At 57.4% G+C, this 460,166-nt stretch carries 432 protein-coding genes and 4 tRNA genes (1 of these 436 running past the window's edge); 193 read left to right on the top strand and 243 right to left on the bottom strand.

Annotated features, from left to right (window positions below; all coding sequences use genetic code 11):
• The 4 genes from RBB44_RS07585 to RBB44_RS07570 all read left to right on the top strand — a co-directional run.
• Positions 1-353 carry the 3' portion of an enoyl-CoA hydratase gene (locus RBB44_RS07585; protein ID WP_306146787.1) on the top strand. The gene continues 469 nt to the left of window position 1, outside the view, so only the last 353 of its 822 coding nucleotides appear in the window; its start codon lies off the left edge, out of view; it ends in the stop codon at positions 351-353.
• Between the two features lie 5 nt (positions 354-358).
• The gene (locus RBB44_RS07580; RefSeq protein ID WP_306147309.1) at positions 359-889 is read left to right on the top strand and encodes a CoA-binding protein; all 531 of its coding nucleotides are present in this window, start codon (positions 359-361) and stop codon (positions 887-889) included.
• Positions 890-1,650: 761 nt separating this feature from the next.
• Positions 1,651-1,803: a hypothetical protein gene (locus tag RBB44_RS07575; protein ID WP_209177551.1), complete on the top strand. Its 153-nt coding sequence runs from the start codon at positions 1,651-1,653 to the stop codon at positions 1,801-1,803.
• A gap of 140 nt (positions 1,804-1,943) precedes the next feature.
• Entirely contained in the window at positions 1,944-3,224 is a 1,281-nt protein-coding gene (locus RBB44_RS07570; RefSeq protein WP_133950506.1) for an O-acetylhomoserine aminocarboxypropyltransferase, read from the top strand.
• Between the two features lie 70 nt (positions 3,225-3,294).
• On the opposite strand, the gene RBB44_RS07565 is transcribed toward RBB44_RS07570, so the two are convergent.
• Positions 3,295-4,422 (bottom strand): COX15/CtaA family protein, encoded by a 1,128-nt coding sequence (locus tag RBB44_RS07565; RefSeq protein ID WP_306146786.1) that lies wholly within the window; start codon positions 4,420-4,422, stop codon positions 3,295-3,297.
• Positions 4,423-4,558: 136 nt separating this feature from the next.
• Between RBB44_RS07565 and RBB44_RS07560 the strand changes: the two genes are divergently transcribed.
• Entirely contained in the window at positions 4,559-4,771 is a 213-nt protein-coding gene (locus tag RBB44_RS07560; RefSeq protein ID WP_040451813.1) for a DUF2842 domain-containing protein, read from the top strand.
• Between the two features lie 32 nt (positions 4,772-4,803).
• On the opposite strand, the gene RBB44_RS07555 is transcribed toward RBB44_RS07560, so the two are convergent.
• A complete protein-coding gene (locus tag RBB44_RS07555; RefSeq protein WP_306146784.1) occupies positions 4,804-5,877 on the bottom strand; it encodes a polysaccharide deacetylase family protein in 1,074 nt (357 codons plus the stop codon).
• Between the two features lie 153 nt (positions 5,878-6,030).
• Here RBB44_RS07555 and RBB44_RS07550 point away from each other — a divergent pair, with 153 nt between their 5' ends.
• Positions 6,031-7,233 carry a GNAT family N-acetyltransferase gene (locus RBB44_RS07550; RefSeq protein ID WP_306146783.1) on the top strand — a complete coding sequence of 401 codons (1,203 nt, stop codon included), beginning with the start codon at positions 6,031-6,033 and terminating at the stop codon, positions 7,231-7,233.
• Between the two features lie 36 nt (positions 7,234-7,269).
• Here the strand turns inward: RBB44_RS07550 and RBB44_RS07545 are convergent, their stop codons facing one another.
• The gene (locus RBB44_RS07545; protein WP_306146782.1) at positions 7,270-9,630 is read right to left on the bottom strand and encodes an exopolysaccharide transport family protein; all 2,361 of its coding nucleotides are present in this window, start codon (positions 9,628-9,630) and stop codon (positions 7,270-7,272) included.
• A 196-nt stretch (positions 9,631-9,826) separates the two neighbouring features.
• Between RBB44_RS07545 and RBB44_RS07540 the strand changes: the two genes are divergently transcribed.
• From RBB44_RS07540 to RBB44_RS07520, 5 genes are all read left to right on the top strand, one after another.
• On the top strand, positions 9,827-10,384 hold the full coding sequence (locus tag RBB44_RS07540; RefSeq protein ID WP_133950516.1) for a polysaccharide biosynthesis/export family protein: 558 nt from the start codon (positions 9,827-9,829) through the stop codon (positions 10,382-10,384).
• A gap of 105 nt (positions 10,385-10,489) precedes the next feature.
• On the top strand, positions 10,490-11,719 hold the full coding sequence (locus tag RBB44_RS07535) for a glycosyltransferase (protein WP_306146781.1): 1,230 nt from the start codon (positions 10,490-10,492) through the stop codon (positions 11,717-11,719).
• Positions 11,719-13,332: an undecaprenyl-phosphate glucose phosphotransferase gene (locus tag RBB44_RS07530; RefSeq protein ID WP_306146780.1), complete on the top strand. Its 1,614-nt coding sequence runs from the start codon at positions 11,719-11,721 to the stop codon at positions 13,330-13,332. The genes RBB44_RS07535 and RBB44_RS07530 overlap by 1 nt, the downstream gene beginning before the upstream one ends.
• Positions 13,329-14,597: an O-antigen ligase gene (locus tag RBB44_RS07525; protein WP_306146779.1), complete on the top strand. Its 1,269-nt coding sequence runs from the start codon at positions 13,329-13,331 to the stop codon at positions 14,595-14,597. Before RBB44_RS07530 ends, RBB44_RS07525 begins: the two co-directional genes overlap by 4 nt.
• A gap of 137 nt (positions 14,598-14,734) precedes the next feature.
• Positions 14,735-14,811, top strand: a tRNA-Pro gene (locus RBB44_RS07520).
• A 75-nt stretch (positions 14,812-14,886) separates the two neighbouring features.
• Here RBB44_RS07520 and RBB44_RS07515 read toward each other — a convergent pair.
• Positions 14,887-15,333, bottom strand: coding sequence for a MarR family winged helix-turn-helix transcriptional regulator (locus RBB44_RS07515; RefSeq protein ID WP_306146778.1), 447 nt, complete (start codon positions 15,331-15,333; stop codon positions 14,887-14,889).
• A gap of 86 nt (positions 15,334-15,419) precedes the next feature.
• On the opposite strand from RBB44_RS07515, the gene RBB44_RS07510 reads away from it, so the two are divergent.
• Positions 15,420-15,866 carry an ABA4-like family protein gene (locus tag RBB44_RS07510; RefSeq protein WP_306146777.1) on the top strand — a complete coding sequence of 149 codons (447 nt, stop codon included), beginning with the start codon at positions 15,420-15,422 and terminating at the stop codon, positions 15,864-15,866.
• 290 nt (positions 15,867-16,156) lie between these two features.
• Positions 16,157-17,317: a matrixin family metalloprotease gene (locus RBB44_RS07505; RefSeq protein ID WP_306146776.1), complete on the top strand. Its 1,161-nt coding sequence runs from the start codon at positions 16,157-16,159 to the stop codon at positions 17,315-17,317.
• A 336-nt stretch (positions 17,318-17,653) separates the two neighbouring features.
• Here the strand turns inward: RBB44_RS07505 and RBB44_RS07500 are convergent, their stop codons facing one another.
• Both RBB44_RS07500 and RBB44_RS07495 read right to left on the bottom strand, forming a co-directional pair.
• The gene (locus RBB44_RS07500) at positions 17,654-18,766 is read right to left on the bottom strand and encodes a hypothetical protein (RefSeq protein ID WP_306146775.1); all 1,113 of its coding nucleotides are present in this window, start codon (positions 18,764-18,766) and stop codon (positions 17,654-17,656) included.
• 142 nt (positions 18,767-18,908) lie between these two features.
• Positions 18,909-19,094, bottom strand: a complete 186-nt coding sequence (locus tag RBB44_RS07495) for a hypothetical protein (protein ID WP_306146773.1) — start codon at positions 19,092-19,094, stop codon at positions 18,909-18,911.
• A gap of 278 nt (positions 19,095-19,372) precedes the next feature.
• On the opposite strand from RBB44_RS07495, the gene RBB44_RS07490 reads away from it, so the two are divergent.
• From RBB44_RS07490 to RBB44_RS07480, 3 genes are all read left to right on the top strand, one after another.
• Complete coding sequence (locus RBB44_RS07490) at positions 19,373-20,608, top strand: cytochrome P450 (protein WP_306146772.1); 1,236 nt, start codon at positions 19,373-19,375, stop codon at positions 20,606-20,608.
• Between the two features lie 72 nt (positions 20,609-20,680).
• The gene (locus tag RBB44_RS07485; protein WP_306146770.1) at positions 20,681-21,880 is read left to right on the top strand and encodes a glycerophosphodiester phosphodiesterase family protein; all 1,200 of its coding nucleotides are present in this window, start codon (positions 20,681-20,683) and stop codon (positions 21,878-21,880) included.
• Between the two features lie 120 nt (positions 21,881-22,000).
• A complete protein-coding gene (locus RBB44_RS07480; RefSeq protein WP_306146768.1) occupies positions 22,001-23,308 on the top strand; it encodes a hypothetical protein in 1,308 nt (435 codons plus the stop codon).
• Positions 23,309-23,316: 8 nt separating this feature from the next.
• Here RBB44_RS07480 and RBB44_RS07475 read toward each other — a convergent pair whose 3' ends face one another.
• The 6 genes from RBB44_RS07475 to RBB44_RS07450 form a co-directional block, all read right to left on the bottom strand.
• A complete protein-coding gene (locus RBB44_RS07475; protein ID WP_209177538.1) occupies positions 23,317-23,919 on the bottom strand; it encodes a MerR family transcriptional regulator in 603 nt (200 codons plus the stop codon).
• Between the two features lie 8 nt (positions 23,920-23,927).
• Positions 23,928-24,233 carry an integration host factor subunit alpha gene (locus RBB44_RS07470; protein WP_040451807.1) on the bottom strand — a complete coding sequence of 102 codons (306 nt, stop codon included), beginning with the start codon at positions 24,231-24,233 and terminating at the stop codon, positions 23,928-23,930.
• Positions 24,234-24,375: 142 nt separating this feature from the next.
• The gene (locus RBB44_RS07465) at positions 24,376-25,353 is read right to left on the bottom strand and encodes a beta-ketoacyl-ACP synthase III (RefSeq protein ID WP_306146766.1); all 978 of its coding nucleotides are present in this window, start codon (positions 25,351-25,353) and stop codon (positions 24,376-24,378) included.
• Positions 25,350-26,414, bottom strand: coding sequence for a phosphate acyltransferase PlsX (gene plsX / locus RBB44_RS07460; RefSeq protein ID WP_209177536.1), 1,065 nt, complete (start codon positions 26,412-26,414; stop codon positions 25,350-25,352). Before plsX ends, RBB44_RS07465 begins: the two co-directional genes overlap by 4 nt.
• Positions 26,415-26,618: 204 nt before the next feature.
• Complete coding sequence (locus tag RBB44_RS07455; RefSeq protein ID WP_306146765.1) at positions 26,619-27,197, bottom strand: DUF177 domain-containing protein; 579 nt, start codon at positions 27,195-27,197, stop codon at positions 26,619-26,621.
• A gap of 25 nt (positions 27,198-27,222) precedes the next feature.
• Positions 27,223-27,768 carry a ubiquinol-cytochrome C chaperone family protein gene (locus tag RBB44_RS07450; RefSeq protein WP_306146764.1) on the bottom strand — a complete coding sequence of 182 codons (546 nt, stop codon included), beginning with the start codon at positions 27,766-27,768 and terminating at the stop codon, positions 27,223-27,225.
• Positions 27,769-27,882: 114 nt separating this feature from the next.
• On the opposite strand from RBB44_RS07450, the gene RBB44_RS07445 reads away from it, so the two are divergent.
• Positions 27,883-28,320: an outer membrane protein assembly factor BamE gene (locus tag RBB44_RS07445; RefSeq protein ID WP_008197254.1), complete on the top strand. Its 438-nt coding sequence runs from the start codon at positions 27,883-27,885 to the stop codon at positions 28,318-28,320.
• 78 nt (positions 28,321-28,398) lie between these two features.
• On the opposite strand, the gene RBB44_RS07440 is transcribed toward RBB44_RS07445, so the two are convergent.
• The 9 genes from RBB44_RS07440 to glyA form a co-directional block, all read right to left on the bottom strand.
• Entirely contained in the window at positions 28,399-30,537 is a 2,139-nt protein-coding gene (locus tag RBB44_RS07440; protein WP_306146763.1) for a sodium-translocating pyrophosphatase, read from the bottom strand.
• Between the two features lie 217 nt (positions 30,538-30,754).
• Entirely contained in the window at positions 30,755-31,978 is a 1,224-nt protein-coding gene (locus RBB44_RS07435; protein ID WP_306146762.1) for an MFS transporter, read from the bottom strand.
• Positions 31,979-32,113: 135 nt separating this feature from the next.
• A complete protein-coding gene (gene thiL / locus RBB44_RS07430; protein ID WP_306146761.1) occupies positions 32,114-33,112 on the bottom strand; it encodes a thiamine-phosphate kinase in 999 nt (332 codons plus the stop codon).
• Positions 33,113-33,114: 2 nt separating this feature from the next.
• Positions 33,115-33,648 (bottom strand): transcription antitermination factor NusB, encoded by a 534-nt coding sequence (gene nusB, locus RBB44_RS07425; RefSeq protein ID WP_306146760.1) that lies wholly within the window; start codon positions 33,646-33,648, stop codon positions 33,115-33,117.
• A 5-nt stretch (positions 33,649-33,653) separates the two neighbouring features.
• Positions 33,654-34,103, bottom strand: a complete 450-nt coding sequence (gene ribH, locus RBB44_RS07420; protein WP_306146759.1) for a 6,7-dimethyl-8-ribityllumazine synthase — start codon at positions 34,101-34,103, stop codon at positions 33,654-33,656.
• A gap of 168 nt (positions 34,104-34,271) precedes the next feature.
• The gene (locus RBB44_RS07415) at positions 34,272-34,883 is read right to left on the bottom strand and encodes a riboflavin synthase (protein ID WP_306146758.1); all 612 of its coding nucleotides are present in this window, start codon (positions 34,881-34,883) and stop codon (positions 34,272-34,274) included.
• A 1-nt stretch (position 34,884) separates the two neighbouring features.
• Positions 34,885-36,012: a bifunctional diaminohydroxyphosphoribosylaminopyrimidine deaminase/5-amino-6-(5-phosphoribosylamino)uracil reductase RibD gene (gene ribD, locus RBB44_RS07410; protein WP_306146757.1), complete on the bottom strand. Its 1,128-nt coding sequence runs from the start codon at positions 36,010-36,012 to the stop codon at positions 34,885-34,887.
• Between the two features lie 14 nt (positions 36,013-36,026).
• Positions 36,027-36,503, bottom strand: a complete 477-nt coding sequence (nrdR, locus tag RBB44_RS07405) for a transcriptional regulator NrdR (RefSeq protein ID WP_133950560.1) — start codon at positions 36,501-36,503, stop codon at positions 36,027-36,029.
• Between the two features lie 28 nt (positions 36,504-36,531).
• Positions 36,532-37,839 carry a serine hydroxymethyltransferase gene (gene glyA / locus RBB44_RS07400; protein ID WP_371932233.1) on the bottom strand — a complete coding sequence of 436 codons (1,308 nt, stop codon included), beginning with the start codon at positions 37,837-37,839 and terminating at the stop codon, positions 36,532-36,534.
• A 360-nt stretch (positions 37,840-38,199) separates the two neighbouring features.
• Here glyA and RBB44_RS07395 point away from each other — a divergent pair, with 360 nt between their 5' ends.
• The 5 genes from RBB44_RS07395 to RBB44_RS07375 all read left to right on the top strand — a co-directional run bounded on the left by RBB44_RS07395 (position 38,200) and on the right by RBB44_RS07375 (position 43,370).
• Positions 38,200-39,786: a SpoIIE family protein phosphatase gene (locus RBB44_RS07395; RefSeq protein ID WP_306146756.1), complete on the top strand. Its 1,587-nt coding sequence runs from the start codon at positions 38,200-38,202 to the stop codon at positions 39,784-39,786.
• Between the two features lie 9 nt (positions 39,787-39,795).
• On the top strand, positions 39,796-40,347 hold the full coding sequence (locus RBB44_RS07390) for a SiaB family protein kinase (RefSeq protein ID WP_209173505.1): 552 nt from the start codon (positions 39,796-39,798) through the stop codon (positions 40,345-40,347).
• A gap of 18 nt (positions 40,348-40,365) precedes the next feature.
• Positions 40,366-40,764 carry a DUF1987 domain-containing protein gene (locus RBB44_RS07385; protein WP_133950566.1) on the top strand — a complete coding sequence of 133 codons (399 nt, stop codon included), beginning with the start codon at positions 40,366-40,368 and terminating at the stop codon, positions 40,762-40,764.
• On the top strand, positions 40,761-41,582 hold the full coding sequence (locus tag RBB44_RS07380; RefSeq protein ID WP_306146754.1) for a GGDEF domain-containing protein: 822 nt from the start codon (positions 40,761-40,763) through the stop codon (positions 41,580-41,582). The genes RBB44_RS07385 and RBB44_RS07380 overlap by 4 nt, the downstream gene beginning before the upstream one ends.
• A gap of 318 nt (positions 41,583-41,900) precedes the next feature.
• A complete protein-coding gene (locus RBB44_RS07375) occupies positions 41,901-43,370 on the top strand; it encodes a glycosyltransferase family 39 protein (RefSeq protein WP_306146752.1) in 1,470 nt (489 codons plus the stop codon).
• An 86-nt stretch (positions 43,371-43,456) separates the two neighbouring features.
• Here RBB44_RS07375 and RBB44_RS07370 read toward each other — a convergent pair whose 3' ends face one another.
• The 7 genes from RBB44_RS07370 to RBB44_RS07340 all read right to left on the bottom strand — a co-directional run bounded on the left by RBB44_RS07370 (position 43,457) and on the right by RBB44_RS07340 (position 49,755).
• The gene (locus tag RBB44_RS07370; protein WP_306146750.1) at positions 43,457-43,690 is read right to left on the bottom strand and encodes a serine hydroxymethyltransferase; all 234 of its coding nucleotides are present in this window, start codon (positions 43,688-43,690) and stop codon (positions 43,457-43,459) included.
• Between the two features lie 112 nt (positions 43,691-43,802).
• Positions 43,803-45,029, bottom strand: a complete 1,227-nt coding sequence (locus RBB44_RS07365; RefSeq protein ID WP_306146749.1) for a murein L,D-transpeptidase — start codon at positions 45,027-45,029, stop codon at positions 43,803-43,805.
• Between the two features lie 384 nt (positions 45,030-45,413).
• A complete protein-coding gene (gene ldtR / locus RBB44_RS07360) occupies positions 45,414-45,929 on the bottom strand; it encodes a transcriptional regulator LdtR (protein ID WP_008190274.1) in 516 nt (171 codons plus the stop codon).
• Between the two features lie 156 nt (positions 45,930-46,085).
• Positions 46,086-46,976, bottom strand: coding sequence for a 3-hydroxyisobutyrate dehydrogenase (mmsB, locus tag RBB44_RS07355; protein ID WP_306146747.1), 891 nt, complete (start codon positions 46,974-46,976; stop codon positions 46,086-46,088).
• Between the two features lie 115 nt (positions 46,977-47,091).
• Positions 47,092-47,511, bottom strand: a complete 420-nt coding sequence (locus RBB44_RS07350; protein WP_306146746.1) for a DUF6163 family protein — start codon at positions 47,509-47,511, stop codon at positions 47,092-47,094.
• An 18-nt stretch (positions 47,512-47,529) separates the two neighbouring features.
• On the bottom strand, positions 47,530-48,561 hold the full coding sequence (locus RBB44_RS07345) for an enoyl-CoA hydratase/isomerase family protein (RefSeq protein ID WP_306146745.1): 1,032 nt from the start codon (positions 48,559-48,561) through the stop codon (positions 47,530-47,532).
• 54 nt (positions 48,562-48,615) lie between these two features.
• A complete protein-coding gene (locus RBB44_RS07340; protein WP_306146744.1) occupies positions 48,616-49,755 on the bottom strand; it encodes an isobutyryl-CoA dehydrogenase in 1,140 nt (379 codons plus the stop codon).
• Positions 49,756-50,023: 268 nt separating this feature from the next.
• Between RBB44_RS07340 and hemB the strand changes: the two genes are divergently transcribed.
• The 4 genes from hemB to RBB44_RS07320 all read left to right on the top strand — a co-directional run bounded on the left by hemB (position 50,024) and on the right by RBB44_RS07320 (position 54,603).
• A complete protein-coding gene (hemB, locus tag RBB44_RS07335; protein ID WP_306147307.1) occupies positions 50,024-51,019 on the top strand; it encodes a porphobilinogen synthase in 996 nt (331 codons plus the stop codon).
• Positions 51,020-51,283: 264 nt separating this feature from the next.
• The gene (locus tag RBB44_RS07330) at positions 51,284-51,799 is read left to right on the top strand and encodes an RDD family protein (protein ID WP_306146743.1); all 516 of its coding nucleotides are present in this window, start codon (positions 51,284-51,286) and stop codon (positions 51,797-51,799) included.
• A gap of 155 nt (positions 51,800-51,954) precedes the next feature.
• Positions 51,955-53,793 (top strand): SLC13 family permease, encoded by a 1,839-nt coding sequence (locus RBB44_RS07325; RefSeq protein WP_306146742.1) that lies wholly within the window; start codon positions 51,955-51,957, stop codon positions 53,791-53,793.
• Between the two features lie 30 nt (positions 53,794-53,823).
• Positions 53,824-54,603 carry an arginyltransferase gene (locus RBB44_RS07320; RefSeq protein WP_133950583.1) on the top strand — a complete coding sequence of 260 codons (780 nt, stop codon included), beginning with the start codon at positions 53,824-53,826 and terminating at the stop codon, positions 54,601-54,603.
• Between the two features lie 6 nt (positions 54,604-54,609).
• Here the strand turns inward: RBB44_RS07320 and RBB44_RS07315 are convergent, their stop codons facing one another.
• Positions 54,610-55,269 carry a uracil-DNA glycosylase gene (locus tag RBB44_RS07315; protein WP_306146740.1) on the bottom strand — a complete coding sequence of 220 codons (660 nt, stop codon included), beginning with the start codon at positions 55,267-55,269 and terminating at the stop codon, positions 54,610-54,612.
• Positions 55,270-55,279: 10 nt separating this feature from the next.
• Complete coding sequence (locus tag RBB44_RS07310) at positions 55,280-55,870, bottom strand: NYN domain-containing protein (protein ID WP_133950587.1); 591 nt, start codon at positions 55,868-55,870, stop codon at positions 55,280-55,282.
• 380 nt (positions 55,871-56,250) lie between these two features.
• Here RBB44_RS07310 and rpoZ point away from each other — a divergent pair, with 380 nt between their 5' ends.
• The 9 genes from rpoZ to recO all read left to right on the top strand — a co-directional run bounded on the left by rpoZ (position 56,251) and on the right by recO (position 64,192).
• Positions 56,251-56,652 (top strand): DNA-directed RNA polymerase subunit omega, encoded by a 402-nt coding sequence (gene rpoZ / locus RBB44_RS07305; protein WP_133950589.1) that lies wholly within the window; start codon positions 56,251-56,253, stop codon positions 56,650-56,652.
• 103 nt (positions 56,653-56,755) lie between these two features.
• Positions 56,756-58,996, top strand: a complete 2,241-nt coding sequence (locus RBB44_RS07300) for a bifunctional (p)ppGpp synthetase/guanosine-3',5'-bis(diphosphate) 3'-pyrophosphohydrolase (protein WP_306146739.1) — start codon at positions 56,756-56,758, stop codon at positions 58,994-58,996.
• 31 nt (positions 58,997-59,027) lie between these two features.
• Positions 59,028-59,609, top strand: coding sequence for an orotate phosphoribosyltransferase (gene pyrE / locus RBB44_RS07295; protein ID WP_008189523.1), 582 nt, complete (start codon positions 59,028-59,030; stop codon positions 59,607-59,609).
• A gap of 35 nt (positions 59,610-59,644) precedes the next feature.
• Entirely contained in the window at positions 59,645-60,247 is a 603-nt protein-coding gene (locus RBB44_RS07290) for a DUF2062 domain-containing protein (protein WP_306146737.1), read from the top strand.
• Positions 60,248-60,301: 54 nt separating this feature from the next.
• Entirely contained in the window at positions 60,302-60,733 is a 432-nt protein-coding gene (gene acpS / locus RBB44_RS07285; RefSeq protein WP_133950595.1) for a holo-ACP synthase, read from the top strand.
• A 113-nt stretch (positions 60,734-60,846) separates the two neighbouring features.
• Positions 60,847-61,599, top strand: a complete 753-nt coding sequence (lepB, locus tag RBB44_RS07280) for a signal peptidase I (protein ID WP_133950597.1) — start codon at positions 60,847-60,849, stop codon at positions 61,597-61,599.
• Between the two features lie 48 nt (positions 61,600-61,647).
• Complete coding sequence (gene rnc, locus RBB44_RS07275) at positions 61,648-62,355, top strand: ribonuclease III (protein WP_306146734.1); 708 nt, start codon at positions 61,648-61,650, stop codon at positions 62,353-62,355.
• A 120-nt stretch (positions 62,356-62,475) separates the two neighbouring features.
• Entirely contained in the window at positions 62,476-63,375 is a 900-nt protein-coding gene (era, locus tag RBB44_RS07270; RefSeq protein WP_209002498.1) for a GTPase Era, read from the top strand.
• Between the two features lie 61 nt (positions 63,376-63,436).
• Entirely contained in the window at positions 63,437-64,192 is a 756-nt protein-coding gene (gene recO, locus RBB44_RS07265; protein WP_306146732.1) for a DNA repair protein RecO, read from the top strand.
• Between the two features lie 13 nt (positions 64,193-64,205).
• On the opposite strand, the gene RBB44_RS07260 is transcribed toward recO, so the two are convergent.
• Positions 64,206-66,254: a bifunctional diguanylate cyclase/phosphodiesterase gene (locus RBB44_RS07260; RefSeq protein ID WP_306146731.1), complete on the bottom strand. Its 2,049-nt coding sequence runs from the start codon at positions 66,252-66,254 to the stop codon at positions 64,206-64,208.
• A gap of 295 nt (positions 66,255-66,549) precedes the next feature.
• On the opposite strand from RBB44_RS07260, the gene parC reads away from it, so the two are divergent.
• Positions 66,550-68,802, top strand: a complete 2,253-nt coding sequence (gene parC / locus RBB44_RS07255; RefSeq protein WP_306146730.1) for a DNA topoisomerase IV subunit A — start codon at positions 66,550-66,552, stop codon at positions 68,800-68,802.
• On the opposite strand, the gene RBB44_RS07250 is transcribed toward parC, so the two are convergent.
• Positions 68,799-69,680, bottom strand: coding sequence for an AraC family transcriptional regulator (locus RBB44_RS07250; protein ID WP_306146729.1), 882 nt, complete (start codon positions 69,678-69,680; stop codon positions 68,799-68,801). The genes parC and RBB44_RS07250 overlap by 4 nt on opposite strands.
• Before the next feature lie 16 nt (positions 69,681-69,696).
• On the opposite strand from RBB44_RS07250, the gene RBB44_RS07245 reads away from it, so the two are divergent.
• From RBB44_RS07245 to RBB44_RS07235, 3 genes are all read left to right on the top strand, one after another.
• On the top strand, positions 69,697-70,104 hold the full coding sequence (locus tag RBB44_RS07245) for a DUF2000 family protein (protein WP_306146727.1): 408 nt from the start codon (positions 69,697-69,699) through the stop codon (positions 70,102-70,104).
• A gap of 92 nt (positions 70,105-70,196) precedes the next feature.
• A complete protein-coding gene (locus tag RBB44_RS07240) occupies positions 70,197-71,360 on the top strand; it encodes an iron-containing alcohol dehydrogenase (RefSeq protein ID WP_306146725.1) in 1,164 nt (387 codons plus the stop codon).
• Entirely contained in the window at positions 71,357-71,812 is a 456-nt protein-coding gene (locus RBB44_RS07235) for a thioesterase family protein (RefSeq protein WP_306146723.1), read from the top strand. Before RBB44_RS07240 ends, RBB44_RS07235 begins: the two co-directional genes overlap by 4 nt.
• 179 nt (positions 71,813-71,991) lie before the next feature.
• Here the strand turns inward: RBB44_RS07235 and smpB are convergent, their stop codons facing one another.
• Together smpB and dapA are read right to left on the bottom strand one after the other, a co-directional pair.
• On the bottom strand, positions 71,992-72,471 hold the full coding sequence (gene smpB, locus RBB44_RS07230; protein WP_133950617.1) for an SsrA-binding protein SmpB: 480 nt from the start codon (positions 72,469-72,471) through the stop codon (positions 71,992-71,994).
• Between the two features lie 42 nt (positions 72,472-72,513).
• Positions 72,514-73,392 carry a 4-hydroxy-tetrahydrodipicolinate synthase gene (gene dapA, locus RBB44_RS07225; protein ID WP_306146722.1) on the bottom strand — a complete coding sequence of 293 codons (879 nt, stop codon included), beginning with the start codon at positions 73,390-73,392 and terminating at the stop codon, positions 72,514-72,516.
• A gap of 273 nt (positions 73,393-73,665) precedes the next feature.
• Here dapA and RBB44_RS07220 point away from each other — a divergent pair, with 273 nt between their 5' ends.
• Positions 73,666-74,580 carry an alpha/beta fold hydrolase gene (locus RBB44_RS07220; protein WP_306146721.1) on the top strand — a complete coding sequence of 305 codons (915 nt, stop codon included), beginning with the start codon at positions 73,666-73,668 and terminating at the stop codon, positions 74,578-74,580.
• A gap of 156 nt (positions 74,581-74,736) precedes the next feature.
• Here RBB44_RS07220 and RBB44_RS07215 read toward each other — a convergent pair whose 3' ends face one another.
• The 4 genes from RBB44_RS07215 to parA form a co-directional block, all read right to left on the bottom strand.
• Positions 74,737-75,912, bottom strand: a complete 1,176-nt coding sequence (locus RBB44_RS07215; protein ID WP_209173402.1) for a porin — start codon at positions 75,910-75,912, stop codon at positions 74,737-74,739.
• Between the two features lie 451 nt (positions 75,913-76,363).
• Positions 76,364-78,490 (bottom strand): penicillin-binding protein 1C, encoded by a 2,127-nt coding sequence (gene pbpC, locus RBB44_RS07210; protein ID WP_306146720.1) that lies wholly within the window; start codon positions 78,488-78,490, stop codon positions 76,364-76,366.
• A gap of 25 nt (positions 78,491-78,515) precedes the next feature.
• Positions 78,516-83,969, bottom strand: coding sequence for an alpha-2-macroglobulin family protein (locus tag RBB44_RS07205; RefSeq protein WP_306146719.1), 5,454 nt, complete (start codon positions 83,967-83,969; stop codon positions 78,516-78,518).
• 180 nt (positions 83,970-84,149) lie between these two features.
• On the bottom strand, positions 84,150-84,791 hold the full coding sequence (parA, locus tag RBB44_RS07200; RefSeq protein ID WP_040453249.1) for a ParA family partition ATPase: 642 nt from the start codon (positions 84,789-84,791) through the stop codon (positions 84,150-84,152).
• A gap of 220 nt (positions 84,792-85,011) precedes the next feature.
• Between parA and RBB44_RS07195 the strand changes: the two genes are divergently transcribed.
• A complete protein-coding gene (locus RBB44_RS07195; protein WP_306146718.1) occupies positions 85,012-86,553 on the top strand; it encodes a tetratricopeptide repeat-containing diguanylate cyclase in 1,542 nt (513 codons plus the stop codon).
• A gap of 20 nt (positions 86,554-86,573) precedes the next feature.
• On the opposite strand, the gene RBB44_RS07190 is transcribed toward RBB44_RS07195, so the two are convergent.
• From RBB44_RS07190 to phnC, 5 genes are all read right to left on the bottom strand, one after another.
• The gene (locus tag RBB44_RS07190; RefSeq protein ID WP_306146717.1) at positions 86,574-87,773 is read right to left on the bottom strand and encodes a lytic murein transglycosylase; all 1,200 of its coding nucleotides are present in this window, start codon (positions 87,771-87,773) and stop codon (positions 86,574-86,576) included.
• 212 nt (positions 87,774-87,985) lie between these two features.
• Positions 87,986-89,320 (bottom strand): phosphonate ABC transporter, permease protein PhnE, encoded by a 1,335-nt coding sequence (gene phnE, locus RBB44_RS07185; protein ID WP_306146716.1) that lies wholly within the window; start codon positions 89,318-89,320, stop codon positions 87,986-87,988.
• A 15-nt stretch (positions 89,321-89,335) separates the two neighbouring features.
• A complete protein-coding gene (phnE, locus tag RBB44_RS07180) occupies positions 89,336-90,184 on the bottom strand; it encodes a phosphonate ABC transporter, permease protein PhnE (protein ID WP_209173396.1) in 849 nt (282 codons plus the stop codon).
• Between the two features lie 72 nt (positions 90,185-90,256).
• Positions 90,257-91,174 carry a phosphonate ABC transporter substrate-binding protein gene (phnD, locus tag RBB44_RS07175; RefSeq protein ID WP_306146715.1) on the bottom strand — a complete coding sequence of 306 codons (918 nt, stop codon included), beginning with the start codon at positions 91,172-91,174 and terminating at the stop codon, positions 90,257-90,259.
• 55 nt (positions 91,175-91,229) lie between these two features.
• Positions 91,230-92,063: a phosphonate ABC transporter ATP-binding protein gene (gene phnC, locus RBB44_RS07170; RefSeq protein ID WP_209173395.1), complete on the bottom strand. Its 834-nt coding sequence runs from the start codon at positions 92,061-92,063 to the stop codon at positions 91,230-91,232.
• A 386-nt stretch (positions 92,064-92,449) separates the two neighbouring features.
• Between phnC and RBB44_RS07165 the strand changes: the two genes are divergently transcribed.
• The 3 genes from RBB44_RS07165 to RBB44_RS07155 all read left to right on the top strand — a co-directional run bounded on the left by RBB44_RS07165 (position 92,450) and on the right by RBB44_RS07155 (position 94,893).
• Complete coding sequence (locus RBB44_RS07165; RefSeq protein WP_306146714.1) at positions 92,450-93,076, top strand: DapH/DapD/GlmU-related protein; 627 nt, start codon at positions 92,450-92,452, stop codon at positions 93,074-93,076.
• A gap of 526 nt (positions 93,077-93,602) precedes the next feature.
• Entirely contained in the window at positions 93,603-94,220 is a 618-nt protein-coding gene (locus RBB44_RS07160; RefSeq protein ID WP_306146712.1) for a helix-turn-helix domain-containing protein, read from the top strand.
• 49 nt (positions 94,221-94,269) lie between these two features.
• A complete protein-coding gene (locus RBB44_RS07155; RefSeq protein ID WP_306146710.1) occupies positions 94,270-94,893 on the top strand; it encodes an HD family hydrolase in 624 nt (207 codons plus the stop codon).
• Between the two features lie 61 nt (positions 94,894-94,954).
• Here the strand turns inward: RBB44_RS07155 and RBB44_RS07150 are convergent, their stop codons facing one another.
• Positions 94,955-95,974 carry a hypothetical protein gene (locus tag RBB44_RS07150; RefSeq protein WP_306146708.1) on the bottom strand — a complete coding sequence of 340 codons (1,020 nt, stop codon included), beginning with the start codon at positions 95,972-95,974 and terminating at the stop codon, positions 94,955-94,957.
• Between the two features lie 281 nt (positions 95,975-96,255).
• Between RBB44_RS07150 and RBB44_RS07145 the strand changes: the two genes are divergently transcribed.
• Positions 96,256-96,636, top strand: coding sequence for an STAS/SEC14 domain-containing protein (locus tag RBB44_RS07145; protein ID WP_306146707.1), 381 nt, complete (start codon positions 96,256-96,258; stop codon positions 96,634-96,636).
• Here RBB44_RS07145 and RBB44_RS07140 read toward each other — a convergent pair.
• Together RBB44_RS07140 and RBB44_RS07135 are read right to left on the bottom strand one after the other, a co-directional pair.
• A complete protein-coding gene (locus RBB44_RS07140) occupies positions 96,626-97,414 on the bottom strand; it encodes a class II glutamine amidotransferase (RefSeq protein WP_306146706.1) in 789 nt (262 codons plus the stop codon). The two genes, RBB44_RS07145 and RBB44_RS07140, sit on opposite strands and share 11 nt — an antisense overlap.
• Positions 97,415-97,429: 15 nt before the next feature.
• Positions 97,430-98,911: an aminotransferase class V-fold PLP-dependent enzyme gene (locus RBB44_RS07135; protein WP_306146705.1), complete on the bottom strand. Its 1,482-nt coding sequence runs from the start codon at positions 98,909-98,911 to the stop codon at positions 97,430-97,432.
• A 104-nt stretch (positions 98,912-99,015) separates the two neighbouring features.
• Between RBB44_RS07135 and RBB44_RS07130 the strand changes: the two genes are divergently transcribed.
• Positions 99,016-99,477: an Lrp/AsnC family transcriptional regulator gene (locus RBB44_RS07130; RefSeq protein ID WP_306146703.1), complete on the top strand. Its 462-nt coding sequence runs from the start codon at positions 99,016-99,018 to the stop codon at positions 99,475-99,477.
• A 354-nt stretch (positions 99,478-99,831) separates the two neighbouring features.
• Here the strand turns inward: RBB44_RS07130 and RBB44_RS07125 are convergent, their stop codons facing one another.
• The 3 genes from RBB44_RS07125 to RBB44_RS07115 form a co-directional block, all read right to left on the bottom strand.
• Positions 99,832-102,492 carry an SH3 domain-containing protein gene (locus RBB44_RS07125; RefSeq protein WP_306146702.1) on the bottom strand — a complete coding sequence of 887 codons (2,661 nt, stop codon included), beginning with the start codon at positions 102,490-102,492 and terminating at the stop codon, positions 99,832-99,834.
• A gap of 261 nt (positions 102,493-102,753) precedes the next feature.
• A complete protein-coding gene (locus tag RBB44_RS07120; RefSeq protein ID WP_306146701.1) occupies positions 102,754-103,878 on the bottom strand; it encodes a Gfo/Idh/MocA family protein in 1,125 nt (374 codons plus the stop codon).
• 38 nt (positions 103,879-103,916) lie between these two features.
• Positions 103,917-104,627: a GntR family transcriptional regulator gene (locus RBB44_RS07115; protein WP_306146700.1), complete on the bottom strand. Its 711-nt coding sequence runs from the start codon at positions 104,625-104,627 to the stop codon at positions 103,917-103,919.
• A gap of 147 nt (positions 104,628-104,774) precedes the next feature.
• Between RBB44_RS07115 and RBB44_RS07110 the strand changes: the two genes are divergently transcribed.
• From RBB44_RS07110 to dctP (RBB44_RS07085), 6 genes are all read left to right on the top strand, one after another.
• Positions 104,775-105,929 (top strand): LLM class flavin-dependent oxidoreductase, encoded by a 1,155-nt coding sequence (locus RBB44_RS07110; protein ID WP_306146699.1) that lies wholly within the window; start codon positions 104,775-104,777, stop codon positions 105,927-105,929.
• The gene (locus tag RBB44_RS07105) at positions 105,929-106,819 is read left to right on the top strand and encodes an aldo/keto reductase family oxidoreductase (protein ID WP_306146698.1); all 891 of its coding nucleotides are present in this window, start codon (positions 105,929-105,931) and stop codon (positions 106,817-106,819) included. Before RBB44_RS07110 ends, RBB44_RS07105 begins: the two co-directional genes overlap by 1 nt.
• The gene (locus tag RBB44_RS07100) at positions 106,819-107,334 is read left to right on the top strand and encodes a flavin reductase family protein (RefSeq protein WP_133950665.1); all 516 of its coding nucleotides are present in this window, start codon (positions 106,819-106,821) and stop codon (positions 107,332-107,334) included. The genes RBB44_RS07105 and RBB44_RS07100 overlap by 1 nt, the downstream gene beginning before the upstream one ends.
• A gap of 71 nt (positions 107,335-107,405) precedes the next feature.
• The gene (locus RBB44_RS07095) at positions 107,406-107,996 is read left to right on the top strand and encodes a TRAP transporter small permease (RefSeq protein WP_306146697.1); all 591 of its coding nucleotides are present in this window, start codon (positions 107,406-107,408) and stop codon (positions 107,994-107,996) included.
• Positions 107,996-109,285, top strand: a complete 1,290-nt coding sequence (locus tag RBB44_RS07090) for a TRAP transporter large permease (RefSeq protein WP_306146696.1) — start codon at positions 107,996-107,998, stop codon at positions 109,283-109,285. The genes RBB44_RS07095 and RBB44_RS07090 overlap by 1 nt, the downstream gene beginning before the upstream one ends.
• 27 nt (positions 109,286-109,312) lie before the next feature.
• Positions 109,313-110,371 carry a TRAP transporter substrate-binding protein DctP gene (gene dctP / locus RBB44_RS07085; protein ID WP_133950671.1) on the top strand — a complete coding sequence of 353 codons (1,059 nt, stop codon included), beginning with the start codon at positions 109,313-109,315 and terminating at the stop codon, positions 110,369-110,371.
• Positions 110,372-110,465: 94 nt separating this feature from the next.
• Here dctP (RBB44_RS07085) and RBB44_RS07080 read toward each other — a convergent pair whose 3' ends face one another.
• Positions 110,466-110,960 (bottom strand): tetratricopeptide repeat protein, encoded by a 495-nt coding sequence (locus RBB44_RS07080; RefSeq protein WP_040451787.1) that lies wholly within the window; start codon positions 110,958-110,960, stop codon positions 110,466-110,468.
• 36 nt (positions 110,961-110,996) lie between these two features.
• Between RBB44_RS07080 and RBB44_RS07075 the strand changes: the two genes are divergently transcribed.
• The 3 genes from RBB44_RS07075 to metG all read left to right on the top strand — a co-directional run bounded on the left by RBB44_RS07075 (position 110,997) and on the right by metG (position 115,173).
• Entirely contained in the window at positions 110,997-112,280 is a 1,284-nt protein-coding gene (locus tag RBB44_RS07075) for a cytochrome-c peroxidase (RefSeq protein WP_306146695.1), read from the top strand.
• A gap of 15 nt (positions 112,281-112,295) precedes the next feature.
• Complete coding sequence (locus RBB44_RS07070; RefSeq protein ID WP_306146693.1) at positions 112,296-113,291, top strand: YeiH family protein; 996 nt, start codon at positions 112,296-112,298, stop codon at positions 113,289-113,291.
• Positions 113,292-113,652: 361 nt separating this feature from the next.
• Entirely contained in the window at positions 113,653-115,173 is a 1,521-nt protein-coding gene (metG, locus tag RBB44_RS07065) for a methionine--tRNA ligase (protein WP_306146692.1), read from the top strand.
• A gap of 88 nt (positions 115,174-115,261) precedes the next feature.
• On the opposite strand, the gene RBB44_RS07060 is transcribed toward metG, so the two are convergent.
• Together RBB44_RS07060 and RBB44_RS07055 are read right to left on the bottom strand one after the other, a co-directional pair.
• Positions 115,262-116,062: a hypothetical protein gene (locus RBB44_RS07060; protein ID WP_306146691.1), complete on the bottom strand. Its 801-nt coding sequence runs from the start codon at positions 116,060-116,062 to the stop codon at positions 115,262-115,264.
• Positions 116,063-116,220: 158 nt separating this feature from the next.
• Positions 116,221-116,847 carry a LysE family translocator gene (locus RBB44_RS07055; protein WP_306146690.1) on the bottom strand — a complete coding sequence of 209 codons (627 nt, stop codon included), beginning with the start codon at positions 116,845-116,847 and terminating at the stop codon, positions 116,221-116,223.
• 149 nt (positions 116,848-116,996) lie between these two features.
• Between RBB44_RS07055 and RBB44_RS07050 the strand changes: the two genes are divergently transcribed.
• Together RBB44_RS07050 and RBB44_RS07045 are read left to right on the top strand one after the other, a co-directional pair.
• Entirely contained in the window at positions 116,997-117,422 is a 426-nt protein-coding gene (locus RBB44_RS07050; RefSeq protein ID WP_306146689.1) for a hypothetical protein, read from the top strand.
• Between the two features lie 26 nt (positions 117,423-117,448).
• The gene (locus RBB44_RS07045; RefSeq protein WP_306146688.1) at positions 117,449-118,222 is read left to right on the top strand and encodes a MinD/ParA family protein; all 774 of its coding nucleotides are present in this window, start codon (positions 117,449-117,451) and stop codon (positions 118,220-118,222) included.
• A gap of 13 nt (positions 118,223-118,235) precedes the next feature.
• On the opposite strand, the gene RBB44_RS07040 is transcribed toward RBB44_RS07045, so the two are convergent.
• The 4 genes from RBB44_RS07040 to RBB44_RS07025 form a co-directional block, all read right to left on the bottom strand.
• Complete coding sequence (locus tag RBB44_RS07040) at positions 118,236-119,696, bottom strand: serine/threonine-protein kinase (protein WP_306146687.1); 1,461 nt, start codon at positions 119,694-119,696, stop codon at positions 118,236-118,238.
• A gap of 94 nt (positions 119,697-119,790) precedes the next feature.
• On the bottom strand, positions 119,791-121,410 hold the full coding sequence (locus tag RBB44_RS07035; RefSeq protein ID WP_306146686.1) for a sigma 54-interacting transcriptional regulator: 1,620 nt from the start codon (positions 121,408-121,410) through the stop codon (positions 119,791-119,793).
• Positions 121,411-121,527: 117 nt separating this feature from the next.
• A complete protein-coding gene (gene tssH / locus RBB44_RS07030; RefSeq protein ID WP_306146684.1) occupies positions 121,528-124,275 on the bottom strand; it encodes a type VI secretion system ATPase TssH in 2,748 nt (915 codons plus the stop codon).
• Between the two features lie 215 nt (positions 124,276-124,490).
• On the bottom strand, positions 124,491-125,003 hold the full coding sequence (locus RBB44_RS07025) for an Hcp family type VI secretion system effector (protein WP_133950695.1): 513 nt from the start codon (positions 125,001-125,003) through the stop codon (positions 124,491-124,493).
• A 518-nt stretch (positions 125,004-125,521) separates the two neighbouring features.
• On the opposite strand from RBB44_RS07025, the gene RBB44_RS07020 reads away from it, so the two are divergent.
• Genes RBB44_RS07020 through RBB44_RS06980 form a run of 9 tightly spaced genes read left to right on the top strand, consistent with a single transcriptional unit; the run spans position 125,522 to position 137,654 of the window.
• The gene (locus RBB44_RS07020) at positions 125,522-128,737 is read left to right on the top strand and encodes a DUF2169 domain-containing protein (protein ID WP_306146681.1); all 3,216 of its coding nucleotides are present in this window, start codon (positions 125,522-125,524) and stop codon (positions 128,735-128,737) included.
• Entirely contained in the window at positions 128,730-129,851 is a 1,122-nt protein-coding gene (locus RBB44_RS07015; protein WP_306146680.1) for a pentapeptide repeat-containing protein, read from the top strand. The genes RBB44_RS07020 and RBB44_RS07015 overlap by 8 nt, the downstream gene beginning before the upstream one ends.
• Positions 129,851-130,255: a PAAR-like domain-containing protein gene (locus RBB44_RS07010; RefSeq protein WP_081450578.1), complete on the top strand. Its 405-nt coding sequence runs from the start codon at positions 129,851-129,853 to the stop codon at positions 130,253-130,255. Before RBB44_RS07015 ends, RBB44_RS07010 begins: the two co-directional genes overlap by 1 nt.
• Before the next feature lie 31 nt (positions 130,256-130,286).
• Positions 130,287-131,816 (top strand): type VI secretion system Vgr family protein, encoded by a 1,530-nt coding sequence (locus RBB44_RS07005; RefSeq protein ID WP_306146679.1) that lies wholly within the window; start codon positions 130,287-130,289, stop codon positions 131,814-131,816.
• Positions 131,817-131,849: 33 nt separating this feature from the next.
• Positions 131,850-132,926 (top strand): hypothetical protein, encoded by a 1,077-nt coding sequence (locus RBB44_RS07000; RefSeq protein WP_306146678.1) that lies wholly within the window; start codon positions 131,850-131,852, stop codon positions 132,924-132,926.
• A 25-nt stretch (positions 132,927-132,951) separates the two neighbouring features.
• Positions 132,952-133,593 (top strand): DUF3540 domain-containing protein, encoded by a 642-nt coding sequence (locus tag RBB44_RS06995; protein WP_306146677.1) that lies wholly within the window; start codon positions 132,952-132,954, stop codon positions 133,591-133,593.
• 34 nt (positions 133,594-133,627) lie between these two features.
• Positions 133,628-135,523, top strand: coding sequence for a tetratricopeptide repeat protein (locus RBB44_RS06990; RefSeq protein ID WP_306146676.1), 1,896 nt, complete (start codon positions 133,628-133,630; stop codon positions 135,521-135,523).
• Positions 135,520-135,870, top strand: coding sequence for a hypothetical protein (locus RBB44_RS06985; RefSeq protein WP_209177465.1), 351 nt, complete (start codon positions 135,520-135,522; stop codon positions 135,868-135,870). The genes RBB44_RS06990 and RBB44_RS06985 overlap by 4 nt, the downstream gene beginning before the upstream one ends.
• Positions 135,871-135,887: 17 nt before the next feature.
• Positions 135,888-137,654, top strand: a complete 1,767-nt coding sequence (locus RBB44_RS06980; RefSeq protein ID WP_306146674.1) for a hypothetical protein — start codon at positions 135,888-135,890, stop codon at positions 137,652-137,654.
• Positions 137,655-137,666: 12 nt separating this feature from the next.
• Here the strand turns inward: RBB44_RS06980 and RBB44_RS06975 are convergent, their stop codons facing one another.
• From RBB44_RS06975 to RBB44_RS06910, 14 genes are all read right to left on the bottom strand, one after another.
• Positions 137,667-138,626: a serine/threonine-protein kinase gene (locus RBB44_RS06975; RefSeq protein WP_306146672.1), complete on the bottom strand. Its 960-nt coding sequence runs from the start codon at positions 138,624-138,626 to the stop codon at positions 137,667-137,669.
• Positions 138,619-139,314, bottom strand: coding sequence for a PP2C family serine/threonine-protein phosphatase (locus RBB44_RS06970; protein WP_209173360.1), 696 nt, complete (start codon positions 139,312-139,314; stop codon positions 138,619-138,621). The genes RBB44_RS06975 and RBB44_RS06970 overlap by 8 nt, the downstream gene beginning before the upstream one ends.
• A gap of 61 nt (positions 139,315-139,375) precedes the next feature.
• Entirely contained in the window at positions 139,376-140,113 is a 738-nt protein-coding gene (gene tagF, locus RBB44_RS06965; RefSeq protein WP_306146670.1) for a type VI secretion system-associated protein TagF, read from the bottom strand.
• Between the two features lie 54 nt (positions 140,114-140,167).
• Complete coding sequence (tssM, locus tag RBB44_RS06960) at positions 140,168-143,782, bottom strand: type VI secretion system membrane subunit TssM (protein ID WP_306146668.1); 3,615 nt, start codon at positions 143,780-143,782, stop codon at positions 140,168-140,170.
• An 11-nt stretch (positions 143,783-143,793) separates the two neighbouring features.
• Positions 143,794-144,717, bottom strand: a complete 924-nt coding sequence (icmH, locus tag RBB44_RS06955) for a type IVB secretion system protein IcmH/DotU (RefSeq protein WP_306146666.1) — start codon at positions 144,715-144,717, stop codon at positions 143,794-143,796.
• 11 nt (positions 144,718-144,728) lie between these two features.
• Positions 144,729-146,063 carry a type VI secretion system baseplate subunit TssK gene (gene tssK, locus RBB44_RS06950; RefSeq protein ID WP_306146664.1) on the bottom strand — a complete coding sequence of 445 codons (1,335 nt, stop codon included), beginning with the start codon at positions 146,061-146,063 and terminating at the stop codon, positions 144,729-144,731.
• A 131-nt stretch (positions 146,064-146,194) separates the two neighbouring features.
• A complete protein-coding gene (gene tssJ, locus RBB44_RS06945) occupies positions 146,195-146,686 on the bottom strand; it encodes a type VI secretion system lipoprotein TssJ (protein ID WP_133950724.1) in 492 nt (163 codons plus the stop codon).
• Positions 146,683-148,617: a type VI secretion system-associated FHA domain protein TagH gene (tagH, locus tag RBB44_RS06940; RefSeq protein ID WP_306146663.1), complete on the bottom strand. Its 1,935-nt coding sequence runs from the start codon at positions 148,615-148,617 to the stop codon at positions 146,683-146,685. The genes tssJ and tagH overlap by 4 nt, the downstream gene beginning before the upstream one ends.
• Positions 148,614-149,723 (bottom strand): type VI secretion system baseplate subunit TssG, encoded by a 1,110-nt coding sequence (gene tssG / locus RBB44_RS06935; RefSeq protein WP_306146662.1) that lies wholly within the window; start codon positions 149,721-149,723, stop codon positions 148,614-148,616. Before tssG ends, tagH begins: the two co-directional genes overlap by 4 nt.
• Positions 149,720-151,468, bottom strand: coding sequence for a type VI secretion system baseplate subunit TssF (gene tssF, locus RBB44_RS06930; protein WP_133950731.1), 1,749 nt, complete (start codon positions 151,466-151,468; stop codon positions 149,720-149,722). The genes tssG and tssF overlap by 4 nt, the downstream gene beginning before the upstream one ends.
• A 22-nt stretch (positions 151,469-151,490) precedes the next feature.
• On the bottom strand, positions 151,491-151,904 hold the full coding sequence (gene tssE, locus RBB44_RS06925; RefSeq protein ID WP_166672759.1) for a type VI secretion system baseplate subunit TssE: 414 nt from the start codon (positions 151,902-151,904) through the stop codon (positions 151,491-151,493).
• A gap of 81 nt (positions 151,905-151,985) precedes the next feature.
• Positions 151,986-153,473: a type VI secretion system contractile sheath large subunit gene (gene tssC, locus RBB44_RS06920; RefSeq protein WP_133950735.1), complete on the bottom strand. Its 1,488-nt coding sequence runs from the start codon at positions 153,471-153,473 to the stop codon at positions 151,986-151,988.
• 80 nt (positions 153,474-153,553) lie between these two features.
• The gene (gene tssB / locus RBB44_RS06915; RefSeq protein WP_209173353.1) at positions 153,554-154,072 is read right to left on the bottom strand and encodes a type VI secretion system contractile sheath small subunit; all 519 of its coding nucleotides are present in this window, start codon (positions 154,070-154,072) and stop codon (positions 153,554-153,556) included.
• A 187-nt stretch (positions 154,073-154,259) separates the two neighbouring features.
• Positions 154,260-155,996, bottom strand: a complete 1,737-nt coding sequence (locus RBB44_RS06910; protein WP_306146659.1) for a TssA family type VI secretion system protein — start codon at positions 155,994-155,996, stop codon at positions 154,260-154,262.
• Between the two features lie 219 nt (positions 155,997-156,215).
• Here RBB44_RS06910 and RBB44_RS06905 point away from each other — a divergent pair, with 219 nt between their 5' ends.
• Together RBB44_RS06905 and RBB44_RS06900 are read left to right on the top strand one after the other, a co-directional pair.
• Positions 156,216-156,572, top strand: coding sequence for an STAS domain-containing protein (locus RBB44_RS06905; RefSeq protein WP_166672760.1), 357 nt, complete (start codon positions 156,216-156,218; stop codon positions 156,570-156,572).
• A 43-nt stretch (positions 156,573-156,615) separates the two neighbouring features.
• Positions 156,616-157,059 (top strand): ATP-binding protein, encoded by a 444-nt coding sequence (locus RBB44_RS06900; protein ID WP_306146656.1) that lies wholly within the window; start codon positions 156,616-156,618, stop codon positions 157,057-157,059.
• Here RBB44_RS06900 and RBB44_RS06895 read toward each other — a convergent pair.
• Positions 157,050-157,982, bottom strand: a complete 933-nt coding sequence (locus RBB44_RS06895; RefSeq protein WP_306146654.1) for a PP2C family protein-serine/threonine phosphatase — start codon at positions 157,980-157,982, stop codon at positions 157,050-157,052. The two genes, RBB44_RS06900 and RBB44_RS06895, sit on opposite strands and share 10 nt — an antisense overlap.
• A gap of 386 nt (positions 157,983-158,368) precedes the next feature.
• Here RBB44_RS06895 and RBB44_RS06890 point away from each other — a divergent pair, with 386 nt between their 5' ends.
• The 10 genes from RBB44_RS06890 (at position 158,369) to RBB44_RS06845 (ending at position 169,140) form a co-directional block, all read left to right on the top strand.
• Positions 158,369-158,884: a hypothetical protein gene (locus RBB44_RS06890; RefSeq protein WP_209173349.1), complete on the top strand. Its 516-nt coding sequence runs from the start codon at positions 158,369-158,371 to the stop codon at positions 158,882-158,884.
• Positions 158,881-160,059, top strand: coding sequence for a class I SAM-dependent methyltransferase (locus RBB44_RS06885; RefSeq protein WP_133950749.1), 1,179 nt, complete (start codon positions 158,881-158,883; stop codon positions 160,057-160,059). The genes RBB44_RS06890 and RBB44_RS06885 overlap by 4 nt, the downstream gene beginning before the upstream one ends.
• The gene (locus RBB44_RS06880; protein ID WP_209173348.1) at positions 160,056-162,452 is read left to right on the top strand and encodes a SpoIIE family protein phosphatase; all 2,397 of its coding nucleotides are present in this window, start codon (positions 160,056-160,058) and stop codon (positions 162,450-162,452) included. Before RBB44_RS06885 ends, RBB44_RS06880 begins: the two co-directional genes overlap by 4 nt.
• A 3-nt stretch (positions 162,453-162,455) precedes the next feature.
• A complete protein-coding gene (locus tag RBB44_RS06875) occupies positions 162,456-163,001 on the top strand; it encodes an ATP-binding protein (protein ID WP_306146653.1) in 546 nt (181 codons plus the stop codon).
• Positions 163,002-163,032: 31 nt separating this feature from the next.
• Positions 163,033-163,371, top strand: a complete 339-nt coding sequence (locus tag RBB44_RS06870) for an STAS domain-containing protein (RefSeq protein WP_055671004.1) — start codon at positions 163,033-163,035, stop codon at positions 163,369-163,371.
• Between the two features lie 75 nt (positions 163,372-163,446).
• Positions 163,447-163,824, top strand: a complete 378-nt coding sequence (locus RBB44_RS06865) for a hypothetical protein (RefSeq protein WP_209177453.1) — start codon at positions 163,447-163,449, stop codon at positions 163,822-163,824.
• A 181-nt stretch (positions 163,825-164,005) separates the two neighbouring features.
• Positions 164,006-164,869 carry a MurR/RpiR family transcriptional regulator gene (locus RBB44_RS06860; RefSeq protein WP_306146652.1) on the top strand — a complete coding sequence of 288 codons (864 nt, stop codon included), beginning with the start codon at positions 164,006-164,008 and terminating at the stop codon, positions 164,867-164,869.
• A gap of 52 nt (positions 164,870-164,921) precedes the next feature.
• Complete coding sequence (locus RBB44_RS06855) at positions 164,922-165,890, top strand: TAXI family TRAP transporter solute-binding subunit (protein WP_208326741.1); 969 nt, start codon at positions 164,922-164,924, stop codon at positions 165,888-165,890.
• Positions 165,891-166,072: 182 nt separating this feature from the next.
• A complete protein-coding gene (locus RBB44_RS06850) occupies positions 166,073-168,712 on the top strand; it encodes a TRAP transporter permease (protein WP_306146651.1) in 2,640 nt (879 codons plus the stop codon).
• Positions 168,709-169,140, top strand: coding sequence for a universal stress protein (locus RBB44_RS06845; RefSeq protein WP_133950761.1), 432 nt, complete (start codon positions 168,709-168,711; stop codon positions 169,138-169,140). Before RBB44_RS06850 ends, RBB44_RS06845 begins: the two co-directional genes overlap by 4 nt.
• A 50-nt stretch (positions 169,141-169,190) precedes the next feature.
• On the opposite strand, the gene RBB44_RS06840 is transcribed toward RBB44_RS06845, so the two are convergent.
• Positions 169,191-169,967 (bottom strand): DUF3108 domain-containing protein, encoded by a 777-nt coding sequence (locus tag RBB44_RS06840; protein WP_306146650.1) that lies wholly within the window; start codon positions 169,965-169,967, stop codon positions 169,191-169,193.
• A 294-nt stretch (positions 169,968-170,261) separates the two neighbouring features.
• Between RBB44_RS06840 and yghU the strand changes: the two genes are divergently transcribed.
• A complete protein-coding gene (gene yghU, locus RBB44_RS06835; RefSeq protein WP_306146649.1) occupies positions 170,262-171,137 on the top strand; it encodes a glutathione-dependent disulfide-bond oxidoreductase in 876 nt (291 codons plus the stop codon).
• 112 nt (positions 171,138-171,249) lie between these two features.
• Here yghU and RBB44_RS06830 read toward each other — a convergent pair whose 3' ends face one another.
• Positions 171,250-172,236 carry a GlxA family transcriptional regulator gene (locus RBB44_RS06830; RefSeq protein WP_306146648.1) on the bottom strand — a complete coding sequence of 329 codons (987 nt, stop codon included), beginning with the start codon at positions 172,234-172,236 and terminating at the stop codon, positions 171,250-171,252.
• A 199-nt stretch (positions 172,237-172,435) separates the two neighbouring features.
• Complete coding sequence (locus RBB44_RS06825; RefSeq protein ID WP_306146647.1) at positions 172,436-173,092, bottom strand: GntR family transcriptional regulator; 657 nt, start codon at positions 173,090-173,092, stop codon at positions 172,436-172,438.
• Between the two features lie 139 nt (positions 173,093-173,231).
• Between RBB44_RS06825 and dctP (RBB44_RS06820) the strand changes: the two genes are divergently transcribed.
• From dctP (RBB44_RS06820) to RBB44_RS06800, 5 genes are all read left to right on the top strand, one after another.
• Positions 173,232-174,218 carry a TRAP transporter substrate-binding protein DctP gene (dctP, locus tag RBB44_RS06820; RefSeq protein ID WP_208326742.1) on the top strand — a complete coding sequence of 329 codons (987 nt, stop codon included), beginning with the start codon at positions 173,232-173,234 and terminating at the stop codon, positions 174,216-174,218.
• Positions 174,219-174,287: 69 nt separating this feature from the next.
• Positions 174,288-174,836 (top strand): TRAP transporter small permease, encoded by a 549-nt coding sequence (locus tag RBB44_RS06815; RefSeq protein ID WP_306146646.1) that lies wholly within the window; start codon positions 174,288-174,290, stop codon positions 174,834-174,836.
• Positions 174,836-176,152 carry a TRAP transporter large permease gene (locus tag RBB44_RS06810; protein WP_133950773.1) on the top strand — a complete coding sequence of 439 codons (1,317 nt, stop codon included), beginning with the start codon at positions 174,836-174,838 and terminating at the stop codon, positions 176,150-176,152. The genes RBB44_RS06815 and RBB44_RS06810 overlap by 1 nt, the downstream gene beginning before the upstream one ends.
• Positions 176,149-177,426 carry a malonyl-CoA decarboxylase gene (locus RBB44_RS06805; protein ID WP_306146644.1) on the top strand — a complete coding sequence of 426 codons (1,278 nt, stop codon included), beginning with the start codon at positions 176,149-176,151 and terminating at the stop codon, positions 177,424-177,426. The genes RBB44_RS06810 and RBB44_RS06805 overlap by 4 nt, the downstream gene beginning before the upstream one ends.
• Positions 177,407-178,930, top strand: coding sequence for a malonyl-CoA synthase (locus RBB44_RS06800; RefSeq protein ID WP_306146643.1), 1,524 nt, complete (start codon positions 177,407-177,409; stop codon positions 178,928-178,930). The genes RBB44_RS06805 and RBB44_RS06800 overlap by 20 nt, the downstream gene beginning before the upstream one ends.
• 54 nt (positions 178,931-178,984) lie before the next feature.
• Here RBB44_RS06800 and RBB44_RS06795 read toward each other — a convergent pair whose 3' ends face one another.
• The 15 genes from RBB44_RS06795 to RBB44_RS06725 form a co-directional block, all read right to left on the bottom strand.
• A complete protein-coding gene (locus RBB44_RS06795; RefSeq protein ID WP_133950779.1) occupies positions 178,985-179,779 on the bottom strand; it encodes an IclR family transcriptional regulator in 795 nt (264 codons plus the stop codon).
• 83 nt (positions 179,780-179,862) lie between these two features.
• Positions 179,863-181,203, bottom strand: a complete 1,341-nt coding sequence (locus RBB44_RS06790) for a TRAP transporter large permease (RefSeq protein ID WP_133950781.1) — start codon at positions 181,201-181,203, stop codon at positions 179,863-179,865.
• A gap of 50 nt (positions 181,204-181,253) precedes the next feature.
• Positions 181,254-181,751, bottom strand: a complete 498-nt coding sequence (locus tag RBB44_RS06785) for a TRAP transporter small permease (RefSeq protein WP_306146641.1) — start codon at positions 181,749-181,751, stop codon at positions 181,254-181,256.
• Between the two features lie 61 nt (positions 181,752-181,812).
• A complete protein-coding gene (locus tag RBB44_RS06780) occupies positions 181,813-182,880 on the bottom strand; it encodes a C4-dicarboxylate TRAP transporter substrate-binding protein (protein ID WP_306146639.1) in 1,068 nt (355 codons plus the stop codon).
• 172 nt (positions 182,881-183,052) lie between these two features.
• Complete coding sequence (locus tag RBB44_RS06775; protein ID WP_306146637.1) at positions 183,053-184,573, bottom strand: class I adenylate-forming enzyme family protein; 1,521 nt, start codon at positions 184,571-184,573, stop codon at positions 183,053-183,055.
• Between the two features lie 61 nt (positions 184,574-184,634).
• Positions 184,635-185,417, bottom strand: a complete 783-nt coding sequence (locus tag RBB44_RS06770) for an oxepin-CoA hydrolase, alternative type (RefSeq protein WP_306146636.1) — start codon at positions 185,415-185,417, stop codon at positions 184,635-184,637.
• 3 nt (positions 185,418-185,420) lie between these two features.
• Positions 185,421-186,554, bottom strand: a complete 1,134-nt coding sequence (locus RBB44_RS06765; RefSeq protein WP_306146635.1) for an acyl-CoA dehydrogenase family protein — start codon at positions 186,552-186,554, stop codon at positions 185,421-185,423.
• A gap of 12 nt (positions 186,555-186,566) precedes the next feature.
• Positions 186,567-187,763: an acyl-CoA dehydrogenase family protein gene (locus RBB44_RS06760; protein WP_306146634.1), complete on the bottom strand. Its 1,197-nt coding sequence runs from the start codon at positions 187,761-187,763 to the stop codon at positions 186,567-186,569.
• 12 nt (positions 187,764-187,775) lie between these two features.
• A complete protein-coding gene (locus RBB44_RS06755; protein WP_306146633.1) occupies positions 187,776-188,954 on the bottom strand; it encodes an acetyl-CoA C-acyltransferase in 1,179 nt (392 codons plus the stop codon).
• A gap of 11 nt (positions 188,955-188,965) precedes the next feature.
• On the bottom strand, positions 188,966-191,053 hold the full coding sequence (locus tag RBB44_RS06750; RefSeq protein WP_371932232.1) for a 3-hydroxyacyl-CoA dehydrogenase NAD-binding domain-containing protein: 2,088 nt from the start codon (positions 191,051-191,053) through the stop codon (positions 188,966-188,968).
• A 242-nt stretch (positions 191,054-191,295) separates the two neighbouring features.
• Positions 191,296-191,991 (bottom strand): ABC transporter ATP-binding protein, encoded by a 696-nt coding sequence (locus tag RBB44_RS06745; protein WP_306147306.1) that lies wholly within the window; start codon positions 191,989-191,991, stop codon positions 191,296-191,298.
• Positions 191,992-191,999: 8 nt separating this feature from the next.
• Positions 192,000-192,779: an ABC transporter ATP-binding protein gene (locus RBB44_RS06740; RefSeq protein WP_306146631.1), complete on the bottom strand. Its 780-nt coding sequence runs from the start codon at positions 192,777-192,779 to the stop codon at positions 192,000-192,002.
• Complete coding sequence (locus tag RBB44_RS06735) at positions 192,776-194,038, bottom strand: branched-chain amino acid ABC transporter permease (RefSeq protein WP_306146630.1); 1,263 nt, start codon at positions 194,036-194,038, stop codon at positions 192,776-192,778. The genes RBB44_RS06740 and RBB44_RS06735 overlap by 4 nt, the downstream gene beginning before the upstream one ends.
• Entirely contained in the window at positions 194,035-194,967 is a 933-nt protein-coding gene (locus RBB44_RS06730) for a branched-chain amino acid ABC transporter permease (protein WP_209173325.1), read from the bottom strand. The genes RBB44_RS06735 and RBB44_RS06730 overlap by 4 nt, the downstream gene beginning before the upstream one ends.
• A gap of 82 nt (positions 194,968-195,049) precedes the next feature.
• On the bottom strand, positions 195,050-196,282 hold the full coding sequence (locus tag RBB44_RS06725; RefSeq protein ID WP_306146629.1) for a branched-chain amino acid ABC transporter substrate-binding protein: 1,233 nt from the start codon (positions 196,280-196,282) through the stop codon (positions 195,050-195,052).
• Positions 196,283-196,565: 283 nt separating this feature from the next.
• On the opposite strand from RBB44_RS06725, the gene RBB44_RS06720 reads away from it, so the two are divergent.
• Positions 196,566-197,555: a nitronate monooxygenase family protein gene (locus RBB44_RS06720; RefSeq protein WP_306146628.1), complete on the top strand. Its 990-nt coding sequence runs from the start codon at positions 196,566-196,568 to the stop codon at positions 197,553-197,555.
• Positions 197,556-197,740: 185 nt separating this feature from the next.
• Here the strand turns inward: RBB44_RS06720 and RBB44_RS06715 are convergent, their stop codons facing one another.
• Positions 197,741-198,628 carry an NUDIX domain-containing protein gene (locus tag RBB44_RS06715; protein WP_306146626.1) on the bottom strand — a complete coding sequence of 296 codons (888 nt, stop codon included), beginning with the start codon at positions 198,626-198,628 and terminating at the stop codon, positions 197,741-197,743.
• Positions 198,629-198,779: 151 nt separating this feature from the next.
• On the opposite strand from RBB44_RS06715, the gene RBB44_RS06710 reads away from it, so the two are divergent.
• From RBB44_RS06710 to RBB44_RS06680, 7 genes are read left to right on the top strand one after another with little or no spacing between them, the layout of a single operon-like run.
• The gene (locus RBB44_RS06710) at positions 198,780-199,238 is read left to right on the top strand and encodes an NUDIX domain-containing protein (RefSeq protein WP_306146624.1); all 459 of its coding nucleotides are present in this window, start codon (positions 198,780-198,782) and stop codon (positions 199,236-199,238) included.
• Complete coding sequence (locus tag RBB44_RS06705) at positions 199,231-200,865, top strand: phosphotransferase (RefSeq protein WP_306146623.1); 1,635 nt, start codon at positions 199,231-199,233, stop codon at positions 200,863-200,865. The genes RBB44_RS06710 and RBB44_RS06705 overlap by 8 nt, the downstream gene beginning before the upstream one ends.
• Positions 200,858-201,739, top strand: coding sequence for a GAK system ATP-grasp enzyme (locus tag RBB44_RS06700; RefSeq protein ID WP_306146621.1), 882 nt, complete (start codon positions 200,858-200,860; stop codon positions 201,737-201,739). Before RBB44_RS06705 ends, RBB44_RS06700 begins: the two co-directional genes overlap by 8 nt.
• Positions 201,736-202,809, top strand: coding sequence for an HprK-related kinase B (locus RBB44_RS06695; RefSeq protein ID WP_306146620.1), 1,074 nt, complete (start codon positions 201,736-201,738; stop codon positions 202,807-202,809). Before RBB44_RS06700 ends, RBB44_RS06695 begins: the two co-directional genes overlap by 4 nt.
• Complete coding sequence (locus RBB44_RS06690; RefSeq protein ID WP_306146619.1) at positions 202,806-203,510, top strand: histidine phosphatase family protein; 705 nt, start codon at positions 202,806-202,808, stop codon at positions 203,508-203,510. The genes RBB44_RS06695 and RBB44_RS06690 overlap by 4 nt, the downstream gene beginning before the upstream one ends.
• A 49-nt stretch (positions 203,511-203,559) precedes the next feature.
• A complete protein-coding gene (locus RBB44_RS06685; protein WP_306146618.1) occupies positions 203,560-204,840 on the top strand; it encodes a metallophosphoesterase in 1,281 nt (426 codons plus the stop codon).
• Between the two features lie 15 nt (positions 204,841-204,855).
• Entirely contained in the window at positions 204,856-205,125 is a 270-nt protein-coding gene (locus RBB44_RS06680; RefSeq protein ID WP_306146617.1) for an amphi-Trp domain-containing protein, read from the top strand.
• A 104-nt stretch (positions 205,126-205,229) separates the two neighbouring features.
• Here RBB44_RS06680 and RBB44_RS06675 read toward each other — a convergent pair.
• Positions 205,230-205,319 (bottom strand) — tRNA-Ser (locus RBB44_RS06675).
• Between the two features lie 413 nt (positions 205,320-205,732).
• Here RBB44_RS06675 and RBB44_RS06670 point away from each other — a divergent pair.
• Together RBB44_RS06670 and RBB44_RS06665 are read left to right on the top strand one after the other, a co-directional pair.
• Positions 205,733-206,452 carry an ABC transporter substrate-binding protein gene (locus tag RBB44_RS06670; protein WP_306146616.1) on the top strand — a complete coding sequence of 240 codons (720 nt, stop codon included), beginning with the start codon at positions 205,733-205,735 and terminating at the stop codon, positions 206,450-206,452.
• A 293-nt stretch (positions 206,453-206,745) separates the two neighbouring features.
• Positions 206,746-207,297 (top strand): DUF930 domain-containing protein, encoded by a 552-nt coding sequence (locus RBB44_RS06665; RefSeq protein ID WP_306146615.1) that lies wholly within the window; start codon positions 206,746-206,748, stop codon positions 207,295-207,297.
• A gap of 94 nt (positions 207,298-207,391) precedes the next feature.
• Here RBB44_RS06665 and RBB44_RS06660 read toward each other — a convergent pair whose 3' ends face one another.
• Positions 207,392-207,631, bottom strand: a complete 240-nt coding sequence (locus tag RBB44_RS06660) for a hypothetical protein (protein ID WP_133951211.1) — start codon at positions 207,629-207,631, stop codon at positions 207,392-207,394.
• A gap of 429 nt (positions 207,632-208,060) precedes the next feature.
• A complete protein-coding gene (locus tag RBB44_RS06655; RefSeq protein ID WP_306146614.1) occupies positions 208,061-208,819 on the bottom strand; it encodes an ABC transporter substrate-binding protein in 759 nt (252 codons plus the stop codon).
• 281 nt (positions 208,820-209,100) lie between these two features.
• Here RBB44_RS06655 and RBB44_RS06650 point away from each other — a divergent pair, with 281 nt between their 5' ends.
• A complete protein-coding gene (locus RBB44_RS06650; RefSeq protein WP_306146613.1) occupies positions 209,101-209,523 on the top strand; it encodes a DUF2147 domain-containing protein in 423 nt (140 codons plus the stop codon).
• Positions 209,524-209,640: 117 nt separating this feature from the next.
• On the opposite strand, the gene RBB44_RS06645 is transcribed toward RBB44_RS06650, so the two are convergent.
• Positions 209,641-210,096, bottom strand: a complete 456-nt coding sequence (locus RBB44_RS06645) for a GNAT family N-acetyltransferase (protein ID WP_306146612.1) — start codon at positions 210,094-210,096, stop codon at positions 209,641-209,643.
• A 146-nt stretch (positions 210,097-210,242) separates the two neighbouring features.
• Here RBB44_RS06645 and RBB44_RS06640 point away from each other — a divergent pair, with 146 nt between their 5' ends.
• On the top strand, positions 210,243-210,575 hold the full coding sequence (locus RBB44_RS06640) for a MazG-like family protein (protein ID WP_306146611.1): 333 nt from the start codon (positions 210,243-210,245) through the stop codon (positions 210,573-210,575).
• 80 nt (positions 210,576-210,655) lie between these two features.
• On the opposite strand, the gene RBB44_RS06635 is transcribed toward RBB44_RS06640, so the two are convergent.
• The 6 genes from RBB44_RS06635 to RBB44_RS06610 all read right to left on the bottom strand — a co-directional run bounded on the left by RBB44_RS06635 (position 210,656) and on the right by RBB44_RS06610 (position 217,963).
• Entirely contained in the window at positions 210,656-211,444 is a 789-nt protein-coding gene (locus RBB44_RS06635) for a transporter substrate-binding domain-containing protein (protein WP_306146610.1), read from the bottom strand.
• Between the two features lie 36 nt (positions 211,445-211,480).
• The gene (locus RBB44_RS06630; RefSeq protein WP_306146609.1) at positions 211,481-212,191 is read right to left on the bottom strand and encodes an amino acid ABC transporter permease; all 711 of its coding nucleotides are present in this window, start codon (positions 212,189-212,191) and stop codon (positions 211,481-211,483) included.
• Positions 212,188-212,868 (bottom strand): amino acid ABC transporter permease, encoded by a 681-nt coding sequence (locus RBB44_RS06625; protein WP_306146608.1) that lies wholly within the window; start codon positions 212,866-212,868, stop codon positions 212,188-212,190. Before RBB44_RS06625 ends, RBB44_RS06630 begins: the two co-directional genes overlap by 4 nt.
• A 382-nt stretch (positions 212,869-213,250) precedes the next feature.
• A complete protein-coding gene (gatB, locus tag RBB44_RS06620) occupies positions 213,251-214,732 on the bottom strand; it encodes an Asp-tRNA(Asn)/Glu-tRNA(Gln) amidotransferase subunit GatB (protein ID WP_306146607.1) in 1,482 nt (493 codons plus the stop codon).
• Between the two features lie 229 nt (positions 214,733-214,961).
• Positions 214,962-215,258: an EscU/YscU/HrcU family type III secretion system export apparatus switch protein gene (locus tag RBB44_RS06615; protein ID WP_306146606.1), complete on the bottom strand. Its 297-nt coding sequence runs from the start codon at positions 215,256-215,258 to the stop codon at positions 214,962-214,964.
• 8 nt (positions 215,259-215,266) lie between these two features.
• On the bottom strand, positions 215,267-217,963 hold the full coding sequence (locus tag RBB44_RS06610) for a flagellar hook-length control protein FliK (protein ID WP_306146605.1): 2,697 nt from the start codon (positions 217,961-217,963) through the stop codon (positions 215,267-215,269).
• Positions 217,964-218,194: 231 nt separating this feature from the next.
• On the opposite strand from RBB44_RS06610, the gene RBB44_RS06605 reads away from it, so the two are divergent.
• The 3 genes from RBB44_RS06605 (at position 218,195) to RBB44_RS06595 (ending at position 220,377) form a co-directional block, all read left to right on the top strand.
• The gene (locus RBB44_RS06605; protein WP_306147305.1) at positions 218,195-218,437 is read left to right on the top strand and encodes a DUF6455 family protein; all 243 of its coding nucleotides are present in this window, start codon (positions 218,195-218,197) and stop codon (positions 218,435-218,437) included.
• A 142-nt stretch (positions 218,438-218,579) separates the two neighbouring features.
• Positions 218,580-219,851, top strand: a complete 1,272-nt coding sequence (locus RBB44_RS06600) for an agmatinase family protein (protein ID WP_306146604.1) — start codon at positions 218,580-218,582, stop codon at positions 219,849-219,851.
• 64 nt (positions 219,852-219,915) lie between these two features.
• The gene (locus RBB44_RS06595; RefSeq protein ID WP_306146603.1) at positions 219,916-220,377 is read left to right on the top strand and encodes a DUF3299 domain-containing protein; all 462 of its coding nucleotides are present in this window, start codon (positions 219,916-219,918) and stop codon (positions 220,375-220,377) included.
• Between the two features lie 175 nt (positions 220,378-220,552).
• On the opposite strand, the gene RBB44_RS06590 is transcribed toward RBB44_RS06595, so the two are convergent.
• Positions 220,553-220,858, bottom strand: coding sequence for a phosphatidylglycerophosphatase (locus RBB44_RS06590; RefSeq protein ID WP_306146602.1), 306 nt, complete (start codon positions 220,856-220,858; stop codon positions 220,553-220,555).
• Positions 220,859-221,052: 194 nt separating this feature from the next.
• Here RBB44_RS06590 and RBB44_RS06585 point away from each other — a divergent pair, with 194 nt between their 5' ends.
• Both RBB44_RS06585 and RBB44_RS06580 read left to right on the top strand, forming a co-directional pair.
• Positions 221,053-221,307, top strand: a complete 255-nt coding sequence (locus tag RBB44_RS06585; RefSeq protein WP_306146601.1) for a hypothetical protein — start codon at positions 221,053-221,055, stop codon at positions 221,305-221,307.
• 278 nt (positions 221,308-221,585) lie between these two features.
• Positions 221,586-221,843: a YjhX family toxin gene (locus RBB44_RS06580; protein ID WP_209173299.1), complete on the top strand. Its 258-nt coding sequence runs from the start codon at positions 221,586-221,588 to the stop codon at positions 221,841-221,843.
• A 125-nt stretch (positions 221,844-221,968) separates the two neighbouring features.
• Here RBB44_RS06580 and soxR read toward each other — a convergent pair whose 3' ends face one another.
• Positions 221,969-222,436, bottom strand: coding sequence for a redox-sensitive transcriptional activator SoxR (gene soxR / locus RBB44_RS06575; protein WP_306146600.1), 468 nt, complete (start codon positions 222,434-222,436; stop codon positions 221,969-221,971).
• Between the two features lie 97 nt (positions 222,437-222,533).
• Here soxR and RBB44_RS06570 point away from each other — a divergent pair, with 97 nt between their 5' ends.
• Positions 222,534-222,923, top strand: a complete 390-nt coding sequence (locus RBB44_RS06570) for a VOC family protein (RefSeq protein ID WP_306146599.1) — start codon at positions 222,534-222,536, stop codon at positions 222,921-222,923.
• Positions 222,913-223,146, top strand: a complete 234-nt coding sequence (locus RBB44_RS06565) for a hypothetical protein (RefSeq protein WP_306146598.1) — start codon at positions 222,913-222,915, stop codon at positions 223,144-223,146. The genes RBB44_RS06570 and RBB44_RS06565 overlap by 11 nt, the downstream gene beginning before the upstream one ends.
• A gap of 115 nt (positions 223,147-223,261) precedes the next feature.
• Here the strand turns inward: RBB44_RS06565 and RBB44_RS06560 are convergent, their stop codons facing one another.
• The 6 genes from RBB44_RS06560 to RBB44_RS06535 form a co-directional block, all read right to left on the bottom strand.
• Entirely contained in the window at positions 223,262-224,029 is a 768-nt protein-coding gene (locus RBB44_RS06560) for an SDR family NAD(P)-dependent oxidoreductase (protein WP_306146597.1), read from the bottom strand.
• 166 nt (positions 224,030-224,195) lie between these two features.
• On the bottom strand, positions 224,196-225,551 hold the full coding sequence (locus tag RBB44_RS06555) for an adenylate/guanylate cyclase domain-containing protein (protein ID WP_306146596.1): 1,356 nt from the start codon (positions 225,549-225,551) through the stop codon (positions 224,196-224,198).
• Between the two features lie 77 nt (positions 225,552-225,628).
• Entirely contained in the window at positions 225,629-226,804 is a 1,176-nt protein-coding gene (locus RBB44_RS06550; RefSeq protein WP_306146595.1) for a helix-turn-helix transcriptional regulator, read from the bottom strand.
• A 305-nt stretch (positions 226,805-227,109) separates the two neighbouring features.
• Complete coding sequence (locus RBB44_RS06545; protein WP_133950873.1) at positions 227,110-227,934, bottom strand: MBL fold metallo-hydrolase; 825 nt, start codon at positions 227,932-227,934, stop codon at positions 227,110-227,112.
• Between the two features lie 11 nt (positions 227,935-227,945).
• Entirely contained in the window at positions 227,946-228,404 is a 459-nt protein-coding gene (locus tag RBB44_RS06540) for a cyclic nucleotide-binding domain-containing protein (protein WP_166672764.1), read from the bottom strand.
• A gap of 90 nt (positions 228,405-228,494) precedes the next feature.
• On the bottom strand, positions 228,495-231,083 hold the full coding sequence (locus RBB44_RS06535; protein WP_306146594.1) for an ABC transporter transmembrane domain-containing protein: 2,589 nt from the start codon (positions 231,081-231,083) through the stop codon (positions 228,495-228,497).
• Between the two features lie 230 nt (positions 231,084-231,313).
• Between RBB44_RS06535 and RBB44_RS06530 the strand changes: the two genes are divergently transcribed.
• From RBB44_RS06530 to RBB44_RS06500, 7 genes are read left to right on the top strand one after another with little or no spacing between them, the layout of a single operon-like run.
• On the top strand, positions 231,314-232,531 hold the full coding sequence (locus tag RBB44_RS06530) for a glycosyltransferase family protein (RefSeq protein WP_306146592.1): 1,218 nt from the start codon (positions 231,314-231,316) through the stop codon (positions 232,529-232,531).
• 46 nt (positions 232,532-232,577) lie between these two features.
• Positions 232,578-233,798, top strand: coding sequence for a glycosyltransferase family 4 protein (locus RBB44_RS06525; protein ID WP_306146590.1), 1,221 nt, complete (start codon positions 232,578-232,580; stop codon positions 233,796-233,798).
• Positions 233,799-233,824: 26 nt separating this feature from the next.
• Positions 233,825-234,970: a glycosyltransferase family 4 protein gene (locus RBB44_RS06520; protein ID WP_306146588.1), complete on the top strand. Its 1,146-nt coding sequence runs from the start codon at positions 233,825-233,827 to the stop codon at positions 234,968-234,970.
• A 5-nt stretch (positions 234,971-234,975) separates the two neighbouring features.
• Positions 234,976-236,133, top strand: coding sequence for a glycosyltransferase family protein (locus RBB44_RS06515; protein ID WP_306146586.1), 1,158 nt, complete (start codon positions 234,976-234,978; stop codon positions 236,131-236,133).
• Positions 236,134-236,190: 57 nt separating this feature from the next.
• Positions 236,191-236,991, top strand: a complete 801-nt coding sequence (locus RBB44_RS06510; RefSeq protein WP_306146585.1) for a methyltransferase domain-containing protein — start codon at positions 236,191-236,193, stop codon at positions 236,989-236,991.
• A 17-nt stretch (positions 236,992-237,008) separates the two neighbouring features.
• Complete coding sequence (locus RBB44_RS06505) at positions 237,009-237,821, top strand: polysaccharide deacetylase family protein (protein ID WP_306146584.1); 813 nt, start codon at positions 237,009-237,011, stop codon at positions 237,819-237,821.
• Complete coding sequence (locus RBB44_RS06500) at positions 237,818-238,123, top strand: DUF3088 domain-containing protein (RefSeq protein ID WP_306146583.1); 306 nt, start codon at positions 237,818-237,820, stop codon at positions 238,121-238,123. The genes RBB44_RS06505 and RBB44_RS06500 overlap by 4 nt, the downstream gene beginning before the upstream one ends.
• A gap of 199 nt (positions 238,124-238,322) precedes the next feature.
• Here the strand turns inward: RBB44_RS06500 and RBB44_RS06495 are convergent, their stop codons facing one another.
• Positions 238,323-238,820 (bottom strand): peptide-methionine (S)-S-oxide reductase, encoded by a 498-nt coding sequence (locus RBB44_RS06495; protein WP_306146582.1) that lies wholly within the window; start codon positions 238,818-238,820, stop codon positions 238,323-238,325.
• 218 nt (positions 238,821-239,038) lie between these two features.
• Here RBB44_RS06495 and nthA point away from each other — a divergent pair, with 218 nt between their 5' ends.
• The 4 genes from nthA to RBB44_RS06475 are packed head-to-tail and all read left to right on the top strand — an operon-like array spanning position 239,039 to position 241,125.
• Positions 239,039-239,671, top strand: coding sequence for a nitrile hydratase subunit alpha (gene nthA, locus RBB44_RS06490; protein WP_306146580.1), 633 nt, complete (start codon positions 239,039-239,041; stop codon positions 239,669-239,671).
• Positions 239,668-240,327 (top strand): nitrile hydratase subunit beta, encoded by a 660-nt coding sequence (nthB, locus tag RBB44_RS06485; protein ID WP_306146579.1) that lies wholly within the window; start codon positions 239,668-239,670, stop codon positions 240,325-240,327. Before nthA ends, nthB begins: the two co-directional genes overlap by 4 nt.
• Positions 240,314-240,667, top strand: a complete 354-nt coding sequence (locus RBB44_RS06480; protein ID WP_306146578.1) for a nitrile hydratase accessory protein — start codon at positions 240,314-240,316, stop codon at positions 240,665-240,667. Before nthB ends, RBB44_RS06480 begins: the two co-directional genes overlap by 14 nt.
• Positions 240,664-241,125: an isoprenylcysteine carboxylmethyltransferase family protein gene (locus RBB44_RS06475; RefSeq protein WP_306146577.1), complete on the top strand. Its 462-nt coding sequence runs from the start codon at positions 240,664-240,666 to the stop codon at positions 241,123-241,125. Before RBB44_RS06480 ends, RBB44_RS06475 begins: the two co-directional genes overlap by 4 nt.
• Before the next feature lie 47 nt (positions 241,126-241,172).
• Here RBB44_RS06475 and RBB44_RS06470 read toward each other — a convergent pair whose 3' ends face one another.
• A complete protein-coding gene (locus RBB44_RS06470) occupies positions 241,173-241,601 on the bottom strand; it encodes a hypothetical protein (RefSeq protein ID WP_306146576.1) in 429 nt (142 codons plus the stop codon).
• 111 nt (positions 241,602-241,712) lie between these two features.
• On the opposite strand from RBB44_RS06470, the gene RBB44_RS06465 reads away from it, so the two are divergent.
• Positions 241,713-242,498: a helix-turn-helix domain-containing protein gene (locus RBB44_RS06465; RefSeq protein ID WP_306146575.1), complete on the top strand. Its 786-nt coding sequence runs from the start codon at positions 241,713-241,715 to the stop codon at positions 242,496-242,498.
• 8 nt (positions 242,499-242,506) lie between these two features.
• On the opposite strand, the gene RBB44_RS06460 is transcribed toward RBB44_RS06465, so the two are convergent.
• Positions 242,507-243,406 carry a LysR family transcriptional regulator gene (locus RBB44_RS06460; RefSeq protein WP_306146574.1) on the bottom strand — a complete coding sequence of 300 codons (900 nt, stop codon included), beginning with the start codon at positions 243,404-243,406 and terminating at the stop codon, positions 242,507-242,509.
• A 90-nt stretch (positions 243,407-243,496) separates the two neighbouring features.
• Between RBB44_RS06460 and RBB44_RS06455 the strand changes: the two genes are divergently transcribed.
• Entirely contained in the window at positions 243,497-243,784 is a 288-nt protein-coding gene (locus tag RBB44_RS06455) for a DUF1330 domain-containing protein (protein ID WP_306146573.1), read from the top strand.
• Between the two features lie 115 nt (positions 243,785-243,899).
• On the opposite strand, the gene RBB44_RS06450 is transcribed toward RBB44_RS06455, so the two are convergent.
• Positions 243,900-244,136, bottom strand: coding sequence for a hypothetical protein (locus RBB44_RS06450; protein ID WP_209177384.1), 237 nt, complete (start codon positions 244,134-244,136; stop codon positions 243,900-243,902).
• A 149-nt stretch (positions 244,137-244,285) separates the two neighbouring features.
• On the opposite strand from RBB44_RS06450, the gene RBB44_RS06445 reads away from it, so the two are divergent.
• A complete protein-coding gene (locus RBB44_RS06445; protein ID WP_306146572.1) occupies positions 244,286-245,659 on the top strand; it encodes a hypothetical protein in 1,374 nt (457 codons plus the stop codon).
• Positions 245,660-245,712: 53 nt separating this feature from the next.
• A complete protein-coding gene (locus tag RBB44_RS06440; protein ID WP_306146571.1) occupies positions 245,713-246,348 on the top strand; it encodes a heme-binding protein in 636 nt (211 codons plus the stop codon).
• A 203-nt stretch (positions 246,349-246,551) separates the two neighbouring features.
• Here the strand turns inward: RBB44_RS06440 and RBB44_RS06435 are convergent, their stop codons facing one another.
• The 11 genes from RBB44_RS06435 to RBB44_RS06385 form a co-directional block, all read right to left on the bottom strand.
• Positions 246,552-247,148 (bottom strand): trans-aconitate 2-methyltransferase, encoded by a 597-nt coding sequence (locus RBB44_RS06435; protein ID WP_306146570.1) that lies wholly within the window; start codon positions 247,146-247,148, stop codon positions 246,552-246,554.
• Between the two features lie 60 nt (positions 247,149-247,208).
• The gene (locus RBB44_RS06430) at positions 247,209-248,390 is read right to left on the bottom strand and encodes an ABC transporter permease (protein ID WP_133950915.1); all 1,182 of its coding nucleotides are present in this window, start codon (positions 248,388-248,390) and stop codon (positions 247,209-247,211) included.
• Complete coding sequence (locus tag RBB44_RS06425; RefSeq protein ID WP_133950917.1) at positions 248,387-249,412, bottom strand: ABC transporter permease; 1,026 nt, start codon at positions 249,410-249,412, stop codon at positions 248,387-248,389. The genes RBB44_RS06430 and RBB44_RS06425 overlap by 4 nt, the downstream gene beginning before the upstream one ends.
• Positions 249,413-249,666: 254 nt before the next feature.
• Positions 249,667-251,553 carry an ABC transporter substrate-binding protein gene (locus RBB44_RS06420; RefSeq protein ID WP_306146567.1) on the bottom strand — a complete coding sequence of 629 codons (1,887 nt, stop codon included), beginning with the start codon at positions 251,551-251,553 and terminating at the stop codon, positions 249,667-249,669.
• Positions 251,550-253,436 (bottom strand): ABC transporter ATP-binding protein, encoded by a 1,887-nt coding sequence (locus RBB44_RS06415; protein ID WP_306146566.1) that lies wholly within the window; start codon positions 253,434-253,436, stop codon positions 251,550-251,552. Before RBB44_RS06415 ends, RBB44_RS06420 begins: the two co-directional genes overlap by 4 nt.
• Positions 253,437-253,626: 190 nt before the next feature.
• A complete protein-coding gene (locus RBB44_RS06410) occupies positions 253,627-255,507 on the bottom strand; it encodes an adenylate/guanylate cyclase domain-containing protein (protein ID WP_306146565.1) in 1,881 nt (626 codons plus the stop codon).
• Positions 255,508-255,611: 104 nt separating this feature from the next.
• Positions 255,612-256,217, bottom strand: a complete 606-nt coding sequence (locus RBB44_RS06405) for an NUDIX domain-containing protein (protein ID WP_306146564.1) — start codon at positions 256,215-256,217, stop codon at positions 255,612-255,614.
• A 5-nt stretch (positions 256,218-256,222) separates the two neighbouring features.
• The gene (locus RBB44_RS06400; RefSeq protein WP_306146562.1) at positions 256,223-257,401 is read right to left on the bottom strand and encodes a CaiB/BaiF CoA-transferase family protein; all 1,179 of its coding nucleotides are present in this window, start codon (positions 257,399-257,401) and stop codon (positions 256,223-256,225) included.
• Positions 257,402-257,428: 27 nt separating this feature from the next.
• Complete coding sequence (locus tag RBB44_RS06395) at positions 257,429-257,926, bottom strand: class I SAM-dependent methyltransferase (RefSeq protein WP_133950929.1); 498 nt, start codon at positions 257,924-257,926, stop codon at positions 257,429-257,431.
• Between the two features lie 116 nt (positions 257,927-258,042).
• The gene (locus RBB44_RS06390; RefSeq protein WP_306146560.1) at positions 258,043-259,041 is read right to left on the bottom strand and encodes a hypothetical protein; all 999 of its coding nucleotides are present in this window, start codon (positions 259,039-259,041) and stop codon (positions 258,043-258,045) included.
• 248 nt (positions 259,042-259,289) lie between these two features.
• The gene (locus RBB44_RS06385) at positions 259,290-260,288 is read right to left on the bottom strand and encodes a hypothetical protein (protein ID WP_306146559.1); all 999 of its coding nucleotides are present in this window, start codon (positions 260,286-260,288) and stop codon (positions 259,290-259,292) included.
• A gap of 266 nt (positions 260,289-260,554) precedes the next feature.
• Between RBB44_RS06385 and pepN the strand changes: the two genes are divergently transcribed.
• Together pepN and RBB44_RS06375 are read left to right on the top strand one after the other, a co-directional pair.
• A complete protein-coding gene (pepN, locus tag RBB44_RS06380; protein ID WP_306146558.1) occupies positions 260,555-263,200 on the top strand; it encodes an aminopeptidase N in 2,646 nt (881 codons plus the stop codon).
• 157 nt (positions 263,201-263,357) lie between these two features.
• Positions 263,358-265,730, top strand: coding sequence for a PAS domain-containing sensor histidine kinase (locus RBB44_RS06375; RefSeq protein ID WP_306146557.1), 2,373 nt, complete (start codon positions 263,358-263,360; stop codon positions 265,728-265,730).
• Positions 265,731-265,849: 119 nt separating this feature from the next.
• On the opposite strand, the gene RBB44_RS06370 is transcribed toward RBB44_RS06375, so the two are convergent.
• Positions 265,850-266,734, bottom strand: coding sequence for an alpha/beta fold hydrolase (locus RBB44_RS06370; RefSeq protein WP_306146555.1), 885 nt, complete (start codon positions 266,732-266,734; stop codon positions 265,850-265,852).
• A gap of 124 nt (positions 266,735-266,858) precedes the next feature.
• Between RBB44_RS06370 and RBB44_RS06365 the strand changes: the two genes are divergently transcribed.
• Positions 266,859-267,113, top strand: a complete 255-nt coding sequence (locus RBB44_RS06365; RefSeq protein ID WP_306146554.1) for a hypothetical protein — start codon at positions 266,859-266,861, stop codon at positions 267,111-267,113.
• 67 nt (positions 267,114-267,180) lie between these two features.
• On the opposite strand, the gene RBB44_RS06360 is transcribed toward RBB44_RS06365, so the two are convergent.
• The 5 genes from RBB44_RS06360 to RBB44_RS06340 form a co-directional block, all read right to left on the bottom strand.
• On the bottom strand, positions 267,181-270,123 hold the full coding sequence (locus RBB44_RS06360) for a bifunctional [glutamine synthetase] adenylyltransferase/[glutamine synthetase]-adenylyl-L-tyrosine phosphorylase (RefSeq protein WP_306147304.1): 2,943 nt from the start codon (positions 270,121-270,123) through the stop codon (positions 267,181-267,183).
• Between the two features lie 22 nt (positions 270,124-270,145).
• A complete protein-coding gene (locus RBB44_RS06355) occupies positions 270,146-271,603 on the bottom strand; it encodes a HAMP domain-containing sensor histidine kinase (protein WP_306146553.1) in 1,458 nt (485 codons plus the stop codon).
• Positions 271,587-272,273, bottom strand: coding sequence for a response regulator transcription factor (locus RBB44_RS06350; protein WP_008190545.1), 687 nt, complete (start codon positions 272,271-272,273; stop codon positions 271,587-271,589). The genes RBB44_RS06355 and RBB44_RS06350 overlap by 17 nt, the downstream gene beginning before the upstream one ends.
• 161 nt (positions 272,274-272,434) lie before the next feature.
• Entirely contained in the window at positions 272,435-273,964 is a 1,530-nt protein-coding gene (locus tag RBB44_RS06345; protein WP_306146552.1) for a Do family serine endopeptidase, read from the bottom strand.
• Positions 273,965-274,145: 181 nt separating this feature from the next.
• Positions 274,146-274,808, bottom strand: coding sequence for a glutathione S-transferase (locus tag RBB44_RS06340; protein ID WP_306146551.1), 663 nt, complete (start codon positions 274,806-274,808; stop codon positions 274,146-274,148).
• A gap of 104 nt (positions 274,809-274,912) precedes the next feature.
• On the opposite strand from RBB44_RS06340, the gene RBB44_RS06335 reads away from it, so the two are divergent.
• A complete protein-coding gene (locus RBB44_RS06335; RefSeq protein ID WP_133950949.1) occupies positions 274,913-275,914 on the top strand; it encodes a DUF2336 domain-containing protein in 1,002 nt (333 codons plus the stop codon).
• Positions 275,915-276,129: 215 nt separating this feature from the next.
• Positions 276,130-277,209 carry a DUF2336 domain-containing protein gene (locus tag RBB44_RS06330; protein WP_306146550.1) on the top strand — a complete coding sequence of 360 codons (1,080 nt, stop codon included), beginning with the start codon at positions 276,130-276,132 and terminating at the stop codon, positions 277,207-277,209.
• A gap of 21 nt (positions 277,210-277,230) precedes the next feature.
• On the opposite strand, the gene RBB44_RS06325 is transcribed toward RBB44_RS06330, so the two are convergent.
• From RBB44_RS06325 to RBB44_RS06265, 13 genes are all read right to left on the bottom strand, one after another.
• A complete protein-coding gene (locus tag RBB44_RS06325) occupies positions 277,231-278,466 on the bottom strand; it encodes a bifunctional alpha/beta hydrolase/OsmC family protein (RefSeq protein ID WP_306146548.1) in 1,236 nt (411 codons plus the stop codon).
• Positions 278,467-278,593: 127 nt separating this feature from the next.
• A complete protein-coding gene (locus RBB44_RS06320) occupies positions 278,594-279,085 on the bottom strand; it encodes a cytochrome c-type biogenesis protein (protein ID WP_306146547.1) in 492 nt (163 codons plus the stop codon).
• Positions 279,086-279,098: 13 nt separating this feature from the next.
• Entirely contained in the window at positions 279,099-281,087 is a 1,989-nt protein-coding gene (locus RBB44_RS06315; RefSeq protein ID WP_306146546.1) for a heme lyase CcmF/NrfE family subunit, read from the bottom strand.
• Between the two features lie 64 nt (positions 281,088-281,151).
• Positions 281,152-281,601: a cytochrome c maturation protein CcmE gene (gene ccmE, locus RBB44_RS06310; RefSeq protein WP_306146545.1), complete on the bottom strand. Its 450-nt coding sequence runs from the start codon at positions 281,599-281,601 to the stop codon at positions 281,152-281,154.
• Positions 281,602-281,664: 63 nt separating this feature from the next.
• Positions 281,665-282,801 carry a c-type cytochrome biogenesis protein CcmI gene (gene ccmI / locus RBB44_RS06305; protein ID WP_306146544.1) on the bottom strand — a complete coding sequence of 379 codons (1,137 nt, stop codon included), beginning with the start codon at positions 282,799-282,801 and terminating at the stop codon, positions 281,665-281,667.
• A gap of 112 nt (positions 282,802-282,913) precedes the next feature.
• Positions 282,914-284,395 carry a hypothetical protein gene (locus RBB44_RS06300; protein ID WP_306146543.1) on the bottom strand — a complete coding sequence of 494 codons (1,482 nt, stop codon included), beginning with the start codon at positions 284,393-284,395 and terminating at the stop codon, positions 282,914-282,916.
• Between the two features lie 169 nt (positions 284,396-284,564).
• Positions 284,565-285,002, bottom strand: a complete 438-nt coding sequence (locus RBB44_RS06295; RefSeq protein ID WP_133950964.1) for an RT0821/Lpp0805 family surface protein — start codon at positions 285,000-285,002, stop codon at positions 284,565-284,567.
• Between the two features lie 166 nt (positions 285,003-285,168).
• A complete protein-coding gene (locus tag RBB44_RS06290) occupies positions 285,169-286,599 on the bottom strand; it encodes an ATP-binding protein (protein WP_306146542.1) in 1,431 nt (476 codons plus the stop codon).
• On the bottom strand, positions 286,589-287,257 hold the full coding sequence (locus RBB44_RS06285) for a response regulator transcription factor (protein WP_306146541.1): 669 nt from the start codon (positions 287,255-287,257) through the stop codon (positions 286,589-286,591). The genes RBB44_RS06290 and RBB44_RS06285 overlap by 11 nt, the downstream gene beginning before the upstream one ends.
• Before the next feature lie 59 nt (positions 287,258-287,316).
• Positions 287,317-287,571 carry a PepSY domain-containing protein gene (locus RBB44_RS06280; RefSeq protein ID WP_306146540.1) on the bottom strand — a complete coding sequence of 85 codons (255 nt, stop codon included), beginning with the start codon at positions 287,569-287,571 and terminating at the stop codon, positions 287,317-287,319.
• A 129-nt stretch (positions 287,572-287,700) separates the two neighbouring features.
• The gene (locus RBB44_RS06275) at positions 287,701-289,026 is read right to left on the bottom strand and encodes a glycosyltransferase (protein ID WP_306146539.1); all 1,326 of its coding nucleotides are present in this window, start codon (positions 289,024-289,026) and stop codon (positions 287,701-287,703) included.
• 69 nt (positions 289,027-289,095) lie between these two features.
• Positions 289,096-289,851, bottom strand: a complete 756-nt coding sequence (locus tag RBB44_RS06270; protein WP_306146538.1) for an HAD-IIB family hydrolase — start codon at positions 289,849-289,851, stop codon at positions 289,096-289,098.
• A complete protein-coding gene (locus tag RBB44_RS06265) occupies positions 289,852-291,381 on the bottom strand; it encodes a glycosyl hydrolase (RefSeq protein WP_306146537.1) in 1,530 nt (509 codons plus the stop codon). It lies immediately after the preceding gene.
• A gap of 116 nt (positions 291,382-291,497) precedes the next feature.
• Between RBB44_RS06265 and RBB44_RS06260 the strand changes: the two genes are divergently transcribed.
• Positions 291,498-292,247, top strand: a complete 750-nt coding sequence (locus tag RBB44_RS06260) for a DUF1194 domain-containing protein (protein ID WP_306146536.1) — start codon at positions 291,498-291,500, stop codon at positions 292,245-292,247.
• 20 nt (positions 292,248-292,267) lie between these two features.
• Here RBB44_RS06260 and RBB44_RS06255 read toward each other — a convergent pair whose 3' ends face one another.
• The gene (locus RBB44_RS06255) at positions 292,268-293,446 is read right to left on the bottom strand and encodes a phytanoyl-CoA dioxygenase family protein (RefSeq protein WP_306146534.1); all 1,179 of its coding nucleotides are present in this window, start codon (positions 293,444-293,446) and stop codon (positions 292,268-292,270) included.
• Between the two features lie 85 nt (positions 293,447-293,531).
• On the opposite strand from RBB44_RS06255, the gene RBB44_RS06250 reads away from it, so the two are divergent.
• The gene (locus RBB44_RS06250) at positions 293,532-294,557 is read left to right on the top strand and encodes a LacI family DNA-binding transcriptional regulator (RefSeq protein ID WP_306146532.1); all 1,026 of its coding nucleotides are present in this window, start codon (positions 293,532-293,534) and stop codon (positions 294,555-294,557) included.
• 14 nt (positions 294,558-294,571) lie between these two features.
• Here the strand turns inward: RBB44_RS06250 and RBB44_RS06245 are convergent, their stop codons facing one another.
• The 8 genes from RBB44_RS06245 to RBB44_RS06210 form a co-directional block, all read right to left on the bottom strand.
• Positions 294,572-295,273, bottom strand: a complete 702-nt coding sequence (locus tag RBB44_RS06245; RefSeq protein WP_008194425.1) for a YafY family protein — start codon at positions 295,271-295,273, stop codon at positions 294,572-294,574.
• A gap of 12 nt (positions 295,274-295,285) precedes the next feature.
• On the bottom strand, positions 295,286-295,666 hold the full coding sequence (locus RBB44_RS06240; RefSeq protein ID WP_055671179.1) for a VOC family protein: 381 nt from the start codon (positions 295,664-295,666) through the stop codon (positions 295,286-295,288).
• A 150-nt stretch (positions 295,667-295,816) separates the two neighbouring features.
• The gene (locus tag RBB44_RS06235; RefSeq protein WP_306146528.1) at positions 295,817-296,707 is read right to left on the bottom strand and encodes a glycoside hydrolase family protein; all 891 of its coding nucleotides are present in this window, start codon (positions 296,705-296,707) and stop codon (positions 295,817-295,819) included.
• Positions 296,708-296,767: 60 nt separating this feature from the next.
• On the bottom strand, positions 296,768-297,493 hold the full coding sequence (locus tag RBB44_RS06230; protein WP_306146527.1) for a DUF2793 domain-containing protein: 726 nt from the start codon (positions 297,491-297,493) through the stop codon (positions 296,768-296,770).
• Complete coding sequence (locus RBB44_RS06225) at positions 297,486-301,373, bottom strand: glycoside hydrolase/phage tail family protein (RefSeq protein WP_306146526.1); 3,888 nt, start codon at positions 301,371-301,373, stop codon at positions 297,486-297,488. The genes RBB44_RS06230 and RBB44_RS06225 overlap by 8 nt, the downstream gene beginning before the upstream one ends.
• Positions 301,373-301,837, bottom strand: a complete 465-nt coding sequence (locus RBB44_RS06220) for a peptidase P60 (protein WP_371932230.1) — start codon at positions 301,835-301,837, stop codon at positions 301,373-301,375. The genes RBB44_RS06225 and RBB44_RS06220 overlap by 1 nt, the downstream gene beginning before the upstream one ends.
• Positions 301,827-302,717 (bottom strand): DUF2163 domain-containing protein, encoded by an 891-nt coding sequence (locus RBB44_RS06215; protein ID WP_306146525.1) that lies wholly within the window; start codon positions 302,715-302,717, stop codon positions 301,827-301,829. Before RBB44_RS06215 ends, RBB44_RS06220 begins: the two co-directional genes overlap by 11 nt.
• Positions 302,718-302,735: 18 nt before the next feature.
• Complete coding sequence (locus tag RBB44_RS06210) at positions 302,736-303,371, bottom strand: DUF2460 domain-containing protein (RefSeq protein WP_306146524.1); 636 nt, start codon at positions 303,369-303,371, stop codon at positions 302,736-302,738.
• A 98-nt stretch (positions 303,372-303,469) separates the two neighbouring features.
• Here RBB44_RS06210 and RBB44_RS06205 point away from each other — a divergent pair, with 98 nt between their 5' ends.
• Entirely contained in the window at positions 303,470-303,724 is a 255-nt protein-coding gene (locus tag RBB44_RS06205; RefSeq protein ID WP_040451743.1) for a YdcH family protein, read from the top strand.
• 22 nt (positions 303,725-303,746) lie between these two features.
• Here RBB44_RS06205 and RBB44_RS06200 read toward each other — a convergent pair whose 3' ends face one another.
• The 12 genes from RBB44_RS06200 to RBB44_RS06145 all read right to left on the bottom strand — a co-directional run bounded on the left by RBB44_RS06200 (position 303,747) and on the right by RBB44_RS06145 (position 310,343).
• The gene (locus RBB44_RS06200; protein WP_306146521.1) at positions 303,747-304,280 is read right to left on the bottom strand and encodes a phage tail tape measure protein; all 534 of its coding nucleotides are present in this window, start codon (positions 304,278-304,280) and stop codon (positions 303,747-303,749) included.
• Positions 304,267-304,497 carry a phage tail assembly chaperone gene (locus RBB44_RS06195; RefSeq protein ID WP_306146520.1) on the bottom strand — a complete coding sequence of 77 codons (231 nt, stop codon included), beginning with the start codon at positions 304,495-304,497 and terminating at the stop codon, positions 304,267-304,269. Before RBB44_RS06195 ends, RBB44_RS06200 begins: the two co-directional genes overlap by 14 nt.
• A complete protein-coding gene (locus RBB44_RS06190; protein ID WP_306146519.1) occupies positions 304,497-304,844 on the bottom strand; it encodes a gene transfer agent family protein in 348 nt (115 codons plus the stop codon). The genes RBB44_RS06195 and RBB44_RS06190 overlap by 1 nt, the downstream gene beginning before the upstream one ends.
• Positions 304,845-304,869: 25 nt before the next feature.
• Positions 304,870-305,283, bottom strand: a complete 414-nt coding sequence (locus RBB44_RS06185; protein ID WP_306146518.1) for a phage major tail protein, TP901-1 family — start codon at positions 305,281-305,283, stop codon at positions 304,870-304,872.
• 25 nt (positions 305,284-305,308) lie between these two features.
• A complete protein-coding gene (locus RBB44_RS06180) occupies positions 305,309-305,725 on the bottom strand; it encodes a DUF3168 domain-containing protein (RefSeq protein ID WP_306146517.1) in 417 nt (138 codons plus the stop codon).
• The gene (locus tag RBB44_RS06175) at positions 305,722-306,042 is read right to left on the bottom strand and encodes a head-tail adaptor protein (RefSeq protein ID WP_306146516.1); all 321 of its coding nucleotides are present in this window, start codon (positions 306,040-306,042) and stop codon (positions 305,722-305,724) included. The genes RBB44_RS06180 and RBB44_RS06175 overlap by 4 nt, the downstream gene beginning before the upstream one ends.
• On the bottom strand, positions 306,039-306,608 hold the full coding sequence (locus tag RBB44_RS06170; protein ID WP_306146515.1) for a head-tail connector protein: 570 nt from the start codon (positions 306,606-306,608) through the stop codon (positions 306,039-306,041). The genes RBB44_RS06175 and RBB44_RS06170 overlap by 4 nt, the downstream gene beginning before the upstream one ends.
• Before the next feature lie 147 nt (positions 306,609-306,755).
• Positions 306,756-308,078 carry a phage major capsid protein gene (locus RBB44_RS06165; protein ID WP_306146514.1) on the bottom strand — a complete coding sequence of 441 codons (1,323 nt, stop codon included), beginning with the start codon at positions 308,076-308,078 and terminating at the stop codon, positions 306,756-306,758.
• Positions 308,078-308,566 (bottom strand): HK97 family phage prohead protease, encoded by a 489-nt coding sequence (locus RBB44_RS06160; protein ID WP_306146513.1) that lies wholly within the window; start codon positions 308,564-308,566, stop codon positions 308,078-308,080. The genes RBB44_RS06165 and RBB44_RS06160 overlap by 1 nt, the downstream gene beginning before the upstream one ends.
• Positions 308,566-308,775, bottom strand: coding sequence for a hypothetical protein (locus RBB44_RS06155; RefSeq protein WP_306146512.1), 210 nt, complete (start codon positions 308,773-308,775; stop codon positions 308,566-308,568). Before RBB44_RS06155 ends, RBB44_RS06160 begins: the two co-directional genes overlap by 1 nt.
• Before the next feature lie 163 nt (positions 308,776-308,938).
• Positions 308,939-309,136, bottom strand: coding sequence for a hypothetical protein (locus RBB44_RS06150; protein WP_209177334.1), 198 nt, complete (start codon positions 309,134-309,136; stop codon positions 308,939-308,941).
• Positions 309,129-310,343: a phage portal protein gene (locus RBB44_RS06145; protein WP_306146511.1), complete on the bottom strand. Its 1,215-nt coding sequence runs from the start codon at positions 310,341-310,343 to the stop codon at positions 309,129-309,131. The genes RBB44_RS06150 and RBB44_RS06145 overlap by 8 nt, the downstream gene beginning before the upstream one ends.
• 148 nt (positions 310,344-310,491) lie before the next feature.
• On the opposite strand from RBB44_RS06145, the gene RBB44_RS06140 reads away from it, so the two are divergent.
• Together RBB44_RS06140 and RBB44_RS06135 are read left to right on the top strand one after the other, a co-directional pair.
• Complete coding sequence (locus RBB44_RS06140) at positions 310,492-310,929, top strand: SRPBCC domain-containing protein (RefSeq protein WP_306146509.1); 438 nt, start codon at positions 310,492-310,494, stop codon at positions 310,927-310,929.
• A 52-nt stretch (positions 310,930-310,981) separates the two neighbouring features.
• Positions 310,982-311,539, top strand: a complete 558-nt coding sequence (locus tag RBB44_RS06135; RefSeq protein ID WP_371932237.1) for an N-acetyltransferase family protein — start codon at positions 310,982-310,984, stop codon at positions 311,537-311,539.
• Positions 311,540-311,632: 93 nt separating this feature from the next.
• On the opposite strand, the gene RBB44_RS06130 is transcribed toward RBB44_RS06135, so the two are convergent.
• Complete coding sequence (locus RBB44_RS06130; protein WP_306147301.1) at positions 311,633-312,937, bottom strand: DNA-packaging protein; 1,305 nt, start codon at positions 312,935-312,937, stop codon at positions 311,633-311,635.
• Positions 312,906-313,490, bottom strand: coding sequence for a hypothetical protein (locus RBB44_RS06125; RefSeq protein ID WP_306146507.1), 585 nt, complete (start codon positions 313,488-313,490; stop codon positions 312,906-312,908). Before RBB44_RS06125 ends, RBB44_RS06130 begins: the two co-directional genes overlap by 32 nt.
• A 156-nt stretch (positions 313,491-313,646) precedes the next feature.
• On the opposite strand from RBB44_RS06125, the gene RBB44_RS06120 reads away from it, so the two are divergent.
• Both RBB44_RS06120 and RBB44_RS06115 read left to right on the top strand, forming a co-directional pair.
• Complete coding sequence (locus tag RBB44_RS06120) at positions 313,647-314,090, top strand: hypothetical protein (RefSeq protein WP_306146506.1); 444 nt, start codon at positions 313,647-313,649, stop codon at positions 314,088-314,090.
• A 599-nt stretch (positions 314,091-314,689) separates the two neighbouring features.
• Complete coding sequence (locus RBB44_RS06115) at positions 314,690-315,442, top strand: SDR family NAD(P)-dependent oxidoreductase (RefSeq protein WP_306146505.1); 753 nt, start codon at positions 314,690-314,692, stop codon at positions 315,440-315,442.
• Positions 315,443-315,451: 9 nt separating this feature from the next.
• On the opposite strand, the gene RBB44_RS06110 is transcribed toward RBB44_RS06115, so the two are convergent.
• Both RBB44_RS06110 and RBB44_RS06105 read right to left on the bottom strand, forming a co-directional pair.
• The gene (locus tag RBB44_RS06110; protein WP_306146504.1) at positions 315,452-315,877 is read right to left on the bottom strand and encodes a secondary thiamine-phosphate synthase enzyme YjbQ; all 426 of its coding nucleotides are present in this window, start codon (positions 315,875-315,877) and stop codon (positions 315,452-315,454) included.
• A gap of 53 nt (positions 315,878-315,930) precedes the next feature.
• Entirely contained in the window at positions 315,931-316,707 is a 777-nt protein-coding gene (locus RBB44_RS06105) for an ABC transporter substrate-binding protein (RefSeq protein ID WP_306146503.1), read from the bottom strand.
• A gap of 211 nt (positions 316,708-316,918) precedes the next feature.
• Here RBB44_RS06105 and RBB44_RS06100 point away from each other — a divergent pair, with 211 nt between their 5' ends.
• Positions 316,919-318,226 carry a glycosyltransferase gene (locus tag RBB44_RS06100; protein WP_306146502.1) on the top strand — a complete coding sequence of 436 codons (1,308 nt, stop codon included), beginning with the start codon at positions 316,919-316,921 and terminating at the stop codon, positions 318,224-318,226.
• Positions 318,227-318,243: 17 nt separating this feature from the next.
• Here the strand turns inward: RBB44_RS06100 and RBB44_RS06095 are convergent, their stop codons facing one another.
• A complete protein-coding gene (locus RBB44_RS06095; protein WP_306146501.1) occupies positions 318,244-319,056 on the bottom strand; it encodes an ABC transporter substrate-binding protein in 813 nt (270 codons plus the stop codon).
• A 281-nt stretch (positions 319,057-319,337) separates the two neighbouring features.
• Between RBB44_RS06095 and RBB44_RS06090 the strand changes: the two genes are divergently transcribed.
• The gene (locus tag RBB44_RS06090; RefSeq protein ID WP_306146500.1) at positions 319,338-320,990 is read left to right on the top strand and encodes an FMN-binding glutamate synthase family protein; all 1,653 of its coding nucleotides are present in this window, start codon (positions 319,338-319,340) and stop codon (positions 320,988-320,990) included.
• A gap of 37 nt (positions 320,991-321,027) precedes the next feature.
• On the opposite strand, the gene RBB44_RS06085 is transcribed toward RBB44_RS06090, so the two are convergent.
• The 7 genes from RBB44_RS06085 to cyoA all read right to left on the bottom strand — a co-directional run bounded on the left by RBB44_RS06085 (position 321,028) and on the right by cyoA (position 327,535).
• On the bottom strand, positions 321,028-321,840 hold the full coding sequence (locus RBB44_RS06085; RefSeq protein ID WP_306146499.1) for an ABC transporter substrate-binding protein: 813 nt from the start codon (positions 321,838-321,840) through the stop codon (positions 321,028-321,030).
• A gap of 123 nt (positions 321,841-321,963) precedes the next feature.
• Positions 321,964-322,605 carry a 2-hydroxychromene-2-carboxylate isomerase gene (locus RBB44_RS06080; RefSeq protein ID WP_306146498.1) on the bottom strand — a complete coding sequence of 214 codons (642 nt, stop codon included), beginning with the start codon at positions 322,603-322,605 and terminating at the stop codon, positions 321,964-321,966.
• 69 nt (positions 322,606-322,674) lie between these two features.
• Positions 322,675-323,520, bottom strand: a complete 846-nt coding sequence (locus RBB44_RS06075; RefSeq protein ID WP_209177321.1) for a helix-turn-helix transcriptional regulator — start codon at positions 323,518-323,520, stop codon at positions 322,675-322,677.
• A 99-nt stretch (positions 323,521-323,619) separates the two neighbouring features.
• On the bottom strand, positions 323,620-323,934 hold the full coding sequence (cyoD, locus tag RBB44_RS06070) for a cytochrome o ubiquinol oxidase subunit IV (protein WP_008189660.1): 315 nt from the start codon (positions 323,932-323,934) through the stop codon (positions 323,620-323,622).
• A 9-nt stretch (positions 323,935-323,943) separates the two neighbouring features.
• Positions 323,944-324,558 (bottom strand): cytochrome o ubiquinol oxidase subunit III, encoded by a 615-nt coding sequence (gene cyoC, locus RBB44_RS06065; protein ID WP_306146497.1) that lies wholly within the window; start codon positions 324,556-324,558, stop codon positions 323,944-323,946.
• Positions 324,555-326,597, bottom strand: a complete 2,043-nt coding sequence (gene cyoB, locus RBB44_RS06060) for a cytochrome o ubiquinol oxidase subunit I (RefSeq protein ID WP_306146496.1) — start codon at positions 326,595-326,597, stop codon at positions 324,555-324,557. The genes cyoC and cyoB overlap by 4 nt, the downstream gene beginning before the upstream one ends.
• On the bottom strand, positions 326,597-327,535 hold the full coding sequence (gene cyoA / locus RBB44_RS06055; RefSeq protein ID WP_306146495.1) for a ubiquinol oxidase subunit II: 939 nt from the start codon (positions 327,533-327,535) through the stop codon (positions 326,597-326,599). Before cyoA ends, cyoB begins: the two co-directional genes overlap by 1 nt.
• Before the next feature lie 385 nt (positions 327,536-327,920).
• Here cyoA and RBB44_RS06050 point away from each other — a divergent pair, with 385 nt between their 5' ends.
• Positions 327,921-329,930, top strand: a complete 2,010-nt coding sequence (locus tag RBB44_RS06050) for a bifunctional diguanylate cyclase/phosphodiesterase (RefSeq protein WP_306146494.1) — start codon at positions 327,921-327,923, stop codon at positions 329,928-329,930.
• Positions 329,931-329,943: 13 nt separating this feature from the next.
• On the opposite strand, the gene RBB44_RS06045 is transcribed toward RBB44_RS06050, so the two are convergent.
• Positions 329,944-330,570, bottom strand: coding sequence for a helix-turn-helix transcriptional regulator (locus RBB44_RS06045; RefSeq protein ID WP_371932229.1), 627 nt, complete (start codon positions 330,568-330,570; stop codon positions 329,944-329,946).
• Between the two features lie 107 nt (positions 330,571-330,677).
• Between RBB44_RS06045 and RBB44_RS06040 the strand changes: the two genes are divergently transcribed.
• Positions 330,678-330,995 carry a DUF2293 domain-containing protein gene (locus tag RBB44_RS06040; protein ID WP_133951052.1) on the top strand — a complete coding sequence of 106 codons (318 nt, stop codon included), beginning with the start codon at positions 330,678-330,680 and terminating at the stop codon, positions 330,993-330,995.
• A 3-nt stretch (positions 330,996-330,998) separates the two neighbouring features.
• Here the strand turns inward: RBB44_RS06040 and RBB44_RS06035 are convergent, their stop codons facing one another.
• A complete protein-coding gene (locus RBB44_RS06035) occupies positions 330,999-331,241 on the bottom strand; it encodes a hypothetical protein (protein ID WP_306146493.1) in 243 nt (80 codons plus the stop codon).
• Positions 331,242-331,545: 304 nt separating this feature from the next.
• Between RBB44_RS06035 and RBB44_RS06030 the strand changes: the two genes are divergently transcribed.
• Entirely contained in the window at positions 331,546-332,796 is a 1,251-nt protein-coding gene (locus tag RBB44_RS06030; RefSeq protein WP_306146492.1) for a dienelactone hydrolase family protein, read from the top strand.
• 227 nt (positions 332,797-333,023) lie between these two features.
• The gene (locus tag RBB44_RS06025) at positions 333,024-333,713 is read left to right on the top strand and encodes an ABC transporter substrate-binding protein (protein ID WP_306146490.1); all 690 of its coding nucleotides are present in this window, start codon (positions 333,024-333,026) and stop codon (positions 333,711-333,713) included.
• 6 nt (positions 333,714-333,719) lie between these two features.
• Here the strand turns inward: RBB44_RS06025 and RBB44_RS06020 are convergent, their stop codons facing one another.
• Together RBB44_RS06020 and RBB44_RS06015 are read right to left on the bottom strand one after the other, a co-directional pair.
• Positions 333,720-334,094, bottom strand: a complete 375-nt coding sequence (locus RBB44_RS06020; protein ID WP_306147299.1) for a RidA family protein — start codon at positions 334,092-334,094, stop codon at positions 333,720-333,722.
• Between the two features lie 77 nt (positions 334,095-334,171).
• Positions 334,172-334,789, bottom strand: coding sequence for an MOSC domain-containing protein (locus tag RBB44_RS06015; protein ID WP_306146489.1), 618 nt, complete (start codon positions 334,787-334,789; stop codon positions 334,172-334,174).
• 205 nt (positions 334,790-334,994) lie between these two features.
• Between RBB44_RS06015 and RBB44_RS06010 the strand changes: the two genes are divergently transcribed.
• From RBB44_RS06010 to RBB44_RS06000, 3 genes are all read left to right on the top strand, one after another.
• Positions 334,995-335,795, top strand: a complete 801-nt coding sequence (locus RBB44_RS06010; RefSeq protein WP_306146488.1) for an ABC transporter substrate-binding protein — start codon at positions 334,995-334,997, stop codon at positions 335,793-335,795.
• 224 nt (positions 335,796-336,019) lie between these two features.
• Complete coding sequence (locus tag RBB44_RS06005; RefSeq protein ID WP_306146487.1) at positions 336,020-336,814, top strand: ABC transporter substrate-binding protein; 795 nt, start codon at positions 336,020-336,022, stop codon at positions 336,812-336,814.
• A 230-nt stretch (positions 336,815-337,044) separates the two neighbouring features.
• A complete protein-coding gene (locus tag RBB44_RS06000) occupies positions 337,045-337,755 on the top strand; it encodes a type IV pili methyl-accepting chemotaxis transducer N-terminal domain-containing protein (RefSeq protein WP_306146485.1) in 711 nt (236 codons plus the stop codon).
• A gap of 29 nt (positions 337,756-337,784) precedes the next feature.
• Here RBB44_RS06000 and RBB44_RS05995 read toward each other — a convergent pair whose 3' ends face one another.
• From RBB44_RS05995 to RBB44_RS05980, 4 genes are all read right to left on the bottom strand, one after another.
• A complete protein-coding gene (locus RBB44_RS05995; protein ID WP_306146484.1) occupies positions 337,785-338,981 on the bottom strand; it encodes a hypothetical protein in 1,197 nt (398 codons plus the stop codon).
• 152 nt (positions 338,982-339,133) lie between these two features.
• On the bottom strand, positions 339,134-339,937 hold the full coding sequence (locus RBB44_RS05990) for a hypothetical protein (RefSeq protein ID WP_306146483.1): 804 nt from the start codon (positions 339,935-339,937) through the stop codon (positions 339,134-339,136).
• 224 nt (positions 339,938-340,161) lie between these two features.
• Complete coding sequence (locus RBB44_RS05985) at positions 340,162-340,377, bottom strand: hypothetical protein (RefSeq protein ID WP_306146482.1); 216 nt, start codon at positions 340,375-340,377, stop codon at positions 340,162-340,164.
• A 3-nt stretch (positions 340,378-340,380) separates the two neighbouring features.
• Complete coding sequence (locus tag RBB44_RS05980) at positions 340,381-341,031, bottom strand: DUF6338 family protein (RefSeq protein ID WP_306146481.1); 651 nt, start codon at positions 341,029-341,031, stop codon at positions 340,381-340,383.
• 130 nt (positions 341,032-341,161) lie between these two features.
• Here RBB44_RS05980 and RBB44_RS05975 point away from each other — a divergent pair, with 130 nt between their 5' ends.
• Positions 341,162-341,728, top strand: coding sequence for a hypothetical protein (locus RBB44_RS05975; RefSeq protein WP_306146480.1), 567 nt, complete (start codon positions 341,162-341,164; stop codon positions 341,726-341,728).
• Between the two features lie 88 nt (positions 341,729-341,816).
• Here the strand turns inward: RBB44_RS05975 and ettA are convergent, their stop codons facing one another.
• From ettA to RBB44_RS05960, 3 genes are all read right to left on the bottom strand, one after another.
• On the bottom strand, positions 341,817-343,466 hold the full coding sequence (gene ettA / locus RBB44_RS05970) for an energy-dependent translational throttle protein EttA (protein ID WP_306146479.1): 1,650 nt from the start codon (positions 343,464-343,466) through the stop codon (positions 341,817-341,819).
• Positions 343,467-343,950: 484 nt separating this feature from the next.
• A complete protein-coding gene (locus tag RBB44_RS05965) occupies positions 343,951-344,784 on the bottom strand; it encodes a hypothetical protein (protein WP_306146478.1) in 834 nt (277 codons plus the stop codon).
• A 192-nt stretch (positions 344,785-344,976) separates the two neighbouring features.
• A complete protein-coding gene (locus tag RBB44_RS05960; RefSeq protein ID WP_306146477.1) occupies positions 344,977-346,167 on the bottom strand; it encodes a sirohydrochlorin chelatase in 1,191 nt (396 codons plus the stop codon).
• 225 nt (positions 346,168-346,392) lie between these two features.
• Between RBB44_RS05960 and RBB44_RS05955 the strand changes: the two genes are divergently transcribed.
• Positions 346,393-347,349, top strand: a complete 957-nt coding sequence (locus RBB44_RS05955; RefSeq protein ID WP_306146476.1) for a 2-hydroxyacid dehydrogenase — start codon at positions 346,393-346,395, stop codon at positions 347,347-347,349.
• Positions 347,350-347,356: 7 nt separating this feature from the next.
• On the opposite strand, the gene RBB44_RS05950 is transcribed toward RBB44_RS05955, so the two are convergent.
• Entirely contained in the window at positions 347,357-347,665 is a 309-nt protein-coding gene (locus RBB44_RS05950; RefSeq protein WP_306146475.1) for an EthD family reductase, read from the bottom strand.
• Between the two features lie 370 nt (positions 347,666-348,035).
• Here RBB44_RS05950 and RBB44_RS05945 point away from each other — a divergent pair, with 370 nt between their 5' ends.
• Positions 348,036-351,104: an EAL domain-containing protein gene (locus tag RBB44_RS05945; RefSeq protein WP_306146474.1), complete on the top strand. Its 3,069-nt coding sequence runs from the start codon at positions 348,036-348,038 to the stop codon at positions 351,102-351,104.
• A 6-nt stretch (positions 351,105-351,110) separates the two neighbouring features.
• Here RBB44_RS05945 and mnmD read toward each other — a convergent pair whose 3' ends face one another.
• Positions 351,111-351,875 (bottom strand): tRNA (5-methylaminomethyl-2-thiouridine)(34)-methyltransferase MnmD, encoded by a 765-nt coding sequence (mnmD, locus tag RBB44_RS05940; protein ID WP_306146472.1) that lies wholly within the window; start codon positions 351,873-351,875, stop codon positions 351,111-351,113.
• A 74-nt stretch (positions 351,876-351,949) separates the two neighbouring features.
• Here mnmD and RBB44_RS05935 point away from each other — a divergent pair, with 74 nt between their 5' ends.
• Positions 351,950-353,116 (top strand): FAD-binding oxidoreductase, encoded by a 1,167-nt coding sequence (locus RBB44_RS05935; protein ID WP_306146471.1) that lies wholly within the window; start codon positions 351,950-351,952, stop codon positions 353,114-353,116.
• 97 nt (positions 353,117-353,213) lie between these two features.
• Here the strand turns inward: RBB44_RS05935 and RBB44_RS05930 are convergent, their stop codons facing one another.
• Positions 353,214-353,402: a hypothetical protein gene (locus RBB44_RS05930; protein WP_209177292.1), complete on the bottom strand. Its 189-nt coding sequence runs from the start codon at positions 353,400-353,402 to the stop codon at positions 353,214-353,216.
• 238 nt (positions 353,403-353,640) lie between these two features.
• Here RBB44_RS05930 and RBB44_RS05925 point away from each other — a divergent pair, with 238 nt between their 5' ends.
• Entirely contained in the window at positions 353,641-354,117 is a 477-nt protein-coding gene (locus RBB44_RS05925) for a YbaK/EbsC family protein (RefSeq protein WP_306146470.1), read from the top strand.
• 177 nt (positions 354,118-354,294) lie between these two features.
• On the opposite strand, the gene cysN is transcribed toward RBB44_RS05925, so the two are convergent.
• Positions 354,295-356,229, bottom strand: a complete 1,935-nt coding sequence (gene cysN, locus RBB44_RS05920) for a sulfate adenylyltransferase subunit CysN (protein WP_306146468.1) — start codon at positions 356,227-356,229, stop codon at positions 354,295-354,297.
• A complete protein-coding gene (gene cysD / locus RBB44_RS05915; protein ID WP_209177807.1) occupies positions 356,229-357,149 on the bottom strand; it encodes a sulfate adenylyltransferase subunit CysD in 921 nt (306 codons plus the stop codon). Before cysD ends, cysN begins: the two co-directional genes overlap by 1 nt.
• Before the next feature lie 399 nt (positions 357,150-357,548).
• Between cysD and RBB44_RS05910 the strand changes: the two genes are divergently transcribed.
• Positions 357,549-358,082, top strand: a complete 534-nt coding sequence (locus tag RBB44_RS05910) for a PilZ domain-containing protein (protein WP_306146466.1) — start codon at positions 357,549-357,551, stop codon at positions 358,080-358,082.
• A 39-nt stretch (positions 358,083-358,121) separates the two neighbouring features.
• Here RBB44_RS05910 and RBB44_RS05905 read toward each other — a convergent pair whose 3' ends face one another.
• The 4 genes from RBB44_RS05905 to RBB44_RS05890 all read right to left on the bottom strand — a co-directional run bounded on the left by RBB44_RS05905 (position 358,122) and on the right by RBB44_RS05890 (position 362,613).
• On the bottom strand, positions 358,122-359,477 hold the full coding sequence (locus RBB44_RS05905; protein ID WP_306146465.1) for a PP2C family protein-serine/threonine phosphatase: 1,356 nt from the start codon (positions 359,475-359,477) through the stop codon (positions 358,122-358,124).
• 147 nt (positions 359,478-359,624) lie between these two features.
• A complete protein-coding gene (locus RBB44_RS05900; protein WP_306146463.1) occupies positions 359,625-360,101 on the bottom strand; it encodes a GNAT family N-acetyltransferase in 477 nt (158 codons plus the stop codon).
• 180 nt (positions 360,102-360,281) lie between these two features.
• Positions 360,282-361,085 carry an SDR family NAD(P)-dependent oxidoreductase gene (locus RBB44_RS05895; protein ID WP_306146462.1) on the bottom strand — a complete coding sequence of 268 codons (804 nt, stop codon included), beginning with the start codon at positions 361,083-361,085 and terminating at the stop codon, positions 360,282-360,284.
• Entirely contained in the window at positions 361,078-362,613 is a 1,536-nt protein-coding gene (locus tag RBB44_RS05890; protein WP_306146461.1) for a class I adenylate-forming enzyme family protein, read from the bottom strand. The genes RBB44_RS05895 and RBB44_RS05890 overlap by 8 nt, the downstream gene beginning before the upstream one ends.
• A gap of 83 nt (positions 362,614-362,696) precedes the next feature.
• Here RBB44_RS05890 and RBB44_RS05885 point away from each other — a divergent pair, with 83 nt between their 5' ends.
• Both RBB44_RS05885 and RBB44_RS05880 read left to right on the top strand, forming a co-directional pair.
• Positions 362,697-363,242, top strand: a complete 546-nt coding sequence (locus tag RBB44_RS05885) for a PAS and helix-turn-helix domain-containing protein (RefSeq protein WP_286189764.1) — start codon at positions 362,697-362,699, stop codon at positions 363,240-363,242.
• A 353-nt stretch (positions 363,243-363,595) separates the two neighbouring features.
• On the top strand, positions 363,596-365,842 hold the full coding sequence (locus tag RBB44_RS05880; protein ID WP_306146460.1) for an EAL domain-containing protein: 2,247 nt from the start codon (positions 363,596-363,598) through the stop codon (positions 365,840-365,842).
• Positions 365,843-366,022: 180 nt separating this feature from the next.
• Here RBB44_RS05880 and RBB44_RS05875 read toward each other — a convergent pair.
• Positions 366,023-366,097: transfer RNA gene (locus tag RBB44_RS05875), tRNA-Gln, on the bottom strand.
• Between the two features lie 337 nt (positions 366,098-366,434).
• On the opposite strand from RBB44_RS05875, the gene RBB44_RS05870 reads away from it, so the two are divergent.
• A tRNA-Pro gene (locus RBB44_RS05870) sits at positions 366,435-366,511 on the top strand.
• 98 nt (positions 366,512-366,609) lie between these two features.
• On the opposite strand, the gene RBB44_RS05865 is transcribed toward RBB44_RS05870, so the two are convergent.
• Complete coding sequence (locus tag RBB44_RS05865; RefSeq protein ID WP_306146459.1) at positions 366,610-367,683, bottom strand: CNNM domain-containing protein; 1,074 nt, start codon at positions 367,681-367,683, stop codon at positions 366,610-366,612.
• A gap of 160 nt (positions 367,684-367,843) precedes the next feature.
• Positions 367,844-368,512, bottom strand: coding sequence for a TetR/AcrR family transcriptional regulator (locus RBB44_RS05860; RefSeq protein ID WP_306146458.1), 669 nt, complete (start codon positions 368,510-368,512; stop codon positions 367,844-367,846).
• A gap of 75 nt (positions 368,513-368,587) precedes the next feature.
• Here RBB44_RS05860 and RBB44_RS05855 point away from each other — a divergent pair, with 75 nt between their 5' ends.
• The 5 genes from RBB44_RS05855 to RBB44_RS05835 all read left to right on the top strand — a co-directional run bounded on the left by RBB44_RS05855 (position 368,588) and on the right by RBB44_RS05835 (position 373,860).
• On the top strand, positions 368,588-369,934 hold the full coding sequence (locus RBB44_RS05855) for an NAD(P)/FAD-dependent oxidoreductase (protein ID WP_306146457.1): 1,347 nt from the start codon (positions 368,588-368,590) through the stop codon (positions 369,932-369,934).
• The gene (locus RBB44_RS05850) at positions 369,931-370,833 is read left to right on the top strand and encodes a bile acid:sodium symporter family protein (RefSeq protein WP_306146456.1); all 903 of its coding nucleotides are present in this window, start codon (positions 369,931-369,933) and stop codon (positions 370,831-370,833) included. The genes RBB44_RS05855 and RBB44_RS05850 overlap by 4 nt, the downstream gene beginning before the upstream one ends.
• Positions 370,830-371,759: an SDR family oxidoreductase gene (locus RBB44_RS05845; protein ID WP_306146455.1), complete on the top strand. Its 930-nt coding sequence runs from the start codon at positions 370,830-370,832 to the stop codon at positions 371,757-371,759. The genes RBB44_RS05850 and RBB44_RS05845 overlap by 4 nt, the downstream gene beginning before the upstream one ends.
• On the top strand, positions 371,756-372,556 hold the full coding sequence (locus tag RBB44_RS05840) for an SDR family oxidoreductase (protein WP_306146454.1): 801 nt from the start codon (positions 371,756-371,758) through the stop codon (positions 372,554-372,556). The genes RBB44_RS05845 and RBB44_RS05840 overlap by 4 nt, the downstream gene beginning before the upstream one ends.
• Before the next feature lie 107 nt (positions 372,557-372,663).
• Positions 372,664-373,860, top strand: coding sequence for an OmpP1/FadL family transporter (locus tag RBB44_RS05835; RefSeq protein WP_306146453.1), 1,197 nt, complete (start codon positions 372,664-372,666; stop codon positions 373,858-373,860).
• Between the two features lie 152 nt (positions 373,861-374,012).
• Here the strand turns inward: RBB44_RS05835 and RBB44_RS05830 are convergent, their stop codons facing one another.
• A complete protein-coding gene (locus RBB44_RS05830) occupies positions 374,013-374,336 on the bottom strand; it encodes a helix-turn-helix transcriptional regulator (RefSeq protein ID WP_133952884.1) in 324 nt (107 codons plus the stop codon).
• Between the two features lie 123 nt (positions 374,337-374,459).
• Here RBB44_RS05830 and RBB44_RS05825 point away from each other — a divergent pair, with 123 nt between their 5' ends.
• Complete coding sequence (locus RBB44_RS05825) at positions 374,460-375,899, top strand: short-chain fatty acyl-CoA regulator family protein (protein WP_306146452.1); 1,440 nt, start codon at positions 374,460-374,462, stop codon at positions 375,897-375,899.
• Positions 375,900-376,027: 128 nt separating this feature from the next.
• On the opposite strand, the gene RBB44_RS05820 is transcribed toward RBB44_RS05825, so the two are convergent.
• The 7 genes from RBB44_RS05820 to hmgA all read right to left on the bottom strand — a co-directional run bounded on the left by RBB44_RS05820 (position 376,028) and on the right by hmgA (position 382,820).
• Entirely contained in the window at positions 376,028-376,231 is a 204-nt protein-coding gene (locus RBB44_RS05820) for a DUF2783 domain-containing protein (protein WP_008196633.1), read from the bottom strand.
• Positions 376,231-377,847 carry an FAD-dependent oxidoreductase gene (locus tag RBB44_RS05815; protein WP_306146451.1) on the bottom strand — a complete coding sequence of 539 codons (1,617 nt, stop codon included), beginning with the start codon at positions 377,845-377,847 and terminating at the stop codon, positions 376,231-376,233. Before RBB44_RS05815 ends, RBB44_RS05820 begins: the two co-directional genes overlap by 1 nt.
• On the bottom strand, positions 377,844-378,395 hold the full coding sequence (locus RBB44_RS05810) for a DinB family protein (RefSeq protein ID WP_306146450.1): 552 nt from the start codon (positions 378,393-378,395) through the stop codon (positions 377,844-377,846). Before RBB44_RS05810 ends, RBB44_RS05815 begins: the two co-directional genes overlap by 4 nt.
• 3 nt (positions 378,396-378,398) lie before the next feature.
• Positions 378,399-379,358, bottom strand: coding sequence for an MBL fold metallo-hydrolase (locus RBB44_RS05805; RefSeq protein ID WP_306146449.1), 960 nt, complete (start codon positions 379,356-379,358; stop codon positions 378,399-378,401).
• A 69-nt stretch (positions 379,359-379,427) separates the two neighbouring features.
• A complete protein-coding gene (locus RBB44_RS05800) occupies positions 379,428-380,438 on the bottom strand; it encodes a fumarylacetoacetate hydrolase family protein (protein ID WP_306146448.1) in 1,011 nt (336 codons plus the stop codon).
• 18 nt (positions 380,439-380,456) lie between these two features.
• Positions 380,457-381,308 (bottom strand): MBL fold metallo-hydrolase, encoded by an 852-nt coding sequence (locus tag RBB44_RS05795; protein WP_306147298.1) that lies wholly within the window; start codon positions 381,306-381,308, stop codon positions 380,457-380,459.
• Positions 381,309-381,443: 135 nt separating this feature from the next.
• Complete coding sequence (gene hmgA, locus RBB44_RS05790; RefSeq protein ID WP_306147297.1) at positions 381,444-382,820, bottom strand: homogentisate 1,2-dioxygenase; 1,377 nt, start codon at positions 382,818-382,820, stop codon at positions 381,444-381,446.
• A gap of 241 nt (positions 382,821-383,061) precedes the next feature.
• On the opposite strand from hmgA, the gene RBB44_RS05785 reads away from it, so the two are divergent.
• Together RBB44_RS05785 and RBB44_RS05780 are read left to right on the top strand one after the other, a co-directional pair.
• On the top strand, positions 383,062-383,403 hold the full coding sequence (locus tag RBB44_RS05785; protein WP_306146447.1) for a hypothetical protein: 342 nt from the start codon (positions 383,062-383,064) through the stop codon (positions 383,401-383,403).
• Positions 383,404-383,572: 169 nt separating this feature from the next.
• Positions 383,573-383,767 (top strand): hypothetical protein, encoded by a 195-nt coding sequence (locus RBB44_RS05780; protein WP_133952892.1) that lies wholly within the window; start codon positions 383,573-383,575, stop codon positions 383,765-383,767.
• Positions 383,768-383,818: 51 nt separating this feature from the next.
• On the opposite strand, the gene RBB44_RS05775 is transcribed toward RBB44_RS05780, so the two are convergent.
• A complete protein-coding gene (locus tag RBB44_RS05775) occupies positions 383,819-384,289 on the bottom strand; it encodes a DM13 domain-containing protein (RefSeq protein ID WP_306146446.1) in 471 nt (156 codons plus the stop codon).
• A 98-nt stretch (positions 384,290-384,387) separates the two neighbouring features.
• A complete protein-coding gene (locus RBB44_RS05770; RefSeq protein WP_209173158.1) occupies positions 384,388-385,860 on the bottom strand; it encodes an ATP-binding protein in 1,473 nt (490 codons plus the stop codon).
• Between the two features lie 435 nt (positions 385,861-386,295).
• Between RBB44_RS05770 and RBB44_RS05765 the strand changes: the two genes are divergently transcribed.
• The 3 genes from RBB44_RS05765 (at position 386,296) to RBB44_RS05755 (ending at position 388,804) form a co-directional block, all read left to right on the top strand.
• Positions 386,296-387,144, top strand: coding sequence for an ABC transporter substrate-binding protein (locus RBB44_RS05765; protein WP_306146445.1), 849 nt, complete (start codon positions 386,296-386,298; stop codon positions 387,142-387,144).
• A gap of 102 nt (positions 387,145-387,246) precedes the next feature.
• Positions 387,247-388,077, top strand: coding sequence for an ABC transporter substrate-binding protein (locus RBB44_RS05760; RefSeq protein ID WP_306146444.1), 831 nt, complete (start codon positions 387,247-387,249; stop codon positions 388,075-388,077).
• Positions 388,078-388,144: 67 nt separating this feature from the next.
• A complete protein-coding gene (locus RBB44_RS05755; RefSeq protein WP_209173155.1) occupies positions 388,145-388,804 on the top strand; it encodes a cupin domain-containing protein in 660 nt (219 codons plus the stop codon).
• On the opposite strand, the gene RBB44_RS05750 is transcribed toward RBB44_RS05755, so the two are convergent.
• Positions 388,801-389,403, bottom strand: coding sequence for a nitroreductase family protein (locus tag RBB44_RS05750; protein ID WP_306146443.1), 603 nt, complete (start codon positions 389,401-389,403; stop codon positions 388,801-388,803). The genes RBB44_RS05755 and RBB44_RS05750 overlap by 4 nt on opposite strands.
• A gap of 214 nt (positions 389,404-389,617) precedes the next feature.
• Here RBB44_RS05750 and RBB44_RS05745 point away from each other — a divergent pair, with 214 nt between their 5' ends.
• Together RBB44_RS05745 and RBB44_RS05740 are read left to right on the top strand one after the other, a co-directional pair.
• Positions 389,618-390,979 carry a DHA2 family efflux MFS transporter permease subunit gene (locus RBB44_RS05745; RefSeq protein ID WP_306146442.1) on the top strand — a complete coding sequence of 454 codons (1,362 nt, stop codon included), beginning with the start codon at positions 389,618-389,620 and terminating at the stop codon, positions 390,977-390,979.
• A gap of 93 nt (positions 390,980-391,072) precedes the next feature.
• Positions 391,073-391,741 (top strand): hemolysin III family protein, encoded by a 669-nt coding sequence (locus RBB44_RS05740; protein WP_209173150.1) that lies wholly within the window; start codon positions 391,073-391,075, stop codon positions 391,739-391,741.
• 29 nt (positions 391,742-391,770) lie between these two features.
• Here RBB44_RS05740 and RBB44_RS05735 read toward each other — a convergent pair whose 3' ends face one another.
• Positions 391,771-392,511, bottom strand: coding sequence for a L,D-transpeptidase (locus tag RBB44_RS05735; protein ID WP_306146441.1), 741 nt, complete (start codon positions 392,509-392,511; stop codon positions 391,771-391,773).
• A gap of 173 nt (positions 392,512-392,684) precedes the next feature.
• On the opposite strand from RBB44_RS05735, the gene RBB44_RS05730 reads away from it, so the two are divergent.
• Both RBB44_RS05730 and RBB44_RS05725 read left to right on the top strand, forming a co-directional pair.
• The gene (locus RBB44_RS05730; RefSeq protein WP_306146440.1) at positions 392,685-393,737 is read left to right on the top strand and encodes a dipeptidase; all 1,053 of its coding nucleotides are present in this window, start codon (positions 392,685-392,687) and stop codon (positions 393,735-393,737) included.
• A gap of 342 nt (positions 393,738-394,079) precedes the next feature.
• Positions 394,080-394,814 carry a GntR family transcriptional regulator gene (locus tag RBB44_RS05725; protein ID WP_209177261.1) on the top strand — a complete coding sequence of 245 codons (735 nt, stop codon included), beginning with the start codon at positions 394,080-394,082 and terminating at the stop codon, positions 394,812-394,814.
• Between the two features lie 80 nt (positions 394,815-394,894).
• On the opposite strand, the gene RBB44_RS05720 is transcribed toward RBB44_RS05725, so the two are convergent.
• The 6 genes from RBB44_RS05720 to RBB44_RS05695 form a co-directional block, all read right to left on the bottom strand.
• Positions 394,895-396,517 (bottom strand): ABC transporter ATP-binding protein, encoded by a 1,623-nt coding sequence (locus RBB44_RS05720; RefSeq protein ID WP_306146439.1) that lies wholly within the window; start codon positions 396,515-396,517, stop codon positions 394,895-394,897.
• An 11-nt stretch (positions 396,518-396,528) separates the two neighbouring features.
• Positions 396,529-397,656 carry an ABC transporter permease subunit gene (locus RBB44_RS05715; RefSeq protein WP_306146438.1) on the bottom strand — a complete coding sequence of 376 codons (1,128 nt, stop codon included), beginning with the start codon at positions 397,654-397,656 and terminating at the stop codon, positions 396,529-396,531.
• A gap of 11 nt (positions 397,657-397,667) precedes the next feature.
• Positions 397,668-398,591 (bottom strand): oligopeptide ABC transporter permease OppB, encoded by a 924-nt coding sequence (gene oppB / locus RBB44_RS05710; protein WP_306146437.1) that lies wholly within the window; start codon positions 398,589-398,591, stop codon positions 397,668-397,670.
• A gap of 370 nt (positions 398,592-398,961) precedes the next feature.
• Positions 398,962-400,548: a peptide ABC transporter substrate-binding protein gene (locus RBB44_RS05705; RefSeq protein ID WP_306146436.1), complete on the bottom strand. Its 1,587-nt coding sequence runs from the start codon at positions 400,546-400,548 to the stop codon at positions 398,962-398,964.
• Between the two features lie 384 nt (positions 400,549-400,932).
• Positions 400,933-401,706, bottom strand: coding sequence for an ABC transporter substrate-binding protein (locus RBB44_RS05700; RefSeq protein ID WP_209173143.1), 774 nt, complete (start codon positions 401,704-401,706; stop codon positions 400,933-400,935).
• A gap of 284 nt (positions 401,707-401,990) precedes the next feature.
• Positions 401,991-402,464, bottom strand: a complete 474-nt coding sequence (locus tag RBB44_RS05695) for a BA14K family protein (protein WP_209173142.1) — start codon at positions 402,462-402,464, stop codon at positions 401,991-401,993.
• 247 nt (positions 402,465-402,711) lie between these two features.
• Here RBB44_RS05695 and RBB44_RS05690 point away from each other — a divergent pair, with 247 nt between their 5' ends.
• Positions 402,712-404,523, top strand: coding sequence for an ABC-F family ATP-binding cassette domain-containing protein (locus tag RBB44_RS05690; protein WP_306146435.1), 1,812 nt, complete (start codon positions 402,712-402,714; stop codon positions 404,521-404,523).
• Between the two features lie 388 nt (positions 404,524-404,911).
• On the opposite strand, the gene RBB44_RS05685 is transcribed toward RBB44_RS05690, so the two are convergent.
• The 3 genes from RBB44_RS05685 to RBB44_RS05675 all read right to left on the bottom strand — a co-directional run bounded on the left by RBB44_RS05685 (position 404,912) and on the right by RBB44_RS05675 (position 407,548).
• Positions 404,912-405,676 (bottom strand): ABC transporter permease, encoded by a 765-nt coding sequence (locus tag RBB44_RS05685; protein ID WP_133952908.1) that lies wholly within the window; start codon positions 405,674-405,676, stop codon positions 404,912-404,914.
• Positions 405,673-406,464 carry an ABC transporter ATP-binding protein gene (locus RBB44_RS05680; protein ID WP_209177254.1) on the bottom strand — a complete coding sequence of 264 codons (792 nt, stop codon included), beginning with the start codon at positions 406,462-406,464 and terminating at the stop codon, positions 405,673-405,675. The genes RBB44_RS05685 and RBB44_RS05680 overlap by 4 nt, the downstream gene beginning before the upstream one ends.
• 73 nt (positions 406,465-406,537) lie before the next feature.
• Entirely contained in the window at positions 406,538-407,548 is a 1,011-nt protein-coding gene (locus tag RBB44_RS05675) for an ABC transporter substrate-binding protein (protein ID WP_306146434.1), read from the bottom strand.
• A gap of 355 nt (positions 407,549-407,903) precedes the next feature.
• On the opposite strand from RBB44_RS05675, the gene RBB44_RS05670 reads away from it, so the two are divergent.
• Genes RBB44_RS05670 through RBB44_RS05655 form a run of 4 tightly spaced genes read left to right on the top strand, consistent with a single transcriptional unit; the run spans position 407,904 to position 411,628 of the window.
• A complete protein-coding gene (locus tag RBB44_RS05670; RefSeq protein ID WP_306146433.1) occupies positions 407,904-409,253 on the top strand; it encodes a DUF2157 domain-containing protein in 1,350 nt (449 codons plus the stop codon).
• Entirely contained in the window at positions 409,250-409,828 is a 579-nt protein-coding gene (locus tag RBB44_RS05665; protein WP_306146432.1) for a GDYXXLXY domain-containing protein, read from the top strand. Before RBB44_RS05670 ends, RBB44_RS05665 begins: the two co-directional genes overlap by 4 nt.
• A gap of 56 nt (positions 409,829-409,884) precedes the next feature.
• Positions 409,885-410,928 carry a class I SAM-dependent methyltransferase gene (locus RBB44_RS05660; protein WP_306146431.1) on the top strand — a complete coding sequence of 348 codons (1,044 nt, stop codon included), beginning with the start codon at positions 409,885-409,887 and terminating at the stop codon, positions 410,926-410,928.
• Between the two features lies 1 nt (position 410,929).
• A complete protein-coding gene (locus RBB44_RS05655; RefSeq protein WP_306146430.1) occupies positions 410,930-411,628 on the top strand; it encodes a pseudouridine synthase in 699 nt (232 codons plus the stop codon).
• Positions 411,629-411,709: 81 nt separating this feature from the next.
• On the opposite strand, the gene RBB44_RS05650 is transcribed toward RBB44_RS05655, so the two are convergent.
• Positions 411,710-412,819 (bottom strand): TauD/TfdA family dioxygenase, encoded by a 1,110-nt coding sequence (locus tag RBB44_RS05650; RefSeq protein WP_306146429.1) that lies wholly within the window; start codon positions 412,817-412,819, stop codon positions 411,710-411,712.
• 264 nt (positions 412,820-413,083) lie between these two features.
• Complete coding sequence (locus RBB44_RS05645) at positions 413,084-413,647, bottom strand: HdeD family acid-resistance protein (protein WP_306146428.1); 564 nt, start codon at positions 413,645-413,647, stop codon at positions 413,084-413,086.
• 137 nt (positions 413,648-413,784) lie between these two features.
• Here RBB44_RS05645 and RBB44_RS05640 point away from each other — a divergent pair, with 137 nt between their 5' ends.
• The 5 genes from RBB44_RS05640 (at position 413,785) to RBB44_RS05620 (ending at position 417,544) form a co-directional block, all read left to right on the top strand.
• Complete coding sequence (locus tag RBB44_RS05640) at positions 413,785-414,204, top strand: MarR family winged helix-turn-helix transcriptional regulator (RefSeq protein WP_306146427.1); 420 nt, start codon at positions 413,785-413,787, stop codon at positions 414,202-414,204.
• An 89-nt stretch (positions 414,205-414,293) separates the two neighbouring features.
• Positions 414,294-415,556 (top strand): beta-ketoacyl-ACP synthase II, encoded by a 1,263-nt coding sequence (gene fabF, locus RBB44_RS05635; protein WP_306146426.1) that lies wholly within the window; start codon positions 414,294-414,296, stop codon positions 415,554-415,556.
• Between the two features lie 137 nt (positions 415,557-415,693).
• The gene (locus tag RBB44_RS05630; protein WP_306146424.1) at positions 415,694-416,269 is read left to right on the top strand and encodes a rhodanese-like domain-containing protein; all 576 of its coding nucleotides are present in this window, start codon (positions 415,694-415,696) and stop codon (positions 416,267-416,269) included.
• Between the two features lie 136 nt (positions 416,270-416,405).
• Entirely contained in the window at positions 416,406-416,957 is a 552-nt protein-coding gene (locus RBB44_RS05625; protein WP_306146422.1) for a helix-turn-helix domain-containing protein, read from the top strand.
• Positions 416,954-417,544 (top strand): GNAT family N-acetyltransferase, encoded by a 591-nt coding sequence (locus RBB44_RS05620; RefSeq protein ID WP_306146420.1) that lies wholly within the window; start codon positions 416,954-416,956, stop codon positions 417,542-417,544. Before RBB44_RS05625 ends, RBB44_RS05620 begins: the two co-directional genes overlap by 4 nt.
• 53 nt (positions 417,545-417,597) lie before the next feature.
• Here RBB44_RS05620 and RBB44_RS05615 read toward each other — a convergent pair whose 3' ends face one another.
• The 3 genes from RBB44_RS05615 to katG all read right to left on the bottom strand — a co-directional run bounded on the left by RBB44_RS05615 (position 417,598) and on the right by katG (position 423,380).
• Positions 417,598-420,195, bottom strand: a complete 2,598-nt coding sequence (locus RBB44_RS05615; protein ID WP_306146419.1) for a DUF3141 domain-containing protein — start codon at positions 420,193-420,195, stop codon at positions 417,598-417,600.
• Positions 420,196-420,204: 9 nt separating this feature from the next.
• On the bottom strand, positions 420,205-420,969 hold the full coding sequence (gene fabI, locus RBB44_RS05610) for an enoyl-ACP reductase FabI (protein ID WP_306146418.1): 765 nt from the start codon (positions 420,967-420,969) through the stop codon (positions 420,205-420,207).
• 239 nt (positions 420,970-421,208) lie between these two features.
• Positions 421,209-423,380, bottom strand: coding sequence for a catalase/peroxidase HPI (katG, locus tag RBB44_RS05605; protein WP_306146417.1), 2,172 nt, complete (start codon positions 423,378-423,380; stop codon positions 421,209-421,211).
• 193 nt (positions 423,381-423,573) lie between these two features.
• Between katG and RBB44_RS05600 the strand changes: the two genes are divergently transcribed.
• Entirely contained in the window at positions 423,574-424,470 is an 897-nt protein-coding gene (locus tag RBB44_RS05600) for a hydrogen peroxide-inducible genes activator (RefSeq protein ID WP_306146416.1), read from the top strand.
• Here the strand turns inward: RBB44_RS05600 and RBB44_RS05595 are convergent.
• The 4 genes from RBB44_RS05595 to RBB44_RS05580 all read right to left on the bottom strand — a co-directional run bounded on the left by RBB44_RS05595 (position 424,455) and on the right by RBB44_RS05580 (position 427,465).
• On the bottom strand, positions 424,455-425,732 hold the full coding sequence (locus RBB44_RS05595) for a serine hydrolase (protein WP_306146415.1): 1,278 nt from the start codon (positions 425,730-425,732) through the stop codon (positions 424,455-424,457). The genes RBB44_RS05600 and RBB44_RS05595 overlap by 16 nt on opposite strands.
• 126 nt (positions 425,733-425,858) lie before the next feature.
• On the bottom strand, positions 425,859-426,530 hold the full coding sequence (locus tag RBB44_RS05590) for a class I SAM-dependent methyltransferase (RefSeq protein ID WP_306146414.1): 672 nt from the start codon (positions 426,528-426,530) through the stop codon (positions 425,859-425,861).
• Between the two features lie 66 nt (positions 426,531-426,596).
• Positions 426,597-427,322, bottom strand: coding sequence for a class I SAM-dependent methyltransferase (locus RBB44_RS05585; protein WP_306146413.1), 726 nt, complete (start codon positions 427,320-427,322; stop codon positions 426,597-426,599).
• A complete protein-coding gene (locus RBB44_RS05580; protein ID WP_306146412.1) occupies positions 427,319-427,465 on the bottom strand; it encodes a hypothetical protein in 147 nt (48 codons plus the stop codon). The genes RBB44_RS05585 and RBB44_RS05580 overlap by 4 nt, the downstream gene beginning before the upstream one ends.
• A gap of 85 nt (positions 427,466-427,550) precedes the next feature.
• Between RBB44_RS05580 and RBB44_RS05575 the strand changes: the two genes are divergently transcribed.
• Positions 427,551-428,465 (top strand): LysR family transcriptional regulator, encoded by a 915-nt coding sequence (locus RBB44_RS05575; protein WP_306146410.1) that lies wholly within the window; start codon positions 427,551-427,553, stop codon positions 428,463-428,465.
• A 121-nt stretch (positions 428,466-428,586) separates the two neighbouring features.
• Positions 428,587-431,340, top strand: a complete 2,754-nt coding sequence (locus tag RBB44_RS05570; RefSeq protein WP_306146408.1) for an EAL domain-containing protein — start codon at positions 428,587-428,589, stop codon at positions 431,338-431,340.
• A gap of 17 nt (positions 431,341-431,357) precedes the next feature.
• On the opposite strand, the gene RBB44_RS05565 is transcribed toward RBB44_RS05570, so the two are convergent.
• Positions 431,358-432,266, bottom strand: a complete 909-nt coding sequence (locus tag RBB44_RS05565) for an alpha/beta hydrolase (RefSeq protein ID WP_306146406.1) — start codon at positions 432,264-432,266, stop codon at positions 431,358-431,360.
• 381 nt (positions 432,267-432,647) lie between these two features.
• Between RBB44_RS05565 and RBB44_RS05560 the strand changes: the two genes are divergently transcribed.
• The 4 genes from RBB44_RS05560 to RBB44_RS05545 all read left to right on the top strand — a co-directional run bounded on the left by RBB44_RS05560 (position 432,648) and on the right by RBB44_RS05545 (position 436,532).
• A complete protein-coding gene (locus RBB44_RS05560) occupies positions 432,648-433,352 on the top strand; it encodes a ParA family protein (protein ID WP_133952930.1) in 705 nt (234 codons plus the stop codon).
• A gap of 146 nt (positions 433,353-433,498) precedes the next feature.
• Positions 433,499-434,455 carry an HlyD family secretion protein gene (locus tag RBB44_RS05555; protein ID WP_306146405.1) on the top strand — a complete coding sequence of 319 codons (957 nt, stop codon included), beginning with the start codon at positions 433,499-433,501 and terminating at the stop codon, positions 434,453-434,455.
• 8 nt (positions 434,456-434,463) lie between these two features.
• The gene (locus RBB44_RS05550) at positions 434,464-435,390 is read left to right on the top strand and encodes an ABC transporter ATP-binding protein (RefSeq protein ID WP_306146404.1); all 927 of its coding nucleotides are present in this window, start codon (positions 434,464-434,466) and stop codon (positions 435,388-435,390) included.
• Complete coding sequence (locus RBB44_RS05545) at positions 435,387-436,532, top strand: ABC transporter permease (protein ID WP_306146403.1); 1,146 nt, start codon at positions 435,387-435,389, stop codon at positions 436,530-436,532. The genes RBB44_RS05550 and RBB44_RS05545 overlap by 4 nt, the downstream gene beginning before the upstream one ends.
• 8 nt (positions 436,533-436,540) lie before the next feature.
• Here RBB44_RS05545 and RBB44_RS05540 read toward each other — a convergent pair whose 3' ends face one another.
• Entirely contained in the window at positions 436,541-437,398 is an 858-nt protein-coding gene (locus RBB44_RS05540) for a c-type cytochrome (RefSeq protein ID WP_306156116.1), read from the bottom strand.
• Positions 437,399-437,520: 122 nt separating this feature from the next.
• Positions 437,521-438,105, bottom strand: coding sequence for a TetR/AcrR family transcriptional regulator (locus RBB44_RS05535; protein WP_306146401.1), 585 nt, complete (start codon positions 438,103-438,105; stop codon positions 437,521-437,523).
• A 98-nt stretch (positions 438,106-438,203) separates the two neighbouring features.
• Between RBB44_RS05535 and RBB44_RS05530 the strand changes: the two genes are divergently transcribed.
• The gene (locus RBB44_RS05530) at positions 438,204-439,352 is read left to right on the top strand and encodes an aromatic ring-hydroxylating dioxygenase subunit alpha (protein WP_306146400.1); all 1,149 of its coding nucleotides are present in this window, start codon (positions 438,204-438,206) and stop codon (positions 439,350-439,352) included.
• A gap of 237 nt (positions 439,353-439,589) precedes the next feature.
• The gene (locus RBB44_RS05525) at positions 439,590-441,218 is read left to right on the top strand and encodes a di-heme oxidoredictase family protein (protein WP_306146399.1); all 1,629 of its coding nucleotides are present in this window, start codon (positions 439,590-439,592) and stop codon (positions 441,216-441,218) included.
• 147 nt (positions 441,219-441,365) lie between these two features.
• Here RBB44_RS05525 and RBB44_RS05520 read toward each other — a convergent pair whose 3' ends face one another.
• Entirely contained in the window at positions 441,366-442,412 is a 1,047-nt protein-coding gene (locus RBB44_RS05520; protein ID WP_306146398.1) for an NADH:flavin oxidoreductase, read from the bottom strand.
• 190 nt (positions 442,413-442,602) lie between these two features.
• On the opposite strand from RBB44_RS05520, the gene RBB44_RS05515 reads away from it, so the two are divergent.
• Positions 442,603-442,944: a helix-turn-helix domain-containing protein gene (locus RBB44_RS05515; protein WP_133952939.1), complete on the top strand. Its 342-nt coding sequence runs from the start codon at positions 442,603-442,605 to the stop codon at positions 442,942-442,944.
• A gap of 15 nt (positions 442,945-442,959) precedes the next feature.
• Here the strand turns inward: RBB44_RS05515 and RBB44_RS05510 are convergent, their stop codons facing one another.
• Positions 442,960-443,514: a DUF2585 family protein gene (locus RBB44_RS05510; protein ID WP_306146397.1), complete on the bottom strand. Its 555-nt coding sequence runs from the start codon at positions 443,512-443,514 to the stop codon at positions 442,960-442,962.
• A 181-nt stretch (positions 443,515-443,695) separates the two neighbouring features.
• On the opposite strand from RBB44_RS05510, the gene RBB44_RS05505 reads away from it, so the two are divergent.
• From RBB44_RS05505 to RBB44_RS05495, 3 genes are all read left to right on the top strand, one after another.
• Positions 443,696-443,959 (top strand): hypothetical protein, encoded by a 264-nt coding sequence (locus tag RBB44_RS05505; protein WP_306146396.1) that lies wholly within the window; start codon positions 443,696-443,698, stop codon positions 443,957-443,959.
• A gap of 272 nt (positions 443,960-444,231) precedes the next feature.
• On the top strand, positions 444,232-445,830 hold the full coding sequence (locus RBB44_RS05500; RefSeq protein ID WP_306146395.1) for a peptide chain release factor 3: 1,599 nt from the start codon (positions 444,232-444,234) through the stop codon (positions 445,828-445,830).
• Positions 445,831-445,852: 22 nt separating this feature from the next.
• Positions 445,853-446,314, top strand: a complete 462-nt coding sequence (locus RBB44_RS05495; RefSeq protein ID WP_306146394.1) for a GNAT family N-acetyltransferase — start codon at positions 445,853-445,855, stop codon at positions 446,312-446,314.
• Between the two features lie 27 nt (positions 446,315-446,341).
• On the opposite strand, the gene RBB44_RS05490 is transcribed toward RBB44_RS05495, so the two are convergent.
• Positions 446,342-446,908: a hypothetical protein gene (locus RBB44_RS05490; RefSeq protein WP_306146393.1), complete on the bottom strand. Its 567-nt coding sequence runs from the start codon at positions 446,906-446,908 to the stop codon at positions 446,342-446,344.
• A gap of 344 nt (positions 446,909-447,252) precedes the next feature.
• Here RBB44_RS05490 and RBB44_RS05485 point away from each other — a divergent pair, with 344 nt between their 5' ends.
• Positions 447,253-448,746: a diguanylate cyclase domain-containing protein gene (locus RBB44_RS05485; RefSeq protein ID WP_306146392.1), complete on the top strand. Its 1,494-nt coding sequence runs from the start codon at positions 447,253-447,255 to the stop codon at positions 448,744-448,746.
• Between the two features lie 4 nt (positions 448,747-448,750).
• Here the strand turns inward: RBB44_RS05485 and RBB44_RS05480 are convergent, their stop codons facing one another.
• The gene (locus RBB44_RS05480; RefSeq protein ID WP_306146391.1) at positions 448,751-449,665 is read right to left on the bottom strand and encodes a DMT family transporter; all 915 of its coding nucleotides are present in this window, start codon (positions 449,663-449,665) and stop codon (positions 448,751-448,753) included.
• 66 nt (positions 449,666-449,731) lie between these two features.
• On the opposite strand from RBB44_RS05480, the gene RBB44_RS05475 reads away from it, so the two are divergent.
• The gene (locus tag RBB44_RS05475) at positions 449,732-450,088 is read left to right on the top strand and encodes a helix-turn-helix domain-containing protein (RefSeq protein WP_306146390.1); all 357 of its coding nucleotides are present in this window, start codon (positions 449,732-449,734) and stop codon (positions 450,086-450,088) included.
• Here RBB44_RS05475 and RBB44_RS05470 read toward each other — a convergent pair.
• Together RBB44_RS05470 and RBB44_RS05465 are read right to left on the bottom strand one after the other, a co-directional pair.
• Entirely contained in the window at positions 450,004-450,498 is a 495-nt protein-coding gene (locus RBB44_RS05470; RefSeq protein ID WP_306146389.1) for a DUF4149 domain-containing protein, read from the bottom strand. The genes RBB44_RS05475 and RBB44_RS05470 overlap by 85 nt on opposite strands.
• Positions 450,495-451,256: an isoprenylcysteine carboxylmethyltransferase family protein gene (locus RBB44_RS05465; RefSeq protein ID WP_306146388.1), complete on the bottom strand. Its 762-nt coding sequence runs from the start codon at positions 451,254-451,256 to the stop codon at positions 450,495-450,497. Before RBB44_RS05465 ends, RBB44_RS05470 begins: the two co-directional genes overlap by 4 nt.
• A 227-nt stretch (positions 451,257-451,483) precedes the next feature.
• Here RBB44_RS05465 and RBB44_RS05460 point away from each other — a divergent pair, with 227 nt between their 5' ends.
• Entirely contained in the window at positions 451,484-451,723 is a 240-nt protein-coding gene (locus RBB44_RS05460) for a CDGSH iron-sulfur domain-containing protein (RefSeq protein ID WP_008191849.1), read from the top strand.
• A gap of 57 nt (positions 451,724-451,780) precedes the next feature.
• Here the strand turns inward: RBB44_RS05460 and minE are convergent, their stop codons facing one another.
• From minE to minC, 3 genes are read right to left on the bottom strand one after another with little or no spacing between them, the layout of a single operon-like run.
• The gene (gene minE, locus RBB44_RS05455; protein ID WP_008195613.1) at positions 451,781-452,047 is read right to left on the bottom strand and encodes a cell division topological specificity factor MinE; all 267 of its coding nucleotides are present in this window, start codon (positions 452,045-452,047) and stop codon (positions 451,781-451,783) included.
• Positions 452,044-452,865 (bottom strand): septum site-determining protein MinD, encoded by an 822-nt coding sequence (gene minD / locus RBB44_RS05450; RefSeq protein ID WP_008195504.1) that lies wholly within the window; start codon positions 452,863-452,865, stop codon positions 452,044-452,046. The genes minE and minD overlap by 4 nt, the downstream gene beginning before the upstream one ends.
• A gap of 54 nt (positions 452,866-452,919) precedes the next feature.
• Positions 452,920-453,735, bottom strand: coding sequence for a septum site-determining protein MinC (gene minC, locus RBB44_RS05445; protein ID WP_306146387.1), 816 nt, complete (start codon positions 453,733-453,735; stop codon positions 452,920-452,922).
• A gap of 343 nt (positions 453,736-454,078) precedes the next feature.
• On the opposite strand from minC, the gene RBB44_RS05440 reads away from it, so the two are divergent.
• Positions 454,079-454,411, top strand: coding sequence for a hypothetical protein (locus tag RBB44_RS05440; RefSeq protein WP_133952949.1), 333 nt, complete (start codon positions 454,079-454,081; stop codon positions 454,409-454,411).
• A 203-nt stretch (positions 454,412-454,614) separates the two neighbouring features.
• Positions 454,615-455,577, top strand: a complete 963-nt coding sequence (locus RBB44_RS05435) for a DMT family transporter (RefSeq protein WP_306146385.1) — start codon at positions 454,615-454,617, stop codon at positions 455,575-455,577.
• Positions 455,578-455,687: 110 nt separating this feature from the next.
• On the opposite strand, the gene RBB44_RS05430 is transcribed toward RBB44_RS05435, so the two are convergent.
• From RBB44_RS05430 to RBB44_RS05420, 3 genes are all read right to left on the bottom strand, one after another.
• Complete coding sequence (locus RBB44_RS05430; protein ID WP_306146384.1) at positions 455,688-456,356, bottom strand: hypothetical protein; 669 nt, start codon at positions 456,354-456,356, stop codon at positions 455,688-455,690.
• A 3-nt stretch (positions 456,357-456,359) separates the two neighbouring features.
• Positions 456,360-457,637: an amidase family protein gene (locus RBB44_RS05425; protein ID WP_306146383.1), complete on the bottom strand. Its 1,278-nt coding sequence runs from the start codon at positions 457,635-457,637 to the stop codon at positions 456,360-456,362.
• Positions 457,638-457,709: 72 nt separating this feature from the next.
• Positions 457,710-458,306, bottom strand: a complete 597-nt coding sequence (locus RBB44_RS05420) for a TetR/AcrR family transcriptional regulator (RefSeq protein WP_306146381.1) — start codon at positions 458,304-458,306, stop codon at positions 457,710-457,712.
• 89 nt (positions 458,307-458,395) lie between these two features.
• On the opposite strand from RBB44_RS05420, the gene RBB44_RS05415 reads away from it, so the two are divergent.
• Both RBB44_RS05415 and RBB44_RS05410 read left to right on the top strand, forming a co-directional pair.
• A complete protein-coding gene (locus RBB44_RS05415; protein WP_306146380.1) occupies positions 458,396-459,502 on the top strand; it encodes an NmrA family NAD(P)-binding protein in 1,107 nt (368 codons plus the stop codon).
• Positions 459,503-459,532: 30 nt separating this feature from the next.
• A complete protein-coding gene (locus RBB44_RS05410) occupies positions 459,533-460,111 on the top strand; it encodes a carbonic anhydrase (RefSeq protein ID WP_306146379.1) in 579 nt (192 codons plus the stop codon).
• The last annotated feature ends 55 nt before the right edge of the window (positions 460,112-460,166 follow it).

The raw sequence follows: 460,166 nt of genomic DNA, 5'->3' as shown, positions 1-460,166 counted from the left end.
CGCCGATGGTCGCACTGAGCCGGAACGTTGCTCCAAAACAGGCGATGGAAATGCTCTTGACCGGCGAAAGCATCGACGCATCGACCGCCAAGGACTTCGGCCTGATCAACCGGATCGTGCCGCGCGACTACCTGGAGCAGGTCGTTCAGAAATACGCGGAGAGCATTGCCTCCAAGTCTGCCCATACCGTGAAGATCGGCAAGGAAGCCTTCTACCGTCAACTCGAAATGCCGTTGTCGGACGCCTACGACTTTGCAGCAAACACCATGGTAGAAAACATGATGGCCCGCGATGCCGAAGAAGGCATCAATGCGTTCTTGCAAAAGCGCAAACCGGAATGGACGGACAGCTGATACCGATGGACCACGACAGCTATTCCGACACCTACATCAAGGGCATTCTGGATGAGGTGAAAACCATCGCGATGATCGGGGCGAGCGCGAACACCGTGCGCCCGTCTTACTTCGTGCTGAAATACATGCTCTCCAAAGGCTATGATGTTTGGCCGATCAATCCTGGACAAGCGGGCAAGGAAATACTTGGACAGAAGGCCTACGCGTCTTTAGAAGACCTGCCGGACACGCCGGACATGATCGATATCTTCCGGAATTCCGAGGCGGCGGGCCAAATCGTCGATGACGTGATCGCAAGCGGCAAATTGCCGAAGGTTATCTGGATGCAGTTGACCGTGCGCCACGAAGAGGCTGCACAGCGAGCGGAAGCTGCGGGTATCAAGGTGGTCATGGACCGCTGCCCCAAGATCGAATATGGGCGGCTGTCTGGAGAGATTGGCTGGGCCGGTGTCAATTCCCGGACACTCTCCTCAAAGCGCCCCGCCCTGAAAGCCGGTTTCCAGCACCGGGGCTTGTCGCCGACGAAAAAGACCTAAGCTCTCAGCACTGATGGGGCACAATTTATCATCAAAGAAAACCCAAATTTCATTTTTTGGACACAGAGACAACTATCTGGAACGGCAATTGAAAAAGATCGCTGGCCACTTTTGTTTTTGCAACAACAGTGACGGTGCAAATGTCTATTTGCTTCAAAAACAAAACGATTTTCTGAAAAGCCGTATAGAAAAAGTAACCAAGAAAACACCCTCTGATTGCGCTTCACTCGAGATCCAATCAAAGGTATTGTTAAGAGATCAGCAATGATTAACAGTTGACTAAACTGTTAGCAAAATCTTTTGCCCAATCTTTATTTTCCAAACAGACACTTTAACGACTTGTTGACCTTTTCCCGCAGGAGGCATTCATGGTCGATCCGTTCACGCAGTTCACTATCTATCACCTGGTTGTGGTTGTCGCCATCGTCATGGTGCTCATCTTCAGAGCTATTTCAGATTGATATCGGTGACGAAACTGCTGGCTCCCTAAACGCACTGTCCAGAGCGGGCAAAACACGAAGTGTCGCAAGACAGGTCGTGTAATGAGTATAGGCTGAGTTGGGCTGGCCAGTTTGCTTGCCCTTCTTCGACGTCAAACACTGCATGTATTATAATGCCGGGCACATATAATTATTTACAGTTTTCATCAATATTCTTGAAATTTTATTTTTCATTTCGAAACGGGTCTTACCAATTCATCCACATGACGCGTCTATCTTTATTTGCATCACAGAAATTCCATGTTGGGATCGGATGAGTCCATGCTTTACGAAGTGATAGATACGGGCCTCCTCGCTTTGGTGATGCCTCTTGCGGCCAGTGTTCTCATGTTTGGCATTTATCTCGTCATAAAAACCGACATGAATTTGGAGCGCGATGAACGCTCGCCGCGGCGCTTTGTCAAAACGCCATAGGCGTTGCAGCAGCATCCGACCCAATTATCTTCCAGAAAAAGAACGTTATTTCCGTTTTTTAGCGGTTTCAGAAATCAATCCTTTGACCTCCCGCACGGCTTTGACCAAACTGCGCGCCACATATCCAAGGGAGGTTCTTTATGAGCGAAAATATTCCAGGCTTTTCCACGCTGGCCATCCACGCAGGCGCGACACCAGATCCGTCAACAGGCGCTCGGGTCACACCGATCTATCAGACGTCTTCATTTGTCTTTGACGATGTCGACCATGCTGCGTCCCTGTTCGGCCTTCAGGCCTTTGGAAATATTTACACCCGCATCACAAACCCGACCACTGCCGTTCTTGAAGAGCGCGTTGCAGCACTTGAAGGCGGTACGGCCGCGCTCGCAACCGCTTCCGGTCACTCGGCACAGCTTCTTTGTTTCCACACGCTCATGCAGCCGGGCGACAATATTGTGGCGGCCAACAAGCTTTATGGCGGCTCCATCAATCAGCTGAACCACTCTTTCAAAAGCTTCGGCTGGGGCGTGAAATGGGCTGATCCATCGGACATGGCGTCCTTCGAAGCGGCGATTGATGACAAGACCCGTGCAATTTTCATCGAAAGCCTTGCCAATCCAGGCGGGATCATCGTCGACATTGAAGCTATTGCCGCCATAGCCAAGGCAAAGGGCGTTCCGCTGGTTGTCGACAACACCATGGCGTCTCCGTACCTGTGTCGACCGATCGAACATGGCGCCGACATTGTCCTGCATTCCTTGACCAAGTTCATGGGCGGCCATGGCAACTCCATGGGCGGCATTATCGTTGACGGTGGATCCTTCGATTGGTCCGCATCAGGCAACTATCCGCTTCTGTCATCGCCGCGTCCGGAATATCAGAACATGGTTCTGCACGAGACCTTCGGCAATTTCGCTTTCGCGATCGCCTGCCGTGTTCTTGGTCTGCGCGATCTGGGCCCGGCGATTTCACCGTTCAACGCTTTCATGATCCTCACTGGGATCGAAACTCTGCCGCTTCGTATGCAGCGCCACTCCGACAACGCCAAGAAGGTCGCTCTGCACTTGTCCGGGCACGACAAAGTCAAGTGGGTGTCCTATGCGGCCCTCCCGGAAGACCCGCACCATGCGCTTCAGCAGAAGTACATGCCGAAAGGTGCCGGAGCTGTCTTCACGTTTGGAGTTGAAGGCGGGTACGACGCTGGTGTGAACTTGGTATCCAAGGTCGAGTTGTTCTCGCACCTTGCCAACATCGGCGATACGCGGAGCCTCATCATTCATCCGGCGTCCACCACCCACCGCCAGCTGTCGGATGACCAAAAGACATCTGCAGGCGCCGGTCCGGATGTTGTCCGGATCTCGGTCGGTCTCGAAGATGTCGATGACATCATTGCTGACCTTGAGCAGGCGCTCGCAGGCTAACAAATAACCAACGGACAAAAACAGCCCGCCTATTTGGCGGGCTGTTTTCTTTTCCAACTCTGTGCATCCGTCAGTTCTGGATCGGGTACTCGCCTTTCAAGGCTGCCATGTAATCAATCGTTGCCGCGATCACGAAGACAGCAAAGCCCTGGTGGACAAGCGCCACACCGAGTTGATGCATGGACAATTCCCCGGTGTAGTTTCCAAAACCCAGCAGCGTGACGATCCCGAAAACCATCTGCAGGAAGACAAAGGCCGCCAAATGAAACGCTGGCAAACGGATCCGTTTGGCATCCGTTACAACGCATGTCCGCCACACCAGAAAAATCGCAGCAGCACCCAGCAGGTAGGCAACCATCCGGTGTTGAAACTGAACGGTCAGGACATTTTCGAAGAAATTCAGCCAGGCAGGTGACTGCATCAACAGACCCGACGGGATCATCTGACCGTCCATCAGCGGCCATGTATTGTAGGTGAAACCGGCGTTCAGACCCGCGACAAGACCGCCAAAGAACAGCTGCAAAAACAGCAGGCCGGTAAACACCCAGCCAATCGGCAGCAACGCGGAGCGTATATCCGCAGGTGGCGTGCCATAGGGTGTCAATCTGCGGGCGATCCAGAAAAGATACGCAAAGATAATGAAGGCCAGGGTCAGGTGAGTTGCCAAGCGGTACTGGCTGACATCTGTTCTCTCCACCAATCCCGATGCCACCATCCACCAGCCGACGAACCCTTGCAGACCGCCAAGGGCCAGACCAACGACCAGCCGTGGTTTCAGCCAGGGTTCAATCCGGCCAGACGCCCAGAACACGACCATAGGTACAAAGAAGGCTACGCCAATCACCCGCCCGAGTAGACGGTGTCCCCATTCCCACCAGAAGATGAATTTGAACTCATCAAGGCTCATGCCCTTGTTGATCAGCTGGTATTCCGGAATCTGGCGGTATTTGTCCAGTTCTTCCTGCCACTCCGCCTCTGTCAGTGGAGGGATCACGCCGTGGATTGGTTTCCATTCCGTGATCGAAAGCCCTGACTCGGTCAAACGGGTCGCCCCACCCACGACCACCATCACCAGAATAAGAAAGCAGACGCCGTAGAGCCACCAGCGGATCATCGCCCGGCTTGAGCGAATGAATTCCTGGTCTTTGATGTCTTTTGTTTGGCCGGCCGTTCCCAGGCTGTCCGCGGACATTGTCATTGCCCTGTTGTCTCCAAAATTCGTCTACCGGTTTGACCTTTGGTATCGGGAGATATAGGTGCTGGGGAAAAGCGGCAAGCCTTTGTGGCCGGGTCGCGGCAAATCATCGCTCTTTGGGTTACAGAACGGGTCAAGAATGGTTCCCTCGCTCCGCAAGTTTATCGGTATGGTCGCGCTCGTCTTGTTCGTGATTGTCTACGCTCTGACCGCAATGGTGGTCGGCGACTCGCCCCGGTTGCAGGAATCGTCGACGCTTATCCAGTTCACTTACTTTGCGATTGCCGGTCTTGCTTGGGTCATCCCTGCAGGCGCCATCATCTGGTGGATGGAACGCGGCAAAAAGAGCTGACTGCGATTACGTTTTGAGTTCGGGCGCACAGTTTAAGTTCGAGCGCGCAGTCCAAAACCGGACGTCAGCCATTTGGCAGCCCGGTAAAGCGCAAACGGCGCGCCTGTTAGATACTGATCAACAAAAGCCGGGTCCTGATACACTCCGTTGAGCGACACACGTGGCAAGAGCATCAGGTCCCGCGCGCTTGCCGATTGCAGAACACCTGGAAACGTTGTGACAGCGGAGGCAAAGCCGAATTGACCGACAACCTCGGCAGCGCCTGCGTCAACCGCGTTGTGTTTCCCATAAGGGTAAGCGAAGTGTTTGGGTCGCTGCCCCAATTCCGTTTCGAGCCGTTCAAGACCCTTTTCTATATCCTGCCGTGCAGCGTCTTGGGTAAGGCGCGCCAAGGCAAAATGATCGTGCGTGTGAGCGCCAATCGTCACAAGTGGATCTGATGCCAGTTCCCGCACCTCATCCCAGGTCATCATCTCCTGATCCGCGAGCTCAGCGAGATCAATTCCATACTGGCTCGACAAGGCCCGAATGATTGCACGTTGATCCCCTTCGCTCACGTCGTTTTTCAAATGAGCGACCAGGCGATTGAAACAAGAACACTTTTCGTCAACGCTTTCACAAACTGTCGGCTCGTCTGCGTCAGACGAGAAAACGATCTGATCATTCGCTGCAATGATCAGCTCCAGCGCCAACCACCATAGCTCACTCGACCTGTCCACCAGACCGCTTGCGACAAACACGGTGAACGGTGCACCAAGTTCTTTCAAGACCGGAAGCGCATATTCGAAATTGTCCCGATAGCCGTCATCAAAAGTCAGAACCGCATACCGTTCCCGGCCATATCCGGATTTCAAAAGGTCAACCGCTTCATCCAAAGCGATGATCTTGTAACCGTTGGCCCTGATCCGCTCCACCGTTGCACGCAGGAACTCGGGGGAAATCTCAAGGTGCCGGTTGGGCTGAAAACCGCCGGCGCGCGCCGGCCGAACACGGTGTAACATGAACACAGCGCCGCAGCCTTGCGTAAAAGGTGCAAAGAGTTGGCTCAGTCCCGTCGTCTGCAGAACCCGGAATGCGTTGGTAATTGCTGTTTGGCGAATGCTCATCAGCCGCTCGGCCCGTGTGAATGGAATCGGTCCATTAGCGCACCTTTTCTTTAAGAATTATTGATATTTCTCGCTAGAGTTTGGTCGAATAAGCCCACCACCAAACATAGCTAACCACCGTTTAACCAATCCCGTTTCATTGAGTTATCTCCCATGTCAGCCGCCGCAATTGATATCTCTGGCACCCACCTCGGATCGGGATCCGAAAAGGACGATCTGCAACTGACAGAAGACCTTGAAGAACTGGTGTCGGAGTGGACCCAGCTTGAGAGCGCAGGGATCGGAAATCCCTATCACGGTTTTCTCTGGTGCAAGGCTTTCCAAAACACACTGAGAACGGCAGAACGCAGTCGGCCATTGATTGCACTGCTGCGATCGGCGGGACGTCCGGTTTTGCTGCTACCGTTTTCTATTTTCACACACAACGGTATCAAGGTTCTCGCCTTTTTGGGCGCACGCTTCGGCAATCAGAATACGGGGCTTTGGGACAAGGCTTTCTATGAAGCAGTTGGGCCGGAGACTATCCGCAGTGTTCTTGATCGGGTTTGCCAGGAGTGCAGTGCCGATTGCATCGACTTGCAAAACGTTCCTTGCCACTGGAATGGCCGGGCGCACCCTCTGGTCCTGGACAATTCGCAGTTAAGCCCCAACCCGCTTTACCGCGGGTCTGTCACCGATACATTCGAGGACGTTTTCAAAGCCCTGCATAGCAAGTCTGCGCGCAAGAACCTCACCCGGAAACAGCGGCACCTCCAGGAGGCCGGCAATTATGAGATCCGGGTCTGCAAGCAACCGGCTGAAATAGAAGCCGGGCTTGAGGCATTTCTTGAGCAGCGCGAGGCGCGCGCTCAGATCACTGGCATCCCGAATGCTTTTTCCAGCCCTGAGGCGAAGGCTTTTTTGCGTCAGGCAACTCAAAGCACCGCCCTACCCGTGACGCCGGACACCACGAGCGCGCCCCTCAAAATATGGACCCTGTCGGTCTCAGGGCAGATCAGGGCAACATATTTGTGCGCGCGAGATGGCGAAACACTCCACGCCTATTCGAACAGTGTTGCGCATGATGAGTTTTTGAAAAACAGTCCGGGACTGGTTCTGATACGAGAGATCGTGGAAAAAATTTGCGCCGACCCGGATACAAAAACGCTCGACCTTGGCATCGGCGAAGAGCACTACAAGACGAGCTGGACCCGTCCAGAACCCATGTGCGACAGCCGGCACTCCAGAACAGCCAAGGGCAAGATCTATTCCGCAGTCCAAACGGCAAAAACACGCCTGAAATCGCGCATCCGCAACTCCGATCGGCTGTGGACGATGGTCAAAAAACTCCGGCAGATGCGCGCATCTGGTAACTAAGCTTCCTTAGCCCCTGCCCAACACATTGGCGCTTATTCAAGCAGCGTGTCCATCTCCATTGCGCCGCGGTCCGGAACCGGGTCCACCTGCAATGACGATCTCCACATCCGCACCGGTGTTATGTGCCAGAAGGTTGGCCGCACTTTCGAGTTCGTGATTGTGATCTGGTCCACTCGCGGCGATCAGCACATGGTCCGCAAAACTCAGCATGCGGGCGCTGGCAAGCGTTCCATCGATCGCCCCAAGATCCACAACAATGGTGTGGTAGGTCTTCTTGATCGCATCGAGTGCGAGCTTGAAGCGGTCGGACTCAACCATCTCATCGGTGATCTCGACACGGCCGGCTTCAATAATATGCGCCTTCGACCCGGCATCCCGGTAGACGACCTTGGCAAACGGCGCCGCGCCTGAAACAATGTCTGAAAACCCCTCCGCCCCGCGCGAATTGAACTGTTCCGGAAAGACTTCCAGAAACAGCGCTGTATCGCCCTTGCCTGCTGCCCGGCGGGCAAGGTCAAAAGCGAGCCGGTGTGAAAGATCCGGCTCATCAACGCTCAGAACAACGATCCGGCCGGTCGGGTCGACGTCAGAAGCCGTCTGCGGCTCGTTAGATAGAAGAGGCGCCGCGGCGGGTATGGCGACATCGTCCTTCTCAGGCTCCTCAACAGGATCTTTTGGGCTCGAGCGCATTGCGCCGAGCCAGTCTGGCGCGACGTCTTGATCATAGTTGCCTTTGCGCTTCGACCGTCGGATTGGCGGACTGCCGGCCTTCCTCTGCGCAGGTATAGGAGCAACAGTGCTGTTATCTTCGAGATCCGGTTCCACCCGTGGCTTCTTCGGCTGTGCGCCCGCCCCGATTTCACTGCCGAAACTGTACCCTTGGTATCCGCCTGCATAAGACGGGCCCCATGTGAAAGCCCCACCGGCATCGCGCGCCGGTGGCACAGGAACTGATCCGGTTCCCGGGTTGGCAGTTTCTTGGGGCTGCGCAGGTGAGTAAAGAGCCCGGCCCGTGAGCAATTCGCGCATGATTACGAAGGCCGTTCCCAAGATGAACGTGACCAGGGCTGCAATGATAGTGCTGGAGACCACTTTCGGAGAGAAGGGCTCAACCGGGACATTGGCCCTGGACACAATTCGGGCATCAGCTGGAAGGAGCTGCGCGCGCAAGCGCGTATCGGCCTCCTGAAAACTAAGCAACAACTGGTCAAGCTGGGCAGCCTTTGCATCGGCCTCCCGTTCCAGTTCGCTGAGGCGGGCCTGATCTGCATTGGATTTCGCGGCTGCAACCTTTAACTCGTCCAGACGCCGCTCGAGCGCCAAGGCCTGCTGGCTCGCAACCCGCGCATCGTTTTCCAGCCCCTCAAGCACTTTTCGCGCTTCAGAACGAATCTGACGGTCGTAATCACTGAGCTGAGATTGCAGGGCCTTGATCTGCGGGTGATTGGGCAGAAGCGTAATCGACAGTTCGGCGATGTTGGACTGGATTTCAACTTGGCGTTCGCGCAAACGCTGAATGAGTTGAGAATTCAGGACATCCGTTGCCGTTTCCAAGGATCCACCGGAATTCAAAAGTTCGCGGATAAGTTCGGCTTTGGCCTGGGCTTCAGCTTTCGCAGCTTGCGCCGCGGAATAGTCGCTGCTCGTATCCGCCAGCTGCTGTTGATTAAGTGGAATGTTGTCCGCACCAATCAACAGGTCGGCCCGCGCCCTGAAGTCTGCGACGGCCTGGCGGGCCGATTGCACCTTCTTCCGCAATTCGACGATTTGCGGCTCCAATGCAGCGGATGTGATTTCTGTCGTCTGCCGTTTGGCGCTGGACTGCAGCTCCAGAAACTCGTCGACAATCGCGTTTGCGACTTCGGAGGCCAAAAGCGGATCTTCAGACGCATAGTCGACGGCGATAACACGCGATTCGTCGAGACGATAGACTTCCAGGTTTTCGTAGTAATGTTTGAGCACGCGCTCTTCGGCAGTGTCGCCTGAAGGCTCACGATCAAATCCGAAAGTGGTCAGGACCTTATCAATAAAGGACATGCCGCCGCGGGCGCCGAACTCGGGAACGGAGGCCAGATCCATCTTCCGGACCACTTTTCGGGCAAGGTCAGTCGCCATCAAGATCTGGATCTGACTGGCAACACCCTCGGTATCGAGCAAAGCACGCTCGCCTTCAACACCGCGTGTCCCACCTGGAATGTTGATATCCGTGCTTTCGATCAGAACCCGAGCCTCGCCCATATATTTGGGTGCAACGAATTGCAGGGCGATGAAAACGACCAACGTCATCAAAAGGGTCAAAGGGACCAACCACAGCAATGACCGCGCCAAAGCCTTCAAAAGCCCGCCGAGATCCAACGCCATATCGTCGTCTGTGTAGGTCTGCCGCCCAGATTCCATATTGCTTCTCTCCAGATACGCGGCGAATAATGTCTGATTATGGTAAGCGTTCGGTTAAGCTTCAACACAGCTGGCCGGAACAGCCGTTAATTTGTGTATACGCATTATTGACAGGCTATCTGTTCGCCTTGATCCGTCTTCACCCTCAATTAACCATACCTTGCGATCCTCTTGCCGAATTGTAGGAGAGTCGTTGATGCGAATGAGAGCGCTTCTGGTACCGGCATTGTGCCTGGGACTTGCTGCGTGCAGTGGGTACCGGCAACCGCCGACAGCGTTTCATGAAACTTTGACCCAGCCGTATCGCCTGGATTCCAGCGACCGGTTGCGCATTATTGTGTTCGGTCAGGACGATCTCTCTAACACCTATGTCATTGATCAGGCTGGCTATATTTCCTTCCCGCTGGTCGGAAGCGTCGCCGCACGCGGTAAAACCCAACAAGGGCTTGCCGCTGAAATTGCAGCCAAACTGCGCCAAGGCTATATCCGTGATCCCGACGTCTCCGTTGAGGTGGACACCTACCGTCCGATCTTTGTCATGGGAGAGGTGCAAAACGCGGGCCAATATAGCTATGTCGCAGGTATGACGGTTCAGAACGCGATCGCAACAGCCGGTGGATTTAGCTCCCGGGCCCGCCAGGAAGACGTCGATATCACCCGCCAGATTAACGGTGAAATTCTAAACGGACGCGTTCCGATTTCGGATCCTGTCCGACCCGGAGACACTATTTACGTTCGGGAACGGTATTTTTGACAAGCCGCGAGTTAACCGCGGACTCATTTCCCTTTGCTAGGGTGCATCCTGACTGCTGAACGGGCTCACCAAGAAGCCTGAAAGCAAAAACAGGGATATTGCACCATGACAACGCCTCCAATGCGGATCGTGCATTGCGTCCGCGCGCCGGTCGGCGGAATTTTCCGTCACGTCCGCGATCTGGCTCGCTGCCAGGAAGCTTTAGGACATAAGGTCGGCTTGATATGCGACAGCACAACCGGCGGCGCCTTTGAAGATGCCCAAATCGAAGAGCTGCGCTCGACGTTGTCCTTGGGGCTCGCCCGGTTTCCGATGCGCCGCCAACTCACGGTTCAAGATTTCTCGGCAACCCTCGCCCTATACAGACATATCAGGGATCTGAAACCCACGGTCTTGCATGGCCATGGCGCTAAAGGCGGTGCTTATGCGCGCCTGATCGGCACGTATCTCGGGCTGCGGGGCCAGAGACCAGCACGCATCTACTCCCCACACGGGGGCAGCCTGCACTATCATCCTCACAGGCTTGAGGGTCGTGTCTATCACACGCTTGAACGCCTTCTGGGACGGATAACCGACGGACTCATTTTTGTCTCCGATTATGAGAGCGCTGCTTATGAGACGAAGATCGGTTCCGCACGCGCCACAAACCGCATCGTCTATAACGGACTGTCCAAACAGGACTTTGAACCGGTCAACGCCAATGAGGACGCAGCCGACTTTGTTTTCATCGGCATGTTGCGTGATCTCAAGGGGCCAGACCTGTTTATCGAAGCACTCTACAATCTGCGCCTGAAGCTCGGGCGGGCTCCGTCTGCTATCCTGGTTGGAGATGGTCCGGACGAAGCGCGATACCGCGAAATGGTAGAGAAGCTCGGCTTGACCGGGGCCGTAACCTTCACAGGTCCGATGAAGGCGCGCGAGGCCTTCAAACTTGCAAAAACGGTCGTCATCCCGTCGCGGGCCGAGGCCATGCCTTACATCATTTTGGAGACGGTCGCGGCCCAACGTCCCTTGATCGCAACGCGCGCAGGCGGAATCCCGGAAATATTCGGCAAGTTCGCCAACCGCCTTATTGAGCCGGGTCACATCACACAGTTGACCCTTGCCATGGAAGACGCCTTGGCAAACCCTGAGAAGAAACAGGCAGAAGCCATTAAAATGCGGCCCTGTCTTGCGGAGACCTTTTCCACGGATTTGATGACCGATCGCATCAATTCGGTCTACATGGAGGCACTTGGGATCGCACCAAGCGACGTCCCGGCTCAACAACCCGAGCTCGCAGCCAATCAAGCCACTTCCCTATCATCTGTCTATGCGAGATCGAGCCAGCGATAATGAGCGAACCCGCATACGATAGAGCCGAACAGGGAACGGCGGCCAGCGCACCAACGCCTGCCGCTCAACCGGGCGTCAGGGGGCACCTTGAAAACCGGCTGCGCCAATCTCCTCTGGCCTCAAGAGAAGCGACCAAGATCTCGTTCGAAGATTTTGCGAACACCAACCTGTCCCTTGATGCGCTGGATATTGCCAAAAATCTCGGAACACGCGGAATTTCGGTTCCGGTGCTCGGTGGCTCGGTTCGTCTTTTTGATATTCTGATCATTCTTGCCTCAGCTGGGATCGCACTTCTGACCGGGCCCGGCACTGGCAGCCCAACCGGCATCCATGCGCTCGCCGCTGGCTTGGCAGTTCTTTTCACGCTCGCCTTCTTTCAAGCGTCCGATGTCTACCAGGTTCCGGTCATGCGTCAGCGCCTGGCCCAAATCGGTCGGGTGTCGGCGGGTTGGACACTGGTCTTTGCAATGTTCGCCGTTTTACGAAGTGCGACTGGTATTGGGTCCAGTGTCTCTGACGCCTGGATCGGTGCCTGGTACAGTATGGGCCTCGTCAGCCTTTGCATCTCACGGCTCGTGCTCTCGCGATTGGTGCGGGGCTGGACGAAATCTGGAAGCTTGGAACGGCGCGCCATCATTGTTGGTGGCGGTACGGCCGCCCAGGAACTGATCCACGATCTGGAAGCCCAATCGGATAACGATATTCGGATTTGCGGCATCTTTGACGACCGTTCCAACGATCGGTCGCCGCCGGTCGTGGCCGGCTACCCGAAACTCGGCAACATCAGCGCTCTTGTGGAGTTTGCGCGCCTTGCCCGCATCGACATGCTGATTGTTTGCATTCCTCTGCGCGCGGAAAAACGTGTGCTGGAGCTTTTGAAGACCCTCTGGGTGCTGCCGGTCGACATCCGTCTATCGGCACATACCGACAAGGTGCGGTTCCGTGATCGGGGCACATCCTTCATCGGAACGGTCCCCTTCGTCGATGTCGCTGAAAAGCCGATCGCCGATTGGGATATGGTTGCCAAGCGGATCTTTGATGTTGTGTTCTCGCTGATCGCGATAGTTTGTCTTGCACCGGTGATGATTGGAACCATTATTGCCATCAAGCTGGACAGCAAGGGCCCGGTTATCTTCCGGCAGAAGCGGTATGGCTTCAACAACGAGATCATTGAGGTTCTGAAGTTCCGATCCATGTACACGGATATGGCAGACCCGGACGCAAAGAAGGTGGTGACCAAGGGCGACCCCCGGGTGACAAAGGTTGGGCGGATCATCCGCAAGACGTCGATCGATGAGCTGCCGCAGCTGTTCAACGTGCTTGCCGGAAGCCTGTCGCTCGTCGGCCCCCGCCCCCATGCGGTCAATGCCCACACCAACAATGAAACCTGGGACGACGTGGTTGACGGTTATTTCGCGCGCCACAAGGTCAAGCCGGGGGTGACTGGCTGGGCACAGATCAATGGCTGGCGCGGAGAGGTCGATACACCTGAAAAGATCCAGAAGCGCGTTGAATGCGATGTCTACTACATCGAGAACTGGTCGATCCTGTTTGATCTGAAGATCCTGTTCCTGACGCCCTTGAAGCTGTTGAACACGGAGAACGCCTATTGACCGTTTGGGCCGCCCATGACGGGCGGGCGCTGACGGCCCCGCCCCCGTTCGGCCTGTCGGTCAGATCGCTGGGCAATGGCGCATTGTGGCTGGCGGCCTTCCTGTCAGCTTTTGTGATCGAAGAACCGGCTCCTTACGAGCTCTACATGGTGGCTCTGACCGTCATCTGGCTCGCGTGCGGGCTCAAGTTGCGCCGTGAGTTTGCACCGCTGATCGTCCTAATGATGGTGTTTACAGCCGGCGGCCTTGCGTCCGTGCCGTTCGCAGAAGATTTTGGCGATGCGCTCATGTATGCCGCCGTTTCCGGATTTCTTGCGATCACGGCGATCTTTTACGCCGCGATCCTGAGCGACAAACCCGAACGCAGCCGGATCATTGAGCGCGGCTACATTATCGGTGCGGTAATTGCCGCCCTTTTTGGGATAGCCGGCTATTTCAACCTGTTTCCAGGAGCCGAGTATTTTACCCGCTTCGACCGCGCGCGCGGAACCTTTCAGGATCCGAACGTGTTTGGTCCGTTTCTGGTACTGCCAACCCTTCTGCTCATTCAGAGATTTTTGCGCGGCCCCACCTTGCGCAATCTCTATGTGCTACTGCCGCTGAGCATCCTGCTCTTAGGCATTTTCTTGAGTTTCTCACGCGGTGCCTGGGGTGTGCTCTTGGCGTCGCTGCTGCTGCTTTACACGATCCAATTGGTGACCGAACAGAACCTTGCCCGCCGAGGCCGGCTGATCCTGATCGGCATGGCCGGCGTCTTCTTTTGTGCGCTCCTCATGACAGTCGCCTTGTCGTTCGAGGCTGTCTCGGACATGTTTTCCCAGCGGGCCCGTCTGGTGCAGGACTATGACGGTGGACGCCTTGGCCGGTTCGCCCGTTACGCGATCGGCTTTCAGCTTGTTATGGAGCATCCTCTGGGTCTTGGCGCGCTGGAGTTCGGCAAAACCTTCGGTGAGGATGAGCACAATGTTTATCTCAAGGCCTTCACCACCTACGGCTGGATGGGGGGCATTGCCTATATCGTCATGGCCATATGGACGGTCTGTGCGTTCCTTCCGCTGATCTTCAAATCCCGTCCGTGGACCCCGTTTGTGCAAGCTGTATTTGCGGTGTTTGTCGCGCACTTGCTGCTGTCCGTCGTTATCGACACCGATCACTGGCGGCATTTGTTCATGCTTTATGGCCTTGCCTGGGGGCTGATCGCAGCAGACAAGCTGGAACGGCGCAGTTGGCGGCGCAGCGCTCTGCAGACGCCCATTCCTGACTGACATCAAGAGCAATTGAACGCTCACCCCTCCAATCCTGACGCTTCTTCCGGTGCGTGCGACAAGCTCGGCAAAACCATGGGACGCCTGCCAACAAGCATCTTGCGCAGGGATTGCGAACACGATAGTTAGGTCGAGTTCGGGCAGTAGCGCAGCCTGGTAGCGCACTTCACTGGGGGTGAAGGGGTCGTCGGTTCAAATCCGGCCTGCCCGACCAACATTTTCAAGACTATTTTCTGAATACCTAGCTTGAATTCGGTCTTGTTTAGCTAAACAAGACCAATGCATCTGATCATGTCAGATTTGGAAGCGTACCAGCGACAAGCCGATTGAGCAGTTTGGACAGGCTGTCCAATTCAGCACTGGACCATCGGTCTTCGAACGCTGCACGCGCGTGCTTTGCAAAGGTCACTTTCGCCTCACCCAATCTGATAGTTCCCGCTTTGGACAGAACGACATAGGCCAATCGCGCATCCCGGATATCGGCCTCACGGGTCACAAGCCCAAGCTTTTCCATCGGTGCGGCCATCCGCGTGACCGTGGAGGCACTGACATACATGCGCTTGGCCAGCTCCACCCGGGACAACCGATTGAGCGGTGCTCTTTGAAGATGCATGAGCAAAAAATACTCATTCACGGAAAGACCGTGAACAGCGGAAAACTCACCCGAGAGCTTTGCCCGAAACTCATCTGCCGATTGCATAAGCCTCAGTGCGTTGATTGTGTAAATATCTTCCATTTTGCTTTTTTATTGCAATATAGTTGCATATGCAAGCATATTGCAATAACCACTGCAACATAAGATGGTGCCAAGGGAGTTTTCTAATGGACTATGAAACCGTGTTTTCCGGTGTGAGCTCTCTGGCGATGCTCGGCTGGGTATTGTTGTTGATTTCGCCCCTCATCCCGAAGTGGTCAGACCGTATTTCAGGCTACGCAATCCCAGCCCTTCTTGCCGTTAGTTACGTCGCAATCGTGGGCTTTTTCCCTGTCTCTGAAGGTGGCTATGGGAGTTTTTCCGCGGTTGCTCAACTGTTTTCAAATCCAAACGCGGTTATGGCGGGCTGGAACCACTTTCTGGCATTTGACCTTTTTGTTGGTGCATGGATGTGTCGGAGTGCCCGTGCTAAAAATACAAGCTTTTGGATGGTTCTGCCCTGCTTGCCGGTGACCTTTATGTTCGGACCCGCCGGGTTTTTGATGTTCGTCGCGCTGGGAACTTTGCGATCTGCAATCGGTGCTGAGGCCAGGGTAAATGACGCAGCTACATAAAAACAGTTGTTCACCGATCAAAAAGCCCCATTGCTCCTTGCGAATTCTTTATCTCGTAGCTGCCAATGAGCTCGTTGCACTTTGTAGCTTTGCGGAATTGCGGCGCCTGTCCAAGCATGCTTTCATGAGCATTACCTTAAGGCAGCTACATCGCTTCTATGAAACAGTTTGACGGCCTGATGTGTTTACAATCAGACCACAAGCGGGAATTTGGTTGAGAGAGAATACGGCAGCCTTTCCAACCAAATCAGCGGGACCGGTAAGAACGAGCAATTAAGCGGGGAGATACCATGTGCATTATCTGCGGCAGCCCGGTGGCTGACTTCTCACTGAGCTATAACTCGGACGGGAAGAAGACCGGCAGCTTGAGTTGGACCGCCGAACGGACGCAAGGCGACTACAACATTGTCAGTGATTTTGTGCTGTACAACCCGCTTCCGAAATGGGGCACGAGCGGCACCCCGGGCACATCCGGAGGGGAAGTTACCTGGAGCTTTGCAACAACAACGTTGAGTGGAACTGTCGGCGGAACCCCCTACGCCTCCGACGCCGCGATCACGGACCCGAATTTTCAACAAGCGGTGCGCCAAGCCTTTGATGCTTGGGCGCAAGTGGCCGATATCAGCTTCCGGGAAGTGACGGATGCAAGTTCTGTCCAAATCAGATTTGCGATGGATGCAATCGACGGAGTGAGCAACACACTGGGGTTTGCAGACTCTCTCTTTTCCAGCAGTGACGGTGGAGCCACCTACACAACCGATTCCGTCCAAGTCATTTTTGACACGGCAGAAAACTGGACCACGACGGCTTTCCTAAGTACGGCAATCCATGAAATCGGACACGCTTTGGGCATTGGGCACAGTGAGGATCCGAACGCGATCATGGCTGCTGTGGTCGTTAACGAGAATTATGGCACGTCACTGACGCAGGATGACATCAACGCCGTCCAGGCGATCTATGGAGCGGCGACGACGACCCCAACAACTCCGACGGTTACGATCCCCGAAGTTGATTTGGGGGTTTACCGCTTCTTCAACAGCTCCACCGGCACACATTTTTACTCAGCAAATCACACTGAAGCCGTTTCAATCAGCACCAACCTGGCGCAATACAGCTATGAAAGCGTTGCCTATAAAAGCGTGAACAGCACCGACGCAAATGCGGTCGAGTTCTACCGTTTTTACAATACGGAAACCGGAACCCATTTCTTCACGGCAAGCGCCGCGGAGAGGGATTCCGTAATCTCCACGCTCTCGCAGTTTAATTACGAGGGTGTCGCCTATCACCTTCACAGCACGGCGGATTCAGACGACATTGCACTTTATCGTTTCTTCAATACGGACACCGGCACTCATTTCTATACGGCGAATGAGGCCGAAAAAGACAATGTAATCGCCACCTTGTCCCAGTACAATTATGAGGGGATTGTTGGGTACGTTGATGTTGCATAGTCCGTATTCCAACGGCCTAAAACGATAATCAAGAAACTGAATTCCTGGACGGCTCCGAGGCGCGGCGGCTTGCCTCATACGAATGACAAACGCCGTTTGGCTTGGTGGCGCATTTTACTTAGGTAAGGTCTGTTCCAATACGGTATGATCGCTCAACCTATATGAGTGATTGAGTATCATTTTTAGAGTTGGAATAATCTTCAAGAGCTAGTCCGCTCATTATTGCTCAGCGCGGCCTCACGCAATGGCCCACTGTTGATGGGCCACAACCCAACAATATTTGCTAAGGAAACGGCACAAAGGTATTCCAGATAGTAAGCTCTGCACAGCCAAACACTACCCTGCAGATCCAGAAGGCATTTTTCGCTGTATCATTTCAATGTTTTGCTCTGCGCGCCACAGTAATGATTTGTTTATTGGTTGACGATAAAAATCGATGTACAGGTAGGTTACACTATCTACAAAAAATTTTTCTCCAAACTCCTTCATGTAGAGTTCGTTTATTCTTTCTCGAATTTTATCACCTGCGTCTTTGTAAAACACTTCTTGCCGGTAGGTTGCACCCCAGCGGCTGTGCGGATTATTGACCCGTCCTTTAAGCTTTGGGTAGTTTTTTTGATCCCGGACCGATGTCCTAATGGGTGCCTCAACCCATTCCTTTCTCAGACTGTTGGTCAAGGATCCAGATTCTCCTACCCATTTTTCGGTTTTGGTCCAGTCAAGGGTCGTTAGATACCGCATCCACATCAGAAGCTCTATCCTTCTACTGAGGACCTCACTGCTCGGAAGTGATTTTTTGATATTCAGCAGAGGAGATGTTTTTTGAAATACTTCGCATAATTTTTTCTTATCTGAGCCCAATTGGTCGGTGAATATTTCTTCAATCAGTATGCGCGCAGACGCCTCTATTCGATACAAATAGGTCTGCATTCTATTTTTAATCATACCTGGCGACTCAATCATTTTCTTTGCATCACCAAGATCACTGCTGCTAACTTTCATGCTTTCTTTAACGCGGGCAGACCCTTTTGATTGTATGAGATCGTATAGTTCCCCAGCAATGAATTCAGTGCGTACATCAGTCGCAAAATCATTCACTTTGTGGATTTTTTTCTTAAGTGCTTTTCTATCAGAAACGGTAGTTACCAAATAACGTTTCATGGTGTTGGTAATCGTTCCGCCTGCATAGGCCTTTGCACAAGTTGCACCGATTACGGTTCCAAGCCCAACACCGCCAAGCAGGGACAATGCAAGAATTGCCATCTCAACCTTGGCTTCATCTTTGGCTTTATCAGCCTTGTCCTGCTCATCGACAACCTCGATGTATTTGTTGTAAGCAGGCTCATAAGCTTCATAGAATTTATTGACGACGTTCGCTTTGTACAGGGCGGCTTCTGTACCGACCCGATTAATAAGAAGATCAGCGCGATAAACAATTGGGCCAGCCATAGTAAATCTCCTAAATCGACGTCTAAACTTAACCTATTTCAATTCGTAATCCACCTATCGATTCAAAAATGTGTCTCAGATCACGCAAAGTAAGAACTGATGCAATCAAAATACGGATTGAGAAATACCTCACATTCATTGGTCAAGCCACCTCACGGCCTTTTTCCAGGCGCCCGAGAAAATCTGACAGCCACGCTATTTCCTTTAGATAAACCTCCATGCTGAGCGATGCGAGCTCCATCAAAAGGTTTTGCGGATCCGGGTCATCAAAGCCGGTTTCCAGCAAAAAGCCCTGATATTCTTCATGAAACCGTTCCGGCAATTGCATCTCAGCCCCCTGTTCTTTCGCCGTCATTATTTTTGAGACAGCGCCCTTAGCAGGTGTGAGCCGATCTTAGGAGGGGGACCGTACCTCGCCTCATTGTCAAAACTGTCCTTTCCTCACAATCCCCAGCCGATGTCCTCACACAGAACTTCGACCTGCGGAAAACCCGTTCTGCGGGTGGCCCGAAACCCTTTTCGCTTGTATTTCTCAAAAAATATCGTGCGGCCCTTGCGAATCGTAAAAAAGCGCCGCCCCCGCCCGCCAAGTACCAAGAGCCCAGAATGAGCCACACATCCGATTTTGAATTTAATCCCCTTTCTGATGCGTTCGCGCAGGATCCTCATCCGTTTTACGCGGCGCTGCGCGCGAAGGAAGGTTTGACTTATTTTGAGGATTTTGATGTCTGGCTGGCCGCGCGTTTTGACGATGTTTCGGAAATCGTGATGAGTGAACACATGGTCCGGTCCATGGAGCACATCGCGAGTGCAGAAGAGATTGCAAAACAGAAGCGTGATGGAAACTGGCATGACATGCCGCATCATTCCCGCTTCGTGCAATTTTCCCTGCTCGACAGCGACGGCGACGTCCATGACCGGCTGCGCAAGCAGGTGTTCAAGCTGTTCACTCCGGTGATGGTCAACAAGCTGCGCGACGAGATCCAGGCCTATGTCGACAGCCTCGTTGACGGTCTGGCGGACCGCCAAGAGATCGACTTCATCGAGGATCTCGCCGCCCATGTTCCAGGTCACATCATAGGTCGCATTCTAGGAGTTCCCGACGCGGACTGCCCGCAACTGCGCATCTGGTCGGAGAACATCGTTCAATACTTCGACATCGACCGGTCTGATAAGCGCAAGGACCTCGCCGAGCGCAACACAACCGAATTCTATCACTACCTGTCGGACCTGAAGCGCCAGCGCGAAGCTGCGCCAAAAGACGATCTGATTTCGGTGATGATCGAGGCGCAAAAGGCCGGCCACATGAACGAGGACGAGTTCATTTCAACCGCCATGCTTATCCTGATGGCCGGACACGGATCAACCATCGACGTTCTGGGCAGTGGCATGCACGCACTTTTGAAGTTTCCGGACCAGATGCAGCGGCTGCGGGACGATCAAAGCCTGATGAAGACTGCGGTCCAGGAAATGTTCCGCTATGAGTCGCCCCTGCCCTTTTTCCATCGCTATGTGACACAGGAGATGGACGTTTGCGGCCAGAGGTTTGAACGCGGCACAAAATTCGGAGTTCTCTATGGCTCCGCAAACCGCGATCCAAAGCAGTTTCCAAACGCAGATACATTTGATGTGGGCCGGTCCCCGAATTGGCATATTGCCTTTGGGCGCGGCGCTCACTTTTGCCTCGGCAACCACCTCGCCCGGCTCGACATGGATATCATCTTCTCAACGTTGCTGCGCCGGTTTTCAAAGATCGAACTGGCAGCAGAAGATGTTCGCTACAAACGCGGCTTGTCGGTCCGAGGACCGGAAGCGCTGAAAATTCGCTGGCCGCCCTCCTGACAAAGGCTGTAATCTGATTGCCATTCAAACAGGTTACCCAGGCCGCCTATAGCAACGGAGAATTCCATCCTCATGCGCTTTACCAAAGCAGCTTCGATTGCCGCACTCGCTGTGTTGTCTACTCCCGTCATTGCCGACACGATCGAGCTTGGACCGCGTCCCTATTACCTGATCGACCAGATGGCCGAAGGTCCGCTGAAGGAAAAACTTGAGGCCTGCATCGGTCAGCCGCTGAGAAAGACCGACTTTTCGATTGGCCATCGGGGCGCACCATTGCAGTTCCCAGAACATACAGCAGAGAGCTACAAGGCTGCTGCTTTGATGGGCGCAGGGATCCTGGAGTGCGATGTCACCTTTACCAAGGACAAGGAACTTGTCTGCCGGCACGCACAGAACGATCTCCACACGACCACCGACATCTTGGCGACAGATCTGGCTGGTAAATGCACCAAAGGGTTCAGCCCTGCAGATGGCAACTCAAAGGCCTCAGCGGAGTGCCGGGCATCAGACCTGACGCTTACCGAATTCAAGACGCTGAACGGCAAAATGGACGCAGCCGACAGAAGCGCCAAGACCGTCGAAGCCTACATGGATGGAACGGCGGGATGGCGCACTGACCTTTATGCCACAACTGGCACTTTGATGACCCACGCGGAATCGATTGCCTTGTTCAAGGATCTCGGCGTCAAATTCACGCCCGAACTCAAGTCGCCGTCGGTGGATATGCCCTTTGACGGGTTCAGCCAGGAAGACTACGCGCAAAAACTGATCGACGAATACAAGGCAGCCGGAATTCCGGCCTCGGATGTCTTTCCGCAGTCCTTCAATCTCAACGATGTTCTGTACTGGATCGAGAACGAGCCGGATTTCGGCAAGCAGGCTGTTTATCTCGATGGCCGCCGGGACCTGAACCCGTCCGACCCAAGCACCTTTTCCCCGTCCATGGCCGAACTGAAGGCAATGGGTGTCAACTACATCGCTCCCCCGCTTTGGGTTTTGTTGACGCTGGACGAAGGGGAAATTGTTGCATCCCCCTATGCGCGGGCCGCCAACGAAGCAGGGCTTACCCTGATCACCTGGACACTGGAGCGCTCCGGTCCACTCAATACGGGCGGCGGCTGGTACTTCCAGACGGTCAAGGATGCGATTGACGGTGATGGCAAGGTTTATGAAGTGGTCGATGTCCTTGCTCAGGACGCAGGTGTTGTCGGTCTTTTCTCCGACTGGCCCGCTACAACCACCTTTTATGCCTCCTGCATGGGCCTGAAATAGGCCTCGTAAAAATGTGAGCTTCTAGCCACCAAGATGCGATGCGCGCGTAGATTGATAAGTCCTTCTTTACGTGTGCATCGCTAAAGTCCTTTGGCGATTTCAGTCCAAAGGTGTTTTCAGATGAAGATCTTTCCAACCCCGAGCATTGACGCTCAGGTGCTGATGGAGCGTTACGAACCGCTTTCCGGTAACGCGGTCTTGGAAATGATCGTGCGCGCTGCCGTCGCCGCCGGGTTGCCTGCCGAAGAGTGTAAACTTCTAAAAACATCAACAGAAAAGGATATCCGGGTTCTCTGCGGCAACTACCACATTTTGGTGACGCAAACAGTGCCGTTTGAAGCGAGCGCTCAGCTTGAAACAGCGCTCAACAGCTTCTCCGTGAAGTCAAGTTTTCCGGTAGCTGCTGACGTTATTGAGGCGACGACAGCCTATACACAAATCTCCGTCTACAAGGGGCTTATCCCAGTCGGTGCTTTTCCTGAAGGGGCTTTGCAAGAGATCGGTGAAAGCGTTGCAACCTTCACTGACAGCAGCGAGAGCCAAATGGCGATGGCGATTGTGAAGTCTGTCACGGCCAGCATCGCAGATGCGTCTTTTCCAACTGCCATTTTCTGGATACCCAGTTTGTTCCTGATGACACCAGACACTTTCAAATTGGTGGCGGATGAAGACACACCACTTCTTCTTTATGTTCACCCCCACCTTTACGGTGAAACGTCTCCGCTCACCGGTGAACAGCTCATTGGTGTGATTGGCTCAGGAGCCCCGTCTATCATCGGTTATTCGGTGGAATTCACGCCTTCCAAGCTGCCAACCGGTTACCTCATTGAACGGCTTTATTCGTTCATTGGCTTCACACTCAAACGCGGGAAGGTGTTTCCAAGTGGAGATGTTTTCGGTTCAGACGAAAACGAAAAAATCCAGGTGTTTCACCACCCTCCACACGACGGCGGCGCGCCGCGCATTGAACTGAAAGTGGTCCATAATCCGGCCCTTGGTGTCGAGCGAGACCCTGTTCCCACGATCTTCAAGGAATACGATACCGAAGGTGCCCAAACAGGCGAACGCATTGACGGGGCAGAAGAGGTTGTTCTTGATCCCGACGATCCGATCGACGCGGCCATTCTACAGCAACTCAACCGCCAGAAAACTGGCGAGACTTCGTCTGCCACGTCGGCAAATCGCGTAAAGCCAATTCGCCGGCCGCCAGCCGCATCTTCGCCGGAAGCTTCCCAGCCAAGTACAAAGCCCCGAGGTCCACGCGTGGTCGGCGATGAGACGGCTGGTGGGGCATCAGAAGCTGGGCCGAGAAAACGCTCGTCCATGGATGAGCTTCGTCAGATCGCGATTGCGGCGCAACAGGCAAGCTCCAGCGATCAACCCTCAAAGGGCGGCGGATTTCTTGGGCGGTTTTTAAAGCGGAAATAGCGGGACTTTTAGCGCGCCCGGTCCAGAGTGCGTTTGCACTCCAGCAACTCGAACAAGGTGGACTGCAGACGGCGGATATCTTCTTTCGAAATCGCTTTCGCAGGACCAGCTGCCGCGCTCTCCGGCTTTTCACCCCGCAGGCGGCTCAAAATGCCAAACCCGCTGCCGCCCTGCCCGTCAACAGGTTTGTCGGCTTCATCGTCGATGACATCATGCGGCACCGATCCTGAGGGCATTGCCCCACTGGCGGTTTCGCCGGCTGTTGTTTCTTCTGTCAGAGGAGTTGGTGCTGAAGACACGCTCTGCTGGCTGACGATGAGTGGATCGGCATCCTCGCGCCAGATTTGCATGACGAACTTCGGACCCTGCTCTTTCAGAATCCGCTGCACACCCTTGATGGTGTAACCCTCGCCGTACAGAAGGTGGCGGATTCCTTTGAGGAGCTCAACGTCGTCTGGCCGGTAATAGCGGCGGCCGCCGCCCCGTTTCAGCGGTTTGATCTGCGAAAAGCGGGTTTCCCAGAAACGCAGCACATGCTGCGGCAAATCCAGATCCTCAGCGACTTCGCTGATGGTGCGAAAAGCGTCTGGGCTTTTGTCCTGTGAGCTCATGCAACCCGTCAGCTGCCGGTCAGGGCGTCGTTAATCCGTTGTTTCAAGACATTCGATGGCTTGAAGACCATCACGCGGCGCGGGGAAATCGGAACTTCCTCACCGGTCTTCGGGTTGCGGCCGATGCGCTCCCCTTTGGAACGGACGACGAACGACCCGAAGCTAGACAATTTTACCGATTCTCCTGTCACGAGACAGTCGGAAATTTCGGAAAGAACTCGCTCCACCAATTCCGAAGATTCGGTCCGCGAAAGACCCACCTTCTGATAAACGGCTTCACACAGATCCGCTCGGGTAATAGTCCGGTTGCCCATAACCCCTCCTCAGGACGCCATTGATCTGGCTGATTTTACACAGAAACTCTGCAGCAGGCTCTCACGGTATTGCCTCAAGGGGACCCGGTCAACAGGAACTCTTAATAGGGCTGCGATTTGTTGCCTGCACTGTCAGAAATACTTACCAGCGCAAAAGCACAGAGCCCCATGTAAATCCACCGCCCATCGCCTCAAGCATGATGAGATCGTCTTTTTTGACACGTTCGTCCCGAACGGCCAGATCCAGCGCCAGCGGAATGGAGGCTGCGGACGTGTTTCCGTGCATCTGAACGGTGGTCACGACCTTCTCCGGCGCGATCTTCAGCTTCTTCGCACTGGCGTCAATGATGCGTTTGTTGGCCTGGTGTGGAATAAACCAGGTTAGATCCTCGGACGTCAGGCCAGTGGCGGAGTATGCATCTTCAATCACATCCGTGATCATGCCAACGGCATGTTTAAAGACTTCCTTGCCTTCCATGCGCAGATAGCCAACCGTCTGGGTCGAAGACGGCCCGCCATCAACAAAGAGCTTGTCCTTATGACGGCCATCCGAGCGCAAATGCGACGTGAGAACACCCCTGTCAGCCGTATTGCCTTCGCCTTCTGACGCTTCGACAACCACAGCCCCAGCGCCGTCACCGAACAAGACGCACGTGGTCCGGTCGTTCCAATCCAGAATTCGGGAGAAGGTCTCTGCGCCAATCACGAGGCAGCGTTTGGACATGCCCGCGCGGATATAAGCGTCTGCTGTCGTGAGCGCATAGACGAAGCCGGAGCAAACCGCGTGGACGTCGAATGCAAAGCCATGGTTGATGCCGAGCCGAGCCTGTACGGAAACGGAGGTCGCCGGAAATGTGTTGTCCGGCGTCGCTGTCGCCAGGATGATCGTATCGATGTCGTCGGCTTTCCGGCCGGCGCTTTCCAGGGCACGCAGAGCGGCTTCGACTGCGAGATCCGAAGTCACCTGCCCTTCAGCAGCGACATGGCGCTGCTGAATGCCGGTGCGCTGAACGATCCAATCGTCCGAAGTGTCGACCATCTTGGCCAGATCGCTGTTGGTCAGGATTTTTTCCGGCAAATAACTTCCGGTACCAGTAACGATTGAACGGATAACGCTCACAAATCACCTTCCGATGTCGGCGCCGCTTCAGCGAAGCGCCCGCGATGGTAATGCACAAGATCTTGCGCGATCTTGTGCGTCAGTTCGTTTTTCACCATGTCGTAAGCCAGATCGATGGCCGATGCGAACCCTTCCGCATCCGTTCCGCCGTGGCTTTTGATGACAATGCCGTTGAGGCCAAGGAACACCCCGCCGTTGACCTTGCGCGGGTCCATTTTCTCGCGCAGCAGGTCAAAAGCGCCCTTGGCAAATAGGTAGCCGAGTTTCGACATGAAAGTGCGGTTCATGGAAGAGCGCAAGTAACTGCCGATTTGTTTGGCTGTTCCTTCTGCCGTCTTCAGCGCGATATTTCCGGCAAAACCTTCGGTGACGACCACGTCGACCGTGCCGGCGCCCAGGTCATTGCCTTCGACAAAGCCGGAGTATTGCAAGGAGCGTAGCGGCGTTTCGCGGAGCAGGCGTCCCGCCGTGCGCACCTCTTCCAGTCCCTTCACCTCTTCGACGCCGATGTTCAGGAGGCCAACGGTGGGTTTTTGAATGCCGAACAGCGCTCGCGCCATGGCTCCACCCAAGATGGCAAAATCAATCAACTGCTGAGCATCTGCGCCGATGGTCGCGCCAACGTCGAGCACAACGGATTCGCCGCGCAAGGTTGGCCAAATGGCTGCGATTGCCGGACGCTCGATGTTGGCCATTGTCCGCAAGCAGAACTTGGACATGGCCATCAACGCGCCGGTGTTGCCAGCGGAAACGGATACGGCGGCATCGCCGGTTTTCACAGCCTCGATGGACTTCCACATGCTGGACTTCCACCGCCCCTGACGCAGCGCCTGACTGGGCTTGGTGTCCATCGCGATGGAGACTTCGCAATGATGAAAAACGGAGGCATCGCGCACGCGCGGGTACTTGTCGAGAAGCGGACGGACGACGTTTTCATTGCCATACAGCAAGAACCGGATATCTGGATGCCGGACAAGCGCAATTTCAGCGCCCGGGATCACGACCTCGGCTCCGTGGTCGCCTCCCATGACATCAAGTGAAATCGGAATCGTTTTCGCCATTTAGAAAGTCTTTAAACGTTTACCGGCAAGGCGGAGATTGCCTCGCTGTCACAGATGTTGAACCGGTCCCTAAGGGGTCTTGAACCGGGCGCGAACATAAAGGTTTTGGCTGAGGTGACAACCGTTTTCCTGCCAATGCATGGCAGCTTGCACGAAAAAGCGCCCGCTTACACGCCGGTAATCGCAGGCACATCCCGTTCGGCTTTATTTCTGGGGCGGTTCTTTCAACGCGCTGAGTGCAGCAAATGGAGAGGGTTTGCCGGTTTCCTCAATTGCCTCTGAAGGATCAGCGTCTTCCTCGCCGCCACCCTCAAACTCGACACCGGGTCTACGCGGAAACGGATCAAGCGCAAGCGCAAGCTCTTCACATATAACGTTGCCAAGGTCGAGCACGCCGTCGGTTATGACATCGGGCGGATCCAGCGATTCAAGATCGATCTCGATTTCACCGTCCTCATTGAGATCGCGGATTTTCCGCGACCGGCTAGAATGCGGCTCAAACGTCCGGTCGATGTCGAGTTTCAGTTCCTGGACGAACGGCTCCAAAGAAACAACGCAGGTCTGCTCCAGTTCAGCCGTGATGTGTCCCGCAACCCGCAGTCCGGCTTTCCGGTACGGCTTTAGAACAAGATCTGCGACAAGGCTTTTCACGCCATCGAGGTCATAGGCTGTCGCAATCGCAGCCCGGTCCCCCGCGTTTGCCGTCACAGTTATTTTCTCATCCTTGTCCACGACCCGCGCCGCGTTCACCTTATGGCTGTAAGGAAAGGTTTCATTGGCCATATCTTTTGAGGCTCGTCTTTATTGTTCATTTTTCCGGCAAGAACGCTGCAGGATCCGGCCAGCTGATGTCACCGTTCAAAAGGTCCTGCGTATCTTGCCCAGTCAGCTCTGCAGCGGCAGCGATGACATAATGGGCAAGACGTTCCTGAGCAATCGGCTCTTCTTTGTCCGTGTAGATGTTACGGCCAAGGGCCTGCGCGAGATCCTCAGCGTTTCCGGCTTCAACGGCTGCCATGTAAGCGTCCGCGCGGCCAAAAAACGCCTCGCCCATCTTTCGGACTTTCTTGGGAACGCGTGTATCGCTTACGCCCATTTCGCGCAAGGACGCATCCATGTCCTGAAAGAAGAGATCAAAGACATCCTGCGTGAACTCGGCGACCTTCTTGCCTTCACCCTGCATGCGCTTAAAATAAAGGACAGCGTGCAATACGATGAGGTCGAAACGCCCATCTATTGTGTCGGGGACAAGAAAATCCGTGTAAAAAACGGGCTGCCGTGCTTGAGCCACGATTTCACAGTAGGTTTTGTGTTCGGCGTCACGAGATCTGCGGCGGAACAAGCCGAGGATCATGGCGGTCTCCTTAGAATTCAGGTGTTGCCTTGTGCCCTATCCCACGATAGTGACTTTGCCAAGCAACGAAATTGACATACAGCCGGACTGATCTGGCATTACGGGACTTCATAGATGAACTTCAAGGCTTGCGCCCTGTTACTTCCCCTGATGGCAACTCTGCCCCTTGGTGGCTGTTTCACATCTACCTACACGCACGGCCATGTCATCACGTCCAACATGATGAGCCAGGTTCAAGTCGGCTCAAGCCGCGAACAGGTAGAACTTGTTTTGGGTTCGCCGTCGACCAGGTCAAGTCTTGACGGCGATGCGTACTACTACATCTCGCAAAAAACCGCGACGACAGCCTTCCTGGCGCCCGACATCGTCGAACAGCGGGTTGTTGCCGTTTACTTCGATGAAGATGGATTTGTGAAGGACATGGGTAACTACACCCTTGAAGACGGCAAGATCGTCGACATTGTGACCCGGACAACCCGCACCGGCGGCGCTGACTATGGCTTCCTCAGCCAGATCCTCAAGGGCGCGGCAAACCCGGGCCTGGGTCTATAAGCCGCACGCTTTTTGGACAAAGAAAGAAGCCCCGGTCTTTCGAACGGGGCTTTTCTGTTTTCTTGGCTTCAACGCCGATCAGTGCGCCAGTACCGCGAGCAGCAAGAGCGCCACGATGTTGGTGATCTTAATCATCGGGTTCACCGCTGGGCCAGCAGTATCCTTGTAGGGATCCCCTACGGTATCACCGGTGACAGACGCCTTATGCGCTTCGCCGCCCTTCTGGTGCGTCACACCGTCTTTATCGGTGAAACCGTCCTCGAAGGACTTCTTGGCATTGTCCCATGCCCCGCCGCCGGCGGTCATGGAAATCGCCACGAAGAGACCTGTGACGATCACACCAAGCAGCATTGCGCCGAGTGCAGCAAAAGCATCCGCAGGTGTTGCCACCGCGCGCACCACAAAGAACACGACAATTGGCGAGAGAACCGGCAGAAGCGACGGGATGATCATTTCCTTGATCGCCGCCTTTGTCAGCATGTCAACCGCCCGGCCATAGTCCGGCCGCTCTGTGCCTTCCATGATGCCCGGCTTTTCCTTGAACTGGCGGCGGACTTCCTCCACCACGGCCCCTGCGGCCCGGCCCACTGCCGTCATCGAAATGCCGCCGAACAGATACGGCAGCAATCCGCCAAACAACAGACCGGCAACGACATACGGGTTGGACAAGGAGAACAAGGTGTCCACGGAGATGCCGTAGAAGATCGACCCTTCCTGCGCATTGGCGCTGAAGAACTTCAGATCCTCCGTGTAGGCAGCAAACAGCACCAGGGCACCAAGACCGGCAGACCCGATTGCATAGCCCTTGGTCACCGCTTTCGTGGTGTTACCGACCGCATCGAGCGCATCTGTTGTGGTCCGGACTTCTGCCGGTAGATCCGCCATTTCAGCAATACCGCCGGCATTGTCGGTCACCGGGCCGAACGCATCGAGCGCGACGACCATCCCGGCAAGCGCAAGCATCGTCGTCACCGCGATTGCGATGCCGAAGAGCCCGGCAAAGGCATACGTCGACAGAATGCCAACGATGATGATGATTGCCGGAAGCGCTGTTGCCTCAAGGGAGACAGCAAGACCCTGGATCACGTTGGTTCCGTGTCCGGTTACAGAGGCTTGCGCGATGGACTTCACCGGCCGGTAGTCTGTGCCGGTGTAGTACTCCGTCACCCAGATGATGAGGCCGGTCACGATCAAACCGATCACGCCGCAGATGAAGAGATCGAACCCGGTGAAGCTTGCGCCGCCGGAGGTCGTATACTCGGTCCCCGCGCCCAGCCAGCCGAAGACGATGATGGCCAGGGCAACCGCAGACAGGACGGCTGTGGCGATAAAGCCTTTGTAGAGCGCACCCATGATGGAGTTGTTTTCGCCGAGTTTGACGAAGAACGTTCCCATGATGGACGTGACCACACAGCTGGCTCCGATCAGGAGCGGCAACAACATCAACTCGGTTGCCTGGGCACCGGTGAAGAAGATCGACGCCAGAACCATCGTTGCAACCACGGTCACAGCATAGGTTTCGAACAAGTCGGCCGCCATACCGGCACAGTCGCCCACGTTGTCGCCGACGTTGTCCGCAATGGTCGCCGGGTTGCGCGGATCGTCCTCCGGAATACCCGCCTCCACCTTGCCGACAAGGTCACCGCCGACATCCGCACCCTTGGTGAAGATACCGCCGCCAAGACGGGCGAAGATCGAAATCAAGGATGCGCCGAAACCGAGCGCCACCAGCGCGTCGATCACCACACGGTCACTGGCCGCGTAGCCCATCGGACCGGTGAGGATCATGTAGTAGACAGCGACACCCAAAAGTGCGAGGCCGGCAACCAAAAGGCCGGTGACAGCACCGGCCTTGAAAGCAACTTCCAGTCCCGCACCCAGGCTTTGGCTTGCGGCCTGGGCGGTGCGCACATTGGCCCGGACAGACACCATCATACCGATGTATCCGGCGGCCCCGGATAACACGGCCCCGATGAGGAAACCGATTGCAGCAGGTCCGGAAAGCAGGATCCATGCAAGAACAAAAACAACAGCACCGACAATGGCAATCGTTGTGTATTGACGGTTGAGATATGCGCTGGCCCCCTCCTGGATCGCTCCAGCAATCTCCTGCATGCGGGCGTTCCCCGCGTCCGCTGCCATGACGGACTGAATTGCCCATGCGCCGTACGCGATGGACAAGAGGCCACAAATAATGATGACGACAAGCTCGATCATGCTTCCTCCCAAGGCTGTGGCGGGCGGTGTTGTTGTAGTTTTACCCGCCAAATCGCCTCACACCTGAATTCCCCAGCGTGAAGCAACTGCACGATAGCAGCAAAGCAGCGCGGGGCGTCAAGCACTTCGATTGTATTATTTCTATATGCCGTTGCGTCATTAACTTGCGCAGCGCAGCAATTATGCTGCAGCGGCGAAGTGAATTTGCGCAAAGACTTTAAGCGGTTGTAACGGCTTTTCTTTCTGCCAATGCGAGCCAGATCAACAAACAGATGCAGAGCACAACAAACGGGAACACAAGGATGTTGACCGTCGCCCAACCAAACGCGTTCAAGAGCGCTCCAGAGGAGAAGGACGCCGCTGCAACGAATCCAAAGACCAGGAAATCATTGACCGCCTGAACGAGATTGCGCTCTTCCGGACGATAGGTATCTGTCAGCATTGCCGTTGCGCCGATAAAGCCGAAATTCCAGCCAAGGCCAAGGAGGATCAATGCGGTCCAGAAATGCGCGAGCTCCAGCCCCATAAGGGCAACGATGGCACAGCCGGCCAGAAGTGCCAGACCAATCGAGACGATGCGCTCCTTGCCAAACCTCGCAATAAGGCTGCCGGTGAAGAAGCTTGGACCGAACATGGCCAGAACATGCCATTGGATTCCAAGCGCAGCGTCCGTTTCGCTCAGTCCGCAGCCGATCATGGCAAGCGGTGTTGCGGTCATCACAAGGCTCATCAAAGCGTAGGAGCAAATGCCACACGCAGCCGCCACGATGAAGCGCGGCTGTTTCATGATTTGCCCAAGTGGCCGTCCACCAGCCTGCTTGTGGCTTTGACGCGGCGGCTTCGGGATCTTGATAAAGGCCAGCAAAAACATGGCGATCAAGGCGAGGCCAGCCTGTGCAACATAGGTTCCGGCAAAGAGGATAGGCGCAAACATGTCCTTGGTGGCAATGACGGTTTGTGGTCCGACAACACCGGCAAGCACCCCACCGGCCAAGACCCACGAGATCGCCTTGGGCTTGAATGCATCGCTCGCCGTATCGGCGGCGGCAAATCTGTATTGCTGGACAAAGGCTCCTGCGAAACCACCCAAACCGCACGCAAAGGAAAAGAGCAGAAAGTGGTTCAGCAGCACAGCGTAGGCGGCAAGCAGACCAGAGGCAACACCCACCAACGCAGAACCCATGAATCCGGCCCGGCGGCCGAAACGCCGCATGATGATCCCGGCAGGAATCGTGCCAAACGCGGTTCCGAGAACCATTGCGGATACAGGTACAGTCGCCAGCGCCTTGTCTTCGTCGAGCATCATGTACCCGACCAACGACCCCGTCGTGATAACGATGGAAGCGGATGCCCCTCCAAGCGCCTGGGCCAGAGCAAGAAGAACAGCATTTCTTTTGGCCAAACGGTCGTCGACAAAGGCGTCTTGCGCAACAGCAGTCATTAATCAGGATCTCAAACGGGACAAGGCCTCAAGGCGTATTCGCCTTTGGCGCGGGAAAGACACCTTGCCTATCACGCTTGCGGGAGCTCGCAAAGCACCGCGGCTCCTTTTTCGATCAAGTTGAAGCAGGCCCTCTTAGAAGTGCCTGAAACCGTTCTGAAGATCAGCAGATACGGGAGCACCGTAGTCGAGCAGGTTTACCGTCCCCTCGCCCTCCACGACCTTGCCGACGGCAGTCACTGGGCACCCGAGTTCGGAAGCTTCCGCCGAAAAGGCCTGCGAAACGGCCTCAGGAACCGACACCAGAATTTCGTAGTCGTCGCCGCCATTTAGACACGCGAAAAAGACGTCCGGAGCCGCGCTCTTCAGATGTGTCAGCGCAGGTGACAACGGCACAGTTTCCAGATTGATCTGGATCGCCGAAGAGCTTGCAGAAGCCATATGGCCGGCGTCCGACAAGAGACCGTCCGAGATGTCCATAGACGCGGTGGCGTATTTGACAATCAAAGGCGCCAACCGGGTGCGCGGCCTCGGCAGCAGATAACGGTCGAGGATGTGCGCCTCGTCACTTGCTGCGAGAGTGGTTGTGGCTGCAAAACCTCTGTCGAGCCGTGCCTTCAATCCCGCAGCGGCATCTCCGATCGTGCCCGTTGCAAACAAGATGTCACCGGCTTTGGCACCGCATCGGCGGATGGCTCGTCCGCTTGGGACTTCACCTATTGCGGTAATAGATACCTGCAAGCCATTGGAAGATCGTATGGTATCACCGCCAAGGAGTTGAATATCGTAAGCGGCCTGATCGGCAGCCAGTCCCTTGCAGAAACGCTCGACCCAATCCGCCGTCCAGCCTTTGGGCAGCGCTATGCCGAGAAGATAACCGCGCGGCGTGGCTCCCTTTGCTGCCAGATCGGAAAGATTGACTCGCAAAGACTTGGCTGCAATGGCCTCCGGGGCGTCTTCGGCAAAGAAGTGAACATCAGCCGCCAGAACGTCTTTTGTCAGAACGAGATCGAAACCCGGCCGGGGCGTGAGAACCGCAGCGTCGTCCGTCAAGCCAAGACTGCCGGGGTCTTTTGCCAAGGGCGCAAAAAACCGCTTGATCAGTTCAAACTCTCCGGGCCGGTCGGCGGCCATGTTCAGGCCTGTCCGTCCGCGTCCTTGACATCGAATTCCGGGCTGCGCAGCTCATGGGCCAACCGGTCCAATACACCGTTGACCAGTCCCGGTTCATCATCCTCGAAGAACGCTTTTGCAACATCGATATATTCGGAGATGATCACCTTGGCCGGCACATCTCTGCGCCGCAGAAGCTCATAGCCACCGGCGCGCAAAATGGCCCGAAGCAGGCTGTCGATCCGCTTGAGCGGCCAGTCTTCCTTCAAGGCAGTATGGATGTAGGGATCCAGGAACTTCTGGTCCGCAACAACGCCCGCCAGGATGTGCTTGAACCATTGCTCGTCGGCGTCACGATACTGTTCGCCGTCGATTTCCTTGCCCAAACGAAACGCCGTGTATTCACTGACAACATTGGTCAGCGGTGCGCCGCCAATATCCATTTGATAGAGAGCCTGAACGGCAGCCAGACGGGCAACGCCACGCTTGTTGGCGGGGCGGGTTGCGTTTTCGTTTTTTTGTCGTGCCGGTTTGTCCGGGTCGGCCTTTCCGGTCATTTTTCTTATACTCCGAAGCGCTCGCGCAGGGCTATCATGTCAAGAGCAGCTTGAGCCGCGCCTCCGCCCTTGTTCTTGTCGCCAACTTTTGCGCGGGCCCACGCTTGTTCGTTGTTTTCGACTGTCAGAATACCATTTCCGACAGCAAGGTCTGCATCGACGATCAAATCCATGATCACGCGGTTCGATTCATTTGCCACGATGTCGTAATGCGTGGTCTCTCCGCGGATCACGACACCCAGAAGAACAAAACCATCATAGAGCGCGCCCTCGTTCTCCATGGCAGTCATGGCCATCGACAACGCTGCCGGGATCTCCAGAACACCAGGGACGGCCACACGCTCGTAAGTCGCACCCGCCGCTTCTAGCGTTGCGATAGCGCCTTCGGCGAGGGAATCGGCGAGGTCGTCATAGAAGCGGGCTTCAATGATCAAGAGTTTCGGTGCAGCGCTCATAGCTTGATCCTTTGTAAGGCCGCGACAGGAACCACGTCTGCCCCGGTTTGTCCAGTGTCATTCCTGCAAGACCGTTAAGACCGGACGGCATAGCTGCCGTCTGGTTCCGCCGATCCGGTGTGCTCGGATCCAGGCTTCTGATCTGTTTGAAAGTGTTGGGACCGTCCCCTACCCGGTCTTGGTGAATTCCGCAAGACGTGCCGCATAGCGCGCCATCATATCCACTTCCAGATTAACGAGGTCCCCGGCCTTGCTCTCTGACCAGTTGGTCACTTCCAGCGTGTGCGGGATCAGAAAGACGGAAAACAAAAGCCCGTCGACCTCATTGACGGTCAGCGATGTACCGTTGAGTGCCACGGATCCTTTTTTGGCGATGAACTTGGCGACATCCTGCGGTGCACGAAACTGGAAATAGACGCTGTCGGGATGATCTTCGCGCTTAGTGATTTCGGCAACACCGTCAACGTGGCCGAGAACCAGGTGACCGCCGAGCTCCGCCCCCATGGTCAGCGAGCGCTCCAGGTTGAGCTTTTGCCCCTCTTTCCAATCGGCGACATTCGTCAACGCCAGGGTTTCGGCGGCGGACTCAACTTCGAACCAGTTACCGCCTGAACTGTTCTCCTTGGCTGTCACCGTGTGACAGACGCCGTCACAGGAAATGGACGCCCCGATATCGAAGCTGTCCGTGTCGTACACGGTCTTGATGCGGGTTCGCTTGCCTGCCGGTATGTCCAACGCGGACTGAATCTCGCCGAGGTCGGTCACAATACCGGTGAACATGTCAGGCTCCACTCTTTCTGAGGTAAGTATATCGGTCGGCCCCAAGATACCCGGCTCCGATTGAGGCAAATTGGGGGTCGGTCAGGACATTTGCAAGATCAAGGTCATGCAAGGCAGGTATGCCGCCCTCGCCAATCTCGATGTCTCCGGTGACAACACAAAGATCGTCCACCAGCCCGGCGTCCAGGAAAGAGGAGGCAAGCCGTGCGCCGCCCTCCACCATCACCCGGGTCACACCGCGCGTTGCAAGAGCGCTCAAGATCACATCCGGGTCGATGCCGGAAGGTGTGGCCGGTACGCGGATGATATTGACACCGGCTGCAGCCAGCGCATTGACCTGATCGGCATTTGCCCCGTTTCCGCATATCAGCCAAACGGGGACGTCCACACAGGTCCGGACAAGTTTGGAATTGAGCGGAAGCCGGGCTTGCCGGTCGACCACCACCCGAACCGGCGAGCGGGCATACAGCCCGGGCAAACGGCAGGTCAGTTGGGGATCATCGGCCAGCGCGGTGCCGATGCCAACCAGGATGGCGTCTGATGCTGCCCGAAACCCATGGACCATACGCATGGAGATCGGCCCGGATATCTTGATCTGGCCTTCCCCTTCCCGGCCAATGAAGCCGTCTTTTGACACTGCGAGCTTTAGGAAAACGGATGGCCGATGCCGGCGCTGCCGGTAAGTAAAACCTCGGTAGAGATCTGTGAGGGCTCGCTCCCGCACGCCTGTGACAACCTCAATGCCAGCATCCTGAAGCATGCCGACACCCCGTCCAGAGACACGCGGGTTCGGGTCCAGCATTCCGACAACGACCCGCGACACACCGGCTTCGATAAGCGCGAGCGAACACGGAGGCGTGCGTCCGTAATGCGAACAGGGCTCCAGGGTAACGTAGCACGTTGCGCCTTTGGCCAATTCACCGGCCTGGTTGAGGGCGTTGACTTCCGCGTGCGCCATTCCGGGCCGGGACGTGACGCCGCGTCCCACAAGCACAGGGACGCCGTCGGAGTTTTCATGGACGATCATGGCGGCGACAGACGGATTTGGCCAAACGCGGCCAAGCCCCCGCCGGGCCAGCCGTTCAGCGGCCGCCATGAACCGGTTGTCGGTTTCTGTAATTGAAGACATAAGCGCGCCGGAAATCAGTCTTTGTCGGAGACCGGTGTCACAGGATCGCTCAGCTCATCGAGGAGAGCTTCGAAATCCTTGGCCTCACGGAAATTCTTATAAACGGATGCGAACCGGACATAGGCCACGTCATCAACTCCCTTGAGCCCTTCCATGACGTGGTTACCGATGGTCTCGGCAGTGATCTCGCTTTCGCCGGAGCTTTCCAGCTGGCGTACGATGCCGCTCACCATACGCTCGATCCGCTCCGGGTCGACCGGACGCTTGCGCACTGCGATCTGAACGGACCGCATCAGCTTTTCGCGATCGAACGGCACCCGGCGGCCAGACCGCTTCAGCACCATCAACTCACGCAGCTGTACACGCTCGAATGTCGTGTATCGACCGCCGCAGGTGTTGCAGATCCTGCGACGGCGGATGGCTGTGTTGTCCTCGGTGGGGCGGGAATCCTTTACCTGGGTCTCCTCGCCGCCGCAAAACGGACATTTCATATGTCAAAGCTCCTGAACGAGCCGGTCTTTACCCGTAAATCGGGAACCGTGCTGTCAGTGCTTCTACCTTGGCTTTGACTGCGGCTTCAACTGCCGCGTTGCCATCTTCACTGTTTGCGGCCTTCAAACCGTCCAACACTTCCGTGATCAACAGGCCAACTTCGCGGAATTCTGCGACACCGAAGCCCCGTGTGGTCGCCGCAGGCGTACCGAGGCGGACACCGGAGGTGATCATCGGCTTTTGCGGGTCGTTCGGGACACCGTTCTTGTTACAGGTGATGTTTGCCAGACCGAGAGACTTCTCTGCATCGCGGCCGGTCAGCATTTTCGGACGAAGGTCCACCAGCATCAGGTGCGTGTCGGTGCCATCGGAAACGATATCCATACCGCCTTCACGCAGGGTCTCCGCCAGAACCTGAGCGTTTTCACGAACTGCACGGATGTAGCTCTTGAAGTCGTCCGTCAGGGCTTCTCCGAACGCCACCGCCTTTGCAGCGATTACGTGCATCAGCGGACCGCCTTGGAGACCCGGGAAAACCGCAGAGTTGATCTTCTTGGAGATCTCTTCCTTGTCGGTCAGCACCATGCCGCCACGCGGACCGCGCAGGGTCTTGTGGGTCGTGGTGGTGACAACGTCGGCATAGGGGAATGGGCTCGGATGCTCGCCAGCGGCGACCAGACCAGAAAAGTGAGCCATGTCGACCATCAGATACGCGCCGACCTCATCCGCAACTTCGCGGAACTTGGCAAAATCGATCTGACGCGAGTACGCAGACCCACCGGCGATGATCAAGGCCGGCTTGGTTTCGCGTGCCAAAGCAGCCATTGCATCATAGTCGATCAGTCCGGTTTCAACGTTCAGGCCGTACTGAACAGCGTTGAACCACTTGCCGGAAAGGTTCGGCTTGGCGCCGTGGGTCAGGTGGCCACCTGCATCCAGGCTCATGCCGAGGATGGTGTCGCCCGGATTGATCAGCGCAAGGAAGACCGCTTGGTTCGCCTGGCTGCCGGAGTTCGGCTGAACGTTGGCAAAGCCACAGCCAAAGAGCTTCTTTGCGCGATCGATGGCCAGGTTTTCCGCCATGTCGACGAATTCACAACCGCCATAGTAGCGCCGGCCCGGGTAACCTTCGGCGTATTTGTTGGTGAGCACAGAGCCCTGCGCTTCAAGAACGGCACGTGACACGATGTTCTCAGACGCGATCAGCTCGATCTCATGCTGCTGGCGGCCGAGTTCCTTTTCGATGGTGCCGAAGAGTTCCGGATCTGCTTCAGCAAGACCGCGGGTGAAAAAATCCGACTGAACGGATTGATCGGAGGATTCCATCAAAGACATAGCACCATCCTTATTGTGTTGTGTCTGTGTCGTAGCGCAGTTTCGCAGGCCGGTTTCTTTGCAGATCCGGTGTCCTCTCACCGCTGTGTGGCGTGGGAGTAACACAGCCTTGGGGTGGAACCAAGAGCAACAGCGACGCAGGGCTTCTTGAAACCGGCATGGTTCGGTTTCGAACGCAGCCCCTACTTCTCCTAAAGGAATATCTTAGTTTATCGACTCCCTTGATGTATTTAACTAGTAGAATAGATTTTCTCTAAAATTATCCAGGCCCGGCCCACGCCCTTTAATTGTTTCCAAACGAATATGAAAACTAATACGAGCTAGGGGATCGACTTTGTAACTTGTATTGGGCCCGGGGACATGAAGATACTTGATTGGCTGAAAGACAAGCAGAACCTGCCCACCATGGCCTATAGCCTCGGGTTGGGTCTCATTGCTTTCGCCGTGACTGCTATCTGGGTTGCGGATACAAGGTTTCTTGCTGACCAGCATCGCATCGGTGCCGAAGTGAACTTGGCAGGCCGGCAGCGCATGCTCAGCCAGCGCATCGCGATGGTCGCTCAAGACATGAGCCGGTTCGAGCGTGTCAACGGAGCCAGCCCAAGTTTCATGTTGATCGGTTGCGCTGACCAAATGATGCGCGCGCATACCGCACTTCTTTCAACGGATATCGACCGGATCAAGAAGGCACTTGGCGAGGGCATCAGCTGCCATGTTGGTGCTGCTGAAGATGTTCCAACAGGCGATCTCTCGCCGGCTCTCCAGGGCGCGTTTTTTGGCGGCAATTATCCGCTTGATCCCTTGCTGCGGGACTTCATCAACCGAGCCGTTTCTGTTGCACAATCAGAACCGCCCCGGCAAGAGGACATTGACGCGATCGTACAGATGGCCAATCTGGAACTGCCGGTGAAACTGAACACACTTGTGCGTGTGTTTCAGGATGAGGGCGAAGAGTCTCTTCATGCGTTGGATCGCTTCATCACCGCAATGTGGGCTCTGACACTGCTTCTGATCCTTTTGGAAATTGTTTTCATCTTCCAACCGATGGCCCGCAAAATACGTGAAACAATGGCGCAACTTCATAAGACGTTGGGCATCTCGGAAAAGCGCGGGATCGAGCTGAAAGAGGCCAATGAGCAGCTCCTGGAAAGCATCCACTACGCGCGCAAGATCCAACAAGGTGTGCTTGCTGATGTCACGGACATGCGCACATCGGTTAAGGATGCCGCGATGCTGTGGGAGCCTCTGCAGGTCGTCAGCGGCGACTTCGTTTGGTCTTCGGAAGTCGATGGCAAAACAGTGTTTTTCGTTGCCGACTGTACCGGGCACGGTGTTCCCGGCGCGCTTTTGACCATGGTTGTCTCTTCTGAGCTGAAAAAACTCCTGGACCTCGGAGAACTCGCGGATCCTGAGCGATTGATGCTGGATCTCGATCGGGGTGTCCGTCAACGCCTTGGTCAAGATCGGCCCTCGGATGCGGGGAACGATAACCAAACGTCCGATGATGGCTTTGAAGCCGCCTTGGCAATCTATGACCCCGCCGAAAACACACTCACCTTCATCGGGGCTGGCATTCCGCTCTACGTCCAATCCTCGGACGGCATCAAGCGGATCCCGGCAGACCGGCACCGTCTCGGTTATCGCAGCCTACGCCGCCCGGAAAGCTTCAAGGTGCATCATCTGGACGTCGAAGAAGACGAAACCTTCTATCTGGCGACGGACGGAGCAACCGATCACATTGGCGGCGAACGCAAACGCGCCTTTGGCCGGAAACGTTTGTTCGAGGTCCTGGAGGCCAATGCCTACGCAGACCTCGAAACCCAACTTTCAAAGCTGAAATCTGTCCTGGAAGACTATCGCGGCTCAGAGCCCGCACGGGACGACTACACGGTTCTGGCGGTAACGCCACGTTCAAACAATCCAGCGCACAAGCAGGCAGCTGAGTAGGAGGCCGAAGTGCTCGCAAACGACATGTATTCATTCAAACAGGAACTCAGCGACCGGAAAATGCTGTTTGCATACTCCGGTTACCTTTCGGAACACCTTCTTGAGTCGCTCGGCAATTCCGTCAAGCAGCAAATGGAGTTGAAGAACGCCGAAAGCAAAGTGGCCAAACGGGTCTTTTCTGTCTTTGTGGAGCAGGTCCAAAACATCATCCGGTATTCTGATGAGCAGGAATTCCTCTCAGAAACCAAGGCCGACCGTCTTTCCGGCGGCGTCGTTGCCTTCGGTCATGAACATGAGCGGTTCTTTGTGATTTGCGGCAACCCGGTGCCCGGCTCCGAGGCCGAGCAATTGCGAACCCGTCTTGAAGAAATTGCCAGCATGGACGAAGTGACTTTGCGCAAGCATTATCGAACGAAGTTGCGCGAAGAACCGGAAGAGCAAAGCGAAGGTGGGTCAATCGGCCTTCTGGAGATCGCACGGCGGGCCACCCAGCCGTTGGAATTCGATTTCCATGAAATCGAAGGCAATCGCAAATTCTTCGTGCTCAAAGCATTCATCTAAAGAGAGAACGAGAACAAAATGACAGATACGTCTCTTAAGATCGAAGCAACCTCCCGCTCTCCGGAAGTGCATTTGGATGCTGCAAACGGCACGCTGTCCATGTCCGGTGAAAGCTACCCGGAAGATGCAAGCGCTTTCTTCGGTCCGGTGTTCCAGGCCGTTGCCGAACACGTGGCTGCCTCTGAAGGACAAGCGCTGACGGTCGACATGCGGTTCATCTATTTCAATTCTTCAAGCGCCAAAGCCATCATGAACCTCTTTCAGATGCTGGAAGAGGCTGCTGAAGACGGCAAGACCATCACCATCAACTGGTACTTTGATCCAGAAGACGACATGATGGAGGAGATGGGCGAGGACTTTGCAGAAGACTTCGAACATGCCACATTCAACTTGAAGCCGGAAACAGAGGACGCATGACCGATACCTCCAAAAAGGCCGAGACAGATTTCACGCTCTTCGACAGCGAAGACCGCGTGCTGGAGCATGCCAGCACGATCCTTGACGGCCTGGAGGAAACGACTGACCTCATAAAAACGCTCACGACGGCTTATAAACGGGCAGTCAAGGACCAGAAGCGGATGGTGCGCCTTTGCGACCGGATGCAAGAGGAGCTGATCGCGGTCAAGGAACGCTTGGAAGGCGAAGTCAAAGCCCGCGCGGAACTCGCCGAGCAATTTCGCATGCAGGCGATTACGGACGGCCTCACGCAGGTTTTCAATCGCGGCCATTTTCTGGAACTCTGCAATCACGAACTTAAAGCGCGCAGCCGGACAGAAGCACCGCTAAGTGTTGCGCTCTTGGACATTGATCATTTCAAGTCCATCAACGACACCTATGGGCATGCTGCCGGTGACGAAGCGCTGCGGGTTGTCGCGCGTACACTTGAAAACAGTCTCCGGCAAAGCGATGTCGTGTGCCGGTGGGGCGGCGAAGAATTCAGTCTTCTGATGCCGCGGACAAATTCTGAAAATGCCTCTGGTTTGGCGGACCGTCTGCGCAAAACACTCTCTGAGATTACTATCAAAGAAGGCGGCACGAGCTTCTCTTTGACCGCAAGTTTTGGGGTAGCCACGATGGAAGGGCCCAACCCGGCCTGTAAGAAAACCGGCGCTGACCCCATTGATCTGTTGTTCAAAGATGCAGATGACGCGCTTTACGAAGCCAAAAGCGCGGGCCGGAACAAGGTGATTACGGCTAAGGCCCGTCTTCTGGAAACCACTGAAGCCGTCGATTAACTTCACGCACTATCGTGGCCAATTAACACTCAAATATCTCGTTTTCACGCTCCACCCAACCAACGGCAGCAATCAGTAATCGTTTATCCTTTAGAAGTATTTTACGTTATTGTCCAATACTCTGGTAGTACGCAATTTACCATACGGAATTTAGAAACACATCAATAGGCGCCTCAGATTATATATTGATAATATTCGCGTTCTAAATTATGTTTTCTCGGATAGGATGCCCGTATAAATCACGAATTTCTGAAATTTTCATTCAATGCATAGGTATTTTGCGCGAATTGTAATTTATTTTCTGGACGGGTCATCTGTATGAAGAGATACTTTATTTTCGAACATGTTTTGATTTTTGCAATCACCCTTTTCGGATTATTCCTACTCCTGTTCCGTTTGGACAATCCGTATCTATGGATCGACGAACTGTTCACCGCCGATTACATCAAGAACGACTATAGTTATCTCTTTGCCCTAGACAGGCCAGACGAAAGACACCCACCCGGTCACTATGTTCTTTTGAAAACTTGGATTGGAATCTTAGGTGATGACCGTGTTGGCCTACGATCCATGTCTGCAGCGATGGCGGTAGCTTGCATCCCGCTCCTTTATGCTTTAGCGAAACAACGTCTCGATGGCCGTACTGCGCTGGTCGCCGCATTTTTCCTCGCGGCATTTCCCGGATTTATTCACTACGGACGCGAAGCACGAATGTACGCACAGCTTTTTGTGCTGCTTATGATCTCGAGCTTGTTTTTCTTTCGCCTCTTCGACCGTTTTCCGAAATCCACCGAACGGGAACGAGTGCTGCTATCGCTTGTGTTTGCGCTCGCCCTGGCTGGGACGTTTTACACACACTATACAGCGGCGGTTTATTTCGTCTGCTTTGCTGCGACCATTCTGCTGTTAGGCATCCGAAATAAAATGTTCCGTTGGTCATTCTACGCAGTAGGCGGAATGAGCCTCGCGACAGTACTCGTCCTCCCTCAAATTTTCCACATGCTCGACTTCGTCACAACGAACCAAGATGAATGGATTCCGTATACCAGCATCCGTGTTTTTTACAGCATGATGACTGGCGTCTACACGGCCCCGAAATTTGCAAAACCGGCTCTTTACGCACTGTATCTATTTGGCCTCTACATCCTCTATCGAAAAGACCGGGACTTGTTTTTGTTCAGCGTCTCATTCCTTGTTATTGGCCCTCTCATTATGGCGGGCATCGGCCTGATCAAACCGGTGCTTATTGTCAGAACACTGCAACCACTTAGCCTATTGTCTCCCATACTTTTAGCCATTGCCGTCTTAAACATGCCACGCTGGTTAGGAATGGTGGCCACATGCTTCATCTGTGCGATAAGCCTTGTCTCGATATCAAAAGACTACCCCCCCAGCCGCCAGCCATTGCTTGTGGAGATTGCTCGACCATTTTTGGATAGTATTAACCCAAGGCATGAAGCTGTCTTTCACATAGAAGATTTAAGCTATGAATTTCGCTGGGCCTCAGTAGACACGAGTGGTTTTATCCCTGTCACCTACGGTTCAATGAAGAACGATCAAATAAGAATAATGGATAGGCTTTCCTTGTGCAAAACCGACCCTACCTGTCATCGAATACTGCTGATCCTTGAAGCCAGCAACCAATTTCTTCCAGAGGAAAGCGCCAAATGGCTTCGCTTCGCACAGTCGGCTGGATTTATTGAGAAAGAGGAACTGGCCCGGTATAAAGTGTTTGAATTCAAAGCCCCACTTGGGAGTCGGGAAACCGGCCCTCTGGTTCCGAAATAAGCTCTGTCGCTCAAGTTAACTCAGTATATTGTCAACCAAGGCTTGACTGGCGCGTTAGTAACCACACTCTATTTTGGCGCTGCAACTCAATACAGTGTCGGGTCCCGGTCCTTGTTAGCAAGTTCAGCTGCACGCACCTGCTCGACCCGGCGTTTTAGCTTGCGGACGGCGAGCTTTTGTAAGTCACTTTGCAAAGCAGAAGACGGGCCGAACATCGAGACTTCGATGCCAGTCGCAGCATCTATCGCCGTAACCTGCACCTGCTTTCCCATCGGCCTGAACTCGATATAGATTTCGCCCGCCCTCGGACCGCGATTCATCCGGCCTGAATCCTTTGCTGGTTCAAAAGGTCCCTCTTCTGCCTCAATAGACACGAAACGCCGGCCTCATCAAGACCGGCGTTCCAGAACCATTCATGACTTGCGTATGTTCCTAGAGGCGGGCTTGCTCGCCCGTGCCGCTGAGGTCGTCACGATTGTAAATGTCTTCGCGGAAATGAACCACGCCGTCTGAGTTCGCCCAGGCGGTCACATAAGTCATGTAAAGCGGGATCGAGCGCTTCAGCTTCACATCTTCCCGTTCACCGGTCCGAATGACTGAATCGACCTTGGTGCGGTCCCAATCCGGTGTCGTGGATTGCAGCAGCCAGGTCACCAGTTCCCGGACGTTTTGAACGCGCACGCAACCGGATGAGTGGAACCGGTAGTCTTCACCAAACAAGGTCTTGGACGGTGTATCGTGAAGATAGACCTGGTGTTTGTTGTGGAAGTTGATCCGCACGGACCCAAGTGAATTTTCTTGTCCCGGATCCTGGGTGAAGCGGTACTGTGTCGCTTCGTCCGTATTCCAGTCAATCTGCTGCCACGCCACTTCCTGGTTGTCGCGCCAGTTGAAGATCCGGATCTTGTTGCGAGACAGGTATTCCGGGTCTTCCTTCATCTTCGGGATCAGGTCCTTGCGGATGATGGAAACAGGCACGGTCCAATAAGGGTTGAAGTTCAGCTCGTAAATCTTGCTGTTCAGGATCGGCGTTTGACGGTCGATCTTGCCGACGACGGCGGTATGGCGCGAGCGGACACGGCCATCTTCCACGGCTTCGATCTCAGCCGCCGGAATGTTCACCATCACATACCGGTCACCGAGATTGCCGGACATGGACCGGACCCGAACCAGGTTGGTTTCGAGTTGGCGCAAGCGCACGTAGGCCGGGATATTGAGCGCCTCAACAGTGCTCTCGCCCATTACCCCATCCGGAATCAAGCCGTGACGAAGCTGGAAACGACGCAGGGCCGCATCAACATAAGAATCGAAGGTGTCGGAGAGCCCGGACTGCTGCTCTAAATCGCCAGAAATAATCAGGCGTTGGCGCAACTGCACAACGCGCGGGTCTTTCATACCGATGCGCAGAGCTTTGCCGCCCGTGGCCACTGTGCCCCATCCACCCATTTGCACGATCGACTGATAGCGTGTGATCGCAGAGCCGATGTAATCGACCGTCGTTGGAGACAAGGTCGGGGCGTATGACTTCACCTCGGTGATGTTGTCCGTTGCGATATCGAAGCTGTCGGCCCATTCAAGGTCCTGCCCCGCAGTCCGGAAAGACTGCTGAGCAGACGCAGCTCCCGTGACCACCACAGGCGCGGCCAAACCAAGGAGCATCAGCCCGTTTTTCCAAAATTTGGCGTTCAACTTGAAAGAAGACTTTGTCCCAGCCGAAGCGGAAAAAAGTGTCATTGCCGACCCCACAGTGCTGTGTACAAGGCGCCATCCGGCGCATTCATCGTCAATCCGGTTCAACGGTCGTTGACCTCGCCGGTAGATTACCGGCTCACGACCATCATGGGTACTGCAGCAAGGTTAACAAATTCAAAGACAGCTCACCCGCCACGATTTAACAGCCCAATGGCCATTCCATTGTGTCCACATGATGTCGGATTCGGCCGGCCGCAAGCCGATCACGAATTTGTCAGCCAATTAAGTGCCCAAAAACAAAAGCACCGCCACTTGGGCGGTGCTTTGTCATCTGGATACGCCGTGAATTGATCAGAGGCGATATAGAATTTGGTCGGTCCAGAACCGCTCGAGACGGCGCAGCGACTTGTTCAGTGTAACAAAGTCTTGCGGGCCGATTTCACCAACCTGCTCAACGGACAGAATATGGCGCTCATAAAGATCATTGACGATCTTTGCCACTTCCTGGCCCTTGTCGGTCAGGCTGACCCGGACGGACCGGCGGTCCATGCGCGAGCGTTGGTGGTGAATGTAACCGGTTTCAACCAGTTTCTTCAGATTATAGGACACGTTGGAACCGAGATAGTATCCGCGGGTCCGCAGTTCACCAGCAGTCAGCTCGGCATCGCCAATGTTGAACAGCAACAACGCCTGAACGCTGTTGACATCCGACCGGCCCATGCGGTCGAACTCGTCCTTGATGACGTCCAGCAAACGCCGGTGCAAACGTTCTACAAGTGTAAGAGCCTCGAGGTAGAGCGGCTTGATGGCCACTTCTTCCTCTTCACCCTGTGACACAGCATCGACTGCCCTACTTGCGGTGATCATGTGATTGCGCCTCTTTTTGTACCTGTCATTCGACGGATATTTTCCCGCCTTGATGCACAATCTACAGAAGCGATTCTAAAATCCGCTTAAGAGACACACTGAATCAAATATTAACTTCCACAAGGTGTTTTAGAGGCCGTTTTAATCTTTGATTTACTATGAGCCCCTGAGAAATTTGACAATAGCAGAGAAATCCAAGGATTCCCCGCCCTGGTTGCAGAAAAGCGAATAAAGCGACGCGGCTTCTGCACCCATGGGTGTCGCTGCGCCTGAGGAATGCGCAGCCTCCTGAGCCAATTTTAAATCTTTCAACATCATGCCCGCGGCAAAGCCTGGCTGGTAGTCCCGGTTGGCAGGAGATGTGGGCAACGGTCCGGGCACCGGACAATAGGATGTCAGCGACCAGCACTGACCGGATGCGGTTGAGGAAATGTCGAACAGCTTCTGCGCATCAAGGCCAAGGCGCTCTGCAAGAACAAAAGCCTCGGAGACGCCAATCATGGAAATGCCCAGGATCATGTTGTTGCAGATCTTGGCCGCCTGCCCGGTTCCTGCGCCGCCTGCATGGACGATCGTCTTGCCCATGATATCGAGATATGGCTTGGCTGCTTCGAAGGCGCTGTCTTCTCCGCCGACCATGAATGTCAGCGTTCCACCAGCTGCTCCGGCAACACCACCGGAAACCGGCGCATCGACCATTGGCATGGACTTTTCCGCCGCCGCAGCGCTTACCGCCCGCGCGCTGTCGACGTCAATCGTGGAAGAATCGATCAGAAGCGTTCCGGCTTTCGCATGATCCAGAATGCCGCCTTCGCCCATGTAGACCTGACGGACATGCTTGCCTGCCGGGAGCATGGACACAATGACATCGGCCTCAGAGGCCAGTTGAGCGACATCGGATGCCGCCTCGCCGCCTTCGGCAACAAGAGCGTCGATAGCTGCCTTCGACATGTCAAAGCCCAAGACCCGGTGCCCTGCCTTTGCAAGATTGATGGCCATCGGGCCGCCCATGTTCCCAAGACCGATAAAGCCAACCGTAGTTGCCATTGTTTTCTCCCGTGACAATTATTTTCGTATTTTCAGTTTCATAGGCCGGCATGTTGATGCTCCGGGCCAAGCCCTTCAAAAGTTGAGTCAGCTGACGCCAGCACAACCTACTGCATCATACCGTTGCCGTTCGGTTCTCGCGGCGCATCAGATAGGTGAGCCCCGCAAAGATCAATATGGTCAAAAGGTAGAAGGCGATCTCATAAGGACGGCGGCCATAAAGATCAGAAAAGGCCGTGTGCATGACGATTTGGCAGAAGCACCGGAAGATCCACATGACCGTTCCCCAGGATACGGTCAGCCAAAGGCCGATCGCCGCCACAAGGTCCAGCACCGCGAAGAAAACAACGGCACCTTGGATGGCAATCGGCATTTCCCAGAACCACATGCCGCGCCATTCAACAATGCCAATGATCCTGGCCCAATAGATCACGCCTCCGCCCATCAGAAGCAGCGCCATCGCGCGCAGATACCAGATCAGCACGGTGCTCCAGGGCGGGCGCGAATAGAAGAGGTCCTGAAAGCTCGTGATCATGGCCGGTCCGTTTGTGCGTTAGAGCGGCAAGTCTCCGCCTGCCGGTTCCCGGAAATACGCTGCCAGGCCTTCCTTGTCCACTTGATCAAGGCTTGGGGGGGACCATTTCGGATCCTGATCCTTGTCCACGAGCACCGCGCGCACACCTTCGTAGAACTCCGAGCCTTTCAGGATTTCGGAGACAATACGGTATTCGAGTTTCATGCACTCGTTGAAACTCAAATCCCCACCGCGCTGCATTTGCTCAAAGGCGATCAGCACACTGGTCGGGGACTTTTGCCGGATCGCCTGAGCAGCCTTCAATGCGAATTCGTCGCTGCTCTCGTCAAGTTTTGCCAAAATTTCATTCACACTGTCTTCTGAAAAGCAGCGCTCGATGGTGTCCGCGGCGGCCATCAAGGGTCCTGGCTCAGCCTCAAATGCATAGCGGCTAAGAACTTCATCCACGTTGGCGCTTTCCGCGAGCTCAGCTTCTATTGCCGGCAAGTCCGTTTCCTTGATGGCATGGGTCAGTACACCCGTTGCCAGCGCATCGCCCTGCTTTAAACGGCCGGCGGACAGGGCGCAATAGACACCGGTTTTCTTTGGCATGCGCGGCAGAAAATACGTGCCGCCAACATCCGGGAAGAAACCAATCCCGGTTTCCGGCATGGCGAACATTGTTTTTTCTGTTCCAACCCTGTGGCTGCCATGGGCCGATACACCAACGCCGCCGCCCATGACGATGCCATTGATGAGAGCGATGTAGGGTTTGGGATAGGCCTTGATCTGCGCGTTGAGGAGATACTCTTCCTTGAAGAACTCTCCGAGGCCCTCCATCTCGCCGGCCATCTTCGCATCGTAGATGCTGCGGATGTCACCACCGGCGCAGAATGCTTTTTCTCCGGCCCCGGTGATCACCACATGGGCAACGTCAGGATCCTCCGCCCACGCGGTCAGCTGAGCCGCCAGCGCAGAGCACATCGGATGGGTTAGCGCATTCAGCGCCTTCGGCCGGTTGAGAGTAACAAATCCGGCCTTGCCGCGCTTTTCAAACAGGATGTCGCTCACTGCATGTCCTCAGGAAACTGGAAAAGTGGTCGTGTTTTTGCCGTGAGAAGACGGTCAGTCTTTCAGGAGATGCCGTGAGATGATCAAGCGCATGACCTCATTGGTGCCTTCCAGGATCTGGTGCACGCGAACGTCCCGCAAGAACCGCTCGATCGGATAGTCCCGCAGGTATCCATAGCCGCCATGCAGTTGCAGAGCGTCGTTCACCACCTTGAAACCGGTGTCCGTGGCCAAGCGCTTGGCCATGGCTGCGAACTTCGGCGCATCCGGCGTTTTCGCATCCACTTCGGTTGCCGCCTTGTAAAGGAGCAGGCGCGCGGCCTCCAACTCGGTTGCCATATCGGCAAGGCGGAACTGAAGCGCCTGGAAAGCCGTCAGCGGTTTGCCGAACTGCTTGCGCTCACGCATATAAGCAATCGCCTGGTCGAGGCATTCCTGCGCCGGGCCGATCGAGCAGGCACCGATGTTCAAACGCCCGCCATCAAGCGCGGCCATTGCGATCTTGAAGCCTTGCCCCTCGACGCCGACGAGGTTGGATTTCGGAATACGGCAATCCTGGAAGTTCACCTGCGCGGTCGGCTGGCTCTTCCAGCCCATTTTCACTTCGTTGGCCCCGAAGCTGAGGCCCGGCGTGCCTTTTTCAACCAGCAGGCAAGAAATCCCGCCCGGCCCTTCGTCACCGGTCCGGACCATCACCGCATAGAGGTCACTAACACCACCGCCGGAAATGAAGGCCTTGGAGCCGTTGAGGATATAGTGATCGCCATCATCTTTGGCTGTGGTCCGCAAGGCGGCTGCGTCCGAGCCTGATCCCGGCTCGGTCAGGCAGTAGCTGGTCAGGAGTTCCATGGTGCAGAGTTTCGGCAAAAACTTCTGGCGCAGGTCTTCATTGCCGAACGTATCGATGATCCAGGCGACCATGTTGTGGATCGACAGGTACGCAGCGGTCGACGTGCAACCCTTCGACAGTTCTTCAAAGATAAGCGCTGCGTCCAAACGAGTCAGAGCGGAGCCCCCGACATCGTCCCGGACATAAATCCCGGCAAGTCCGAGTTCGGCCGCCTTGCGCATGACAGGAATTGGGAAATGGCTGTCTTCATCCCACTGCGCGGCATGCGGGGCGAGTTCTTCCCGCGCAAAGCTTGCCGCCATATCGCGAATTGCCCGCCGGTCTTCGTTCAGTTGAAAGTCCACGATATCCTCCCGGGAACCTGCACGGCCGATTCTAGCCATACAGGATGTATTTGATTTCTGACGCGCATAAAACCACATTTGACGCAAACGTCAAACAATCTCTTTTTCGTATTTAATTTCAGTTGTTTTACAGAATGTTGGACGTCAGAAATCTGCGTGATAATGTGGCACATATGTCCGGCGGACATCCGATCTGAATTTTCTCACCTAAGTGCAGGCCCGTTTTATGCCGTCCCACCGCTCTCTTCCGCCTATCACATCCGATCATATGGACTCGCTGCTTGCCGGCACCCGCATGCGCCGCAACCGGCAAACCGACTGGTCCCGTCGGCTCATCCGGGAAAACACCTTGACCGTGGATGATCTGATCTGGCCGATCTTCGTCGTGGATGGCGAGAACATTCGCCAGCCGGTTCCGTCCATGCCGGGCGTGGAGCGCCTTTCGGTCGACGAGGCTGTGCGCGATGCCAATCTTGCGGCGGAGCTCGGCATTCCGGCGATCGCTATCTTTCCGTACACCGACCCGGACCTGCGCGACGATACGGGTTCGGAAGCCCTCAACCCGGAAAACCTCACCTGTCAGGCCTGCCGGGCTATCAAGCGCGAAGGTCTGAACCTTGGCCTGATGACGGATGTTGCGCTGGATCCCTACACAAGCCATGGCCATGACGGGCTGATGCACGGCGATAGCATCTTGAATGACGAGACCGTTGATCAACTCTGCCGCCAGGCGCTCAATCAGGCCGAGGCCGGATCCGATGTGATTGCCCCGTCCGACATGATGGACGGACGGATCGGTGCCATCCGGCAGGCACTCGACACTCAGGATTATCGCGGCACGCAGATCATGGCGTATTCCGCCAAATACGCCTCCGCATTCTACGGCCCGTTCCGCGACGCGGTTGGCTCGTCCGGCACCTTGAAGGGTGACAAACGCACCTATCAGATGGATCCGGCCAACACGGACGAAGCCTTGCGCGAGGCAGAGCTCGACATTGCCGAAGGCGCCGACATGATCATGGTCAAACCCGGCATGCCATATCTGGACATCGTGCGCAGGCTGAAGGACGAGTTCCAGGTACCGACCTACGCTTATCAAGTGTCCGGCGAATTCGCGATGATCAAGGCAGCAAGCGGCAACGGCTGGCTCGACGGCGACCGTGCCATGATGGAGAGCCTTCTCGCCTTCAAACGCGCTGGCGCCGATGGCATTCTCAGCTACTTCGCGCCCACCGTTGCCAAGATGCTGGCGGACCGGGACTAAGGTATCCTACCTACAGAATGCCGCCCCGGCCGCCGAGCCGGGGCCACTCTGGGAAAACTTCCGCGATGGCTGGGTGGTCCCGGATCGAGTTCGGGGACAGGCTTTTCAAGTCGGGCAACGAAGAAAGTGAATACTGCCGGGACCTTGCTAGTCTCTGTGGTCATCACAGCAATGAGTTGATTGTCTGCTCCTTAAAGACAGAAATTTGCGTTTCACGGAGCTCATCCCCATATCCAGCTCATCACGAATTGGAGAGCTTCTTTCATGTCCGCCGACACATCGTCCCAATCCTCCAGGCAAGACGCATTTGATCCGCTCCTGCAACCGGAGCTGTTTGAGGGCGTGCGCAGCCGCCGGATTTTCGCTTTCATCATCGATGCGTTCGTGATCACCCTGCTGACACTCGGGGCGGGCATTCTAGTGTTCATTCTCGGCGTTTTCACCCTGGGCCTCGGCTTTCTGCTTTACGCAATCCTGCCGGTGTCCGTTGCGCTGATTTATGTCGCGTTCACACTGGGCGGACCAAGCGCCTCCACAATCGGTATGCGCGCGATGGGTCTTGAGATGCGGCTTTGGTATGGCGCAAAACCCTACCCGCTGCTGGCCGCCGTGCACCTGTTGCTGTTCTGGTTTTCCATCTCCCTGCTCACGCCGTTTGTGCTGCTCGTAGCCCTGTTCTCGGACCGCAAGCGCCTGTTGCATGACCTGATCCTGGGAACTGTGGTTATCAATTCGGCCTACCACCGGGCCTACACCCGCGAGCATTCCGCTGCTGCGTGATTTCTTGCTCAAAGAAAAAATGATCTTTTTTCAACGCTCTGCATGAAATATGAGCAGCGTTCAGGGTGTGAATTCGAAAGGTGAGCCCTTCCAAAGCCCAAAGCGGCTGGTCTAAACTGCCAGAAGAAATGGGCAGTTAGGATCTAGGCGGGTGAATGCTCTCAGTTGATATCGCGATGGCGTTGACCTTTGTGGTCCTGACCGCCACCGTCGTCTTGTATGCGCTTGAGCGTTACCCGATAGAAACGGTCGCGCTCGGATCCGTCACCAGCTTCATCGTAATATTTTCTCTGATACCGGTCTTTCACAGCGACGGATCGCGCGTTGCAACGGGTGATTTTCTGGAAGGGTTTGCCAATCCGGCCCTTATCACCGTCATCTGCCTGCTCGTCATCGGTCAAGGCCTGTTCCAGACAGATGCCCTGGAGGGACCTGCCAAGGCCATCGTCCGCTGGACCCGGGGCCGGTCAAAATGGGCGACCGCCCCAATCCTGCTGGCAGTCGCCGTCCTCAGCGCGTTTTTGAACAACACGCCAGTGGTTGTGATGTTTCTGCCGATCCTGACGGCAGTCGCAGCCACAGCCGGGCAATCGGCCTCGCGGGTTTTGATGCCCCTCTCCTTCATCGCGATTCTGGGTGGTATGACCACACTGATTGGCTCGTCCACCAACCTCTTGGTGGCCAATTACGCGGCGCAGTCCTCGGATCTGAAGCTGACCTTCTTCAGCTTCACCCCAATCGGGATCATGGTGGCCGGTGCCGGGATCCTATATGTCCTGTTCGTCATGCCGCATCTGATGCGCAATCGGAAAACCATGGCCGAGGAATTTCAGGCAACGTCCGGCAAGCAGTTCATCGCCCAGATCGAAATCACCTATGAGCACCCGCTGGTCGGCACCGAAGCCGTCTCCGGCATGTTTCCAAGCCTCAAGGACATGACCGTCCGCCTGGTTCAGCGTGGCCAGCAACCGCTTCTTCCGCCCTTTGAGAATGTTATCCTTTCTCCGGGCGATACCGTGATTGTTGCTGCAACCCGCACCGCACTTGCAAATGCTCTGGCACGGCGCCAGCCGTTGATGGAAACAGATGGGGGCGAGACCAATGTAACCGGCCGTGAGGCCACGCCAAACCAAGACGGTTCTCTCAGCCTTGCGGAAGCTGTCGTTGCCCCCGCTTCGCGCCTCATGGGCCGCACGCTGCCGCAATCCGGCTTCTATACAGAAACCGGCTGTCTTGTGATGGGCATTCAACGCCGCAGCCGCATGCCCCGCATGGCCATGAATGATATCCGCTTAGAAGCCGGCGATGTCCTCTTGGTCGCAGGATCTGAAGAAGATATCGCGCGGCTGCGCGGCAACCGGGACGTCCTGCTGCTTGATTGGTCGACGGCAGAAGTTCCACGCAAACGCTATGCGCCGAGAGCCTTGGCTATCTTTGCCTGCGTTGTCGCGCTCGCAGCCTCAGGCCTTATCCCGATTGTGTCCACGGCCGTTGCCGGGACCTTTGCCATGATCGCCTCCGGATGCCTCAACATCCGTCAGGCCATGCGAGCCATCGACAGTCGGATATTCATGCTGGTCGGCGCCTCGCTTGCCGGGGCGGTCGCCCTGGAATCCACCGGGGGCGCCTCGGCTATTGCCATGTCACTTGCCGACATCCTTCACGGCAGCCCGCCTGGCGTCGTCCTGTCCGCCTTGTTTTTCATGGTGATGATCCTGACGAACTTTCTGTCGAACAACGCGGCCGCAGTCCTCTTCACACCCATTGCGATTAATCTCGCTGATCAGATCGGCCAGCCGCCAGAAGCCTTTATTGTCTGCCTGATCATTGCCGCGAACACGTCGTTTGCCACGCCCGTTGGATATCAAACCAACCTGATTGTGATGGGACCCGGACATTACCGTTTTGCTGATTTCCTGCGTGCTGGCGTCCCGCTGGCGCTTGTTTTATGGTTGACCTTCTCACTGATCGCACCATGGTACTATGGGCTGTGAGGGACGACTTTTACGCCGTAGGAATAGCTGGTGACACGCCACCCGACCGACCATCCGCAGTTTTATCTGACTGCCCCCGCGCCCTGCCCCTATCTTGAGGGCTTGCAGGAGCGCAAGGTGTTCACGCATCTCGTCGGCCACGGCGCGCCCGCGCTCAACGAAGTGCTCACACAAGGTGGTTTCCGGCGCAGCCAGAACATCGCTTACCGCCCGGCCTGCGAGAACTGCCAAGCTTGCGTCTCCGTTCGTGTTCGCGTCGACGACTTCAAGTGGACCAAATCACTCAAGAGGGTTTGGAAATCCGGGGCGGATGTCATAGGAGCCCGCCTTCCGCCGAGTCCATCGGCTGAACAATATGATCTTTTTCGCGATTACCTGCAGGCGCGCCACGAAGACGGCGGCATGACCGAGATGAGTATTCTCGATTACGCCATGATGGTGGAGGATACGCATGTCGAGACGATGGTGATCGAGTATCGCAAACGCGGACCGGATACATTCATAACAGGCGCCGGGACTGGGCCGCTGCTTGGCGTTGCTTTGAGCGACCAACTCAGCGATGGCCTGTCGATGGTGTACTCCTTCTACGATCCCGCTTTCACTGAGACCGCGCTCGGCACCTATATGATTCTCGATCACATCGAGCGTGCGCGAAAACTCCGCCTGCCCTACATCTATCTCGGTTACTGGGTCGATGGCTCGGTCAAGATGGCGTACAAGGCGCGCTTCCGGCCACAAGAACATCTCGGGCCGGACGGCTGGACGACAGTCGACGCGCCGAGTGGGCCCGGCGATTCAACAAAAGACTGATGCTTTCTAAGGAATGTGCTGACGGATCGACGTGAAGACATCGCGGAACATGTCTTCGGTCAAACGCCCCGTATTCGTGTTGTACCGGGAGCAGTGGTAACTGTCGAACAAGACAAGATCCGTTCCCGGAAGTTCATGACGCCCATTGTGTGAAAACGGGAATTGAGCCCGTTTCAATTCCAAGGCGGTCAAAAACGTCTCGTGCGCAATCCGACCAAGTGCCAAGACCGCCCGGATAGACCGGTTGGCTGCTAGTGTCGACAACAAGTACGGCCGGCAGGTCTTGATTTCGGGTCCAGTTGGTTTGTTCTGCGGCGGCAAACAGCGCACGGCGTTTGTAATCAGCGCGTCAGTCAGCACCAATCCATCGTCCGGCCGCGCTTTGTACGTCCCTTCGGCGAAACCGAAATCCAACATGGTCTTGTAGAGGAGATCACCGGCATAGTCGCCGGTGAATGGGCGCCCGGTCGCATTGGCACCGCGCATGCCCGGCGCCAGTCCAATGACAAGCAATCTAGGGTCTGGTGACGTAAAGGACGGCACCGGCGCATTGAACCATTCGGGATGCTCGGCCTGAAGACCTTCCCGAAATTCAACCAAACGAGGGCACGCCCGGCAATCCAGAGGCGGATCGACGGGCGTAGCCTGAACATCATGGACCGGCATCTAACCGCTCTTAGTAATCGTCGTCGTCATCCTCGTCATCGACCTCCGGCATCGGAGGGCGCTGAGGACGTTCGGACGGATCCCGGCCGATTTTGTTGGCAAGACTTGCTAGATCGATGAAGTGATCGGCCTGCCGACGCAGATCATCGGCAATCATCGGCGGCTGTGTTTTCAAGGTCGATACAACACTGACCTTGCGGCCTTTGCGCTGAAGCGCTTCGACCAGTGATCGGAAATCGCCGTCACCGGAGAAGAGCACGATGTGATCCACGGATTCCACAAGTTCCATGGCATCAACAGCAAGCTCGATATCCATATTCCCTTTGACTTTGCGGCGTCCCGCACTGTCAACGAACTCCTTCACAGGCTTCGTGATGACCTTATAGCCATTGTAGTCGAGCCAATCGATCAACGGGCGGATGGAGGAATATTCCTGATCCTCAATCAGCGCCGTATAATAGTAGGCACGCAACAGATAGGCCTGGCCTTGAAATTCCTTCAGCAGACGCTTGTAATCGATGTCAAAGCCGATGGCCTTGGCAGTCGAATACAAGTTTGCACCGTCGATGAACAAGGCAACCTTTTCTCGTGCATCAAACATTTATATTGAAACCCTTCTAAGTGGTATGCGCATCCTGTTTGAGACCGCTGACCCGAGTTTCCTTCCCACCAAAGGAACCTCACGGAACAAAAACAAAATGACCGCATATAACTTCCGATCACTGGCCGCTTTCTCGCCATTCGCGTGATCAGATTATTTTTAGTTCTTCTAGAACGCCTTTTTAGTTATAGGGCGCTAAGGACTGGCGTACACTATCTCCTCTCCAAGCCGCAACGGCTATGGCGCGCAGGCTGTGAAAAAATAACCGGATTTTTGTATAATTTCCGCCGTCTCCCCGGATTTTCGACAAGGGGTTGCTTTTTGCCAAGGGCATCACTATACGCTTGGAGTTCTTGTTCCTAAAGCTATGGAGACGTCGTATGGCGCGCGTGACCGTCGAGGATTGTATCGACAAGGTCGAAAACCGGTTTGAGCTGGTGCTGCTTGCTGCGCATCGCGCTCGCATGATTTCCAGTGGTTCTCCGTTGACGATCGATCGCGACAACGACAAGAATCCTGTTGTCGCTCTGCGTGAAATCGCCGAACAGACCGTCAGCCCTGAAGACATGAAAGAAGATCTGATTCACTCGCTTCAAAAATTCGTTGAAGTGGATGAGCCAGAAGCCGAATCTGTTCCGGTTGTGGCCGTTCCAGGTCAACAGCAGGTCACTCAGGTCAACACCGTTGACGACAGTGCCGTCGAGTTCGACCGCATGACAGAAGAAGATCTTCTGCGCGGCCTGGAAGGCCTTGTACCGCCTGAGCGGACCGACGATATTTGATATCATTCTCATGGCTGGAGCGTTGCTGGACTGACCTGGCGCTCTGGCCGCAGCTAATCAGTTCCGCCTTGTATGTTGGCGGTTGCATGGGTCAGTCTCGACCATGATGCGTCAATATGAATTGGTTGAGCGTGTCACCCGCTACAACCCCGATGCCGACGAAGCCTTGCTCAACAAGGCTTATGTCTACGCCATGCAAAAACACGGCTCGCAAATGCGGGCCTCTGGTGACCCCTATTTTTCTCATCCTCTGGAAGTTGCTGCGATCCTTACGGATTTGCGCCTGGATGATGCGACGATTGCCGTTGCGCTGCTTCACGACACCATCGAAGATACGGACGCGACCCGCACTGAGATCGATTCTCTGTTCGGAGAAGAGATCGGCAAACTCGTCGATGGCCTGACCAAGATCAGCCGCCTGGATCTGGTGTCCCGGAAAGCAAAGCAGGCGGAGAATTTCAGAAAACTTCTGCTCGCAATCGCAGATGATGTCCGTGTCCTGTTGGTGAAGCTCGCCGACCGCCTGCACAACATGCGCACTCTCCATCACATGCCGGAGCACAAGCGCGGCCGGATCGCGGAAGAAACCATGGAGATCTATGCGCCGCTCGCTGGCCGCATGGGCATGCATGACATGCGGGAAGAGCTGGAGGACATCTCCTTCCATACGCTCAATCCGGAAGCTTATGAGACGATCAACGAACGTCTGGAAGACCTCAGAGAGCGCAACAAGGATCTGATTCTCGACATTGAGACGACCCTGACCGAGCGCTTGTCGGAAAGAGGCATGGCCGCGCTGGTCAAAGGCCGCGAAAAACGCCCTTACTCTATCTTCCGCAAGATGCAGCGCAAGGCGATCGGGTTTGAACAGCTGTCGGATATCTACGGCTTCCGGGTGACCGTTGGCACCTTGGAAGCCTGTTACCGGGTACTCGGTGTCATTCATACGACCTGGCCGACGGTTCCGGGCCGGTTCAAGGATTACATCTCCACTCCGAAGCAAAACGACTACAAGTCGCTGCATACGACGATTGTGGGCCCGTCCCGCCAACGGGTCGAGCTTCAAATCCGCACAGTGAATATGGACCGGGTCGCCGAATACGGGATTGCCGCACACGCGCTCTATAAGGACGGTGAATTCGGCGGGCGGAACATTGCCAATCACACTGAGGATTGCCGCGCGTTTGAATGGCTCCGCCGGACCACAGAGCTTCTGGCCCAAGGGGACACACCAGAAGAGTTTCTTGAAAACACGAAACTGGAACTCTTCCACGATCAGGTCTTCTGCTTCACACCGAAAGGGCGTCTGATTGCCCTGCCGCGCGGCGCGACGCCGATCGATTTCGCTTATGCGGTGCACACGGATATCGGCAACACCTGCGTCGGCTGCAAGATCAACGGAAAGATCATGCCGCTGGTCACTGCGCTCCACAACGGCGATGAGGTTGAGGTCATCCGGTCGCAAGCGCAAACACCGCCGCCGGCTTGGGAAGCGATTGCCGTGACCGGAAAAGCGCGTGCCGCGATCCGCCGGGCAACACGGGAATCGGTGCGCAAGCAATACGGCGCGCTGGGCGAGCATATTCTCAAACGCGCCTTTGCACGTGCCGACAAGAGTTATTCTGAAGACCTTCTTGAGGCGGTCTTAGATACGCATCACCAAAACAGCGTTGCAGATCTCTTGGCCGCGGTTGGCCGGGGCGATCTCAGCGCCCAGACCGTATTGAAAACCGCCCATCCCGATTACCAGGATGAACGTGTCGCCATTTCAGGACCGCCGTCCGGCGAAGGCTGGTTTGACCTTAAACAAGGCCATGGTCTCAAGTTTCGCATCCCTCCAACAGGGCTTGCCGGTGCAATCGTTGAGGACGGCGATGATTGGTCAGATACCAACGCGCTGCCAATTCGGGGCTTGTCCGGCGACATCCCGGTCAGCTTTGCGCCAGATGGCGGCGCTGTGCCTGGTGATCGCATTGTCGGGATCTTGACCTCATCCGGCGGGCTGACCATCTATCCGATACAATCGCCTGCCCTGAAAGAATATGACGACGAGACTGAGCGCTGGGTTGACGTGCGCTGGGATATTGACGTCAACAATCCTGAGCGGTTTCCGGCGCGGCTTGATATCTCCGCTGCCAACGAGCCCGGATCACTAGCAACGATCGCGCAGGTCATTGGCGAGAATAGTGGCAACATCGATAACGTCAAAATGCTTCAACGCGCACCGGATTTTCATCAAATGTTGATTGATTTGGAAGTGTGGGATTTGAAACATTTGAACCGCATCATTAATCAACTCCGTTCCAAACCGAATGTCTCCAGTGTAAGCCGGGTGAACGGCTGACCGAACTGATCAAGTCAAAAGGACCCGCTTTATGACACGTGACGACGTGCTGTCCGTTTTCCGCGATGCCGGCGCCATCCTCGAAGGACATTTTATCCTGACTTCCGGCCTTCGCAGCCCGATCTTCCTGCAAAAGGCGCGGGTTTTCATGTACCCGGACAAGACGGAAATCCTATGCAAGGCGCTTGCTGAGAAGATCCAGGCATCGGATCTTGGGCCTCTGGATTTTGTTGTTTCCCCAGCCCTTGGCGGACTTATTCCGGGTTATGAAACTGCACGGCATCTTGATGTGCCGGCAATGTGGGTCGAGCGGGAAGACGGTGAGTTCCGTTTGCGCCGGTTTGAAATGCCGGAAGGCGCAAGGGTCATCATTGTTGAAGATATTGTCACTACCGGGCTCTCCAGCCGCGAAACGGTAACGTCTCTGAAAGCACTTGGTGCTGAAGTTCTTGCTGTTGCTTGCCTGATCGACCGGTCCGGCGGTGAGGCAGATGCAGGGGTTCCGGTGATCGCTCTGGCGGATTACAAGGTTCCGGCCTACGAACCGGACAACCTGCCGCCGGAACTTGCCGCGCTGCCGGCCGTCAAACCGGGCAGCCGGGGCCTCGCCTGATTAAAAGTGTGACTGAGAGGATTTGACGCCGCCACATGCTGTTCCGCCGCCGTAATAGACCAACACATGTCGAGCGCCTTCGTGTAGCTGTATGGCCGCGGCACAGCTGGGCCCGGTCGACACGTTATTTCGGCAAGCGTGTCCTGCGGTTGACGGCAACGCCTCATGCGATTGCCATTGGCTTTGCAGCCGGGGCATTTGCGTCGTGTACGCCTCTGATTGGCTTTCACTTTCTGACAGCCTTCGCACTGGCTTGGGTCCTTCGCGGTAACATGATTGCGGCGGCGCTGGGCACATCGATCGGCAACCCACTCACCTTTCCGTTCATTTGGGCGTTTACCTACAAGATCGGTCAGTGGGTGCTTTATGGTCAGGCCCCGGATGCTGACCCTCATGCGGTCCATGCGCAGTTCCAAAGCTCGCTCTTTGCCAAATCACTCGATTCGCTGTTGCCCATGGTCAAACCCATGTTCATCGGCGCGGTGCCCATGGGTCTGGTGCTCGGCACGGTTTCGTATTTTATCGTCTATAAGAGCGTTGAGGTGTATCAGCGGCGCCGGAAGGTCACACTTGATGCCCGGAACAAGCGTCTGTTCCCGCCGCCGAACCGCTCCTTTGACGAGGACCCTGGCAGCTGACGGGATCCCACCTTACATAAGCGGCCTGAACGGAACGAACGGAATTGACCAAACATGATTTTGGGCATTGGCAGTGACCTCATCGACATTCGCAGGATCGAGAAGACCCTGGACAGATTTGGCGAGCGTTTCACCAATCGGGTCTTCACTGAAGTGGAACGGGCCAAGTCCGATCGGCGCGCACAAAGGGCAGCGTCCTACGCCAAGCGGTTTGCAGCCAAAGAGGCCTGCTCCAAGGCACTGGGCAGCGGAATTCGAATGGGTGTCGCCTGGCGGGAAATGGGGGTCGTGAACCTACCGTCCGGAAAACCGACCATCAGCCTGACCGGCGGCGCCTCAGACCGGCTGAACGCCATGGTCCCGGAAGGTTTCAAGGCAACCATCGACCTGACCATCACCGACGATTTTCCTTTGGCGCAGGCCTTTGTTGTCATTTCTGCGTGGCCGGAAGACTGGCCGGAGCCCCCATCAACAACTTCCTCGTGAGCATAACAGCGAACCTTTGGCTATTGATTGCTTCACTGGCCGCAACCGGCTAAGAGTGGCCGATATCCGGGCACCGGCTCCGGCGGACTTTAGAGAACAACTTTAGGGACAGCATGAGCGTGACCGAAAACGGAAAAGATAAGGAAGGCGGCGTTTACGAGACCGTAAAAGTCATAATCCAGGCCCTTCTGATCGCCCTTGTCGTCCGGACTTTTCTCTTTCAGCCCTTCAATATCCCTTCCGGGTCGATGAAGGACACGTTGCTGATCGGCGATTACCTGTTCGTTTCGAAGTTCAGCTACGGCTATTCGCGCTATTCCTTCCCGTTTGGTCTTGCGCCGATTTCTGGCCGCGTCTGGGATGCGGCACCGGAGCGCGGCGATATCGCGGTCTTCAAGCTGCCGACGGATACTTCCATTGATTACATCAAGCGGGTCATTGGCCTGCCGGGCGACACCGTTCAGATGATCAATGGCGTCGTTCATATCAACGGGGAAGCTGTCCCGCGGGTCAGGATCGACGATTACATCGAAGAGTCCTCTTCTGGCGCTGTGCGCCGGGTTCCGCGCTACCGCGAAACTCTTCCCAATGGTGTGAGCTACGACACACTGGACATCACGGACCGCGGCCAACTGGACAACACTCGTGAATACACGGTGCCGGAAGGGCATTATTTCATGATGGGTGACAACAGAGACAATTCGGTTGATAGCCGTGTCCTCAGCCGGGTTGGCTATGTTCCTTATGAAAACTTTATCGGCCGGGCAGAAATCCTGTTCTTCTCCATCGGTGACGGCACGCCGGCCTGGCAAATCTGGACATGGCCATGGACAGTCCGTTGGGACCGCATCGGCCGGGGCCTTTGAGGCTCTTCTTGAGTGGCAGTGTCCGGTGACCAGCACCGGACCAACGATATGACAAAAGACAAAAAACAAAACCCCATCGCAGCGCTGAAGGCCGCGCTGGCTTACGAATTCGAGGATCTGGAGCTCCTCCGGGTCGCTTTGACCCATGCGAGCGCGCTTGATCCGGCCGATACTGTGGCGGGCAGTTACCAACGGCTTGAGTTTCTTGGTGACCGTGTGCTCGGGTTGGTGGTCGCCTCCATGCTCCATCACCATTTCCCAAAGGCAGATGAGGGCGAGCTGGCCCGCCGGTTCAATCACATGGTCAAACGCGAAACCTGCGCGGAGATCGCCAGCGAACTCGGCGTCGGTGATGCCATGCGGATCGGTCAGGCAGAGGCTCAGACCGGCGGACGGAAGAAGACGGCCCTCCTTGCAGATATCTGCGAAGCGATCATTGCCGCAATCTATCTCGATGGCGGCTTTGACACCGCAGATGCATTCGTCCGGCGCCTTTGGGAGCCGCGTATGCTATCCTGGACCGGCCCTTTGAGGGACGCAAAGACTACGTTGCAGGAGTGGGCCCAATCCAAGAGCCTGCCAACGCCGCGCTACGAAGTTGCCAGCCGGGAAGGCCCGGACCACGCACCGAGCTTTACAGTGTCCGTCATTGTGCAGGGCCTGAAGAACGGTGAGGGAAAAGGCGGGTCTAAACGGATTGCCGAACAACACGCCGCCGAGGCGGTGCTGCGCCGCGAAGGCGTGTGGAAGGACTGAACGACTTTGAGCGACGATACCTCAAACGAACCAGAAGACTTTGAGACCGACGACGAAGGTACAGAGTTTGTCGCGCCGAAAGGCCGCTTCGATATTCCCCTGCCCGACCCGCTGGGGACAATGCCGTCAGACACGAAGGCCGGCTTTGTCGCTCTGATCGGCGCGCCGAATGCCGGAAAGTCGACGCTGATCAACCAGCTGGTCGGAACAAAGGTCTCGATCGTCACGCACAAGGTGCAAACCACCCGCTCGATCGTACGCGGTGTGGCGATGAACGGCACTGCACAGATTGTGTTCATCGACACCCCTGGCATCTTCAAGCCCAAACGGCGGCTCGACCGGGCGATGGTCGATACCGCTTGGGGCGGTGCGCGCGATGCCGATGTCATCGCCCTTCTGATCGACGCCCGGAAGGGCATCGATGAGGAGGTGGAATCCATCCTCAAGCGTCTCAAAGGTCAGACGGCCCCAAAGGTGCTGATCCTGAACAAGACCGATGTGGCCAATCGGGAGAAGCTGTTGAAGATAGCGCAAGCGGCCAATGAACACATTGAGTTTGAAGAAACTTTCATGATCTCCGCGCTGACCGGCGACGGCACGCAGCAGATCCTGGACTACTTTTCCTCAAAGGTCCCGGATGGCCCGTGGCTGTATCCGGAAGACCAGCCGTCCGACCTGCCGCTTCGCATTCTCGCTGCGGAAATCACCCGCGAAAAGCTGTTTGAACGGCTACACCAGGAGTTGCCTTACATTTCGACGGTCGAGACCGAGCGTTGGGAAACGAAGAAGGACGGATCCGCCCGCATCGAGCAGACCATCTATGTAGAGCGCGACAGCCAGAAGAGCATTGTGCTCGGCAAGAAGGGCCAAACGATCAAGCAGATCTCCCAGGCCTCGCGCAGCGAGATCTCGGACATCATCGAAGCACCAGTGCATTTGTTCCTGTTTGTTAAGGTGCGTGAAAACTGGGCCGATGATCCCGAGCGCTACCGGGAAATGGGGCTGGAGTTTCCAAAGTAGTTGGCCTTCTGTACGCGAATCCGGCACGGTCTAGCGTCGGCCTGAGCAAGGGACAGTCGCGTTGGAATGGAGCGGACACGGTGTGGTGCTAACCACCCGCAAGCACGGCGAAAACGACGTCATACTGGAAGTGATGACCGCAGATCGCGGCCGTCACCTCGGCCTTGTTCGTGGTGGCAGGTCAAAGCGCCACCGCCCTGCGTTGCAGCCCGGCAATGAATTGTCTCTCACCTGGAAAGCCCGGCTCTCCGATCACCTCGGGCAATTCCAGATAGAACCACACACGGCCCGTGCTGCTGATCTGATGAACAGTGGAATTGGATTGGCTGCCGTTCAACACCTTGCCGTTCTGGTCCGGCTTCTCCCGGAACGCCATCCCTACCCGCGTATCTATGGCGCGCTGAGTGTTGTGCTGGATCACCTTGATGCGAGCGATGCGGCTGCTGCTCTCATGATCCGCTTTGAGCTGGAATTGCTTCAGGAACTGGGGGCCGGTCTGGATCTGACCTCCTGTGCCGCGACCGGAACGACCGACGACCTTGCCTATGTCTCGCCGCGCTCTTCCCGCGCTGTGAGCCGGGAGGCCGGGCGGCCCTATCATGACAAGCTGCTCCCCCTGCCATCGTTTTTGCTGGAGGGACAGCGGCAAGCCGGGACCGAATTAACCTGGCAAGATGTCACCCAAGGATTTCAACTAACCGGCTTCTTTCTCGACCGGCAGCTTGGCGAGCGCAACATCACTGACAGCGGCACGCGTGCACTTCTGACGAATGCGCTGGAAAAACGCTATAGAACTGAATTCCCTTGGAATTTTTGACGCTGAACCCAAATCAGCTGGCTCTTGGAAGCCCGTCGATTGAAGGGGCTACGCGATCCGATAATCCCGTTGCCAGAAGCTGTGCCAACTCCGGAGCATTGAGCGGTTTTGAGAAGAGATAGCCCTGGACGAATGATGCCCCGAGGTCTTTCAGAACAGACAATTCTTCTTCCGTTTCAACACCCTCGACCACACACGAGATTGCCATGTCCCGGCTGAGTGCCAAGAGTGATTTCACGATGCCATAGCCGGTACTTCCCGGACAAAGGTTAGACACAAAACTGCGGTCGATCTTGATACAGTCGAGCGGCAAGCGATGCACGTGGAAAAGGCTCGAGTACCCGGTTCCGAAATCATCCAGGGAAATCCGGACGCCGGCTTCCTTCAAGGTGTCCAGCGCGCGGCGTGTTTCCTTGAAGTCCCACATGACGGACGTTTCGGTCACTTCACAGCTCAACCGCTGAGGGTCGATCCCGGATTGCTTGAAGATCCTCAAAAACTCAACGATGAAACGTCTTGAAGACAAGTTGGACGCCGACAGGTTGAACGACAGTCGAAGGCTTTCCGGCCATGTCTTGGCCTGAAACAAAGCCTTTTCGAACAGATCAAGACTGATCTGATTGATCACACCGGACCGTTCGGCGAGCGGGATGAAGTCGACCGGTGCGACGTGGCCAAGTTGAGGATGATGCCAACGCGCGAGGCACTCAACGCCGAGGATTGAATTGTTTCGAATATCGATGATCGGCTGAAACGCCAGGTGGAGACCGTCTCTGGTCTCTTCATCGAGCAACGCTGACAGGATCTCGGTGTCCCGGGACCGGCGGGCATCAAGGCACGCATCATAGGAAACAGAGGTTTCCTTGCGGTTTTCGCGGGCGGTGGAAAGGGCAAAATCAGCCCGTTCAAACAATTCCGTCGCACATGTGACAGCCCCGTTGGAGTGGGCTATCCCGGCGGAATAGTTGGGCCGGAAGCGGCCCTGTTTCGTTTCAACCGGTTGCTCGATCAGGAACTCAAACGCCGCTTCCACCCTTTGATACTTTTCAGGATCGCAGGTCCCGAAGAGTCCAAATTCGTCGCCGCCGACCCGGCCAACGAACACCCCTTCACCTTCCATGCCGGCTAGGCGGCGGGCAACTTCCTTTAACACCTGGTCTCCGGCATCCAGTCCGTAAATCTCAGTGATCGATTTAAGGCCGCCGATGTCGAAGATGCACAGACCGAAACGCTCTCCCGATGCATTCGCGGCCCGAAGCTGCCGGTCCAGTTCTTGCCGGAAAAACCGCTTGTTTGCGACACCGGTCAGATGATCAGTGGTGGCGAGCTGGTAATTCAGCGCATTCAGTTTTTTGGTTTCCCGATGTTTCTGCTCAAGATTATGGCTTTGCTCTTTAAAGCGCGTGCCGGTTTTGATGAGCGAAATGAAGTCCCGATAGGTGTTCATTTCAATCAGCGCCACGAAGAATGTAACCGCCACCCCAAAGAGTGCCATCAATTGATAGGCAGGGTCCCCGTACCAGCTGAAGAAGAGTGTGTAGATGCCTGTGCTGGAAACCGCGTTGGTGACTGCGATTGAGCGCAGATGCGTCAGGCTGAACAAGGCACTCAGGTTGCCGACAAGGATCGCCAGGAAAATCTGAACCTGCGAAAACGCAGTTCCATAGGGAAACAGCACCAAAGCCCAGACTGTAAAAATGGAGGGGGCCAGGGCTGCGATGATCTGTGTTCTCTTCCGCCAGACGATCAAGGCCTCCAAAGTTCTCGGAGGTGATTTTGGTGCGGACCAAAGACGGCGAATACGGCAATAGGACCAGACTGTTGTGCAAATTGGATAGATCAGGACCAACCAAAGTGGCGCGTAACTGATTTGCGTGAACGCAATGGTCCAAGCGCAGATGAACCGGATGATGTAGAGAAAAGGGGCCTGGCGCCGTGTCGATTCATACTGCGCTTTTGCAACTTCAATGTCCTGGCTGTCATCCAGCAACCAAGTGGACAGTGCGGACTTCAAACCAGAAAAAGGGCTGGAAACTCTGTTCATACCGATGATCGTCGACAATCCTGCTCGTTACATTTCGGGCAACTTCTCAGACAGCCTCGATCCGAGGTGTTAAAAACACCATAATGCCTTTTTCATTGTTATTTTTACGGTAAAAGAACAACTAATGGTCGCATTTAAAACCGAAACACTACTTCAAACTAACACGGTTGCGGTGAGCGCTCGAATTTGAACTCAAACCGCACCTGCTGCTGCCTGTGTATGATGCGGAAAACCGTTGAAAATCTGCGGTTTTGATCCCTATGTGCGCGCCGGTTGATTGAACTGCTTCGCGGAAGCCGGTAGGCAAACAACTATGGGACAAGAAGTGACACCGCCGCCAAGCGGCATTGAAGGCATCAACCTGAAGGACGCGCTGGAAGAGCGCTACCTGGCCTACGCATTGTCAACCATCATGCACCGGGCTCTGCCTGACGTTCGTGATGGCCTGAAGCCGGTGCACCGGCGCCTGCTCTACGCAATGCGGCTTTTGAAGCTGGATCCAGGCCAGGGTTTCAAGAAATGCGCCCGCGTCGTCGGCGATGTCATCGGTAAGTATCACCCCCACGGGGACCAAGCGGTCTATGATGCGCTGGTCCGCCTGGCCCAGGACTTTGCACAACGCTATCCGTTGATCGATGGTCAGGGCAACTTCGGCAATGTTGACGGCGATAACGCTGCGGCCATGCGGTACACCGAAGCCCGCATGACCGACACCGCCAAACGTCTTCTCGACGGTTTGGACGAGGATGCGGTCGATTGGCGCGAAACCTACGACGGCGAAGACAAGGAACCGATCGTCCTTCCAGGCGGGTTCCCGAACCTTCTCGGCAACGGTTCGTCCGGTATTGCAGTCGGCATGGCGACCTCGATCCCGCCGCACAATGCCTTTGAACTCTGCAACGCTTGTCAGCATCTGATCAAGAACCCGGGTGCTGAAGTCGATGAGCTTCTAGAGCACATCAAAGGCCCGGACTTCCCGACCGGAGGGCTTCTTGTTTCCGATCAGGGCTCTATCCGCGAGGCCTACGCGACGGGGCGTGGCAGCTTCCGGGTGCGGGCCCGTTGGGAAGTGGAAGAGCTTGGCCGGGGACAATGGGCGATTGTCGTCACCGAGATCCCCTATCAGGTTCAAAAGTCACGGTTAATCGAAAAGATCGCCGAGCTTCTGACCGCCCGAAAGCTGCCGCTTCTTGATGATGTGCGCGACGAATCCGCGGAAGACATCCGGATCGTTCTGGTGCCGCGCTCCAAGAACGTCGATGCCAACATACTCATGGAATCCCTGTTCAAGCTGACGGATCTGGAAAACCGGTTCTCGCTGAACATGAACGTTCTTTCCATGGGCAAGGTCCCGATGGTGATGGGCCTCAAGCAGGTGCTGCGGGAGTGGCTGGACCACCGCAAGGTCGTCCTTGTTCGCCGCTCCGAACACCGGCTTGGCCAGATCAATCACCGGCTGGAAGTATTGGCCGGCTATCTGATCGCCTATCTCAACCTTGACGAAGTCATTCGCATCATCCGCGAGGAAGACGACGCCAAAGCATCGCTGATCCGCACCTTCGAGCTGACCGACGTCCAGGCCGAAGCGATCCTCAACATGCGTCTACGGTCCTTGCGCAAGCTGGAAGAGATTGAGATCCGCAAGGAACACGACAAGCTGACGGATGAAAAGGATCAGCTGACCAAACTGCTTGGATCCGATGCGCGCCAGTGGACCAAGATCTCCAAGGAAATCGGCGAAATCGCCAAGGTCTATGGCCCGGAAACAGCCATCGGCAAACGCCGCACGGACAAGGCGGAAGCCCCGGAAGCGGATCTGGTCGACATCCAGCAGGCGATGATCGAAAAAGAACCGATTACGGTCATCATCTCTGAAAAAGGCTGGATCCGGGCACTCAAGGGCCACCAGGCGGACCTTTCGAGCCTTTCCTTCAAGCAAGGCGACAAGCTGAAGCTCTCCTTCCATGCGGAGACGACCGACAAGATCCTGGTCTTCTCCACCGGCGGCAAGTTCTTCACGCTCGGTGCGGACCGCCTGCCGGGCGGACGTGGCCATGGCGAGCCGATCCGTTTGATGGTGGAAATGGACGAGGCACAGGATGTCGTCAGCGCCTTCGTTCACAAACCCGGACGGAACCTTCTCCTCAGCAACAACGAAGCCCGCGGTTTTGTCGTCAGTGAAGATGATGTCGTTGCCAACACCCGGAAGGGCAAACAGGTCTTGAACCTCACAGCACCGGCTGAAGCTGCTTTGTGTGTCGATGCGACCGGCGATCATGTTGCGATCATTGGCGAGAACCGGAAGCTTCTTGTGTTCCCGCTCGCGCAAATCGCTCAGATGGGCCGCGGCCGCGGTGTCCGCCTGCAGCGCTACCGGGATGGCAATGTCTCTGACATCCGCGTGTTCAAAGGCGAAGACGGTCTGACCTGGACCGACAGTTCCGGGCGCAGCTTCACCCGCTCGCTGGAGGAGCTTTCCGAATGGCTCGGCGACCGCGGCCAGGCAGGCCGCCTGCCCCCGACCGGGTTCCCGCGCTCGAACAAGTTTGGGCCGAAGACGCTTTAAGCCAAGCTGGCGGCATTCAACTGCCGCCATTTTCCAGGTGACATGCCAAACGCACGTTTGAAATGACGGGACATGTGGCTTTGGTCTGCAAAGCCACCGGCCGTGGCCGCTGCCGCAAGACATTCGCCACCCGCAAGGCCGCTCTTCACCCGCTCCAAACGGCGCATGACCAGATACCGGTGCGGACTCGTTCCAAAGGCCGCTCGGAACTGGCGGGACAGCGCAAACCGGTCCAGACCTGAGACTGCTTCCAGATCACTCGAGTCAATCGGATCGGCCGCATGTTCTTTCAAAAACTCAGCGCAAGCTTTCAGAACCGGCCAGTCGAGCGCTCGCCGGACGGGTCGTGCATCATCTGAGAAGCGGCTCAAACAACTGGCCAGATCTGCCAGAAGACCAGAAACCCTCAAGTCCCCCATTTCACCGTCGAGATCCTGCAAGGCTTCGATCAGGCTCCTCTGAAACACTGGATCCGTCAGAACGGGAGTCGCAACGTGGGGCAGCGCCGTCCCGCCAAGCGCCTCCGCAATCATTTCCGGCGGGATATACATCATCCTGTAGCGCAAGCCGGTCTCTGTTCCGGCCCCACCATCATGAACTTCATCCGGGTGGATGACGATCACCTGACCGGGACAGGACGCCCGCTCCGCACCGCGATATTTGAACCGCTGCACGCCGTGCAATGTCAGGCCAATGGCATAGGTATCATGACGGTGAGGCGAGAAGCCGTTGCCCTGGAAATTGGCTTCGATCCGCTCAATCCCGGCTTCAGTCGGCGCTACGCGAATGCCGTCCCGACCGATTTTGCACAAACGTTCAAGACCGTTTCCGGCCGCACCGCTTAGGCTGGCCGTCTCTCGCCTTTCCTCAAATCCCATTCTGGAATTTTCATTCATGTTCGATACCAAATTCGTCATCGTCGTCCGCGAAGACTTGGCCATGTGGCAGAAGCTGAACGTCACTGCATTCTTGTCCACCGGCGTCGCCGCTGCCAAGCCAGACATCATCGGAATGCCTTACCAAGATGCGGACGGCAATGTCTATCATCCGATGAGCGTCCAACCTGTGATCGTTTTGGCTGCCAATGCAGATACGTTGAAGAAGATCCACCGGCGCACGCTTGACCGGCAAGTCCAATCGAGCCTTTACATCGAAGAAATGTTCTCAACCGGCCACGACAGCGCCAACCGCGCGGTCTTTGCAGAGCATACTCCAGATGGCGCAAAGGTCGCCGGCATTGCTTTTCACGCGGACAAAAAGACCGCCGACAAGATTTCCAAAGGTGCGAAGATGCACGGATAAGCTCTTTGACCCGTGCGTTTCATGGTCCCGACCAATTGCCCCTCGACGCGGCCGGTTTTGTTATGCACACTTGCAAAAAATCGGGAGGGAATATGGTCGCGGCGTTTACATTTAATACCAGCGAACGGATTGTCTTTGAAAATTGCGCCGCAGCGGCGCTATACCGACATGCGGCGGATTTTCTGGGTGCGCGGCCCTTTCTGATCACTGATCCGGGGATCGTCTCTCTCGGACTGCAAGAAGCGTGTGAAGCAAGCCTGACCGCCGCAGGATACCAGATTGACCGCTTTTCTGAAGTCGTTGCAGATCCGCCGCAAAAACTGGTTGAAGAGGCTGTTGCGGCGGCCAAGGACCATGGCGCGACCTCAATCATCGGGTTTGGCGGCGGCTCCTCTCTGGATGTTGCCAAACTGGTCGCCCTGTTGCTCGGCAGCGGCGAAGATCTCAATGATGCCTGGGGTATCGGCAACGCCAAAGGGCCGCGCCTTCCCCTCATTTTGATCCCGACCACAGCCGGCACCGGATCTGAAGTCACGCCAATCTCGATCATCACTGTTGGGGCAGATGAAAAGCGCGGTGTTGTTTCCCCACACCTTTTGCCAGATTTGGCCGTTCTCGATCCGCTTTTGACCCTTGGCTTGCCGGCTCATGTGACTGCTGCCACCGGTGTGGATGCCATGGTGCATGCGATCGAAGCCTATGCTTCAAAGTCCGCCAACAACAATCCGTTGTCGCGCACGCTTGCGGTCGAGGCACTGAAGCTGCTCGGTGCTAATATTGAAACTGCCGTGTTAGATCCCACCAATGTGAGCGCCCGTGGCGGCATGTTGCTCGGCTCGAAACTTGCCGGAATGGCGTTTGCCAATTCGCCGGTTGCGGCTGTGCATGCCCTCGCCTACCCGATAGGCGGGACGTTCCATGTACCGCACGGGCTTTCGAACGCACTGGTCCTCCCGCATGTGCTTGAATTCAACAATGCGGTTGCCGCCCCCACCTACGCGGACCTTGCCCCTGCACTGTTTCCGGATCTGATCGAACTTGCCAGCGCCGACGAGCGCGCGGATGCCTTTGCCAGGCGTCTCGCCGCGCTTACGGAAAAACTCGGCCTGCAGACCCGTTTGAGTGAAGTTGGTATCTCTGAAAAGGATCTGCCGAAAATGGCGAGTGATGCCATGAAACAGACCCGGCTTCTGGTGAACAATCCGCGTGAAGTCACCGAGACGGATGCCTTCAACATCTACGCGGCGGCCCTATGACGGCAAACAAAACTTCAGCGCCTGAGCGCGCAAAACCACTGCAACGGTCAGATTTCGGAAGTTTTCTGGAAATCCCCACCCGGTGGATGGATGTGGACATGTATGGTCATGTCAACAATGTCCAGTACCTGAGTTACTTCGATACAGCCGTGAACAGCTGGTATATCGAAAATGGTCTGCTGGATCCGGTGCGCGGAGAAACCGTATTTCTTGTTGCTGAGACGGGCTGCAACTTTTTTGCGGAGCTGCTGTTCCCGAGCATTGTTTCAGCTGGCCTCAGAATAGAACAGATCGGCAAGAGCTCAGTGGTTTTCCGGGTCGGTCTGTTTTCCGGGGGAGACAAATCAACGGCCGCCCATGGCCGCTTTGTTCATATCCATGTTGACAGGCAAACCCGGCGCCCGGTTCCAATTCCGGACAAAACCCGCAAGGTTCTGGAAACACTGTGTTAGAGAACTAGATGCCAGCAAAGTTGCTATTCGCTAGAGCAGAGTTCTCCACAACTCTACAAGCTGCGCACAGGTGATCAACAGTGGTCTACCCACAACTTATCCACACGCTAGCAACAGGTTATAGACAGGCTGTTCCACACGCCGTGGCCGAGAGCCAACTCGATTTATGAACAACCGCTTTAGGAAAAATTCTTCATCAAACGAGACTTCTCACGCTGCCAGTCGCGTTTTTTCTCCGTCTCGCGCTTGTCATGAAGTTTCTTGCCGCGCGCCAGGGCCAGTTCCAGTTTCGCCCGCCCCTGCTCATTGAAATAGAGCTTGAGCGGAACAATCGTCTTGCCGTCTTTTTGAACGGCTCCGGCCAGTTTACCGATTTCGCGCTTGTGCAAAAGCAGCTTCCGCGGACGGCGCGGTTCATGGTTGAACCGGTTCCCCTGCAAATACTCCGGGATATAGACGTTGTAGATCCAGATCTCGCCCTTGTGCTCGGCAGCGTAGGACTCGCCGATATTCGCCTTGCCCGTGCGAAGGGATTTGACTTCCGTCCCCTTCAGCTCGATGCCGGCTTCCAGCGTGTCTTCGATCTCGTAATTGAACCGGGCCTTCCGGTTGTCGGAGATGATTGTCCGGCCCGGATGCCCCCCTTTTTTCGGAGCCATAAGCGTATTCCTGGGGCGCGCCGCAGCACGCCCTTCTTTGTATTAGTTGATCAGACCTGCATGCGACAACGCGCTGCGGACCTCTGCCTGCGTGCCTTCGGAAATCGGAACGAGCGGCAACCGCAGCTCTTCGTCGATCTTACCCAAAAGCGACAAGGCATATTTGGCCCCTGTTGGGCTCGGTTCAAGGAACAAGGCCCGATGAAGCGGTGCGAGACGGTCCTGATACTCAAGCGCCTTCGCGTAATCACCGGCAAGTGTCGCAGCCTGAAACTCCGAACACAGCCGCGGTGCGACATTGGCTGTTACCGAAATGCAGCCCGCCCCGCCATGTGCATTGAAAGCCAACGCAGAAATATCTTCACCGGAGAGCTGAATGAAATCCGGACCGCACAGCTGGCGCTGCCGCGAAACCTTTGCCATGTCCGCAGTTGCGTCCTTTACACCTTTGATGTTGTCGCAGGTCTCAAAGAGCTCGGCCATGGTCTCCGGTGTCATGTCGATGATTGACCGCCCCGGAATGTTGTAAATTATGATCGGAATCCCGACAGCATCATTGATCGCCCTGTAGTGCGCCTTCAGGCCCGCCTGGTTCGGTTTGTTATAGTAGGGTGTCACTACAAGAAGCGCGTCCGCACCCGCCTTTTCAGCGTGTTGGGCGAAATCAATCGCTTCGATCGTGTTGTTCGAGCCTGCGCCGGCGATCACCGGAACACGGCCGCTGGCAGCTTCAATGCAGAGCTCGATGACACGCTTGTGTTCATCGTGGCCAAGTGTCGGGCTCTCACCAGTGGTTCCGACCGGAACGAGGCCAGTGGAGCCTTCCTTAATCTGCCAATCCACGAACTCCTGAAACCGTTTCTCATCAAGCGCACCGTCCTTGAAGGGCGTGATAAGCGCTGGGATGGAGCCTTTAAACATCTCGGTTTCCTTTTGGATCGGCAGTACGTGGCTAAGTTTGGGACGAATGCCCAAAGAGTTCTAACGGAGGCGCAACATACTCACCCGGCCCGCTTCCGGCAATCCTGCAACTGCTGTTTAGAAGGCTCAATTTCGCTTTTCTTGCGGCTGTTGCACCATTGGTTCGGATTTCACCCACCTAGTGGGTGTGTCGTTTAAGCAATCTTCCTATGGCAGCCGCCGCGCGCTCCAGTTATCTTTCAAAAAACACAACATATCCTAGGGAGAACCGCCTTGACGCTTGCACCAGAGGAACCGCCGCACGCTGTCCCATCCAGCGCTCCGGTCAGCTTGACCTATCAAAGCCCGGACGGACTGACGCTGGCGGCAAAAGAATGGCCCGTGCCAAAGTCCGCGCAGGAAGACGAAAAAGTCACCGTCCTGTGCCTTCCCGGCCTTTCGAGAAATACACGCGACTTCAATGAGATCGCAGCATTTCTTCAAAGCCAGGGTCACCGTGTTATCGCCCTCGATTATCGCGGACGCGGCGACAGTGATTGGGACCCGGAGTGGCAGAACTATGCGCTTCCCGTTGAGGAAAAGGACATCGATGCCGCGATCCAGGCGTTTAAACTCGATCGTTTTGCGGTTTTGGGCACATCCCGGGGCGGGCTGCATGCGCTCGCAATGGCCCACCGGTACCCACCCGACCGGCTGGCCGCCGTGATTTTCAATGACATCGGGCCGCATATCGAGATGCGGGCCATCCATCGGATTGCGGCAACACTTGGCCGCAACATGTCCTACGCGTCCCTTGATGATGTCGCTGGCTCGCTCCGGCACATGCTCGGAATGCAGTTTCCGGTGTTTTCAGCTGACGATTGGCTGAAAATGGCGGGCCAAGTTGCCTCTGAGAAGGATGGAAAGGTTGTGCTCGACTACGATCCGGCGCTTGGGCATCAATTTGCAAGTCTTGATGACGGCGCTCCGGTTCCCGATCTTTGGCCGCTTTATGAATTCTTGAAAGACAGGCCAGTCATGGTCATTCGCGGTGAAAAATCAGACCTTTTGGGAGAAGACACTGCGCAAAGGATGGTGGATAGCCATTTGAACGCTGTGCTTCACACGGTTGCAGGCCAGGGTCATGCGCCTGTTTTATGGGACAGCGAGACGCATGAGCGTATCGGAGAATTTTTGAGCAAGGTCTGACAATCCCCGTATTCGTCTGGCCGTTGCGCCAAACAAAACAGAAAAAGCCGGGACCCGTTTGAGTCCCGGCTTTTTCTTTGCCGCAGGTTGTTCTGGGCAAAAAGAAAACCCGGCGTTTCCGCCGGGTTTTCCATCAAACCTTATGATAAGGATTGATTAGAACGTGCGCTGTACGCGGAAGGTAACAGTCATGTCCTGGTTGTCGGTAGCGCCGCCACCGAAGTCTTCGTCACGGTATTCGAATTCAGTACCGATTACGAGACCGGAGACCGGTGTCCAGCCGAGGGTCGCGTGTGCGGACCAAGCGGACAGGTCGTTGACGTTGTTCAGAGCGTCGATATCCCAGTACTGACCTTGAACCGCGGTGTAGATGGTCGGGGTCCAGTAGTGAGTGATACCAGCTGCAACGCCCCAACCGGTGGAGTTGGACAGGCCAGTGCCAGCAGCATTGAGGGTCGCGTCGTAGGAACCGTATGCTTCGTGGATGTAGCCGATTGCACCGTCAGCGTAGACAGCGCGAAGGCCGAGGCCAGTGTTGGAGCCGAGCATCGGCAGGTTGAAGCGTGCAGATGCACCGATCGCCCAACCGGTCTCAGAGTCAACCGGAGCTGTGGAGGCACGGTTAGCTTTAACAACACCCATCAACTGAGCGCCGCCCCAACCCTGAACTACGTTCACGTTGGCAACGAGAGCCGGGTAGCGGAAGCCACCGCGGGAGTAACCGCCGATGTAAGTGCTCGGGGAGCGCTCACCGGTGTTGGACTCGAGAGAGACGCTTGCAGACAGGCCGTTACCGAAGGTAGCGGTGTAAGCTGCGAGGTTTGCACGGGAGTCAAGACCCTGACCGATGCGGGAACCCCAGGATTCACCAGTCCAGTAGTCGAAGAAAGAACCGGTACGACCGAAGGTGAAGCCGCCGAGCTGGACGAATGCGTCCCAAAGCTCAGTGTTGCCGCCAGCGGAACCGAAGTTGGAGTTGTTGGAAGTGAACCAAACGTCGGTGTAGGTGCGCAGCAGGCCGAATTCGGTCTGTGTACGAGCGTCGAGGCGGATGTAACCACGAGCACGGAAACGCAGGCTATCGTCAGCCTTGGAGTCCCAAGAGTTCGGGCCGTCGTTGCCGAAGTCAGAGATGCCGTAGTCGGCACGAACACGACCACCTACACGCAGGCAGGTTTCGGTGCCCGGGATGTAGAAGAAGCGAGCGCCGTAAGCGTCACAGATACGTACGTAGTCAACCGGCTCCGGAGCAACCGGAAGATCAGCTGCCTGAGCAGTTGTGGCGGTAGCAACGGCTGCAGCGCCGAGCATCATGCCCTTAAAGAGTTTCATGTCTGACCTCCAAAATCAGTCAAATTTGCCAGCATCAAAGTGATGCCATTATCCCCGCGAATAATTTCTGTATTTGCTTCCTGCCGGAGGTTGGACGTCCGCGGTATGCAAATCAGTGCGGCCCGAAGCCGCTCGCAGTTGTGACCATACGCATCCCGATCTGCCGTTCAACTCAGAAATCCGGTTTGGAGCCGCAGGGCAGGGTTTTCAGAAACCGGTGTTGCGTGAATGTCACAAAATCAGCCCCGACGTTTAGGATTTGGTAGGATTTAGAGACGTTTGAGGGTGTTAAAAGGGGTTTCCAAGCCGGTCTTGCTTCTCGGAACAGCTTGGTTTCGCCGCCCTGAATGAACGGAATCACGCCAAGGATTCGGTTCGCGCCCCAACACCACTCGCATAGCGCCCGTAGATCGTAAATCCGAAAGACTGCCGCTGAATGCGGCTCCGGCAGCTAAGGTTTTTCCGGGCTTTGTATTGCCTCAAGGACGATCGACACCTTGGACGTTTGCCCCTTGCCGTCGAGAATCATGAGGTCGGCAAAACCGGAGCCGGGCGCGTTCCATAAGAATCGGCGTTCAAATGTGGCCTTCCCTGTCGGCGTTCCGTTTATGAAAAGCCGGAACGGCCGTTGACCGCCATCAAACTTGACGACCATTGGATATGCGCCTTCAGAGGAGGCCCTACCAATTTGCAGTCTTGCACCATCCGGCGGGAAGGTGATTCCCAAACGGCTGGCAGTCCTGGTCATCTTTGGACGGGATTTGACACGGGCATATCGGAGCGGTTCGGGAAGTGGCCGCTTCGCGGCGTGAGCGATGTCTTCCGGCGGCTTGGGCAAAGGTTCCCGCCCCGCGGCCAAAGACTGATAAGCTTCATGGAGGATTGGCACCGCTGACGACGCACCGGTTTGGCCCGGGACTGGCGACCCATCGGCCCGGCCTGTCCAGATGCCGACCACATAGCGGCCGTCATATCCAACAGCCCAGGCATCGCGATAGCCATAGGACGTGCCGGTTTTGTAGGCGATGGCCCCTTTTGCTGGATTGAGAGGCTGCGGCAAGCCGGACAGACTGTCAGTGACTTGATACGCCGACTTCTCGTTCAGAACCGGCATGGCCTGCCGCGCAGCTCCCGAATCAGACTTGCATGGGTATCGACAGGATCGCAGTTCAACTGGCTCTCCTAACCGCGCGAGGGCAGCATAGGTCTGCGTGAGGTCGCGGAGCGACAATCCGATTCCCCCAAGACCAATGGCAAGCCCCGGCGCACTGCCTGGGTCCAGCTGCGGCTGAACGCCCGCACGTCTCAACCGGGCAAGAAGTCTGGTCGGACCAACTGATTCCAAGAGCTGGACCGCCGGTGTGTTCAAGGAAAGTTGCAGGGCCTCATCCAAAGTGACCGTTCCCTGATAGCCCCGATCAAAATTGGTAGGACGATACCCGGCGATGTTGGTTGGCCGGTCAACAATCAGGCTGTCCGGCTGGCCAATCCCCTCTTCAAAGGCGAGCCCATATATAAAGGGTTTCAGGGCAGACCCGGGTGACCGGGTTGCCCGGGTCATGTCCACGTGCCCTTCCCGGCTTTCATCCAGAAGGTCGGGTGCGCCAACGCTTGCCAGGATCTCGCCGGACTTATGATCCGCAACCACCATCGCGATCGACAGCGGTGCAGGCATGACCGCCGCCCGCCGGCGAGCGAGATCTTCCAGGGCCTGTTGCAAGTCCCTGTCCAGTGTCAGACGCAGAACCGGCTCGGAAGGATAGGCGGCCCTTGCCCCCCGGGTCTCATGGGCTGCGAGCAGCGGCATTGGATGCCGCTCGGCCCGAAGTGGTTCGTTGGCTGCGGATCTAGCTTCCTCTTCACCCAGCACACCTTCCCGGACTGCACGCGCTAGAACACGGTTGCGGGCCTTCAGTGCATTTTTGGGATGCCTGTCGGGGCGCCGGTTCTCTGGGCTTTGCGGCAAGGCCACAAGAAGGGCCGCTTCGGCCGGGGTCAAACGCCGCGGTTCCTTGCCGAACCATGTGAGGCTTGCCGCCCGGACCCCTTCCAGATTGCCGCCAAAGGGTGCGCGCAAGGCATAAAGATGCAGGATCTCGTCCTTGGTTGCCACCTGCTCCAGCTGAACAGCTTTCAGGATCTGCTGATACTTTCGTTTCAGCGACTTGGTCGGCGTCTCGTCCAGAAGCCGTGCAACCTGCATTGTCAGTGTCGAGCCACCGGAGACAAGCTGGCCGCTGGCAATTGCCTGCAAAGCGGCGCGGCCCAGCGCCAAAACATCAACACCGCCATGCTGGCGGAACCTATTGTCCTCATAGGCGAGCAGCAGTTCGAAATAGATCGGATCAATTTCGTTGAGATCGACCGGCAAACGCCATTTGGAATCAGTGCTTGTGAAAGCCCGCAGCAAGCGATCTTCACGATCAAGAACAACGGTGGACACAGACAGGTCGGAGGCCTTCGCCAAAGGCGGCAGTTGCCGATAGTCCGTAACAACGGTCCAAGCGGCGGTGCCGAGTGCCAGCAAACCACCAGCGCCAGCAATGAGCCCCCATCGTTTCAGTGACCTTCTGTTCATCCGTTCAACCACCGCACCGCTTTTTCTATCGGGTCGGTCCAAGCACCACGAACCGCGCGGTTTCCGTGATAGCCCGCCGGTCCGGCCGGTACATGTCTTCCACCGAGGCCGGTGGATGCTTGAACGTCCCCGGTGTCGCCGCCCGTGCCAGATACGCAAAGGTCAGCTCGCGGTTGCCCCAATTGCTTTCATCGACCGAGACTTCGAACCGGTCGGAATAGAACGCGCTGTAGTCCGGTTGGTCGATTGTGGAGAGGAATGACAAGCCTCCAAGATCACCGGACCGTACAAGGCGCGGATTGTCGATTGAAAGCCCTGCGGGCAAACGGTCGACGACCATCAACCTGCCCGGCTGATCAGAGAGCGGCCGTACGGTCAGAACAACTGCGATCCGGGTATTCACGGGCACCGCGGACGGGTCAATGACATTGCCATCGAGGTCATAGAGTGTCCGTTCGACGGCATAATCCTTGCCGCCGGCCGATTCCGGGCTAAGCGGCTGACCGGCAATCGACATCAGCACTTCAGTTGGCTTTTCGCCGGCGTTGCGGACATCCACCTGGCCGGACTTCAACTCGTCAAAGCCAAGTGTCCAGGCAAGCCGGCCCGGTGTTTCCACACCATCCACCGACAGGCGGGCCTCTTCCGCCGACTCGTTCAGCGCATTCGCTGCGAGCAGCAACCACGCCATATCCTGTGTTGACCGGCTCCGGGCGCTGCTGTCCACCGATGTCAGTTCTGAAACCGCGCGGGTGTTCAACTGCTCACTGACAGAAGCCGTCACCACATAATCAGTGACACCAGCCGCATCGCGAAGCTTTGATCCGAAGTCTTCCCGGTAGGTGCTGGATGCTGTCCGATCCAATGCATCAAGAGCGGCACTAAATCCGGTTGCGGCCCGCTCATCTTCGCCGTAGAGCGCAAGACCGGCCGCAAGCTGCGCCTTGGCGAGCGGTGTCGCAAAGTTCTGCAGTTTGGCATCCAGATAGTATCTGAGATCCCCCATGGAGGCCCGGCCATTGCGCGCCAGGACATAAAGCGCATAGGCAATGTCCTCACCACCACTTTCAAAGTCAGACGCGTAGGCAAGCCTGTTTTCCAGATTGTCGAGCGCGGACGTGAAGGCGAGATCTGGAACCAGGTAGCCCTTTTCCCGCGCCCGGGTCAGGAAGTCGGCAACATAAGCATCAAGCCAGGTTCCACCACTGCCATAGCTGCTCCAGAGCCCGAAGGATCCGCCAGAGGACTGATTGGCAAGAACGGCGGCAATCGCCTTGACCACCCGTTCACGAATTTCATCGTCTCCGCCAAGGCCGGCTGCTTCGGCAACGTCGCTCAAGTATAGCAGCGGTAACGCCCGGCTGGTGGTCTGCTCGGTACAGCCATACGGATACCGATCCAGTGCTGCTAGAAGGCCAGCGACATCTATGCGTGCCGCCCCACCGGCTGTCAGCGTGACCTTCACACTGTCTCCGCGCAGATCGTCAAAGCTGGCGGCGTCTAACTCAAGCTTGTTCCCCGGCGCCAAATCGAACGCGTAACTGCGCAGAACTTCAGGCTGGGTGTCCTTGATATCGAGATTGATCCGCTTGACGACGGTTTGGGCGTCGGGCCCGGTCAGGGAGGCAACGATTTCGGCGCTTCCCAGTGCGTCGCCGGCCGCCATCGGCAGAATGACTTGTGCTTTCTTGCCCGTCTCCAGATCGAGAACTCTGGGCTCGCTCGGACCGTCTCCGAGGCTCAACCCATTGCTTGCAGTCAGCTCCAGATCGTAAGCACCTGACGGGGCATCGACCGGGTCGATTTCCAAAACCAGCCGGGATGTATCGCCCGGGGCAAGAAAGGCCGGTGTGCTCGCCGTCATAACGACCGGCGCCCTCACCTCGATCTCTTGTTCCCCATGACCGACACCGGATTTGCTCCAGGCCACGGTGATCACGCGCAAGGCACCGTTAAAGTCAGGCACATCAAACGAGACGAGTGCCTCGCCATTGTCATCAACTTTCACAGGGCCTGAGAACAACGCCACAGGTTCATCATCCGGCGGCGGTGCATCCAAACGCATGCCCATGCCGTCCCCGCCGGAGCGAACCTTGCCCCGCGCGCCAGACATCCGGTCAATGAGCTGGCCATAAAGATCGCGGATATCGCTTCCGAGGCGGCGCTGACCGAAATACCACTTTTCAGGGGCTGGCGTTTCATAGGCCGTCAGGTTGAGTATTCCGACGTCCACCGCGGCAACCGTGATGTAAGCCTCTTCACCTGCGGCCAGATTGGCAAGTTGGACCGGAACATCCAGCCGGGTTTGTGGCCGGATCATCGACGGCAGATCCATCGCGACCTCAAGATCCCGATCCCCAGGATCAACCTGCAGCCAGGAGAGCCCCATGGCGCGCGACGGCATCTGGGCTTGATCAACGTCCATCGGCCGGTAGAGGCTGGCCGTGATGTAGGCCCCTGCTCCCCAGACCGCGTCCACCGGTATGTCGACCTCCGTTTCTTCCCCGGACACGTCCACGGTTTGGGTGGAGAGAAGACCGCCGGACACCACGTTGATCACGGCTGTACCCGCCATTTGCGGTTTCAAGCGAAGTTTTGCGATCTCACCTGGCCGGTAGTTTTCCTTGTCGAGCCCGACATCGAGATAGTCCGGCGTGTCGGATGTCGCATTGGCGGTGTACCAGCCCGCCTGGAAGGTCACTCGTGTTGCGGTCTGTAGCGTCCCGCTGCCTTCAATGTCCAGGCGGTACTCGCCCCATTCAACGGGAAGCGACAGACTGGCCGGCTGGGCTTCTGACACATCCAGGGTTCCTGCCGAGATCCGGCGGGTCGAGGTGATCGGCTCGTACGACCAGCGTCCATCGAGCCGGTACCATTGGTAGCGCCGGTCGACCTTGGACAGCGTCCAGTTCAAGCCGGTTGCTGCGATTCGCTCGCCGGTTTCGCCAATCACAATTATTGTAAAGTCGGCAGGACCACCCTCATCGACACCGCCGTCGAAGGCAGGCCGGATCCCAATGCGTGGCCCGTCGAGGCTGACTGGCAGATCCAGCGTCCGCTCAACATAACGTCCCCCGGTTTCCACAAGACGGGCGACAATCTCGGCGTCATAAAGACCCGTTGTCTCCGGCAGCTCCGGCAAATCGGCAGCGAAGGTCAACGCGCCTTGATCATCTGTTCGAAGCCCGGACGGCAAGCGCGTGCGCTCAGAATAAGCGTCCGAGTCTTCAATACCAAAACGATATCCCGGATACGCCTCCATCGTGCGCACCGGGCGCGCAATTACATCGCCTTCCAGCGATTGGCCACTTGCGGGCGATCCATACAGGAACTTTGCCGACAATGAGACGTCGATCGGTGCGGTTCGGCTGAAGGTTTCGGAGGCCGTTTCCAGCGAAAAATCAACCCTCTCCGGCTGATAGTCCTCGACAAGGAAGGTCTTGTCCGCAAGCGCTTCGCCGTCCGGATCCAGCAGGACCTGCCATGACCAGATGCCCTGTTGGGCGGTCGGGCTCAAATCAATGTCCTGAACATATCCGCCGAGACCGCCATCCTGCAGCGTGTACCGCGCATGTTCGACCCCGTCCGGGCGCCGGACAATGAATGTCAGCGGCAAACCGGTCTGCGCTTCGGCCTTCGCTGTTCTGAGCAAAGCCTGCGCATGAACGGTCTCACCAGCCTTGTAGATGCCACGGTCAGACCAGGCGAATACGTCCAAGGGACCGGGTGCCGGGCGTCCGTCGACGCCGCGGTCTGACAGATCAAAGGCGGGTTTGCGCAAATCAAGGAAGCCGTAATCGCCCTCTGCCGTTTCTGCGACCAGAATGCCGGGCGCACTGCCCCCACGCCCAAGGGTGAGACCTGCGGCGAACCTGGCAAACCCGTCCACATCGGTTTCACTTGTTCCGAGGATCTCGTTGTTGACAGCCATCAACCGGACACTGACGCCTGTGAGCGCCTCAGCGCTGGACAGGGACCGGACATTCGCGGCAATTCCATCCGTGCCGGACATGGCGGTCAGCCCAAGATCAGAAACGAGGAACCACTGTGTTGCGAGCGGGCCCCACTGGTTCTTCACGTCCAGCTTTGACCTTGCGGTCATGGCGTAAATCCCGGGCTTAATCTCAAGCCCGATTTCGGATAACGGGATGGCCGTCGTGATGTCCTGATTGAGTTCATTGCCGGTCTCGACGACACCGCTCCAGACCTTTTCTCCGAGATCTTCCTCGATCTGGTCAGCCTGATAGCCGCCCAGTTGGCGCAGGAAGCGGTTGTCTCTCAGGACATCGGCCACTGACCGGTCGCCGATCCGGTAGATGGTTGCCTCAACTTCGTTGGTATTGACCGAAACGATCGGGATGGTCGGATCCCCACCTGCGGGAAGCACATAAGAGCGGCCAAGGAAGTTGACCGACGGGCTGCGGTCCCGGACGTAAATCGAGAGATCTGAAGACTTTTCGAGCACTTCTCCGTCAGCTGCTGGCAGGCCGCTACGTGCAGTCAGTTGATAGCGCGCGCCGTGGCGCACACCTTCGGCGCAAGCCTGAGATCCATCGGTTTCAATCGATACTGTTCCGTCGCCCCGGACAGAAACATACGGGCTCAGATCTTCCCCGACCGGCAGCTTTTGCGAAAACACCAGACAGATCCGCGGCGTTGCACTGTCCGAATCGACCTGATGATCGACGATCCGGAAGCCATGCTCCGCCATCAGTTTGTCGTAGCGCCGGCGGACGGAGCCCCGTTCTTCGAGTGCAAGCGAGGCACGGAGAGACTTGATGGCTGCTTTGTAGTTTTGTCGAAGGGAAAGACCGCGACCCAGATATTCTAGCGCAAAGGCCTGTTCCTCAGGCGTTCCAGCCCGCAAATAGGCGTTGACCGCGGCCGAGACGAGGTTCTTGCGCTTCGTTTCCCGCTCCTGCCAATCGTTTGGGTCTTGCAGAATGAGCGCTGTCGACAGTTGAACCCACGGATCGAACCGCGCTGGGTCCAAGGCGATCAGCTGGAGAAAATCGGCCTCTGCCAGAGCGTTGTTGTTGTTGGCAAGCGCATTTGAACCATTGCGGCGGATTTCATCTGCATCGGTGCTGTTTGGCCGGACCGTCTCTTCGATCCGCTGCAAATAGGTTTCCGCTGCTTCCAAGGTCTCACGGCTTAAAAAATCAAGCTCAGCCTTTCTTTCACCAGTGGTCGCAAAGGTCGATCTCTGGACCTCCACCACGCGGCCGGCAACCGCACCGGCAAAACTCTGCATCTGCCCGGCGGAGGATTTAAGAAAACACCACCCGGCACTGGTGTTGTACGTGAAGGCTTGGCACTGGTTGTCGCTGAGACACGCCGACTTGCAGCCATCAAGGTCGACATCCTTGACCGTCTGATAATCACCGCCGAAGAAATCCGCGTCCTCAATGGTGACGATCCGTCTGTCTTGGGCGTTGGCTGTTTCGGTGAACCCACCGAGTGCCATCCCGCCGGTCAAGAGTGCTCCAGCGACTAACAAAGAGAATCTGAAAACAGACCTATCTGATTGATTTTGATAAGAATAATTCAAAGAACGCCACATGGCCTGTCCTCCCGGGCCGAATAACTCAAGCTATGAAGGCACCGGAAGATGACGAGGACAAGGCAATTTTTCTGAAATGCAAACCTGGAGGCAGGTTCAGCCGACGCGGGAGACCAGCTCTTCAATCAATAGATTGACCTCCTGAGCAGCTTTGCTGGATGGTGCATTTTCAGTCACGGACGCTCCCCGGCCCATGGCAGACGCAAAAACGGTCCGGTTACCAAGGCGTGCCCCCAAGGTGTCATAGCCGGATGCGGCGATGGCATCGGCCATTTCGCCGGTCAGCGAGGCCCGCGGCGGCACCCGGTTCATGACCAGGAGCGCTGGCGTATCTTCCCGGGCTGCCAGATCGATGGTCTGGGATGTTGCCCAAAGGTCAACAGGCGTTGGCTGGATCGGAACGATCACGAAGTCGGCAGCATCAATTGCGGGCTTGGCATCCGTATCCGTTTTCGGCGGCGTATCGATGATGACATAACCGTGCGAGCGCGCCAGAGACCGGGCTTCCCGGCGGGCACCCCATCCGGAGGCAGTCCGGAATTCCAGACCGGTCTCATCCTCCCCGAGCGTTTCTTCGCGGGCCTCATACCAGGTGCCCAACGAGCCTTGCGGATCCACATCGAGAATGGCGACCGGCTCCCCGGATTTGGCTGCCAGTGCAACAGCAAGATGTGCCGCAAGGGTTGTCTTACCGGACCCGCCTTTTTGTTGTGCAACTGTAAGAATTCGTCCGGACATCAACACCTCCATGCTTCGCCGCCATATTGCGCCGCACTCTTTCGCATTGCAACACGTAGAAAACCGTGTTTCGTTAACCCATACATCATTTGTACCAGTGATAATTATATCCATAGGTTGTGCAACTATTCGGAGATTCAACCTGACAAGCTTGCAAGCTAGGACATGGGCGCTGCGCTGGAGAAACCCGGCACTTTGCAGGGCACTTTTGGAAAAAGCCATGGATGCTCGGACAGTGCCGGCCTTGGATGGACGGCCGCTGGCCTTCAATCTATCCTGGCTGGAACGTTGGCGCGGCAACTTCAAATCCGCCGGTGAGCTGGCGGATGTCGCCTTCCAGTCCATGTCAAAACAGTCCGATCCGGAAGGTTGGGCAGAACTTCTCGTGGTCAAGGCCGTTTGCGCCTACAGCCTCGGTGATCACAAGCTCGCAGACGAATTCCTGAAGGACGGTTTTGAAACGCTTGGCCCGCATGCGGAGAGCGGTGCCGGTATTGAGGTGCTGACCATCCTGGCAACCTTGCGCCAATACTCGGAAAACTATGACGAGGCCCTAACGCATCTTCGAGACGCCTTGCAGATCGCAGAGGATGCCGGTCTTTATTTCGAGCCCGGGCGCGTGTTGCATAATCTTTGCCGCGTCAATTGCCTTGCCGGAAACATTGATGCTGCGCTCGATGCAGGCCGGCAAAGTGTCGAACAGAACCGGTCGCGGCGGAACGCGATCATGCTGCCCTATGCCGAAGAAGTTTATGCCGGCGCGCTTGTTGCCAGCGGAGACTATGAAAAGGCCCGCGAAGAAGCTGAAAAAGGGCTGACAGCAGCTGTATTCAGCGATGATCCGCGGGTCACTTGCCAGCTGCATTTTGCAATCGGTTCAAGCTACCTGAAAGAAAACTGTCCGGCGGACGCGCTGAAGGTCTTCGAACAGGGCCTTACAGAAGCTACCGTGTTCGATTATCACCTCTGGATCCGGAACTTTCACCTGCACCTCTCCCAGACACACGAAGCGATGGGCACATTCCAGCAGGCACTCGCACATCTCAAAGTCTATGCCGAGATGCAAGCGACACAGTTCAAGGTTGAAGCACACCGGCAAAGCTATGAACTGCGCAGCCAACTGGAGTATCAGCTCGCCCGCCGCAGTGCGGAATACGAACGCGAGCTTCGCGATCAAAGCGTCCGGCTGAATACAGAATTGGTCCAGGCCAATGAGACGCTGCAGATGCTGAACCGGCGCATTGAACACAACGCCCTACACGATGCGCTGACCGGCATCGGTAACAGGCGCATGATGACCCAGTATTTCGGCCGGGCGGAACAGTCCGATAACGGCGCTAAAGAAATTGCGGCCCTTCTCATCGACCTTGACGGCTTCAAATCCATCAATGACCGGTTTGGTCACGCAACAGGCGATGAAGTGATCAAGGTCATCAGTGAGCGCTTGAGAACGCTCCTGCTTGACCAGGAACTCCTGGTGCGCATGGGCGGCGACGAGTTTCTGGTGGCCTCAACGGTAAGAACGGATCAAGACGAGCTTTCAAAGCTTGCCCATGACATTCTTGAGTGTATCAATCAGCCGATAGATTTGCCTGGCGATCAAGGGGCGGTCGGTGCGAGTATCGGGATTTCTGTCACAAGAATCCGGCCAAATCTGGAACGCAGCCTTCTTCAGGCAGCGGACGAGGCGATGTATGCCGCCAAACGCTCTGGCCGAAATCAGGCGTTCATGGAACCGCTTCCCGCAAAAACCGGCTCATAAAGCTTCCAAGACTGTTCTTTCTACCGCCCACCGAGTGCGTAATAGACATTCCAGGAGGGGCGGCCGGTGACGGGCATGCCGTATTCTGCTTCAGCAGCCCGGATGCCCTTGCGGGTCATCGGGCCAACCTTGCCGTCGGGCTCACCAACATTGAAGCCGTTCCTGTTCAAAAGCTTTTGCAGCTCCAAACGCTGCGCTCTGGAAAGACCGGGATTGTCCGTCGGCCACGGCGTCATGATCGGATCGCCACCGGAAACAAGCTCAGACAGCACTGCGATTGCGAGACCATAAGACGTCGACGCGTTGTAAGATCTGAGCGCCTTGAAATTGCGCGTCACGAGGAATGCCGGGCCGTTCGCGCCTGCCGGCCGGATCAACGCCGTGTCGGCCTTGCTTTTAAAGGTGCTGCCGTCGAGATTTCTAAGACCGCGTTTGGTCCAGGTGCTCATGGAGGCATAGTTCTTGCGGCCCGACGGGCCGGAATAGCCCTTAGGCACCTTCACCTCAAAACCCCACAAACGGCTGTTGCGCCATCCAGCATTTTTCAGGAAGTTCGCCGTGGATGCCAACGCATCCGGAACAGAGTTCACAAGGTCCTTGCGCCCGTCTCCGTCAAAATCGACCGCAAGACTGGCAAACGTTGTCGGCATGAACTGGGTTTGTCCGAAGGCGCCGGCCCATGAACCTTGGAAGTCGTCCATCCGAACATCGCCGCGCGAGGCAATCTGAAGCGTTTTCATGAGCTCGCCGCGAAAATACTTCTGTCGGCGTTTGCCGGCACACACCAGATTGGCAAGGGCGTGCGGCGTATAAAAATCCCCGCGGAAATTGCCGTAATCGCTCTCAATTCCCCAGACCGCCAAAACGATGTGCTTGTCGACGCCGTAACGTTTTTCGACAGCATCCAGTGTCCGCGCATGCTTTTTCAGGTTGGCCTTTCCATCCTGAATCCGCTGCGGGTCGACGAGAAACGCCATGTAGTCCCAGATTTCGGTCTTGAACTCCGGCTGAGCCGTTGAAAAGCGGATGACTTTCTCGTCGTATTTCGCGCCTGATAGCATCTTCTGGGCAACTTCCGGTCGGACGCCTGCCGAAATCGCTTGCTGTTTCAGCGATGCAACGCAGCTTTCAATGGCCAAGGCAGGCGTTGAAAGGGTGGCCGCCCCCAAAACCGCCAACATCATGACCGAAGAGAAAACACCTGAAGATCTTCGCCGCATACCCAGTCCCGCTAGCTTTTGAATCACCTTGCGGAAACGCTGCCACGGGACCGCGACCGAAATGCGGCAGGAAGATGAACTTGGTCGTTATCAAAGGAATTCAGACGAACAGGCGCCCTTTCGAGGCCGTTAAACCAAAAATCCCGGCTTGGAGCCGGGACTTGTTTTCTACCCTGTAGGTCCCGGCTCAAGGCCGGGACTGCTGCGATGCATTATTTACCTTCGATCAGCTTACGGCGCAGCCAGCTGGAGGTCTGATCCATCAAGATCACGACAACAATGGTCAGAATGATGATGTAGCTGGTGTTCTCCCAGTCGCGGGAGGTTTTCATGGTTTCCACCAGCATCAAGCCGATACCGCCAGCCCCAAGCGCGCCGATAACCGTCGCCGAACGGGTGTTCGATTCCAGGAAGTAGAGCACTTGGGAAACAAACACCGGCAGGATCTGCGGAATAACGCCGAACCGGTACCGCTGGATCTGATTTGCGCCGGTGGCACGCACGCCTTCGACCTGTTTGTTGTCAATGTTTTCCAAAGCTTCGGAGAAGAGCTTACCGAGCGTTCCCGTATCCGTAAAGGCAATCGCCAGCGCACCGGTCAACGGTCCAAGACCGAAGGCACGGATGAAGATCAGTGACCAGATCAGCATGTCGATGCCACGCAGGAAGTCGAAGAGGCGCCGGACCCCGAACCTCAGGAACATCGAGGGCGTGAAGTTCCGGGCCGCGAGAAACGCGAGCGGGAGGCCGAACAAGGCAGCAGTGATTGTCCCAAGCACCGCCATCATGATCGTTTCAAACAGCGCTACGAAAATCTCACCGTGCTGCCAGTCCGGGTTCTCCAGGAAGTCCTGAACCATGTACCAGAGATTTGAGTAGTCCGGGTTTAGGCGATCAGCGCTCAAGGCAAGCGCATAAAGCTGGCTGAACGACTTGCCGTAAAACTCCGAGTCGAACGGGAACCAGAAGTTTTCCCAACCACCGAAGTAGTTGTGCACCTCGATCTTTGTCCGGGTGACCTGCACCCGGCGGTCAAGGGTCGGACGGGCGTCAAGTTTCTTCGGATTGGTCAGAAGCCACTCCGGAACATCCCCTTCCGGTAGTTCGATATCGACACCATCGCTGGTTGCCTGACCGATGATGGTTCCGTAGCCCGGAACTGTGAACGACATCCGGTTGCCGATGATCTCGACAAGATACCCTTCACCAAGGTCGACAAACGCATCCTTGCCGTCGACTTCGACCCAGTCCGGCAGATCCGCTTCGTCGTAGGTTGCGCGGCGCTCACCTTCGATTGCGACCTCGAGAATGTCGCGGCGAAGCAACTTGGTGACATGAACTTTATAGGCAACTGAATCTGTTGCCAGAATAACGGCTCGCTCCGGCTGGGCCTTTGCAAGGAGATCCGGCACGCCAAAGGCGAACCATGTGTAGGTCAGATAGGCAAGAATTCCGAGCGGGACGAGGATCGTCAGCCACGCGCGGCGACGCACTTTCGACCAGACATCTTGCGGTGTGACAACCTTTTCGAGGGTATCGGTGGACATGTTCGCTGATCCCTCTTAGTGCGCTCTGCCGGCGCCGACCAGTTTGCCGCGCAGATAAGACGAAGCCTGATCGATAATCATGATGGTGACGAAGAGGAGAACGAAGATCGCGGCGGTTTCATCGCCGGCGCCCTGCCCCCATCCGATGGTGCGCCGAAGCTCCTGACCGATCCCGCCGGCCCCGACGAAGCCAAGAATCGCGGAAGCCCGCACGTTGATCTCAAGACGCAGCAGAAAGTAGCTCAGGTAGTTCGGCGCCACTTGCGGCATCACTGCGTACCGGATGCGTTGCAGCCAGTTGGCACCGCAGGCAGACAAGCCTTCAATCGGCTTGCGGTCGATGTTCTCGTTGACTTCGGAGAACAGTTTGCCCAGCGCACCGGCCGTATGAAACGCGACGGCGATCATGGCTGGAACCGGGCTGGAGCCGAGAACAAAGATGAGGAACAACGCGATGATCAGTTCCGGAAAGGCGCGCATAATATCCATCATACGGCGGACGACCGGGATCAACGGGCCCCAGCTGTCGACGTTGCGCGTGGAGGCCATGGCGAGGACGACGGCCATGGCAGCCCCCAAAAGCGTCGCAACGGCCGCGATGTTCAAGGTTTCCAGCATGGCTGGGAGATATTGGATGATCAGACCAAAAAACGCCGGTCCGGCTTCCCAGGCTTCAAGCACGATCTCGCCTGGATAATCGAAAAACTTGCTCAGGCCCTGCAGAAAACCGCCGGAGTTCATGTCGTTGGATTTCGAGTATCCCGAAACCATAACGGCAACGACCAACAAAAGTCCGATCAGCGAATAGAGCTGACGGCGTTTGCGTAAGGAGAGGATTTCCTCTTCCATTGCAGCGACGGCCATCTTCAATGTCCTTTAAACGTCACGCATAAAAAACGCGGGCCGGAAACCGGCCCGCGCGCTATTCAAGAACGCTTAGTTCTTGCTCTTTGCCTTACGAGCTTCAACGATGTTGACGTAAGCTTCGTGAGTGATCGGCATGAAACCTTTGGTCTCACCGGCAGCAACGCCGTATGCGCACTCAGGGTCCAGAGAGTTTAGGGACGCCATCAGAGCGGTCATTTTGATTTTGACGTCTTCCGGAAGCTTCTTGGAGAGAACGATCGGGCCTTCCGGGATCACCGGCGAACGCCAGATTTCACGCAGTTCGGTCATGTCGACCAGGCCAGCATCGGACGCCTTACGCAGAGCGCCGGAGTTGTAGCCGTCTTCCCACTCACCAAGACCATCGGCCCAGGTTACACCAGCGTCGATGTCGCCGTTGGAAACAGCAACGATGGTCTGCTCGTGACCGCCGGTGAACTTAACGTCGCCGAAATAGTCGCCCGGCTCCATCGAGTAGCCTTCCTGCGGGATGGCGATGGACGGGATCAGGTAACCGGACGTGGAGTTCGGGTCACCAAAGCCGAAAACCTTGCCCTTCATGTCGGCGAGCGAGTTGATTTCAGCATCGTTGCGGGCAAAACCGATGGAGTAGTAGCCGTAGCCGCCATCAACGTTGACCTTAACCAGAACCGGGTCAACAGCTTCCGGATCGGTCAGGTAGACTTTTGCGTAGCCGGACGCGCCAAGCCAAGCCATGTCGAGGTTGCCGCCGAGCAGGCCTTCGATCACGCCGTTGTAGTCAGCCGGTGCGAAAAGCTTGACCGGAACGCCGAGCAGGTCAGCGGTCTTTTCTTCAAGGCAGGTGTAAGCACGCAGACGGTCGGAAGCGTTTTCGCCGCCGAGGATGCCGATGCGGAATTCGGAGATTTCTTCAGCAACGGCAGCGGTTGCGTTCAGAGCGATCATGCTGACTGCAGCCAGCGCAGCAACTTTGGAAACCAGTTTCATTTGGGACACTCCCCCGAGGGTTCACAATTGATGACGATGATTTGGGAGCAGACGGTCAGCCCGCTGCTGCCGCCGGGGTCATCACACCGGCGGATTCTTGAGAGCCGGATTTACCGGCATCGATGGCGGTTGATGTTGCCGCTTCATTGAAGCTTTCATCGGCGCCATAAATCTCGCGCGCCACGTCTGTGGTCAGGGCGTCTGGCGCACCATCAAAAACGATGAAGCCATCGCGCATGCCGATCACGCGGTCACAGTAGGTGCGTGCGGTGTCGAGCGTATGCAGATTGCAGATGACGATCTTGTTGTCGCGTTCGTGGATTTCCCGCAGCGCGTCCATGACGATCTTTGCATTCATCGGATCAAGCGAGGCGATCGGCTCGTCGGCCAGGATCATATGCGGATCCTGCATGAGCGCTCGTGCAATCGCCACGCGCTGCTGCTGACCGCCGGAAAGCTCTTCGGCCCGTTTGGGTGCCTCCTGAGCAATGCCTAGCCGGTCCAGCGCGGCAAGTGCGGTTTTCACGTCGTCTTGGTCGAAGATATTAAAGAGGCTCTTGAGCGTGCCGTGGCCATTCAGACGGCCGAGCATCACGTTGGTCACCACATCCAAGCGCGGCACAAGATTGAACTGCTGGAACACCATGGCGCAGTCGCGCTGCCAACGGCGCATCATGCCGCCCTTAAGGCTCAGAATATCGCGGTCATTGAAGAGGATCTGACCGGAGGTCGCCGGCGTCAGCCGGTTGATCATGCGCAGCAAGGTCGATTTGCCTGCACCGGAGCGGCCGATAATGCCAACCATCTGCGGTTTGTCGATGTTGAAAGATACCTTGTTCACCGCAGTCCGGGACCCAAAGGTCTTGGTGACGTCCTGAAATTGAATCACGCGGCAGCCCTGTCCGTGTTTGTTCGTATTTGCTGCGCGACAAGAGCCATTCGAGCGTAACAACGCGATGACAGCTATTTATCAGTCCCTTGAAGAAACGATGACATTTCAATGACAAGAGCCTACCGGGACACACACAGCGCCCGGACAAGGCTTTATTTTCCTGCTTCCTCAGAGGGTTCTGCATGGCTCGGCAAATCATGGTTGCAAGAGAAGAACAAAGCCCGAGAAGCGTGTTTCCGCGCTGAAATATTGGTCAGGGTGCTTCGAACCGGCTGAAACTGAGGAAAAGAGAAAGAGTTCATGGATACGTCATCAAAGCGTCACGCGTCATGATGTGACCAAAGCTATCCATCTGCGCCTGTCACAAACCAATGGAACAAGCAATGTCCGCACCGCACCAAAAACCCGGCCTGACCGAAGCCCCCAATATTCACCCAGACGCGGTCGTTCAAAACTGTGAGCTCGGAAGGTGGACGGAAGTCGGCGCGCTGACCGAAATGCGGGAAAGCCAGATGGACGATTACTCCTATATCGTTCAGGAGGGGGATGTGGTCTGGTCAACCATCGGCAAGTTTTGTTCGATTGCCCGGCGGGTGCGGCTCAATCCTGGCAATCACGCCACCTGGCGCGCGTCACAACATCACTTCACCTACCGGGCGGCCGCCTATGGGCTGGGTGATGATGACCAGGAGTTCTTTCAATGGCGCAACGACGATTGGGTCACAATCGGGCACGATGTCTGGATCGGTCATAATGTGACGGTTCTGGCCGGGGTCACAATCGGGACCGGCGCTATCGTTGCCGCAGGCGCGGTCGTGTCGAAAGACGTTCCGCCCTATACGATTGTCGGCGGTGTTCCGGCGAAACCAATCAAACGCCGGTTTACGGAAACCCAGGAAGAAGCTCTGATGGAAATCGCCTGGTGGGACTGGAGCCACGATCAGCTGAAGGATCGCTTGCCCGATTTTCGCAACTTGCCCATCGATGGATTCATAGAGAAGTATCGCTGACCTATTATTTTGCCGGAAAATCATTTCTTAACTTGCATTTGATTTCCGTAAGGGAACTCAACTTACTACAAGGCCGGCATTTCTGCGACGTTCAGACGAAAGAGATGACTTTCCCCACAAGTCACAATGGTTAACAGGGGCGATTCGACAGCAGCAAGTTCCTGTGGTGAACTTCAATCAACAGCACGGCAGAGACCTGTTTCGGACCGCCAACCAAAGCATACGGTTTTTGTCATCGCTGTCTGGGCACAGTCCCAAGGGGCCGCTTGCGGCTCTCGCGGACCGGCTGTGAGGCACCCAGTTTGCGCTTGATGCGGAGCGCTCCGCAGCCAGCGCCCCGGCTCTCCGGTGAGCAGCGGGTTATCTGCAATATCGGTGCAGGCTTCAAATCTCTTCGGGGATGAGGGGTCGGCAGGCACCAGATGTCTTCGGAGATCTGATGTCGAGTTGAGATCAAGACGGACTATCGATCCCGCTTCGGCAGGCTTCCGGGTCCGATAACCTTGACCTGAACAGGGGGGTGTTGGTGAAAGCCGACACCCTTTCTGTTTTCTGCTACAGTCACCCCAATATGAGCTTGGACATCATCCCAAATCCGCGAAACCTCGGCCCGTCCCTTCGCCGCTGGCGGGTGCTCAATCGTGTCAAACAGCAGGCATTGGCCGATGAGCTCGGGGTGTCGCAATCCAAAATCTCACGCTGGGAGAGCGGTGCTTCGGAGCCTGACGGGCTTGACCGCTCCAAAGTGGAGCGGCTGTTGCTCGCCCGACCCAACAGTGCAGCGGACAGGGCCTTGGTGGAGCTTGTGAGCAGCAACAGCGCGCCGGTTCATCTGGTGTGCGATCTCAGCCACCGGCTGCTCGCCGTCTCGCCTGCCCGTGCGCGAGACTGGCATACGGGTGTTCAAGAACTGATGGACCGACCGCTTTGGCCTTATGCGTCGGAAGGAATCCAGACCGCAGAACACAGCCTTGGCGCAAAGGGTTGGTTCGAACCTCACGCACCGGATATCGTGTTTTCAACGGAGCGCGCGGATTTCCCGGAGATGACGATCCCGGAAAGCCGGATCAGGATCACGCGACTTGCCCTGTCCGACGGACGCTTTGCCCGGCTTGTGCGGGACGACCCCGGCCAGTTTGCATAAAATATTCAGCGTGTCGTCAAGCGGTGTTGGCCGGAGTAAACTTTCGCCCATGAACAGCGAAACCGACGGCAACCACGCCCCCTTTATTGACCATCGCCGGCTGACCGGTCTTCTTGCCTTTTTTCAGGCAGCCGAACAGCTCAAGGACACTTTGCGATCCGGCACCAGCCGGAGCGGACGAGCGGAGAGTACTGCGGAGCACAGTTGGCGGCTGTGTTTGATGGTTCTGCTCTTTGAGAAAGACATCATTGGTGTCGATATCAAAAAGCTGCTCAAGTTGTGTGTTCTTCATGATCTTGGCGAAGCAATCTCTGGTGATGTTCCGGCCCCGCACCAATCGGACGGTGACAACCGGCAGGAACGCGAAAGACAGGACTTTCAAGCGCTGTGTGCCGATCTGCCTGATGACGTGGCCGATGATTTCATGGCGCTTTGGGATGAATACGCCGATGCCGTGACACCGGAAGCGCAACTTGCCAAAGCGTTCGACAAGCTGGAAACCATGCTGCAGCACCATCTCATGCCGGGCGCCGATGCCGATTTCCATGCCTTCAATTTGAGTTATGGACGCGACCGGACTGACGTCTTTCCCCTCACCCGCCAGATCCGCGAAGGGATCGACGCGCGAACGAAAGAGCTCATAGAAGACCGTCAAAGCGCCCAAAAAGCTTAGGCGGCGTACGTATCAGATCCTTAGCTCTTGTCCAGTCATGGCAGATATGCACCGATTGCGGTCAGATATTGACGACCAGCCCGGTCGTATCAGCTGTCACTCCGCCAGACTTGGCTTTTACGGTTTCGGACTTGGCCGCCACCGTCGTTTGAGCTGCGCTGACAGTGGTGCTTTCCGCCTTCAGCTGCGCGATTTCTGCCACCATCTGCTTGATCTTTGCGGCCATGGTCTCGTTGCTGACCACAAGGGTTTTCAGCTTGACCGCCATTTCTTTCAGATCAACTTCACTGCCGGTCACTTCGGCCGCGACACCGACAATATCGACTGTAACAGCTGCAACACCGACAGCGATGGTGGCATTGATTTCGGTTGTGGCTCCCATCCCGATGCTCAGGTCACCGCCACCGAAAATCGCCAGCGACCCACCGAAGGTCATGTCGATGCTGTTGCCTTCGGTGAAACTCTTAGTGTTGCCGGAATTGTATTCGTACGTGTCACCCGCAATCGTCTTGGTTTCCTCCTTGGCGTTGGTCTGGATGACGCCAGAGCCGTCGCCTGCAGACAAAGTGATGTCCTTGCCCGCCCCGCTGGAGATGGAAACGACTTCTGCGGACGAGGTCATTTCCAGTTTGCCTGAGCTCGTTACCGACGCTGCCCCGTCAACATTCAGCGTATAATCACCATTGACTTGCTGACTGAAATCAGCGGTTTCCACATACATCTTCTCCTCAGCCTTCACCAGGATCCGGCCGTCACAGGCCAACAGGATCCCGTCACCGCCGCCGGATGCATTCTTGTAGGCCTCCGCATTGCTGCCTTCGTCAGCAATATATCGTTGCGGATACCACTCATCGAGATCATCGGCTTGAAACGCCTGTTCTTCGATGTCGGCATATTCGCCAAGACGCAAGACGGCTCCGAGGCGGTGTTCATCCTCGTCTGAGCTCGTTGACGGCACATAAAAGTAACAGCTGCGGCTTGAATCCATGCGTGTGGCCGCATTGCTCGCAGCGCTTGCCGCTGTGTTGTCCAGGTTCGCTGCGTCCGGGTCGTAAAATCCATTCCAGTCAGCCAGCGCCATTGAACGTCTCCACGTCTCTTCTTGTTTTCAACGGATCACAACAAACGCGACCACCTTTCGGCAGCCGCGCTTTTCTATGACTGATAGTTTAACGGGCGCATTTTAAGGGCGGATTAGCAGCTTCACTCGAGTTTTCGTCAGATTGTTAGACAGCATTAACCAATTCAATGGCGATGGCATTCAACCCAAACCGTAAGCACAAACCCGGATCGCCTTGAACGCGGGTCCAGCGATCGTCAAATAAACTTGCAGCTGCTTACAAACAACTCGGGAGGTCTGGAATGTACGAGATTTTGCCACGCAGCGACGGAGCCGTTCTCGGCGTAAAAGTCTCTGGCACGCTAACGATAGAGGAAGAAAAAGAGCTGATTGCCAAGGCAGATGAGCTGGTCTCAACCTATGGAAAGGCCAGTTTTCTGGTCGTTCTCGGCGACCATGTCGGTGTCTCGCTGAAAGCGGTGGCGTCCGACATCAAGTGGCTTATGACCCATATGGACAAGATCGCGCGGGTTGCTGTCGTAACGGACAGCCAGTTTGTCTCGACCCTTGTGGACATAGACGCCACCTTTGCAACCCTGGTCGGTATCAAGGAAAAACACTTTGCGACCGCCGAACTCGACGCCGCCTGGGACTGGATCGAAGAAACGATGCCTACGCCGTGAGCAACTCTTCGTCGCTCAGGAAAGCACATTGCTCGACCTTGCCACCGGAGACCGTGATCATGTGGCCATGCGGAACTTCCATCCAGCAGTTCCGCGCCTCGTCCAGCGGTTCGGAGACCACCATGACGCCGTCGTTGAACTCGCGGTAATAGAGGGTCGGCGGATACCGGTCTGATGCGTACCGCGCGGCATAAAGTGTTTCGCCATCCGACCAGGCAGAGGCAAAGCGCATGTGCGGCGTGCAGCCCGAATATTTGGACAGCGCTTCGGCTTCATGAACCGCGCGGGCCATGGCCGCGCGCGGGTGATGTTTGAGCCCATAAGCGAGCGCAATCAAAAAGAGGCTCTCGCTGTCGGTGCCGCCCATGCGGTCGCGATAAAGATCGTCCGGGATCATATTGTCGAGCCGCCGGCGGACCTTGTCATATCCGCCGATTTGACCGTTGTGCATGAACGTCCAGCGATCGAAGGTAAACGGATGACAGTTGTCCCGTGTCGTTGCCGTACCGGTCGATGCGCGAACATGGGCCAGGAAATGCCCCGACCGGATGTGCTTTGCGATCTGCAGCAGGTTCGGGTCCGACCAAGCCGGGCGCACATCCTTGTAAAGACAGGCCGTTTCCTTCTCGCCATACCACGCAACGCCAAACCCGTCGGCGTTCACCGATGTTTTGCAAGACGTTGCATTGCGGCTCTGATCGATCAGCGAATGCTCCGGATCGCAGATCACCTCTTCCAGATATTTCGGAGCCCCGCTCCAGGCAGCCCATCGGCACATGATCGCTCGTAATCCTTATGCAGCTTTTTGTGCGGCCTTGAACCTTGCGGTCGTTTCATCGCACGCATAGCTGTCGGCGAATGGGTACGGCTTACGCGCCAGCTGGTCGACGGCCTGGATGATCTGATCTGCTTTCACTTCATCCAGAAGAACGGAAAAATTAAGCCGGGTCCAGCCGGGTTTCTTCAGTTCTTCACCGGAAAGAATGCCATCGCGCAGGGCGTCGGATTCCGACCGGTCGATGCCGAGCAGCCGGTGGGCATACGGCCCAGCGCAGGCGCAGCCGCCGCGCGCCTGAACCCCGTAAACATCCGACAGCATCCGTGTGACGAGTTGCTGGTGGATATACCCACCGCGCTCCAGATCCTTCACCCGGAACGAGAAGATCGGCATGGTGTGGCTTGCCTCCAGATTGCCGAGGATCTCGATGGCCGGGTTTTTCTGCCAGGCTGCCAGGGCCCGGGCACGCCAGGCTTCGTTGCGGGCATCCATTTCGGCCTGACCGATGGCTTCCTTCACCAGAAACGCCAGCGCGGCGCGGATGTCACCGATGACATTCGGTGTTCCGGCTTCTTCGCGGGCGGCAATGTTTTCGGAGTAGTCGTGCCCCCAGGGGGAGACAAAACGCACCGTTCCGCCGCCCGGAAACACCGGGGTTTTGATGCAGACCGCCTGCTTGCGCACGATCATGACGCCGGAGGCGGCCGGACCGCCGATAAACTTGTGCGGCGAGACGACAACGGCATCCTTCTGGGCATCGGTGCCCGGCTTCATGTCGATCGGCAGATAAGGCCCCGATCCGGCACAGTCCCAAACACTCAAGGCACCATGACTTTTCAGGATCCGCGTAACTGCCACATCATCGGTCACAATACCGGTGACATTGGACATCAGCGAAAACGCGCCAACGGTCAAACGTCCAGATGCCTTTTCGTTCAGAACCGCGTCCAACTCGGCCAGGTCCGGACCACCGTCGGCGGCCTCGTTGATCTCGATGACCTCCGCACCGCTTTCCCGCCACGGCAGAATGTCGGAATGGTGCTCGTAAGGACCCAAGATCACCAGCGGGTTTTCGCCCCGTTCCGCGGCCCCGGAGACACCCAGCAGATGGACAAGCCGGTTGAGCCCTGCCGTCGCACCCGACCCGCAAAAGACCGTGGCGTAGCTGTCGAAAGCCCGGCAGATGCGGGCAATCTCGGACCGCGCAGCCTCGCGCATCCGGGTCATGGTCATCCCGCAATAAGAAGCTTCGGTGTGGCTGTTGGCGTAAACCGGGAGCACCTCTTCCATGACGAAGTCCTCGACCTGCCGAAGGGCCCGGCCGGAGGCGACATAATCGGCATAGATCATCTTTTTCGGGCCGAACGGCCCCTCAATCACTATGCCGTCTCCGATCAGCCCAGCGCGGAGCCGTTCGATCAGATCCGGGCCTTTCAAAGCGCTCTTAAAAGTTTCGAGTGCAGTTCCGGAAGAAGCAAGGTGTTGAGATTGGGTCATGATCTGCTCCAAATGTCTTTGAACGGATCATACGACCAAGTATATTCATAAATCCGCACCTATTTTGATTGCCGAACGGCCTGTTTTGTGTCATTTGATCGTTAATGATGAAAAAATTCGATCAAATTGACCGCGCGCTTCTTAGAGCCCTGCAACGGGATGCCCGTTTGTCGCAGCGGGAGCTCGCCGAGGAGGTGGGATTGTCGCAAAACGCCTGCTGGCGGCGGCTGAAAACCCTTTATGAGAGCGGATTGATCGAAGGGCACACGATTCGCCTTGATCCGGCCCAGCTCGGCCTGAACCTCACGGTCTTTGTCATGATCCGCACGCGCCATCATTCCAAGGAGTGGCTGGAGACCTTCCGCAGCGAGGTCACACGGATCCCGAACGTGATCGATTTCTACCGGCTTGCCGGGGATTACGACTACATGTTGAAAGTGGTCGCCGAAGACATGAACGCGTTCGATCAGGTCTATCAGCGGCTGATCGACAAGGTCGATCTCGACACGGTCACCTCCTACATGACCATGGAAGCCATTGCGGATGCCCGCGACCTGCCGATTTGACGTTGTGCGGCAACAGTTGCTCAAGAACTTCCGTCATTACCCGGCTTGACCGGGTAATCCAGTCCGTAACCGTGCCCCAAGCACAACTGCTTAGATGGAGAAGAAACGGCATGGATGCCCGATGAAGCCAGGCATGAAGCTGGATGGAAAAGGCACCAACCAATCCAAACCGTCACCCCGGGCGAACGCAGTGAAGACCCGGGGCCTGCTCGCTTCCAGAGCACGAGCCGTACCCAACGACGTCATCCGCAAGCAGCACCGAGAGTGGGCCCAAGCTCGGCGTTTCACTTGGCCGGGGTGACAGTCTAAGGGAAGCGGACAGCTGCCCTACCCCCGAGGACAGCTCGTGACCTTTTACCTCCGGCGGCCGCCGCCACCGCGGGCGGCGCGGCCACCGCCTCCCCGTTGCGGGCGGGCCTGTTGCGGCCGGGACCGCTGCACGTTGCGTTGACGGTTGACCTGACGATTGCCAGCCTCACGCGCCGCACGGTCCCGATTGAGATGCGCCGGTGCTTGCGGCCGCTGTGCTGGCCGGGTCGCGGGGCGTTGGGCAGGACGTTGAGCCGGGCGTGTCTCCGGCCGGTCGGCTGGCCGCTGGACATTTGGTCTTTGATTGCTCGGCCTTTGGCCGGCATTGGGCCTCTGGCCATTGTTCGGACGTTGGCCCGCGTTCGGTCTCTGCCCGGCATTGGGTCTTTGGCCCGCATTTGGCCGGTTCTGGATCCGATCCCCGGCCGGCCGGTTGGCAAGCGCGGCTCCGGCACCAGCTCCAATCGCGGCTCCTGCCCCGAGATCCCGTGCCCGATTTTGAAGAGCGTCGCGCGAGGGCGCATCGACCCCGTTCCAGCGCCCGCCTTCAAACTTCTGCCAGTTCTGTCCATCGCGGCGATAGACACTGCCATCGCGGCCCGCAAAGACGTCCCCGCCCCTGCGGTTCAGCGTAGCCGCGCGGCCCGGGCCGCCCTGTTGCTGCCACCGGTTTGCCGCCGACGCCCTGACCTCCCGCGTGCGCGACCACTGCGGGCCGGAGACGACAGCCCCGCCCCAGGAGCCGTAGATCCCGCGAGCACCGCCTGCGACGACGCGATTGCCCGTGCGGGGATTGTACGCAGAGATGAAACCGGCACTGCCGCGTGGGCCGCTGATTGCTCCGCCGCGGATATATCCGCCCGTGCGCGGATTGTAGATGCCCCCGCCTGCAATGCCCCGGCGCGGGCCGTAGGCATAGCCATACCGGCCATAGGTGCCGCGAAGCGGATTGTAGTAGGCACCGATCCCATAGGTCACCGGCCGCGGGAAGTAGATCGGCCGGATGCCCGGACGGTACCATGGGCGGTAGTACCAGCCTGTGCCGTAGACAAAGACGCCCCATGCCAGAAACCCGGTCACATACCCCATGGTGTAGCCGTACCAGACGGCATTGGGTTCGGTCTCATAGACCCGCACATAAGTGACGTTGTAGACCGGCGAGGATGGCGGAATGGTGTAAATCTCTTCCGGCACGGCTTGGGCCACCACAAACGGTCCTTGCGGGCTGTCACCGACAAACCAGACGCCATCCTGAAGCACGTAGTATTTTGCGCCGACCTGAATGACCTGATCGTTGGTGTTCACCGCATAGGACATCGATGTGCCCTCGATCTGCGTGAACTCCGGATCACCTGCATAGGCGACATCCGCGCTGACCGACCCCAGCTCAACGCGCGCCGTCGTTGGAATACTGGCTTTCAGCCGGGCCTGTGAGGCTTCAGAGGTGCCGGGAATGGACGACCGGACCGAATAGTAAGGTGCATCTTCGGGGATGTTCAGGAAGTCCGACGGCATGTCAGGCGTGGTGAACGCCCACGGACCGTCGAGAGACGCCGACTTGAACCAGCGCCCCGACAGAAGGATGTACCAGGTCGATGTGGTTTTCAGGAAAAAGACATCGTGGTCAGTGTTGGAGGCCCATTCCAGATCGCCCCCGGGCACCGGTTCCAGTTTCGGTTCCCCCTCGAAAACGATCATTTCAGCCGGTTTGTCGGAATAGATGACCTTGGGAGCTTTGTCTTCGGGAAAGGCTTGTGGCGGGATCGCCTCCCGGGTTTCTTTCCAGTTGTCGTCGTCCGGCAAATTGGTGATCGGGTCCGGCAGGTCCATCACCGCTTCCCAGGTGCCAGTCAACTCTGAGGATTTGAGCCAGGATTTTTCATCCCGGAGATAATAGTCCGAACCTTCATCCGGCTTCAGGATGTCCCAGTTTGTGTTGACCACGAAGCTCAGACCTTGATCGCCCTTGACCGGCGCAAGGATGGGCTCGCCTTCCGTTTGCACCAAGATTGCCGGCTCATAGGAGATGAAGAGCGGCGGCGCCTCGGCGTTCAGGCCATCCACATCCTCCATCCGCTTGAATTCCGCTAGGTTTGCGGTAATGCGGTCTTCCTTCACCGTCACGACGCCCGTCGGCAGGATCTTGCCCACTTGCAGAGACAGATCGGACAGCGCCGTCCGGTCGAGCGCGGAAAAATCAAGGCGGGTCACCTGAATGTCCGAGACATCAATCAAGCCGGCTTGCGGATCGGGCGCGGTTTTGCCGCTGACGCCGATCACGCCAAACACGGGGGCCGCATCCTTGTCCTTGATGTATTCCGCGGCAATCAGGGCATCCAGGGTTTTGAAGTCCGTCCATTCGGTGACCTGAGGCTGATAGAGGACAAGTGTCGCGCCGGCATCTGTATCGTAGGTGCGCGGCCAGCCGGTCGTATCCTCGGCTTCAGTGAGTTGCAGGTAATTGCCGCTGACGAACCCGTTCTGACCGTTGTAGGTCACCGAGCACCAGGCTCCGGTGTCGTCGCAATCCTGAAGTTCGACGGGGGTGCCGTTCGGCACGGTACCGAGCGAGCCAAACCCGGTTCCGGGCCCCTGACGGAAGTTCACGTTCGCCGTGGTGACAGCCGGTGCTGCCAGAGCACCATTCAAAAGAACGGTTTGCAGCACCAAGGCAGATGACAGGGCGACGGAAATAACTTTACGCACAGTAAAACCTCCCAAAATATCGGACGGCCCAGCTTCTTCCGGCGGGTTCTCAATACCTTAGCCTGAACGTTATGGCATTTTCACAGCAGGGTCAGCCGTGATCTTTGAAATTCTTCATCAAAAAGTGCCGGCGCGCCATTTTCAGATGTTTTGGTAGTAGCCGCCCCGGCCTTGAGCCGGGGCCAAAACCAAATGGTCCCGGCTCAAGGCCGGGAACGCACAAACACAATTTCAGGTGGGATGAAGTCTTTCCAATCGACTTCAGCAGGCCATGGAAGATACAGCCCGGCCGATGACAGCAACGGCCTGACCGGTGCGCGCGGACTGCTGGGCGGCAAGCCCCATCTCGACGGCTTTGCGTCCATCTTCCAAAGAGACTTCCACGTCGGTCTTTTCGCCGCGAACGACAGCGACAAAATGCTGGTGCTGATAGAAGGTCGAGCCGTTGTGGTCTCCGGCGTCCAGGATGTTCGGATCAACAGGAATATCGATCTGGCGCGGGCCTTTTGGATTGCGGGGTGACACGATCAGTTGGGGAACAGGCGGCTCGCCCAAATCTCGTGGCCAGAACCGGCCCGGCCCCGGGACCAAGGCCTCGATCTTGCCAGCCGGCCCGACCGCGGACACCTCCTCCTGGTAACGGGAGCCTTCTGCGAACATGCACAGTTCCAGCATTGCGCGAGCGCCGTTTTCGAAATCAACGATCACATACCCGTTGTCGAGGATGTCCGGCGTTTCGCCGTCGTACAGCTCTTCTTTGTGGTTGGCGTCCTGCCCCGCTGAGGCCATGACACGGACAGGTTCACTCTTGATGATCAGCCGCATCAGATCGAAAAAGTGACAGCATTTCTCGACAAATGTCCCGCCGGAATAACGGTTGAACCGGTTCCAGGATCCGACCTTGTCCAAAAACGGAAAGCGATGTTCGCGGATGGTCAGCATCTTGATGCCGCCCGTTGCCTGTTCCGACTGTTCGATCAGGGCTGCGATCGGCGGCATGTACCGGTATTCCATCGCGACCCAGACCGGGGCCGGATACGATGCCTTGAAGGCCTCGAGCGCTGCAATATCCTTGGGGTCGGTGAACAGCGGCTTTTCAACCAGCAACGGCAGCGGCCGTTTCTGACGGATTTCCTCCATCTGCGGCACATGGCAGTGGTTGGGGCTTGCGATCAGGATGCAATCCAGCTCTTCGACGTTTAAGACAGCGTCGACGGAATCAACGAACCTGGCATGCGGCGCAAACCGGGAAGCTTGCTCGGCCATCCCGGCATCCGGCTCGAAAACAACCTCCACTTCGGTGTCCGGCAGCAGCGCGATGTTGCGCAAGTGCTCCTGACCCATCATGCCACAGCCGATGACACCGTATTTTACCTTCGCAGGCATTTGGCTCTCCTTAAGTCGGCGGATCGTTTGGCGCCCGCCTATTTCAGTCTTTGAACGTAATGCGCCCTGTCAGTATCGAACCAGGTGCGCGAAAACTCGACCGGCTCGGGCTTGTCCGCCCAGCTGAACCGTTCGATGTATCCCGTGAGAGTGCCGGGCGCTTTGGTAAAAACCTCTGGCGCCCAATTCGGCACGGCGTTGATCGTCACCCTGTCTTCAGCGCGGACGACCCAAAAGCCAAGCTGCTTTTGATAGAAACGGTAAAGCGAATCTGAAAGCTGGTCGCGGCGGACAAAACCGCAATCCCCATCCAGCCAGATTTCCTCAACCGCGATGATTGTTTCGTTGAGGTAGCGTAGACGGCGGATGCGCGTGCCCTCACCGCTCGTGCCGAACTCCGGAAGATCTTCCGGTTTGGATACACGGTCGACCTCAAGAATGTCTGCCTTGGGCAGCCCACCGCCCGACAGCAGCTCCAGACGGAACATCGCGTAGACGCTTTCGTTTGTTCCGCCCTGACGTATGTAGTTTCCCGAGCCCTGTATCCGCTCCAATAGGCCTTTTTCCGTAAGATCAGCCAGCGCTTTTCGTAGCGTACCGATGGAGATCCCAAGCTCTTCGGCCATGTCCCGTTCCGGCGGCAAACGCTCTCCGTCAAGAAGGCGGCCGGCCGCAATATCCCGAATGAGAAGCTCACTTATCTGGACATAAAGAGGCAGGGCGTTTGAGGTCTGCGAGGCGGTTGGCATTGCGGTGCGGCGATCTGTCTTTCGAAAATTGATACACTATTGATTTACATCAAGGCGGGTGATAAGCAAGGAAAAAGTGAAGGTCCAAATGAAGGCCTTCGAAAACAAACGAAATGCCCAAAAAAATATTGGGGAGGAGAGCCTTAGATGACCGTTGTTCCCGTAACTTCGCCGGACCTAGATGCAGCTGAAGTGTCCTGGTTTGCGGCGCTGTGCTCGGACGACTATCAGTTCCTTGGCGTGCCGGAAGGCCACTTGCGGTCCTCATGGGAGCACTGCTCTTCCATCGTCAAAACAGCCGAGGCCCAGGGCTTCCGGAACATTCTTTGCCCGTCTTCCTACCAGGTCGGACAGGACACGCTTTCCTTCGTCGCCGGCTGCGCGCCGATTACCGACAAGATCAACCTGCTGGCGGCTGTCCGCTGTGGCGAAATGCAGCCGATCATGCTGGCGCGGACCATCGCGACGCTCGACCACATGCTGGAAGGCCGGCTGACGGTCAACATCATCTCCTCCAACTTCCCGGGCGAAGAAGCCGACAGCGGCTACCGCTATCAGCGCTCCCGCGAAGTGGTTGAAATCCTCAAGCAGGCCTGGACGCAGGAGGAGATCAACTACGAAGGACAGATCTACAATTTCAAAGGCCTGACCACGGGTCCGGCCCGGCCTTACCAGACCGGCGGCCCCCTTCTTTATTTTGGCGGTTATTCGCCAGACGCTTTGGACCTGTGCGGCCAGCACTGTGACGTCTACTTGATGTGGCCGGAAAAGATTGAAGAGCTGGAAGGCCGCATGAAGGCTGTACATGCCGTCGCCGAGAAGTACGATCGCACCCTCGACTACGGGTTACGCGTCCACATGATCGTGCGCGACACCGAAAAGGAAGCACAGGAATACGCCGACTATATCGTTTCCAAGCTGGACGATGACAAAGGTACCGCCATCCGCGAACGCGCACTCGACGCAAAGTCTCTGGGCGTCAGCCACCAATCCAAGAACCGCGAGATCGCGGATGAATTTGGTTACATCGAGCCGAACCTTTGGACCGGTGTTGGCCGGGCCCGCTCCGGTTGCGGGGCGGCACTTGTCGGTTCCACCGATCAGGTGATGTCCAAGATCGAGGCCTATCAGAAAATGGGCATCCGCGCGTTCATCTTCTCCGGCTACCCGCATGAAGAAGAAGCCAAGCACTTCGGTGCCCGCGTCATGCCAAACCTGAAGACTTGCTCGCTTCCCGAAGCTTACGGCCGCGTTCCGGCCGAAACCCCTGCAACACCGCTCGGCAATGGAGTCCGCCGCTAATGGATCGCGTCAAACTTAACGACACGCTTGAATTTTCCCGCCTCATCTATGGCATGTGGCGGCTCGGCGATGATGCGGACACATCCCCGGCGCATGTGGAGCGGAAAATCCAATCCTGTCTTGATCAGGGCATCACAACCTTCGATCAGGCGGATATCTACGGCGATTACGGCGCCGAGGCTGTGCTGGGCGGCGCGATGAAAGCCAATCCGTCCCTGCGCGGCAAAATGGAAATCGTCACCAAGTGTGACATCGTCGCTCCGTGTGGCCGGTATGCCGATGCCAAGGTGAAGTACTACGACACGTCGCGGGCACATATTGAGAAATCGGTCGAGATTTCTCTCACCGAAATGGCCATCGAGACGGTAGACCTTCTTCTGATTCACCGCCCGGATCCGTTCATGGACCATCATGAAACGGGCGCTGCGCTGGATGATCTGGTGAAGTCCGGTAAGGTCCGGAACATCGGCGTTTCGAACTTTCGTCCGTGGGACTGGGAACTTCTTCAATCCGCCATGTCCAACACGCTGGTGACAAACCAGATCGAGATCTCCCTTAAGGAGATTTCTCCGTTCACCAATGGCGATCTCGCATTCCATCAGCGGCTCGGCACAAAACTGATGGCCTGGTCCCCGCTTGGTGGCGGATCTCTGATTTCGGAAGGCGGCAAGCTCGGGTCCGTGATGGACGAGATCGCAAGTTCCTTCGGTGTTGACCGTTCAGCAGTTGCCGTTGCGTTCCTTTTGGCGCATCCGGCACACCTCATGCCGGTCATGGGCACCAACAATCTGGAGCGTATCGGGAAAATCTCGGACGCGCTCAAAGTCAAACTTGACCGCGAAACCTGGTACCGCCTCTACGAGGCAGCCCTTGGAAACGAGGTTCCCTGATGACAATGCAAAATGCAGATCACACCGTGACGTTCGCGCCGCATTCTGAAAACTCCCGGCTCTTGCGGGATGCCTTTGGCCGATTTGCGACCGGCGTTACTGTTGTGACCACCCATTCCGAAGACGGCCCGGTCGGGATCACCGCCAACAGCTTTTCTTCCGTCTCCATGGACCCGCCGCTCGTCCTCTGGATGCCGGACAAGGGCTCGCGCCGGTTCCGCTACTTTGAGCAAGCCGAACGCTATGCAATCCATGTTCTGAGCCACGAGCAGGCGGAGATCTGCAACGGGTTCGTCAAGAACGCACATGCTTTTGATCAGCTGACATACCAGCTTTGCGAGAACAACGTACCGCTGATCGAGAACTGCCTGGCGCGCTTCGAATGCAAGCGGTTCGCGGCCTACGAGGGTGGCGATCATTTGATTGTTCTGGGCCAAGTGATGCAGGCTGAGATGCGCACCGGGGATGCGCTGACATTTTTTTCCGGCAAACTCGGACAAATCGCGCCAAAGTAAGAGCGCTCAAAAAAGCAAAGGCCGGGACGGACATCGCCCCGCCAAAATGGACGTACCAGGGAGGAGCCCGTATGGGGGCATTGCTGGCGGTTTTGAAACCGCTTGCCTTCGTCAATTCGCATCTTTTGCGGATCGGACGAGGGATCGGCGTCGTCGCCGTTGCGTTGATGGTGGTTGCGATCCTGATACAGGTCGTGGCCCGTTATGGGTTCAACAATGCCCTCCCCTGGCCTGATGAGGCCGCGCGCTTTTGCATGCTCTGGATGACCGGTTTGATGGCACCGACCGCCTTCCGGCGCGGTGGATTTGTGGCCATCGACACGCTGGTGATCATGCTGCCCAAAATCCTGGCTAGCGTTCTGTCTCTTTTCCTGCTGTGTGTCTCGTTCGTGGTGCTCATCATCGCGGTTCAAATTGGCTACGCTGAAGTGACCGGTTTTGGCGGAAAATTCGCGACCGCCTCTCTCTACGTTCCGGGCAATTTGACGTTGACTGAGTGGATCCGGGTGCCGCGCAGCTGGATGATGATGTCGATGTTCGTTGGCGTCATCTTGCTCGCTCTGGTCAATGTTGAGCTCATCGTGCGCAGTCTGATTTCCTTGATCGGTGGCAAGGATGACCTTCCGGGCATTCCGGATATCGATATGGCGGGAGCAGACTGATGCTGATCTGGTTTCTTCCCGTCTTCCTGGTTTTCCTGATGATCGGTTTGCCGGTCTTTTTCGGCCTGCTCGCAGCACCCGGCATGTTGTTGTGGCTGAACGGTCAAGAGCGGGACATCACCCTTCTCTACCGTAACGTCTACAACGGGATGGACTCTTTTCCTCTCATGGCGATTCCGTTCTTCATGCTCGCTGGCGAGCTGATGAACAAAGGCGGGATCACCATGCGGCTGGTGGAATTTTCCCAGGCACTGATGGGGCACCTGCGCGGTGGCCTGGCACACGTCAACATCCTGTCGTCGATGCTGTTTGCCGGCCTCTCTGGCTCGGCGGTTGCCGACACCTCAGCGCTTGGGTCAATGCTAATCCCGGCCATGGAGAAACAAGGCTATACAAGGAAATTCGCAGCTGCGATTACGGCCGCTTCCTCGGTGATCGGTCCGATCATTCCGCCGTCAGGTATCATGATCATCTACGCCTATGTGATGGGCGAGAGTGTTGCCGCGCTGTTCCTCGCCGGTATCGTGCCCGGGGTCATGGTCGGCGTCGGCCTGATGCTGATGGTCAAGTTCATGGCCGACAAGTATGATTTCCCCGTAGCTTCGCGGAAGTCGACGTGGGGCGAACGCGGCCAGGCATCTCTCAAGGCCTTCTTTCCGCTTTTGACCCCGGTGATAATCCTCGGGGGCATTCTGGCTGGTGTCTTCACACCGACTGAAGCCGCTGCCGTTGCTGTGGCCTATGCCCTCTTCATCGGGCTGTTTGTTCTCAGAACCTTGAAGCCGCATGAAATTCCGGGTGTTTTGAACCGTGCAGGCATCACATCAGCCGTTGTGCTGCTGCTGGTCGGGGCCGCCATGGCCTTCAAAACCGTGGTCAGCCTCAGCTACGCACCGCAAATCATGGCTGACTTTGTCCTCAGCCTCACCGAAAACCCGCTGCTCTTGTTGTTCCTGATCAACATGCTCTTGTTCATCGTGGGCATGTTCCTGGATGCAGGCCCGGCGATCATCATTCTTGGACCTATCCTTGGACCGATCTTTCTCGAACTGGGTGTTGATCCGATCCATTTTGCCATCATCATGAGCGTGAACCTGACCATCGGTCTGGCAACGCCTCCGATGGGGCTGGTCCTGTTTGTTGCAGCATCTGTCTCCAAGGAACGGGTGGAGACGATATCCAAGGCTATTCTGCCGTTTCTGGCGGTGGAGATCGCAGTGATCTTCTTGATCACTTACATTCCGGCACTTTCGATGACGATCCCGCGTCTGACCGGATTTGCCAACTGATCTGAGCTTTACCTAGGGAGGACTTCAATGCTCAAATCTGCCCTTAAATCCTTGACGGTCGCGGCGATGCTCGCCGGGTCCGCATTAAGTGCTACGGCGGCCGACTACACCCTGCGCGCCACTGCAAACTCCAATGAAAACGATGAAGACTATGATGGTCTTGTCGTATTCAAGAACTTCGTGGAAGCCGCCTCGAACGGCGCCATCGAAGTAGAACTCTTTATCGGTACGCAGCTGTGCTCCAACGGCGCTGAGTGCCTGCAAGGCGTTGCAGGCGGTGCCATCGATATTTACATCTCCACATCCGGCGGCGCATCCGGCATCTTCCCGTATGTTCAGGTTCTCGACCTGCCATACATGATGTCCGACGACCGGATCGCAGAACACGTCCTGTCCGGCGACTTCACCCGCACCATGCGCAACATGGCGCTGGAAGACAGCGACAACATGATCCGCCTGATGACCATCGGCAACACCGGCGGCTGGCGGAACTTCGCCAACACAAAACGCCGTATTGCGGCACCTGCTGACATGGAAGGCCTGAAGATCCGGACTGTCGTTGCTGATCTGCCGCAGGTTCTTGTCAAAGCGCTCGGCGCGTCTCCGACCCCGATCCCGTGGCCGGAGCTGTTCACCTCCTTCCAGACCGGTGTGGTTGAAGGCTCAAAGAACGGCATCACCGATATCATGGGCATGAAATTCCCGGATGCGGGCCTGCAATACGTCACCCTCGACGGACACGCCTACATGGGCGCTCTGTGGTGGATGAACAACGAGAAGTTCCTCTCCATGCCGGAAGACATGCGCCGCGTGGTTGTTGATGGTTTCTATGCCCTGCAACAAGCAACCTTTGCATCTCCGAAGCGCAAGTCGATCCAAGCCTATGAAGACTTTGTCGCAGGTGGTGGTGATCTTTACGTTCCAACCCCGGCCGAAAAGGCAGCCTTCAAAGAAGCTGCAAGCCCGGTCTTCGATTGGTTCAAGGAAAACGTTGACCGCGGCGGCGAAATCTTCGGCGCTCTGGAAGAAGCCGTGGCCGCTGCTGAGGCAGATGTGAACGGCGCGCGCGACGCAGACCTGAACTAAGATAAAATAGAGCCCGGCAATTTGCCGGGCTCTTAACTTGCCATCTTTTTGATCTGGCGATGGCCTTGTCTCCTAAGCCATTCCCTGATCAAAATCAGCGGAACGGGTACATCCAGACCTTGTAGTCGGCGACAAGAATATGCGCTTTTTCGATCTCTTCCGCGGTCATCTTTTTGACCACCTCTTCAAGCGAAATCGCCGCGTCCGGATCCCCGCCGATGGCAGACAGTGTGTACCACATGTAGGCCCGCACAAGATCGGGTGCCGGCATTCCACGTCCGATTTCGTAGTACCAACCAACTCCGGACTGCGCGCCGGGATGCCCCTTCATGGCGCTTCTGAGGTACCACTCAAACGCCCTTTGATCGTCTCGCTCAACGCCAAGGCCCATGGCATACATGACACCGATCAGCTCTTCGGCGTCGGCGTTGCCGGACCGGGCCGCTGGCCAAAGCGCATCCTTGGCTTCTTCGAATTTCCCGGATTCCATCAGATCACGCGCTTCTTCGATTTCCGCACGCGCGGGGCTGGTCATTGCCGCGCTGACAAGGATGCAAAGTGCGGCGACCGCAGATCGAAGTGGCGTCATGTTTTCCTCGTTCCTTCACTTCTGCTTGCCAGCGTATTGCCAGCTGGCGCAGCTGAACTGCCAGCAACTCTGACCCAATCCAGCTTTCTCGAATTTGATCGCAAGCAGGCCGCGCTCGGCCAACTTCTCTTTTACGACAAGATCCTGTCCGGCAACAGGAATATTGCCTGCGCGACCTGCCATCATCCAGAGTTTGGAACCGGTGATGGCCTGTCACTCGGCATTGGCGAGGGCGGCGAAGGACTCGGACCGGATCGCATGGCCGGAGCCGGTGACAGCCGGATTAAGAAACGGATTCCGCGCAATGCGCCAGGCCTTTGGAATTTGGGCGCAAAAGACCTTCACACCCTGTTTCACGACGGCCGCATTTCCGTTGCCGACACCTATGAGAACGGCTTCAACTCACCCGCCGAAGAATGGCTACCGGCAGGCTTCAACTCGTTACTCGCGGCCCAGGCTGTGTTTCCCCTGGTGGCACAATTCGAGATGTCCGGTAATCCGAAAGAGAACGAGATTGCCGGTGCGGTTCATGACCGGATCGATGCGGCCTGGCCGATCCTCGCCAAAAGGGTGCGCGTAATTCCTGAATATGGTCAGAGGTTTATCGAAGCTTTCGACCATATTGAGTCAGCCGAAGACGTCACGATTGTTGAGATCGCCAATGCTCTTGCCGCCTTCCAGGCCATAGAATGGCAGAGCTACGACAGTCCCTTTGACCGCTATCTGGCTGGAGACACAGAGGCGCTCTCGGCGAAACAATTACAGGGTCTCGATCTTTTTTTCGGAAAAGCCGGCTGTTCAAGCTGCCATTCCGGAAGTCTGTTGAGTGACCAGAAGTTCCACGCACTCGGGCTACCGCCTTTCGGACCGGGCCGGACCCGGCGGTTTGACCCGATGGTTCGGGACACGGGACGCATGGCCGAAAGCGACAGCCTGGAGGACGCATACCGGTTCCGCACGCCGATGCTGCGCAATGTCGAACTCACCGCGCCATACGGGCACAACGGCGCCTACCCTACACTGGAGGGGATCATACGCCATCATCTTGATCCGGACGGGATGCTGGCGAAATGGGACCCAAAACTTGCCGCCCTTCCCTCAGCTCCCTGGTTGGAAGCCATTGATTTTGTCGTTTGGTCGGACAGCCGTGAAATGGCCCGCCAAAGTCTTTTTCGCGACGTAGAGACCATTGACCTTTCTGACAGTGAAATTGATGATATAGTAGATTTTATGAAAGCGCTTACAGGCGCAGATTCCGTAGCTTTTCCGCCCTTTGGCATTCCCACTTCCGTTCCAAGCGGTCTTCCGATCGACAAATAAGAACAAGGACGAAAAATGATCGACAAGATCAAACACCGGGCTCACGAATTGTTCCCGGGAATAGCGATTGCCGGCCTGGTCGCGATCTCGGCGCAGTTTTTGAACGAGCACTATGGTGCGCCCGCGATGCTGATGGCGATCCTTCTTGGTATGCCGCTGAATTTTCTCTCGGAGGAAAAACGCACAGCGGACGGCATCGCCTTTTCTGCGCGCACGCTGTTGCGGATTGGGGTCGCCTTGCTGGGTGTTCGGATCAGCGTCGATATGGTTCAGGCGCTTGGACTGCCGTTTCTGGCTCTCGTTGTTGCCGGGGTCCTGGCGACCATCGGCTTTTCACTCCTGATCGGAAACCTCTTTGGCAAGGACCGCTTGTTTTCGTTCCTGTCTGGCGGTGCGGTCGCCATTTGCGGAGCTTCGGCTGCGATGGCCATCGGTTCGATTTTACCAAAACGTGAGCATGCCGAGCGAGACCTTGCGTTTACCGTCATCACCGTGACTGTGCTGTCCACACTCGCCATGATCTTCTATCCGATCCTGACCGCCTCACTCGGGCTCGATCGGGATGCGACGGGCGTTTTCCTGGGCGGCACCATTCACGATGTTGCACAAGTGGTCGGCGCTGGCTTTTCCGTTTCAGAAGAAACCGGTGATCTTTCGACGCTGGTGAAGCTGATCCGGGTCACCCTGCTGGCCCCCATCGTGTTGATCGCAGCGCTTATCCTGCGCAAGGGCACAGAACCCGGTGCTGCCCGGCCGCCTCTGATGCCGCTTTTTGTCGTCGCTTTCCTGATCCTTGCAACCTTCAATTCCTTCGGACTGATCCCGGAGATCGTTAAGGATGGGGCAAGCCAAGTTTCCCGTTGGGCGCTGCTGGCAGCGATCGCCGCCGTTGGCATGAAAACCTCGATCCCGAAACTCCTGGAGGTCGGCGGCCCGGCGATCTGGATGGTGGTCACGCAGACGGTGTTCCTGGCCCTATTCGTCCTTGCCGGGATCTGGTTGATCGGGTGATCTTTCAGCACGGGCTTGAATGTGGCCTGTCGCAACCCGGCCACCCTTAAAAGTGCTGACCAAATCCGCTTCCCCGGCCTTGAGCCGGGGCCATGCACATCAAAACGGGCATTGGTCTCTGCGCAAGGCTGGGACAGCCTAGCGCTCGGTGCTCCCCCCCTAGCTTCATCCGCCTCAAATCCCTATATTCCGGGCAACCATCCATTACTGGGCAACCACCCATCCGCTTTTGCCCCGCCGGGGCTTTTCTTGGGGGCGCGAGTGTGAAATATAGCTCGCACCTCTTCACGGCGGATTTTCTGGCCGGTCCTTGAAAGAAAAGGCAGCCCGGCTCCTGCCTAGAAATTTCGAAAGCATGTTGATGAAAAGCTACATCACCACTCCGATCTACTACGTCAACGGATCCCCGCATATCGGCCACGCCTTCACCTCGATCATGGCCGATATCCTTAAGCGGAACCGTCAGGCGCTGGGGTATGAGATGATGCTGTCCACCGGCGTCGACGAACACGGCCAGAAGAACCAGGAAGCGGCCGAGGATCTCGGCATGCCTGTGACCGACTATCTCGACATGCGCTGTAAGGAATTCCGCGATGTGTTCGAGCAACTGGGCGTTGAGTTCGACTATTTTGTGCGCACCAGCCGCGAGGGCCACAAGACGGCCGTCGCGGAGATGGAGCAGCGCATCTTCGACAAGGGCCTGATCGTCAAGAAGCAGTACACCGGCACCTACTGCAAGGGTTGCGAGGAGTTCAAGAAGGAAAGCGATCTCACCGAGGACGGCCAGTGTCCGCTGCACCCGACAATGAAGGTCGAGCAGACGGACGAAACCAACTACTTCCTGAAAATGGAACCGTTCCGCGAAAAGCTCCTGAAGCACATCGACGAGAACCCGGATTTCGTTCAGCCGGAGCCGTTCAAAAACGAACTGAAGAAGATGCTGGCCGAGCCGCTGGAGGATCTGTGCATCTCCCGGCCGAAGACCCGCGTCACGCTCGGCGTCGATCTGCCGTTCGATCCGGATTTCGTGACCTACGTCTGGTTCGACGCGCTTGCCAACTACCTGACCAACATCGGTTGGCCGGAAGACGGTTACCAGGACTGGTGGGCGGAATGTGAGCACATGATTGGCAAAGACATTTTGAAACCGCACGGCGTCTACTGGCCGCTAATGCTGATGGCCGCTGATCTACCGCTGCCGAAGAAACTCTCCGTACACAGCCACTGGGTGGGCGCTGGCGGCGTCAAGATGTCGAAATCCATCGGCAACGTGGTTGATCCGATCGAGGTAATGGACAAGCTCGGCGTCGATGCGCTGCGCTGGTACCTTGCCCGGCACATGCGCGCGGACAGCGACAGCCAGATCTCGGTCGATCTGATCACCCAGTCCTACAATTCCGAACTTGGCAACAAGATCGGCAACCTCTTGTCCCGTGTTGCGAAATTCTCAAACAAGAATTTCGACGGCAAGGTGCCGATGCCTGGCACCCTGACGGCCGAAGATGAGGCATTGCGCCAGACCGTTGTCGAAGCTGGCAAGGCGTTCGCCGGCTGGATCAATCTGCAGGATATTCCGGCAGCGACCCAACAAATCGTCGATGCGGCAGTGGCCATGAACGAGTATATCGACCAACAGGCTCCTTGGTCTCTCTTCAAGAACGAAGAGACCCGAGAGCGCTGCGCAACCGTTCTCTATGTCACGCTCGATTGCCAGCGCATCCTTTTCGAGGCGTTGACCCAGGTAATCCCGGGATCAGCCGCCCGAGCGCTTGGCATGCTCAATGCGCCACAGGCTGCAACGCCCTGGGCGCCGGAGCTGGACAAGCTGGCAGGCGGAACAGAACTCGGCGAGATCGACGCCCTGTTCCCCCGGGTCCAATAAGGCTCAAGCTTCCAAACAAAAAACGCCGGCTTTTTGGCCGGCGTTTTTCTTGAAAACAAGTGATTTCTGAACGGTCTAGAGAGACTTTCTAAAACTTGTATTTGCTCTCGATCAGCAGGCCATAACGCTGATAGGTCTGGCTTTGGTCGAGTTCATACTCGGAATGCAGCCACCAATACCGGCCGCCGATACCAATGTCCCAATTGCTGGTCAGTGCGAGGTTCAATGCGGCGTCGGCTTCAAAGCCGTAGGTGTATTCGCTCTCAAGCGTGTTGAAGCCATCATCAAACTGGTTGTAGGCCCAAGGCACGGCCGCAGCATCAACTGACCAGCCAATCCTGTCGTTCAGCTCGCCATCGGCAGCAACGCCGAGCCGAAGGGCATGCCACTTGTTGGTCATACTACGTGTTTGCGTTCCAAAATAAGTCGCCGACGTCTTATCGCTGAGATAGTGGTAACCGACCAGCGCCTTGATACGTCCCTTACCTCCAGCAAATTTGGCGACTTCCCAACCGCCGTCGAGCAGGACATATCCAAGATTGGTTGTGTTCCAGTCTTTGGACTCCAACCCGACCCAGGTTTGATCCCCCTTGGCGTTCTTACCAAGACCGAGCATTGCCTTGGCGGAGGTTCGGGTCGAAATATCCTCCAGAACACCAAACACTTCGGCAGTATGGCCAGTCACGTTCTGAGCGTTGGCCGTACCCAGGGCCCCATTAAACTCATTTGACCCTTGGCTGTACCAATAACGAAGCCCGATGGAGCCTCGCAGCGTCGATGCGGTGTAGACCTCGCCTGACATGCCTGGATCATATGGAAAAGGATCCGCAGCCAGGGCAGAACCGGCGGCCATAAAGGCGGAAAGAATTGTAACTAAACTGGTCTTCATGAGCTGACACGCCATTTGGATTTGCCGAAGGCCACCTACGGATTTCATCCTACAGTTGTGCGCGCAGTATGGTTAATGCTGTGTAAAAATCCGTAGCAGTCTACAACTTGATGTTGATAAACTCATGGAAGCTCCAAGCGCACAACAATCGCACAGCCTCAGCGCTCGGCAATTGCCAAACGGACGGCAAGACCGACGAAGACAACACCTGCCAACCGGTTGAGCCAAAGCTGCGCCGATGGGGAACGTTTCAAATATCCTCCAAGAGAGCCGGCTCCGAGTGCAACACCGCCAAAAACGAGGATCGTGGCAATGATAAAGAGCCCGCCGAACATGAGGATCTGAAGCGGGACCGAGCCGCGCGCGGGGTCTGCAAATTGCGGCAGAAACGCCAGAAAGAAAATCGCAACCTTGGGATTGGTCACGTTCATGATAATACCGCGCACATAGAGCGCCGGCAGAGACATCTCCGGAGCACTGTTCCCGTTGATCTTGCTGCTACCGGCCCGGAATGCTTGCACTGCCAGGTAAACGAGATAGGCAGCCCCTGCGAACTTGAGCAGTGTAAAGGCAAGAGCAGATGTCTGAAAGATCGCGGCGACACCCAATGCGACGGCCGCGCTGTGAAAGATGAGACCTGTGCACAGCCCCAACGTCACGACCAGGCCGGCAAGCCGTCCGTAAAGGGCTGACTGGGTCAGAACAAAGATGTTGTCGGGCCCCGGCGCGAGACCCAAGGCAATGGCCGCGACAAAAAAAACACCAAGCACGTCTACCGGAATCATTTGGGTCTCCAATCGTTCGTTCACCTTTCGCCGGTTAAACTTCACCGGTCAAGGTCAGGGAAAACAACGACAGTTTTGCCTTTGGGTCCCCCGTCTGTTGGTGTATTCAGGGGCGACGGTCCAGCACCCGCCGATCTTCAGGAGGTTTTTTGAGCTCACCGGACGCCATGCAGCCTGCCATCGCAAGCCTCGCAAAGACGTGCGAAGCAATCGCGAACGGCCGCTATGATGATGTAGATGGCCTCTTTGACATCATCACGGATAAACAAGTGCCGGAAAGCATCCGCGCGCTTGCCGAAACGTTTTCCAGCATGGTGGTGCAGGTCGAGGCCCGGGAATTCCATTCCGGGCAGCTTATTGAGGACTTGACCGAAACGCGGCGCAAACTGGAACTCGCCGAAGCTCAGCTCCGGAAGGAGAACCAGGAACTGAAAGTCCGCCTCGACAAATTCGAAGTCGCCTATGACGAAGAAGAAGCCAAGATGGAGGTGGAAAAAGTCGCTGATACCGACTACTTCCGCACGCTTCAGGCCCGCGCAAAGTCGATGAGATCAAAGTATAAAAAGCAGCCTTGAGGCTTCTTTAGACTGAAAGAACTCCTGTGACCAAAATCATTTCCACCCATTCCTATCGCGGCGGCACCGGCAAATCGAACGTGACGGCGAACATCGCTGCGAGCCTTGCCCTGCGCGGCCACAAGGTCGGGATCGTGGACACGGATATTCAGTCGCCGGGCATTCACACGCTCTTTCATGTCGACCTGAACACGGTGGCTCACACGCTCAACAACTACCTTTGGGGCTATTGCGGCATCAAGGACACCGTTCTGGACATTACAGACGGTGTCAAAGGACCGGACGGCGAGCCGTCAATCACCGGGCCAGGCAAGGTCTTCTTCATTCCCTCCTCGATCAAGACCGGGGACATCGCGCGGATCGTGAAGGAGATGTATGATGTCGAAGCCCTCAATCGCGGGTTCATGGAATTCTGCGATACCATGGATCTCGATTATCTTCTGATCGACACCCATCCTGGCGTGAACGAAGAGACTCTGCTGTCCATAGCGATCTCTGATACGCTTCTGTTAATCCTGCGTCCGGATATTCAGGACTATCAGGGTACAGCGGTAACGCTGGAGCTTGCCCGCAAGCTGGAAGTGCCGCAGTTGTTTTTGGTGGTCAACAAGGCCCTGGAAACCTTCGACTTTCAGGATCTGTCCCAGCGGATCTTCTCAAATTACCGGACGCCTGTTGCAGCGGTCCTTCCGCTCTCCACAGACCTTATCCAGATCGGCAGCACCGGCCTCATCCGCACTCTGCACCCGGACCATGCATTCACCCGGTCGATCGAGACGATTGCGGACTCAATTGAATGATCCAATTTTTGGATTAATCAAAGAGTGCAGCCCGAAACGTGCTGACATTGGCCAGCCGATCTTCGCGCTTGAATGCCAAGGCTTTCTGAAGAGCCTGCCACACGTCGGCATCCAGCCCTTCCAAAGGCTCAGGCACCATGTTTTCCCGGGCAGCTTGATCCGAGCCTTTCAATGAGAACGGATGGCGACCCGCAAGAACCTGATAGGCGATGCAGCCAAGCGCGAACACATCGTCGCGCGGATCCCGTGGTGCCTTTTGAAACATTTCCGGACTTGCGTAGGACGCGGTCAATGCGCTGCCGAGGCCATTATCGGCCATGTCAGCGGTCGTAACGGCTGCGAGACCGAAGTCGAGCAATTTGACCACATTGTTATCGAGAACAAAGATGTTCCCCGGCTTCAAGTCGGAATGGACGACATTCTGGCTGTGGGCATAGATAAGTCCGTCGCAAATCCCTTGCAGGATTGGCAAGGCTTCTTTGGCGGGCAGCGAATGGCCCAGCGCTGCGGATAGCTTCCGATCCAGCGTGGTCCCGCGTAACAATTCCATCACGATAAAGACCTCACCGCCGTCGCGGTCGAAATCATAGATCGTTGCAATGTTTGGATGCGCAAGCGCCTGCGCCTTGCGGGCCTCCGCCTCCAGCTGGCGCAAGGCGCCCGTGTCGGACCGGATCTCATCGGTCAGAAGTTTCAGCGCCACATACGGCTCGTCGTGCCCAGCCTCAAGGCGGCGCCGGTCAACGGCGGCATAAACAACGCCCATGGCACCGCGGCCAACCTCCCGGTCGAGCACAAACCGATCGCGCAATAGTGTTCCCACGCCCGCCCGCTCTGCTCCGGCGCCCGCGAGCGAATTCAGATCGGCCGCCCCTCCTGACTGACCTGCTGCCGCCTTACGGGCATTCGTGCGCAGGCGCGCACTTTTGTAGCCTGTCAGAAACTGGTCGAGTTTCCCCGATTGCGCTTCGCCAGCGGTTTGATCGCTGCCGCTGGTCCGGGCTTTCCGGAAATCCTTGAACCCGTCGACGATCGACCCGAGTACAACATCATCGACCTTGTTGCGCATGTCATCGCCCGCCTGTGCGGGTGGTTCAGTCAGATACGGCAAGGGAGGCAGGTAAGGCGATTGCCCGGGAGGCTTTGACTGAGCCGCTGAAGACGCCCGACCGACCACGCCATTGGGGATGGTCGGCTCATCCAGATCGTCTTCGACCGCCGGGTCCACGGCTCCGCTCGCGATTGCAGCCGTGTCTAAGGGGCCTTCCGGTCCATCGGGCTCGTTTGGCCCGCCGCCTGGGGGCAGTTGTGTCCGTATTATTTGGGCAAGGTCGTTGGGCAGCCGTCCGCTTTCAACAGCCTCTCCAAGGGTCGCATGAACGTCGGCCGCGTGTGAATCGGAGCGATGAAACACCTCCTTCAACCCGTGAAGAAGCGCATCGTAGGACAAACGGCCGGACACAAAGGCTTTCACCAGTGAATCGGGACCTTCACCAGTGGCATCCTGTTTTTTCGCGCTAAACCCAAAGAGTTTCAGACTGCGGTGTCTCCTGATGGCCCGACCACTGTCAGAAGCCAGCCGGACGGGTGATGTTGTAGCGGTTTAGCTTTTCAATAATGGTGCGCCTGCTTACTTTCAGTAAACGCGCCGCATTGGTTTTGTTCCAACCAGCTTCCCGCATTTTTGCCTCGATGACCAGTGCTTCATACTGGCCAACAATGGTTTTCAAATCCCCCTCCGGGATCCCGCTCGGTTTCGGCGCTGCCCCACCATTCATGGGTCCCGTCAGCTCCAGCGGAAGGTGCTCCAGCTGAATGGGATAACCGGCTTCTGCCATCAAGCGGGCTCGGTCCAAAATGTTCTTTAGTTCGCGGACATTGCCGGGATAGCTCCAGCACAACAGCGCATCAAGTGCATCGGCTGACACGATCGGTACGGCCGTTCCCGCCTTGGCAGCGCCTTTTTTCAGGAAATGGTCGATGAGTTTTGGGATGTCAGAGGGGCGTTCCCGCAGAGGCGGCAAACTGATCGGAAAGACATTCAGGCGATAAAACAGATCCTTCCGGAACTCGCCTTCCGCAATTTTTTCTTCCAGATTGACGTTTGTCGCCCCGACGATTCTGACATCGACATGTTCGGTTTTTGTCGCTCCAACCCGGCGGACTTCGCCCTCTTGCAGCAAACGCAGGACCTTCGCCTGTAGAGCAAGTGGCATGTCACCGATTTCGTCGAGAAACAGCGTACCCTTGTGTGCCTCATGTGCGAGGCCTGCTTTATCCGTTTGCGCGCCTGTAAACGCCCCTTTGACGTGTCCAAAAAGCTCACTTTCAAGAAGCGCTTCGGGGAGCGCCGCGCAGTTCTGCACGACAAATGCCTGGTCAGACCGGTCACTGGACTGATGGATGAAACTTGCCATCATTTCCTTGCCGGTCCCGGTTTCCCCGCGCACCAGGATCGGGACATCGGAATTCGCCGCCTTGCCGATCAGGTTGATGGCCTTTTCGATTGGCGGGCTGTCTCCAACGAGCCCCTGCGGTTTTTGCTTCTTGACCGGAGCCGGCTGCGCCTTGTCTTTCGTCAGCTGGCGCGGCAGCTCCTTCATATAGCGATCGAACTGTTTCTTGAGGCGCGTGTTTTCCTCATGCATGCGGGTGTTCCAGATGCAGATCCCCGCATGGATGGACAGTGCCTTGAGCTGCTTCAGAACTTCGTCGCCGATGGCACCGGTTTGGCCCTCTGCATTGCGTGGGTTGATAAGCTGCAAGAGCCCGATGGAGCGGTCCCTTAGAACCGTCATCGGCACAATGACCAAGGACTGTGTTTTGGTTCCACACAGCCGGTCATCTTCCTCGATGCGGGAAAAGTCGTATCCGACCGCTGAGGTGATGTCAGCGATGTTGATCACAGTACCGGTGGAGACGACGAGCGCGGCTGGAGCCTGCAGGTTCGGCATCATGTCATCACCGTAGATGGAAACACGCTCGCCTGTTGCCGCGGTGGCGACAACACCATGATACCGGGACGCCGTGCGGTGTAGATGCTGCCCCAGCGTGTCGAGCGTATAGATCGACCCGCCCTCGGCGCGCGAGATCTTGAGCGCTGAGTCCAGCACGAGCTCCAGAACAGTTTCCACCTGCTCAGCTCCCGCCAGCGCCTCGGTCAAATCCAACAGGTCATCGAGTATCATTCGGTTTCCGCCTGCTCAGATGTGAACTCATCCCCCGGGCAGCAGTATGCCCGCCCGGAAGCCATTTGTGTTCATGTTTGCAGGCGACGCCTTTGCCAGCCTGTCTTTGCAAGGTCATCAGCTCAGGCTGTAGGTAAAGTGGCCCGGCTCGCCGACATCAATGGTCGCTTTGGTAAAGTCTGTTCCGTCGCCGCCCATTTTTGTCAAAAGCTCGGTGGACAGCTCCGGCAAGATCGTGCGGTTGACGATGTGGTCGATGTTCCGGGCACCGGTTTCAACTTCCGTGCAGCGCGCGGCAATCGATTTGACGACTTCATCGGAATAGACCAGTTCCATCTTCTGGTTTTCACGCAAGCGTTTTCCGACCTTGTTCAATTTCAACCGGACAATCTTTTCAAGCGGCTCGCCGATCAGCGGGTAGAACGGTACGATCTGCATCCGCGCCAGAAGTGCCGGCTTGAAATGCGCGCTCAGGATCGGACGGCAGGCTGCCACCAACTCATCGACATCTGGCTTTTCCGGAAGCGAGCCCATCTCGGTCAGAACATCCGTGGCCAGGTTGCTGGTCAGGACAACAATCGTGTTCTTGAAGTCGATCTGGCGCCCCTCCCCGTCCGACAAGACACCCTTGTCGAACACCTGGTAGAAGAGGTTCATCACCTCAAGATCCGCTTTTTCCACTTCATCGAGCAGTACTACCGAATAGGGCCGCTGGCGGACAGCTTCGGTCAGAACACCACCCTCGCCATAACCGACATAACCCGGAGGAGATCCGACGAGCTTCGATACGGTGTGCTTTTCCTGGAACTCCGACATGTTGATGGAAATCAGGAAGCGCTCCCCGCCGAACAGCTGGTCCGCGATTGCCGTTGCCAACTCGGTTTTACCAACACCTGATGGGCCGACGAACAGGAAGACGCCCATCGGCGCGTCGGGGTTCTGAACCCCGGCCTTTGCAGTCCGCAAGGCTTCATCGACAGCCTGAATGGCGTGATCTTGACCGATCACCCGCGCCTGGAGGTTCTGGGAGAGCTTCAGGACTGAGTCAGCTTCGTTTTCAACCATGCGTCCGAGCGGCACACCGGTCCAATCGGATATCACCTGACCTATGGCTTCTTCGGTGACTTCAAACGACACAAGCGGATCACCGTCCTGGGCTTCTTTCAGGTCCTTGGCGATTTCTGCGTACTTCGCCTTCATGGCTTCGATGTCAACTGGGCCATCGGCTGCGGTTGCCTCATCGCTGTCGCTTGCATCGGCTTCCGCATCATCGGAGGTTTCGTCGCCCTCTTCGCTGGACGTCTCTTCCTCTGCGGCCGGCTCGTCCCCCTCAAGGCTGAGGCCGAGGTCATGGCGGAGTTTCAGGATCTGATTGACGAGATCCAGCTCCTTTTGCCAACGAGCCGTCAGGTCAGCGATTTCCGCTTCGACTGTTTTGATCTCAGCGTCGATCTCTTCAACTTGCGGATCATCGGGCGCAAAATCGGCCTGCGAATCCCGGGTCAACGATCCGAGCGCCCGGTTCAATTCGCCAAGCCGCTTCTCCTTCAGCTCGATCACGAACGGCTTGGATGACAAGGACAGCTTCACGCGCGCACAGGCGGTGTCCAACACATCCACAGCCTTGTCCGGCAGCTGCCGGCCAGAAATGTAGCGCGCGGAGAGTTTTGCTGCGGCTACAACGGCATTGTCGCGAATGTAGACGCCGTGGTTCTTTTCATAAGCACTGCGCAGGCCGCGCATGATGGTGATTGCTTGTTCCGGGCTCGGCTCGTCCAGCTTCACCAGTTGGAACCGGCGCTCAAGTGCCGGATCCTTTTCGAAATACTTCTTGTATTCACTCCAGGTCGTCGCCGCGACGGTGCGCAACTCACCCCGCGCCAGAGCCGGTTTCAAAAGGTTTGCGGCGTCCGCACCACCGGCAGACCCCCCTGCACCAATCAGCATGTGCGCTTCATCGATAAACAGAATGATCGGTTTCGGCGACGATTTGACCTCGTCAATGATGCCCTTCAAACGGTTTTCGAATTCGCCCTTCACACCGGCGCCGGCCTGCAGCATGCCGAGATCCAGGCCGATCAGCTCAACATTCTTCAGCATGTCCGGCACATCGCCCTCGGCGATCTTGACCGCAAGTCCCTCGACCACTGCGGTCTTACCGACACCAGGTTCACCGACACAGATCGGGTTGTTTTTCCGGCGGCGTCCAAGAACGTCGATCATCTGCTGGATCTCGCGGTCCCGGCAGAACACCTGATCGATCTTGCCCTCACGGGCAGCCTGAGTGAAGTTCGTGCAGAAGCGGGCGAGCGCGCTGTCCGGGCTCATTCCAGGCGCGACTGATGGCGCCTTGTCGTCTCCACCAGGTGCTGCGGTCAGGCCTACAGTGGTTTCCTCGGAATTCCCGATGATGTCGGAGAAGTCCTTTTTGAACCCGGCAAACGAGATGTCTTCCATGTATTGCAGCCAGCGGTCATCGCCATAACGGTTCGGCTGGGCGAAGATTGTGGCCAGAAGGCTGCCGGAGCGGACCTGATCCAGGTCCAGCTCAACGGAGCTCACCAGCCACGCATCGGAAATGAGTTCGACCAGGAGCGGGGAAAACACCGGACGGCCCTGATTGCCGGTCTTCATGCTTTCAAGGACACTTTGAAGCCCTTTGCGCATGACAGCAGGATCAATCTCGAAGTGTCTCAGCGCGCTTTGAACATCATGCTGACTGTCTTCGACAAAAACATGCAGCACATGTTCAATGGAGACTTCATAGTGCCCGCGTGTCACCGCCAGGCCTGCAGCAGCTTCGAGTGAGCGTTTCGAATAGGCGTTCAGACGGCCGATGAGGCGGCGAAGATCAAGGTCGAGCACGGTGAGCAACCCCCAATATTATGCACGGACGTGCATTGTTCCCAACTGTTAGCGGCCTTTAATGACAGGCGTGTCATAAGAACGCTTCAAGCTTACGCAAAGAGACGTTTCCCGCACAATGCGGAATGAGCTGAATTAATCGTACAAACGTTAAAAAGAATGCCGCCCCGTTTCCGAAGCGGCATTCCATCAACAATTCTATGCTGACACCGAAATCAGGTGACCGGAGCGCGCCAGTCATCAGAGGCGGATGTACCGGCCTTTTCGTGAGTCCACTCCGCCTTGCGGTAAGTGAAGGACCACTGCTCCTGATCGCCGCGGGACGAATTCGCATCATCCAGAACATCCGGCAAAATGGTCTTGCCTTCAACCAGGACTGCGTCGGTGTACTTAATCGTGTAGTAGTGCTCCTGGACGCCAGAAGTAGATGTGCGCCAGAAGTTGATTGTGATCTCCAGGGACTCACCGGTGGCCAGAGCCTGCCACATCAACGGAGACGCCTTGTCCAGCGGCTTGATGATGGTGGTCGGCTGGTGGCGGCGTGTGCCGATGGCGGTGCCGGAGTTCGGGTCACGCGGGACAATTGCGTTGCTCTCGAACTTGTAGACCAGGGACTCGCTCTCGTGGCCTTCCTGCCAGTTGTTGCCGATGGAATCAGCCGTCGTTGCATCTGCGGTGATGTCCCCTTGGGTGGACCCGCTGATCGACATGTATGCTACGTTTGCCATTTTTCCGTCTCCCGTATGTGAGCTTTCGAAATTCCGGTAGGAGGATGTTCGCCTCCAACGCCCTACACTTGGCAAGCGGCGTGCCAAATCGGCGATCAGTCAAATACTTCCATATTTTTCAATGTTTTATGCTCTGTATTTTCAGATTTAAGAAAGTGTTAAACTGTGCAGAAAACTGCACAGTGCCGAACCTGGTGTGCAATTCTCTGCGCATTCTCCTTGTGATTTGCGTCACATTCCACGCGTTGTTTTTCGGTCTGCTTCCAATTCGCACGCGAAACGCTCTTTGAAATCATTCACTTTTTCCAAAAAACGTTAGAGCACTCTCAATCCAGATGTGCAGATATTAGACAATTGACCCAAGGTAGCCGGTCCCTCACCTTGCTTGGAAAGGACCTGTATGAATGTGATGATATTGTAACTTTTGCGGGACACTGTCTGCGTCCTATAGATTACAGGCTCCTATCGATCGAATGGCCCGTCATTCGATGAAGTAACAAACGCAACGGAGAAGGCCTTTGCCAGCTATCATTAAACCATCCCGGGTTTCGGTAGCGCACCAAACGGACCCCACGAAGGACGGAGCGCTGACCACAGTGTCGGCTTATGCTCTGTTTGACTTCGAGGAGCCCGGCCGGCTTTTGACCGAGCAAGCGCTTTGGCCAATGGTGACGGAGCAAATGCCCAATGGTGCCATCTTCGACAAGGGCCAGCTGAAGCCCAAGGGCGAAGTGATTATTGCAGGCAATGCGCTGTCACCGACTGACGCCCCGATTGAAGGCATCCGCGTCTCTGTTCGGTTTGACCGGTTTCATAAAGAGCTCGCCGTTTTCGGCGATCGCGTCTGGCAACTGACGGACCAAGGCGTGCAAATGAGCCGGCCGGTTCCGTTCCTCAAAATGCCGATTGGCGAAGCGCAGGCCTTTGGCGGCCCGAACTACGCACCGAATGCGCGTGGTAAAGGACACGGGGCAAGGAGCATTCTGGAGGCCGGGTACGATGCGCCGCTTCCGAATGTTGAAGATCCCGCAGGGCTGATCAAGGCGCCGGATGACCAACCCGTTCCAGCTCATTTCGGACCAATCGCAGCGGATGACGCCGCGCGCCTGAAGTATCTCGGCACATATGATCAGCATTGGATCGACCATATCTCGCCACTAAAACCGGATGACTTCAATCCGCTCTATCACTGCGAGGCGCCAGAGGATCAACGGTTCGATGGTTTCTTTGAAGGCGGGGAAACATTTGCGATCACCGGCATGTCGCGCGGTGAGGCATCCGTTGGCGGACAACTGCCGCGCCTGACCGCCCGGTGCTTTTACAAGCTGACCGATGCAAATGAGCTCATCGAGACAACGATGCGCTGCGATACCGTCACAATTTTTCCGAATGTTCAAAAGGCCGTTCTGACATTCCGCGGCCTATTGCGTGGCACAGACCGGTTTGCAGAAGACGTTGCGGCCATCATGGTTGGACTGGAAGAGACGGATGCCGTCAGCCGGGACGCTGCCTACTATGCTGATGTCTATCAGAAACGGACATCAAAAGACGAAGCACACAAATATGCGCTGGCCGACTATCAGTTGATGCCGGACGTCGATCCAGCAATCCTCAGCGCCAAGCGCGAAGCCAAACTGGAAAAGGCTGCGGCCGACCGGCAGAAGTTCATGGACAACCAGAACTGGGCAGCGCGCAAGATGCTGGAAGATGAGGGCCTGCCGGGTGACCTCGTCCCGCCGCCCAAGTCAGACATCATCGACGATATTCCTCTGGTTGCCCAACCCACCCCGGAAGAACTTGAAAACGGTGACCTGGATCTGGCCGCCCTTCTGGATGACGTCAAAGCGGTTGAAGACGCCCTTTTGGAAAAACGCGACCGCGAACTGGCCAAAGCAGAGCTCCAGCGCCGAGCAATTGTCGCAGCAACACCGCCCAAGCTGCTGCCGCCACACGCCAAGAAACCAATTGTCGATGACGCTTTCATAGCCCGATTTTCAGATCTTGAACTCGACCCGGACTTAGCGTCCGGCCTTCAGGAAGTCACAGGCCAACTGACGGCCCTGAAAGATCGCTCACCGTCCGGTCCGTTTGCGGGACTGGACGACAATCCCGACGCTGCCGGGGCATTGGATGAAACGTTGGCGGGCATCTTCGGCGAACCGGAAGCCCCATCGGAAGAGGACATCGAGCTCGCGTATACCAAGGCGGTTGCCCGGGCGATGAAGCAGCCGGAAGGCAGCATTCTGGCCGACGCCCGGAAGGCCATAGACGAAATGGACTTGTCCCAGCTAGAGGGCTTGGACGAGGCCATGAAACCGCCAGCAGACGCCATTGACGACCAGTTCAGTGCGATGATCGGGGAGCTGGCCGAAGCCACGCCTGCGCCCGCAGCAAAACAATCATCGTTCAAAGACCTCTTGGCAAGTCAACCAGATGACATGCCGATGGACGACCTGACTGCCAAGCTGGAAGAAGGGCTGTCCAAACTCAACTCCCCCATTATCCCGAAAGACAAGCCGGGTGAAATGCTTGAAACCCTTTTGGAGCGGGTTGAGGGCATGCAAGCAGACGGGCCGCAGCCGCCTGAAGGCCAAACACCATCTGAGACGGCCCTGGCGTCGGTGGCAACGGCCAAGGACCGTATGGACGAGGCGGAAGAGACCATGGAAGACTCCATGGCAACAGCCCGCCAGCAATCCCCTGCCCCGTTGTTTCCACTTGAGGCCTTGCCCGAGGGGGTTCCAATCCGTCTCGGTGCGTTTGTCACCGGAAAACTGCGCGATGGTCACGATTTCAAAGGTGCCGATCTTGCTGGCGCAGATCTGCGCGGCGTTGATTTCAGCGGCATGGATCTTTCCGGTACGTTCTTTGAGCAATCAGACCTGACAGACGCCCGGTTCACCGGCTCGAACTTGACAGGTGCTGTCTTTTCCGGGGCAACGCTCACGGGTGTCGACTTTTCCGACTGCGACATGACTCGCGCCAACCTGAACAAGGCAAGCGCACAGGAAATGGCGCTCGACCGGGCAAAACTGCATGACCTCCTGATCATCCAATCGGACCTTTCGGGATCGACTGGCACCGGAGCAGATCTTGAGAAGGTGCGCCTGATTGAAACCAACATCGACGACATGCAACTCAAGCAAAGCCGGATCACCGATTGTCAGATCCTGACCGGATCGGCGGACGGATTTAAAGCGACAAGCTCCAAATTGCTCCGGACCATGTTCGTGACCCTATCCATGAAGGGCCTGGACTTAAGCGACAGCGACCTGGAACGCATTGGCTTTATGGAAGTGAAGGCACCGGGGATGCGCGCGATCAACGGCAAATGGCTGTCCGTTGGCATCATGGGCGCAAGCGATCTGACCGGCTCGCGCTTTGACGGACTTCATGCGACCGAGAGCTCGTTCAACACGGCCGAAATGCCCGAATGCTGTTTTTTGAGGGCGAGCGGGACCGCTTGTTTCTTCAACGCATGTAACCTGGAAGCCAATGATTTCAGGTTGTCTTCATTCCGCAACTCGCTGTTCGGCCGGTCCAATTTTGCGGGCAGTGATTTCTTTGGGGCCAATCTTTTTGCCGCTGCGCTCACCGGTGTCGATCTTCGGCGCTGCTCGATGCGGGCTGCCAATCTCTTCGCTGCAGACTTGCTTGAGGCCAAACTCGCCAGCTGCGATTTCTCCGGCGCCAACCTTGGCATGACACTTCTGGAGCAACCGACCCATGCCTAAGATGCCGGACAGAAAACCGATCACGTTTGAAGATGTCACGGCGTTCCACGCCCATGAACAACCGATCATGCTCCGCATCGCCTCGGGAATGTCCTTCGCAAACATGAACCTTGCCGGGATCAGGTTTATCGAGTGCGACTTGACCGGGTGCGACTTTTCCGGGGCGACCCTAACGGATGCCCAAATTGTCTCATGCACGCTCAAAGGCGCGCGTTTCAATGGCTGTAATCTGAAAAACACCCAGATCGTGTCCTGCGACATGGATGCGTCGGAAATGCGCGACACGTATGTTGAGCGCGCCCAGATCGTTGCCGGGAACGCCAGCAACTGCAACTTTTCGGGCAGCACGTTCGATCAGGTGTCCTTTGCGCAGCCGGACCTTATGGATGCCGACTTTTCCAAAGCGAGTTTCTATCGGGCGGTCGTTTTGGCATCAGACGTGACGGGCGCCAGCTTCGCAAACGCGGTTCTGTCAAACTTCATGCTAACCGATGCCGATCTGCGGCCGGTGGATATCACCGGCACCTTTATCGACATTGCCGTGTTTGCTGATGCGAACCTCTCCGGGCTCGATCTATCCGGTCAATCCTGGCAGCACTGCACGTTCCACAAGGGCGAATTCAAAGGCACCAATTTGAACGGTGCCAACCTCAGCGCGTCCGTGTTTGCCGAATGTGATTTTGAAGGCGCAAGCCTGCGCGGCGTTACGGCAAACACGACCGGGTTCACGAAAAGCAAACTGGACGGCGTGGATCTCTCAAGCAGCCAGCTGACCATGGCGAACTTTGCAGGTGCCGGTCTTTCTGGTGCCCGATTCAACAGTTCGCAGCTGTTTTCAGCCGTCTTTCAGGAGGCGGATTGCCGGGCAGCACTGTTTGAGCAATGCGATCTGCGTCAGGTCGAATTCTCGCACGCCGACCTGTCGGGCGCCTCTCTCTCGGCAAGCAATTTTAACCTTACGAAATTGCATGCAACCAAGACCGAACAGACTGTGATGCTCGGCACATCCGGCAGCCGGATCGAGACCGATACTCATCGTGCGATTGCAGAATTATACAGGCCCGACAAGGTCGCCCTAGACGGCGATGGTGCGAGCCAAGGAGGGACACTCTGATGGTGTTTGTAAACTCACAAGGCCCGATCCCCGGAATGGACTTCTCGGTTCCGGATATCTACCTGCAGACAACACCGGTCGGCCCGGTCCCGATCCCGCTCTTTTCCATGGGGTTCCGGGTGACGGAAATCCCGACCTGTTTCCGCTCACTCATCATGTGCATGCCCGCGCATAATATGACAAACTTGGCACCGGTTACGGTCAGTGGGCCCGGCCCCGGCGTGGCTTCAGGGATGGTGTGTTCCAACAGCCGGAACGTGAAGGGCTCCACCAAACTTTTCCTTCAGTGCATGCCGGCCACCCGCGCACTTTTGGACCCGACAGCGCAGAACGGCGTTTCACCCAATTCTGTCGGCACCACTCTGGTACCGTCACAAATACGTCTGCTGAACCCGAGCCTATAAGCGGCGCGACGGCAGAAGAGGAGATCAGACAATGAGCAGCGAAGCGATGCAGGGAAAAATGTCGATCACCCTGCCCGGCGTATCGAGCAGCGACGTGTATGTCGAAGCCCTTCACGGCGTTGAAGCCCTGACCGACGGGTATCGGTTTACAACTGATATCGTCTCGAAAGACCCTATCAAGCTGCCCGATATGATGGGCAAGGCCGCCACGCTCACACTGGAGATGGGCGAAGAAAAGATGCAGGCGCAGGGTGTCATTGAAGGCGCAGAGACACGCGACCCGACACCGAACCGCGAGTTCTGTTACCGCTTCGTCATTGAACCTGAACTCTCCATGCTGCGGCACAGCGCCCAAAACCAGGTGTATGGCACGGACAAGGATGTCACCGTTGTTGATATCCTGACGAGCGAGCTGAGCGATGCGAACAAGAAGAACTCGAACACCAGTTCGAGCCGCGTTCCGCGCCAGATCCAGTACGACATGCTGCCGTCCAGCGGGGATTACCCGAAACTGCATTTCGTCATGCAGTACCGGGAGCACGACCTGAATTTTCTGAAGCGCATGTGTGAGCGGTTCGGCATCTTCTTTTCCTTCGATCATTCCAGTGACAAGGAGAAGGTTGTCTTCGGCGATCGGAAGGAGCATTTCACAAAGCTCTCCGGCAAACAGATCACTGAAGAGCTGTCCTATCGCAGCAAAGAACAGGTGATGGGCACCGGCGACTTCGGCATCTGGTCGTTCAACCAGAAATTCATCACCCAAAGCGGCACAGTGGCTTTGCGGGAATACAACGAGGAAACCCCGAAGGTAGACCTGTTCGTCTCTCAAGACGCCAGCTTCCCCGGCCAGGGCATCACCACCCGCTATGGTGAGCACTATGCAACCGTTTCAGAAGGCAACTTCATCGCCAAGCGGCGGGTCGAACTCGTTGAAACGGAACGACAGCAATTCGTTGGCGAAAGCAACATTCCGCTCCTGCGCCCGGGATACTTCTTTCAGTTGAAGGACCATCCGATCCGGGATCTTGACGGTCTTTACATCGTGACCGAAGTCACCCACAGCTGCGTCAACACAACGCCGCTCGGCTTCAGTTCGGCCCACATGACACCAGAACCCTATCGCAACAGCTTTGTTTGTGTTCCGTTCGACAATGGCTTCCGGCCATCCATTGTCACACCAAAGCCATCTATCCCGGGGTACATTTCCGCAGTGATCGATGGTGAGACCGAAGGAAAGCGCGCCGAACTCGACAGCGCTGGCCGTTACCGCGTCAGGATTCTGGACGAGGAAAGCGGCCTGTCGCAGGGCAAAGCAAGCTATGTCGTTCGGAAAATGGAACCTTATGGCGGCGGAGACGGCTACGGGTCCCACTCCACACTGTTGATCGGCACAGAGGTGTTGCTCGGCTTTCTGCACGGCGATCCGGACCGCCCGGTCATTTTGGGCGCGGTATCGAACGGGGAGCAGGTCAACCCTGTCACGGCGACAAACCAGAATGTCGCGCACAGAACCCGGACAGCTTCCGGCATTATCATGCAGATCAGCGACGGTTCCGCGTAGGGTCTGCAAAGACCCACATTGGGAGGACATAGAATGTCTTCGGCCTATGATACGCAGATCAATTCCCTGACCGCGGCTTTGTCCGATCTGAACACCTCCCTGAGCAATGTGACGGATAGTGATGCCCTTGTCGAAGACGACACGGGCACTCACTACCAAACCACATACACCTACTTTTACGTCCCAAGCACACCAGGTGCCGCGAATACGTCTGCGGACGACTCAGGCCTTGGCACCCTGCTGCGTCTTGGGGAATACGCCGATGTCGAACAAACCGCCTACAATGCAGGCGCTGCTACCTACTCCGCCTATTTTCCGGCACAACACATCGCCGATGAAGCGGGTGATGCGATCTACACAAATGCAGCTGGCGGGGGGAAAGGCATCCTCATGGCCTGCGATGGCCGGATCCTGATCCGGGGCGGCGAGAAATTCTACCTAAATCCAAAAGGTGCCATGCACATCCAGTCGGATGAAGGAGCGATCACGATCCAGTCCGGTACTGACACCAACGGCAATGAACAGAATATCAATTTGATCGCCGGCGCCAATGGACTTGGTGATCTCAATACCACTGTCAGGAAAGACACAAAGACGGTCGACGGCGAGCAATACGAAAAAGTCTCAAGTGTCTCGCGCAAATACTACGAAGCAAACAAGTATGAAATCTATCACGCGAATTCATACAAAGAGATCCATGCCCACACCGATACACGGCATTACGGCACGTACTTCAAAATGTTCTGCGGCGGCAATATTCAGGTCAAAATTGCGGCTGAATTCATATTCAATTTGGCATTTAGCCTCAATATCGAGCCGATCACGAAGATCACCTTTTATTTGCTGAAGACCGATATCGGACTGGTCAAGACAGATATCCTTGCCTGGAAAACCGAAATCAAGGAAGGTGAACTCAAGGTGCTTGGGGCGACGTTCAGATCCAAAGCCGTCAAGGTAGACACGACAGCGACGGAAGCAACCGCAACCCCTGTGAAAGTCAGCACCGGCGGCATCACTGCCGAACAGATCGCCGCTGAATGTGCGAATGTAAACGTCAAGTCCATGATATCATTGTGGGAAGCCAAGATCGCCAGCACGGCGCAGATCTGACAAACCCATCGCCAAAGAGTCGCTTATGAAGAAACAAACATCCCGCAAGGCGGAAACGACAACCAAAACAGCGACACCGCCGCCCGCTCCCGGCAACGGCCTTGAAACCGGCATCGTCAAGGCGCTCCTGACAGAACAGGACGCCATGGTGACCTTGTCGGACGGTGAGCAAATCCATGCAAGCCAAGCGGCCGGTTGTCTTTTGGCGCCCGCGATCGGCGATACGGTTCTGGTTTATCGCGGTGGTGACCAGGCATTCATACTATCTGTGCTGACCCGCGACGCCGATGTATCTGCAGAAATCGGAGTTGCAGGTGCAAAGGAAGTCGCGCTGAAATCGGAGGGGCGCCTCACCGTATCCGCACCGGATGTTCACGTGAGTGCGCGGCGTATGAACGTGCTGGCGGAAAGCGTGACCCAGACCGGAAAGCAATTGATCACCAACTTCACCCGCTCAATGGAAACGCTGGTGGACAAGATGGTCAATGCCCGGACCATCACGACGACTGCGCAAAGCCGCAGCAGCTCGGTCAAGGAGACTGAAACGCTCAAGGCCGGTATTCTGGTTCAGAACATTGACAGCGTCGCCACTCAAAACAGCGACATCTCAATGATTACGGCGGAAGAAGATGTTCGGCTTGATGCCAAACGCGTCAGCGTGGGCTAAAGTGCTGTTCGGAATAGCAGATTGCGGAAATTGAATGCTCCTAGTTGATGATAGGCTGAAAGCGGCCAAAGACCATGCGTCGGCCGGCCGGCACGATAATGCGGCGCTCCTGTATGAAAGCATTCTGGACGTCTCGCCGGGCCATCCGGAGGCCTTGTCCGGTCTGATTGAAACCCGTCTGGCGAACGGCGATCTGGAAGGGGCTCAAACGCTGTTGTCGAAGTCGACCGCAGTCACCGGCCAGGACCCGGGCTTTCTGACACTCGCCGCAAAGATCTCAATCATCAGCCAGAAGCCCGAAGACGCTGAAAAATTGGTGGAACGAGCTCTCGCCCTTGATCCGTATCATGCCCAGGCCGCTCTTTTGAAAGCCGAGTTTTTGGCCTCAGCAGGTGCCTTGTCGGAAGCGGAAGACCTCCTGAACACCGTTCGGAGCCGAAACACCGGCGACACTGATATCTTGCTTGGCATATCGCGGCTTTATTATGCCTACGGTCTGTTCTCTCCGGCTCTGATGATCGCCCAGGAAGCCTTGAGCAATGCACCGGACGACAGCAACCTGTCAGCTTTTGTCGGCCAGATACTGACAGCGCTTGGCGACCACGGGAAAGCCACATCGTTTTTTGAAGCAGCGCATCTGAAAGAACCGACAAACCCGGAATTCATGCTGTCGCTTGCCAACAATGCTGCCGCGATCGGTCAAACGAGCGAAGCCTTGCGGATCGCCGGCCGCGCGAAGGCCCTTTTTCCGGATCTGATGCCCGCCTGGCTTAGCTACATCAAGATTAAGGCGGAACGCGGAGAAGCATTGGAAGCCTTGCGGGAGTTTGCTCCCGTTGCCAAAGGTGCCAAGGACCGGATGGACGCAACGCTGACGCTGGGCACGGCCTATCGCCTAGCCGGAGAACCGGAAAAGGCCATACAGCTGCTGGAGCCGCTGATGGCCAATGCAGCAGGCATGAAGGATGCGGTCCGGGGGCGGCTCTTCAGCATCTTGCGCGATGCCTTCCTGTCGACCGGACAAATTGAAAAAGTGCCATCAACGCTCGAACAGCCGGTCGTTGCGACCTTGAACGGCGGCCAAAGTGGGGACACAAATCCTGACGTGTTGAAGCAACGGGTCAGTGAAGCCGTCATGGTCATTGATCCCGGTCTGTCCAATCTGGAATTCATGGTGCTTGCACGCTTTCTGGACCAAGCGGGCCGCGACAAATCTGCTCCTCTAGCAGGTCCTTCGACCTTGTCCCAGCTCTCCGGATTTTTCGGATACAACAACTTTCTGCCGAACGACGCGCCGAACGGCAACGCTGAGCAACCTGCCGCTCCGGTGACCCTTCCAATATCCCAGATCCTCGGATTGCCGAACGATCTGCGGGGTGGCGTGACCGGACCCTGTCCGTATCTGCCGGTCAAACCGGAGCTTTTAAAACGTTGGCAGGACGCCCTTTCTGAATTCCCGAAGCCGTGGATCGGGATCGCCTGGAACGAAGCGCAGCCCGGCCTGACACTTGATACATTGCTGCCCGCGTTGCGATCCTTGCCTGGCACGTTGGTCAGCACAGTTTGGGATCACAGCCGCAGACAATTGTCCGGGCATCAAGGAATTATTGATGCGGGCGCGCACATCAAGCGCCTCGACGATCTTGCGGCTCTGCTGCACGCACTCGATTTTGTTGTGGGGCCAGACGGAATTATCCTGCATGGTGCCGGGGCTGCCGGAACACCGGGACTGGTCATCGCGCAGTACATGTCCCCATGGTATTGGTACGCAGAAACAGATCGAAGCCTTTGGTATCCGAGCATGGACGTTCTGAAGGCGCCACGATTTGGCCATTGGGCAACGCTCATCCCGGAGCTGACGGATGACATCCATGCGCGCATAGACAACCGGCTGGCGTCGACCGGCGGGCAAACGGAGGAAACATCATGAGTGCCTGGCGGCCTGCGACACAAGAGCCTGATTCCTTACATGCCTGCATTTACGATTACCTGCGCAACCGCACGCCACAAGTTTATCTGGACGGCAAGTCGGAAGCCAAATCACTTGGACAAACAACAGAGATTATGAGCAACGGGCAGAAGCTAACGCTCGATCTCGTCGTGACGCCGGTTGGCAGCGGTCAATGGTCTTCGCGCCCTATCGTCGAGTTTGCAGTGACCGGACATGTCGCGGACCGCGCGGCGGGCTATAGTGTCGACGGACGGGTGGTGATTGATCAAAAAACCCTCGCGTTCCTGGCGATTGAGGCGACACCGACCCGCGTGAATATCAGATAAACGAAAAGGACCGGTCCATGGCTCAGGACGATGAGACTCTCACCGGCATCAAGTCGTTTTCCGTTGGCTTGGGCGATGGGACGCCGCTGCCTCAGGACAGGCAACCGCCACCGCCCTACCGTGTTCTGATTTTTGGCGACTTCGCAACGTCCGTTGCCGGTCTTCGGGAAATCACCGGAAAGGATATCTCGGAGCTGATCAGCGAACTCGCGCCAGCCCTGACGGTAGAGGCAAAAAACATCCTCGGGACGCTCCCAGCCACCTTGATCGAAGATGTGTCTTTCAAACGTCTGCGAGACTTCAAACCCACTTCCGTTAGCAAGGCGCTTGAGTTTCGCACCACGATCAAGACTGCCATGGCAATGGGCGGTGTGTCTGGACTGGCCGATCATGGACAACGGTTCGATCTGCTCTTGGACGCAGCCAAATCATCGAGTGCGCATTCAGCTCCGGAAACACCTGCATCTCGTGGCGCAGCTCCCAAACCCCAGACATCGGGTTCTCCTGCTTCAGATCCGAAATCAGACGAAGACGACGGACTGGATGCTCTGTTCTCGATGGTCGAAGCACCGAAGAGATCGTCGGACAGTGAAGTCACGCAGGACCTTGCAAAGCACGCCGTCCAGGCATTCTTGTCCCAGACCTCCAGTGGTGAACCGCGCAAACCTGCGCCGTCCACACCTGCACATGCCGGCGGAGGCGCCTCTTTCGATGCAATGATCGAAGACCAAGCCGCTCTATTCCTCAAAGACCGCCGCCTGCATCAGGTTCTGGAAAACTGGCTCGCACTGCGGATGTTGCTGGCTGAATTGCCGCGCGAAAGCTCAATCCGCTTGTTCCTCGTTCAGGTCAGCGCGACAGCTGCGGTCGAGGATGTTTTGGCGAGCCTGGAAGAACCGGAGGGTGTGCTCGCTTATGCCGCATTCGACGTGGTTCTTGCCGCCAATGAATCCGGCCTCGCCAAGGACGGCGCCTCCAATTTCAAACGTCTGGCCACGGTTGCAGCGGAAAATGCGACGTGCCTGCTCGGCACCATCGCCCCGGACTTTGCCGGAGCAAGCGCCGACACTGTCGGCAGCCGGGAGACGCCGCATCAGATGCTGGATCAAATCGGCTTTGAACAGTTTGCAAGCCTCCGACAATCTCCGGCGTCGAGCAGTCTTGCCTTGTTCTGGAACAAGGGGCGCCTCATTGCTGATGATGACGGACCGGCCGATGTTGGTCTGCCCGCCAGCTGGGTTGCCCTGCTGTCCATTCTCCACGCCCAAGCGGCAAACGGATGGCCCGACTTTGGTGCGGGTCAAAAACTGTCGATAGATCAACTGGAAACGGCGGAACACACCAATGCCGGAAAACCGGTGGCGGACAGCGTCATGACTTTTGTTTCGCAAGATGCTGCTCTGTCACTTGCCTCAGCCGGGATCAACGTTTTGCGCGGCCAAGCCAACCGGGCAGAGATTTATTTTGTCGGGTCCCGCACGGTCTCGGCCAGCAAGTCGGAAGAGCCGGATGCAGGTGTTGCGCGTGCACTTTCCATGGCCCGGCTCAACACGCTTCTTCAGGTGGCTTTTTCAACGGCGCCGTCAGGTTCCAAGACGGCAGAAGAGTCTGCCAAAAATCTTCAAGCCCGGCTCGACGAGATATCAGACGCCCTTTTCAATGCTGTCCAGTTTTCGGTAACGGCCGCCCGATCTGAAGAGGACGAGGACGTCCTTGATATCGATGCCGCGCTCACAGGCTCAGCTCGGGGCGACCGTCACTTCGGGTTCAGGATCGGGATCTGACCCGGCATTGACCTACCAACTGAGCTGCGACCGGATCCAATCGGCTGCAGATTGGCGTTGCGCGGCGAAGGACGTCACGAAATTCGTGACTTCCGGGGTCCGTCCTGCATCGTCGAACGCAAGACCCTTCATCAAGGCCGTCCACTGCGCCGAAGAGAGATGCTCTGGCCTCTCTGGCTGAACCGACGCTTCCATGGCCTCCAGCGCGTTTTTGGGACCGAACGGCCGGCGTCCGGCAAGGCATAGGTAGACCATGACCGCCAATGAGAACACATCATCGGCCGCGCAAGGTTCGTGGCCCTCCAACCGCTGGGGCGAGGCATAACTCGGAGTGATTGCGCCAAGACGGATCAAGATCCGGATGGTGTCTTCTTCATCCTTGCGCAAGGACGGTGCAATCGGTGCGGAGATGTTGAAGTCGATCAGCTTGACCGAGCCATCGGTTTGCACAAAGACATTGCCGGGTTTCAGGTCGGAATGGATGATCCCGTTGGCATGGGCAAACTCGAGAGCCGAGCCCAAATCCTGCACCAGCCGGATCACCTGAGCGAGCTCAAGCTTGCGATCCTCCGCCTTGCGCAGGAAACTGGAGAGCGTGTCCCCTTCCAGATACTCCATCACCATGAAATGCAGGTTCTGAACGCGGTCCATGTCGTACACACGAACGATGTTGGGATGGACGAGGTCCCGCAGGCGCCGCGCTTCCCGGTGCATCAGGGCGACAAAATCCGGTTCTATCTCCGGTCCCGCCGTGATGATCTTCAAAGCAACATCGGCTTTCGACAGGCCCGCTTTTGCCGCAACAAGATCCCGCGCCTTGAAAACCAGGGACTGCCCACCCCGGCCGATTTCCTTGATCAGCAAATACCGGTCTTTCAGCACAAGGCCCGGCATCGGGGTCATGGTTTCGGCTGGCTCCGCCATCGTATCAACGGCGAGCGTATAGCCAAGATCCGTGTCTGCTTCAGCCATTGTCGTTCAGCCGCACCGTGATCAGTGTTACGTCGTCCGATGATCCACCTTCGACCGCATGAGCAACCAAACGGTCCGCGACACCCGCACTTCCATCTGCAAGCGCATCTGCGATTGTTGTTTCGCTGGCCCCCTTGAACAAGCCATCGGTGCACAGGACAAAACAGTCGCCCTTCAAGAACTCGATCACACGCCTGTCGACCAGGATGTCTTCATGTGAGCCGAGCGCGCGGGTCAACCGCCCCAGATCATCACTATGGTCTTCCGATACAAGAAAGAGATGACCTTGGCGCAACAAATAAAGACGGCTGTCGCCGACCCACTGGCACCCGGCATATCCGTCGTGGATGATCAGGGTCAAACCGGTACATCCGCTGATGTCCGCATCCGGGTTTTCCAGATAACTGCCGTAGAGCTGGTCGTTCACACGATGAAAGGCCGCTTCGATGCGTTGGAGCCGTTCGTTCACGCCTTCGCCGTCTGCAAACTCGATCACTTGCAGCTCCTCGACAAAAGCGCGGCTCGCTAGGTGACCATCCCGATGCCCTCCCATGCCGTCAGAGACAGCAAACAGAGCATGTTCGGGCTTGGACACATGATTGTCTTCATTCTGACTGTGGCGCGTGCCTTGCCGGGTGGCGGTTTCGATCTCCAGGCCTGTTCCGGTCTTTTTCTTTTCTGTGACCATGTCTTCGTTTTGCCGTTTGAGGCGCTATCTCCGTGTGATCCGGAAATAACAGCATGCTATTTCAAGTCCGCTCACGCCAGCCCTGAGCCTCCCAATGCCCCATGAAAATTCCCCGGGCGGCGTCCGCTTCGGGCATGGCTGAGAACACACACACCTCGCTAACCCGTTCCGGCGACCCTTCATGCCACCAATATCCCGGAGAGGATGATCTTTTTTTCTTTTTATCCGTCTCCGGCCACACCAGTATGTGCGCTGGCACTTCATTTGAAGCCACCAGATCTGTCCATGGGATGCACAGGCCCGCTTCATCACTCTCTAGGTCGGGAAGCGTCATCGAAACCTTGTAGGGCGGCTCATCTATCGCCGCCCTGATATCCGCTGAACAGTTTGTGACGCTGTTGAGGAAATTGCGGCGGTTGCTTTCGCCCGCAAGGAACGTCAGCAGGTCAAGCTCCAGGCGATCCATAATTTCATCGATCTGGAAAACAATGTCGTTGCTGAATTGCTCGACATGCGTCGACATCAAAACAGCCAACGGGAAGGTCCGGCCCATGGTGTCTGCAGATCCGGCAACAAGTCCTATCCAGGCGCGGTCATCGAGATGATTGGCTGGCAGCGCAAATCGCCAGACCGGGGCACTGAAGTAAGCGTTGTGCCAGGTCTGCGGCGCAGCGGTCGTACAGGCGTGAAGCCAATTGCTCACGATGTTTGCCCAAGCGTCGGTTACCCGCGCCGGCAAGCCCTCGAAGACAAAATCTCGTTCGGCGGGGCGTTTGCCAAAAAAGCCGCAGATATGCATGCGCCCCAGCCTCCCTGGTCCATATGGTTCAAAACGTTTTCCGGCCGGTCCGCTTTAAAGAGCTGGCGGGCACCGGAAGGATGAATAGAGCCCAAGGTTGAACGGGTTCACAACGCTGCCGGCACTCAAGGCGAAGCTGCCCTTGTAGCTGACGTCAACCGTCTTGGTGCCGTTGTCGATGCGTTGTTCCTTCTTCACAACCTTTTCGACCGAGAACTCGAACCGGTCGCGGCCACGGACCCGAGACAGGCCGGAGGCACTCAACAGCCGGAAGATCGCCCAGGTGCCTTCCTTGAGAATTGTGGTCTTGGAATTGTCGAGAAGTGTGATCGACAGTTCCGCGGTGCTCGCATCCGCCTGGCTTGGCCAGCTGAAGTCTTTGCCGCGTACCGGACCGTGCCGGTAAACGATCGAGTCATCGTCAATTTTCAAAGTCGAGCGCAGGGCTTCCGGGTCCAGGAAGGACGGCCGGATGGTGAACTTGGTCTCCGGACTGCTGCCGCCTTTGGCAAAGAACGCGTCCTTGATTGTCTGAGACGTGGAAATCTGGTTGAGCGTTTCCTGAGCCAAGCCCAGGCCCGCACCTTGCGTCTGGATCGGGCTGAACTGCCGCCGGCGCACCACGATGAACGGCTTCAGATAGTCGTTGTAAAACGCATCCATGACACCGGAGGGACCGAGCAAATCCGTGAAATCTTCCAAGCTGACGTCTTCTTGCGCATCCGGATCGAACGGATACCGCCCGGCGATGATGGACGTACAGGCTGGTACGACTTCATCTTTCCACCGGCCGTTCAGATAGAGATAGGCCGATTTGTTCAAAAGATCCCAAGTACGGTTCACGATCGATAGAACCATCGACCGGACAGGTTCGGGTTTGGTGGACGCTTCGGCCCGCAAGGTCGTGAAGGAGTCGGTGGTCGGAGTTTGCGCTCTTCCCTTAACCAAGTCGTAAGCGGCTTTTGTTGGGTCCGGAGCCGTCACAACGCCGGACACATTGCCATAAAGATCGCCGAACAGCTGCTGAACGCGGTCGAGTGTCTGACTGCTCGTCGGATCGGTCAGATTGTTCAGCGGCCGGAACGCATTTTCGATTGCGATCCCGGGCCAAGGCGCATCACCGAACGCCGTCTCTACGGCTGCCTTCTGAGCTGCTTCGCTGGCAGAAGCTGCAAGGCTTGTAGCAGCACCAGAGGATGCTGCGGACGCCGCCTGTGTTGCCGCCTGGTTCTGCTGGGAACCTGGGAGCGGCAGCTGGGTGTTTTCGCGCAGGATATTCAATACGTTCGTGAGCGGCGAATCCGGGCTCGACAAGTCCTGCAGGACAATCTGGGCCCGGCCGAGGGAACCGATTTCCACGACACGGATATAGCTGATCCCTTCACGCCAGGCCTGCACGTAGTCCTGCGTGTACATCCGGACGATTTCCTGGGCGAGCCGGTTGTAGGTCGTATCACTGACGCTATCCCCGAGCACCCAGTCGGACCCGATGGATGAGCGGATGTATTCCGGAAGCCGGGCCAGGAAGAAGTTGTAAAAACCGTTCTTGGTGTAAAGGCCCGGGATCAGGCTGCGGCCACCTGCTGTTGCACTGTCGATGAACAGCGCACCGGCCCCGAGCGAGCGCGTCAGATTGATCGGCGCGACCCGGTAACGCTGCGCGGAATCCGTCACCATGCGGTTATAGATTTCGCTTGCTTGCGGAACGCGCTGGATCCGGTCGCGGGCTTCCTGGACGATCGGCTGATCAACGGCCGTCTGGATCGGCAGGAGCTGAATCAGGTTGTTCATGTGCTCCTGCATTGCGCCCCGGTTTTCCGGGTTGAGCACGAACGCGGCCTCGTTCTGCGACCGGAAGGCGCTTCTAACCTTGTCGGCGTTGTAGTTCTGCCCGGTCGTCAGCATGAGGTAGGTTTCGAGTTGATCCCGCAGTAGCGCCGAATTGCTACCGGTAGTGTTCGAAACCAGTTGGATTTGCGCCTCAAGACGCGAGGCGATCGACGGCAGAAGGTACTCGGTCAGATACGAATCGTAGGTCTTCGTGGCAGCTGGAAGAAGCTTGGACTGGGACTCAATTGAGAATGGCGTGATGGTCAGCCAATTCTCTTGATCAATCACCTCATCCCGCAAGGCCTTGGCGGCATTGAGTGTCGGCAGAATACTGATGAGCGAGCGGTTTTGGTCTGCCTCCGTGCGCAATACACTTAACCGGTTGGACAGCTCTTCAACCTTCTCCGCCGTCTGCTCAGCGTGATTGAGGCCGGCGAGCCAGTAGGCCGACATGCCGATGACAAAGGCGCACAGCGCCGCCAGACCGCCTGCGTAGAGCGCTGCCAGACGACGCTCCAAACCGGTGTTAACGCCCACAAGGTTCTGCTCGGGAAAGACAATATTGGAGAGCAGGTTCTTGATGAAATAGGATTTGCCCTGCCCGCTGAGCGGCATCTGATGAGATGGGGCGAGCTGGAAACTGCGGCCCATTGCGCCGAGCAAACGATCGAACGGCGTTCCTTCCTGCGTTCCGGACGTGAAATAGACGCCCCGCAACAAAGGCTGCGCTTCGTATCGACTGGAGCGGAAAACATCCGCCAAAAAGCTCCGCAACACCGTTGAGAGAGAGCCGAACTCATACGGAAAGCCGTAAATGCGGCACCTGCGGCTGTTGTTCCGCTCTTCACTCAGCGTGCCTGGCAGGTCCTTTTCCAGACGCGCTACAAGATCTGTAAAACCCGCCTCGAATGCCGGTCCGACGGTGATCTGCTGCGGGTCATAGGGCAGCGTGACGCCCCAGACCTGATCCCGCTCGCGTTGCTTCAGGTCGTCGAAATACTCATCAAACCCCGCGATCAAGTCGCACTTGGTGAACATGACATAAACCGGCAGGCGCATACCGAATGTTCGGTGTAGTTCGCGCAGGCGCTGGCGCAGAATTTCCGCCTGACGCTTCCGGCTGTCCTCGTCCGCAACGGCCACATCCTCAATGCTGATGGTCAGCAAAATACCGTTGACCGGACGCCGTCTGCGGAACTTGAGAAGCAGCTCGAGAAAGCCATTCCAAGCTGCGGCATCAACGCCCTTGTTGACGTCCTGCGTCGTGTACCGTCCGGCCGTGTCGATCATCACGGCTTCATTGGAAATCCACCAGTCACAGTTGCGCGTGCCGCCAATGCCTTGCAGCGCTTCTTGCCCATGTTCGGCGAGCGGATATTCCAGCCCGGAATTACGCAAGATCGTGGTTTTGCCCGTGCCGGGCGGGCCAATGATGATGTACCAAGGCAGTTCAAACAGGAAATTCCGGCGCCGTTTGCCGTCCAGCGGGTTGTCGCGCAGTTTCTGGAGGGCAGCTTCGAACCGCTCCCGGATCAGCTCGACCTCATCGGCTGACATGTCCGTTCCCATGGACACCAATTCGTCATTGGCAAGCATCGAGTTGATAAGCTTGGCATTCGCCCGGCGTGCCAGAACATGGCGCAGGAATGTAATCAGGAAGAACAGAACAAAGAGCGCGACAATCGCAATGATCCGCGGCTCGGTCTGCGCAAACGGCGTAAAGCCTGCAATCGTGACGATGCCACCGAAGAAATAGATGGCAACCGATACGATGATCAGCAGCAATAGGATCAGCAGGCTTACCGGTCTCAAAAGGCTTGCGAAATACGTCCTGATCATACCCGCCGCCCCTATTTCACTTCGAGCGCTTCAATGGCGCTCAACGGAGGGACGATTTCACCTTCCAGCATGAAATCGCTGTAGGCCCAGGCAATAAACAGGATCGACACGGCAATGATACCGATGATCCAAATAGGCGGCAGAACGCTCACTTTCCGGCCGCCCTTATGGCCTTCGGACACTTTTGACAGCGGCTGGTCTGGCTTAATGCGCGTGTTGCGCTTGATCAGTCGTGACAGTTCGTTGCGCAGATCTTCCAGCTGATCCCGGCCGCCTTCCAGAACCCGGTAGCGGCCCTCAAACCCGAGCATCAGGCAGGCATGCAACAAAACAAGCAACGGCATCTTGCGCGGCGCATCGCCCTTGATCCGGTCCAAAATGCCAAAGAACTTCTCACCGCCCCAGGTTTCATTGTGAAACTGGTTCAGCAAACTGTTGGAACTCCACTCGCTGCGGCTCCCCCAAGGCGTCATCAAGACCGTCTCGTCAACGGTCGCACACAGAACATAACGCGCAGCAATGATGTCGCCGGCTTCTACGCCTTCCTTTTGAGCCGTTTGCTCAAACTTGTCGATTTCAGCCACGACTTCGCGGCGGAGCGAAACGACATCGGCGCGGTCAATTGCGCTGCGCAAGTGCGCGATCAGCAAAAGCAACGGCGTAGCGGCGCGGACCAGGACCCGTTCCGGAATTCGGTCAAACAGGCGGACGATGGATGTTGCGGATTCAACAGAAGAGCCGTTTTGCGAGACCGGAGCAGCCGGGTCAGGCTGTGCTTGCTGTGCGGGTTGGGCAACGGAAGGCTGACTGACGAACGCAACAGTCGGTTCATCGCCCGGATCGCCCGCCCCAGCCGAGCCCTGCGCCATGGACGTACGTGCCCGCGGCGACAAGCGCTGCGCTACGGTCGGTTGGTCCAGGTCGTCATTCGTCATCAGCTGCTAAGTCACTTGCCTTTGTGGATTGCCCAGAGCTCTAGCCCCAACCCCGGGTAGTCGCCGCTCAAGTGTAACGCGAATGCGGCTGTGGTCTGCATTTGCGGCCAAAGTTCATTGTCGGTATCCAATGAAAAGTAGACTGCGTTCTGGATGTACGGGATTTGGCGGGGGGCCACGGAGAGTGGCGAGATCGCAATCCCGGGCAGCTGCAGATTGACCAACTCGCGAATCTTTTCGACCGGGCCGATCTTGATCTGGATCGGCATCTGCTTGCGCAGGGTTTCCAGATCCACATTCGCATAGGCGATCAGCACAAACGAGCGCGCCTGGAACACCATCCGGTCTGAGGTTTCACCCAGCCAGATCCCGTATTCCCGTTTCGTGAGCGGGATGCTGATCGCGTTTTGCTCGACAACAAAACTGAGCAGGCTGCGCAGAACGGCGACCAAACCCTGATACGTCATTCGCAGATCGCGATGGTCGTAGGTCGGGATTTCAGGCGGCCTGCGGGTGTCGGTCCCATAGGCGGAAATCTCGCCGATCAGCGAAATCAGGTCCCGGTAGACTGTCTCGGGCATGTGCCGACCGGACATGATCAAATGACCGATCAGAACCTCGTAGCGGTTCACGACGCCGAGCATCATGAGGTCCATGAGACCGTTGCGTGTACTGCTGCCCTGCCCTGCCGCGTTGCTGGCCATCATCTCGCCGCGCTTGCGCAGAAGGCTACGCACTTCTTCAAGATGCGCCAGCAACGGCTTGCTTGCAGCAACGAATTTTACCGGGGGGATGAAGGTGCCGGAAAGCTGCACCGCACCTTGCGCGTCCACACCTTCAATCTCGGCGATCGGCAGATTGGCGGTCTCATCAAGGCTTTCACCTTCGAGGATCAACCGGGCTGTCAGTGTTCCAACCGCGATATTGGCGGGTGGCCGGTCAGCTTCCGCCGTGTTGCGCGCCTCAGACATATGCCGCGTGTAGCGCTGTTTGCCTTGCGCTTCGTCGCCGACTTCCAGTCCACCGACTGACTTCAGCGGCACAGCCAGATAGATCTTCTTGCCCTGATGTTCCGATGTGATTTCGCGTGCGCCTGCAACCTTGTGCAGGAGCGACGTATTGAAAACAGATCCATCCGGAAAGACGATATCCGCGTCCGCGATCTGAATCTGGCCGATCCGCAAGGCGTCCGGATCAAACTCAAGTTTCCGCACACCCCAGCTGTAGGGCGCCTGGTCTTTCACCCGGTGCTCAAGATTGGTTTCGATCCAGCGGTCATATTGCTGGAGGTGCTGGGGCCGGAGAAACATTCCCTCAAGCCAGAGCGGTTTGCCGCTTGCGTTCAATGCACTCCCCTGCGCTTCTCACCAAGTTCCATGATTCGAACCTAACGGCAAAATACCGACGTTGCGGAGTATCTTCTAATTGATTCCGCTGTGCAAACTCAATTCGTTAGGAAACCCTTGCGGGATCGGTCCTAAAAGACGCCCAACCGGCGGTTTCGAAGCTTTTGTATTCGAACAGCAAGAGTGGTCAGATAGATGACAAACTCGTTTTTCTTTTCTTGTTCGAGTTCGATGGAGTCCTGCCACTGGGCGGACTCAATATCCCGGAATGCAGCGACAACCCCGATGTAGCGGGCTTCACTGGAGATGCTACGGTTGTAGTCGACGGTCTGTCCCGGTGTCAGCTCGTATTCCGCACTTCCGACCAGGTCACCGCCCAGCAATTTCTTGTCGTTGTCCGCAAAGTCAAAAAAGCTGCCATTTTGAAAGGCCGTCAGCTCTTTCAACTCGTAAACCCGGACCACAACCGGTGCCGGGTCGCCATTTTCGTTGGGGTTAACGTTGGCATCGGCCTGCAGCTCGATCTTGATTGGTGTCGGCTTGGCGACACGCGAACACCCGGCAGAAATGGCAATAGGCGCAGCCAGAAGTCCGATGCACGCTGATCGTCGGGTCAGGCTCATTTCTTCCTCTTGTTCCAATAATCGTCGGACATGCGCCGCGCCTGCTCTTCCTGCACTTGCGTGAAGGCTTCCATGATCATCTGCCGCACGACTGCCTCATAGTCCTTGCGCATGTGATCATATGTGCTGCGCGCCGTATCCCACTTGTCGCGACGCCCCCCAAGACTTCTTAGGCGCAATGCGCCGTCGCCGTCACCGGCCTGCGCCAAAGCTTCTGGGGATAATTTTTCAAACATCAACCGCATCGCCCGTTGCATGGCCGACATGATGACCATCGAATGGCTTTGCAGATCCTGAAAAGCGTGACGGGTCGCCTGCGCGGGCGACAGATAGCCTTCGGTCCTCGTCAAAAGCATTTCATCCAGTGCCAGCTCGCCGACCTTGAAATACTTGAACGGGTTGTTTTCTTTCGGTTCGATCCGGGTTTCGTCAATCCGGAATTCCGACTTCACGACCTTGCGCGCGGCCATCATCGACACAAGGCCGGATGCCATCTCGCGGACCATGGCACCGACATCCTGCAAGATTTGATCCCGGATCGCTTCGGGAACCTCGGCTTCCAGAAACCCCATGGCCCGCAACAGGATCTGCAGATCCTCGTCGCTGCGCGGCCCGGCCGGCATCGGGATGTTCGAGACCTCCTGAACCGATTCAGTGGCTTGCGGCTCTTGCGAAGCCGGAGACACGGGCATGGGTTGCGGCGGCATCGCCTGCGCGGGCATTTGTGGTTGTTGGGCGGCTGCGGGCACCGGTTGAGGCGCCCCGGCCAGCCGGGCTTCGTCCTTATCCGCACCTTTGGCCTTGGCATCAAGCGCTGCAACCCGTTGTTCCCTTCGGGCTTTGAGCGCGTCCAGATGAGATAGACCGCCAGCCGTACCTGGTCCGGGCATCGGCGGCATCATTGAAGAAACGGGTGCGTTCAATCCAGCACTCTGCGGCATTGGCGGAAGGGACGCCGACGAGGAAGCCGGCTGGGCGGACACCTGTGTTGAGGCCGGAGATGGAGCTGAAGACGCTTGTTGAGCGCCAAAAGAAAAATCGTCCGGGATGGTTGATTGCGCCGCCGCTTGCGGAGTTGCCGGTTGAGGCTGCACTGGAACAGCGCTTTGGGCAACGGGTGAACCTGGAAGCGTGCCGCCTGGAAGAGACGACCAGAAGTCGTCCGGAATGCCGCCGAACGCTGGCGGCGTGGCAGCTGGCGCGGGCGTAACACTTGGCTGTTGTTGAGCCGGCTCGGCCGGCGGCGATACGACCGGTTGAGGCGGAACACTGGCGGCGACTGGTTGCGCCGGTTGGGCGACGGGTGCGGCCGTGGTCTGCGGCAGAACCTGCGCTGCCGGGGGTACTGCAGTTGGTGCTTGCGCGCCGGCCTGCATAAAGTCCTGCGGGATTTGCTGCGTGGATGTCTGCGGGGCCGCACTCACCGGCTGAGGCGCTGGATCACCGCCCCCAAGATAATCCAGCGGATCCAGAGACTGCTTGCCTTTTGGAGGTGCACCATAGGTCTGTCCCGGTGCCAGAAATTGCGCATCCGGAGTAAAATCGGGTTGCGGCTCCACTGCAGCAGCTGGCTGAACCGGTGGCTGTGCAACGGCAACGGGTGCGGACTGCATGGGCTGCTGCGCCGCGACGAGTTCTGCCGTTATTTCATAAGGACCAGCTGTCAGGACAGTCCCCGGCCCCAGCGGAATAGACCGGCCGCGGCCAATTGGCTGCTCCTGTCCAGCAAGAAAAGTTCCGTTTGTGCTCTCGTCAATCAGCAAGAATGCGCCGCCTTGAAACACAACGCGCGCATGTATGGATGACAAGATCCGATTGGGATCAGGAAGAACCCAGTCACACTTCTTTGAGCGCCCAAATGTTCCGCCGGAAGGACCGTACCGGAACTGACTGCCCAAAGCCGCACAGGTCAGGATCAACTCACTGCTCATGACACCATCAGACCGTTGGATTGTGTTTCGGCAGGCCCCGTCCCGGGCACATGACCGCTGGTATCCGGCGTAGCATGTTCCAGCTCACCGGTATAGTCCGGTCCGCTTCCCAAAGGCAGGCCCGTCAACTGAACAGGATTCTCCAGTTGGCTGTCTTCCTCGGCATCCAGCCACAATGAAACACCCAGCCGAATATCGCCGACTTGTCCGGCTGTCACCGTGTCCTCCTTGAAGACGAACTGCAGATCCCAATCGAGTGGGTCCCGCATGACCATAGCCAAGAGTTCGGCAATTTCTGGGTGCCGCTCTCCTCCGGGCATGAACGGTTTGAGTTTTTCATAAGGCGCAGGGCCCATCCGGACGGTGAACTTGCCGAGATCGTCTTCAACCTCTTCGCCCAGCACCATGTCCCCGCCAAGAAGGGTGTTTCGAACACCGAGCGAGATCTGGCTGTCTTCACCCATCACAACGTGGCGGTTCACATACTCAATGATTTCGCACGGCACCTTGAAGAAGCTCGACAAGACCGATGCAACGGCCTCGGCGGAGTTCGAGTATAGCGACATCAATCCTACATGCGGCAACAGCGCGGATCTTGCGACGGATCCGATTTCCGCCCGGTCCTCGATCGGAAACCCGCACAAAGCCAGGAAACACTTGGACGTCGCATCAAGGCCATGGTCTTCAAACCGGATGTAGTGCCGTGAGCGGCGCCAAATCTGATACAAGAGGATCGTCAGGCGGTGATTGAACAAATCCAAAAGATCTTCAAGAGAAGACGGGTTTTCATCACTCTCAATAATCCGTTCCGTGACGTTCGGTGGCAAAGGTGATGCCGGGCCATAAAGGCCCAGAAAATTCACCCGGATATCAAACTTGTCGCGCGCCTCGTCATAGGAGATCTCGGAGACATCACTGGCTCCGAAACTCAATGAGCGGGTGGCGCGGAACTGGATCGGTTCATCTTTCGGAGCGTGGCCCGGACCCATTTTGTTGACGTCCGCATGCATCAAGCCGATGAGGTAGACGAGCTGAAAGAATTGGCTGTGCGCAAGGTGCCCGGCAAGAGCTTTGTGTTTTTCCGTTGCCTCGACAACTTCCGTCATAGCTGCGCCGCGCTCCCTTCCTTCGGATCCCAACTCAAGAGCGTGTTGCTGTCGGTCCCGATGATCGAGAGGCGATGCAGACTGTTGATGCTGGCATAGGATTTCAAAAAGCGGTCCAAGACACAGCCGAAGAGGTACATTTCCGCCTCTCCGCCCATTTCACTCTCGGCAAGCCGAAGCACAAGTTCATAGGCACGGACGGGCCGGCCATTGCGGAAGATATCGACGCTGCGCCGTTCGAAACTCTTGAAGCTTTGAAGCAAGAGGTCCCGCTGAAGCGCGGCCTGCCGGTCCACATTCGCCCGGAAATCATAGGCGCCAATCACCGTGCGCAACGCTTCGACGTCGATCAGTGATGCATAGTTGCGAGAGAGGTTGGCAATCAACGTCCACAGGATCCGGTCATCAAGCGGCGGTGGAACCTCGCCCAAAATCCGAGTGATGTTTGTGAACACCAATTTGGCCGGTGTCTCAGATGTCGGCTGGTTGACAGACCCAATACCGAACTTGCTGGCGTGTTCCCCATTGGAGCAGAGCAGATTGAGGGAGATCGTTTCGGTCAGCGGTTCACCGGCTTTGTTCAACCGGGTCACAAACGAGATGTAGTGGTCGATTCCACTGCCGAGAACCGACGGTTTGATGGTCGCTCGGTAGTAGAGCTTGTCCGGATCCGCTCCGGACGTATCATGCGAGAAGGACTCAAACGCCTGATAATCAATTCTCTTGCTGCTGCCTTGCACCCAACCGGTCACGGACAACACGTCGTGGACGCTGCGCAGTTCGCGCCCGCCAAGCGGCCGCACCGGATACTCACTGCGATCATGCGACACCAGAAGGGCCTGGCCTTCGGCCTCAAACAGATTGACCGCGGGCGTGGTGTTCAACTGGATCTGGTGCGGCATCACCCGGCTGAGGTTGGAAAAGCCCTGATTGAAATGAAAGACCAGCTTGAAGCTGTCCGCGGTGACACGAGCGTATTTCTCAAGGCCACGGATGCGGACATACATGAATTTTTCAGGGCAGGAGAAGTACTCCTGCATGATCCGGAACCCGTCAAAGGAGCCTTCCGGATACGGCAGGCTCGCTTCGTCGCGCTCAAACCCGACCGGCTCCAATACCACGTCCGCTGTGATCGGGTCCTGCCCCTTTGGCAACAGTTGCACCGACCGCAACCGCTTCATCAGATAGAGGTAAAGCTGTTGCGCCGTGTTGGTCTCGCCTTGCCCGCCGAGATAAAGGGTCAGCGGTGCAGCCGCCAATGCAGCCAAACCGGCACCAGCCGTTTTCGTAAAGGACAATTCGAGCGACGCGCTGTCCTTGCGGTTGTCCAAGTTGGTATCGCTGATTTCCAGCGGCAGAACGTTGAGGTCCAGGGTTGTGCGGAACGGCACCGCTTCGCCGTTCATGGAGGCGGTCTTGACCGACGTCCCCTTCGGAACGCGAATGGCCAATTCAGAAACATCCGGTGCGTGCCGGAATTTCAAAGTCGTCATCGGCGGGACAGGCCGCAGGTAATGCGGCCAGATAAGCTTGAGCAGCGAATGCGCGACTTCCGGCATTTCAGCATCCAGCCGCTGACGCAGCCGTCCGACGAGAAACGCAAAGCCCTCCATGAGCCGTTCGACATCGGGGTCTGTCGGGTCATCGGCAAGGTACTTGGACAGGCGCGGGTTTGCCTTGGCAAACTCGGCTCCGAGTTCCTTGAGATAGCTGAGTTCATCCCTGTAGTAGGAATTGACCGACATCCAGCACGTATCCTTTTACGGCTTAAGCAGTGAGGCGCACCTTGCCCGAGCTGTCCAGCACAGAATCAAAACGCACGCGAACCTGCCGCGTACCATATTTCAAGTCTGCTTCAACGTTGAACACAAACTCCAGCGGACGGTTCGGATCCTCAATGGTCCGGACCACCGGATTGCTCAATCGGGGTTCGAATTTGATGATTTGCTGTTCAATATCCCGGCAGAGCTCTGCAGCCGTGTCCTTGTGGCTCTGGTTGACGGCGTTGAAGTCCGCCAGCCCATAGTCAGGGCGCGTTTCACAGCAGCCTGCCATTGAGTTCAACAGGATACGCAAGTCGGCGAGTATACTGTCCATCAGCGCCGCCTCATGCTGATCCAGCGACTTGAACTCGTCTTTCAATACATCGCCTTCAAGACGCTGAAAAAGGGAAACCGCCACAGCAGAAGTCCTCTTGAAACAACACAGGGCACCAAACGTTTGGCGCCCTGTGAAAGGTCATTCGTCAAGACACTGACCGACTTAAGCCTTGTCGAGCTTGCCTTTCAAGGACAGTGTGAAGTCTGCCCCCATGTACTTGAAGTGCGGCTGTACCGCCATCGACACGCTGTACCAACCTGGTTCGCCCTCAACATCCGATACGGTGATCGAAGCCTTGCGCAGCGGACGGCGCGAACGCACGTCTGCGGACGGGTTGTCCTGGTCTGATACGTACTGACGGATCCAGTTGTTCAGCTCGGACTGCAGTTCGTTGCGGTCTTTCCAGCTGCCGATGTTCTCCCGCTGCAGCACTTTGATGTAATGCGCCAGGCGGTTGATGATCATCATATAAGGCAGCTGTGTGCCGAGCTTGTAGTTCAGCTCCGCATCCTTGGCTTCCGGATTGTTGCCGAAGAACTTCGGCTTCTGAACCGAGTTTGCCGAGAAGAACGCTGCGTTGTCGGACCCTTTGCGCATGGTCAGGGAGATAAAGCCCTGCTCAGCAAGTTCATATTCCTTACGGTCGGAAACCAGAACTTCTGTCGGGATCTTGCTCTGCAGTTGCCCCATGGCCTCAAAAGTGTGGACCGGCAGATCCTCGACCGCACCCCCGGACTGGGGGCCGATGATGTTCGGGCACCAGCGGAACTTGGCAAAGCTGTCGGTCAGCTTGGTCGCCATGGCAAACGCTGCATTGCCCCAGAGGTAGTTCTCGCTCTTGGAACCAGACTCTTCCTCGTAATTGAAAGCCTTGACCGGTGTGGTCTCAGGGCCGTAAGGCGTGCGCAGCATGAAGCGCGGCATGGCCAGCGCGAAATAGCGGGAATCTTCCGACTCGCGGAACGAGTTCCATTTCGCGTATTTCGGTCCTTCAAAAATGGATTCCATGTCCTTGAGGTTCGGGATCTCCTCAAAGGTGTCCACACCGAACATGGCCGGCGAAGCTGCAGCGATAAACGGGGCATGCGACATGGACCCAACGCTCGCGCAGTACTGAGCCAGTTTGATGTCCTGTGAGCCGGGGCCGAAATCGTAGTTCGTCACGACAGCGCCGACCGGCTGACCGCCGAACTGGCCGTATTCAGCGGTGTAAATGTGCTTGTAGAGGCCGGACTTCACGACCTCCGGGCTGTCTTCAAAATCTTCCAGAAGCTCGTCTTTGGAGACGCTCATCATTTCGATTTTGATGTTCTGGCGGAAATCGGTCCGGTCCACGACGAACTTCAGGCTGCGCCAAGCGGATTCCAGCGTCTTGAAGTCTTCATTGTGGATGATCTGATCGACCTGATCCGACAGTTTCTTGTCGATCTCGGTGATCATCATGTCGACGGCAGCGCCAGAAACCTGGCTTTGACCGTCGGTCGGTTTCAGAAGTTCGGAAATGAATGCAGCAACGCCCTTTTTGGCGACGTCATAACCATCGTCGCTCGGAGCGAGTTTGGTTTCCTGCAAAATCTGGTCAAGCAACGAGGCGTCGAGTTCCTCGGTTTGCGCGCCGGCGCCCTGTTGCTGGTTTTCGGTGTCAGCCATGTTCACGGTCTCTGATCTTGCTGTGGTCCGGGTAAGATGAAATCAGCGGGCGCCGGTTGCGCCGCCGATTTGAACGGCGCTTATTCGCCGTCGCCGGAATTGCCGGTCGTCTTGGTGAGTTCAGCCAGAAGTTTTTCGCGGGCAGCTTCATCGCCGAGAACATTCTGGATTGCCTTGCGGAACGCCGGAACGTTGCCCAGCGGCCCCTTCAAGGCGACAAGCGCCTCGCGCAATTCCAGAAGTTTGTTGAGTTCCGGTGTCTGACGCACAACGGATTCAGGAGAGAAATCGGCCAGGCTTTCGATCTTCAGAGAAACGGAGAGCTTTTCCTGCTCTTCGCCTTCCTGCTGCTCGACCAGCTTGTTGTCTGTCGACATGTCCAGCTTCAACTCGTGGCTTTTCATCACCTCGTTGAAGTTGTCCTTGTTGATGTTGATCAGGGACCGGTCTTCGACGGGCGTGTCGTCGGGACGCATGGTGTAATCCCCAAGCATGACGAGCTTCAGCGGAAGTTCAACTTCTTCCTTAGCGTCTCCCGTCGCGGGCTTGTACTTGATATTCACCCGCTCCTTGGGAGCGACGGAGGATTCTTTGGACATGCCTTCTCCTTAACGTCAGTCGAGCTTCCGATGTCACTAACGGAAATCATGTTATAAAACTGGTGTTCCCCTATAGGGGGGCACTCTAGAACTGTTTCATGTCAAATCTGTCTAGAAGAGTCTTAAAAAAGACCCCTCAAAGACATGACTTTTTTCAAAAGGCACACAACAAAACTACTTTGCGCGGTCAACGCTTGCCCGTCAACTCGGCGGCCGCGCCGAGGTCCAGTATCGATAAAGTTTCCATGACGGAGGCCTTCAAAGGCACCAAATCATTGTCAGAAATGACCTGACGGATGTTTTTGTGGTTGAGACTACGCCATGAGAGCCGGGCCAATTCGACAACCAAGTCTGGCTCCCAGGCCGCCAGATTCGCATCTTCTGCCGTCTTTCGAAGCCGTGACAATTGAGCAACCAAAGGCTGAAGAACATCGAACTGCAGGCACAATTCACTCAGCTTCAGCTGTCCACGGAACCAATCCCGTTCCGCCCGGCAGCCGGCGCAATAGTCTTTCAAGACCGCCAATCCCTCGACAACCTTACCGGCCTGAGCCAGGCTGGCGGCTGTTGATGCGGCTCCCGTAAGCGGATCCGCTTCACCACCTGCGCCGCCACCGGCGGCAACGCTCGCATTGATCCATGCTTTCGTTTCACCGCTCGCAAACGGGGTTCCGTCGCTGAAGGACAGGGAAAGCACATCCGGCAAGCGTTTCAAGAACCCGGCCAACTCCCCCTCGACCAACAGACGCGCCGCATCGTAGTCGCTGCCGAGCGCGCTCATAGCCTCGCAGATCATGAAATGCGCATCGATCCAGAAGGGCGACGACATGAATGCGCCTTCGGCTGATTGGATCAACCCGAGATGGTTTCCGGCACCCTTGAGCGCTTGCAGTTCGGCAATCCGGTTTTTCTGAGGTGGCGGCAGGCTGGACTTCCCGCTGTTAGCGGGTGGCATCACGGTGATCCGGCCCCAGACAGCAAATCGGGCACACAAATACCCTCTTGGATCCTGCGGCGCGTGTTGCCGGCTGCTGGACGCCACCTTTCCGGCGGCATTAAACAGGGATGTAAATGCTGCATCCGAGTCGCCATCAACGGCAACCTCCGGTACTGCAATTGGTGCAGCGCTCGGGGCTGGCGAAGCTGTTTGTGGCGTAGGCGCCGCAGCCGGCGCCGGTTCAGCAGCCGAGGCAGCAGGCTCCGCTGCAGGTGCAGCAGTTGCCGCAGCACTGTCTGACGCCGCTTCACTCGCCGGGTTGGCAGCAGCCTCCCCTCCCGCTTCTTTGGCCTCCTCTGCGGCTTTGGCCGCAGCTTCTGCCTCGGCTTTCTTCCGCGCCTCTTCCTCAAGCACCGACCGCACGCTCTTTGCAATCGGGCGGAGCGCGCGGATTAATGGCCCAAGAGCCGCTTGTGATTTGGTGAATTTCTGTTCAAGAGCGGTATCAAGTTCAAGCAGGTAGTCATGCGCCTGAAGCGCAGCCAATCCCTGATCGCCCTCTGGCGTCTTTCCCTCGACAAGGGACCCGAGTTTTTCTGCGAACCAGTCGAATGCCCCTGCCCGGCCGCGTTCGCGGCGCACCGGCGGCGTCATGTCTTCCCAATGGTCCTTGGACATGTCTTCGAGGATCTTGACGCCTACCGCGAGGCCCTTGAAATCTTCCTCCAGAAAAAGACCGTAGGCGAGCCGTGTCGCCAGAACGAGATCCTTCGAATTTTCCTTCAAGACATCGACGGTCTTCTCGTTGAGCATCTTCCAATTGACGGCGGATGGCCCATCGATCTCCATCTTCCGGAATTCGGCTTCAAGCTCCTCAAATTCGGGACTGTCGCGGAACTCTTCCTGCCCGTCCGCATTCGCCAGTGCGACCTTACCGACCTCTGCCCGCGGATCGGACAACTCAGGAATTACAATCTCTTCAGCCATTGGAGTATTCCCTTGTCACGTCCCGCAGCATCATGGTCTTCCGGCATCCCACTTCGTCACAGCCAGATCACCGGTCCAGGCTCGGACCATATACCGCCACGTCATTGACAGGAAACACCTGTTGCGTTCTTCATTTCATAAGATTTTCATGCTTCAAGGGAAATCCACGCACTGACGAGTTTCAGCCCCCTAATCAATCCTGTGGAAGGTATGGTCCAAATGGCGGATGCGGCGCATCTCACGATCGACGACGAAACGGTGGACGGGATTCGGATTATTTGCCCCAAAGGCAAACTGGAGACCCTGTCGGCAAAGGACTTTGAAGCGCATCTTAAGTCAGCCGCCCAAGAGAGCGATTCCAGCCTGCTGATCGACATGAGCGGCGTGGATTATGTCACCAGTTTTGGTCTGCGGTCCTTGTTGATCATCACCAAACAGATCGCCCCGGCAGGACGCAAACTGATCCTCTTCGGCGTCAATCCATCGGTCCATGAAGTCCTGAAGATCTCCGGCTTCCTCAAGATCCTCAGCGTGGTTGAAGCGCGCGATGATGCTCTGGCAGAGATCCGGGGCTAGCTGACTTTATGCGCTCTCAGCGCCCTAGAAGGAGACCGGGTGGATGACATCGGTTCTCGGGACTTTGGAAGTTGCAAACGAATTAGACGAACTGTCCAGGATCTACACCTTTCTGGACGACCTTGCTGCACGCCACGGTCTTGATGACCATACCCGCCGTCATCTGTCTTTGATCGTAGAAGAGCTGTTCTCCAACACAGTGTCCTACGGCTATCCAGAGGCCGTGGCTGACACCATTAAAACCGAACTCACCAAAGACGGTGACCGGCTCATCTTGACCCTGGAAGATCACGCGACCGCTTTCGATACCGGGACCGCCCCTGTCCTCGATATGACCGAGACATCTGCCGACGACATGTCAGTTGGCGGATTGGGTCTCTTTCTGGTCCATCAGGTGTCTGAAGAGGTGTCGCATTCCCGGAACGACGGCACCAATACGACGCGGGTGGTTTTGCGGTTGAGCTCCAACGGAACCGATCAGAACTGAAACTCGATCATTGAATAGTCATCCGGCAACTCGGATTGACCAGACTTTTTCTGAACCCACTCCAGGATATGTGAAGGTATGGAGCCGTCTGCGGCAAGCGCCTCGTTGGCCAGACCTTCAAGGCTTAAGACATCGCCTTCAAGGTCATCCACCTCATAGGTGCCGTCACTCAAGACCAACAAGCGATCTCCTGATCTTACCGATACGTCGGACTGGTCGAACGTCATATCTTCAATGGCGCCGATCACCATGCCTTCGCTCGTCCCAATGAGCGAAAACGCCCCCTCGTCCTTGGCCACTGGCAACAGAACGGCTGCCGGATGCCCCCCGGACGCATAAGACAGTTTACCGGTCGACCTTTGAAAAACACCGTACCAGATGGTGAAGAACATGTTGTTCTGCCGTTCCATTGGGAAGGCGTTGTTCAACTTGAACAGCACATCGGAGGGGATCCGGAAATCTGTTTCCGGCAGCGCGCAAGAGCGCAACACGTTGATAATCGAAACAGAGAGCAGAGCTGCACCAACACCGTGTCCGCAGACATCAATCAGGTAGATGGCAAAATGATCGCTATCGAGGTCATGATAGCCGAAGGAATCGCCACCAAGTTCCGTTGACGGAACCAAAAGCCAGTCCGCTTTCGGGCCTTCCGACCTCGGCTCCGGCAGGATCGACAACACATACCGGCCCGCGTCGGCCAACTCGGCCTCAAGCCGGCGCTGGGTTTCCAGAAGCAGCTGATTGTTCTCGGCAAGCTGATCTTCCACGGCCTCGCCGTGTTCGATGGTCGCTTCATAAAGGAGCTGCAGATCCGCTTGCTCGGCTTTCAACTCTGCCAGCTCGGCGCGCAGGGCTTCCAATTCATCTTTCATAGATGCGCTGTACCCGCCGGTTTGAGAATCAGATGAAAACGCATCCGCCATTTTCCGTTTCTAACAACAGTCAGAGTTTTCCGCCGCGCTCCCCGCAGCCGTTCCGCTAGTCATTTAACGGCGTTTGTTGGTTTTGGAAATACACTGCCCAAGAGCAGCGAAAAATCAACATTCCCCAGATGCTTGCGGATAGATCAGCCCCGTATCTTGTCACCCATCAGAATAACTGCCAAAAGCCGTGATAATTCATACTGGTTGACACTCAAAGTTCAAACAGTTGAACTAGGTATGGGGCTAATATTTACCATTCTGGTTGGATCTAGCTTAACGATTTCGACGTCATACTTCCTGCCGCGGTGATAGGGAGCCGCAGTCATCTGTGTTCGGAAACTAAAACTGAGCGCAAATTTCGGCGTCAATAATGGAGTTTGGGCGACGTGTCATATTCGAACGCCAGCGGAGCGGGCGAAACGCCGATGATCGAGATCGATCTGGATGTTCGCGATTTTTCTTCAAACTGGGCCAACTGCGATCTTGTTTCGAGCTACGTCTCCCGAATGGTTTGTCACAACCGTCTCGATTCCATGCTGTTTGCCAATCTTTATTCATCCGCGCTCAATGAGCTGATGGAAACAGCGTTCCACAGACATGGAAACGACGGCAAGGTCGTGTGCCGGTTCAAACGCCGTGAGAATTCGGACCGCATCGAGATCGATATGCCCGGCAGCGAAGACATCGCGCGCTTTTACGATGACGCGGTCGCCTTGACCAAGCGTCCAGACAAGGACGCAATCTATCTGGATCGCCTTTTCTCAGCAGAGAACCCGGATAGATCCCTCGGTCTTTTGGAGCTGAGCGTCGATTATGGGGCGGAGTTCAACCTGACCCGTGACCAATCAAACAACCGTATTTGCCTGACGGCCGATCTTGTTTTCGAGGATAATGCATCGTGACTTCCCAAGCGACTGGCCACGCATTCGATTGGCGTTTCAATGAAAACGATCAGGAATTCTCTCTGCAAGGCAGCTTGCGGCCTCAATCCGCCGATGAGCTAAATGGCTGCATGGAGGCCCTCGATTCGGCAACGTCCACCGTCAAAGGCCGGCTCTATCTGAACGTCCGCCGCCTCGTGCGGATGAACAACGTTGCGTTTCAGGCGATTGCCCGGCACCTGGTCGATACTTGCGTTAATCGTCCGGACCTAAACATCCAAGTGACAACGTCGAGCTGTGTTGGATGGTCAACACGTAAATTCCAGGCTTTGGAAAGCGCAAACCAGAACATCACGGTCAGTGAGTACGACAGCGACTTTTATCCTGGGCAGACCTTCCTGGAAGAAGGTGGTTTCATTCCGATCCTGCGGACCCAGACCAAGCTGACCTGGCACCACGAGCGCGAAATCCTCGGCCGTCATGGCCTGAAGCCTGGCATGCAGATGGCGGACATCTGTTGCGGAATTGGTGATTTCGCTGTTCTGGCGCAAAAGGAATACGAGCTCGGTCGGCTTGTCGCGCTCGATCATTCAAAGTCGAGTCTGGACTATGCTCGTAAGGTTGCCGCCGAATTTGGCGTAAAGGGCATTGAGTATGTTTATGGCGATGCCTCCGAGATGCTTCTGGAAAGCAACCAGTTCGATTTCGTGACTTGCCGTCATGCGCTTCAGGTTTTTGATCATCCGGAAGAGATCCTGAAAGAACTCTACCGGATCTGCAAACCGGGCGGCCGGGTCTACATCACAAACGAGAAAAACTCGCACTGCCTTGGCGAACCGCGCTCTGAAACCATTCAGTGGACCTATAACGAGGTCGCCAAGCTTTGGGACCACTTCGATATGGATATCGAGCTCGGCCCCAAGAGCCGGCGCTATCTGATCGACGGCGGGTTTGAAGACATCAAGATGGAAAGCTTCATGGTCACCAACCTTGACGGTAATCCACAAGACTTCGCAGACATCATCCAATCCTGGGAAAACGTTTATGCCGGCCAAATGGCCGTTGAGCGTGGTGACAGTCCGGAACAGATTGCCCGTTTCCGGCAAGGTTTCCAGGATCACATTTTCGCTGCCCTGCACCCCAAAGGCTACGCTGGTTGGCCAATCTGGGTTGCCTCTGGACGGAAGCCTCTATGACACAGACCCAGTCTCCCGCGACCGCGGACAAGGCCGATCAGGAAGAAGAGATCGGCCGTTTTTCCCGGCACAGTTTTCGCGCCAAGTTCCTGCTTGTGGTCGGGGCGGCCGTGTTGTTCGACATCATGCTGGCGGGTGGTGTTGCCATCTGGAACGTGCAACGGCTTTCCAGAGATGCAACCGCAACTGTGAGCCAGGGTCTGACGGAGGCAACGCAGGAATACCTCAACACCTATATCGACACGACAGCGCTTCGCACGAACCTCCTTCTCGATCAGACATACTCCGAAGTTGAGACCCTCGGCAGCTCGCTCCAGGCCTTGATCGACCATCCGGAGACGGAAATCCGGATCGGCGAAGCGGTGGAAAGTGACCCGGAACTGGGCGATCAGGACATCACCTTTGATCCGCAAGGCGGTTGGGCTCAGAACCTTGCTGGTCCGTCTGTTGTCAGCATCTGGGGCTATTTGCTTGATGATGACGGCAACCTCCTTCCCAGCGCCAGAGAGGAAGTCATTGACAGCGCCGCCTTTAATCTGGTGGCCCCTGCCCTGATGTCATCGGGTTCGCAGAAGCTGCAGATGTATTATGTCGGCCCCAAAGATACGCCGATCATGCGGACGACGCCCTATACCACTCAAGCGCAAACCTTTGATCGGCTGTATCCGGGCCACAACGAAGAGAACTTTTGGGATTTCTTCTTTCCCGGCGTTTATGAGGGCTGGCAGAACTGGATCAGCGACCCCTCTTCCCGCCCGGTCGACCGAAACATTGTTGCAACAGAGCCTTACATCGACGCGATCACCGGCGCTCTGATTGTCAGCTTTTTCGAACCGCTGTGGACCCAGGACCGGTCTGACGTCGCCGGGATGGCGGCTGTTGATGTAACGCTCGACCAGTTCGGCGAATTGGTTGAGAACGTCCAGATTGCTGACACGGGCTTTGGCTTCCTGACCAGCTCCGCCGGCAATGTGATTGCTGTGAGTGAAGTTGGCGCGGAAAAGCTCGGCCTCATCTCAGTCGATGCCACGGGTCAGGGCGTAACCGGGATCAACCGCTTCTTGAACCAAAGCCGGTATCCCGCGATCTCGAACCTTCTGTTGCCGGAAGACGCCAATACGGTGATCAAAACCCTCGAAATTGATGAAGGCAATGGTCCGGAAAACTTTATCGTTGTTTTGAAACGACTGGATCCGGTGAATCTCTGGAACGGCTCCACAATTGTCTCAGAGAGCCTGACTCTCGGCTTCCTCGTTTCTGAAGGGGAAATGTACGAAACGCTTGGCGAGGTGCAAGAGGAGATCTCCGACGCCACCCGCAGCATCGTTCAATGGCAGATCGCAGCCCTGCTGATCAGCTTGGTGATCGTGTTCATTGCCGTTTATGCGATTTCTGGCCGGATTACCGCTGGCCTAAGCGCCCTTGCTGACGCGGCCCGCGCCCTTCAAAACAAGGACTATTCCGTCCGGGTGAAAATCCCGAGCAAGGATGAGGTCGGTGCCGTGGGCACGGCCTTCAACCGGATGGCTGAGGAAATCAGCTATCATACGGAAAATCTTGAAAAACTGGTCGAAGAGCGCACCGGCAAACTGGAAACCGCCAACAAGGAAATCGTTGCGCTCAACAAGCGTCTCCAGAACGAAAACCTGCGTCTTGGCGCTGAACTCGATGTGGCGAAACGCATCCAGGAGATGGTGCTGCCGCGGCGCAGTGAGCTGGAAGGCATCGCCCAGATTGAAATCGCTGCCTATATGGAGCCGGCGGATGAAGTCGGCGGCGATTACTATGACGTTCTCCATGACGGCGGCCGGGTGAAAGTTGGCATCGGCGACGTGACCGGACACGGGCTGGAAAGTGGCGTGCTGATGCTCATGGTGCAGTCTGTTGCCCGGGCCTTGCAGGAAAAGGGCGACAACGATCCAATTGCGTTCCTCGAAGTGCTCAACCGGGCGCTTTACAAGAACATCGCGCGGACCAACTCCGACAAGCACATGACCCTCGCCTTCGTTGATTACGAGGATGGTAAGGTCACGCTCTCCGGACAGCATGAGGAAGTGCTGATTATCCGGGCGAATGGCGATGTCGAACGGATCGATACGGTCGAACTTGGTTTCCCGGTTGGCCTTGAAGCGGACATTGCACCATTTGTGCAAACTGAAGTCCTGAATTTCGGTCCGGATGATGTTCTCCTGCTGCACACGGACGGTGTGACAGAGGCGGAAAACCCGGACGGCGTTCTTTACGGCTTCGACAGGATGTGCGCCTGTGCCAAAGCCAATGCCGGCAAACCAGCCAAGGCCATTATTGAGGCGATACTGGCAGAAGTTAAAGCACACATTGACACACAAAAAATGTTTGATGACATTACCCTTGTGGTGATGAAGCACAGGTAGGCTATGACAGTGACTTTCGGACACGCCGAGCTGACGAATGGGCCGTCAGCAACCACGCTCCACATCACCCTCGCCGCAGAACCGCTGGAGCTGAGCTGGCAACACTGCGGAACAACCTCCGATTTTCTTGGCGATTATTTTGCAAAATGCTGTGAAAAGGGGGTCGATCAGGTCGACGCCCGACACAGCATCGGCTACTTGCTGAACGAAATATTGGAGAATGCAGTGAAGTTCCGCCACGATGGCAACATCGAGATCAGCTGCTCACTGGACGGAAATCATTTCGAATCCGAGATTTCCAATGTGATCGATCCGGCCACGGCGGAGAAGTTTCAGGAGCTTTTGACGGAAATCCTGGCACGAGACCCGGGCGAACTTCTTCTGGAACGCATTGAAGCCAACGCGACCGATCTAGACTCCTCCGGGTCCGGACTTGGGCTTTTGACGCTTATGAGCGATTATGATGCAAAACTCGGCTGGCGCTTCACGCCGGATGCCAGTAATGGTTCGGTCAACTTGAAAACTGTAGCTGCGCTGACATTCTCCTGAGCGCGTACATAATTCCGAGGGAACGATTAGAATGGAAATCAGCACCAACGACTACCGTGTCTGGGCAGAAGGGTCGAAGATCCATTATGAAGGCACGATGCGTCTGTCTGGTACGGAGGCGTATGCGCCAATCCTGGAACTCATGAACAATGTGCTCGATTCCAAACCGGAAGAAATCGTACTTGACCTGACCGGTCTGGAATTCCTCAACAGTTCCGGCATCAACCTCCTTGCAAAGTTCACCATCGAGATCCGCAAGCAACCGGAAATCGGTGTGCGTGTTCTCGGCTCCAAAGCCATTCCGTGGCAGTCCAAGTCCCTGCGTAACCTTCAGCGTCTGCACAAGTCTCTCGAGCTGCAAATCAACTGACGGCTGCACATCGCAGCGGCCGGGAAATCGGACATGATCAGCGGACGCCACATTCCCGCAAAAGGAAAAGCCCTCATGGCACTCTTGTGCCTGGGGCTTGCCGCATGCCAGACCTCGACAAATCCCGAATTCAAAAGCACTTATGTCGGCAAACCGTCGGCAGACTTCTTTCTCAAATACGGCCCGCCCTCGGACGTGATTGCCTATGATGCAATCCCGAAAGGAGCCGATCCGATCAACTATCCGGGCGGAGATCCCAAGGAGCTCGTTTACTATTGGTCGTCCATCAACGAGCGAACCTATACGGAAAAGAAGAACCCGAAGCCGCTGAAAGACGAATGCAATCTGGCGATCCTAACGCGGGCTGACGGCAAAATCCTCAGAATGGAAGTCCAGAGTACTTCCATGCCGCTTGAGAAGGTGAAGGCGTACTGCGAGACCATCGTCGAGTAGCCGGCACCTGCCCACTGCGATTTCCCATTACAGTTCCTATGTTTCAACACCCTTTTACCGGTCCCGAAGCGCGCTGTGTCACCTTACGTGACCCGACTTATCTCCTATGCAAAATTTCGAATACGACGAAACAATTGTTTCAGAAATTGACAATCAAAAAAACAAATGAAACAGTGCGCGCATGACATCTGCGCGACCACAAATCCGGGCTGCCATCACAGCAAATTACGCTGATCTCAGCGAGACCTTGCGGACGGCCGCAGATTACCTTGCAGACAACCAGCTTGAAATCGCAACGCGCAGCCTGCGGGCGATCGCTGCCGCTAGCGGTGTCTCCCCTGCCAGCTATACCCGGCTCGCGCGGGCCATCGGTTTTACCGACTACGAAGCCTTACGCGAACAGGCGCGGATGGAACTGAGCCAGCGCGGCAGCAGTTTTCAGGACAAGGCCCGGCAGCTTCGAAACGAGGCGGATCAGCCCTTGTTGCCCCGTCAGGCGGCTGCCTGTGTTGACAACATCAAGGCGCTCATCGACGACATTGATCCGGTTCGGTTGGAACAGGTTGTTGACTGCCTGTCAAAAGCGCGCAGGACTGTTGTTGTCGGCGCGCTCGCTTCGGCCGGATTTGCCGACTACTTCGCGTATCTCGCCAACTGGTTCAATGATCGCTGGATCGTGGCAGGGCGCAATGGCGCGTCCCTGGGCGGTGCACTTGCAAGTCTGACCAAGGACGATTGCATCGTGATCGTGTCTAAACACCCGTATGCCCATCGCTCGGTTAGGGCAGCGGAACTTGCAGCAGAAAACGGTGCGAAAGTCATCGTTCTGACCGACAGTCATGCGTTTCCAGGGTTGCAATTCGCAGACCATCACTTCATTCAGCGCACTGAAAGTCCACACTTTTTCTCATCTTACGCGGCCACGCTCGTTCTCATTGAGACCATTACGGGCATGCTGGTCGCGCGAGCCGGTTCCGAGGCGGAAGCCCGGATCCAAAATGTCGACAGGCACAATCGCTTGCTCGATGAACTTGAAAATGTCTAGGGTGGTTGGACCGCTCTGGAACAAAAACTGAAATAGAGGGAAGCCTAGTCAAATGATGATGAAACTGAACCTTGCAGGTGCTGTTCTTGCGACCAGCATCGCCTTCACCGGCGCAGCTGCCGCGGAAGAATTCATCACCATCGGCACCGGCGGTGTCACAGGTGTTTATTACCCGACCGGTGGCGCAATCTGCCGCCTGGTGAACCGGGATCGCAAAGACCACGGCATCCGCTGCTCGGTCGAATCCACTGGTGGTTCTGTGTACAACATCAACACCATCCGTGAAGGCGAGCTGGAGTTTGGTGTTGCCCAGTCTGACTGGCAGTTCCATGCCTACAACGGCACATCCAAGTTCGAAGACAAAGGTCCGTTCGAAGAGCTGCGCGCCGTGTTCTCCGTACACCCGGAGCCGTTCACTGTTGTGGCTCGCGCAGATTCCGGCATCAAAACTTTTGATGACCTGAAGGGCAAGCGCGTCAACATCGGTAACCCGGGTTCCGGTCAGCGCGGAACCATGGAAGTCCTGATGGAAGCCAAAGGCTGGACTGCGGACGATTTTGCGCTCGCAACCGAGCTGAAAGCTGCCGAGCAGTCCGCAGCTCTGTGTGACAACCAGATCGACGCAATGGTCTATACCGTTGGTCACCCGTCCGGTTCCATCCAGGAAGCCACCACAGCTTGTGACTCCGTACTTGTGACCGTTGGCGGCGACGCTGTCGACAAGCTGGTTGCTGACAACAGCTACTACCGCACCGCCACCATCCCAGGCGGCATGTACCGCGGCAACGATGCTGACACCGGTACCTTCGGTGTAGGCGCAACCTTCGTGACCTCTTCCAACGTGTCTGAAGACACTGTTTACACCCTGGTCAAGTCGGTCTTCGAAAACTTCGATGCCTTCAAGAAGCTGCACCCGGCATTCGCCAACCTGAAGCCGGAAGAAATGGCTCAGGACGGTCTGTCCGCTCCGCTGCATCCAGGTGCTGCGAAGTACTACAAAGAAAAAGGCTGGATCAACTAATCCAACCTTCTGAAACATTGGCCCGGGGGCAAGCTCCCGGGCCTTTTGTCAGCACAGCCATTCCACACAGAAGATCGCGTGCTGTTTTCAAAACATGTCTTTGTCCAGAGCAGCTCCGCTCATAGGATCTTGGGAATTATCGGACCGGCAAATTGGGGGCCGGACAAACGGGGGAACATTTGATGTCTGAAGAGTATCAGGCGAACAAGAAGGCCGGGTCGAGTGGCCTGTCTGAGGAAGAGCTTCAGGAACTGGTCGCAGCGTCCGATTCCGGCTCGCGGAACCCTGCCGGCCCGATTGGGCTCTTTCTGGCAGCTGTCGCTTTGGCATGGTCCGCTTTCCAGGTTCTTCTTGCGTCTCCCCTCGCCAACTATGTTCTGCCCAGCGACCTGATCAACAACAGCCGCCAGGTCCACCTTGCCTTTGCCATCTTCCTCGCCTTCATGGCCTACCCGGCTCTGAAAAGCAGCCCGCGCCATCACATCCCGATCCAGGATTGGGTCCTTGCCCTGTCTGGTGCGTTTCTCGCGCTCTACGGCCTCTTCTTTTATGAGAAAATCGTCAACAACGGCGGCCTCGCCGACGATGTCGACAAATGGTTTGCGCTCGCAGGTATCCTGATCCTGTTTGAAGCTGCACGCCGGACCCTGGGTCCTGCGATGGCCATCGTCGCCACCGTCTTCCTCCTTTATGTCTTTTTCGGTTCCTCCCAATGGGTCCCGGAAGTCATGCGCTGGAAAGGCGCATCGCTGCAAAAGGCGATGAGCCATATGTGGATCACGTCGGAGGGTGTCTTCGGGATTGCCCTTGGCGTCTCCACCAAGTTCGTATTCCTGTTTGTTCTATTCGGCGCCTTGCTCGATAAAGCGGGCGCGGGCAACTACTTCATCAAGATGGCCTTTGCAGCGCTCGGCCACCTGAAAGGCGGCCCGGCCAAGGCGGCCGTCGTGGGGTCAGCCGCAACGGGCCTCATCTCAGGTTCGTCGATTGCAAACGTTGTTACCACCGGCACATTCACCATTCCGCTGATGAAGCGGGTTGGCTTTACCAATGAACAGGCCGGTTCCGTTGAAGTTGCGTCGTCCGTGAACGGACAGATCATGCCACCTGTCATGGGTGCTGCCGCCTTCCTGATGGTGGAATATGTCGGCATTTCCTATGTCGAAGTGATCACCCACGCATTCCTGCCGGCGGTCATTTCCTACATCGCATTGGTCTACATCGTGCACCTGGAAGCGGTGAAGCGGAACATGCCGACCATCGGCCATAAAACCGTGTCCACCTTGCGTACCGTCCTGGGCATGTTCTTCTTCTTCGCAGGCTTTGCTGCGCTTTGCTACGGCATCAAGTTCCCGATCGGCTGGATTACGGCACTGGTGCCGGATGGCGCCAGCTGGATCCTCGCAGTTCTTGTTTTCGTAGCCTACCTCGTGCTTCTGAAGCTTGCCGCAAGCGTTGACGACCTGCACCCGGATGATCCCAATGCCAAGGACATCGTCCTTCCGGAGATCGCCGACATCTACAAGTCCGGCCTTTACTACCTCCTGCCGATCGTTGTGCTTGTCTACTTCCTCATGATTGAGCAGAAGTCTCCGGGCCTCTCCGCGTTCTGGGCAACCACTCTGCTCTTCGTCATCCTTCTGACCCAGCGGCCGATCAAGGCGATCTTCCGCGGTGAAAACAAGATGGTCGAAGAGTTCAAGGAAGGCGTAGTTGATCTTGCGAAGGGCATGATCGATGGGGCCCGCAATATGATCGGCATCGGCCTTGCCACCGCAACCGCCGGCATCATCGTCGGCACCGTGACTTTGACCGGGATCGGCCAGGTGATGGCCGACCTCGTCGAGCTGGTCTCTGGCGGCAATCTTGTTCTGATGCTGGCCTTTGTCGGTCTTCTCTCGCTGGTCCTCGGCATGGGACTTCCGACCACGGCGAACTACATCGTGGTGTCCTCGCTGATGGCCGGTGTTGTTGTTGAACTCGGCGCCCAATCCGGCCTGATCGTGCCGCTCATTGCGGTTCACCTGTTCGTCTTCTACTTCGGCATCATGGCGGATGTGACACCCCCGGTGGGTCTCGCGTCTTTTGCTGCGGCCGCGGTGTCGGGTGGTGATGCGATCAAGACCGGCTTTACGGCGTTCTTCTATTCGCTCAGAACCGTCGCCCTGCCGTTCGTCTTCATCTTCAACACAGATCTGCTTCTGATCGACGTTGGCTGGGGACAGGGCATTTTGATCTTCATAATGGCAACGATAGCCATATTGGCCTTCACGGCCGGAACCATGGGCTATTTCGTCACCCGCTCGCGCATCTATGAGAGCATCGCTCTGGTGCTTGTTGCTTTCATCCTGTTCCGTCCGGACTTCTTCATGAACCGGATCCAGCCTCCGTTCGAAATTGTTCAACCGACCAGTTTTGTTGAGGCCGTTGGCGAGGCTAACCCAGGCGATGAGATCCGCATCACCGTGAACGGCCCTGATTTCGATACAGGATCACAGGCGGAAACGACCTTCATCCTGACCGTCGGTGATGAGCCGGATGCAGAAGCCCGCCTGTCCGCTGTTGGTCTGACCGTCTTTGATGAAGACGGCGTGATGAAAATGGATGAACCCTTCCCGGGCACACCGTTCTTCGAAACACTCGGCAACTTCGATTTCTACGGCGATGACCCGGTCCAGATCGCAAAAGCCCAAGTGTCTCTTGAGCAAATGCCGAAGGAGCTGATCTACATCCCGGGCCTTCTCCTGCTTGGTCTGATCTATCTGCTCCAACGCCCGCGGGCCCGTGTCGAGCGCAAGGAAATGGAAGGAGTTCCGGCATGAACAAGACCATCCTTTGCGCCGTTGACATCACGCATCCGGAAGACCGTGAGGTCCTTCAAACGGCCGATAAGCTCGCCCGGCTCGACAATGCGCAGCTCGACGTGATCACCGTGGTGCCGAATTTTGGCGTGACACTTGTGAGCTCTTATTTCGATGAGAACTTCCAGGATCAGATCGTCAACGAGACACAGGAAAAGCTCACCGACATTGTCGGCAGTGTCTTGGGCGAAGAGCGCAACAAGGAGATCCGTCACGTTGTGGCGACGGGCTCTATCTACGAAGAGATCCTGGAGCTGGCCAAACGCACCAACACGGATCTGATCGTGATTGGCGCCCATAAACCACAGCTGCGTGAGTTCCTGCTCGGCCCGAACGCAGCCCGCGTCGTCCGGCATTCCAAGTGTTCGGTCTACGTCGTCAGGGTCTGATCTGACGGTGCAACTACAAACAAAGGGCCGGAATTTCCGGCCCTTTCTCTTTAATTCAACTTCTTGAAGCGGACGTTCTGGATGTTGAGCGGCCCAACGGGCGTCATCAGGCTGGCTCTGTAAAGCAGAAGATACGGTTTTCCGGGCACCTCGGCCAAGTGGATTTCCATTGAGGTATTGGCTTCCAATTGCTGGATGGTCCTCCGGTTCGGCCGGTGGCCAGCAATCGCCTTATACCGCGCAGAGCACGTGAGGACGCCACCGGAGTAGCCCTTCCGGCCTCCGCGTTTTTGATACTTTGTCTTGTAGTCGAGCACGAGGTCGTAGCGGTCACGGCCGTCGTAAATCGGGATAGTACGCTTGCAGCTGTCCGGGTGCAGGCCCTTCGGAGCTGGCAACAAAACCGCAGTCAGGGGATCAATGACGCCGCGCTTGTGTGCATCTGTCACCTTGATCCGCTCGTTCATCCGGTCCTGGGCTGGGTGGATCTTTGTTCCCGTGACAGCGCCATTCGCCATCGAGAGCGAAACAGTATTCGGTTTGCCATCCTCTTCGGCCTGCATCGAAAACGAAGCGGGACTCAACCCTTGCGGCGATACAGAACCCGTTGCGAGCACATTGCCGGATCCATCAGACACGAAATTGCCGAAGGCTGCCATCTTGCCCTGCCCGTGGATCTTGTAGGATTGATCCTGAAGATCGACGGAAAGCGCGCCCTCGCCGATCTTCAGCCCCGTCAGCGAGATGTCGTATTTCACATAGAGGCTGCTCGCCTCGACCGGCATGGCAACAAGGCAAAGTGCTGCGGCAAGTGATTTCAGGTGCATCGGGCTCCCCTTCGTTCCGGCTCCTCGTCATTTCTAAAAAAGTGATTGCCCGATGAATTGGGCGCCAGTACGGAGAGTTGGTTCATCTGGCATTCATGTTGCCAGCGCTCCGCGATACACCTGATCGTTCAAAGAACGTTGCACAACGTTCCAAAGATAAGCGGATTTGGAAAGGATGCTGTTGCATTACCTCCGCTGGCGCCTATCTGATCGTAATAATGCGATGACTTGAGATATCACACCGTTTCGTCGCGACGAGATCGACCAATATCCGGTTCTGGAGACATTGACCAAATGAGCGATACGACCACTTACACCCCGCCGAAAGTCTGGACCTGGGAGCAGCCGAGCGGCGGCCAGTTCGCCAGCATCAACCGGCCGGTCTCCGGTTCCACGCATGAGAAGGAATTGCCGGTTGGCAAACATCCTTTGCAGCTCTATTCGCTTGCCACTCCGAACGGCGTCAAGGTCACCTTGATGCTGGAGGAACTGCTCGCCCTCGGGCATAAGGGCGCAGAATATGACGCCTGGCTGATCAAGATTGGCGACGGCGATCAGTTCGGAAGCGGCTTTGTTAGCGCAAACCCCAATTCCAAGATCCCGGCCCTGGTCGATCGCAGCACGCCTGCCAAAACCCGCGTCTTCGAATCTGCGTCAATCCTGATGTACCTCGCCGAGAAATTTGGTGAATTCCTGCCGGCAGAAGGCCCTGAGCGGACAGAAACCCTCAACTGGCTGTTTTGGCAGATGGGCTCTGCGCCCTATCTCGGCGGCGGCTTCGGTCACTTCTACGCCTATGCGCCGGAGAAATTCCAGTATCCGATCGACCGCTTCTCCATGGAGGCCAAGCGGCAGCTGGACGTGCTGGACAAGGCGCTCGCCGAGCGGCCCTTCATTGCGGGCGAAAACTATTCCATCGCCGATATGGCAATCTGGCCGTGGTACGGCGGGCTGGTTCTAGGCCGTCTTTACAGTGCAGCGGAATTCCTCTCCGTCCATGAATACAAGAACCTCGTTGCCTGGGCTGAAAAGATTGACGCCCGTCCGGCAGCAATCCGCGGGCGCATGGTCAACCGGGTCTTTGGAGACGAAAGCGGTCAGCTCGCTGAACGGCACGATGCCTCCGACATTGACGCGCAGTTGGAGATTGCCAAGGCCGCCGCTGAATAAACGGCTTTAGAGGCGATTTGCAAAAAGGCGGCTCAAACGGGCCGCCTTTTTCTTATCCGAACAAAACCAACCGGGATCAAACGGCGGCAGCTTAACCAGAGCACCATAGAAGCTATCGCATCCTTTTGCGGCGCTGCGTCGGTGTCTCTCCATATTCCGCTTTGTAGGCGAGCGAAAAGGATCCCGCGGAGCCAAACCCGCATGAAAGCGCGATCTCGATCTGTTGCAGATGGGTCTCCACGACGAGCGCATGCGCCTTCTTCAAGCGAATTTTCTTATAGAGTTTCGACGGTGTCGTGTTGAAGTAGACTGTAAACAACCGCTCCAGGTGACGCGTTGACAGGCCGACTTCCTTAGCGACGTCTGCAAGACGTAGAGGCTGTTCGATGTTGGCCTCCATGAGCCGCAGGGCATTCTGCAAGCGCTTTTCAAAGTAACTGGAGCTGTAACTGCTGCCTTTGGGCTGTTCCGATGAGAACCCCCGGACGCGATCCAGCACAAGCAAACTGGCGATCTCAGCACACTGCCGCCGGTCCAATTGACCTTCCAGGACGCCGATCATCGCTTCGAGCGTATGACCGTGACCGGCGCAGGTCAGGACAGTGCCATGTGTTTCCACCAGACTGTCTGTCAGTTTCGGATACGAGCCCACTTCCTGCAACAGAGACACGTCACGCCAGTGCGCGGTCGTTGGCGCATCGAGGTTATTGACCGACCTCACATATTGGCGGGACGCATCCGATAGGAGAATGACCCTTCTTTGCAATTGTTGCATCGCCCGCAGACGAGCCAGCCATGCTTCCGGATTGCTGGTCCGGCCGCAGATGACGACCAGACAATCGCACAAATACTGGCCGCTGATGGCGGGAGCGGCACGGACAATCAAATCTGAGCTGCTTGTTACCAGACCTGGTTCGTCAGATATGATTTTCCAGGAATAAACGTCATTGTTGAGAATATCATTTGCTGTTCGCAGTACTGTGGTAACCGCCGAAAGTTCCAGGTCCGAAAACCCGGGCTGAACAAAGATCTCAAAAACGACCTGTTCGCTCTCTTCGAACATCGCGTCTTTAGTTGGAACTTCAGCTCTCTTGTTCATGTGATTGATGCTAGCAACTCAAGCCAAATCATTTCGGTCTTCAGATTATTCATCTACATCAAAGCAAGGACCGTCCGAAGTACTTTATTTCGGGAGTTCAGCGTTTCCCAACCTGCATCGCTGCTTCGCAGACAGCTTGAGGGCCCAAATCGGCACGTTCGGCCAAAGCCACACAGATCAATTTCGAACTTGATCTCACTTATTCAGCTGCGTGTTTCAGGCTGGCCATCAGATGGTGGAATTTCTCGCCCTGAACCGCGACGTGGCCCCGGATGGCTGCAGCTGCGCCCTCGCCATCCCCTTTTTCCAATGCAGTCACAATGGACTTATGTTCAGACATGGATTGCGGTAAACGCCCTCTTGCCCTGAGCTGCATGCGGCGGAAGGGTTGAAGGCGCCGGTAAAGCCGGAGGCATTCCTGCTCCAGAAAACCGTTGCCGGACTGCCGGTACAAAATGGCGTGGAAGCGTTCGTTTTCCAGATAATAACCATCCGTGTCCTGGGCAGCGACCGCCTCATCACAGCGCGCATTGGCGGCATGAAGGTCCGACAAGGCTTGATCCGTGATGCGGCTTGCGGCGAGACGCGCGCAGACAGCTTCCAATTCGGCCATCACTTCAAACATTTCCAGAAGCTCGACCGGACCCGGTTGGCGCACAAAGACACCACGCCGGGGGATCTGTTCCACAAGACCGGACTGCGAGAGACGCTGCAAAGCTTCCCGGACCGGGGTGCGTGAGACTTCAAACCGCTCGGCGAGCTGGACTTCATCCAAACGCGCGCCATCTTTGTAAGTGCCCTCTAAAATGAGGCCCTCCAATTCGTCGGCGATCAGATCTGCACGTTTCCTTTCCATGCCGCTGACATAAACACACCTATTCCCTGCACGCAATAATTTCCATCTTGTATACAAAAAATTTGACGGAGAATACATTCGGTGCAAGGATACCTTCCGAGCTTGACCAAACGTCACACGCTCTTTGGGAGGAACAACAATGACCATGAAACTGACATCTGCCGTTGCAGCTGCCGCGCTGCTCGGTTCGGCTTTTGCCGCCAATGCCACGGAACTGCGCCTGTCGCACCAGTGGTCCACCAGCGATGTGCGCCACAAGGTGGCGGAAATCGTCGCCAATGAAGTTGCCGCTGCCGACGTCGATCTTGAAATCAAGATCTTCCCGTCAAAGTCCCTGTTCAAACCGCGCGAGCAGTACAAGCCGCTCAGCCGCGGTCAGCTCGACATGACCGTATTCCCGCTGAGCTATGCCGGCGGCCAGCAGCCCGCCTATAACCTCACCCTGATGCCGGGTCTGGTGAAGAACCACGATCACGCAGCCCGTCTCAACGAAAGCCCGTTCATGGGCAAGATCGAAGAGATCATGGCAGGTGACGACGTGATGGTTCTGGTTCACGGCTATCTCGCTGGCGGCTTTGTCGGCAAAGACAAATGCATCACCGCCCCGGAACACGTGAAGGGGCAACAGACCCGTGCAGCGGGTAAGGCATTTGAACAAATGCTGGCAGGTGCCGGTGCCTCCATTGCGTCCATGGCTTCGTCTGAAATCTACAACGCCATGCAGACCGGCGTTCTGACAGCTGCGAACACCTCGTCCTCATCCTTCGTCAGCTATCGGATCTACGAGCAGGTCAAGTGCTACACACCGGCCAGCGACTTCGCTCTTTGGTTCATGTATCAGCCGCTCTTGATGAACAAATCCACCTATGACGGCCTGAACGATGCTCAAAAAGCCGCACTGCAAGCAGGTGCCGCAAAGGCTGAGGCGTTCTATCTGGAGGAAGCCAAGAAGCAGGATGCGGCGTCTGCCGATATCTTTGCAGAAAATGGCGTTGAAATCGCGCAAATGAGCCAGGAAGAGTTCGACGCTTGGCGGGCCCTTGCGCAAGAAACCTCCTACAAGGCCTTCATCGAGCAAACCCCGGGCGGCCAGGAGCTCCTGGATATGGCTTTGTCGGTCCAATAAGTCTTTGACCGGGGCGGTGTCACACCGCCCCGCCTCTCGCTACCCTTTTTCTTTTTTCGGGAGTTCCCCATGGCGGGTCACAGCTCGGCAGCCGTTGCGCGTGCCGGTAACAACCCCTTTTTGCGCGCTGTCGCGGGCATTTCGACCGTTGCAGGCTGGTGCTCGGCAGCCATGATTGTCGCCGCCGTTGCGATCACCTGCCAGATGATTTTTGTCCGGTTCGTGTTGAACGGATCGACGGTCTGGCAAACGGAAGCGGTCATCTATCTGGTGATTGCCGCCACGCTTGTCGGCTTGCCTTATGTCCAGCGGTTGCGCGGCCACGTCAATGTGGATCTGGTGCCCCTGTCCCTGCCGCCACGGGCTCGCTTTTTCCTCGCGCTGATAACCCTCTCGCTGTCGATCCTGATTGTCGGGATCATGCTGTTTTATGGCTTTGAATACTGGCACTTTGCCTGGGACCGCGGCTGGCGCTCAGACACGGTGTGGGGCGTCCGGCTTTGGATCCCGTACCTATCCTTGCCCGTTGGATTCGGCCTGCTTCTTTTGCAGCTGATTGCCGATCTGGTCGCCGTCATCACCCGGGTTGATCGCCCGTTTGGCCTGGAGGACGCATAATGGATCCGCTTCTCCTCGGCGCATTGGTCGCCTTCTTCACCATCTTCGTCCTGTTTTCCGGTGTCTCGGTCGCGCTGGGGCTTCTGATTGTCTCAGCCGGGTTCCTGATCATCTTCGACGGCATGCGGTCCCTGGAACTGATGCCGGAAATCCTGTTCGGCAAGCTCGACAACTTTGCGCTGCTCTCAATCCCGATGTTTATCATCATGGGCGCTTCAATCGCGTCCACGCGCGCTGGTGCCGACCTTTATGAAGCGCTGGAACGGTGGCTCACCCGCGTCCCCGGCGGGCTGGTCGTCTCCAACCTTGGTGCCTGCGCGCTGTTTGCCGCCATGTCCGGGTCCAGCCCGGCAACGTGTGCGGCAATTGGCAAGATGGGCATTCCCGAAATGCGCAAGCGCGGCTATCCGGACGGCGTTGCGGCCGGGTCGATCGCAGCTGGCGGAACACTTGGCATCCTGATCCCGCCATCGGTTACGATGATCGTGTACGGCATTGCGACAGAAACCTCGATTGGACGCCTGTTTCTTGCTGGTGTCATTCCGGGCCTTCTGCTGGTCGGCCTCTTCATGGCATGGTCGCTCTATTCCACTTGGCGCTCCGGAGATGCCTCTGTCCTGAGTGCCGGCAGCTACACCTGGAAGCAGCGTTTTGAGATCCTGCCTCGGGTCCTGCCCTTCCTCGCGATCATCGTCGGCGTGCTCTATGCCATGTATGGCGGCATTGCGACGCCGTCGGAAACAGCGGCGGTCGGCGCGCTGATGTGCCTGATCATCGCAATGGTGATCTACAAACTCTGGAACCCGGGAGATCTTTGGGTTGTCCTGCGCGACAGCACCAAGGAGAGCGTGATGATCCTGTTCATCATCGCAGCGGCTGGCGTGTTTTCCTATATGCTGTCCTCACTGTTCATCACGCAGGCGATTGCCGAGTGGATCGGCACCTTGGATGTGAACCGCTGGGTGCTGATGGGCGCAGTCAACATCTTCCTGCTGATTGCCGGTTTCTTCCTGCCGCCGGTTGCCGTGATCCTGATGGCGGCCCCGATCCTGTTGCCGATCATCACAACGGCCGGATTTGATCCGATCTGGTTTGCAGTTGTCCTGACGATCAACATGGAGATAGGCTTGATATCGCCGCCGGTCGGCCTCAACTTGTATGTCATCAATGGCATTGCACCGGATATCTCGCTGAAGACCATTCTAAAGGGTTCCTTGCCCTTTGTGGGATGTATGGTCGTCGCGATCATCCTGTTATGCATCTTCCCAGGACTGGCAACATGGTTGCCGGATGCTGTGATGGGACCAACACGATGACCCTATTGGCTGATCTGCTGTCTTCAATCTTTGACCGCCGGTACCGGACGTTTCTTCCCGGAAGCTCCGACAACCGGCCCATGGAGGAACTCACCGCCGCGCTTTTAGGTGCGTCGGGTGAGGTTTCGGGCAGCACCATCGCCCGGATCATCCTCGACCGGTATGAAACTGCGGAGGAAGACGAAAAACTATCCTTTTTCCGGCACTTGGCCGAAGACATGGCCGTCTCACCTCAGGACCTTCGCGCAGCACTTGAGACCTATGAAAAGGGCCAAACGAAAACCAGCTACGAAACCTTGGTCCGTGCCGCCGAACCACGCCGGCAGGAGCTGATCCGCCGGCTCAACCAGGTGCCGGACGCCACCCGGTCCTTGGTTGCCATGCGCGCCGATCTCCTGCGCTTCAGCAAAGAGGACGACGCCCTACAGGCGCTCAATGTCGACTTCGGGCATCTGTTTGCCAGCTGGTTCAACAGAGGGTTCCTTGTGCTCAGACCGATCAATTGGGAAAGCCCGGCCAATATCCTTGAAAAGATCATTGAATATGAAGCGGTGCACGCCATCGACAGCTGGGATGATCTGAGACGGCGCCTGCAGCCCGCCGACCGGCGCTGCTTCGCCTTCTTCCACCCCACCATGCCGGACGAACCACTGATCTTTGTGGAAGTCGCTCTCACAAAAGGTGTTCCCTCATCTATCCAAGCGCTGTTGAGCGAAGAACGGGAGCATATCGAGGCAGAAGACGCGAATACGGCGGTTTTCTATTCTATCTCGAACTGCCAGAAGGGACTGGCCGGGATTTCCTTTGGCAACTCCCTGATCAAACAGGTTGCCGCAGATCTTTCCCTGGAGCTGCCGGGCCTCAAAACCTTCGTGACGCTGTCGCCAATTCCAGGTTTCCGCAATTGGATCGAGAAAAACGATCTGGGCCCGCTTCCCGACGATCCGAAGCAGCTCAAGGCGCTCGCGGCCCATTATCTGATCGCAGCCAAGCGCCGGAACGGATTGCCGCTTGATCCAGTGGCCCGCTTCCATCTCGGCAACGGCGCGCAGGTCTATCAAGTTCATGCGGACGCCGACCTTTCTGAAAAGGGTCAACAGCAATCCGCCGGCGTGATGGTCAACTACCTTTACAATCTGTCGAAGGTCTCGCAAAACCACGAGCGCTTCGCCACCTCCCATGAAATTGCGGCCTCTTCGGATATCAAGTCGCTCAGCGCGGCCGCTGAAAAAACACTCAACAGGAGCCCGACCGATGGCCAACCCGCTCTTTGATCAGCTGTTCGGCAAACACGCCGGCAAGACGACGCCTTTTCTGCATCTGGCAAGCGGGGCCACCCTCACGCACGCCGACTTCCTGGGACAAGCGGCGCAGATTGCTCATGCTTTGACAGAGTTCGGATTGAAGTCGGGCGACCGGCTCGCAGCCCAGATTGAAAAGTCACCCGAGGCACTAGCGCTCTATGCGGCCTGTGCGCAGGCCGGTGTGATCTTCCTGCCACTCAACACGGCCTACACCGTTGATGAGCTGACCTATTTCATTGAGAACAGCGGCGCCGCACTCGTCGTTTGCGATGCGCGTAGCGAAGCCGCTCTTACGCCGATCGCAACCGGCCTTGGAGCCAAACTCGCAACGCTCAATGCCGATGGCTCCGGGTCTTTGACCGAGACTGCGAAAGCCAAGCCGGCCACCTTCGATGTTGTCGACCGGTCCGCCGATGACCTGGCAGCCTTTCTCTACACTTCCGGCACGACTGGGCGCTCCAAAGGCGCGATGCTGACCCAGGCGAACCTCCTCTCGAACGCTGAAACACTGACGGACTACTGGAAGTTCTCCGACACGGATGTGCTCCTGCACGCCCTGCCGATCTTCCACACCCACGGTTTGTTCGTTGCGACCAATGTGATGCTCGCAGCCGGCGGTTCCATGATCTTCCTACCGAAGTTCGATCTGGACGCCATGATCGCCAATCTGCCGAAGGCGACATCGATGATGGGTGTTCCGACGTTCTATACCCGGCTGCTGGACGATGACCGGTTCACCAAGGACCTGACCAGCCACATGCGCCTTTTCATCTCCGGAAGCGCACCGCTCTTGGCTGAGACCCATGTGCGATTTGAAGAGCGCACCGGGCACCGGATCCTGGAACGCTATGGCATGACAGAAACCAACATGAACACGTCGAACCCTTATGACGGCGAGCGGCGTGCAGGAACCGTGGGTTTTCCCCTTCCCGGCGTGGACCTCAAGATCACCAATCCGGAAAGCGGCGCCACCCTGCCTGACGGTGAGGTCGGTCAGATTGAGGTCCGGGGCGCAAACGTGTTCAAGGGCTATTGGCAAATGCCGGAGAAAACGGCTGCGGAACTCCGGGACAACGGATTCTTCATCACCGGCGATCTCGGCAAGGTCGACGCCGACGGCTACGTTCACATCGTTGGCCGGAACAAGGATCTGATCATCTCCGGCGGCTACAACATCTATCCGAAGGAAATCGAGCTGATCCTAGACGAACAACCCGGCGTGCTGGAAAGTGCTGTTATCGGAGTACCGCATGCCGATTTCGGTGAGACCGTCGTCGGTTTGATTGTCCCGGAGCCCGGTACAAATCCCGATCTTGATGCCATTCAGGCAGCCGTGAGTGACGGCCTTGCCCGCTTCAAGCACCCACGGAAGCTCATCGTTGTCGACAGTCTGCCGCGCAACACCATGGGCAAGGTGCAAAAGAACATTTTGCGGGACACCTACGCGGATCTATTTGCGCCGGTAGCCGGATAAATCCCAGAAATCAATGACTGCCTGCCTCCCCTGCTCCGGCACGGGAGGCAGCTGCTAGACGGGCAGCAGCAGCGAATAATGCTGGCCGGTTATCCCGCGCAGCTCCTCGACCGCACCGGCGAGTTTCGGCCCGACGCTTTCTTTCATCCTTGCAACGGTGAGGACATCGGCCGCAGCGCCGCTCAAGAACGTGACCGGCTCGCTGAATTCTGACGGGCGGTACGGCGTGGCCAGAGCGTTGATCGAGGCGGAGAACCGGTCATCGCCAGTCAAGTACATGTACCCATTCGCCAGCAGATGGTCCTGTGATTTGACGGACAAGGACCGGCACTCAGCAGCCTGATCCCCAGGCAAGAGTGCCACCAGCTTACGCCGCTCCTCATCGGTCAGAGCTCCCAGATAGGCGGCTCCTGTCGACGATTTCAGGACCGGCATCCGGTACCCGACATTCAGCCAGATCGTTGCTGAGTTTTCCGGCCGCCAGGTTTTCACCATCAGCATCTCGCCGTCGTCCTGAATGGCAACGCCGATCAGTGTCTTTGTGTCGTTGGCGAGCTTCTGCATGATCGGCGTTGCCGTTTCGATAAACCCGAAGGCGGCCGCCGCAATGTTGCCAAGTGCCAGCGCCGATGGGCCAAGGCGGTATTTATCGTGATGGCGACCGTGCGTGAGGTAGCCCAAAGCGCACAAGGTGAAAGTCAAGCGCGACACTGTCGAACGCGGCAAGCCTGTGCGCTCGGATATCTCAAGGTTCCCAAGCCCGTTGTCCGTGGGGCGGAAAACTCTGAGCACGCTCAGACCGCGGGCCAGAGTATTCGCGTAGCGTTTGTCATCCTTAAGATCGGGCATATTTTATCGCTTTATTGATGTCCCACTTTGTATCTATCCAATACCTCTTGGCCTTTGCATAGCCCAGATCCGAAAACTCCACGTTACTTCACAGCTTCTGACAGGAAGAGTGAAATGGCAGGAAAGCTGACGATCAGTGCAAGCACGACCAGGTCTACAGCCAGGAAGCGCCAGATGCCGGCGAATATCGTCCCAACCGGAGCTTCCTTGCCAACCACGTTGGCCAAAACAAAGACGTTCAAACCGACTGGCGGTGTGATCAATCCGATCTCCAGCAGTTTGACCACGACAACGCCAAACCAAATAAGGTCCATGCCGTTTGCTTCAACCAGCGGGATCATCAGCGGCAGGGTGAGCACCATGATGCCGATCGGATCAAGGAACATGCCGAGAAGGATGTAGACCAGGCAGATGCAGAAGAGCAGCATGGCCGGGCTGAGCTGCGCCTCGGACACGGCCTGAACCAGAGCCGGGGCAATGCCCGTGAGCGCAATGGCGGAAACAAAGATCTTGGCCGCTGCAGCAACGATGAAAAGCGAAGACGTCTGAATGACGGTATCGCGCACCGCATGCCACAGATCCGGCAGGCTCAACCGGCGTTGCATGAAGCCGATGGCGGTCGTGACCACCACGCTGACTGCTGCAGCGGCGGTTGCGGTAAAGAAGCCGCCGTAGATCCCGACAACAATAATCAGAAAGATAAGCGCTGCCGGCCAGGCTTCCTTGGCGGCCTGAATCTTCTCTTCCCGGCTGGCCGGAGCTTCCTTTGCCGGAGCCACCTTCGGATCCATGGCAATCCAGACGGCAATCACCAAAAGAAAGCCAAGAAGCGTGAGAATGCCGGGCAGAACACCGGCGACAAACAGCTTGCTGACCGAGGTTTCGGTGAAGATTGCGTAGATGATAAAGAGGACGCTCGGCGGGATCAAAGACCCGAGGGTGCCGCCGGCAGCGACGCTTGACGTTGCAAGCTTTGGGTCGTAGCCGAGCCGCAACATCTCAGGCGTACAGATCTTCCCCATGGTCGAGGCACAGGCAACAGAGGACCCGCTGATTGCGGAAAACCCGCCACAGCCGATCACGGACGCCATGGCGACCCCGCCACGCAATTGCACCAGCCAGACCCGCGCAGAATTGTAGACAGCCGTCGTGATCCCGGCTTTGTAGGCGATGTTCCCCAGCGCCACAAACAGCGGGATCATCGACAGATCGAAAGAATGGATCAGGTCGAACGAATTGGAAAACACCATCGCCGACGTTGCCCGGAATGCCCGTTCCGGCATGAAGGTGCCCGTGCGCAGGGCAAAAATCATAAAGGCAGCGGCCGTTGCAACACCGATCAACGCAAAAGCGATCGGCACGCGCATCGCCAGCAGGATGAGCATGAAGGCAAACGCAATCAAGCCAATGGTTGCCGGATCCATAAACACATTCCTTGAAAGTATTGAGTGTCAGACTGAAAATTGAAGCTGGCTTAGTGGGTGCCGGTGATGATCACACGCCCGCGGATTGCCGAAATCGCATCTCCGATCAGCATCAGCACCAACCGGATCCAGCAGAGAACGAGCCCCAGAACGAACGCCAAGCGGCCTGGCCACTGCGGCAGACCAAGATCACCGTAAAACGCATTGCCCGTCTGCCACTGATAGATGAATTCGTGGGCTGCAGACCAAATCAGCGGGATAAGCGCGACCGCACCGAAGGCCGCGCCAAAGACGACAAACCAGTTCACGACCCGGTCGGGCAGGAAATTGGTCACGAATTCCACGGCAATGTGAGACCGGCGGGCCGTTGCTGCGGCCAAGGGCATGACGATTGCCAGAACCATGAGTTCGCGGACAATGATGATCGTGTCCGGCACAGACGCATTGAAGGCGTTCAATGCAACGACATCTGCAAATATCAGCACTGCAAGCAGAATGGTCGCGGTCACTGCCACATCGACAAAAATCCGCTCCAACCGATCAAGCATCAGGTTCCCTCCCCGCTGAAGAAACCGGGGCGGTTGCCGCCCCGGCTGTTTGTCTGAGCGATCAGTTGCGCTCCCAAGGATATCCCTTCTCTTCGAACTCCTTGGTATAGTCGGCAACGGCTTCGGTGTAGGTCGCCATCAGCTTGTCAGCGTCGAACCCAACACTGTTTGCGTTTTCCTTCCACTCCTCAATGAACGGCTGGGTCGCAGCGTTCATGGCAGCACGGTCCTCAACGCTCAGCTCAAGCACCTTGATATCCCGCTCGAATTCGCCGGCTTTCATGGCTTCAAGCGCCTTGGCATTCCGGCTCATGACGATTTGGGCGAACTCGTCCGCCAGTTCTTCACCGGTCTGCAGCATGATCGATTGCTGCTCTTCACTCAGCGCATCGAACGACTGCTTGTTCATGAACATACCGAAGCCGCCGATCTGACCCCAGTTCAGGACCGTGAAGCTGTCGATCACTTCGTGCCACTTCAGAGCCGGGATGATGTAGGTATAGCCCTGACTGCAGTCGATCAGGCCATTGTTCAGCGCCTGATAAGCCTCATAGACACTGAGATTGACCATGGTGGCACCCATTTGGCCGAACACCTTGCCGTAGACACCGGCGCCGCGGATCCGCTTGCCCGCGATATCCTTCACCGAGGCGATTTCACCGCCCGTACAGGCCACGTTGACGTCTGATGCGGTAAAGGTCCCGATGTAGACCAAGTTTTTATCGGCCAGATGTTGGGTGATTTCCGGCGTATTGCGCATCAGTTTGTCTGTGGCCTTCAGGCCAACCCAGACATTCGGGCCGCTGATCGGCAGATCAGCGATGGAATAAGCAGCCATTTCTTTCTGGAAATAGGCCGAGATGATCGATCCGGCATCAGCAACACCAAACCCAATGGCATTGGCGGACGCATTCGCCTTGAACAGGGCGCCGCCAAACTGGATATCCAGTTTCATGTCACCGCCGGACAACTCACCGATCCGGTTGTTGAACCACTCCAGTGCCGTTGGAATGGTGCCGCGTGCAGGGCCTGCGTGGCCATAGAAAATCGTGGTTTCCGCAACGGCTGCGGACGCGCTCAGTCCTGTGGCAAGGACCGCTCCTGCGAGCAAAGACTTCAAAACTTTCATAGGGTCTCATCCTCCATCGACCTTAGATTATTCCACTATATGGAATTATTTTTCATTTGAAAGAATAAAGTGCATTCCCTCAAACTTGCCGTTCGCCGGACCGGTAAAACCCGGCAAACAGGCTGGTTTCTGTGACAATCTTCTTCGATCTACCCTTTGTGGTGCCTACGTTTTATGCAGGCTCAGCCAGGTCGTTCGCGAAGGTCTCGATCAGTTTGAATTTCAGGATTTTGCCGGTGGGCGCGGCCGGCAATTCATGGGCGATCACGATCTTGCTTGGCCTCTTGTAAGGCGCGAGCCGGTCGTGCAGGAACGCTTTCAGGTCCTCTTCGGTCACGGGGCTGCCTTTGGCAACCTTCACAAACGCCAGAACCTCTTCATTGCCTTCCACCGGACGCCCGACGACACCGGCAACAATCACCTCTGGATGGTCGGTCAAGATCCCCTCCACCTCCACCGGATAAACATTAAAGCCGGAGCGAATGATCAGCTCCTTGGACCGGCCAGCAATGTGCAGGCGGCCTTCGGCGTCGAACCGGCCAAGATCGCCTGTTTTGAAGAAACCGTCGGCCGTCATGACCTCCGCCGTCCGTTCCGGATCCCGGAAATACCCCTTCATGACTTGCGGGCCACCAAGAAGGATCTCGCCAATCCCCTTTTCCGGCTCTGCTCCCAGGGCCTCGAGATCCAGCCGAAGAACGCACTCGCCCATCGCCCGGCCCACACTGATATCCGGGTCGCCGATCTCGTTGAGAGTTGCACAGACACCAGCGGCGCCTTCCGTCAGGCCATAGCCGTTTTGAAGCGGAAGTCCGTAAAAGGCTTCAGCTTCCCGTTTCCAGGCTGGATCGAGCGGGGCTCCGCCGGACGACACGAACCTGAGATGGCCGGCATCGTATTTCGCCTTGTTGTGGGCCCGGGCGTAGTGAAACAAGTGGGCATGCATTTGCGGCACGCCGGGCAACAGCGTGACATCGGTTTGCAGGGCTTCATAAAGCCGTGCAACATCGAACCTTGGCTCAAGCCGCAATGTGGTTTGCGCGACAGCTGCCGACAGTAGAGCCACAAAGCCGTAAATGTGCGACAGGGGCAGCGCCAGATAAGTCACGTCGTTGTCACGGCGGCCGCGAAGTTTAACAGAGGCGAGCGCCGCACTGTTCAAGTTGCCGTGGGTCAGCATGGCGGCCTTCGGCGTTCCAGTCGTCCCGGAGGTGTAGAGCATCAGGGCCACCTGCTCCCGGCCGTCGGCAAAGACCGGCTCGGCTTCTGCCCCCTCCCGGCGCATCAGCGCTGCTTCACCAAAGCTGCCGGAAACTGTCTCCGCCCCGAAGTGTTCGGCATGGGCACAGGCTGTTTCAGACACATCCGTGCTGAACATGACGACGCTTGGATCACTGTGCGCAAAAATCCGCTCCAGCTCAACTTCGGTGAGGCGCGCGTTGATCGGCACTATGATGGCGTCCATACGGCTGGCGGCATAAAAGAACGCCGGAACCGAGACGCAGTTTTCGAAAACCATCACCAGGCGGTCACCGGCCTTCAGGCCGAATGAGCGCAAAAGGTCTTCGGCCTCGCCCGCTGCCGCCTTCAGCTCGGTCCAGGTAAATACCCTGTCGGCATAGTCGTGAATGGCAACGGTATCGCCACGTTTTGCGGCCGCATCATCCAGAAAATCATGAATGCGATTGTGCATTGCGTTTCCTCCCAGTCGCCGCTCTTCAGGCAGCGTTTGTCAGCCGTATATTGTCCGCCCCTCAGTCGCGAAACACCGGACGGGTTTTGTTCAAAATGGCCGCAATGCCCCGGCGGGCCTCCTCGCCTCCCAAAGCCTCAGCCATGGCATCTCGTTCTGAATCGAGTTGCGCATCCAGCGTTGCGGTCTCCGCGGAGGTCAAAAGCCCCTTAATGGCGGCCATGGCGTGCTCCGGACCGGCTGCGACTTTTGCGACCAGCGCCTGGGCCGCGGACAGCGCCCCCCCGGGATCCGCCAGCTCGGTCAAGACGCCCAAGTCATAGAGGCGCTCTGCAGTGAGCGGCGTTCCCAGCAAGGCCATTTTGGACACCGTGCCGCGCGGCAAGGCATTCATCAGCGCGTGGGTGACACCACCATCAGGAACCAAACCGGCCTTCACATAGGCGAGCGTAAACGTCGCCCCCTTGGCGCTGACGACCATGTCACAGGCAAGCGCGATGCTGAGCCCGGCACCGGCAGCGCCTCCCTCGACCGCACAGATGACGGGCTTGGGGCAGCTCCGGATTGCCCGGATCAGGTCGTGGAGCTTGCCAATCGCGGCCTTGCGCTCCTCGAGCGTCATATTGCGGCGTTCTTTCAAGAGGTTCAGATCGCCGCCGGAGCAGAAATAATCTCCCTCCCCGGTGAGCACCACAGCCGTGATCTCAGGCGTTTTCGCTGCTTCCGCCAATCCGTCCAGAAGACCGTCGTAATACTCCGGCGAGAGGGCATTGCGCCGGGCGGTGTTGGTGTTCCGCAGGACCAGATGGTCCGGATGTACTTCTTTCCGAAAGAGCCCGCTCATGGATCAGGCCGCGTTTAAGGAAATGAAGCGCTCCAGATGATGGTCCACATCCCCGAAGAGATGATCGATCATCACCATACGGCGGACGAAATGCGACAGGGCATATTCATCCGTCATCCCGATGCCGCCATGCATCTGGACCGCTTCCTCACCAACTAGGGCACTCGCGCGGCCAATCAGGTTCTTTGTTGCACTCACATGCCGTTCACGCAGAGCGCGCGGCGCGTCCAGATGGCCAGCCAGATTGATCACTGCGGAACGTGCCTGCTCCACCTCGATCAAGACATCCGCCATGCGGTGCTGCAGCGCCTGGAACTTGCCAATCGCAATGCCGAACTGCTTGCGCTCCTTCAGGTAATCGATGGTGAGTGCCTTCGCCGCTTCCATTGCACCGAGAGCCTCCGCGCTGACCGCGAGGGTTGCCCGCGCAACAGCTGCCTCGATCGCCCTGAAAGCTTCACCGGATGCACCTAGCCTTGCGCCTTCGTCCACGACCACATTTTCAAGGCGAATGGTAGCAGACGACGTGCCGTCTACATTCGGATGATCGACGATGGTCAACCCTTTTGCATCAGACGGAACAAGGAACAAGGAAATGCCGGAGTCGTCGAAATCTGCTCCGGCCTCACGGGCGGACACCACAAGCATACCGGCCTGCGCGCCGTTCAGCACATGCGCCTTCGTGCCGTTCAGCATGATCTGGCCGCCATCGGTTTTCGCCGATGCGGTGACATGATTGAGGTCGTACCGTGAGGCCGGTTCTGCATGGGCAAACGCCAGGAGGATCTCTCCCGCAATGACGCTGCCAATCAGCTCTTTCTGGCTATCCGTGCCAAGGTCTGCAATCAGGCTGCCGGCAAGGACGGCGTTGCCAAGGATCGGCTCGATGACACCGGCCCGGCCGAGCTCTTCAAAAACGACTGCGATGTCGAACCCGGCACCGCCGAGGCCGCCATCTTCTTCAGAGAACATCGCGCCCAGAACACCCAGTTCAGCCATCTCGGCATAAATCCCGGCATCATAGGCCTTGCCGGACGCGATCAGCTTGCGCCGCTCTTCGTGGCCATATTTCTCGCCCAAAAACTTCTGCAACATGTCGCGCAGCAAGCCGCGCTCTTCCGTCAGATTAAAGTCCATCTGCTCAATGCCTCACAGTTGCAGGATTGCTTTGGTGATGATCGTACGCTGGATCTCATTGGACCCTCCGAAGATCGAAAGCTTGCGCATGTTGAAATAGTTGGGCGCTGCCGCCGGAGCGTGTTCCGGGCCTTCGGCTGGGACGTTGTCGCCGCCATCCAGATAATCGGGCAGGAACGGCATGGCGTCGGGGCCAGCTGCGCGGCGCAGAAGAGAAGACAGTTCTTGGCGGATCACCGTGCCTTTGATCTTCAGCATCGAGCTTTCCGGTCCGGGTGCCTGCCCCTTGGCGGCAGCGGAGACGACCCGCAGATTGGTCGTTGCCATGGCCATCAGGTCAATTTCGGCCTGCGCCATGCGCGCCGCGAAATATGGGTTCTGATCCAGCGGTTTGCCGCCGGACTGGGTGTTGGCAGCCACATGTTTCAGCGTTGCCAGCGCAGCGTTTGAAAAACCGACACCTGCAATGTTGGTCCGCTCGTGGGTGAGCAGGTACTTGGCGTAGGTCCAGCCCTTGTTTTCTTCGCCAACGAGATTTTCGACCGGCACGCGGACGTCATCAAAGAAGACCTCGTTGACCTCGGCCTCGCCATCGATCAGCACGATCGGACGCACGGTCACACCGGGGGTATTCATATCGATCAAAAGGAAAGAGATGCCCTCCTGCTTCTTGGCGTCAGCGTCAGTTCGCACCAGGCAGAAAATCCAGTTGGCGTGCTGGCCGAGCGTTGTCCAGGTTTTCTGGCCGTTGACGATATAATGATCGCCGTCGCGGACCGCCTTGGTCTTGAGCGCGGCAAGGTCTGATCCCGCGCCCGGTTCAGAGTAGCCCTGACACCACCAATCTTCACCGCTCAAGATACGCGGGAGGTAGTACTGGCGCTGTTCTTCCGATCCGAACGCCATGAGCACCGGCGCCAGCATCGAAAGGCCGAACGGCACGATACGCGGCGCGTGCGCCAGACAGGCTTCTTCTTCGAAAATCATCCGCTGAACGGCATCCCATTCAGCGCCGCCGTATTCTTTGGGCCAGTTCGGAGCCAGCCAACCCTGCGCATTCAGGATCGAGTGCCAACTTTCCATGTTAGACTTGGTCAACCGTTTGCCGAGACGCACCTTTTCGGAGAGGTGGCGCGGCAGTTTTTCGCTCAGAAAGGCCCGCACTTCGGCGCGGAATCCTTCTTCCTCAGGCGTGTAGCTCAGATCCATCGAAGATCCCCCTTAGAAAATCTCGAACAGGCCGGCAGCACCCTGTCCGCCGCCAATGCACATGGTGACAACGCCGAGCTTGGAGCCCCGGCGGCGGCCTTCCAGAAGCAGATGACCGGTCATGCGGGCCCCGGTCATACCAAACGGGTGACCAATGGAAATGGAGCCGCCATTGACGTTGCACTTCTCCGGATCGATGCCGAGCTGCTCCCGGCAATAAAGGGCCTGGGAGGCAAACGCTTCGTTGAGCTCCCAAAGGTCGATGTCATCGACGGACAAACCGTGGCGCTTCAGAAGCCGCGGCACGGCATAGACGGGACCAATGCCCATTTCATCCGGCTCGCAACCCGCCGTGACGAAGCCTTTCAGTGCGCCGAGCGGCTCAAGGCCTTGTTTTTCTGCCAGATCGGCGTCCATCAATACGAGCGCCGCGGCACCGTCTGACAGCTGGGACGCATTGCCGGCGGTGGTGAAATTGCCCTCACCGCGGACCGGCTCCAGCTTGGCCAGGCCTTCGAGCGTTGTGTTCGGACGGTTGCAATCGTCCATGGAGAACGTAACTTCCTTGCGGGTCACTTCTCCAGTTTCCCTGTCCTTGAAGGCTTGGGTGACGGTGATCGGCACGATCTCATCGTCGAGCTTTCCGGCAGCCTGAGCTGCAGCGGTGCGCTGCTGGCTGACCAGCGACAACTCGTCCTGGGCATCGCGGCTGATATTGTAGCGCTTGGCGACGATGTCGGAGGTCTCGATCATCGAGAGATAGACCTCAGGCTTGTGCTCATCGAGCCATTTCTCGCGCGCTGCAGGCGGGCGGGACGGCGGCATCTGGCTGATGCTTTCTACACCTCCCGCGATCGCAGCCGGGGCACCTTCAACGGAAATTGCATGCGCTGCCATCGCAACTGCTTGAAGGCCGGAGGAGCAGAACCGGTTGATGGTGACAGCCGCTGTCGTCACCGGCAGTCCGGCGCGTAGAACGGACTGGCGTGCGATGTTGCTGCCGGTCCAACCTTCCGGGTACCCGCAGCCGACAAAGGCATCTTCGATGATGGCCGGGTCCACCCTGGACCGCTCCAATGCGTGCTGGATCGCATGACCGGCCATGGTCGCACCGTGGGTTTCGTTGAACGCGCCCCGATAGGATTTCGCCAGCCCGGTCCGGGCGGTCGAGACAATAACTGCTTGTTTCATCTAATGGGGCCTCACGCGTTCAGGCTGGCGAAGGTCTTGCCCTCAGCCGCCAATTTTTCCAACAGGGGGGCCGGTTGCCACAAGAAGTCATCTTCTTCGGCAAACCGTTTGATATCGTTCAAGATCTTGTCGACGCCGACCGTGTCCGCATATTGCATCGGACCACCGCGCCAGCGCGGGAAACCGTAGCCGTTGAGCAAAGTGACGTCGACATCGAGCGGACGCTGTGCAATGCCCTCCTCCACAACGAGCGCGGCTTCATTGACCATCGCCGCCATATACCGATCGACAATTTCCTGGTCGCTTAAGCTCCGGGTTTTGATGCCCTTGGCATCCTGTTCATCCGAAATATATCCAAGGATATCGCCATTCGGTGTCGGCTTGTCACCGCTGTAGTCATAGAATCCACGGCCGGTTTTGCGCCCATGATGCCCGTCTTCGCAGAGTTTGTCGGAGAACTCCGCGTAAACCTCGCGCGGATCCCGGGTCGCCGCCAAGCGCTGGCGGGTCATATAGCCAATGTCGAGGCCAGCCAGATCACTGACCGCAAACGGCCCCATGGCCAACCCGAAATCCACCAAGGCCCGGTCGACATCGAACGGGCTGGCTCCGGCAAGCACCGCGCCATCAATGGCCTTTCGGTAGGTTGCGAGGATCCGGTTGCCGATAAAGCCGTCGCAAACACCGGCGCGCACGCCGATTTTGCCAAGACGCTTTGCCAGCGCAAAGCCGGTCGCAACCACATCCGGTGCGGTTTTTGCGCCGACAACGATTTCCAGAAGCCGCATCACGTGGGCCGGCGAGAAGAAATGCAGGCCGATGACATCTGCCGGGCGGCTGGTGATCTCGGCAATCTCGTCCACATCAAGATAAGACGTGTTGGTTGCCAAGACTGCACCCGGCTTGCAGATCTCGTCCAGCTTGCCAAACACCTCTTTCTTGACCTCCATGCTCTCGAACACGGCCTCAATCACAAGATCGGCTTCGGCAAGCGCTTCGTAGTCGGAACCCGCCTTGAAGTGTCCGGCCATGATGGCGTCGAACTTTTCCTGGGAGAGCTTGCCGCGCTTGACCGCACCGGCAAGGTTCTTGGAGACTGTTCCTTCCGCCTTGCCAACGGCGTCTGCATCCCGCTCAATCAGCGTGACCGTCAGGCCGGCCAAAAGCGCAGAGGTCGCAATACCGGAGCCCATGGTGCCACCACCAATGATGCCGATATTCTCAAGTGTACGCGGCTCGACGCCCTGGATTTCCGGTAACTTGCCGACCTGGCGCTCAGAGAAGAAGGCATGGATCAACGCGGCGCGCTGATCTGAGTCCATCAGCTCGCGGAACAATGCCCGCTCTTGTGCCAAGCCTTCGGCAAATGGCAGATTGACGGCGCCTTCGATGGCATCGATGCATTTTTGCGGTGCGAGCTGACCACGTGCTTTTTTGGCGAGCGTTGCGCGGGCCTTGTCGAACAAACCGTCTTCCGGCGCATTGCAGGGAAGCCCACTGACAGGGTGCGGCCCGGCACCCTCTTCAACAAGTGCTTTTGCATAGGCGAGACCAGCAGCGCGCATGTCGTCTTCGCCGCTGATCTGGTCGATCAAACCGAGCTCAAGCGCTTCCGCGGCAGACACCGGTTTGCCGGAGGTGATCATGTCGATGGCTTTTGCGACCGGCACCAGACGCGGCAGCCGCTGTGTCCCGCCGGCACCCGGCAGAAGACCGAGCGAGACTTCCGGCAGGCCGAGCTTGGTCTTCGGCGCTGCAATACGATAGTGCGCACCAAGGGCAAGCTCCAGTCCGCCACCCAATACCGTGCCATGAACAGCGGCAATCACAGGCTTTGTGCAGGCCTCGATTTCGTTGATGAGTTCCGGCAGAAACGGCTCTTTCGGTGGCTGACCGAATTCGCGGATATCGGCTCCCGCGACAAACGTCCGTCCGGCGCCATACACCACGACGGCGTTGATCGCATGATTCGCTGCGATGTCGCGGAACGCGTCCTGAAGTCCGGAGCGCACGGCATGCGAGAGCGCATTCACCGGCGGGTTCGCGATTTCAATGACGGCGATGTTGTCTTCGAGTGTCAGATTGACGCTTTGTGTCACCACAAGGCCTCCCAGTCCAAGTGATTAGTACGTGAACAAAGTCCTAAACACATCCCAAAGAAATTTCAATATGTGGAATTCAATATTTTATATTGAAATTATTGACATCTCTGGGATGAGCCCTCGGCAATGCAGCATCCATCTCCCGCTGATGTCCCGGACTTGATCCGGGACCCTGCCAATTATGCAGCCCTTGGTCTCGGTTCATGGCTGCAACCCAATCGGAGAACCGTTTGTTCGACTCACACTTCCAACCACTCGCGGCGGATGTCGTCGCGGGTCAGGAATTCCTGCGGCGTTCCCGAATAGACGATTTCCCCATGTCCCATCACATAGACACGGGACGCGATTTTCAGCGCGATGGAGAGTTTCTGCTCCACCAGCAAGATGGAGACCCCCGCCCGGGCAATTTCAGATAAAAGCTCGCCGACCTGGGCCACGATCCGCGGCGCAAGGCCTTCCGTTGGCTCGTCAATCATGATCAGCTGCGGATCGCCCATGAGTGTCCGGCAAATCGTCAGCATCTGCTTTTCCCCGCCCGACAGCACACCGGCCGGCGTGTCAGCACGCTCGGCAAGGTTCGGGAACATTTTCAGCATGTCCTCGATGGCCCAGCGCCCCGGCCGTTTCATGTCCTTGATGCCGAGCACAAGGTTCTGGCGCACGGTCAGACCCGGAAAGATGTCCCTGTTCTCCGGCACATACCCAAGACCTTTCAGGGCGATTTCATGGTTCGCGAGGCCCGCGATGTTCTCGCCCTTGAACCAGATGTCTCCCTTTGGCGCGACTTCGCCCATGATCGCCTTCACGGTGGTCGAGCGGCCAACACCGTTGCGCCCGAGAAGGGCCACCACCTCGCCTTCGCCGACCTCCAGCTCGACACCGCGCAGAACGTGGCTTTTGCCATAAAAGGCATTCAGCCCGCGAACTGACAACATCCCGGTCATCACGCTGCTCCCTCAACCATTGGCAGATCCTCGGCTTCGTCGCCAAGATAGGCTTCGCGCACCTTCGCATCCCCGCGTATGGCCTCCGGTGGCCCGGATGCAATGATCTTCCCGTAGACAAGAACCGAAATGCGGTCGGACAACCCAAAGACCACGCTCATATCGTGCTCGACAATAATCAGTGTCTTGCCGCGTGTGGCCCGCTCAATGAGCGCGACGGCCCGCTCCGTTTCCGAATGGCTCATCCCGGCGGTTGGTTCATCCAGCAAAATGACATCGGCCCCGCCCGCAATGGTGATCGCGATCTCAAGTGTCCGCTGATCGGCGTAGGGCAGACTTGCCGCGGGCAAGGACGCCTTGTCGATCATGCCGACGGTCTCCAGAATCTCCGCCGTGCGGTCTTGGACATGTCTCAAGTTGCCGATGTTGCGCCAGAAGCTGTAGCCGGTGCCGAGCGACCACAGAACCGCACAGCGGACATTCTCGCGGACCGTCATGTTCGCGAAAATGTTGGAGACCTGAAACGAGCGCGACAGCCCCATCCGGTTGATCTCATGGGCCTTGCGCCCGGAGATCTTTTGGCTGCCCAGATGGACGCTGCCGGACGTTGGCCGGTGCAGTCCGGAGATAAGATTGAACAGGGTCGATTTGCCGGCCCCGTTCGGCCCGATGATCGCGTGCCGTTCCCCCGGCTGGATGTCGAGAGTGACCCCACGGATGATCTCGGCGGGGCCGAAGTTCTTGGTGAGATCCCGGATCGACAAAGCTGGTGTGCTCATGACAAGGCCTCCTCTTTGTCTGATCCGCTGGACCGCATCACCCAGCCCCCTATTCCGACCAGACCAAGCGCAAGCAGCCAAGTCACGGGATTGTCCGGCGCAAGGGCAAAGCCGAAGGGCTCAAACACATCGCCGAAGCCACTCGATTCCCTGACCGCAACCTCGATGGTGATGACGATGCCGGCAAAGGCGAGCAGCGCTCCGGCCGCATAACGCGCCCAGCGCCCCAGGGTGGTACTGCGCTCCAGGCTCTGAACCCCCTGCAACGCGGCAACAAGGATCCCGGCCAGACCGGAGGGGGCGAACATGACGATCATCATGAACAGAAGCCCGAGATACAAAAGCCAGGCTTCGGTAAAGTCGGAGAGGTTGGATTGCATGTACGTGAGCAGAACCGCGCCCAGCATGGGCCCCGCGAAATAGCGGATGCCCCCGACATAGGCCATCAGCAGAACAAATCCGGACGGGATCACCGACAGGGTCTCAGGGGTGAAGATCTCGTAATTGACTGCAGCCATGCCGCCAGCAAGGCCCGCAAATCCGCCGGCAAAGATGAAAATCAGATAGCGCACCCGCTGCGGATCATAGCCCACAAACTCCACCCGCTCCGGATTGTCGCGCACCGCCTCACCCATCTTGCCCAACGGCGTGCGGGTAAAGGCAAACATCGCAACGGTTCCAATCAACGTCCAGGCGGCAATGAACCAGTAGACCTCGTTGATCGGGCCAAGACTGAGACCGAACAGCTCCGGTCCGTTCATGCGGTCACCGGAGACGCCCTCTTCGCCGCCAAAGAGGCTGGTGAACATAAAGCCGGCAGCCGCCACCAATTCGGCAAGGCCTAGCGAGATCATTGCGAAGGGAATTCCGGCCCGCCGGCACGACGGCCAGCCGATGACAGCCCCGGCAAGGGCGCCGCCTGCAAATCCAACCAGCGGCAAGGCAAAGACCGGGAACATGCTCCAAAGGCCGGTCCCGGTTTCAATCGCCTGCATGGCATGCATCGCCGCATACCCGCCGAGGCCGAAATAGACCGCATGGCCAAAGGACAACAGCCCCGCGCGGCCAAACAGCATGTTGTAGGACAGGGCAAACACCATGTTGATGCCAATCGCATTCAACAGCGAATAGGTGGTGCGCGACGGCCCGGTCAGCGGGATCACCACAAGAACGGCGGCCATGATCAGGAACGGCAGCACACGTGTTCGGAATTTCTCCGACTGTGACGGCGCGAGGGATATGGACAGTGTGTCGGTCAAATTTCACGCTCCCCCATCAAACCGCGCGGGCGGATCATCAGGACCAGAACCAGCAACAGGAACGGCAGCATCGGGGCCAGCGAGGCAATCGAGATGCGGCCAAGATCGCTCAGCGGGTTCAGCCCGGTGAAGGCAAAGATTTCAGCGAAAGTCGTATCGATGGAAATTGCAAAGGTCTGAAGAAGACCAATCAGAAGCGAGGCGATGAACGCGCCCTCCAGGCTGCCCATACCGCCAACCACGACCACAACAAAGACGATCGGTCCGATGGAGAGAGCCATCGCGGGCTCGGTAACGAGGTAGTTGCCTCCGATCACACCGGCGAGCCCGGCGAGCGCACAGCCGAAGCCAAACACCATCATGAAGACCCGCGGTACATTGTGGCCCAGATGCCCGACCATATGCGGATGAGTGAGCGCAGCCTGAATGATTAGTCCTGCGCGGGTGCGTTTCAAAAGGAACCACAGCCCGGCCAGCATCGCGATTGACACAACCAGCATGAAAATGCGGTAGGCCGGATATTGAGCGCCAAACAATGTGAACAACGGAAAATCAAGCGCAGCAGGGATTTCATATGGGACCGGGATCTTGCCCCAGATGATCTTGACGAGTTCGTCGATCAGATAGGCCAGGCCGAAGGTGAACAAGAGCTCGGCCAGGTGCCCGTTTGCGTGAACCTTTCGGAGGCCCCAGCGTTCAATACCGGCCCCTGCCAGCCCCACCAGGATCGGCGCCAGGAACAGCGCAATCCAGAAACCGGTGACCGACCCGATCGTATAGGCGAAATACGCGCCCAGCATGTAGAAGCTGGCATGTGCGAAATTGAGCACGCCCATCATGCTGAATATGAGGGTCAGGCCGCTGGACAGCATGAACAGCAAAAGTCCGTAAATCACCCCGTTCAGCAGAGAGAAAAAGAATGTTTCCATGAATGTCCTGCCTTGAATGCCGCGCGCGTTAATGGAAAGCGCGCGGGGTCAATCTATGGATGAAAGCTGCAGCCGACTGATGTCAGCTTGGCCGCTCCATCTGGCAGGTGGTTGCGGTGCGGGTCGCGTCGCCGTCGATCTTCCCATCCGGATCGGTGGTAAACCCGAAGGCTGTGCCCTCCAGCGTCCGCGACACGTCATCGGAGAAAGTGGAGATGAACAGCGGCTGGATCAGCTGGTGATTGTCCTCGCGCATAGAGACCGGGCCATAGGGCGTTTCATGCTCCATTCCGGCAAGGGCAAAGGCGACCTTCACAGGATCGTTCTCGCCCACTTCATCAACCGCCTTGTCGAACATCTCCATCAGCGTGAAGACCCGCTGATAATAGTAATCGGTGCCGTAACGCTCCTGGAAGCGGTCCATATTGGCGACCTGCTCTTCGCTCGTATCGATGTTCTGGTGGAACTCTGTGATCTGCTTGACGAGACCGATGGCGCCCTCGCCCATGGTTGCAACCGCTCCGAGCCCGCCGCCGTAATAGGTCAGGTAGGGTACATCGTGACCGGCAGATGATGCTGCCTTAACCAGCAGCGTCATGTCCTGCCCCCAGTTGCCGGTGATCACAGCGTCCGCATCAGAGGCGATCATCTTTTGAATATAGGGCGTGAAGTCCTTCACCTTGCCAAGCGGGTGCAGCTCGTTGCCGACAATCTCGATATCCGGCCGCTTCTCGGCAATCATCGTCACGGCAGCATTGGCGACCGCCTTACCGAAGGAATAGTCCTGTCCGAGAATGTAAACCTTCTTGATGTCATCCTGTTTTGCGAGCCAGTCGGTCATCGCCGCCATTTTCATGTCCGCGTCCGCATCAAACCGGAAGTGCCAGAAACTGCAGCGGTCGTTGGTGAAAGCCGGATCGACGGCAGCATAGTTCAGGAACAGTACCTCTTCGCCCGGATTGCGTTTGTTGTGCTTGTTGATCGCGTCGATCAGCGCTGAGGCGACGGAAGAGCCGTTGCCCTGAACAATATAGCGGACGCCCTGGTCAATCGCCTTTTGCAGCTGCACCAGGCTTTCCTTCGGATTGACCTTGTTGTCGAACGGCACGATCTCGACCGTCATTCCGCCCGCACCACCAGCCTCGTTGATCCGGTCCGCGGCATAGCGGAAGTGTTTCAATCCTGTATCTCCGGCCAGGGCGAAATGGCCCGAAAGCGGGTCGATATAGCCGATTTTCACGGTGTCGGCACTGGATGCGCTTATAGAGCAAGTGGCAAGCGCTGCGGCCGCCACAAGTGACTTCAGATAGTTCATGCTTTCCTCCCTGAGCGGCCATCTGCCGGGTTTTCCCTGTTTTGATGGCCAGACAATTTGCTGCATTGCACGCAAAAGCTGATTTATGCTCAAAGACTATTGCAAATTGAAATTCTGTGTCTTGTCAAGAAAATTACAGAATTCTATTCTGACATGTGGAATAATGACCAATACGGAAGGCCTCATGCGCGGACTGTTTCAGTCCGTTCTTTGTGTGATGATGGCCTTCACGCAAAGCGAAATCAGCGGTCGCAGAACCGTCCTACCGAGGTGACACCCAAGCATGTTGAAATCCAAAACCCTTCCGAAAGCCTTGCAAGGTTTGCGTCTTCCGGCCGTGGCCGCCCCACTCTTCATCGTCTCCGGTCCGGACCTCGTGATTGCCCAGTGCAAAGCCGGGATTGTCGGCAGCTTTCCGGCACTCAATGCCCGTGAGAAGGATGGCGAGCCGATCATGCTGGAGATCTGGCTCAAGCAGATCACCGAGGAACTCGACCGCTACAATCAGGCGAACCCCGACACGCCGGCAGCCCCCTTCGCTGTGAACCAGATTGTGCACCGCTCCAACGGACGTCTGGAGCGCGATCTGGAAATCTGCGTCCGCTGGAAGGTGCCGATCTGGATCACGTCGCTCGGGGCGCGGGTTGAGGTCAACGAAGCGGCCCATTCCTGCGGCGGGATCACGTTGCACGACATTATCAACAACACCTTCGCCAAGAAGGCGATCCAGAAAGGCGCCGACGGCCTGATCGCCGTCGCGGCCGGGGCCGGTGGGCACGCGGGCCAGCAATCCCCTTTTGCGCTTATCCGCGAGATCCGCGAGTGGTTTGACGGACCGCTGCTTCTGTCCGGCTCCATCAGCACGGGCGAAGCGCTGATGGCCGCCCGGACGCTTGGCGCCGATCTCGGTTATATCGGGTCCGCCTTTATCGCGACCGAGGAAGCCAACGCGCAGGCTGAATACAAGCAAATGCTGGTCGAAAGCGGCGCGGAAGATATTGTGACATCGTCTCTCTTTACCGGCGTGTCAGGCAACTATCTTGCGCCATCGATTTCCCGTGCCGGTCTCGATCCGGCCAACTTGCCGTCTGCTGATCCCTCATCCATGAATTTCAGCTCAGGATCTTCCAAGGCCAAGGCCTGGAAGGAGATTTGGGGCGCGGGTCAGGGCATTGGGGCCCTCAAGTCGATCGTTCCGGCGGGCAAGGTTGTCGACCGGATCGAACAGGAGTACCGCGACGCCAAACAGCGGATTTGCTCGGACCTCACCTGATCTGGTCCAGATCCCAGACCCTTATCTGCTGCCGCCCCGGCCCCGAGCCGGGGCCACAACAAACAGGTCCCGGCTCAAGGCCGAGACAGCATTGCGCGTGTGTGAGGGGCAACGACATCGGCAGAACCCGGAGCGCGAATTGCGGGAGGCCTATCAAAACGCGGCCAGGGCACCAGGCTGATAAATCAGAGCTGCGCGATGAACGACCCGAACGCCTTCTCGTGGAGGATGGCTGCGGCCGTTTCGGCCGGCACCCATGTGCGCTGCCGGTGGCTTTCCTCCCAATCATCTGCTGGCAGGATGCGGGTAACTTCCATCGCATAGACCTCTACGCGGCAGGTTGCGCCCCACTTTTCGTAAGTGAAGGTTCCAAGTAAACGATCACAGATAATGCCCTCGACACCGGCTTCTTCGCGGGCTTCCACTCTGGCCGACTCCGCAGGACTTAGGCCCGGATCAACGATGCCTTTCGGAACGACCCAATGCCGTCCACTCGATGAACCTGTTATCAGGACTTCCTTGCCCCCCGGCGTTCGGCGGAACGGTATGACGGCGGACTGGGTGTAATAATAGGCTGGCCGCTCCCGGCGCTCCGGACCATCCGGGCCGGGATAGGGAAAGAGATCCGGCAAATCCCGCGGGTCGATGACCTGACGGATTTCGGTGCCCGTAGGAGTTTTCTCTAGGCGAACAAGAACGCCCGGAGACAGGCTTTCATGAACCCCAAGAGAGCCGAGCAGATCTGCGACCGTCTGTTTGGGCGCAACCAGCAACACACGGTCTTCATCAGCAATCGCAGGAATGACGCCCTTCGTGAGATCCGGTGATTGAACCACCCCTTGCGCGGACCAGCCGCCAGCCTTCAGCGCCTTTTGCGCCGTTGCAGTGGCGCGTTCATCGGTTGTCGTGAGCGTTTTGTCTGGCCGCAAACCGTGCTGCCCCATCCAGGCGCCGATCTTCTGGGCCTGGCGTTTTCCCTTGGTGCGCAGGGGCAGTCTCCTTTTTGCGCCGTCCCAATCCTTGGCACCAGCGCCGGCGCAGAGAAGCAAAAACTCCAAGGTCTTATTCGTCATCTCAAAGCGTCTCCACCGACAGGCTGCCCATCAGTCTATCACGGTGTGTTGGCGCAGACCCTTGAAGCATTTAGACCAGCCCGACGATTCGGTGTTATCAACGGGTCTGAATTGCTGTCACGTTTCCTTCTCAGAGCCACTGTACACCGCCATGAAACTGAAACAGACCAAGGTTCTGGAACCGATCCGCCCAACTGTCCGGGCCGTCATCTTTCGAAACGGAGATCTTTTGGCACAGGTGAAGCAAAAGCGCGGTGCTGCGGCCTATCTGACCTTGCCGGGCGGAAAGCAGGACCGGGGCGAGACCGCAGAAGAGGCTCTGATCCGTGAATGCGCTGAAGAAGTTGGTACGACCGTGACCGTAGGGCCCCTTTTGCATGTGGCCGAAGTTTTCAAAACCAAAACGGATGGGAAGCGCCATCAGTTGGAGCTGCTGTTCGCCTGTGAGGTGTCCGACAACTATTTGCCGGTGATGGGACCACATCCTGACCCCTCCCAAGTCGGGACGATCTGGGCCTCTCCGGTTTCAAGGGCGTCGGAGTTCCGCCCGGCTTACGCAGCGGCGCTGACCACCACGTCACCAGTCTATCTGGGAGTTTTTGATGGCTAAACTCCCCCGATCCATTGACGAGAATCTCTATTTTCTGAGCGTGGAGATCGATGGCCAGCTCGCCGGGACGCAGGACTATTTCAAGTCCCCAAACCAGGCAGCCGCGCAAAAGGTCATTTTGCGCGCGGGGTATTCCTACAATCTCGCCTCGAAATTGACCAAAGCCAGCACGCAAATTCTGTCTCAAAAGAAGGTCACTTCCGAACAGCAGAACCTACTGCGGAACGTCGAACTGATTGCGCAAAACCTTGACCTGATCAGCCGCCTTGCCCGGCGCAGCCTGACATACGCTGAGACTGTGGACCGCAAAGCTTACCTGCGGGCTGATGCCTACACCAAGGTTCTCAAGCAGGTTCGCGACAGTCTGAAGCTGATTCAGCCGGCCCTTGCCCGGTCTGACAGCAAATCCGCGGTTCGGATCGGGCAGATCCGTGAAAAGATGGAAGACCTTTACGATCGGGTGTTCCGCACACTGACCGAGGACATGCGCAAGTCCAAGCACACAGCCGATCTTGCCAACAGCCTGCTGGTTGCCAACGAAGTCCGGCGCATCGGTGACGCGCTCCAGTCGATCTCCGAAGCCATCCTGTCGGTCAATCTTGGTCAGCCGGTCCAGTTCGAACGCTATTTCACGCTGAAAAGCCTCCTGCCATCGGCCAAGGAGGACGAACCGGTCGACATGGTGCCCTTGGCGGAAACCCGGTCCGGGAGCGCGATCTCTTCTGTCCGTTCGCGGAGTGAAAACGGGGAACCGGTCAATGCGGTCTTCAAGGATGGGGAACTGCGCAAGGTGCGCGAAGAACGGGCCGGTGTGAAAAGCTGGCACGCGATCTATCCGGGACTGGCTCCCAAGATCTTATCCTATCAGAAACGCGGCCAATCAGCCGCCCTGTTGATCGAGCATTTGCCGGGCTACACATTTGAGCAGCTGGTCCTCAACGAAAACGACGCTCTTCTCGCGGAAGCCCAAAAGAAGCTGGCCAAGACCCTGAACGATGTTTGGCGCAGTACACGCATGGAAGAACCAGCGGTGATGGCCTCCATGCGCCAGTTGTCCCGGCGCCTGCCGGAAGTTTACCGCGTCCATCCGGAATTCCGTGCTGAACCGCAACGTTTCGGTGGGCTGCGTTTGAAGGGTTTTGACGAACTCGTCCGGGAAGCCGTGGAGCGCGAAGACAAACTCGAGGCGGCCTTTTCCGTTCACATCCACGGCGACTTCAATCTCGACAATGTCATCTATGACCCGGCGGAAAAGAAGCTGCATTTCATCGACCTGCACCGCTCCCGCTACATGGATTACGTTCAGGACGTCTCAGTCTTCATGATTTCCAATTACCGGCTGCAAATCCAGGACATTCCGGTGCGCCGCCGGCTCGCCAAAGTCGCCTGCGACCTGCAATCGGTCGCTGCAAAATTCGCCCGGTCCCAGAAAGACCGGACCTACGAGTACCGCCTCGCCCTCGGCCTTGCGCGCAGCTTTGCCACCTCCACGCGGTTCGTGTTCGACAAATCCCACGCGCGGCGCATGTTTATCCGCGCCCGTTTCTTGCTCGAACAGGCGCTGGAGTGTCCGGAAGGCAAGGAAGAGCGGTTCAAACTGCCCATCAAGGAGTTGTTCGTTGACTGACATTAAGATCGGGGTCGTTGGCATACCCGGCAAATGGTCCACAGAAGCCCTTGCCGATGTGATCGAGGCCAAGACCGGCTACCGTCTGGTGATCGACATGGCAGTCGTGGCGCTGGATCTGGAAACCGGTGCTGTCATGTACCAGGGGCAGGATCTGTGCGCGCTTGACGGGATTATCATCAAGAAAATCAGCGAAATTTACAGCCCGCATGCGCTCGACCGGCTGGAGCTTTTGCGCTTTGCCGAAAGCCGCGGCGTCAAGATCTTCTCCCGTCCCGAAGCCGTATTGCGGCTGATCGACCGGCTTGCCTGCACGGTCTCTCTACGCGCGGCCGGTGCACCGATGCCGGCAACGGTCGTGACCGAGGATCTGGAGGCTGCAGAAGCTGCTGTGGAACACTATGGCGCAGCTGTGTTTAAGCCGCTGTACTCGACCAAAGCGCGCGGCATGTGCATCATCGAAGCGGGCGCCAACGCCCGGGCCGAGATCGCCGCGTTCGCTGAAAATAATCCTGTCATGTACATCCAGCAAAAGCTGAACATTTCCGGACAGGATCTCGGAATGGTGTTCCTCGGCGGTGATTACTTGTGCACCTACGCCCGGGTCAGCCAATCCGATAGCTGGAACACGACGATCCACAGCGGCGGCAAATATGCGTCCTTTGAGCCGGATGCCGGCCTGATCGATCTGGCTAGAAAGGCGCAGGCGCCGTTCGGCCTTGATTTCACAACCGTCGATGTCGCACTGACCGATGATGGACCAATCGTCTTTGAAGTGTCTGCCTTCGGCGGATATCGCGGAGCCAAGGAAGGCTGTGGTGTCGATGCAGCCGCGGCCCTTGCAGATCATGTGATTGCAAAGGTGACGCAATGAGGACCACCGCTGACGTGCTTGCCGAGCTGAACCGCGACAGTTTGCCGGAAGCGCTTTATCTCGAAACCGGTCCGGTGCGGCTTGCAGTGCGTTGCGCGATGCCGATGGCCAAAGAGCTGCGTCACCACCTGAAAGAAGCCCTTGCCGAAGCTGGGCCGGTTGCAGCCACCATCGACGTTCTGGAAGGACAAAGTCTCAGTGCCCAACCAGACTGGATCGACTGGGCGCGCGAACCGAGCAAAACCGGGCGCAAGGACGCGTATGTCGATCTGGACGATGGCCGGTTGGTGCACAAGATCCGTACAGGCATGACCTTCCTGCAATCCTCGGAAGCTCTAATCGCGTTCGGGCCCTGCCTCGCCTATCCCAATCAGGTTATCAATTTCATCAACACGCAGATCCTCAACATCTGCAAGCGGGATGGCTGGGAGATCTGTCACGCCGCAGCCGTGACCGATGGCAGACAGGGTCTTGCGATTGCCGGGCTGTCCGGTGGTGGAAAATCCACTGCCATCTTGCGCATGATGGATCTCGACACGACCCGCTTTGTCACCAACGACAGGCTCATGGTGCGCGCAACAAGCGAAGGCACTGAAGGTCTCGGCATTCCCAAAAATCCGCGCATCAACCCCGGCACGATCTTGCACAATCCGCGCCTGGCCCCTTTGCTGTCCGAGAAAAGAAAAGAAGAGCTGCTGCAGATGCAGCCGGAAGATCTTTGGCAACTGGAAGAAAAGCACGACCTTTTCATCAGCGAAGTCTATGGCCCGGACCGCATCTCATTCACGGCTCCCCTCACCGAGTTCTGGGTGTTGAACTGGAGCCGGACTTCGACCGAGCCAACGCGCCTCGTGGATGCAGATCTCACCGAGCGGCCGGATCTCTTGGGCGCGATCATGAAAAGTGCTGGCCCGTTCTATCAGGATGCCAACGGCGTCTTCCTGCAAGATGACGATCCGCTGGAGCCGGACGCCTATCTCCGGCAGCTCAAGCGTGTCCGGATTCGCGAAGTAACCGGCGCCATCGATTTCGATGCACTGGCTGCAGCTGGCAAGGACCTCTTTGCATGACCGATTTGGTTGCCACAGGCCCCATCGTGGTTTTGATCCGCCACGGCGACTATCACCAGCGCAAGAATGTGCCCAGTGCCTTGCAGCCCTTTCCCCTAACGGAAAACGGTAAAGCGCAGGCCAACACCTGTGGCGAAGAGCTCGCCAGGTGGCTCTCAGACGAACACCTGTCTCTCAATCCGATCGTCTATTCCTCCTACCAGCTTCGGGCCTGGCAGACGGCCCGGCTTGCGTGTGATGTCCTGATCAAACACGGACACTCTTTGACCATCGAGCAGACACCTTCCCTGGCTGAACGCTCGGTCGGCAGCGCGGCAAATTTGACGCTCGACGAGATTGAGACCGTCCTTATCGAAGACCCCCGCTTTGACGCGCCTCCCGTCGCATGGAAATCGGACAGCGACTATTGCCTGCCGCTGCAAGGTGCGGAATCCCTGATGATGGCAGGACAACGGGTTGCGGATCATTTGACCCGCACAACAGCTGAACAACCTGCCGGAACGGTGACGCTGCATTTTGGCCATGGGGCTTCTTTCCGGCACGCGGCGCACCTCCTCGGTGTCGTGAGCCGTGATCAGATCGCCCAATACAGCATGCACCATGCCCGGCCGTTACATCTCTGTCACATAGAAAATGGTACATGGGCGCACATTGGCGGGACGTGGAAGATTCGCCAGCTAACGGATAAGACGCTCGATTAGGCCTACAATCATGGCAGTCCATACCGGTCGCGCAGCGAGATCGCACCCAATGCTGCCCCCTGTCTTCGATGATGCGGGTGAACTCGCAGCGCTTCCCCGCAACCTGGAACCCTGGCCCCTCCATGAGGATCATTCAGGCGGCAATGCCGGCGCGGTTCGCGCCAGTTTGGCCGCTGCCGCATTGCACGGCACATGGACCTGGCCTGAGAACCCGGTCGTTTTCATCTCCGACCCGCATGCCGATGCCGACGGTTTTTTGCGCTCCCTTGTTTCAGCAGGCGTGGTCCACCGCACTAACGACGGGTTTGTCCTGACGCCCTTCGGCCAGATGGCGAAAATCATCGTCGGAGGCGATTGCCTCGACAAGGGCCCGTCCAACCTCGACATGCTGAACGCACTGAAACGCCTGTTCGATCTGGGTGCCGACGTTCGTCTGCTTGCGGGAAATCATGATCTTCGGCTGCGCCTTGCGATCCGGGCGCTGACCTTGCCGAAAGCCCCGCTCACCGAGCATCTTTTTGTCCGCATGGGCCGCAAGATCCTGCCGCTCTTAGCCGAAATCAACACGCGTTACGTGACGCCTGAAGACCTGGCACATCTGCCGGACGAGGCAGAGTGCCGTGAGCGGATCTTTCCGTCCAAGAGCTGGAAGGCAACGTTCCCCGCCGCGGCCGCGCCGTATCTGACGCCCTTGGGGATCGAAAAAGAGCTCAAGAAGCTGAAGAAAAAGGCAAAACAGTTCGCCAAACAGGCGGACGCGGAAGGCCTCACCATGCGCGAGGTCTACGCCGCGTCCCTGCGGTGCCGGGATCTCTTTTTGAACCCGGGAGGCGCCTACAGCTGGTTCTATTCGGCCATGGATGTGGTCGAGCAGATCGGTTCCCTCGTCTTTCTGCATGCCGGGATCGATGACAGCATGTGCGCACTGCTGGCCAAAGACGGCCCGGCCGCTGTCAATGCGCGCTACCGGCTGGAAGCCGAAGATGATCCATTTGCCTTTTATTCCGGCCCGGTTGCCAATCTGGTTCGCACCAAATACCGGCCGGTTGACGGACAACTGACGGCCTCAGGCGTTGAGCTCCTGCATCAGGCGGGCATCAAGATGATCGTTCAGGGCCACGTCAACAACCTTAAAGGTCAGCGGATCCTGGCCAAGAACGGGCTGTTGCACCTGGAAGGCGACATCACGCTGGACCGAACCTCCCGCCGTCTGGAAGGCCTCGCCGGCATCGGCGCGGGCGCGACGCTTATTTTCCCCTCAGGCGACGTTGTGGGCTTGAGTTCCGACTATCCGCGGGTCAAACATTTCAAGCCAGAACACCTTCTTTGAGAAAAGAGTGCCTAGATGCAAAACTGCGACGGAAGTTTCCGCCACGAGTCCCTTCAAAGCCGCAAGTCCATCAAGGCGCTTTTGGAGGCGGTGACCAAGGGCATTGGCAAAGGCGAACTGACCTTGAGCGATGGCGATGAAGAGATCGTTCTGGAACCGGGCGGTTTGATCACGGTGCGCGTGCGCGCAGACCGTGCCAACGGCTCCAACCGCCTCGATCTGCGCCTCACCTGGACCGAAAGCACCGAAACCCAAAAACCCAAGAGTGACCTGAAAGTACGCTGAGAGCTGAAAACCGACGCCGGCTCGATAAGCAACAGATCATGAACGCCCTACACCCGTTTCCAGGGGCGCGGCGCGCGAATATCCGTGTAGGTCTGGAAGCATAGTGGCGGAGAGGAAGGGATTCGAACCCTCGAGACGGTTGCCCGCCTACTCCCTTAGCAGGGGAGCGCCTTCGACCACTCGGCCACCTCTCCGGTAGGCCCCGTGTACGAACAAAAACCCATGAGTTCAAGGGGATTTTTGACTTGGCCCGGTTTTTCCACGAACAGACGCCGGTTCTGTCTTCCCCCGGCACACACGGTGCGGTTCCTGCCTGTTTGACCGCCAGTCCCGAAAGTCTTGCAACGGTAACTTAGAAGTGCCGGATCCGGGAGATTGATTTCAGGCGGTCAACTTCGCCAGGACACGCCTGTTTGTTTCAAGATATTTTGTGGTTTTGGCCGCGCGCAGGTTCGATTGCGCGTGAATTGTCCCGGCACGCAAAGTGCCAACCCGATACCAAAACCGCGGTTCCTGACAGATTTCACAGCTTGCGGGCGCTCAAGATTTGCGGCGGTATTGATCCATGGTTTCTGCGTATCGTTCTTTTGTGAAGCTCCTTTTGTGGGTGGCAACACTGCTAATGTGTCTTGCGCTCCCCGCACGGGCGCAGGACATAAGGATCGTCACCGAGGAATTCCCACCTTACAACTATTCGGACAATGGCCTTGCCAAGGGCCTGTCGAGCGAGGTCGTTCAGGCTGTTCTTGCCGAAACCGGATTGACCGCAGAATTCCTGTTTTTGCCCTGGGCACGGGCCTATCTGACTGCCCAGAACACCAAGAACACGGTGATCTTTTCGATCGGCCGGATCCCGGAACGGGAAGATCTTTTTGAGTGGATCGGCGTCATCGCACCCTACAACACGTCCCTTTGCAAACTGGCCAGCAGGACGGATCTGACCATCGAGTCATTGTCCGATGCAAAGGACTACAGCATCGGCGTTTCAGTCGAAGACGTGATTTACCAATATCTTAAGAGCCAGAACTTCACCAATCTCGATATCGTGGGTGAAGATATTTTGAACATCCGGAAACTGGCACTCAGCCGGCTGGATCTCATCGCCTTCGACGAAGCCGCTTTCCAGTATTATCTCGATTTGGAGGACATCAACCCGGCTTTGTTTGATCGGATCTACCGCCTGGACGATATCAGTGGCGGTCTTTACATGGCCATCAACAAAGACAGCGACCCGGAGCTCATCCAGTCTTTAAAGGGCGGTCTTGAGGCAATCAAAGCGGATGGAACTTATGAGCAGATCCTCAACCGGCACCGGGTCATGAACTGATGACCATGCCGAAGGCTCCCAGCCAACCAGGCCCTAATGCGGTACGAGGCGCATAGGCGCGACCGCAACCTTACGGAATTTGGCCGCATTTTACATCTCTGGATGGATTTTTCAGAGCTGGGAACGATCCGATTCACGCTGCGCCGCCAACCTTTCTAGACAGACTGATTGTCAGTCATTTTCCCGGACTGTGCGCTCTGTGGCTGCATGTCACCGTTTTTCTGATCCTTGCCAACCTCCGTCCCGCCGGGTTCGCTCTTCCGGATGCGCCGACACCAATCGCGGTAGAGATCGTGAGACTGACTGCGACCTCCCCTGCCATCGGTTCCTCCGTCTTTCATGAGCGAACAATATCCGCCGCTCAACCAGACGTAACACCATATGATGCCGCTATCGCAGTGCCGGGAATTAGCCTTGAAACTGAAAGGGCGGAAGAATCCGATTGGCGGGCGGCGGAGAATTGGGTCACGGCCAAACAGCTTCGGAGCGTTCTGGTTTTACAGGACCCGCGTTCGGCCCAGGCGCGTGCGGCCCTAGAGACGGTGACAGGCCTTGATAGAAGAGAACAACTCTGCGCTCTGGAAGCGATGGAGCAAGTGGGAGTGCGTTCGCAAGGGCTTCGACCAGACCGGCTGGTGCCCTATGCCCTTAAGACGACGGTTCAACGCGGCATGGAACTCTACGCTCCGGCGGGCGCTGTGCGCAGCCAGGGAGACTGGTATGAACTCGCCTACCGCTGCCTGTTGAATGAGGCGGGCGATCGGGTGATGGACTTTCAATTTGCCCTCGGTCCGCTGGTCCCCGAAACCCTCTGGGATGACCATGGACTGGCTGCTGTTCAATGAGTGCTGAAATGTGGTGACGCGGCGATAATATCTGCGCCGCGTCAGGATAAACCGTTGGATGAAGGTGCCGTTTGGCCGGCAGCCTTGCACGCAATCAATGCATCGACAGCCATTCGCGCGCAGAGCGCTGCGCTTCTGCGATCTCGGAGGAACTCATTTCACCGGAGATTTCCTTGCGATAGCGAACGGCTTCCTGGTTGCCTTTCAAAGCCGCAATGTTGAACCACTTGTGCGCTGTCACGAGGTCTGTCGTGCCGTGACGGCCACAGGCGCTGTCCAGGCCCATCTGGAACAGAATGTCAGCTGTCATCGGCTTTTCGCCCATGATGGCCATGTCGTCGGAATGTATTTCATAGCGAGCCATAACGCTCTCCCCTTTTTGTCTACAAGACTTCCCTAGAAACGAAAGCTTATCTGAAGCTTTTCCCGCCGTTTCATGAGGGTTACTTCATCAGGAGCGCTTAAAGAGGCAGTTAAAAAACAGATTTAATGAAATCCGAACAATAGTTTAAGTAAGTCTGAAATTTACCGGATGACAACCATAGCATTACGAATTGCTGTGTGTTTTCAATAATATTATCGCAAAATTTGACAGGATGGATTCATATTGGATTCACCAAAAGATCGATTGAGCATTTTTTTCAGCCAAGAACAGGAAAAACACAAGCCGTGAAGAGAGCTGTCTTAAAGGCGTATAGGGATTGCCCCACATGCTGGAAAAGCCCCTGTTGGGTCAGGATGTGATGGTGATCAGTGAGACAACTTAGGACGGATTATCGTAGTACCGGCGGGCAAACGCGTCGACGATGCCCTCATCGACCAGGTCTTTCACAATGATATTCAGCTCATCCACCCGCTCGGCCCACTCAGATTGCCGGGAAACGCCGAGAAACAAATTGACCGTATTGCCCGGGCGGTACTCGGTTTTGACGATCCGGTCTCCAAGCCCTTGGGTCTTGAGGTAATAGTCCACCTGGCAGTCGGTGCCGATCATCACATCCAGCCGTCCGCGCTTGGTCATATCTATGAGAATGTTTTCGGCCGCAACACCCAGCTTGTCGAGCGTTGTGTCCTGATCAAACTGTTCGAAATAGGCGGAATGCAGGACGAACCCAACGGTATGCTCGCGCAAGTCCTCATAAGAAGTGATGCTGACCGGGCGTGATGCGGGCGTATAAAAGGCGGTCTCGCACGCATAATAGGGTGTGTCCGTGTAAGCGATGTATTCGGCCCGCTCCTTGCGGTAGGCCAAGCCGGTCATGACATCGACCGCCCCGGTTTGCATGGACGCCAGCCCCCGCCCCCACGGCATTCTCACCACGTCAATCTCTGTTCCAATCCGTTTCCCGACCTCGTGGATAAGATCAAGGTCCAGCCCGGTAAAACCCTCGTCGGTTAAAATGCGAAACGGCGGCCATTCGTCGGTGGCCGCTCGGATTGGGGCGGCATGCAAGGGTTTTGTGCTGGCCCCAAAGAGGGTCAGGCCCATGACCACAAGACCGACGACATTTCGAATGTACAAGCTGCCTGCCCAAATTACGGATGACGATTGATACCCTATTACATTGTCCCCGCACCCGGTTTTCAATCCTGCTAAAATTAGCCAGTTCTGAGATCAGCAGGGCTCTTCCGCAGCAGTCAATGACCTTTCACTCGGCTACTTGGGGCGAAATATTGCGTGCTCGTGTACGCAGCACTGCAAAAAGTCGCGTATATGACGTTACGTTACGGGTATGCAACCTGGAAACACCGCGATACATTCCCTTTTCGTAAACGGAAGCTATTCCGCTTTGGGAGGAACATATGTTGAAATTCAACGCCGCGGCTGCACTTGTTGCTGTCGGACTGCTCGCCGCCACGACCGCATCGTCTTCTGCCGCCGATGCCAAGGGCGATTGGGAACGCCCGAACGGGGCGTCAAAAATCCGCATCAGCTCTTGCGGTGGCGCGCTGTGCGGCAAGCTCATCTGGCTGCGCGATCCCCGCAACGACACGCAAAACCCCGACGCTTCCAAACGGAGCCGCCCGCTGCTTGGCGTTCAGATTGTTCAATCCATGAAGCCGACCGGTACGGATGGACAGTGGAAGGGCAAAGTCTATAACGCGGAAGACGGCAAGACCTATACCGGTTTCATCAAACTGACGTCCGCCAACAAGCTGAAGCTGGAAGGCTGCGTCATGGGCGGTCTGATCTGTAAAGGGGAGACCTGGAGCCGCGTGAAGTAAGACGCTTATCGCTTTGCCAAGCTTAAAGGTTTGGCCACAGCCCGCTTGCTCTGTCCGCTTTTGAATGTGTGGCGCATTTTCGGACAGAGCGGCGGGCATTTCCTTCTAAAGCGCTGATCACACAAGCATTTTCTTGTAGCCCAAATGGCTCTGGTCATAGCCGAGACGCTTGTAGAAATGATGAGAGCCTTCGCGTTCCTTGTTTGACGTGAGCTGCACCAGACACGCTCCAGCCTCGACTGCAAGTTTCTCGGCATGGGCCATCATGAGCTTGCCAACGCCGGAGCCCCGCTGATCCGCGCGCACATGGACGCTCTCCAATTCCACCCGCGGCCGGCCCTGAAACGCAAGTCCTTTCAGAAAATGGATCTGATAGGTGCCAATTACCTCGCCTGCCGCATCCAGCGCGACATAGATGTCCATTTCGGGAGCCGCCAGCATGGCCTCGAACGCCGGTCGATACTCCTCAGTATTGCCGAACTCCTTGCCCTTCCGGACGCTGGTCGCCCCGGCATTGATGATGGCAACAATTTCAGCCAAGTGGCTATGGGTGGCTTTTTCAATTCTGATCATGGGTATCGCTGGCAGTTCGTAAAAAGACCTGCGGCGTTGGTACCCCGATTCCCATGTCCGGCAAATTGACAAGTCGCTTGAGCCTTGCGAAGGGGTATGCGCTGCCTCTTCTGCTCTTCCGTCCCCGCAAACTTGGAGCCAAACCCATGAAACTTTCCGATCTGCGCGAGGCCAACATCACCCGCCAGAAAGAGTGGCCCGGCAATGATCAGGCCGACATTGCCTTTCGCGGGCTGGAAGTTGCCGGGGAATTCGGGGAAGTCGCGGAAGCCTTGAAGAAGTACTTGCGAGGCACCCGCGGCATCAAGGGCTCCACTGCAGATCTTCAGGATGTCGCCAATGAAATGGCCGACGCAATCATTGCCCTGGATCTGCTCGCCGATCAGATGGGCATCGACCTTGGTGCTGCGGTCACGCGGAAATTCAACGCGACATCTCAAAAGTATGGACTGGAAACACGGTTGCCGGCTGACGACTAGACGAGATTGAACGCCAAGCAGATTGCCAAAGGAAAACGCGCGCTTTGCAACGCGCGTTTTTTTGATAGCTGGCCTGAAATTTACAGCGCCGGGAGCGGCGGCAGGGGTGTTTTCAGCCATGTTTCAGACAGTTCATTCAATTTGCCGTTCAGCTTCTTATGCAGAACAAACACATTGACCCACTGCAAGAGGTCGATGTTGCCTGTTTTCACGCCAATGAACGACGGAGAGTTCGCGATCACGAATTTGGTTTCGAGGTCGAAATCCGGATTGTCATTGGAGATGCCGAGAGCAACCATGTTGCCGGTGACAATGACATCTGCCTGACCGGAAACGTATGCTGCGATCGTGGCGGCGTTGTCACCAAAACGGATGATCTCCGCTCCTTCCGGAGCGTCCTCAGTGATCGCGAGATCTTCGAGCGTCCCGCCGGTCACCGCGATTTTCTTGCCGGCAAAATCAGAAATGGTTGTCACGCTGACATCCGGCTTTGCAAAGGCGCCTGAAAAGAAGGGAGCGTAGGCATGAGAAAACCAGATGGATTTGGCCCGTTCAGGGTTTGCGCCCAAAGTGGAGATGACCAGATCCACCCGATCGGTCTCCAGGAACGGAATGCGTTGTTTTGAAGTCACTGGAACCAGTTCCAGTTCAACGCCGAGGTCTTCTGCGATCATCTTTGCGACATCAACATCATAGCCGACATACTCACCTTCCGCGCCGAGCGAACCGAAAGGCGGAAAGTTTTCAGGAATGGCGATTTTGACTGTACCCGCTTCCAGAATGTCCTTCAGTTCGGCAGACGCTGGTGCAATTGCCAGTGTCAGGGCTGTGAAGGCTATTCCAGCCGCTCCTGCAAGTTTCTTGAACATGTTTGAGTCCCTGGTTTGGAGGTGATTTGGGAGGCTTTAGGCAGCAGCGGTTGCCCCACCTTTGGACGATGCGGACCCAAGACGCTTTTCAAGACGCCGGGCCCACAAGGACAACGGAAAACAGAGTGAGAAATAGATCATCGCCATCACCGGATAGATGATGAATGGTTGAGTGCCGGGCACAGGAGAGTTGGCCCAGCGCTTGCCAATGGTCATCAGATCGTGGAACCCGATGATATAGGCGAGCGACGTTCCCTTGATGATCTGGACCATGAACCCGACGGTGGGGGCGATCGCCAGACGGAAGGCTTGCGGCAGGATGATCAAGAGCATGATTTGGAAAAGCGTCAGACCGAGCGCCTTTCCTCCTTCCCGCTGGCCGTCGGGAACAGCCGTAATGGCCCCGCGCCACACCTCAGACAAATAAGCGCTGGTGTAAAGCGTCAACGCTATGCCAGCGGCAAGCCAGGGATCGATCTGGATTTGAAAAAACCGCGGGGCTCCCAGCCCCAGCAGGAACAAGAGCATCAAGAGCGGGACCGACTGGAAGAGCCACGTATAGGCCATGAAAGTCCGGTCGATCAGCTTGTAGGGCGACACCCGGGCGGCGGTCACCGCCAATCCGATGAGGCCACCACCGACAAACGCGATCAGGGAAAGATAGATCGTAAACTGGGTCGCTTCCAAAAGCTGAAACAGGACAATCCCGAAAGGTTTGCCGAAAACGGCGACAAAAGCGTCCTTCATCTGACCACCTTCCATTTGAACAGGTGGGCGTAGAGAACCCCAAGCAGACTTTTGAAAATCAAGGCCATCAAAATGTAGATGATCGTCAGGGTGAAAAAGACCTCAAAGGATCGAAAACTGCGGCTGTCGATGAACAGCCCGGCCCAAGTCAAATCGGTCACGCCGATTTCGGAGATCACGCCGGTTGTCAAAAACAGAAAGATGAACTGGCTGTTGAGCGACGGGAACATCGACGCTACCGCCTGCGGGAACAGGATTTTCACATACCCGAGCCATTTCGGCAGCCCAAGCGCATCAGCAGCTTCCGCTTGACCCGCCCCCAGTCCGGCAAGCCCGGCCCGCAGAATTTCCGCAAAATAGGCTGAGAAATTGAGCGTCAACGCGAGCAATGCATGGGCCCAGAAGGGCCACTGATATCCAAGAAGCAGCGGCAATCCGAAGGCCACAAAAAACATCTGTACGATGAGTGGCGTGTTGCGGATAAACTCCACATAGACCGCGGCAATCTGGGCGAAAAAAGCGATCTTGTAATGACGTACTGCGGCTAGGAGTGCCGCAAACAGAAAGCCCGCCATGCCGCCGCCGATTGTCAACGCGGCGCTCATGGCCGCGCCTTCGCCCAAAAGCAGCAGATATTCTGGATTGCGATAAATTTCGAAAAACCTGAGATCAAACATGATCCAGGTCCGGCTCGCCGTATCTTATTGTCATCAAGCGCCCCCGTTTGGATACGGTTCGCTTGGCAATACTTGTGCCACCCGCAGGACTAAGCGTTTTTGCTAGTGTTTCGGTATCGGGCTGACAAGTTTGGCCCAATTGTTGGGCAACACGTGATCACTTTGCATACAATTTGACAAATATCGTCATACTATATTCTTTCAGGTTGAATACAGCGACGGTGCAAAGGACCATCCGCCTGCGCAGATTTCCATGAGATCGCCTAGACCGACTTAATTGCATTCAGAGGAGAATTGTCAGCCGCGGCCGGTAGTTCTACCCAAAAACAAAAAAGGCCCCGGAAATCCGGAGCCTTCTCTTCTTTTTCGAAAAAAGAAAACCTTATTCCAGGCCGATCTTCTGCTTCAAAAGATCATTCACCGCTTGCGGGTTGGCCTTGCCTTTGGAGGCTTTCATCACCTGGCCGACGAACCAGCCAACGAGGTTCGGCTTGTCTTTGGCCTGCTCGACCTTGTCCGGATTGGCGGCAATGATTTCGTCGACGATGGCCTCAATCGCACCGAGGTCCGTCACCTGCTTCATGCCGCGGTCTTCAACGATCTGGGCCGGGTCACCGCCCTCTGTCCAGACGATCTCAAAGACGTCCTTGGCGATCTTGCCGGAGATCGTGCCCGCCTTGATCAGATCGATGATCCCGCCGAGTTGAGCTGCGGAAACCGGAGAGGTTTCAAGCGTCTTGCCTTCCTTGTTCAGGCGGCCGAACAGCTCGTTGATCACCCAGTTGGCAGCAAGCTTCGCATCGCGGCCGTTCGCGACTTCTTCAAAGAAGGCCGCGGAGGTTTTTTCAGCAACCAGAACGTCCGCATCATAGGCTGTCAGGCCGAAGTCCTTGACGAACCGGGCCTTCTTGTCGTCCGGAAGTTCCGGCAAGTCAGCGGCCAGCTCATCAACAAAGCTTTGCGTGAATTCCAGCGGCAGCAGATCCGGATCCGGGAAATAGCGGTAGTCGTGCGCTTCTTCCTTGGACCGCATGGACCGGGTCTCGCCCTTCACGCTGTCGAACAGACGGGTTTCCTGATCGATGGTGCCGCCATCTTCCAAGATCGCCATCTGACGGCGCGCTTCGTATTCGATCGCCTGGCCGACAAAGCGGATGGAGTTGACGTTCTTGATCTCGCAGCGCGTGCCGAATTCGCCGCCCGGACGGCGCACAGACACGTTGACGTCGGCGCGCATGGAGCCTTGGTCCATGTTGCCGTCACAGGTGCCGAGGTAGCGCAGGATGGTGCGCAGCTTGGTGAGATAGGCCTTGGCCTCATCCGCTGAGCGCAGATCCGGCTTGGACACGATCTCCATCAAAGCAACGCCGGAGCGGTTCAGATCGACAAACGACATGGACGGGTGCTGATCGTGCAAGGACTTGCCGGCATCCTGTTCAAGGTGCAGACGCTCCACGCCGATCTCAACCTGCTCATCCGGCATATCCAGAAGGATCTTGCCTTCGCCCACGATCGGCTGCTTGAACTGGGAGATCTGGTAGCCCTGCGGCAGATCCGGATAAAAGTAGTTCTTGCGGTCGAACACGGATTTCAGGTTGATCTCCGCCTTCAGGCCGAGGCCCGTGCGGATTGCTTGGCGGACGCACTCCTCGTTGATTACCGGCAGCATGCCGGGCATCGCCGCATCGACGAGCGAAACGTTGTTGTTCGGATCCTGTCCGAATTCGGTCGAGGCGCCGGAAAAGAGCTTGGCGTCGGAGGTGACCTGGGCATGGACTTCCATGCCGATCACGATTTCCCAGTCGCCGGTCGCGCCCTTGATGAATTTCTTCGGGTCGGGAGTGCGTACGTCGACAATCGTCATGGGGCGTTCAATCCTGTGTTCGTCAAAAGCGCTCGCTTGGAAGGTACGGCATGACAGCCGGAGCGCTGGTTTTTGCAGCCCTGATGCCTAGTCGGGAATTGGTTTTACTGCAAGGCTTTCCTTGCCCGAAGCTGGCGCTTTCGCACAAGGAGCGGAGAGCGAGGCCTGTCGGTGCCTCTCTCCTAAGCAAATTGGCCGCGGCTTGACCATTGACACTGCGTCATCGTGATCAGGTTTCTGTCTCGCCCGGTCCCTTGGGGTGCTGTGCCTGACCAGTGCGCATAATGAAGCCGATCAGAACGGCGACGGCCTGATAAAGCTCCATCGGGATTTCATAATCGACTTCAATCTGCGACAGCGCCTCGGCCATCATCGGGTTCTGCTCGATCGGCACACCGGCCTCGCGGGCTATGTCCTCGATCCGCTGGGCCGCCGTGCCCGTTCCTTTCGCGCTGACAACCGGCGCACCGCCATCTTCATATTCCAGCGCAACGGCGATTTTTTCAGGTTTTGTCGGCGTGATCATGGGCACTCTCACGATTGGCGGTTGATGAGGGCGCCATACTTGGCAGCAGTTCTCGGCGGAAGACCGCGGATGAAGCGCAGTTCCTGCAGGTCCAGCCCGGCATCGGCGAAGGCCGCCTCCATCGTTTCCTGAAGACCGGACAGGAGATCAAGTGTCTCCTTGCGGTCCACCCAAAGGGAGATGTAAGTCCCGCCACCCCGAAGGCTCACGGCCGCTTCGAGCGGACCAGTTGCGGTGAGGTCCAGTGCAAAACGCAGCCGCCAGGCCGGTTCTTCGTCCTCGTCTGCGCTGTTGCCCCCGCCGTCGCGACCAATCTGCATTTGCATCACCGCCGTGTCCTGGCCGAGCGCCAGCGGCAATTCCAGAACGGTGTCCATGGGCTTGGCCGCTGCGGCCTGCGGGCCGTCATCTCCTGCAAGGCCGGCGTTGGTCAATTGAGTGAGACGCATGCGCGCCAATGCAGCATCTGTTTCCTGGAGCAGCGACTGCAGATTTTGCGGCGCGGACCCGGCCCAATAGCCACTTGAGGTTTGCGGGGCCTGGCCTTGGGGACCAGATGAGCGGGACGCCGGGGCTGGCTGGCGCGCTGGAAACCGAACGGCAGGTTCCGCGCCGAGGCTTTGCAGCAAGCCACGAAATGCCAAAAGAGCGGTCTTCAGATCGGGCACAGGAGACTGTTGCGCGCCAGTCGGCAACGGCAACCGTCCCTCCCCGCCCTGACCGGACAAGCGGACGGCCTGCTGCAAGGACTGTCCGGTTATCTGTTGTCCGGAGTTCAGGCGCAGTCCCAAAATCTGCTGCATGGCCTTCTGCACCGCATCCGGAACGGTGGCCTTTCCGGCCGCCTGCGCGGACATCAAGGACCCGATTTGAGCAAAAAGATTGCCGAGGCTCGCCTGTTGTTCTGCCAAAGGCTGGCGCAAGGTTGCCGCTGCCTGCTGGACCGGCGTTGAAGCTGCCGGACCGCCCCCTTGAGAGGCAATGGCCGGTTGACCGGGCGTTGCCATGCCCGGTTTGGCGGAAACATAGGCCTGTGCCTGCGATTGCGCACTGGCGCTGACCGGCGGAGGGGGCCCCGCTTGGACATTGGCGTTCTGCCCCGCTGTCCCAGCTGCGGGCGTTGAAGGTGATTGAGCAGTCACAACAGTCTGATTGACTGCAGGCTGAGGCAAAGCCTGCCCGCTCGGCTGCACCGCGCCCTGTGGCCCTCCGGCGGCTGGAGGCGGAACAGCTCCGGCTCCAACGGTTGCCCCCTGCCCTGCAGCTGATACTGTTTGGGAGATCACCCCACCCGGCGGTGCTCCTTGCAGGGGTAGGGCTGACGTTTGTGTGGAAACGCTCGCCAGTGCTCCGGGAGCCCCTTGCGCCGGAAGCGCTTGCCCTGATGCTGATGTTACGGATGCTGGAAAAGCCCCAGTCTGCGGGATCGCTTGACCCGCGGCAGGCTGACCAAGAACGGGTGGAACGCCGGGCGCCCCTGTATTGGTCGGCGCCCCAGCTGGCAAACCGGCAGGCAACGGCTGCCTGGTCTGCGGTGTCACCGGTGCGGTCGGTATCGGGCCAGTGCCGGGCGATTGCAGTGGAGCACCGCCGGCGGCAGGAGCCAGGGTGCCTGCCTGTGCTGCGGCAAGAGTCGAACCTCCTGCGGGCACCTGCGTTGGCGAAGTCGCACCAGCTTGCAGCGGACCAGACGCTTGCGGGCCAGAGACTTGCTGACCTGAGACCTGCGTACCGGACACCGGCCCTCCTGGCAGTGGCGCACTGGCTCCTTGCGAAGGGATCGATCCACCGGCCCCGGAAGGCAAGGTGACCGTAGTCTGTGGGCCGGATTGCGCGCTGACTGGAGCGCCCGGCGTTCCAGGCGCCGGACCGCCGGAGGGCAACGGCGGAACGACGGTGCCCTGCCCGGTACTTATGATTGGCGCACCGGCAATCGGCCCACCGGTTCCCGCCCCTTGTGCCGGCAGAGGAGCCTGTCCGCTGCCTGAAGGGGTTGCAGGTTGCGCCGGTTGGGGCAGAACCGCACTTGCCGGCAATTGCCCGGGAACCTGCGCCTGATTTGGAACAGCGGGTTGGCCCGGTGCGGCAGGCTGGGTCAGGATTTGGCCGGGAAGTTGGGGCTGAACAGCACCGCCCGATTGGGCGGGTTGCGGCAGCACGCCGGTCGCCTGAAGAAACTGGGCCAAAACAGGTGCGGGCCGCGGCAAGGTCGGTTGCCCGGTTGGTGGAGGCGCTTGTTGCGGCAACTGCTGGCCAGTCTGCTGCGCCGGTTGTTGCGGCAGCTGTTGCGTTGGTTGCTGTGTTTGTTGCGGCACTTGAGGATTTGCCTGAGGCGGCGGCGCAGATGCAGCCGGTTGGGATGCCGGAGTTTGCGGATTTGCCGCTGTGGGCTGGGTCGCCACCGTCTGAGTGGTGTTTTGCGGCGGCGCGGACGTTGCAGGTTTCACCGTACTGCCGTCGGGCGTCAGAACAACAGCGGGCTGTTGCCGGGTGCCGGAAACCGAGAGCGTGAAATTGGTTCCGACAGGCAGGGGAGACGGCACGCGAAGATCGATCGATTTGGCGTCGGACGACAAGCGGACAACACCGCCCGGAAGATTGGCCTCCACCTTGGCACGCAGTTCAGTGCCGGGCTCCAGGGCCTGGGGGGCGGTTCCACCTTGCGTATTTGCTGGCAGCGGCTGTGCGCTGACCGTTTCCACCATGACACCGTCTCCAGGGTCAGTCTGAGCACACCGACTCTAACGCGCCGAGTATGGCTGCTTTCTTAAAGCTTGGCGAGAGTTGACCCTGATCAAGGCGGGGACTGCGAAATGTCTCCATCCTCGCCCGCAGAATGGATCGGATCAGGACGGGATCCCGCCAAAAACTTCACGGGCCTGCCAAGCGGCATAAGCTGCCAGGCCCAGAGGACAGAGGAGTTCCCTGTGAACTGGATGGACCGATTGAACGAACGCGCCGAATTGATGGGCCGCATGCTGGACACCATCGGCGCGATGAAAGGCTTGCCAGAGGGTGCGCAAGCCGATGTGGACATGGAAACGGCTGCCCGCCGTTGCATGAGCTGTCAGGAAACCGAAAAGTGCCGCCATTGGCTGGAGCATCACGAAGATGGAGCAAAAGCTCCCCTCAAGGACTGCCCGAACGCGGTTCTCTTTGAAAGCTGGCTGAAGATCTGAACGAAGCGCACGCTTTCAATCCAGCGACTTAACGACAGGGATTTTTCACCGGAAAGATCCGGCGGCACCTTGGACTTTTTAGCGACTGGCGCTGTTTTTTCAGCGTGTTACGCTTCGTCAGCGTTCTGGGAGGTGCTGCATCATGGGCAAAGGACTGTCTTTACTTTCAAGCCTCGTCATTCTGCCGCTATTGGGTGGGCCAGCCTTGGCTCAGGTCTATGGCCATGAATACGAGGAAAATGCGGCCCCCATTCGAGAAGGCGAACAGCCGGTCGTCCCACTGGACACACAGGATCCGAGCTTCAACGCCTGGCGGACTCCTCTTCCGAGTTATGAAGGTTTAAGGGAGGATCGCGAACCCGGATTGGTCGATCCACAGCGGTTTTTTGGCCAAGGCTACATGCAACTCCCGACGTTCCTGCATCAACCGCTGGCTTTCACCCCTGAGGATCTCGCCGCCGGTGAAGTTGACGTGGCGATCATGGGCGCGTTCACCGACATGGGCGGTGGCGCCCGCGGCGCATCTCGTGGACCGAATGCGGTTCGGAACTCGTCCATTTACCTTGGGTACGGCGCACGTCAGCCGCACATGCACGTGATGGTCGATCCACTTCAGGACATGACGGTTGTCGATTACGGAAACGCGCCAAATGACATGATGAGCACGGAGCGCACAATCCATGCGGTCCGGTCTTTTGTGCGCCAGGCGGCCGAAGTACAGCATGAGGACGGCAGCCGGGTCATTCCCTTCATCATCGGCGGCGATCATTCACTGATGTATCCGGATGTTGCCGCGCTCACCGATGTTTACGGCAAGGGCAATGTCGGTGTTGTGCACTTCGATGCCCATTATGATGCCGGCAAATACGGCATGGGACATCTGATCAATCACGGGATGCCGGTCTACAGATTGATTGAAGAGGGTCTCGTTGAGGGAAAGAACTTCATCCAGGTCGCGCTGCGCGGCTACTATCCGGATGAAAAAGCTTTCGAATGGATGCGCGACAACGGGTTCCGCTATCACACCATGGCCGAAATCGAACGTCGTGGGTTCGATGCCGTCATGGAAGACGTGATCAAGGAGGCGAATGACGGGCCGGAATACATCTTTGTCTCTTTCGATATCGACACTCTGGATCCGGCCTTCGTTCCCGGAACAGGGACACCAGAACCCGGTGGGCTGATGCCGCGCGAGGTGTTCCCGATCGTTCGGCGGCTGTGCGCAGAATCGAATGTTGTCGGCTTTGAGCTGGTCGAGCTCGCCCCCTTGATGGACCCGACCTACGTCTCTGCACTGAACGCAAACAGGGTCATCCGCGAGTGTCTGACCGGCATTGCCATGCGCAAACAAGGCCTGACAGACCCGCATTATCTCAGCCCGCTCACGGTCACGCATGGGCAAGGTGAGAACTGATCGCTGTCTTCTGACCGGTGCTCTTCTGCTCGGGCTTTGCTGCGGCTCTGCCGTGGCAGAGCCTATGACCGTCACTTGGGATGAACTGCGGGCAGACCGGCCATCGTCTTGCGCAAAACTGCTGGAAAACTACTTGTCGCAGCGGAAATGCAGCCAACAAACAGCTTCCGCCCGGCTGCTCTCACGCCGGTACGAAAAATGCGCGCCCGGATCGGCTGACCTTGACGGGAAAACCGTTCGGATTGCCGGATATGCGCATCCCCTGGAGTTTCAGTTCAAGGATGTGAAGGAGTTTCTGCTCATCCCGCCCCTTCGGCAGGATTGCACACATCCGCCGCCGCCCCTGCCGGATCAGGTGATATCCGTGAAATTTCCAGACGGTTTGGACGTGAATGCCGACCCTGTCTGGGTGACAGGCGTGCTCCGGCGCGAACGGGCCAAGACACACCTGGCAACTGCAAACTATACGCTTCAAGCCACATCAGTGACACAGGCCACCATACCCGAAGTCAGCCCCACCAACTGAGGTCTGTCTCACAAGACAGCACGCCATACCGTGCCGTCCCTCACCGGGACCCACTGTGCAATGGCCCCGGATCAAGTCCGGGGCGGCGCCAAGTGGGTGTCGGGCGTGCTACTCTAAAAGCTGAGAGTAACGATCTCCGCCGTCCCGGCCCTGAGCCGGGACCTGCTCTCCGAACTTACCCGGCTTGCCGGCGCCGGCGGTTGAGCCAATAGGCAACCGCACCTGCTGCCGCACCGCCTATGAACCGGAACGGGAACATGGCTAGGGCACCCGCATCCTGGGAGATCGGTTGCGGCAATTGCAGCAAACCCACCGCAGTCTCAAGCATCAGCGACAGGGCAGCAGCCGCAAACCCGGCGATCCACAGCTTCACCGGCTGATCGGCGCGCCAGCCAAGGTAAACCCCGATCAACAACGCAAACGGGTTCAAAAGCCCGGAAAGCGTGAACAGATCGATCCATGTATCAGAAAGCGTCATCATGGCGCTGTCTTAGCCGCGCAGCCATCAAAAAGCGAGCGCAATTGCGTCGCAGCCGTGCTTTTCCAGTTGGGTGGTGGTTTGGGCCAAATGGCCGGCAAAGCTTTACAATCGAAGAAAAGCCGTTACGTAACCCCTCACGCTTTCACGCCCGGACCACTTGAAGCCTCCGGCAGCTGTAGGACACGTCTGACTGAATGACCTCAAGCCCCGCCAAAGCCAAAACAGATGAAACGATCGAGATGCTGGAAACCAGCGATCGGCGGCTTGGCATCGTCTGTTCCCATTGCGCCCGGTTTCGCTACCTGAAACTGACCAACTACGCGCTGGAAGACACACTCTCCGCGCTCACCAAATCCCTCAAGTGTTCCCGCTGCGGTTCGGACGAGGTTGAGGCGATCGCAATTGAGCGCGACCAAAAGAGCGGCTACTGGCCGGCGGAACGCAGCTGACCAATCTGCTCGCTTGCAGGATTACAACACACGGCAGGCATCTGACCGCCAGTCTCTTTCAGTCTCTTGTTGCAGCATAGTCATCGTGATATCGACAGCGCGCAATCTTTGAGAGGTTTTATGCGCGGAACTCGCGAGTCCCGGTAAACCCGGCTCGTTTCAGGACCTTCGACTTTCACCAGAAGGCTCCCAACCAGCCGGGACAACAAAAGCACCACACCGCATGCGTTTGCTGCGGTGACAGGTTTCTTTTGCTCAAAGACTGAAAATCAACATCAATGGACATTTCCAAAGCCGAACAGCGGGTGCTGCACCTGCTTGCTCAGGGCGGCTATATCCTTGCCGAGAAGGACGAGGACGGCCGTATTCTGAAATACGAGACGATCACACGCGATGGCTGGTTCTGGGGCGGCTGCTCGCAGCAGCTTTTCCAGAAACTGAAGTACCGGCGTCTGATCTCTTCGAAAAACAGCGGCCCCTACCGGATCACGAACCTTGGCCTCAAACGTGTCAGGTCTCAGCTCGACAACCGTTAACCGCTTCCCTCACCGCCCCGTCCTCAGCGCCGGGGCCAACCCTCTGGCCCAAGGCAGGTCCCGGATCAAGTCCGGGACAGCTAGCCACGACAAACGAAGCCATGTGCAAGAAGGCATGCAAGAGCTCAGAGCTCCTCCGGCAAGTCCGGCCGGTCTCCCATGAGATAGCGCGGGCCGCGGCCATGGCGGCTGGCAGCGTCGCCTGCATTGTAAAGCTGGCATTTTTTCATCGACAGGCAACCACAGCCGATGCAGCCGTCCAGCTTGTCCCGCAACGCGGTAAGCCCCTCGATCCTGGCATCAAGGTGCTTTCGAAAGTCCCGGCTGATCCGGGTCCAATCGGCCTTGGTCGGTGCCCGGTTATCCGGCAGCTTCTCCATTTGCGCCGCGATCTCTGAAATCGAAAACCCGAATTCCTGCGCCACCAGTACAAACGACAACCGCCGGATATCGGCCCGCATAAACCGGCGTTGCCCGCTCTCGGTCCGGACCGGCTCAACCAGGCCCTTGGTTTCATAAAACCGGATCGCGGACACTGCCAATCCGGTCCGCTCCGCCAGCTCCCCGATGGACAGCGTATCTGTGCCTTTCACAAGCCCCTCCAAAAATTTGACTTTTTCCTCTTGACCTCAACTTAACTTGAGGAATTATCTCTGGTGTCCATCACAAGTCAACGTGAAAGGACACACCATGTCAGGCGCATTTCTGGAACACGTGAATGTCACCGTGAGTGACCCGGAAGCCACCGCAAGGCGGCTCAAGGACTGGTTCGGTTGGGAGGTTCGCTGGAAGGGCGATAGCCTCGGAGGTGGCATCACATACCACATCGGCAATGAGACCAGTTACATCGCAGCTTACAACCCGCCGAAGGAAACAGCTGCCATGCCGGGTGAAAGCTACGGCATCCGAGGCGGGCTCAATCACATCGCAGTCGTAGTCGACGATCTGGATACCACCGAAGCCCTGATCAAGGCGGGGGGCTACGAAACCAAGAACCACGCCGATTATGAGCCTGGCCGCCGATTTTACTTCGATGATGATGATGGCATTGAGTTCGAGGTGGTCAGCTATGCGGAGTGAACTTGACCGGCACATGCTCGGACCATCGGTGCCGCGGGCTTTTTCACCGGAAACCTACTCGGCCTTGCGGGCCGATGGGTTTCTCGAAGACGGACAGATTCGCCATGATCTCGTTCCCCACCTGGTGAACTCTCAGACCTTTCAGGCCAGATTTGGCGATCACGTTCCCGCGGCCTTCGCAAGCCTTTTCGGCGCACTCTTCAAAAAGGTGCGCCGGATCTAACGCACCGGGGCTGCGTTGGCACTTGGCCAGCGGCAACGGCCCTGCACCTCTTGAGATTGTCACAGCTCCCTCGTTCAGAGCTGTGACCTCTCGCTTATCTTGTTTCGCAGACCGCTTACCGCGGCGCCATGCGGATGGCACCATCCAGACGGATGGTCTCGCCGTTGAGCATGTCGTTTTCGCAGATTGATTTGACCAGCTGCGCATATTCCGTCGCCCGGCCCAGACGTGATGGAAACGGCACTTGCTGACCAAGTGAGTCCTGAACCTCCTGAGACAACCCGAGCAGCATCGGCGTTTCAAAGATGCCCGGCGCGATGGTCATGACCCGGATACCCAGCTTGGACAGATCCCGGGCGACCGGCAACGTCATTCCGGCAACACCGGCCTTGGACGCCGCATAAGCCACCTGGCCAATCTGGCCGTCAAAAGCTGCCACAGAGGCCGTGGAGACAATAACACCGCGTCCACCATCAGCAGTCACCGGGTCAAGCGAGGACATACCGGTCGACGCCAGTGCGATACACCGGAAAGAGCCGATCAGGTTGACCGAGATGACTTTTTCAAACATGTCCATCGGGTGCGGTTCGCCGCGCGATGTTGTCTTGCCAACCGGCGCGATCCCGGCGCAATTGACCAGAATGCGCTCCTGCCCATGCGCGGCGCGGGCAGCGTCGAAGCCTGCTTCAACGCTCGCCTGATCGGTCACATCGACATCAGCGAAAACGCCACCGATTTCCTTCGCGACCTGCGTGCCCTGTTCCCCGTTACGGTCGAACAAGGTGACCTTCACGCCCTCTGCTGCCAACATGCGCGCAGTGGCCGCGCCAAGACCGGATGCGCCGCCGGTGACGACCGCTGCCATAGACTGATCCAGCTTCATCAAAGCCCTCCAATTCTTTAATCTATTGATTTTCAACAGATTTAATTACTTTGATTGACGAAAACGTCAATTTGGAAGGCAAAGTGTCTGAGTTTCAACGGTCCGTCAAGCGGATTTGCGCTCGAAGACTGGGGAAGCCGCGCCAAGCCGATAGCAGAACTTCGGGTTATCTTGCCAGCACGGCAAGATCGACCGGGCCGGATACGCCGCCGATGTTACTGGATGGACGAATGTCGACGGCATCCCCGGCATAGCCTTGCGCCCGAGCAAGATCCAGCGACACACAGTCGGTCAGGGCGCTGCTCTGTTGCGCCTTGTTGGCATCTTCCAGCTTGGCGGCACGGTTGACGGCATCGCCGATCACGGTGAATTCCAACCTGTTCTTCGACCCGATGACACCAACTGTGACCGGACCTGCGGCCACGGCCGTGCCAACCCGAAGATCGGACGGCCAGCCCGCCGACTTGAACCGGTCTTGGGCCTCAGTGACCGCCGCCACAAGCGCCTGCGCTGCGCGCAAGGCGTCGGCCGCATAGGTTTCCGACGGTGAGACTGCGCCAAAGGTCGCCAGAATGCCATCACCCAAGAACTTGTCGACCTGTCCGCCTTCCCGGGTGATTACCTCAACTGCAAGGTTTTGATATTCGGCCAAAACCGCCAGCACTGTTTCGGGCGGCAGAACTGCAGACGTGGACGTAAAAGAGCGGATATCGGCATAGAGGATCGCCGCCTCACGCAAGCTTCCTTCGCCCGCTTCCAGTGCCTGATGGGCTTCCGTGATGGAGGACGCCACTTCCGGAGAAAAGAACCGTTTGAGATCCATGGCTGCGCTGTGATCCCGTGTCGCCTCAAACAGCATCGACCTTCCACGATAAAGCGCCGCGGAGAGCAGCACTGTCACCGCCAGAATGACCATGGTCTTGTCGAGCTCGGCCCCAAGCAAAATGCTGTTCCCGGTAAGGTATTCAACATAGTTTCGGGTGACCCGCATCCCGCCCATGTCAGAGAAAATCGCATAGGCCACGAGCCCGATCCAACCGACGACGGCCACCAGGCCAGTCGTCAAAACAAATCTCGGGTCGAACCGCAGTGCCCGCAAGCCGATGAACAGGAACACATACATCAAGGTTGGGGTTTTCAGATAAAAGGTCGGATGCTGGTCGTATTGGATATGGAATGAGAATATCAGTCCAACCAGAAGCGCCATGTCGACGCAAATCGAGATCAGCAAAAACCACTCGGGCAGCTCGAACCGGTAGGAAAGCGCCAGGCGGGTGACGGTGAACAGGAAGTAGGCGCCGAGCGCAATCGGGACAAAGTTAAAACCGGCAGACCCTTCAGCTCTCGGTGCAAGCATATAAAGCGATGCAAAAAACAGCACCAAAGCCAGCTGAACCCAGCCGATCAACCGCTCAGATGCGGCCTCGCGGGCACGGATTTCTGCTTGCACCCGATCAGGCAGGCCATCGATGGGCGGCCCGCCGCGCAGGATGTATCTGATCGTTTCTCTAAGTCTTGCCATGAGCGGTCCGATTGTATCTGGCCTGAATGTTGCCGCTGACAGTCAGGATGGCAAGCAGTGACCGCTGGAATGTGAGCTTATGTGATCGGCGACAGGTGTGCAGTGTGAGCGCCCGTTGTCCGGAGCCGGTCAACCGCAATAACGAGGTCGGCCTGGCGGCGGCACCCGCATTTGGATAACGCCGCCTTGATTTGATTTCGGACGGTGTGGATGCTCACTTCGCGGCTTTCCGCAATTTCCGCAGCTGTCATCCCTTCGGCCAGATGAAGCGCCGTGTCGGCTTCCATCTCACTCAATCCGAGCGCGCTCTGGATCATCTTGTTGACGTCCTGGCGGCAGGTCTCCGGTTTAAGAGCGATCAGAAGAGCCGGGCCTTGCTGATTGAAAACTTTGCCAAAGGGCGACCAATCAAGTTTGCTGAGGTCCACACCGACGCTCCGGCAAGTCCAGCGTTGCCCCCGATCCGTTTCAAATGCCAAACTTCGCACAACCGAACCACAGCGGGCTGTTTGCGATCCCGTTTGATGGGTAACGGCGTGATGCACCTCTTCACATGCAAACTGCAATTTGCCAGACAAACCGGTTTTCATAACGTCGCCCGCCTGGAGCATGCGTTCAGCTTCGGCGCTCGCATAATGGATCCGGCAATTCGGATCAATGAGGACGAGTGCGGTCTGTGATCCAAGATTGTGCTGGCTCAAGGCCCAGTTTTCAAAGGACAGTCCGGCGATCATGCGGTTGACCTCCAAGGACTGCCGCATGACCGGGGCAATATTGGCGCACAAGGACAACCAGGTGTCCTCATAACGATCCTGATCCTTTGCGCGCATATTGCCGCCGAACACAAACACCCGTCCCTTTTCGCGGAAGAGAAGAGTACCGCCACCGCAGTAAATATCTTCCATCGGACGCAGGAGGTCTGAATAGAACGCGGTCCGAATCATGTCGTTCGGATTGCAAAGCATGGCGGCTGGAACCACGTCACCAACGCGCATGTCCTCAAAACGGACGGCGTAAGGGTTTTGAAGGTGATAGTGCTCTTGGTAGAGCTTCAAGATATCCGGATCATAGCCGGAAGCCACGGCCAGAGGAGCCGAATTTGTGTGGGTGTCATAGCCGATGATCTGGGTGCAGACTTGCGGCCCCACTGCCCGGCCCAAGGCATCTGCAACGTCTTGCCAGCGCCCTGGCTCCATCGCGGCGGCGATGACCAGATTAGACAACTCCGCGAATTGCTCTACCGTGACAGACACCTGCCGCTCAACCCCTCATTCCCCAAGTGACTGCTGCGATATTATCAATGACACTTTTTCTATTGCATAGCCCATTTGGGTCATGCCGTCACATCTACAGTTGTATAAATTGAAGATGATCTCGTTGATCATGTAGCTGTTGAAGGGGCATTTCCCGAGGTTTCGTGGTCCCGGATTTCACTCGTGCTCCCACAGGCACGAAATCTGAAAAGTACGGATCACTTACTTGCAAATCATATTGAGAAGTTGGCGGCCTTTTTGGCCGCCATTTTTTATTCGGACACGAACAATCAGAGCACCTGATTTTAGGGCGCCAGGATCATGCCCTCACTGGCAACAAGAGTGCCGGGATGGGCCGCTTTTGCCGCAAGGCCGATTTCATCTAGATCTTCGTCGGAGCGGGTTGGATCATGATGGAAGAGGACCGGCGTTTTAACCTTCGCAATTTTTGCCAGTTCCACGGCCTTCTGCCAGGTCGAATGGCCCCATCCCTTGAACTTCTCATACTCCGCATCGGTGTACATCGCATCATAGATCATGACATCCGCGCCTTCGACGAAGGCAGGCAGCGCCGCGTCAACGTCCGGATCTCCGTGTTCATGATCCGTGATGATGCAAATGGACTTGCCTTTGAAATCAAACCGATAGCCGCAGGCTCCACCAGGATGATTCAAGCGGATTGTCCGGATCACAAGTTCATCACGGCGCGGCAACACATCTCCTGCCCGGAACGTCTTGAACTCCACGGCTTTCAAGGTCTTGGCAGCCACGGGGAAAATCGGCGGCGACATGATGCGGCTGACGATATCCATAAGGCATGTGTCGTCCTGGAAGTGACCGGCCCAGGCGGTGACGGAAAAATTCGGATCATAAGCGGGCTTGAAGAATGGCAAACCGCAGATGTGATCCAAATGCGTGTGTGTAAACAGGAGATCGAAGGATCTGGAGCCGGCAGAACAGAGATCCATCCCGAGGTTTCTAGCGCCGGAGCCGCAATCAATCAGAACCAGCGCATCTCCTGCCCGCAATTCAAAGCAGGAAGTTTCACCGCCATAGCGCAGAGTTTTCTGGCCGGGTGTCGGTGTGGACCCGCGGACTCCCCAACAACGAAGCGAAAAATTCTCTGCCAACCTGCTACTCCCTACCCGCCGCTGTTACCTTGGCGGGCTTCAGCCAGATCCCGGGTCGTCCGTTCCAGACGCATCGCCAGGGTCCGCATCACCTCAAGAGAAATATCCGGAAACTCATTCAAAAGCTTTAAGAAATCGTCTTTGGATACCATCAGGACGTCCATGCTGTTGGCGGCAACCAGGGTTGCCGTCCTCGGAACATCGCAGAGAATGGCGATCTCGCCGACGATCGAGTTCTCCGACACCTGGGCCACTTTTTTCTCCCCCGCAGGTGTGTTGACGAGAACGTCCGCGTCTCCGGACAAGATGATAAAGGCGCTGTCGCCCTCCTCACCTTGTGTGCAGAGGCGCTCACCGGTTTGAAACTCGGTTCGGTCGCTGATGAATGCCAGCAAACGCAGTTTCGTATCATCAATGCCGTGAAACAAAGGCACCTTTCGCAGTGCTTCGACTTCGGTTTCCAGCGTCACATTTGTCTCCATGAGCCGGTTGAGCGGCTCTTTTCGTGTTATTCCCCTTGGTACCGGCCTGTTCAGCCGAATGACTGCCTGTTCGGCTTATTATTTTGTTTCACTCTCCGACAGCCGCCCCTGATCCAGGGTGTAGCGATGCTCGAATTCAGCGGCGATATCTGCGTTGGAAGTCCCGAACAGAAGCGTCCTTCCGGACAATATGCTCCTGAGGTTTTCGCGCAAGGCCTTGTCTTCCTCCGTCATACCGGTCGCGACATCATCGAGGATGGTTGTCGGCGCGTTTTTCAGAAGGCCGCGGACAAGCGCAATCCGCCGGCGCTGGCCTGCGGACAACCGCGACCCTGAAACGCCGACATGGAACCCAAAGCCTGCAAAGATGATCGGTTGGCGGAGACCAGTCTCTTCCACGATTGAGCGGATAACGGCGTCGATGCGCCGGCGCGCGTCCCGCCGATCGACACGCGGACGGCCGAAGAGAAGATTGTCTTCAATCGTCAGCGGCGGCAGATAGACTTCCGGATCGAAGGCAAGGAACTCATCGCTGTCCTTGACGACAGTCTCCAGGAACTTTGCGCGGGCTGCAATAATTTCGGCCTTGAGTTCGTCGGTCATCACGCCCAAGCGATGACGGGCTGGTACCAGTTTGAACGCGAGGCCCGTGAGGCGTGACTTGTCGTTTTCCGAGAGGCCGGGCCGGGTTTGTCCAGAACGGGCAATGCGCACCATGCGCTCGAACTCGGGCAATTCTTCCTGCGTGATGAAGGAATACGACCCAAGCAGGCCACTGCTGCCCGAAACGTTAGAGAAGAGCTCCAGCATGGTTTCTGCAATCTGGACCCCGATATCCTGTAGCTTTTTGTCGAATCCATTGCTCGACAGGAAGCTTTTCACGACCGGTAGATCCGGCACCTGATCCATCGTGATTTCGGCATCGGACGGCACCGCGAAGAACAGGTTGTCAGCGAGGCTGGCGCTGGCGTTGAAGGTGGACGGATCCCATAGCTCGACAAGGCCCGCGAGGGTCGGGTCGGCCGCAATCCGGGCGACCAGTTCCTTGCGGACATTCAAGATGCGTTCGGCGAACGTATCGTTCATGGACGGATCAAAACGCGATTGAAGGCCGAGACGGTAGATATCCGCATCCAGCTGGACCGCGCCCAGCAGCTCAAGTGCCTTCAAATCAAGCGCGTCAATATCGGTGACACCGGCCTTTTTGAGATCGTGCCAGTCCGCGGCGAGGTCGTAGGACGGATTTTTGGTTTCGGCCGCCTCACTCAGACTGCGTTTGTAGACCTTCAGTTCCTCACCCGTGCGCTCGACTTTCGTCAAAGGCCGGTGACGGAGGCCGTAATAAAGGTTCTCGCGGATCGTCCCGGTCCATACGTGCACCGCGCCGCCGACATAGGCGATCTCTCGGCCAAGTGTGGAATCCGTCAGCTTGTCCAGGTCGTGGTCTCCGATATAGACCTTACCTGTCAGAGGCGAAACCAATCCGGCGGCGAGCTGCAACACTTCAGCCCGCCCGGAGCCATCCGGCCCCATCACCGCACAAGCCGTTCCCTCCGGTACCTTCAAGGTTATATCCGTCACCTCCTGGCCAGCTGCGCCGCCGGAGAACGTGACGTTTTCGAACTTCACATCGCCTTTCAGATCCACGGTTTCATCATTGGTCAACCGATCGGTATCGTGAATGTCGACCGGGTCGAAGTTCTCAACAACAGTCTGGTACTTGATGCCAACGTCAACCGTCATCTGGTAATAGGCGAGCAGCTCTTTCCAAGGGCCAGCGAGATCCTTGTAGGCCGCGATCACCGCGAGCAAAGCGCCCATGCTGAGGTCGCCTTGGATCACAAGATACCCGCCGATCATGTAGAAGAAGAACGGCGTCAATTGGTTCATGAAGTTATTGAGAAACTTAATGAAATACTTCCGGTTATAAATTTCGTACCGGATCTTGAAGTTCTCGTAGAGGCGATCGGAGAGGTCTGCAGAGTGCCAGGCGGATGCGTCGTTGGCGTGGATCTCCGCAACGCCCGTTATCCCCTCACCCACCTTGTCGGCAATGACCCGGATGTTCTTCACACGCTTGCGGGAAAGCTGGGCAACCTTCCGCTGCAAGATCGGAATGATATAGCCCTGTACCGGATAGGACGCGACGGCAGCAAGGCCAAGCAACGGGTCCTGCATGAAAATAAAACCGAGCTGGACCACCAGCATACCGCCCTGATAGGCGGGCAGTGAAAACGCTTCACCGACGAAACCGCCTACATCTTCCACCTCTGACGTGATCATCGGAATAATCTCGCCGGAGCTCACTTTACGGAAATGCGGCAGCCGAAACCGCAAGACGCGCTGAAACAGTTCAAAGCGCAGACGGCGCAACATCCGTTCGCCAAGCCGTCCCTTGTAGACGTTGAGGTAGAATTTCAGACCGTTGGAAACGACGACCAGGAAAAGAAATGTGCAGCACAAAAGGATCAGATACGGGATCTGATCAAAGTCGAAGCCGAAAAATGTCCGCGGAAAATTGTCCCCTTCAACGGCGTCGTTGATGATCAGTTTCGGCAGTTCAAGAAGGATGTAAATGACGGGATAGGTCAGCACCGTGACCATGAGAATGTAGATTTGCTGACGTGAGCTGTACTTCCAAATGAAGCTAAAAAGGCTTTTTTCCATCAGCTTATCCGACTCGGTCCGGCACAACATTACGGCAGGCGCGTTGGTGTTGATACACCAAAAAACAACATATTAACGCGCCAACCCTGATCGGTCCCTGCCACTTAATCATTAAATCTTTGAACCGCTTCCTGTCGATAGTCATCCGATGATCTGATATCTGGACGTGACAACCGCGGCTCTTATGAGACATAAAGCCTGCGGGGCCGCATTACAATTCCAGGGGCAGTATGAGTTCCACGACACCGAAGATCCTGATTTACAGCCACGACTCGTTTGGGCTGGGACATCTCCGACGCTGCCGCGCAATTGCCCAATCCCTCGTTGGTGACTTCAGCACCCTGTCTGTCCTGATCCTGTCCGGCTCGCCGATCATCGGCAGCTTCGAGTTCCGCTCCCGCGTCGATTTCGTCCGCATTCCCGGTGTCATCAAACTGCGCAACGGCGAATACACACCTCTGTCCTTGCACATCAATATCGACCAAACGCTCGCGATCCGCTCATCGATCATTGAGCACACAGCCGAAGTTTTTGATCCGGACATCTTCATTGTCGACAAGGAACCGACTGGCCTGCGCGGTGAAGTCCTCGGCACTCTGGAGGCCTTGAAGAAAACGGATACGCGCCTCGTTCTCGGCTTGCGTGACGTCATGGACGACGCTGAGACGCTCACTGAAGAATGGGATCGCAAGAACGTCTATCCGGCCCTGGAAAATCTCTATGACGAGATCTGGGTCTATGGACCTGAGGGCATTTGCAACCCCCTCGACGGCATGGACGTGTCGCCTACCATCACGAACAAGCTCCGTTACACCGGCTACCTGCGGCGCAGCTTGCCGAAGTCGGCGGAAGACCAGCCTGCACCGGCGCCGTTTGAAGAAGAGCCTTACATCCTTGTGACGCCCGGCGGCGGCGGCGATGGTGTTGAAATGGTTGATTGGGTCATGCGTGCCTATGAGGCACGGCAACGCCCTCTGTTCCCAGCACTAATTGTGCTTGGCCCGTTCATGCCGGCTGCGGCAGCGGCCGATTTTACAGAACGCGCAGAACATCTTCGCGATGTGGAAGTGTTGCGGTTTACGCCGCAGATTGAGCCGTATCTCGCGAACGCGACGGCCATTGTGGGCATGGGCGGCTACAACACCTTCTGCGAGATCCTGTCCTTCGACAAACCGACTTTGATGGTTCCGCGTGTGGTGCCACGCCGCGAACAGGCTATCCGGGCGGAGCGCGCCGAGCAGAGCAAATTGTTGAAAGTTTTACCGATCGAGCGGTATCCGGATGTCGACCTGATGGCCGAAGCCTTGTCGGAGTTGCCGCAAATGGCCCCACCCAGCACGGCTGGTGTCGACAATCTGCTTGGCGGTCTCGACGCGATCGGCCAGCGCGTCGGAGACATCTTCGCTGAACGGCAGGAAACACTTGCCCCCAAGCTGGTAAACTTCTAACCGCTGCCCACGCCCCGTTTAATCCTGTCGATCCGAAGTCAACCAAATGTCCCGAATTGCTGTTGTGATGAAAGGCTATCCACGCCTTTCCGAAACCTTTATTGCCCAGGAAATTCTTGGCCTGGAACGGCGGGGCATCGACTTTCTGATCGTCGCACTTCGCCAGCCCTATGATCCTTACATCCACGATCTGCACCGCCAGATCTCGGCAGAGGTCATGTACTTGCCGGAATACGTGAAAGACGATCCGGCGCGCGTTGCCCGCGCCAAAAAGTGGGCCGAAACGCAACCGACCTATGAAGCGGCGAAGGCACTGTTTGATGCAGATTTCGCCCGTGAAAGCAACGCCAACCGGCAACGCCGATGGGCGCAGGGCTGCGTGTTCGCGCATGAACTGCCCGAGGATATCACCTGGATCCACACCCATTATCTGCACACGCCTTGCTCGGCTTCGCGCTATGCGGCGCATTTGTCCGGCCGCCGCTGGTCCTTTTCCGCGCACGCTAAAGACATCTGGACCAGCCCGGAATGGGATCTGCGAACGAAACTTGATGATGCTGAGTGGGGCGTGACCTGTACCGGCGTCAACGCGAAGTACCTGAAAAGCCTTTGCTGCAATCCGGACAAGGTTGAGCTGGTCTATCACGGTCTGGATTTTTGCTGCTTTCCAATGCCCTCGGAGGAACCGTCCACAAACGACGGCAGCGGCGCTCCGGTTCAATTGATTTCCGTTGGCCGGGCGGTGGAAAAAAAGGGCTACAATGATCTTCTGACAGCCCTTTCGAAACTGCCCGAAGACCTCAAATGGCACTTCACGCATATCGGTGGCGGCGCACTTTCTGAGAAATTGAAGGAACGCGCGGACCGTCTCGGCTTGGGCGACAAAATCACATGGCGCGGAGCTCAGCCGCGTGAAGAAGTCATCAGCTCCTGTCAGAAGGCGGACCTTTTTGTTCTGCCCTCCAAACTCACCAAATCCGGTGATCGGGACGGCATTCCGAACGTGCTGGTCGAAGCCCAGTCCATGGGAATTTGCTGCCTGTCGACAAGCGTTTCGGCCATTCCGGAGCTGATCACCGATGGCAAGACAGGGCGTCTTGTCCCGCCTGCCGATCCCAAGACCCTTGCCAAGGCACTGGAAGACCTGATTAAAAATCCGGGTGAGCGGGACCGCCTTGGCAAAGCCTCGGCCAACAATGTTCGGACCAACTTTGCGACCGAGCCAGGGCTCGATCATTTGGCGGAGAAGTTCCGCAAGTTATTGTAGAGCATTATGAGATTTGAGGTCTTCACGTGAAGATCGCCTTCACAGCCCCGATGAAGCCGTTGGACGATCCAACGCCCTCCGGCGATCGCACCATGGGCCGTCTGATCGTGAAGGCGCTGGAGTTTGGCGGGCACAACGTCCGCACAGCAACCCGCTTCCGGGCCTGGCGCAAGGACGGCGGTGATGCTGAACTTCTGTCCGTCAAATCGGCTGCCTTGCAAGAAGCAGAGCGCGTTGGGGATGCCTGGGAAACCGAAGGCTACCGGCCGGACATTTTTCTGACCTATCACCTTTATCACAAGGCCCCGGACTGGATCGGACCCGTACTGGCGGACCGGTTTGGCATTCCCTACGCCGTGATTGAGGCGAGCCGGGCGCGCAAACGGCGCACAGGCCCCTGGGCCGAGGGGTTTCAGGGTGCCGATGACGCCTTGGTGCGCGCTAACGGGATCGCCGCGCTTCATGACTGGGACCGGGATCGACTGCTGCCGTTTTTCGAGGAAACCGGAACAGATCCGGCGCAACGGCTGCGCACGGTTCTTCCCTTTCTGGATCTTTCGGTATTTGCGAAGCCCCAATCCACGCGCCCCCTCCCGCAGCCTCCTATAAAACTGCTGGCGGTCGGCATGATGCGCGAGGGTGACAAGACGGCGTCCTACGAAGTTCTGGCAGCTGCCCTCAGGCAGCTGATCGACCTGCCGTGGCATCTGACCATCATTGGCGATGGGCCAAACCGTGATGCGATTTTGGACCAGCTTCCCAAGGACAGAATTACCTGGCTGGGAGCCTTGCCGCCGGAACAAGTCATAGCGGAATATCCCAAGCACGACCTATTTGTCTGGCCTGCGATCCGCGAGAGCTTCGGTTTCGTGCTTTTGGAAGCCCAGGCCTCCGGCCTTGGCGTTGTTGCCGGCGATGCGCTTGGCGTACCGGAAATCGTGGCAAACGGCTCGACTGGCCTGCTTGCACCGGAAGGCGATGCGCCTGCCTTTGCTGAAAGACTGCGTGAGCTGCTGACCGATCCGGAGCGGGTCCGGGCGTTTGGAGAAGCCGCAAGAGCCCGTATGTTTGCCACGCATTCTCTGGATGCAGGGGCCCAGCGCCTTGACGCCTTTCTGAATTGCGCACTAGACCACTACAAATGCTCGTCCGACCGATCCGGGAATCTTTGATCATCATGCCGCTGACTGCTTTCATTTATGTTCAACATCTCCTGGGGACGGGCCATGTGGTCCGGGCAACGGCGATCGGCAAGAAACTCGTAGAGCGCGGCGTCGAAGTGACGCTGGCCTCCGGCAATCAGATCCCGCCGACACTGGATGTCGAAGGGCTGAAGGTTTTGGAACTTCCTGGCGCCAAGACGGCAAACGCGGAATTTTCGCGTTTGATCACGTTGGACGGCAAGGATCTGGACGACGACTGGCGCGCCATGCGCACAGCCGAAACGCTGAAGGCCTTTGCCGCCAAGCCCTACGATCTTCTGCTGACCGAAACTTATCCTTTTGGGCGCCGGCAGTTCGAGTTCGAGCTCTCGGTCCTCATGGACACGGCCAAGGCGCGGGCCAACCCGCCCATCATCGCAAGCTCCATCCGCGACATTCTGGTCCCCAAGCAGCAGCTCTGGAAAGAAGAATGGATGGCGGACAAGGCGCGCGACTATTTCGACAAGGTGCTGATCCACGCCGACCCGGATTTCATCACGCTGGCCGACAGTTTCCCGTTCGCCCACAAGATCGAGGATCTTCTGGCCTACACCGGCTATGTCGTGCGCGAGGGCGATCGCCCCGAGCCGCCGGAAGGCGACGGCGAGGACGAGGTTGTTGTCTCCTGTGGCGGCGGGGCCATGTCCGAAAGCCTCTTGAGCGCCGCCATTGATGCCCGTCCCCTGTCCCGGCGCGCCGAAGACTGCACCTGGCGGGTGCTCGCCGGTCACAATGTGCCGGAAGACGAGTTCCAGGCCTACAAGGCCCGCGCGGGCGAAGGGGTCATCGTGGAGCGCGCCCGCCCCGATTTTCCGGGCCTTTTGAACCGCGCACGGCTGTCGATCAGTCAGGGCGGCTACAACACCGTTCTGGATGTTCTGGAAGCCGGGGTGCCCTCCGTGATTGTCCCGTTTGCGCTGGCAACCGAAACCGAACAGGAGCAGCGCGCGAAGGCGTTGGCCAACCATGGCCGCGTTGTCGTCGCCAGCGAGGACATGCTGACGCCAGAACGGCTAGCAGCGGCGGCTGACGATGCTTTGGCCTTGCCGCGCAGTTCGCACAAGGTGCTTCTGGGCGGTGCCGACCGAAGTGCGGACATTCTGATGGATTTGCTCAAGGCACGGGCGGCATAACGATCGCCTTGTGAACCGGTCACCTTCGAAACTGTCGGCACCCAGGGAGAACAGGTCATGGAATTGAGCAAGTTCAAAGCCTTGAACGACGTCGACAGTGTCAACGCCTACATCTCCGCCTTGGAGGCCTTCGACGGAATCGCCGAGCTTCAGGAACTCAAGGAGCTTGCCCATACCCGCGGCGGTGTGGCTACAGGAAAATCCATCCTCGATGTCGGCTGCGGTTTTGGCCTGGAAACCCGACGTCTCGCAAATGTGGCAGGCGCCAAAGGCTTTGTTTCCGGCCTCGACAAAAGCGCCGACTTCATCAAGGAAGCGCAGCGGCGCGCCGAAGTTGCCGGTCAGTCAATCGACTATCAGACCGGTGATGCAACCGCCCTGCCCTATGGCAACGAAAGCTTTGACTGTGTCCGCGCCGAGCGGATCCTGATCTATCTGGGCGATGTCAGCGCCGCGCTTTCCGAGATGCGCCGGGTTCTCAAACCCTCCGGAAAGATCGCCCTGATCGAACCGGATTTCTCCACCAACACGATCAATATATCGGACCGGGCGCTCACCCGCCGTGTTCTGGACCATGAGATCGAGACCGCCGTTGAAAACAGCTTTTTGCCCGGTTCACTGAAGGTGGCGCTTGAAAGGCTGGGCTTCGCCAACATCAAGATTTCCTCGCGTGCGCTGATCTTTCCGCAGGAGCTTGCGGCAAGCTACTTCTCAAGCCTTGCCGTCAACGCTCTTGAGGCCGGCAAGATATCCACCAGCGAAAACGAAGTCTGGCAAACCGAACTCGATGACCTCAAGGCGCAGGATGCGATCTTTGCGACCATCAGCTATTTTCTGTTCACCGCCGATGCGCCGTGAGTCTACTTGGAAACCCTGTGACAGAACCCTCGCCCCCCAACGATCTTGATCGCTTCAAGGCATCTTTGACCACTCACCTCGACTGGTTTGCCGAACGTGGCCGCAAGGTCCGGTTCTGGTGGCGCGATGATGATGCGATAGAATCGACGCCGCAGCTGGAACAGTTGCTCCGCCTTGCCAACACCCATGATGTCGATGTCGCCCTCGCGGTGATCCCGAAACAGGCAACTGCGGCCCTGGCGGACCGGCTGGAGAACGAGCGCCACGCCCCGGTTCTGCAACACGGCTGGCAGCACAAGAACTTCCAGCGCAAAGATTTGGGCGAACGAGCTGCCGAACTCGGATTCCGTCGTGATCTTGAGGAACTCGGTGCACAACTGACCGAAGGCAAGGCCAAGCTGGAACAGCTTTTTGGCAAAAAATTCATTCCTGCGATCGTACCGCCCTGGAACCGGATTTCTCCGGAGGTTTCACGCGCCCTGCCCGGTCTCGGTCTGCCGGGCCTGTCCACCTTTACCTGGCACAATTTCCCGAAGGCCCGTCAGGTTCAGTGCCACGTCGACATCATCAAGTGGAAAAAACAAGTCCGGTTCATCGGCTGGGGCAGCGCCTTCCGCAAGTTCGATCTGGAGCTTTGCCGCCGCCGGACAAATCCGGAAGAACCCCTCGGCCTCCTGACCCACCACCTTGTCCATGACGCGGGCTGCTGGGATTTCCTGCACGAGTTCCTCACCATTGCCGCGCATCACCCGGGGGCTGAGTGGCCAGAGGTCAAAGACCTGTTTGGCTGCACTCCTTTAGCTGAACCATCAAAAGGCACAGCCGCATGACCGACACGCTGTACCTGTTGACCCCTGGCTTTGAAGACCCGTCCTATCCGGACACAACCTTCTACTGCTGGCACTGCGCCTTGATGGAAGGGGTCTTGGCGTCCTTCCCCGAACTTGGTGCAAACCTGAACGTCAAACGCATCGCCTGGCCCCGGCCGCGCGCGGAGCTCGTTGAGCTTCTCGGGGAAGACCACCAGAGCCTGCCCGTGTTGATCCTGGACGACGGCGGTTTCATCGACGACAAAGATTCCATTCTGGAAGCGCTGTCAGAGCGCCACGGATTTCCGGAGCCTCATCCGTAGACGATTGTTGCGATGGAGCTGGGGGAAAAAACATGCTCTGTCTGTGCCGTCGTCCCGAACAAGCGCAGCGTAGTTCCGGGATCCACTCATTTGCAGAGCTGACTAGGAGCGCACAATCTCTGCGGCATATGGCGTTGAGAGTAGATCCCGGATCTTCGCGTTACTTCGTCCGGGATGACAATTGTGTGTGTCGTTCCCCCTACTCCGCAGCTTCGCTGTCCTTGCGCAGGAGGGCGGCGTAGTCGCGTCTCAGAAGGCTGAGTTTCGGGTCGATGTAGGTCTTGCAGAACGGGCGCTCGGGGCCGTTCTGGTAGTAGTTCTGAAAGCGCTCATCCGACGGCTTGAAGGCCGACAAAGTGAGCACCTTGGTGACCAGCGGTTCCTCAAAATGCTTCTGGAGGTCGTGCAGGATTTGGGAAACGCGGACACCGGTGCCCGCATCATAGGTATAGACCGCGCTGCGGTATTTGCCGCGCATCTTGTGGTGCGATGTTGCCGAATGGGTACGCAGATGAACTTCGACCAGCACTTCCATCGGCAACGCCACCGGATCGAAGGTGACCAGTACAGCTTCCGACCAGGCATGGTTGGGCGGGTCGGAGCGGACAAAGCCCTGCTCGACATTCGAAATCCCGGCAAGGGTCTGAAAGACGGCCTCGGTGCACCAGTGGCACCCGCCGCCGAGCCCGAGTTTCATTGAGGTCTCCCCAGTGTCTGCAATGGTTCCGTCTCCCGTATGACGGCCACTTTGCCGGGGAAAAGGAGAAACGCAAAACGCCGTGACGAAGTTGCCCCCAATCGAGATCCTCGAATTTTGATTGATGCCCTCTTGGCGCTCTCCGTCTACCGCCTTAAGCTCTAGATCCAACGCCGGAATTTCCAACGGCAAAGCATCACATTTTTTACGGAGCCCTCATGGCGCACAATCACGACCATGACCACGACCATTCCGAACTTTCCGAGATTGAGCTCCGGGTCCGGGCGCTGGAAACGCTTCTGACAGAAAAGGGATATGTCGATCCGCCCGCCCTTGATGAGCTGATCGAGACCTATGAGACCAAGATCGGCCCCAAGAACGGGGCGCAGGTGGTTGCGCGGGCCTGGTCGGATCCGGCGTATCTGGAGCGCTTGCGCGAAGATGCCACCGCCGCGATTGCCGAGTTCGGCTTTACCGGGCGGCAGGGCGAACACATGGTCGTGGTCGAAAATACCGCAAACACTCACAACATGGTCGTCTGCACTTTGTGCTCCTGTTACCCGTGGACGGTGCTTGGCCTGCCCCCGGTCTGGTACAAATCCGCACCCTACCGCTCCCGTGCCGTGCGAGATCCGCGTGGCGTTCTTCTCGAATTCGGCGTCAGCTTGCCGGAGGACAAGGAGATCCGAATCTGGGATTCCACCGCGGAAATCCGCTATCTCGTGATCCCCGAACGCCCGTCCGGAACCGGTGGCTGGTCCGAAGAGCAACTGACAGAACTCGTCACCCGCGACAGTATGATTGGCACCGGGCTTGCGCTTGAGCCCGCCCAATTGGAGGCAGCCCGATGAACGGTGCACAGGATCTCGGCGGACAAATGGGCTTTGGGCCGATCGAGCTGGAGCACAACGAGCCGAATTTTCATGCCAAATGGGAAGAGCGGGCCTTTGCGATCACGCTCGCCATGGGCGGGACAGGGAGTTGGAACATCGACACTTCACGCCATGCCCGCGAAACCCTGCCGCCGCCGATCTACCTCACTTCCAGCTATTACGAAATCTGGACCCGGGGCCTTGAAAAGCTCTGTCTCGACAAGGAACTGATCACTGAAGCCGAGTTGAAGACCGGCAACATGGAAGTCCCGGCAAAACCTGTCAAACAGGTGCTCACAGCCGATAAAGTGGCCGCAGCGCTTGCCAAGGGGGGGCCTGCGGACAGACCGGAGCATCAACCGGCCCGTTTCAATGTGGGCGACAGGATCCGCACCAAACGGATGCACCCGGAAGGCCATACCCGCCTCCCCCGCTATGCCCGCGACACAGTTGGCGTCATCGAGGCCGTGCATGGTGTTCACGTTTTCCCGGACACCAACGCCCATGGGCGCGGCGAACAGCCAACCTGGCTCTACGGAGTGCTGTTTAAGGGCACCGACATCTGGGGGCCGGACAGCGATCCGAGCCTCACCCTGCGCATCGATCTGTGGGAGCCCTATCTTGACCTTGCCTGATCCCGTGCTTGCGACGCCGAAACTGCCACTAGATCAGGACGGCGGACCGGTCTTTTCCGACCCTTGGGAGGCCCGCGTCTTTGCAATGACAGTGAAAGCGCATGAAACCGGTATGTTTTCCTGGAATGAATGGGCCGAAACACTTGGGGCGGAGCTTGCGAAGGACGGTGACGGTGATGGCGCGTGCCTTGGCTATTACGATCACTGGCTGAACGCCTTTGAAACGCTGCTGAGCCGCAAGGGGATCGCCGCGGCCGGCCAACTGCAGGGATTGCGCGATGAGTGGGATCAGGCTGCGCAGGCCACGCCGCATGGTGAACCGATCGAGCTAAAGAGGTGAATGCCTTGGAACTGAAAGTCCCGCCGCCGGTCGTTTTCCTTGTCTGCCTCGGACTTCTCTACGCCGGACACATCGTCTTGCCGTTTGCCTCCGTCGCACCGCCATTGAATACACCGATTGCTCTGATCATAATTCTCATGGGCGGCCTCCTGGGCGCTCAAGCTGTCCTGGCGTTTCTGAAGGCCAAGACCACCGTGCACCCGATGCACCCGGAAGGGGCCTCGACCCTTGTCACAAGCGGATTTTATCGCATCAGCCGGAACCCGATGTATCTGGGTTTGCTTCTGTTTCTGCTTGCGGCCGGGATCTATTGGGGCACTTTGACCCTGATTGCGGTCGGCCCGCTTTTCATCTGGTACATGACCGAGTTTCAGATCAAACCGGAAGAAACGCGGCTGGCCGAGAAGTTCGGCGAAGACTATCTGGACTATCTCACCAAAGTCCGCCGCTGGATCTGATCAAGGCCGCAGGGATCTGCGGCCCGGTCAACTTGTTTAGTGCAATGTCATGCATCGGCGCGTTGGTAGCGATGCGCCGGTGTTGAGAGTTTGCGCGCCGCCAGAAACTCGGCCACAGCAAAATCCGCAACGATCAGTGCAACACCGGCAACGATGTACCAGCCTGGTGCCGTGAATGCCGCCGCAAACTCCAAAAGAATGACGGCACTCGCAAGCACCCATGCCGCATCGAGGGCCGCAAACAGATGTAGCCTTTGTGCCAATCGAGCCGTGTCCCGGCCGGCCCAAAGGAGAACCGCAGCAGTCGCCACCAAGCCGGCCCCAAGGGCAAGTGCTCCGGTAAACAACCAACTGCTGGAGGTGTTGAACATCAATTCCGTCAAGACGCCCGGCAAAATGATTAGGGCAAAGCCGCATGCCGCACAAAAAAAGGCATTGGCGGCCAAAACGCGTTTTCCAAATTGTTCTGCAGTCATTTTTCCAGTCTCCTGTGAGCGTGTACGCCCCAAAGGATGCCGAAGCCGTGACTGATCTCAATTACCTTGGAGGTAATGGACAAGCCGCTGACATACCGGAATAGTCAGTGCATGACACAGACAGCCTCGAAGTTTCCCGAACTCCTGAAAACCTGGCGATCGCGGCGGCGGCTCAGCCAACTAGACCTTGCTCTGGAAGCCGGGCTTTCCCAGCGGCACATCAGTTTTCTGGAAACCGGTCGGTCAAAACCCAGCCGAATGGCCATCTCGCAGCTTGGCTTGGCGCTTGGAATGCCTGTCGCGGAGGTAGACACGATGCTGGTGTCTGCCGGATATGCAGCCCCCTCGATGGACCAGAGATGGAGCGCAGAAACCCGCGCGGCGGTCCAGGCCTCCATCGATCATGTTCTGACCGGTCATGAGCCATTTCCTGCGTTCAGTGTTGACCGCATCTGGACGGTGCAAAAAGCAAATCTCTCGGCACAGTCCTTCTTTGCCTTTCTTGGAAACACCACCGAGATGAATATCCTGCGGGCCATATTAAGCCCCGGACCGGTCAGGGACCGTCTGCGAAATTGGACCGACAGCGCCCGGGCGCTGATGCGCATCGTCGAGATGGAGGCCGCCCGCCGGCCGAATGATCAGGAAGCCCAGGACCTTTTGAAAGATCTCTTGGATTTGCCCGGTGTCCGAGCGGCGATGGAGGCCGTTCCTGATGGCCCGCCCGAGCCGGTTCTGGCGCTGAAGATCGATGTTGACGGGGCGGAGCTCAGCCTGTTTTCCATGATCGCGACCATCGGAATGAGTTCCGATGCCGCTCTCGATGACATCCGGATCGAAACACTTCTACCGGCGGATGATGCGACACGAACCTGGTTTCTTGCGCGGGCTCACTGACCCGCTCATCAGTCACCTTCATAGAAGTGGCTCTTTTTGGCGAACGCATCTGCCGCAAAGCGCATGAATGCCCGGATACGGGCAACATTTTTCAGGTCCGGGTGCGTCAACAACCAGATATCGAGATAATGCTCGGGTTCCAGACCGGGAACACGCATCAGATCCGGATCCGGATCGCCCATAAAGCATGGCATGTGGACCATGCCGAGGCCTGCGCGGGCGGCTGCGTGGGCCGCGATCATGTCATCAGCCATGACACTCACAAAGGCATTCGGAAATCGGGCAAGAATGCGCTTGGGCACGCTTTGCGAGGCCCATTTGAAGACGAGACATCCGATCTCGGCGTTTGACGGATTGGCCGCAAGCGACTCTCCGAATTGGCGCGCATGGTCCCTTGAGATGTAATAAGTCCGCTTTTGACGCGTTGCGAGCCGGCCAAACAAGGCTTCATCCGGCCTGTTGGTCACCCGGACCGCCACATCAGCTTCGCGCCGGTGAAGGCTCAGGATCTCGTTGGCCGCAATCATCTCCATCTGGATCCGGGGATGTTTCTCGGCAAAAGCCTTCATGATGTCAGCAAGCTGAACCTGGAACATCAATTGCGGTGCGGTGATGCGAAGCGGTCCTTCCAGTTCCGCGTCTTGCGCTGTGATACTGGTATCGAGCGCCAGCATTTCGCGCTCCACACGCCCAGCGACATTCAAAGCCTCCTGTCCAGCTGCTGTCGGCAGGAACCCCTCAGGTATCCGCTCAAACAACCGCGTTCCAAGCTCTGCTTCCAGGCTTGCAAGGCGTCGCGAAACGGTCGAATGCGTGACCTTCAAACCGCGCGCTGCCTTGGTGATGTTCCCGGCCTTGGCAATCGCCAGAACAAATTTCAAATCGTCCCACTTTTCCATGATGTGCATTTTTGCACATCATACGTCTGCAATTGAAGAATTTTTATCACGACCGATGGTTCTTATGTTGTGCCTGTCGCAATCAACGGAGACTTTCTCATGACCACTCACGCCCTTGCCATGATCACAATCACCGACCGGGAGCTCCTTGGCGCCTATCGCGAAAAGGCCCCGGCGGCGCTCGCCAGACATGGCGGTGCCCTGGTAACCGTTGATCCGGAGCCGATCGTCCTTGAGTCCGCTGGAGACGCGCCCAATATCGCTGCACTTCTATCGTTCCCGGATGCGGATGCAGCAAAAGCATGGATCAACGACCCCGAACTCGCCGATGTGCATGCCCTGCGCAACAAGGGCGGCAGATCCACGATTGTCGTGATCCCGAACTAAAGAGCTTGGAAACAAATGATAAAAGCCGGGCAGCTGCAGTGACGCAGATGCCCGGCAGTCATCTCAGGAGGAATGCGTTTGTCAGGATGGGGCCACAATCGCACTTATTTGTTTTTCAGCTCAGGTCTAGTTTTTGCCTGATTTCCTGAGCCAGAGCTTCCATAGTCTTCAGCACATCCTGCTTCAGGTTGCTCGACATGAATGCAATGTTGTCTTCCGCCGTTTCAAGGTCCTTAGCGAGCCGGGCAAGGTCTGAACAAATCTCCTCGATCTCCGGGTTGGCCGCACAGTTTTCCAAAACAATGGGCCAATCTTCGGGAAACCACGATTTGATCTGCTCCGCATATGACATGAGCCGCCGGAATCTCCTGTGTGGAGCAAGATCGCGGTGCACAACCCATAAGACAAGTGAAACACGGTGACATAAACCGTGACGCGAAACTGCCGCAACGTCATTTTCTATTGTTATTCAACGCCGTTTGATGCAAACATATCGCTATAATGGCAAAGATTGACCCTACAATTGATCCCAGTGAATTTCACGGTGACTCGGCGCAGATTCTGTCAGCTTTGTCGGAGATCCTGGCGAGCGCCACCTTTTGGAACGCGGATCGACTCAAGAGTTTCCTGGAATATGTCGTCCTTGAAACCGTTCACGGGCGCGGCGATGGCATCCGGGGGAAAACCATCGCTCAAGATGTATATGGGCGGCGTGCCGAGACGGACGGGGACCCTGAAAATGTCGTGAGGGTCGACGCACGCCGGCTCCGTCGACGGCTTGCCGAGTATTACGAGGATGAAGGCCGGGATGCGAAGGTTCGCATTCATATTGACAGTGGCGGATACACGCCGCGGTTCGAAACAGTCTCCGATGCAGCGTCCATCGAAATCGACGACCCGTCACCCGCTCCCGACCTTCCCCTCCCCGATCAACCACAGCGACATCGCGCACTGCCATACTGGGTGGCAGGAGCTGCGCTCTTTATGCTGACGGCCTTCGGCGCAACGTTCTTCATCTATGGGTTTCACACTCATTCGAGTGAGATCAGCGCGTCTTCGGGCAGGTTGGTCGAGAGGCAAGCCATCCTGGAGAAGTCTCCGGCTGCGCTGCAAGCCGTCAATATGGCGGAGCAGGCGCGCGATCTCATTTTTCCGATCTTCGACGTTGAGCGGCAGCGGCTGTCGCTCGGTTTTTTCAAAGAAGCTATCCGCCTCGACCCAGACTATGCGGGGGGCTATGCGGGCGCGGCCCAGACCACCGGGACACTTGCTTTGCTGAGCCCGGCCGGCGATCAGAAGGAAACCCTCAAATCCCAAGCGCGGTCGTATGCGGACAAGGCCGTGGCGCTGGATCCGACCGATCCCTGGTCGCAGTCTGCCGCCTCTTGGGCCGCCATGGCGAATGGGGACTATGCAGAAGCAAGCCGGCTGTCGGCGCGGGCAAATGCAATGGCGCCAGCGGATCTTCATATTCTTGAGATTTATGGCACAGTGGCCTTGGCAAATGGTGACTTCCAGCTGGCGCTGGATCTATCGCGGCCCCTCATTGAAGCTCAAGAGAAACTCCACCGCACCGCGAACCGGAATGTCTATGCAGTCGCCAACTTCTTTCTTGGCAACTACGCAGAGACCCTTCAGGCACTTCAGATTGCAGCCGAACAAGGGGAGCCCGTCAGCTCTGGCATGCTGGCCTTCAAGATTGCCGCACACCAAGCCCTGGGCCACACCGAGGCGGCTCAAAGACATGCCAAGATCCTGATGGAAACCTGGCCTATTCCGATCGACGAGGTCATTGCGCGTATCATGCGGGACCCAGCCCACCCGGACCGCGTGGCCGGCTACCTCAAACAGGCCGGATGGTCACCTCCGGACTGAGAATAGGATCGTTTCTACTCGTTCATAGCGGATTGCCGGTTCGGCACCCATCAATGAGTGGTCCTTTCCAGCGCGCTGCGCGTAAACGGTCCATGCTGAAGTATTTTGCAATCACGCTTGGCACGCTCCTTCTACTCGGCGGTATCGGAACACTGCTTTGGTCCAACATGTCGAGGTTTTTGGAGCAGCCGCAATTCACACTGGTTGCGTCCCACGGTCCAATCGAAATCCGGCAATACAAATCAGCGGCCGCTGCAGAGGTCACAGTCCTGGGTGACCGGGACGAAGCGGCCCGCGACGCATTCCGGATCCTGTTCCGCTACATCTCGGGAAACAACGGAGCGGCCGACAAGATCTCAATGACAGCGCCCGTCATCCAAAGCCCAACGAATGCGGAAAGCTGGACGGTCGCGTTCTATCTTCCGTCCGATTTTTCACCAAAAACTGCGCCGAAGCCTGAGGATTCTAGGGTTTCCATAGTCCCGATCTCGGACGCGACGGTTGCGACGATCCGGTTTTCCGGGCGATGGTCTCCGCAAAATCTGAAAGAGCATCAGGCAAGACTTGAAGCGTTCTTGCAAGAAGAAGGGCTCACGGCGCTGGGGCCGCCAACCTTTGCGTTTTTCAACGACCCGTTGACCCCACCGCCCTTCCGGCGCAACGAGGTGCAGATCCGGATCTCCGGATAGCAGAAAAGCAGGACTGCTGACAAAGTCCCGATTCCCCTCCGGCTTCATGTTCGGACTTGTTCCGAACATCCATAGCATATTTAAAAATTGGATCCTCGGCACAAGGCCGAGGATGACTACTGAGAGGTATAAGGCTCTATTTCAAGCTCAGGCCTCTCGTATCAGGACGAGCGGCACTCGTTTCTCAACATATGGGGTCCGGATCAGGCGACCGGTTTCACCAACCGCATACGCCAGGTCACACTGCCCTTTTTGTCCGACGTCAGCCGATAATCATCGAGCACGTCCCATTTACTCGCATCATCCGTGGCATCCCACAGCTTCTCAATGAGCTTGTTGGCACCGGAGTTCGGTTTGTTCGGAGAATACATCGACAGAGCGATCACGCCGTCGTCCTTGAGGTACGGCAGGTAGCGCTCAACAACGGCCGCCGGATCTTCGGCAAAGTGAAGAACCTCATTGAAGACGATGGCTGAGAACCGTTCATTTGCTTCCGGTTCAAAGGTGTGCATGTCGCCAGCGCGCAAGGACGCGATTTCCGGATCGACATTGGCAATCTTGAGCGATGCCGGAGACAGATCCATGCCGACGTACCGCTTGACGCCCATCGGGTGGAGCCGTTCATAGAGCAGCCCTTCCCCGCAACCGATGTCCAGCACCTCTTCAATCGAGTTGGTCAGGTTGAGCCACATGCCGATAATGCCGTACCGGCCGCTTTCGGGAAGTGACCGCAAAAAGGCCCAGCGCCCGGCGACATATTCCTCATCCCAGCCTTCGGCAGTGCTCGCATTGTTTGACATGATTGCTCCAATAGACGGGGCGGACCCCTTAGGCCCGCCGCATAATAATTTATCTCGTGATCACTTATAGGGATCAGCCGCGTCGCGCAAACCATCACCGAGGAAATTGAAGGCCAAAACCACAATGATGATCGGGATCACCGGTGCCATCAGCCAGGGATAGACGGTTACGACCGAAATGTTTTGCGCCTCGTTCAGGAGAACGCCCCAGGAGATGGCAGGTCTTCGAAGCCCCAGATTGAGGAATGACAGAGCCGTCTCGCCAAGGATCATTGCCGGGATCGACAGACTGGCCGAGGCAATGATGTGACTGGTGAAGCCGGGCAAGAGGTGACGCGTGATGACCCGCTTTGGCTTGGCTCCCATCATCACCGCAGCCTTGGCGTATTCTTCTTCGCGGAGAGACAGAAGTTTCGATCGGACGGCACGCGCAAGTCCCGGCCAATCGAGAAGTCCAAGGATAATTGTGAGGCCGAAGTAGACCCAGACTGGGCTCCAGGTCACGGGCAAGGCCGCAGACAATGCCATCCAGAGCGGCAACTCGGGAAGCGACCGCATTATTTCGATCAGCCGCTGGATGAGCGTGTCCGCGATACCCCCGAAGTAGCCGGCAATGCCGCCAAAGAACAGGCCAAGCACAATGGAGATGGTGACGCCAACCAAGCCGATCGTCAGCGACAGCCGCGCACCATAAACCAGTCCTGAGAACTGATCCCGGCCCAACCGATCGGTCCCGAGGAGAAATGCCGTGCCTCCGTCAGCGGGACAAAACAGATGGAACGTTGCCGGGAACAAACCCCAGAACTCGTAGTCGTCCCCTGAACAGAAGAAGCGGAGTGGCTGCACTTTTTCCAGATCAGGAGAATACTCCCACTGGAGCGTTTCCATATTGATTTCTGATTTCAGTCCATAAACGAAGGGCCCGACGAACTCGCCTTCATGGAACAGATGCAATGGCTGCGGCGGGGCATAGAGATGATAGCTGTCCCGCGTGTCCGGTGCATAAGGCGCAATGATCTCGGCAAAAGGGACGCAGAGGTAGAAAATCAAAAGGACAACGCCGGACCAAACAGCCAGTTTGTGGCGTTTGAACTTCCACCACATGATTTGCCACTGGGAGGCTTGGTAGAACCGCTCCTGTTCCGGACTGAGCTCTTCGACCACAGCCGGATTGAACGGCTCGGGATCCACATAATGCTCGACTTCGCGCACCGGTGTCTTGTTCTTGAGGTCGTCGCTCATGACGAGGCCCTCCCGCCGAGCCGGATTCTGGGATCAAGCACGGCCAGCAGCAGGTCGGAAATCAACATGCCGATCAGGGTCAGGACAGCCACAAAGAGAAGCACAAATCCGGCAAGGAACTGATCCTGAGACTGCAGCGCGGACAAGAGGACCGGACCGACTGTCGGCAAGCTCATGACAACCGACACGATCACAGATCCCGAAACAAGCGAAGGAATAAGATTGCCGATGTCTGCGATGAACGGATTGATGGCCATCCGCAGCGGATATTTGACCAGGAGCTGGCCTTCTTTCAGGCCCTTTGCCCGGCCTGTTGTTACATATTGCTTGTGCAGTTCATCAAGCAGATTGGCCCTTAGGCGCCGGATCATGCCGGCCGTCCCCGACGTCCCGATCACGATGGTCGGGACAATAAGGTGTGCCAAGACTGACATCGCCTTGTCGAAACTCCAGGGCTGGTCGATGTACTCCGGCGCCATCAACCCGCCAACAGACAAGCCGAACCACTGATTGAAGAAATAAAGAAGGATCAGCGCGAGCAGAAAGTTTGGTGTGGCAAGGCCCACATATCCGATGAATGTGAAACCGTAATCACCCCAGGAATACTGCCGCGTTGCCGAGTAAATGCCGATCGGAAAAGACATCACGTAGACGAACAGAATGGTCGCGAAATTCAGGACAATTGTTAGCGGCAAAGTCGGTCCAACCACTTCCGCCACCGGCTTGTCGAACTCAAACGACCAGCCCCAGTTGCCCTGCAGCAACCCGTCCAGGCCATGCGGACCTGGCCACAGACCCACCCAGATCAGGTACCGCTCGAAGAACGGACGGTCGAGGGAAAACTCTTTGCGGAGGAACTCCAGTTTCGCAATAGACGATTGCTCGCCGGACGTTTTCAGCGCGGCGATCTGGTTCGAAATGTAATCGCCCGTCGGCAACTCGATGATGAAGAACACCAGAAAGCTGATCACGAACAATGTCGGGATCATCATCAAGATCCGGCGCAGAATGTAATACAGCACCTAATTTCCCCTCAGCCTCGGATCTTCCGCTTCATGGCTCCGCAAAGTTTCGGGAGCCGGGCGACGCTGAAGACCCAAATGCCATACCGGCAGAAAGCCAAACTGCCGGTTATTGAGGCGGCTCGTTGACAACGGTGCTTTGACAACTCCGCTGCTTCTCTTGCCGCCTCCAACTATCGGAACAGCGCTCTGTTCTTGCGCTGTTCTGGGCCGGGCCGGTTCCATCGAACCGACCCGGCCTCTTGTCGCAAACCTTATTCGTCCATATAGAATTCATCCATCCGATGAATGCCGTAGTGTGCGCCCGGATCCCACCCGTAGATGCCTTCGAGCGGTACGTTCTTAACGCCCTTGATCACGACCGGCTGGCGTACGCCCGACACCAGGCCGATGCGAATGGTTTCTTCAGCATGGATCTGCAGCATTTCCTGCCAGATCTTTTCGCGCTCTTCGCTCGTTTTCGACACCAGCCAGGACTGATAGAGCTCCATCAGGCGTTGCGCCGGTGCCCAATCCATGGGTTCGCCGCCCACGCCCTTGGTTTCGTAGTGATCGCCCCAGGCATGCCAGGTCAGGCTCTCCGATTGAACCGGAGCCAGGTCATTCGGGCTCATGTCCGCGGTCGGGATGCCGTTCTCCATGCCCCACCAGACCGACATCACAAGTTCGCCGGTGATAGCGCGTTCCCGCAGGTTGTCACGCTGGCTCGGCTTGGCGAACAGTTTGACGCCAATCTCGGCCCAGTTTTCCGCGATCAACTCAAGAGCATCCAACTGTGTTTCGTCTTCGCCGGATGTCTCCACGATGATCTCAAGCGGACGGCCATCGCTCATCAACCGGATGCCATCCTTGTTGCGCTCGGTCAGACCGATTTCATCAAGAAGAGCGTTGGCTTGATCGACATCATGTTCCGCCCACTTGGTGGTGAACTCCGGCTGATGCAGCGGGCTTTGGCTCAAAACCGTGTCATTGCCCGGCGTTCCAAGACCGAAGAACAAAACGCGGTTCAACAACGTCCTGTCGATGCCAAGCGACAAAGCGCGGCGGAATCGGGTGTCGCGCATCAACTCCCGCCAGACCGGATCCTTGACCGTGAGGTTCGGCAGGATCGACATCTCCGAGCCTTTGGCATTGGACCAAAGCGCGGTGATGTAGTCGTTCAGCTTCTCGCCCTTTTTCAGCACCGTGATGTCTGAGAAGTTGAGGTTCCGCGCCTGAAGATTGGTTTCGCCGGCCTGTGTCTTGGCCGGTATCAGCTTGCCATCGGCGACTGTCATGATGATTTCGTCGATGTAGGGCAGCTGTTGTCCGGTCGAGTCCACCCGGTGGTAGAACGGGTTTCGCACAAGAATAAACCGAAGGTCGCTGCTGTCGTCTCTGCGGACCCATGGCTGAAGACTGGGAAGGTCGACATTGCGCGCGCTGTACATGTCGTCCTTCTTGTTGTGCAGCGGTGCCCAGCTGCGGGCCTTTACCTTCTCAGCTTCCGCCGCGATGGTCTCCGGATCGCCGTATTTTTCATGGAACTGTTTCAGATAATGCGCAGGCCGGTAGATAAACGGCGGGCGCGCCTTGGCAAGCTCTGTCAGAAACAGCGGGTTCGGCGCATCCCAGGTAAACCGGACAGTTGTTTCGTCCAGAACTTCGAACTTTGGTCCTTTTCCGTCGGCCAGCAGGAACGGCGGCAGGCCTGATGGTGTCAGCTCGGGATTGCTGACAACATCTTCAAAATAATACCGGATATCTTCCGCACCGAAAGGGTGGCCATCGGACCATTTGTGCCCTTCGCGCGTGTGCAGCGTAAAGATGCGTCCTTCCTCAACATCAACGCTTTCCAGAATGTCCGGCACCAACTCGAGGTCTTCGGTGTACCCCATCAGGCGCGCATAACCCCACACGTTGATGAGGCGAACATCTTTGGACCGGCCGATCAGTGTGTTCAGCTTGCCACCATGTTCGCCAACCGTCCGCCCTTTGGCTTCAAGGTCAACGATTAACGGCTCTGATGGCACCCGCTCCGCCACAGGTGGAAGCTTCGGATCCAGGCCCGGAGTTTCTTCAAGATCCAGCGCGGACACTGGCCCGGCCAGCGCAAAAGCGGCAAGGAAGACACCTCCACCAAGAATGCGTTTCAGTTTCATGCTGCAGTCCCCTCAAGTGCTCCGGCATTCTTAAGACCGGGTGCACAGACAAAATGCTCTGGTTCCATCTCAAATAAAGACGGAACATCTTCATTGGTGACGCGGAATGGCTCCGGCCACAGGTGCGGTTCGGATGCGCGATTGGCATCCAATGCCGAGAAATCTAGCGGCGTCGACAGATCCGGTTCCGGCACCGCAGACAACAAGGCTTTTGTATATGGGTGAAGCGGATTGGACACGACTTCGCGCGTTTCTCCAAGCTCCACCAGCCGTCCACGGCACATCACGGCGATCCGGTCGGCGATATAGTCGACAACCGCAAGGTTATGGCTGACAAACAAGTATGTCAGACTGAGGTCGCGCTTCAGATCCTGAAGAAGATTCAGGATCTGCGCCTGCACTGACACATCGAGGGCCGATGTCGGCTCATCGCACAGGATGAACTCCGGATTGAGCGCAAGCGCCCGGGCAATGCCAATCCGCTGCCTCTGACCGCCGGAAAACGAATGCGGATAGCGCCGCAGAAACCGCGGATCAAGGCCGACCAGGCTTATCAGGCTGCGGACACGTTCAGAGCGCTCTTCCGCTGTACCGATCCCATGGACTTCAAAGGGCTCTGCCAGAATATCGTTGATGGTCATGCGCGGGTTGAGCGACGAGAACGGGTCCTGGAATATCAGCTGAACCCGCCGCCGGTAGTCCATCAGATCATCGCCGGTGAGATCAGCTATGTTTTCCAGGCCCTTGCCACGGTTATAGACAACCTCGCCACGTTCCAGATGAAGGGCACGCAGGATCGCCTTTGCGGCAGTGGTCTTGCCTGAGCCGGACTCGCCCACGAGCCCCAGGCATTCGCCGCGTTTGATGGTCAGGTTGATGTTATCCAGCGCCTTGAGCGTCTTTGGCTTGCCGCTGAACAACGATCCCTTGCGCAGGGTGAATTCCTTGGTCACACCGCGCATTTCCATCAAGGTCTCGCCCGGCAGGACATCGCATTTTGGACGGTTTCGGGTCAGGTCTTCCGACTTCACTTCAATTGGCCTGATGGGGACCAATCGTTCGGACTTGTCCATATGGAACCCGGGCACAGCGTTCAGCAGCGCCTTCAGGTAGTCGTGCTGAGGGTTGCCGAACAGCTGCTCAGCTGTGCCCTTTTCCATAATCCGGCCATGATAAATCACGGCGATTTCGTCGGCCATGTTGGCCACCACACCGAAGTCGTGGGTGATCATCAAAACCGACATTCGAAGTTCGGACTGCACATCCTTGATGAGCTTGAGAATTTCCGCCTGGATCGTCACGTCCAACGCGGTGGTGGGCTCATCGGCAATTAGAAGTGCCGGATTGCAGATCATCGCCATGGAAATCATGGCACGCTGGCGCAAACCACCGGACAACTCGAACGGATATGTGTCCAGGGCCCTTGCGGGATCTGGAAACTGAACCAGACGCAACATTTCCTGGGTCAGTTCGCGCGCTTCCGGTGCGGACACGTCGCGGTGGAGTTTTGCGGCCTCGCCGATCTGATCGCCAATCGTATGCAACGGCGACAGAGAGGTCATCGGCTCTTGAAAGATAATCGCAACACGGTTGCCGCGCAGATGGCGCATCTGCGGCCCCTTGCGGTCCAGCGAGGCAATGTCGACCGGCGGTTCTGCGCCGGTTGGATCGGACAGGATCACTTTTCCGGATGTCACCGAAGCGATCGACGGCAAAAGGCCCATGATTGTCTGGGAGATAACCGTCTTCCCAGAACCCGATTCCCCGACAAGTGCGACTGTCTTGTTCTCCGGGACCACGAAGGAAACATCGTTGACCGCCTTGGTCCGTCCCTCGGCAGTATTAAACTCTACCGTCAATCCCTCGATGGAGAGAACATTCACCGTCAAATTCCTCCCGGGCCAAGGTTATCGCACTGATGCTTACCCAGCCTGTGTTGCGAAACAAAGACAACCAAATTTACGCTGTATTAGCAACGCAATAATCCGGAAGCGGTGCTGTGATCTAGATCACGTCAACCTGATAATGCCTATCATACGCGCAACTTACACACACGTTACGATTTGAAGGCGGTTACTCCGCTGCGGAAACCGGCGCTTTCGATGCTTCATTTGCGGGCAACACGTCAGTCGCCCTTGGCGCCAGCCAGTAGACTTCCATCCGCCCGGACCGGCCACGCAAGTAGTGTTCGCCGACCTCTGTCTGGCTGTGTTCATTCGGCAACCGGCATACGGTGTCTGCGCTTGCTAGAATTGTGATCTCCGGCTCACCGGCCACTTCCCGGCCCAAATGCTGCAGCCGTTCCGCAGCGTTCACTGTGTCGCCGACCACCGTGTAGTTCCACCGGTCCAGAGCGCCAACATTGCCAACCAGCACAGGTCCCGTGTGGATCCCGATCCGCATCCTCAGCGTCACACCGCCTTCGGCTTTGGCCGTTTCGTTTGCCTGCATTTGGGCGGCTGCAATGCGCCGGGCTGTCCGGACGGCTGCTTCTGCGTGATCCGGCTGGTCATCCGGCGCGCCGAAGAATGCCAGCATCCCGTCGCCCATAAACTTGTCGACCGTGCCGCCCTCGCTCTCCACCGCATCGACCAAAATTGCAAAATGCTGATTGAGGAGCGCGGCCGCCTGTTCAGCGCTCATGTTTTCAGAAAGTGCCGTGAAACCCACAATGTCGGTAAAGAGGATCGTCAGCTCCGCCTTGCGTGCCTCGGCGGCCTTTTGCCCGCCAAGGCGCATGAGTTTGATGAACAAGGATCGCGGCACATAGGTGTTCATGGCCTTGAGGCCTTCCACCATCGCATTGAAGGCAGAGGCGACCTGATCCATCTCCACGACCCGGCTGCGCGGCAATGGCTCAACGTCTTGAAGCGACAGGGTCGCAACCCGCTCGGACTGACGTGCAAGGTTGCGCAGCGGTCTGGAGACCCGGCGCCCCATCCAGATCGCGATGAGGACGGAGATGACCAAAGCGCCCAGTCCGACAAAGCCGGATCCCGCCAATCGCCTTACCTCCCGCGAGACCGTTGCGCCAAGGTAATATTGCCCAACCGTCAGAGGCTGATCACTGAAGCCAGGGACGATCCGCCGCATCATCAAATACTCATCCTCGGCCGCTTCAATGATTGAAACGTCGATCCCGAGCTCTGAAGCGCGCTCAAACTCTTCGAGTTTTGTTTCATCACCCATGGCGGCCAAGACCGGGTCACCAATTGTGTCCCATGACCCCGGTAGGTTTTCGGCAATGCTGCCGCCGGTCTGGATCCAGTCCGCATCGGAGTGCATCAAGACATCTCCGTTGCCATCGAGGATGAAGACGGTGTTGTTGACGCCCTCATCCTGGCTGGCAACGATGATCGACAGGTTTTCCATCGTGGTTGCCGCCGTCAGCACAGCAAACATTTCACCATCATGCACCAACGGCGCGGAGACGTTGGCAAAGAGCCCCACTTCATGGCGCATGATCGGGCCCCATGTCGGTGGGCTGTCAGCGGAGAGCACCGGGACGACTTCGTCTCTCATGCCCGGCGGCGGCGCGTCTGAATTGATCCGCCACAGCTTGCCGTTTTTTGCCCTGTAGACCCCGAGACGTCGGCCATCTGCATAAGTGATCGCCAGCGTGGTCAGGTCCGTGTTGGTCTGCAGCGCGATTGAAAAATCTTCGTAGATCCGGTTGCGATCCTCGATCGACAAGGTGCCGTCTTCAAAGAAAGGCTTCAGGCCAACCACCGCATTTTCAACTGACTGGAAGTGCGTGCGCACCTGGGTCTCAAGCGACTGCGTGCTCAAGATCGTTTTGTCGTTCAACAGGGAGAAGGTGTTCTGGAAATTGGCGGTCACTGAGAGGGCCAGGACCAATCCGATGGCCAATGCCACAAACCCACCGAAGCCGAGCCCGACGATCGTCGTCAGCTGCAGCCGGACACGCCGGGGTTTGCGAAAATTCAGCGCCATCTGGCTCCGTCCTGAGTTTGCCTTAAGATCGTAATGCCTGACAGTTGCCTTCAAATTAAGGCAGCCGCCGCGAAGAATACCATCCGATTGTTTCTCCTGCGGCTTCAGTCTTTTGCGGCTCGAAGTTCACGCAGTTCCAGATCCTGCAAGAGAATCACCGTTTTGGCATCCCGGATACGACCATCGGACACCATCTGAAGCGCCTCTTCCAGTGGAATATGGAGCACTTCGATGTCCTCTCCTTCGCTTTCAGCACCGCCCCCCTCGCCTGTCCGGTGGCGCTCCTGATAGCAGCCCCGGAAATAGGACAAGACCTCCGTAATGGACCCGGGGCTCATTTGCAGATCGAAGAGATGTTCCAGCTCCGACACTTCAAAGCCGGTTTCTTCCATCAACTCCGCACGCATCCGCTCTTCCGGGTGCGCACCTTCAAGCAAGCCAGCCGGTGCCTCGATGAACGTTGCGGAACCATCAGTGAGCCAAACGGGCAAGCGGAATTGACGCGTTAGAAGAACACAGCCGGTTTCCGGATTGTGCAACAAGCACGCCGCACCATGGCCCCGGTCATAGACTTCGCGGGTCTGCCGCTGCCAGGTTCCGTCCCGGCGCCGGTAATCAAGCGTGTACTTGGTGACCTTGCCCCAATTGTCCGACAAAAGCTCTTCGTTCAGGATCTTGAGGAAGTCAGTCTCCTTCGCGGGCGCGCTCATTAAGATCAGCCTTTGTCCGTCAAACCAAGCTCAGCCAGGATCTCGGCGGTGTGTTCACCAAGTGCGGGTGCCGCCCGCTCAAGGACAAGCGACCCGTTCTTGAACCGGATTGGTGTCCGGACTGATGTCACAGATCCGCCATCCACATCCGTTGCAGGCAGGTCGACTTTCATCTCCCGGTGATTGACTTGCTTGTCTTCAAAGACGTCTTGCACCGAGTTGATCGGACCGGCTGGAACACCCTCCATTTCCAAAGCCGCGAGGAGATCGTCCCGCGCCCGCTTCGCGGTCTCTTCCGTCAGGATTGCTACCAGTTCCGTTCTGGACGCAACCCGTGCGGCATTCGTTGCAAACTTTGGATCGTCGGCAAGCTCCGGACGGCCGAGCACACCGCACAGGCGCTTGTATTGCCCGTCATTGCCCACCGCGATGATGAGGTGGCCATCACTGGCAGGAAAGACCTGATACGGCACAATGTTGGGGTGCGCATTGCCCAGCCGCTTTGGGGTTTTCCCAGTCACGAAATAGTTGAGCGCCTGGTTTGCCAGAACACCGACCTGGGCGTCCAAAAGCGCCATGTCGACCCATTCGCCCTCCCCGGTCTCATCGCGGCGTCGGAGCGCGGCCAACACGCCGATCACACCGTAAAGGCCGGTAAAGATGTCAGCGAAGGCAACGCCGATCTTTTGCGGGGACCCATCCGGATCGCCGGTGAGGTCCATTATGCCGCCCATGCCCTGGATCATGAAGTCATATCCGGCACGGTGGGCGTAAGGTCCGTCCTGACCAAAGCCGGTTACGGAACAATAGATCAGCTTCGGATTGACCTCTGACAGGCTCTCATAATCAAGGCCGTATTTGGCCAGTCCGCCAACCTTGAAATTTTCGACCAAGATGTCCGCATCTGCTACGAGTTTGCGGACAACTTCCCGGCCTTCCTCGGTCCGGAAATCGACCGTGATCGAGCGCTTGCCACGGTTGCAGGAATGAAAGTAAGCCGCATCGCTCGGCTCACCGTCTTCAGTGCTCAGGAACGGCGGGCCCCAGCCACGCGTGTCGTCGCCCTGCGGGGCTTCAACCTTGATGACGTCGGCGCCGAGATCCGCAAGCGTCTGACCAATCCACGGCCCCGCCAAAATCCGGGCCAGTTCGACGACTTTGATGCCTTTAAGCGGCGCAGTCATTTGGCATGTCCTTGATGTCCGCTGTTTTTAAGCTTCAGAAGTCTTGCGGTAGATAAAGTTCCGGTCCGCCTTGATCCCCTCTGGGTTCGGCAAATACTCGAAATTTGGCAGCTTCAGTTCCAGACCTGTCAGGATATAGCCGCCGACCGCCATGCGCTCGTCAATCATCGGCGCGAGCCAATGAACGGTCGCCAGATCTGTCGTCGGATCACCGGATCCAATATCAATATGCGCAAAAGATGCCTTGCCGCCAACTCGTGGCCCGCAGAACGCCAGCGTGTCCCGAATGTCGCCCTGGATCATGTGCTCTGCATCCGGCGCGCAGCTCGGATGACACGTCAATGCATGATCGAAAACGAAAATTTCCTTGTTCGGATAGATTTCCCGCAAGTGATCGTATGTCCGGCCGTTGCCCAGACCCAGTTCCAAAATGGGCCCTTCAACCTCGTTCACCTTGTCGACAAGGTACTCAAGAATGATCTTCTGAGAGGTCATCCGGCGGATAAAACTGTCCAAGCGGCTCATGCAAAAAGTCCTGACTGTGCAAAGTGTTTGCACTGCATAGACCGGCAGGCGAGCGAGGTCAAAGCTGAACGGGCAGACTTGAAAACGGCCAGGCGCCCTGGGCCGGATCGAGAGGCTCAAAGGAAAGCGATGACACCGACCATGTTCGCGTCCATTTCGACTTGCCTGGCTTGAAGCTCATCCACGTTGGCCTGCACTGCTCGCTGCTGCGTTGTTAACGTCGCCTGAGTGATCCGAATCTGCTGATCGACCAAGCCAGTAAGAACGTTACTGACCTTTGCCGCGAAGGTGTCAGCGGACAATGCCTTATAACCAACCTGGGTCTGAACACTTGCTACATTAAGACCGGTCGCCTGAAACCGCATCCCGGCCAGCACGACTTCGGAAACCGGATAGACCTTTATGAGTGTTCCCAAATAAACCTGAAGACCCCATGTAGCCGTGACCAGCTGCCCTTCGATGAACGCAGTCCAGTTGACACCGCCATTGATCTTCTTTGTGAACCCCCATGTGATCTTGCTGTCATTACCGGATGTGGTGTCGGAATTATCTCCCGATGTTGTTGTGGTGCGGTTTCCTTGCACCGTTTCCGTCTTATTGTTGGCGAGCAATTCCATGTTGCCGGTCTTGTCGCCTGCATTGAGCGTCAGTGTCTTGTTGGTGCCGCTCTTGAGGCTCATGATATCGCCGGACTGAACGTTCACGCTGCCAGTTGTTTCGTGCTCATAATCTCCATTGACTTGAAGATGATGATCCCCGGTTTCGACGAACATCTTTTCTGCGGCCTTCAGAAGGAAATGCCCGTCACAGGCCATCAGAATGCCATGACTGGACTGATCGCTGCTCCCCGCTGATTTTTTGAAAATGTTTTCACTACCCGCGCCCTGAGATTCGATGTGTTTTTGCGGATAATAATGTTGTTGATCTGAAGGGACATTCTGGGCTTGCTGCTCCAAGTCGCAATATCCGCCCAGCCGCAACATCGCCCCAAGGTCGATATTGTCCGGGACTTCACCATCTTCCGTCGGCACTTTCGGCAGATAAAAATAGACGTGCTTGGTGTTGTAATCGACCTTTGAGTCAGATCCTGAATCGTTTGTGTTTCCGTCAGACACCGCATGCCTCCCAGCTTAGATACAGCCCACCGAGACGATGGCACAGGCATCGTTGTGCGAGCAATCGGTCGATTAAATACTGCTATTGTCTGCATTCAGCTTGGATAGAACGCAACTGGCTTGACCACCTAAAATTGAGAACGAACTAGGTTCGAACCCAACTTCTACACGACAGGAGTGAGCTTCAGGCAGCACCAATGAAGCCAAGCTAAGCACAGGTCTCAAATGTTCTCATGGGGAAACCTGAATTATACGAAGACCACAACACCCTTCGTGCTCGCTTCCACTTCGCCGCTGTTCACCCGGGCGATTTCCGATCGGACTTTGAGAATGTGGTCTGACTCCTCCAGGTCGGTTTGCTGGATCTTCATTCCGATACCATCGAGTTTCGTCAGATCACTTCGCAGGTTAGCGATACGGCTTTCGACCGACAATGCCTTATAACCAACCTGGGTCTGGACACTTGCCATGTTCAGACCAGTTGCCTGAAACCGCATGCCGGCAAGTACAACTTCGGAAACCGGATAAACCTTGACGAGGGTGGCGAGATAAAGCTGGAGCCCCCAGGAGGACGTAACGATCTGCCCCGCTGCAAACGCGGAATAAGCCACGTCGAGACTGTAGGTCATCGTCAGCCCCCACGTGGTGATCGTGTTGTTTCCTTTCGTAGAGTCGGTTTTGTTGCCGGACGTATTATTGTTGTTGTCGCCCTGCACCGTTTCTGTCTTGTTGTTGGCGAGCAATTCCATATCGCCGGTTTTGTCGCCTGCGTTGAGCGTCAGCTTCTTGTTGGCGCCGCTCTTCAAGGTCATGATATCGCCGGACTGAACATTCACGCTGCCGGTGGTGTCGTGCTCGTAATCGCCATTGACCTGCAGATGGTGGTCCCCGGTTTCGACGAACATCTTTTCGGCAGCTTTCAAAAGAAAATGCCCGTCACAGGCCATTAGAATGCCGTGGCTGGACTCGGTGCTGCTGCCGGCGGATTTCTTGAAGATGTTTTCGCTGCCAGCCCCTTGCGTATCGATGTATTTTTGAGGGTAGTAATGTAGCTCGTCTGCCGGAAGCTTATGAGCTTGCTGCTCCAGATCGCAGTACCCACCGAGGCGTAACATCGCCCCAAGGTCGATGTTGTCGGCAACTTCCCCATCCTCTGTCGGCACTTTGGGCAGGTAAAAGTAGACGTGCTTGGTGTTGTAATCGATCTTTGAGTCAGATCCTGAATCGTTTGTGTTTTCGTCTGACACCACACACCTCCCAGCAAAGGATCAACCCGCGGAAACGATGGCACGGAGATCGTCACGTCGGCAATCCCATATTGTTCCGCAAACCGCAATCGACTTCAGAACAACATTGAAACAATTGATTTTACTTAACTATTTTAAAACACTAGCACATAGAACACACATCATCCAGTGTCGAGCCAAAGCCGGACGATTGACGAACGTGAGCGAACGTTGCAAGGGAGCATATTGAACTTCCCGATCCGGCAGAGACGTACGCGGAGACATGAATGCCATCTGAAACGCCGACACTCATCAAGCTGGAAGACTACCAGCCGCCGGCCTATCGCATTGAAACCGCGAACCTCAATGTTCTCCTGGATCCCACGGCCACCAAGGTCGTTTCTGAGCTCAAAATCGCCCGACAACCGGATACGAAACCCGGAACGCCTCTCATCCTGGATGGCGATAACCTCAAACTGCTGTCGATCGCAGTTGACGGGCAAACTCTGCCAAGCAACGCGTACGACGTAACACCTTCTGCGCTTGAACTGACACCGCCAACTGGTGACGCATTCACACTGACCATAACCACCGAACTCAATCCGGATGCGAACACGCAGTTGATGGGGCTCTACAGGTCATCCGGGACCTACTGCACGCAATGTGAAGCTGATGGATTCCGTCGTATTACCTATTTTGCGGACCGCCCGGATGTCCTCAGTGCCTACACAGTCCGGCTGGAAGCCCCGCGCGATGCGTGTCCGATCCTGCTTTCAAATGGAAACCTAATCGAGACTGGCTTGGTTGCGGGCACCGATCGGCATTTTGCCGTCTGGCACGATCCCCACCCCAAACCGGCCTATCTGTTTGCTCTGGTGGCCGGGGACCTGGCAAAGATCACGGACAGCTTTACCACCGCGTCCGGCAACCCGATCGAGCTCAACATCTTCGTTGAACATGGCAAGGAAGCGCTTTGCGACTGGGCCATGGATTCGCTCAAACGATCCATGCGCTGGGATGAGGAGGCTTTCGGCCGCGAATATGATCTGGATGTCTTCAACATCGTTGCCGTGTCGGACTTCAACATGGGCGCGATGGAGAACAAGGGCCTCAACATTTTCAACGACAAGTACGTGCTTGCCGATCCGGATACGGCCACCGATCAGGATTACGCCAACATCGAGGCCGTGATCGCCCACGAGTACTTTCACAACTGGACCGGCAACCGGATCACCTGCCGGGACTGGTTCCAGCTTTGCCTGAAGGAAGGCCTCACCGTTTTCCGGGACCAGGAGTTTTCTGCCGACATGCGCTCGCGTCCGGTCAAACGGATCGCGGACGTAAAACTCTTGAAGATGCACCAGTTTCCTGAAGATGCTGGCCCGCTAGCCCATCCGGTGAGGCCGCGGTCTTATCAGGAAATCAACAACTTCTACACCGCGACGGTCTATGAAAAAGGCGCCGAAGTCGTCCGGATGCTGCAAACGCTGCTCGGCGACGACGGCTTCCGGTCCGGATTGGACATGTACTTCGACCGGCACGATGGCGAAGCCACCACGATCGAAGCATTCTTGAAGTGTTTCGAAGATGCCACTGGCACCGATCTTGAGCAGTTTTCACTCTGGTACGAACAGGCCGGCACACCGACCGTGTCTGTCAAAACCGCCCACAATCCAGACAACAAAAGCTTCACGCTGACCCTCTCTCAGGAGATCCCGCCATTACCGGGACAAAAATCGGCAAAGGCGGCCGTGATCCCGCTGAGATTTGGCCTTCTTGGACCCAATGGTCAGGATCTTGAGGTCTCGACGGCAGATGGAAAAGATGTCGTTGGCGACATTATTCTGCTTAAAAAACCGACGCAAACGATCACCTTTCAAAATGTGCCTGATGCCCCGAAGGTCTCCCTGTTGCGCGGCTTCTCTGCTCCGGTCCGCCTGACCCACGACCAGTCAGCTGACGACTTAGCGTTCCTGGCAAAGCACGACAGCGACCCCTACAATCGCTGGCAGACCGTTCAGACGCTGGCCACAAAGACCCTTCTTGCGCGTACTGAAGCTGTCCGCCGCAACACGGATTTCGCAAGCGCTGCAGATCTTGTTGCCGTTCTGCAAACCGTGCTGGAGGATGACCGTCTCGATCCTGCGCTCAAAGCCCAGGCGCTGACGTTGCCAAGCGAAACAGACACTGCCCAGGAGATCGGCAACAACGTTGATCCGGATGCTATTCACACCGCCCGATCCGGCTTGATTGCGGAAATCGCGGATGCGCTGCAACCCCTCCTGCTGCCGCTGGCGCGGGATTACGCCCAAGACAGCGACTTCTCTCCGGATGCATCGTCAGCAGGACAGCGCGCTCTGTCCAACCGGGCCCTGCACTATCATGCTCACTCAAGCAACCCGGATGCCGTTGCCCTGGTCAATGACCGGTTTAATAACGCCAACAACATGACCGACCGGATCATGGCGCTGACCTTACTCGTGCACCACGGCTTCGAAGGCGCAATGGAGGCCCTTCAGGCATTCCGCACCCGCCATGAGAGCAGCGCCCTTGCCATGGACAAATGGTTCGCCGCACGCGCGACAGCCCCGCGCGACGACACGCTCCAAGTGGTTCAGGACTTGATCGCCGATCCGCTTTATGAGCCCAGCAATCCGAACCGTGTCCGCGCCGTGCTGCACTCCTTTGCCACCGGGAACCCGACACAGTTCTCACGCGCGGACGGCAAGGGTTTCATGCTTATTGCCGAATCAGTTCTGGAGATTGACAAAAGAAATCCGCAGGTCGCCTCGCGATTACTGACAAGCTTCCGCTCCTGGAGAGCTTTGGAAGGCCGGAGATCAACCCTTGCTGAATCTGCCCTCTTGAGGGTTTCTTCAAGCGAAGAACTGTCGAGAGACTGCCGGGACATTGTCGACAGGACATTGCAGTAAGTTGCTATATTTGGAAACGTTAACAAGAGCTCAGGTAAAAGCGCGCCTTGTTAACCATTTTCTTCTTCTGTGACTCTAGACAAATACTGACGATTTGATTCAAATGGAAGTGATTCGGAGCTCGGCTTCGGAGCGGCGGAATTGAGGCACACTTCCTATGTCAAGAGCATTTGCGGGCTCCGCTACCGGGCGGCGCAGCGCTAAGGATTCAGGACGTAAAACCAGCGCAGGCGTACAAAGAGCGCTCTGGCGCAACTTCGTGTCTTCCGCCCATAACCACCTTGAACGCTCTGACAGCATGATGCGGCGGCTGATCCCGGCTCTCGCCATCCTGTTTCTCGTTTTTCTTGCCATGTATCGGACAGGCGAACTTGTCGGGCAACATGAAGCCGCCCGCACAGACGCGGAGACCACCCTCAGCCTCATGGCTTCGGTTGTCGCAGCACCGCTCAATGCTTCCGGGAAAGACCTTCCGGCGGCGGGCTACCGAACCACACTGAAGCGCATCCTTGCAGACAGCCTGCCCACAGGCGCGACCAGCAAGGGCCGCATCTTCCTGATCTCAGACACGAACGGCAACATCGCAGCGTCCGCACCGCTCCAACCTTCTCTGGAGGGCCGCCCGCTGACCGACCTCCTAGGTCCGGCGCAACCTCTGACAGTTTTCGGCGAACGCGCAGGCGTTCTGTCCATTCCGGTGAACCTGACCGGCCGTGACGGTTCGGAACCCGTGCTTGCAACCGTTCGCCATCTCGACGGTCAGCTCGGCATGATTGCGGTCTTGCAGCCAGAGACGGTCGTGTTCGCAGACTGGCGCGGTTCACTTTCTGCGAATGTCACCTTGTATGTCGGCGTATCGCTGGTGCTTCTGGCCATTATTTACGGATTCTTCAGCCAGGCCTCGCGCGCCGAACAGGCCGACGAGAACTATGCGGCGACACGGGCCCGCATAGACACTGCCCTCACCCACGGCCGCTGCGGTCTCTTCGATTGGGATCTCTCGCGCGGCCGCATGTTCTGGTCTTCGTCCCTTTATGAACTCCTCGGTCGGGAGCCCAAGGATGACATCTTGAGCTTTTCGGAAGTCTCAGACCTGACGCACCCGGATGACATCGACCTTCTCGGGCTTGCCGAACACCTGCTGGAGAGCGGTGAAACGCTGGTCGACGAAACATTCCGCATGCGCCACTCTGACGGCAGCTGGATTTGGCTGCGGGCACGCGGCGAAATCCAGGTCGATCCAGGCCGGGCCGAACCGCACCTTATCGGCATCTGCCTCGACATAACCGAACAGCATTTACTTGCAGAGCAAAGCCAGATGGCAGACCTACGCCTGCGCGATGCGATCGAGACAATCTCCGAGGCGTTTGTTCTGTGGAACACCCGCAACGAATTGGTGATTTGCAACTCCAACTATCAGTCTTTGCACAATCTGCCGCCGAGCGCCGTCAAGCCGGGAACCCCTTACAAGGATGTTCTGGCCGCAGCTGAAAATGGGCCAGCTTCTCCGCAGCCGGTCCAACTCAGCAAGCGTCAGGGCGGACCGGAAGGATCTTATGAAGCTCAGCTGGAAGATGGACGCTGGCTGCAAATCTCGGAACGCCGGACCAAGGACGGCGGCTTCGTGTCTGTGGGCACCGACATCACCGCGCTGAAAAAGCACGAAGAGCGCCTGACGGAATCTGAGAAACGCCTGAAAGCAACGGTCACAGACCTGCAGCGCTCCCGCAAGATCCTGGAAGTCCAGACGCGCCAGCTCTCCGAAATGGCCGAGAAGTATCAGGAAGAAAAGACACGCGCAGAAGCGGCCAACCAGGCAAAGTCTGAATTCCTCGCCAATATCTCTCACGAGCTGCGGACACCGCTGAACGCCATCATCGGCTTTTCCGATATCATGACGCAGGAAATGTTTGGTCCGCTCGGCACAGATCGGTACGCCGATTATTGCAAGGACATCTATTCCTCCGGCACCTACCTTTTGAACGTGATCAACGACATCCTCGACATGTCGAAGATCGAAGCCGGCCGGATGTCGATCGAAACCGAAGTGGTCAACGCCAGCGAGGCTGCGGAAGACGCAGCGCGGATCATCACGGGCGCCGCTTCGGAAAAGAACATCGTGATCTCTGCAGACGTTGCCGACAATCTGCACGTCGATGTCGACAAACGCGCACTGAAACAGGTGCTCCTCAACCTCCTCGCCAATGCCGTCAAATTCACGCCGGACAATGGGACTGTCACCTTGAAGGCCCGTCCGCGCGGCGACAGGGTCCGGTTTGAAGTGGCTGATACCGGGATTGGCATTTCAGAGCGCGATATCGAGCGGTTGGCCAAGCCGTTTGTTCAGGTGGAAAACCAGTTCACCAAGACCCACCAGGGATCCGGCCTCGGACTTGCAATTGCCCGGTCTCTGGTTGAGCTGCATGGCGGAAAACTTGACATTGAATCTGAGGTCAAGAAAGGGACGATTGTCAGCTTTTCGCTGCCGCTGGCCCGCACCGACAACACTCAGATCGCGCAGTCTGCCTGATCCAAGACCTTGGATCTTCCAGCCTGGGCTGCCAACGAAACAGCCCGATTATCCGCAAGATACGGCCGCAGAGCGTGTTTGTCTCTGCGGCTCCAGGTTTTTGCCAGCGGCTCGGCCGGCTATTGTTTCGAAACGAGCGCTTTGAGAATGTCCCGTGATCGCGTCCAGAGCAGTGAACCGCCCTCGTCCTCAAAGAAATACCGGTTCGCATACTTGAGGCGGGATGCCATTAGCGCTCCACCGTCTGGCGAGTGCACCGGGCTTGCATCCTTGCCGCCATACCAGAGATCCACCGGACAGGTGATTGCGTCCCAAGTGAATGCCCATGGTCCCATCGCGGCAACCGTATCAAGGGCGTAGCCGGTCGGCCCTTGCGCAAACCCGTGTTCCAGAGCGGATTTAAAGGCCGAGTGAAACGGTTCGGACGAATAGACCGCCTGATCCAACTCGGAGCTGGTTGAGATGATGAACTCCAGAAAGCTATCCGGATCGGCAAAGCCTTCGAGCATTGTGATCAATGCCTTGGGTTTGTGCTTGGCATCCCGGACCATCTTCTGAAGCTGGTCGGGCAAACCATTGAAAAACTCCGGCATGGACAGTTCGTCCTGCCCGGAGACCACCGCCAGCCGGCTGACCGGCCCACCGGCCGCGAGCGCCAGAGCGAAAGGCACGCCCTGCGAGACGGCGGCAACAGGGATTGCACCAACGCCGAGATGTCCGATCAGGTCGGCAAAATCATCAGCCACACTTTGCAGGGTTTTGCCGGGATCCGGGTCAGAGCCGCCAAGGCCCGGCCGGTCGGGAGCGATCAGGCGAATGTTCAGTTCATCGAGACAGTCAGCACCAAAGCCAAGCGATCCAGCAGTTCCGGCCCCTGAGATGAATAGAACTGGCTGCCCGGTCTCCGGCCCCCACTCGGACCAGGCCAGTCCACGGCCGTTTTGCAAAGAAAGCTTCGCTGTGCGCTCCGGATTGCGGATCGCGTCAGATGTCGGGAAAGTCAATTGATATACTCCGGGAAATACAAATGGGTCGCGCAAATTTTTAAATGCGCGCTGAGACTGAGGCCGCCGGACGATGCTGTCCCTACACGAGCGCGCACACGCAAACAAGCCTTAAGTGCACCAGATGAAACCACCACTTAAGGGCATCTACAGGCCACATCCTGGATTTCTTTGGAACGAAGTTCGGCTTCGCGCGTTTATTTCGTTCATGAAACTGAAAGGAGACATGATGACAGACCGTGAAAAACGCGAAGCTGAGATCAAAAAAGAAGCCGAGCGCATCAAGAAAGTCGCGGAAAATTCGAGCACCGGCGGCCAGCTGGGCGGCACTTTCTTCGGTCAAGAACACGACGGCGGCATGAACGCAGGCCGCGGATAAAACCATTTTGGCCCCTTTGCCTTTGAGCGCAGCGTATGACCAGCGATCACGGCAAAGGGGCATTTACTTACTGCGATGTTGGCGCGGCCTCGATGATTTCGACCGGGCCAACAAGCCGTTCAAAGATGGCCCGGACACCTTGCTGCATCTCATTCAACTCAGCCTCCAGGCGCTCAAACGCCGGACTGCCCGAAGCCTGAAGCAGTAGATCGAGCACACCGCGCGGGGCATCGGCAGGAACAAATTTTCCAGACAAAGCCAACCGCAGAACCTGGGTTAGGCGGTGATAGAGCCGCAAGGCCTCCAGAAGGTTTCCGGCATCTCCACTTTCCAGAAAGCCGCTGTCCCGCAAGTTCTCCAAAGCCTGTTCGGTTCCTTGAGCCAGAACACTTCGGCTCTCATGTGCATTTGCGAGCTGCAGGAATTGCGCGATGAACTCAATATCGACCAGACCGCCGGCGACCTGTTTCAAGTCCCAGATGTCCTTGGTTCCTTTTTCCTTTTCAATTTTCGCCCGCATCGAGCGGACATCATCGGCCAGGCTTTTCAGGTCTCTCGGCTGAACCAATGTCCCGCAAATGCTATCCTGGATCTTTTGCCTGAAAGCATCGGACGTCGACGCGATCACCCGCCCTCGTGTCAAAGCCATGTGTTCCCAGGTCCAGGCATCCTTTTCCTGATAGGCAATGAAGCCGTCCAGATTGGTGGCAAGCGGTCCCGCATTGCCGGATGGGCGCAGGCGGAAATCAACTTCGTAGAGGGACCCTTCTGCTGTTGGCGCGGATAAGGCCGTGACCAGCCGCTGGGTCAGGCGCGTGTAATACTGGCTGATGGCAAGCGGCCGTTTTCCGTCAGACTGTTTGACGTCCTCAGGGGCTTCATAAAGCAGGATCAGGTCCAGATCAGAAGCCGCAGTCATTTCACGACCGCCGAGCTTGCCCATGGCAAGAACAGCCACCTCCCCGCCAGGCACGGTTCCATGGGTCTCGCCAACATGGGCGATTACTTGCGTCATGATCCGGTCGACCACGACCTCAGCAAGACGAGCGAGCGCAAAACCGACCCGGTCCGCAGATAGCGTGTCGGAGATCAATCGCAGACCGATGAGGAACTGCTGCTCCTGCGCGAAGATGCGGGCCCGATCAAGAGCCTCTTCATAGAACTGCGACTGTGACAGTGTCCGGTCCAATCCGGAGCGGAACTCGTCAACACTTGGCATGGCACCAAAAAATGCCGGATCCAGAACCGCGTCCAAGACATGCACCCGTTTGGACACCGTGTCCGCCATCCGCGGCGCCGCGCCCATGGTTGTCGCCAGCAGCGTGAGGAGTTGCGGATTGGAGCGCAGAAGTGAGAACAGCTGCACCCCGGCCGGCAGTTTGGCCATAAAACTGTCAAAAGCCCGGAGCGCTGCGTCCGCGTTGTCTGTGGCAGCAAGAGCAGTCAACAAGGCCGGATGCATCTCTGTCAGACGTTCGCGGGCCTTTGTCGAGCGAGTGCACGGATACCGCCCGAAATGCCACGCCTTGACGATGGCGGCAGCTTCCGCTGGCTGCTGGAAGCCAAGCTTCGACAGGGTTTCAAGCGTGTCCGGATCATGGTCATCGCCTGTAAACACCAGGTTGCCTGTCTCGGACGAGAGCCCTGGCTCATCTTCAAACAGCTCCGCATAGTGATGCTGAACGTTTTGGAAATGACCCAACAGATCCGTTTTGAACGCCTCCAGCGTGTCGTATCCCATCAAGGACGCGATCCGGGTCAAACCTTCGATATCTTTGGGCAAAAGCTGGGTCTGCTCGTCATTTAGCATCTGGATGCGGTGTTCGACGGTCCTTAAAAACCGGTAGGCGCTGGTGAGCTCGTCCCGTGCCTTTGGGCGGATCCAGTCGGCCTGGGTCAGCCCTTGCAACATGTCGAGGGTCCGGCGTCCGCGAAGCTCCGGATTGCGCCCACCGGCGATCAACTGCTGGGTCTGAACAAAGAACTCGACCTCGCGAATGCCGCCACGGCCAAGTTTGACGTTATGGCCAGCAACCGCAATTGCGCCATGGCCCTTGTGCATGTGGATCTGGCGCTTGATCGATTGCACGTCGGCAATCGCTGCAAAGTCGAGATATTTGCGCCAGATGAAGGGCACGATTTCTTTCAAAAACGCCTCGCCAGCCGGGATATCGCCAGCACAAGGCCGCGCCTTGATTAGCGCCGCGCGCTCCCAGTTCTGGCCAAGCGACTCGTAATAGACAAGAGCTGCGGGAACCGACATGGCGAGCGGTGTGGCCCCCGGGTCCGGCCGTAAACGCAGGTCTGTGCGGAACACGTACCCATCCGCCGTCCGGTCCTGCATGATTTTCACCAGACGCCGGGTCAGCCGCACAAACTCTACCGGGGCTTCGGTGGATCCAGCCATTGGCGCTTTGTCCGGCTCGTACAGCACAATGAGGTCAATGTCGGAGGAGTAGTTCAGCTCATTTGCACCATGCTTGCCCATGGCGAGCACAATCAGGCCTGAGTCGATCTCCGGTTTCTCCGGATCCTTAGGCTCAAACTTGCCGCGGCGGGTCAAGTCATTCAGGCAGAACCGGATTGAAGCGGTCAGCGCTGCATCTGCAAAGCCTGCAAGTGCATGAGTTACCTGATCAAGATCTATGGCGCCGCCGATGTCAGCCAGTCCCAGCGTCAAGGCCAGATCCTGTTTCAACAGGCGAAGCGCCCGCGTGATCCCCGCCTCGTCTTCGGCGGTCGTTTCCTGCGCTGTTTCCAGCAAATCTGCGAGCCGTCGTTCAGGTGAATCGGTGAGGATGCTCAGCAATCGTGCGGCATTGGCCGTCATCAGGTCTCGCAAATACGGCGAGTTTCCGATGACGCCAAGCAGCAGCTGCGCAAGATCGGGCTTGTCCTCAAGCAGCGCTTTCACATCTGCGCCGGCCTCGGGCTGGGCAAGGATATCGTTCAGGAAAAGCTGCGCGTGATCAGGGTCTGCAACGGGCGGAATGATCGAAATCCGCGCCATAAGCGGCTGGTCTTGCCCCGGCTCATTCCGGTTTTGGCTCTGCCCCGTCTGATTTTCCGCCGTGCCCATTGCTGCTCCCGCTGCTTCCCGGTTTGGCCCGGGTAAGATCGATCCGGGCGACAAGGCCCGGGTCCCCATTTGTGAGCTGCAACTCTCCACCATGCAAGCGGGCAACGGCCTTGACCAAGCTCAATCCCAAACCAGTTCCGGGCTCCGAGCGGCTTTCATCAAGACGGACAAACCGGTCTTTGACCCGATCCTGATCCTTTTCCGGGATACCGGGACCTGTGTCGGAGACACTCAACACCACACGGCTCTCATGCTCTTCAGCAGAAATCCTGATCCGGAACTCTCCATCCTTCGGGCATCCGTACTTCAGGGCATTCTCGATCAGGTTGACCAGCCCCTGGAACACCAGATCTTTTTGGCAGATGGCTTCGAGACCGTCGGATACTTGGGTCTCCAACACGCCCCCTTCATCTTCAACCAGCGGCTCGTAGAGCTCGGAGACTTCATTGACAAGGTTGTTGATATCAGTCCGCTCCATGACCTCTCCAGGCGCCATGGATTCGATCCGGGCGATCCGCAAAAGTGCGTTGAAGATCCTCAGCAAGTGGTCAGTTTCACTGAGCGTTTCTTCAAGGGCCTCTTTGTAGCAGTTCTGCCCTTCCGCTTGGCGCAAGGCTGTCTCCACGCGGGTCTGCAAGCGTGTGAGCGGCGTCTTAAGATCATGGGCGATGTTGTCGGTCACATCCTTCATGGACCGCATTAGAAGCTCGATCCGGTCGAGCATCGTGTTCAAGCTGACGGCCAACCGGTCAAACTCATCATCATTGCCGGCAATCGGCAATCGTCCGGTCAGATCGCCGGTCATAATCGTTCGGCTGGTGTCGGAGATTTCGTCGATCCGCTTCATCACGCGCCGGCTGACAAAAAGCCACGTAATCGCACCCATGGCGACGACGACAATCAGCCACAGGCGAAGTGCATTGCCGAGAAGATGAGAAAACCGAAGTTGTTCGCCAAGGTCACGACCGACCAGCAGACGAAATCCGCCGCGCAACTCAAAGGTCCGGACCATTGCCTGGCGCTGCGTGTCCGGGCTGTCTTGCCCGAGGCGGGTGTAGTGAACCCGGCGGATACCGCCGTCGGCCTCTTCCAGAACAGTTGTTGGAAGGCGGGCGATGTTGCCAACCAGGGCATTGCCTGCAAAATCAACAAGAAGGTAGAGGCTGGCATCTGGATGGCGCGACCGCCGGTCGATGGTCTCCACCAGATCGCGCACACCGCCGCGAACATAGATATCCGACAAGCCCTTGAGCTCGGCGTCGATGGTCTGAACCACCTGTTCCGACATCAGGTGGTCTGTATTTTCGGAAATGTAGACAAGCAGAAAGCCCGACAACAGCGTGAACACTGCGATGTACAGCAGTGACAGCTTGAATGCTGTTGTCCGGGTAAACCTAGTGAGCCGTGTCACGGATTGTGTATCCGGCACCGCGGATCGTGTGGAGCAGCGGTACGTCGAACCCTTTGTCGATCTTGCCGCGCAGACGCGAAATGTGGACGTCGATGACGTTGGTCTGAGGATCGAAATGATACTCCCAGACATTCTCCAGAAGCATTGTCCGGGTCACAACCTGGCCCGCGTGCTGCATCAGATATTCCAGCAAACGGAACTCGCGTGGCTGTAGCGGGATTTCCATGTCACCGCGGCGGCAGGAATGGGCCATACGGTCCAGCGTCAGGTCACCGACCGTGTAGGTGGTCTCCACCTGGCTGGCAGACTTCGGACGCCGTGCCAACGCTTCGACGCGCGCCTGCAATTCTGTGAAAGCATAGGGCTTTGGCAGATAATCATCTCCACCGGCCTTCAAGCCGGTGACGCGGTCATCAACCTGACCGAGCGCTGACAGGATCAGGACCGGCGTATGATTGCCGCTTTTGCGCAGTTCTTCGATCACGGCGAGGCCATCACGTTTGGGCAACATGCGATCAACGATCAAGATGTCGTAGTCGCGATCAAGCGCCATTTGCAGGCCGGTCTCGCCGTCGTCCGCCTTGTCCGCCCTGTGACCCAGCTCGCTCAAACCCTTGGCAAGGTAGTTGGCTGCTTCGTGGTCGTCTTCAATCACAAGAATCTGCAACATGGCTCTCTTTTACCGCGAGTGAGAGGATAAAGAAAAGGGCTGGCAACAATGCGGATGTGAACACTGTTGCCAGCCATCAATTCGCAAGACCGACCCGTCGGGGTTGGGGGCAGAGGGCAGACCGGTCTTGCTCTCAGATGCCGGTGCAGGACCGGCCCTGATCAGGCCAGGTTCATGGGCAGAGCCACAAACCGGGTGTTGTCGTTGCTTTCGACCCGGAACAAGACTGCCTTGCGGCCATCTTCTTCCGCCTTCTTCACCGCCTTGATGACGTCTTCCGGCGAGTTGACCGGCATGCCGGCAACTTCAAGGATCACATCACCGCGGCTGAGGCGCTTCTCAGCGGCCGGACTATCCGGATCAATGTCAGCGATCAGGACGCCACTGCCTTCAAGGCCCGCATCTGCCTTGGACGTCAGGACAAGACCCATGTCGTCCAGGCTGGTGTTTTCAGGTTCCACAGCTTCCGGCTGGGCAGCAGCTTGCTGCTGATCTTGCAGGCGACCGAGGGTCACATCGATGTCCTGCTCCCTGCCATCGCGCCAAACGGTGATTTCCACCGTGGTGTCCGGGTCGTAGGCGGCAATGATCTTGGATAGATCACGCGGACCATCGACCTTCGCGCCTTCTACTTCCAGGATCGTGTCACCGGACCTAAGACCTGCCTTGGCCGCGGGGCTGCCTTCCTGTGCTTCAGAAACGATCGCACCGTGCGCTTCATCAAGACCAAGGCTTTCGGCAATGTCATCGGTCACATTTTGGATCTGAACACCGAGCCAGCCGCGCACGACCGTGCCACCGTCCTTCAGTTCCATGATGACATCCTGAGCCGTGGAGGCCGGGATAGCGAATGCGATGCCAACGTTGCCGCCGGACGGCGAGAAGATCGCAGCGTTCACGCCGATAACCTCACCGTTCATGTTGAACGCCGGTCCACCGGAGTTGCCACGGTTCACCGGAGCATCGATCTGGATGAAGTCGTCATACGGACCTGCGCCGATGTCACGGCCACGTGCCGATACGATACCTGCGGTTACGGATCCACCGAGACCGAACGGGTTGCCGATGGCAACGGTCCACTCGCCGACTTCTGGTGCCTCATCGGCAAAGTCGACATAGGTGAAGTCCTTGCCGCTTTCGATTTTCAGAAGTGCAAGATCCGTGCGCTTGTCAGCGCCGATCAGGACAGCGTCATACTCTTCACCTTCGTGGTCGATCACTGTGAATTCAGTGCCCTTGTCGATCACGTGCTGGTTGGTCACAACAAATCCATCCGCGGAGATAAAGAAGCCGGACCCCTGGGACATGCCGTATTGGCGCGGCGCGCGGCGTTGCGGCCGGCCGTCTTCTCCGCCACGTTCGCCGAAGTCACGGAAGAAACGCTCGAACGGATGACCGTTCGGCAGATCCTCGAAGAAGTCACGGAAGTTGTTGCCGCCGTTGAAATTCATCATCCGCGGCTCTGCAGCCTGCTTGACCTGCACACTGACAACAGCCGGACTCACGGCTCCGACGACATCAGAGAAATCGGCAGGTGCGGCGTTATCGATCCGGACTGGCGTTGCTTGTGCCAGTTGCGCCGGCACAATGGTCTGCACGGTCATGAGACCGGCCGCACCGAGTACGACTGCACCGGCCAGCAGTTTGGCGCGGCGAGACCGCAAAGGGGAGCTTGACCGACGATTTTCCATCTATTCTTCCTTTTTCGACAGTTTGACTGGAGGTCAATTCATTCAGGACCACGCGGGGACGTGCGTTTCCTGGTCGAAACTGAAGATAGGAAAGGCTCCCTTACAGGCGCCTGTCAGATGGATTACGTTTTTGTAAGGTTTCCAGTTGCTCAGCCGGGTAACGGCTTAAATCTCTGATGAATCAAGGAAAAAGGATCGGCGCATCGCTGTTTTCCCACTTGGAAAACTTCGGCATGATGGCCGCGAACCTGTCGGATTTCTCGAAAGTCACCAGCCATGTTTTCAGGTTGTCCCAGTCTTGAGAATCGAACCAGTCGCGGTCCGCATTCGCAAACTGTCTGACGAAGGGCAGAATCGCAAAGTCTGCCAAACAAGGCTGCGCTCCAAACAGCCAAGCGGAGCCATCAAGCCGACGGTCCAACTCTTTCAGGAACTCGGACGCTGCGGACCGTTCTGATGTCTTGTCTGCATCTTCATACCGCGTATCGTATTTGTAGCGATCCAAGTGGGTTTTGAACGGCCCGTCGCAGGTTGCGATCAAGGCACGCATCTCATCCAGGCTCCCCGTTTCCGGTTCAAGCCAATTGTCCGGGTCAGATTGCTCCAATGCCCAGACCATGATGTCGAGGCTTTCATCAATCACTTGCGTACCAAACTTCAGGCACGGGACCGTTGCAGAAGGAGATGTTTCCAGGAACTCGGGTGCCTTGTCGCGCAGTACAATTTCCCGCAATTCCACGGTCAATCCGCTGGACGTCAATGCGAGCCTTGCCCGCATCGCGTAAGGGCAGCGCCGAAAAGAATAGAGTATTGGCTGATCGGTCATAACGTTCCCATCGCGCATCCGCTCTCCGCGGTCAAGCAGCCCGCACATCTGCCCTTGCGGAATGCCTTGCTTAGATCTTTTTTTACAACTTCCAGCAATATTTGCTGTTGGTAGGATTTGTTATGGACGATTCGCTTCTTAAACTTGCAAAGGCAAGCTCCTCGCAGAAAAAGCACGAGTTGGCAGCTCACATGACCGGGCTGCTCGCGGCCCGTGATGATGCTACCACCTCCTCCGAAGAGACCAAGTTGCTGAATTCCATGCTGGAAGGCGTTTATACGTCTCTTGGCGATGAAGCCAAGCAAGAGATGTCGGACAAGCTGGCAGACGTCTCGGCCATGTCCTCAACACTTGCCGCAGCGCTTGCAAACGAGGAAATTCCGATCGCCCAGGCGGTTCTTGAGCGCTCCACCTCGTTGTCCGAAGCAGATATCGTCAAACTGGCCCAAACCAAGGGTCAGGACTTTCTCCTCGCGCTCGCCAAACGCGATCACGTCAGTAAAGACGTGACCAAGATCCTGATTTCGCGTGGAGACAAGGACGTCAAGCAAACCGTTGCCTGCAATCTTGGCGCAGAGATTGAGATGCCGGAGTTTGAGGCGCTGGTCAAAGACATGCCCAAACAGATGGGCGACCGGATCCGCCACCTGCGCAAGTCCAACGAAGAGCTTTTGGAAGATCTCTTCAAGGATGATGGTGAAATTGCCGCTGGCAGCGAACTGCAGCGCCGCCCCTCAAAAATCAGCCCGAAAGCCTGGGTCATGGGCATCAAGATGGGCAAGACCACACTCAACAAAGCGGTTTATCAGTGCAGTGTGGAACACAATCTCTTCGATGTGGTCGCCCTGCTTTCTTTCTTCTCCGGCATGCAGATGAAGTATGTCCACAACCTGATGGTCCGGTTTGACAGCACCGGGATTGCGACCATCTGCCGGGCAACGGGCCTTGGGGCCAAGGAGTTTCAGGCAATCTGCAAGGAACGCTGCAAGCACCTGAAGTTTCCGGAGAGCACCGGCAGCAAATGGCTGACCAACTACCACATGCTGGATGATACCGACGCCCGGCGGCTGTTGAACCTGATGAAAATCAAGCTCAAGGCGACCGAACGCGCCGAAGCTGCCTGACCTGCTTCAGTTCCTGTATCCCTTTGCAGAGCATCTATATTGGCCGGACCCGAACGGTTAGGTTCTACCGCTTGATCGCAAGCAATAGATGATCGTAATTAATTTCAATGTTATTTATAATTAAGCCACCAACTATCATGATTACTTAGACGCCTTAGCGTTCTATAAACTCACGGCACGGTATTTATCCTACTCCCACAGTAGGCACGCACCCAATGCTTGAGAAACTTATTGAACTTGCCAACAACACCACACCTGAAAAACGACACAAGCTCGCGCATCATGTAACCGAGCTCTTTATCAAAGGCGCCGACAGCTATCAGGTCGAAGAGATCGCCCTTTTCAATCTCCTGCTGGAAAACATGCTGCCGTTGATGGAGCAGCAGCAGAAGAAAAAGATCTCAGAAAAGCTGGCACCCGTCCGCAGGGCCTCGCGCGGGTTGGCGGTATCGCTTGCGCGGGAGAAGATCGACATTGCCCGGCCTATGCTTACGACATCAGCAGCCCTTCAGACCGACGATATTCTCAAGCTCGCCAAGACCATGAGCCAAGATCATTTGTTGGCGATCTCTCAAAGGCACCATCTTGAGTCCAACGTAACGGATGTCTTGCTGGAACGCGGAGAGCAGCCAGTCAAACGATCCGTTGCCGCCAACTCTGGTGCAGAGATTTCAAAGTGGGGGGCCCGTATCCTCGTCAAACTGGCCGAGAGCGATGAGACCATCCGGGAATCCATGATCGAACGATCAGACATCACGGAAGCTGATTTGGAAAAACTCATCAGCCACATGCCACCAAAACAACAAGACGCCATTCACGCCTTGCGTCATCAGAACGAGGAGCTTGTCCACGAGCTCTTCCAGAAAGCCAGCCGGGCAGTGACTGCAACAACACTTCAGCGCAAAGCATCGCGGATCAACGCCAAGGTCATGCTAAAGGACATCCGGGACGAGGAATTGACGTTGGGCAAGGCAATTACTCAACTGGCCTTGTCCAACAATCTGTTCGAGATCTGTTTCCTTGTGTCCGAAATAGCCGGGCTTGAGCAGAAATATGTGACGAACATGCTTCTGCGCTACGACGCCGCCGGCGCAGCTGTTCTTTGCAAGGCACTTGATCTGACTGAGGCCGAGTACAGGGCAGTGTCGAAAGCCAGGACGGTTCAAAACAAACAACCGGCAACCACTGTCGACAACTGGGTTGCAGATTATCAAACGCTGTCATCGCGCGACGCCCGTCGCTTGTTGTCGTTTATGAAAATCCGGCTGGCCACGCTTAGCGATGAAGCGGCGTAACTTGAAATGGCATAGCAGCGCTCAGGTTTCAACTTCGCGGGTGACGACAGCTGCCCCGGCTTCCAGCGTCCTGTGGACGGGGCACTTGTCCGCGATCTCGAGCAGCCGTGTCCGGGTTGCTGCATCGAGATCGCCCTCCAGCGTGATCAACCGCTCAAAACGGTCAATTTTGCCACCGCGGGTCTTCTGTTCTTCCGAACAGTCCTCGCACTCCGCTGCATGGACCTTGTCATGCAGCACCGTCGTCCCGATCCGGTCGATGTCCAGCCCCTTCCGATCGGCATACATGCGCAGCGTCATGACCGTACACGCACCCAGTGCCGCAGAGAGATAGCCATAAGGCGATGGGCCGCTGTCAAAGCCGCCATAGCTTTCCGGTTCGTCGGCGATCAGCCGGTGTTGTCCGCTGGCGACGAGTGCCTGAAACTTGCCCTGCCCGGTTTCGATGACTTCCACGCCGTCGCCTCTTGCGCTGGCGTCCGGTTCAACAATCGGATCCAAATAGCCGCTGGACCATCCGGCAATGACTTTTGCCGCGTATTCCGCATCCTGACCGCGGGACAGCAGGTGATCGGCCTTGTCCAGCGACACAAAGCTTTTTGGGTGTTTGGCGGCGAGAAAGATTTCGCTGGCATTATCGATGCCGACCGTTTCGTCCAGCGGCGCATGCATGACCAGAAGTGCTTTTCCAAGTTCTGCAGTGTGTGAGAGCACCGCTTGGCGTTCCAAATCCGCCAGAAACTCGCGCCGGATCGTGAAGGGCCGACCGGCAAGATCAACCTCTAGGGCGCCCTGCTCCTTAATATCATCGATCGCATGAGCAAAATTATGCACGACATGACCGGCTTCCGATGGCGCACCAATCGTGACGACCGCCCGCACCTCGGGGATGTCTTTGGCGACAGACAGAACGGCCGCACCGCCAAGCGAATGGCCGATCAGAAGCTGCGGAGCTTCATAATTCTTGCGCAGGAAATCCGCCGCGACCTTCAAGTCTTCGACATTGGAGGAAAACCCGGTTGAGGAAAAATCGCCGCCGCTGCCGCCAAGTCCGGTGAAATCGAACCGCAAAACAGCAACGCCTTCTGCGCTCAAAGCGCCAGCGATGTGCCGTGCGGCAGCGATGTCCTTGGAACAGGTGAAGCAATGAGCAAATAGCGCAAAGGCACGGATGGGCCCGGCCGGCAGATCCAGCCGCGCAGCAAGGTGTGCGCCCTGCGATCCTTCGAATTCCAGTTTTTGTGCTTGTTGTGCCAACGCCCGGCCCTCCAGTCTTGTTTCCCTGCACAGGTAAGGAGCGCTTAAGGGCAAACAAGTCACGCCTTGGTGTCAAGGCCGTGACCAGTGCGTTCACACAAGATGATCTGAGCGAATGCCGTTCGGATCAATTCTGATCTTTTGAAGACAGCAGCGCTTTCAAACGCTTTTCCTCTTCTTCCGACAATTTTTGAACCGGCTGGTTCATCCCAGCAGCAACGGCTGTCGTTTGTCTGCGGCGCAGCGTGATCACGATGGCGACAATACCGGCAATCAAAGCAAGGGGCCCGGCGGCCCACAAAAAGAACGTGTGCGAGGCAAATCGCGGCTTCAAAAGAACAAACTCGCCATACCGGTCGACCAGAAAATCGATTACCTGCGCGTCTGAGTCCCCAGCGACCAGACGCTCGCGCACCAGAACTCGCAGGTCCTTGGCGAGCGGCGCGTCGCTGTCATCGATCGACTGGTTCTGACAGACCATGCAGCGCAGCTCGGCCGACAAAGCCCGGGCCCGTGTTTCCAGGGCTGGATCTTCCAGGATTTCATCCGGTGAGATGGCAAGCGCAGGCCCAGACAGGACACACAACACCAGCGAAAGACAGGCAAGGAGCCGTTTCATCGGGATCAGTCTCCTATTCCGCCGGAACGCTGGCAGGTTGTTTGCGCTTGGCAGCCGGTTTCGGAGCTCCGACCCGCAAGCGGCGGTCCGCCATGGAGAAGGCTGCGCCGAGTGCCATGATTACACAGCCGATCCAGATCAGTGTGATCAGCGGCTTGTAATAGGCCCGGACATCCACCGCACCGTCGTTGCGCCGCTCTCCTAAGGAGACATAGACCTGCGAAAAGCCAATCGTATGGATTGCCGCTTCGGTGGTCGGCATCTGGCGCGCGGTATAAACGCGCTTGGACGGCTCCATTTCGGCGACGAAGGCACCGCCTTCACGAACCGTGAAGTGCCCAACTTCCTCTACGAAGTTCGGCCCGCGGCGCGGCACTGCGCCGTCAAATGTCAGCTCATATCCAGAGACGTTCACCGTATCGCCGGGCCGCATTGTCCGGACCTGCTCTTCCTGGAAGGCAGACGATGTCACAATGCCAAGCACAGTGACGCCGATGCCAAAGTGCGCGGTCGCGGTTCCCCAGGCAGAGCCCGGAAGACCGTAAAGACGTGCAAACCCGCGCTTCGGACCAATTTCGAAGAACTTGACCCGTGTGACGATTTCGGAAATTGCCCCGGCCATCACCCAGACCGCCAGTCCCACACCGAGAGGGGCAAGGACCCGCTCCATGCCCCAGAGCCAGAAGGTGAAGAGCGTCATCAGCAACGCAAGTCCGAACGCTGCATACAGCCGCTGGGACGCTGCCAGAAGGTCTCCCCGTTTCCAGGCCAGGATTGGCCCGAACGGAACAGCCATTAAGAGCGGCACCATCAACGGTCCGAAGGTCAGATTGAAGAACGGTTCACCGACCGAAATCATTTCGCCGGTGATTGCGTCCAGCACCAGCGGATAGAGCGTCCCGACCAGAACTGCGGCGGTGGCCGCTGTCAGGAAGAGATTGTTGAGAACCAGCCCGCCCTCCCGGCTGATCGGGGCAAACAAGCCGCCCTGTTTCAGCATCGGCGCACGCCAGGCAAAGAGAGACAGCGAGCCGCCGATGAAGAGGCACAGAAGCCCGAGAATAAAGACGCCGCGCGACGGATCGGTGGCAAAGGCGTGCACCGATGTCAGAACGCCCGAGCGGACAAGGAAGGCCCCAAGCAGGGACAGCGAGAAGGTGAAGATCGCCAGGAGCACCGTCCAGACCTTCAACGCTTCCCGTTTTTCCATAACGATCGCTGAATGGAGCAGCGCTGTTCCGGCAAGCCATGGCATGAAGGATGCGTTTTCGACCGGATCCCAGAACCACCAGCCCCCCCAGCCGAGCTCGTAATAAGCCCAGTAGGAGCCCATGGCGATGCCGAGGGTCAAGAAGCTCCAGGCCAGAAGTGTCCAGGGACGGACCCAGCGGGCCCAAGCCGCGTCTGTGCGCCCCAAAATGAGCGCAGCGACAGCGAAGGAGAATGTGATCGAGAAACCGACATAGCCGACGTAGAGCAACGGCGGGTGGATCGCCAATCCGATGTCCTGCAGGATCGGGTTGAGGTCATTGCCTTCGATCGGCGGATTTTCATACCGGTTGAACGGGTTGGACGTTGCCAGCATAAACAGCAGGAACCCAGCGGAAATCCAGCCCTGAACAGCCAACGTGGTGGCTCTGAGGTCATCCGGAAGATTGCTGCCAAACACTCCGACCAGAGCTCCGAAGAAGACCAGGATCAGCACCCAGAGCAGCATGGAGCCTTCATGATTGCCCCAGACACCGGTGATCTTGAAGAGAAGCGGTTTTGCCGAGTGCGAGTTCTCATAAACGTTCACGACGGAAAAATCCGAAGCAACATACGCCACGGTCAAAACCGCAAACGAAACAAGCACGAGAAAGAAGACGGTCACTGAGACCGGTGTCGCGACCGCCATCAGGCGGCCATCGCCTTTCAACGCGCCCCATAACGGCACCACCGACACAACCAGTGTCAAAGCAAACGCCAATACCAGAGCGTAGTGTCCGAGTTCGACCAACATTGTCCTGCGTCCCGTCCCTCAGGTTATGTCTTTGGATGCGTCATAGGCTGAGCGCCTGACAGCATTAGTTGGCAGCGCCCTCTCCGCCCTGCCAATGGCCCTGACCTTTCAGAGCTTCCGCCACTTCCTTGGGCATATAGTTCTCATCGTGCTTGGCCAGCACGCTGTCGGCAACGAAAACCCCGTCTGGCGTCAAAACGCCTTCGGTCACGACGCCCTGCCCCTCACGAAACAGATCCGGAAGAATGCCCTGATAAGTCACCGCCACAGAATGCGCGGTATCGGTCACGCGGAACTTCACGTTTGCGTCATCAGAGCGCTCGACAGACCCGTCTTCAACCAGCCCGCCAAGACGAATTCTCTGTCCTTCAGGAATTTGCTGGCTCGCGATATCGCTTGGGCTTTGAAAGAAAACAATCTGATCATTCAGCGCGAACAGGATCAATCCAAGTGCGACAGCCAGAACGCCCCCCGCGGATCCGATCAGTGTCAAACGCCGTTGTTTCCGAGTCATTTTAGTTCCGTCTAACGTTGCCTGCCCGCAAGATCCTGCCCCTATAGGACCTTGCCGCTGTCTCTATGACCCACTCAACCCCAGAGTGACTGCTGCGTCTTTGATCCTGGCCAATTCGGCTGGTCTTTCCGCGAAAACTTTTTCAGCGCGCCGATAGGTGTCGAACGCTTCGTCCCGTTTACCTAGGACCATGTAAGCGCGCATCAACTGGCCCCATTCTGCAACAGTTCCGCCATTGGCATCAATCCGTGCAGCAAGGCCCTGGACCATGGTTGTGATCATCTTCTGGCGATCATCATCACTCATCTCACCGGCGGCCTCGACATCAGCCTGACTTGGACCTCGCAGAGCTGGAAGCAGTTCTGGTGTCTCTCCGGTCAATCCGGCCAATTCCCGCCGCGCAACCGGCACCCATGCCGCCTGAGGATCAGCACCTTCCAGAAGGGTCTGCCAAGCGTTGACGGCCTCATCCGTTTTCCCTTCCTGGGTCAGTGCCAGAGCGAGAAAAAACCGGGGCTTCACTGCTGTCGGCTCCAGATCCACGGCCTGCTGAAAAGCCGTTCGTGCCAGCTCGGTGATGACACCCTCATTGGACACAGTCATGGCTTCACCCATGTCCGTCAGCCAGTCTGGTCTTGGACCAAGGATACGGATCGCATTGGAATAGGCACGTGCTGCAGAATCCGGCTGGCCCATCCGCATGTAGACCGGTGCGATTACTGCCCAGCCCTGACCGTCTTCAGGATCTTCCGCCAAGTGGCGTTCCACCCGGGCAACCAGCAGTTCGACCGGTTGCTCATCAGCAGGGGCCGACAAGCGGGCGGCAAGCGGCTGGTCTTGCAGATCAGGCGATCCGAGAGCGAGATATGTTCCAAGGGCTGCAGCCGGCAACGCAACAAGCGCAATGACCTGAACGGATCGGATCCGTAGTTTTGAGACAGTGACCGGGCGCGGCTCGTCCTTCCGATCATGCACGGAGAGCAAGCGGCGCGCTGTTTCGGTACGAGCGGCTTCAGCGGCCTCTGCGTCGATCAGGCCGTCCGACAAGTCTCGATCAATTGCTGCCAATTGTTCTTTGTAAACAGCTGCGTCAGCTTGCGCCGCAGCCTCCTCAACAGAAGACCGCGACCGCGTTAGCGGCACAAGAACAGAAAGGGCCGCCAGCGCGGTCAAAACTGAGATCAGGATCCAAAAAATCATGGATGCATATAGACAACCGAATGTGTCGAAATGCAAGTAAATGCGTGTGTGACTGGCGGTCGCGGTTTAAAACCTGCGAACCGCACTTAACGCACCATCCAAAGCTCCAGAATCAAGCCCGTTTCAGGGCCTTGTTGATCAACCGGCGTTCCGGGGACGCGGCAGCAGCTTCATCGCCTGCGCGCGTCTTGGCCTTTGCAAGGGCCGCATGGCGGCTGCGCCGCAATTGGCCAGCATACTCCGCACCGAAATAGATTTCCGACAACATGATTGCAACATCGGCGGCGGCCTGATGCGCTTCCAGTTGCGGGCTCTTTGCCTTGCCAAGATCGGTGATCAAAGACCTGGTCACAATTTCCAGCGTCTGCTCGACGGTCTGGCGGGTGCGTTTGCTGATATCATTGACCGCAAATGTCTCAGATCCATTGCGCACCATATTGACGACCCGCACTGCGCGAACAGCATCGTTGATTGCCGTTTGGTCGACAATCAACTTGCCATCATTGTCCAGTTTTGGAACCTGCAGGGCGCGACGTACTGCCGTGTGCGCATTGTGGAGTTCCCGCGTGACAACATCAGAAATGCTGCGCTTTGTGTCAGCCAACCGGCTGTGCCACTTGCCCGTTACGGTTAAATCGACATCGCGTTCAATCCCTCGGACCAGCGAGTTGTAGTCCGACAAGGCGTTTGAAAATGCCACCGGATCGGGATTGTTGTTGCGGTGATCCACCGCAAGGATGTTCAGGCGTTCGGCCTCGCTCATGACCACATCAACAAACGGCGCAAACTGCGACCCTGCAATCACCTTCGGATCATCATCCCCGGCAAGCCGGCCGGCAAATGCACACAACGCTGAAGGCTTGTCAGCGCGGTCGACTAGAGCGGCGGCGACCAGCGGGAGATGGTCCGGAAAACGCTCCGAACACTTATCAACCATGCGCAGGACATCGTGGTCCTGCTTTAAGCGCCGTTCGTTGATCCGGTCGGGCATGGCTTCCAGGAACGGCATGAGCCAACGCTCGGATGAGAAGACCTTGTGGATGTCCCGAAGCTCGGAGATACCGCGCTCACCGCCAAGCTCGATCCCCATGCGGCGGTGTTCGCGTTCGTCAATTTCACCGCGCCTCAAGGCTTCACCGATCGCGTCCGCAGACCGGGTTCTCAGAGCCTGCACCAAGCCATCAACCCGTTCGCCGCTGACGGCGGCATTGCCCGCCTGCTCAAGCACAAGCTGAACGTCTGTCGGCATAACGTCCCGGCCGAGCCATTTCCAAACCTTGTTCAACATGCCGCGATGGATGCGGCCTTCCTGACGGTTCGGCAAAAACTCGTCGATCAAGAACCCGTCAAGGGACGTAAAGAACATGCGCTGGATTTGACCGCGGCGGTGTTCATTGCCTTCGGAATCGAGCGGGTGTGTCGATGGTTTGCGCAGGATCGCAAGGGCTGAATTGAGCACCAGCTCAATGTGCGGATCGGCATCGGCCTGGGCCTTCGCGCGCTCAAGATTACGCACAAGCGCCTCAATCGCCTTTGGACTGAGGCTGCTAAGATAGGTCCTGATTTTAGCCTGTAGCTGGTCCAGCTGTGTCATTCACGAGATCTATGGCAGCCAATGTTTCTTTATCCATGGTAAACGGCGAACCTTAAACAAGTATGTAGAAAACACGATGCCGTTACGCGACACGAATTGCAGCGAACACTTGCTATTTCAGGATTGTTGAAAGAATTCAGGGGCGTGTTTCGGAAAGACTGCCCGGCTATTAGCCGATAACCTTCCAGTCACCGCGATCCATTTCACACGCCGTGCCGCGCGCCTGGAGAACACGACCCTGGAGAACCATTTCATGGGTGAATTCACGGCATTCCGTTTCGTTCACGGAATATACAGGCCCGGGGAGAACACGGCCACTGCGGCCAGTCCGGTCATTTTGCCAGGCAACCGACACACCAACACCGCGTGCTCGCAGAGCCCGATCCTGTGCCTGTTCCGCGGCACGCCTGTCAGAAGGCTCCAGCGCTTCACCAAATTCATTGTTCACCAATACGGAGATCGCGGCGCTTGCTTCCGTGCCCGAGACGTTGCCTCTCGGATCGCCGAAAGACGAGCCCCATCCACCCACGCCATTTGCGCCGGATGCGATGGAGCATCCTCCCAAAAGAGTGGCTGTGAGCAAACAAAGGGCGCTGCGCAATTTCATGCACCTAGTCTCCAAATCGGCTTTGTGGACCAAGTCACCGGATAGCGACTCAGTGGTAACGTGACTTTGTGGCCGAACTTGGCCACGATATATAAACATTGCCTGTGACCTGCATCACATCTGATCACAGGCGATTTAAAAATCTGCAAACCATTCCGTAAGGGCATCAGCTGTCGCCAAGCAAGGGCAGGATCAACCGCGCCCTCAATCCGCCCATAGAAGACCGCCCGAGTTCCAGCCGACCTCCGTAAAGCGCTGCCAAATCTGCCACAATCGAGAGGCCGAGCCCAGTTCCAGGGACAGTCTCGTCCAGGCGGCGGCCACGCTTGACGGCCTCAGCACATTGCTCCTCAGACAAGCCCGGGCCATCATCCTCGACACGGATTTCGACCATCCCGCGGGCACTCGATGCGTCCGCGATGGGTGTTGCCGTCACCTGCACCGCAGATTTTGCCCATTTGCAGGCATTGTCGATGAGGTTGCCGGACATTTCCTCAAGGTCCTGCCCCTCTCCGCGAAACCGCAACGTGGCATCTTCAAGGCCATCAAGGCGAACATCCCGCTCCCGGTAAATTTTGTTCATCGCCCGCACGAGCCTGTCCAAGACCGGCTGCACTTCGCATGACACGCCAATTACCCGACGTTGTGCGGCCATCCGGGCACGTTCCAGATGATGCTGGATCTGGGTCGACATCACCTCCGTCTGTTCGATGACCTTCTCCGCCAGCGGGCCTTCCGATGCGCGGGCTTCATTGGAGATTACCGAAAGGGGTGTCTTGAGACCGTGAGCCAGGTTGCCGACATGGGTTCGGGCACGCTCAACGATTTCCTTGTTGGAGCCGATGAGCGAGTTCAGCTCCACAGCAAGCGGAGCGATCTCACGTGGCAAAGCTTCGTCGATCCGCTCTGCCTCCCCTTGACGCACGGCGCTTAGGGAAGACCGTAATCGAACGAGCGGCCGTAGCCCGACACGGACCTGCAGAAACGTGGCCAAAACCAGTCCAAGTCCGACGATGAGAAGCGTCAGTGCGGCAAGGCGCGCGAACTCGCGAATATCGGCCCAAAAGCCTGCAGTCGCAGCCCCAACAGCGATAACGTACGGCGTCTCCCCAACCGCGATACGCTGTTGCATAACCCGGATTTCATCGCCTGTCGGTCCGGCAACAAAACCGGCTCCAGCCTCCGCCTCCCCCAATGCAGGCACTGCAAGTGGATCTCCAACAAGAGATTCAGAGGCGTAGAGAACCGTGCCTGTATCTGCCTGGCGGACGGTCCAGTACCAGCCGGACAGAGGCAAGGAAAACCGAGGGTCGCCCAGATAGGTCGGCTGTTGCACCTGAGGCGTTACGCGCAAAACGGTCTCGTCGCTGGTCTCCAGCATCTCAGAAACAAGCGCCTTGATGTGGATTTCAAGTTGGGCATCAAACGAGCGCTCGCTGGCCCGTTGATAGAGGCTGACAAGAAACACACCGGCAATCGCAAGTGCCAGCGTCGACCATACGGCCGCCACCAGAACTAGACGGCCCGCAAGGGATCGCTGCGGCTTTACGGGCTCCGGAGCCGGCTCACCGGCACCTTCCGCGTTCTCAGTCGTCACGGGCCTCTCCCAGACGGTACCCGAGGCCGCGGATGGTTTCGATCATGTCGGCCCCGATCTTCTTGCGAAGGCGGCCCACGAAGACCTCGACAGTATTGGAATCACGGTCGAAATCCTGATCGTAGAGGTGCTCGGTCAATTCCGTCCGGGAAATCACCTTCCCCTGATGGTGCAGGAGGTAGGACAAGAGCCGGTATTCATGGGAGGTGAGCTTGATCGGAGAACCATCCACCGTGACCCGGCCAGCCCTCAAGTCCAGCCGGACGTTGCCACAGGTAAGTTCGTTGGAGGCATGACCGGCAGCCCGGCGCACCAAGGCCCGAACGCGCGCCAGAATCTCTTCCATATGAAAGGGTTTTGCGACGTAATCATCCGCACCGGCATCAATTCCAGCCACCTTGTCTGACCAGCGGTCACGGGCGGTGAGGATCAAAACGGGCATTGTCTTCCCGTCGCGCCGCCATTTTTCGAGGACTGACAAGCCGTCCAGCGTCGGAAGCCCAAGATCGAGGACAACCGCATCATAGGGTTCGGTGTCTCCAAGAAAATGTCCTTCTTCGCCGTCGAATGCGCTGTCCACCACATAGCCAGCCTCTTCCAACGCGGTCATAAGTTGGCGGTTCAGGTCTTTGTCGTCTTCAACAATTAGCAGGCGCATGGGTCTTCATTTGCTGGCTGGGGGAGTGTCGGGTGTTTGATAAGCGCTGGGTATACCGGTCAACGGTTCGCATTGACTGTGACATTGGTCACCTGTCCGTTCTTTAAAACAGACAAGACATACACATATCCGCCACCCAGGCGGCATAACTGCGCCTTGATGATTTCACCGCCGGCTTGCCCGGCTACCGCGCCGAGCGGCTGCGCCTGGCCGCTGGCCACCACGGCACGCGCTTCGGCCTGCGACAGGCAGTTTGCGCTTGCGGCGCCAGTTACGGCCAACAACAAAAACAGGGCGGTCACAAAGACTTTCACAAGTCGAATCCTCAAGACATCAGCAGTTGATGCGCAAGGTGTAACCAAACCAAGCTGAACGCAAGCTGAACCGTTTTCCAGATCACCGAGAATCGGTTCAGCTTGCGCGGCCCTGAAACCACTCTGCGGTCAGTTCGCCAAGGTGAGTTCGTCGGTCTGCAGATCGTCGTAACGGCCCTTGAAATGATCAAACACCTGCAGTGTTCGCCGGGCGATCCCGGTCCAACCGAAGACGCGGCGGGCAAACCGCGCCCCTTCCACCGACAAGGTCTCCCGCACCCACGGATACTGCATGGGCATGTTCAACATGGTCGCAAATTCTTCCGGGCGTTTGGGATCGGCAACAAGAGCGTGACGGCCAAACTCCAGCTGCTCAAACAGCCCCCCATGAATGGTCACCACTGTCGGTGTCCCGCAGGCCATGGCTTCCACAGCGGTCATGCCGAAGGGCTCGTAGCGGGACGGCAGCGCAAAAATACCGGGTGCGCGGTAGAAATCGGCAAGGTCTTCATCGGCGACATATCCCCGCCAGCTGATCTTGTCCGAAACGCCCAGCTCCGACGCCCGCTGTTTCCACTGACCCAAGAGCGCATTGTCGCTGTCGGAATTCGCACCTGCTGCGAGCACAAGCCGGGCATCCGGCTGCATTTTCAAGAGGCTTGGGAGCGCCTCGATAATCAGATCATAGCCCTTGTTCTCCGCAGCACGCCCGACAACGTAAATGTCGGTCTCGCGAATGTCGTGTTTTTGCCGGACAGAGGCCACGCGTGACGGTGTTGCAGGCGTGAAGCGGGCCTCATCGATCCCCGGAGGGATCATCGAGATATGATCCTTGGGCAATTGATAGTGTTCGGCAATCAGATCGACCTGCTGTTCGGTCGTCGCAATCACATGGTCACAGTTTCGATAGAGCACGAATTCCTTCTGGATCCGCTCATCAAACCGGTATCCGGCCATTTCGGCAGCATCTGCGCCTTCCATGTCGTGCTGTTTCCACCAGCCGAGCGAATGCGGCGTATGGATGTGCGGGATCTGGAGTTCTTCGGCAATCTTCTGACCAGAAACACCGGCATCCCAATAGTGCGAGTTGATCACGTCATACTGCAATCCGCGATGCCGGATCATTGCAAGCGCATTCGTGACGAAGTCACCGTACCAGTCGTGCATGTCCTCTTTGCGGATGAAGTCTTTGCCGCCGAAGGGAATTCGAACCACGCGCAGGTTTTCATTGATGATGTCTTCGGCCGGCTGATCTTCAAATTGCCGCGTCATCACATCAACGTGGTAGCCAAGCCGCGCGAACCTTTTGGCCAGCTCGAGGACGAAAACCACTTGCCCGCCCGTGTCCGGCTTGCCGAGTTCCGGCGTTCCGGCCACATAGCCATGCAGGGAAATCATCAAAAGCGAACCAACGTTCTGCTTGTTCATGTCGTACCAACCTTTGTTGTGTTTCAAGTCTCCGTCTTTCCCAGGCAGTTCTTTTTGATTGTGCCGTGTTTGTTTCTGTTAAGTGTAAGGCTCGAACTAATTTTCAACGTCTGACCGTGGAATGGCGTTGAACGCTGCCAATCCTTCAAGGACGCCGGCCGCATGATGGGCTGCGGCGTGATAGGTCTTGTCTTTCGGCATCGCAGCCAACAGTTCCGGGCGGGCGTTGCCGACAGCAATGGCTTTGCCTGCGGCTTCAAACAAGGCCAGATCGTTGCCGGAATCTCCGGCTGCAATCGTGTCTTGCAAGTCGATCCCGAGATGATCTGCCAGATGGCGCATGGCAGCGTCCTTGCCCGCCTCTGGTGCCAGAATGTCGAGATCACTCTTGCCGGAAAAAATATGTTTGAAGGAGAACCCGGCGTCATTAAGGCGCTGAATGACCAGGTCGGCCTGCTCCTGACCGGGCACCGCGAAACTCGCCTTGCCCGGCGTTTGAAACACCGCGTCGTGCGGCGTATGGCCCATCTTGAGCACCGCTTCGCGGATTTTGACGTCCGGCCAGGCGACGAACTGCTGCGACCAGGAGGACAGCAACATGCCCTGAAGCCGGATTTCTGTCCCCAAACCGGTGATCACTGCATCTGGCGCGAAAGTCGCCGGGAAATAGGACCGGAGCGTTTCATCGACACTAGGCGCTGGTCGGCTGGAATTTAATGCAATCTTGAGCCTACCGCGGTGCCGCTCCAAAACCTGCCACAGCCGGCGAAGCGCGGCGGGGTCCCCGGTTAGCGTGTCATCGATGTCCGAAACCAGAAGAAGCGGTTTTGAATTGTCATTTTCCGCGCGCACTCAGGCCTCCTCTTCAGGGGCAAAATATGTGGCGGTGTAAACCTGCTCTGCCGCAGCTTCCGTGACGGGCCGGCTTAACGTCTCTATCGTCAAATGGCTGAGGCAAACCGCAGCGCTCTCGGTGTAAAACCCGACCCCGCCCTCGGCGAAACTGTCATCAACCAGTGACAACACCACATACCCATCGACCGAAAACTCGATATACATCCCGTGAGCGACCACCTCGACCTGCCAAGGCCCATGCGCGTTGCCCCGGAAATGGGCTTCTTGCAGCGGTGCATATCGGAAAGCGTGCTCAAATTCCGGCGTCGGATTGGCGCCCCAGGCCCGCATCTGGGCGATGCCGTTGACCAGATCGAGCGACAGGTAATACCCGTCCCCCTCATCATTCATGCGCAAGACAAGACCGGTCTTGCCCAAACCCTCAAGGGTCAGTTCGGCCCGCAGCCGGAAATCCTGGTGAAGGCCGGGCATTAGAAAAGCCTCGTACCCGCTCTTGCAAGACAGATGCAGGCCGTCTTCGCGGTCAATCACCGAAGCATGCGGATTGGCGTAGAGCTTTTTGCATTGATAGGAGGCGGTTACACTCTCGCTGCGCGTCACCAGATCGTTGAAGCCTGAAAAAGACTTCGCTTTCAGCCGGCCCGCGGCATCCGTCACCAGTTCCTTCGGCGGGGGCAGCAGCTTTTTGACGCTCTCCCGGCCGTAGACGACTTCCGTTTTTGAGAAGAAGTTGAACAGCAGCAAATCGCCGCCGTTTTTACAGATGCGCCCCGCATAGTTTCCCGACGGCATCAAGACATTGTCGAAGAAGTTTTCATACGGCCCACGGAGCTGATCGGCATACCAATAATGGATTTTGATATCCTCGCGGATCGAGCCCATCAGGTAATACCGGCCGTCCAGCTTGAAGAGGTTCGGCACCTCCACATCATCATACAAACCGGGCCGGTGAAGCGGTGCTTCAAAAACGAACTGATCGGGCGCTTCCTCAACGGCGAGCGACACACAGCCCCGCCGGATGATCGGACCGTCCTTGATCCGGGCTGAGGCAAGTAGCAGGCGCTCCCTTGTATCGGGATCCTGAAAATAGAATGGATCGCGGAAGCTGACCCATTGCCGGCCTTCATCGATCGAGCTTTCGTAATGTGGCCCCGGCACCTCGATCGGATACGTTTTCGAGGTCGAGCGCTCCCAGTGGTAAAGATCCTTGGACCGCGCTAGGCCAACCCGTTGCACGCGCCCGAATTCCGACCGCGCAAGGCCGGTATAGAACATCCGCCAGCTGCCGGGCCGTTCGGGATCCGGGGTCACATGCATGGTCCACAGCATGTCATCGTCCCAATCGCCCGGTTCCCCGACGAACAGCGCATTTTTGACACGCCGCCAGGTCATCCCGTCCGGGCTCACGGCGTGTGCAATAAAGTCGTGATTGGGCAGAACGAGATGAAAAAGATGAAATAGGCCGTCGTGATAGACCACATCGACATCGCCGATGTCGGATCTCAAGAAACCATGGGATGCATACATGCCCCGAGCGTACCCCGGCTGTTTTGATTTCTTCAAGTGTAGCCGGAACTTATTTTGCAACGCAACATGAAACAATGCTTGTTCTTTGCAACAGGAAAACCAGTTACCCTGCAACCATGGCCCAACTTCATCTCAAAAACGCATTGCCGCTCGGACAAACGCGCCACCGTTTGAAAGCCGTCCTAAAGGCCGGAATTGTTTGCGGCCTTGCCGGCGTCCTGCAAATGGCCGCCGGCGCCACTTCGCATGCCTGTTCTGTCGCTCTGGTTCTGGCGATGGACAGCTCCGCCAGCGTTGACGCCCGGGAGCATCAACTCCAGATCAACGGGCTCGCCGATGCGTTTTTGGACCCGGATGTGGTCAACGCCATCGAAGTGGTTGGCGGGATATATGTCACCGCTTTTGAGTGGAGCGGCCGCTATCAACAAGTCGAGCAACTGAGCTGGCGGTTCATCAATGACGGCGCCAGCGCGTCTGCCGCTTCCAACACTCTTCGGCAAGCCGGCCGCGGGTACTCAGAGTTTCCGACCGCTCTTGGTTATGCGCTGGGACATGCGGCCGTTTTGATGAAACAGGCCCCCGCCCATTGCCGCAGGAAGGTGATCGATGTTGCCGGGGATGGCATCAACAATGACGGGTTTGGCCCCGACAGCGCCTATAAGGCGTTTGACTTTAACGGCGTCACGGTCAACGGCCTGGTGATCGCCGGACCGGACTCGGTACCGGTCGACTACTACCGTGCCGAGGTGATCCGCGGCCCCGGTGCATTTGTCGAAGTCGCCGGCACCTATGATGACTATGCCGAGGCGATGAAACGCAAACTCATTCGTGAAATCATCGGCAGCGGTCTGGCGTCGGCTGACTAGGTCAAGTTCTCTCACCAAAGCTATGCCTGGCGGCGCCCTGCTTGTTCAGTCAGTGCATTCTCAAGTTTGGCGAAAGACCATCTCTCACCTAAGGCCCGCAACATCAATTGTTTCTGGGTTTCTGGTGCCAACCCGCCAACAGGAGGATCACGGTCGAGATTGGTGGGAAACGAATACCCCTCCGCACAGGCCGAAACCGTTGCTTCCAGTGCCTGCGTTTGAACCGTCCCCGACAGAACTTTGTCCAGCAGCACCGGATACAGTGCGCGGCACATTGAAATACGGTCTACGCTTTCCATGGCCCGGCCAAACGCGGAGGAAATTTGCAGAAGATTTGCCATGCGTTGGATGTTTGAACTCGTGTTGGCACCAGCAGCATGAAACAGCGCCGGGTTGAAAAACACCGCGTCCCCCTTCGACAGGGGGAGCTGAATATGGGCGTCCTCGAAGTATTCCTTAAACGTATCCAAGCGGTAGGCGGCATACCCTGGACGATAGAGTTGGGAAAACGGCAGGAGTTTGGTCGGCCCGCTTTCCACCGGCATGTCCGTATGCGCAACAGCCCCCTGCAGCGTCATGACCGGTGAGAGGTCGTGGACATGCGCCGGATAGCGCGCGCAATCCTCCGCAGTCTGAAACCCAAGGTGATAATCCCGGTGGGCTTGTTGCGCAGCGCCACCAGGGCGAACCAGATTAACCTGTGCTGTCATTTGATAGTTCGGACCGAGCCAGGCTTCACACACGGCATCAATCGCCGGATTTGCAAAGTAATCCGCAAAGACATCTGGAGCCGCCACACACAGTTTTTGTAGCGAGTTCCAGATCCGGTCATTCGATCCGGCGGCGGCAAAATGGTCAGCACCTCCGCCACTTCGGGCTTTTTCTTCGTCAATGATTTGATTGTAAACGTCTGTTGCTCGGTCAATCGGAGCCGTGTCGGGAAAGGCCCCTTCCAGAACAAGAACACCGGAGAGATCCTTGAGCACTGTCGCCCACTCGGCCATGAGCCGGCGCCGACTGCTCTCACCTTGCAGTAAATTCTGCAGGTCATTGATCCGATAAACGGGAACATTCTTCAGAATACGATCCGCATGTGGAACGTTGGTCTTGTCAAGCTGACGGCCGGTTAAGGCGATGAAGGCGTCCAAGTTACAGCTTGTCTCGTCGAAGTAACCGGTGGGGGTTATCTGCTGATCCATGGTGTCCTCCCTGACTGGATCTTTTGAGGAGCTTACCAGTCATGAGACTTGCGAACTGACAAGAAATCCATCAAGAATCCATCAAATGACACATCGCTTTCCAGTTAAAGAGATTGCACTTCAGTCCGGTTTGAGCACCGCGACCGTTGACCGTGTCCTCAACAATCGGGCTCATGTCAGTCCGCAGACCCGCCGCCGGGTGCAGGATGCGATTGAGGAGCTCAGCCGTCAGGAGGGGCAGCTGGCCGCCCGTGGAAGACGCGTTTTTCTGGATGTTCTGGTGGAAGCCCCCACGCGTTTCAGTCGCGAAATCCAAAGAGCCAGCGAAGCGGTATCGAGCGAATTCAAACCTATCGCAATCCGGCCAAGGTTCAAGCTGTTTGAGACGATGACACCAGAAGACTGCGCCTTGGAACTGGAGCGAATCGCCCGGCGGGGAAGCCAGGGTGTGTGCCTGAAAGCCCGCGACACCGATCTCGTTCGCGCGGCGATCAACGTCCTGACGGACAGAGGTATTCCGGTTGTCACCGTTTTCACAGACAATCCGGGCTCAGGTCGTCTGGCCTATGTCGGTCTGAACAACCTTCGGGCCGGTCAAACCGCCGCCTATCTTATGCACAAGTGGCTCCCTGCCGACGCAACCACTGTACTTTCCACACTGAGCCAGCACAGTTTCCAGGGAGAAGAACACCGATATGAAGGGTTCAGCAAGCAGATGCGCGCATTGCGCCCGTCAATTCAGCTGCTAGACGCCAGCGGCGGCGGCGGACACAATCCGGCGACCGGTAAGGAAGTAACCGGGCAGGTTTTCAATCAGAAACGGATTGATGGCGTTTATTCCATGGGAGGCGGAAACCGGGCGATACTCGCCGCTCTGGAAGACATGGGACTCCAGCCAACCACTTTTATCGCGCATGATTTGGATGAGGACAATCTTGAGCTTCTTGCCCAAAACAGTCTGTCAGTTGTGCTCTATCATGATTTGAAATGCGACATGCGGGCGGCATTCCGGCAGTGTCTCGCCTTCCACAGGCTCGCGGAGGCGCCATCTCAGCTGGAAAGTGACATCCAGATTGTCACCCCAATGAACCTTCCGGCAGACTATGCGTAAGCAACGCGCTTTTTCTATGTATCCGGTTTGCCATGGCCTTCCGCCTCCATGAGACGGTAAAAATCCTTGAGGGTTGTGCCGGGTTCCGGTCGGAACTTTTCGCCTGTGTCCTTGACGTCCGCCATGCGGTCCAAGCGGAACATTCGGAAATCATTGCGTAATTCACACCAAGCCACCAGCGTCCAGACTTTGCCCCAAAACCAGAGGCCGAGGGGCCGGAGCACACGGTCCGAGGTCTGCCCCTTGGCGTCCGAATAGGAAATCGACAGGCGTTTCCGGTTGTCGGCGGCAAGCTCCAGAAAGTCGATCAAGGCGCGCACGTCCTCGGTCATTTCCGGGGCAAAAGCGTGGATTTCGATCTCGTTCTGGCGCACGCGCATCCGCTCCGGGATGACAGCGTCGATCTTGACCATCGCCTCTTCGGCGGCGCGGGCCATCGCTGCCCCGCCCCAGGCCCGGATGATTCGGGCTCCGGCCAAAAGCGCTACGATTTCATCGCGGGTGAACATCAGAGGCGGCAGATCATAGCCATCGCGCAGAATATAGCCGACCCCGGCCGCGCCCTCGATGGGCACGCCCGAGGCCTGAAGGTCGGCGATGTCGCGGTAGATGGTCCGCTCAGAGACTTCCAGCCATTCGGACAGCTGGCGCGCCCGAACGAGGCGGCCGCCGCGCAGATACTGAACAATCTGAAACAGGCGGTCGGCGCGTCTCATGCGGGTGCCGCCTTAGCTGTTGACGGCGAACATGCCGATGGAATTGCCGTCCGGATCAATGCCGTAGGCAAACCGGCCGGCCGGGATCGGGATCGGATCGGAAATGACCTCACCGCCTGCCTTGGCAAACCGTTCCATTGTCTCCTCGAGCGTGTCCGGGCAGGCAATGTGGATGGTTGGACCGGTGCCCTTTTCAGCTGGCGTGCCCGGATAAAGATGCCCGGCAACACCGTTTTCTTCGCTGGTCGGGAACATGGCAAAAGGATTGGGTCCCATATCTGTGACAAGGTTCAATTCTGTCTGAAAGACGTTGTTGTAGAAGACAATCGCCTTGTCTAGATCAGAAACGGGAATTTCCATCCAGACGTTGAAATGCTGTGGTTTGAAAGTCATCGGAATGCTCCTGAATTGCGGTAACAGGAAGCACCCTATCAGCCCCCTCCTGACAGCTTCCTGTCAGGAGGTTTCAGGAAATTTTGCTCATCTCTTAGAGGGCCACAACCCGAATTTGGTGGCGGCCATTTGAATTTGCTCAGACTGCGTTCAAAGACTGCGCAGGTTTTCCTTGAGCCATAGAAAAATCGCACCGCGGCGTTGCCAGAGCCACAGGAGAATGGCGCTGAGGCTTGGGACGCCGGTTAGGATGAGCGCGGCTAGTGCGCCAGACAGATCTTCCAGAAGAAGCCCGCTGCCGGTGAGAAGTGTCAGGATGCCGACAAGGCCTGTGCCGTTTCGAAGGGCAATGGATCGTGCCAAAGCCGAACGCGTCGCAGGCCCGGGTATGCCGTCAACGGCCAAAGGCGGATAGGCCTTTTGAAAGTCCTTGACCGCTGCCTTTGTCTGAGCCCCAAAAAACCCGTCGATTGGCCCCGGATCAAAGCCGAGCATCTTCAAGGAGCGCTGCAACTCCAAGATATCGCTGCCCGGCGCTGGCGGTGCCGCGGCTGCGGCAAGTCCGTAGTCGCCGTGTTCCAGCAGCCGTGCTTCCGCCGTCCGGCGTTTGACCAGCCCTTTCAGGCGCTGCCCGCCTGCCGTCAGGCCCGTTTGCGTCAGAAGGCGGGCGGCCTCGGAGACCTTGCCCGTTTTCAGCTGCTGCGCCCAGCGCCAGGAAAGCGCCCGGCTGCCGAGATTGTAGACCACCGAGACACAGGCATCGAACTGGGTCTGCGGCAAACCGGGAAGACCTTTGCGCACGGGGGGCGCATATTCCTCATCCAGAAGTGTCAGCAGCAGCTTGTTGGCCTGATCCCGCGAGATCCTGTCCCCGACTGCAAGGCCGCGGCCATGCCGTTTACGCCACCAGCCGGCAAAGATCCGGCTGCGCATGGTAAATCCGTATCCAATGGTGACCACGCCGGCGGGGTCCAGATAGCCCCGCGAAACATAGCCCTCATGTGCCGCCAGAAAGGCGAGCCCCTGATCGCTGACTTTCATGCGTTTCTCCCGGATTGGATGTTCAAGTCAAAGACGCGGTGATGTGTTTGCTGTGATCGCTCACGCTTCAGGCGCAACGGGAAAGAAGCAGTGCACCGCAAGACGCACGGTGCCGCCGTTAAACGCACCGCCGTTTGCCGTAAGCCGGACAGCCGTATCGGCGTAAAACGCAGTTGGCCCGATCACGCCAAGATTGCTGCTGCCCGCAGCTATCCCCAAGGACCCGCCGAACTTGGAAGGCTCGCCTGATAATCCGCAGTCGTAGGACGATGCCCCGGTGACTGCGGTCACCGTGCGGGTGGAGATACAAAAGACAATCGCCCGGCTCGGGATGATCAAACCTGTCTCGGCAAAAGTGCCGGACAGCGCGGACAGCTCGGCCTCAATCACCCGGTGCTCACTTTGCGCCCCGAAGCCACCGCGCGCCAGAATACGGTTATCGGACAGCGGGCCATCCATGTCCCGCCACACCCCGGAGAGAAACCTGAGGTCCAGCTCTTCCGCCAGCACATGGATGGTGAGACCCTCAAAGGGCACATGAAACGCCCAGGCCCCGTTGCGCCACTCGGCCAGCTCCCCGTCGCGGCCCGCCCAGTCACCCGTTGCGCCCAGGGCAACAAGAAAAAGATCCCCCTCATTGGCAGCAGGTGGCGCAGTCAGATCACGGGACTGCACCACCGGTTGGCTGAGCGCGTCGAGGGTCAGGAGCGCCTCGTTGTGAGTGACATGTTTCTGGGCCTGCGCGGCCGCCAGCAACGGGAGAGCAAGACGTAAGGTCTCAGACATGACGGACAGCCTTTCGCTCATAACCGCGCCCGGTGCGTTGGGAGAGCTGGGCAACGGCAAAATGGATTTCGCCGAGTGTTCCGCCGAAGTCGGCAAGTTCTTCGGCGCCTGGATAAAGGACAGTTGAGTTGTCGGAGGTCAGCGTGCGCAGAACCACGCCCTGGTCTGTCAAGATGTCGATCTCATAGGCTTCAAACTCCTCGCCAAGCGGCACTTCGGCCTGTTCCCAGCTGAGACCGCTGTCCCGCGTCTGTCGGATCCAGCTTAGGACAATGCCGCCCCCCGTCCGACGGGCCTTGAGGTGAACCGGGGCCAAGGGCCTGGCCGCCCGCTGGGTACTCGCATGGCTCACTGCCACCGCCGCCGGATCGTCCAGCGCCCGCCCCTCCGGCACAATGCGATAGTTGAGGCTGAGGCCGGATTGATCGCTGGAGATTGGCACCAGCGGTGTCCTGTCTTCTGCGATCAACACCACGTCTGCCCCCAAAGCCGCACCGCTGAGCATGTCGGTTTCCGTGCCCCGTTGCCCCCGCAACAAGAGGCTGAGCCGGTAGGTTTTCGGCGCAATAAGTTCCGCGGTGACAAATTGCAGGATCTCCCAGCCCCCGGACTGGCAGCGCACGGCCATTGCATTCGCGCCCGCCAAAACGTCGGCTTCGGTCCGGCTTTGCAGCTGGCCGTCAAGGAGTGTGACTTCCAGAGTGTTTGCGCGGTCGAACACCCACCTCGGCCCTGGTGTCAACGGCGCGGCGAGGGTTCCGATACTTGCTGGCGCGGGAATGCTCATGATGGCTGCAAAACCGGCCTCCGAGGCGCTGCGCATCACAGTCAGTCCGCCCGGCCAGGGTTTGGCGTAGGCCGCAATGCGCACGGCATCATCCGGATCGCTGGCGTTAATTTTTGGCAGGTCCAGAAACACGACATAAGGCGGGCTCAAGTCGGAATTCTGATACCCGCCGCCGGGGGCATCCGGACCGCCAGCTGCCGGGGACAGCTCTGCCGTAATCCGCACCGCCTCGATCCGGCGGATCCCGGTATCTTCAATCGAAGTCACGCGCACGGTGAGCGGCGGGTCAAATGTGGCGGTCGGTGTGCCGCTCAAGGCAACGACGTCGCCCGGCTCCAGATCAATCCGGTCAGGGCCAACGGCAAACGACAACCGTTCGCGTTCCGACCAGATCCGGTGAAGACGCCGGTCGGCCGCTATGCTCAAGGGTTCGGGCATGGAGGATGCCGGCAGGATCTGCGTTTCCACCTGGCGGCTGCCGCCCTCCAGTCTGCGGGACGCGGAGACCCGGCGGCGGAAATCACTGACCGGATCATCCGCCCCGAAGCGGATTTCAGCGGAGAGTTCGCTCGCCTGTGCCCGTGTCCGCGAGAGAAGGCTGTCCTCCGGTCCCGGGTCGGCAAGGCCGTCCGCGTGAAGGGTGGTCACTGTTTCCGGCAGAACAGTCGAAAGCTCGATATGCGTGCCCCGGTCCGAGGCCTGACCGGAGAACGCGGTCAGCACGGGCTCCAGCACGTCGCGCGCGCTGACAGGGCCGCTCAAGGTGTATCCATCGAGACCGCCCGCAAGACGGAAGACCTTTACATCCTCTTCCAATATGCCGTAGTCGGCAAGCACCGCCTTGCACAAGCCTTGAATGGAGATACCGCCAAGCCGGCCGGAGAGCCAGTGCCCGAGCCGCCAGTTGCCCCCATCGGCCCAGACGTTGGAGAACATCGGAAAGGCCGGAAACGGGCGCGCGTCCCAGGTCCAGAGGTAGATCCCGTCCGGATCGACCATCGGTCCGCCATAGACTTGAGACACGGGATTGTCGCCCGCATCAAAGTCCGGATGGCTGTTCGACCACCAGCTGAGCGAGGCTTCCAGCGCCCGGCGCTGGCTGACATCATCGCGAAAGCCGCGCGAGAAGTAAGGGAACGCACTTTCCGATGACTTCGGGTCGACGAAAACATTCGGCTGGTTGGCGCTCCGGTCGATCGCCGGAAAGCCAAGCTCGGTAAACCGTACAGGCTTGGATTGCGGCACCCAGTCGGTCGGGGCTGCGTCCTCAACACCGCCCACCCGCTCGTAATGCAGTTCTTGCCAAAAACTCCAGATGTCCTTGGTCCGAAAAACCCAGGCCTTGTTGTAGGCGCCATCCATGATGGCGGTGCGGGTGCCCGTGGCCCGGTCCGCGCTGCTGGCATAGTACCAGTCGTAATATTCCCCGCCCTTGACCCCGCCGCGCAGGTTCGCAAGGTCATAGCCACTGAAGCCACCGTCCGGATCGCCGTCATCGCGCAGATCGCTCAAGGGCAGATAGTTGTCGATGCCGATATAGTCGATCTCCGGCGACGCCCAGACCGTATCGAGCGGAAAGCGGAGTTCGGTATCAGAGACCTGATGCGCCCCATATTCGGACCAATCCGCCGCATAGGAGATTTTGACGTCGCTGCCGACAAGTGCCCTGACGTCTGACGAAAGCAAGCGCAGCTGATCCGCGAACGGATAACTGCCACCACCGGCATGCGCGCGGGACAGGCCCCGCATTTCCGTGCCGACCAGAACGCTTTCCACCCCGCCTGCCGCCTTGGCGAGCGCCGCGCAATGCAGGATGTGCCGGCGGAACGACCATTCATCCGGCCCGGAATAGGTGACAGTGCCGCCGCTGACGGAAAAATGCGCCGCCGAGGCCGTCCCTGTGAAACTTGCAACATCCGCCGCAACCGGGCCCACCGGAACGATGCGCCCCCGCCAGGGGTAAGGGGCCTGCTCGGCGCTTCCATATGGGTCCGGCAGACCGTTGCCCGGTGGCACGTCCATCATGATGAACGGATAAAGCAGGACCTCAAGACCGTGCGCCTTCAGATCCTGAATTACAGCAATCACGCTGCTGTCCGACGGTGTGCCGCCATAGGCGGGCCGACCGTCAATGCGTGACACCTCTTCGGCGTCGTCCCGTTCAAGACCTGCAACACGCCAGACATCGCCCACCGTGACCGTGCCATTGGCTTCCACCTTCGGCCGGACGGTGCAGGACCCGGCGCGCAGGTCATCGCCGAACCAGGCGACAACCAGCGCGACACGCTTGAGATTGGGACACAGCGCCAGAAGTTCCTCGATGGATTCAGCCCAGTCGGATACCGCCGCCACCATATGCCGGTTGATGGGCCGCTGCTCGCCGGGGCCCAACACCTCGGAGACCACACCCGGCGCGTAGGCGAACTCCCCGGCGCCTGGAATGATCGTGATTGCCCGGACCTGGTTTTCCAGCGGTTCGACCGGCCGGATCACCTCAAAACTCAATTGCGGCAAGCGGTTGCCGAAAGGTTCCAGATCCAGCCGTTCAAAGACCACATACGCCGTGCCCCGATAGGCGGGCGCCATGTCCTGAAACGCTGCAATCAGCGGATCGGGCATCTGATCATCCGAACCATAATAGACCCGAAAGGTGATTTGCCGTGTGTCGAGCTCCTTGCCGTCCGCCCAGATCCGGCCGACCCGGGCGATTTTTCCTTCGCACAGGCCGACGGCGAAATTGGCAAAATAACTGTAGGTGGTGACGGTCGCGGTGCTGCGGCTGCCGCCCGCCTTGCCGCCCTGCTCTTCCGTGGTGACGACTTCCTCGAAGTTGGTCGCCCAGATCAGCTGCCCTGCAAGGCGCACCCGGCCATAGACCTTCGGGATGGAAGCGCCCTCGCTGGACGATTGCACGGAAAGATCCGCCAGGCGGCTGCCTTCAATGTCCCGTGAGGCCCCGCCGCCAAACAGGGACTGATCGACCAGGTTTCCGGCAAGCGAGCCCGCCGCCTTGCCGATCACCCCGCCAATGCCGCCCAGCCCTAAGGCGGCCCCGGCGGCTTTTCCCGCAGCTGCCAGCACAAGCGTCGCCATTAGACAGTCTCCTTCGGAAAGGTAAAACTTGCTGCGATCCGCCGCTGCCAGCTTGGCACAAGCGGGCTTTCGATCACTCCCACCCGCTCATAGGCATGGATAAGACGGGGGGCGGCTTGAAGGGATGCACTCAGGATGCCGACATGTTTGGCCGGCATGCCGTCCCGCCAGCGGAACACAAGCACATCACCGGGCTCGGTAGCCTCCGGCGCGATCTCCAAAAGCCAGCGCCGTCCGGCCTCAAGCAGCGTTTCGCGCCCGCCGGTCTCCGCCCAATCCGCCGAATAGGGTGATAAAGCCTGCGGCTCCGCGCCATAATGCGCGCGCCAGATGCCGCGCAGGAGACCCAGGCAATCGCTGCCCGCCCCCCGGCAACTTGCCTGATGGCGGTAGGGCGTGCCGATCCAGCGGCGCGCCTCGGCGAGCACCGCCGCTCGGCCGGTCCCCATAACGTCATTCGACACGGGCACTGCCATCGTTGAGGCCGGTGTTGCGGTTTGGATAGGACAAGGCGAAATCGCTCCCCGGCATATGCGGAAACCCCTGATAATTCAGATGATTGGCAAACTTTGTCCGGCAGGTTTCAAAGTCCTTGGAACAGCCAGCCCGGACCTCGATTTCCGTTCCCGGTGCAAGTGCCTCGGGTGCAGGCTGGAACAGCGACAGAACCGACACGGCACCTTCCTGCCGGTGACTAGCAACCTCCGATGCAAATCCGGCAAGCGGTCCGGTCAACACCTTCACCCTGCCCCGGCTGAACCAGCCATTTGCATAGGTCTCCAGCCCGGTACCGCGGAGCCATTCACGTTGTGCGGTCGTCACCGTGGCCGTTGCCTGATAGGCCGGGCTGGTCAGATCGACCTTGCACCGGCTGTCGCCAAGATCCGCATCGCAAATGCGGGCAAACACCCGCCCCTGCCGGCTCTCCAGAAGATGCGCCAGCCCCCGGAGCTCTGCCCGGAACACCGACCCCGCGCGGCCGACCTCGCCGATGCGGGCGCGCCTCAGCAAGACATGATCCGATGGCGTCTGCCAATTGACCAGAAAGACCCGGACGTCCGCATTGTCCCACAGGCCCGCTTCCAGATCCGTCTCGGAAATCGCCGCGCTTTCCAGCGTTCCGGAGACATCCCCGCCCCCGGTGGCAAACTCCGGCCCATCGCTCATCGCCGATGGTGAAAGGCCGTTTTGCGGCTGGCACACAACGCCTTCCACGCTCAAGGCCCGGTCGTGATCGGTAAACCCGAGCCGGACGCCATCTGCGCGCGTGACGATCCAGCAGGTCGCAAGGGTGGTAATCCGGCCCGCAAGATGCGCGGCCAGGTCTGGCGGCAGAGTTTTCATCAGTTACCTGCTGTGTTCTTAGAACCGAATCTCGACCAACGGGATCGAGGGAATGTCGCCGGCTTCGAAATGGGTCAGGCTGAGGTCTAGGCGGTCGGTGTCGAACCGGACCGGCACGTCGAACAGGAAACCGGCTGTGACGGAACTCCCTACGGACGGCGCTTCGGAAAACACGATGTCGCCCGTCGACGCATCGACCTCAAAGTCTATCCCGGCGGTCTGTTCTGCTCCGGCCGTGGCTATCCGCACGCTGCTTGCCACCGGCAAGCGGATATCCCGGTGATAGGCAAGGTCCCCGCTCCCGTATGTCTTGGTCAACGGAAAACGGACCGTGCTGCCGTCGCCTTCCCCGATGGACTGATCCACGGCTTGAGGCGGATTGCCCGCCATTGAACTCGCATGGTCAAAGGGATCGCGCAGGCGGAAGCCGTAAAGCCGGCCCCGCGCTTTCTCAAACAACGTGAGCACAGCCCTCAAGTCTTCAAGCGACCGGACTCCGGTTGCGGCCTCGTAACGGCGGCGGCTGTCGGCCCAGCGAGCATTGCGGGTCTCGTAGCCGGTCGCCAGCGGAACAATTTCGGTCCGCCGCTCCGGCCCGCCGAGCACTCCAAAGGCAATACTTCCCGGAAAACTCTCATTCAGAAAGGCGTCCATGAAAATCTCCGTCGCAAATCGGACTTTGATTGATCTGTCTCAAGGTGTTTGGAAGCTGGCGGCGGCACTTTGGGGGCCTCTAAAGGAGGCAAAATAGAATGAGTCACGTTCCTCACGAACTGCATGAAGAATTCCCGGACGCGGCAGACGCGCTCCACACATTGAAGACCACCGATGCCCATTTCGCCCGCCTGGCCGAAGAGTATCACACCATCAACCGCGAAGTGCACCGCATCGAAACCGATGTGACACCAGCATCCGATGAAGTTCTTGAAGACCTGAAGAAGAAGCGCCTTCACCTGAAAGACCAGATTGCCGCCATGCTTGCGGCTGCGGCAAACGCCGGTTCCTGAGCCCCTCCTTTTCAGGCCGGTGTTAGAGCCCGCGTCGTCCCCGTCCGACGGCGCGGGCCACCATCGCCGAGACCTGAGCTTCTGACCGCCGGAAACTTGCGGCATCCTGCGAAGTCACATTTACCTGCACTGCTGGCATGGGGGACCGGCCGCCCTCCGCGGACCTGACCCCCAAGCGCCCATCCGCTCCTCTGGCAAGGGGCAGAATCGCCTCCGGACCGGCTTCGCCCATCAAACCGGAAACACCATTTCCCATATTGAATAGCGCCGGAGCGCCGACCACTCCGCCCTTGGCAAAAGGGATAATTGTATCGAAGAGGCTGCCTGCCGCCTTTTCCAGAGGCGCGAGCGCTGAATTCAGCACCCGGGAGGACGCGGACAACGCGATCTTCTTGAAGACGCTTTCGAGCGATTTGCCATCCACAAGGGCCGACTTGAGGCCGCCGACCAGACTGCGGGAAATGTTTTGGGCGCTGCGGTCGATCTCCATCATCTTCGTCCGGAATTCCTCCAGGTCCGCCAGCGGGACATCAATATCCAGGTCACGATCTGTCATGAGGTCGCTCTTCCTTATGGTCTTCGGTACGGCCGCACGTTGCCGTGTCCGGATGGGTTCTGATCAGCTGGTCCAATTCAGATCGTTTGAGGCCATCCGCCGGGTGGCCAAGACCCAAAACAGCCTCAAGTTCCCGCGGCGTCGCTGCCCAAAACTCGGCCGGCGTCCAAGCCCAGCGCGTTGCAGTTATCCGCAAAAGATCTGCCCAGGGCAGCATTAAGATGCTTCCGCCAGCGGTTCGTCGTCTTCCGTAGAGGGGGCACCAAACGCGGCCGTCAGGAGATCCGCCGCGATCGCGGCAAAACCGGCGACACCGCCAGCGGCCTTCATCATCGCCACCTGATCATTGGTGACATCGTGGCCTGCACCTCTCAAGCCGGCCCCCAACAAAACGATTATGTCGGATGCAGACAAGCTGTCCGGTGAAAACCTCTGAAGCAGGGCTGGAAGGCTCTCGCATTTGTAAGCCGCCTCCAGCTCGGCCAACGCGCCAAGCGTCAGAACCAACGTCCATGTCCGGCCATCGAGTTGGGCGGTAATCTCTCCTCGGAACCTGTTTGGCATCTAATTTCTCCCCGAATTGCATCCCTCAGACCGCGGTAAAGCTCACCTGCCCTGCGGAGGACAGCGCCAGTTCGAAAGTCACCTCGCCATCGTGGCGGCCGGCATATTCCAGGCTGGTGATTTGAAATTGACCCTCCAGCGTTCCGAAATCCGGAACGACAACTTGCCAGGGCCGGATCGCACCATCGAAAAAGAGCTGGCGAACGGCGGTGTCACTTTGCGCATCCCGGAATAGGCCGGAACCGGACAGGCTTGCTGCTCGGGTTCCAGCCCCTTCCAGAAGCTCACGCCAGCGGCCCGCGCTGTCGGATGTGGTTATGTCGACAGTTGTGGCATTGAGCGCCACTTGCCGCGCCCGAAGGCCCGCCACGGTGACAAACGTGCCGTTCGATTCAGCATCCAGTTTCAAGAGCAGATCACGTCCGCGCTGTGCGCCCATGGCGTTCTCCTGTCAGAAGGTCATCTCAGGTAAGCGGTTCGGTGACCGCTCGTAGGGAACTCGATGCCCGATATCCCCGTCCGTCGCGCAGCTTGCGGCTGAGCACATTCGTAATGGTGAGGTTCACAAGCCTGTGTCCGGTCAAAGATACCGGCCCTGTCATCAGGACCTCTGCCGCACGGCCTGCAGCCTGGGCCGCTTCGTCCCGGCTGAGCTTTCGGGAGAACACGCTTAGGGCCAGTGAATGCACCATACCCTCACCGATCTCCGTAAGCAGCGGCCTGGTCTCAACGCTTTCCAGCACGAGGTACGGAAAGGCATCTGCCCGCGTCGGTGTTTCAAAAATCCGGTCTGGCCCGAGCAAACCGGACAGAACGCCGTCAGCTTTGAGCCGAGAAAACAAACCGGCCCGCAGCGCCGTTTGAACGCTGGAAAGGCTCATGGGCTTTCCTCCTCGGTCTCACATAGAAGTTCCCGTCTCAGGCCGGTTGGATCGCAGACCGACAAAACCCGGAAAACGCGAGTACCAGAAAGGATCCGCCAGCCACCAGCCAATCCGGAAAAGGGCCGCAAGCGGATCTCCCAGATTTTGGAACTTGCCGTCCGGCTGTTCGCGAAGCGCTCGCTCTGACTTTTCAGGCGAAGCGCGGCGAACACGGATCCGGCAGCTTCATAGGTGGTCGTTATGTCCCCCGAAGCGGATCGGGTCTCCAAAGGCCGCTGCAAGATCACCGGCACACGGTAAGCCCCGGCCCTCATAAGAGCGGCACCCGGACGGTCGACAACAGCCGGTCGAGCCCTTGCGGCAGGCTGGCAACAGCCAGATCCGTTCCGGCCTCCCGGTGTTCGAACCAATGCCCGGCCAGAAGGCGCACGGCCTGCCGGAAGTTTTCCGGGACATCTAAGGCGGTCGCGCCATATCCGGCTGTGAAATCAATTTCAGCCGCCATCATGTCGGAGGCAGGAAGCCCGGCCCCGAGCTTGATCTTTACCCGTTCAGGCTGTGTGGAGCGGTCGAGTTGCCAATCAGAAGACTGAAGCTGGGAGGCATTGCCGTCGCGGTCATAGACTGTGATCTGATCAACGGACTGCACCGGCGACACGGGCAGCCGGACAATGCGGCCAACCGGCCAGCCATCCAGGTATAGTCGCCAGGACTGGGAAATCAGAGCACGCCGGGTAGCCTGTTCGATGTGGGTGCGGGCGGCCTTGAGAAATCCTGAAAGGCTGCTGTCCTCTTCGCTGCCACTCAGCCGGAGATGGGCGCGCATTTCTTCGACCGCCACAGGTTCCATGGCCGGATCATTCAAACGGATCGATGTCATGGACGTTTCCCAAAAAAGAAGGCGCCGCAGGTCCAAAGGAGTGCGGCGCCAGTCTGGGGAGGAACGACCCTCATCGTTCATTGAAGGATGTGGGTCTGCTAGGTAAGACTTACAAGGCAAGAAAACGTGAGCCCTGTGTGACAAGTTTTATGCGGAGAACATCAAAAGCTTGATCGCGTCATAATCCTGAACGCCGCCGCCGACCCGTTTAGTGGTGTAAAACAGCACATAGGGCTTTGCGGAATAAGGATCACGCAACAGACGCACGCCCATACGGTCCACCACCAGATAGCCGCGCCGGAAATCGCCGAAGGCAATCGCGGGGGCATCATTGGCAATGTCTGGCATGTCCTCAGCTTCCGTGATTGGGAAATTCAGCAAGGTCGCCGCCCCGTCCACACCGGCAGGCGGCTGCCACAGGTAGGTCCCGTCGCCGTCCTTCAGCTTGCGGATTTCGCTCTGCGTCTTGCGGTTCATGACGAACCGGCCGTTTTGCCGGTAGCCGCTCTTCAAGGAATAGATGAGGTCAATGAGCGTATCTCCGGCATCCGATGCCGGGAACGCTCCGGCTGTGCCGGTGGGCATCGTGCCGAGCGAACCCCAGCTCCAGCTGCTCTCGGCAACACGCGGCGCCTGGAGGAAGCCGAGCGGCTTGTTGACGCCATCGCCATTGACAAAGGCCGCTCCTTCCTGCTCGGCAAAGGCGGCTTCGACTTCCTCGGCAATCCACTGGTCCATATCGACCGCCGCATCATCCAGCAGGGTCGATGTCGCGGCGGGCATCGCATAGAGTTCCATCGCCGGGAATGTCAGCTCAGCCAGTTGCGGGCTGTTCGTCTGCGGCCGTGCGGCGGTTTCGCCAACCCACCCGGACTGCGGGCCAGTTACAGCGAAGGGTTTCTTGTAGGTTGAGGATGAGACCTGCCGGTTGCCGGAGATCGCCCGGATGGGCGAGACCTGCGACAAGCGGCGCATGATCCCGGCTTCCGTTTCCTCCGGCACCAGATAGCCGCCATCCGGATCAGATCCGGCCGACAGGGCTTTGACTTCCAGCGGACGCAAGGGTTGTTCCCGGCCCGAGCGCATATAGGCCTCAAAGGCCGCCTTGTGTTCCAAGGCTGCCGATGTCATCTGCCGCGGACCCTGCCTGCCGATCTGAGGGCGGCGGCTTTTCAAGGTCAGATCGTCGAGACGTCGCTGTGTGGCGTCGAGGGCTGCATCCAGCCGGTCGAGTTTTTCCAGCGAGATCACGTCCGCACTGCCCCGACTTTCAATTTCCGCAAGGCGCGCATCATTGACCGCCCGGTAGCTCTCGAAAGTCCGGAAGAACACGTCAAAGGTCCGGGCAACGTCATCTCCGCCTGAGGTATCGGCGGTTGGAGCCGCCGGAACAGGCGGCATTCCGCCGGGCATGTCCGCCTTTGTTTCCAGCGGCAGGTCATCGGGCGTCCAGTCTGAAGGTCCTGTCATCACAAATACTCCCTTGATCCAATGTGCGGTGTGCGTGGGGTTGATGTGTTCGGAGGCGGTGTCAAAAGCTGAACCCGCGCCTCGTCGACTTGCGGAAAGGTGACGAGGGAAATTTCCCAAAGATCGATGTCTTGCAGGATCCGGCCAGATCCGCGATGCGGTCTGCGGGCGGTGCGCGCCTTGAAGCCGATGGAAAGCCCGGAAAGAGCCCCTGCCCGGATCAGGTTCGCCGCCTCGAAGGCTGCAACAACGCCCGGGGCAAGTTCCCCTTCGGCCCAAAGCCCGTGTTGTGTTTCCGCCAGCCGCACCCAACGGCCGAGCGGGCGGGCCGGATCGTGCTGCCACAACAGCGCAACGCGTGCCGGTGGACGCTGCCGGAGGCTCCTCTGGAACGCTCCGGGCAGAACCGTGTCGCCTGCCCCATCAGCCTTACCAAAGACGCTGGCATACCCGGCAATCCGCACCGGGGCACTTACGGCTCCGGCCATCAAGCACCGCCTCCACGCGAGGGTTTGGCGTCTTCCCTCACCTGAATGGCCAGATGAAACAAACGGCCTGAAAAATCCCGGAAAACCGGTAGATGCTCGGTTCTGTGACCGGATGCCTTGGCGCCAAACCGCTGAAGCAGCGTTGTTTTCGAACTGCGGGCACGGCACTGCGGTCTCCCGCTGTCGAGGGAGTTACTTTGAAGGCTCATTCCGCCCTCCTTGATAAGAATTGAACTTCGCCCTCGTTGATAAAGGGCGTCTGCAGCCTCCAAGCCGCGGATTTCAGAACGTGCCGCCCCGGACATGATCCGGGGCCGGTTCGGGCTTGGTCCCGGTTCAAGACCGGGACGGCGGCGTTCGAAATCCTTGGGTTTAAAGCGTTCCAAGCTCGGCAAGATAACGGTTCAACCGGGCGACCTCGCTGACGAAATCGGAAAAGCGCTGATTGGACAGCGCTAACTCGCGGACGAGCACGAGGCCGATCAAGGTCGCCGTCGCAGCCCACAAAAACAGCGCAAGATGGGCCAAATCCCCGCGCGCCATGACGTGAGTGGTCAAGTCTTCAATCATCCTGCGCCTCCCCTGAAGTGCCGCCCCGTGCGCCGTAGCCGACGGCCTGGCGTTTTTCATCGTCCGACAAGAACGCAGCCGCACCGACGCGCCGCCACAAGGCCTCCCGCTCCGACGACAAGGCCTCGATCGCATCAAGATCCGGCTCCAGGCGCAAACCATCGCCGAAGGCTGGTCCCAGCCAGCTGGCAAGATGGCCCGCCGTGCGCCGCACCAGCGGCAGGACCGCCCCGCGCCAAAGCGCCCGGCCGGCCTCCTGATAGTTGGCGTAGGTGTTGTCGCCCGGAATGCCGAGCAGCATCGGCGGCACCCCAAAGGCGAGCGCGATCTCCCGGGCGGCCTGGTTCTTTGCCTCGATGAAATCCATGTCCTTCGGGGTGAGCCCCATCGGCTTCCAGTCGAGCCCGCCTTCCAGCAGCAGGGGCCGGCCGGCGTTACGCGCGCCTTGATAGCCGTTTTCCAGCTCGGCCTTGAGGCGGTCGAACTGATCGCTTGTCAGGTTGAGGGCATCGCCCGCCCCATAGATTAGCGCGCCGGAAGGCCGGGCGGCATTGTCGAGCAGCGCCTTGTTCCAACTTGCTGCCGCATTGTGAATGTCGAGCGCCATCTGTGCGGCTTCAACCGGCGCAAACCCGTAGTGATCGTTGAGCGGATGGAACAGCTTCAGATGCCGGACCGGGGCTGCCTCCTCTCCGTCGTCCGCTTCTGCAGCCAGACGCACGGTGCGGCCCGCGGCGGTGTAGTCGAAGGCCTCCGGCCAGCCATGGGATCCCGGCACCACCTTCACTCGGTCCGGCCGCAGCGCATAAAGCTCGAGCGGGACACCATCCACCGAAACCTGCTCCAGATAGGCATTGCCGGAGACCAGCAGATAGCCGTAAAGCGCCTCCAGTAAATCAGCGCCGGTTTCATGGGCATTCGGCCGGGCGAGCAGTGCCAGCAACGGATGCTCCGACAGCTCCTTATCCCCTTCAAAGAGCAGCAGCGGCACGGCGGCGGCCGTCTCCGACAGCAACCGGACAGCGCGGTGCACCACAGGATTTTTTGCAAACCCCTCCCGCGCCAGAGCCGCATAATCGCGCGGGCTCCAGACCGGCTGTGCCGTCCCCTGGATCGCAAGCAGAGGCCCGGTACGGGAGGCTTTTTCCTCAAGTGCCGCTGCGGGATCTGCACCCCAGATTGATTCAACTGCCTTTCTTAAGCGCATGAAATAACGATCCTTTCCGCGCTTGTTAAAGCGCTGAGTCAAGGCTTTGAGAAACCGATTCAGGGACTTGGAAAACTGATTCAAACGCGCCGCTTCGCACGGACGCCAAAGCTGCTATTCTTTGCTCCCTCAGGAGGCAGAACGTGAGATGACCAATCAGAACGTGATTCAGATCGAACGCGGTTTTCCGGTCGCCCCCGCTGTTCTCTGGTCACTCTGGACCGAGGCTCAGCATCTATCCGCCTGGTTCGGACCTCACATCTCTTTGGAGCCACGTGCGGGCGGTGCGTTCCGCGAAGTCTGGACCAACGAGGACCGCCAGACGATCACCTCCGGTACTATTGTCACATTCGATCCGCCCAAAACCCTCTCCTGGACCTGGGCGGATGAGGACTGGACAGGGACAACGCTCCTGACACTGTCGATCCGCGCTGAACGCAACGGCGCGCGTCTCACTCTCATCCACAGCGGTTGGCACGATCTTGCCGAAAACGCATCCTGTTCGTTGCGCGACGCCCACGCGGCCGGATGGACCCTGCACCTGGCCAACCTGGAACGCTATTGCCTGACGCTGCTCGGCAAGTGATGTTGCAGATCAAAGTGCATGCCACTATTCAAGTAGCCGTTTTGACCCTCACCTGATTTTCCGAGATTTCCCGCTGTCTGATTTATCCCGCTCCATCCGACTCGCTACAGCTGCTGACCTTGCAGCCCTCTCTGCCCTTTCGATCGAAGTCTGGCTCGATACTTATGCGCCCAATGGCATCACCCGGCCGTTTGCGGATCATGTCTTGAGCGCCTATTCCGTTGAGGCTCTCGCTCAGGAACTCGAAAGCCCCTACCGGATCTTTCTGGTCTGCGAACACAGCGGCTTTCTTCTCGCCTACGCCAAGCTGTCGCTCTCCCCGGAGATACCGCCCGGAGCCACAGGCACGGCGGAACTCGAAACGCTCTATGTCCGCCATCATCACAAGCGGCAGGGGATCGGCGCAGCCCTGTTCCATAGATCCATGGAAACCCTCAGTGCCCACGGTCATGACCATGTATTCCTCACCGTCTTTGCGCACAATCAGTCAGCGCTCAAATTCTACGATGCGCTTGGCCTTGAGCGCGAAGGCCGGTTTATCTTCCACTTCGAAGACCAATCCGCCCCGAACATCATCTTCGGCGCGGAGACGTCCAGGTTTTCCGGATAACCTCTGCCTCTCCGCTGTCCCGGACTTGATCCGGGACCATATCTGGAGCAACTCAGGCCCCGGATCAGGTCCGGGGCGGCTGAGTGGGTTGGTCTAGAGCCCCCGCACCTTTGGTTCTGCCTTCGGGCCCAGCATCAGGTCCGAGACCGCCCAGACGAGGGCGTCGAGCCGGTCGGGAGAGCGTTTGCCGGACAGCCCGCCCAGGCCGAAGTCGGCCATCTCGTCTTCAAGCTCCGGAAACGTGCCTGCATGATGCACCTTGCCCTGATCGTAGAGCATGGCGACCGGCTCGGCCCTTGAGAACTTGCCCCGCGATGCCCGCACTTGTTTCACCGGCACCGATGGATCGGCGCTCGCAATCACTTGCGCGACCATGTCGCCGCCCTGATTGACCTCGGCGATCAGGCAATCGGCCTTCAATCCGTGCCAGAGGCCAATGGCGGCTTCTGCCCAGTCGGCGGGTTTGGCCGGACGGCGGCTGCGGTCGGCGAGAACATAGGCCTTGCCGTCACTTCCGAGCCCCGCGGCGACAATGCCGCAAGCGTCCGACTTGGCCGTTGCCGTCACCGGCGGATCGATCGCAATGACGATGCGCGTCAGATCCTCCGGTGCGGCTACGACCCTTGCGGCCTCCAGTCCATCCCGCGACCAGAGCGCGTCCAGCCGGTCCTCGATCAGTTCGCCGTCCAGTTCCTGCCGGCCAAGGCGCGTGCCGCCATACCGGCCGACCACCGCCTCCAGAAAGCCCGGCGCCAGAAACAGCGCATTGGCCTTGGTCGGGGCATGGGTGATGGCGGTCCCTGCCTGTTTCATCAGGCGTTTCAGGAGCGGCACCGGCCGCGGCGTTGTTGTGATCAACTGGCGGGGTTTGCGGCCCAGCCTCAGCCCAAACTGCAACATGTCGAAGGTCTCCTCGGCATAGGTCCATTTGGCAAGTTCATCGCACCAGGCGATGTCGAATTGCGGCCCCCTCAAGGCTTCCGGGTCTTCGGCAGAAAAAGCCTGCGCCACTGCGCCGTTCGGCCATTCCAGCCGGCGGCGGCTCGGGGTCCATTGCGGCCGCTCCTCACCGGGGTGCACGGCCAGAAGTCCGGAGACCCCTTCCACCATCACTTCGCGGACATCCGCATAGGTTTCGCCAACCAGCGCGATCCGCCCGGCAAAGCCCGGTTCGCACCAGCCGTGCCCGAGCGCCCGCGCCCGGATCCATTCAGCCCCGGCCCGTGTCTTTCCGGCCCCGCGCCCGCCCATCAGCAACCAGACCGCCCAGTCTGCTTCCGGCGGCAACTGGTGCGCATGGGCAAAAACCGGCCAGTCGTAGGTCAGGAATTTAAGATCATCCGCCGAAAGCGCAGAGAGGACCGCCTCAATCCGCCCCAGCCTCGCACAATCGCGCAAGACGGCGCGTAAGTGCCGCGCGCAACTCCTCCCGGTCGTCAAGGTTGTCGCCCTCCCCGTCCGGTTTCACATCCGTTTTCAAGTCCATCAGGGCGGTCAAGGTCTTGGCAAGGCTCGCCAGGGTCTTCACCGTCTTGTCAATTTCCTGGATCCCGCCAGTTGGCGGCCCCGCGCCAACCTCGTCAAACAGGTCCGCGAGCCGCGCTTCCAGCTGATCCATTTGTCCCGCAAACGCCCGGTAGAGCCGCGTGGCCATGTCTTGCGGGCTTTCCGGTGTTTTCTGCTCACTTCCGTCGGCTTTCAACACCGCCTCGGCTATTGCACCCTCCCGGACGGAACAAAGTGAAGAGCCGGGATCGGAGCGCCGGGGCGTTTCCATCCCTTTTGAACCTGAGGGTTCACCGCCTTCGCCGGAGACCGTCGAGATGGTGCAAGCCTTCTGCTTCGACTGCTTCCTGCGTTTTTGCTTCAGAGCCTTTTCCCGTTTCAGCGTGTCGGCGAGGCCCTGCCCTGAGAACCGCGCCTTCACGTTCGATCCCCCGCATTCGTTCACTCCGGTTTCCTCCAGGCACAAAAAACCGGCGGATGCCGGTTCCAGACTGCTGACAAACTCCAATGATCGTCGTCACGGCAGCCAGGAGCCGCCCCTTGCGATTGCCACGGGCCTCGGCCATTGTGAAATTGCATGCCCTAACGGAACCATATCCTGATGCTACGCGCTGTCCTTGTACTTTTGCCGCTCATCCTGCTTGCCGCACCACCGGCCCTGGCAGCCGATTATTGTGCGTCGGTCAATTCCAAAAAGGGCTGGCAGTCGCTTAATCTGCCAAACGGCAAAATCCGCAAAGTTGCCTATTCCGGCTCATGGACGGTCATCAACGGGCTCTACAAACCCGTCGGCCCACGCGGTTATTCCGGCAAGGACGCAGCTGCGCTCGGTCCGCTTTACGGCTACAAGTTCGATCAATCTTACGCCTTTGGCGAAATGTTGGTGCGCGACCAGGCTGGGAGGATCGTCCCTTTCGCAGAGTTTGCAGCCCTTGCGCTCAATACGAGGGATCCTGCCGGCACATATGCGTTCCGGATCAACGACAAGGACGTTGCCCTTTGGGACAACAAAGGCATCATCAAGGTCTGCGTATCCATGCGCTGATCCAATCGGGTTTTCCGAAGGCACAAAAATACCGGCGGCTGCCGGTTGATAGAGACACAGATCGGTTTGCTGTCTGGGCACCTGTTTCGCTGCGATCACTATCGCCGCCCCGGACCTGATCCGGGGCCCTCGTCAATGCTCTGATCCCTGGTCATGTCCCGACATAGGTCCCGGCATGGATTTCAGTTCGGGGGCCGGTACGGCAGCGAGCGGGGCCGCTCTCAAGAACTTATCCACGCCCGGCGCGCCTGTGAGATACTGCGGCCCATAGGACTGAAACCGGCCTTGCGGCAGCGGGACTTGGATAATCTGCCATCCTCTGACCCTCTCCGCTCGTTTGGCCCCATCAGCCCATTCGGCCGATGCGCCCAACAAAAAAGGCCTCCACGCAAACGCCGGAAGCCTCAACCGATCCGCAACTTTGGGATCATGACAAAACCATGCCACATCACCGTTACGGTGTCAAGGAATATTTTCCTATTTCTCTCTTTAGGCCTTTGATGAAATGGATTGGTCATCTCCCAATTGCCCGCGCCGGCCATGCCTGCTAGCGTTCGTCCACCACCCTACCCGCAGCCCCAAAACCCAAGTCCCCGAAAATGACCGAAAAGATTGCCCTTGTGACCGGCGCGGCGCGCGGGATTGGTTTGGCGACCACGAAGCTCCTGATTGAGAAGGGCTGGAAGGTGGCGATGGTCGATCGCGACGGGGCGGAGTTGAAAACGGCGTCCGCCGGGATAAACGCGGGGTCGGCCTTCATCTATGATGTTTCTATCCCCGATGACGTCGATGAGATGATGACCAAGATCATCGAACACTTCGGGCGTCTGGACGCGGTGGTCAACAATGCGGGTGTCGCCAATTTCGGGCCGATCGAAGAGGCGGATTTGAGCCTGTGGCGCACGGTGATGGCGACCAATCTGGACGGGGCCTTCATAGTCTCGCAGGCCGCCGTTCCGCACCTGAAAAAAACGCGTGGTGCGATCGTCAATATCGGCTCGATTTCCGGCCTCCGCGCCTCCACCTTGCGGGTGGCCTATGGGACGTCGAAGGCAGCGGTCATTCACCTGACCAAGCAGCAGGCGGCCGAACTTGGCGAATACGGCGTCCGCGCCAATTGCGTCTGTCCCGGCCCGGTCCGCACCAAGCTCGCCATGGCCGTGCACACCCAGGAAATCATCGACGCCTATCACGATGCGATCCCGCTCAACCGCTATGGCTCGGAGGCTGAAATCGCGTCCGTCATCGCCTTCTTGTGCTCTGACGAGGCGAGCTACGTTACCGGTCAGGTAATTGCGTCCGACGGCGGGTTTGACAGCACCGGCGTCGGCCTGCCCGCGCTTCGGACATAGGACGTCCGGTTACCGGTCACTCAGAAAATGCGCCGCCACTTGGCGTTGGTGCGGCATGTCGCGATGTTCAAAGAGATAAATCCCCTGCCAGGTGCCAAGCAGCATTTCGCTGCCCGAGACCGGGATCGACAGGCTGACGGGCAAAACCGCGGCCTTGATATGCGCCGGCATGTCGTCCAGGCCCTCCAGCGTGTGCGTGAGATAACGCATCGAAGGATCGCTCGCCGGCGGTACAAGACGGCTGAAATAGGCTTTCAGATCCACCTGCACATCCGGATCAGCGTTCTCCTGAATGAGGAGCGAGCAGGACGTGTGCCGAACGAACAGGGTCAGCAATCCGTCGCCTGCGCCGTCCTCCATAAGCCAGCTGCTGACGGACCGGGTGAACTCATAAAGCCCCTGGCCGGAGGTTTTCAGGGAGAACAGCGTTTGCATGGAAGCCTTCAAAGTCTTCAAATGAGGTGTGGCCGGAACGGTTGACCCGACCCCTACCGGTACTTGTCGTGGATGGCATCATAGGTGCCATCTGCGCGCATTTCTGCCAAGGCTTCATTGAAGGGGCCGATCAGATCCTCAACGCCATCATAACTCTTTGAAAAACAAAAGTGGAAATCCCGGGTGGTCAGCGCGATGAATTCAAACTGACCGCTCATCTCCTCGCGGCGGATAATGTACTCCGTCGGTTCCCGCGCGCCCATCAGATAATCAAACCGGCCGGCCGCCAGCATCTTGAGGCCAAGCTCGGTCGTTTGCGCTTCGATCGGTTTGGCCCCCAGGTTCTGCAAAACCGCCAGGCTTTCATATCCCGCCATGGACGCCACAGGCTGACCAACCACATCCTCAACGGTCTGAATGTCCGGCCCCTCATGCGCTTTTCTTACGAAAAAACCGTTGGTGAAGACACTGATCGGGTCCGAGAAGAGAATGAACCGCTCCCGGTCAGGATGATGGGCGCAAGTCAGGATACCGGCCGCCCGGCCCGTCTCCGCTTCGTTCAGCGCCCGCTTCCAGGGCAGGAACAGGATGTTGGCTTCATAGCCCATGCGGCGGAAGGCTTCGGTGGCGACTTCATAGTCGAACCCTCGCAGGCCGTCCTGCTCAACAGCCATTTCGTAGGGCGGATAATCTTCGGTGACAATGTCGATGCGCGGCGTTGCCAGTGCCGGGCCGGACACCGCAAAAGCAAGACCGCTCACGACCGCAACGGCAACCACTGCGCGCCGGGCGCAGCGCAGCGCTGTCATCGAACTCAGTTCCAGGGCCATGCATTGCCTTTTCTGCTTGTCCTTCAGAGAATCCCTAAATCCCCTGCCCTTAACAAAACCGGAAATTCATTCCTCAACATGTCATTGATTTGATAATGCCCCAACGGTAGCTGACACTTTCCAGATATTTTGATGATTTTACACCTCTTCCTGATTGCAGAGTGGCCAAAAAACATCCAAAAGAGGCACCTTCCTATTGGGAATTTCACCAATGAACTCTTCAAAGCCGAAAATCCTGATTGCCACGCTCGGAACTCGCGGCGACGTTCAGCCCTATGTGGCGCTTGCCGGTGAACTGGTGCGTCTTGGTGCCGATGTCGTCGTGGCGACGGGGCGTGGCTTTGACACGATGATCGGCAAGGTGGGGGCGCAGCCACGTGCGGTTCCGATCGATTTTGAAGCCCTCTTGGGTGACCCAGTGACGCGCGAGGCGATGTTCACCTTCCGCGGCAAGATCAAGGTCGCCCGGACCACCATGGAAGATCAGAAGAAGGTCGTCCGATGTTTGTGGAGAATCGGTCTGGAAGAAAAGCCGGATCTGATCCTCTTCAATCTCAAGGCCACGGTGATGACGCTGGTGGCCCGGCGGCTGAATGTCCCGGCTTTGCCGACCGCGCTTCAACCGGTCGTGACGCCCACAGGCGATTTTCCGGTCTCCCTGTTTGGATTGCCCGCACTCGGCAAACTGGGAAACCGTCTCAGTTATCTGGCTGCCCGCAAACTCATGGCCCTGGGTCTGTCTCCCATGTTGAAACCGCTGCGCGCCGAAGCAACCGCGGAATTCGAATACCCGGGCGAAATGATCGACGGGCATATGCCGGATGGCTCCAAAGCGCTGTGCCTGCAAGGGTTTTCATCTGCGCTGGTGCCGAGACCGAAAGACTGGCCGGAAACGTCCTGGCTGAGCGGCTACTGGTTCATGCGGCCCGCAAACACCTACACACCAGACCGCGAGCTGATGCAGTTTCTGGAGGACGGCCCGGCGCCGGTCTATATCGGCTTTGGCTCCATGCCGAGCCGGAACCCGGACGAGCTGACCCGGCTGATCATGCGCTCACTCACCCAGACCGGACTGAGGGCGATTTTGGCGCGCGGCTGGGGCGGCCTCACCGGGCACACCTTGCCGGAGGTCCTGAAGGACAAGGTGTTTTTGATCGACAAGGCCCCGCACGGCTGGTTGTTTCCAAAATGCAGCAGCATCATCCACCATGGCGGCGCCGGAACAACCCATGAAGCCTTGCGCTGGGGCAAACCCTCCCTTGTCTGCCCGGTCTTTGCCGATCAGCCTTTCTGGGGGCAACGCGTTCATGCAGCTGGCGCTGGTCCGGCGCCGATCAGCCAAAAGAAACTCACGACAGATTTGCTGGTGAAGGCGCTCTATGCGCTAGATGCTCCGGCCTATGCAATGGGTGCCAAGGCCGCCGCCGGCATCATGGCGCTTGAGCCCGGCGCAGAGGGCGCGGCAGAGGAAATCATGTCCCGTGTTCCAGCTGTGCGTGCACGAGCAAAAAGCGCCTGACTTCGTCTGATCTCTGCTTAAAGCCCACCGGGAGGGTTGTAATTCAAAGTGTGCGGCTCAACATGCGTGCGCCGGATATGCTCATAGTTTTCCCGATATTCAGGGGATTTCCGAACCCGTTTGATCTCATCATAAAGGGCTGAAACGACCCCCGGGTTGTTCTTGGCAAAACCATGTGAAAACAACAGGTAGTAATGCTTTTCTTCCAAGGGCGGTCCTACTTTTCGAACCCGTCCGTTCAGCTCCGGCGTTTGTTCGATCAAGTGATCTGCATGTGCGGTTAGCGCCGCGACGCCATCCAGGCGGTCGCGCAAAAGGAGCTGGAACAGTTGACCGAGCCGGTCGGCCATGAAAACCCCGACGCCCTGATTTTGGAGCATTGTCACAATCGAATAGCCATAGATGGCACCAATATCGCCGGACAGATTGTCAAACTCTGATCCAGTCCAGCGAACATCCGATTCTGTTGGAACGTAAAGCGAGTAACTGTCAGCGTGCAGAGCTTTTGAGGTATCCGGACGGTTGTCCACCATCGGATAGACCCCAAGGTCCATCCGGCTCACCTCGAAGCTGGCCGAAAAACAACCGTCGATGGCGTTCGAACCGGCCTCGTTGAGGCAGCGCCTCCAAGGCACTGGCCGGAGATCAACTGCATATCCCAGATTTCGGGCCGCCGTCTCTATGAGGAAAATGTCAGCCCCGGTCCCATCCGGCAGTTGCCAGGGAAAGTACTCTACGTTTTCCAGGCCCAGAACAAGTGTTTGCGCCGAAGCTTGCCACGCACTGACGGTCAACATGGCTGCGGTTATCGCGCCCAACACTCGTTTCATGTCACCTCATCGCAAACGTTGCCCGAACCGGTATTCGGAGTGCCGGACCGCCAATGAATGGGTCAGCGCTTCCGGGCTCAAATCTGTCCCGTGATTATTCGGGACACGGCCGAGGGCCTGCAATCAACATATTTCTCAATGGCATTAAATACATAAGCCTCGGCGCGCCGCACGTGTTCTGATTCGTGCGGCCAAGCTCATCAAAGATGAGATGCCCCCTTTCCTTTTGACAAGGAGACTGACTAGACTGCCCCTCAGGATTGCCAGAGGGAGAATGTCTCTTGTTTCCAGCCCGCTATACGGTGTTTGCGCTTTGTAGTGCCGCCGCAGTTGTGACCTTCATCCTCAGCTTCGCAGTCAACCCTCATATCCTTTGGGTTTTTGCGGTTTTTGCCGTCCTGACCATTGTCGGCATACTGGACGTCACCCAGACGAAACATGCGATTTTGAGGAACTATCCGGTCGCCGGCCATTTCCGTTTCATGTTCGAAGCCATCCGCCCTGAGCTCCGGCAGTACTTCTTTGAAAGCAATCAGGATGGCCGGCCGTTTTCCCGCGAGCGCCGCACCATGGTCTATGACCGGGCAAAGGACATCGAAGGCGTGCTCCCCTTCGGCACCGAGCTTGACGTTTATGACATCAACTACGGCTGGGTGAACCATTCGGTCTGTCCGCAGTCTCATGGGAAGGTCGAAGAACTGCGCGTCGAGATCGGCGGTCCTGAGTGCAAACAGCCTTACTCCGCGTCGATTTTCAACATCTCCGCCATGAGCTTTGGGTCACTTTCCGGCAACGCCATCCTGGCGTTGAACAAAGGTGCCAAGGCGGGCGGCTTCTACCATGACACCGGCGAGGGCAGCGTTTCCCGCTACCACCGCGAAGGCGGCGGCGATCTGGTTTGGGAGCTGGGCAGCGGCTATTTTGGTTGCCGCGCCGACGATGGCGGCTTTGATCCGGAAAAGTTCAAGAAACAGGCGGCCGACCCACAAATCAAGATGATCGAAATCAAGATGAGTCAGGGCGCAAAACCCGGCCACGGTGGCGTTCTGCCCGGCGCCAAGGTGACTGAGGAAATCGCGGAAGCGCGCGGTATTCCGGTCGGCAAGGAATGCATTTCACCAGCGAGCCATTCTGCGTTTTCGACGCCGATGGAATTGCTGGACTTCATCAAGACCCTGCGCGAGCTTTCCGGAGGCAAACCGGTCGGCTTCAAACTATGCATCGGCCACCGGTGGGAATTCATGGCGGTCGTCAAGGCAATGCTCAAGTCCGGGATCAAACCGGATTTCATCGTTGTGGACGGTGCGGAAGGTGGCACGGGGGCAGCCCCCGTCGAGTTCGCCAACAGGCTCGGCACGCCGCTGCGCCAAGGGTTGGCGTTCGTTCACAACAGCCTTGTCGGCGCAGGATTGCGCGATGACATCCGCATCGGCGCGAGTGGCAAACTGATCAGCGCTTTTGACATCGCCGGAACCATGGCACTTGGTGCGGACTGGGTGAACTCGGCCCGCGGCTTCATGTTCGCGGTTGGCTGCATCCAATCTCAAAGCTGCCATACCAACAAATGTCCGACAGGCGTCGCAACCCAGGACCCGAAACGCCAGCAAGCATTGGATGTTCCGGACAAGGCCACCCGCGTTGCGAACTTTCACCGCAATACCATCAAGTCGCTCGTTGAGTTTACAGCTGCAGCCGGGCTGTCTCATCCACGGGATTTCAAGCCGGAGCATTTCTATCTTCGAGCTGGTTTGCGGGAAATCCTGCCGGCAAGCGCTGCCCTGACCTGGCTGAAACCGGGCGCTTTGCTCGACCCAACCCACGATATTGCGGGGTATTCCACCTATTGGGCGATGGCCGATGCCGGCAGTTTCGAGCCCGCAAAATCCCTGGAAGTTGCCAAGGCGCAGTATCACCATCACCTCGGTCATCACTAAAGAAAAGGCGGGACCGACACATGGCTGGCCGGATATTTTAGTCGATATCGACGACTTTCTTTCGCAGCTCGTAATTCCGGCTTCGGAGAATCCATCGGCCGATGTTTTCAGAGATGATCCGGTCCGCTGTCCCGTCGGCCAGCAGTTCGCCATACCGCTCGCTCACCTTGTCCTTCAGATGCCGACAAGGAGAACTGAGCGTAAAACCACTGTGCACAAAGCCATTCATCACGTTCCAGCCCAGCGGCACAATGTCCTCGCCGCCCTGGATGGCGCCAAATTGCGCCTGACCGACATAGCGGCCGTGGATAATGTAGTCGATCCGACCGACCAGCAGCTGGTTCACGTTATCCTGGAAAGAGAAATTGTCGGACAACTCCAGAACATTGGCGACATAGGAATCGAAAGGCTCTCCATAGCGGTCTCCGGCGTTTTTCGCGCCATACCTGCCCTTCAGATCCTCCCATACCGTGAGTGGGAAGCTCCGGTTGCGCAACGTGAACACAGTAAACGGGTTCTCGAACGCGGGGGTGTCGGTGAAGTCCAAAAACGTTGATCGCTCATCCGTTTTTTTCAGCGACATCAAGAAGTCGATGTCGCCGTTTTCAGCTGTTTTCAAAACGCGTTTCCAGGGCCCGGTAAAGACCGCATCAAACGAGACACCGAGTTCCTGAAAGATCATTTTGTTGAGGTCAACGCTTGCCCCAACAATCCGCCCGCCCTCGCGCCAATGATAAGGCGGATAATCGGGGTGTGCGGACGCGGTTACGCGTGTGCAGTTTGGATCAGATGCCAATGCACTGGAGATGCTTGCGAAGAATAAAACCAGCCCAAGGCGGACCGATACCATAACAGTCTCCGACGTGAGGGACGCCTGTACAAACGCACAACAGACGACCTGAAACAATTCACGTAACGGCAAAACACTTAACACGGCGCAAATTTACGAAAGAGTTTTCGTCTGACCAGCGCCCTACCCATCAACAGGCGGATTGACCCAGTCCGATGGCGCGAAGGGTTTTACAAGAGCACGCTCCACCAGTGAGAGATGATCCTGACCGTAAAATGGATCGCCATCTACGATGTATGTTGGGGACCCAAAAACCTGCTTTTCCTTGGCCCACTCCGAATTTTCCATGAGCTTGTTCTGAACGCTCGGGCTTGCAGCTTCTTCCAGCAATTCCTTGGCGGCGAACCCCAGTTTCACCGCCACAGCCTCAAGAGCGGTACGGTCTGAAAGGTCCAAATCCTCATTCCAATGCGCCTCCAAAAGTCCGTGAGCCATCCGGTCGGTGTCTGGGCCCGTTTCGCCCAGCGCGATGATCATGCCCGAGGCCAGGCTGTAGTCTGCATCGTGAAAAGTCGGGCGCTTGCGGATAATCGGCACGGACCGGTACTCGGCCCAACGTTCGATTTCGCGACCGAAGAAATAGTCGACATGCGCCTGTGTCCGCTGGCGGAAGGCCGGGCTTCTTTGAGCCTCGACGACAGGCGACAAAAGCACCGGCCGATGGACCAAAACCGCGTTGTGATCAGCGCAAATCCGCATGATCTCCGAGGAGCCGAGATACGCAAATGCGGAATGCGCGGAATAGACATATTCGATGATTGCCATGCCGTAGGGTCTTTCTTTCGCGAAAGGCGGTTCAATATCTGGATTTACCTTTGGTATTTAAAATCCGGTTCAAATCCCGAGAGACAGTTTCGTTGCAAAGTCACTGGCCTCGTGAGATCGCACGAGAGCGTGGCGGACCAGATCATCGAAATGCCGGGAAAACAGCTGCACGTGACGTGTGTTGGAAAAGGTGAGATAGCGTTGCCCCAGATACAGCGCAGCCCATTTTTGGCCAAACACTGTAAACGGGGCGGAAAACCGGTCGCTCGCACCAAAAAGATGCAGCCTGAGAGACGGATAATATCTTTCCAGGGTTTCGCCCATAACCTTCAGCTGCTCCCGGCGCACGGCATCCGGCAAATCCGACCACATGCCCTCGCCCCGGGCAAATGCCTCCAAGGCCTCTTTCGAAACACAGATTTCCATGTCCGATTCTGCGCGGTTCAACAACGCCTGCTGATCGCGTGTACCAGTGATGGCCTGTCCGGGTGTCCGAAAGGTTTCACCAGCATATTCGTGCGCCAGAACGGCTTCTGTCTTCAAGACATCCGGCAGGTTCGCCGGAACATGCCGGATCTTGGCGCCCACCGCGTCCCGGTACCAGGCGAGCAAATGCACATCGACCGGGTGACGTTCGGTTTCGGCCACTTGAACGGCTTGATCGAGGATTTCCGCGGCCGCACCCTTGTGCGCCGACAAGCCCAGAAGCCAATCGGCGGACACACTTAGGGCGGATGCAATAGCCGCAAGCGCCTGACCATTGGGCAGGCGTGGGCTCTCTTCGGACAAAAGCTGGGAAACCGTCGACCGGTCGAGCTCAGCTGCGCGCGCGAGGTCTGAGCGGTTCAGTTCCCGCTCTCTGAGCGCCGCGCTCAAACGCTCGCGAAACAGTTCGGCCCGGTCTCTTTTATCCATGTGGTGTGGGTACCACAGCTGTTGAGGTAAAACCACATCTGTTGCGAAAACCAACAGAGTGTCGTTCGAACTCAGGCGTCAAACACGTAATTCAGACTGTCACATCATCCGGTGATGCAGGTCGAACATGATCCAGAGACTGCCGCCGACCATGATGCAAATCAGAACGGCAGCGAAGGCCAGAAAGAAGAGGTTCTCACCCGGGGTCGACTTGAAATTGAGGTGCAGGAAAAACACCAGGTGCACCAGCACCTGGATGACAGCGGCCGCTGCAATCACACCGTAGACCGCCGGTCCGGTGAGCGCGCCCGTCCAGACCAGACCGAAAGGGATTGCAGTCAGCACAATCGCAAGTGCAAAGCCGGTCAGGTAGGTGCCAAGGCTGCGATGTTCTGTGTGGTCCGTGTGGTCCATGTCAGCCTCCTACATCACACCGGGCAAATAGACGACCGAGAAGATCCCGATCCAGACGATATCAAGAAAATGCCAGAACAGCCCCAACCGGTTAAGCCGGGAGCGGACCGGCAATGTCAGTCCCTTGGTCATAACCTGTCCGATCATCACAAGGATGCCGACTGACCCCATGGCAACATGCGCGCCGTGCATCCCGACGAGCGTGAAGAATGCGGAGAGGAACCCGCTGACATCCGGCCCTGCCCCTTCCAGGATCATGCCGCGGAATTCCAGAAACTCCATGGCGAGGAAGCCCAGACCAAGTCCAAGTGTCATCAGAAGCCAGAGAAAAACGGCGCGCCGATGACCCTTGTCCACGGCCAGACTGGCAATGCCGAAGGTCAGGCTGGAGACCAAAAGCAACGCGGTCTCGATGGCCGTGTGGCTGAGGTCGAAGACCTGTTGCGAGGTCGGGCCAGCCGCCGAGTTGCCGGACAACACCACATAGGTCGCAAACAACAGCGCGAAGATGACGGCATCGCCCATCAGGAACAGCCAGAAGCCGAACTCCCGTCCGCGAAGCGAATGATGCTCTTCCTCCTCCAAGAGGTCAGCGTCGTTCCTGATGGTCAGCATCTCACTCATAACGCTCTCCCCGAAAGCGCCATTCCGGACGCAGCCCCGCGCGGTTCAAAGTCGCGCATGTCATGCATGTCAGCCGGAGTGATCCCGGAGAGCCAGGCGGTCTCAATTGCCTCAACCTCGGCCGCTGACATCACATACTCGCTGGTGTCGTCGCAGGCCCGGATCCCGATGCATATGAGACACAAGACCAGCATCAGCACCGCCAGCCACCAGATGTACCAGACTGCAGCAAATCCCATAATGAAGGAGAGCCCGCCCAAGACAACGCCGAGGCCGGTGCTTTTCGGCATGACAATAGGCTCGTAACGCTCCGGCCTCTGATAGGCGGTGCCGCGCATCTTCATTTCATGGAATGCATCGATGTCGGTGACTATTGGAACGACCGCGAAATTGTAAGGCGCGGCCGGGGACGATGTTGCCCATTCCAAGGTCCGGCCGTTCCACGGGTCCCCGGTGATGTCGCGGGACGATCCCCATTGGCGCACGGAAACATAAAGCTGAATGCCGATACAGATGATACCGCAAAGCACGAAGATGGCGCCCAGCGCGGCAACCACGAGGAAGGGTTGCCAGGTTGGATCCGCGTAATGCTCCATCCGCCGGGACATGCCCATGAACCCAAGGGCATAAAGCGGCATGAAGGCGAGATAAAACCCGATAAACCAGAACCAGAAGGACCGGATGCCCCACTTGGCGTCCAGCTTGAAGCCGAAGGCCTTTGGAAACCAGTAGTTCAGCCCTGCGAAATACCCAAAAAGCGCGCCAGGAATGAGCATGTTATGAAAATGCGCCACCAGGAACGTGGAATTGTGCATCAGGTAATCGGCGGGCGGCAGAGCCAGCAACACGCCTGTCACACCGCCGATGACGAAGGTCACCATGAAACCGATGGTGAACACCATGGCCGGATGGAACTCGATCCGCCCCCGGTACATCGTAAACATCCAGTCGAAGATCTTCACGCCTGTGGGCACGGCAATGATCATCGTGGCTATACCGAAGATGGCATTCACATTGGCCGACGCCCCCATCGTGAAGAAGTGGTGCAGCCAGACCGTGAAGGAGAGCAAGGCAATGCAGGCGGTCGCATAGACCAGCGATGTGTAACCGAAGAGCCGCTTTCTGGAGAAAGTCGCCACCACTTCGGAGAAAATTCCAAAGGCCGGCAGGATCAGGATGTAGACTTCCGGGTGACCCCAGATCCAAAGCAGGTTGGCGAACATCATCATGTTGCCGCCATCGCCGTTGGTGAAGAAATGGAAGCCCAGTGTCCGGTCCAGCCAGAGCTGCAGGGCAACCACGGTCAGGGCCGGGAAAGCAAAGACAATCAGGATCGAGATGCAAAGTGCTGTCCAGGTGAACATGGGCATGCGCATATAGGTCATGCCCGGACAGCGGTTCTTGACGATTGTGACGATGAAGTTGATCCCGGACATGGTGGTGCCGACGCCGCTTAAGGTCAGCGCCCAGATCCAATAGTCGACGCCAACACCGGGACTGTATTCGATGCCGGAATACGGCGGATACCCCGTCCAGCCAGCCTGGGAAAACTTACCCACCACAAGAGAGATCAGGACTAGCGCGGCTCCTGCCGCCGTGAGCCAGAGACTGACGGAATTCAAAAAAGGAAACGACACATCCCGGGCACCTATCTGCTGCGGAACGATCAGGTTGATCAGACCGGTCAGAAACGGCATCGCCACGAAGAAGATCATGATGGTGCCGTGCGAGGAGAAGATCTGCTCAAAATGCTCGGGCGGCAGATAGCCTTCGTTGTTGAGCGAGATCGCCTGCTGGGCGCGCATCATCAGCGCATCGACAAAGCCGCGCACAAGCATGATGAGTGCAAGCACGACGTACATGATGCCGATCTTCTTGTGATCGACACTTGTCAGCCAGTCGGTCCACAGAACCTTCCAGGCGCGCAGGTAAGTGATCAGCAGAAAGGCTGCGATCCCGCCGCCAACGGTCACGGCCGCCCCGCCCATGGCCACCCAGCTGTAAAAGGGCAGCGCGTCAATCGTCAAACGTCCCAGCATCAGGCAGCCCCCCGGCAAATCAGTTCCGCAGCTTCGCTTTCCAGCGGACCGACAATCGGCGCGTATTTGCGCAGGATCAGGCCAAATAGGTTCGGCTCAACACTTGAATAATAGGCAACCGGATTGGCAACGCTCTGTTTGGCGACTTCCAAATAGGTCTTTGCATCCAGGGCATCCGGCGAACCGGTTGCCTTGTCTTTCCAGGCCGTGAAGTCCGCCTCTGTCAGGGCATGCGCCAGAAAGTGCTGGTCTGAGAAACCGTCGCCGGAATACATCGTGTTGCGGCCCTTGAACGTGCCCGGACCATCGGCAAGCAGGTTCATTTCCGTCCGCATGCCCGCCATTGCATAGATCTGCCCTCCCAGCGCTGGGATCATCAGCGAGTTCATCACGGTGTCGGAGGTGATTTTGATGGACAGGGGCCGATCGGCCGGAAAGGCCAGCTCATTGACACTGGCAACACCCAACTCCGGATAGACAAAGAGCCATTTCCAATCGAGAGCGATTGCCTGAACTTCAAAGGGCGGCTTGTCCGAAGCAAGCTCCTTGTAAGGATCAAGCTTGTGCGTGTCGCGCCAGACCAGTGTGCCCAGAACAATGATAATCGTGGCCGGAACAAGCCAGACAACGGCCTCGATTTTCCAAGATCCCTCCCACTCCGGCGTATAGGCCGCGGTGCTGTGATGCCGCGACCGGTACCGGTAGACAAACAAGAGCGTGAGGAGAATGGCCGGGATGGCAACGATCATCATCAACCAAAAGGCCGTGAACAAAAGATCTCGCTGTGCCAGAGCGATCGGTCCTTGCGGGTAAAGGATCGGCGCTTCGGAGAGCGCACAACCGGAAACAAGGAAAGCAATGGCGGCCGCGGCTCCCAACTGCCGGGCCCAATGCAGAGGCGTTCCAGATCCAATCACACCAACATCCCCCGCAGGCATTGCCGGGTCCTTGGGCGGGTTGATGAATGAATGCCGCACCAACGACTTGAGGCAAAGCGATTTAATTTAAAAAGACTATGCCGCAGATTTTTTCAGCGCAAGGCGTTGACGCGAGCGAAGTTTCCTTTTCGATGTTGGGGCAACATCATGCCGACAAGGTCAACAAAATCTTAAGAACCCGACAAACTCAAATCTGTGTTCTTATAAGTACTTTTTACAGTTTTTCTTCCCAAACGAACCTTTGACGTTGAACTTCTAATTTCATCAAGCATAATCGAATCAATACCGTTACGTTATATCAATCATTTCTGAATAACGGTGGTCCTCTGTGTTTTTACTAAGAGACCGATTTGAGCTGTTTTTCAGGCACAAGGATTTCGATGCATTGCGGGCGATAACGAAAAAACTTCAAGACTTTGCCCGTTGGATGATCATTGATCCCAGGGACACCGAACTTGCGCAGGCCCAATGCCGGGAACTGAACTCCCAAATCCCGCTTCTCTATCTTTTGCTCATGGTCAACGCCATCGCCGTTGCGTACACGCACCGCGACGTTGCACCTGGTTATATGACCATCGGTGTCCTTGCGCCGATGCTGATCTTCACGACGATCCGGCTGGTTTCCTGGGTCCGGTCCCGTGGTCTTGAGCTCGGGCCGCAACAGGCGGTGCGCAAGTTGCGTCAAACTGTCCTTCTCGGCAGTTTGGTCGCCGTTGTCTACATCACCTGGTCCTTGAGCCTTGAAAGCTATGGCACTGCGATCGAGCAGGGTCACGTAGCCCTTTTCATCGCGATCACTGTGATCGGCTGCATTTTCTGTCTGATGCATTTGCCGCAAGCAGCCATCATGGTGATGCTCATCGTGACGGCGCCTTATCTGGTCTATTACCTGAGCAAAGGCCAGGATGTTTATTCGGCGATTGCCATGAACATCTTCCTGGTGTGCCTGGTTATTCTGAAGGTGCTGCTCAACGGCTACGAGGCCTTCTCGAACCTGATCAAGTCCCGCTCCGAACTGGCAGCCAAACATCAGGAAACGGAACGTCTCAACGCGGAGAACGAGCGGCTCTCCCAGACTGACTTCCTGACCAACTTGCCAAACCGCCGGTATTTCTTCAACCGGCTCGACCGCCAGATCGAGAGCGTTGCCGGAACCGATGCCGTCTTTGCCGTCTGCGTGATCGACCTGGATCAATTCAAGCCGGTCAACGACACTTATGGACACCAGGTCGGCGACCAGCTGCTCATGGCTGTCGGCGACCGCATGGAAGCGCTTGGGGTACAGGATCTGGAGATCAGCCGGCTGGGCGGGGATGAATTCGGTCTTCTATATCTTGGACCGCCGGAAACAGCCGCTGATGTTGCAAAGGCGCTGTGTGAGAGCCTGCAACAGCCATTCAAGATTGGCGAGATTTCCGTTGCAATCGGTGCCTCCTGCGGCATCGCGTTTTATCCGGATGCCGGCACAACGACCCATATGCTGTTCGACCGCTCCGACTACGCACTTTACAACTCCAAAACAACGGCCCGCGGTTCGGTCACCGTCTATTCTGCTGATCACGAAGCCCGTATCCGGTCGGAACGGGCCATCGAAAGTGCCCTGCAATGCGCCGATATTGCAGCCGAGTTTGAGGTCCACTTCCAGCCTTTCGTCGCGCTTTCCAAACAGACCATCATCGGCTTTGAGGCCCTAGCACGCTGGAACAGCCCGGAACTTGGCCGCATCCCGCCGGACGTCTTCATTCAGGTGGCCGAACGAACCGGTCAGATCCAAAGGCTGACCATCCAGCTCTTTTGCATGGCGATCAGGCAGATCGAAGCGCTGCCTGATACGCTGCGGATGTCCTTCAACCTGTCAGCGCATGACATCACGTCCCATGAAACGGTTTCCAAGCTTCTGGACATTATCTCGGAGCGCAAGTTTGACCCGACACGGATCACATTCGAAATCACGGAAACCTCGGTTATTGGAAGTTACGAGGCGGCGGAAGCGTGCTTGACGCGTTTGCGGGATGCCGGGTGCCGGTTGGCGTTGGACGACTTCGGCACCGGATATTCAAGCCTTGGGTATCTGCACCGCTTGCCGATCGATTGCGTCAAGATCGACCGGAGTTTCGTTGCGTGTCTTGATGATCCAATGACAGGCGGTGTTGTAGCATCCATCCTGAACCTCTGCCGGTCCATGCAGATCACCTGCGTTGCCGAAGGTGTTGAGGATACGGGACAGGCCGAAGCGCTTCAACAACTGCAGTGCCGGTTCGCTCAAGGCTATCATTTCTGCCCGCCGAAGCCCTTTGCCGACATCAAGCAAAGCATTGATGAGACTGGCATGATCGCCGGCCTTCCAATCATCAGCGCCGAACACAACGACCTGCTGCGTTCCAGCGCAAATTAGCCTTGACAATATATCAGGACACAGCCGCAATCCGGTAGACGCAGCGGCGATCGCCGGACAGCAGATGCTCCCTGCGCTCAACCTGAACGCCGTCTCCAAGGATCGATTGAAACAGATTGAGCTCTGAGCGGCAGAATTCCTGGCAGGCTGTGGCCGCTGCACAGATTGAGCAATGGTTTTCGATCAACAGAAACGCATCGCCATCCCGCTGCACCTCGGCCATGTAGCCTTCCTTGCTCCGCAAATCGGCAAGTGCCGCAACTTTTCCCCGAAGCTCCTGTTCCTGGCCGAGAACCTCGGAATAAAGCCTGCGGCTTTGGTCTTCGCGGTGGGCAATCAGCTTTTCAAGGCCATCCGGGCCATAGATGTCGGTCACCCCGGACAGAAGCCCCGAAACAAGCGCCGCGTGATTGTCGGGGAACTGGCCGTGGCCTTTTGCGCTCAAGGACCAAACCCGTTTCGGGCGGCCGACTGAGCCTTTCAGGTCCTCAAATTCAACAAGCTCCGCCTCCAGCAAACCATCCAGATGCTGGCGGACCGCAACGGATGTGACGTTGAGTTCCTCGGCAAGCTCCGCTGCCGTTTGGGGTCCGGCAGCTTTCAATGCATTCAGCAGTCTTATGCGGGTGCGGTCTGACATGATGGCATGAATATAGTCAGCACTCAGATAAAGAAAAGGATCTCTTATCTAACTTTCAAACCGGACCGCACGTTTTCGTATTTGGCCAAACGTGCTACCGGACATGCATGGTGGCCGGGACAAAACGACAGAAAGACATGCGCAAGGCACTGCGCTTATTACTGCCACGTGTGCCGATGGCGGATGCGGAAGCGATTCTTGAGGGCGCCCTTGCCGGTCATCTGCGCCACTTGCCGCCGTCCATTGCCGTGTGGCAAGCGGCCACCAGCCGCATTCGGCATGAGCACACGGACTATGATGCCCTGCTCGATGACGGATATGACCGGGACTCCGCCCGGTTTTTCGTACTGGATGCCATGAACGACATGCTTGAGACTTGGGGAAGTCAGAAGCGGGTCTCTGCGGAAGCGGACGACGAGGCGTAGCTCTTACCGGCAAACGTCGAGGATCCAGAGGAACGCCATTGGCACCATCGCCAGTGCAGGGAGAATGATCGCTGGATAGCCGAACAGAAAGATACAGACGGCCCAAACCATCGCCAGGTTTCCGATAAACCAGTATTTGGCATCGTCCGCACCATACATCGCGTCCTTCACAAACCAGTTCAGCACCGGAATGATCAGCAGCAGGCGGATGATGAGCAGTTCTTGTTCGGTAGTTTTTGCAGACACGCGATCAGACCCTTCCTTGGCTTTATGTACGTGGTTTCACGTAAGCTCGGCAGGCTGATCCCGCACTGTGACAAAACGCCCGTTGGCTGCGGCATTCTGGCAGCTTCGATGCCTCTCCTTGCCTTAATTTTTCGTCGCCTGCGAACTATCAGCACGCTGATGACCCTTGCCATTCATAGGTTGGGCTTTAAGTTGCAGATTGTAAGTTATTACGATGCTCCGGAGACCCAACGCCGTGCCCCGATTGTCCCCAAAATCCCTTTTGGTTGCCGCCACTTTCACAAGTCTTGTTTCGGCTGAAGCCATGTCTGAAAACAGAATCGACCTCGTCCGCCCTGATGCGCCGGAGCTTGCAGCTCATGGCGCGTACGAGGTCGGGCGGATGACGCTGCAGCTCACCAATCCGGACCAATATGACATCGTCCGGATTGCAGCAGATGAAACGCCGGAACGGTATGACCGCCCGTTGACGGTGGAGGTCTTTTATCCGGCTGAAGCGCATGATGCCCCCGAACCAATGCGGGTCATCTTGCGGGACGGACAGCGCGAGGCCGACATTCACGGGATCTCCAAACCGGATGCTACACCTGCCAAGGCCTCTGCCCCCTACCCGCTTGTACTGATTTCACACGGCTATCCGGGCAACCGGTTCCTGATGAGCCATCTGGCGGAAAACCTAGCCACCAAGGGGTATGTCGCGGTCTCCATCGACCACACCGACAGCCTTTATCATGACAAGGCAGCCTTCGGATCCACACTGGTGAACCGTCCGCTGGATCAGATGTTCGTGCTGAATGAGATGGACCGGCTTTCCAAGGACGAAAACTCGCCACTGGCAGGTCTGATCGATACCAACCGCACCGGTCTCATCGGTTACTCCATGGGCGGCTATGGCGCGATCATCTCTGCCGGCGGCGGTGTAACCGATAAATCCATTGGTTATGAGTGGGGCGCGCCGGACGGGCTTTTGGGCATGCACAAGGCTGGCAGCGCGGAGCACGAAGCGCTGATCGATCCGCGTCTCAAGGCGATTGTCGCCATCGGTCCATGGGGGAGAAACCGGGATTTTTGGGACGCTGAGGGCCTTTCCGGTGTGCGCGTCCCTGCGCTTTACGTGGCCGGCAGCGTTGACGATGTTTCCCAGTATGAAACCGGCATCCGCAAGATCTGGGAGGAAAGCAGTGGAACCGACCGGCATCTTCTGACCTTCGTCAGCGCCAATCATAATGCGGCTGCTCCCATGCCCGCGCCGATGGAATCCTATCCCTTCAGCGACGAACTCGGCTGGGCGCCGTTTGAACACTATGCAGATGCTGTGTGGGACACGGTGCGGATGAACAACATCCTGCAGCACTTCGCGACGGCCTTCATGGATCTCCACCTGAAGAACGACACGGACAAGGCCGCCTATCTGGACCTGATTGAGACGGCAGAAGATGGCGTTTTTGCCCGCAATGACGATGGCACGGACAAACCGGAGCACACCTATTGGCAGGGCTTCCCGGACAGGTCCGCAAAGGGCCTGATGTTCGAAACCCGCTCAAAAGGTGAATAACAACGGATTTTGACAGGCGGCGTGCGGAACAGGCCGCCGCTTGTTAACCTGACATGCAAGAGCCCCTTTTACTCTGACGTTCAATCAGGATAAAAATCCTTTGGTTTTTGAAGACTCGAACGTTGGGGAACTTTGTGTTCCGATCTTACCGGACTTGGGCCAAAATCTACTGGGCTTGCCTTTCGGCCTTTGTGCTTTCACTGACCAGCGCGGTGGCTTTCTGTGTCATGCCGCGGCCATTAGCAGCCGAAACCGGACCGGTCATTTTAACGACTCACGACCTTCCGCCTTACGGATCAGTTCAGCCCGATGGAACCTTTGATGGGATCGCGGTTCGTGTCGTTTCCTGCGCTCTCGATGCAATTGATCGTGCGTTTGAAATCCATGTGCTGCCTTGGAAACGCGCGCAGCTAGAGGTTCAAAACGGGTATGCGGACGGCTTTTTCGCAGCGTCCCAAAATGCTCGGCGCGATGCCTATGCAACGGCCAGCGCGATCATCGCACGGCAAACCTGGACGTGGTATCTCCGCAAGGATCAAATCCTCAGTCCGAAAGATCCTGCCAATCGCTTGTCCATGCTGACGTCGAGCTTTCTCGGCGCGAACATGCAAACGTGGCTCCGCCGGAACGGGTATCGCACAACGGATTTTCCGCCCAGAGACACGAATGCCCTTCTGGAAATGTTGCTGGCCGGCCGTGTGGACGCTGTGCTCGCCAACAACCTGGTTATGGAGAGCATTTTGGGCACCCGCGGAGTTTTGAGCGAAATCCGCTCAGAGGTGCAGCAAGACAAACCGCTTTCAGTCTATTTTTCGAACGACTTTCTTCAACTCAACCCGGGTTTCCTGGCCAAGTTCGATGCGGCGGTGCCGGACTGCCGCGATGCTGAAGCGGCCTCCGGCGACATCAACTCCTGACAAGACTCACGGACGACGCACGACGAGGTCGATCTCCACCAACGCGCCGACAGCAAGCGCGGTCACACCGATGCAGGTCCGTCCCGGCAGCTTGCCCGCCTCGAAGTAGGAGCGGTACGTTTCGTTCATCTGCGCATAATCGCGTTCGAATTCGGTCAGATAGACCCGGGCGAAGGTCACATTTTCCAATCTCAGTCCGAGCCCCTCTAACACGATCTTCAAATTGTCCATCACGCGCGCGGTCTGCGCTTCAATGCCAGCCGGCAAAGGCGCATCCGGGGCATCTGGATCGGTTGGCATCTGACCGGTCACAAAGACCCAGCCGTCGGCTTCGACGGCGTGCGAGAACGGCGCCACCGGACGCGGTCCTTGATCGATCATGTGATGAATTGGCAGCACGGCTTATCTTCCCTGATTATTGGCTGGAATGAGAAGACAAGCGGATTGCCAACCGAGACTCAAGCCTTTGGATAAATCCACTGCTCCGGAATGTGCGCGGTTACCGTCTCGCCCGCAGCAATTGTCCCCGGCTTTTCTACAAAACCGACCAAGCCACGCAGCCTTCGGGCCTTTTGCGGGAACAGAAGATCAAGACCGCTGCGCTCAGGGAACTGGCGATCGATTGCCGATCCGGCAAAGCGGCACGGGGCGTTGTCACCATCGATCCGGATCACCACACCGCCTTCAAATTCAAGACGTGTGCGCGGCGGGATCAGCGAGAGATTGGGAATGCCGGAGAGCGTGATGTTGCCGCCAATCCATTCGGACTTGAGTTCGGGAATTTCCATGCGCTCAGCGATGATTGCCAGTTCTTCCAAAGACAGGATGGAGATCTGCCGTTCGTTGCACATTTCGGTTCCGCGCGGGTACCATGGCTCGCGCCCCCCGGACTTGCGGGTAAACCCGGCATGACGATCCCCCGGCACCCCTTCGAATGTCAGGCCTAGACGCTCGACCGGTTCGGTCTGAAAGTCTTCCGTCACCGGGGTACCGAAAACGCCTTCCACGTGCCCGGCAATCTTGAACTTGCGGGTAACGTCCAGTGTATCGGCAAGGCAGGTATCTCGGTCGGCCATGGTGTCAGTCCTTCGATCATGTGTTGCCAGCTACGTACTGGAATGGAACGTTGACCGCCAGCAAAAGCCTGTGATGAGTTCATGCAAATGATTGATGGAAGCCGGTGGTCAGCCTTGCGCAGGGACAATTTTTTGATCTACTTGCGAAAGTAACGAACAAATAAGACCGCCGTGGTTTTCTGGGACGAACTGAAAGGAACCGCTGTTGTTGCTCGTCTTGCAGTGCCGCCGATCCGGCAGAAATCTCTTCCGCGCTCTCATCGGTGGGTTGGGCCTCTTGTTGGCCGCTTTACCGCCAGCGGTCGCCGCCGATCAGGTGCTTTTTTTGCAGGACAATGCTTACGCGCCTTATATGACCGTCGAAAACGGTATGCCGGCGGGGCTCTATGCCGAGATCCTTTTCGAAGCGCAACGCCGGATGGACGCGAGCAACCTTTCGGTTCAGGCAGTTCCGTGGACGCGCGCGACGGTTCTTGTCGAAAACGGATCTGCGCAAGGTCTTGTTGGCAGCTACTACAAGCCAACCGACAGGCCGTGGATCCGTCATTGGTCCGTGCCCATCTTCTTCGAAGAAGTCAGCATCTTTTGCCGATCCGGGATCGCGCAGCCCGGGTGGATCTATCCGGACGATTATAAAGGCCTCTTGTTCGGCAATGTCGCCGGCTACAAGGCGCCCGGAGACCGGTTCTTTGAGCTCGTCGCGCAGGGCGTGATCAAACTGGAAGAAGCGCAAACGACCGAGCAGAACCTGGACAAACTCGCCCTCGGCCGGATTGATTGCTATGTCGTGGAGCGCATCGCCACAGAAGTCCTGATCCGGGAAAAGAACATCAAAAATGTGCGGATTGTCGGCACGGCATCTTTGGAAGCTGCCTATATCGGGTATTCCGACAAGTGGACCGGGCCGAACGCAGATGCCTTTATCAAGGCCATGGATGAAACGCTGACGGCTATGAAAGCTGACGGCACGATTGACCAGATCATCGCGAAATTCATTGGAAGTTGAAACCACCGGCATCACCGCAATGTCATCACATCTAGACGCTCGCGTTTATGGATAATTGACACTTTCGATGTTTCGTAATTTCTTGAAATAAAAACTATCGCTACGTAATCACACTGATCGACATACGGGACAGGCTCGGCAATTTTGCAACGTCAAAACAACAAAAAGCCAGTGAGAACCTCCAGAATGACACCTGCGTACGCACCACAGGTCATTCATCACCAATGAAAACCGTACGACAAAGCCTTCTGACCATTTGTATCGCTGTCGCGACGATGTGCGCAGGCACAGTGTATGCTGATGCTGATGAAGACGTGCGGCTGGTCACGCTCGTTCAAGACGCGGACTATGCCCCCTTCATGACGGCCGAAGAGGCCGGACCCGCCGGGATCTACGCAGAAATTATCAAAGAGGCGGACAAACGACTGCCGGGTTACACGATCGAGCTGACGTCTGCGCCTTGGACACGGGCCAAGTTCCTCGTGCAAAGCGGCAAAGTGAACGGGCTGGTCGGCACCTACAACAAGCCAATCCGCAGGCCGTGGATCCGCCATTTTTCAACGCCCATGGCGACAGAAACGATTTATGTTTATTGCCGGGAAGGCGTAGCCCAGGACCACTGGGAATACCCGAAGGATTATGCGGGGCTGCTGTTTAGCAACAATGCCGGTTTCTCAACTCCGGGCGCGGAGTTTTTTAAGATGGTATTGAATGGCAAAATCCAGCTTATTGAAGAACAGACGACCGATGCCAATTTGCGTCTTTTGCAAATAGGCCGCGCCGATTGTTATGTGCAACAACAAGAGGCAGTCGAAATCTCCATCCAGTCCAACAACTTCGACAAGATCAAACCGATCCGGGAAGTCCACACGGAAACCGCCCATATCGGCTACAGCCAGCATTGGAGCGCGGAGGACGGCGATACCTTCATTGCCGACATGGACAATGTCCTGAAACAAATGACCGCCGATGGCACGATCCGGAAGATCATCATGAACTGGACCGACGGCACGATATAGCACCGCCGTACTTTTCCCGATCTTGTTCGACTGCCAGCTTTTTCACAAAATCGGACTGGCGCAGAAACCTAGCCCTTAGGATCCTGAATATAAGTGGTTTTGACAACGCCATTGGATTGATACCCTTGGCTGATAGTCAACATTTATGCAACCTGCACAAGATTTCCTCTTCGCGCTGCACAAGTCAGGACGGTACGCTTTGTCAACGTATACAAAGCTGAGCATTCTTCATGGCACAGGCGGATTTCAACGAGAACACCTTCGCAAGACTGATCAACATTGCTGGACGCCAACGGATGTTGTCACAGCGGGTTGGTTTCCTGTCTGTCGTTTTGAACGCACGGCAAACGGATGGCCCATCGGACAGGCTCACCACCTCTGATCATCACCTGGATATGCTGAAGGCCGCCGCCGATGACTTTGAAACCGGTTTCAAGATCCTGTGCGAGGGTGACAAAGACCTCGGTTTGCCCCATTGGGACTGCGCGGAGGTTGCCGCGATACTGAATGGCCGTGACGGAATTGAAGGGCGCGCGGTCATCAACCGGTTTGTCAGTGAGACCCGGCACACCATAGCCACACTTGAAGCTGGCAAAACACGGCGGCAGACGGAGCTTGAAGACTTTTCCACTTTTGTCCTGACCGACACCCTCGCGGTTTTGCAAAAGATCGTCGGGGCGCTCGAAGCGGATTTCCAGGCAGCCACAGCCACCCGCGATGAACAACGCACACTTGAGATTGACCGGGTGCGCACCGCGGTTGAGGACATCCAACGCGCCTCAAAGATATCCCGCATGATCGCGCTGAACGCAAAGATTTCAGCCACGAGGGCCGGGTCTCATGGCACAGAGTTCCGGGCATTGACCGACGAAATCAAAAAGATCTCGGACGACATCACACAAAGCTCGGAAGACATCATCCGGTTTCTCAACATCGCCTGACAGCAATCGCGGACCAAACCGACGCTTCGTCAATTGAGCGGTGAGGTTTCGGCAATCGGCGCCCCAAGTGCCTCCGCCATCTTTGCGATTGCAGCCATTTGCGGAGCGTCCTTAGTCAAGAAATCAGAACTGCTGTAGCCCCACCAATCCCAGCATCCCTTTGGGTTGCCACCCGCAAGACCGTAGCCGTTGAAAAAATTGCCCGGAATGACCTGCGCCTGCGGATAAAGCACAACAATGCGGTTGCTCTCGGCCCAGCGGTTGAACTGGGTGAGCCGGGCGTATTTCTCACCGATCTGGCCGCTGGTCTGCTCACAGCCATGCAGCGCAATATGCAGCCGGCAGCTTTCGCCCTCAGAACAGGCCGTTGGAATATAGGCAAATCCGATGTCCCCCATTCCGGTCGCGCCGTTTGTATAAAGCGTTTGATCAAATGTCTTGAAATTGGCATCGACGGGCGCGGTTGCCGGGGCGAGCGGGCCGTATAGCCAGTTGAGAATATCCCGCGCCTGCTCGATCTTCTCTGTTGCTCCCTGGGGCGCGTCGCAACTGTTTAGATAGTCGGGCGCGGTCGTGGAACAGGCCACCACACCGCAGGTCAGGTCCGCCTTTGCAGCATCAGGGTCGGCCGGACAGGTGTTTTCGGCATCGGCAGCTGTCAGAAAGCCATGCCCTGCATTGATATCATCGACGTAGCGAATGCTTTCTGTCGGCACATTGAGATCCGCGTAGACCTGTCTCAAGGCATCCATCGTTGGGCCATGTACCGTCTCGTCAGCGTCGCCGTGAAACAGATAAATGCGGTCATCGGCAATTCCGGCAATCGGATCAATTTTCCCGGAATTGTCGCGCATCACCTGTAGAGCTTCGGCCGGGTCGGGTGCTGACGGAGCATTGTCCATGCAAACGCCAACCGCCTTCAACGCGCGATAATAGACAAACGCATTCCACCAAGACTGGACAACAGCGCAGCCATAAGGTCCGCCCGCGACAACGCCTGCACCGGAGATGTTGCTGGAAAAGGCCGTTTGCAGCTGCACACTCATGAATGCGCCGCTGGACAGCCCTGAAACTGTCGTCTCCTGCACAGCCAGGGTCAGTTTGGGAAGTGGGTCTGCAATTGCCACCGAACTCATGAATGGCGTTACAAACGCCGCTGACCCGAGGGCGAGAACGATCGGCAAAGACAGTGAAGAGTATTTGGACCGGCAGACGGACTTCCGCATTGTATCCTCCTGACACTCTCAATCAGGAATTGAACGCTAGCAGGAAGGGCGCCCTCACGCAACGGCAGCGCACAATATATTTGTGCAGCGCATAAGATGATCGCCCCACGGAATCGGTCGTGGGGCGATCTGCTCCAACTGTTTTGTTTCAACTACTGGATCGGAACCGTGCACACCATTTGCGTGTGCTGCGAGTTGATCCAGCAGTTCGGCGGCAACGCGCCTGTCGGGATCGGGTAATAGTAGTAGGTCGGCTGCTTGTTGGCATTCGCGATCGCTGCCCCTGTTGCAACACCCGCTGCATAAGCTGCGCCCGGATGATAGTAGGGGCCGTACGGCGGATAATACGGATGGTAGGGATGAACCGGATGATGCCAGGCCCGGCAGCGCGGATCTTGCGGTGCGTGATAGCAATAAGGGCCATAGGGCTCAAAACCAACGCTGCCCGGCGCAGCGCCAGGGGCCACTGCGGTTGCGCCATGGTGATGCGGCCGAGGTCCGTGGTCGATAAAGAGCGCCACACCGGTCGCACTTTCCGGCAAATCACCGCGCAGGACCTTTACGTCATAGACAACGCTCGAGCCTTCGGTCTTCGCCGAAGTCAGTTCAACAAGCGCCGGTGCCGTGCTGGTCTCACTCAAAACGCTAACCACCGCATTCGGTGGCACGTCAGCAAACGTGTTGCCCGCGTTCCAGTATTCGGAAAAATCAGCGTTGCTGACCTGACCGCCAAGACGATAGGGGCGTTCGGAAAAGAACAAGACACCTGTGTTGGCATCGTTCAGGGTTAGCGTTGACCCGTCAAAGGTCATGGCGCCGGCCTGCTGGACATAATCATAAGCTGGCGGCGGCGCCGGATCGCCTTGAACCGGCGCTGCGGTCTGGGATTGGGCAAACGCAAAACCGCAAAAGAGACTTCCCGCCAGCATGGCAGATACGGGCAAAGCAAATTTCATGTAACCCTCCTATCGAAACACCTTTGGTTCGTGCCAGCAGAATGGCAAATGCCTTTTGGCGTACATGTGATGGAGAACACTCTTTGCGCCAATTGCACCGAAAAGACGGCGCTGCGATGAAGATTTCGTAAGGTCGGCCAAAGGCTCCCCACAGCAGGAGACACAGGAGAGCGTGCTCCTTACTTACGTCTTGGCCGGTCCTCAGCAGAGAGAATTCTCACGCCTTATTCGGTCGATGTATCGGATGGCGGCGTATAGGGCGTCCCGCCGCCGGGCACTTTTCTGGGTCCCTTCGGTGCATCTCCCTGACTCACACTCAAGGGCGCCACATCGTCATGCGACGGCCCATGCCCGCCACCGAGCCCAGGTAAAACACCACCCGGAAATGGCTCGTTCACGACCCTCTTTTGATCATCCTTCGGCTTCTTGCGATCCACCATGGCTTAGTCCTCCTCCAACTCGATCGCGACGACATTCGACATGTCCGGCAACAGAACTTCACCAGCCGGAACTTGCTGAACTTGCGTGCCGGCTGAGGGGACGAAGGTCTTGCTTTCGCCCACCGGCACAAACCAGACGGCTTGCTTCAAATAGAGCTGCTGTGTCTCCCCGCCCTGATCATCGGCGTAATAATGCGGCCAGCCGGAGAGCGCCGTGCCGTCCTTGAAGCGCACCACAACCCAAACACCCCGCCTTTCGTGAAACACCTCGTTCCAAGGCTGCCGGCTGCTGATCCGCTTTGAAAATTTCAAGGTTTTGAGAATGCGGTGACTGACGGAGTAGTTTTTCAAGAACCCGAACAGGATGCCGTAAGCAGCTGCAACGATCAGGGGCGTTGCGGAGATGTCGCCAAGATAGGCCGTAATCTTCTGCTGTGCGCCGGGCTTGGTTTCGGAAGCCAGATCGGGAAAGAAGCTCTGGCCGAACAACCCGATGGATGTGATCTGCGTTGCCAGCAAAAAGAAGATCACCCAGGACACCGACGGCAATGTGTCCTTCACCTTGAAATCCGACACCTGATTGTAGACGAAAAACCCCAGAATGCCCGGAAGGATCAGGAGCAGAACGGAAAACGCCTCGAAACTGTCAATCATGCCAACCCCGCAACCCAGGGGAGATTTGAAATGATATTAACAATTTTAAGGATTTTTGGACACTGTAAATCGACGCTTCGCTTTTGAGTTTTGCGGATTAGACTTTTTCAGCCTCAATCGGAGAGACACCATGGCCAAGCTATCAGCGATCATCCTTTCGACGTTTCTCCTCACCTTCGGGGCTTCTGCAGACGAGCCAAAAGTGAGCGTTGCGAGCGTCCTGTCCGCGGTCAGCGGGTATCAAGACAGCAACTACTACAAGGCTGTGCTGGTGACGGGAGAAGACGATGCAGATCTGTATCTCTTCAGCCGGGATGGCTGGGATCTCACTCTTGAAGCGTATGCCCCCGGGATCGCAGTGACCGGTATAGGGGGCACTGACGCATCCTTATCCACGGCGGACAATGGAGCGCTCCGGCTCCAATCCGAAAACATTGCCATAGGCCGCCAACGGTGGCAGCAGACGCTCACCATTGTTCACCGCGACGGCCTGTTTGTGGTCGGCGGCTACACCTACTCCTTCTATGACACGCTGGCTGTTGACGCGAATGGCGATGTCTTGACCGGAGAGTGCGACGTCAATCTTCTGACCGGCAAGGGCTTTAAGGACGGCAAGCCGTTCCGCACCAGTTTCAGGTCAGTGCCGGTAAAAAAATGGCGCGCAGACATGGGGCCACCGGAATGTAAATGGGAGTAATAAAGCCCTTGATCCAGCAACAAAAAAGGCGGAGCACAGCCCCGCCTTCTTCAACAAGCTCTACAAGCTTTAAAATTACTGCGTCTTCTTACCGCGTCAGGGGCTTGTACTTGATGCGGCGCGGGTCGGCGGCGTGGGCACCGAGGCGGCGGACCTTGTCCTTCTCGTAGTCTTCGAAGTTACCTTCGAACCACTCAACATGGCTGTCGCCTTCAAAGGCGAGCATGTGCGTTGCCAGACGGTCGAGGAACATACGATCGTGCGAGATCACGACGGCGCAGCCGGCGTAGTTTTCCAGCGCGTCTTCAAGAGCTGCCAGCGTCTCGGTGTCGAGATCGTTGGTCGGCTCATCGAGCAGGAGAACGTTGGCGCCCTGCTTCAAGACCTTGGCAAGGTGCACGCGGTTGCGCTGACCACCGGAGAGATCGCCGACCTTCGCCTGCTGAGCCGGGCCCTTGAAGTTGAAGGACGAGCAGTAGGCACGAGAGTTGATCTCCTTGCCGTCGAGATAAATGATCTCGTTGCCGTCGGAAATCTCTTCCCAAACCGTCTTGTTCGGGTCCAGCTTATCACGGGACTGATCGACATAGCCGAGATGCACGCTCTCACCGACGGTGATCTTGCCGTTGTCCGGGGTTTCCTGACCGGTCAGCATCTTGAAAAGGGTCGACTTACCCGCACCGTTCGGACCGATGACGCCAACAATGCCGCCGCGCGGCAGCTTGAAGGACAGATCGTCGATCAGAAGGCGGTCTTCAAAGCCCTTGGAGACGCCGTCCAGCTCGATGACGTTGGCGCCAAGACGCTCGCCGACCGGAATGAGGATCTGCTCGATGGTCGGCAGACGCTCTTCCTGCATCGCGACCAGATCTTCATAGGCCTTGATACGGGCCTTGGATTTGGTCTGGCGGCCTTTCGGGGACATGCCCATCCACTCGCGCTCGCGGTCGATCGCCTTGGAGCGGGCCATGTTTTCACGCCCCTCCTGCTGCATGCGCTTGGCCTTCTTCTCCAGATAAACGGAGTAGTTGCCCTCGTACGGGATGCCCTGACCGCGGTCGAGCTCCAGGATCCAGCCGGTGACGTTGTCGAGGAAGTAGCGGTCGTGGGTGATGATCAGGACGGAACCTTTGAACTCGCGCAAGTGCCGCTCCAGCCAGTGAACGGTTTCCGCGTCCAAGTGGTTGGTTGGCTCGTCGAGCAGCAGAAGATCCGGCTCGGACAAGAGCAGCTTGCAGAGCGCCACCCGGCGGCGCTCACCACCGGAGAGATTTTCAACGGAAGCGTCAGACGGCGGGCAGCGCAGCGCTTCCATCGCCATTTCCACCTGGCTTTCCAGGTTCCACAGGTCCTGCGCGTCGATCTCGTCCTGAAGAGCTGCACCCTCGTCGGCGGTCTCATCAGAATAGTTCATCATCAGCTCGTTGTAGCGGTCGAGCTTGGCCTGCTTGTGGGCAACGCCTTCCATGACGTTTTCCAGGACCGTCTTGGTCTCGTCGAGCTTCGGCTCCTGCGGCAGGTAACCGACCTTGGCGCCTTCCGCGGCCCAGGCCTCACCGGAATACTCTGTGTCGAGCCCGGCCATGATCTTCAAAAGCGTCGACTTACCGGCCCCGTTCGGGCCTAAGATACCGATCTTGGCGTCCGGGTAGAACGACAGGTGGATGTTGTCGAGAACTTTCTTGTCGTTGTAGGCCTTGGACAGGCCATGCATGTGATAGATGAACTGGCGCGCCATGGGGCTCGTCGTCTCCGCAGGTTGGAATGTCGGGATTCTTTTCTAAAATCTGGCGCTCTTTTACGCCAAAGGGCGCACTGGGGCAATGGGGGAGATGCTGGCAATGTGATGCCCGTCGTCGCGCAGTTTTCCACTTGCAACTTCGGCACCCCATCATTGCCATGTTTGAAACGCCTGCGCCATTCTCGGTCGGACGGCAATCCATGCCGTGACCTTGCCCCAAAGCACGGCTGATCGGGTGGAAGCAGAACAGTATGCCACGGATCGGATCCGATGCAGGCTCCTCAAGTCCTAGATGTTGCCAGCACGGAGGGGAGGTGACAAATGATCCACTTTTTTGTGCCTTCCCGGACGAAGCGGAGCCCATGTCTGGATTACATTCGCCCTGAGAGAGTTCGCACAAGACGCAGAGTGGCTGCAGCCGATCGCCATGCGATTACGTCCCGCCTCAAGTGCGGTTGGCTGAAGAACTCGCTAAACAGCGTCAGTTCTGCGCTATTCTTTCGACTTCGATCAACTTAAGCCAGGCGCGGGTTTTGACGTCCCAGTCATAAAGTTCGAAATCGTGGCACTTTGGAGGATTGGAGAAGTAATCGAGCGGCACTGTGCCCATGGAAACATTGCAGGCCTCGAATTGCTGACGTGGGACTATATTGGCGTATTTCGCCAACCCCACTGCCTGCCAAGTTCCGCCGTCCTCCGTCAGCACCTTATTGACCATACATACCTTTTGCCCGAGACGGATCTTCTCAGCCATCTTGCAGTCGCATGTTGACGGAAGCCCGGCATCCGTTGGCGGTCTAAGTTTCCGGACGCTGCCCTTAAATGCGATTCCGTAAACCTCGTCCCCACTCTCGCCGCCCCTGTACAGATCAGAGAGCGTCTCGACCTGCCCCGCCACACTCGCAATGAGCTGATCGAAGGGCGGCAGAATATTGCCCAGACTGTTGAAATAAACCCGGGCTTCCGCCGCCGGGTCCACCAAACGGTCTGCGTCTTCAAGATTGCACAGTACTTCAGGCGCATCATTGTCATGCGATATGGAGAGAATATCGCCAGGCTGTATCGCATCGAGATGAATAGGCCGCGTCAACTGATTGTAGGCAACGATGTCACCACGGGAAACGTTTGTTGCCGTGTGATAGAAAATGCCCCCAACCACAAGGAATACAAGTCCCAAAAACCATTTTGCCCGCACAGAAACCCCTCCTAATGAGAGCAACAGCTGTTTCCACACTTGTAATGCGTGGACGGACAACTGTGGGAATGGGCGTTTCCGATTCCTGCGAAAATCAGAAGCATAAACGCGAGAGTACATCGAACTATCATCACACCCCTCAACACAACCATAAGAGCAATACCTTAGATGTATCATCTATTAGTTTAGCAAATTTGGTTTTGCTTGTTAAGGTAATCTGCTTTCGCAGGAGATCACGATTTTTATTCTCAACAGGATCCAGAACCACGATAAATGTGGTTCTGGATCCGTGGTCTTTTCATTGTTCTCAGATCAGCGCTTCGGGGCGCAGGCGGGGAGTTTTTCGGGGACGGTCGGCGCGATGCCAAGTCCCTTGCGCAACTCGCGCTCCTCGTCGATCACCTCTTGCGGGAACTGGCCCATGAAGCAGCAGCAGACGCCCTGATCGATCATGGTGCGGGGGCCGTTCGGGTGGGCAATGTGCTTGTAGACGCCGTGGCTGTGGCCATGGCCGTGATCATGTCCATGCCCATGATGATGATGATGATGGCCATGGCCGTGACTGTGATCATGGTGGTGGTGGTGCCCGTGATCATGGCTATGGCCGTGATCGTGATCGCTGGCACCGGCCTCGTCATCCATTGGATCACGGTATTCGGCGTGGTGGTGATGGACCTCGACCTCACCGCGCGCAAGACGCTCCTTGAAGGACGCCATAAGGTCGGTGGTCTCAACAAGGGAGCCTTCGGCGGCTTCCGTGATCCGCTCCACGAAGGTGTCGATCACATGGGCCTGATCGGCCAGGTAATGCGCCTTGTAGAAGGTGACGTCCGGCTCGGTTTCCGCAACCTTGTCGACATAGTTGTAGATCCGGTCGATCAGGCGGCCTGAGAAAAGGAAATACGGCGCAACCACGATCTTCTTGTAGCCGAGCTTCAGGGCCATCTCGAGCCCGCGTCCGACCGACGGGAAGGTGACGCCGGAATAGACGGTTTCCGACCAGCCGAAGCCGAGGTTTTCAGTGACGATCCGGGTCAGACGGGCCGCTTCCGCATTGGCCAGCGTGTCGGAGGTGCCGCGTCCGACAACCACCAGCATGGTGTCGTAGAGATCGCCATCATGGACATGGGTCAGGCCCAACGCTTCAAGGATCCGCGCCTCGAAGGCGGCGATCATCTGCGGATGCAGACCGAGTTCCCGGCCATAGCTGACGGTGAGGCCCGGGTTCTTTTCCTGATAGGTGGTCAGCACCGACGGGATGTCGTTCTTGGCGTGGGTCGCGGCAAACAGCATGCCCGGCACCGCAAGAATATGCGTCACGCCCTGATCGCGCAGGGAATCGAGCCCCATGTGAATGTTCGGCGCGGAATACTCCAGAAAACCGTATTCCACCGGCATATCCGGATAGCGGTCCCGCAAGCCCTTGGCGAGGAGTGCAAATTCCTCTTCGGCAATTTTGGCGCGGCTGCCGTGCCCGCAAATCATGATGCCCGTCTTTGACATATGCGGCCTCTCCTTGTTGCGCTGTAGATAGCGCCTAAACCCGGCCGGGTGAATGCAGAAAATGGTTTGGCGGCAATTTGCCCAAAGTTGTGTCGAAATGCCGAAGTTTTCCGGTCAAAAAACGAAGACCAAGGTGCGGCATCCGGCCTAAACCGGCCTCGACGGCGAAGAAGAATTCTTCTAACAAGAACCGCTCAATGCCCCTGCCCTAATCCGGATCCCATCATGACCAAGCCCGACATCCTGATGCCTTACCGCCTGCTGCCGATCGCAGAAGACGAGCTTCAAAAGCGCTTTACCGTGCACAAGCTCCATGAAGCGGAGGACCGGGAGAAGGTTCTAGCCGAGGTCGGTCCGAAAGTGCGCGGCGTTGCGCTTGGCTTCGGGCCGTTCAATCAGGCGCTTTTGCATCAGCTGCCGAACCTTGAAATCGTTGCAGGCTTTGGCGTTGGCTATGATCACATCGATGTGCCTGCGTGCCTTGCGGCCAAGGTCACGGTCACGCACACGCCGGATGTCTTGAATGAAGAGGTTGCGGATACGGCCATCGGCCTGATGATCATGGCAATCCGCGAACTCGGTCAGGCCGAACAATGGGTGCGCAATGGACATTGGGAGGCGAAAAAGCCGTATCCGACCACAGCAGCGACATTGCGCGGCCGCACGCTCGGCATCTTCGGGCTCGGCCGGATCGGCAAGGCAATCGCCAAACGGGCCGAAGCCTTCGGACTTGAGGTTCATTATCACGGCCGCACAAAACAGGACGGCGTCACTTATCCGTACCACGCCACTTTGACGGGCCTTGCAGAGGCCTGCGACACGCTGATGGTGGTCGCGCCGGGTGGCCCTTCGACCCATCACGCGGTCAATGCCGAAGTGCTGAACGCCCTTGGTTCGGACGGGGTCGTGATCAATGTCGGCCGCGGGTCGGTGATTGACGAGGCGGCCCTGATAAAAGCGCTGGAAGACGGCACGATTTACGGCGCCGGGCTTGATGTGTTTGAAGACGAGCCGAACGTGCCGGAAGCCTTGCTGGCGCTGCCGAAAGTCACCGTGTTGCCGCATGTGGGCTCGGCCAGTCAGGCCACCCGCAATGCAATGGCGATGCTGGTTGCCGACAATATCAAGTGCTGGTTCGAAACCGGTGCGGCCATCACACCGGTTCCGGAAATGGGCAGGTAGTCGGTAATCAGCCGATCACTTCACCGATCAGCAATTGCGGCCGGGTGTTCGTGTAGTTCGGGATGTCCGCCGTTACCGGCCCTGCCGCTGCGAGGGCGGCCTCCAGTTGGCCTTTGGTCTCGAACACCATGGTCGCGACCGCATAAAACTCCGGCGGTGCATCCGGTCCGCCAGCCATGCCTTTTGCGGCCTGAACGTGGCTGGCATGGGGGCCCATATGCTCGGCCACAAGCGCCATGTGCTTTTCCGCGTAATACGCATAATCGAATGTTGTATCCGGGCGGACCGGATAAAGAACCTGCAGTGAAAATGCCATAAAAACCTCCCTAGCCGCCGTGCCGTTCAGACCTGTCATTGGCAGTGACACCTACCAAACTCAGGAGTGTTCAGAAAGGCAATGAACAATCCGCGAGCAAGCCTACCGGCCCCACCGGCGGCCGACATTCCCAAATACTGACAAAAATACGGATCAATCAAAGCAATTCAGCAAAGTGTTTCGATCGTATTTCTACATATATGTGAGTATTTTATCCGAATATTCACTTGTTCAAATATAGCCTTTGCAGAAGTCGGAACATGGACCACTCGTTTGCTTCAAACATGCTGACCCATGTGACAGAACGCCCGCTATATCTTTCTAGCGGCGGCCTTCGGGCGACGGATGCAACGGTGGGGCAATCGAATATATGAGAGTGCTGTTCCTTCTTTTGGCTTTTGCCGGCGCTCTGGTGTTTTCAACCGTTACGGAAGCTGCGCCTCCGGGCAAAGGCTATCTCGGCGCGCAGACAACAAGCACCGAAATTATTGCAGCCGTCCCGGCCAATTGGCCGCCGCAATACAGCCTGGACGAGGATGGCAATCCAACCGGATTTGCAATCGACGTTTTGAACCATCTCGCCAAAGAGCTAAATCTGACAGTTCGATACAAGGTTGCTCCAAACTTCGTCGAAGCCATCCAACTGCTCGAAGCGGGCGAAGCCGATCTCATCCCGAACAGTGGCATTGTGTCCGAGCGCAAGTCCAACAACCTGTTCACCCCTCCCGTCGAAACCTTCCGGATCGTGGCCTTTATCCGCGAGGGGGATGTTGTTCCAACCCTGATCAGTGCATTGCACCAGAAGAAGGTTGGCGTGGTGGAACGGAATGTTGGATTGTTTCTTCTGCGCGACCGCAGAGACGTAGAGCTTGAGATCTACCCAACCGGTGAGAAAGCTCTCCTGGGCCTGCTCTCCGGTGCTGTGGATGCCGTTGTCTACCCCGACACAGTGTTTCAAGCCCTTGCGCGGAACATCGGCGTCGAAGACCAAATCCGCATCACCGGGACGGCGTTGAAAGAGATTCCACGCGGGCTGCGCTTTCGAAACGACCGCTCTGATCTGCATGTCTTGTTCAGTGCTGCAGTCGCATCCTTTGTGAATTCGCCTGACTACAAAAAAATCTACAAAAGATGGTACGGCGCGCCTGATCCCTTTTGGACAACGAAGCGGGTATTCGGCGGAATGCTGGCCATTCTGGTCATATTGACCGTTGCTTTCCTTGTGTGGCGCTATTTCACCTTAAGCAGTTTCAACAATCGGCTTCGCCTTTCAAAACTCCAGCTCATCAATCTGAACGAAACTCTTGAAACCAGGGTCCGCAACCGGACGCGCGAACTGTCAGAAGAAGTCGAAGAGCGCAAACGCAGCCAACGGGACCTAGAGACGTTCTTCAACCAGTCACAGTCCCTCAATCTGATTGTGGATTTCAAAGGCCGAATACTGCGCCTCAATGATTCCTGGGAAGACTTTCTGGGTTACGAGCTAAAGGAATTCGCTGAACGCCCCTTTATCGAATTTGTGCATCCCGAGGACCGGGCGATGACCGAAGCCGCGTTTTCAGCACTTCTGGTGGGAGACGGCATTGACGGGTTTGAAAACAGATATGTCTGTGCGTGCGGTGCCGCAAAATACCTGCGTTGGTCCGCGCGGTCAGATGTCGACCGGCAGCTGATCTATGCCGTGGCGCAGAACATCACCGAGCAGAAAAAGGCCGAGAATGCCCTGAAACTGGCGGCGAATGTCTTCACGCACTCAGATGAAGGCATCATCATCACCGACATTAATGGCGCGATTGTCGACGTCAACGAGGCCTTTACTGACATTACCGGTTATGAACGGGATGAAATCCTGGGCAACAACCCGAGCATTCTCAGTTCTGGCAAGCATGACGCGGACTTCTATCAGACGATGTGGTCCAAGCTCCGGAAAGACGGCGTTTGGCAGGGCGAGATCTGGAACAAACGGAAAGACGGCGACGTCTTTGCAGAACGACTGACCATCAGCGCAATCGAAGATGAGAGCGGCAACACCACCAATTACATCGGCCTGTTCGTCGACATCACGAAAATGAAGGCCCACGAACGCCAGTTGGAACACCTGGCGCGCTATGATCGCTTGACCGGCCTGCCGAACCGCGTCCTTTTGGCAGACAATATGCAGCAGGCCATGGCGCGCGCGCGCCGGCATGGCCATACCCTTGCCATCGCCTTCATTGATCTCGACGGCTTCAAGGCCGTCAACGACACTTATGGCCACGCTGCCGGCGATGAGTTGCTGGTCTCGGTCGCCCACCGTCTCACCAAAGTGCTGCGGACGGAGGATACGCTGGCACGCATCGGGGGCGATGAATTTGTTGCCATCATCACCGATCTGCCGGATGAGAAGAGCTGCGTCAGCACGCTGAACCGGATCCTTGATGCTGCGTCCAAGGAGTTCAAGCTCGGCGCGGCAACAGCATCCGTTTCCGCCAGCATTGGCGTCACCTTCTACCCGCAAACGGAAGAGATTGATGGCGACCAACTGGAGCGGCAAGCCGATCAGGCAATGTATGAGGCGAAGATCTCCGGCAGGAACCAGTATAAGTTCTTCGACCCGGAACAGGACCGCAGGCTCACCGAGTATTATGCTCAGGTAGCGGATGCCAAAAAGGCCCTAAAAACAGATGCTTTCCGCCTGCACTATCAACCAAAAATCCGGCTCGCCACGAAAGAAGTCATTGGCTACGAAGCGCTGATACGCTGGCAACATCCCGAAAAGGGTCTTTTGATGCCAGGCGCGTTCCTGCCGCCAATCGAACGGCACCCTGATGTGGCCATCGAGCTTGGCAACTGGGTGTTGGACAATGCCCTTGAACAGATTGAGCGGTGGAATGAAGTCGGCCTCGACACGACCGTCAGTGTCAATGTGAGCGCTCTCCAGCTCACCTCGAGCGACTTCGAAGAAACACTGAACAAACATCTTCAGAAGCATCCGGCTGCCGAACCGTGTCAGCTCGAAATCGAACTTCTGGAAACAGATGCCCTCAGTGACATTGAGCGTGTTTCGAAGATCATCCGGAATTGCCGCCTCTCGTCAGTCCGCTTTGCGCTGGACGATTTTGGGACCGGCTACTCTTCGCTCGCCTACTTGAAACAGTTGCCAATTGATACCTTGAAGATCGACCAGGGCTTTGTGCATGACAGCCTGAACAATGCCCAGGACCAGGAATTGCTCAAACTCATTATTTCCCTCGGGCGGGTCTACAACATCGACGTTTTGGCAGAGGGCGTCGAGACGCCTGCACATGCAGAATTGTTGCACAGCTATGGCTGCCGATATGCACAAGGGTATGCTTTTGCCCGTCCAATGCCAGCAGACGACGTTTTGGATTGGCACAGCAATTGGATCGAGCACCGGTTGACCCAGTCAGCCATGCCGCGGGCGCTCACCGGCAGTTAATCGGATTCAGGTGCGCAACGCCGCCTTTTGGCCGATCACCATTTCGCGCTTACCGGCGTAACCTTTGACCTTTTCAATCTCGAAACCCGCTGCTTGCAGGTTCCGGCGCACCCATCCCGCTGACGTGTAAGTCGCGAGCGTCCCATCTGAGGCGGTGAGTTTTGCCGCAGCCCCAAGAAGCGTTTTGTCCCAGAGCTCCGGGTTTTTTGCCGGACTGAACCCATCCAAAAACCAGGCATCGACTTGCATGGCATCGAAGCCCGCTTGTTCGAGCGTTTGGGGCACGTTTTGAAGCTCCTCGATCAACACGCGGGCATCACCTACGCCGAGCACCAACCTCACCCGCCCCAGCTGCAGGATGTTCCAGCCTGGCTGCGGAGACCAAATCGCCGTCAGTTTTTCTGCCCAATCGGTCAACTCTGGGAACGCGGCCAGCGCCCTGCGGAGTTGTTCGCCGGTCATGGGATGAAGTTCAAACGAGATGAACGTCAGCTCCGGCGGATTTGTGACACTCTCCAGCGCTTGAACCGCCGCAAGGAAGTTGAGACCGGTGCCAAAACCGAACTCTGCAATGGTGAAGCTCTCGCGCCCCTCAAAACGCTCCGGCAGGCCGTTGCCGGACAAGAACACATGCCGGGTCTCGTCAAGCCCGCCGGCTTTTGAGAAATAGGTATCCCCAAACCCCTCGGCGCGCGGCACATCCCCGTCCAGCCACTCTAGATCCGGCGGGCCAAACGCCGCAGCGATTTTTCTTTGCTCTTCGTCCGTCACGCCACTAAACCAAGCCTCTCATTGTCAGCTCCTCATACGGGAGCCCAGAGAGCCGATCAAGCGCGGGGACCAACGTGGCAAGCATTTCTGAGCGATATGACCTGGCAATTGCCGGTGCCGGTATTTTCGGCCTGTCGATAGCCTATGCAGGGCTCAAGGCTGGCTTGAAGGTTGCTGTCGTGGAAGCCCGCCATGTTGGCGCAGGGGCCAGCGGCGGATTGCTTGGCGCATTGATGCCGCACATGCCAGCCCGCTGGAACCCGAAGAAAGAGTTCCAGTTTCAGGCCCTCTCAAGCCTTTCCGGCCATATCGCAGAACTGGAACAGCTCTCTGGCATCACCTGCGGCTACAAGCGCCTGGGCCGGATCCTGCCGCTGACAACACAGGACAAACTGGACCACCATCTGGAGCGTGCCGAGGAGAGCAAGCAGCGCTGGCATCCGGAGGAAACCGGTTTTTCCTATGTTGTTGAACCGCAGGGCAGCCGTTCGGATTGGCTGAGCGCGGACGCCGCCCCTTACGGCATTGTCTTTGAAACGCTGGCAGCCCGGGTTGCTCCACGGCTTTACTTAAAAGCATTGGCAAGTCTCGTGTCAAAACAGGGCCTCTTATTGCAAGAAACAGGTGTCTCCGGGTTCGATGAGGCAAAGGATACGGTCCATCTGAGCGATGGGCAGACGATCAATGCTACGAATTTCATCATTGCGGGAGGGCATGGTGCTTTTGATCTCATCGAAACCCTCACAGGTGAGGCAATCGGCCGGGGGGAAAAGGGACAGGCCCTCTTGATGGACGGTCGCGGTCTTGAAAACCGGCCGGCGATCTATTGCGACGGGCTCTATGTGGTTCCGCATGACGATGGCACCGTCGCAATTGGCAGCACGTCAGACCGGACTGCGCGGGATACCGAGGTCGACCCGGACCGCTCGGCAGATCTGATCCGGCGAGCCACCGCCTTCTGTCCGTCTTTGAACGGGCGTGAGGTGCTGACCGAATGGGCCGGCATTCGGCCACGATGCAACAAGCGCGACCCGTTGGTCGGCGCCCTGCCCGGCCGGGCGCGGACCTTTGCGGCCACAGGTGGCTTCAAGATTTCCTATGGAATAGCGCACTTGATAGCAGAAGCCCTAATTGCCGAGATTTCCGGGAGCTCGCCGCGCATCCCGTTGCCGGAGACGTTCCGCCCGGATCATCATTTTGGGTTGAACCGGCTGGATGCGGACCTGACTATCCGCCGATAAAAAAGCCCGGAAAATCGGGATTATACTGGCGACACGCCGCACAGCAGACCGTTGTCTGTTCAAAAATATTCATCGATGCCGCCGTCCAGCGCTGCGGTTAGAAAAAAATCGAGGCTGCACCGTAAAGAACGGCACCAGAGAGGGCGATCGAGCCCCAAAAAAGACCGTTCTTGACAATAAGAAAGCCGACGCCATCCGGCGCGCTGGCTGGATTAGGCCCGCGTGCGGCGCCAGGACCTTGTCGGCGGCTACGCTCTTCAGTTGCAGCAGGCATGGCTTTTGCCATTTGCTTATCCTATTTGTTCAGAGTCATCCGGCACTTAATAGCCACGGGATAACAACCACCAGTCACGATAACCTTCTTCCCACAGGACGCTGTCCAAATTATGGAAACATAGTGAACGTTTTGTTTACAATCTCCACAAGATTGGAAGCTTTACACACAGACAATGTAGGACTGATGTCAACATTGGAAAGTTTTGATCTTCGTTTGTATTTTCGCATCTTCTTGAGAAAGGCTTCGCATGTCGCTTGAATCTGTCCGTGCTCATTTGGCTGAGGCCGCTCCGGATCTTGAGGTTTTGGTCACGGAGGACAGCAGCGCGACAGTTGATCTGGCGGCAGCAGCGCATGGCGTAGAGCCGGGTCAGATCGCAAAAACGCTCTCGTTCAGGGTTAAGGATGAGGTGTTCTTGCTGGTTGCCCGCGGCGATGCGCGGCTGGACAACAAAAAGGCCAAGGCGGCCTTTGGCGGCAAAGCAAAGATGCTCAGCGCCGAGGAAGTGGTCGAGATCACCAGCCATCCAGTCGGCGGCGTCTGCCCGTTCGGCCTGCCCTCACCGCTGAAGGTTTACTGCGATGTCTCGCTGAAAGCGTTTGACGTTGTCATTCCAGCCGCAGGCGCGACCAATGCAGCTGTCCGCATTGCGCCAGACCGGATGGCCGAGTTCACGAGCGCTGAGTGGGTGGACGTGTGTCAGCCACCCGTGGCTGCTGGTTGATTTTTATTGAGATGCAGTCCCGGTTCGAAGGCCGGGACTGCGGAGTTCTTTACTGTTGGGAGCTCGGTCCCGGATCAAATCCGGGACGGCATTAAATAAAGCGCCGTATTTATCCGCGCCGCCCCGGACCTGATCCGGGGTCCGTCGTGATGGACAGAGCAGTGGGTCAGATCGCCCCTAAATCCCGTCACCATCCATCCCAAGAACACTCAGGAACCCGCGCGCCCTCAAATACGCAACGATCTCATCCGCCACCTCTTCCGCCGGGCGTCCGACGTTGTGGATGCGGATTTCCGGGTTCTCCGGGGCTTCATAGGGGCTGTCGATGCCGGTGAAGTTCTTGATCTCTCCCGCTTCCGCCTTGGCATAAAGCCCCTTCGGATCGCGTTTTTTGCACTCCTCGATCGGCGTGTCGACAAACACCTCGATGAACTCGCCCTCGCCCATCAGATCTCGTGCCATCCGCCGCTCGGAACGGAACGGCGATATGAAGGAGACCAGCGTGATCAGCCCGGCATCGGCCATGAGCTTGGCAACCTCGCCCACCCGGCGGATGTTCTCCACCCGGTCCGCATCGGTAAAGCCGAGATCCCGGTTGAGCCCGTGGCGCACGTTGTCGCCGTCAAGCGTGTAGGTGTGCCGGCCTTCCGCATGCAGGCGCTTTTCAACCAGCGAGGCAATGGTCGACTTGCCGGAGCCTGACAGCCCGGTGAACCACAGAACCGCCGGCTGCTGGCCCAACGTGCTGGCCCGTGCCTTGCGGTCGACGTCGAGCGCCTGCCAGTGGATGTTGGTTGCCCGGCGCAGCGCGAACCACACCATGCCTGCCCCAACCGTCTGGTTGGTCATCCGATCGATCAGGATGAACGATCCGGTGGTCCGGTTGGCTTCATAGGGGTCAAAGGCAACGTCAGAGGAAAGGCTCAAGTTGCAGAACGCGATCTCGTTGAGGTCCAGCGTCTTGCCGGCCACATGCTCGAACGTGTTGACGTTGATCTTGTGCTTGATCTCCGTAACCGTCGCATTGACCGTCTTCGCGCCGATCTTCAGGAGATACGAGCGGCCTGGCAGAAGCGCGTCTTCCGACATCCAGATTAGGTGCGCGGCCATTTGATCCGCTACATCCGGACGGGCCGACGGTGTTGCCAAAAGATCGCCGCGCGAGATGTCGATCTCGTCCTGAAGGGTCAGTGTGACGGCTTCGCCCGCGCGGGCTTCATCCACCTCGCCGGTCGGCGCGATGATCTGCTTGATGGTGCTGGTTTTGGCAGGGCCTGCCACAACGATCTCGTCCCCGACGGCCACCCGGCCGCTGGCGATCGTTCCCGAATAGCCGCGGAAGTCGAGGTTCGGCCGGTTGACCCATTGCACGGGGAAGCGGAACGGGGCTTCCAGCTCATGCTCGCCCACCTCGATCGTCTCCAGATGCTCCAGGAGCGTTGGACCGGTGAACCAGTCCATGTTCCCGCCCTTGGCCGTAACATTGTCGCCAAAGCGGGCGGACATCGGGATCGCCACCAGGCTTTCAAAGTCAAAGCCGCTGGCGAAGGTTTCAAAGTCCTTCCGGATTTCGTCAAAACGCTCTTCTGAGTAATCAACGAGATCGATCTTGTTCACCGCCAGCACCACATGTCGGATGCCGAGCAGCGAGGCAATGAAGGCATGGCGGCGGGTCTGAACCTGCAGGCCATGGCGGGCGTCGACCAGCAGCACAGCCAGATCGGCGGTCGAGGCGCCGGTCGCCATATTGCGGGTGTATTGCTCGTGACCCGGTGTGTCGGCGACGATGAACTTGCGCTTGTCGGTGGCAAAGAAGCGGTAGGCCACATCAATCGTGATGCCCTGCTCGCGTTCTGCTTCCAGCCCGTCGACCAGAAGCGCCAGATCAATGTCCTCGCCGACCGTGCCGTGTTTCTTCGAATCCCGCTCAAGAGCTGCCAGCTGATCCTCGAAGATCAGCTTGGTGTCATAGAGCAGACGGCCGATCAGGGTCGACTTGCCGTCATCCACAGAGCCGCAGGTCAGGAACCGCAGCTGGTCCTTTTGCTCCTGGGCAGCCACATAGGCGGCAACAGCTTCGGAACTGGTCAGGGTGTCTTCAAGAACGCTCATCAGAAATACCCCTCACGCTTTTTCTTTTCCATCGAGGCGCTTTCGTCCTTGTCGATCAGGCGGCCCTGGCGCTCGGACGTGCGGGCAATCAGCATTTCCTTGACGATGTCGGGCAAGGTCGTAGCATCCGATTCAATGGCGCCCGTCAGCGGGTAACAGCCGAGGGTGCGGAAGCGGATCATCTTTTCCTGAACAACCTCGCCGGGCTGCAAGGTCATCCGCTCATCGTCGACCATGATCAGCATGCCGTCGCGTTCAACGACGGGGCGCTTGGCGGCCAGGTAGAGCGGCACCATCGGGATGTTTTCCGTCAGGATGTACTGCCAGATGTCGAGCTCGGTCCAGTTGGAGAGTGGAAACGCCCGAATGCTCTCGCCCTTGGCAACCCGGGCATTGTACAAGTTCCAGAGCTCGGGTCGCTGGTTCTTCGGATCCCAGCCGTGGGAGGAATTGCGGAAGGAGAACACCCGTTCCTTGGCACGGGACTTTTCCTCATCGCGCCGCGCACCGCCAAAGGCTGCGTCGAACCCATATTTGTCGAGCGCCTGTTTGAGCGCCTCGGTCTTCATGATGTGCGTGTGTACCGAAGAGCCGTGATCGAACGGGTTGATGCCCTTCTCCACGCCTTCCTGGTTCGTGTGCACCAGAAGCTCCAGACCCAGCTGCTTGGCCGTCTCGTCCCGGAAAGTGATCATGTCGCGGAACTTCCAGGTGGTGTCCACATGAAGCAGCGGAAACGGCGGTTTGGACGGATAAAACGCCTTCATCGCCAGGTGCAGCATCACGCCACTGTCCTTGCCGATGGAATACAGCATCACCGGATTGGAAAACTCCGCCGCAACCTCCCGGATGATGTGGATGCTCTCAGCCTCCAATCGCCGCAAATTGCTCAGGCGTTCTGGCGTCAGATCTGCCGACATTATGTTCATAACCGTTGTTTTCCCAAAAACCGGTTTACCGTGACTCTGTCTGATGGCTCAGTCCAGACGATTTTCCGGAAATGCCATTAAACTGGCCGGCACACGAAATGGAGTGGATCAATCCTCCATTTCAGACGTGCTCAACCTTGCAAGCCGCGCCGGACAACTCATTGAAACTTTTCAATTCATGCCCGTTTGTGATGCGTTAGAGATAGAGAACGGGCGGTAATCAATTCAAGGAATGGCATTCCACGATTCCGGCCAATAATAAAATCTGTCTCTTTTTTCAGTGGTGGGGCTCCAGGGGATTTCCGCGGCTTCAGTGCAATCCTCTCGGCAGCGTTCGGCTGATTCACCGATTGGAAAGCATTCATTAATAGCATGATGGGCGATGTGCATGTGATCCTTGAAGTACCGGTTCAAACAGTCATGTCCGAAGACAAACAGGAACAGGCGCCAGTGAGCGGCCAAGAAACCCGGACGGCAGACGACCGCCCGCGGCGGACGCGTGTCTTGAAAAAAGGCAAGATCATTTTCCAAGGCGGCCTGAGGTCCTTCCCCTGCATCGTGCGCAACCTCTCCGATGGCGGAGCGATGTTGCAGTTCGAGACCGCCTTTATGGCGCCGCCACAATTCGAGCTGCAGATTGATCTGGAGAACTTCGAAGTCACTTGCGAAAAGCGCTGGGAAGACGGGCTGAAGATGGGTGTTCAGTTCATCAGCGAAAAACGCATTGTCGGCGCACAGCGGGCCCAATCTCTCAAAACGTCAGAGGAAGCGCTAAAGTCCGAAATTGACCTCCTGCACGACAGTCCGGACAATTTCTTCACTCGTCAGCATATGATGGATGATGGCAAACGCGCTCAGCAGCAGCCTGTGCGCCGTGCCCGCCCGGCTGGCTCCGGCAAACCGGCCTTCGGCAAGCGGCGCTGACCGAAGCGCAAGTAATCGCTCGCGCTCCGCGCTTACTGGCTACTCAGCTTCAGATCCGTGAAAGATCATCGCGAGACAGGTGATGTCGTCGGATTGAGCTGCCTCAGCGGCAAATCTCGAAACTTCGGCGTTTAGCGTCTCGATCCACCCTGTTGCGCTCGCGTTTTCAGAGGTCTCAATAAGGTGCTTCAACCGGTCATGACCGTAAAGCTCCCCGTTCGGATTGAGGGCTTCCGTCACACCGTCGGTCACCAGCAGCACACCATCGCCGGGCGCGATCTGGCGCATTCGGGTTGGATAGTCCGTATTTTCAAAAACACCCGCGATCGGTCCGAGGCTTTCGACCCGCTCACAGTTCCCGCAATTGCCGAGCCAATAAACGTCTTCGTGTCCGGCACTGGAATAGGAAAGCATGCCGGTTTCCAGATCAAGGCATCCGTAAAACAGTGTCACGAACATGCATTCCGGATTGTCGTCGGCAAGCACATCGTTCAAGCGGCTGATCACGGTGCCTGGTGGATGGCCTTCCCGGGCAAGCGTTTTCAGGATCATCCGCGAGACGCTCATGAACATGGCAGCCGGCATGCCTTTTCCGCAGACATCGCCAATGGCAAAGCCAAGTTTGCCGTCTCCGACCATGAAGTAGTCATAAAAATCCCCGCCAACATCCTTGGCCGGGATCATGGATGCGGCGATGTCGAATGTTTCTCCAAATGCGCCCGGATCGATGTCAGACGGCAGGAAGGAGCCCTGCACCTTGGCCGCCATGCGCATTTCTTCCCGTTGCGCGCTCTTTTCGCGGATCTCACCCGCCATCTTTTCGAAGACATGGGCGAACTGCCCGAACCGGCCCGCCTCCGCCTTCAAGGTTTCCAGCATGCCGGGTTGAAACGCGTCGTTGCTGAGCGCTTCTGCGGCCTGGGTCAAGGTGGCAATGGCCCCGTTCATCCCCTGAAGGCGGCTTCCAAGAGCGCCGATGATGGTCAAGATGGCGTCCGGATGATCGATCAAGAGACCGCGGACAACATCGCGGTCCAGCCTCAGAAGCTGCACCGCATTGCGCGCGCGAACGGTTGCGGTCCGGGGACTGCGGGCGAAAACGGAAATCTCACCGACCATGTCTGGTGCCGTCAGCACCGCCAGCGTGACGTCGCCATGCGGGGTGTCGACATCCACCGACAATTCACCGGACACCAGAAGATAGGCAAAAGACCCCGGATCGCCCTGGCGAAACAGAACCGTCCCGGCGGCGGCATCTTCAATCGGACAGGCAGCAGCAATATTACGCAGGTGTTGCTCGTCCATGGAGGCAAAAATGTCGTGCGTCTTTAAAAGCGCGACCAACGTTTCAAGGTCAGCACTTACGCTTGAGAACCGTTCGCCGGACGGATCCATTAGATGCCTTTCAGGTTGTTGCTTAAGCCCACGTTGCTTTTGAGTTGAACCATCCCGAAGGCAAGAGCACAAGGGGCAACTCACATCCCGCCCGACATCCGGAAACGGCGAACCGTCCTTGGGCAACCAGCGCAAACGTCAGACGCTTTAGTCTGTCGCCAATTTGTATTTGCCGAAGATCTCGCCGCCATAGTCGACATCGCCGATGAAACGTGCCCCCATTCGCTTAAGAGCCCCCAGTTTCTTTCGGGACGGCGGCAAAAGAAAGGTCACAAACGGGATCCGGTCATCAGCCCGAGCGAAGGCAAGTGCCTTTCGGGTAATGGCGATCCCGAGGCCGAAGCAGTCGGGCTTCAGAACAAGACCGAAGTCCCACTCGTCTCCCTCTTTCTGAAAGCCGCCCCAGCCGGCATACCGGCCATGATTGAGAAATGCCCAATGCCCCAGCCCATCGCGCTGCCAGCACGCTTCTTTGGCTGCGATGAACTGAGCAGCCGTTTCGTCATCCCAAGCCTTTGTCAGAAGCGGCATATGCGCTGCAAGACGCGGGTCGTTCATATGCGCGGTCAACTCCGCGAGGGAAATTGATGTCAGGCGCACAAAGCTGATGTTGGCGGGAGACATTGTACCCCGGTTTCCATGGTTCTATTGGTCGTTCGCGGGTTAGATCGAGATAACCTCATGCCGGGTCAAGGCCGGCGGGCTCTAAAGCGATCAACTGTGCGTGTGCCTGCTTTGCCCCCTTACAAAACCCGCTGTTTTATTGAGAGCTCCGCCACTCTTGAGACGGCCTGAGGTCCCCGTCTATTGCGCTGTCCAGCCGCCGTCGACCGGGATGGTCGTGCCGGTGACGTTGTGGGCAACCGGATGACACAGCCACAGCGCCAAGGCACCAATTTCCGATGGGTCGGAGGTGCGTCGAGTCGGTTGTTTTTCAGCCAGAAGATCGGCAATTCCCAGATCCCGGTCGCCGCCATGAAGGGCGGCTCGGGCGGCAACCTGCGGCTCGATGATCGCGGTTTCGGTCCAACCTGGCGCGATGCAGTTGACGGTGACACCGCCTTTGGCCTTGGTGCCGGCAGCGGCATGTTCCAGCGCGGCGACCTTGCTCATGCCGACCAGGCCGAATTTTGAGGCGACATAGGGCGCCTTGTTCACCGATGCGACGAGGCCATGGACCGAAGCAATGTTGATCACCCGGCCATACCCCTTCTCAGCCATGACGGGCAGCGCCTTTCGCATCGTGTGAAAGGCGCCGGACAGATTGACATCGATGATGGCTTCCCAGGTCGCTGCATCGAGCTCGGCGTAGCTGGCGGTTTTCTGAATACCGGCATTGTTCACCAGAATGTCCGCGCCACCCCAGTCAGTCACCTCCTGCATCATCGCTTCGATGGCCGCCACATCCCGCATGTTGGCATCAAAAAAACGGGCCTCCGGTGCACCGGCCGCCTCAACAGCGGCCACAGCCTCCGCGACCTCCTCCGCTGTCGCAAGACCATGAACGCCCACCCGAGCGCCGGCGCCTGCAAGGCTTTTTGCAATCGCCAAACCAATGCCTTGAACAGACCCGGTCACCAGGGCGGTTTTTCCGGTCAAATCACTCATGTTCGTTCCCTCCATCCATCAGCTGTTGTCTCAGTTCGGTCTTCAAGACCTTGCCGTAATTGTTCTTCGGCAACGCCTCGACGAAGTGGTAGGTCTTCGGCCGTTTGAACCGGGCAATCTGCTCCAGGCACAAGGCATCGAGTTCTGATGCTTCCACGTTGTGCCCGTTGAGACGCACCACAAAGGCAACGACGATCTCGCCCCACTCCGGATCTTCCTGGCCAATCACGGAAACCTCATGCACCGCTGGATGGCTGAGCAGCACTTCCTCCACTTCTCTCGGGTAGATGTTTGTTCCACCGGAAATGATCACATCCTTTGAGCGGTCCTGAAGCGTCAGATAGCCGTCCGGATCGAGCCGCCCCATGTCCCCGGTCCACAGCCAGCCGTTTCGCAGCGTGTCTTCAGTCGCGGCCGGGTTCTGCCAATAGCCTTTCATGACCGTTGCTCCGCGCACGACAATCTCCCCCACCTCGCCGGCGGCAAGATCTTCGCCGCTTTCATCAACAACGCGCACCCGTACCGAAGATTGCGCCGTCCCCACGGAATTCAGCCGGTCCCGCCATCTTGGATGGCTGCGATCGGACACGTCGGCCCTGGAGAGCGCGGTGATCCCCATCGGGCACTCCCCCTGGCCGTAGATCTGAACGAACCGGGTTCCCATCACCTCCACCGCCTCCAGAATATCGGCCTCATACATCGGCCCTCCGGCGTAAACGATGGTGCGCAGCCCCATACCGTTGAGCTCCTGGGCCTTGGCGACATCCACCATCCGGCGCACCATGGTGGGCGCCGCGAACATGCTGACACATTTTAGGCTCGGCGCGATTCGGAGAACTTCTTCGGCATCAAATCCGCCGCTTTCCGGTACGACGTGCCGCGCGCCGCGCAAGACATGCATGAAGTTGTAAAGCCCGGCGCCATGGCTCATGGGAGCAGCATAAAGAATGGCTCCGCCCGACTTGACCTCGTCCACATCGACAAAAAAATTGTACGTCATCGAGGCAATGTTGCCGCAGGTGATCATGACCCCCTTCGGCCGCCCTGTTGTGCCGGACGTGTAGAACAGCCAGGCGAGATCGTCCTCATCCAGCGGCACGGGCTCTGAGCGCGGGGCTTTAGATCGCATCGCGTCAAAGGCCTCGCTGCCAGTCACGACACTCTGTGCATCGCCAGACAAAAGACCAGATAGGGCCTTGGCGGATTTCTCATCGCAGAAAACCAGTTTTGCACCGGCATCTTCCACCATCCAGGCTGCTTCCCGCCCGTGCAGCTTGGCATTGATCGGCACGGCAGCCGCGCCGGCCCACCAAATGCCATAGAGCGCTTCAAGATAGGCTGTGCTGTTTGCCATGAAGACCGCGACCCGGCCGCCTTTGGAAACGCCGCGCCCTTGAAGGGCGTGTGCAATCGCCCCGGCTGTCTCCGCAAATGCCGCATAATCAGCCACCTGGCGCACACCGATGAAGAGCGCCGGTGCCTCAGGTGATTTTGCCGCTGTGCGTTTCAGCCATTCTGCGGGGTTCATGCCCTTGCCTCCCTTTTCTCCCTTCCGGATACTATCTGCGCGCTTTATCTGGATATTCCGGCAAAACACGTAATGGAGATCGAATGGAGGAGCTGGCTGCCCTTGCCTTTGAGCATGCGCCGATTGGACTGGTTTACTCAGAAGACCGGACCATCCGGAAATGCAATCCGCGGTTTGCGGCGATGTTTGAATATGACACCGCCGCGCTGACCGGTGTCTCCCTGTCGGTGCTTTATCCCTCTTCGGAAGAGTTCCTGCGCATCGGCAAGATCGGGGTCAGCAAGATGCTGGGCAGCGGCACTTATCAGGACGAGCGGATCATGCGCCGGAAATCCGGTGCCCTGTTCTGGTGCCGGGTACGCGGGCAGTCGCTGGACCCTGATCACCCCTTCGCCAAGGCCATTTGGAGTTTTGCCGATATTTCAGAAGACCGGCCGCTCGCCGACATGAGCGTGCGCGAGCGTCAGGTGGCGACCATGCTGGCCGAGGGCCTGACGTCCAAGGAGATCGCCCGCGCGCTCGACATCTCCCACCGCACGGTAGAGGTTCACAGAGCCCGCTTGATGAAAAAGTTCAACGCCCGCAACAGCCTGGAGCTGATCGCCCACATCGCCGGTGTGCCGGTGTAGGACGCCGCATGTGAAACGTCAGCTGCACGGCCTGTTAAGTTCATTCCACCAAAACAGATGCCGCTCCACACTGGAGCCGTTCAACACCGCGTTCTGTTCAGGTGTGGTTTAGTCATCGCACTGCGGAACGATCGCTTGCACACCCTTCCAGATTTTCCGCTTCAGGCGAAAGCAAGTAATGAATAAATCAATGCATGCATTAATCTCATGCCATACAAGTCGATTGCAATTTTCAATTTAAAGTATCTAAACTCACCACCCTTCAATCAAAAATTAGATCAGAATTAATAAGTCTAATTTAATAAACTTCTGTCATTTCTTGCAGTAGAGGGGCACGTTCATCGAGGGAAGCTATGGGGAAATATGCCAGCGACACACCTGATGTGTTGAATAGGCTCTGCGCAGCACCTCTTTTATTCAGCAAGCAACTCTCAAACAATTCAGCATTCTCTGCATTGCAACGCAGCCTTTGCATTACATTGCCCGCTATATTGCTCGGCGCCTTCGCCCTTTTGATAAAATACCCGCCTTTTGTTCAAACAGGCACCGGTCACAACTTTCATTTCGGACAAGATGTAGAGGTTGTGCTGGATGCGGTGATTAACTCGACCTTCGGCATCGCGTCACTCATCGTGATCGTGAGTTACGCCTACATCTACACAAACAGCGTGAACAGCCAGAAGCGCCGCCCTGTTGCGCACCCGCTTCTCACAATTCTGGTTGCACTCACCAGCTTTTTCATCTTGATCGCACAGGCAGACAGCTCTCAACTCCTGGCCTCTCTCTCCATAAGCCAGGGATTGCCCACGGCCCTGTTCGTTGCTGTTGCAAGCACCGGCCTGTTTCTCTTCCTGTGCCGAAAGAACCTCTTCCGTTTCCAGACCCGCGCGCTCAGCAATGAGGCAATGCTTGGCGATATCTATGGCGTCCTGCCTGCCGCGCTTACAACGCTGATTGTGTTCGCGGGCCTGAAAGGCGTTCTGCTTACCATCGGGTCTGAGCATGTGACCGCCGAGCTTCAGGCACAACTGAACGGCATGGTCGGGAACATCGACAATTCGCTTTGGGGCGGCCTGAAATATGTTCTGTTGTCACAGGTGCTCTGGCTGTTCGGCGTCCACGGCCGGAACATGCTCAACGGTGTTTCGGATTTGCAGCTAATCCCCGCTGCCGACGAAAATATCGCACATGTCGCCGCGGGCTTGCCGCCTACAAACATCATCACATCTCAGGTGTTCGACCTCGTCCACGTCGGCGGCTCCGGCGCAACGCTTGGCATGATCATCGCCATGCTGGTTTTCAGCAAATTGACCGTGGTGAAGCGCTTCGCCCTGCTGGCGTTGATACCGGCATTGTTCAACGTGAACGAACCGATCATTTACGGCATCCCGATCGTCCTCAATCCGTTGTATGCGCTGCCCTTTCTGCTGGCACCACTTGTAAACACCGGCGTTCTTTATGGTGCGATGCTCCTGGAGTGGATGCCCTTTACGAGCTACGGCGTCGCCTGGACGACGCCTCCAATAATCAACGCATATGCTGTCACAGGCTCTTTCTCCGGGGCCGGAGTTCAAGCCGTCTGCCTCGTGCTGTCGGTCCTCATCTATGCCCCGTTTGTCCGCCTGACTGACACCGTCAGCACGCTGACGATACGAGAGTCTCTGACGGACCTTTTGCGATTTTCAACCGGAACCGAAACGCCCAGCACTCCGACAAAGTTGTTGCAACGGAACGGTGTTGTCGGCCGGGTGGCCCGCGCCCTTGCCATCGATTTGGAAGCCGTTCTGGATAAAAGGCAGGGTCTTCACCTGGAGTATCAGCCACAGATCAATGCCTGCGATGGCAGCGTGTGCGGTGTTGAAGCTCTGCTGCGCTGGAATCATCCGATATACGGCTACATCGCTCCACCGGTGATCATCCAGCTGGCGGAAGATATGGAGATCATGCCGCAACTTGGCGAGTACATACTCGAACTGGCGTGCCGCACCCGGGCCGATTGGACCGGTTTTGTGGCGGCCGATTTCAAGATGTCAGTCAATGTGACGCCGTCCCAGGTTCTTCAGCACGATTTTGCAGATGTGGTGAAACAGACACTCGCGCGGTATGCACTGGACCCTTCGGCTGTAGAACTTGAGATTACCGAGAGCACGGTCCTGTTGCCGGATGACAAAGTCTTTGAGGCGATCGAAAACCTCAGGGCTGTTGGTGTCCGGTTTGCACTCGACGATTTCGGAATGGGACACACCTCTCTCAGGTACATGCAGGCTTTTCCGATAGATACGGTGAAAATCGACCGGTCTTTGACCCGGTCATGCCATGGCGAGATCAATGGGCACATCTTGAAGTCGATTTTTGACCTCAGCGCATCTTTGGGCTTTGCGACCGTCGTTGAAGGCATTGAAACAGAAGAGGAAAAGGCCTGGTTCTCGCAATCTGGTTGCACCAGCTTCCAAGGTTATCTGTTCAGCCGCCCCTTGGAGGCGGATGACTTCGTGACCTTTTATATCGAAAACGCCCAGCTGCATGCGCCATTGACCACCGCTTTGGACGCTATGAAGAAGACCAAGGCACCGGCCAGCCGCACACGATCGGTGGCATAAGCGAGCTGGAATACGGGCAAGGCTAGACGCCACGTGGCATCATTGCTGTTGGTCAGGCGCGTCCATTCCGGAGGGCGAACGCCAAGGCGAGGTATTGCACGCCACATGCCATTGCAACTGTGCTGACGAGATCTTCAGTCGCTCAGAACCAAACGTATTCAATTTTTCGGAAAGAAAAATTGGCTGGGGTGGAAGGATTCGAACCTTCGCATGCCGGTACCAAAAACCGGTGCCTTACCGCTTGGCTACACCCCAATGCCGTGGGAAGGGTGTATACCCATCTCGCCGGACAAGCGCAAGCCTCCCAAGTGCGTTTCTTTTGATTGGTAAGGATAGTTTTCCCCAACTCGGTAAAACAGTCGTCAAACACCATGGATTTCTGCTTCGGCCCGGCCTCCCAGCCCCCGCCTCAGCACCGGTGATTTTCTCAAAACCTCCGCGAACCGGCTGGAATTGTTCACAGTTTTAAAAAAGTGGACCGGTCACAGGCAAAGTCCTTGCGATGGTGGAGAAGCTTTGCTAAATGACCGTCCACGCAGCGTGGGCTTGCCCCGCTGTTCCCGATGGATTTAAATGAAATCCAAATTCTAGTCGGAGTGTAGCGCAGCCTGGTAGCGCACCTCGTTCGGGACGAGGGGGTCGGAGGTTCGAATCCTCTCACTCCGACCATTTTTCTTTCCTGCAGTGTTTATTGGATCGCAGCCGCTTTTCAGTTTGGCGGACGGTGGAATTGCCTGATCACCCGGCCTCAGTCTCTCTCACTGCTTCTATTTGGCTTTTGTTCGGTCATCCAGGACTTCTGCATTCTTGATGCCGTCTGCGGATTGCTGGCCGCTGCGTTGCAGAGCAAGTTTTTGAAGGTCCTCGACTTCATCGTGCTCGTCCACGATTTCAGCGCCCAGAAGGGTTTCCAGCACATCCTCCATCGTGATCAAGCCGGCCGTGCCGCCATATTCGTCCTGAACCAGTGCAATGTGCGCGTCATTTCCCATCAGCTTTTCGAGCAGGGTATCGAGATCTTCGTTTTCGGAAATCCGAAGAATATCCCGGCGGAGCGTTGAGACACTGGCATCGTTGTGCCCGTTGACCGCTGTGAGAAGAAGATCCCGCGTCAGCAGGAATCCAGACACTTCATCGATCGAGCTCCCTGTCACAAGCATGCGGGAAAACGGATAGCTTTCCCGCGATTTGACCACCTCTCCGACGCTCATCGCTTCTGGGACATGCTCAATGACCGTTCGGGGCGTCATCACTTCCCGCGCAGAGATTTCCGGAAGCCGAAACAGGTTCGTGACCACACGGGTTTCGTCTTCCTCCACAATCCCCAAACGGTTGCCAACGGTTGCCAAAGCCGAGATCTCCTCCCGGGATACCTCATGCTTGGGATCACCTTTGGTGAGAAACTTTGTAATCCCCTGGCTCATCCAGACCAGCGGCAATTGGGCAGCGATCAACCACGGCAGCACCCGAACCGCAAAGGGGACCAGTGCCCGCCAATAAGTCGCGCCCAAGGTCTTTGGAATGATTTCCGACAGAACCAGGATGGCAAGCGTCAACACGGCTGAAAACACACCCACCCCGGCATCATCAAAAACAAGGGCGGCTTGAGCCCCGGCACCCGTTGCCCCGACGGTGTGCGCAATCGTGTTGAGAGACAGAATGGCGGCAAGCGGCCGTTCAATGTCCGAGCGGAGTTTTCTCAGGCTTTCGGCGAGCTTGGGCCGATCCTCGTTCGCAGATTCCACAAAGGACGGCGTGATCGACAACAACACGGCCTCGAGTATCGAGCAGAGAAAGGACACTCCGATGGCAAGCACCACGAATAGGATCAATAGGGTCAAATTCTTCTCCGTCGCATGCCCGGTTTAAAGGGCAACAAATGTTAGAGTGCCCGCTGCATAAACACGGGTCTATGACTTTTACGCTTCACGCGTTTCCTTGTTGTCCAATTCTTTCGTGAGCTGCTTTTTCAGCAGTTGCTGGCCACATCTGCCAGTATTCTCACGCCTTACACAACCTCCGAAACCCAGCTTCGCTGTAGTCGAGCAAGGTTTCGACAAGATCCGCTTGCTCCTGTTCGCGGGCCACAGCGCCGATGCGCCAGCTGCTGGCGGTGAGCGCCAACATGCCGGACACAGTGAAGACAAAGGCCGCACTGAGCGCTGTCCGGGAGGCGCCCGGCAGCAGGTCAGCGATCTCATCCACAAAGACGGCTGCGGTCGGATCAAAACACTCCGCCGCAATGTCCCGCCAGCGCTCATCCGCCGACACCAGCGCGATCAGCCGGCCATAGGCGGGCCACGGCGCGTCTTCTGACAAGGTCATCTCAAGAAACGGCTGAACGAAACTGGCAAGGATCTCGCGCAAGGCCAGCTCGCTGCACCCGTCCCGTTCGGCCGCAACCCTCTTTTCCTCCAGCGCCTTGAGGCGAAGTTCGGCGAGCGGCTTTGCCCGGCGGGCAACCACCATATGAAACAGCTCTTCCTTCGGCCCCCCATGATGATGCACCAGCGCCACCTGGGCGCCCGCTTGTTTGGCAATGTCGCGGATCGACGTCCCGTCAAAACCGCGTTTAGAAAACAGATCTTCTGCCGCGTCCAGGATCCGGGCCTTTGTTTCTAAAGACTTTTTACTGGGTGCCCGCTTCCGGGGCGCAGACACGTCTGTCATTTTTTACAGGAGCCTCTTGCTTATTTTGAACATTCGTTCAATATAACGATACCACTGTCGTGGTTGGGAGGAAACATGCCACAAGTAGCAGGTGCGGCGCCATGCGCCAGCATACAGGAAAGCTATGCCCTGATCGGCGCGGGCCCTATGGGCCTTGCCATGGCCAAAGTCTTGCGCGAACAGGGAATTCCCTTTCAAGGGTTTGAGCTGCATTCAGATGTCGGCGGCGTCTGGGACATGACCGGCCCGCGCTCGACCATGTATGAAAGCGCGCACCTGATTTCGTCAAAGACCATGACCGAATTTGCCGATTTCCCGATGCCGCCCGAGACGCCGGACTACCCGTCTCACAAGGACATGAAGCGCTACTTCCAGGCCTTTGCCCGCCACTTCGATCTCTACAGGTGCTACCGCTTCCAGACCGAAGTTGTGAAAGCCGAGCCGCTCGGGCCGTCGGGCAAGGGCTGGCGTATTGCCTGGCGGGGTCCGGGCGGCGAACAAGAGGAAGCCATCTTCAAGGGCCTTCTGATTGCGAACGGCACCCTCTCGACCCCCAACATGCCGAAATTCAAGGGCAACTTTTCCGGCGAACTCATTCACGCGGCGAAATACAAGTCCGCCACCCAGTTCGATGGCAAGCGTGTGCTGATCGTCGGTGCCGGGAACTCCGGCTGTGACATTGCCGTCGATGCCATCCATCATGCAAAAAGCACAGACCTCTCCATGCGCCGGGGTTATTACTTCGTGCCGAAATACGTCTTCGGCAAACCGGCCGACACGCTAGGACGAACAACCAGTCTGCCGATGTGGCTCCGCCGCAAGATCGACGGTGTGGTGCTCAACTGGTTTGCCGGAAACCCGCAGCGCTACGGGTTCCCGAAGCCAGACTACAAGCTTTATGAAAGCCATCCGGTGGTGAATTCGCTGATCCTGTTCCATGCCGGACATGGCGACTTGAAAATCCGCCCCGATATCGACCGGCTGGACGGCAACACGGTGCATTTTGCCGACGGCAACGCTGCGGATTACGACATTATCGTCACCGCGACCGGCTATGTGCTCGACTATCCGTTCATTTCGAAAGACTTGCTCAACTGGACCGGGGCCGCGCCGAGCCTTTATCTCAACTGCATGCACCCGCAGCGCGATGATCTCTTCGTGCTCGGCATGGTCGAGGCGACGGGCCTTGGCTGGCAGGGGCGGCATGAACAGGCCGAGCTGGTGGCACGTTACATCACCGGGCTTCAGACCGGGAACCGGGAAGCGGACAATATCAAACAATACAAGGCCAACGGCTTTCAGCGGGAAACCGGCGGGGTCAACTACCTGAAGCTCGCCCGGATGGCCTATTACGTCGACAAGAAAACTTACCGGACCTCTGTCACGAAGAGGATCGCGGCCCTGAAAGAGGCTGCCCGATGACCAACATCGACGCAGCTGTTCTGAATTTTTCCCCAGACAGCATGCTGATCCTGAATGGTGTGTTGGCGATCGTGATGTTCGCGGTCGCCCTCGACATCACGCCGAACGATTTCCGGGCGCTTTTGCGCACCCCAAAGCCGTTCGTGACCGGGATTGTGTCACAGTTTTTCGTCTTGCCGGCCCTCACCTTTCTTCTGGTGCTGGCTGTTCGCCCTCAAGGATCTGTTGCGCTTGGACTGATCCTGGTGGCGGCGTGCCCGGGTGGCAACATCTCCAATTACATCACGCACAGGGCGGGCGGCAACGCGGCGCTCGCGGTGTCGCTGACCGCCTTTACCACCATTGGGACGGTGCTCTTCACACCGCTCAACATCGCCTTCTGGGGAAGTTTGTACGGTCCAAGCCGCGCCTTCATGACCTCCGTTGCGATCGACCCCTTGCAGGTGGCCGCGACCGTCAGCCTGATGCTGGTTTTGCCGCTGGCGCTCGGCATGCTGGTCAACCGCAATCTACCGCAGCTCGCCTGGCATTTGCGCAAACCCTTGCAGATGCTTTCCATGACGATTTTCATCTCGATCATCTGTATTGCGCTTTATGGAAATTGGGAATTCCTGGGCGCATTCGGGCCGGATATCGTCCCGCTGGTCATAGCTCACAATGGCATTGCCCTTCTTGGAGGGTACATGGTTGCCACCATTGCCGGGCTATCCCCCTATGACCGGCGGGCGATATCCATCGAAACCGGCATTCAAAACTCCGGCCTCGGCCTGATCCTGATTTTTGGTTTTTTCCACGGTCTCGGCGGCATGGCGGTTGTTGCTGCCTTCTGGGGCATCTGGCATGCGGTCTCAGGGCTGGCGCTCGCCAAGTGGTTTTCCCGCACGGTGGCCGCAAGATGAGCCGGATCCTGATCACAGGCGCTGCGGGCATGATCGGCCAGAGGCTGGTCCAGATGCTCGTGCGCAGCGGACACGACGTGATTGCGACGGACATCGGGCCACGGCCGACGCTGCCGACTGGAGCCATCTGGCGCAAAATGGATGTGCGCGGCGGCGACCCGTTAGAGATCATCACAGAAGACAGACCCGACGCCGTCATTCACCTTGCGTCCGTTCTGGAACTGAAGGACCGGCAACTCGCCTATGATGTTGATGTCATTGGCACACGCAATGTGGTCGGTGCCTGCATTGCAGCGAAGGTCAGGCGGCTGGTCGTCACGTCCTCCGGTGCGGCCTACGGCTATCATGCAGACAACCCGGACTGGCTGAGAGAAACAGATCCGCTGCGCGGCAATCCGGAATTCGCCTATTCCGACCACAAGCGCCAGGCCGAGGAGGTGCTGGCCGAGGCCCGCAGACAGGCGCCGCAGCTGGAACAGGTGATATTGAGGGTCTGCACGGTTCTTGGAGCCGGTGTAGAAAACCAGATCACCTCGCTGTTCCGCAAACCGCGGCTGATGGGCCTTTGCGGCAGTGACAGTCCGTTTGTTTTCATCTGGACCGAGGATCTTGCGCGCATCCTGGAACGGGCGGCAACCGGCGGTCCGCCAGGCATCTACAACGTGGCGGGCGATGGTGCCCTCTCCATGAGCGATCTGGCAGCCCGCTTGAAAAAACCGCTGATCCGGGTTCCCGCATCCCTTGTCAAATCCGCACTGGCAATAGCGCAGCCACTGGGCCTTTCCCGGTTTGGCGCGGAACAGGTCCGGTTTCTGCAATTCCGCCCGGTTCTCGACAACACCGCGCTGAAAACCGAATTCGGCTACACGCCGCAGATGACCAGCGCCGAGGTGTTTGACTTTTGGAGCCGGGAGGCCGGGTTATGAGGCCGACAGCGGTCATATCGGGAGGCGCCGGGGGACTGGGCCAAGCCTTTGGGGCCGTTCTGCGCCAGCATGGCTGGTTCACGGTCATGCTCAACCTGCCCGGACCGGACCTGGATGCCTTGTCAGCGGTTCCAGAAACGCGCGCACTGTCCTGTGACATCACCGATGCCGATCAACTGGCTGACGCCGCCCGGCGGATCCGGTCCGAACGCCCGTCCATCGATCTGGTCGTTTACAACGCCGGGGTTACCCATATCGGCCCCTTCACAACACAGGCGCTTGAGGATCACCGCAGGGTTTTCGAAGTGAACTATTTCGGGGCCGTGGCCATGGCCAAGGAGTTCGGCCCGGATTTGCGCCGCTCTACCGGAACGCATCTGGCGATTTCATCTGTCGCCGGATTTTGCCCGCTGGCGCTGCGCACGGCCTATGCCGGCAGCAAGCATGCGCTGGAGGGCTTCTTCAAATCGCTGCGCTCTGAGGAAGCAGTGCATGGGGTTGCGTGCCTGATCGCCGCGCCAAGTTTCATTGCCACCAACACCGGTGCGCGCAGCGAACCCCAAGGTGGCCTCGCGCGCCCGGGTTCAGCCGTGGATCAGGTCGATGCGCTCGCGCCGGAGGACGCAGCGCGCATTCTTTACCGTGGATTTGCCCAGCGGAAGACCTTCATTCCGATCGGCCGTGTGGCGCGCCTGTCACACCTGATCAACCGACTGTCGCCGCGGCTTTACCGCCACCTGATGGAACGCACGATCCTGCCGACTTCGGCAAAAGCTGAGGGAGGCGCGCCACACTGAACGGTTTGTGACCGCAGCAAAACCACAGCCGCAGATGCGCGGCGCACTAGGCAGCGCCCTGAGACAACAGCGAAACCGGGCGTGTGCATCACTCGTGGAGGGGAAATATGGGCACTCTCAAAGTATGGGCCGCCAATCTCATGATTGGCGGGACGGTTTTCTGTTGTCTTTCGCCAGCATATGCCGGCGGCTGGGACACGCTTGGCGTCGGCTCTAACGAGCTGTTGTTCGACGACAGCCGGTTTGCATTCGAGGCCACCACCAAGGCGGTCGACCGCAACGTCGACTATGAAGTGACCAACGCAGAAGTAGCGGGCCGCCCGGTGGTCGGTGGACCGGTCAAAAGCCGGGCGACGCCCAACATCTGGAACTACCAGTTTGCCGCAAAATTCCGGCTGACCGATCAACTGGACTGCATGGCGCGGACCAATGACCCGTACCAGATTGAGGAAGACCTTAATCAGGAATGGCAGGGCCGGTTCTCACTGACCAGAACCTCGGCCTCCGGCAAGGCGTTTAACGGAACCTGTGCCTACAAGTTTAAGGTCCGCGACGGCCATTATGTTCGGGCGATTGCCGGGGCAAATCTGCTTTATCTGAGATACCGGACCGACAATCTGTCCTATGGTGCCTTTATTCCCCCGTCCACCTATGTTGATTTTCCGACACGGCTGGATGTCCGCTCGGACGATCCCGGCGTCGGCTGGCGGGTCGGAGCCTCTTACGAGATCCCGCAGTATGCTGTCCGGGCGAGCCTGATCTACGATTCGGCCATTGATGTAGACCTTGCCGGCGGAACAGAGGTCACCGGGGTAACCAGCTTCGACAGCTTTGCCTCCGTGACCATGCCACAATCCCTGGAGTTCAATCTGCAAACCGGGATCGCGCCGGACTGGCTGGCAACTTTCGGCGTCAAGTGGGTGGACTGGTCCAAACTGCAGGATCTCACGGTTCAGAACCCGGCGGGCAGCACAGTGGTCAACCGTTTCCTTGGGTATGACGACGGCTGGACAGTGCGTGCCGGGCTCGCCCACAAGGTCAATGACTGGCTGAAGGTGGGCTCAACGGTCCAATGGGACCGGGGCATCGGGCAATCCTATTCCGACACCTATTCCTTTGGGGTAGGAACGGCCATTCAGCTCGATAAACATGCTGAACTCACCATCGGCACGGCTGCGACCTACAAGGCCTCCGGCACCGGCGACCTCACCAATCTGGCGTCCACCTCCGGCGCGACCACGCAGTACAAGTATGGAGATTCCTGGAACTACACGCTTCAGACAAAACTCAAGTTCTCGTTCTAGACGCGCGCATTCACCTCGACGGTCATCCCCGCTTTATGCGGGGATCTGCACTCATGGCAACTGGCCGCAGCCGTCGCATTTCTTTCCGAAGTGCTCTGGGAACGAGAGAATCCCGGATCTTCGCTATGCGTCGTCCGGGATAGCGCCTCTTCTTAAGCGCAGAGGCCCATTTCGGCGGCTTGCTGCGGGCGGTGCAGCGCCGCGTTGGCGGCGACCATGGCAACGGCATGGACCCTGTTCTTGGCACCCAGACGCTTGATGGCAAAACGGATATGCGCCTTGACCGTCGCGGTGGTGACACCCAGCTCATAAGCGATCTGCTTATTCACCTTGCCCTCACAGAGCTTCATCATGATTTCCAGCTGGCGCGGCGTGACACCGTCCAGGATGTTTTCTGTCGGCTCGAGAGTGCTCGGGAGCGGCCGTGCGCGGCGCAACAGGTCCCGGGTCGAATGGAGCGCAAAATGGGCTGTCATGTCTGGATCCACTTCTTCTCTGGCTAAGAGGTTGGGCGCAGTTTTATGCAGGACAAGCGAATTGTAAAATGTTAACTTGGGTATTGCTAACAGCTAATTATTTGCAATTTGAGGAAGCGTGTTTTGCAGAAGAACCTCTACTCCGGCCACACCCTGCGCCAGGTCCGTGCGGACACCGGCCTGTCGCAAGTAGAGTTCGCAAAAAAGCTCGGTCTTTCAACGCCCTACATCAACCAGATCGAAAACAACAACCGGCCAGTCACGGCCGCTGTGCTTCTGGCCATCTACCGGGTGTTTGGCACCGACCTTTCAGCGTTCGAGGAAAACGACCTCGACCGGATGACGCAGGACCTGGAAGAAATTTTTGCAGACACCCGGTTTCACGGCACGCGCATCAGCAAACAGGACCTGCATGAATTGGCCACCCGGGCCCCGGAAGCCGCCCGCGCGATCATGGACATGTACGGCACCATGCGCGCCTATCATGAAAAAGACGCTGGCGAGGATGATCTTCTCCAGATGAATGCATCGGACGATGGAACCGGCAGCATCAGCAAATCAGCCTACGAGGAAGTCCGCGACTATTTCCACTATCAGGACAATTATGTCGATGCGATCGACCGGGCCGCAGAACAGCTCGCGATCAAGATCAATCTGTTAGCGGACACACCGAAGCTCACAGCTCTCACCAACTGGCTCTTTGACACCTACAGCATCACCGTGGAACAGCATGGCGCCGAGGACGCAGCGCTTATCCGGCACAATGAGTTCGAGCGCCGGATTTCCATCCACCGGTCCGTACCGGACAGCTCAAAATCCTTCCTGCTTGGCTCCGTCATCGCGGAACTCTATGCCAAGGACATCTTGACGTCAGAAGTGTCGGATGCCCGTTTCCGAACCCAATCAGCGGAAAGCATCGCTCGGCTGGCCCTTCGAAATTTTTTCGCCGGATCGCTGCTCTTACCCTACGAGGCCTTTCTGGAGGCCGCCGCTGCAAGCCGTCACGACATCCAGCGCTTGTCGCATCAGATGGACGCCAGCATCGAGCAGATCTGTCACCGGCTTTCAACCCTGCAACGGGCGGGCTCCAAAGGCATTCCGTTTTACTTCGTCAAGATCGACCGGGCCGGCAATGTCGTCAAACGCCACAGCGCCACCCGGTTCCAATTTGCGCGCTTTGGCGGCTCCTGCCCGCGCTGGAATGTGCATCAGGCGTTTGAGCAAACGACCGACAAATTCATCTCCCAGATCGCCCAGATGCCGGATGGTGTGAAATACCTGTGTGTCGCGACCAGCGTCACGAAACACACCACGGACTACAAGACCCAGGCCCGGCGTTATGCGCTCGGCTTTGGTTGCGAAGCCCAATATGCCGACGCAATTGTCTATGCGGACGGTTTGGCGCTGGACGATCGCGCCGAACCGGAGCCTCTTGGAGTCAACTGCCGGATTTGCCCGCGCGACAACTGCGATCAACGCGCTTTCCCGGCCATCAACACGACCCCGTTCATCGACAGCCGCGAACGCGGAATCGTTCCGTACCGGGCGAAGGCGGCACGGTAGGTTTTCATTCAGAAAAGAGCATCGCGGAGCCATACACTACACCGTCCCGGACCTGATCCGGGACCACGGTGGCAAAGCCCCCGGCTCAAGGCTGGGGCAGCAAAAGTGTCAGACGGTTGCCCATCCAGTTATTCTGGATGTTTCGTTCTGGCTGCGGCCTCAAGCAGGGTTTTCAGCTCGCCCGGATCGCCGATGCGGTTGGCCATCAACAGGATGAGCCGGGCATTGAAGGCATCGCTTTCGGCTTTTGAGAGCCCTTCATGGGCCTCCAAAAGGTCCGCGTAAAAGTCGTCCGGGTGGCGCAATTGCGCCTTGGTGATATGCGCTGTCATCAGGCCGCCTCCCCTTTTCCGATCGCCCGGTTCAAGGCTGTTTCAATCTGTGCCCAGTCAAGTGTTGTCCAACGCGCAGCCACATGCTGGTCCGGCCGCATCAGATAAATCGCGGTGCCGGCATCGCCGAGATACCGGGACCGAAGCTCTGCGCCGATATCGCCGTCCGCAACAAAAATGCCTTCAACGGAAAGTCCGGCAATGTCGGAGTGTTCCGGGATCTCAAGGCCCAACGCGAGCAACTTGAACCCATCGCCCAGCCGGTCCGACAGCCACTCCTCGCCAACCGGTGCATCCGCCGCCGGACTGCCCGGTCGCGTACGGGCCGGCAAGCCGTCGACATCGGCGCTGTTCAATGGTGACGTTTCATAGACGCACGGCACTGACAGGCGCCCGGAATTCACCAGAGGGCGGGCGAATTCGTAACTTTCGGACAGATCCAGGACCGCATCGCGGAAGATCCGGCTCATTTCCGATTTCGGCGTGATGAAGTCGGTTGAACGGGAACTCTGCAGGATGTTTTCATCCGCGGCCCATTCGCGCTCCAGCCCATAGCTGTCCAAAAGGCTTTCCGGCGCCTGGCCTTCCAGAACAAGTTTCAGTTTCCAGCCGAGATTGTCAGTGTCCTGAAAGCCGGAATTTGCGCCGCGTGCACCGAACGGCGACACTTGGTGCGCAGCATCCCCGGCAAAGATCACCCGGCCATGGCGGAATTTTTCCATGCGGCGGCACTGGAAGGTATAGATCGACACCCACTCCAGATCGAACTCCACGTCTTCGCCGAGCATCTGCTTGAGACGCGGGATGACGTTTTCCGGCTTCTTTTCTTCGTCCTTGTCGATGTCCCAGCCGAGCTGCAGGTCGATCCGCCAAACGCCGTCCGGCTGTTTGTGCAAGAGCGCGGATTGGTCCTTGTTGAACGGTGGATCGAACCAGAACCAGCGTTCCGTCGGGAAGTCCGCCTTCATGATCACGTCGGCAATCAGGAAGTTGTCCTCAAACACCCGGCCGACGAAATCCAGATCCAGCATCCGGCGTGACGGGGACCCCGCGCCATCACAGGCGATCAACCAGTCGGCCTCGATCCGGTAGGCACCATCCTGTGTGTCGACGATCAGCGAGGCGTGATCGTCCATCTGATCGATGGAGGCGACCTTGTTGCCGCCGCGAATGTCGACCGGCTTGCCTTCCTGCTGAAGGGCGCGCAGACGCTCCACCAAGTAAAGCTCGCAGTAGTATTGCTGAAGATTGATAAAGGCCGGACGCTTGTGGCCTTCCTCCGGCAAGAGGTCGAAATTGTAGACCTGACGGTCACCGAAAAAGACCCGGCCATGGCTCCAGACCACGCCCTTGTCGACCATCTGATCGCCGCAACCGTAGCGGTCCAGGATCTCCAGCGAGCGCTTGGAAAAACAAATCGCGCGAGAGCCGACGCTGACCTTGTCATTGTCGTCGAGGATGACAACCGGAATGTCCTGCTGGGCCAGATCAATGGCCATCGCAAGGCCGACCGGCCCGGCGCCAATGATCACCACCGGATGACGCACTGGCGCAGACGTTTCCTGATCGGGGGACCACTTATAGGGATAAAGCGGCACTTCGAACAATTTGGTCACAGGTTCTCCTCCCTGCCGAATGTGTCGATATGTCTTTGAGCTGCCGGGTGGCGCTCGAACTTTAGAAAGAACTCATCCAGCTGCGGCGGGGCAACGCTTGTTCCAGCCAACATTGCATGAGCCTGCCCACGGTGATGGGTCTGGTGCTGAAACAGATGCAGCAACGTTGCCGCGATCGTTTCCTTGACCGCACCCTTCGCCCCCCGATCCTGGGCAATTTCACGCTCCAGATCCGATGCGCGCAATCCATCACATAACGCGATCAATTGCCGGTCCACATTGGCCTGAGCGTCAGCTAAGTCATTCGCGTCCAGAAGAAACGGCACCTCAAACACCGCCAGCCCGTCACCGCCCTCGGTCAGCGCGTCCAGATAATACCGGTCGACTTCCCAGTTGTGGTTCAGCGTTTCGAGAACGGACGGAAAGAAATTGGTTCTCTCCGCCTCAAACTCAGCCTGGCTGAGCTTGCAACATGCCTCGTAGAGCCGCTCATTGGCATAGGCATTGTTGCGCGCCATCAAACGCAGATGATCGAGGGCTGCACTCATCACTCAGCCCTGCAGGTCCGCCCACATTTGTGCGTCCCGCTCCGCGGTCCAGATGCGCGGTGTGTCGATGCCCAGCGCCTCGTCGTACGCGCGCGCGACGTTGAAAGGCAGGCAGTGTTCGTAGATCGCATAGTCCTTGAACTTCGGATCGCATTCGGCGCGGCAGGCGTCCCAAGCCTCTTTCAAGGTTCCGCCGCCCTGCGCAATCCGGGCAACCGGCTTGTAGGTGGAGGTTACAAAGTCGGCGGTATTCGTCAGCGCTTTGCCGACCATTTCCTTGCCTACCAATGCATCGCCGCGGCCCGGCGCAATCGCTTCAACGTCATAGGCGCGGATCGCTTCCAGTGTTTTCGGCCAGTCGTTGAAATGACCGTCTCCGCAATAGCACGCCGAATGATATTCAACGATATCGCCGGTGAACATGACGTTTTCATCCGGCAAATGAATGACGATGTCGCCGGCCGTATGCGCCCGGCCCAGGAAGCTGAGATCCACCCGGCGCTTGCCGAGATAAACGGTCATGCGGTCGTTGAAAGTGGTCGTCGGCCACGTAAGCGGCGGAATGTCGGCGACATTTTCATAACCCATGAACAGGCGCGGAAAGCGCATGAATTCCGATTCCCGGTCTTCCGCGCCACGCTCCACAACCATGGACCGCGCCTTCTGGCTCATGATGATGTTCGGCGCCTGATAGGCCGCCGCTCCCAGAACCCGGACGGCATGATAGTGGGTCAGAACTAGATGGCTGATCGGCTTGTCGGTGACGGAGCGGACCTTTTCGATGACCTTGTTGGCGAGTGCCGGTGTCGCCTGCGCCTCGATGATCATGACACTGTCATCGCCGATGATCACGCCAGTGTTCGGGTCACCCTCGGCGGTAAATGCCCAAAGATCCTTACCAATCTCTTCGAACGTGATCTTCTTTTCTTCCATGTCGCCGACAGAGGCGAATTGCTTGCTCATGCTGTTTTCCCGTCGCTGCGGTTTGTTTGTCCGTCATTGCCGGAGGTGACCCGGCTGCTTGGTGGCGCGCTAGTCAGCCTGTTCCACTGTCTGTTCAATAGCGCCGAAAATGGTGTGCCCGTTCCCGTCCAGCATCTCGATGCGGATGGTGTCACCGAACTTGAGGAACGGTGTTTTCGCCTCGCCATCTTCGATGGTCTCGATCATGCGCAGTTCCGCGATGCAGGAGTAACCTGCCCCACCATCGGAGAGTGATTTACCCGGACCACCGTTCAGTTTGTTGGAGACCGTGCCGGACCCGATGATCGTGCCCGCGCTGAGCGCCCGTGTCTTGGCCGCATGGGCGATCAACTGGCCGAAATCAAAGGTCATGTCGATGCCGCCTTCCGCCCGGCCAAAGGACTGACCGTTGAGGTCGACATGCAGCGGCAGATGCAGCTTGCCGTCTTTCCAGGCCTCACCCAATTCATCCGGCGTCACAGCAACAGGCGAAAAGGCCGAGGACGGTTTTGACTGGAAGAAGCCAAAGCCTTTGCCCAGTTCGCCCGGGATCAGCCCCCGCAAAGAGACATCGTTGACGAGCAGCACCAGCTTGACATGGGACAGGGCCCCTTCAGCACTCACGCCCATGGGCACATCGCCGGTGATGACCGCGATCTCACCTTCCATGTCGATGCCATAAGCTTCGTCGCGCATTTTGATCGGATCGCGAGGCGCGATAAACGTATCGGAGCCGCCTTGATACATCAGCGGGTCGGTCCAAAAGCTCTCCGGCATTTGGGCGCCGCGAGCTTTGCGCACCAGCTCGACGTGGTTCACATAAGCGGATCCGTCGGCCCACTGATAGGCGCGCGGCAACGGCGACAAGGCATCGTGCTCGTGAAAGCGCAAGGTTGGCACGGCGTCATGGGAGAGGCTTTCGGCAAGCACCTGCAACTTCGGCGCAACATGATCCCAATTGTCGAGGGCGGCCTGCAGGGTCGGTGCAATGTGACTGGCATCCGTGCAATAGGTCAGCCGCTCGTTGACCACCACCAGTTTTCCGTCCCGGCTGCCATCTTTCAAACTTGCCAGTTTCATGGATCCGTCTCCCCAAGCCTATTTTGTTATGACCAATCCATCATGACCGACAATTGTCTGCCCGGAAAAGGTTTCTGTTGCCTCCAACCACTCCTGCTCTTCGAAACCGGGCAAATCCGCCGGGATCAGATGGTTGAGGAGAAGGGTCTTGGCCTGAGCCATTTCAGCAATCTTGGCTGCATCCGGCGCCATCGTGTGACTTGCCCACAAATGCTCACGAAGCCGGTCGCCATTGCCCGTGATCTCGACGATTTTGTCGACACCGCGCTGAAGCATGGCCTCATGCACCAGAACATCGCAGTCCTTGGCAAAGACGGCGAGCGGCGGGAAGAAAGCCGTGTCAGCGGAAAAGACCACCGACCAATCCTCCGTTTCGAACCGCAAAGCAAAACAATCGACCACCGGCGGGTGATCAACCCGCAGCGCTTTTAGCGCCAAGCCGCTGTCGTCAAGCGGCACATCACCCTCGGCCAGCAGGTGGATTTCGATGAGATCCCGCAGATCCGGGCGGCCTTCATCATCAATCCGCAGATCGATGTCATAGCGCATGGAGGCCAGGAAACCGTCCCAATACTCCATTAGGTCGGCCGGTCCGAATACCTTGACCTTATGCGCCAGACCGCTGGTCCAGGCCGTATGCAACAAAGGCCCGAGCTCCAGAACATGATCGGAGTGCATGTGCGTGATGAAGATGAGGTCCAGCTCTTTCAAGGAGACCCCGGCATCGACCAAGCCACGGGTCACCCCGAGACCACAGTCAATGACACAGCGCCGGCCGCCGATCTCGATCAACGAACTCGTCGGCGACGGCCCGCCCGGCCGGATCGCAGGCCCGCCCTTTGAGCCCAAAATGACGAGACGGTCATCCATATCCGCTTTGCCCTGCACCCACACACTCCTTGCCAGCATTCACAACTGCGCTTTTGTCAAAAAAGCTGTCCCGGACTTGATCCGGGACCAACCCTGAAGGCCCCGGACCAAGTCCGGGGCGGCAAACAGTGTCAGTTACTTCCTATCCCAGGTGCCTTCCGGCGTGCCGTCGAATTTTTTCTCAAGGCTGTCCCAGCAGTCGATGTAATTATCCTGCAACGGCGCGTCCTTCGCGGCATATTCGGTCAGGTGTTGCGGGAACCGGGTCTCGAACATGAAGGACATTGTGTTGTCGAGCTTTTCGGCCTTCAGGTCCGCATTGGATGCCCCTTCAAAGGCATCATTGTCGGGTCCGTGCGGCAGCATCATGTTGTGAAGGCTCATGCCACCCGGCACGAAGCCCTGTGGTTTGGCATCGTACTGACCGTAGATGTTGCCCATCAGCTCGGACATGATGTTCTTGTGATACCAGGGCGGGCGGAAGGTGTTTTCGGCCACCATCCAGCGCTCACGGAACAGAACGAAATCGATGTTGGCTGTTCCCGGCACGCCGGACGGCGCTGTCAAGACGGTGAAGATCGACGGATCCGGGTGGTCAAACAGGATCGCCCCGACCGGGCAATAGGTCCTAAGGTCGTATTTCACCGGTGCGTAATTGCCGTGCCAGGCAACCACATCAAGCGGCGAATGGCCGATCTTGGTCTCGTGGAACTGGCCGCACCATTTCACAGTGACCTTGCTCGGCACTTCCTTGTCTTCATACCAGGCGACCGGCGTCTTGAAGTCCCGGCGGTTGGCCATGCAGTTGGCGCCGATCGGGCCACGGCCCGGCAGCTCGAATTTCTGGCCATAGTTCTCGCAGACGAACCCGCGTGCCGGACCTTCCACCACTTCGACCCGATAGACCAAACCGCGCGGCAGAATGGCGATTTCCTTCGGCTCCAGCTCGATAATGCCAAGCTCGGTGTAGAAGCGGAGAATGCCTTCCTGGGGAACGACCAGGAGTTCACTGTCGGCGGAGAAGAAGTACTCATCTTCCATCGACTGAGTCGCAAGATAGATATGCGTTGCCATGCCGACCTGGGTGTTCACATCCCCAGCCGTCGTCATGGTGCGCATGCCGGACAGCCAGTTAAGACCCTCATTGGCGTGCGGCACCGGATCCCAGCGGTATTGGCCGAGAGAAATGACATCTTCGCAGACGTTCGGCGCGCTCTTCCAATAAGGAAGGTCGATTTTCTGAAACCGGCTGGTGTGCTTGACCGACGGCCGGATGCGGTAACACCAGGTCCGCTCGTTTTGATGGCTTGGCGCTGTAAAGGCGGTACCGGACAACTGCTCGCCATAAAGCCCATAGGCGCATTTCTGCGGGCTGTTCATGCCTTGCGGCAGCGCGCCCGGTAGGACTTCAGTCTCAAAATCATTGCCGAAACCCGGCATATACTGGAGCTCATTGGACAGCGGTTTGCCGCCGTCACCGGAAACTTGCTTGTGATCGACCTTGTTCATAATCGCATCCTCCCGGGATCATGCCCTGTCAAATTAGTTGCACTTGTAACTATCTAGACAAGTGCGGTCAAGTGACTTCCGAACTGGCCGTGACAAATTCGCCGGTCTACTTGGCCGTGGTGCCAGGTCTTAGGCATGCTGAACCGCCCCCTGCCCCAGTATTCCATGATCGCGAATTTGAATGTCTTGCATCTGCAGAAGCGTTGATTTAAATTAGAACATAATAGGAACATTGGGGATTCTGATGCCATTTCAGGACACGTATTTTGAGCCGAAAACGGCTGCGCCACCTTTGGCGACAGATGGGTATGAGCCACAGGATCAGGCGGAGACAGCGCCCAAAAAAACATCTGCACAGCTCACCCAACCGACGGCCGGCGAGGTGGAAACCATGATGCTGTTTCTGCGGCGCGCCCGCGACCGGGCAGTCGTCATCCGAGAAAATGCGCCGGCTGGAAGCTATCTTGAGAGCGTTCTGCATCGGACGATCCTCGGCATTGATCAAGAGCTGGCCCAACTCAACTACCTGCTCGCCAAAAGCGATGTGCCGAAGTCGTCGCCGACCCGTATGCGCCCGGCGATCTGACAGAAGCAATCTATTCGAACCATTGCGTGTGACGTGCCTGCTTTTGACCGGGCAATTTTATTGCCAGCCGCTTGCAAACAAACACAGAGTTAGCTTTGAAAATCTGATATCACTTCAAGGCATTGATGACGTGGGCAAGATCGCTCACGCAAAATTTTGGAGCATACGCATGAAGTTTCAGAATTCGGTGATGCCCCTGATCATGCTGACCGCCTTGTTCGGCATGATCGTCATGATGTTTGACGTACCGGTGGGCATCTCTCCCAAACGATTTGGAGCGTTTGTGTTTGGGGCCATTCTGGTGATCGTTGTATTGAACCTTGCCTATGTCTTGTTTGAAAACGCGCGCAAAGACAAAGATTGATCAGAAGATTGCCGGGTGGAGTTCACTCGATACAGAGACGCGCGTTTTTGCTCACCGGTATTTCGCGGCGGTGATGAACTCGCTGAATGCCTCGCACCACACAAGGACGGTGGTGTAATCCTCAATGTTCACCCCATCCGGAACATCGGCAATGAAACCGTCGAAGGTGTTGATGTCGGCGATTTGAACAGCGCTTTCCCGAACAGCTTCAAACCCCGCTTCGTCTTCGACGAACTCCTTGACCAAGTAAAGCTTGTAGTCCGGGCCGGGTGAGAGCGCACCGGTATGCACAATCTTGTCCTGAGACAGGCTGATCGAGCCTTCCCCCCAATGCAGGAAATCGCTTCCCTTGAGATCGCGGGTGAGCGCGGCTTGATACTCTGCGGACTGGCTGGCTTCTGCGAGAAGCGCCGCATCGGGTCCTTCAGGTGCTGTCAGAATGGGCAGGAAATAGACCCCAAGCGCAAACCCGACGGCCAGCATTCCGCCATGGGAAACCAGCAACACAAGCCAACGTATCATGGTGCATCTCCTAAAGACTGTTCGGTCCGGTTCCGAAGAGATAGGCAGCAAATGCGCGCCTGCAATCAAGTCCGCTTAACAGTTTTGTGGCCGGCCCGTCAGGCGGCGGCTTCGTCGCCCGGCTCTGTCCGCCAGCCAAGATCCGTCAGCGTCACAATCCGGTTGCCGCGCAGATCGGTCGCACAGACCAAAAACCCGCGCTCTTCCATGTGGGACAAGAGCCAGCGGGCCCGACCCGGGGACCGGGTACCATAAGCCGTTGCAATCTCGATGTTGCCCGGGCACGGCGCCTTGGCGAGGGCCGCTTTCGCAAGCAGCAAATAAACCCCGCGCATGTCTTCCGGCAGTTCGGCTGCGATCAGCTCGGCCTGCTGCCAGGCACTGTCATCCACCTCACCCTTTTCGACACCGGCGCGGGCGACCGACAGTTTTTCCCGGAAGGTCTGGAGATCGGGCGTCCCGCCGGTGAGTTTGGCGATCCGGCAGCGGACCTGAAAGTCCTGGTAGAGCGAGGCGATGGGTTGAAACGCTGCCTCATCCTCATCGAGAATTTCGGAGATGATCTGATCGATCTTCTCCTCGCGCTCGCCGTGTTCAAACAAATTGTCGGCTTGCGGGATTTCGGCTTCCGCCGCATCCCCGGCGCTGGTCAATTGGTTCAGAACATCATCTGTGGAGGCGACCGGCTCGGCTATCCTCGGACGGACCGGAATCTCGTCGGGAGATCGGGTAAAAATCAGATCCTTGGCTTCTTCCTTCGGCTGCTCAGGCAAGGGCATCAGCTTCGGTCCGCCGCCGCGGCCAGCCGTTTCAACCGGGCCGATCTTGACCGGGATCGGACGACGGGAAACCGCCGGGCCGAGCGCGATGAAATGGCCTCGGTCCAGATTTCGGAAGCTTTCCGCCTGCCGCCGCTCCATGCCGAGCAAGTCCGCCGCGCGGGCCATATCGATATCGAGGAATGTCCGGCCCATCAGGAAGTTGGACGCTTCTGCGGCGACGTTCTTGGCAAGTTTTGCAAGACGCTGGGTGGCGATGATCCCGGCAAGCCCGCGTTTGCGGCCCCGGCACATCAGATCCGTCATTGCGCCGAGCGATCTGCGGCGGGCTTCTTCGGTGACTTCGCCGGCGGCGGCCGGTGCAAAGAGCTGCGCTTCGTCTACCACCACGAGCATTGGATACCAAAGGTCCCGGTCTGCATCAAAAAGACCATCCAGGAAGGTGGCTGCCGCCTTCATTTGACGGTCCGCATCGAGCCCCTCCAGATTGAGCACAACGGACACGCGGTGCTGACGCACGCGCCCGGCAATCATTTTGAGGTCTTTCTCAGTGCCCACCGCATCGACAACCACATGACCGTATTTGTCGGCAAGGGTCACGAAGTCCCCTTCCGGATCAATGATGGCCTGCTGTACCCATTGGGCGGACTGCTCCAGAATCCGGCGCAAGAGATGCGATTTGCCCGATCCTGAGTTGCCCTGAACAAGCAAACGGGTCGCCAGAAGCTCTTCCAAATCGAGCCCGGCGCGTTTGCCTCCAGCCATGTCACCAATGTCGATTTGAACGGTCATGCACAACCGGGCGCACACCTGCGCCACCACCCTTTCTCTGCTGTCTATAAGACGCGAGTGAAAACGATTCCTCGGATCATGAAAAGCGGCTGTTGCGATTAGCAGAGGTTATCCCTGAAATCCACCCTGGACCGCGGCTTTCAGGCACAAATGCCGACCGCCAGGAACCGATTTGTACAAGACCAAGAACACAGCAAACTCACACAACGCTTTACCAAGTCGCGGGAATTAAGTTTTTTCTCATGCAGTTATCAGATAACATCCAATAAAAGAGGTGCAGAATACAAAATACACAATCAGAAATAACATATCTTCTTAGATAACTACTTTATCGAATTTAAGCGCAGCAGGATTCAGCCGAGAAAATTTTGAAGTAAGATACGCCGTTTGATCCCTGACATTTGGTCGGCAGAGCACACGAGGAGCAGCATGGAAATGGTTGTCTTGTCTTCCAGAAGACTGTTCACCACCCTCTTCCGGCTTGCCATCGGCGGTTTTGCAGTCCTTTGGACAATCCTCCCGCCTGCGAACGTTCGCGCAGAAGACTGTCCGGAAACCTTTCGCGTTGGCGCTTCCGATGATTATGAACCATTCAGCTATATCGGCGCTGACGGCAAACTGACGGGTCTCGATCTCCGGTTCGTTGAGCAGATCCTTGGCGAGGCGGGGTGCGATCCGCAGTTTCTTGTGATGCCGTTTCCCCGGGCTGTGGTGGAACTGGCCGCCGGGCGGCTCGACATGATGATGTTCGCCTCGGTCACAGCAGAGCGGCAGAACTTTGCTCATTTTTCAGCGCCCTACCGGAACGAGACTGCGGGATTGATCGTCCGGGCTGGCGATCAGGGTGGATATCCCATCACCGAAGTTGGGGATCTTCTGAAACTCAATCTCCTGCTCGCTCATGATGTCGGGACCTATCGCGGCGACGCATTTGAGGCCTTCTTGAAGACCCCGGAAGCCAAGAAGAACATCGTGCAGGTCAGCAGCTCCAAGCAGAGCCTTGAGATGCTACTGAAAGGGCGCATCAACGCCATCGTTGAAGCGCCTGCTGCCGTGTTTGCCCTCGCAGAAACACTCGGGGTGCGGAACGAGATCGCCGAACACCCCTTTTTGCTCTGGAGCGAACCGGTTCATTTCATGTTCAGCCGGAAGACCGTTTCTCCAGAGTTCGTCGCCCAAATCGATGCCGTGTTGGCCGAAACGGTGCAGACGCCCGAATATACATCACAGTTCGGGTCCATGAGTGTCGGCAGCCCTGCACATGCGGGTTCCGAGACAAATTGAGGATACTCAAAGGGAGCGTCAATGCCGCCAGCGCCATACCTTCAGTCCTTCAGGTCCCTCTTTTGGCTCCGATTTGCGGGCATACACCGAAGTAGCCTCAAAATGTGTGGCAAGTGCCTTTGCGCACTGTTTCTCTGTCTCGTCTCTTTGGCTCCAAGTGCTGTCGCTGCAACACAGAACGCCTTGTGTTCAGAGCCGCTGCGTGTGCGGGTATCGGGCGACTACTTCCCCTTCAGCCACCGAGCACCCGGCGGCAAGCTCATCGGCACAGATGTCGAGCTGGTTCGAACCGTCTTTGACCTCATCGATTGCCCGATCGAACTGGAAATCATGCCGTTCAAGCGCGCAATCGTGGAGTTGTCGCAAGGCAACATCGATATGGTCCCCTTTGCCTCCATCACGGAGCACCGGTCCAAGTTCGCCCACTATTCCGCCCCTTACCGGAACGAACTCGCCCGGCTGATCTTTCGAAAAGGCGAAGCCGAAAACCATCCCATCTCAGACATCAACCACATCATTGACCATCAGCTGGTCGTCGGTCACGAGCGCTCGTCCTATCGCGGAAGGCTTTTTGACAGTTTCATGAGAAGCGACGCCGGGCAGCATCATGTCTTCCACACGACGACCACCACCGAAGGTATCCGGATGCTGGAAACCGGCCGGATTGATGCCCTGGTCGAAATGCCCAGCGCCGTGATGGGCGTTGCAAACCGGATGGGTCTGGAAGGGGCCTTTGAAGTGCACCCCTTTCCCGTTTGGGAGGAGCCTGTACATTTCATGTTCAGCCAACAGACTGTGCCGACCCAGCTTGTCGATGCTGTGAGTGCAGCAATCAGGGAGGTCAGACGGACGGAAGACTACAAGGTGGCTTTCGGGCACCTGGCTCTCCCCGTTCCAGACACCGGCGATCCGTCAGCCCCCCTCATGGATTGAGGCTCTTCCCTTTGCCCGGTGAAGCACCACATCAATAAGCAAGTTATCAGGAGCAGGAGCTGACTGGATGAAGATCCACGCCGATTTGTCGAAACGGGCCCAGGTTGATAGCGCGACCCTCGATTGGATCGCCTCCCCCATGGCGGGTGTGGAGCGGCGTATGCTGGAACGCGACGGCGAAGAGGTCGCCCGCGCAACCAGCTTGGTTCGCTATGCACCAGGATCTTCGTTTTCAGCCCATTCCCATGATCTCGGCGAAGAGTTTCTGGTGCTCGACGGCGTCTTTACCGATGAGACCGGAGACTTTCCCAAAGGCATGTATGTCCGCAACCCGCCAGGCTCACGGCACATACCATCCAGCGAACCTGGAGCAGTCATTCTGGTGAAGCTGCGGCAAATGCAGACAGACGACGACACGTTTGTCCGGGTCGACACGCTGGATCCGGCCGGGTGGCAGGCGGGCCGAACGGGCGAACATATTCTTCCCCTCTTTGTGCGCCCCGATGAAGAGGTGGTCATGCTCCACTGGGAGAGCGGCGCGGCTTTTGGCGAGCAATCCTTCCCCGGCGGCGCGGAGTATTTTGTCGTCGAAGGGGCCTTTGAAGACGAAAACGGCCGGTATGACCAAGGCACCTGGCTGCGTTTGCCAGCCGGCAGCAGTCAGACGATCAAGACAGAAAACGGCGCCCGGGTCTGGCGGAAAACCGGGCACCTTACTGCTGACTAAGCGGCTGCCTCCAAAGACAGCTCAAAGCGGCCGTGAAAGGCAATCTCGCTCAAGGGGCGCCGGCCGCTTGGGCGTTCTTGCTGCTGAAGCTCTGGCGTCAACTGCTCTGCATCTCCGCGGCGGCCAATGGCAAAGGCGACATGGACCTTCAACCGCTCTGGCAAACCCAGAACCTCGTGGGCCTGATCCCTGCGCAAGCCCGCCATGGCATGCGTGTGATAGCCGAGCAGTGTGGCTTGCAGCGCAGCCTGGGCCCATGCCCCACCGGCATCAAACGCGTGAAAAATTGCTGGAACCGGTCCGTCTTCGCTGACGCCATCGACCAAAGAATCTGAAATCACAAAGACCAGCGCCGAGGCGCCAACAGCCCAGCTGCCGTTAAAATCGTCCAGCAAGGCGTAAAGCCGTTCAAATTCGGCATCTCCGCGCAGGGCGTATACGAACCGCCAAGGTTGCGTGTTGAAGGCTGACGGCGCCCACCTTGCGGCCTCCAGAATGGTTTTCAGATCCGCTTCGGGCATCGGAGCCCCATCAAACGCGCGCGGGGACCAACGCTTCAAAAAAAGATCATCAACCGGATGGTCTGCAACACGGGTCATTTCAAAACTCCTTAAACCCAAACACTGTGACGATGCACATCAGATAGGCGATATTTATCTTTATATCAAGATACTTTTTAAAAAGATATTTGAGTTCAAGATTTCGCACCTCTCCCATCGGTTAGAGACAAGGCTCCCCATCCGAAAACTCCTGTACGACACGCTATGCCCGCACTAGGCTGAGGCCAACGGACATTTCATCAGATGAGCGCACATGACAGGACTTTCAGAGCACAACCGCCGGCGCGGCCTGGTCTTTGCCATGGGTGGTCTCGGCGGGCTCGTGATGCTGGACGAGACGGTTCTGGGCGTTTCCCTGCCCGCAATCCAGTCGGAACTCGGATTATCGGCAACAACGGCACATTGGATCCTGAATGCCTACATGCTGGCGTTCACCTGTTTCGCTGCGATCGGCGGCAAGGCGATTGACCTGTTCGGCCTCCGTCCCGCACTGATTGCCAGCTGCTCGCTTTTCGCTGCCGCCTGTCTGATAGCCGGGTTCGCGGACAATGCGGCACTCTTGATCACGATGCGCGTGGTTCAAGGACTGTGCGCCGCGATCATGTTTCCAATCACTTTCGCCGCCGCAACTCTAACCTTCGAATCCGGCGAGCGTGGCCGCGCGCTCGGTGTTCTCGGCGCGACCGCAACCCTGTTCCTGGCGGCAGGGCCGTTGATTGGCGGTGTCCTGACCGACCTGCTCTCCTGGCGATGGGTGTTTTGGATCAACATTCCGGTCGTTGGGACGGCTGGGATTCTCGCCTGTCTTCTCTGGCGCGCGCCGGATACCAAAAGCGCCCGGCCAGACATAGACCGTATAGGCCTCGTTCTTCTGCTCGTCGGCCTGACGACCTTGATTTTCGGATTGATGGAAGGACCAGATGCTGGCTGGGGGACACGGCTGATCTATCTGAGCCTCGCCGCTGGCATCGTCGGGTTGAGCGCCTTTGTGATCTGGGAAGTCCGCCAGACGGCCCCGCTTATTGACGTGCGCTTGTTCCAGTCCCCAGCGTTTACGGCTGGCGTTCTTGTTTTTCTACTGACCCAGATGAGCAAAATCGTCGTCGCTGTGCTCGTGCCGCAATACCTTCAGCTCGATCTCTCTTATTCGGCTCTTTGGGCCGGTGCGGCGACCGTCATCGCCGTTTTGCCAATCCCGTTCCTGTCAGCACCGGCCGGAACGATCGCCGACAAATCCGGGTCCCGCCGTCCCGTTCTTGGCGGGCTGATCGTTTTGATCGCAGCCAATGTGTGCATCGGAGCTGCAATGCTCCTGGACAATTATCTTTACCTCGCTCCCCTGCTTCTGATCTGGGGCATCGCCCTCCCTTTTGCCATGATCCCGGCAGGTAGGATCACGGCGAACGCCGTGCCGTCTGAAAAGCAAGGCGAAGTGAGCGGCTTGCTGATCACTTTCCGGTTGATCGGGGCAACGCTTGGCGTCACGCTCGGCAGCGTATTCCTGGCGATCGATGCAGGTTTCCCAGCTGTGTTTTGGACGGTTGCGGCCGTTTTTGTGGGCTGCACAGCGTTTTGCTGGTTTGCCATCCGCCCGGAACGGCAGGCTACATCATGACAGCGTCCTAACCGGATATTGACACTTTGACCCGACGATCGGTGATACCGTTCGGGGAGGCAATCTGAAACGCTTGCCGCAACGGAGCAAAACATGGCGCAAAACCGCCCCCAGCCCAGACACCAGACGCTTGGCGAATTGATTGCCGACGGAACGATCCATGTAATTGGAATTGGTCTTGGTGTTGCCGCAACAATCATCCTAACACTGACGCTTTGGAACAGCGGTGATCTCGCCCGCCAGGTCAGTGTGCTGATCTATGCCGCCTGCCTGATGGCCATGCTGATCTGTTCAGCGCTCTACAACATGTTTGCAAAAGACCATAAGGCCGGAGTGCTGCGCCGGCTGGACCATGCTGCGATCTTTTTGATGATTGCCGGCACTTACACGCCGCTCGCGGCCATGATCATCGGCGGCTGGACCGGCGGTGTTCTGCTGGCCGTTGTCTGGAGCGGCGCCCTGACCGGAGCGATTGTGAAACTCTTAAACCTCCAAGGCATGGACCGCTTGACCGTTCCGATCTGCCTGGGCCTTGGCTGGGTGGTGGTTTTCGTCGTCAAACCACTTATGGAGAACGCGTCGGCCTTTGGTTTCTGGATGATCGTGGCGGGCGGTTTGCTCTACACGATTGGAACCGTCTTTTACGCCTGGAAGAACTTACTGTTCCAGAACGCAATCTGGCATGCGTTCGTGCTCGCCGCAGCCGTTTGCCACTTCGCGGCGGTCCTGCATGATGTCGCGCTGGCAGCTCCGATGCCTTAACCGGCACCGGAACTTCTGAACTTAACCGCTTAAGTGGAGATATCCTCGTCCTTAGTCAGGACAACGACCTTGGTACGCAGCGGCACCCGGTCAAACAGGTCGATCACGTCCTGCTGCCACATGCGGATACAGCCGGACGAAACGCTCTTGCCGATGGAAGAGGGCTTGTTGGTGCCGTGGATCCGGTACAGCGTGTCCACACTGCCTTGCCAAAGATCCATGGCGCGCGCGCCAAGCGGATTGCGCAGCCCCGGGGGAAAGCCCTTCTCCCAATACCGCTCAAGCGACGGCTTGCGCGCAATCATTTCCCGTGGAGGGCGCCAGATCGGATGCGGACGCTTGACCCGGACTAGGGCTTCACCGGACCAGGCAAACCCTGCCCGCCCGACACCAATGCCATAGCGCAGCGCCTTGCCGCCCGGAAGCACCCAGTAAAGGAAGTTGTTGTAGGGGTCGACGATGATCGTGCCGGGCTTTTCGCGAGTCTTGTACTCAACGACCTGACGCAGATACTTCTCGTCAAACGCCTTGTAGTTGATTGCAGGCCAGGTGAAATCACCATCCGGCAACGCCGCATAGGCGGATGCATAGTCGAACTCTTCGTCCGGCAACGGTGGCTGATCGGGCAAGCCGACGACCTGTTCATAGGTCTGGCATCCGGCGAGTGTTCCCGCCGCCAAAATCAGCCCGCCCGCCATCAGGCTTCTCCGGCTGAGACCTTTGCTTGGCGCAAGGGGGGCTTCGGTGCTTTCAAATGTCCGGCGCGTCATGAGACCTCCAAAATCCGGTCTCTTCATAAGTCGAGCATCGCAAGGAGTGCAAGTCACATTGCCTTCAGGCGCTTACATTTCCAAAATTTGCGGATAAAGTGGCCTCCTCTTGAAAGCAGCCCGCCTGCCCCACCATTTTGTAGTTTCCAATAAAAACAACGGCACCCATCCATATGACTTCGCATATCCCGGCTTTTGACGGACACAATGACACGCTTTTAAAGCTGGAGATCGACGCGATCCGCGGAAAGACCCGCGATTTCCTTGACCGGTCCGACCGCGGACACATTGACTTGCCGCGTGCCAAGGAGGGCGGTTTTGCGGGCGGCCTGTTTGCCATGTTCGTTCCATCCAACCCGGAACAGGACTTCTCCAAGCCCTTTTCGCCGAGCGACAAACGGAACTTTCTTCCTGTTGAGCAGAAGTTGGCCCTCAGCTTTACCAAAAGGATGCTGGAACGGGCCGAACGGCTGGAAGCGGATTCGGACGGAGCTGTTGCCATTTGCAGGTCGCCGGATGCGATCGAAAGCGCCATAGAAAAGGACCAGTTGGCCATCAGCCTGCATATTGAAGGCGCAGAGGCCATCGACACCAATTTCTATGAGCTTGAGGCTTTTTATAAGCGCGGGCTGCGCTCACTTGGCCTTGTCTGGAGCCGAGAAAACGCCTTCGGCTATGGCGTGCCGATGGCACACCCCCACAGCCCGGATATTGGGCCGGGCCTGACCGGCGCCGGCCGCGATCTGGTGCGCGCCTGCAACCAGATGGGTATTCTGGTGGATGTGTCGCATCTGAATGAGAAGGGCTTTTGGGATGTCGCACGCATTACAGACAAGCCGATCATCGCCAGTCACTCGAATGTCCACGCCATATGCGCCAACAGCCGGAACCTTACGGACAAGCAGCTGGACGCTATCAAGGAAAGTGGCGGTCTCGTCGGCATCAACTTCTTCGTCGGTTTTCTACGTCCTGACGGCAACTTCAACCAGGACACGCCGCTTGATGTTGTGGCCGATCATGCCGCTTATCTCGTGGACCGGCTGGGCGAAGATAGCGTTGCCTTGGGGTCGGATTTTGACGGCTGCGCCCCGCCGAGGGACCTCAGCGACGTCACCGGACTGCCGCGTCTCGCCGAAGTCCTGGATGCACGCGGGTTTTCCAAACAGACTCTAGAGAAAGTGTTTTTCCGGAATTGGATCAACGCTTTGAAAACAACAGCGAAATAGGCAAATCTGACCATATTATTCAACATTCTCGCGAACTTGTGACCACTGATCGCGAATTAGCGATTGTTTTTCGAGGCACTCCATTCGAGGATGCATACATTGCAAATTTTGCAGATGTTGCTTGAAATGTGCATCGGTTTGCCGAACCGCCGACCATAATAAAAACACCAAACGGCTGATCCGGGTCCGGAAACCTAAAAACCCAATTAATCAAGGACATCTGCGTGCGAACTGGCACGCCCCATCGGCCGCTGTCTCCAGACCTGCGGCACAATTCGGGAAGAAGCTTCAGGGCCGGACAGGACGTTCGGCGCCTGAAACTGCTGTGACGGTTTGCCATTCATGTCGGTAATGGGGGCTGACTTGGTATTCGATGTTGGGGCAACAGATCCGCAAGCTGCGGGCTTTCAAGGCGAGCGCCGCAGACGCAAGGCTGACGCTGTCTATGACAATATGAAGCGTCAGATCCTTTTGGGGGAGCTGACGCCTGCCAGCCCAATCACAGAACAGTCACTCGCGCAGTCCTATAATTGCTCCCAAAGTACGATCCGCGAAGCTCTGTTGACCCTTCAGGAAGACGGGTTGGTAATCCGGCGCGGGTATCAGGGCACGTTTGTTACCCAAACCACCAACAAAGAAGCAATCATCCTTTTCCGGCTGCGCCTCAACATCGAAACCGCCGCCGTTGACCGGATTACGCCAGATATCACAGACGATCAGCTGGACACCCTGCGTCAGTTGGCAGCCCGCTATGACGACATCCGGGCCAAACGCGATAAGATCGGCATCTCCGAGGCAGATATTGCTTTCCATATGACCATGTTGCGTTTTGCCGACATGCCGGTGCTCGAGCCAGTCCTCCTGCGCACGCTGCTTCACCTGCACCGTTTTATCATCACACGGCACACGAACAATCTGATCTGGATCGACAAGATCAAAGCCTCCCATCACGAACTGATCGAGGCGATTGCCACCAAAGATCCTGATCAAGCTCGAAAAATGGCGATCCAGCACGCAACCACAAACACGATTGAAGTCACCGACGAGGTGCGGACGGAAGTCTTCGCAAAGATCTGAGCGGACCAGGCACCGCAATTAAACCGACAACCTCCGTCCGCCATTGTGGTGACCCGGTTACATGCGTTGCCAACGGCTGACTAAGCTGTCTCCATCATCTGCTGCTGGGTCAACATCGCGGCGCCAATGAGTTCTTTGGTATAAGCGTTCTGTGGTGCCTGGAAGATGTCGTCCACGCTTCCGGCCTCGACCACCTTGCCCCGCTGCATCACCATCACGGTGTCCGACAACGCCCGCACCACGGCAAGGTCGTGACTGATAAAGAGATAGGTCAAGTCGTATGCCTTCTGTAGGCCGCGCAATAGCTCAACCACCTGTTTTTGAATGGTCCGGTCGAGCGCGGATGTCGGCTCGTCCAGAACGACAAACTGCGGTTTGAGAACCATTGTCCGCGCAATTGCAATGCGCTGACGTTGACCGCCTGAAAACTCGTGCGGATAGCGGTTGCGCATCACAGGATCGAGCGACACTTCTTCAAGTGCCTGGCAGGCTCTTTGATCCCTGTCCCGGGCACTTAAGGACGGCTCATGCACCAAAAGGCCTTCGGAGATGATCTGCCCGACGGTCATGCGCGGGCTCAAGGACCCAAAGGGATCCTGAAAGATCAACTGCATGTCCTTGCGCAAAGCACGCATGGCGGCCCGGTCCTTGCCCGAGACTACCTCCCCTTGAAAGACAACCCGCCCGCCGGCCGGCAGCAAGTTCAAAACAGCGCGGCCGAGAGTGGACTTGCCGGACCCACTCTCGCCGACAATACCCAGCGTCTGGCCCCGGCGCAGGGAGAAGCTGATATTGTCGACTGCCCTCAGGATATGGGCCGGACTAAAAAGCCCTGCCTCCAGAACAAACTCCACATCCACTTTCTGCGCTTCCAGAAGCACCGGTGTGTTGTCGGGCACAGGAGGCTTATGACCCGTCGGTTCGGCGTCGAGCAGCATCCTGGTGTAGGGGTGTTCCGGCTGAGTGAAGATGCGAGCTGTCTCGCCGCTTTCCACCACTTCCCCGGTCTTCATCACATAGACCCGGTCCGCGATCCGCCGGACAATGCCAAGATCGTGGGTGATGAAGATCACCGCCATCCCGAGGCGTTTTTGCAGGTCGGCCAAAAGGTCGAGGATCTGCGCCTGGGTGGTCACATCGAGTGCCGTCGTCGGCTCATCTGCGATCAGGACATCGGGATCATTGGCGAGCGCCATGGCGATCATCACCCGCTGGCGCTGGCCTCCGGACATCTCGTATGGATACGCCTTGATCTTGCGCTCCGGCTCCGGAATGTTGACGAGCTTCAACAGCTCCAGGGCTTTTGCCTTCGCCTGTTTCCAGCTGAGCCCCCCGTGCACGACCATCGGCTCGGCGAGCTGGCGCCCGATTGTGTAGAGCGGATCCAGCGAGGTCATCGGCTCCTGAAAGATCATGGTGATCTTCTTGCCGCGCACCTTGTTTAACTGGTGCGCCGGCAATCCCAGGATGTTGCTATCCTCATACAGGACTTCGCCTTGCGTCCGGCCATTGGAGGCAAGAAGCCCCATCGCAGCCATCAGTGTCTGACTTTTTCCCGAGCCGCTCTCGCCGACGATGGCCACCGTTTCTCCGGGCTTCACATTGATATCGACGCCGCGTACGGCTTTGACCGGACCGGTTGCCGTGTCAAAGTCGACTTTCAGGTCCTTGATCGCCAGGACCGGGCGTTTTGGGTCTTGCATGGGCCTCGCTCCTATCGGTCCTTGGGATCCAGCGCATCGCGCAAACCGTCGCCGATAAAGTTCAGCGCGAACAGTGTCGATGTCAGGAAGATGGATGGGAAGATCAGCATCCAGGCTGCCCCTTGCAAATTGCGGGCCCCTTCGGAAATCAGAACGCCCCAACTCGTCATCGGCTCCTGGATGCCAAGACCGAGGAACGACAGGAAACTCTCAAGAAGGATTACCTTCGGCACGAGCAGGGTCATATAGACAACCACTGGACCGAGCGTATTCGGGATGATGTGCCGGCGAACGATACCGCCGTCGCCAACGCCCATGGCCTCGGCTGCCTGTACATATTCCTGACGCTTTATGGTCAACGTTTGACCGCGCACGATCCTGGCCATGTCCAGCCATTCGACCGCCCCAACGGCGATAAACATCAAAATGAAATTCCGGCCGAAGAACACCACCAGCATGATCACGAAGAAGATGAAGGGCAGCGAATACAGAATGTCGACCACCCGCATCATCAGCTGGTCGGCCCGTCCGCCGAGATATCCGGACGTCGCCCCGTAAAGAACACCGATGGTGATGGCAACGACCGTCGCCAGAAGACCGATCGTCAGGGAAACACGGCCGGCAATGAACGTCCGGGTCATCAGGTCCCGGCCATTCGCATCGGTGCCAAAGTAGAAATGCAGGTAATTGATGTCCGCAGTCAGCGTCGCGCGTTTGTCATCATCTGCAAGGTCGCTTAAGGCGGCGTTTTTGAACAGGTCGCTTCGATCGATATACCGCGTTGATCGTGGATCGATGGCCCGGCGGGAGGTCACTTGCGCCACCACCTGATCGCCAACCCGCTCATAACTTTCAAGGCTCAAACGCGCTCGTTTCACAAGGGCTTCAAACGCCGGCTCAACCTGATCCGGTTTCGGGTAGGCGCCCAGGCTTGCCGGCACCTTCACATAGTCCCTGTAAACCGTGTCATAGTCATGCGGCGACAGGATCGGGCCAAAGGCTGACAACAGCGCAATAGTGGCCAGCACAATCATGCTGGCGACGGCCGCCTTGTTCGCCAGAAGCCGATCGCGGGCATCATCCCAGAGCGAGCGCCCGCGTTGCGGAACGTCGACGGTATCGGGTGTCGTGACAGACATGTGTGTTTTCCTCAGTCGTAGCGCACGCGCGGATCAAGCAGCGCATAAAGCAGATCCACGACCAGGTTGAAGATGATGACGAAACACGCCACGACGACCACAGTGCCCATAACCAGCGTGTAGTCGCGGTTCAGCGCGCCTTGCACGAAATAGCGGCCAATGCCGGGAATACCGAAGATGGTCTCCACCACCACGGAACCGGTCAAAAGCGCGGCCGCGGCCGGCCCCATGTAAGACACCACCGGCAGGATCGCGCCGCGCAATGTGTGAACAACGATCACCAGGTAGTTTGTCAATCCGTAGGCCCGAGCGGTTCGAACGTGGTTGGAGCGCAACGCCTCGATCATGGATCCGCGGGTCAATCGGGCAATCACCGCAATCTGCGGCAGTGCCAGTGTCACCACGGGCAGGATCTTGTTGACGAAGGCCCCATCACCCCAGCCCCCAACAGGCAGCCAGCCGAGCCAGACACCGAGCAAGAGCGTCAGAACGGGAGCCACGACAAAGTTTGGTATGGTCACACCCAGGGTCGCAGCGGCCATCACAGAGTAATCCGCCGGACCATTTTGCCGGAGCGCAGCCACAACACCCATGAGACCACCGACAACCAGCGCCAGGGCAAGAGCGCTCCAACCGAGCTGGATCGAGATCGGCAAACTGGCAGCAAAGAGTTCATTGATGGTGAAGTCGCGAAAGTAAAAGCTCGGCCCAAAATCGAGCTGCGAAATGGATTTCAGATAGAGCAGATACTGTGTCCAGAGCGGCTCGTCCAAGTGATAAATCTTGTTTAGATTTTCCATCACTTTGGCCTCAAGCGGGCGTTCGAGGTCGAACGGCCCGCCCGGCGCGATCCGGATCAAAAAGAAGGAGATTGTTACAATCAGAAAAATCGTCGGGATTGCGCCCAGCAATCGACCGAACACGTAGCGGGTCATCAGCTTGCCCTTCTCATTCCACGATGATCTTGGGGTCAGGACTCATTAAATTGATTGAATTGGCACGGCAAACGGCGATGAGCTGCAAGGAAAAGCGCAATATGCGGGCTTCGTGCCCGGCTGAGCGGTTTGACGGAGCGGATCGAAGCCGTTTTGCATTCCGGAAGTATAGAGTGACTTTGCCCGGCAACGTCGTTGCAATCCTTTGAAAACCGGACGGTTTCCTGCAGCACTGCGCCTCGTATCGGAACAAATTCTTCCCTACCAATTCATCCAAATTAATGGGTCCTGGCCCTAAGCCAATCAGGCTGCCATCTTGCAAAACCGGCAGCAGCGGAAGATCCGCCGCTGCCAATTTCGAATGTTACCGTTATTGGGCAATACTCATCCAGCGTGTCGGATGGATATTTTGAAGATTATCTTCAAATCCACTGACCGTGTCGGAGACGAGATTCATGGAGCCGTAGTACATCAACGGGATGAACGGCAGGTCACGCATGAACAAAGCTTCGGCCTGCTGCAGGAGCTGCGCGCGCTTTTCCAGATCAACGGTCTTTGCGGCCTCATCCATCAGCGCGTCATATTCCGGATTGTTGTACCGCGCGTAGTTGAAACCCGTGTTGTCGCTTTCCACCATAAACAGGAAGTTCTGAGGATCGGAGTAATCGCCGATCCAGCCGGCACGTGCGACATCGAAGTCACCCCGGTCCCTCAAATGCGCATAGTGGGTGGCGACATCCGTGTTGAGCATGGACACTTCAACACCCAAAGGCTTCCACATATCGGCGATCGCAACGGCCGTGTTCTTGTGGTTTTCGGAGGTGTTGTAGCGGATCTCCAACTGCAGTGGATTGTCTGGAGAGTAACCAGCGCCAGCAAGCAGCTCGATCGCCTTGTCTTCACGGTCAATCAAGGACATGTCCTTGTAGTCCGCATAAGCCGGTTCACCGTAGTTGCCGATGCCAGGCGGAACGAAGGAATAGGCAGGGACCATAACGCTGCCCCAGATTTCCTCGGCAAGGAACTCCCGGTCGATCGCCATGGACAGAGCCCGTCGCACATCCGGGTTGGACAGCGCTTCGTCTTCATGGTTGAGGGCGTAATAGTAGTTGCCTAGATACGGCGCGACGCGGAACTGCGGTCCGAGCTCTTCCTTCATAAAGGCGACCTGCTCGGTCGGCGCATCGTTGTTGGTATGCAGCTCGCCCGCCTGGAACCGGCGCAGGGCCGCACCCCGGTCTTCGGTCGGATAGAAAATCACCGTATCGATCTGAACATTATCCGCATCGTGGAAGTGCGGGTTCTTGTTGGCCTTCAGCTGGGCGTTCGGTGTGAACTCGACCAGCGTGAAAGGCCCGTTCGAAACGATGTTTTCCGGCTTCACGAAGTCCGTGCCATGAGCCTCAACGGTGGCCGGGTGCACAGGCAATCCTGTCTGGTGACCCAGCAAGTCAATGAAATACGGGGTGGGCGCTTCCAAAGCGATTTCGAGCGTGCGGTCATCAATCGCCTTAACGGCCAGTTCTTCCACCGCAATGTCACCGGTGTTGACAGCTTCGGCGTTCTTGATCGGGTACAGGATGTTTGCATATTTTGCGCCTGTTTCCGGATTCATGATCCGGCGCAGCGAATAAACGAAATCGCCAGCAACCACCGGGTCGCCATTCGACCACTTGGCATCTTCGCGGAGCGTGAAGGTGTAAACAGTGCCGTCTTCCGAGGCCGTCCAGCTTTCGGCAACACCCGGGATAATTTCCCCTTTTGCGTTGTAAGCGACGAGGCCTTCATAAAGATCGCGCAGAATGTGCGCCTCATAGACGGTGGACGTCTTGTGCTGGTCCAGTGTTTCCGGGTCACCTGTGTTTCCACGGTGATAAACCACTTCGGCCATGGCCGTAAGCGATGTTGCCGCCATCAGCGCGGCGGCGAGCGCGGTGACGCGTAAGGACTTGATCATATCGTTCTCCCCTCAGGATTTTTGTCAATTTAAGAAACGATGGCGATATACATTCCACGCCCATAACGTGCATTCAAGCGCTGCCTGAATATGTTTCCGCCAAGAATCCAAAAAGGCGATATTCTTCCTAATATAAGATCTGAAAGGGAAAATATTTCCGATATTGAAGAGTGCAACCAAAGAAGTCACGCTCGACAACCGATGCCAAATCACAATCTAAAGTTGTTTTCGGTGTTGCGGCGCTGCTTGGAGAAGCGATGCTACACCTTCTTGGCATCACAAACAAAACCGGCCGGCCCAAACAGAACGCCCGAACGTGTGCGTACACTGTTCGCAACGTCCGGTCCGGAGCCGGCCGGGCTTGGTCAGCAAGTCTTCTGAGTATCAGTAACCGAGATACGAGGAACCGAGGCTGTCGCGGTACTTGTCGACCCATTTTGTGTTGATCGCTTTCACGGTGCCGTCAGCTTCAATTTCCTTGAAACACCGGTCAAAGTCGGCCGCAACCTTCGCATCCCGGAACGCCATGGTGTACGGGCTGGAGTCAAACACGGCCTTGAAGGAAACAGACTGATTGGGATCGAACCGCAGATCGCTTTGGCCCCGAAGCTGCTGATTGTACTCCGCAAACAGCATGCCGTCGCCGATGATTGCGTCGACACGCCCGCCGAACAGCGACCGGCTCTGAGTAATCTGATCGGTCACTTCCCTGTAGTCCGCAAACGATCCGGTGTGGTCGGCAAGGCCCGGAATAATGCTTTCAGCGCCTTTGAAGCCGATAACCTTCTTGCCGGAAAGATCCGGCAAACCGTCGTAGCTGGCGCCACTGTCCGTCAGAAACGAGACACCGTTCTGATAGTGGATATAGACGCCGGTCGCCGTGCCATCGATCGGCATGCCCATCGGAACAGTCGCGACGGCATCGCCCTGCCCGTTCTTGAAGCTTTCCCAGTGACGTGTGAACGGCTGAATGTTGAATTTGACCGTGTGACCGCATTTCTCAAGGGCCGCAGTAATCAACTCCGCCTCGCGGCCGCCGCCACCGTCAAGAAACATGGGTGGCAAGTTGCCCGCCATTACGGTGATCTCGTCCGCCCATGACGTTGCCGGCTGCAGAGTCATTGTCAGGAGGACAGAAAAGAGGGCTGTTTTTTTCATCGATTTTCCCAGTGTCTGGAGGCCAATTAGGACACCATCCAAATCGATAGCTATGAAAAACAGCTTAATCTGGCTCGCTGTATTTATCGCACTGTAATTACTACTAAGTAATTCAAATTTAATTCGAATTTTCGAAAACTTTACCTGCTGATTGACGCAGGGACTGCCTCTTGGGCACGAAGACTTTGCCTCCAAAGACACTCTGCAAATTACGGCAAGGAAAACCGACGCGCAGTCAGCGCGCCGGTGCGATCATTTTGGATCCACACACAAACAAACGGGGCTCACCGGCAGAATCGATGCTTCCCGCTGTAAGCCAGATACGTGCCGGTATTTGGGTTAAAGGACTTAAACTTACGGGCACAATACGCGTAGTACTCCGGTGTAAACGGCGCGAGCCCGGTCTTGGTGTACGGGACCCGCTGAGGGGCGCCCGGGTAGACCACGACCGGCGGCGGTGCAATGTAGAGGGGCGGATTGATCCGAACTCGTGACCGGTAGCGATAAGGGCGCTTGTAGTACGGACGATAGTAAGGCCGGTGCGGTCTATAGTAACCGCCGCCATAATACCCGCGGCCGCCGTAGTAGCCGCGACCGCCGTAATAGGCGCCGCCACGATACCCGCCAGTTCCGAAGGAAAAGCCAATGCCGCCGCTGCCGATGTAGATGGAATCTGCTTTCGCAGTTTCCGTTCCGCTTACCAGCACTCCGGCTACAATCACTGCAAGGCCGAACACTGAAGCGGCTGCAAGTCTCATTGCTGAACGCGTCCGTCGGCGCATCAGACCAGTTATTTCATTCAAGCTGCGACCAGTCACCGTTGACGCCTCCACGTTTGCCCGGTTGCTTTGCCCCTGCCTTCGGTGATCACTATACATGCTTTCATGACCAAAATCGTCCGCCTGACGATCAATTCTTTCAAAGCCGTTTCCGGCTGAGCTTGCAAGCCGCTCCCAGCACCCGTAAAACCCGGCGCCAGACCCTCAATTCCCAGACCGGACACACATGGCCCCTCCTCCGCTTTTGACCCTTCGCGACGTTCATCTGACCTTCGGCGGCACTCCGCTTCTGACCGGCGCCGAACTCTCCGTGGGAGAAGGGGAACGGCTGTGCCTTGTCGGGCGCAATGGCTCGGGCAAATCGACCCTGTTAAAGATCGCCGCCGGCATGGTAGAAATGGACACCGGCGAACGGTTTTTTCAGCCGGGCCGCACGATCCGCTACCTGCCGCAAGAACCGGACCTGTCGGCCTATGCCTCCACGCTGGACTACGTGAACGAAGGACTGACGGATGGCGATGATCCGTACCGCGGTGCTTACCTGCTAGAGGTTCTGGGGCTTACCGGAGAGGAAGATCCGAAAGCGCTCTCCGGCGGCGAAGCGCGCAGAGCGGCCCTTGCCCGCACGCTGGCCCCCGAGCCGGATATTCTCCTTCTCGATGAGCCGACAAACCACCTCGATCTCCCGGCCATCGAGTGGCTGGAAGAAGAGCTGAGAAGCCTGAAATCCGCCATCGTTCTGATCTCCCACGACCGCCGCTTCCTGGAAAACCTTTCGCGTGCCACGGTCTGGATCGACCGGGGCATCTCGCGCCGCCTCGACAAGGGCTTTGCGCATTTTGAAGCCTGGCGCGATGAGGTCTTTGAACAGGAAGAGGTCGACCAGCAGAAGCTCGCGCAGAAGATCAAGCGGGAAGAGCACTGGATGACCTATGGGGTCACCGCGCGGCGCAAGCGGAACATGCGCCGGGTGCGCGAGCTGGCCGATCTGCGCAAGCAAAAACGGGAGCACCGCGGCCCGCAGGGCACCGCCAAACTCTCTGCCGCCGAAGGCGAAACCTCCGGCAAACTGGTGATCGAGGCCAAGGGCATCTCCAAAACCTATGGCGACCGGTCCATCGTCAAGGACTTCTCGTCCCGCATCCAGCGCGGCGACCGCATCGGCCTTGTCGGCCCGAATGGCGCCGGCAAGACAACGCTCCTGAAGATGCTGACGGGCGAGCTGACCCCAGACACCGGCTCGGTGCGCCTTGGCACCAATCTTGAGATGGTGACGCTCGACCAGAAGCGGGAAAACCTCAACCCGCAGGACAGCCTGTCCTCCGTCCTGACCGGAGGACGCGGCGACACGGTCATCATCGGGGACGAGACCAAACACGTGATGTCCTACATGAAGGACTTCCTGTTTTCGCCCGAACAGGCCCGAACGCCCGTCGGCGTGTTGTCAGGCGGCGAGCGCGCGCGCGCCCTGCTTGCCCGGGCGCTTGCCTCAACATCCAACATGATGGTGCTCGACGAGCCGACCAACGATCTTGATCTGGAAACGCTCGACCTCCTGCAAGAGCTGCTTGCCGACTACAAGGGCACGGCACTGATCGTCAGCCACGACCGTGATTTCCTCGACCGGGTGGCGACATCGGTCATTGTCTCTGAGGGCAACGGGGTGTGGCGGGAGTATGCGGGCGGCTACACCGACATGCTCGCCCAGCGCGGCGCAGGCGTCAGCGCGCGCAAGGTGGAAAAGTCAGCGCCGTCCAGGAAGGAAAAGGCCCAAGGGTCAGCACCTTCAGAGGAAAAGCCGAAGAAGAAATCGAAACTCAGCTTCACCCAGCAGCATCTGCTTAAATCTTTGCCTGAAGACATCGAGAAAATTGAAGCGCAGCTTGAAAAACTTCAAAGCGACATGAACGACCCGGAGCTCTACGCGAAGAACCCGGACAAGTTTGCCAAGTTATCCGCGCAAATCACTGATCTTTCGACCAAAAAAGATGAAATGGAAGAACAGTGGCTCGAGCTGGAGATGCTCAACGAGGGCTGAGCGGTGGTGTGTGGCGCGGAGAACAGCCGTCGCCGTCCCAGTCCTGAGCCGGGACCTACGCTCCCACCAGCGGACCAATGCTTACAGCGAAACTTCCCGGCCATCGCAAACGCGTGGATCCCGGATCTCCGCTTTGCTGCGTCCGGGAAGCTCTTCTTCCCAACGTCATCCCCGCCCCCGAGCGGGGATACATGCCGTTGCCCAGCCACTCGATGAGACGCGATTTGGGCACGGTCACGGGATGAATTGGCCGAGTGTGGAACGTGGCGAGCTCAGCCGACCTTGTGCCCATGAAAAAGGGGCGCCCGGGCCTCTCGGACGCCCCTTCAGAGCCCCCCTGGATTATGGTTCGGTTTGGCTCTGATCTCGGTATTTCAGTTTGGCCGGCTTAAGACCGGTTGCCGCGATGTGCCCATCCCGTCATTCGCATTTCCAGCCATGCCATTAGTGCGTACATAATAATACCCAGAACAGCGAGAGCGACAAGCCCTGCCCATACGAGCGGTACGTTAAACTGGGACTGGGCCAGCTGCATCATGTAGCCAAGACCTGAGTTGGCCGCGATGGATTCAGAAATCACCGATCCGACGAAGGCCAACGTGATCGCCACTTTCATAGAGCCGAACAGGTAAGGCATCGCCCGCGGAATACCAACCTTCAGCATGATGTCATGTTTCTTGGCCCCCAACGCCCGCAACACGTCCTCCATCTCCGGCTCAATGGTTGCCAGACCGGTGGCCACATTCACAACGATCGGGAAGAAGGCGATCAAAAACGCGGTCAAAACAGCGGGAATGGTGCCGATGCCGAACCAGATGACGAGGATCGGAACAACGGCGACCTTCGGGATGGAGTTGAAACCGATCATGATCGGGTAAAGACCCGCATAAATCGACCGGCTCCAGCCGATCGCAAGGCCGAGCGCCATTCCGCCCACAACGGCCATGATGAAGCCGACAACGGTCGTATAGAGCGTCTGAACCGAGTTCTTCCAGATCGGCGACCAGTACTTCACAGTTGCCACCCAGATATCTGAGGGCGCCGGCAGGATGATGACCGGGATGTCGAGAACCTGGACAGACCCTTCCCAGAGAACAAACAGGCCAATTGCCCAAAGCCAGGGCGCAGCGGTAATCCAACGAGAGTCAGTCATGCAGCGGCCCTCGCATCGGCGATCAGATCGCGCAGTTCGTGAACAATGTCATTAAAGGCGCTCTCATAGGTCAGCTCAATCGGACGCGGACGGTCAAAGGGCACTTCCCGCTCACGGATGATCGTGCCCGGGCGGGCGCTCATGACAAAGACCTTGTCTGCAAGGAACACCGCCTCGCGGAGGTCGTGAGTGACAAGAATGGTCGTGAAGCCCTTTTCCGCGTGCAGATCGCGCATGACCTGCCAGAGTTCTTCCCGGGTGAAAGCGTCGAGCGCGCCAAAAGGTTCATCCAGCATCAAGAGTGCCGGGTCATGAATAAGTGCCCGGCACAAATTGGCGCGTTGCTGCATGCCGCCAGACAATTGCCAGGGATACTTGTCGCCAAAGCCTGACAGGCCGACCAAATCCAACAGAGCTTCCGCCTTGGCCGTGTAGGCCTGCTTTTCAGAGCGGAATTTGGATCTGTGCGGCTGCACGATCTCAAGGGGCAGCATGACGTTTGCAAGTGTGGAGCGCCAAGGAAGCATGGACGGGTTCTGAAAAGCCATGCCGGCAACGGACACCGGACCGTCCACTTCGTGCCCGGCAACTTCGATCGTGCCGTTCTGCGGCGCGATCAGGCCGGTGGCCAGTTTCATCAAGGTCGACTTCCCGCACCCGGATGGGCCGACAACGGCAGCGAATTCGCCTTTTTTGACGCTCATGGTGAGCCCATCAAGGGCTAGCGTCCCATCTGCTGCGCCGCCATAGGTCAGGCGGACATCTCTTAAATCTACAAATCCGGTCACTGAATGATCCGCTAGAAAAGGAAGGAGACCGCAGCCGGATCGGCTGCGGCCATAGCATCGTGGAGCGGCAAACTTACTTCAGCATGCGCTCTTCTTTGGGAGGCAGGTAGCTGGCATCAAAGACGCGGTCCGGTGCCGGAGGCGTAGCGCTAACACCCATCGAGCCCTGGAGGTATTCCATGGATTTCGTCAGCTTATCCATGTCGACACCGCCAAAACCGTTTTCTTTGACGGCCGGTGTTGCGATGGAGCCTTCCACAGCCATGGTCAGACGCTCGATCTCAACGGCTTCATCAAGAATTTCGTTGCGCTTCATGACGTACGGGATCGCAGCGGCCGGATCGGCAATTGCATCCAGATAGCCCTTGGTCAGGGCCTTTAGGAAGCCTTTCACGGCCTCCGGGTTTTCTTCAGCAAAGTCCGTATTAGTGATCACCACGTTGCCATAAAGACCCAGACCATTCTCACCCATCAGGATCAGGGAGATATCGTCTTCCGGAACCCCTTGGGCTTTCAGGTTGATGACTGAGGAGAAGGAGAACCCGAAGATCGCATCGACCTGGCCTTGCGCCAGCATCGGCTCACGCACCGGGAAACCAACGCTTTCAATTGTGATGCCGGAGGTGTCGATGCCCGTGACATCAACAAAGGCCGGCCACTGGCCAAAGGCCGCATCTGGCGGCGGGGCGCCAAGGGTTTTGCCTTCCAGGGACTTAGGATCTTCCGTGACACCCTGGCTTTTGCGACCAATCACAGCGAAAGGCGGCGTTTCATAGGCCATCATGACGGCCTTCACCTTAAGATCCGGCTGATCGTCCAGCACCTTGATCAGGGCGTTGATGTCGCCAAAGCCCATGTCGTACGTGCCGGTCGCAACACGCGGGATCGACTCGCGGGAACCCGCTCCGGTGTCGATCGTCACGTTCAGATCTTCGTCGGCGAAGTACCCTTTGTCGAGCGCGATGAAGAACGGCGCTGCCGGTCCTTCGAATTTCCAATCAAGCGTGAACTTGATGTCCGTGGCTGCAAGAGCCGTGGAAGATGTTAGGGCCAGAGCGAGGGCCACCCCTGTGAGAAGACGCATATTTTTCCCCTGCATTTGAAGAAGGTTACGATGACGTTGAAATCAATATGCTCAAAAATCAAGCAGTACTTTCGACTGCTCATCATCTACGCAGGGCGTGCCCAATAGTTTTGCTGCGGGTTTCCAGGGCAACAAGTGACTGAGTTTGCTGACTTTCCGTTGGCTGCCAGCCTTCATTTGGCCTCAAGATAAGCCGAAACAGATCGTAAGGAGCGACGTCAGGTGCTCAGAATATCCGCGCCATAATTAGACCAAGCGGTCAAGACACGCGGATATCCAGGCGCATGACGCGAGGCTGGCAGGAGCGGGCCCGCTGAGATAAAGACAAGTGACACGGCAATTTTGCGGAGTGGCAATGTTCGATTGGGCCTACAAGAAACGGCTGCGGGACGATCTGGAGACATGGGTCGGCAAAGGCTGGCTGACCCCGGAAGGCGCAGCAGCCATTCTGGAAGACCAGGATCAGGACGACGGACGCTCCAGACTGCCTATGGCCCTAGCCGGTATTGGTGTCGTCTGCGTTGCTTTGGCGTTGTTTGCCTTTATTGCCGCGAATTGGGGTGCAATCCCGAAATCCATCAAACTGGCAGGCATTGCCGCCTTGATCCTTGGCGCGCACCTTTTGGCAGCCCTCGCCTCCCGGGCCGGCAAGAAAGGTCTTTCGGATTTGGCGACGGGTTTTGCCACCTTGGTGTTTGTCGGCGGGATGGCGCTGGTCGGACAGATTTTCCATATGCCCGCCGATTGGTCCGGCGGCGCGTTCCTGGTTTGCATGGGTGCCCTTGCAGCTGCCTGGCTGTCGGGATCCATCACATCCCTGACGGTGGCTGCAATTGCTGCCGTTACCTGGCAGTCGTCGAGGGTGTTTACAGAGCACGCAGGCGGGGCGGACGCCGTGATCAGCATCGTGTTTCTAGCCGCGATTTTCCTGCATCCCTTCTTCTACCCTGCCCGGCTCAGCCGGTTTGTAGCGATTGCTGTCTTGCTCGTTACTTACGGACGCTGGTTTGGAGAAGTGGCCGACCGGATGCCAGGTGGAGATGATGCCGTTGGCGCCATGATCCTTGCAGGGTTAAGCGGCCTGTTTGCGACTATGATCCAACTTGGCCCGATCGGCGACCTTTATGTGAAATGGTCGAGCTACAAACCGGTCAAAACGCATGCGCACTGGCTTATGCTGCGCGCCCTTCAGGACATCGGCTTCATGATGCTGTGCGGACTTGTGTTCGTCAGCCTGATCGCGGTTCAGGAGTTTGATGACGGTGTTCCGCTGATGCGGGTCTTCTCGCTGCCGGTCGCGCTGCCCCTGCTGTCAGCCGTTGCGCTGTGTGTCATTGGCCTTCTGATGTCGTTCAAGACGGAAAAGGCACTTGCCCTTTTCGCCGCCGTCGGGCTGGCCTTGTTGACCTGCCTGGCACCTTTGGTTGTTGAGAACGTATTGTTGGTGTCGGCCCTCGCCCTCGCCTCATTGATCGGTCTTTGCACGATTGGAACCTGGTTCAACAACCGCTTCTGGATGCTCTGTGCCTATCTTGCGCTCACGGGTGTTGGACTGTGGCTGCTCCAAGTCACTATTGGCTCCCTTTTGGGACAGTCGGTCTTTTTCCTGATTGCCGGCCTTGTGCTTCTTGGCATGGCGCTGTGGCTGGCCCGTTTGTTTAAACACAAGTCCGGACTGGCAGACAAAGCGGAGGCACCCTCATGACAGCCGAAGCGCTTGAGCAACAACCAGCCACCCGCTCACGCAAACTGTCTCCGTTCGTGAAATGGGGCTTGATTGCACTTGTGCAGCTGACCCTCATTTCTCTGCCCCTGATCGACCGTCTCGATGTTCAGATGAGCGGCAAGGAGGTGACCCTGGCGCTGGTCCCGGTTGATCCGCGGAACCTTCTGCGCGGCGATTATGTGATCATCAACCTGGCGATCGCCCGTGTGTCCGTTGATCTGCCCGGCGCAAACGACGTCAAAGAGGGCGATCGGGTCTATGTCCGTCTGGAGCCCGGAACTGACGGCCTTATGCGTGCGGCCTCCGTTGGCAAGGAAGCTGATCCTTCCGGTACTGCCGCCATTGCCGGGACAGTCCGGTCCGCCGGTGGTAGCGACATTCGCATCGACTACGGCATTGATGCGTTCTTCTTGCCCGAAGGCGACGGCCTCATCATCGAAGATCTGGATACGGAGCGCGTCAATCTGGTGGTGGCCGTGACTGAAGATGGCCGGTCATTGCCGCTGCGCCTTCTGGTCGACGGAAAACCCTTCAAAAACGACGCAGCCTTTTGACGGAGCCGCTATCGGAGAGTATGAGCGCGCTATGATATTATTCGCAAAGGCCGCTTATGTCCGATCCTGCTCTTGAAACACTGGTGCTGCCAATCTCGTCCGGGGACGTGGACCTGCCGGACCGCGGCCGGATCCTTGTGCTCCGCTCCCGCGCAGGACGCCCACTGAAAGATCTGGAGCCATATGAGGTCATATGTGAGCAAAGCTTTGCACCGGATCGCGATGCCCTGCAAAAAGCTGGGTTCAAGGTAGACGCGGAAACGAGTGAAGACAGCTTTGATGCTGTGCTGGTCTTGCCCGGACGCCAGCGGCAGGAGGCACGCGCCCTGCTCGCACGGGCGGCCACCAAGACGAGGCCCGGTGGCACCGTCATCGCTTGTGCGCCCAATACGGAAGGCGCGAAAACGCTGGAGCAGGACTTTTCGGCGCTCTTCGGCAGTACTGACAAGCTCTCGAAGAACAAGTGCCGCGTTGTCTGGGCCCCTGTTGATGCGAGCAGCCTCGACACTGCGCTGATGACAGATTGGTCGGGTCTGGATGCGCCGCGGCCTGTTCTCGATGGTGCTTACATCAGCCGACCGGGTGTCTTTGCCTGGGACCGCATCGATCCGGCGTCCAGGCTTTTGGCCGAGAATCTCCCCGACAGTTTGAGCGGCCGGGGCGCAGATCTCGGCGCGGGCTTTGGTTACCTTTCCCGACAGGTTCTGGAAAAGGCGCCAAAGGTGGCCGCCCTCGATCTTTATGAGGCGGAGAAACGCGCTTTAGATCTGGCGGAACAAAACCTTGCGCTTTTCAAGGGCAAGAAGGCGATGACAGGCATCTGGTCCGATGTCACAAAAGGCATTGAGGGGCCGTACGATTTCCTGGTGTCCAATCCGCCGTTCCATCAGTCGGGCAAAGCCGACCGTGCGGATGTCGGTCAAGGGTTTATCCGGGCAGCTGCGCAAGGCCTGCGCTCCGGTGGGGTCTTCTATCTGGTGGCCAATCGGCACCTGCCTTACGAGCGCACGCTCGGCGACGTGTTTGACCGCGTCGAAATGCTTGCCGATTCCGGCGGCTACAAGGTGATCAAGGCAACCAAGGGCAAGGGAGGCAAGTAAGATGAGACTGGTCAAGCTCCTCGCCAACCTTGGCTACGGCAGCCGGAAGGAAATGCAGCAGGCAATCCGCCATGGCTGGGTCACCGACCGGGAGGGCAACCAGCTGAAGGCCGACGCGAAGACAGATCACGAAGACATTCTCTTCGATGATGAGCCGCTCGACCCGGCGCATGGCGTCGTCATTTTGATGAACAAGCCGCTCGGCTACGTTTGCTCAACAAAGGATCAGGGACGTCTGGTCTATGATCTTCTGCCGGACCGGTTCCGGATGCGCAAACCCGTGCTCTCGACCATCGGCCGCTTGGACAAGGAAACATCCGGCGCCTTGCTGTTCACAGACGACGGGACGTTTTTGCATCAGGTGATCTCGCCGAAATCGAATGTTCCAAAGGTCTATGAGGTCACGCTCGACCGACCTGTGACCGGCAGCGAAGCCGCCCTTTTTGCGTCCGGCGAAATGATGCTGGAGAACGAACAGAAGCCTCTGAAACCGGCAGAGCTGGACGTGATTGACGGGACCCACGCGCGCCTCACCTTGCATGAAGGCCGCTATCATCAGGTCCGCCGCATGTTTGCGGCCACGGGCAATCATGTCACCGATCTTGCCCGCAGCCGGATTGGCGCCCTCACTCTTGAAGGTGTTGACGAAGGTCAGTGGAAAATCCTGTCCGAGGACGACAAGGCACTGATCTTCTCATGAACCAACGGTGCGGCCCCGGACTGGATCCGGGGCCAGCTGTTCAGGTGGTCCCGGATCCAGTCCGGGACGGCAACTGCCGGCTTACCGGCTCAAGACCCGGATCCGGCTGTCGAATTCGCCCCGATCAACGTAGCAACCGCGCAGATGCCGGTAACCGGTATTGGGATCGAACGCAGCCCGGCCGTGAAGCACCCGGCGATTGTCGAAGATCACCATTTCCCCGCCTTCAAGACGCGTGGTGATGACATAGTCGCTTGAGCGCGTCATCTGCATGATCTTCCGGTAAGCCCGGTAGTAGGCTTCCATCTTGTCAGCCGGCAGATCGAATACTCCGGCTAGATGGGCATTGAAATGAAGCTCCTGCAAATTGCCAAAGGCATCCAGATCGATCACCGTCTGATGGCGGCGGATGTCATAGCTTTCGTCGTGAAACCGGAACGGGACCGGCGTTTTTGACAAGAGTTCAAAGGCCTCCGGATCGTTCAGGCGCAAGTCTTCGGCAATGGCAAAACCATCGCAGAAGGTGGACCCGCCGCCTTCGGCGTCGTTGGCAAGACAATGCAGGAACTGAAAACCTGGTGGCAGTTCCTGATTTGCCAGATCCGTATGCAGCGGCAAAGCGTGTGAGGTGTAGGCAAGATTGTTCGGGTTCGGCATAGACCGAACTTCAAACGTCACGCCGAAGTTGGTTTCCCTCAGAAAGCCGATCCGCTTGGCTGCGGCCATGCCAGCTTCCCGGTCATCCGCCATGCCATCCACGATGGCAAGACCGGTCTTCTTCGTCTCGATCAAGAAGCCCAGCAGGGCCTTATCATCGTTCATCAGATCAGCGGCACAGATCCTTGGCAGGCCGGCTGGCTGAAAATTGCCACGCCACAAGGTCGGCGGAATGTTTGCCGGGTCCTTCAGGCCAATTCCGGGCCGGTGAGCCTTCAGCCAATCTGCGTCAAACCGGCTCTGGTGCTCTTCCCCGACCCATTCAATCCGGATGGCTTCGCCATCGAGTTCAGCGGAGAGAATTCCAAGCGTTTCCGGAATACTGGTCAGATCGAATTCCCGCTCGTGAGTTTGCGGGTGAAAGCCGCTCGGGCAATTGTCCCGGAGCCAGAGAAAGGGGAAGTCGGCGCTGGTGCCATCCGCCCAGGCAACATTAAGAACGCGGTCGCTGCCGCGCAAGGTGATCGATGTCATGAGTGTTGTCCACTGACGTTGTATAGAAATCAGAGCTGCGGCATCGGCCGCACAAACGTCATTGGCTGGCGGGGGGCGGCCACCACCAGTGCGCTTTGTTATGAGGCTGTCCGGGCATCCGCCCAACAACTGCAATCATCGTTCAAAGCCGTCTTGCAGGCTTGGCCTGCGATTTCAATCCGCTTCAAGCTACATCAAAGCACTCGCCCGGCAAGACATATTTTGCCGGGCGAGAGTGTTAACCTGTGATTTCCGCAAGTTGCTTCAGGATTTGGAGGCCCGCGCCGCCAAAGCAATGGCGATGTAACTCCAGCCATTGATCAACACAGAGATGCCTGCGATCAGCCCAAGCGCCCAGGCGGCAGAACCCGGCAGGTCCATCCAGATCATGACCCCGGCGGCCAGTGACACAACACCGGCAATCAACACCCACACCCAGCCATCATGCGGCTTGAGCTTGAAAGCCATGACGATCTGGCTGATGCCCTGAGCTGCAAAAATCGCTGCAATGACAAGCGTCAGCGCAAGTGTCCCGGCGAGCGGGTTCACATAGATGACAACGCCGCCGATCACCGCAATGACGCCTGTGATCATGTTCCAGATGAATGCGGCCGTGCCCTGAGTCTTGAAGGCTTGATAGATCTGGACGAGGCCGCCGACAAACAGGACAGCTGCAATCAGGATCGTGACCGCAATCGAGGTTGCCAGCGGAGCGGCGATCAGGATCATGCCTCCGAGAACGAGGGCGATCCCCAACGCCAGAAACCAGCCCCAATTTTCCTGGATCTTGGTTTTCATGTCTTCAAGTGACTGAACTGCATCGCTCATCGGAACCTCCTTAAAAATAACATCGCTGACGACGATAACCATTTGCATCAATTTCGCAAACCGCTGATGACGCCAGCCATGGAAATCACGGAATTTGAATGCTTGACAAAAACTGTGCAATTGCACATTAAAGACACATGTCCGACGATGACTTTTCCTTGTGCGTGTTGACCAACGCCCGCAAAGCTGCACGCGCTGTCAGCCGCTATTATGATCGGATGGCCCGGAAAGCCGGATTCACATCGGGTCAGTTTTCCGTTCTGGTAACAGTTCGGGAGCACGACGGCGCAACCACGGCAGAATTGGCGGAACGCCTTTCCATGGAGCGCACGACTCTGGTTCGAAACGTGGCACTCCTGGAAAAGAAGGGCTTTCTGATCTCACGGCCTGCCGCCGATGCCAGGGGCAAGGCCTTCAGCATCACAGAACAAGGCAACTTGTTGATTGAAAATGCCCTCCCGCTTTGGCGCGATGCCCAGGAGCATGTCAAGGATCTGCTCGGAGAAGAAGACTTTTTGACTTCCGTCCGGCTGATGAAACGCCTGTCACAACTCTAACCGAAACAACTGCCAATATCCTCGGGATTTGGTTCAAGTTGACTTCAAAAGTGTAATTACACAAATCTTTGGAACTACAGGAGAGCGCAATGAGACGAGTGGTCGTAACGGGATTGGGTGTCGTGTCCCCTATTGGAACCGGTGTCGATGGATTCTGGTCGCGCATAATCGAAGGCGCCAATGGTATCCGGCGGATCACGAAATTCGATGCCAGTGATCTCGCCTGTCAGATCGCCGGGGAAGTTCCTTCAATTGATGAAGACGAATTCGGTTTTGATGTTGATGCCGCACTCGACGCCCGCGAACAACGGCGTACGGACCGTTTCATTCACTTTGCCCTTGCGGCCACCGGAGAAGCTCTTGCGCAAGCCGGCTGGGCGCCGGAAACCGACCTGCAAAAGACACGGACGGGCATCATCATCGGAACAGGTGTTGGCGGATTTCCGGCCATGACCGGTGGGACGCGCCTTGTGGATGAAAAAGGCCCGCGCCGCGCCTCACCTTTCCTCGTTCCCTCGTTTCTGGCGAACCTGGCGGCCGGCCAGGTGTCGATCCGCCATGGCTTGAAGGGACCGATCGGTGCGCCGGTGACAGCCTGCGCCGCCAGTCTCCAGGCTCTTGGGGATGCAGCGCGCATCATTCGGGCCGGCGAGGCAGATGTGATGATCGCAGGCGGCACGGAAGCCTGTATTGATCGCGTGTCCTATGCCGGTTTTTGCGCGGCCAAGGCGATGTCCTCCAAGCGCAACCACAATCCCGAACACGCGTCCCGGCCTTTCGATCAGGATCGGGATGGTTTCATCATGGGGGAAGGCGCCGGTATTCTGGTGCTGGAGGACTATGAGCACGCCAAAGCCCGCGGCGCCAACATCCTTGTGGAGTTGGCGGGCTATGGAACCGCAGCAGACGCCTATCACGTTACGGCCTCCCCACCGGATGGAGAAGGCGGCTTGCGCGCCATGGAGCAAGCTCTTGCCGCAGCCAATCTGACCTCCTCGGACATTGGGTATGTCAATGCCCACTCCACATCGACACCGGTTGGTGATGCCGCAGAAGTCGCCTCGCTGAACACCGTGTTTGAAGGCCGCGGCAAGGATCTTGCCGTATCGTCCTCCAAATCGATGTTCGGCCATCTCTTGGGCGCAGCAGGTGCGGTAGAGGCCATTGCTTGCGTGAAGGCGCTGACAACCGGTCAGCTCCCCCCGTCCCGCAACCTGGTCGATCCGGATGCCGCAATGACCAAGTTTGAACTGTTGCCGGACAAGGCCATAAGCCGCCAAGTCGACCACGTGCTGACCAACGGTTTCGGCTTCGGCGGAGTGAACGCCAGCGCAGTCTTCTCGCGCATCTGAGACCCGATTTGAAACAAGGCCAAGCCGGGCACCAAAAAGTGCCCGGTTTTTCTTTGGTGCTTGCGCCATTGCGAAAAATATTCAAAAATACGCATATGTTGAAATATGTCCGTTCGATACGGAACCGGGAGGATTTTATGCGCCAGGGTTTTCTATCTCTATCAGCTGCGATTTTGATGCTGGCACTGACCGGCAGCGGCCCAGCATTCGCGGAAGGCGATCTGAAGATTTCCGGCGACGATACAGTCGTCACGATCCAAACCGACGAGGGCGCGGTCGATATCACCCGCTCCAAAACGGAAGCCGCGCTGATTGGCGGCGTCCTGCAGCCGATGGTTCCGCTTCCGGGGGTCACACCGGTTGGCGAGCTTGAAGTCATCGAAGCCTTGAAGTCCGGGACCGCAAAGGTCGTTGATATGCGGACGATGGAGTGGCGGACGCAAGCAACGATCCCGGGCAGCATTCATATCCCTTACACGGAAGTCGCCATGCGTCTTGATGAACTCGGCTGCGAGGGCGAACAAGGCGCTTGGGAGTGCGCTGCGGCAGAAAACGTCATCGCCTTCTGCAATGGCCCGGCCTGTCCACAAAGCCCCGTGGCGATCAAGGCCATGGCCCGAGAGGGATATCCAGTCGCAAAGATCTTTTACTACCGCGGCGGGATGCAGGACTGGATGGTTCTTGGTCTGACAACAGCCGAAGACATGTTCTAAGCCAAAGACTGCACCTGCCTCAATCAACTGTGAAATCGACATGCAGCCAATGCGCCACTCCAGCGCATTGGCTTTTTTTGGTGGCGCGCCCAGTATTTCTCATATATGGGAATATTCTCATTATTGAGGAAACGGTATGAACGATCAGGATCTCGCACAACGCCTAGTTGGCCTGCGCAAGGCGAAGGGATTGTCGCTGGACGAGTTGGCAGAAAAATCCGGCATCAGCCGAGCAACCCTTTCCCGTATTGAGCGGAGCGACACCAGTCCGACCGCAGCTGCACTTGGGCGCTTGGCGACCGCGTTTGGCGTATCTGTTGCTGATCTTTTTGGCTTCGGTGCAGCGGCACATGATGCAAAGCTTGCACACACCGACCAACCAGTCTGGAGAGATCCGGAAACCGGGTTTCAGCGGCGCAGTGTGTCTCCAGCGATCTCCGGCTTCCGGGGCAGCGTCATTGAAGGCACGCTTCCAGCCGGCGCCATCATTTCCTATGCGGCCCCGCCCCTTCCCGATCTTGAGCATCACCTTGTTCTTCTGTCCGGTGCGCTCACTGTTACCCTTGGGGACACACGGCATGACCTCGCCCCGGGTGACTGTCTCCGCTTCCGGCTGAACACCCCCAATGCCTATCACGCGACCGGCTCCGAGCCGGCACGTTATCTCCTGACGGTGATTACCCCATGACAGAAGACACACCCAAAAGATCAGAAAAAGCCATGCCGCAGTCTAAACCGGACGCGCCCCTTCATTTGCTCACGGCAGAAGATGCGAATGGGGTTCTCTCAGACCTCGGCACACTCCTGAAAAGTTGTGTAGAAGATGGCGCCGGGATCGGCTTCATCCTTCCATTAAGCTCAGAGAAAGCCGATCAGTTTTGGCGTTCTCGCCTGGATGATATGGCACGTGGCGCGGCGTACATGATTATTGCGCGCGAAGAAAACAACATTGCCGGTGTGGTGATGCTGTGCCTTGCTCCGCAGGACAACGGCCCGCACAGGGCAGAGGTTGCAAAACTCATGGTCCATCCGGACCATCGGCGGAAAGGTATTGCCCGGAACCTCATGGCCGCGATTGATAATCTGGCGCTCTCGCTGGGGCGCTGGCTGCTCGTGCTTGATACGGTCACGGGCGATCGGGCAGAACATCTCTATCCGGCCTGCGGTTATCAGAAAGTCGGCGTCATACCGGACTACGCCTATGGAAGCCACGGCGACCTTGATGCCACGACCGTGTTCTACAAGGATTTGAGGAGCAGCCGAGAGATCGGGTAAGAAACCGATCCCTCGGCGTGCTTTTGAAGCACTCGTGCGAGAAGAAAGCCAGACTATTCAGCTGGTTCCTCTTTTTTACCGGCGGTGCTGCGTGGCTTCCGGGGAGCAGGTTTGCGTGCAGCCGCGGGTTTCGCCGGGGCCTTTCTCGCAGCCCGTTTGGGCGCCGAAGCCTTTTGGGGTGCGGGGCTCGCAGACGCAGCCTTCTCCATCACCTTCGGTGCGTCGCTGTCTGCATCCGACGCACCTGCTTCACTGGAGACCAGCGGATCGGACGTGATATCTTCAGAGACGGGCGGCAGACCAAGCACACTTTGGAAGGTCTGAACCATTTCCAGGGTATGCGGCGTCATCTCGTCGATGGCGCCCGGGATGTACCGCACGACCTTGGAGGCCATTTCTCGGTCTTCCTTGGTCTTCAGCAGTTTCGGCAGGCTTTCTATCGCCTGCTCGCGGGCAAATTCCACAATCAGCGTTTGTTCCTGCAGCATGAAGCTGCGCGCATCCGGTGACAGCGACTTGAACGGCTCGTCCTGGGTTAGAACCCGTGCGGAGCGTTCGAGCCGGTCGCGGCGGACATTGCCGCGGCTGTCGGCCAGAAGGATCAGCATCCGGATCACCGCCTCGCAGAACCCGCCTTCCTCGATGTGCATAAGCGCGGCTTGCACTGGCGGCAGGCTGCGCAAATCTTCCTTGCGTTTCAATGTCCGGCCCGGCTGATGGGTCCGACCGAACCAGCGCATATAGGGCGAGCCCCACACCGTATAAAAGAGGTTTTCATACCAGGTGTCCCTGAGATCCCGGAAGAGGTCCAGGGACTGCTCGATCATGGCAGCACTGACACGTTCCATTTCAGAGAAAGGATTGTTTGCGTCCGCAGGCGTCCGGTCTTCTTTGACCCGTTCTGCCATACCCGGTAAACCGCCAAACATTGGATTGAGGCTCGACATCATTGCGCGCTGAACCCGCAAGGGATGGGTCTTGCGGCGCAATTCGGCGCTCTGCTCAGTCACCCCTGCCTGGACGAACGGGCGCACTGCCACATCATAGAATTCGGCCTGCTGCTCAGAGGCTCTGGCCACTGCTGCAAACGGAATTTCGTCGTCGCGGCCATCGTCTATCTTCATCAGGTCTTCCATCTTGCGTTCGTGGAAGGACACTGTGAATTCGCGCTCCATGAGGCCGCCCTCATAGTCGTCGATCTTCATTTCATAAAGACCCGGTGCGAGCGCTTCGATGGTCTTGAGTGTCGAGGTGACCTCGGTGTGTTCCTTTTTCGCGATCTTGGAGGACACGAAGATGCCAAGGTGACCCACCTGGTCATGCACCATGTAAATGATGCGCTGGCCACGGATCGCGATCTCGCGCTCGTCCGAGTAGGTGTCGATGATCCAGTTCAAAGCCTGTTGCGGCGGGGTGATGTTGTCGCCGAAGCTGGCAAAGGCAATGATCGGCGCGCGGATCTGCTTGATGTCGATGTTGCGGCCCGGCTCCAGCTGGGCCTCGTTCTTGGACAGCTTGTTGCCGACGAAAAGCTGTTCGACGATCCACTTCATTTCCGCTTCATTGAGAAGGAAATAGCCACCCCACCAGCGCTCGAATTCCAGGAACCTATGCGGCTCGGTGTCGACCTTGGAATAAAGGTCATAGTACTTGCCGAAGTAGTTCCGTGCCGGGTTCAGCATCTCGAAATTCTGGACGATGTCGGCGCCGTCGAAGACGCCGTGCCCCAGATCTGAGTAGAACATTGCATTGTAGGTGCCACCCAGAATGCCGCCATTGTAGCGCATCGGGTTTTCACCGACCCGCCCGGCCCAGGTTGAAACCGGCGCTCCGTTCAAGACGATCGGCCCTGTCAAATCCGGATTGGTCGCGGCAAGCAGCAAGGTGGCCCAGCCACCCTGGCAGTTGCCGGTGATGATCGGGTTCGGCGCGTCCGGGTGCTCTTCCATGATGCGGCGGACGAAGGCCGCTTCGGCATGGGTCACATCGGCCAGCGTCTGGCCCTTTTCCGGCATGCGTTTGAAGGCAATGAAATAGACCGGATGGCCGTCACGCAGGGCAACACCAACCTGACTGTCCGGCTTGAAACCGCCAATGCCTGCCCCGTGACCGGCCCGCGGATCAATGATCACATAAGGCCGCTTCCAGGGTTTCATTTCGCGGTGTTCGCCATCTTCAGGCGCTTTTATCCGGAGGAGCTGATAACAGCACGGCCGCGGCAGATCTGCGCCATCCATGACCACGTCATAATCGTAGATCAGGACTGGCGGGCATCCCGCTTCTTCGTGCTCCAGAAAGATGTCACCGCGCTGGCGCAACACGTCCATGGTCAGCACGGCACGCTGTGCCGCATCCTTCCAATAGGACTGCCAGGCATCGAACAGCGTTCCGTCCCGCTGGGCATCGGTAAGATCTTCAACCGCCTTGCCCATGTCGGCGAGGCCCAGCTGCCAGCGGCCCTTGTGATCCGCTGTGATCTTCTCAAAGTGTTTGGAAAGGCCGCGCCCCATCAGCTCTGCAAGATTGGAGAGCTCGGTTCCTTGAGCCTGCAGTGCCGTAAACCGCTCGGAAGGTCCCCAGGCCGTGGCGTCGTTCAAGGAGTTCAGGAACTCGTTCTGGCCTTTTTCAAACGCGTCAAAAATGTCCTTCATGAGAACCTCCTATCCGATAATGCTGTAACCGCCGTCGATGGGATGAACACCGCCGGTTACATTAAACGCTTCGCGGCTTGCAAGGAACGCGGCATAAGCCCCGGTATCCTCGATGGTCGCAAGATGATGGGTCGGCGCGCGCTTGGCAGCGTCGTCCAAGAGTTCGTCAAACTCGGCAATTCCAGACGCTGCCCGTGTTTTCAATGGTCCAGGCGAAAGCGCGTGCACGGAGATGCCTTTGGGTCCAAGTTCCGATGCCGCATACCTGACTGCGGCTTCCAGCGCGGCCTTGACCGGGCCCATGACGCCGTAATTGTCGACGACTTTCTGAGCCCCCATGAAAGAGACTGTCATGCACGTCCCGCCATGGGGCATCAAAGGTTCTGCCCGGCGGATCAAGCGCAGGAACGAGTGAACGGAGATATCCATCGCCAGACCAAACCCGTCCGAAGAGCAGTCAATCACCCGGCCATGCAAATCTTCCTTTTTTGAAAAGGCAATGGAATGCAGGATTGTATCAAGCTGGCCCCACTTTTTAGAAATCTCATCGAACAGGGCGTCCTGCTGGTCTTCGCTGCGCACATCCAGCGGCATGATGATGTCAGCGCCCAGCTCTTCAGCCAGCGGGCGGACAAACGGCTCCGCCTTTTCATTCAAATAGGTGATAGCCAAATCCGCACCCTGTGCCTTGAAGGCCTTGGCGCAGCCGTATGCAATGGATTGATCATTCGCGACCCCGACGACGAGGGCTTTTTGACCAGTTAAATCGAACATGAATGCACGGCTCCTGAAAAAGGGCCTGCCCCGGACTTTTACCGGACAGACACGGCAGATCACGCGTCGCAATGCGTAACCTACACCACTTTATCGCAGTGCAACATAGAGGGTGTGACGAAACTATGAAATTCGCCTTGGATCAGGGTTAGTGCGGATGGGGTGGATTGCCCATCAAAAAGCAGAACGCCCCGGACTGGGTCCGGGGCGCTCACATTCAATTCGGTCAAATGGTTGGCTTAAGACAGTTCAAACCGGTCCGCGTTCATAACCTTGTTCCAGGCTTCCACGAAGTCGAAGACGAACTTCTCGTGGCTGTCGTCCTGGGCGTAGACCTCAGCGTAGGCCCGCAGGATGGAGTTGGAGCCGAAGACCAGATCCACACGGGATGCGGTCCACTTGGTGGTTCCGGTCTTGCGGTCGCGGATGTCGTACTGGCCATCACCGGTATGGATCCAGCTGTTGCCCATGTCGGTCAGGTTGACGAAGAAGTCTGTCGTCAGAGCGCCTTCCCGATCGGTGAAGACGCCATGCTTGGCTCCACCATAGTTGGTGCCGAGCGCACGCATGCCACCGACCAGAACCGTCATTTCCGGTCCAGTGAGACCCAGCAGTTGGGCGCGGTCAAGCAAGAGCTCTTCCGTAGCAACCGCATAGTTCTCTTTGACCCAGTTGCGGAACCCATCATGGATCGGCTCGAGCGGTTCAAACGAATCCGCGTCGGTCATCTCGTCAATGGCATCGCCGCGGCCCGGCTCGAACGGCACTTCGATGTCGAACCCGGCAGCTTTGGCAGCCTTCTCGATACCGACGTTGCCGCCCAGAACGATGGTGTCTGCAACAGAGGCACCAAACTTCTCGGCGAGCGGTTCCAGAACACCCAGAACCTTTGCAAGGCGGGTCGGCTCGTTGCCTTCCCAATCCTTTTGCGGAGCAAGACGGATGCGCGCACCGTTGGCCCCGCCGCGCAGGTCAGACTGACGGAACGTGCGGGCGCTGTCCCATGCCGTTGCCACCAGTTCGGAAACGCTCAGATCCGTTGCGGCGATCGCAGCTTTCAAACCACCGATGTCGTAGTTGAACGGGCCGAACGGGACCGGGTCCTGCCAGATCAGTTCTTCTTCCGGTGCATCCGGGCCGATGTAGCGGACATTCGGGCCCATGTCGCGGTGGGTCAGCTTGAACCAGGCGCGTGCAAAGGTTTCCTTGAAGTAGTCCGGATCGGCCATGAACTTTTCACAGATCGCCCGATAGGCCGGGTCCATCTTCATGGCCATGTCGGCATCCGTCATCATCGGCATGCGGCGCACGGACGGATCCGACGCGTCGACCGGCATGTGCTCTTCGTTGATATCGACCGGCTGCCATTGGTTGGCGCCTGCCGGGCTCTTGGTGAGTTCCCATTCGTAGCCGAAGAGAAGCTCGAAATAGCCCATGTCGAAGACGGTCGGGTTGGTAGTCCAGGCGCCTTCAATGCCAGACGTGACGGCGTTCGACGCAACGCCCTTCATGTTCGGGTTCATCCAGCCGAAGCCCTGATCAGCGACATCTCCGCCTTCCGGCTCCGGACCAAGCGCTTCAGCGTCGCCGTTGCCGTGCGCCTTACCGACAGTGTGGCCACCGGCGGTCAGGGCTGCGGTTTCTTCGTCGTTCATGGCCATCCGGCCAAAGGTCTCGCGGACCTGCGCTGCGGTTTTCAGCGGGTCCGGCTGGCCATTGACACCTTCCGGGTTGACGTAGATGAGGCCCATGTGGACCGCGGCCAGCGGGTTTTCCAGCGTGGACGGATCATCCAGGTTGTCGTAGCGCTCTTCGCTTGGTGCGAGCCACTCTTTTTCGGCACCCCAGTAAACGTCTTTTTCCGGATGCCAGATGTCTTCCCGGCCGAAGGAGAAGCCGTAGGTTTTCAGGCCCATGGATTCATACGCCACGGTGCCGGCAAAGAGGATCAAGTCCGCCCAGGAAATCTTGTTGCCGTATTTTTTCTTCAGCGGCCAAAGAAGACGGCGCGCCTTGTCGAGGTTGCCGTTGTCCGGCCAGGAGTTCAAAGGCGCAAAACGGATGTTGCCGCCAGCACCACCACCGCGGCCATCAGCAATCCGGTAGGACCCGGCAGAGTGCCACGCAAGGCGGATCATCAGACCGCCGTAGTGGCCAAAGTCAGCCAGCCACCAGTCCTGGCTATCGACCAGCAGCGCCTTCATGTCTTCTTTCAGCGCGCCAAAGTCGAGGCTCTTCAATTCTTCCTGATAGTCATAGTCTTCGCCCAGCGGGTTGGACTTGGTATCGTGTTGATGAAGGATGTCCAGGTTAAGGGTCTTCGGCCACCAATCCGTGACGGTCTTGCCGGTCTCGGTCAAGCTGCCGTGCATGACCGGGCAACCGCCGCCATTGTCCACTTTTGCGTCCATGAGTATCTCCCTGTGGCATCTGCCATCAAAAATATCTGCATGACCTAAATTGGCGGTCACGCATCGAAATTCCAGCTGTCTGATTGCAAGGTCGCCCAATTTTTTTGAGGTCCATGTCAGAACCGTTCTAAACTAGCAAGGCGCCTCAATCAGGAGAAGTTGTATTTTCTAATAATGATGATAAGTTTTTCTGATGATAAACATCACCCTCAAACAGCTCCGCTATTTTGAAGCTCTCGCCCGCCACGGCCACTTCGGCCGGGCGGCCGAAGACTGCGCCATTTCCCAGCCAGCAATGTCCATGCAGATCAAGGAATTGGAGGAGGTTTTGGGCGCGCCGTTGTTTGAACGTTCGGCCCGCCAGGTGTCTCTCACCGGATTTGGTGAGGAGGCGGTGGAACGGGCAAGAGCGATCCTGCGCTCAGCGGACGAGCTCGGAGATCTTGCGCGAGCCTCGAAGGAAACGTTGGAAGGCCGGCTGCGGATTGGCGTCATTCCAACAGCCGCGCCGTATTTGTTGCCACAGGTCGTCAGCCGCCTGACAGCGCGCTATCCGGGTCTGGATATCCATGTGCGTGAGACCGTGACACCAAAGCTTGTTCAGGAACTGAATGACGGCCGGCTTGATACAGCGATCCTGGCCTTGCCCGTATCAGAACCAGGCCTTGCAGAAACGCCACTGTTTGACGAGAATTTCGTGCTTGTCCGGCCAGGCAGTGAGGCCAATCTTCCGGTGCCTTGCGCGGACAGCCTCAAGGAGATGCGGCTTTTGCTCCTGGAAGAAGGCCACTGTTTTCGCGACCAGGCCCTCTCCTTCTGCGACATCCAGGCTGGGCGTCCACGGGAAGTGCTCGACGCCAGTTCTCTGTCGACACTTGTTCAGATGGTCAATGCCGGGATGGGCGTTACCTTCATTCCGGAAATGGCAGTTCCGGTCGAAACGCGGTCGGCCGACGTCGCGGTCAGCCGTTTTGAGCCGCCGGAGCCAGCCCGCACCCTCGGCATGGTTTGGCGCAAATCCAGCCCGCTCGCAAGCCAACTGACGGAGATTGCTGATCTGGTGCGGGAGGCAGCTCAATCAAGTCGTTGAACGGCTTCCAAAATGGCTGGCACGATTTGATCAAACAACAGCGTATTCATCCGCCAAGTTTCGGTTTGGGGATACCCGCCATTCATTGCGATAACAGCGTCATTTTGCCGATCCATGACAAGAACCTGGCCATGGATGCCTACGAAAACCATGATCTTATGGCCTTTAATGTTCAGAACACGGATCTGATCTTTGTACCAACCATTAGGGGCCAACGCGGCTTCCTTCCCGGTTTTCCAAGCGGCTCGGACTCTGTCGTTGCCATTCCAGATCGCTTCAATGAAAGGCTCCGGGACAACTTGCTCACCAAGATGATTGCGCCCGCCATTGAGAAACAACCGGCCGAAGTGCGCCAGATCCCGCGTCCTTAAATTAAGACCGCCGGATGCGACGGGATAACCGGCTGGATCTGCCATCCAGAAGGCTGGGCCTTCGGCACCCAATCGAGACCAGATTTTTTCCTGAAAATAGTCCGCAAGGCCTGTTCCGGTCACGGCATTCGTAATCAACCCGAGCATTTCGGTATTCGGATCCTGATACTGATAATGCGTTCCAGGTTCGAATTTTCGCGCGCTGATGGTCTTCAGGTAGGTATCTATGCCAAACAGACCACTGTCGTTCGGCCCATTCCATTCCTGGGATTGGGTCAGTCCTGGGTCCCAGGACATGAACGGCGGCGTGGGTATATCCAGGCCAGAGTTCATATCTGCTACGTCCTGAACCGACACACCTTCGAACGCCGTTCCAATGAAATCCGGCAAATAAGCTTCGACCGGCCGTGACATGTCGAGTAATCCTTCAGACACCGCGATCCCCGCAAGGCTCGCCGTGAACGACTTAGTCACCGACATGTCAAGATGTGTCGAAGCTGCTGTCATGCCATTCCAAAAATGCTGATGCAAAAGGCGATTGCCTTGCAAAACAACCATGGAATGATTCAACAACCTGTCCCGCAACAGGGTGTCGAGGCTGTGCTCCCCGTCGGCATCCCGAGCTACCAGTCCATCAAGCTTGAGCGCGCCTCGAGCATCGACCCACACTTCTGGGGCAACCGCATCACCGGGCTCAATCACATAGTGGCGGGTAAATTTATAAGCCTCTGGAAATGTGACAGCCGCAAACTCACCGCTATCCCAGTTCTCTTGAGAGATGCCAAATCGCCCGGCCTGCTCCAAAAACGTCTGATCCGGCGGCATCAGATCATCTGCCAGCGCAGGCAGTCCGATTGATACAACGGCCAAAACAACGATTACACTGCGCATATTTCTCACTCCCCCGCGAAAGCGTCCATAGGAAACCACTGAACGGGTCCCTTAACAATCGCGAAGTCGGGATTGCCGAATGCTACAGCATACCCTCGGACGCAGAAACGCAATATTCCAGCAACATCAAACCTTCCGGGCGACCACAAAGTGGCTGCGCGGTGCCGGGTAGAGACCGGTTTCGATGATCTCAAACCCGGCCTTCGTCATCATGTCGTTGACCATATCCGTTGAGAGCATTGAGACATACGGCGCCTTGCCGAAGAGCTGCATCACCTTGATCATCGGGACAAACAGCCAGGCTTTTGATTTCAGGCAGACCGTCTTTGAGATGAAAAGCCCACCGGGTTTCAAAAGCCCGTTGACACGATCAAGAAGCGCTTCAGGCCCTTCCACCAGATGAAGGAAGTTGAACGCTAAGACGGCATCAAAACCCTCATCGCCGGCAGCGGTGGTCAAGCGTGGGTCAAACCCGTCCGCAGCGAGGAACGACAAGCCTTCGGGCGCATTTCCCTCAGCTTTCGCCGCTGCCAGTTTTTCCTCCGCGATTTCCATCATACCGGGCGCAAAGTCAGTTGACAGATAGCTTTTCACGCTACCGGCCAAAAGCAGAGCCGTGGAACCCGTTCCGGCACCAAGTTCAAGCACCTTGTCGTTTGGGCCAAGGTGCTCCGTTACCCGTTGCAACGTCTTCTGATAGGCCGCTTCATCTGCGATCTTGCTCTTGGCATACTTGCGGGCGACTTTGTCCCAGAAGGTGCTGGAGGGCGTCATGTCGTTGGTCCATGTGGTTGTCATGGTTAGTCTATCCAGTTCATTGGGTCAGGAAAACAGAGCGTGCCGGCGGGCAGCTCCTCTGCTCCGTCAATTGATGATCTTGCGGGCGAGAAACGCTGTGCTCCAGGACTGCATCCAGCGGCCCTGGCTGGTTTCCGGAACCTCAAGCACTTCCAAGCCGCTGTCTTCCAGCCATCCGGCGATTTTGTCCTGGCTTAACCGATGCGTCCGCCATTTCAGTTGAATATACGCACCGATCCAGGATTTCCGGGTCGCAACGAGCAACAGGTGTCCGCCCGGCTTCAAAACCCGGTGGATCTCTTGCAAGGCCGCTTTTGGGTCCGGCAGGTGTTCAATCACATGCGCGCACATGACCAAATCAAACCTGTTGCCGGGGTGTGGCATGTCGCGAATATCTGAGACCGAAGCGTCAACGCTCACGCCGTTATGTCGAAGATTGCCGCAGGCTTCGGACAACATGCAGGGCGAGATATCAACAGCCGACAAGGCATAGGATTGGCGGACTTCCGCGGCAAAGGCCAAGGACAGAGTACCTGTTCCGATCCCGCAATCCAGGACGTCCAATTGCTGCCCGGCCCCGTCAGAAAGCGCTGGAAGAACCGCACGCACAAGCCGTCTGTAGCCTCCGGGAAACCCGAGCCGTGCAATCTTTTCTTCCCAAAGCCCTGCTTCTGCATCATACGCGGCGCTGAGTTCAGAGGCGGCAAAGCCGCGCCGGTTGACCGAGACCTGCCAGGATCCGAACCAGCGTTCGAACACCGGGATCTTCACATCGTTGAAATCAAGACTCATTTTATTTTTCCATTGCTACCGCGCAGGCCGACATGCCGCAAGATCGCTCGGCCGATATCTCGGCCGCCGGTCGGTGATGCGAAAAACTCCAGTATCGAGAGGACCACAGTCAGAAGCGGTCCGGTCAGCCAATAAAGTTTCATGGCCCCGTCTCCTTTGCAGCTTCTCTACACCCAAGATAAATGAATACAAATTGCCTAAATCCGGGGAGTTGATATACATATTTGTATGAATTGGCAGAGCATCACTTTCGACTGGAACCAGGCCCGCGCTTTTTTGGTAACGGCAGAGGAAGGCTCCCTGTCTGCGGCGGCTCGCGCTCTCAACCTGACCCAGCCAACCCTCAGCCGGCAGGTGGCAGCGCTTGAGGAGACATTAGGCGTCACGCTGTTTGAGCGGGTCTCTAAATCGCTCGTTCTCACCGAAGCCGGTGTTGAACTTGCTGAACATGTCCGGGCTATGGGCGAGGCAGCCAGCCGGGTGTCACTTTCCGCGTCTGGACAATCCCAGCAAATCGAGGGGATGGTGACGATCTCAACGACAGACGTACTCGGGATTTATCTGTTGCCGGAAATCCTGAGAGATCTGAGGACAAAAGCGCCCGGGATCGAGATCCGTATCCGATGCACCAATTCATTGAGCGATTTGCGCCGCCGCGAAGCCGACATTGCCATACGCCACGTCGAACCGGACCATCCGGATCTTTACGCCCGCAAGCTCTACGATGCCTCCGCCAAGGTGTATGGCGCAAGATCGTACCTAAGCCGGTTTGGCAACGGCCTGTCGATGAAAGATGCCGGTGCTCACGACTTCATCGGCTTTGACGACAATCCGCAACTGGTCGGCCATCTGCGGGCGATGGGCCTGCCGGTGACGGAAGCGAACATAAAACTGAGTTCCCCCAGCGGTGCCGTTGCCTGGGAATATGTCCGCCGCGGCCTTGGTCTCGGCATTATGGCCGACGAAATTGCCGCCTGCTGCCCGGAACTCGTTCCAGCGTTTGATGATTTGACGGAAGTCTACTTCCCGGTTTGGCTGGTCACCCACAGAGAACTCCATACCAGCCGGCGGATCCGGATCGTGTTTGACCACCTTGTTGAACATCTGCGCCACAAACAGCCGGGACAACCGCATGAAAAGTAAACAGACTTTATCGCGCGTCTGCGTGTTTTGAACCTTTCTCGTCAATCGTTTTGAAAACAATCAGAATTATCCTCAACGGCTCAATTTGCAACTTTTGATATTTGTGAAAAGCGACGAGGGAATGCGGAGCAGAAACAGGGATTTAAGGGCTGCTGCAATTTGCCTGTTTGCAATGCTCTTCGCTTTGGCTGCGCCAGCAAAACCCGCAGTCTCCGCTGAAGGCCATCTCACACCGCCCCTGGAAGTCTATTACAATGCGCTGCCGCATGTTGTTCTGATCATTGAGCCGCAGACCGGCCGGATCGCGTTTGCAAACAATTTCGCGCATGATTTTTACGGATATGGCCCTGGCGCGCTCTCAACCATGCGGATCCAGCAGATCAACCAGCTGACCGCGGAGCAGGTTGCAGAAGAACGCCGGCTCGCAAAGGAAGAGCACCGGAACTACTTCATTTTTCGCCATAAACTCGCAGACGGCTCCATCCGTACCGTAGAGGTTCGCTCCTATCCGCTCGACTTTGGTGGACAGGTCCTGCTGCACTCCAATATTCGCGATATTACGGGAGAGCGCAGCCGGCAGGACAAGCTTTGGCACTACCAGACCCGTCTCGAAGAAGAAGTCCGCGAGCAGCGCGAAAAACTTGCAGTCACCTATGAAGCCCAGACCCATTGGCTCTTCGGTTTCTTGATCGCAATTACGGTGGCGCTCGGCCTCGTCGGTTTCTACGCGGTCCGTTTGCACGATTCCCGCAAGAACCTGCGCAAAGCCAATCAGGACCTGATGCTTGCCGACATGGTCTTCCGCCATGCCAATGAGGGCATTCTGGTCACGGACGCAGATGGCATCGTCATCCAGGCCAACCCGGCTGTCGCACGCATATCCGGCGAAAACCTTGACGCTATCATTGGCCAAAACCCAATGAAGATCGCCTCGGATCAGGATCGCTCCGAGATCCTGCGACAAATGTCACGGGCGCTCGCAGAGACCGGGGAATGGGCCGGGGAACTCTGGAATGTCCGTCCCGACGGTGAGCGATACGCGCAGCGGGTTTCCGTTGCGGCGATCAAGGACGAAAGCGGGACACTTACGAATTACATCTCCATCTTTTCCGACATTACGGATCTCAAGAACCATCAGTACGAGCTGGAGCGCATCGCCCATTATGACCCACTGACAGAGCTGCCCAACCGGGTGTTGTTGCGCGAACGTTTGAGTGAAGCGATTGAACGCGTCAAACGCGACAATTGCTGGGGCGCCGTCTTTTTCTTCGATCTGGATGGCTTCAAGGAAATCAACGACCGTTACGGCCATGAGCTCGGAGATGAGCTGCTGACTACGGTTTCCAGACGGCTCCTCTCGCAGTTCCGGTCAACCGATACTGTCGCACGGCTCGGCGGCGATGAGTTCATTGCCGTGGTGTCCGACTACGAAAGCCCGGACGCTTACAGAACCCTCGCCGAACGGGTGCTGGCGGAGACCAGCAAGCCGATTGATCTCGGTGACAAATCGGTGGCCATTTCGACGAGCGTTGGCGTCGCAGCCTTTTCCGCAGACAGCGACACCACACCGGACCAGCTTTTGCGCCAAAGCGATTCAGCGATGTATCAGTCCAAGCTGGAGGGCAAGAACCGCTATACGCTGTTCAATCCGAAAACCGAGATTGAGATCACCGCCTTCAACAACAGGATCAACGCGCTCTCCAATGCGATCGACAACAATGAGCTGGTGTTCCACTACCAGCCAAAGGTCGATGTGGTCAGCGGGCGGATCCACAGTGCCGAAGCCCTCGTCCGCTGGCAGCATCCGGAAGTGGGTATCCGGTATCCGGGCAGTTTCCTGGACGCCACGGAAAACATCGGCCTGTCCCTGAAACTGGATACATGGGCGCTGGAGACCGCTTTTGAGACCGCGTCTGCATGGCGCAAGGCCGGTCTGGAAGTGCCGATCAGTGTCAATATCGACCCCCGGAACCTCACGTCGAACTGGCTCTACGATACGCTGAAGGGGCTCCTGGCGAAATACGACTCGATCGCGCCATCTCTGCTCGATATCGAAGTTCTGGAAAACGCGACAGCCGTCGGAAACGCCTCGGTCGCCCTTGCGATCAAACAGTGCCAGGAACTTGGTGTCAGTTTCTCAATCGACGACTTCGGCACCGGGTATTCCACGCTCACGCACCTGCGCCACCTCCCGGCAGATCACGTGAAGATCGACCAGACCTTCGTGCGGGCTGCAATCGATACCCTCGATGACCTTGCGATTGTGGACGCGGTTCTCGGCCTTGCGGGCGCCCTCAACAGAGAGGTGATTGCCGAAGGCGTGGAAACAAAAGCGCACCAGAACCTGTTGATCAGTCTGGGCACAACGATCCTCCAAGGGTACTCCATTGCCCGTCCCCTGCCCTACGGCACCTTTCTCGACTGGACGGAGACTTTCGCACCCGATCCCGATTGGAGCCTGTTGCAGCACCTGTCAAAACGGCGCGTCAGACTGCTTTACCTTCAGGTCGAACTCCGGAACTGGATCAAGGTGCTGAGCGGTCAAAAAGACGCCAAGGAGCGGCCGACCTGCACCCTCAACGTGGAAGACATGGCGGCGAACTATTGGCCCTGGCTCAACCGCGACGGCGCGAAACTATTTGCTGGAAGCGATCACTACGCCTTGCTGCTCACCCAGTGTGAGAATCTGATGAACCAAGCGAAATGGCATTGTGGAAGTAGCCTTGGCGCACAGAAGACGTGCTCCGCTGCAGCTGCCAACCAGTTATCGGCACTCGCAAAAGACTGCGTCAACACGATCGACAACTTGTTGCTCGACCGGAAACTCGATCGCACCGATACAGTGCCCTTCAAAGTGGAGGAGAAGCGGGCGTGACGCGGTTTGTGAGGCCCCTAGCCAAGCATCCAGTTCAGCACCAGACGCCAATCGGTCATCCGGATCGGCGTCCCATGGGTGCCGGTGTCAAACAGCGTGAACTTGATCGGATAGTTTGGCGCCTTTGATTTGATCTGCTTGAAGAACTGCGCCTGGGTTTCCCAGTTGTAAACCCGGTCCAGCGTGCCTTGCCCCATATAAATCGGTACGTTCCTGGACAGCACTCCGGCTGAGAAAATGTTCGGATCCTTTGGTGAACCGAGCAGCATGATCCCGTTTACGAGGCGCGCATAGTTCCCGTTTTTCACAAGGTTCCAGCAGATGATGCCGCCCATCGATCCGCACGCCACAACAACCTTGGCGCCGGGAGAAAGCTGTTTTTGCTGCTGGATGAGCGCCGCGACATCCGCTGTACCCCGCTTGTCGAAGTGAGTGACATCAACCGTGAGATACGCTCCGCCGTTGCGGACCATCAGGTTCTGGATCCGGTTGAAGTTGCCACCAAAGGACACATCGTTCATGCCCTGAAAACGGTTTCCGCCCTGACCATGAATATAGATGACGATCGTCTTGGCACCGCCCTTCCACTTGCCCGTTCCCATGTAGGAGATGGTCCGGCCATTTGCCTGGAGCTCTCCGCTGCCGCGGCCGCGTTTCGGCTTGTAAGAAACGTAGTTGCCATAAACCTGGCGCTCGGGGATCTGATCCCGGCCGTGCAGATCGCGTTGCTTGATGTACTCCACAACGATGAAATCGCCGTCGTAAAGTGTTTCGGTGACCTTCTTGTAGCGGAACAGGCGGTCTTTGTACGGCTTCAAGGCTTCAGCATGTGCGTTGATCGACACGCTGCAAAAAACAGCGGCTAGCACCACCACCGGCAGTTTGGCGAACCGTGCCTGAAGGGCTTTCAGAAAACTGTTCAGCATGCAGTGTCCTTCGCTGGGCCAAATTGGAAGCCGATACCGGTAAAACCTACGCAGGCACGCTCCGGCTTTCAATGGACCCGAGGTCAATTCAATCAGATCCGCTGCCATTAATCCGCAGTAATCCCCATCAATGCGCGTTCGTGATCCTGCAGCAACGCACACAGTCATGAGACACGCGCGCGAAACCAGAGGCCCACACCCTCCGAAATTGTGCCTAGGAATTTCAGAGACTTATCCACAATCAGCCTCGGGCGCTGAATAACCTCCTCGCATTTTGCGAATTTAAGGAATTGGTAACCATAAAATTTCAAGACTGGCGAAGCTTTAGGCAGGAAAAAGACCGCCATCCCCATCCATGGCGGCATGTTCAGGAGAACTCTCATGCCAGTCATTTCCTTCGCGAATGCAAAGGGCGGCGCCGGCAAAACAACAGCCGCCTTGCTGTTGGCAACAGAAGTTGCTGCCCGCGGAAAGCGTGTCACCATCTTCGATGCAGATCCGCAGAAATGGATTTCGAAATGGCATGAACTGCCCCGGACCTGCAAAGGGATTTCCGTGGTCAGCCAGATTTCCCCTGCTTCCATCACGGAACAAATCACCCAAGCCTCTGAGACATCCGATTATGTGATCGTTGATCTTGAAGGCACGGAGAACCTGATCGTTGCAAACGCCCTTTCGGTGTCCGATTTGGTGGTGATCCCGATCCAGGGATCGTCCATGGATGCACGGGGCGGTGCAAAAATTCTGACCCTGATCAAAAAGCTGGAGAAAATCGTCCGTCAGGACATCAAGCACTGCGTCGTGCTGACACGCTCCAACGCGGCCGTAACGACAAGGGCCATGAAGGCGGTGCAAGACTTTCTCTCAGCGCAAAACATCGATGTTCTGATGACCCCGATCGTCGAACGTGCAGCCTTCCGCGATCTCTTCGAGTTTGGCGGCGGCCTTGCAAACCTTGATCCGAAGATGGTCTCGGGCGTTGAAAAGGCCCGGGAAAACGCCTCCCTTTACGCGGCAGAAGTTCTGGAGCGGGCAATCAGCGCTCCGAAGAAACGCTGGTATAACGTCTTCCGACGCGCCAGCTAGCTCCCTGATTGACAGCTGACTGAACGCCGGGCCATGTGCCCGGCTTTTTTTTGATCCTGCTCATGGAGGTTGTTGGTCAGGCGGGATAAGCTTTCAGGAAAACAAGCTGACTTACAGGCATCGTCCTGATCCCGCTGGAGAATTTCATGCCCCTCTCCCCGACACGGCTTCTGATCGCCGGCGCGCTCGCCATCTCCCTGTCTGCCTGCAATCCCGATGACGGCAGTGTTGCCCTCGGCACCCTGGAGCGTGACCGCGTGGCGCTCACTGCTACAGCCGCGGAAGTTCTGGTTGCGCTTCCCGTACCGCAGGGGTCGCCCGTTACCAAAGGCACGGTGCTCGCTCGTCTGGATGCGACACAGCAACAAGCTGTTGTCAATCAGGCCGCCGCCGAAGTCGAAAAATCCCGGGCCAATCTTGAAAAGCTGGAAAATGGCGCCCGGCAGGAAGAGATCGCAAAGGCCGAAGCCGCTGTGGCGGGCGCCAAGGCGGAACTGGTGGAGGCTGAAAACAATTTCGAGCGCTACCAGGACCTCACAACACGCGGCACAACCAGCCAGGCCCAGCTCGACAGTGCACGGGCCAGCCGGGATGCGGCAGATGCGAGCCTGAACAGCGCCGAGCAACAACTTCTTGAGCTGGTCACCGGGACCCGTCCGGAAGACCTGGAAATGGCCCGCGCAGAACTCGCCGCGGCCGAGGCCAGTCTTGCAACACAGCAAAAGATCTTGAGTGACCTGACAATTGTTGCTTCCCGGGACGGCGTTCTGGACAGCCTGCCCTGGAACCTTGGCGAACGCGTTACTGTCGGCAGCCCGGTTGCCGTGATGCTCGCCGGCGATGCTCCTTATGCCCGTGTCTATGTCCCCGAACCTCACCGGGTGAAGATCAACGAAGGCGACACGCTTTCCATTCGCGTTGATGGCCTCGACGATCCAATCGACGGGCACGTGCGGTGGATCAGTTCAGAGCCATCCTTCACACCCTACTATGCGCTCAACCAGTCGGACCGCGCGCGGCTGATGTATGTCGCCGAAATCCAGCTGCCCGTCAGTGCTTCCAACCTGCCGAACGGTGTTCCGGCACAAGCCGTGCTGCCGTGACCGCGCCCATGTCCGACATTGTGATCCAAGCCGAAGGGCTGGTGAAAAGCTTCAAGGGCTTCCGGGCGGTCGACGGCCTCGACCTAACCATCGAGCGGGGCATGATCTACGGGTTTCTCGGCCCCAATGGATGCGGCAAGACAACCGCCATCCGCATGCTGACCGGCCTGCTGACACCAACCGAGGGAAGCGTCGAGGTTCTGGGGCTTTCGGTACCCAAGGACGCGGAAGCGTTGAAATACAAGATCGGCTACATGACCCAGGCCTTTTCGCTTTATGGCGATCTAACTGTCCTGGAAAACCTCAACTTCATGGGAACCGTTTACGGCCTCTCCCGAGCCCAGCGCAAGGAACGCATCGCCGAGGTGATGAACCGCTATGAACTGACGCAACTCAGTGACCGGTTCGCGGGCAAGATGAGTGGGGGCCAGCGCCAACGCCTTGCCCTGGCTGCGGCCGTGTTGCACGGCCCGCAACTGCTGTTCCTTGATGAACCCACATCAGCGGTAGACCCGGAATCCCGGCGGCATTTCTGGGAACAGCTTTTCGACCTGGTCGATGAGGGCACGTCCATTGTTGTAACAACCCATTTCATGGATGAAGCCGAGCGCTGCCACAAGATTGCGATCATGGAAGCCGGTCAAAAGCGGCTGGACGGCACGCCCAGTGCGCTGATGTCCGCCATGGGTGCCAATGTCGTGGAGATTGAAGCGCCGAACCTGCGCGACATCCGGCGGCATCTTCTGGGCACCGAAGGCATCGTGACAGCTGCCCAGCTTGGCGCGCGCTTGCGGGTGCTCGTCAAAGACACCATCCCCGATCCGGAGGGCTTCTTGAAGGCCAACCCGCAAACGGCAAGCGCGACAATTGTCGAACAGGTCCGGCCCAATCTGGAAGACGTCTTTGTCACCGCAACGGGAGAAGGCCGCCAATGAGATCGATATCGCGTATTCTCGCCGTCTTTTCCAAGGAACTGGCCCAGCTGCGCCGGGACCGCATGACCTTTGGAATGGTCGTCATGATCCCGCTCATTCAGCTGATCCTGTTCGGCTACGCCATCAACACCAATGTCCGCGACATCCCGGTCGCGGTGGTCGATCAAAGCCAGACCGGTATCAGCCGGATCCTGGTTCAGATGATCGAGGCAACACGGGTCGTGACGGTGACCGAGCGGCTGACCACGCCGGAAGAAGCCGAAGAAGCGATCCGCTCTGCCCGCGTCCGGGCCGCCTTCATTCTACCCGACGACCTCACTCAGAGACTGGCAAGGTCTCCAGCTGTGGGTCTTGGCACACCACCCTCGACAGATCAGGAAACCAGTCGCCCGGTTGCCCAGTGGATTGTCGACGGCTCGGATACGATGATCGCGAGCTCGATCAAGAGCCTTCGAAACATGCCGCTTTCAGAGATCTACCGGCAGGCGCCCAACCGGTCGACACCGACCTTTGAAGTCACGCTCTTCTACAATCCCGAACAACGCACCGCGGTCAATATCGTGCCGGGCCTGGTTGGCACCATCCTGACGATGACGATGATCATGTTCACCTCTGCTGCGATTGTGCGCGAGCGGGAGCGCGGCAACATGGAGATGCTGATCAACACGCCGATCCGGCCGATCGAATTGATGGTCGGGAAGATCATCCCCTACATTTTCATCGGCCTTGTGCAAACGGCCATCATTCTCAGTCTGGGGCACGTGCTGTTCAACGTGCCGCTGGATGGCAACATGATCGACCTGTTTGTCGGGACGCTTTTGTTCATTGGGGCAAGCTTGTCGCTCGGTCTGGTGTTTTCCACAATCGCCCAGACCCAGCTTCAAGCCATGCAGATGACCGTCTTCGTACTTCTACCGTCCATCCTTCTGTCCGGATTCATGTTCCCTTACGAAGGCATGCCAGTTGTGGCGCAATACATTGCCGAAGCGCTGCCTGCGACACATTTCATGCGCATGATCCGGGGCTTCGTGCTCCGGGACGCAACGCTGATGGATGTCCACCGCGACGTCATCTGGATGAGCGGTTTCTTTGTTCTCGGGATGGTCGCCGCTGCCGTCCGGTTCAAGAAACGTCTGGATTGATACCCTTACTACTGTCCGCCATCCGGCAAGGCGGGAAGCGAACGCAGGTAGAGCGTTATGGCCGCTGCGTCCTCGTCAGTCATTTTGGCAAGATACCCGTATGGCATCGGCGGCAGCATGCGCGCCTCATCCGGCCGAACGCCCTTGCGGATCATGTCATCAAGCTCGGCGTCACTGTATTGCGCCAGCCGTGTTGGCGTGATGTTCGGTGCAACAGAAACACCCCATGGACCATGAAACTCAAATCCACCTGCGCCAAGATGTGTGTCAAACATCGGCCCCTTAGGACCAAAGGTTGTGTGGCATTCGGTGCAATGGGCGATTGGACCAGCGAGATAGGCACCGTACTCAAGCGTTACACCATGCGGCACCTCTGCGACGCTGATGACCGGTGGTCCATAGGCCGGCGGAAGCGGAATATTGTAAACGCTTTGCCCGGGATCATGATCGACAGCTGGAACCTGGCGCAGATACATCACCATGCTCATCAGATCATCATCTGATATGCCTTTGTAAAGCCCGAACGGCATGGGCGGACCAATGATGCTGCCATCAGGGCGAATGCCTTCCCGAATAGCGCGGCCCAGCTGTTCATCCGTCCAATCGGCCACACGGCTGCCCGGCGTAATATTCGATGCGATGGCAGTGAACATGTCGTTCTTCTCAACCATCATGCCGGCCAGTCCCATATCCGCCACCGGCCCATCCGGACCTTGTGGTGTATGGCAATTGCCGCATCCGGCAGGCCCTTCCACCAGATATCGGCCACGCTCCAGCGTGGGCTCAGCGCCCGCGGTTCCCATACCGAGCAAGGCAACTGCGGCTAAGAGACCGCCTGAAAGTCTTAGAATTTTGCTTGTTGTCATGCGCATACCAAAGCCTCCCAGCCAATGTGACGCCTGGGAATGCTACTCTCATGTCGCGCTGATGGATATGGTCAGGATTTACACTTCCGGAATGAAGTCGGCGGTGACGCCATCAGTCAAATTCATGCGTCCACGAAGGCCCGAATTGCACCTGAGATATTGTCCGCAAACCTATCTTCGATCGCTTGACGGTCTTCTTCGCCATACATACCGGTGAGCGCCGTTTGAGAGATCGTCAAATACTGGATCGCACCGATCAATTGGAACACTCCAGCCCGGATCTCGTCCAAAGGTGCTGCCCGCCACTTCGGGGTTCTACGAGCAAGCTCCGTCAAGGCGTCGAGATAGGGTTTCATGGGCCAGAAGCGCGCGGTTTCCTCCGTGTCCAGCAGCGCCCGGACGACAAGACGGGCCTCGGCCTGCCGCTCCAATGAGCATTTGGCAAGACCTTCAAAGTAGGCAACAAGACCAGCTGCCGGATCTCCAGTCCCGGCCCTTGCCACTTCCGCGCAGAGCTTGTCCGACAGCCTCTTGAGGACCGCGCCATAGAGCTTTTCCTTGGTGCCGAAGAAGTGCAGCAACGCCTGCTTGCTAACACCAGCCTCCTTGGCAAGTGCTGCCAGGCTGACACCATGAAAGCCAGTCTCGGCAAATTGGCGCTCGGCAATTTCCAGATACCGGTCGACGGCCGGCGCTGCGTTTGTCATCTGCTTTGTCCTTTGCTCTCTCCTATAACGCCTACTTGACTACTTACCAAGTGGTAAGTTAGCTTACCACTTGGTAAGTCGCTAAAGGGAGATGCGCGATGGATCGGACAACAGAAATCAGCCTGATCAAGGAAATCATCGGATTGGCGGAACAAAAATCAGCCTATCTGGATGAAACCATCGCCCACTCGCCGATCTCACGATATGCCAGCCCGGAACGATTTGAGCGGGAGCGGTCTGCCCTGTTCCGCCGCCACCCAATGATTGTCGCGCACTCCTCCGAGCTCCAAGGGCCGCAAGCCTTTTTGACCAAGGAGTTTCTCGATCTGCCGGTTTTGCTGGTCCGGGACGGTGACGGCAAGGTCAATGCCTTCTTGAACGTCTGCCGGCACCGCGGCGCGAAGCTGGTTCGGGAGGAGAGCGGCTGCAAGCGCATCTTCACCTGCCCCTATCACGCCTGGAGCTGGAGCAATGACGGGGTCTTGCGCGGTGTGCCGCACGAGGACCAGGGCTTTCCGGATCTGCCGCGCGCAGAACGCGGCCTGAGACGCCTCCCCGTTACCGAAGCTCATGGGTTCATCTGGATCATCGCCAATCCGGACGCGGGGGACATGCCGGATATCGATGCCTGGCTGGGGGAAATTGCAACCGACTTCAAATGGCTGGGCATGGCAGATCACAAGGTCGCCGTTGCGGAAACACTCGAAATCAAAGCGAATTGGAAAGTGCTGGTCGAAGGCGGCCTGGAAGCCTACCACTTCCGCGTCGCGCACAAGAACACAATCGGCCCGTATTTCACGGACAATCTCTCAACCTACCGCATGTTTGGTCAGCACATTCGGTCGGTCCTGCCACGGATCTCAATGCCGGACCTCACCCAAACACCGCAAGATGACTGGGAAATCCGGCGCGATGCCAACCTGCTCTATACGCTTGTGACAAACTGCCAGCTGCTGGTTCAGCAGGACCACGTGATGTGGTTTCACTATGAGCCGGTTGCTGCCGACCATACCCGGGTGCGGATCGTTACGCTGGCACCGAAATCCTACCCGGACACGGAAGAGATGCGCGAACGATGGGCAAAAAACCAGCTGATCACGACCACGGCTCTGATGGAGGATTTCGAGCTCGGTGAGGAGATCCAATCCGGCTTTGCCTCAAAAGGCAATCCAAGCCATCTCTTCGGCCGCTACGAGGGTGCGCTCAACCGCTTTAATCTCGTGATTGAGGAGATTCTGGCAAATTGAGCCTGCCGTACACCGCTACCTACACCGCTGTTCGATGACACTCTCTTCAGCAATCAAGGCTGACCACTTCAAAGTAAATCTAAAGAAGAAACATAACACACCAAAAACCCGATTATTCCCGTAAACAAAATTTAATGTTCCAAATTGCGAATAAATGTAATTGTGGCAGAAATGACTAAACGTGCCACAATTAGATATGCCAGTCTCAAGACATTGTGATCCAGAGGGAGAAGATCAATGTCTGTGCGCAAGTCTTTGCGCCGAGCGGCCCCGCTCGGCCTTGCGGGTCTTTTATGTATTACTGCCGCGTCTGCAGAAGAACCGCCGAAAGTCAATCAGGAAGACTTGAACGCGTCAGCCCTCAAGGATCCAAAGGCCGCCTTCATAGAAGCATTTGAGGCCGGTGATGAACTGACTGAGGCGACATTCACTGCCGAACGCGGGGTCGGAGCCAAGGTCAGCCAGGACGGCAAGATGTTTACCCGAATGCCGCGGGCAGATCTGGAACTTTTCGGCGAATGGACCACGCATCTGCCGGAGCGCGAAGCCGGCCCGGTCGCCCAATCCTGTATCTCCTGCCATTCAGCACCTTATGCCAATGGAGCCGGTCCAAACCCACTGAACGGGATCGTTGATCCGCTGCACACGGGCGACCCGTCCAAGTATCTGCACCGCAACACACCGCATCTCTTCGCGCTTGGCGCGGTGCAGCGGATTGCAGAAGAAATGACGGCGGAACTCCTGGCGCAGGAGGAGCTGCTTCAAAAGGAAGTCTGCACCTTGGGCGAAGATGCCTCGGTCGATCTGACAGCAAAGACCATCAGCTTCGGCACACTCTCTGCAACGCCTGAGAAAGACCCGCTCACCGGGATCTGTATTGCCGAATACGACCGGTCTGGCATTGAGGGCGTGGACGAAGACCTCGTTGTCCGCATGTTCGGCTGGAAGGGCTCACACGCCACCTTGAGAGCCTTCACCCGCCACGCTGCCCATAATGAGCTCGGCATGCAGGCAGATGAACTGGTGGGCAACCATGACGGCGACCATGATGGCGTGACCGGAGAGCTGTCCGTCGGCGATCTGACCGCCTTGTCCATCTATATGGCCGCCTTGGAGCGACCGACCTCGAAACTCGAACTTGCCAAACATGGATTGATGGAGCTGACAGCCGGGGAGGTTCTGGAGATCGAGCGCGGCGAACGTTTGATGACCGAAGCCCAGTGCACCACCTGTCATGTGCCGACGCTTAAGATCTCGACACCGATCTTTTCCGAGCCGAGTTTGCAGGCCGGTTTCCGGGAAGATGTTTTCCCCTCCGGCCAGAAGGCGGTCGACAGCGGTCTTGATGGTCACGCACCAATCTGGTTCGACCTCACAGAAGACAGCCCCAACAACCATATTGTGACCGCCAAGGGCGAAACGCTGAACCTTGGCGCCTTTCCGAAGACAGGCGACGGCGGGGCGCTTGTCTCCTGGTACTCCGACTTCAAACGGCACGAGATGGGCGAAGACCTCGCCGATCCGGTGGATGTGCACGGATTTGGTGCGTCCGTCTGGCCAACGGCATCGCTCGCCGGCGTCGGTTCGACCGGCCCCTGGCTGCACGATGGCAACGCGACGACCCTGGATGAGGCGATCCGGGCGCATGGCGGCGAAGCTGAAGCCAGCCGTCTTGCCTATGAGGCGCTTGGCGACAAGGACCGCGCGGCCATCATCGCCTTTTTGGAAAACCTGATCATCATCGACCTCGACCCGGAGGAAGAGGACGAAGAAAATCACGCTGCGGCCTCACAAGAAGCGGCATCTGAGGACGCCAGCACCAGGACTGCCCGCCTGGTCACCGTCCTTCCGCCCGTAAAACCCTGATGCCCCGAAACAGAAGGGTTTGCCACTTCTTGATGGCAGCGTGAAACTGCCGCGGTGGTCCAGCATCCACCCGCACCTGGACCACCGCGGCAAGTTATTTCCTATGCATTTTCAAAAAATTGGTTGAGTTTTCGAGATTTAAACCGATCACGTGGGTTCGAAGGCCACCTGCTCTTCTTCCCATTGCTGCTGCGCCTCGATCGTCACACCGTACTTGAACATACCGAATGTAAACTCTTGCAATTCTCGACCTTCCGCGACCCGCTTGGGTAAGTCGGGGTTGAGCATCGCCGTTTTGCCGATAGAGACAAAATCAGCTTTGCCGGAAGCAATCAGCTCATTGGCATCCGCAACGACATGAAGTCCACCATTGGCGATCACGGGTAGATCAGTCAGATCCCGAGCGTAGGCTGTCAGGTTTTCCCCGGCTTCTGTGTAGCTGTGCACGGCATAGCCTTCTTTTTCGCTCGCAAGGTGAATGAAATCAGCGCCCGCGTCCGCAACCGCCTCAAATATGACCTTCGCGTCTGCCAATCCGTTTGGCCAGAAGTAGTCTTGGATGTTTGCCTTGGCCTGGGACAACCGAACCCCGACAATGAAGTCTGATTTTGTGGCGCCCTGTGCCTCCTGGATGATCTCCTGTGTCAGCCGAATCCTGTTTTCCAACGTGCCGCCATATTGATCCTGACGAAGGTTCGTTTCCGCTGTCAGGAATTGATCGAGCAGATACCCGTTTGCACAGTGGATCTCGACGCCATCGAAGCCTGCAGCCTCTGCCCGCAGGGCGGCCTGGCAAAACCCGCGCTTGATGATCTCGATCTGGGTGAGGCTCAGTTCGTCTGGCACGTCGTAGCCCCCCTGACGGTGACCATAGCCCTGCAGCATGGACCCGGCTGGCCGGACCGGAGACGGTGCAACTGGCTCCATGATATGTTGAGAGACGGCGCCGGCATGAATGAGCTGCAGGATAACCTTCCCGCCCTCAGCCTTGATTGCCTGAACGACCCGTTGCCACCCCATCTCCTGAACATCGTTCACAAGCCCCGGCTGACCGGAATAACACTGCGCCCATTTTTCATCGGTAAAGGCCCCTTCCGTAATGATGAGGCCGTAACCGCCCCGGGCAAAACCGGCATAGTATTCCGCCATGTTCTCAGTCGGCACACCGTCTGCGCCGGCGCTGGCACGTGACATTGGCGCCAGAACGTAACGATTGGAAAAAGTTCTTGTTTTAATTGTCTTTTCTTGAAGAACTGGAAAGGTATGTGTCATCTGAAGTGCCCTTTGTTGAGGAAGTGCACGAGAGTTAAATTTCACATTACCTTTTGACAAGTACGCACTATTTTTGCTTATACATACAAAAAAGTAACTAATAGGCTTTTCGATGGCTCAGAACCAACAAATTGATCCGCTGTTTTGCCCGACTGAAACCGCCCTTGGATTGATTGGCGGAAAATGGAAAGGGATGATCTTGTGGTGTATTTGCCGCAAGACGATGCGGTTCAACGAGCTGCACCGCATTATCCCAGATATTTCTCAGCGTATGTTGACCAAGCAATTGAGAGAATTGGAAGATCACAAAATCATTGTGCGGAAAGTGTATCCACAAATCCCGCCAAAGGTGGAGTACAGTCTTAGTGCTCACGGAGAAGCCTTGAAACCAATTCTCGATCAACTCGAAGACTGGTCCCGCTCCTATCTGGAACAACGGCAGGCTGAGAGCTGACGCCCGAAAGCAAAATCACCCCGCCTGCCAAACCTTGATGGCATCTATCGGATAAATCAGCATCAGAACATTCAGGGTGAGATTGTCACGGATCACCCAGAGCGCGAGGAGCTCAAAGACGATGCCGACCACGACCGTGACCCAGACCGGCATCCGCCAGGCGAAGAAGAAACCAGCGAGCATCCAGAGAATATCGAAAACGGAATTCAGAACGCTGTCGCCGGTGTACCCGATGGCGATCGTTGCCTCCCGGTATCGATCGATAATCCAGGGGCTGTTTTCCGCCACTTCCCAGGCCGCCTCGATGAAGATCGCCCCAAGCGCGCGTTCGCCGACAGACCGCTGTTTGAAGAAGAACCAAAGCAGCCAATAAAACAAAAATCCATGGATGATGTGGCTGAAGGTGTACCAGTCGGCGATGTGCTGGGACGACCCGGCCACATCGCTCGCCGGCGTCCAAAACAGCACGTAACCGCAATCACAGATCGGAATCCGGCCCATAATGAGCAAGATCACGGCCGTGGCTAAGATCATGAGAAGGCCGGTGATCAGGCAAGCGCGGTTGGTCATTTTCTCTTTCTTTTTGTTGCAGATTAGGCCGGAAGAGAAGGTATGTTTTCCCTGACCAAATTTGATAAGTCCAGCGAACTTCCAGCAATCAAACCGTTAACGCGTATTGCCGATAATGTCCTATATCATCAGAAAAACGTTGCTTATTGGCCTGAGTGCAGCCGCATTCGGATGGGCCTTCATGAACTACTCGGTTGTTGCCTTTTACCACCCACACGCCATGTCTGAGCGACTTGGGTTTCGGTATTTCTGGGTCTTTGCAATCGCACTTTTGTTAAATTCAGCCTGGTTTATCCTCGACAGAAGCGCTGTTCCTGAAAAGCAATCCCGTCAAACGGGAATTCATTATGCGATTTTCGTCGCCATTGTCGCCGGGTATCTGATTGCTTTGAAAATAAAGGTAACCGCGCCTATTGCGCCCCACGCGGTGATACCCTCGGGCTGATGAATACCCATCCCAAATTGGCGATACGGCGACTGGAAGCCAAATCGGTGCGCGCGTCGCTTGGCGCAGTCCCGGCCTTGCGCCGGGACTTGACCAGGAAAAGTCACGCTCATAAATCCCGCTGGAGTTTTGCCGCAAATCCCTCTAGAACCTTGCGCCAACGAAACATCAATCCGTCCGGCCTTTTGTGACGGCTTGCGCTCCCGGATCTCCGGTGTGATGCGCAGCCCAGAAGATAGCCTTGTCCGGCGGTTTGCTCAGGAGACACCTAGATGGCCACCAACGGCGCGGCGCCACACCAGACCCGGCGCACCTTTGCGATCATTTCCCACCCGGATGCCGGTAAGACGACGCTGACGGAAAAGCTGCTCCTGTCGGGCGGCGCGATCCGGGCCGCCGGTCAGGTCCGCGCGCGCGGTGAACGCCGCCGGGCCCGCTCCGACTGGATGAAGATCGAACAAGAACGCGGCATCTCCGTCTCCTCCTCCGTCATGACGTTCGAGCGAAAGGGCATCATCTACAACCTGCTCGACACTCCGGGTCACGAAGACTTTTCCGAAGACACCTACCGCACGCTGACCGCCGTGGATGCTGCCGTGATGGTCATCGATGCTGCCAAGGGCATCGAGACCCAGACCCGCAAGCTGTTTGAAGTTTGCCGGCTGCGCGACATCCCGATCATCACCTTCGTCAACAAGATCGACCGTGAAGGCCGGCATGCGCTGGAGATCCTCGACGAAGTGCAAGAAGCCCTCGCCCTTGATGTGTCCCCGCAGACCTGGCCAGTCGGCATGGGCTCCGACTTTTTCGGCGTTTACGACTGGCAGAAAAAGCAGTTCCACACATCCGGCGGCGATCGCGGCGGGCCTTACACGGAAACAAAGACCGTCTCCGGTCTGGACGACGACGCCCTCACCGGCACTGTCTTCGACCGGATCATGGATGAGCTCACTGAAAACGTGGAACTCGGCGCGGAAGGTTATGCGGAGTTCGACAAGGAAAGCTTCCTGGAAGGCCATTTGACCCCGGTGTTCTTCGGCTCGGCCCTGCGCGACTATGGCATTGAGGAAATCCTTGATTTCATCGCCGATTTCGCCCCGCCGCCGCACTCCCAGCCGGCGACCGGCGGGCGGACCATCATGCCGAACGAGGACAAGGTCACCGGCTTTGTCTTCAAGGTTCAGGCGAACATGGATCCCAAGCACCGCGACCGGATTGCGTTCGTGCGGCTGTGTTCAGGCACCTTCAAGCGCGGCATGAAGCTGAAGCACGTACGCGCGGGCAAGCAGATCGCCGTCTCCGCACCGATCTTCTTCTTTGCCGAGGAACGTGAGATTGCCGATCTTGCCTACCCAGGCGACGTGATTGGCGTGCCGAACCACGGCCAGCTGCGCGTTGGTGACACCTTGACCGAAGGCGAGAACATCCACGTCACTGGCCTGCCAGCCTTTGCGCCGGAAATCCTGCGCCGCGTGCGCCTCTCCGACACCATGCGCGTCAAGCAGATGCGCCAGGGCCTTCAAGATCTGGCCGAAGAGGGCCTAGTCCAGATCTTCAAGCCGGATCTTGGCTCCAACTGGATCGTGGGCGTTGTCGGCGCGCTGCAGCTCGATGTTGTGGTCGATCGCCTGCGCGCGGAATACGGTACGGAAATTGGCTTTGAGGCCGTTCCTTACACGACCGCCCGCTGGATCGAGACCGACAGTCAGACCCTGCAGAAGATGATCGAAGGCCACCGCATGTCGATCGCCAACGACCGCGACGACAAGCCTGTTTTCCTGTTCAAGAACGCCTGGGAAGTCGGCCACATCACTGAAAAATTCTCCGATGTCACCTTCCGCGAAACCCGCGAGATCGTCTACGAGGGCTGAGAAGCAAAGGGCCTTGTCTGACATGACCGTCATTCTTCGCCCTGTCGCGCCCTCTGATTGCGATCTGATTTGCCGGCACCGGCACGACATGTTTCTTGCTGCAGGCGATCAAGAGGCAGCAAAAGCAGCCTACAGCCCGGCCTATCGAGAGTGGCAGGAAAACGCACTCCAGTCCGGGGCTTACTTCGGCTTCATCGCAGAAGTGGGCGGGGTTGCTGTCGGCGGTGTTGGGCTGATGGTCATCGACTGGCCTCCCCACCATCTCCACCCGGACGTCTTGCAACGCGGGTATGTGCTGAACGTTTTTGTCGAACCGGACCACCGGGAAAAGGGCGTCGCCAAACATCTGATGGCCGCATCCGATAAAGCCTTCACGGCGCGCGGGATCACCCATGCCGTTCTGACCGCGACCGATCAGGCGCGGCCGCTCTACGAACGCGACGGGTGGCAGCAAACGGCCCAGATGGCCAAGGAAATTGGTTGACCCTGCTCAGGCAAATTCAAACTTCGATCAGAAAACATCCGTTTGCGTGTCCATGAGGATGTAAAGGCCTGCGACGATCATGACGAGCGGGGCAAGGCGTTCGAAGAATTTTTCTGTGGCCGGTGTCGGCTTTATGAGACGGCTCAAGAAGGTCCCAAGGGCCAAAAGCATAGCCACAGCAATGAGTGCCCCTGATAGGACAAAACGGTCGAGCTCGGGTCTCGTATCTGCAAAAAACGTTGCCATCAAAACAAAGGTGTCGGTGCTGAGCGCCAGGAAAAGGACAACCACACCGATGATCGATCCCGGGGGCGGCGGGTTCTTTTCTGTGACCGCAGGTTTCCGGCGGTTTTTCAAGACCTCGCGAAAGCCGAGTGCCACGGGGACAATTCCCAAAAGACCAAGATCGGCCGGCGCTAGAAGCGCGGCTCCGCCGCCCACCAAGACCGCCCCGCCGATAACGACGACCTGTGCCAACAAAAACCCTGTGATGGCCGCCGGTTTCCGCCCAGTGGCCGCAAGCGCCAAAAAGGCGAACAATCCGTCAATATTGGTGAGAATGTAAGTGGTTGCGACAGAGAGCGCAAAAAACATCCAGCAGATCCAGGGCCATGGCGTTTCAAGTACGACCATCAGTCATAAACAGGCCAAGGCAGCCTGTCCCGGAAAAAACCGTCATGAGATGGATACGAAGGCCTGGCGAAGGGGTGAATTTTGCAACTTCACACCTAAAAGGCGTGCCCCCTCGTCAAAATTAAGGAAGTCGAAATCTGCCTTTATACGAATTTTTTACAAGGAGTGTTTTAGCAAATTTCCTTTTTATTTTCCAGAAACTCCGAAATCCCAAGTTTTACTAAAATACCAGCTCGTTTTTCGGCTAACTGCACTTATACTTGCGAGTTAACGAAAAAAACGGCTTGCGAGAATTTGGAATCGTGTTGTCCACGGAGATTGGGGCCAGTCAAAAAGGAACTTCCAGAGCGACAACCGGGCATCAGCAAGCTGATGCACCGGCAGGAAAAGCGCGCCTGAAGCGGATCCACAAGCTGTCCCGCCCGTTCTGGGCGTCCTTTATCATTGGTGCTGTGAGCCTGCTTGTATTTGCAGCCTTCCTGGTCAACGCACTTGACCGGCAAGCCATCACGTCAAGTGAACGGGTGATGGGATCTCTTCTAGGAGAGCGGACAGACCGGCTCTCTGAACTCACTTTGGAATACGCCTATTGGGACGAGTCCGTGGACCGCCTCGTCAACGGTTTCGACGAAGATTGGATCGAAACAACATTCGTTGACTACATCTACTCAAGTCTTGGAATTATCGGTGTCCACGTTGTGGATGGTGAAAATACGGACCGCTTGCACGTTTACGAAGATGCGGTCACTGACGGAACTTCCATGGAGCGTTACGGACCGGATGCGGAAAAACTGATCAACCGTGCCCGTCGAACCCCGACCAATGAAACGCCGATTCCAGCCACCGGGTTTTTGGGCACAATCGATGAACTCTATCTCGCCTCCGCGGCGCGCATGACCACCTATGATGCGGAGACAGATACAAGCACTGATCATGTCATGATGTTCGTGCGCCCGCTGGATGACGAGGCGCTCGCGGATCTTGGCGAGAAATTCCAGCTGCCGGGTCTAAAGATTGCGACAGAATCCCCCTCATATTTTCAGGCTCATTGGCCAATCCGAACCGAAGACGGCACAACGCTCGCCAGTTTTGTTTGGAACCCGGTTCTTCCAGGCCAGCGGCTGCTGCCCCCCTTGGCGCTCGGCCTGATCATCGTTTATGCAGGCATGATGATCGCGGCCCGGGCGTTTTTGAAGCAGGCGACCCATATGGTCAGTGCTCTGGACGCTGCCAAGAAACGAACCGAGCGGGCCAAGGAGCTGCTTGCGCATCAGGCGAACACGGATGCTCTTACAAACCTCGGCAACCGCTGGAGCTTTGAGCAAACCCTTGACGCACTCTCCGCCAAGGCCGACGGCACCAAGGAATTCGCTCTTGTCTGCTTCGACCTCGACCGGTTCAAGACGATCAATGACACCTTGGGGCACGAAACAGGCGATGAAGTTCTTAAATATGTCGGTGAGACTTTAAGCTCGCTCACCTACCCGCAGGACAAGGTTTTCCGACTTGGTGGGGATGAGTTTGTGATCGTCTTCGGCTTGACGGACCGTGAGCGTGTTCTGGCAGTCGCAAAGGAAGCGATCGCGATCCTGTCTCAACGGGTCACGCTCAACGGCCATTTCTGCCACTTTGGCGCCAGCGCCGGCATTGCCTATTCGACCGAACCGGTCAACTTGCTAAGGCGGGCGGATACTGCCCTTTACGCCTCCAAGAAAAAGGGGCGCGGCCAGGTCACGGTCTATATCCCGGATTCCACCGACACATCCGCTCAACGGTTACCTGCGACCGAAACACTATAGCCGTCTATTCGGCAGGCTCCGCGATTTGGCGCGCTGGCGCCGGTTCAGTCCTGTCCGGCCGCGTCACCAGATAAACACCGAAAACAATGAGGCCAAGAGCCGGCCAGGCGGTCCAGCCAGGCTGTTCGCCAAGCACAGCGATCCCCAGCAAGGTGCCGATCACAGGCACTGCATAATTCACTTGCTGCAGCCGGGCGGCCCCGATGCGCGGGATCAAATAGAAATAGATCAAGGCCGCCAGCGCTGTTGGTCCCAGCCCCAAATAAAGGACCGCGGCGAGCGCCGGAACTGGCGCAGCGGACAGGCCAAGGTCCGGCGCGAACAAAACCATGTATCCCCCCAGCGTCAGCAGTCCAACGAAGACCGAGGCTGCAGCCATTTGCAAGGGATCAGGAAAGGGAAATCTCCGCGAGAAAAGCGCCGTGAATGCATAACAACAGGCCGCCACGACCAGGCAAAGCTCGGGCAGGAGACTGCCAATCCGGCCTGCACTTAAATCCGGCGCCGCCAGCACGGCGACCCCGGCAAAACCGGCCAGCGCACCGAGCACCTTCAGTCTTGTGAGGCTTTCCTCAAAATGGACCAGAGGCGCGGCAACCAGAGTGATGATCGGTGCAATGCCCATGATCAGCGCGGCAAGCCCGGTGTTGACCTCCTGTTCTGCGTAACTGATCAGAAGAAACGGCAAGACATTCCCGCTGAGGCCGACAATGGCCGCAATGCTCCAGCCGCTAGCCCCGAGGTCAAACCCGCCTCCCCTCAGCAGCAGCACACGGCCCAGAACAGGCGCTGCAATTGCCATCCGCGCAAACACCAACGTGGCCGGGTTAATGTCTTTGACGGCAACACCAATCGCCAGGAACGAACTGCCCCACAGTGCGGCGAGCACCGACCACAATAGAAAGTCTCTTGCCTGCATGGGCCTATCCTCTAAACTGCTATGAAAGAAATAGCATGCTATTATTTCAATAGCAATGGAGGACGTATGACCGACATTCCCATTCCCGGAAAGGCCGTCCGCGGATCGCGCAGCGGCGCGCCGATAATGGCCCTGTTCGACTTACTGGGACGCCGCTGGGCAATGGGTGTGGTCTGGACGTTGAGCGAACAGGGCCCCTGCACCTTCCGCGCATTACAGGAGGCCTGCGAGAGCATTTCTCCGGCTGTTTTGAATGCCCGACTGAAAGAACTGCGGGCCGCGGGGTTCGTCACGCAAGGGGATGGCGGGTATTGCGTAACACCGCTTGGGCAGGAGGTCTATGAAGCGCTCCTGCCACTGTCCAAAGTGTCGAAAGTCTGGGCCGCGCGCATTGAGCAGAGCGGCTCCGGCGCGTCTGAGTAGTCCGCTACTCCGGCAACAGCAAGACGGATCAAGACGGCAGCGCTCGCAATGATATGCGCGAGCGTTATGATGACCGATGCGCCATGCAGGACCTTGAAACGCTTTGTTTCGCCCGCATCGGTCGCCGCGTTGATCATCGGCATCAGGACCTGTCTTGCAAAGATCGCGGATGCTGCAATCAAGACCATCACCACGCAAGAGACCACATCCAGAAATCCGGTTCCAATCGCCGCGGCCAAGGATGCCGCGATCACAAACAGATAGAAGTGCGGAAAGGCTTTGCGGATAAGGGGTCCTGCCGTTTCCGCCGGCAGCGCGGTGAAGACGAAAGCCGCGAAGCCAAAGGAATAGAGCGTCATGCCACCGAACAACAGCGCAGTCACAAGAAGGGTGGCTGAGGTGACGATCATTTCTTAGGTCTCCGTGTGACACTGGGCAAAATGTAGGGAACGTTTGTCTGGTACTGCCGGAAACGATCCCCGAATTGAGAGGCGAAACGCCGTTCCTTCAGCATCGGTGCGAGCAGGCAGTAGGCTGTTAGAAAACTCGCAACAGCGAGCTGGTCAGGCGTCCAGACCGGCACCGTCCACGTTGTCAGGGCAAAGGACACATAAATCGGCTGGCGGATGATCTTGAAGAGCCCCGTCTCCGGCATGTCCGGAAAGATCGGGCGAATGTTCTGCGCCAGTGACATCCAGCCAAGCGCGCCTGATTGCACCTCAGCGCCTGCGTCGTAACTCGCCTTGATCAGCAACAGCCATGAGAGCGTGTAAAGCCCGCACAAAAGCCAAAAAACCGCTCCCTCCGCTTGCCACCAAATCACACCGCTTGGTGTCCAAAACGCGAACAGCAAAAACAGCTGGACGGAGGCAATGATGGCATAGGTCGTGGTCGCCAGTGTTTTGCCGTGTCCGGACGGTGCAAGGGCTGCCAGCCATTTCCTGCCACGAGCCGACAGGAGCACGGAATGGGTGAGCGGGAACTGGAGCAAAAGGAACGCATTGGCGAGATACCGCCACGGATCTGGAAGCGTGCCCAGGCTGCGGCTCATCCCGAAAAACATTGCAGCGATCATGGCAAGAACTGCTGCCGCAAAGAGTGTGTGGCAGACAAGACCATATAAGTAGGCAAGCGCGATCCGTCCGCGCCCGGGCGGGACGGACAGCATTCCCGCCACCAAGCGGAGCAGTCTTTTCAAAGGTCTCAGGTCAACCAGCGTCATCGCTGACAAAACCTAGCGCCGTGCGTCCTTATCGCCAGTGGCATTTGACGGTTTGTCGCAGAGGTCTGGGAGATCCCCAAAAAATTAGACCAGGGTCGGCCGAAAACCGCCGGAAACCTTGGCGTCCCCGGTCATCTTCCTAGTTACACGGTTGAGAGTTGAGGGAGAACTGAATGTCTGAACCAGTTGTCGCGCAAAAAGCGCCCTATGCGGTCGAAGTTGAAGCGGGAAAAAACTACTTCTGGTGTGCGTGCGGCAAGAGCGCGAACCAGCCGTTTTGCGACGGTAGCCACAAGGGCACCGACTTCGCGCCGGTAAAATACACGGCGGAAAAGGACGGCAAAGCGTTCTTCTGCGGCTGCAAGGCAAGCAGCAAATCCCCGCTTTGCGATGGGACGCACAGCAAGCTGTAAACACGAAACAGCCGGACCTGGGAAACCCGATCCGGCTGTCTTCAGATTTTCGTTGTGTCAGGACGCCCGGGCTGCGGACGGCGGCAGTTCGATATCGATGCCAAGCGTGGTGACATCGCCTTCCCGGTCCATTTCAAGCCGGACGGCATCGGGATCGATATCGATCCGCTTGGCCACAACCGCCAGAATGTCTTCGCGAAGACTGGAAATCAGCGCTGCATCATCGCTGTTGCCGGCGCGTTCATGCGCAAGAAGGATCTGCAGCCGGTTCTTGGCAACCGAAGCACTTTGGCTTCTCTTGCCAAAAAGGCTCAGGATGTTCATGCCGCCCTCCCCTTGAAGATCTTGCCGAACAAGCCCTTCTTTTCTTCCGGGATGGTGACGGGAATGTTTTCCCCCAAAAGACGGCGCGTTGCTTCCATATAAGCACGGGCCGCGGGCGAACCTTCGTCGGCCAGCGTGACCGGCAGGCCGACGTTGGAGGCCTTCAGCACGTCCTTGCTTTCCGGGATCACGCCAATGAGCGGCACTGACAAGATGTCCACCACATCGTCGGTTGCCAGCATCTCGCCTGTTTTGGCGCGGGCGCTGTCATACCGGGTGATCAGGAGGTGCTTGGGCATGCGCCCGCCCTGCTCCGCAACCTGCGTCTTGGCGTCCAGAAGCCCAATGATCCGGTCGCAGTCGCGCACGGAGGACACTTCCGGGTTGGAAACGATGATGGCTTCATCTGCATGGCGCATGGCCAGCGTCGCGCCGCGCTCAATGCCCGCCGGGCTGTCGCAGACGATCCAGTCGAAGTAATGGCGCAATTCGCTGATGACGCTGGCAACACCCTCTTCGGTGAGCGCGTCCTTGTCGCGGGTCTGGGAAGCCGGCAGAAGGAATAGATTGTTCAGCTTCTTGTCGCGCACCAAAGCCTGCTTGATGGTCGCCTCGCCGCGCACCACGTTGACCAGATCGAACACGACGCGCCGTTCCGCGCCCATGATCAGGTCCAGGTTACGCAAGCCCACATCGAAGTCGATGGCACAGACCTGATAACCTTCCTTGGCCAGCGCTGAGGCGATTGCGGCGGATGTGGTTGTCTTACCAACCCCGCCCTTGCCTGACGTGACCACAACGACTGTTGCGTTGCTCATGGTGTTCGTCCCACTTGTTGACGGTGCAAAGGCGCTTCACGGCCCCGACCGGAGTTAACTCAGTTGTTCAAAGACAAGGCTCTCGTCCTCAAAGCGGATCTGCGCCGGTGCGTTGCGCAGAGCCGCGTCGAAGTCATCGGCAACCTTGTAAAGTCCATTGATGGACACCAGTTCGGCGTCCAGTTTCGAGCAGAAGATCCGCGCGCCATCCCGTCCGGAGACCCCGGCCAAAGCCCGGCCGCGCAAGGCGCCGTAAACATGGATTGATCCGCCCGCGATGATCTCGGCGCCGGAGCTGACCGAGCCGACAATCGTCACGTCGCCATCCGGATGCAGGATGCTCTGACCGGAGCGCACATGTTCGGTAATGACAATTGATGATCCATTGGCCTCTGGCACCGCCCGAGCCTGCCGGTCTGCTTTCTTGGCAGCGGGCTTCTCGGCGATCTTGATTGCCGGGTCCGGATCGGACGCATCTGTTTTCGCAGCCTTTTTGGGCGCATCGGTGTTGTCGACTGTCTTTTGGCCCGCAGCCCCCACCGTCGCCTCGTTCCCGACACCGGCTTCCGGGATTTCGACATCAGCCGTCAGTCGTCCACCGCCAAAACTCGGCGGCATTCCCGGTTTGAGGCGCGTTCCGGAAATCCCGTCGATGCCGAAAACCCGGATGGAACGCTCGCTCAAGCCGTCCAGAACGGTCTCAAGGTCCTCGATCGGGATCTTTGTACCGCGCACGTCCAGAACGATCGGCCGGTCGATGAAAAATCCCGGTGTGCGCGCGATGATCCGGTCGATCTCGTTGAACCAGTCCTGATAGGGCGGCTCGGGAGACAACACGATCGCAATGAAGGATTTTCCCTTGAATTTCATCAAAGAGGCCCGGCGTCTTTCTCAAACGGAGTGCTTAGTCGCATAAACCTATCATTAACCGAACCGGACAGTTGGGCAGCGGACCGTTTTCCACGGATATCCAAATTCTTCCGAGTTTTCAGGCAATTGTCGGGTCTGCGGCGTCTCCCTGATGGGTCTTCGGCGGCAGACCTGACAAAACTGCCGATCCAATCGGCAGGAATCACCGCGAATACAGGGCGATTCTGTCAATTTGAGCCGCCGCCGGTTAACCGAATTCCAGATGAAAGCTTCACTTTTGCCATATTGCAGTGCAATATAAGCTATCTAACAACAAAGCGCGCTGACTAAGCTTGGAACAAATATGAGTAATTTCAGCGATGTAATGGACTATCTGGGTCTATCTCAGGACGAGGCAGCCCGCGTCCTCAACTCATCTGCAGACGAAATTGTTCGCTGGCGCAACACAAATGAGGCGCCACCCCTGCACATCTGGCAGTCCCTCGTGCAGATGCTCGACGACGTGCGCCGCTCCGCCGAAGAGGCTGCGAAATCGGCTGACCTTGACCACCTGGAGGCGTCCGACCTCAACCGTGTCACGCTGAACATGCCGAGCCAGATGTCCTCCGATCTTGCCGGCCCAAAGCGCGCCGCCACCGCCCTTGCCGTTGCCACCCTTGCCCGGGTTTTTGTCTGAGGCTGCGGAGCAGAAAATTAAACCGATTAGAAAAGTGTGCAAAGCGGCTTGATTCCGGACCGTTCCCGCCTTTGGCAGTGCCCGCTTTTCTGCTAACACTTGTGCCGGTGCGGCGCTCCATCAGACCGCAGGAAATCCCCTGACCTTGCCACTCGGCAGATGGCCAGACCCTCAAAAAACCCGCTTCTTCAAGGCCGCTGCCCATGTCCGCATCGCTCAAAGGCTTTTTGTTCGCTCTCAGCGGCTTTGCGATCTTTTCCACCCATGACGCCTTGATCAAGGCGCTCGGCGGCACGTATCCGGCCTTCCAGATCATTTTCTTCTCGGTCCTGTTCGCCTTCGTGCCGGTCTCCCTAATCATTCTGGCGGACGGTAAGGCGGACAATTTCCGGCCCCGCCGACCCGGATTGGTGCTCTTAAGATCAAGCCTCGCCATCGTTGCAATGTCCGGCGGGTTTTACGCCTTTACCGTTCTGCCGCTTGCCGAGGTCTATGCCCTCCTTTTTGCAACGCCGCTGCTGGTCACCGCCTTGTCCGTGCCGCTCCTTGGCGAAACCGTGCGTTTTCAGCGCTGGATCGCGGTCATTGTCGGGTTGATCGGCGTGGTGATCGTCCTGCGCCCCGGTGTCAGCGCGCTGTCCGCCGGCCACATCGCCGCGCTTTTATCGGCAAGTGCAAACTCGGTCTCCTCGATCCTGGTGCGCAAGATCGGCGGGCAAGAACGCTCTGCGGTCTTGATCCTTTATCCGATGATCCTGATGCTGATCGTGATGTCCATCCTGATGCCGAGCTCCTACCAGCCGATGGCCGTGGGCGACCTGGGCTTGATGGCGGCAATCGGGTTTCTGTCGGTGATTGCCCAATCGGCCATCATCGGCGCCTACCGGGCCGCGCCCGCCGCCGTTGTCGCGCCGTTGCAATACAGCCAGATCCTGTGGGCGGCCCTGTTCGGCGCGCTGTTCTTTTCAGAAACACCGGATTTTTATGTGGCGCTCGGCTCGGCGATCATTGTCGCGTCCGGCCTGTTCGTGGTCTGGCGCGAGGCTCAGGAAAACGTCTCCGCCCGCCGCCCGGTCACCCGCAGTGCCAGCTTCCGCTTCAACACCGGCTACGCCTCCAGCGTCAACCGGGCGGAGGATAAGGACGACGACGAAAAGCCGGATTAAGTGGGAAGGAGCTTTGAGGCAGGGGCGCATCCAACGACCGCCATATCCCGCATGGTATGACTGCATCGCAGGGGGCGTCGGCCCAATTCGATGGGCCGCACATAGCCGGTCTAGTCCGGAACAATGCGCGCTCTTGCAAAACGAAAGTCGATCTTCAACTTGGCGGCCTCGATCGCATCATGAAGCGGACCACTCATGAAGATTTTGCCGCTAAGTTTTGGATCAACCCAGAGATCGGCTCCGACAAGGGCAGAGGTAGAAACCGCTACATCCCCATCTTCAGGAGTTATGGAACCTGCCCAGAGTTCTTGACCCGTTTTCTTGTTCCGAGCAAGAAAGCTTACGCGCTGGCTTTCCCTCGGCACAAAACAGTCCTTTTGCGAGCCGAAATTCAGGAAATAAAACGGTCCGGACAGTTGCGTAGTCTTGTCCATCTCAAAGATCGGGAATTCGACCAGCTCACCGCCACCAAGATCGAAGTCCTTGAGCAATTCCGCCAGTTTTCCTTTGACTGCTAGGAAACCACTCACCCAGAAAAGGTCTTTGACCCGTGACCAGCGCCTATGATCGAAAACATAGGCAGCTTCCACGAACTCCTCGCGTTCGAGTTTTTCACCCTGGGAGGATCGATTTACATTAGCCAGCTGTTCGGGCGTAAGTGCATCTTGTTCAAATTGTTGAGGCGCCCAATCCTGACCAAAAAACTTCTCTCGGATCCCGAGCTTGTTTCCCAGAAGATAGTTGCTTGAAACGCTGCTCACCCAAATCTCATCCGCCATCGCCTAAGCTCCCAGAACACTCTCCACCGCCTTGGCGCAGGCGAGCAGGTTTTCGTCCTCACCGCCCGGCGCGATCAGCATGGCGCTCAAGGTCTGGCCGGCGTTTTGGTAGGGCAGCGCGATGCCACAGCCATCGCAGACATTGGCGAGTGAGGGATTGCGCAGGGCCAGAAGATTGAGCCGGTTGAAGTCGCCATCATCCGCCAGATCGGCAATTTTTGGTGGCAGAATGGGCGTTGTCGGAAGCAAGAGAATGTCGCTACCGACCTCCTCGGCGAAGGCCTTTATCAAGGTGTGACGCCGGTTCAGCGTCTGCCGGTACTCGACCGCGGAAATCTCCTCTGCCCGACCCATGCGCGCATGCACACGCGGGTCGAACTGGTCCGGTGATGTCTGGAAATGATCCTCGTAATGGGCCCGCGATTCCACTGACGTCATGTGCCACGGCGGAACCTTTGCGTAGAGATCGATGACGGCGAGATCCTTCTCGACAACCTCTAAACCGGCCTCGCGCAGTTTTTCAACGACGGCCTTGAAACCCTCGGCAACGGGCGCCTCGATCTCGTCAAAGCCGAAGTTTTTCGGCACCATGAGGCGAGCAGCCTTGTGCTCTACCGGGATGGTTTCCCGCCCTGCCATCACCTGCCAGGTGAGTTCACATTCCGCGACGGTTTTTGCCATCGGGCCAAAACTGTCGAGACTGTCGGAAAGCGGCTTGCCGCCCGCCATCGAGACAGTGCTTTGCGTCGGCTTGAAGCCGGTGATGCCGTTGAACGCCGCGGGGATGCGCAAGGATCCGCCGGTGTCGCTGCCGATCGCAATGTCGCAGAGGCCCAGCGCCACGGCGACCGCCCCGCCACTGGTCGACCCGCCCGGCGCACAGCCCGGATAAAGCGCGTTTTCCGGCGTGCCGTAATGGGGGTTGAGGCCGAGCCCGGAATAGGCAAATTCGGACATGTTGGTCAGGCCGGTGAACACCGCGCCCGCCGCATCCAGCCGGGCAATCGCGGGCGCATCTTCCGTTGCCGGCGGATCGTTTTTGAGAACGGTCGTGGCGGACGTCGTCACTTCCCCGGCAACGTCGAACAGCGCCTTGACACTGACCAGCGCTCCTTTGAGCGGACCGTCATTTTCAGCCGCTTTCGCCACCTGCTGGCGGGCCCGGGTCTCCAGGAGCTTGATGTAGACATGAGCCGCCGCCGGGTCGCTATTGGCCTTCTCCAGGGCTGCGTCCAGCCGCTCACCCACCGTTGCTGCATCCCAGGAAACCGCTGCGTTCATTTTCGCCCAACCCTTGCCAAAAGTTCTTATTGTCTGAACCTGATAGCACGATTGGCCGTTCTGAACAGGACCTTAAGTGTTTGCGTCCGTCTCGACCGGCCACGCGTCCTCAATCAGCGCCGCGGCGGTCTTTGCAGCCTCCAACATCTTGGCCTTGTCGTCATCGCCGTCCGTCAAGCGGGCCAGAACCACGGAACCAAGCAGGAGGGCAAGTACGGCCTGCCCCTTCGGACCCCGTTTCCCCTCGCCAAGATTAAGCAAACGGACCGTGCGATCGACCGCATTTTTAGCAGCGTCCTGTGGGGCCCCGTTCATCCGGACGAGTTCCGTTCCCAAGGCTGCCAACGGACATCCTTTGCCACGCCCCGACAAATGATCTTCCGAAAGATACCGTGCGATGTAGGCGTCCCGCGCCAGTGCGCGCGCTGCCCCCTCCGGGGCCTCTTCGCCCTCTTTCAAGACGTCATCGACCGCGCGATCCAGCGCAGCTGAGATCAAACCTTCCTTTGAGCCAAAGTGTCTGTAGAACCCGCCATGGGTCAGTCCGGCGGCCTTCATCACATCGGCGACACTGGTCATCTCGATCCCGTTTTCCCGAAACAATCGGGCAGCTGCATCCACTATCTTATTGTGATTTCGTTGTTTTTCTTCGTTCGACACACGCGGCATCAAAAGCCTCCGAAAATCTTCTTGACACTAATGATGACATATATCATCTAATTTTTAGATGACAACTATCATCATTAAGGACATCGCGTATGAAGACCCTTCCCAAAATTCTTGTGACCAGTGCCGCCGGAAAAACCGGCCTGCACGTCACCCTGCAGCTCCGCCAGCAAAACTATCCGGTGCGCGCCTTTGTGCGCCGGAAGGATCATCGGTCAGAGGCGCTGGAACGGGCGGGTGCGGAGGTGTTCGTCGGCAATCAATATTCGCTGACCGATATGCGCACCGCGATGACAGGCGTCAGCCGCGCCTATCAATGCGCTCCGACGGCACCGAATGGCCTACACTTCAACGCCGTTTTCACGGCAGCAGCTTATGAGGCCCAGATGGAACATGTCGTCACCCTCAGCCAGTGGCTCTCAAGTGCAGACCACCCGTCGCTGTTTACGCGGGAAGTGTATCTTGGCGACGTCCTGATCAGGATGCGTCCGGAAATGTCGGTCACCACCGTCAATCCCGGCTGGTTTGCGGACAATTACCTGATGGTTCTCGATATAGCCGCGCATCTGGGCCTCTTCACCATGCCGCTCGGTGCGGGGGATCAGAAGAAAAATGCACCGCCGTCGAACGAAGACATTGCACGCGTTGCGGTGGCGGCCCTGACCGATCCCGCAAAACATGCCGGTCAAACTTACCGTCCGACAGGGCCCGAGCTACTTTCTCCCAATGACATTGCCGCTGCCATGAGCCGCGCGCTGCGCCGCCGGGTACGCTACATGGACATCTCCGAACGGATGATGGTGAAGGCGCTCAAGGCTCTGCCGCCCTCTAATTACTCCGTTGCCGCCGTGACGCAGCTTGCCCTTTATGCAGACGAATACCGGCGTGGCAGCTTTGCGGTGAACGCACCGACGGATCACGTTGCACGGATTGGCGGGCAGGAACCGGAAAGCTTTGAAGCGATTGTGCGCAAACATGCAGCCGGCCAACCCGGACTGGTGAAAAGCTCGCTGCGAAGCCTTGGCGCCATGGCCCGCTTTGCCAAGATCCTTGCAACCCGGCCGTTTGACCTGAAGCGCGCCGAAGCGGAGCGGGATTACGTCCAGCTGTCCGCGCCGATGTTCGCACAAGACGACGCTTCCTGGCAGGCAACACACCAACCGGCATCCATCCCCCTCCCCGCGGCCCGCGTCGCCTGAACCACTTTGAAACGACAAGGATAATCCCCCATGACCCCGCAATCAGAGCTCCTCAACCGCAACAAAGCGTTTGCCTCCAGTTTCGATAAGGCGGATCTGCCCATATTGCCGACACTGCAAACCCTCATCATCGCTTGCCTTGATGCCCGCACCGATCCGGCCCATCTCTTCGGGCTCGAGCTTGGAAACGCCGTCGTGATCCGGAATACAGGCGGACGGGTGACCCGTGCTGTGATCGAGGAGGTCGCAACCCTGGCGGCCCTGGTTCGTGCGGCGACAAATGGCCAGGAGCCGCGGTTCAACGTCATTCTCATGCAACACACGCAGTGCGGCGCGCAAAGGCTGGCGCAGCCGGAAATGCAGGCGATGATGAAAGAAAAGATGGGCATCGACGTTTCGGAATATGCGATCCACGATCAACGGTCCGACTTGATGGGCGATATCGACCGGCTCTGCGCGGCTGCACAGGTGCCCGGCGGGATTTCTGTCTCGGCGACCCTTTATGATGTTGCAACGGGGCTGGTGGAGGAAATCGCCCCCGCAAAATCGCTTGAAGACTGGCGCGCCGAACGAGACGCGGGTTCCGAAACCACAAGTGCCGTTCTTTAAACACTGCGTTTCTACGATCGAAAACACGATCCTGAACAAAAACAGACGGGGGCGC

The sequence above is a fragment of the Roseibium sp. MMSF_3247 genome, assembly GCF_030733765.1.
Classification (GTDB): domain Bacteria; phylum Pseudomonadota; class Alphaproteobacteria; order Rhizobiales; family Stappiaceae; genus Roseibium.
Note: the sequence above shows the minus strand (reverse complement) of the source record. Positions and strands in the feature narration are given on the sequence as shown.

Excerpts from the sequence above, each read along its gene's own strand:
- RBB44_RS07580 (WP_306147309.1), top strand. The coding sequence starts at position 359 with ATGGACCACGACAGCTATTCCGACACCTACATCAAGGGCATTCTGGAT.
- RBB44_RS07575 (WP_209177551.1), top strand. The coding sequence starts at position 1,651 with ATGCTTTACGAAGTGATAGATACGGGCCTCCTCGCTTTGGTGATGCCT.
- RBB44_RS07570 (WP_133950506.1), top strand. The coding sequence starts at position 1,944 with ATGAGCGAAAATATTCCAGGCTTTTCCACGCTGGCCATCCACGCAGGC.
- RBB44_RS07565 (WP_306146786.1), bottom strand. The coding sequence starts at position 4,422 with ATGACAATGTCCGCGGACAGCCTGGGAACGGCCGGCCAAACAAAAGAC.
- RBB44_RS07560 (WP_040451813.1), top strand. The coding sequence starts at position 4,559 with ATGGTTCCCTCGCTCCGCAAGTTTATCGGTATGGTCGCGCTCGTCTTG.
- RBB44_RS07555 (WP_306146784.1), bottom strand. The coding sequence starts at position 5,877 with ATGAGCATTCGCCAAACAGCAATTACCAACGCATTCCGGGTTCTGCAG.
- RBB44_RS07550 (WP_306146783.1), top strand. The coding sequence starts at position 6,031 with ATGTCAGCCGCCGCAATTGATATCTCTGGCACCCACCTCGGATCGGGA.
- RBB44_RS07545 (WP_306146782.1), bottom strand. The coding sequence starts at position 9,630 with ATGGAATCTGGGCGGCAGACCTACACAGACGACGATATGGCGTTGGAT.
- RBB44_RS07540 (WP_133950516.1), top strand. The coding sequence starts at position 9,827 with ATGCGAATGAGAGCGCTTCTGGTACCGGCATTGTGCCTGGGACTTGCT.
- RBB44_RS07535 (WP_306146781.1), top strand. The coding sequence starts at position 10,490 with ATGACAACGCCTCCAATGCGGATCGTGCATTGCGTCCGCGCGCCGGTC.
- RBB44_RS07530 (WP_306146780.1), top strand. The coding sequence starts at position 11,719 with ATGAGCGAACCCGCATACGATAGAGCCGAACAGGGAACGGCGGCCAGC.
- RBB44_RS07515 (WP_306146778.1), bottom strand. The coding sequence starts at position 15,333 with ATGGAAGATATTTACACAATCAACGCACTGAGGCTTATGCAATCGGCA.
- RBB44_RS07510 (WP_306146777.1), top strand. The coding sequence starts at position 15,420 with ATGGACTATGAAACCGTGTTTTCCGGTGTGAGCTCTCTGGCGATGCTC.
- RBB44_RS07505 (WP_306146776.1), top strand. The coding sequence starts at position 16,157 with ATGTGCATTATCTGCGGCAGCCCGGTGGCTGACTTCTCACTGAGCTAT.
- RBB44_RS07500 (WP_306146775.1), bottom strand. The coding sequence starts at position 18,766 with ATGGCTGGCCCAATTGTTTATCGCGCTGATCTTCTTATTAATCGGGTC.
- RBB44_RS07495 (WP_306146773.1), bottom strand. The coding sequence starts at position 19,094 with ATGCAATTGCCGGAACGGTTTCATGAAGAATATCAGGGCTTTTTGCTG.
- RBB44_RS07490 (WP_306146772.1), top strand. The coding sequence starts at position 19,373 with ATGAGCCACACATCCGATTTTGAATTTAATCCCCTTTCTGATGCGTTC.
- RBB44_RS07485 (WP_306146770.1), top strand. The coding sequence starts at position 20,681 with ATGCGCTTTACCAAAGCAGCTTCGATTGCCGCACTCGCTGTGTTGTCT.
- RBB44_RS07480 (WP_306146768.1), top strand. The coding sequence starts at position 22,001 with ATGAAGATCTTTCCAACCCCGAGCATTGACGCTCAGGTGCTGATGGAG.
- RBB44_RS07475 (WP_209177538.1), bottom strand. The coding sequence starts at position 23,919 with ATGAGCTCACAGGACAAAAGCCCAGACGCTTTTCGCACCATCAGCGAA.
- RBB44_RS07470 (WP_040451807.1), bottom strand. The coding sequence starts at position 24,233 with ATGGGCAACCGGACTATTACCCGAGCGGATCTGTGTGAAGCCGTTTAT.
- plsX (WP_209177536.1), bottom strand. The coding sequence starts at position 26,414 with ATGGCGAAAACGATTCCGATTTCACTTGATGTCATGGGAGGCGACCAC.
- RBB44_RS07455 (WP_306146765.1), bottom strand. The coding sequence starts at position 27,197 with ATGGCCAATGAAACCTTTCCTTACAGCCATAAGGTGAACGCGGCGCGG.
- RBB44_RS07450 (WP_306146764.1), bottom strand. The coding sequence starts at position 27,768 with ATGATCCTCGGCTTGTTCCGCCGCAGATCTCGTGACGCCGAACACAAA.
- RBB44_RS07445 (WP_008197254.1), top strand. The coding sequence starts at position 27,883 with ATGAACTTCAAGGCTTGCGCCCTGTTACTTCCCCTGATGGCAACTCTG.
- RBB44_RS07440 (WP_306146763.1), bottom strand. The coding sequence starts at position 30,537 with ATGATCGAGCTTGTCGTCATCATTATTTGTGGCCTCTTGTCCATCGCG.
- RBB44_RS07435 (WP_306146762.1), bottom strand. The coding sequence starts at position 31,978 with ATGACTGCTGTTGCGCAAGACGCCTTTGTCGACGACCGTTTGGCCAAA.
- thiL (WP_306146761.1), bottom strand. The coding sequence starts at position 33,112 with ATGGCCGCCGACCGGCCCGGAGAGTTTGAACTGATCAAGCGGTTTTTT.
- nusB (WP_306146760.1), bottom strand. The coding sequence starts at position 33,648 with ATGACCGGAAAGGCCGACCCGGACAAACCGGCACGACAAAAAAACGAA.
- ribH (WP_306146759.1), bottom strand. The coding sequence starts at position 34,103 with ATGAGCGCTGCACCGAAACTCTTGATCATTGAAGCCCGCTTCTATGAC.
- RBB44_RS07415 (WP_306146758.1), bottom strand. The coding sequence starts at position 34,883 with ATGTTCACCGGTATTGTGACCGACCTCGGCGAGATTCAGTCCGCGTTG.
- ribD (WP_306146757.1), bottom strand. The coding sequence starts at position 36,012 with ATGTCTTCAATTACAGAAACCGACAACCGGTTCATGGCGGCCGCTGAA.
- nrdR (WP_133950560.1), bottom strand. The coding sequence starts at position 36,503 with ATGAAATGTCCGTTTTGCGGCGGCGAGGAGACCCAGGTAAAGGATTCC.
- glyA (WP_371932233.1), bottom strand. The coding sequence starts at position 37,839 with ATGTCTTTGATGGAATCCTCCGATCAATCCGTTCAGTCGGATTTTTTC.
- RBB44_RS07395 (WP_306146756.1), top strand. The coding sequence starts at position 38,200 with ATGAAGATACTTGATTGGCTGAAAGACAAGCAGAACCTGCCCACCATG.
- RBB44_RS07385 (WP_133950566.1), top strand. The coding sequence starts at position 40,366 with ATGACAGATACGTCTCTTAAGATCGAAGCAACCTCCCGCTCTCCGGAA.
- RBB44_RS07380 (WP_306146754.1), top strand. The coding sequence starts at position 40,761 with ATGACCGATACCTCCAAAAAGGCCGAGACAGATTTCACGCTCTTCGAC.
- RBB44_RS07375 (WP_306146752.1), top strand. The coding sequence starts at position 41,901 with ATGAAGAGATACTTTATTTTCGAACATGTTTTGATTTTTGCAATCACC.
- RBB44_RS07370 (WP_306146750.1), bottom strand. The coding sequence starts at position 43,690 with ATGAATCGCGGTCCGAGGGCGGGCGAAATCTATATCGAGTTCAGGCCG.
- RBB44_RS07365 (WP_306146749.1), bottom strand. The coding sequence starts at position 45,029 with ATGCTCCTTGGTTTGGCCGCGCCTGTGGTGGTCACGGGAGCTGCGTCT.
- ldtR (WP_008190274.1), bottom strand. The coding sequence starts at position 45,929 with ATGATCACCGCAAGTAGGGCAGTCGATGCTGTGTCACAGGGTGAAGAG.
- mmsB (WP_306146747.1), bottom strand. The coding sequence starts at position 46,976 with ATGGCAACTACGGTTGGCTTTATCGGTCTTGGGAACATGGGCGGCCCG.
- RBB44_RS07350 (WP_306146746.1), bottom strand. The coding sequence starts at position 47,511 with ATGATCACGAGCTTTCAGGACCTCTTCTATTCGCGCCCGCCCTGGAGC.
- hemB (WP_306147307.1), top strand. The coding sequence starts at position 50,024 with ATGGACTCGCTGCTTGCCGGCACCCGCATGCGCCGCAACCGGCAAACC.
- RBB44_RS07330 (WP_306146743.1), top strand. The coding sequence starts at position 51,284 with ATGTCCGCCGACACATCGTCCCAATCCTCCAGGCAAGACGCATTTGAT.
- RBB44_RS07325 (WP_306146742.1), top strand. The coding sequence starts at position 51,955 with ATGCTCTCAGTTGATATCGCGATGGCGTTGACCTTTGTGGTCCTGACC.
- RBB44_RS07315 (WP_306146740.1), bottom strand. The coding sequence starts at position 55,269 with ATGCCGGTCCATGATGTTCAGGCTACGCCCGTCGATCCGCCTCTGGAT.
- RBB44_RS07310 (WP_133950587.1), bottom strand. The coding sequence starts at position 55,870 with ATGTTTGATGCACGAGAAAAGGTTGCCTTGTTCATCGACGGTGCAAAC.
- rpoZ (WP_133950589.1), top strand. The coding sequence starts at position 56,251 with ATGGCGCGCGTGACCGTCGAGGATTGTATCGACAAGGTCGAAAACCGG.
- RBB44_RS07300 (WP_306146739.1), top strand. The coding sequence starts at position 56,756 with ATGATGCGTCAATATGAATTGGTTGAGCGTGTCACCCGCTACAACCCC.
- pyrE (WP_008189523.1), top strand. The coding sequence starts at position 59,028 with ATGACACGTGACGACGTGCTGTCCGTTTTCCGCGATGCCGGCGCCATC.
- RBB44_RS07290 (WP_306146737.1), top strand. The coding sequence starts at position 59,645 with ATGCTGTTCCGCCGCCGTAATAGACCAACACATGTCGAGCGCCTTCGT.
- acpS (WP_133950595.1), top strand. The coding sequence starts at position 60,302 with ATGATTTTGGGCATTGGCAGTGACCTCATCGACATTCGCAGGATCGAG.
- lepB (WP_133950597.1), top strand. The coding sequence starts at position 60,847 with ATGAGCGTGACCGAAAACGGAAAAGATAAGGAAGGCGGCGTTTACGAG.
- rnc (WP_306146734.1), top strand. The coding sequence starts at position 61,648 with ATGACAAAAGACAAAAAACAAAACCCCATCGCAGCGCTGAAGGCCGCG.
- era (WP_209002498.1), top strand. The coding sequence starts at position 62,476 with ATGCCGTCAGACACGAAGGCCGGCTTTGTCGCTCTGATCGGCGCGCCG.
- parC (WP_306146730.1), top strand. The coding sequence starts at position 66,550 with ATGGGACAAGAAGTGACACCGCCGCCAAGCGGCATTGAAGGCATCAAC.
- RBB44_RS07250 (WP_306146729.1), bottom strand. The coding sequence starts at position 69,680 with ATGGGATTTGAGGAAAGGCGAGAGACGGCCAGCCTAAGCGGTGCGGCC.
- RBB44_RS07245 (WP_306146727.1), top strand. The coding sequence starts at position 69,697 with ATGTTCGATACCAAATTCGTCATCGTCGTCCGCGAAGACTTGGCCATG.
- RBB44_RS07240 (WP_306146725.1), top strand. The coding sequence starts at position 70,197 with ATGGTCGCGGCGTTTACATTTAATACCAGCGAACGGATTGTCTTTGAA.
- RBB44_RS07235 (WP_306146723.1), top strand. The coding sequence starts at position 71,357 with ATGACGGCAAACAAAACTTCAGCGCCTGAGCGCGCAAAACCACTGCAA.
- smpB (WP_133950617.1), bottom strand. The coding sequence starts at position 72,471 with ATGGCTCCGAAAAAAGGGGGGCATCCGGGCCGGACAATCATCTCCGAC.
- dapA (WP_306146722.1), bottom strand. The coding sequence starts at position 73,392 with ATGTTTAAAGGCTCCATCCCAGCGCTTATCACGCCCTTCAAGGACGGT.
- RBB44_RS07215 (WP_209173402.1), bottom strand. The coding sequence starts at position 75,912 with ATGAAACTCTTTAAGGGCATGATGCTCGGCGCTGCAGCCGTTGCTACC.
- pbpC (WP_306146720.1), bottom strand. The coding sequence starts at position 78,490 with ATGAACAGAAGGTCACTGAAACGATGGGGGCTCATTGCTGGCGCTGGT.
- parA (WP_040453249.1), bottom strand. The coding sequence starts at position 84,791 with ATGTCCGGACGAATTCTTACAGTTGCACAACAAAAAGGCGGGTCCGGT.
- RBB44_RS07195 (WP_306146718.1), top strand. The coding sequence starts at position 85,012 with ATGGATGCTCGGACAGTGCCGGCCTTGGATGGACGGCCGCTGGCCTTC.
- RBB44_RS07190 (WP_306146717.1), bottom strand. The coding sequence starts at position 87,773 with ATGCGGCGAAGATCTTCAGGTGTTTTCTCTTCGGTCATGATGTTGGCG.
- phnE (WP_306146716.1), bottom strand. The coding sequence starts at position 89,320 with ATGTCCACCGATACCCTCGAAAAGGTTGTCACACCGCAAGATGTCTGG.
- phnE (WP_209173396.1), bottom strand. The coding sequence starts at position 90,184 with ATGGCCGTCGCTGCAATGGAAGAGGAAATCCTCTCCTTACGCAAACGC.
- phnD (WP_306146715.1), bottom strand. The coding sequence starts at position 91,174 with ATGAAACTGGTTTCCAAAGTTGCTGCGCTGGCTGCAGTCAGCATGATC.
- RBB44_RS07165 (WP_306146714.1), top strand. The coding sequence starts at position 92,450 with ATGTCCGCACCGCACCAAAAACCCGGCCTGACCGAAGCCCCCAATATT.
- RBB44_RS07155 (WP_306146710.1), top strand. The coding sequence starts at position 94,270 with ATGAACAGCGAAACCGACGGCAACCACGCCCCCTTTATTGACCATCGC.
- RBB44_RS07150 (WP_306146708.1), bottom strand. The coding sequence starts at position 95,974 with ATGGCGCTGGCTGACTGGAATGGATTTTACGACCCGGACGCAGCGAAC.
- RBB44_RS07145 (WP_306146707.1), top strand. The coding sequence starts at position 96,256 with ATGTACGAGATTTTGCCACGCAGCGACGGAGCCGTTCTCGGCGTAAAA.
- RBB44_RS07140 (WP_306146706.1), bottom strand. The coding sequence starts at position 97,414 with ATGTGCCGATGGGCTGCCTGGAGCGGGGCTCCGAAATATCTGGAAGAG.
- RBB44_RS07135 (WP_306146705.1), bottom strand. The coding sequence starts at position 98,911 with ATGACCCAATCTCAACACCTTGCTTCTTCCGGAACTGCACTCGAAACT.
- RBB44_RS07130 (WP_306146703.1), top strand. The coding sequence starts at position 99,016 with ATGATGAAAAAATTCGATCAAATTGACCGCGCGCTTCTTAGAGCCCTG.
- RBB44_RS07120 (WP_306146701.1), bottom strand. The coding sequence starts at position 103,878 with ATGCCTGCGAAGGTAAAATACGGTGTCATCGGCTGTGGCATGATGGGT.
- RBB44_RS07115 (WP_306146700.1), bottom strand. The coding sequence starts at position 104,627 with ATGCCAACCGCCTCGCAGACCTCAAACGCCCTGCCTCTTTATGTCCAG.
- RBB44_RS07110 (WP_306146699.1), top strand. The coding sequence starts at position 104,775 with ATGACCGTTGTTCCCGTAACTTCGCCGGACCTAGATGCAGCTGAAGTG.
- RBB44_RS07105 (WP_306146698.1), top strand. The coding sequence starts at position 105,929 with ATGGATCGCGTCAAACTTAACGACACGCTTGAATTTTCCCGCCTCATC.
- RBB44_RS07100 (WP_133950665.1), top strand. The coding sequence starts at position 106,819 with ATGACAATGCAAAATGCAGATCACACCGTGACGTTCGCGCCGCATTCT.
- RBB44_RS07095 (WP_306146697.1), top strand. The coding sequence starts at position 107,406 with ATGGGGGCATTGCTGGCGGTTTTGAAACCGCTTGCCTTCGTCAATTCG.
- RBB44_RS07090 (WP_306146696.1), top strand. The coding sequence starts at position 107,996 with ATGCTGATCTGGTTTCTTCCCGTCTTCCTGGTTTTCCTGATGATCGGT.
- dctP (WP_133950671.1), top strand. The coding sequence starts at position 109,313 with ATGCTCAAATCTGCCCTTAAATCCTTGACGGTCGCGGCGATGCTCGCC.
- RBB44_RS07080 (WP_040451787.1), bottom strand. The coding sequence starts at position 110,960 with ATGACGCCACTTCGATCTGCGGTCGCCGCACTTTGCATCCTTGTCAGC.
- RBB44_RS07070 (WP_306146693.1), top strand. The coding sequence starts at position 112,296 with ATGATCGACAAGATCAAACACCGGGCTCACGAATTGTTCCCGGGAATA.
- metG (WP_306146692.1), top strand. The coding sequence starts at position 113,653 with ATGAAAAGCTACATCACCACTCCGATCTACTACGTCAACGGATCCCCG.
- RBB44_RS07060 (WP_306146691.1), bottom strand. The coding sequence starts at position 116,062 with ATGAAGACCAGTTTAGTTACAATTCTTTCCGCCTTTATGGCCGCCGGT.
- RBB44_RS07055 (WP_306146690.1), bottom strand. The coding sequence starts at position 116,847 with ATGATTCCGGTAGACGTGCTTGGTGTTTTTTTTGTCGCGGCCATTGCC.
- RBB44_RS07035 (WP_306146686.1), bottom strand. The coding sequence starts at position 121,410 with ATGATACTCGATGACCTGTTGGATTTGACCGAGGCGCTGGCGGGAGCT.
- RBB44_RS07025 (WP_133950695.1), bottom strand. The coding sequence starts at position 125,003 with ATGGCAAACGTAGCATACATGTCGATCAGCGGGTCCACCCAAGGGGAC.
- RBB44_RS07015 (WP_306146680.1), top strand. The coding sequence starts at position 128,730 with ATGCCTAAGATGCCGGACAGAAAACCGATCACGTTTGAAGATGTCACG.
- RBB44_RS07010 (WP_081450578.1), top strand. The coding sequence starts at position 129,851 with ATGGTGTTTGTAAACTCACAAGGCCCGATCCCCGGAATGGACTTCTCG.
- RBB44_RS07005 (WP_306146679.1), top strand. The coding sequence starts at position 130,287 with ATGAGCAGCGAAGCGATGCAGGGAAAAATGTCGATCACCCTGCCCGGC.
- RBB44_RS07000 (WP_306146678.1), top strand. The coding sequence starts at position 131,850 with ATGTCTTCGGCCTATGATACGCAGATCAATTCCCTGACCGCGGCTTTG.
- RBB44_RS06995 (WP_306146677.1), top strand. The coding sequence starts at position 132,952 with ATGAAGAAACAAACATCCCGCAAGGCGGAAACGACAACCAAAACAGCG.
- RBB44_RS06990 (WP_306146676.1), top strand. The coding sequence starts at position 133,628 with ATGCTCCTAGTTGATGATAGGCTGAAAGCGGCCAAAGACCATGCGTCG.
- RBB44_RS06985 (WP_209177465.1), top strand. The coding sequence starts at position 135,520 with ATGAGTGCCTGGCGGCCTGCGACACAAGAGCCTGATTCCTTACATGCC.
- RBB44_RS06980 (WP_306146674.1), top strand. The coding sequence starts at position 135,888 with ATGGCTCAGGACGATGAGACTCTCACCGGCATCAAGTCGTTTTCCGTT.
- RBB44_RS06975 (WP_306146672.1), bottom strand. The coding sequence starts at position 138,626 with ATGGCTGAAGCAGACACGGATCTTGGCTATACGCTCGCCGTTGATACG.
- RBB44_RS06970 (WP_209173360.1), bottom strand. The coding sequence starts at position 139,314 with ATGGTCACAGAAAAGAAAAAGACCGGAACAGGCCTGGAGATCGAAACC.
- tagF (WP_306146670.1), bottom strand. The coding sequence starts at position 140,113 with ATGCATATCTGCGGCTTTTTTGGCAAACGCCCCGCCGAACGAGATTTT.
- tssM (WP_306146668.1), bottom strand. The coding sequence starts at position 143,782 with ATGATCAGGACGTATTTCGCAAGCCTTTTGAGACCGGTAAGCCTGCTG.
- icmH (WP_306146666.1), bottom strand. The coding sequence starts at position 144,717 with ATGACGAATGACGACCTGGACCAACCGACCGTAGCGCAGCGCTTGTCG.
- tssJ (WP_133950724.1), bottom strand. The coding sequence starts at position 146,686 with ATGAGCCTGACCCGACGATCAGCGTGCATCGGACTTCTGGCTGCGCCT.
- tagH (WP_306146663.1), bottom strand. The coding sequence starts at position 148,617 with ATGAGCAGTGAGTTGATCCTGACCTGTGCGGCTTTGGGCAGTCAGTTC.
- tssG (WP_306146662.1), bottom strand. The coding sequence starts at position 149,723 with ATGACGGAAGTTGTCGAGGCAACGGAAAAACACAAAGCTCTTGCCGGG.
- tssF (WP_133950731.1), bottom strand. The coding sequence starts at position 151,468 with ATGTCGGTCAATTCCTACTACAGGGATGAACTCAGCTATCTCAAGGAA.
- tssC (WP_133950735.1), bottom strand. The coding sequence starts at position 153,473 with ATGGCTGACACCGAAAACCAGCAACAGGGCGCCGGCGCGCAAACCGAG.
- tssB (WP_209173353.1), bottom strand. The coding sequence starts at position 154,072 with ATGTCCAAAGAATCCTCCGTCGCTCCCAAGGAGCGGGTGAATATCAAG.
- RBB44_RS06910 (WP_306146659.1), bottom strand. The coding sequence starts at position 155,996 with ATGGCTGAAGAGATTGTAATTCCTGAGTTGTCCGATCCGCGGGCAGAG.
- RBB44_RS06905 (WP_166672760.1), top strand. The coding sequence starts at position 156,216 with ATGGCGGATGCGGCGCATCTCACGATCGACGACGAAACGGTGGACGGG.
- RBB44_RS06900 (WP_306146656.1), top strand. The coding sequence starts at position 156,616 with ATGACATCGGTTCTCGGGACTTTGGAAGTTGCAAACGAATTAGACGAA.
- RBB44_RS06895 (WP_306146654.1), bottom strand. The coding sequence starts at position 157,982 with ATGGCGGATGCGTTTTCATCTGATTCTCAAACCGGCGGGTACAGCGCA.
- RBB44_RS06880 (WP_209173348.1), top strand. The coding sequence starts at position 160,056 with ATGACACAGACCCAGTCTCCCGCGACCGCGGACAAGGCCGATCAGGAA.
- RBB44_RS06875 (WP_306146653.1), top strand. The coding sequence starts at position 162,456 with ATGACAGTGACTTTCGGACACGCCGAGCTGACGAATGGGCCGTCAGCA.
- RBB44_RS06870 (WP_055671004.1), top strand. The coding sequence starts at position 163,033 with ATGGAAATCAGCACCAACGACTACCGTGTCTGGGCAGAAGGGTCGAAG.
- RBB44_RS06865 (WP_209177453.1), top strand. The coding sequence starts at position 163,447 with ATGGCACTCTTGTGCCTGGGGCTTGCCGCATGCCAGACCTCGACAAAT.
- RBB44_RS06860 (WP_306146652.1), top strand. The coding sequence starts at position 164,006 with ATGACATCTGCGCGACCACAAATCCGGGCTGCCATCACAGCAAATTAC.
- RBB44_RS06855 (WP_208326741.1), top strand. The coding sequence starts at position 164,922 with ATGATGATGAAACTGAACCTTGCAGGTGCTGTTCTTGCGACCAGCATC.
- RBB44_RS06850 (WP_306146651.1), top strand. The coding sequence starts at position 166,073 with ATGTCTGAAGAGTATCAGGCGAACAAGAAGGCCGGGTCGAGTGGCCTG.
- RBB44_RS06845 (WP_133950761.1), top strand. The coding sequence starts at position 168,709 with ATGAACAAGACCATCCTTTGCGCCGTTGACATCACGCATCCGGAAGAC.
- RBB44_RS06840 (WP_306146650.1), bottom strand. The coding sequence starts at position 169,967 with ATGCACCTGAAATCACTTGCCGCAGCACTTTGCCTTGTTGCCATGCCG.
- yghU (WP_306146649.1), top strand. The coding sequence starts at position 170,262 with ATGAGCGATACGACCACTTACACCCCGCCGAAAGTCTGGACCTGGGAG.
- RBB44_RS06830 (WP_306146648.1), bottom strand. The coding sequence starts at position 172,236 with ATGAACAAGAGAGCTGAAGTTCCAACTAAAGACGCGATGTTCGAAGAG.
- RBB44_RS06825 (WP_306146647.1), bottom strand. The coding sequence starts at position 173,092 with ATGGAAAGGAAACGTGCAGATCTGATCGCCGACGAATTGGAGGGCCTC.
- dctP (WP_208326742.1), top strand. The coding sequence starts at position 173,232 with ATGACCATGAAACTGACATCTGCCGTTGCAGCTGCCGCGCTGCTCGGT.
- RBB44_RS06815 (WP_306146646.1), top strand. The coding sequence starts at position 174,288 with ATGGCGGGTCACAGCTCGGCAGCCGTTGCGCGTGCCGGTAACAACCCC.
- RBB44_RS06810 (WP_133950773.1), top strand. The coding sequence starts at position 174,836 with ATGGATCCGCTTCTCCTCGGCGCATTGGTCGCCTTCTTCACCATCTTC.
- RBB44_RS06805 (WP_306146644.1), top strand. The coding sequence starts at position 176,149 with ATGACCCTATTGGCTGATCTGCTGTCTTCAATCTTTGACCGCCGGTAC.
- RBB44_RS06800 (WP_306146643.1), top strand. The coding sequence starts at position 177,407 with ATGGCCAACCCGCTCTTTGATCAGCTGTTCGGCAAACACGCCGGCAAG.
- RBB44_RS06795 (WP_133950779.1), bottom strand. The coding sequence starts at position 179,779 with ATGCCCGATCTTAAGGATGACAAACGCTACGCGAATACTCTGGCCCGC.
- RBB44_RS06790 (WP_133950781.1), bottom strand. The coding sequence starts at position 181,203 with ATGGATCCGGCAACCATTGGCTTGATTGCGTTTGCCTTCATGCTCATC.
- RBB44_RS06785 (WP_306146641.1), bottom strand. The coding sequence starts at position 181,751 with ATGCTTGATCGGTTGGAGCGGATTTTTGTCGATGTGGCAGTGACCGCG.
- RBB44_RS06780 (WP_306146639.1), bottom strand. The coding sequence starts at position 182,880 with ATGAAAGTTTTGAAGTCTTTGCTCGCAGGAGCGGTCCTTGCCACAGGA.
- RBB44_RS06775 (WP_306146637.1), bottom strand. The coding sequence starts at position 184,573 with ATGCACAATCGCATTCATGATTTTCTGGATGATGCGGCCGCAAAACGT.
- RBB44_RS06770 (WP_306146636.1), bottom strand. The coding sequence starts at position 185,417 with ATGAGCGGGCTCTTTCGGAAAGAAGTACATCCGGACCATCTGGTCCTG.
- RBB44_RS06765 (WP_306146635.1), bottom strand. The coding sequence starts at position 186,554 with ATGGACTTTAATCTGACGGAAGAGCGCGGCTTGCTGCGCGACATGTTG.
- RBB44_RS06760 (WP_306146634.1), bottom strand. The coding sequence starts at position 187,763 with ATGGATCTGAGCTACACGCCTGAGGAAGAAGGATTCCGCGCCGAAGTG.
- RBB44_RS06755 (WP_306146633.1), bottom strand. The coding sequence starts at position 188,954 with ATGAAACAAGCAGTTATTGTCTCGACCGCCCGGACCGGGCTGGCGAAA.
- RBB44_RS06745 (WP_306147306.1), bottom strand. The coding sequence starts at position 191,991 with ATGTTGTCAGTTCGCGGGCTGAATGCCTTTTATGGCAAAAGCCACGTT.
- RBB44_RS06740 (WP_306146631.1), bottom strand. The coding sequence starts at position 192,779 with ATGAGCACACCAGCTTTGTCGATCCGGGATCTCACCAAGAACTTCGGC.
- RBB44_RS06730 (WP_209173325.1), bottom strand. The coding sequence starts at position 194,967 with ATGGAAACATTCTTTTTCTCTCTGCTGAACGGGGTGATTTACGGACTT.
- RBB44_RS06725 (WP_306146629.1), bottom strand. The coding sequence starts at position 196,282 with ATGAACTATCTGAAGTCACTTGTGGCGGCCGCAGCGCTTGCCACTTGC.
- RBB44_RS06720 (WP_306146628.1), top strand. The coding sequence starts at position 196,566 with ATGTTGAAATCCAAAACCCTTCCGAAAGCCTTGCAAGGTTTGCGTCTT.
- RBB44_RS06715 (WP_306146626.1), bottom strand. The coding sequence starts at position 198,628 with ATGACGAATAAGACCTTGGAGTTTTTGCTTCTCTGCGCCGGCGCTGGT.
- RBB44_RS06710 (WP_306146624.1), top strand. The coding sequence starts at position 198,780 with ATGAAACTGAAACAGACCAAGGTTCTGGAACCGATCCGCCCAACTGTC.
- RBB44_RS06705 (WP_306146623.1), top strand. The coding sequence starts at position 199,231 with ATGGCTAAACTCCCCCGATCCATTGACGAGAATCTCTATTTTCTGAGC.
- RBB44_RS06695 (WP_306146620.1), top strand. The coding sequence starts at position 201,736 with ATGAGGACCACCGCTGACGTGCTTGCCGAGCTGAACCGCGACAGTTTG.
- RBB44_RS06690 (WP_306146619.1), top strand. The coding sequence starts at position 202,806 with ATGACCGATTTGGTTGCCACAGGCCCCATCGTGGTTTTGATCCGCCAC.
- RBB44_RS06685 (WP_306146618.1), top strand. The coding sequence starts at position 203,560 with ATGCTGCCCCCTGTCTTCGATGATGCGGGTGAACTCGCAGCGCTTCCC.
- RBB44_RS06680 (WP_306146617.1), top strand. The coding sequence starts at position 204,856 with ATGCAAAACTGCGACGGAAGTTTCCGCCACGAGTCCCTTCAAAGCCGC.
- RBB44_RS06660 (WP_133951211.1), bottom strand. The coding sequence starts at position 207,631 with ATGGCCATCATGGGCGAAAAGCCGATGACAGCTGACATTCTGTTCCAG.
- RBB44_RS06650 (WP_306146613.1), top strand. The coding sequence starts at position 209,101 with ATGTTGAAATTCAACGCCGCGGCTGCACTTGTTGCTGTCGGACTGCTC.
- RBB44_RS06645 (WP_306146612.1), bottom strand. The coding sequence starts at position 210,096 with ATGATCAGAATTGAAAAAGCCACCCATAGCCACTTGGCTGAAATTGTT.
- RBB44_RS06640 (WP_306146611.1), top strand. The coding sequence starts at position 210,243 with ATGAAACTTTCCGATCTGCGCGAGGCCAACATCACCCGCCAGAAAGAG.
- RBB44_RS06635 (WP_306146610.1), bottom strand. The coding sequence starts at position 211,444 with ATGTTCAAGAAACTTGCAGGAGCGGCTGGAATAGCCTTCACAGCCCTG.
- RBB44_RS06630 (WP_306146609.1), bottom strand. The coding sequence starts at position 212,191 with ATGAAGGACGCTTTTGTCGCCGTTTTCGGCAAACCTTTCGGGATTGTC.
- RBB44_RS06625 (WP_306146608.1), bottom strand. The coding sequence starts at position 212,868 with ATGTTTGATCTCAGGTTTTTCGAAATTTATCGCAATCCAGAATATCTG.
- gatB (WP_306146607.1), bottom strand. The coding sequence starts at position 214,732 with ATGACGATTGTCGACGTACGCACTCCCGACCCGAAGAAATTCATCAAG.
- RBB44_RS06615 (WP_306146606.1), bottom strand. The coding sequence starts at position 215,258 with ATGATCACGCCGACAAAACCTGAAAAAATCGCCGTTGCGCTGGAATAT.
- RBB44_RS06610 (WP_306146605.1), bottom strand. The coding sequence starts at position 217,963 with ATGGTGGAAACGGTCAGCGCACAGCCGCTGCCAGCAAATACGCAAGGT.
- RBB44_RS06605 (WP_306147305.1), top strand. The coding sequence starts at position 218,195 with ATGGACCGATTGAACGAACGCGCCGAATTGATGGGCCGCATGCTGGAC.
- RBB44_RS06600 (WP_306146604.1), top strand. The coding sequence starts at position 218,580 with ATGGGCAAAGGACTGTCTTTACTTTCAAGCCTCGTCATTCTGCCGCTA.
- RBB44_RS06595 (WP_306146603.1), top strand. The coding sequence starts at position 219,916 with ATGACCGTCACTTGGGATGAACTGCGGGCAGACCGGCCATCGTCTTGC.
- RBB44_RS06590 (WP_306146602.1), bottom strand. The coding sequence starts at position 220,858 with ATGATGACGCTTTCTGATACATGGATCGATCTGTTCACGCTTTCCGGG.
- RBB44_RS06585 (WP_306146601.1), top strand. The coding sequence starts at position 221,053 with ATGACCTCAAGCCCCGCCAAAGCCAAAACAGATGAAACGATCGAGATG.
- RBB44_RS06580 (WP_209173299.1), top strand. The coding sequence starts at position 221,586 with ATGGACATTTCCAAAGCCGAACAGCGGGTGCTGCACCTGCTTGCTCAG.
- RBB44_RS06570 (WP_306146599.1), top strand. The coding sequence starts at position 222,534 with ATGTCAGGCGCATTTCTGGAACACGTGAATGTCACCGTGAGTGACCCG.
- RBB44_RS06565 (WP_306146598.1), top strand. The coding sequence starts at position 222,913 with ATGCGGAGTGAACTTGACCGGCACATGCTCGGACCATCGGTGCCGCGG.
- RBB44_RS06560 (WP_306146597.1), bottom strand. The coding sequence starts at position 224,029 with ATGAAGCTGGATCAGTCTATGGCAGCGGTCGTCACCGGCGGCGCATCC.
- RBB44_RS06555 (WP_306146596.1), bottom strand. The coding sequence starts at position 225,551 with ATGGCAAGACTTAGAGAAACGATCAGATACATCCTGCGCGGCGGGCCG.
- RBB44_RS06535 (WP_306146594.1), bottom strand. The coding sequence starts at position 231,083 with ATGGAAAAAAGCCTTTTTAGCTTCATTTGGAAGTACAGCTCACGTCAG.
- RBB44_RS06530 (WP_306146592.1), top strand. The coding sequence starts at position 231,314 with ATGAGTTCCACGACACCGAAGATCCTGATTTACAGCCACGACTCGTTT.
- RBB44_RS06525 (WP_306146590.1), top strand. The coding sequence starts at position 232,578 with ATGTCCCGAATTGCTGTTGTGATGAAAGGCTATCCACGCCTTTCCGAA.
- RBB44_RS06515 (WP_306146586.1), top strand. The coding sequence starts at position 234,976 with ATGCCGCTGACTGCTTTCATTTATGTTCAACATCTCCTGGGGACGGGC.
- RBB44_RS06510 (WP_306146585.1), top strand. The coding sequence starts at position 236,191 with ATGGAATTGAGCAAGTTCAAAGCCTTGAACGACGTCGACAGTGTCAAC.
- RBB44_RS06500 (WP_306146583.1), top strand. The coding sequence starts at position 237,818 with ATGACCGACACGCTGTACCTGTTGACCCCTGGCTTTGAAGACCCGTCC.
- RBB44_RS06495 (WP_306146582.1), bottom strand. The coding sequence starts at position 238,820 with ATGAAACTCGGGCTCGGCGGCGGGTGCCACTGGTGCACCGAGGCCGTC.
- nthA (WP_306146580.1), top strand. The coding sequence starts at position 239,039 with ATGGCGCACAATCACGACCATGACCACGACCATTCCGAACTTTCCGAG.
- nthB (WP_306146579.1), top strand. The coding sequence starts at position 239,668 with ATGAACGGTGCACAGGATCTCGGCGGACAAATGGGCTTTGGGCCGATC.
- RBB44_RS06470 (WP_306146576.1), bottom strand. The coding sequence starts at position 241,601 with ATGACTGCAGAACAATTTGGAAAACGCGTTTTGGCCGCCAATGCCTTT.
- RBB44_RS06465 (WP_306146575.1), top strand. The coding sequence starts at position 241,713 with ATGACACAGACAGCCTCGAAGTTTCCCGAACTCCTGAAAACCTGGCGA.
- RBB44_RS06460 (WP_306146574.1), bottom strand. The coding sequence starts at position 243,406 with ATGCACATCATGGAAAAGTGGGACGATTTGAAATTTGTTCTGGCGATT.
- RBB44_RS06455 (WP_306146573.1), top strand. The coding sequence starts at position 243,497 with ATGACCACTCACGCCCTTGCCATGATCACAATCACCGACCGGGAGCTC.
- RBB44_RS06450 (WP_209177384.1), bottom strand. The coding sequence starts at position 244,136 with ATGTCATATGCGGAGCAGATCAAATCGTGGTTTCCCGAAGATTGGCCC.
- RBB44_RS06445 (WP_306146572.1), top strand. The coding sequence starts at position 244,286 with ATGGCAAAGATTGACCCTACAATTGATCCCAGTGAATTTCACGGTGAC.
- RBB44_RS06440 (WP_306146571.1), top strand. The coding sequence starts at position 245,713 with ATGAGTGGTCCTTTCCAGCGCGCTGCGCGTAAACGGTCCATGCTGAAG.
- RBB44_RS06435 (WP_306146570.1), bottom strand. The coding sequence starts at position 247,148 with ATGTCAAACAATGCGAGCACTGCCGAAGGCTGGGATGAGGAATATGTC.
- RBB44_RS06430 (WP_133950915.1), bottom strand. The coding sequence starts at position 248,390 with ATGAGCGACGACCTCAAGAACAAGACACCGGTGCGCGAAGTCGAGCAT.
- RBB44_RS06420 (WP_306146567.1), bottom strand. The coding sequence starts at position 251,553 with ATGAAACTGAAACGCATTCTTGGTGGAGGTGTCTTCCTTGCCGCTTTT.
- RBB44_RS06410 (WP_306146565.1), bottom strand. The coding sequence starts at position 255,507 with ATGGCGCTGAATTTTCGCAAACCCCGGCGTGTCCGGCTGCAGCTGACG.
- RBB44_RS06405 (WP_306146564.1), bottom strand. The coding sequence starts at position 256,217 with ATGAGCGCGCCCGCGAAGGAGACTGACTTCCTCAAGATCCTGAACGAA.
- RBB44_RS06400 (WP_306146562.1), bottom strand. The coding sequence starts at position 257,401 with ATGACTGCGCCGCTTAAAGGCATCAAAGTCGTCGAACTGGCCCGGATT.
- RBB44_RS06395 (WP_133950929.1), bottom strand. The coding sequence starts at position 257,926 with ATGAGCCGCTTGGACAGTTTTATCCGCCGGATGACCTCTCAGAAGATC.
- pepN (WP_306146558.1), top strand. The coding sequence starts at position 260,555 with ATGCCATCTGAAACGCCGACACTCATCAAGCTGGAAGACTACCAGCCG.
- RBB44_RS06375 (WP_306146557.1), top strand. The coding sequence starts at position 263,358 with ATGTCAAGAGCATTTGCGGGCTCCGCTACCGGGCGGCGCAGCGCTAAG.
- RBB44_RS06365 (WP_306146554.1), top strand. The coding sequence starts at position 266,859 with ATGAAACCACCACTTAAGGGCATCTACAGGCCACATCCTGGATTTCTT.
- RBB44_RS06360 (WP_306147304.1), bottom strand. The coding sequence starts at position 270,123 with ATGGCGCGGATTTCGATCATTCCGCCCGTTGCAGACCCTGATCACGCG.
- RBB44_RS06350 (WP_008190545.1), bottom strand. The coding sequence starts at position 272,273 with ATGTTGCAGATTCTTGTGATTGAAGACGACCACGAAGCAGCCAACTAC.
- RBB44_RS06345 (WP_306146552.1), bottom strand. The coding sequence starts at position 273,964 with ATGGAAAATCGTCGGTCAAGCTCCCCTTTGCGGTCTCGCCGCGCCAAA.
- RBB44_RS06340 (WP_306146551.1), bottom strand. The coding sequence starts at position 274,808 with ATGCGCGATGGGAACGTTATGACCGATCAGCCAATACTCTATTCTTTT.
- RBB44_RS06335 (WP_133950949.1), top strand. The coding sequence starts at position 274,913 with ATGGACGATTCGCTTCTTAAACTTGCAAAGGCAAGCTCCTCGCAGAAA.
- RBB44_RS06330 (WP_306146550.1), top strand. The coding sequence starts at position 276,130 with ATGCTTGAGAAACTTATTGAACTTGCCAACAACACCACACCTGAAAAA.
- RBB44_RS06320 (WP_306146547.1), bottom strand. The coding sequence starts at position 279,085 with ATGAAACGGCTCCTTGCCTGTCTTTCGCTGGTGTTGTGTGTCCTGTCT.
- RBB44_RS06315 (WP_306146546.1), bottom strand. The coding sequence starts at position 281,087 with ATGTTGGTCGAACTCGGACACTACGCTCTGGTATTGGCGTTTGCTTTG.
- ccmE (WP_306146545.1), bottom strand. The coding sequence starts at position 281,601 with ATGACTCGGAAACAACGGCGTTTGACACTGATCGGATCCGCGGGGGGC.
- ccmI (WP_306146544.1), bottom strand. The coding sequence starts at position 282,801 with ATGATTTTTTGGATCCTGATCTCAGTTTTGACCGCGCTGGCGGCCCTT.
- RBB44_RS06300 (WP_306146543.1), bottom strand. The coding sequence starts at position 284,395 with ATGACACAGCTGGACCAGCTACAGGCTAAAATCAGGACCTATCTTAGC.
- RBB44_RS06295 (WP_133950964.1), bottom strand. The coding sequence starts at position 285,002 with ATGAAATTGCGCAGCGCCCTTTGTTTGCTCACAGCCACTCTTTTGGGA.
- RBB44_RS06285 (WP_306146541.1), bottom strand. The coding sequence starts at position 287,257 with ATGCGCCTGCTAATTGTTGAAGACGACAAAGACCTGAACCGCCAACTT.
- RBB44_RS06265 (WP_306146537.1), bottom strand. The coding sequence starts at position 291,381 with ATGTATGCATCCCATGGTTTCTTGAGATCCGACATCGGCGATGTCGAT.
- RBB44_RS06260 (WP_306146536.1), top strand. The coding sequence starts at position 291,498 with ATGGCCCAACTTCATCTCAAAAACGCATTGCCGCTCGGACAAACGCGC.
- RBB44_RS06255 (WP_306146534.1), bottom strand. The coding sequence starts at position 293,446 with ATGGATCAGCAGATAACCCCCACCGGTTACTTCGACGAGACAAGCTGT.
- RBB44_RS06250 (WP_306146532.1), top strand. The coding sequence starts at position 293,532 with ATGACACATCGCTTTCCAGTTAAAGAGATTGCACTTCAGTCCGGTTTG.
- RBB44_RS06245 (WP_008194425.1), bottom strand. The coding sequence starts at position 295,273 with ATGAGACGCGCCGACCGCCTGTTTCAGATTGTTCAGTATCTGCGCGGC.
- RBB44_RS06240 (WP_055671179.1), bottom strand. The coding sequence starts at position 295,666 with ATGACTTTCAAACCACAGCATTTCAACGTCTGGATGGAAATTCCCGTT.
- RBB44_RS06235 (WP_306146528.1), bottom strand. The coding sequence starts at position 296,707 with ATGAAAGTCAGCGATCAGGGGCTCGCCTTTCTGGCGGCACATGAGGGC.
- RBB44_RS06230 (WP_306146527.1), bottom strand. The coding sequence starts at position 297,493 with ATGTCTGAGACCTTACGTCTTGCTCTCCCGTTGCTGGCGGCCGCGCAG.
- RBB44_RS06225 (WP_306146526.1), bottom strand. The coding sequence starts at position 301,373 with ATGGCGACGCTTGTGCTGGCAGCTGCGGGAAAAGCCGCCGGGGCCGCC.
- RBB44_RS06215 (WP_306146525.1), bottom strand. The coding sequence starts at position 302,717 with ATGAAAACTCTGCCGCCAGACCTGGCCGCGCATCTTGCGGGCCGGATT.
- RBB44_RS06210 (WP_306146524.1), bottom strand. The coding sequence starts at position 303,371 with ATGGACGCCTTTCTGAATGAGAGTTTTCCGGGAAGTATTGCCTTTGGA.
- RBB44_RS06205 (WP_040451743.1), top strand. The coding sequence starts at position 303,470 with ATGAGTCACGTTCCTCACGAACTGCATGAAGAATTCCCGGACGCGGCA.
- RBB44_RS06200 (WP_306146521.1), bottom strand. The coding sequence starts at position 304,280 with ATGACAGATCGTGACCTGGATATTGATGTCCCGCTGGCGGACCTGGAG.
- RBB44_RS06195 (WP_306146520.1), bottom strand. The coding sequence starts at position 304,497 with ATGCTGCCCTGGGCAGATCTTTTGCGGATAACTGCAACGCGCTGGGCT.
- RBB44_RS06190 (WP_306146519.1), bottom strand. The coding sequence starts at position 304,844 with ATGCCAAACAGGTTCCGAGGAGAGATTACCGCCCAACTCGATGGCCGG.
- RBB44_RS06185 (WP_306146518.1), bottom strand. The coding sequence starts at position 305,283 with ATGGGCGCACAGCGCGGACGTGATCTGCTCTTGAAACTGGATGCTGAA.
- RBB44_RS06180 (WP_306146517.1), bottom strand. The coding sequence starts at position 305,725 with ATGAGCCTTTCCAGCGTTCAAACGGCGCTGCGGGCCGGTTTGTTTTCT.
- RBB44_RS06175 (WP_306146516.1), bottom strand. The coding sequence starts at position 306,042 with ATGAGGGCCGGGGCTTACCGTGTGCCGGTGATCTTGCAGCGGCCTTTG.
- RBB44_RS06170 (WP_306146515.1), bottom strand. The coding sequence starts at position 306,608 with ATGACATCGATCCGTTTGAATGATCCGGCCATGGAACCTGTGGCGGTC.
- RBB44_RS06165 (WP_306146514.1), bottom strand. The coding sequence starts at position 308,078 with ATGACAGGACCTTCAGACTGGACGCCCGATGACCTGCCGCTGGAAACA.
- RBB44_RS06160 (WP_306146513.1), bottom strand. The coding sequence starts at position 308,566 with ATGGCCGGAGCCGTAAGTGCCCCGGTGCGGATTGCCGGGTATGCCAGC.
- RBB44_RS06155 (WP_306146512.1), bottom strand. The coding sequence starts at position 308,775 with ATGAGCCTTCAAAGTAACTCCCTCGACAGCGGGAGACCGCAGTGCCGT.
- RBB44_RS06150 (WP_209177334.1), bottom strand. The coding sequence starts at position 309,136 with ATGATTGAAGACTTGACCACTCACGTCATGGCGCGCGGGGATTTGGCC.
- RBB44_RS06145 (WP_306146511.1), bottom strand. The coding sequence starts at position 310,343 with ATGCGCTTAAGAAAGGCAGTTGAATCAATCTGGGGTGCAGATCCCGCA.
- RBB44_RS06140 (WP_306146509.1), top strand. The coding sequence starts at position 310,492 with ATGACCAATCAGAACGTGATTCAGATCGAACGCGGTTTTCCGGTCGCC.
- RBB44_RS06120 (WP_306146506.1), top strand. The coding sequence starts at position 313,647 with ATGCTACGCGCTGTCCTTGTACTTTTGCCGCTCATCCTGCTTGCCGCA.
- RBB44_RS06115 (WP_306146505.1), top strand. The coding sequence starts at position 314,690 with ATGACCGAAAAGATTGCCCTTGTGACCGGCGCGGCGCGCGGGATTGGT.
- RBB44_RS06110 (WP_306146504.1), bottom strand. The coding sequence starts at position 315,877 with ATGCAAACGCTGTTCTCCCTGAAAACCTCCGGCCAGGGGCTTTATGAG.
- RBB44_RS06105 (WP_306146503.1), bottom strand. The coding sequence starts at position 316,707 with ATGGCCCTGGAACTGAGTTCGATGACAGCGCTGCGCTGCGCCCGGCGC.
- RBB44_RS06100 (WP_306146502.1), top strand. The coding sequence starts at position 316,919 with ATGAACTCTTCAAAGCCGAAAATCCTGATTGCCACGCTCGGAACTCGC.
- RBB44_RS06095 (WP_306146501.1), bottom strand. The coding sequence starts at position 319,056 with ATGAAACGAGTGTTGGGCGCGATAACCGCAGCCATGTTGACCGTCAGT.
- RBB44_RS06085 (WP_306146499.1), bottom strand. The coding sequence starts at position 321,840 with ATGGTATCGGTCCGCCTTGGGCTGGTTTTATTCTTCGCAAGCATCTCC.
- RBB44_RS06080 (WP_306146498.1), bottom strand. The coding sequence starts at position 322,605 with ATGGCAATCATCGAATATGTCTATTCCGCGCATTCCGCATTTGCGTAT.
- RBB44_RS06075 (WP_209177321.1), bottom strand. The coding sequence starts at position 323,520 with ATGGATAAAAGAGACCGGGCCGAACTGTTTCGCGAGCGTTTGAGCGCG.
- cyoD (WP_008189660.1), bottom strand. The coding sequence starts at position 323,934 with ATGGACCACACGGACCACACAGAACATCGCAGCCTTGGCACCTACCTG.
- cyoC (WP_306146497.1), bottom strand. The coding sequence starts at position 324,558 with ATGAGTGAGATGCTGACCATCAGGAACGACGCTGACCTCTTGGAGGAG.
- cyoB (WP_306146496.1), bottom strand. The coding sequence starts at position 326,597 with ATGCTGGGACGTTTGACGATTGACGCGCTGCCCTTTTACAGCTGGGTG.
- cyoA (WP_306146495.1), bottom strand. The coding sequence starts at position 327,535 with ATGCCTGCGGGGGATGTTGGTGTGATTGGATCTGGAACGCCTCTGCAT.
- RBB44_RS06045 (WP_371932229.1), bottom strand. The coding sequence starts at position 330,570 with ATGTCAGACCGCACCCGCATAAGACTGCTGAATGCATTGAAAGCTGCC.
- RBB44_RS06040 (WP_133951052.1), top strand. The coding sequence starts at position 330,678 with ATGGTGGCCGGGACAAAACGACAGAAAGACATGCGCAAGGCACTGCGC.
- RBB44_RS06030 (WP_306146492.1), top strand. The coding sequence starts at position 331,546 with ATGTCTGAAAACAGAATCGACCTCGTCCGCCCTGATGCGCCGGAGCTT.
- RBB44_RS06025 (WP_306146490.1), top strand. The coding sequence starts at position 333,024 with ATGCCGCGGCCATTAGCAGCCGAAACCGGACCGGTCATTTTAACGACT.
- RBB44_RS06020 (WP_306147299.1), bottom strand. The coding sequence starts at position 334,094 with ATGATCGATCAAGGACCGCGTCCGGTGGCGCCGTTCTCGCACGCCGTC.
- RBB44_RS06015 (WP_306146489.1), bottom strand. The coding sequence starts at position 334,789 with ATGGCCGACCGAGATACCTGCCTTGCCGATACACTGGACGTTACCCGC.
- RBB44_RS06005 (WP_306146487.1), top strand. The coding sequence starts at position 336,020 with ATGAAAACCGTACGACAAAGCCTTCTGACCATTTGTATCGCTGTCGCG.
- RBB44_RS06000 (WP_306146485.1), top strand. The coding sequence starts at position 337,045 with ATGGCACAGGCGGATTTCAACGAGAACACCTTCGCAAGACTGATCAAC.
- RBB44_RS05995 (WP_306146484.1), bottom strand. The coding sequence starts at position 338,981 with ATGCGGAAGTCCGTCTGCCGGTCCAAATACTCTTCACTGTCTTTGCCG.
- RBB44_RS05990 (WP_306146483.1), bottom strand. The coding sequence starts at position 339,937 with ATGAAATTTGCTTTGCCCGTATCTGCCATGCTGGCGGGAAGTCTCTTT.
- RBB44_RS05985 (WP_306146482.1), bottom strand. The coding sequence starts at position 340,377 with ATGGTGGATCGCAAGAAGCCGAAGGATGATCAAAAGAGGGTCGTGAAC.
- RBB44_RS05980 (WP_306146481.1), bottom strand. The coding sequence starts at position 341,031 with ATGATTGACAGTTTCGAGGCGTTTTCCGTTCTGCTCCTGATCCTTCCG.
- RBB44_RS05975 (WP_306146480.1), top strand. The coding sequence starts at position 341,162 with ATGGCCAAGCTATCAGCGATCATCCTTTCGACGTTTCTCCTCACCTTC.
- ettA (WP_306146479.1), bottom strand. The coding sequence starts at position 343,466 with ATGGCGCGCCAGTTCATCTATCACATGCATGGCCTGTCCAAGGCCTAC.
- RBB44_RS05965 (WP_306146478.1), bottom strand. The coding sequence starts at position 344,784 with ATGTACTCTCGCGTTTATGCTTCTGATTTTCGCAGGAATCGGAAACGC.
- RBB44_RS05960 (WP_306146477.1), bottom strand. The coding sequence starts at position 346,167 with ATGTCAAAGACGGGCATCATGATTTGCGGGCACGGCAGCCGCGCCAAA.
- RBB44_RS05955 (WP_306146476.1), top strand. The coding sequence starts at position 346,393 with ATGACCAAGCCCGACATCCTGATGCCTTACCGCCTGCTGCCGATCGCA.
- RBB44_RS05950 (WP_306146475.1), bottom strand. The coding sequence starts at position 347,665 with ATGGCATTTTCACTGCAGGTTCTTTATCCGGTCCGCCCGGATACAACA.
- RBB44_RS05945 (WP_306146474.1), top strand. The coding sequence starts at position 348,036 with ATGAGAGTGCTGTTCCTTCTTTTGGCTTTTGCCGGCGCTCTGGTGTTT.
- RBB44_RS05930 (WP_209177292.1), bottom strand. The coding sequence starts at position 353,402 with ATGGCAAAAGCCATGCCTGCTGCAACTGAAGAGCGTAGCCGCCGACAA.
- RBB44_RS05925 (WP_306146470.1), top strand. The coding sequence starts at position 353,641 with ATGTCGCTTGAATCTGTCCGTGCTCATTTGGCTGAGGCCGCTCCGGAT.
- cysN (WP_306146468.1), bottom strand. The coding sequence starts at position 356,229 with ATGAGCGTTCTTGAAGACACCCTGACCAGTTCCGAAGCTGTTGCCGCC.
- cysD (WP_209177807.1), bottom strand. The coding sequence starts at position 357,149 with ATGTCGGCAGATCTGACGCCAGAACGCCTGAGCAATTTGCGGCGATTG.
- RBB44_RS05905 (WP_306146465.1), bottom strand. The coding sequence starts at position 359,477 with ATGGATCCGTCCGGCGAACGGTTCTCAAGCGTAAGTGCTGACCTTGAA.
- RBB44_RS05900 (WP_306146463.1), bottom strand. The coding sequence starts at position 360,101 with ATGTCTCCCGCCAACATCAGCTTTGTGCGCCTGACATCAATTTCCCTC.
- RBB44_RS05895 (WP_306146462.1), bottom strand. The coding sequence starts at position 361,085 with ATGAGTGATTTGACCGGAAAAACCGCCCTGGTGACCGGGTCTGTTCAA.
- RBB44_RS05890 (WP_306146461.1), bottom strand. The coding sequence starts at position 362,613 with ATGAACCCCGCAGAATGGCTGAAACGCACAGCGGCAAAATCACCTGAG.
- RBB44_RS05885 (WP_286189764.1), top strand. The coding sequence starts at position 362,697 with ATGGAGGAGCTGGCTGCCCTTGCCTTTGAGCATGCGCCGATTGGACTG.
- RBB44_RS05880 (WP_306146460.1), top strand. The coding sequence starts at position 363,596 with ATGGGGAAATATGCCAGCGACACACCTGATGTGTTGAATAGGCTCTGC.
- RBB44_RS05860 (WP_306146458.1), bottom strand. The coding sequence starts at position 368,512 with ATGACAGACGTGTCTGCGCCCCGGAAGCGGGCACCCAGTAAAAAGTCT.
- RBB44_RS05855 (WP_306146457.1), top strand. The coding sequence starts at position 368,588 with ATGCCACAAGTAGCAGGTGCGGCGCCATGCGCCAGCATACAGGAAAGC.
- RBB44_RS05850 (WP_306146456.1), top strand. The coding sequence starts at position 369,931 with ATGACCAACATCGACGCAGCTGTTCTGAATTTTTCCCCAGACAGCATG.
- RBB44_RS05845 (WP_306146455.1), top strand. The coding sequence starts at position 370,830 with ATGAGCCGGATCCTGATCACAGGCGCTGCGGGCATGATCGGCCAGAGG.
- RBB44_RS05840 (WP_306146454.1), top strand. The coding sequence starts at position 371,756 with ATGAGGCCGACAGCGGTCATATCGGGAGGCGCCGGGGGACTGGGCCAA.
- RBB44_RS05835 (WP_306146453.1), top strand. The coding sequence starts at position 372,664 with ATGGGCACTCTCAAAGTATGGGCCGCCAATCTCATGATTGGCGGGACG.
- RBB44_RS05830 (WP_133952884.1), bottom strand. The coding sequence starts at position 374,336 with ATGACAGCCCATTTTGCGCTCCATTCGACCCGGGACCTGTTGCGCCGC.
- RBB44_RS05820 (WP_008196633.1), bottom strand. The coding sequence starts at position 376,231 with ATGACAGCGCATATCACCAAGGCGCAATTGCGCCACCCGGACGACTTT.
- RBB44_RS05810 (WP_306146450.1), bottom strand. The coding sequence starts at position 378,395 with ATGAGTGCAGCCCTCGATCATCTGCGTTTGATGGCGCGCAACAATGCC.
- RBB44_RS05805 (WP_306146449.1), bottom strand. The coding sequence starts at position 379,358 with ATGAGCAAGCAATTCGCCTCTGTCGGCGACATGGAAGAAAAGAAGATC.
- RBB44_RS05800 (WP_306146448.1), bottom strand. The coding sequence starts at position 380,438 with ATGAAACTGGCAAGTTTGAAAGATGGCAGCCGGGACGGAAAACTGGTG.
- RBB44_RS05795 (WP_306147298.1), bottom strand. The coding sequence starts at position 381,308 with ATGGATGACCGTCTCGTCATTTTGGGCTCAAAGGGCGGGCCTGCGATC.
- RBB44_RS05785 (WP_306146447.1), top strand. The coding sequence starts at position 383,062 with ATGCCATTTCAGGACACGTATTTTGAGCCGAAAACGGCTGCGCCACCT.
- RBB44_RS05780 (WP_133952892.1), top strand. The coding sequence starts at position 383,573 with ATGAAGTTTCAGAATTCGGTGATGCCCCTGATCATGCTGACCGCCTTG.
- RBB44_RS05775 (WP_306146446.1), bottom strand. The coding sequence starts at position 384,289 with ATGATACGTTGGCTTGTGTTGCTGGTTTCCCATGGCGGAATGCTGGCC.
- RBB44_RS05770 (WP_209173158.1), bottom strand. The coding sequence starts at position 385,860 with ATGACCGTTCAAATCGACATTGGTGACATGGCTGGAGGCAAACGCGCC.
- RBB44_RS05765 (WP_306146445.1), top strand. The coding sequence starts at position 386,296 with ATGGTTGTCTTGTCTTCCAGAAGACTGTTCACCACCCTCTTCCGGCTT.
- RBB44_RS05760 (WP_306146444.1), top strand. The coding sequence starts at position 387,247 with ATGTGTGGCAAGTGCCTTTGCGCACTGTTTCTCTGTCTCGTCTCTTTG.
- RBB44_RS05755 (WP_209173155.1), top strand. The coding sequence starts at position 388,145 with ATGAAGATCCACGCCGATTTGTCGAAACGGGCCCAGGTTGATAGCGCG.
- RBB44_RS05750 (WP_306146443.1), bottom strand. The coding sequence starts at position 389,403 with ATGACCCGTGTTGCAGACCATCCGGTTGATGATCTTTTTTTGAAGCGT.
- RBB44_RS05745 (WP_306146442.1), top strand. The coding sequence starts at position 389,618 with ATGACAGGACTTTCAGAGCACAACCGCCGGCGCGGCCTGGTCTTTGCC.
- RBB44_RS05740 (WP_209173150.1), top strand. The coding sequence starts at position 391,073 with ATGGCGCAAAACCGCCCCCAGCCCAGACACCAGACGCTTGGCGAATTG.
- RBB44_RS05735 (WP_306146441.1), bottom strand. The coding sequence starts at position 392,511 with ATGACGCGCCGGACATTTGAAAGCACCGAAGCCCCCCTTGCGCCAAGC.
- RBB44_RS05730 (WP_306146440.1), top strand. The coding sequence starts at position 392,685 with ATGACTTCGCATATCCCGGCTTTTGACGGACACAATGACACGCTTTTA.
- RBB44_RS05725 (WP_209177261.1), top strand. The coding sequence starts at position 394,080 with ATGTCGGTAATGGGGGCTGACTTGGTATTCGATGTTGGGGCAACAGAT.
- RBB44_RS05720 (WP_306146439.1), bottom strand. The coding sequence starts at position 396,517 with ATGCAAGACCCAAAACGCCCGGTCCTGGCGATCAAGGACCTGAAAGTC.
- RBB44_RS05715 (WP_306146438.1), bottom strand. The coding sequence starts at position 397,656 with ATGTCTGTCACGACACCCGATACCGTCGACGTTCCGCAACGCGGGCGC.
- oppB (WP_306146437.1), bottom strand. The coding sequence starts at position 398,591 with ATGACCCGCTACGTGTTCGGTCGATTGCTGGGCGCAATCCCGACGATT.
- RBB44_RS05705 (WP_306146436.1), bottom strand. The coding sequence starts at position 400,548 with ATGATCAAGTCCTTACGCGTCACCGCGCTCGCCGCCGCGCTGATGGCG.
- RBB44_RS05700 (WP_209173143.1), bottom strand. The coding sequence starts at position 401,706 with ATGAAAAAAACAGCCCTCTTTTCTGTCCTCCTGACAATGACTCTGCAG.
- RBB44_RS05695 (WP_209173142.1), bottom strand. The coding sequence starts at position 402,464 with ATGAGACTTGCAGCCGCTTCAGTGTTCGGCCTTGCAGTGATTGTAGCC.
- RBB44_RS05690 (WP_306146435.1), top strand. The coding sequence starts at position 402,712 with ATGGCCCCTCCTCCGCTTTTGACCCTTCGCGACGTTCATCTGACCTTC.
- RBB44_RS05685 (WP_133952908.1), bottom strand. The coding sequence starts at position 405,676 with ATGACTGACTCTCGTTGGATTACCGCTGCGCCCTGGCTTTGGGCAATT.
- RBB44_RS05675 (WP_306146434.1), bottom strand. The coding sequence starts at position 407,548 with ATGCGTCTTCTCACAGGGGTGGCCCTCGCTCTGGCCCTAACATCTTCC.
- RBB44_RS05670 (WP_306146433.1), top strand. The coding sequence starts at position 407,904 with ATGTTCGATTGGGCCTACAAGAAACGGCTGCGGGACGATCTGGAGACA.
- RBB44_RS05665 (WP_306146432.1), top strand. The coding sequence starts at position 409,250 with ATGACAGCCGAAGCGCTTGAGCAACAACCAGCCACCCGCTCACGCAAA.
- RBB44_RS05660 (WP_306146431.1), top strand. The coding sequence starts at position 409,885 with ATGTCCGATCCTGCTCTTGAAACACTGGTGCTGCCAATCTCGTCCGGG.
- RBB44_RS05655 (WP_306146430.1), top strand. The coding sequence starts at position 410,930 with ATGAGACTGGTCAAGCTCCTCGCCAACCTTGGCTACGGCAGCCGGAAG.
- RBB44_RS05650 (WP_306146429.1), bottom strand. The coding sequence starts at position 412,819 with ATGACATCGATCACCTTGCGCGGCAGCGACCGCGTTCTTAATGTTGCC.
- RBB44_RS05645 (WP_306146428.1), bottom strand. The coding sequence starts at position 413,647 with ATGAGCGATGCAGTTCAGTCACTTGAAGACATGAAAACCAAGATCCAG.
- RBB44_RS05640 (WP_306146427.1), top strand. The coding sequence starts at position 413,785 with ATGTCCGACGATGACTTTTCCTTGTGCGTGTTGACCAACGCCCGCAAA.
- fabF (WP_306146426.1), top strand. The coding sequence starts at position 414,294 with ATGAGACGAGTGGTCGTAACGGGATTGGGTGTCGTGTCCCCTATTGGA.
- RBB44_RS05630 (WP_306146424.1), top strand. The coding sequence starts at position 415,694 with ATGCGCCAGGGTTTTCTATCTCTATCAGCTGCGATTTTGATGCTGGCA.
- RBB44_RS05625 (WP_306146422.1), top strand. The coding sequence starts at position 416,406 with ATGAACGATCAGGATCTCGCACAACGCCTAGTTGGCCTGCGCAAGGCG.
- RBB44_RS05620 (WP_306146420.1), top strand. The coding sequence starts at position 416,954 with ATGACAGAAGACACACCCAAAAGATCAGAAAAAGCCATGCCGCAGTCT.
- RBB44_RS05615 (WP_306146419.1), bottom strand. The coding sequence starts at position 420,195 with ATGAAGGACATTTTTGACGCGTTTGAAAAAGGCCAGAACGAGTTCCTG.
- fabI (WP_306146418.1), bottom strand. The coding sequence starts at position 420,969 with ATGTTCGATTTAACTGGTCAAAAAGCCCTCGTCGTCGGGGTCGCGAAT.
- katG (WP_306146417.1), bottom strand. The coding sequence starts at position 423,380 with ATGGACGCAAAAGTGGACAATGGCGGCGGTTGCCCGGTCATGCACGGC.
- RBB44_RS05600 (WP_306146416.1), top strand. The coding sequence starts at position 423,574 with ATGATAAACATCACCCTCAAACAGCTCCGCTATTTTGAAGCTCTCGCC.
- RBB44_RS05595 (WP_306146415.1), bottom strand. The coding sequence starts at position 425,732 with ATGCGCAGTGTAATCGTTGTTTTGGCCGTTGTATCAATCGGACTGCCT.
- RBB44_RS05590 (WP_306146414.1), bottom strand. The coding sequence starts at position 426,530 with ATGACAACCACATGGACCAACGACATGACGCCCTCCAGCACCTTCTGG.
- RBB44_RS05585 (WP_306146413.1), bottom strand. The coding sequence starts at position 427,322 with ATGAGTCTTGATTTCAACGATGTGAAGATCCCGGTGTTCGAACGCTGG.
- RBB44_RS05580 (WP_306146412.1), bottom strand. The coding sequence starts at position 427,465 with ATGAAACTTTATTGGCTGACCGGACCGCTTCTGACTGTGGTCCTCTCG.
- RBB44_RS05575 (WP_306146410.1), top strand. The coding sequence starts at position 427,551 with ATGAATTGGCAGAGCATCACTTTCGACTGGAACCAGGCCCGCGCTTTT.
- RBB44_RS05570 (WP_306146408.1), top strand. The coding sequence starts at position 428,587 with ATGCGGAGCAGAAACAGGGATTTAAGGGCTGCTGCAATTTGCCTGTTT.
- RBB44_RS05565 (WP_306146406.1), bottom strand. The coding sequence starts at position 432,266 with ATGCTGAACAGTTTTCTGAAAGCCCTTCAGGCACGGTTCGCCAAACTG.
- RBB44_RS05560 (WP_133952930.1), top strand. The coding sequence starts at position 432,648 with ATGCCAGTCATTTCCTTCGCGAATGCAAAGGGCGGCGCCGGCAAAACA.
- RBB44_RS05555 (WP_306146405.1), top strand. The coding sequence starts at position 433,499 with ATGCCCCTCTCCCCGACACGGCTTCTGATCGCCGGCGCGCTCGCCATC.
- RBB44_RS05550 (WP_306146404.1), top strand. The coding sequence starts at position 434,464 with ATGTCCGACATTGTGATCCAAGCCGAAGGGCTGGTGAAAAGCTTCAAG.
- RBB44_RS05545 (WP_306146403.1), top strand. The coding sequence starts at position 435,387 with ATGAGATCGATATCGCGTATTCTCGCCGTCTTTTCCAAGGAACTGGCC.
- RBB44_RS05540 (WP_306156116.1), bottom strand. The coding sequence starts at position 437,398 with ATGACAACAAGCAAAATTCTAAGACTTTCAGGCGGTCTCTTAGCCGCA.
- RBB44_RS05535 (WP_306146401.1), bottom strand. The coding sequence starts at position 438,105 with ATGACAAACGCAGCGCCGGCCGTCGACCGGTATCTGGAAATTGCCGAG.
- RBB44_RS05530 (WP_306146400.1), top strand. The coding sequence starts at position 438,204 with ATGGATCGGACAACAGAAATCAGCCTGATCAAGGAAATCATCGGATTG.
- RBB44_RS05525 (WP_306146399.1), top strand. The coding sequence starts at position 439,590 with ATGTCTGTGCGCAAGTCTTTGCGCCGAGCGGCCCCGCTCGGCCTTGCG.
- RBB44_RS05520 (WP_306146398.1), bottom strand. The coding sequence starts at position 442,412 with ATGTCACGTGCCAGCGCCGGCGCAGACGGTGTGCCGACTGAGAACATG.
- RBB44_RS05515 (WP_133952939.1), top strand. The coding sequence starts at position 442,603 with ATGGCTCAGAACCAACAAATTGATCCGCTGTTTTGCCCGACTGAAACC.
- RBB44_RS05510 (WP_306146397.1), bottom strand. The coding sequence starts at position 443,514 with ATGACCAACCGCGCTTGCCTGATCACCGGCCTTCTCATGATCTTAGCC.
- RBB44_RS05505 (WP_306146396.1), top strand. The coding sequence starts at position 443,696 with ATGAACTACTCGGTTGTTGCCTTTTACCACCCACACGCCATGTCTGAG.
- RBB44_RS05500 (WP_306146395.1), top strand. The coding sequence starts at position 444,232 with ATGGCCACCAACGGCGCGGCGCCACACCAGACCCGGCGCACCTTTGCG.
- RBB44_RS05495 (WP_306146394.1), top strand. The coding sequence starts at position 445,853 with ATGACCGTCATTCTTCGCCCTGTCGCGCCCTCTGATTGCGATCTGATT.
- RBB44_RS05490 (WP_306146393.1), bottom strand. The coding sequence starts at position 446,908 with ATGTTTTTTGCGCTCTCTGTCGCAACCACTTACATTCTCACCAATATT.
- RBB44_RS05480 (WP_306146391.1), bottom strand. The coding sequence starts at position 449,665 with ATGCAGGCAAGAGACTTTCTATTGTGGTCGGTGCTCGCCGCACTGTGG.
- RBB44_RS05475 (WP_306146390.1), top strand. The coding sequence starts at position 449,732 with ATGACCGACATTCCCATTCCCGGAAAGGCCGTCCGCGGATCGCGCAGC.
- RBB44_RS05470 (WP_306146389.1), bottom strand. The coding sequence starts at position 450,498 with ATGATCGTCACCTCAGCCACCCTTCTTGTGACTGCGCTGTTGTTCGGT.
- RBB44_RS05465 (WP_306146388.1), bottom strand. The coding sequence starts at position 451,256 with ATGCTGTCCGTCCCGCCCGGGCGCGGACGGATCGCGCTTGCCTACTTA.
- RBB44_RS05460 (WP_008191849.1), top strand. The coding sequence starts at position 451,484 with ATGTCTGAACCAGTTGTCGCGCAAAAAGCGCCCTATGCGGTCGAAGTT.
- minE (WP_008195613.1), bottom strand. The coding sequence starts at position 452,047 with ATGAACATCCTGAGCCTTTTTGGCAAGAGAAGCCAAAGTGCTTCGGTT.
- minD (WP_008195504.1), bottom strand. The coding sequence starts at position 452,865 with ATGAGCAACGCAACAGTCGTTGTGGTCACGTCAGGCAAGGGCGGGGTT.
- minC (WP_306146387.1), bottom strand. The coding sequence starts at position 453,735 with ATGAAATTCAAGGGAAAATCCTTCATTGCGATCGTGTTGTCTCCCGAG.
- RBB44_RS05440 (WP_133952949.1), top strand. The coding sequence starts at position 454,079 with ATGAGTAATTTCAGCGATGTAATGGACTATCTGGGTCTATCTCAGGAC.
- RBB44_RS05435 (WP_306146385.1), top strand. The coding sequence starts at position 454,615 with ATGTCCGCATCGCTCAAAGGCTTTTTGTTCGCTCTCAGCGGCTTTGCG.
- RBB44_RS05430 (WP_306146384.1), bottom strand. The coding sequence starts at position 456,356 with ATGGCGGATGAGATTTGGGTGAGCAGCGTTTCAAGCAACTATCTTCTG.
- RBB44_RS05425 (WP_306146383.1), bottom strand. The coding sequence starts at position 457,637 with ATGAACGCAGCGGTTTCCTGGGATGCAGCAACGGTGGGTGAGCGGCTG.
- RBB44_RS05420 (WP_306146381.1), bottom strand. The coding sequence starts at position 458,306 with ATGCCGCGTGTGTCGAACGAAGAAAAACAACGAAATCACAATAAGATA.
- RBB44_RS05415 (WP_306146380.1), top strand. The coding sequence starts at position 458,396 with ATGAAGACCCTTCCCAAAATTCTTGTGACCAGTGCCGCCGGAAAAACC.
- RBB44_RS05410 (WP_306146379.1), top strand. The coding sequence starts at position 459,533 with ATGACCCCGCAATCAGAGCTCCTCAACCGCAACAAAGCGTTTGCCTCC.